Origin of the sequence: Streptomyces sp. enrichment culture (assembly GCF_964273145.1) — a bacterium.
Classification (GTDB): domain Bacteria; phylum Actinomycetota; class Actinomycetes; order Streptomycetales; family Streptomycetaceae; genus Streptomyces.
On the sequence record NZ_OZ186873.1, the window covers coordinates 565110 to 1016014 of the forward strand.

A 450905-nucleotide genomic window follows, 5' to 3' on the forward strand; every position below is an offset into this window, starting at 1 on the left:
CGGGCACGGCGGCGCGCTCGGCGGCGGCGACGGCGGCGCGGGCGAGGGGGAACAGCCGCCCGCAGCGGTACTTCACCGCGTTCTCGCTGACCTGGAGGACGACGGGCGTGGCGGCGGATTCGGCGCCGGCGATCACCGCCTCGACGTGCTCCAGCGTGATGATGTTGAAGGCGGCGACGGCACGGCGCGTGGCTGCGGCGCGCGTGACCAGGTCGCCCGTGGTGGCGAGGGGCACGGACCTCTCCTTGTCCGGGGTCGCGGTTCCCGGAGTACGGGCCGTCCCCGGGGTGCGGGCCGTCCCGGGCACGGGCTTCCCGGCCGTCAGGGCGTGAGGATCACCGAGCGGGTGAGGTGGCGCGGGCGGTCGGGGTCGAGGCCGCGGGCGGCGGCCGCGGCGACGGCGAGCCGCTGGGCGCGGACCAGTTCGGCGAGCGGGTCGAGGCCGCCCTCGATCCACCTGCCGCCGGTCCGCCGCACCTGGTCGGCCAGGCCCTCGGGGGCTTCCCCGAACATCCAGGTGGCGGTCCCCCGGGTGGTGACGCTGATGGGGCCGTGCCGGTACTCCATCGCCGGGTAGGCCTCGGCCCAGGACAGGGACGCCTCACGCATCTTCAGCGCGGCCTCGCCGGCCAGTCCCACCGTCCAGCCGCGCCCCAGGAAGGTGAACTGCGTGCACTCCACGAGTCCTTCGGGCAGCTCGGCGGCGAGTGCGGCGCGGGCGTCGGCGACGGCGGCGTCGGTGTGCAGGCCCAGGTGGGCGCGGAGCAGGGTCAGCGCGGTGGTGGCGAACCGGGTCTGCACGACGGACCGCTCGTCCGCGTAGTCCAGGACCACGACGTCGTCGGCGGCGGCCATGACGGGGGCGTCCGGGTCGGCGGTGACGGCGGCGGTGCGGGTACGGCCCCTCACCTTCCCCAGCAGGTCGAGGACTTCGGTGGTCGTACCGGAACGGGTGAGGGCGACGATCCGGTCGTAGGCGCGGCCGGTGGGGAACTCGGAGGCGGCGAAGGCGTCGGTCTCGCCCTGGCCCGAGCCCTCGCGCAGCGCGGCGGCGGCCTGGGCCATGAAGTACGAGGTGCCGCATCCGACGATCGCCACCCGCTCCCCCGGCGCCGGCAGGGCCCGGCCGTGCTCCGCCGCCTCGGAGGCCGCGCGGGCCCAGCACTGGGGCTGGTCGGCCAGCTCTTCCGCGACATGGGTCATGCCGCATCCCTCCCCGATGTGATGGTGGTGCACGGAGTGTCGTACGAACTGCCGCTGCGCTACAAGACGGCCCACCGCGCCTGCGGAAGCAGCACGCGGCCGGGGCGGTCGCCGCGCTGGTGGCGCCCGTCAGTGGCCGTGGCCGTCGGAGTGCCCCTGCCCGGCGCCGGGGTGTTCCCCCGCGGCCCCCGGCCCTCCCGCCCGGACCGTGAAGGCCGCGGTGTGCACGCGTCCTTCGTGCCGGAAGTCCAGGAAGAGGCGGTAGGTGCCGCCGCTGGGCGCGGTGGCCGTGAAGGAGACGGCCGGGCCGGGCTCGGTCGTGCCGTCGCCGGGTTCGCCGTTCGGGTGGACGTGGAGGTGGGCGAGGTCCCCGGAGCGCAGGGCCACCAGGTGGCCGTAGGCACCCAGGTAGGGCTGGAGGTCGGTGACGGGCCTGCCGTCGCGGGAGACCTCCAGGGTCAGCTCGCTCGCCCGGCCGGGGCGCAGGGCGCCGGCCAGTTCGACCTCGTAGCCGCCGGTCCTGGCGGTGGTGCCCGGGGCGGGCAGGTCCCGCGGCTCGTAGCGGCCCGAGGCCGCCAGGTCGGCGCCGAGGGTGAGGCCGCCGGCTCCCTTGCGCGCCGGGGTGAAGTCGGCGAGGACCCGGTAGTCACCCGCCCGGGGCAGCTCGACGGGGGTGCTCCAGGTGCCGTCGGCGGCGCGTTCGGGGTGCAGGTGGCGGTAGGTCGTCAGGTCCCGGGAGACCAGGATCAGGTGGAGTTCCCTGCCGTGCTCGCGCCGGTAGGCGGTGACGGCGCGGCCGTCGCCGTCCCGGACGGTGAAGCGCAGCTCGGCGGGCTTCCCCGCGGCGATGCGCGGGGTGACGAGGTCGAGCGTGTACCCGTTCCCGGAGACCTGCGGTCCGCCGGGCGGGGCGCTCGCGTGCCCCGTGTGCCCGTCGCTCCCTCCGGACGCGGGCGAGGGCCGGCTGTGCGTGCCGTGGGCGGCGGGCGCGGCGTCCTCGACGACCGGGTCGACGCCCCTGCCCACACCGTACGCGGTGCCGAACGCCGCGGCCAGCGCGGCGGCGAAGGCCGTGATCCTCACTCCGGTGTTCATGGCGGTGATCTCCTCCCGCAACAGGGCCTCCGACCGGGCGTGAGGCCTCAACGCAGCTCACAATACCCCTGGGGGGTACCAAGTCAAGGGGCGGCGAGAGTTGCGACAGATACCGGCTGGGGGTATACATGGAACCCGCCAGCCGGGTACCCCCTCCGGGTATCCGTACCGCATTCGCACAGCCCCACAGGAGGCCCGCATGCCCTCGTCCTGCTGCTCCCCCGACGGCCACTGCTCCACCGGTACCGCCACCGCCACCACCGCGGAGCGCGTCACCACGGCCTATGCCGTCTCCGGGATGAGCTGCGGCCACTGCAAGGCCACGCTCACCCGGGTGATCGGCGAGCTGGGCGGCGTCACCGGTGTCGAGGTCGACGTCGACGCCGGCCGGGTCACCGTCACCAGCGCCGCCGAGCCGGACGACGCCCTGATCGCGAAGGTCGTCGACGAGGCCGGCTACGAGTTGACCGGCCGCGTCTGATCCACCGCTCCACCGGCGGCCGGGGCCCGGGGCGCCGGGCCCCGGCCGCCGGTGCCGCACGACCCGTATGACATGTACGACCCGTATGGCCTGTACGGCCTGCACGAGGAGCAGCCATGACCACCCGTACGACCGACGCCACAGCCGAGGTGGAGCTCGCCATCGGAGGCATGACCTGCGCCTCCTGCGCCGCCCGGATCGAGAAGAAGCTCAACCGGATGGAGGGGGTCACCGCCACCGTCAACTACGCGACGGAGAAGGCGAAGGTCAGCTACTCCGGTGACGTGTCCGTCCCGGACCTGATCGCCACGGTCGAGGCGACCGGGTACACGGCCCGCGAGCCCGAGCCGGTACGCGCCGAACCCGAGCCCGGCGCCCCTCCCGCCGAGGAGGCCGACGCGTTGCGGCCGCTGCGGCAGCGTCTGGTCACGGCCACGGTGCTGGCCGTTCCGGTGATCGCCATGGCGATGGTGCCGGCCCTGCAGTTCGAGTACTGGCAGTGGCTGTCGCTGACCCTGGCGGCACCCGTCGTGACCTACGCCGCCTGGCCCTTCCACAAGGCCGCCCTCACCAACGCCCGGCACGGCGCGGCCACCATGGACACCCTGATCTCGGTCGGCACCACGGCCGCCTTCCTGTGGTCGCTGTGGGCCCTGTTCCTCGGCACCGCGGGCACGCCCGGCATGACGCACCCCTTCGAGCTGACCATCGCCCGCACCGACGGCGCCGGGAACATCTATCTGGAGGCCGCCGCCGGCGTCACCGCCTTCATCCTGGCCGGGCGGTACTTCGAGGCCCGCTCCAAGCGCAAGGCGGGCGCCGCGCTGAGGGCCCTGCTGGAGCTGGGCGCCAAGGACGTGACGCTGCTGGGGCCCGACGGCCGCGAACGGACCGTTCCGGTGGCGGAGCTGAAGGCCGGCGACCGCTTCCTCGTACGCCCCGGTGACAAGATCGCGACCGACGGCGTGGTCGTCGAGGGCACCTCCGCCGTGGACGCCTCCATGCTCACCGGCGAGTCGGTGCCGGTCGAGGTCGGCGTGGGGGACGCGGTGACCGGGGCGACCGTGAACGCGGGCGGCCGGCTGGTGGTGGAGGCCACCCGGGTCGGCGCCGACACCCAGCTCGCCCGGATGGCGAAGCTGGTCGAGGACGCGCAGAACGGCAAGGCCGCCGCCCAGCGGCTCGCCGACCGGATCTCCGCCGTCTTCGTGCCGGTCGTGATCGGTCTGGCGCTGGCCACGCTCGGCTTCTGGCTCGGCAACGGCGCGGGAGCCGCCGCCGCGTTCACCGCCGCCGTCGCGGTGCTGATCATCGCCTGCCCGTGCGCCCTGGGCCTGGCCACCCCGACCGCGCTGATGGTCGGCACCGGACGCGGCGCCCAGCTCGGCATCCTCATCAAGGGCCCCGAGGTCCTGGAGTCCACCCGCCGCGTCGACACCGTCGTCCTGGACAAGACCGGCACCGTCACCACCGGCCGCATGACCCTGCTCGCCGTGCACGCCGCGGACGGCGTCGACGAGTCGGACGTACTGCGCCTGGCGGGCGCGCTGGAGCACTCCTCCGAGCACCCGGTCGCGCGTGCCGTCGCCGACGGGGCGCTGCGGAAGCTGGGTTCGCTGCCCACGCCCGAGGACTTCGCGAACGTGCCCGGGCTCGGCGTGCAGGGCGTCGTGGACGGGCACGCGGTTCTCGTCGGCCGGGAGAAGCTCCTCGCCGAGTGGGCCATGGGGCTCCCGGCGGACCTGGCACGGGCCAAGGAGGCGGCCGAGGCGGCCGGGCGCACGGCGGTGGCCGTCGCGTGGGACGGCGCGGCGCGGGCGGTCCTGGAGGTCGCCGACGCCGTGAAGGACACCAGCGCCGAGGCGATCCGGCGGTTGCGCGCCCTCGGTCTGACGCCGATCCTGCTGACCGGCGACAACGAGGCCGTGGCCCGCTCCGTGGCCCGCGAGGTCGGCATCGCCCCCGAGCACGTCGTCGCCGAGGTCATGCCGCAGGACAAGGTCGACGTCGTCAAGCGCCTCCAGGGCGAAGGCCGTTCGGTGGCCATGGTCGGCGACGGGGTCAACGACGCGGCGGCCCTCGCCCAGGCCGACCTGGGGCTGGCCATGGGCACCGGCACCGACGCCGCCATCGAGGCCGGCGACCTGACCCTCGTACGGGGCGACCTGCGCTCGGCGGCGGACGCCATCCGGCTCGCCCGCCGCACGCTCGGCACCATCCGGTCCAACCTCTTCTGGGCCTTCGCCTACAACGTGGCCGCCCTGCCGCTGGCGGCGGCCGGCCTGCTCAACCCGATGATCGCCGGGGCGGCCATGGCCTTCTCCTCGGTCTTCGTGGTCGGCAACTCCCTGCGGCTGCGGTCCTTCCGGGCCGCGGACTGACGGCCTCGCCGCCCGGCGCTCCTTGTGGAAGGTGCCGGGCGGCGAGGTCTTCACGCCGGGCGGGCCGTCCGGCCCTGCCCGGGCGGACGGCGGGCCGGTACGCCGCCGGAACCGGTCCGGACGGACGACGGGCCGTACCCGCCCCCCGCGCCGCGCGGGACACGGCGTCGCCCGGACGGGTGTACCGGGCAGCGGCCGGGGCAGGTGCGGGCCAGGCTTGTACCGCAACGGAACGAAGGGCGGCTGGGCGCCCGCCGCAGCCCTGCCGCCCCTGGGAGAAAGAACGCATGACCGGACCGACCGACGCCGACGGTGACACGACCCGACCGACCGACGCCGATGGCGGCACGACCGGACCGCTCGACCCGGCGACCGGTTCCGAGCACCCTCGCCGGCGGGGCCTGGCAGCGGTGCTCGGCGACCTGCGGGCCGTGGACGGCGCCCTGTACGCGGCGGTGGCCGCCACCCCCACGCCCACGCTCGACCGTGCCCTGCGGCGCCTGTCGCACGCGGCCGACCACTCCAAGATCTCGCTGGCCATCGCCGCTTCCCTGGCCCTCGGCGGTCCCCGGTCGCGCAGGGCCGCGCTCGCCGGGGCCGGCGCCGTCGCCCTGGCCTCGGCCTCCGCCAACCTGCTCGGCAAGCGCCTGGTGCGCAGGGCCCGGCCCGACCGGGAGGCGGCCCGGGTGACCGTGGACCGGCACGTGCCCATGCCCACGTCGGCGTCGTTCCCCTCCGGTCACACGGCGTCGGCGGTGGCCTTCGCCGTCGCCGTCGGGGTGGCCCTGCCGGGCGCGGCGGTACCGCTCGGAGCGCTGGCGAGCGCCGTCGCGTACTCCCGCGTCCACACCGGCGTGCACTATCCGGGCGACGTGGCGGCCGGGGCCGTCCTGGGCATCGCGAGCGCCGCCACCGCACTGGCGGCGGTGGCGGCGGCCCGGGGACCGCTCGGACCGGCCGCGGGATGAGGGACCCGGCACCCCCCGCCCCCCGGGCGGGGCGGACGGACCGCGCCGGGCAGCGGGTGCCGGAGCGCGGGCCCGGGACCGTCGTTCACCACGGCAGGCCCTCCAGGTGGGCGGTGACGCGGGCGTGGTCCCAGGCGCCGTCGGCGACGACGATCCGGTAGCGGTAGGCGAAGGACTCGCCCGGCTCCAGCGCGAACTCCTCGAAGAACGCCCAGGAGAAGGCGGCCGTCGGGACCGGCTCCGCGCGCACGAACCAGTGGGAGGCGTGGATCGCGCGCGCGGCGTCCAGGTTCTCCGGCGCGTGCGCGAAGACGACCGTGGAGTGGGCGTCGGCCTCGTCGCGCTCGGCGGTGAAGGCCAGCCACGGGCTCCGGGTGCCCATCAGCTTCCCGGCGTCCGCGCCCGCGGCCGCGCCGGTGCCGGGGGCGAACACGGTGCCGCCGGTGAAGTCGCGGGGTCCGCGCCACTGCAGGCCGGTGTAGCCGGCCATCTCGCGGCCGGCGGTGGTCGGGGAGCCGAAGACCAGCGGCTCGGCGCGGATGTTGGTGAGGTGGATCGACCAGTCCAGCGCCCAGGCGCCGGCCTCCTCGTCCACCGAGTGGACGGTGAGGCCGCGTGCCTCGCGGGCCCATTCCTCGCCGTGGTGCGCCACCCAGGTCAGGTCCTCGGTGAGGGCGAGGCGGTCGTCCTCGACCGTGAACGCGCGGAAGCCGTCGTGCCGCATGGAACCGACGCGCTCGGGCAGGGGCAGGTAGCCCCGGCCGTGGACGTAGGAGTTGCCGCCCCAGAAGTTCTGGCCGGAGAGGTGGCTCGCCGTCATCTGGAGGCCCTTGTGCCAGCGGTGGTCGCTGGGACGGTAGCCCGTCACGACGTGCCCCGCCAGGGTGCGCACCGGGTGGGCGTACGGCTTGCGGGCCTCGAACGGGTCGGGGTCGGGGCGGTAGACGTACCGCAGGATCTCGGTGCCGCCCGCCGCGGTGACCGCGACGTGGTCGCCGTGGGTGTGGCTGACGCGGATGCTCCGGGCACTCATGCGCGCTCCTTCGGGGCCCAGTCGGGGTGGTCGCCGTGCATGGCGGCGTAGTACGGGTCACCGGGTCCGATCTCGCCGGCGCGGACCGGGCGGCCGGTGAAGGCCGCCTTGTACAGGGCGGCGGCGAATTCGAGGGTGGCGCGGGCGCCGGCGCCGCTGCCGGGCGGCCGTACGCCGTCGTCGTAGGCGTCGAGGAAGGCGCCGAGCTGGGCGCTGTGGGAGCTGGGCACGTCGGCGGCCGGGGCGCGCCAGGCGGCGGCGCGCTCGGAGTCGACGTGCGGGGCCGGGGTGTAGGTCCAGTCGTCGTTGCGGTGCCCGTAGAGGTGGGTGAGTTCCACGGTGGCGTCGGCGCAGTCGACGCGGATGCGGCTCACCTCGTCCGGGGACAGGACGCTGTTGACGACGGTGGCCAGGGCGCCGTTGGCGAACCGCACGAGGGCCGTGGAGACGTCCTCGCTCTCGGTGGTGTGGACCAGGCGCGAGGCCATCGCGCGGATCTCCTCCCACGGGCCGAGCAGGTGCAGCAGCAGGTCGTACTGGTGGATGCCGTGGCCCATGGTCGGCCCGCCGCCCTCGGTGGCCCACCTCCCGCGCCAGGGCACCGCGTAGTAGGCGGCGTCGCGGTACCAGGTGGTCTGGCAGTGGGCGACCAGCGGGGCGCCCAGCTCACCGCTGGTGATCAGTTCGCGGGCGTGGACGGCGCCGGAGCCGTAACGGTGCTGGAAGACGACGGAGGCGTACCCTCCCGACGCCTCCTCGGCCGCCGCGATGTCGTCGTACTCGGCGAGCGACAGGCACAGCGGCTTCTCGCACAGCACCCAGGCGCCCGCCTTCAGGGCGGCCACCGTCTGCTCCCGGTGCAGCGACGGCGGCGTGCCGATGAGGACCAGGTCGGGGCGTACGGCGTCCAGCATGTCGCCGATCGACGTGTATCCGGCGACGTCCGCGCCCGCCAGTTCCCGGAAGGCGGCCAGCCGGTCCTCGTCCACGTCGACGGCGGCGACCAGGTCGGTCCGGTCGGCGTGGGCCCGCAGCGCGGACAGGTGGCTGCCGGCGACGATGGCGCCGGTGCCGACCACGGCGACGCGGCGGCGGACGGGGGCCGGGGACGTGCGGGCCATGTGATCCTCCTCGGACGTACGGCGGACAACACACACAGAAAGCGCTTTCACTCCGGCCGACCCTAGAGGTGCTCGCCATGTCAGGACAACCCCGGGGGGAGATCGCGTGGAGACGTCACCGGGACCGGCCGGGCGGGCCCGTGCCTCACTCGGGCCGCAGCGTTTGCGGGGCGGCCGGACGACTGGTCGACTGTCGCGGGGAGTCGGAGCCGGCCGTGCGGCACCCCGGCTCCCTCCCGCTCCGCGCGGAAGGAGTCCGGACACGACCACCGGTCCCCGGCCGGCGCCCTCGGAGCGGGGCCGGACGGCAGCCGGCCGCGGCCGCGTCAGAGGAAGCGAACGAGCACGACATGCCCGACACGTCACACGGTGAGCACGGCAGGCCGCCGACGCTCACCCAACGGTGGGCCCGGTTCAAGGAGTCCCCGTTCCCGCCGGCCGTGGTGCTGGTGTTCATCCTGGCGGCCGCGGCCGGTCTCTTCGCGGGGTCCTACACGTACTCGATGGCGGATCCGACACCGCGCTCGATCCCGACGGCGGTGGTCGGCTCGTACGAGAAGGGGCGGGGCCGGGCCTTCCTGACGGGCCTGGAGAAGGAGCTGAACGCCTCGGTGAAGGTGCGCGCCTACGCCACCCCGGCCGACGCCCGGCGGGCGGTCGAGGAACAGGAGGTCTTCGCGATCCTGGAACTGCGGGACGAGGGCCGGTCCGTCGTCCTGGACCTGTCGGGCGCGTCGGGCGCCTCGGTCGCCGAGGTCCTGTCCCAAGCGGCGCCCGCCGTGGGGGAGGAGACGGGCGTGGAGGTCACCGTCCGGGACGTCAACCCCCTGCAGGAGGGCGACCCGCGCGGGCTGGCGATCTTCTACATCTCCCTCGCCGCCGTGATCATCGGCTTCGTCGGGGCGATCCAGATGAGCGTGCACGCGCGGTCCCTCACCCCGCTGGAACGCATCGCCTTCACCGCGGCCTACGCCCTGCTCGGCGCCTTCGCCATCGCGGCGGTGGTGGACTGGCTGCTGAACGCGCTCGACCTGCCGTTCGTCGAGTCGTGGCTGATCCTGGGGCTCACGATGTTCGTCAGCGGCATGGTCTTCACCATGTTCAACACCCTGGTCGGGCGCTGGGCGATGCTGCCGACGTGGGGGCTGATGGTGCTCCTGGGCAATCCGTCGTCCGGTGGCGCGGTGTCCTGGCCGCTGCTGCCGTCGGCGCTGGGGGTGATCGGCCAGTGGCTGCCGCCGGGCGCCTCGGTCAACGCCCAGCACACGGCGGTGTACTTCTCCGGGCACCAGCACGCCTTCCCCTTCCTGGTGCTGGTCGGCTGGGCGCTGCTGTCCTGCACGGTGTTCTGGGTGTGGCGGCACCGCCACCCCGGCAGCCGCGAACGCCGCCCGGCGCACGCCGGCCCGTGAGGCGGGCCGGCGCGCGCTGGGCCGGCGGCGGGTCGTCACCCTCGGCCCCCCTCAGCCGGCGACGACCCGCCGGCCGTGGTCGACGCGGGTGGGGAAGAAGCCCCGGACGGCCCGGTGCCGCGCACCCGGCCCCGCGCTCCGCACCCGGTGCTCAGGTCAGCGGCACCGTCACCTCACCCGCCCCCTGCGCGCTCGCGCCGCCCGGGACGCGCACGGTGAACGGCCGGTCGGTGCCGCTCGCGGTGACGCGCAGCAGGCCGCCCTCGCGCCGCACGCGGAACGTGGCCGCCGGCGCCCCGGCCGGATCGGGCACGGTGACCTCGGTGGCGTACTCGGGCCCGGCGGGCGGGTGGACGAGCAGGACCGGGGCGGCCAGCCAGTCACCGTCGGGGCGCCGGTCGTCGGCCGTCAGCGGCAGGACGGCGCCCTCGCGGACGTACAGCGGGAGGCTGTCGTAGCCGTGCCGTTCGGTGCGCCAGGCCGGGCCGGTGACCTTCTCGCCGCTGAGGAGGTGGGTCCAGGTGCCCGCGGGGAGGTAGACCTCCACCTCGCCGTCCTCGGTGAAGACGGGGGCGACCAGGAGGTCGGGACCGAGCATGTACTGGCGGTCCAGCGGGCGGCACGCCGGGTCGTGCGGGAACTCCAGCACCATGGGCCGCATCACCGGCACGCCGGTGCGGTGGGCCTCGGCGGCGACGCCGTACAGGTAGGGCATGAGCCGGTGCTTGAGCAGGGTGAAGTGCCGGGCGACGTCGACCGCCTCGTCGCCGAACTCCCAGGGCACCCGGTACGACGACGAGCCGTGCAGGCGGCTGTGCGAGGACAGCAGCCCGAAGGCCAGCCAGCGCTTGAAGACGGACGGGTCGGGGGTGCCCTCGAAGCCGCCGATGTCGTGGCTCCAGAAGCCGAATCCGCTCAGGGACAGCGACAGGCCGCCGCGCAGCGACTCGGCCATGGCCTCGAAGGAGGACCAGCAGTCGCCGCCCCAGTGCACCGGGTACTGCTGCCCGCCCGCGGTCGCCGAGCGGGCGAAGAGCACGGCCTCGCCCCGGCCGCGCTCCTTCTCCAGGAGTTCGAACACGGTCCGGTTGTAGAGGTGGGTGTAGTAGTTGTGCATCCGCTGCGGGTCGGAGCCGTCGTGCCAGACGACGTCGGTGGGGACGCGCTCGCCGAAGTCGGTCTTGAAGCAGTCCACGCCCTGGTCGAGCAGCGGCTTCAGCTTCGACTGGAACCAGGCTCGGGCGTCGGGGCTGGTGAAGTCGACCAGGCCCATGCCGGCCTGCCACAGGTCCCACTGCCAGATGTCGCCGTCCGGGCGGCGCACCAGGTGGCCGAGGGCGGCGGCCTCCTCGAACAGCGGGGACTTCTGGGCGATGTAGGGGTTGATCCAGACGCTGACCCTCAGGCCCTTCTCTCTCAGCCGGGCGAGCATGCCCTCCGGGTCGGGGAAGACCTCCGGGTCCCACCGGAAGTCGCACCACTGGTACTCGCGCATCCAGAAGCAGTCGAAGTGGAAGACGGACAGCGGGATGCCGCGTTCGGCCATGCCGTCGACGAACGACATCACCGTCCGCTCGTCGTAGGAGGTGGTGAAGGACGTGGTGAGCCACAGGCCGAAGGACCAGGCGGGGGGCAGGGCGGGGCGGCCGGTGAGGGCCGTGTAGCGGGTGAGGACGTCCTTGGGGGTGGGGCCGGCGACGACGTAGTACTCCAGCGTCTGGTCCTCGACGCTGAACTGGACCTGTCCGACGGCCTCGGAGCCGACCTCGAAGGAGACCGCGCCGGGGTGGTTGACGAAGACGCCGTAGCCGCGCGAGGAGAGGTAGAAGGGGACGTTCTTGTAGGCCTGTTCGCTGCTGGTGCCGCCGTCGGCCTGCCAGATGTCGACGACCTGGCCGTTCTTGACGAAGGGGGTGAAGCGCTCGCCGAGGCCGTAGACGTGCTCGCCGACACCGAGGGCGAGCTGGGCGAGCATGTGGTGGGCGCCGTCGCCGGTGACGGCGAAGGCGGTGCCCTTGCGGCCCGCCCGGGTCAGCTCGCGCCCGTCCGCGTCGTGGAAGGCGAGGGCCCAGGGAGCGGCCTCGTCCAGGCGGAGGGTCAGCGGGCCGCTGGTCAGCTCCGTGACGGTGCCGTCCCGGCGCACCCGGGCGGTCCCGTCGGCGGAGCCCGCGAGGGCGAAGTCGGGTCCCGGCCGGTGCTTGCCGGCGTGGTGGGTGACGCGGACGCCGATCACGCCCTCGGCCGGGGAGAAGCAGTCGACCGTGAGGAGCGGTGTGTTGAGCGTGTCTCCTCTGCGGGCCACCTTGCGGACGGCGGCGTGGGCGGTGAAGCGGTCGGCACCGGCGCGCACGTCGCGGACCTCGGTGGCGTACGAGATGCGCACACCGTCGCGGACGAGCCAGAAGCCGTCGGTGAACTTCATGATCTTCCTCGGGTGGGGCGGGAGCCGTCCGGTGGGAAACCGTCCGGCGGAGGGGCTGTGGGCTGGGCCGGACCGGCCGGGTCCGTTCGCCTTCGTTCGTCTTCGTTCGGCTCGCTCGGGTCGTTCGCCTCGACCCGGCTCGGCTCCGTTCGATGATCCTTCGAAGCATTCGACGGAAATTCGACTGGATTCGACAGTCTTTCGACAGGGATTCGACGGGCATTCGACTGTGTTCGATCGGGCCCTCCCAAAACCCTGCCGGACTTTTTGATCGTACACAAAACAAATCCGCAGCGGCCCCCTTCGCGTCAACTTCAGGACTCTGACCAGCCGAGACGCCCCGCCCACCTGACCGGCGCACGGCACGGAAGAAAGAGACGGACGCCACTTCTCCCTAGCGCACCGCCCCTTCTTTGACGTATTAGTCATCACACCAAACAAACCGTTCGGCAAAGAGGCCGGACGGTACGACAGCAAGGGCCGCACCACATGTCCGAACGCTTCACGCGGGGCGGGACACCCACCGTCAGGGCCGTCATGCCGTTCGCCGCCGTCTCCGTCCTGGTCGCCGGGGCGGCACTGACCGGCTGCGCACAGCAACGCGACGGCGATGTGTACACCGTGATGAACTCCTCGACCGACGAGTCCTACCACCGCTGGGACGCGGAGGCGATGGCCCGCTGCGGCGAGCAGCTGGGCGTGCGGATCGAGCAGCGAAGCGTCCCGGCGGCGCAGGTGATGACGAAGGCGCTGCGCATGGCGTCCTCCAGGTCGCTGCCGGACATCGTGCAGTTCGACGCCTCCGAGATGCCGGTCTTCGCCGAGGCCGGCGGCCTCGTCGACCTCAGGACGCTGGGCCTGAGCACCCGGGACGTCCCCGAGGGGATCGTGAACTTCGGTTCGTACCGGGGGACGTACTACGGCGCGGCCCGGTCGGTGAACACGCTCGCGCTCTTCTACAACAAGGACATCCTCGACGAGGCCGGTGTGGAGGTGCCCACCACCTGGGCCGAACTGCGGGAGGCCGCGAAGACGCTCACGCAGGGCAAGCGGTACGGGGTGGCGCTGAGCGCGGGCGGCGCGGAGGACGGCGTCTTCCAGTTCATGCCGTTCATGTGGTCCAACGGCGGCGACGAGCGGAAGCTGGACGGCCCTCGGGTCGTCCAGGCCCTCGACTACTGGAAGGCCCTGCTGAAGGACGGTTCGCTGTCGAAGTCGACCGTCAACTGGACGCAGGCGGACGTCAACGACCAGTTCATGGCCGGCAACGCGGCCATGATGATCAACGGGCCGTGGCAGGTGGAGACGCTCAACACCAAGAAGTCGCTGCGCTGGGGCATCGCGGAGATCCCGGCGCCCGAGGCCGGCGCCCCGTCGGTCGGCCCGCTCGGCGGTGCCGTGCTCACCGTGCCCCGCACCGGTGACGAGGAGCGGGAGCGGACGGCCGGCCGGATCGTCGCCTGCCTGTCCGGCGAGAAGGAGCAGCTGACGTACGCGCTCAACAGCTGGATGGTCCCGGCCAACGCCAAGGCCGCCGCCGTCTGGCGGGAGCGGGTGCCCGACCTGGACGCCCTCGCCGACCAGGTCGCCGCCGCCCGCTCCCGTACGGCCCGGGTCGGCTCCGGCTGGCCGAACGTGTCGCTCGCCCTGCAGAGCGCCTTCCAGTCCGCCCTGACCGGCCAGTCCAGCGAGGCCGCCCTGAAGCGCGCCCAGCAGCGGGCCACGAGCGGGAACTGAGGTACGCCGCCCATGACCACGTCCACCGACACCGCTCCCGCGCCGGCCGCGACGGGCAAGGCGTCCCGCCCCACGGCCCCGGACCGGCTGCGGCGCAGGCGCCGGCTCGCCCAGTGGGGGTTCGTCGCCCCCGCGGTCGCCTTCATGCTGCTGTTCTTCGGCTACCCGCTCGTGCGCAACGTCGTGATGAGCTTCCAGCACTACACGCCGAAGACGTTCTTCACCGGTGAGGCGCCCTTCAACGGCACCGACAACTGGGCGAACGTGTTCCACGACGCCCTGTTCGGCAAGGCGCTGTGGCACACGCTCGTCTTCACCGCCGGCTCGCTGCTCGGGCAGTTCTGCATCGGGCTCGCCCTCGCCGTCTTCTTCAACCGCAGGTTCCCGCTGGGCGGGGCGCTGCGGTCGCTGATCCTGCTGCCCTGGCTGGTGCCGATGGTGGTGTCCGGCATCGTGTGGCGGCGCATCCTCGACCAGGACACGGGCGTGCTCAACTCGTTCCTGGACACCCTGGGGCTCAGCGGCCACACCCCCTGGCTGACCAGCCCGCACCTGGCCCTGCTGTCGGTGATCCTGGTCAACATCTGGATCGGCATCCCGTTCAACATGGTCATCCTGTACGGCGGCCTCCAGGAGATCCCGAAGGAGCTGTACGAGGCGGCCTCCCTGGACGGCGCCCCCGCCTGGCGGACGTTCCGCTCCATCACGCTGCCGATGCTCAAGCCGGTCATCACGGTCGTCCTCGTGCTGGGCTTCATGTCGACGGTGAAGATCCTCGACCTGATCCTCGCCCTCACCGACGGCGGCCCCGCCGACGCCACCCAGACCCTGGGCACACTCACCTACCAGAACTCCTTCGTGCAGCTGGACTTCGGCGCGGGCGCGGTCGTCGGCAACGTACTCATCCTGATCTCCGCGGTGTTCGCGGTGTTCTACCTGCGGGCCAACCGCACCGAGGGGAAGTGACGGACATGGCCGCTCCCACACCGGCCGCTCCCCGGCGCCGCTGGGGCTCCACCCTGGCCGGGGTGCTCATCCTGTGCGTGATGCTGTTCCCGCTGTACTGGATGCTCAACACCGCGCTCCAGCCCGAGGCGGGACTGCTCCAGGTCGACCCGGTGCCGGGTAGCCTGGACCTGTCCGGTTTCTCCAAGGCGATCAGCGACCAGGGCGCCCACCTGCTCACCTCGCTGGTGGTCTCGCTCGGCGCCGTCGTCATCTGCCTGGCGATCGCGGCCCCGGCGGCGTACGGGCTGGCGCGGTTCGGGCTGCGCGGGTCGCGGACGATCGTGTTCGGCACGCTGATCACGCAGATGGTGCCGGGCATCGTCATCGCCAACGCGCTCTACAACTCGTACGTCGACCTCGGCCTGGTGAACTCCTACCTCGGCCTGATGCTGGCGGACGCCTCCCTCGGCATCCCGTTCTCCATCGTGCTGATGCGCTCCTTCATGGTGTCGATCCCGGGCGAGGTGATCGAGGCCGCGCAGATGGACGGGGCCGGACCGGTGCGGACGTTCGTGCGGGTGGTGCTGCCGATGAGCCGCAACTCGCTCATCACCTGCGGCCTGTTCGCGTTCCTGTTCTCCTGGAGCGACTTCATGTTCGCCCTCACCCTGAACACCACCGACGACGTCAAGCCGATCACCCTGGGCATCTACCAGTACATCGGCGCGCACGTCGGCGACTGGGGATCGGTGATGGCGGCGTCCGTCCTGTCCGCGGTCCCGGCGGCGATCCTGCTCGTCCTCGCCCAGAAGTACATCGCCGCCGGCATCACCGGCGGTTCCGTCAAGTGACCACCCTACGCATCGAGATGGGCCTCACCGCATGAGCGACTTCCCCGGCTTCCCGCCCGGCTTCGTCTTCGGCGCCGCGACCGCCTCGTACCAGATCGAGGGCGCGGTGCGCGAGGACGGCCGCGGCCCGTCGATCTGGGACACCTACAGCCACACCCCCGGCCTCGTCGCGAACGGCGACACCGGCGACGTGGCCTGCGACCACTACCACCGCTACCGGGAGGACGTGGCGCTGCTGCGCGGCCTGGGCGTGGACTCCTACCGCTTCTCGATCGCCTGGCCGCGGATCGTGCCGGACGGTTCGGGCCCGGTGAACCCCAAGGGCCTGGACTTCTACTCCCGGCTGGTGGACGAACTGCTCGCGGCGGGCATCGAACCGGCCGCCACTCTCTACCACTGGGACCTGCCGCAGGCACTGGAGGACCGGGGCGGCTGGCGGACGCGCGAGACGGCGGAGCGGTTCGCCGACTACACGGCCGTCGTCGCCGAGCACCTCGGCGACCGGGTGCCGCGCTGGATCACCCTCAACGAGCCGTGGTGCAGCGCCTTCCTCGGCTACTCCGTCGGCCGCCACGCGCCCGGCGCCCGCGAGGGCCGGGGCGCGCTGGCCGCCGCCCACCACCTGCTGGTCGGCCACGGACTGGCGGTGAAGGCGCTGCGGGCGGCCGGCGCGCGCGAGGTGGGCATCACGCTCAACCTCGACCGCAACCTTCCCGCCACCGACTCCCCCGCCGACCTGGCGGCCGTGGTCCGCGCCGACACCCAGCACAACCTGGTGTGGACCGAGCCGATCCTCGCCGGGCGCTACCCGGCCACGGAGGAGGAGACCTGGGGCGAGCTGATCACCGGTCAGGACTTCCGGCGCGACGGCGACCTGGCACTGATCTCCCAGCCGCTGGACTTCCTCGGCGTCAACTACTACCGGCCCATCGTGGTCGCCGACGCCCCCCACCGGGAACCCGACCCGGCACGGCGGGTGGCGACGGACAACCGGTACGAGGAGGTGCGGCTGCCGGGCGTCAGGCACACGGCGATGGACTGGCCGGTCGCCCCGGACACCTTCACCGACCTGCTGGTGCGGCTGAAGAAGCAGTACGGCGACGCGCTGCCGCCGGTCCACATCACCGAGAACGGCTCCGCGGAGGACGACACGGTCGCCGCCGACGGGGCGGTGCACGACGCCGACCGCGTCGCCTACCTGCGCGACCACCTCACCGCGCTGCGGGCGGCGATGGAGGCGGGCGTGGACGTCCGGGGCTACTACGTGTGGTCGCTGCTGGACAACTTCGAGTGGGCGTACGGCTACGGCAAGCGGTTCGGGATCGTCCGCGTCGACTACGACACGCAGCGGCGCACGCCGAAGGACAGCTACCACTGGTACCGGGAGATGATCGCGGCGCAGCGCCGCTGACGGGAGCGGGAAGGGGCGTGGCGGCCGCCGGAACCGGCCGTGCGGTGCGGCCCCCGGCTCATCCCGCCGCGCGCTCGGCGTACGCCGCCGGGTCGGCCAGTACCTCGCGCACGATCACGCCGGCCGCGCCCCGGGCCGCGTCCCCCCGCGGGGACGCGGCCCGCAGCCGGGTGGTGTCCGTGCTCCACAGCCCGGACACCACCCGCAGGGCGAGTTCGCGGCCGGCGGCGGGCGCGAGCCACTCCATCAGTTCCCGGTAGACGCCGCCGAGCATCACCGCGCCGGGGTCGAAGAGGTTGACCGCGCCCGCCACCACGACGCCCAGCTGCCGCCCCGCCCGTTCCAGCGCGGACACCGCGGACGGCTCGCCGCGCCGGGCCCGCCGCCGCAGTTCGGCGACGCCCGGGACACCCGCGTCCGGATCGAGGCCGGCGGCCTTCAGCAGGGCGCCCTGTCCGGCGTACTGCTCCAGGCAGCCACGGGCGCCGCACCGGCACCGCGGCCCGTCCGGGTCGACGACCGTGTGCCCGATCTCGCCGGCGAAGCCGTGCGCGCCGCGCAGCAGTTCACCGCCCAGGACCAAGGCGCCGCCGATGCCGATCTCGCCGGTCAGGTACAGGAAGCTGCGCACGCCCTCGGTGCCCGCGCCGTACCACAGCTCGGCGAGCGCGGCGGCGTTGGCCTCGTTGTCGGAACTGACCGGCAGCGGCCGGCGGGACGTGCCCAGCGCCAGCAACGCCTGGGCGAACAGCCCCTCGACGGCGACCCGCTGCCAGCCGAGGTTGGGGGCCTGGCGGACGGTGCCGCCGGTCACCAGGCCCGGCAGCGCGACGTGGACCCCGGCCGGCACGAGCTCCTGTTCGGCGGCCGATCCGATGGCGCGGGCCGTGAGGCGGGCGGCGCGCGCCAGCACCTCCGACGGCTGTACGCCGCGGTTGTCGACGTGCTCGACCAGGCGGACGCGGTCGGTGCCGGCGAGGTCGACGACGCATACGGCGATGTAATCGATGTTGATCTCGACCCCGAGTCCGGCCGGTCCCGACCGGGCCACCTTCAGGACGGTACCGGGCCGCCCGGCCTGCCCGCTGCTCGTCTTGCCCCACTCGCCGACGAAACCGTACGTCAGCAACTGCTCCACCAGGGACGACACCGCGGCCCGGGTGAGTCCCACATGCGCCGCGATCCGGGCCCGGGTCGCCTCCCCCGCGTCGTGCACGGCCCGCAGCACCAGGCTGAGGTTGTGCCGTCTGACCGTGGCCTTGTCGGCCTTCGGCTCCAGGGGGATGAGGTGGTTCTTCATGGTGATGCCGAGCGTATGCGACGGCGCCGGGCACGGCGCCGCCGATCGGGCGACCGGTCCGTTCCCCTCCGCCGGCGTCCGCCCGCCCGGGCCGTGTCCGGGCGGGCGGACGCGGGTGCCGGAGGCCGTGGGCGACCGCGGGGAGCGCGCCGGGCATGGTGCCCTTCCCGTGAAGTCCCCCTTGGAGCACGCTCCATCCCGCACACTGCCTGTCATGAGGACCGACTCGCACATCGAAGTCCTGGACCGGGAAGGCCGGTTGCTCGCCGAGGCCGCCGAAGCCGCGGGGATCGGCACCGAGACGCCGACGTGCCCCGGCTGGCGGGTCCGGGACCTGCTGCGGCACACGGGGACGGTGCACCGCTGGGCAGCGGCGTTCGTCACCGACCGGCACACCGCCCCCCGCCCCGTCGGGGACCCGCCCGCCCTCGACGGTCCCGACCTGCTGGCCTGGTTCCGGGAGGGACACGGGCACCTCGTCGAGGCCCTCGCCACCGCCCCGCCCGACCTGGAGTGCTGGCACTTCCTGCCCGCGCCCTCGCCTCTGGCGTTCTGGGCCCGGCGCCAGGCCCACGAGACCACCGTGCACCGGATCGACGCCGAGTCGGCCGGGGGCGGCACGCCGGGCGGCATAGGCACCGGTTTCGCCGTGGACGGCATCGACGAACTGCTGTGCGGCTTTCACGCCCGCCCCAAGAGCGGGATCCGCAGTGAGAGGCCCCGCGTGCTGCGCGTGCGGGCGACGGACGCGGACGACGCCGTATGGACCGTACGGCTGACGCGGGAGCCGCCCGTCACCGAGCGGAGCGGGACCGGGGACGCCGACTGCGAGATCACCGGTCCCGCCGCGCGGCTGTATCTGTCGCTGTGGAACCGGCAGCCGTACCCGGAGGTGACCGGGGACGCCTCCGTCGCCGCGCTGTGGCGCGGGACGTCCGCCGTCTGAACGGGGAAACCGGGCACCGCGCGCGGCCACCGGTCCGCGCGCCCGGCGCGACCCCCTTGCCCGCCGGGCACACCCCTGTGACACTCACGGCATGGAGCACCACGGGGGACGGCGGAGCCGGGCCGAGCGGGACGCGGTCACCGTCGAGATCGGGTACGCGCTGTTCAGCGCCGCGTTCGCGGCGGCCGTCCTCTTCGGGGCGGTGGCGGGACCGGCGTACGTCTTCGACCTGCCGGCCGGCGCGCGGAACACCCTCATCGGCTGCGGAAGGGCGGTGGCGGCCGTGGTCTTCGTCGTCCGGGTCGTCGGCGTGCTGGTCCGTTTCCGGCGGTCGGCCCAGGCCGGCCGCACCGGCCCCGGCTCGTAGGCCGGCGCCGGCGGGCGCGTGCGGTCCCGGCCTCCTCCCGCGGTCGCGGGGCCGCTCACATGGGCGTGCCGCGGAGTGCGACTCAGGCTGTACACGATGGCGACCCGAGGACGATGTGGCAGCGCGTGCCCCGCGCCGAGCATGGCCGGGTGACCGAGAACATCGCCGGACTGCACATGTCCCTTCCGGAAGTCCTTGTCCTGCCGGGTGCCGTCGCGTTGGTGGTGGCGCGCTGGTTCCCCCCTGCCGCCCGCCGGCGCGTCACGATCGCGGCGGGGGCGGTGTTCGTGCTGTCCGCGATCGTGCTGAGCGTGGTGGGGATCCGCTGGCAGCTGCTGCCGGTGCTGGCGGGCGCTGCCGTCGCGTCGCCGTTCGCCCTCTCCCCCCTGCTGCAACGCCGTACCGGCCGGCCTGCGTGGCGGGCCCGGTGGTGGCTGGCCCTGCCCGGGTCGGTGGCCTGCCTCGGCCTGATCGCCGCGGGGCCGGCGGCCGCCTGGGCCTTTCCCGTACCCGTGTTCCCCGAACCGTCGGGCCGTTTCGCGGTCGGCACCCGCGTGGTGCAGTGGAGCGACCCACGCCGCCCCGAGACCTTCACCGCCGATCCGCACGACCGGCGCACGGTCGTGGTCCAGCTCTGGTATCCCGCGCGGAAGAGCCCCGCGGGCGCGCGGCGGGCCCAGTACCTCGGCCGCACGGAGCACGAGGCGCGCACCGTCTCCGACGCCCTCGCCCGCCAGGTCGGCCTGCCCGGCTTCCTGGTCGACGGTATTCCGCGGGCCCGCACCCGCTCGGTCTTCGGCGCCCCGGTGGCCGACAGGGGTGGACGGTTCCCGGTCGTGCTGTTCTCCCCCGGGTCGGGCGGAGTGCGCACCCAGAACACCGCCTGGGCGGAGGAACTGGCCAGCCACGGCTACCTGGTCGCCGCCCTCGACCATCCGTACGACTCCGCCGCCGTCGTCCTCGCCGACGGCCGAACGATCCGCACCAGGACCGCCTCCACCGGCGACGGGGACGAGGACGGGAAGGCGGCGGTCGGCTGGACGGCTGTCCGGGCCGCCGACCTCGGCTTCGTCCTCACCCAGCTGGACCGTCTGGACCGAGGTGAGATCGCCGGCCCGCTGACCGGGCGCCTGGACACCGGCCGGGTCGCGGTCACCGGCCACTCCATGGGTGGTGCCGCCGCCCTGCAGGCAGCCCGGCGGGACCACCGGTTCGATGCCGTCATCGATCTGGACGGCTACCCCCACGGCCCCGCCTCCCCCTCCCTCCACCAGCCGGCACTCGCGCTCACCCAGGCCGTCACCCCCGCGACCGACCCGCGGTACATGCCCCGCCTCACCGGGGCCCTCGAGTTCAACACCGCGACGAGCTACCGGCTCACCATCCCCGGCGCCGCACACCTCACCTTCATGGACGGCCCCCTGTACCTGCCGCCCGTGCCCTCGGCGGTCGGCTCCCTGGGCCGCACGGGGAGCCCCCGCGTCGTCGCCGCGACCACGCTCGCCTTCCTGGACGCCACCCTGCGGCACAAACCCGTTGACCTGCCCGGCGTTCTGTCGGCCTACGGCGACCTCAGCGTCCACCGCCCGGGCGGCAACCGCTGACCGGCCGTGCGGCGGCAGCCGACGGCACGGCGTTCCCCCTCCCGGCCGGAGCGCGGTCCGCGGTGCCGCCCCCGCCGCGGACCAGCGCGCCGGGCCGATCCGCCGGCGAACGACGGCGGGCTCAAGCGGGCGGCGCGTCCGGCGAGGAGGCAGTCGCGTCCGCCCCGACACCCGGCCCCTCGCACCGCGGCCGCTCCGGCCATCCCGGTTACGAGCTGGCCGGGTCCTCGGCCGGGCGTCGGTCCAGCGCGGTCAGTGCCCGCTGGGCCAGCGGATGGCTGCGGACCAGTTCGCCCAGCGACGTCGAGCCCTGCGTGATGTCCTTGAACGCCCGCCAGGCCGGCCGGAAGCCGGTCAGGGCGGCGTGGAAGAGCCCCGGGCGCCGCTCGAAGAGCGCGAGCATCCGCTTGCCGACGCCCATCTCCACGCCGAGCCCCGCCTTGACGGCGAAGGCGTAGTTCAGGGCCTGCCGGCGGGCGTCCACGGCGTCCTGGGCCTCGGCGATGCGGACCGCCCACTCCCCCGCGAGCCGCCCCGACCTCAGCGCGAAGGAGATGCCCTCGCGGGTCCACGGCTCCAGGAGCCCCGCCGCGTCCCCGCACACCAGGACCCGGCCGCGGGAGAGCGGCGAGTCGTCGGTGCGGCAGCGGGTGAGGTGGCCGGAGGAGATGCTCGGCTCGAACCCGGCCAGACCGAGCCGGCCGATGAAGTCCTCCAGGTAGCGCTTGGTCGCCGCGCCCTCGCCCCGGGCGGAGATCACACCGACCGTCAGCGTGTCGTCCTTGGGGAAGACCCAGCCGTAACTGCCGGGCAGCGGTCCCCAGTCGATGAGGACCCGCCCCTTCCAGTCCTCGGCGACCGTCCGGGGCACCGGGATCTCGGCCTCCAGCCCGAGGTCGACCTGGTCCACCTTGACCCCGACGTGCGCGCCTATGCGGCTGGCGCTGCCGTCCGCGCCGACGACGGCCCGCGCGAGCACGGTCTCGCCGCCCTGCAGGACGACGGCGACCGTGCGCCGGTCCGGCACCGCCGACCCGTGCTGCTCGACCCGCGAGACCGTCACACCGGTGCGCAGCTCGGCGCCCGCCTTCTGCGCGTGCTCGACGAGCTGCTGGTCGAACTCGGGCCGGTTGACCAGACCGAACAGCATCTGCCGGGAGCGGCGCGTGCGCGTGAAGCGCCCGTTGTGGGAGAACGTGACGGCGTGGACACGGTCCTTGAACGGCAGTTCGAAGCCGGGCGGCAGCGTGTCGCGCGAGGGGCCGATGATGCCGCCGCCGCACGTCTTGTAGCGGGGCAGCTTCGCCTTCTCCAGCAGCAGCACGCGCCGCCCGGCGACCGCCGCCGCGTAGGCGGCCGAGGCCCCCGCGGGTCCCGCCCCCACCACGACGACGTCCCACACCTGCCGCGCGTCCTCCGCCGAAGAGTTCTCGCTGCTCACGATGGTCTACCGCTCCGATCCAGCCGCATGCCGCTTGTGTCCCCCGCATCCTACGGCGGTGTCGCCGCGGGCCACCTCGCGAGGAGCCGCCGATCGCCGTACGAACGCCGCCGGCACCCGCGCAAAGCCCCGCAAGCCCACCGTACGAGGCACCCCGGGCCGCTGTGCGAGGATCGGGCAACGGTACGAACGTCGCACCCACAAGGAGCGTGCCCATGTCGTCGCATCCGGTCGCCGGGACCGTCGCCTCGCTGATGCCCCGGGCGAAGGAGGAGCTCGCCGAGCTGGTGGCCTTCAAATCGGTGGCCGATTTCGACCAGTTCCCCAGGAGCGAGAGCGAGGGCGCCGCGCGCTGGATAGCCGACGCGCTGCGCGCCGAGGGCTTCCAGGACGTGGCGCTGCTGGACACTCCGGACGGCACCCAGTCGGTGTACGGCTACCTGCCCGGTCCCGAGGGCGCCAAGACGGTGCTGCTGTACGCCCACTACGACGTGCAGCCGCCGCTGGACGAGGCCGGCTGGGCCACTCCGCCCTTCGAACTGACCGAGCGCGACGGCCGCTGGTACGGGCGCGGGACCGCCGACTGCAAGGGCGGCGTGATCATGCACCTGCTGGCGCTGCGCGCGCTGAAGGCCGACGGCGGCGTCCCCGTGCACGTCAAGGTGATCGCCGAGGGGTCGGAGGAGCAGGGCACGGGCGGCCTGGAGCGGTACGCCGAGGAGCACCCGGAGCTGCTGGCCGCCGACGCCATCGTCATCGGTGACGCGGGCAACTTCCGGGCCGGTCTGCCGACGGTCACCTCCACCCTGCGCGGGATGACCCTGGTGCGCGTGCAGGTCGACACCCTGGAGGGCAACCTGCACTCGGGCCAGTTCGGCGGCGCCGCCCCCGACGCGCTGGCCGCCCTGATCCGCGTACTGGACTCGCTGCGCGCCGAGGACGGCTCGACGACCGTCGACGGTCTCACCGCCGACGCGCGGTGGGAGGGGCTCCAGTACGACGAGGAGCAGTTCCGGCGGGACGCCAAGGTGCTGGACGGGGTGGAGCTGATCGGCTCCGGCACGGTCGCCGACCGCATCTGGGCGCGGCCGGCCGTCACGGTCCTCGGCATCGACTGCCCGCCCGTCGTCGGCGCCACCCCGTCGGTGCAGGCGAGCGCCCGTGCGCTGATCAGCCTGCGGGTGCCGCCGGGCGTGGACGCCGCCGAGGCGACCGGGCTGCTCCGGGCGCACCTGGAGTCGCACACGCCGTGGGGCGCCCGGGTCGCCGTCGAGCAGATCGGCCAGGGCCAGGCGTTCCGCGCCGACACCACCAGCCCGGCGTACCGGGCCATGGCCGAGGCGATGGCGGTGGCCTACCCCGGCCAGGAGATGCAGTACGCCGGCCAGGGCGGCTCCATCCCGCTGTGCAACGCCCTCGCCACCCTCTATCCGCGGGCGGAGATCCTCCTCATCGGCCTGAGCGAGCCGGAGGCGCGGATCCACGCGGTGAACGAGAGCGTCTCCCCCGAGGAGCTGGAGCGGCTGTCGGTCGCCGAGGCGCTGTTCCTGCGCAACTACGCGGCGAGCTGACGCCCGCTCCTCCGACGGCGGAGGCCCCCGCTCCGAGGACGCGGGCCCTCCCGCGGTCGCCCCATGGACAGCACCACGGACACGGACACCGCCGAACCGCTCCCCGGCCGCCCGCGCCTGCCGCGCTTCCCCGTGGGCCGGGCCTGCCTCCGGCGCGACGGCGACCGGCTGTCGCCGGTCGACGCCGGACCGCCCGGATCGGCGGAACCGATTCGCCGGAGCGGGCGAGTCACTGTGCGCGGCGGTGAGCGCCTTCCGGTAGCCCCTCCGCGTCAGCCGACCGGGACGCCCGCCTCCAGGTACAGCGCCGTCCCTCGCTCCCGGGCCCGCAGGGCCCAGCGCAGGCGCTCGTACCGGACCGGGGGCAGCAGGCCGGCGGCCTCCTCCTCGGTGACGAACCGCCAGCCGCGCAGCTCGGGTCCGGGCAGCAGCAGCCGCCCGGCCTCGGCGGAGTCGAGGCGGCCGCCGTCGAAGAGCAGGCGCAGCCCGCCGAAGCCGGGCGGCGCGGGCCGCTCCCAGTCGACGACGAGCAGGGACGGTACGTCGTCCAGGTGGATGCCGGTCTCCTCGGCGACCTCGCGGATGCCGGCGCGGGCGGGTGCCTCGCCGGGTTCGACGACGCCGCCGGGGAACTCCCAGCCGGCCTTATAGGTGGGGTCGACGAGCAGCACCCTGTCCCGCTCGTCGAAGAGGAGGACGCCGGCGGCGAGCGTCTCGGCGGTGGGTTCGGGGGTCTGCACGATGTCGCAGACGGGCACGGCACCGGTGCCGACGGCCTCGGCGATGCGGGCGGCGGCCTCGTGCGGGGTGAGGGCGCTGGTGTCGACCGGGTGGGCGTCGGCGGTGAGCCAGGAGGCGAGGGCGGCCCGGTAGGGCTCGATGTGGTCGTAGGACCACTGCCGTACGCGCATCTCGCCGTCGGGGAGGTCCGCAGGGACCTCGCGGCCGGCTATCCGCTCCCGCAGGATCGTTTCAGCCGGGGCGAGAAGGATGTGCCGTACAGGGATACGGCGGGCGGCGAGACCGCCGAAGATCTCGTCGCGGTACTCCTGGCGCAGCAGGGTCATGGGCACCACCAGGGTCCCGCCGAGCTCGGCGAGCAGCGCCGCCGCCGTGTCGATCACGAGGCGGCGCCAGATCGGGAGGTCCTGGAAATCGCCGACCTCGGCGAGGCGCTTGGGCGGCAGCAGACGTGTGAGCTCCGCGCCGATCACCTCGGGGTCGAAGAGCGTGCTGTTCGGGATCAGTTCGATCAGCTCCCGTGCGGTGGACGTCTTCCCCGCACCGAACGCGCCGTTGATCCAGACGACGGTCACAGGTCCCCCTCTTCCGTTGGCCCCCTGTGGCTTGCCCGCTCCACCCTGCCACGGAAACCAGCCCCAGTTGAGGACCGCACGGAAACGGCGCCGGCGCCCCTGTCCTTGGGGCGCCGGCGCCGTGCGCGGCCCGGCCGGCCGGGGTCTCAGTGCCGGTCCTCCTCGAAGTGGTCGCGGAAGGCGAAGCTGTCGTCGCCGGTGGTCTGTTCGACGGTCGTGACGGCGTCGTCCATCACGTCGGGGCCGGACGGGGTCCCGCTCAGGCCGTGGGAGGGGGTGACCGCCGCGACGACGAAGCCGGTGGCGAGGGAGGCGAGGGCGAGCATGCTGCGCTTCTTCATGCCGGGTTCAACTGCGCGGGCGAGTCCGGGTCACGGCCGCGGAGGACGTTCCCGCCCCCCGGTACCGCGTCCGCCGTGCCGGGCAACGCACCGCCGGGGGTCTCCCGCGCACCCGCCGAAGCCGCCCCGCGCATCCCCGGGGTTCCCCGCACGTCCGCCGGAGCCGGGTCCGCCCGCCCGGTGAGGACGGCCGCCGCCGCCCCGACCAGCCCCGCGTCCGTGCCCATCCGGGCGGGGACCACCGTCAGGTGCCGGGTGAAGGACAGGGTCGCGTAGTCGGCCAAGGCCTCGCGCAGCGGGGCGAAGAGCACCTCGCCCGCCTTGCCGACGCCCCCGCCGATCACCGCGATGTCGATCTCGACGAGCGTCGCGGTGGCCGCGATGCCGGCGGCCAGCGCCCGGGCCGCCCGGCGGAAGGAGGCCACGGCGGCCGGGTCGCCGGCCCGTGCGGCGGCGGCCACCGCGGCGGCGGAGGTGTCGCCCTCGGGGCCGGGCCGCCAGCCGTTGTCCAGGGCCCGCCGGGCGATGTTGGGGCCGCTCGCGATCCGCTCCACGCAGCCGCGCGCGCCGCACGGGCAGGGGTCGCCGTCGAACTCCACGCTGATGTGGCCGATGTGGCCCGCGTTGCCGGTCGGCCCCGGGTGCAGCCTGCCGTTGAGCACCAGACCGCCGCCGACGCCCGTGGAGACCACCATGCACAGCGCGTTGTCGTGCCCGCGGGCGGCGCCCTGCCAGTGCTCGGCCGCCGTGATCGCGACGCCGTCGCCGATCAGCTCGACGGGCAGTCCCCCGACCGCGGCCCGGACCCGCGCGACCAGGGGGTAGTCGCGCCAGCCGGGCACGTTCACCGGGCTCACCGTGCCCGCGGAGGCGTCCACCGGGCCGGCGCTGCCGATGCCGACGGCCGTGGCGCGTGCCCACAGCGGCGAGGCGGTCAGCTCGCCGAGCACCTCCTCGACGGCGCGCATCACGGTCTCGCCGTCCTCCTGCGCGGGCGTGGCGCGCTGCGCGCGCACCAGGATCCGGCCGCGGCCGTCCACCAGTGCTCCGGCGATCTTGGTGCCGCCGATGTCCAGCGCGGCCACGAGGTCGGTGTGCATCAGAGTCGGATCTCCCCGTCCACCATGGGAAAACATGAGCAACGAACACGAGAAAAACACGGGAAACGCGGAAGGCGCCGCGGACCGGCCGGGTGGTGGCGGCGCGCTCCGGGAGGCGTCCTGGACAGTCTCCCCCGCCCTTGACAACGTTGTCCAGGCCCTATGCTCGACGCCACATCCCCATACGCACCCATGGACCGACGCGTCGTCCGCCGACGCGTTCGGTGGACGACAAGGACAGGACACCGCACCGTGCCCGAGACGCCCCGCCGCACCGACCGCCTCTCCGGGACCCGCTACGGCAACCGCCCCACCATGAAGGACGTCGCCGCCCGCGCCGGGGTCGGGCTCAAGACCGTCTCTCGCGTGGTCAACGGCGAACCGGGCGTGACGCCGGAGACGGAACGGCGCGTCCAGGAGGCCATCGACGCGCTCGGCTTCCGCCGCAACGACAGCGCGCGGGTGCTCCGCAAGGGCCGCACGGCCAGCATCGGCCTGGTCCTGGAGGATCTCGCGGACCCGTTCTACGGGCCGCTCAGCCGCGCGGTGGAGGAAGTGGCCCGGGCCCACGGCGCCCTGCTCATCAACGGATCCAGCGCCGAGGACCCGGACCGTGAACGGGAACTGGTGCTGGCGCTGTGCGCCCGGCGCGTGGACGGGCTGGTGGTGATCCCGGCCGGGGACGACCACCGGTACCTGGAGCCGGAGCTGAAGGCGGGCGTCGCCACGGTGTTCGTGGACCGGCCGGCCGGGCGGATCGACGCGGACGTGGTGCTCTCGGACAACTTCGGCGGCGCCCGCGACGGCGTGGCCCATCTGATCGCGCACGGGCACCGCAGGATCGGGTTCATCGGCGACATGCCCCGGATCCACACCGCCGCCGAGCGGCTGCGCGGTTACCGGGCGGCCATGGAGGACGCGGGCATACCGGTGAAGGACTCCTGGATGTCGCTGGGCGCCACGGATCCCGAGCGGGTGCGCCGGGCGACCGAGGAGATGCTCGCGGACCCGCACCCGGTCACCGCGGTCTTCGCGGGCAACAACCGGGTGACGGTCACCGTGATCCGCGTCCTCGCCGGGCACTCCCGACGCGTCGCCTTCGTCGGTTTCGACGACATCGAACTCGCCGACCTGCTCCAGCCGGGGGTGACCGTCGTCGCCCAGGACGCGGCGGCCCTCGGCCGCACCGCCGCCGAACGGCTCTTCCGGCAGCTGGACGGCGGCCTCGCTGCGCCCGGACGCGTCGAACTGCCGACCCGGCTGGTCACCCGCGGCTCGGGCGAGCTGCCGCCCGCGGACTGAGCGGCCCGCCACGGCCCGGACGCCTTCGGCACACCGCACCGCTTCCGGGGCGCGCGTCCGCCCGGCGTACCGCACGGTGCCGCCGGGCCCGTGCCGTACGCCGGCCCCCGGTGTCGCACCCGAAGGAGCTCCGCGCCCGCGGTGCCGGAGGGGCTTCCTGCGCGCCTTTGCGTACCGGAGCCGTCACCCCGCAGCCGGCGTCTGCCGCGCCGACGCCGTCAGGCCGCTGCGCCGGGGTGCGGCGAAGCCCTCCAGGTCGGCGCGGGTCAGGCCGGTGAGCCGGGCGACCTCGGCGGTGTCGAGGGCGCCGCAGTCCAGACCGCGCAGCAGATGGCCGGCGAGGGCCTTGGCGGTGGCGGGTTCGTCGGCGATGTCGCCGCCGGCGTGGTCGGCGTAGCGGGCGAGGCGGGCGGCGGCCTGCTCGAAGCCCTCGCGGTAGAAGGCGAAGACGGCGGCGTAGCGGGTGGGGATGTGGCCCGGGTGCATGTCCCAGCCCTGGTAGTAGGCGCGGGCGAGGGCGCGGCGGGTGAGGCCGTAGTGCAGGCGCCAGGCGTCGTGGACCTTCTCGGTGGGACCGACCGGCAGGACGTTGGTGGAGCCGTCCGAGACGCGGACGCCGGTGCCCGCGGCGGCGACCTGCATGACCGCCTTGGCGTGGTCGGCGGCCGGGTGGTCGCCGGCCTGGTGGGCGGCGGAGACGCCGAGGCATGCGCTGTAGTCGAAGGTGCCGTAGTGCAGCCCGGTGGCGCGGCCCCCGGCGGCGTGGATCATGCGGGCGACGGCGGCGGTGCCGTCGGCGGCGAGGATGGACTGGCTGGTCTCGATCTGGATCTCGAAGCCGATCCGGCCGGACTCCAGCCCGTGCGCCTTCTCGAACGCCTCCAGCAGGCGGGCCATGGCGGCGACCTGCTCGGGGTAGGTCACCTTGGGCAGGGTGAGCACCAGTCCGCCGGGCAGGCCGCCCGCCTCCATCAGGCCGGTGAGGAAGATGTCGAGGGTGCGGATGCCCCGGTCGCGCACGGCCGCCTCCATGCACTTCATGCGGATGCCCATGTACGGGGCGGCGGTGCCCTGGGCGTACGCCTCGGCGATGACGCGGGCCGCACGGGCGGCGGCCTCGTCCTCCTCGGCGCCGGGGCGGTTGCCGTAACCGTCCTCGAAGTCGACGCGCAGGTCCTCGATCGGTTCGCGCTCCAGCTTGGCGCGCACCCGGGAGTACACCGGCTCGGCGAGGTCCTCGCGGAGTCCGAGGACGGCGGCGAAGGAGGCGGCGTCGGGGGCGTGCTCGTCGAGCGCGGCCAGCGCCCGGTCGCCCCAGGAGCGTACGGTGCCGGCGGTGAAGGCGTCGCCGGGGACGTAGACGGTGTGGACGGGCTGGCGGGTGCCGGGGTCCCCGGGGTAGCGGCGTTCCAGCTCCGCGTCGACCGGTGCGAGGGAGGCGCTGATCTCCTCGCTCACGGTGCCCGCGAGGCTTGTCGCCACCTTCTCCTGCTGACCCATTCCACACCCTCCAATTTTCCGTTGTACGGAATCTGCAATCCGCACAGCGAAGTTATCCGCCGAACTTCCCGCCGGTCAACACCCTCTTCCCGGCCCAGGCGCCGCCTCCGGCCGTCCGGTACGGCACTCGCCGGCGGTGACGAAGCCGGTGGGGAACGCCCCCGGGGAAGGCCGAGGCCCCCGCGACCAGGGGCGGTCGCGGGGGCCTCGTGCGCACGGCGTGCGGGATCAGCCCTTGCGGGCCCTGATCTCCTCGGTGAGCTGCGGTACGACCTCGAAGAGGTCGCCGACGACGCCGTAGTCGACCAGGTCGAAGATCGGGGCCTCCGGGTCCTTGTTGATCGCCACGATCGTCTTGGAGGTCTGCATGCCGGCACGGTGCTGGATCGCGCCGGAGATGCCGGAGGCGATGTACAGCTGCGGGGAGACGGACTTGCCGGTCTGGCCCACCTGGTTGGTGTGCGGGTACCAGCCCGCGTCCACCGCGGCGCGCGAGGCGCCCACGGCGGCGCCCAGCTCGTCGGCGAGGGCCTCGATGAGTCCGAAGTTCTCCGCGCCGTTGACGCCGCGGCCGCCGGAGACCACGATCGCGGCCTCGGTCAGCTCCGGACGGCCGGTCGACTCACGCGGCGTACGGCCCGTGACCTTCGTACCGGTCGCCTGCGCGGAGAAGGACACCTCCAGCGCCTCGACCGCGCCCGCGGCCGGAGCGGCCTCCACGGCGGCCGAGTTCGGCTTGACCGTGATGACCGGGGTGCCCTTGGTGACGCGGGACTTGGTGGTGTAGGAGGCGGCGAACACCGACTGGGTGGCCACCGGGCCCTCGTCGCCGGCCTCCAGGTCGACGGCGTCGGTGATGACGCCGGAGCCGATGCGCAGCGCCAGACGCGCGGCGATCTCCTTGCCCTCGGCGGAGGACGGCACCAGCACGGCGGCCGGGGAGACCTGCTCGACGGCGGCCTGCAGGGCGTCCACCTTCGGCACGACCAGGTAGTCGGCGTACTCGGACGCCTCGTGGGTGAGGACCTTCACCGCGCCGTGCTCGGCGAGCGTGGCGGCGGTGCCGGCGGCGCCGCCTCCGAGGGCGACGGCGACCGGGTCGCCGATGCGGCGGGCGAGGGTCAGCAGCTCCAGGGTGGGCTTGCGGACGGCACCGTCCACGTGGTCGACGTAGACGAGAACTTCAGCCATGGGATGGATCTCCTTGCGAAAATCGCGAAGTCTGAGGGGCGGTGAGGGGCGTGGCCCCTAGATGAACTTCTGGCTCGCGAGGAACTCGGCGAGCTGCTTGCCGCCCTCGCCCTCGTCCTTGACGACCGTGCCCGCGGTCCGGGCCGGGCGCTCGTTCGCCGCGTCGACGGTCGTGTAGGCACCCTCGAGACCGACCTCCTCCGCCTCGATGCCGAGGTCGGACAGGTCCCAGGACTGAACCGGCTTCTTCTTGGCCGCCATGATGCCCTTGAAGGACGGGTAACGCGCCTCGCCCGACTGGTCGGTGACCGACACGACCGCCGGCAGCGACGCCTCCAGCTGCTCGGAGGCGACGTCGCCGTCGCGGCGACCCCTGACCGTGCCGTCCTCGACCGACACCTCGGACAGCAGGGTCACCTGCGGTACGCCCAGGCGCTCGGCCAGCAGCGCCGGCACGACGCCCATGGTGCCGTCCGTCGACGCCATGCCGGAGATCACCAGGTCGTAGCCGGCCTTCTCGATCGCCTTGGCCAGCACCAGGGAGGTGCCGATCGCGTCGGTGCCGTGCAGGTCGTCGTCCTCGACGTGGATCGCCTTGTCGGCGCCCATCGACAGCGCCTTGCGCAGCGCGTCCTTGGCGTCCTCCGGGCCCACCGTCAGGACGGTGACCTCCACGTCGTCGTCGGAGTTCTCCGAGATCTGCAGCGCCTGCTCGACCGCGTACTCGTCCAGTTCGGAGAGCAGACCGTCCACGTCGTCCCGGTCGACGGTCAGGTCATCGGCGAAGCGCCGGTCGCCAGTGGCGTCGGGCACGTACTTCACGGTGACAACGATCCTCAAGCTCACGCCGGCTCTCCTACTGCATCGACATTTCAGTGCTGCCTGCTTGCAGGCAGCATAGGCGCCCGCAGCGGCCGATCCCGGTCGGGGCGGCCCTGCGCTCCCGCCGGAATATTACTCGTCAGTACATCCAGTCCATCCCCGCTAAGCAAGCGCTTTGAACTGTGACCTTCGCAACGCAGCGTAACCGGAACCCGACGGTTTCACAGAAGGGCCCGCGGCGCCGGGTCAGTCGCGCAGTCCGGTGAAGCGCCCCTGGTGGTAGAGGAGGGGCCGGCCGGAGCCGGCGAAGTCGCCGTGCACGACCTCGGCCAGCACGACGCGGTGGTCCCCGGCCGGGACGCGGGCGACGACGCGGCCCACCAGCCAGGCGAGGACGCCGTCGAGGACGGGCACGCCCTCGGGGCCCTCGCGCCAGGCCGTGGGCGGGCCGAAGCGGTCGGCGCCCCTGCGGGCGAAGGTGGCGGCGAGCTCCCGCTGGTGCTCGCCGAGTATGTGCACCCCGACGTGGCCGGCGATGGCGACGGCGGGCCAGCTGGAGGAGCCGGTGCCGACCCCGAAGGAGAGCATCGGGGGATCCGCGGAGACCGAGGCGAGGGAGGTGGCGGTGAATCCGGCCGGGCCGTTGCCACCGCGGGCGGTGATCACGGCGACTCCCGCCGCGTGGCGCCGGAAGACGGAGCGGAACAGGTCGTCGGCGGCCGGCCGGGATATGCCCGGGGCGGGCGTGGTCGTCATGGAATGTTCCTTGTGCGGGTTGTCCTGCCGCGCGAGGCGCGGGAACGGCTGGTCCGGCGGGGCGGGCGTCACACCGCCTCCCCCAGGGCGGCGATCACGTCCGCGGTGCGCGGCCGGCCGGTGGCGCGCCGTACGACGCGGCCGTCCGCGTCCAGGACGAGCACCGTCGGGGTCTTGAGGATGCCCAGGGCACGGACGAGCCCGAGACGGGACTCGGCGTCGATCTCGACGTGGGTGACGCCCGGCACCATGCGGGCCACCTCGCCGAGGACCCGCCGGGTGGCCCGGCAGGGCGCGCAGAAGGCGCTGGAGAAGTGTACGAGGGTGGCGCGTTCACCGAGACCGGTGCCCAGTGCGGCGGCGTCGAGCCGCACGCCGTCGTCCCGTTCGCGCACGCGTCCTCTCCCCCTCGTCTCCGATCCGTCCCCGGGTGAAGCGTTCACGGGGCCGCAAAGATTCCCGCGCTTTCCCGGGTGCCCGCCGCGGAATGCTCGATTCTTCCGGATGCCGGTGCGGGGGAACCACCGAGGGGCGGGGGCTGCACGCTCGGTAACCCTTCGGCAAAGAGCCGGTCAAAGGCAGGACGTGACGAGAATTACGCCGCCACCGGGCACCAGGACTGGTTCGCGGGCCGTTCTTGGGGCACCATCTGCGACGTGCCGTAAAACCTACGGCCGCGTAGCTTTCCACTGGGAGTCCCTTCCCAGGCAGAGCAGGAAGGGTCCGTCCGGCCCATGGCAGAACTCGTCTACCGCCCGGTCATCGGTCTCGCCCGCGCCATGTTCAAGGTGTGGGACCTCAAGATCGACTGCCGGGGATCGGAGAACATCCCGCGCTCGGGCGGCGCGGTGCTGGTGAGCAATCACATCAGCTATCTGGACTTCGTCTTCAACGGACTGGCGGCGCTGCCGCAGAAGCGGCTCGTGCGTTTCATGGCGAAGGAGTCCGTCTTCCGGCACCGGATCTCCGGTCCCCTGATGCGCGGGATGAAGCACATCCCGGTCGACCGCAAGCAGGGCGAGGCGGCCTACGCGCACGCCCTGGACTCGCTGCGGTCGGGGGAAATCATCGGGGTCTTCCCGGAGGCCACCATCTCGGAGTCGTTCACGCTGAAGAGCTTCAAGTCGGGTGCCGCGCGCCTGGCCCAGGAGGCGGGCGTTCCGCTGATCCCGATGGCGGTGTGGGGCACGCAGCGGCTGTGGACCAAGGGCCATCCGCGCAATTTCAAGCGCAGCCACATCCCGATCACCATCCGGGTCGGCGAGGCGATCGACGCCTCCCGCGAGCAGTACGCGGGCGCCCTCACGCGCCGGCTGCGCGAGCGCGTGCAGGAGCTGCTGGAGGCCGCGCAGCGCGCCTATCCCGTGCGCCCCAAGGAATCGGACGACACCTGGTGGATGCCGGCCCACCTCGGCGGCACGGCCCCGACGGCGGAGCAGGTCCGCGCGGCGGAGGCGCGCTGAGCGGTGCCCCCGCCCGCCGGACGGATGGCCGTCCGGGACGGGGTCCGTGCCGGTCCGGCGGCGCGGGCGGTGACGTGCGTTCCGGGGCCTGGCCCCTGCGGCAGCCCGGCGGGTCCGGCCTCCGCCCCGGTGGCCGGCAGCGGCGCCCGGCCCTTTGACGGGAAGGCGCCGAAGGCCCCGCCCCCTCGGCGAACCGGGTGCGCGGTTCCCGCCGCCGGCTGCGACGGCGGTGCCGGAGTCCTCGTCGCCGGCGGCCCGGTCCCGCCATTTCCCGCCCCGGACCGGGAAGTGGCGGGCGTGCGGGTCGTGGCCGGCCCCGCCTCAGAGCGCGGTCGGCAGCGTCCGCCAGAGGTGCGGCCGGTCGGGCGCCGCCTTCAGGGCGTCCAGCACGGCCGGATGCGGCTCGGCGTACAGCACCGGGTAGTCCGCCTCACCGCGCTCCGGGTCGGGGGTCCAGGCCAGCCGCTCCCCCTCCAGCGAGAACCCGGCGTCCACGCCGGGCTTGTTGCCGCGCGGGTCCTGCCGGTGCCAGGCGCCGTCGAAGCGGACCGCGACCAGCCCGTGCACCACGTACCCGTCGCCTCCGTCGTGCAGCAGCCGCTGGTAGCACAGTGCGGCGGGGATGTCCTCGGCCCGCAGCAGCGCGGCCAGCGCGTGGGCCTTGGCGTGGCAGATCCCGGTGCCCTGCGCCAGGACGTCGGAGGCCCGCCAGGTGACGCGCGGGTCCGCGACGTCCTGTGAGTGCGGGATTGCGTCGCGGACGTACTCGAACGCCAGCCGCGCATACTCATACGAATCCTCCGCTTCCCTGGCGAGACGCGCGGCCCTCTCCCGTACGACCGGGTGACCATGATCGACGACGTCGTCGTCGGCCAAGTAAGCGGAAAGATCAGAGTTTTGCTGGATCAGCTCCATGCTTGCGGAGCATAGGAATGCGATCACCCACGAGTCAATGACTTTTCAGTTGATCGCATATCCATGCACCGCTCGGGGGTTGCCTCAGCGGGCCATCTCCTCCTTGAGGGCCGCCACGAACGCGTCCACGTCCTCCTCGGTGGTGTCGAAGGCGCACATCCAGCGCACGTCGCCCGCGGCCTCGTCCCAGAAGTAGAAGCGGAACCGCTTCTGGAGCCGCTCGCTCACCTCGCGGGGCAGCCGGGCGAAGACCGCGTTGGCCTGCACGGGGTAGAGGATCTCCACCCCGTGCACCGCGCGGACGCCCTCGGCGAGGCGCTGGGCCATCTCGTTGGCGTGGCGGGCGTTGCGCAGCCACAGGTCCTTGGCGAGCAGGGCCTCCAACTGCACCGAAACGAAGCGCATCTTGGAGGCGAGCTGCATGGACAGCTTGCGCAGGTGCTTCATGTGGCGGACGGCGTCGGGGTTGACGACGACGACCGCCTCGCCGAACAGGGCACCGTTCTTGGTCCCGCCCAGGGAGAGGATGTCGACGCCGGCCGCGTTGGTGAACGCGCGCATCGGCACGTCCAGGGAGGCGGCGGCGTTGGCTATCCGGGAGCCGTCGAGGTGGACCTTCATGCCGTGCGCGTGGGCGTGCTCGCAGATGGCCCGGATCTCGTCGGGGGTGTAGAGGGTGCCGAGTTCGGTGCTCTGGGTGATCGAGACGACCTGCGGCATGGCACGGTGCTCGTCGTCCCAGCCGTACGCCTGGCGGTCGATCAGCTCGGGGGTGAGCTTGCCGTCGGGGGTGGGGACGGTGAGCAGCTTCAGGCCGCCGACCCGCTCGGGCGCCCCGCACTCGTCGACGTTGATGTGCGCGCTCTCGGCGCAGATCACCGCGCCCCAGCGGTCGGTGACCGCCTGGAGCGCGACGACGTTGGCTCCGGTGCCGTTGAAGACCGGGAAGGCTTCCGCCGTCGCCCCGAAGTGCCCGCGGACGACGCGCTGGAGGTTCTCCGTGTACGCGTCCTCGCCGTAGGCGGTCTGGTGCCCGCCGTTGGCCAGGGCCAGGGCGGCGAGCACCTCCGGGTGGGCGCCGGCGTAGTTGTCGCTGGCGAATCCCCGTTCCCGCGGGTCGTGGTGGCGGCGCGCGTCGGTCTTGGGGGGGTTCACGGCTTCTCGGTCAGCCACAGACGGTTTCCGTTCACTTCCGCGGCGGGCTTCTCCCAGACTCCGGCGACGGCCTCGGCCAGGTCCGCCACGTCCGTGAAGCCCGCGAACTTCGCGTTGGGGCGTTCGGCGCGCATCGCGTCGTGCACCAGCGCCTTCACCACCAGGATCGCAGCCGCGGAGGTCGGCCCCCGCTCGCCCCCCGCCTTGCGGAAGTAGTCGGCCAGGGCGAGCGTCCACGCCTCGGCGGCGGCCTTGGCGGCCGCGTACGCGGCGTTGCCCGCGGTGGGCTTGCTCGCACCCGCCGCGCTGATCAGGACGTACCGGCCGCGGTCGCTGCGCTGGAGCGGCTCGTGGAAGGCGAGGGAGGTGTGCTGGACGGTGCGGACCAGCAGCTTCTCCAGCAGGTCCCAGTCGCCGAGGTCGGTCTTGGTGAAGGTCTGGCTGCCGCGCCAGCCCCCGACGAGGTGGACCAGGCCGTCGACCCGGCCGTACTCCTTCTCGATGCGGGCGGCCCAGTCCTTGGCGGCGTCCGCGTCGAGCAGGTCGACCGTCTCGCCGGTGACCGTGGCGCCGCCGTGCGCGTAGCGCGCCGCGTCCACGGCCTCGGCCAGCCGCTGCGGGTCGTTGTCCGAGCCGACGACGGTCGCTCCCGCCTCCGCGAGCCTGAGCAGCGCGGCCCGTCCGGCGGGTCCGCCCGCACCGGCCACCGCGATCACCGCGCCCTCGAGCGCCCCGTTCCCCATGGTCCTCGCCTCCCGAGCCTTGTCTTCCGTGCGGTCGCTCACGCGGCGATCCGCTCGGCGCCGTCCGCCGTGATGCCCTTGGTGGAGGCGATCACACTCTTCAGTTTCTTCCGCAGTGCCTCGTAGAACATGCTCAGCGGAAACTCGTCCGGGAGCACGTCGTCCACGAGCCTGCGCGGCGGCTGGGTCAGGTCGAGGGCGTCGGGGCCCTTGGCCCACTTGGAGGCCGGGTGCGGGGCGAGGTAGGCGGAGACCAGCTCGTACCCGGCGAACCAGTGGACCAGCTTGGGCCGGTCGATGCCGTCGCGGTACAGCTTCTCGATCTCGGCGCACAGCCGGTTGGTGACCTGCGGGGCGCGCTCCCAGTCGATCGAGAGCTTGTTGTCGGTCCAGCGCACGACGTCGTGCTTGTGCAGGTAGGCGAAGAGGAGCTGGCCGCCGAGGCCGTCGTAGTTGCGCACGCGCTCGCCGGTGACCGGGAAGCGGAACATGCGGTCGAACAGCACCGCGTACTGCACGTCGCGGGCCTGCGGGACGCCCTCGTCCGCCAATTGCACGGCCTCCTTGAAGGCGGTGAGGTCGCAGCGCAGCTCCTCCAGGCCGTACATCCAGAACGGCTGGCGCTGTTTGATCATGAACGGGTCGAACGGCAGGTCGCCGTGGCTGTGGGTGCGGTCGTGGATCATGTCCCACAGCACGAACGCCTCCTCGCAGCGCTTCTGGTCGTGGACCATGGCGGCGACGTCCTCGGGCAGTTCGAGACCCAGGATGTCGACGGCCGCCTCGGTGACCCGGCGGAAGCGGGCGGCCTCGCGGTCGCAGAAGATGCCGCCCCAGGTGAAGCGCTCGGGAGCCTCGCGCACGGCGATGGTCTCGGGGAAGAGGACGGCGGAGTTGGTGTCGTACCCGGCCGTGAAGTCCTCGAAGGTGATGCCGCAGAACAGCGGGTTGTCGTAGCGGGTGCGCTCCAGCTCGGCCAGCCACTGCGGCCACACCATGCGCAGCACGACCGCCTCCAGATTGCGGTCCGGGTTGCCGTTCTGGGTGTACATCGGGAAGACGACCAGGTGCTGGAGGCCGTCCCGGCGGTCGGCGGCCGGCTGGAAGGCCAGCAGCGAGTCCAGGAAGTCGGGAACCCGGAAACCGCCCTCGGCCCAGCGGCGCAGGTCCCTCACGAGGGCCTCGTGGTAGGCGCGGTCGTGCGGGAGCAGGGGGGACAGCTCCTCGACGGCGGCGGCGACGCGGCGCACGGCGTCCTCGGCCTCGGCACGCCGCGGGGCGCCCTCGGCGTCGAAGTCGATCGATCCGTCCTTGGACTGCCAGGGCCGGATCCGCTCCACGGCATCCTTGAGCACGGGCCACGCCGGGTGCTCCACCACCCTGGCATCCGGAAGAACCTTCTCCTCCGCACCCACCCGCACAAGAATTTCCGTCATGTCCCATCCTCCACAGGAGAACCTCGCGTCAGGACACCGTATGCATTGCCGCTTTCTCCCAGCAAGGGTCTTCTCGGGAAAATATCCTGCTCCACCCCCGCCTTCACCGCATGTTTTCCCGTCAGGCACAACGGAGGAGGGACATGGACCGGGTCGGCGTTACGCTGCGGCTCTGCCCGCCGCAGTCGACGGAAGCGAGTCGGACCTTGAACTTTCTCACCATCGGTCACCGCGGAATCATGGGCGTCGAGCCGGAGAACACGCTGCGTTCCTTCGTCGCCGCCGAGCAGGCCGGCCTCGACGCCGTCGAACTCGACCTGCACCTGAGCAAGGACGGCGCCCTGGTCGTCATGCACGACGCGGACGTGGACCGGACGACCGACGGCACCGGGCCGATCGCCGGCAAGACCCTCGCCGAGCTGCGCGCCCTGGACGCGGGCCACGGCGAGCGGGTCCCGGTCTTCGAGGAGGTGCTGGACGCCGTGTCGGTGCCGCTCCAGGCCGAGATCAAGGACGCGGCGGCGGCCCGGACGCTGGCCGAGGTGATGCGCCGGCGCGACCTGGCCGACCGGGTGGAGGTGATCTCCTTCCACGCCGAGGCGATCGCGGAGGTCTCCCGTCTGGTGCCGGGGGCACGCACCGCGCTGGTGGCCCAGTACTACGGCCCCGAGGTCGTGGACCGCGCCGTCGGGGCCGGGGCGGCGGCCCTCTGCCTGGACGTCAACCGGATCACTCTGGAGATCGTGCGACTGGCGCGCGAGGCGGGGCTGCGGGTCTTCGCCTGGGTGGTGAACACCCAGGACCACCTGCGCCTCGTGCGGGCCCTGGACCTGGACGGCGCGACCACCGACCACCCGGAGATCAAGCGCGCCGCCCGCTTCACCGCGTGAGGATCACACAGCGGCTTGACCAGCAGCTCGAACCGGAGGTCGTCGCGCTGCGGGATGCCGAAGCGCTCGTCGCCGTACGGGAACGGGACCGTCCGTCCCGTACGGCGGTAGCCGCGGCGCTCGTACCAGGCGATGAGGTCCTCGCGGACGGAGATCACGGTCATGCGCATCTCCGTCACGCCCCAGGTCCGGCGGGCCTGCCGCTCGGCCTCGGCGATGACCGTCTTGCCCAGCCCCGCGCCCTGGAGCACCGGGTTGACGGCGAACATCCCGAAGTAGGCGTACGAGCCCCGGTGTTCGAGCTGGCAGCAGGCGACGATCCGCCCGTCCCGCTCGACCGTCAGCAGCCGGCTGCCGGGCGACTCGATCACCTCCAGCACCCCCTCCGGGTCGGTCCGCCGTCCGTGGAGGAGGTCCGCCTCGGTGGTCCACCCGGCCCGGCTGGACTCCCCGCGGTACGCCGACTCGATCAGCGCGACGAGTTCGTCCACGTCGGCGTCGGTGGCGTCGCGGAAGGTCAGTCGGGTCTCGGCGGTGTCCATGGTCGTGTCTCCCGTTCTCGGGCGCGGCGTGGGCACGGATGAGGGTAACGCTGCCGCTAGGCTCCGGATGCATGGTCCACGTACTCGGCAGCAGAGTCCTGATCCGCCCCACCGACCCCGAACGCTCCCGCGCCTTCTACGGCGAGCAGCTGGGCCTCGCCGTCTACCGCGAGTTCGGTACGGGGCCGGAGCGCGGCACGGTCTACTTCCTCGGCGGCGGCTTCCTGGAGCTCTCCGGCCGGTCGGACACCCCGCCGTCCCCGGCCGTGCGGCTGTGGCTCCAGGTCGAAGACGTCACCGCGGCCCACGAGGAGCTGCGGGAGAAGGGCGTCGCGATCACCCGGCCGCCGGTCAGGGAAGCGTGGGGGCTGGTGGAGATGTGGATCGCCGACCCGGACGGCACCCCGATCGTGCTGGTGGAGGTGCCGGCGGACCATCCGCTGCGGTACCGGCCGGGGATCTGAACCCACCGGGGGCGGTGCCGCCGGCCGCGGGGGTCGCGGTGGAAGGGACACGCCGTGGGCGCGGACGGCGAAGGGCCGTCCGGGCGGGGTGAAGGAGCGGAAGGCCGCCATGCCGTGCGGTGCGGGCGTACGACGGGCGGGGCGGCCCGTACCGGCGGTGTCCGCGTGCCGGATGGCCGCGGGCCGGGCGGGGACTTAGCGTGCTGGAGGGGCCCCGGCCAGGACTGCGGAAGGAGCACCCGGCGCATGAAGCCCGACGAACCGGTGATCGGCGGACCCTGCTGGGCCGAGCTGGGGACCAGCGACGTGGAGGCGGCCAAGCGGTTCTACACGAAGCTGTTCGGCTGGCGTCCGCGGACCGCCGCCCGTCTGCAGACGGGCGGTTACGCGATCGCGCGCCTGGGGGACGCGGCGGTGGCCGGGCTGTCCCCGCTGTACCAGCCGGCGCAGCCGGTGGCGTGGAACGTCTCGTTCGCCGTGCGGGACGCGGACGCCGCCGCGCGGCGGGTGGCGGAGGCCGGCGGGACGGTCCTGCTGGGCCCCGAGGACGTGTTCGACGCGGGCCGCTTCGCGGTGGCCGCGGATCCGGACGAGGCGGTGTTCCAGCTGTGGCAGGCCCGTGCCTTCCCGGGCGCCGGGCTGTTCGACGCCCCCGGCGCGCTGGGCTGGGTGGAGCTGCTGACCCGCAGGCCCGACCGGGCCCGGGACTTCTACACCGCGGTCTTCGGCTGGAGCGCCGGCGGCACGGAGCGCTACCCGCGGTGGAGCGTCGGCGGCGCGGAGTTCGGCGGCATGGTGCCGATGGACGACAAGTTCCCGCACGAGGTGCCGGCGCACTGGCTGCCGTACTTCGCGGTGGCCGACGTGGACCGGGCCGCGGCCGACGCGACGAGCGGCTCCGGCACCGTCCTCATGATGCCGACCTCGCTCCCCGAGGGGCCGCGCATCGCGGTGCTGCGCGATCCGCAGGGGGCGATGTTCGGGGTGTACCGGGCGCCGGGGGGCTGAGGGGCCGCCGGCCCGGCGGTGTCCGCCCGGGTACGGGCGGCCCGGGAGCGCGTGCGGTGGCCGCCGGCCGGGACGGTGTCCCCGGGCGCCGCCGGCGACCGGGAAAACCACCGGCGAGCGCCGGCGGGACGGGTCCGGGGCGGCCGCCCGCCCCGGAGGGCGGGACGGTCCCCGCGCGGACGCGGTGATCGGCGCCGGGAGCGTCCGCGGCGACCGCCCCACCCCCGCACGGTGCGCGACGTGGACCGGGCACCGGTGCCGCGGCCCGCGCGTCACGCCCGCAGCGCGCCCAGGCGGCCCTCCAGCCGGCCCAGCAGCTCCCCGAGCAGCGCGGCCAGGTCGCCCCGCCGCTCCTCCTCCAGGCCGGACAGCACGGCGGTCTCGTAGGCGAGCTGTTCGGGCAGGATGCCGTCGACCAGGTCGCGGCCCGCGTCGGTGAGGCGGACGTGGGCGACGCGGCGGTCGCGGGTGTCGCCGCGCCGCTCGACCAGGCCGCGTTCGGTGAGCTGCTTGAGCCGCTTGGTGACGGCGGCGCCCGAGGAGAAGGTCTCGCGGGCCAGCTCCCCTGGGGTCAGTTCGTGGCCGGTGCGGCGCAGGGCGCCCAGCAGGTCGAACTCGGGGCGGCTCAGGCCCGCCCGGCGCAGCGGGGCGTCCTCGGCCTGCTGCAGGAGGGCGGCACAGCGGTTGATACGGCCGATGATCTCCATGGGGCCGGTGTCGAGGCCGGGGTGCACGGCCTGCCACTGCCGGACGACCGCGGCCACGGTGTCCCCTCCGGCCCCGTCCGCCCCCACGCCCCCACTCGCCGAGTGCCCTCCGTTTGCCGTCATGGCCGTACGTCCTCCGTTCTCGTGCCCACGTCCTGGTCCGGCCGCCCCGCCCCCGGGCCGGTCCGGCGGTGGACCATTGCGGCGAGCGTACGGTGTCCGGCCTGCTCCGCGCGCACCACCCTCTCCTGGGGCAGCGCGCGCCGCCACCACTCGCCGGCCGCGGCGTCGGCGGTGGCCCGCAGTTCGACCAGCGCGGCGGCCAGAGCGCGGTGCGCGGCGTCCAGGGCGGCGGGGGCCGGGCGGGGTTCGGCCAGCAGGCGGGCGGCGCGCTCACGGGCGCGGTCCACGGCGGTCAGCGCCTGTTCGACCCGGTCGCCCGCGCGCCGGTCGGTGACGACGACGGCGGCGGCGAAACCGACCAGGGCGCCGACGAGGGTGTCCACGACCCGCTCGACGATCAGCACGCCGGGCTCCTGGTAGCCGGTGAACTCGGTGATGAGCAGCGCCATCGGGGTCACGCAGATCGTGCCGAGCCAGTAGTTGCGGCTGATGAGAGCCTCGGCCCCGAAGGCGAACAGCAGGCAGAACAGGATCAGCGCGACCTGGCCGAGGTGGGCCAGCGGGGCCACGGCGGCGAAGACGAGGACTCCGGCCAGGTTGCCGACGACGCGCTGGACGACCCGGTTCCAGGTGAGGGTGAGGTTGGCCTGGTAGAGCGCGGCGGCGGTGACCAGGGCCCAGTAGGGGCGGCCGATGCCGAGGACGAGCGAGGCGTACCCGGCCAGGGCGCAGCCGAGGACGGTGCGCACGCCGATGGGGACCAGCGGGGCCGACCGCTGCCACAGCGGCACGGGCCGGGCGTCGCGCTCCGCCCGCACGCCGAGGAGTTCGTCGGCGGCCGCCGGGGAGTCGCCGGTGCGCGGGTCCCCGGGCCGGGGAACGCCTCCGGTGCCGCGCAGGGCGCGCGCCCAGGCTCGCAGTTGCTCGGGATCCGTGTCGGTGGGCGCGGCGAGGGCGGCCTCGGCGCGGACGACCAGCCGCTCCAGGGCCTGCCGGGTCGCGGCGCGGGCGCCGCTCGCCGGCAGCGGCAGCAGCGCCTGCCAGGCGGCCTGTACGGCGGCGTAGCCGGCGGCGCGCGCGGCGCGGGCGTGACCGTCGTCGGCGCCGCGCGTTCGGGCGTACGCGGCTACGGCGTTCAGGGCGTGGGCGGTGGCGCGGCGCTCCGGGCCGGTGGGGCGCAGCAGCGCGGGTGCCATGCCGACGAGCCAGGCCCAGGCGCCCGCCGCCGCGGCCAGCGCCAGGTGCCCGGGCACCTGGTCGAGGGTCTGCGGCGCGAAGAGGGAGGCGGAGCTGATGAAGGTGAGGACGACGTTGCCGGGCGGGCCGACGCGGGTGGCGTCGCACAGGACCTTCTGCGCGGCGGCCAGCAGGGCGCCGACGGCGACCAGCACGACGGCGTCGTGGGTGAGCGAGGCGGTGACCAGGGCGACGCCGACACCGCCGAGCATGCCGAGCACCACCCAGGCCAGGACCCGGGCGCGGACGGCGTAGGGGCGGTTGTGGGCGTACAGGGCGCACAGGGATCCGGCCATGGTGTACATCGCCAGGTCGAGCCGGCCAAGCGCCAGCAGGATCAGGTTGGGCGGGGCGACGGCGGCGACCACGCTCAGGGCGGGCTTGAACCAGATGTCGGAGGGGCGTCCGGGACGCAACGCGCCGGCCAGCGGCAGACGCCGGCGGCCTGGCGGGGTCGCGGAGGTGGGGGTCGCACTGCTCATGGAAATATCTTAACAGGTATTTTACCAGTGAAATAAATGTCGCGTGCCCTCGCCCGCTCCCCGCGTACCCCCATGCGCTCGCGTACGCGCCGCGTCACCCGGGCATTCCTTGACCGATCCACGAGGACGGCCTTCGGCGAGCGACCTTCGAAGGCCGGTGTTCGAAGGCCGGCCGCCGGGCGAACGGCGGCCGGCCGAACGGCGAGCGGGAGGTGCGCGTGCACGGACCGGCGTCGTCCGGCTGGCTGCTGGTAGCGCTGTGCGCGGCGGCCGGCGCTTACTGCCTGCTGCGGTTGCGCGGCAGCGCCGAAGCCCGTGACCGCCGCGCCGCGGGCGGCGAGGCGGTCATGGGCTTCGGCATGGCCGCGATGGCCCTACCGGCCGCGGTGTTCACCCCTCCCCCGTGGGCCTGGGCCGTCTACGCGGTCGTGTTCGGCGCGGTCGGGCTGCACGCACTGTGGGCGGCCCGGGGCAGCCCGCACCATCTGCACCACCTGGTGGGCGCGGGCGCGATGGTCTACATGGCCCTCGCGATGGCCGGCTCCCCCGGCCACGCGCACGGGCACGGCGGCGCCGGCGTGCCGCCGCTGACCGGGGCGCTGCTGCTCTACTTCGCCGGGTACGTGCTGCTGACCGGCGTCCGCCTGGTGCCGGCCGTCACCGTCACGGCGGCCGGACCGGCCGCCGGGTGGGCCGACCTGCCGGAGTTGGCGCGGGCGTGCCGCCTTTCCATGGGGATCGCGATGCTGGCCATGCTGCTGACGCTGTGACGGCACGGACGCCGATGACGCCGGCGCCGGCGCAGGATTGCGCCCGCGCGCCCGCCCGCGGAATCCGTCGCCCGCGCCACTTCGCCCCGGCGGGCCGTCCCCCTGGCGGCGCGGCGTTCGCGGGCTCCCCTCCCTGGCCCTCCTCGCGGTCCTGCCGCCGCCCGGTGCCCTGACCGCCGTCGCCGCTTCCCGGCCGCTCGCCCCGCCCGGCCGCCGTCGGCGGCGGCCCCGGCGCCGACACCGCCGGCGCCGGTGGCGTTCGCAGCGGGTCCGCGGGCGGCCGGGGTGACCGGGCCGCCGCTCCGCTCCACTCGGCCCGCGGCCCGCGGAAGTGGTTTGCGGGGCCGTCCGTCGGCGAGGATCGCTCCATGCAGACCTCACCCGTCGGCTCTCCGCCCCGCCCGCCCCGGACCCGTACCGCCGTCCGCGCCTCCTGGACCCTCGCGGCGTGCTTCGCGCTGCTGCTCCTCCTCGTCGCGACCGAGTGGCACCCCCTGATCGCCCTGGACGGAGGCATCGCCCGCGCCACCCACCGGTGGGCGGTCGCGGAGGACGGCCTCACCCAGGTCTTCCGCATCCTGACGGACTGGGTCTGGGACCCGTGGACGATGCGGCTGCTGTGCGCGGCTGCCGTCCTGTGGCTCGGGTGGCGGCGCGCGGCCTGGTGGACCGCCGGCTGGCTCGCGGTGACGTGCGCGCTGGGCACCCTGCTGCAACAGGCGCTGAAGGCCGCGGTGGGCCGCTCCCGGCCGGTCTGGCCCGACCCCGTGGACAGCGCCCACTACGCCGCCTTCCCCTCGGGCCACGCCATGACGGCGACGGTCGTGTGCGGTCTGCTGCTGTGGCTGCTCCACCGCCACGGCGCCACCGGCGCCCTGCGCCTGGCCGCGCTGGCCGCGGCCGTGGTCTCCGTGGCCGGCGTCGGCCTGACCCGGGTGTGGCTGGGCGTCCACTGGGCCTCCGACGTGGTCGGCGGCTGGCTGCTGGGCGCCCTGGTGGTGGCGGCCGCCATCGCGGTGCACCGGCACGGGCGCGGCGACCGCCACCGCCCCGCAGGCCGGCCGTTCCGCCTCGGGCGATCCCCCGCGTCGCCCGAGGCGGACGGCGACTGCGGCCGGAGCCGCGAGGGGCCCGGCCGGATGCGTTGAGTATAGTTGGCTGGCAGCCAGTCAACATAGGAGTTTTTCCACATGTCTCCGCGCAGCGCCTCGGTCAACGAAGAGCTGCGGCGGCGTTCGAAGGAGCGGCTCCTGCAGGCCGCGGTGGAACTGGTCGGCGAGCGCGGCTACGAGGCGACCACCCTCGGCGACATCGCCGACCGGGCGGGCTCCGCGCGCGGACTGGTGTCGTACTACTTCCCCGGCAAGCGCCAGCTGGTCCAGTCCGCCGTGCACCGGCTGATGCACCGCACGCTGGAGGAGGCGCTGGAGCGTGAACCGCGCACCGGGGACGGGCGGGAGCGGATGGCGCGGGCCATCGACGCGATCCTGGGACTGGCCCGCGACCGGCCGGTGCTGATGCGCCAGCACATGGCCGGTCTGCTGCAGGACGAGGGTTTCGTGCCGTGCCCGGAGCAGCGGCGCCTGGCCGAGCTGTTGCGGGACACCGTCGCCCGGCGCGGCTCCCGGGATGTCGACAGCGACTACCCGATGCTGCGCGCGCTGCTGATGGGCGCGGTGTACGCCGCGCTGATGCCGGGCGCGCCGATGCCGGTGCCGGTGCTGCGGGCCGAGTTGTTCAAGCGGTACCGGCTCGACTGGGAGATGGGTGTCCCGCCGGAGGCCCAGGCCCCCGGCGGGACGTGCGACGCGGATCTGTCGCGGTTCTTCTCGACCGGCTCGGCACCGAAGTCCCGGCCGTCCGGTCAGCCGAAGTAGTCCGGCTGCGTCTGGACGTTCAGTTCGCGCAGGTGGACCCGCTTGGCCGGGTCGGTGCGCCGGTCGTCGAGCCTCAGGACGTCGAAGCCCTTGGCCATGTCGTTCGAGTAGATGTACCCGTTGTAGTAGTAGGCCGACCAGGAACCGCCGACGGCCAGGTTGTCGGTGGACAGCGGGCCGCGCTCGAAGTAGGCGATCTCCTTCGGGCGGGTGGAGTCGGTGAAGTCCCAGACGGAGACGCCGCCCTGGTACCAGGCCTGGACCATGAGGTCCTTGCCCTTGACCGGGATCAGCGAGCCGTTGTGGGCCACGCAGTTCTCGGTGTCCGCCTGGTGCCGCGAGATCTTGAAGTAGCTGCGGAAGACGAGCTTGCGCTTCTCGCCCTTGCCGACGATGTCGTAGATGCCGTCCGCGCCGCGGTTCGGCCCGATCTCCGCGTTGCAGGTGGGCGCGCCGCCGCCGCCCAGCTCGTCGGTGAACACGACCTTGTCCGCGTACTGGTTGAAGGTCGCCGAGTGCCAGAACGAGAAGTTCGCGTTGTCCTGGACCCGGTCGATCACCTTCGGGTGCTCGGGGTCCTTGATGGAGAACAGGATGCCGTCGCCCATGCAGGCGCCCGCGGCCAGGTCCTCCGAGGGCAGCACCGTGAGGTCGTGGCAGCCGGTGGTCTTGGAGACGCCGGGGTTGGTGGGCGCGCCCGGGTTGCCGCCGCCGTCCGGTCCCTCCCCCGGGAAGAGCACGGGGAAGTCGACGACCGCCGCCTTCTCGGGGGCGCTGCGCGGCACCTTGATGACCGAGATGCCGTCGTGCGGCGGCAGGCAGTCGGGGTACGAGGCACTCGGCGCGTACGAGGAGACGTAGATGTAGACGTCGCGGCGTTCGGGCACCAGCGTGTGGGTGTGCGAGCCGCAGGCGGTCTCGACGGCGGCGACGTACTTCGGGTTGCGCTTGTCGCTGATGTCGAAGACCTTCATGCCCTCCCAGGAGGACTTCTCGGTCGCGGGCTGCGTGGTGCTGTTGCAACTGCTGTCGCTGCGCGAGGAGTCGGTCGACAGGAACAGCAGGTCGCCGGAGACGGAGACGTCGTTCTGCGAGCCCGGGCACAGGACCTGGGCGACCGTCTTCGGGGACTTCGGGTTGCTGATGTCGAAGATGCGGAAGCCGTCGTAGTTGCCGGCGAAGGCGTACTTCCCCTGGAAGGCGAGGTCCGAGTTGGTGCCCTGTAGGGCGTCCTTGGGGATGTTCGCCACATGTTCGATGTTGGCCGAGTGGACGATCTCGTCCCGGCCGGGTATCTCGCCGCTCGCGATGGCCTCACGAGCCTCGGCCCGGGCGCTCTTCGACACTTCCTTGGGCTTGGCCGGGGCGTCCCCGGGGTCGGGGGTCGCGGCGGCCGGACCGGCCGTGAGCAGCGCGGACAGGAGTCCGGCGGCGACGGTCGCAGCACCCAGGCGTCTGCGCCGGGTTCGGAGTTCGTACAACAGGATCACTGCTTTCTCCCTACATCCGTTCGTGTGGGAACGGTTCACGCACTCCGGCAGTATGGTCTCGCCATGCACATACCAACAGGGGGTAGCGTGCACGTAATGAAGTTTTTCGATCACTGACACGCGGAAGCGTGCCAGGACGGTCACGCACTCCCGAGGGCGCCCACGAGGTGCCGTCCATCCCGTTCCAACCCGTTTGTCACAGGAGGCCGCCGTGCTCTTCCGCCCCGTGTCGCGCACCTCGCCCCTCACGGCCTCGCTGGCCGTCCTGGCCGTGCTCGGGCTCGGAGCCTGCGACTCCGGCCCGGAGGCGAAGCCCGCCGCGGCGGACGGGCCTTCGGTGATCGCGCCGGGCATGCCGGGCGAGGCCAACCAGACCCTGTCCGCCGAGGACGCCGAACGGCACCGCGTCGACGACGACTCGCCCAACTCGGCGGACGTCGCCTACGCGCGAATGATGATCCGGCACCATTCCCAGGCCCTGGAGATGACGGAACTCGCCCCTCGGCGCGCCGGTTCGGCGCGGCTCAAGCGGCTCGCGGAACGGATCGCCGCCGCCCAGGGACCGGAGATCACGGCCATGCGGGGCTGGCTGAGCAAGCACGGCGAGAAGGAGGCGGGCGGGGGGCACGGCCACGACCACGCCACGATGCCCGGGATGGCGACCCAGGCCCAGCTGAAGAAGCTCCGGGCGGCTCGGGGCGAGGCGTTCGACCAGCTCTTCCTCACGCTGATGATCACCCATCACGAGGGCGCCGTCACCATGGCGACGGATGTGAAGGCACAGGGCAACAACGTGCAGATCGAGGAGATGGCCGACGACGTGGTCGCCCAGCAGACGAGCGAGATCACGCGGATGCGCGGGATGCTCTGACCCCGCGGGGCGCGGCGGTGCGCGGACCGGACACGCGCGCCGGGGCGCCGCTCAGCGCCGCGCCCGGCGCGGGGCCAGGAAGCCCTCGTCCCGGGCCTGGCCGATCAGCCGGAGCGACGCGCGGCGGCCGTGACCGGTCGCGCGCATCACCGCGAGGACGGGATCGGCACCCCGCTCCTGCGCGGCGCGGTACTCCCGGGCGACGAGCCGGCGTCCCTCCGTGCCCCGCGGCCACTGCGGGCGGGCTCGCCGCGCGGCGGGCGCGCCGGGTGCCGGGGGCGGCACACACGCCTCGGCCAGCGGTTCCTCCAGCCACTCGGCGAGCACCGCCAGGTCGTCCAGGCTCAGCCCCGGCCTGCCCCGGACGTCCTCCAGGCAGACGCCGCCCTCGGAGACCGCCGCCAGCGCCTCCACCCGGGCACCGTCGGCGAAGGCGAGCCGGACCTCGAACCAGGTCACCGCGCCGGAGCCCTGCCGTACCGTCCAGGCCCGCCGCACGGACACCGTGCCGTCCTCCGGGGAGCGGCCGCAGAGGTGGAGGGCGTCATGATGAAGACAGGATGCTTCAAGCACACACGCAACGTAACCGCATCATCACATCCGTACGGACGGACACGCGTCCCCCGCCGTGCGCGACACCCTGACAGCTCAGGCGCGCGGTGCGATGCTGGAAACCACCAGCGATCCCCCGAGGATCCGTGACCGGTGCTCCGTGACCGGTGATCCGCGGCCCCTCGGGGGTCCCCGGCAAGGAGGCCGCCGTGCTGCGTGTCGCCGTCGTGGGTTCGGGCCCGAGCGGGTGCTACGTCGCCCAGGGCCTCGTCCAGCAGGAGCGTGAGGCGTACGTCGACGTCCTGGACCGCCTGCCGTGCCCGTACGGGCTGGTGCGGTACGGCGTGGCCCCGGACCACGAGAAGATCAAGTCACTGCAGGACACCCTGCGCGCGGTGCTGGAGCACGACCGGGTGCGCTTCCTCGGCGGCGTGGAGGTGGGCTCCCGGGGCGTGCCGACCGCCCGGCTGCGGGAGCTGTACCACGCGGTGGTGTACTGCGTCGGCGCCGCCACCGACCGGCGCCTCGGGATCCCCGGGGAGGACCTGCCGGGCAGCTGGTCGGCGACCGAGTTCGTCTCCTGGTACAGCGCCCATCCGGACGCCCCCGAGCCCTCGGCTCCGCCGGGACGGGAGGCCCTCCCCGCCGGCGACGGCTTCCTGCGCCGCGTGCGGTCGGCGGTCGTCGTCGGCGTCGGCAACGTCGCCGTGGACGTCACCCGGATGCTGGCCCGCGGTCCGGCCGAGCTGAGCGGCACCGACATGCCGCAGGCGGCGCTCACCGCGCTGTCCGCCAGCCGGGTGACCGACATCCGCATGGTGGGCCGGCGCGGCCCCTCGCAGGCCCGCTTCACCACCAAGGAACTGCGCGAACTGGGCGCCCTGCCGGGCACCGACGTCGTCGTGGACCCGGCGGAACTGGCGCTGGACCCGTCGTACACCGACCCCGCGGGGCTGCCCGGCGCGCAGCGCCGCAACGTGGAGGTCCTGCGCGCCTGGGCCGAGGCGCCCGCCTCCGGCGGCGCCCGCCGGATCGGGCTGCGCTTCTTCCTGCGCCCCGTCGCCCTGCTCGCCGACGCGGCGGGCCGCGTGGGCGCCGTGCGCTTCGAGCGGACGGCGCCGGACGGGCACGGCGGTGTGACGGGCACCGGCCGGTACGAGGAGGTCGAGGCGCAGCTGGTGCTGCGGTCGGTGGGCTATCGCGGGATGCCCCTGGAGGGGCTGCCGTTCGACGCGGCGCGCGGCACGGTGCCGCACCTGGCGGGACGGGTCCTGCGGGCGGGCGCCGTCGCGCCCGGCGAGTACGTGGCCGGCTGGATCAAGCGGGGCCCGACGGGTGTCATCGGCACCAACCGCCCGTGCGCGAAGGAGACGGTGGCGTCGCTGCTCGCGGACGCCCCCGCGCTCGTGTCCGGCAGGGACGTGCCCGCGGATCCGCTGCCGCTGCTGCGGGCGGCGGGGATCGAGCCGGTCGGGTGGGCCGGGTGGCGGGCCATCGAGCGGGCCGAGGCGGAGCTCGGCGCCTCGCTGGGGCGGGGCGTGGTGAAGCTGCCGGACTGGGGGTCGCTGCTGGCTGCGGCACGGACGGCGGCGCCGTAGGCGCAAAGCCGCCCCGCCGGGCCGACACACGGCGGCAACACCACGGAAATCAACAAACTGTTCAACAGGCCTACGGTCTCTGGCTGTTCGCATGTTTTTCGCCCGCAGCCCAGGAGCGACCATGGCCCCGACCGCGCCCGCGCACGTCCCGCCTCCCACGCGTCACGCTCATCCCGTCGACGAGGTCCCGTCCGTACGGCGGCTGGCCGCCTTCGGCCTCCAGCACGTGCTGGCGATGTACGCGGGCGCGGTGGCCGTCCCGCTGATCGTGGGCGGGGCGATGAGGCTGCCGCCCGCCGACCTGGCGTACCTGATCACCGCGGACCTGCTGGTGTGCGGCGTCGCCACGCTCATCCAGTGCGTCGGCTTCTGGCGCTTCGGCGTACGACTGCCGATCATGCAGGGCTGTACGTTCGCGGCCGTGTCGCCGATGGTGCTCATCGGGACGGCGGGCGGCGGACTGCCCGCGATCTACGGGGCGGTGATCGTCGCCGGATTCGCCATCATGCTGCTGGCGCCGGTCTTCGGCAGGCTGCTGCGCTTCTTCCCGCCGCTGGTGACGGGCACGGTCATCCTGATCATCGGTGTCTCGCTGCTGCCGGTGGCGGGCAACTGGGCCGCGGGCGGCGCGGGGGCCGAGGACTTCGGGGAGCCGGGGAACCTGGCGCTCGCCGTGTTCGTGCTGGCGGTGGTGGTGGCCGTGCAGCGGTTCGCGCCGGCGTTCCTGAGCCGGATCGCGGTGCTCGTCGGCATCGCCGTCGGGCTGGCGGTCGCGGTGCCGTTCGGTTTCACGGACTTCGGCGGTGTCGCGGACGCCGGCTGGGTGGGGATCAGCACGCCGTTCCACTTCGGCGCGCCCGTCTTCGAGGCGTCGGCGGTGGTGTCGATGCTGGTGGTGGCGCTGGTGTGCATGACCGAGACGACGGGTGACCTCATCGCGGTCGGCGAGATGACGGACCGGAGGGTGCAGCCGCGGTCCCTGGCGGACGGGCTGCGCGCCGACGGCCTGTCGACCGTCCTCGGCGGTGTCTTCAACACGTTCCCGTACACGGCGTACGCGCAGAACGTGGGGCTGGTCGGCATGACCCGGGTGCGCAGCCGCTGGGTGGTCGCCGCGGCGGGCGGGATGCTGGTGCTGCTCGGGCTGCTGCCCAAGCTGGGCGCGGTGGTGGCGGCGATCCCCGCCCCGGTGCTGGGCGGTGCCGGCCTGGTGATGTTCGGGACGGTCGCCGCGAGCGGACTGCGCACGCTGGCGCGGGCCGACCTCACGGGCGGCCACAACCTGACCGTGGTGGCCGTCTCGGTGGCGGTGGGGCTGCTGCCGGTGGGCGTGCCGACGGTCTACGACCGGTTCCCGCACTGGTTCCAGACGGTGGTGCACAGCGGCATCAGCGCCGGCTGCCTGACCGCGATCGCACTGAACCTGCTCTTCAACCACCTGCCGGCGCGGGCCCGGTCAGTCGCCGCCGAGCCGGTCGGCCTGCCGGGCGGCAGCGGCCAGGAGGACGTCGAGCAGGCCGGGGAAAAGGCCGTCTAGGTCGTCCCTGCGCAGGCCGTTCATCTTGGCCGTGCCCCGGTACGTCTGCCGGATCACCCCGCTCTCGCGCAGCACCCGGAAGTGGTGGGTGGTGGTGGACTTGGTGACCGGCAGGTCGAACTGCGAGCAGGAGAGCTCGTCGCCGTCGGCGGCGAGCTCGCGCACGATGCGCAGCCGCATGGGGTCGGCGAGCGCGTGCAGCACGCCCTCCAGCCGGATCTCCTCACGGGCCGGGTGCGGCAGGTCGCGGCTGCTGGGGGCGGGGGCGGTCACGGCGGCTCCAGTTCGTCCGGGAGGGGTTTCCCACCGTCCAGGAGGGGTTCCCGAGGGTCCTCATTGTACGAGAGCCATCGTAGTTTGACATCCACCGTAATACGAGAGTTATCGTACGAAGAGTTCATCGGTACCGCGACGAATGGAGCAATCCGCCGTGAGCGCCCTCTTCCAGCCCCTGACCCTGCGCGACGTGACCATCCCGAACCGGGTGTGGATGCCGCCGATGTGCCAGTACTCGGCCGAGCCGCAGGGCCCTGCGGCCGGCGCCCCCGGCGACTGGCACTTCGCGCACTACGCGGCCCGCGCGACCGGCGGGACCGGCCTGATCATCGTCGAGGCCACCGCCATCTCGCCCGAGGGCCGCATCTCCCCCTACGACCTGGGCCTGTGGAACGACACCCAGGTCGAGGCGTTCCGCCGGATCACGGACTTCCTCCGGACGCAGGACACGGTCCCCGCGGTCCAGCTCGCCCACGCGGGACGCAAGGCGTCGACCGGCCAGCCGTGGAAGGGCGGCGCCCCGCTGGGCCCGGACGCGCTCGGCTGGCAGCCGGTGGCGCCCAGCGCGCTCGCGTTCGACGAGGCGCACCCCGTGCCGGACGAGCTGTCGGTCGCGCAGATCCAGGAGATCGTCGGCCAGTTCGCCGACGCGGCCCGCCGCGCCCTCGCCGCCGGTTTCGAGATCGTCGAGATCCACGGCGCCCACGGTTACCTGATCAACGAGTTCCTCTCGCCGCACTCCAACCACCGCACCGACGCCTACGGCGGCTCGTACGAGAACCGCATCCGCTTCGCCCTCGAGGTCGTCGACGCCGTGCGGGCGGTGTGGCCCGAGGACAAGCCGCTGTTCTTCCGCATCTCGGCGACCGACTGGCTCCAGGAGGGCGGCTGGACGCCGGACGACACCGTCCGCTTCGCCCGCGACCTGCAGGAGCACGGCATCGACCTCCTCGACGTCTCCACCGGCGGCAACGCCTCCGACGTCCGCATCCCGACCGGCCCCGGCTACCAGGTGCCGTTCGCCGCGCGCGTGAAGTCCGAGACCACGCTGCCGGTCGCCGCCGTCGGCCTCATCACCGAGACCGAGCAGGCCGAGAAGATCCTCGCCAACGGCGAGGCCGACGCGGTGCTGCTGGGCCGCGAGCTGCTGCGCAACCCCTCCTGGGCGCGTCACGCGGCCCGCGAACTGGACGGCGAGGTGCACGTGCCGGACCAGTACCACCGCTCCGTGTGACCCACCGACGCCGACGGCCCCGGGGAGTGTCCCCGGGGCCGTCGGCGTGCGAGCCCGGGAGACCCGCCGGTGGGGGCGGGGCGGGGACCACCGTGCGCCGCCGGGCCGAAGCGGGGTCCCGCACCGAACAGGACGGCCGGATACGCGCTGTGCGAAGCGTTGACTAGAAAGCGCTTCCCCTCTACGTTCCGTTCAGCGACATGACTCGTCCCTCACGTCAATCCGCGCAGGGGACATCATGATGCACGGCGTTCAGAGACATGACCCGGGACATGTCCTGAGCACCTCGAAGAGCCGCTCCGAAAGCTCAACGGGTTCGACCAGCTCGACGCCGGCGCCGGGCGCTGCGACATCCGGCCGGCTCCGGCGACCCCCACAACCCACACCTCAGAAGGAACGGGACATGACTTCTGCAGCACGTCCACGGGCACGTGCGCTGACCGGCGCGCTGGCCACACTCGGCCTCTCTGTTGGCATGCTCACGACAACCGGGACCTCTTCGGCGCACGCCGCCACCTGGCCGACCCCCAACGGCAGCCAGGGCGTCTCCTCCACCATCTCGGTCTCCGGCACCAAGGACTACGGGATGAAGCGCCTCTACGGCACCGGGGACCTCGGCTCCGGCGGCCAGGACGAGGACCAGGGCCCGCTCCTGCAACTGGAGCCCGGCGCCGTCCTGAAGAACGTCGTCCTCGGCGCCCCCGCCGCCGACGGCATCCACTGCAAGGGCAGCTGCACGCTGCAGAACGTCTGGTGGGAGGATGTCGGCGAGGACGCGGCGACGTTCCGCGGCTCCTCCTCGTCGAACGTCTACAACATCGTCGGCGGCGGCGCCAAGGAAGCCAGCGACAAGGTGTTCCAGTTCAACGGCGCCGGGACGCTGAACGTCTCGAACTTCGCCGTGAAGAACTTCGGCACCTTCGTCCGCTCCTGCGGCAACTGCTCCACGCAGTACAAGCGGACGATCAACCTCAACACCGTCGAGGTGACGTGGAAGGGCAGCCGGCTCGTCGGCATCAACACCAACTACGGCGACAGCGCGACCCTGCGCAACATCACCATCGTCGGCGACAGCGACCGGAAGATCGTCCCCTGCCAGAAGTACATCGGCAACGACGACGGCGACGAGCCGACCACGAACGGCTCCGGTCCCGACGGCACGTACTGCAAGTACACGGCGTCCGACATCACCTACAAGTGAGCCCGGCGCGATGAGCGCGGCCGTACGGGGCACCCTGCGCGGCGCCTCGTACGGCCGTCGTGTGCCGCCGGCGAAGTCCGCGTCCACACGGGCTCCGCTCCTCCGTGCCACACCGGCTTGAGCTGCGCGAACGTCGTTCCGCAAGAGACTGTCAGTGCCGGGGTGCAAACTGGCCGGTGTCCGGGACGAAGGCGTCGACGGGGACGCCGCGGAGGTGATCGGCATGACCGAGGTACTGCTCGCCGTGGGCACGCGCAAGGGCCTGTTCATCGGGCGCCGGCGGGGCGCCGACTGGGAGTTCGACGAAAGCCCCCATTTCAACGCGCAGGCCGTGTACTCGGTCGCCATCGACACCCGCGGCGCCGCCCCGCGGCTGCTGGCGGGCGGCGACAGCGCGCACTGGGGGCCGTCGGTGTTCCACTCCGACGACCTGGGCCGCACCTGGACCGAGCCGGCCCGGCCCGCCGTCGGATTTCCCAGGGAGACCGGGGCCTCGCTGGAGCGGGTGTGGCAGCTGCACCCCTCCGCCGCGGAGCCCGACGTGGTGTACGCGGGCACGGAACCGGCCGCGCTGTACCGCTCGGAGGACCGCGGGGAGAGCTTCGAACTCGTCCGTCCGCTGTGGGAGCACCCCACACGCGGGCGGTGGATGCCGGGCGGCGGCGGCGAGGGCCTGCACACCGTGCTCACCGACCGGCGCGACCCGCGGGCGGTGACGGTCGCCGTCTCGGCCGCGGGCGTGTTCCGCACCGGCGACGGCGGCGCGAGCTGGGCGCCGTCCAACTCCGGTGTCTCCGCGGTGTTCCTGCCGGACCCGAACCCGGAGTTCGGCCAGTGCGTGCACAAGATCGCCCGGGACGCGGCGACCCCGGACCGGCTGTACCTGCAGAACCACTGGGGCGTGTACCGCAGCGACGACGCGGGCGCGCACTGGACGGACATCGGCGAGGGCCTGCCCTCCACGTTCGGCTTCGCCGTGGCCGCCCATCCGCACCGCGGCGACACGGCGTACGTCTTCCCGATCAACGCCGACGCGGACCGGGTGCCGGCCGGCCGGCGGTGCCGCGTCTTCCGTACGGCGGACGCGGGCGGGAGCTGGGAACCGCTCACGGCCGGGCTGCCGCGGGGGGACCACTACGGCCCGGTGCTGCGCGACGCGCTGTGCACCGACGACGCGGACCCGGCCGGGGTGTACTTCGGCAACCGCAACGGCGAGCTGTACGCGTCGGCCGACGACGGCGACAGCTGGCGGCAGCTGGCCGCGCACCTGCCGGACGTGCTGTGCGTACGGGCCGCGGTCGTCGGATGAGCCGGCCCGGGAGTCCCGCCCCGGGCCGCCGTCGCGGCGGGACGGGGCCGGGCCGCCCCGGCGCCTCCCCGGTGCGGTCGCCGGCCGGGGATGCTCCCAGCGGCCCGCCGCGCGCAGACGCCGAGCGCCACCGGGCCCCCGTCCGCGGGAACCGCCCGGTGGAACGCCGGCCGTGACGGCGCCCCCTCGCCCGCGCTCCCGCACGCCCGGTGCCGACGGCTCCCCACCGCCCTGCGAACGGCCGGTGCCCGCGGGCACGCGGCGGCACTTCGGGGGCGTGCCGGGTACGCCGCGGCCGGCCGGGGACCGCCTCGCCGCCCTCGGCGGGGACCACGAGGGGACGGCCGCCCGTGGGCGTCAGGGCAGGCGCCAGTCCACCGGCGCGGCGCCCTGGCGGGCGAGGTGGTCGTTGGCCCGGCTGAAGGGGCGCGAGCCGAAGAATCCCCGGTCCGCGGAGCGCGGCGAGGGGTGGGCGGACTCGATCACCGGGTAGCGGTCGAGATGCGGGCGCAGGTTGCGGGCGTCCCTGCCCCACAGGATGGAGACCAGGGGCTTGCCCCGCTCGGCGAGCGCGCGGATCGCCTGCTCGGTGACCTCTTCCCACCCCTTGTCCCGGTGCGAGCCGGGACTGTTCGGCCTCGTCGTCAGCGCCCTGTTCAGCAGGAGCACCCCTTGCCGCGTCCACGGGGTGAGGTCCCCGTTGGAGGGACGGGGCACACCGAGGTCGCTCTGCAGTTCCTGGAAGATGTTGACCAGACTGCCGGGCAGGCGGCGCACCTCGGGAGCCACGGCGAAGCTGAGACCGATCGGCATCCCCGGCGTGGGGTACGGGTCCTGCCCGACGATGAGGACGCGCACGTCGTCGAAGGGCTGCTGGAAGGCGCGCAGGACGTCCGGCCCGGCGGGCAGGTAGGTACGCCCCGCCGCGAGTTCGGCGCGGAGGAAGTCGCCCATGCGGGCGATGCGCTCGGCCACGGGTTCCAGGGCCTTCGCCCAGCCGGGTTCGACGAGTTCGTGTAGGGGTCGTGGTGCCACGGGCGATCACTCTACTGGCGTATGCGGGGCCCGGGGCCCCGGCCGGAGGGGACGGCCACCCTCGGGCCCTACTCCCGCCCACGGTTCTCTGGCAGAGTGTCGAGCGGATCCCGCAGCGGTCGTCGGGGACGAGAGGGGCGCGTCGAGTCCAGTGAGCCACGCATTCCGCCGGAGCCTCCCCGATGGTGGGCCGTCCCGTTTCGCACCCGCGGCCCCGACGGTCCCCGCCCCTCCGGTGGGACCGCCGCGCCCGGCCGCGCCCGGCGCACGTCCGCTGCCCGGCCCTGCCGCCGGTGTCCGCCGGGAGCCGGCAGCCGATCCGGCTCCGCCCCGGCCGTCCGGCGGTCCCCCGACGCCGCGCTCCCGGCCCGCACCGGCCCGCGGGCCGGTGCGGGCCGTGACCGGCCGGGGGGCAGGGGACGGGCCGGCCGGCATGCCGCCGCCCGCCGCGGTCCCGCGGGACGCGGACGGCTTCCTCGCCGTGGACTCCGGCGGTTCCGGCCTCCGGGTCGTCGCGGGGACCGCCGGGCACGGAGTGCTGGGCCTGCGGACGTCCCGGGAACCGGTCCGCACCGGCGCGCGGGGGATCGACCCCGGGCACTTCGTGGAACAACTCGTGCCCATGGCCCGGGCACTGGCCGTCGAGACGGGCGTGCTGCGCCCCCGCATCGTCGTCGTCGGGGCGGCCGGTCTCGCCACTCTCGGCGGGGGCCTGCGCGACGAACTGCCCGCCGCCCTCGCCCGTGAACTGGGCACCCGGACCGTCGCGCTCGCCGCCGACGCCGTCACCGCCTACGCCGGCGCCCTGGGTTCGCGGCCGGGTGCCGTCGTGGCTGCCGGTACCGGCCTGATCGCGATCGGCACCGACCTGACCCGCTGGCGCCGTGCGGACGGCTGGGGCCACCTGCTCGGCGACTGCGGCGGCGGCGCGTGGATCGGGCGGGCCGGGCTGGAGGCGGCCCTGCGCGCCCACGACGGACGCGACGGCGGCTCCGCCCGGCTGCTCGCCCGGGCCGAGGAACAGTTCGGTCCGGCCCCCGGGCTGCCCGGCGCCCTGTACCCGCGTCCCGACCGCCCGGCCGTCCTCGCCTCCTTCGCGCCCCAGGTGGCCGCCGCCTGCGAGGACGGCGACCCCGTCGCGGCGGACGTGATGCGCGCCGCGGCCCGGCACATGGCCGACTCCGCCGCCGCGGTGTGCCCGCGCACGGGCGAGGCGCGGGTCGCCGTCACCGGCGGCCTGCTGAAGCTGGGCGACGCCCTCGTCACGCCCTTGGAGGAGGAGCTGGCGAAGCGGCTGCCACACGCGCGGCGGGTGGTGGCCGAAGGTGATCCGCTGGGCGGATCGGTCCGCGTCGCCACCGCGCTCGCGACCGGCTCCCTCACTCTCCCGGGGGACGATACGATGCTGTGGGTGACGACCCTCGCGGATGGCTGACGCCGCCCCGGCGGCCGGCCCGCCCCCACCCGCGCCGTGCCCGGGAAGCGGCCGCCGTCCGCGACCGGGAAGGACGCCCCGGCACGGCCTCCCGAGCCCTCGACGGCCACCGGCCGCGACCGAAATCGTGCGGGTGCCACCCTTTTCCGCAGGCGACCGATCCGACAAAACCGGACGGATACCGCTCACCTGCACCCTCCCCGAACAGGAGAGCCCAGGAAACCAGTAACATGCGGCGCCATGAGCTCCTCCACTGGGCCCGCGTCCGGCCTGCCAGTACGAATGCCGCGCCCCCGCCAGCCCGGACGGCACCGCCGTCCCGAGCCCCTGGTGGCTCCCGAAGGCGCGCCCGCGCTCGTCCTCGCGGTGCCGGGCACGCCCGGCGGTGCGACGCGCGGCCTCGCCGAGGAGGTCGTGAGCATCGCCCGCTCCGAACTGCCCGGCCTCAACGCCCGGATCGGGTACCTCGACGGGGACGACGAGGAGTTCCCCTCGCTGCGGTCCGCGCTGGTCCACGCCGCCGAGGAGCGCACCGCGCGGTACGAGCTGGCACTCGCCGCCGGAACGGAGGCGAAGGAGCCCGAGGGTCCCGCCGCCGTGGTCGTGCCGCTGCTGGCCGGCCCGGACAGCGCGCTGCTGCGCCAGGTCCGCCAGGCCGTCATGGACAGCCGGGTCGCCGCCGAGCTGACCGATGTGCTGGGCCCGCACCCGCTGCTCGCCGAGGCACTGCACGTGCGGCTGTCCGAGGCCGGTCTGGCCCGCGCCGACCGAGCCCGCCTGTTCACGGTGGCGACCGCCGCGGACGGCATCGTCCTGGCGTCCGTGGGCGGTGAGGAGGCCGTACAGGCGGCCGGGATCACCGGCATGCTGCTCGCCGCGCGCCTGGCGGTGCCGGTGATGGCGGCGGCCCTGGACCAGGAAGGCTCGATCGCGTCGGTGGCCGAGCAACTCCGCTCCTCGGGCTCGCAGCAGCTCGCCCTCGCGCCGTACCTGATCGGGCCGGAGATCGACGCGTCGCTGGTCGAGGCGGCGGCCGAGGAGGCGGGCTGCTCCGCCTCCGAGCCGCTCGGCGCGTACCCGGCGATCGGCAAGCTGGCCCTGGCCAAGTACACGACCGCCCTGGGCATCGCTCCGCAGCAGGCGCAGAGCACGCCGGTGCGCTGACGCGCGGGACGCACCGGGACGCTTCGGGGCGTCCGCGCGCTCCACGGACATGGCGAGGGGCCCGCTCCCGTTCGGGAGCGGGCCCCTCGCCATGTCCTCACGGTGCGGGGAGAGGCCCCGCCGCACCACCGCCGCATCCGGGCGGTGGGGCCGCGAACCGGAGCCCCGGCGCCCGGTGGACGCCGGGGCCCGGCTGTCGCGCGACGGCTCTGCCGGGCTCAGCCGAAGACCACGCAGGAGGCCGCCGGCACCTTGAGGGAGCCGCCGCGTCGCGGCATCCCGGTCTCCGTGTCGAGGGCGAACCAGGCAACGTCCCCGGACCGCTCGTTCGCCGCGTACAGGACGCCCTCCGACTCGGCGATCGCCCGCGGCCAGTGGCCCCCGCAGGGGACCGTCCCGAGCAGCCGCAGGCCCTCCCCCTCGACGGCGAGGACCGACAGGACGTCCTCGCCGCGGGTCGCCGTCCAGACGAAGCGGCCGTCGCGGGAGGCGACGATGCCCGAGGGGTAGGCGTCGCCCGCCGGGACACCGGGCAGCACCGGGGTCTCGGCGAGCGGCTGGAGGCTCCCCCCGGCCGCGTCCCACCGGCACACGGTGACGGTGGGGGTGAGCTCGTTGAGCACGTAGGCGCGGATGCCGTCCGGGTGGAAGGCCAGGTGCCGCGGTCCCGAGCCGGGCCGCAGCGCGGTCTCCCGGTGCACGGTCGGCACACCGTCCGTCAGCGCGCACACCCGCACGGAGTCCGTGCCGAGATCCACGCTGACCGCCCATTTCCCGCTCGGGTCCGGCTGCACCTGGTGGGCGTGCGGGCCCTGCTGGCGCGGGGTGTGCGGACCCGACCCGGTGTGCCGCAGCACACCGGAGGCGGCCCGGGCGAGGGTGCCGTCGGCGCGCAGCGGTACGACGCTGACGCTGCCGGAGCCGTAGTTCGCGGTCAGGACGTGACCGGCGAACAGGCTGAGGTGGGTGGGCCCGCTGCCGCCGACGGGCACGGGCGATCCGGCGGGCTCGGGCCGGTCCCCGTGCACGCGGTAGGCGGCCACCGCCCCGTCGGCGGTCTCGCTGACGGCGTAGAGCACGCTCCCGTCCGGCGACAGGGCCAGGTAGGAGGGGTCCGGTACGCCGTTCAGGGCGCTCAGGGGGGTGAGCGCGCCGGTGTCTGCGGCGACCGCCGCCGTCACGATCCCGGGGCCTCCGGCCGCCGTGAACGACCCGATGAACGCCCGCCGCTGCCGCCTGCCGCCGTCTGCCATGCCGTCCCCTCTCGTCCCGTGCCGTCCGGGGCGACGGTAGCAGTCGGCCGAGCGAGGTCCGGACCGGATGCGCGAACCCCCGGGACCGGTCGAGGACGGCCGCCCGCCCGGCCTCAGGCCCCGACCAGCGGCGACCCCGACCCGGCCCGCAACGGCACGGCGAGCTCGGCCAGGGCGCGCTCCAGGCCGTGCAGGTGGGCCAGCGCGGGTTCCGCGGCGGGCTCCCGGCCGGCTTCCCGCACCGGGACGGCACCGCCCCCGGTGAGCGCCTCGACGGCGGACTCGACGCGCCAGCAGGCCGCCGCCAGGCGGGCGTCGTGGGAGGCCACCGGGTCGGTCGCGACCGCGACCAGGCCGCGGACCTCCCGGGCGCAGTCGTCGAGCAGGGCGAGCACCCTGCGGGCGCGCCGCTTGCGGCCGAGCACCGGGTTCAGCGGGTGCACCAGCGGGGCGACCGACAGCCGCACCCGGGCCAGCGACTGCTCCAGCTCGGCCACCCGGGGCGCCGGGTCGGCGTTCCCGTCCCCGGCGAGGCGGGCGGCGGCCTCGGCGGTGCAGGCGTGGACGCAGCGCAGCGCCCGCTGGATCCAGGCGTCGGTGACGGCGTGGGTGGTCACGGGCAGGACGAGGAGGACGGCGAGGACGGCGCCGAGCGCGCCCACCGCGGTCTCGGCCAGGCGCAGGGCGAGCAGGCCGGGGGTGAGGACGCCCAGGAGGCCGTACAGCGATCCGGCGAGCACCGTCACGCACAGCATCATCCAGGTGTACGACACGGCGGCCGTGTAGAAGATGCCGAAGACGCAGACGGCGGCGAGCACGGCCGTGGGCACGGCGGCGCCGTGCACGGGCACGACGACGAGCAGGCCGAGGGCGATGCCGAGGACGGTGCCGAGGACCCGCCGGAAGCCGCGGACGAGGGTCTCGCCGCGCGAGGTGGTGTTGACGAAGATCCACCAGGTGGCGCCGACGGCCCAGTACCAGCGCTGGCCGGAGACCAGCTGGCCCACGACGAGGGCGAAGCCCGCGCCGGCGGTCGCCTGGACCGCCTGGCGCGTGGTCACGCGGGCGAGGCCCGTCCCGCCGAGCGGGGCGGGCGCGGGGGCGGGCGGGAGGCGGCGCTCGTAGCACCACAGGCCGAAGCGCACCGCGGCGGCGGCGAGCACGGACAGCAGGACGGACGCGTACAGCTCGGGCAGCCCGGCGGTGGTCGCGTGCAGGAACTGCGCCACGAAGTAGGTCATGAAGGCGAACACGCCGAGGCTGTGCCCGCGCGGTCCCCAGCGGCGCGCGTACACGCCCGCGCCGACGAGGGCGAGGAAGGTGAGGTCGCGGGCCACGGGGTGGTCGTGCAGGACGGCCGCGGCGGTGAGCACGGGCAGGCCGGCGGCCGGCAGCAGCGCGGTGGTGACCGCCTGGCCGCGGACCGTGGCGTCGGCGACGGTGAAGAGGGCGAGCAGGGCGGCGAGGCCGCCGGTGACGACGCCCTGGAGGGAGTGTCCGGCCAGACCGCAGGCGACGACGGCCAATGCGATGCCGAGGACGGCCCGCGTGGCGAAACGCAACCGCGTCCGCCCCGGATCCGGAGCCACGAACACTCTCTTCAGCACTGATTACCGCCCCCTTCGTCCACTGATCACCGACCGGCATGAAAAAGGCGCCGCGGGATCCGCAGCGCCATCGACGTATCCATATGAGCATCTCGGCCGCCAGTGGCTCAAGAGCTGACTTTCAGGCTGGTCCATTGGCCTAGCGGGAACCGGTTCGGTTCGACCATGATCGGGCCAACGGCCCAGGTCGGATGGCCCGACCGTCCGGCTCGTGACTGGGCCATTGGTACAGTCGGGCGGAGTCACCGAGGGACGAGGGAACGGGTCACCGTGGCCGTGGACGAGCTGGACACCCGCATCCTGCGGCTGCTGCTGGAGCAGCCGCGCACCAGCGTGCGCGAGTACGCCCGCATCCTCGGCGTCGCGCGCGGCACGGTGCAGGCCCGCCTGGACCGGCTGGAGCGGGACGGCGTCATCACCGGCACGGGACCCGTCCTCTCCCCCGCCGCGCTCGGCCACCCGGTGCTCGCCTTCGTGCACATCGAGGTCACCCAGGGCCACCTGGACGACGTGGGCGACGCGCTCGCCGCGGTCCCCGAGATCGTCGAGGCGTTCTCCATCACCGGCGGCGGGGATCTGCTGACCCGGGTCGTGGCGCGGGACAACGCCCATCTGGAGGACGTGATCCAGAAGCTGATCAGCCTGCCCGGCGTGGTGCGCACCCGCACCGAGGTGGCGCTGCGCGAGCGGGTGCCGCACCGGCTGCTGCCGCTGGTGGAGTCGCTCGGCCGCACCGCCCGGGGCTGATCCCGCCGCCCCGGGGCCCATATGATCTTCACATCCCGGCTTTGGCATCCTGGGCCCCATGAACGCTCTCGGCGGCATCTCGGTCATCTTCGATCTCGACGGAACGCTCGTGGACAGCGAGCCGAACTACTACCAGGCGAGCCGGCGGGTCCTCACCGAACACGGCGTCCCGGACTTCACCTGGGAGCAGCACGAGGGGTACGTCGGCATCAGCATGCGGGAGACGGTCGCCGACTGGAAGGAGCGGTACGGCCTGACCGCCCCGGTGGAGGAGCTGGCCGCCGCCAAGAACCGCCACTACCTGGAGCTGGCCCGCGCCTCCACCCGCGTGTACCCCGAGATGCGGAAGTTCGTCGAACTGCTGGCGGCCGAGGACGTCCCCATGGCCGTGGCCTCGGGTTCGTCGCGGGAGGCCATCGCGGCGACCCTGACCGGGACCGGCCTGGACGCGTACCTGCGCACCGTCGTCTCGGCCGACGAGGTCGCCCGCGGCAAGCCCGCCCCCGACGTGTTCCTGGAGGCGGCCCGCCGCCTCGGCGCGCGCCCGGCCGACTGCGTGGTGCTGGAGGACGCCGCCCCGGGCGCCGCCGCCGCGCATGCCGCCGGAATGCGGTGCGTCGCGATCCCGTACGTCTCCGCCCAGGCCGGCGCCCCGGAGTTCGCCACCGCCGGACTGCTGTTCCCCGGCGGCCAGCGGGAGTTCACGGCGCGGGCCGCGTACGACTGGCTCGTGCGGTCGGCTCCGTCCTCCTGATCCCGCCGGTGGGGGCGGGTGGCAGCTCGGGGGTGGTCCCGGTGACGGGCACCTTGTACGGCGCCCTGGCATTCCCGCCCCCAGGGGCGGCTTCCGCGCGGTGAGGGACCGAGCCCGGCGCGGTGCCGGGCCGCACCGGCCGCGGCGGGCCCCGTCCCGGCGGCACGCGGGCCGGCGGGGCGCTCCTCGGTGCGTCGCTCCTGTGACCGGTGTGCCGTGTGCCGCTCCCCGCCGTACCGGGGCCGGTTCCGAGCAGGCGCGGGCACGGTGCGCTGACGCCGCGGACGGCGTCCTCGTGCGTGTCCGGCCGTTCGGCGGCGCGGCGCCACCCCCTGCTTCCGGGACCCGCGGGGCGGTGGGGAGGCACCGGACCGACGGCTGCTGCGGCGCCTGGTGCCGGGGAGCCGCCGTCCCCGGCGAACGCCGCCGGGGACCGTGCACGGCTGGTGCGGCTGGCGGAAAGCGGTCCGCCCGTCCGTGAGGTGGCGGTGAGCCGGGAGCCGGAGCGACGGCCGGCAGTGCACGAGCGGTCCGCTCCCCTGTCGGGATCGCGGAAAAGGTCGAGGAACGCGGGTGGGGGCGACCGCTGCCCGTGCCCGGCGGGACGGGAATCGTCGGGAAGCCACCGCTGTGGGGGCCGTACCGCTGGATACTGATGACCTGACTGATCGTCCCCGCCCAGGAGAGCACGGTATGACCATGGTCATGGACATCGATGCCCTCGGTATGCAGCACTGCGAGACGACAGCTCTGGGGGTGCTGCTGCGGCACCGGGGAATCGATCTGTCCGAACCCATGCTCTTCGGCCTCGGCTCCGGTCTGTCCTTCGTCTACTGGGACGGCAAGAACATGGATTTCCCCTTCCTCGGGGGACGGGTCAAGCCTTTCGACCTCACCAGGAACCTGGCCGACAGACTCGAGCTGGAGCTCCTGGTCCAGGAGACCACGTCCCCGCGCAAGGCGTGGGACAACGTCGTGGCCTCCGTCGACGCCGGCCACCCCGTCGGACTGCAGCTCGACAGCTACCACCTGGACTATTTCGACTCGAAGGTCCACTTCGGCGGCCACGTCGTGGCCATGTACGGCTACGACGACCGCAACGCCTACCTGGTGGACACCGAGCAGCAAGGCGGAGCGGTGTCGACCAGCCTGGTCAGCCTCGCCCGGGCCAGAGCCGCACGCGGCCCGATGACCGCAAGACACCGCTCCTTCACCCTCGCCGCACCGAGGAACCCGCCCTCCCCACAGGAGCAGGTCGTCCCCGCCATCACCGTCTGCGCCGACGCCTTCCTCCACCCGCCCATCGCCAACCTCGGCCACCGAGGCATCGAGAAGGCCGGCAAGCTGGTACGCACCTGGTTCCAGCGCACCGACGCCCCACAGCGGGACCTGCCGCGGACCGCCCTCCTGATGGAGAAGGCCGGCACCGGCGGTGCTCTGTTCCGCAACCTCTACCGCGATTTCCTCGCCGAATGCACCGATCTGCTCGGCAGCAGCCGTCTGCGCACCGGCCACACGCTGTACACCGAGGCAGCCACCCTCTGGACGGAGGTGGCGGCATTGATCAAAAAGGCCGGCGAATCGGGCGAGACGCCGCTTCTCGTACAGGCCGGCGCGGTCCTCGGCGATCTTTCCCGCATCGAGCGCGAGGCCATGCAGGCGCTGAGCCGCCTGGAGGCGTGAGGCGCCAAACGCGCCCCGGCCCTGGTGACTTTCAAGGGGGCAACGTTCACCGAAGCTCGCCGGGCGGGCCCGAGCACGGCCCCGGATCCTTCAGGAACGCCTTCGAGAACCCAGGACCCTCGGCGCGCCGGAAGGGTGGTCCGGCGGGTCGCCGGGGCACCGATCGTCGGCGGCACCCGGCAGGGGCCCGACGGGACGGGACCGCCGGGACCGCCTCCGGTCGCACCGGCCGGAACTGGCCGCTCCCGACCCGTTGACGCTCACCTGCCCCCTCCCTATCGTCTGGTCGATCTCCCGTACGGCGTTCGCAGTATCGAACAGCTGGCGGGCACTTCGGACCCCGGAGGAGCACCCATGGCACCGCCCCTCTCCAGGAGAGCCCTTCTCCACGCCGCGGCCCTGGCCGCGGCGGCACCGTCGGCGGCCACCGCGGCGGCCGGGCCGGCCCGCGCCGCGTCCGGCGGACCGTCCGCCCCCGCCGTCGAGGCGCCCTCCGCCTGGCGGGTCCGCCCGTTCGGGCTGGCGGAGGTGGCCCTCGGCCCCGGCGTCTTCGCCGACAAGCGCCGCCTCATGCTCGACCACGCCCGCGGCTACGACGTGAACCGGCTGCTCCAGGTGTTCCGCGCCAACGCCGGACTGTCCACCCTCGGCGCGGTCGCGCCCGGCGGCTGGGAGGGGCTGGACGGCGAGGCCAACGGAAATCTGCGCGGGCACTACACGGGGCATTTCCTGACCATGCTGTCCCAGGCGTACGCGAGCACCGGCGAGCAGGTGTTCGCCGACAGGATCCGCACGATGGTCGGGGCGCTGGCCGAGGTGCGCGAGGCGCTCGGGCGGGAACCGGCCGTGCTGGGCGTCGAGGGCAGGTTCGGCGGGGCCGTGGAGAACGTCCGCGGGTCGTACCGGTACATCGACCTGCCGGCCGGTGTCCTCGGCGACGCGGCCGAGATCACCCTGGCCGCGTGGGTGAGACCCGCGCACGACGGCACCTGGGCGCGGGTGTTCGACTTCGGCGACGACACGACGCGTTACCTGTACCTGGCCGCGCGGAACGCCGGCGGGGTGCCCCGGTTCGCGATCACCACCGGCGGGCCGGGTGGCGAGCAGGGGCTGGACGGTACCGCCCCGCTGCCGACGGACCGGTGGAGCCACCTGGCGGTCACCCTGTCCGGCGGCACCGGCACGCTGTACGTCGACGGGGTGGCGGTGGCCCGGAACACGGCCCTGTCGCTCACCCCGGCCGCCCTGGGCCCCCTCGCCCACCACTGGCTGGGCCGGTCCCCCTTCGCCTCCGACCCCGTCTTCGCGGGCGCCTTCGGCGGGTTCGACGTGTGGTCGCGGGCCCTCACCGCCGACGAGGTCGCCCGGTTGCGGAACCGCCCGGGCGACGGCGACCTCGTCTCGTACGCCTTCGACGAGACGGCCGGCGACACCTTCGCGGACGGCTCCGGCCGGGGGCTGACCGCCACCCTGCGCCGCACCTGGGGCGGGCCCAGTCACCCCGGGTTCCTGGCGGCGTACCCGGAGACGCAGTTCATCCGGTTGGAGTCGATGACCGCCAGCGACTACACGCAGGTGTGGGCGCCGTACTACACCGCGCACAAGATCCTGCGGGGGCTGCTGGACGCCCACCTCGCCACGGGCGACGACCGGGCACTGGACCTCGCGTCCGGCCTGTGCGACTGGATGCACTCCCGGCTGTCGCGGCTGCCCGCCACCACCCTCCAGCGCATGTGGGGCCTGTTCTCCAGCGGGGAGTTCGGCGGCATCGTCGAGGCGATCTGTGATCTGCACGCCCTCACCGGCAAGGCCGAACACCTGGCGCTGGCCCGCCTGTTCGACCTCGACCGGCTCATCGACGCCTGCGCCGCCGGCACCGACGTCCTCGACGGACTGCACGCCAACCAGCACATCCCGATCTTCACCGGGTACGCGCGGCTGTACGACGAGACGGGTGAGGAGCGCTACCTCACCGCCGCGAAGAACTTCTGGCACATGGTCGTACCGCACCGCATGTACGGCATCGGCGGCACCAGCACCGGCGAGTTCTGGAGGGCGCGGGACGTCGTCGCGGGCACGCTCGGCGCCACCACCGCCGAGACGTGCTGCGCCTACAACCTGCTCAAGCTGAGCCGGACGCTGTTCTTCCACGAGCAGGACCCGGCCTACATGGACTACTACGAGCGGGCCCTGTACAACCAGGTGCTCGGCTCCAAGCAGGACCGGCCGGACGCCGAGAAGCCGCTCGTCACCTACTTCATCGGGCTGACGCCCGGCCAGGTGCGGGACTACACGCCCAAGCAGGGCACGACCTGCTGCGAGGGCACCGGCATGGAGAGCGCCACGAAGTACCAGGACTCGGTGTACTTCGCGCAGGCCGACGGCGGCGCCCTGTACGTCAACCTCTACAGCCCCTCCACGCTGGCCTGGGCCGAGAAGGGCGTCACCGTCACCCAGGCCACGGACTTCCCCCGGGAGCAGGGGACCACCCTCACCATCGGCGGCGGCAGTGCCTCCTTCGCCCTGCGGCTGCGGGTGCCGTCGTGGGCGACGGCCGGGTTCCGGGTGACCGTCAACGGCCGGGTGGTGCCGGGCACCCCGCGGCCGGGCAGCTACTTCACCGTCTCCCGGAGGTGGCGGCGCGGCGACACCGTGCGCGTGAGCGTCCCGTTCCGGCTGCGGGTGGAGAAGACGCCCGACGACCCGTCGCTGCAGACCCTCTTCCTCGGACCGGTCAACCTGGTCGCCCGCGACGCCGGCACCGCCTTCCTGGAGCTGGGTCTGTACCGCAACGCGGGGCTCTCCGGCGACCTGCTGCCCTCGCTCGCCCCCGTCCCCGGCGAGCCGCTGCACCACACCCTGGACGGCATCGGGCTGGCACCGTTCTTCGAGGGGACCGAGGACCCCTTCCACGCCTACTTCCGGCGGTCCGAGCCCCGGGTCGTCTTCGGCACCCTCGACGCGGGCGTCGCCAACCCGGCGCGGCCCGACGGGACCACGCTGCTGGACGAGGTCTGGGCGGGGGCGCCGTTCGACGGCAAGGGGGCGCTGGTGGCCCGGGTCCGGTCGACGGTGGACACGTGGGTGTCCGAGGGGCTGCTCGGACGGGCCGACGGCGTCCGGGTGGTGGAGACGGCGCGGAAGGCGTCGTACGCGCCGTGAGCGTCACGCGGCTCACCCGCGGGTAGGTCCTCCCGGCCGGGAAGACCCGGGCCGGCGCGCGCGACACGCCGGTGCGCGAGCGGGCCGGCCGGGGCGGGGCGCGGTCCTCGACCGCCCCCCGCCCCGGAGGGAACCGGTCCGTTCCGCCACGGGCGGGCGACTCCCCAGCGGACCGGTCCGCCCCGGCTCCCCGAGGGCCGGGAGACGAACGCGCCCGCCCCGCCCCCGGCGGGCCGGCGGAGCACCGGCGCGGACGGGGCCGCCGGTGAGCAAGGCTCCGGCAGTAGGTCGTGCGCCCGCGACGGCGTCTCGCGCGTGCCCCCTCCCGCCGCGCCCGGGCGTTCCGCGTCCGGGCACGTCGGTGTCGTTCCCGCCGTCGCGGTCGTCAGACCTCGCGGTGCTGATGCGCACGGAACAGCCGCGTGGTGCGCCTCATCGAGCATTTCCCGCCACAGCCGGCGTAATTGGCGGGAATCCAGTAGTTCTGCCCTTAGGCGACGGCCGACGCGGGGAGCACCATGTCCACAGCTCCGCAACCAGCCCAGTGAGGTGGTACCCCATGAACGTCGTCGACCTGGCCGCGCTCGGTGAGTCGTTCACCCGCGACCCCTACCCCGTGTACGCCCGTTTACGGGCCCAGGGACCGGTGCACCGCATACGGATGCCGGAAGGAGGCGCTTCGGCCTGGCTCGTCGTCGGATACGAGGCCGGGCGTGCCGCGCTCGCGGATCCCCGCCTCTCCAAGGACTGGGGCAAGGCGTCCCCCGCTTTCCCCCTGGGCGCCGTCTCCTCGGGCCCGCACATGCTCAGGGCCGACCCGCCGGACCACACACGGCTGCGGAAGCTGGTCGCCCGGGAGTTCACCGCACGCCGTGTGGAGGAACTCGCGCCGCGCATCCAGAAGACCACCGACGAGCTCCTGGACCGGATGCTCACCGCCCCCGACGGGCGCGCCGACCTCGTCGAGGCGCTGTCCTTCCCGCTGCCCATCTCCGTGATCTGCGAACTCCTCGGCGTCCCCGACCTGGACCGCGAATCCTTCCGGACCTGGTCGAACGACGCCCTCGGCGCCACCGACCCCGAAGTCCGCAAGGCCGCGGCGGCCTCGATGGCCCGGTACATCGAGGAATTGGTGGAGGGCAAGCGGCAGCGACCCGGTGACGACCTCATGAGCGCGCTGATGCACGGCTCCGACGACGACGGCGACAAGCTGTCCCACGAGGAACTCATCGGCATGGCCTGGCTGTTGCTCGTGGCGGGCCACGAGACCACGGTGAACCTCATCTCCAACGGCGTACTCGCCCTGCTCACCCACCCCGAGCAGTTGGCGGCCCTGCGCGCGGACGTGTCCCTCATCGACAACGCGGTCGAGGAGATGCTGCGCTACGAAGGCCCCGTCGAGACCCCCACGTACCGGTTCACCACCGAGCCGTTGACCATCGGCGACACCGTCATCCCCGGAGGCGGCGAACTGGTCCTCGTGGCCATGGCCGACGCCAACCGCGATCCCGCGCGCTTCCCCTCGCCCGACCGCTTCGACATCTCCCGTGACAGCCGCGGCCACGTGGCCTTCGGCCACGGCATCCACTACTGCCTGGGCGCGCCGCTGGCCCGCCTCGAAGCGCGCATCGCCGTCAGGACACTGCTGGACCGCTGTCCCGACCTGTCCCTGGACATCCACCCTGCTGCGATCACCTGGCGCCCGGGAATGATGATCCGCGGCCCGCTGAGCCTGCCCGTACGGTTCACCCGGTAGAACCCGGTGCGCGAAGGAGCGTTCCGCGAGCAGACGACGGCGGCGGGCGGCTGGGCCGGTGAGGGCCGTGCCGCCGCTGACGAAGCGGTCGGCGCGGCGGAGGGGCCCTGCCCGCGTCGCCGGGGCTGTCCCTGGACGGTCCCCGGCTGATGGATCGTGGCCGGGGGCGGTGCGCCGCCACGGTCCACGGTCCGGGATCACTTCACCGCCGGCCCCTCAGGGCCGGCGGCGGGGGCCACCGCGCCGGCCGCCGCCCTTCGGGGTGCCCCGGGAACCCCGGCGCGGGGTCTTGCCGGCAGCCGACCCGCCCCCCGCCGGCTTCCCGGCCGCCCTGCCCCCGGCCTGCCTTCCCGCCGCGGGCTTGCGTCCGGCGCCGCCCGCGCCGGTGCGCTGCGGCTCGTCCTGCCCGGGTTCCTGCCTGCGGCCCCGGGTGCTGTTGACGGTCCGGCCGCGGACGATGCCGATGAAGTCCTCCACCAGGTCGGTGGTCGCCCCCTCCGGCCAGGACAGCGCCACGCTCGACGTGGGGGCGTCGGTGAGCGGCCGGTGGGTGAGGTCCTTGCGGTGGTGCAGCCTGGCCAGCGACAGCGGGACCACGAGCACGCCGATCCCGGCCGCCACCAGCTCCACGGCGTCCGCCGTGGTGGCGGGGCGCTCGAACGCGGGCCGGCCCGGGAGGCGCTCCCAGCCGAGGACGTCGTCGAGCGGATGCAGCACGATCTCGTCGGCCAGGTCCGCGACCGACACCTCCTCGGCCGCCGTGACGAGGTGGTCCTTCGGGACCACCACGACCGTCGTCTCGGTGTAGAGCGGGATCGCGCTGAGGACCGTCCGGTCCACGGGCAGCCGCACCAGGCCGGCGTCGGCGTCGCCCGCCAGCAGCGCGCCGCCCGCGTCGGCGGCGGGGACCTGGGCGAGCGACAGCGGGACGCCGGGCAGCCGCTCGTGCCAGATGCGCACCCACTTGTCGGGCATCACGCCCGGGACGTACGCGAGCCGGAACGAGGCGGGTTCTTCCGAGGCTGTCACCCGGCCAGGTTACCGGGCGCGGTCGTCGGACGGGGCCGTCAGCCCTGGTCATCGGGACCGGTGTGGCCGCCGGGAGTGGTCATCGGTCGCGCGCACGCTCGATACCCTGGATGTCATGACCCAGCACCAGAGCACCCAGACGATGAAGCCCGCGACCGCGGCCAAGAAGCTGGGTGTGTACCTCGAGGCCACACCCGCCGACTTCCGGGAGGGCGTCGTCTCGCGCGCCGAGCTCAACGCGCTCCAGGCCGACCCGCCCGAGTGGCTGCGGGAGCTGCGCCGCACCGGCCCGCACCCCCGCCCCGTCGTGGCGGCCAAGCTGGGGGTCTCCATCGCGGGCCTGCACCGGGGCGGGATCACCGAGCCCCTGACCACCGAGCAGATCGAGGCGCTGAAGCAGGAGCGTCCCGAGTGGCTGGAGCGTGAGCAGGCGCTCCAGGCCAAGGTCCGCGAGGAGGCGGCGCGCGTGAAGAAGCTGCACGCGGAGCGCGCCCAGGCCTCCTGACCGGCGCCGGGCTTCCCGGCCGTCCCCGACGGCCCCGCAGGGCGCGTCCCACCGGCTTCGGGGGCGCCTAGCCGGTCGTGGCGGGCGACGGCCGTACGTCGAAGCCGCCGTGGCCGTCGAAGCGGACCTCCAGCACGGCGTCGAAGCCGTCCTCGCGCGTCGGCCGCCGCAGCCGTCCCAGCGTGGCGCGGACGCCGACCTCCGGGACCCGGTCGCGTCCGGCGCGCGCGGCGTTGCGCCGCAGGGAACCGGCGAGGTCGGGCGGGAACCAGTAGGCGACGACGACGGCGCCGTACAGACGCCCGGCCGCCACCAGCGGGCCCCATTCCTCGGGCGAGGGGTTGGTGTTGTCGACCGCCACCGACCGGCCGGCGGCCAGCGCCTCCTCGACGAGCCGCATCTGCCGGGCCTGCTTGTGACGTGCGCCGCGCGGGAACCGGTCCTTGCCGACCAGCGCGCAGCGCCCGGCGAGGACCTGCTCGCAGAAGGTGGACTTCCCCGAGGCCTGGAGCCCGACCAGGACGGCCACCTCGGGTCCGCCGGTCCCGTCCGGCCGGCCGTCTCCGGCGTTCCCGGCCCCCTCGCCGCTCCCGTCCCCGTCCGCCGTTGCGGTCATCCCTCTCAGCCTTCGGCCTTCTGCTCGGTCAGGCTCCAGGCGTACTGGAGCCAGTCCGCCACGGTGACGGCGGTCAGGCCCGCGCACACCAGCCGGGCCGCCCGCGGGGCGGTGGCGTAGGTGCCCACGAGCCCGCCCGCCACCCAGGCCGAGGTGCAGAACGGGCAGGACACCAGGTCGCCGACGGCACGGCGCAGTCCGCTGCCCCGCGAGACGTCCATCACCTCGTTGGCCTCGCTGTCGCGCTCGCGGCGGGTGAACGGCGCCCGGATGAAACTGGTGACCTTGTCCTTGGACAGCAGCCGGGACGCCTTGAACGTCGCCGCGCCCAGGAGCGCCATGTCCCAGGGCGGTACCCCCTCGGGCAGCCGCACCCCACGGCGGCGCGCCAGGACGGCGAACAGCCCGACGCCCGTGGCGAAGGTCGTCGTCAGCGCCGCGTAGCCCCAGAGCGGGGCCTCCTCCTCACCGTCATACCGCTGCTCTCCGTCCGTCATGGGTGCCTCCTCGGGAACGCCTGCGGCCGGCCCGTGCCGGCCGGGGGTCGAGTGCCCCCTCCCGCCCTGGTCATACGCGGTGTCCCCCGGGCGGGGCGGCGGCCGGGCCGCCGGTGCCGCGCTTTGGTCCGGACCGCCGTCTCGGGTCCGCTCCGGCCGGTCGGGGGCTCCGCGTGATCGGACGGCGGCGGCCGGGCCGAGGGGTGATCGGCCCGGCCGCCGCAGGCCGTGTCGGTGAGGGCGGACGGCGCGGTGCTCGCGTCCGGTTCCCCGGCCGCCCTCGCCGTGGCCGGGTGCCCGTCGCCCGGCCGCGGCGGAAACGGGCACCGGCCGGGCGTGCGCGCCGCGCGAGGGCCGGCCGGCCCGGCAGCGGCACGGGCCGGCCGCCGCGCGCCACCGGAACGGCCTCACCGGGCCGGGCGAGGGGACGGCGGCCCCTCAGGCCGCCGTCCCCTCGCCTCCCCGGCGGTCCGCCGTCCTCGCCCCGCCGTCCCGGTGGAGCTGCGTCCCCGCCCCGCCGTCCCGGTGGATCGGCGTCCCGGTCCCGGTCAGCGGTACGCCCGTGCCGCCGTGGCGGGCCGCGACGATCTCGGCCGCGATGGACACGGCGGTCTCCTCCGGTGTGCGGGCGCCCAGGTCGAGGCCGATGGGCGATCTGAGCCGGGCCAGTTCCCGCTCGCCCAGTCCGGCTTCGCGCAGCCGCCGCCGGCGGTCCTCGTGGGTGCGGCGCGACCCCATGGCGCCGACGAACGCCACCGGCATGCGGAGCGCTTCCGTCAGCAGCGGTACGTCGAACCTGGCGTCGTGGGTGAGCACGCACAGCACCGTCCGCACGTCGGTCGGGGTACGCCGCAGGTAGCGGTGCGGCCAGTCGGCCACGACCTCGTCGGCCTCGGGAAAGCGGGCCCGCGTGGCGAAGACCGGGCGGGCGTCGCACACGGTCACGTGATGGCCGAGGAACTTGCCGACCCGCACCAGGGCCGCCGCGAAGTCGACCGCGCCGAAGACGATCATGCGGGGCGGTGGCAGGCTCGACTCGACGAACAGGGTCAGTCCGCCGGGGCAGTGCGTGCCGTCCTCCGAGAGCTCCACCGTGCCGGTGCGGCCGGCCTCCAGCAGGGCCCGGGCCTCGGCCGCCGCCGTGCGGTCCAGCTCCCGGTGGCCGCCGAGGGTGCCCTCGTACGATCCGTCCGCGCGGACGAGCAGGGCGTGGCCGAGGAGTCCGGGCGGGCCCTGGGCGACCCGGGCGAGGGCGGCCGGGGCGCCCAGGGCGGCGGCCGTCAGCGCCGCCTGGAACACCGGCCGGGCGGGTGAGTCCGCGCGAACCGGGGTGACCAGGACGTCGATGGTCCCGCCGCAGGTCAGCCCCACGGCGAAGGCGTCCTCGTCGCTGTAGCCGAACCGTTCGCGCACCGTCCGCCCGTCCTCCAGGGCCTGGACGCACAGGTCGTACACCGCGCCTTCGACGCAGCCGCCGGAGACCGAGCCGATCGCGGTGCCCTCGCCGTCGACGGCGAGGGCGGCGCCGGGACCGCGCGGCGCGCTGCCGCCGACGGCGACGACGGTGGCGACGGCGACGTCCCGGCCCCGCTCCAGCAGGCGTCCGAGCTCCCCGGCGAGGTCAAGCACGCGGGGCTCCCGCCGCCAGGACGCGGTCGGGCCGGATCGGCAGGTGGCGGTGGCGTACGCCGGTGGCGTGCCAGACGGCGTTGGCGATGGCCGCCGCCGCGCCGACGATGCCGACCTCGCCGACGCCCTTGATGCCGACCGGGTCCTCCGGGTCGCTGTCGTCCACCCAGTCGGCCTCGACGCGCGGCACGTCGGCGTGGGCGGCGACGTGGTAGCCGGCGAGGTCGGCGCCGTAGGGGTCGCCGGTGACGCGGTCGCGGACCGCCTCCTCGTGCAGGGCCATGGAGATGCCCCAGGTCATGCCGCCGACGAGCTGGTTGCGGGCGGTGAGCGGGTTGACGATGCGGCCCGCGGCGAAGATCCCGAGCATGCGGCGCACCCGCACCTCGCCGGTGGCGATGTCGACGGCGACCTCGGCGAACTGGGCGCCGAAGGAGTGCCGTTCCCTCTGGGCGAGGGCGCCGATGGCCTCGGTGGTGTCGGAGCGCACCGTGATGCCCTCCGGCGGGACCTCGCCGGCCGGGGCGAGCCGCTCGCGCAGTTCCCGGGCGGCCTGGGTGACCGCCCAGGACCAGGAGCGGGTGCCCATCGACCCGCCGGCGATCCAGGCGGGTCCGAAGGCGCTGTCGCCGATGCGCACCCGGACCCGCTCGGGGTCCGTCTCCAGCGCGTCGGCGGCGACCATGGTGAGGGCGGTACGGGCGCCGGTGCCGATGTCGGCCGCGGCGATCCGCACCGTGAAGGTGCCGTCCGGCTCGGCCGTCAGCGCCGCGGTGGAGGGCCCGGCGCCGACCGGGAAGGAGGCGGCGGCCGTGCCGGTGCCCAGCAGCCAGCGTCCGGCGCGGCGCACGCCGGGGCGCGGGTCGCGCTCCGCCCAGCCGAACCGGCGGGCGCCCTCCCGGAAGCAGGCGGCGAGGTTGCGGCCGGCGAACGGCAGCCCTGACACCGGCCCCCGTTCGGGCTCGTTGCGCAGGCGCAGTTCGATCGGGTCGACGCCGCACTTCTCGGCCAGTTCGTCGAGCGCCGACTCCAGCGCGAAGGAGCCGGGCGCCTCGCCCGGGGCGCGCATCCACGTCGGCGAGGGCACGTCGAGCCGTACCACCTCGTTGACCGTGCGGTGGGCGTCGGCGTCGTACATCACGCGGGCCGGGCCGGCGCTGGACTCGACGAACTCGTAGACGGTGGACGTCCGGCTGAGCGCGCGGTGCTCCAGCGCGCGCAGCCGTCCGTCGGCGTCGGCGCCGAGCCGGACCCGCTGGACGGTGGGGCTGCGGTGCCCTGCGAGGGAGAACATCTGACGCCTGGTCAGCACCACGCGGACCGGGCGCCGCAGGACGCTCGCGGCCATCGCGGCGGCCACCTGGTGGGCGCGGATGCCCTTGCTGCCGAAGCCGCCGCCGACGTGTTCGGAGCGCACCCGCACCGCGGACGGGTCGAGGGCGAACAGGTTCGCCAGTTCGCTCTGGACCCAGGTGGTGCCCTGGTTGGAGTCGACGACCTCCAGCCGTCCGCCGTCCCACCGGGCGGTCGCCGCGTGCGGCTCCATGGGGTTGTGGTGCTCTTCGGGGGTGGTGTACTCGGCGTCCACGACCACGGCGGACGCGGCGAGCCGGGCCTCCACGTCCCCCTTCTCCGTCACCGCCGGCATGTGCCCGTCCGCCGGGTAGGCGTCGGGGCGGCCGGCCGCGAAGGCGATGTCGTGCGGTTCCTCGTCGTAGTGGACGGTGAGGGCGTCGGCTGCCTCGCGGGCCTGCTCGGGCGTCTCGGCGACGACGAGCGCCACGGGCCAGCCCGCGTGCGGTATCCGGTCGTGCTGGAAGACGGCGGCGGTCGGGTCGGGGACGCCGAGCAGGCCGACGTAGTCGGTGGTCAGGCGCGGGGCGTTGCCGTGGTGGAGCACGGCGAGCACGCCCGGCATGCCGAGCACCGGGTCGGCGTCGACCGCGCGGATGCGGCCGCGGGTGACGGTGGACAGCACCAGCCAGCCGTGGGCGAGTCCGGTGAAGGGGATCTCCGCCGCGTAGCGGGCGGCCCCGGTGACCTTGTCGCGGCCCTCGACACGGGTGCGCGCGGTGCCGACGGAGCGCGGGGCGGCGGCCGGCCGGGTCGGGGCGGTGGTCATCGGGCGGCCTCCTCGGCGAGTTCGGTCAGGACGGCCACCGTGAGGTTGCGCATGAGGGTCACCTTGTATCCGTTGTCGGGCAGCGGCCTGGCCGCCGCGAGCTCGGCGTCGGCCGCGGCGGCGAAGGCGTCGGCGGTCGCCGGGGCGCCGGTCAGCGCCCGTTCGGCCGCGCGGGCCCGCCAGGGCCGCGACGCGACCGCGCCGAAGGCCAGCCGTACGTCGCCCACGACGCCGTCGGTGACGTCGAGCGCGGCGGCGACCGAGCCGATCGCGAAGGCGTACGAGGCGCGCTCGCGCACCTTGCGGTAGCGGGAGCGGGCGGCGACCGGGGCGGGCGGCAGGGTGACGCCGGTGATCAGGGCGCCCGGCGGCAGGGCCGTCTCGCGGTGCGGGGTGTCGCCGACGGGGAGGTAGAAGTCGGCGAGCGGCACCTGCCCCGGCCCGTCGGTGGTCTCGTACGTCACGACCGCGTCGAAGGCGGCCAGGGCCACACCCATGTCCGAGGGGTGGACGGCCACGCAGTGCCCGGAGGCGCCGAGGACGGCGTGGTTGTGGTGGACGCCCTCGACGGCGGGGCAACCGCTGCCGGGGACGCGCTTGTTGCAGGGCTTGGTCACGTCGGTGAAGTAGCCGCAGCGGGTGCGCTGGAGCAGGTTGCCGCCGACCGTGGCCATGTTGCGCAGCTGCCCCGAGGCGCCGGCCAGCACCGCCTGGGCGAGCGCCGGGTAGCGGCGGCGGACCTCGGGGTGGGCGGCGAGGTCGCTGTTGGTGACGGTGGCGCCGATGCGCAGGCCGCCGTCGTCAGTCGGTTCGATGTGGTCCAGGGGCAGGTCGCGGACGTCGACGAGCCGGGCGGGGCGTTCGACGCCGGTCTTCATCAGGTCGACGAGGTTGGTGCCGCCGCCGAGATAGCGCGCGTCCGGGTCGGCGGCGAGCAGCGCCACCGCGCCGGAGACGTCGGTGGCCCGCCGGTAGGCGAACTCCCTCATACGGCCGCCTCCTCGACGCCGGCGGCCCGTGCGACGGCCCGGACGATCGCCACGTACGCGCCGCAGCGGCACAGGTTGCCGCTCATCCGCTCCCGTATCTCCTCGGCGGTCAGGGGAGGCGGTCCCGCCTCGGGGCGCACGTCGTCGGTGGCGGCGCTCGGCCAGCCCGCCGCGTGCTCCTCGATGACCGCGACGGCCGAGCAGATCTGGCCCGGTGTGCAGTAGCCGCACTGGTAACCGTCGAGGTCGAGGAACGCCTGCTGCACCGGGTGCAGTTCCCCGCCGTCGGCGAGGCCCTCGATCGTGGTGATCTCGCGTCCCTCGGCCGCCACCGCCAGTTGCAGGCAGGACACCGTCCGGCGGCCGTCGAGCAGGACGGTGCAGGCACCGCACTGCCCCTGGTCGCAGCCCTTCTTGGTGCCGGTCAGATCGAGGCGCTCGCGCAGGGCGTCGAGCAGGGTGGTGCGGTGGTCGGCGGACAGCGTGTGCTTCTCGCCGTTGACGTGCAGGGTGATGGTGCTGTGGGTCGGCGAGGGGGCTGGACTCATGATCAGCCTTCCTTCCGTGCCCGGGCGGGGCGCTCTCCGGGCGGGCGGGTCGGGTCGGGTCGGAGGCGGGGGTGGGCAAGGGGCGGGGCGGTACAAGACGGTGACGGGCCCGCCGGCGGGCCCGCGGACGGGTCTGTGCGTGGGGCAGGGGCGGTGCGCGGCGGCGGGCCGGGACCACGGGGGCGGGGAAGCGAGCTCGTGACTTCCGGCCGCCGGGTGCCCGTGCCGGCCGCGTGCGCCGTATGGTGAGGCACAACCGGACAACTGTCCGTTCACCGGAAACGTAGTGGACAGTTGTCCGCTTAGCAAGGGCCGTAATTCGGCCACGAGTTCGCGAGGAGGACGCGTGCGGCAGCCGGAGAGAGGTTCTCCTCTGCGGACGGACGCGCAGCGCAACCGCGAGCGCATCCTGGAGGCGGCGCTGACCGAGCTGACGCGCTGCGCGGACGCTCCGCTGAGCGTGATCGCCAAGAAGGCGGGCGTCGGCCAGGGCACGCTCTACCGCAACTTCCCCAACCGCGAGTCGCTCGTCCTGGAGATCTACCGGTACGAGATGCAGCAGGTCGCCGACGCCGCGGCGCAGTTGCTGGCGACCCGGGAGCCCGAACGGGCGCTGCGCGAGTGGATGGACCGCCTGGCCCGTTTCGCCATGACCAAGGCCGGCCTGGCGGAAGCGATCCGCCAGGCCACCAGTGCGCCGGGCAGTCCCGCGAAGCCGGGACCCTCCCCGGTGGCGGCGGCCGCCGAACTCCTGCTCCGCGCCTGTGAGGAGGCGGGCGTCATCCGCCCCGGCGTGAGCGGCGACGACTTCTTCCTCGCCATCGCCGGCCTGTGGCAGCTCGACCCCCGCGAGGACTGGCAGCCACGCGCCGGCCGGTTGCTGGATCTCGTGATGGACGGGTTGCGGGCGGGGGCGGGCGGCCGCTGACAGCCGGCCGGAGGCCGGGCTGCCGCCGGTGGCAGCCCGGCCTCCGGCGGACGGCCGGGAACGGCGGGCCGCAGCACTGCCCGCCGCAGCGGTCTTGACGTGCGAATGACAACGATGGCTTGATGTGTTATGGGAGCGCTCCCACCCCCCCGGAAGAAGGGAACGTCATGCGCAGCACCCCTCCCCCACGCTTACCGATCCTCCCGATCCTCGGCCTGTTGGCCGCCCTGCTCCTGCCCTTCGGGGTGACGCTCGCCCCGCGCGCCGCGGCCGCACCGGCGGCGAAGGCGGCCGTGGACCCGGTGCGCATCATGCCGCTGGGCGACTCGATCACCGGCTCGCCGGGCTGCTGGCGGGCGGTGCTGTGGAACCGGCTGCTGAGCGCCGGGCACACGGACATCGACTTCGTCGGCACCCTCGGCCCCCAGGGCTGCGGTCAGGAGCACGACGGGGACAACGAGGGCCACGGCGGCGAGTTGGCGACCGTCGTGGCCGACCGGAACCTGCTTCCGGCACGGCTCGCCGCGACCCGTCCCGACATCGTTGTCATGCACTTCGGGACGAACGACGTCTGGAGCGACGTCCCCGCGGACCGCATCCTCGCCGCCTACACCAGGCTGGTGGAGCAGATGCGGGCCGACAATCCGGACATGAAGGTCCTCGTCGCGCAGATCATCCCCATGAACCCCGCCACCTGCGCGGAGTGCGCCCAGCGCGTCGTCGAACTCAACGCGCGCATCCCCGGCTGGGCCCGCGCGACGACCACCGATCGCTCCCCGGTGACCGTCGTCGACCAGTGGACCGGCTTCAGCACCGCCACCGACACCTACGACGGCGTACACCCCAACGCCTCCGGTGACGGCAAGATCGCCGCCCGCTGGTACCCGGCCCTGTCCGCGCTGCTCGACGCGGGCACACCGGGGGACCCCGGCGATCCGGGGGGTCCGGGCGACCCGGGCAGCGGCGAGCCCGCCTGCACCGCGTCCTTCCGGGCCGTCTCCACCTGGCAGGGCGGCTACCAGGGCGAGGTCACGGTGACCAACGCGTCCGCCGCGCCCGTCTCCGGCTGGACCGCCACCGTCGTACCGTCCGGCGGCGCACGGGTCACCCAGGTCTGGAACGGCGGCCTCACCACGGCCGCCGACGGCACGGCCACGGTCACCGCCGCGCCGTGGAACGGCACCCTCGCACCGGGAGCGAGCACCACCTTCGGCTTCGTCGCCGCCGTCCCCGGCGCGTCCGGCACCCCGTCGGCGGCCGTCGGCTGCACGGCACGGGCCGCCGCTTCCTGACCCCGCCCCCGCTCCTCCCGGTGAAGCCCCCACCCCCTCCGAGACCCCTCTCCCCTGGAGCCGCCATGAGATCCCCCACCGCCACCGTCCCCCGCCTGACCGCCGTCGTGGCCGCCGTGCTGGGGCTCCTCCTGCCCCTGCTCGCCCTCGGCACCCCGGCCCAGGCGGCGCCCACCGGATTCCGCGTCGAGAACGGCCGGCTGCTGGAGGCGTCCGGCAACGACTTCGTGATGCGCGGCGTCAACCACGCCCACGCCTGGTACCCGGACCGCATCGACTCCCTGGCCCACATCAAGGCCAAGGGCGCCAACACCGTCCGTGTGGTCCTCTCCAGCGGTGACCGCTGGACCCGCAACGACACCGCGGACGTGGCGAACGTCGTCGCCCAGTGCAAGCGGAACCGCCTGATCTGCGTCCTGGAGGTGCACGACACCACCGGGTACGGCGAACAGAGCGGAGCCGTCACCCTGTCCCGCGCCGCCGACTACTGGATCAGCGTGCGGAGCGCCCTGGCGGGCCAGGAGGACTACGTCATCGTCAACATCGGCAACGAGCCGTACGGCAACACCGGCTACACGGCCTGGACCGCCGACACCAAGGCGGCGATCCAGAAGCTGCGCGCCGCCGGGTTCCACCACACGATCATGGTGGACGCACCCAACTGGGGCCAGGACTGGGCGTTCACCATGCGCGACAACGCCGCCTCGGTGTTCGCCGCCGACCCCGACCGCAACACGCTCTTCTCGATCCACATGTACGGCGTCTTCGACACCGCCGCCGAGGTCGGCGACTACCTGAACCGCTTCGTGACCGCGAAACTCCCGATCGTGGTGGGCGAGTTCGGGCACGACCACTCGGACGGCAACCCCGACGAGGACGCGATCCTCGCGGTGACGCGGCAGCTCGGCCTCGGCTACCTCGGCTGGTCCTGGAGCGGCAACGGCGGCGGGGTCGAGTACCTGGACATGGTCACCGGCTTCGACCCGGACCGGCTCACCCCGTGGGGGCAGCGGCTCTTCGACGGCGCGAACGGCATCGCCGCCACGGCCGAGGAGGCCGCCGTCTACTCCGGCTCCGGCGGCGACACCACCGCCCCGACCGCCCCCGGGACCCCGGTCGCCTCGGCGGTGACGGCCTCGTCCGTGACCCTGTCCTGGTCCGCCGCCACCGACGCGACCGGCGTCACCGGTTACGACGTGGTCCGGATCGGCGGCGGGGAGGAGACCGTCGTCACCCGCACGACGGGCACCTCCGCCACGGTCACCGGCCTCGCCCCGGCCACCTCGTACACCTTCGCCGTCTACGCCCGCGACGCCGCCGGCAACCGCTCGCAGCGGTCCGGCACGGTGGCGGTGACCACCTCCTCCGGTGGCCCGGCGGCCGCGTGCGGGGTCGGCTACAAGGTCACGGGCCAGTGGCCCGGCGGCTTCCAGGGCGAGATCGTCCTGCGCAACACCGGTACCTCGGCGATCAACGGCTGGACCCTGCGCTGGACCTTCCCCGACGGCCAGCGCATCACCAACCTGTGGGGCGGCACGGCGGCACAGGACGGGGCGGAGGTCACCGTCACGTCCGCCCCCTACACCGCGTCCCTCCCCGCGGCGGGTTCCGTCACCCTCGGCTTCACCGCGTCCCGGGGAGCCGCGAACCCCGGCCCCACCGCGTTCACCCTCAACGGTTCCGCCTGCACGGTGGGCTGACGTCCGGGTCCCGGGTCCCGGGTCCCGGCCTCGCAATGGGCCGGGGCCCTCCCGGCCCGAAGGTGTCCCAGGTCCCAGGGCCGGGCCTGGACGACCACGACGGCGGCCGGAGCGGCGCCCCGGGCGAAGACCGCCGCCCTCACGAAGGCCGCCGACACCGCGGCGTCCACCGTTCGACCGTGTACGCCCACGCCCCGGCCGTCACCAGTCGATCACCACGGCCGCCCGGGCGCCGTCGCGGCGGGCGTCGACCCGGCGCGTGGGCGCGGACCGCGGGCCGCACCACCGGAACCGGTCTCCTCGGGCCGTCCCCGGAACCGGTACCGGCGTTCGGGCCGGCCGGCCGCGCCGTAACGCAGGGAGACGTCGGCGTCGCCGACGATGTGGAAGTACTCCAGGTAACGGCGCGCGCTCACGCGGGAGATGCCCGTCAGGGCCGCGCACTCGCTGGCGGACAGGGAGCCGTCGGCGGCGCGCAGGACGCGCTCGACCAGCGCGGCGGTCTCCGTGCTCATGCCCTTGGGCAGTTCCGGGACCGGCGGGGGCGGGGCGGGGGCTCCGGCCAGGACGCGGTCGACGTCGTCCTGGCCGCGCACGACCGCGCCGAGCCGCCGGTCCCGCCGGACGGCGTAACGCTCCAGGCGGGTCCGCAGGTCGTCGAAGTCGAAGGGTTTGAGCAGGTAGTCGACGACGCCGTGCCGGACGGCACCGCGCACCGCGTCCGCGTCGCGGGCGGCGCTGACGACCATGATGTCGCAGTCGTGCCCGGCCGAGCGCAGCCGGGGGACGACATCCAGGCCGAAGGTGTCCGGCAGGTACAGGTCGAGCAGCACCAGGCCGGGGCGGAGTTCGTCGACGGCGGCGACGGCCTGCTCGCCGGTGCCGGCGACGCCGACGACACGGAAGGGGGCGACGCGTTCGACGAACGCCCGGTGGATCCGGGCCACCATGAAGTCGTCGTCGACGACGAGCACGTCGATCACACCGGACGCACCGGACGTCCCGCCCGTGGCCGGTGCCTCCTGCGCGCTGGTCATCGAACCGCTCCTCCCGTTTCCTCCACGCCTCCCGCACCTCCCACCGGCACGCCGGCTCCGGTCCGGCGGCGCGACGAAGGGACGGCCGGTGCGCCGGACCGCCATGATGGCGCCCCCTCGCGGGGAAGAAAAGAGATACCGGGCGCCCCCGGGAAACCGTGACCTCAATGACCACAACCTCCATTGGTTCCGCAAGGCAGACAGTCCACGCGCGAACGGGCACCATGTGGCCCTCGTCCCCCGCTCCAGGACCTTCCTCACCGACAGACACGACCGACAGGTGGTGGCACTCGTGCGCCTGCGCACCCCCCTCGCCCTGCTCGGGGCCGCCGTGCTCGTCCTCGTGGGACCGCCGCTGCTCTCCGCCGGCGGCGACGCCGAGACCGGCACGCAGATCCCGGGCCTGCGCTTGATGGTCCCCAACACGCCCGGCGGCGGCTACGACATCACGGCCCGTACGGCCGCGAAGGACGCCGAGGACGCCGGCCTCACGCACAACATCGAGGTGTTCAACCTGCCCGGCGCCGGCGGCACCGTCGGGCTGAGCCGGCTGGTGAGCGAGCACGGCAACGGCAGGCTCGCGATGTCGATGGGCCTCGGCGTCGTCGGCGCCGTCCGCTCCAACCACGCCCCCAGGACGCTCGCCGACACCACCCCGATCGCCCGGCTCACCGAGGAACAGGACGTCGTGGTCGTCGGCAGGGACTCCCCGTACCGGACGATCGACGAGCTGATCGGCGCCTGGCGGAAGAACCCCGGCAAGCTCCCGGTGGGCGGCGGCTCCTCCCCCGGCGGGCCGGACCACCTCGCGCCGATGCTGATGGCGCGGGCCGCCGGCATCTCCCCCAAGGCGGTCAACTACATCCCCTTCGACGGCGGCGGCGAGCTGCTCGCCTCGATCCTCGGCGGCAAGGTCGCCTTCGGTGTCTCCGGCGTCGGCGAGTACTTGGACCAGATCAAGGCGGGCGAGCTGCGGGTGCTGGCGGTCACCGGCCCGGAGCGGGTGGCCGAGCTGAAGGACGCGCCGACGCTCAAGGAGTCCAGCTACGACGTGGACTTCACCAACTGGCGCGGCATCGTCGCCCCGCCCGGCCTGTCCGACGCCGAGCGGGACAAGCTGATCCGCCTGGCCGAGGAGCTCCACGACTCCCCCGAGTGGCGGAAGTCCCTGCAGCGCAACGGCTGGGACGACGCGTTCCTGACCGGGGAGGATTTCGGCGCGTTCCTGGACGCCCAGGACCAGCGCGTGGTGTCGGTACTGAAGGAGCTGGGACTGTGACGACACGGACGGACCGCGCGCCGGACGAGGGGATGACGGCCGGGCCGCGCCCGCGACCGCTCCCATGGCTGCGCGACCACTCCGAACTCGGCGTCTGCGCCCTGCTGCTGGCGCTCGGCGTTCTCGTCCTGACCGACGCGCTCGCGATGGACGTCGACATCGCCCAGCGCGGCCCGGTCGGCCCCAGGACCGTACCGGTCGCCGTCGGCACCGGCCTGCTCGTCATCGCGGCCCTGCTCGCCGTCGACGTCCTGCGCGGCGGCCGGGGCCAGGCCGAGGGCGGCGAGGACGTCGACCTGTCGGAACCCGCCGACTGGCGCACCGTGCTGCTGCTCGCCGGGATCTTCCTCGGCGCCGCCGTCCTCATCGAACCCGCGGGCTTCCCCGTCGCGGGCGCCCTGCTCTTCTGGGGCGCCGCCTTCGCCCTCGGCAGCCGCCGCCTCGACCGCGACCCGCTGATCGCGGCCGTGCTGTCCCTGGTCACCTACGCCGTCTTCGACAAGCTGCTCGGAGTGCCGCTGCCCGGCGGCCCGCTGATGGGAGTGGTGTGACGTGAACGCCCTGACCTCCCTCCTGGACGGCTTCGGCACGGCCCTCACCCCGCTCAACCTGCTGTGGGCCGCGCTCGGCGTGCTGCTCGGCACGGCGATCGGCGTCCTGCCGGGCATCGGCCCCGCGATGGCGGTGGCGCTGCTGCTGCCGGTGACGTACGGACTCGACCCGACCGGCGCGTTCATCATGTTCGCGGGCATCTACTACGGCGCGATGTTCGGCGGCTCGACCACCTCGATCCTGCTCAACACCCCCGGCGAGAGCGCCGCCGTCGTCGCGGCCATGGAGGGCAACCCCATGGCCAAGTCGGGACGCGGCGCACAGGCGCTCGCGGCCGCCGCCATCGGTCACTTCGCGGGCGGCCTGATCGGCACGGTCCTGCTGGTGGCGCTCGCGCCGACGGTGGCGGACCTGGCGGTGGACATCGGCGCGCCGGACTACTTCGCCCTGATGGTGCTGGCGTTCATCGCGGTGACGTCCGTGCTGGGCTCCTCCCGCGTCCGCGGTCTGGCCTCCCTGCTGATCGGCCTCACCATCGGCCTGGTCGGCCTGGACGGGATGACCGGGCAGCAGCGCCTGACCTTCGGGTCCCTTCAACTGGCCGACGGCATCGACGTGGTGATCGTCGCGGTCGGTCTCTTCGCGATCGGCGAGGCCCTGTGGGTCGCCGCCCACCTGCGGCGCCGGCCGGCCGAGCCGATCCCGGTGGGCCGGCCCTGGCTGGGCCGCGCCGACGTGCGGCGGACGTGGAAGTCCTGGCTGCGCGGCCCGTTCATCGGCTTCCCGTTCGGCGCGATCCCGGCGGGCGGCGCCGAGATCCCCACCTTCCTGTCGTACGTCGCGGAGAAGCGCCTGTCGAAGCACAAGGACGAGTGGGGCAAGGGCGCCATCGAGGGTGTCGCGGGCCCGGAGTCGGCCGCCTCGGCCTCGGCGGCGGGGACCCTGGTCTCCATGCTGACGCTCGGCCTGCCGACCACGGCGGTCGCGGCGGTGATGCTGGCCGCCTTCCAGCAGTACGGCATCCAGCCGGGTCCCCTGCTCTTCGAGCGCGAACCCGACCTGGTATGGGGCCTGATCGCGTCCCTCTTCGTCGGCATGGTGCTGCTGCTCGCCCTCAACCTTCCGCTGGCGCCCCTGTGGGCGAAGCTGCTGCGCGTCCCGCGCCCCCACCTCTACGCGGGCATCCTCTTCTTCGCGGCCGTCGGCGCCTACGCCGTCGGCGGCGAGGCCGTCGACCTGGTGATCCTGCTGGTCATCGGACTGGTCGGGTTCGGCATGCGGCGCTACGGCCTGCCGGTCCTGCCCGCCGTCATCGGCGTCATCCTCGGCCCGGGCGCCGAACAGCAGTTGCGGCGCGCCCTGCAGATCAGCGACGGCAGCGTCACGGGCCTGGTGAACACGCCGTTCGCGGTGACGGTGTACGCGGTGGTCGCGCTGCTGCTGGCGTGGCCGCTGGTGAGGCGAGTGACGAGCCGGGGCCGGACCGGCGCCTGACCTCCACCGACCGCCCCCGGCCGCCCCGATCTCCCTGGAACACCCCGGAACCCCTGGGTTGCTCAAAGGCCGGGGCGAGGGTGGACGGAACCCGGCCCCGGCCGGTCGAGCACCGCGCCCCACTGCCGACAGGCGCCGACTCCGCCGATCACGAGTCCGTACGCGCTCCCGTTCTCGGGCGAAGCGCGTCGACAAGGAGGTCGAGCAGGCGGTCGGTCCGCTCTTGGGAGGCGCCGTCCGCGATGGCGGCGAACACGCCGATGAACAGCGTGGTGACGTCGTCGGGGTCGATGTCCGCACGGAGGGTGCCCGCCGCGGCGCCCTGTTCGAGGAGGGTGGCGATCGTGGCGGTGACGCGCTCTCGCGAGGGGGCGGCGATGCGCCCGGAGGCGAATCCGGTGCACAGGGTGTCCATCATTCCGCGCTTGGTGGCCACGAAAGCGGCGTAGCGGCCCATCCAGGCCCGCAGGGCGATGTCGGCGGGGTGCCGGTCGAGCAGGGCCGGGACGCTCTCGGTGACGGCATCGAGTTCGGTGGCGTAGACGGCGTCGACGAGGTCTTCACGGGTGGGGAAGTGGCGGTACAGGGTCCCGATGCCGACGCCCGCCCGGCGGGCGATGGCCTCCAGCGAGACCGGGCTCTTTGCCGCGGCGAAGGCGGCCTGGGCCGCGGCGATGAGCTTGTCGCGGTTGCGCCGCGCGTCGCGGCGGACCGGCCGACCCGCGGGATCGGCCGGGTCCGGCGGGGTCTGAGACGGGGGCGTGGCGGGCCGACTCAAAGCGGAGGCTCCTCCGGTAGTGCTATGGTGGGTGTAACGGAGGATCCTCCGCTTCCTCCAGTCTCTCACGAGAGCAGGCAGCCATGACGTCTGGAACGACCCCGTCTGCAATGCCCCCCGCCTCCGAGACCGTTCCCGCCGCGGCTCCGTGCCCCGGAGGCACCGGCGTGCTGGCCGGCCGCACAGTGGCGCGCGTCGGGTACGGCGCGATGCAGCTGGAACGCCTGCACGACGACCGGGCCGCGGCCATCGCACTGCTGCGCCACGCGATCGACCTCGGCGTCGACCACGTGGACACCGCCGAGTTCTACGGCAACGGCTTCGTCAACGACGTCATCCGCGAGGCGCTGCGGCCCGAGGACGACGTGCTGATCGTCAGCAAGGTCGGCGCCGTCTCCGACCCCGGCGGCCCGTTCCCGCTGAGGGTGGCGCAACGCCCCGAGGAACTGCGCGCCGGCGTCGAGGCGAACCTCGCCACGCTCGGGGTGGAGCAGATCCCGGTGGTCAACCTCCGCCGCATGGACGCCGGGATGACGATCCCCTTCCCGGACGACCAGGCGGTCGACCTCGACGACCAGCTCGCGGAGCTGACCGCACTGCGCGACGCGGGCAAGATCGGCGCCATCGGACTGAGCAGCGTCTCCCCGGACGTGCTGCGCCGCGCCCTGCCGGCGGGCGTCGTGTGCGTGCAGAACCCCTATAGCCTCGTGGCCCGCGACGACGAGGACCTGCTCGAGCTCTGCGCCGCGGAGCAGATCGCCTGGGTGCCCTACTTCCCCCTGGGCGGGGCGCTCCCGGGCATGGCGAAGGTGACCGACGAGCCCGCCGTGCTCGCCGCCGCGGACCGCCTGGGGTGCACCCCGGCGCAGGTCGGCCTGGCCTGGCTGCTGCACCACAGCCCCCAGACCCTCCTCATTCCGGGCACTGCCACCACCGGCCACCTCGAAGCGAACCTGGCGGCGGGCTCGATCATCCTCGACGACGAGACCCTCACCGCACTCGACGCGATCCCCCCGCGGCCTTCCACCGCCCCGCTCCACTGACCGGCCCGGCCGGCCCTCACCTCTCGCGGCCGGCCCCCGGGGCCACCCGCGCCGCGAGCGGCCACCCCCCCCTCCCCTCGGTAGCGTCCCGGCTGGTGTGGCTGTCCTCCTTCGGAGGTCGGCCACACCTACGACGAGGCGGGCACCGTGCAGAAGGCGATGTACCGCACGTTCCTGCGGGCCATCTACGCCGCGCCGGGAAAAAGGGGCAGCCGCCCGGGCCGCACCCGCCCCCTCGCCGCTCTCTTCGTGACGGCAGGCCAAGCCGGGGACGCACCCGCCTTCGAAGCCATCATGGGCCGGATCCGGGTTCCTCGGACCGGTCCCGGAAGGCCCAGAACGCGACCCGCGACAGTCCTCGCGGACCGGGCTTACTCCTCCCTCACGATCCGCGGGCATCTTCGCCGTCGCGGCATCCGGGCAGTCACCCCGCAGCCTGCTGACCAGACCGGTCACCGCCCGCCGCACGGGCGACGTGGCCTGGCCATGCGGACGGACAAACTTGCCATTGCCTTCCAGGCCGCCCTCCACCTCACCGCCATCCTGATCTGGACCCACGGCTGACGAAGCTGCGACGAAGCAGCTAGGGTCTTTCGTTTGGATCATGCCGGGCTCGCGGGGCCTGGTGCCGTGTCTCGCCGCGTCGTCGTCGGTTGCCATGGCGCCCTCCTCCGCCTTGCGATGCACGGCACCAGGTCCCGCTCCCTGATCCGACCTGATCCAAACGAAAGACCCTAGGAGGCCCCGTCTCCCTCGACGTTGGCGATCATCGTGCGCAGCACCTTGAGCGCGGCCACGTACTCCTCGTCGCTGATGCCCCGGTGGACCTCCGCGCGCAACTCCGTGGCCAGCTCGCGCAGCCGGACCCTGGCGGTTTCGCCGGCCTCGGTGAGGTGCAGCTTCTGTCCGGCGTCGATCCGCAGCCAGCCGCGGTGCAGCAACTGGTCGATGACCCGAGGGATCTCGTGCTGCCCGCCCACAAGGGGGGTCAGCTGGGCGATCACCACTTCACGGCTGGGTGCCGTGGGCCCGCCGGTCACTCGGTTGAGTACCCAGTACTGCGGCTGGGTGACATCGATCCTGGCCATGGCGTCACGCAGACGCCGGGTCACAGCCTCGTGGACGAGGCCGGCCCAATAGCCGACGGGCTGGCTGGCCAACATGTCGTCCGTGGCGGCCGGATCAGCCGGCGCCTGGTCGGTGATGCTGCCGCTTAACGGTTTCATGATCGCGACATTACGCCCCCGTCGTACACATGGACACCGTGGAACGCGGACGCTGGAACTCCGCTCCAAGCACTGCGCGGCCCGGCCGGGCACACCGGAGGACTCACCACCGCTACCGAGCCACCCCGTCTCGCCCGTGGTTCGTACCGCCTCGGCGCCGACCGAAGAGTCAGGTCCTGGGTCAGGCCAGGAAAGCTGGGCCGTACCTTGCGGTCGGGGTTTGTCCCGGCTGGTGCTCGCCCGCCTCCGTCGAGAGAACCGTCCAGGTACCTGATCGCACCCTTCACGCGATGCGTCATCGGAAAAGTATCGGCCCGAACTTGCTCCGGGGAACGTGCAGGCCAGGGACTTCTCCCGTGCAACACAGGGAGCAGCGGACACATGGCGCTCACCTTCCGGCCGCACAGCCGGATCACCGCTGCGGCACCTCGGCGTCGGATCCGCCCTTCACGGGCGGGTGAGGACGCGTTCTCCCGGGTGCCGAGCCGTTGACGTGGTCGCGGTCGAACCGGGCGTACCGCGCGGGCAGGTCCGGGCGGAGCAGGAGCGCGAACGGTGGCACCGACCCCACGGTGGGCCCGGTCGGCCGGAACGAGAAACCGGCGGACCAGGCGGGCCTGGATCAGACCGTGTGACCCGGACGCGGTCAGATCACGCTCCGAGGAACGACAGCCGGACCTTCCGGTCGGGGTTGTCCCGGTTGGTGTCCACCAGGCACACCGACTGCCACGTTCCCAGTTCCAGCCGTCCGCCCAGGACCGGCAGGGTCGCGTGCGGCGGGACGAAGGCGGGCAGGACGTGGTCGCGGCCGTGGCCGGGGCTGCCGTGGCGGTGCTGCCAGCGGTCGTCGGCGGGCAGGAGGGTGTGCAGGGCGGCCAGGAGGTCGTCGTCGCTGCCCGCGCCCGTCTCGATGACGGCGATCCCGGCCGTGGCGTGCGGGACGAAGACGTTGAGGAGGCCGTCGCGGCCGGCGGCCGTCTCGCGCAGGAAGGACTCGCAGTCGCCGGTGATGTCGACGACCCTCTCCCGGGAGCCGGTGGCGACGTTCAGGACTCGGGTGGTGAAGGCATCTGACATGGTTCCCATCCTGACGCATGCGCCGGGTTCCGACCGGGAGGGGCCGGACAGGGGGTGGGAAGATCCATGGCCGGGACGCTGTTGGTGGAAACGTGAACAACGCGCATGAGGTCGAGGTCGTCGTCGTCGGCGCGGGCCAGGCGGGCCTGTCCGCCGCCTTCCACCTGCGGCGCACGAGGTGGGAGCCGGAGCGCGACTTCGTCGTGCTCGACCGCTCCCCCGGCCCCGGCGGCGCGTGGCAGTTCCGCTGGCCGTCGCTGACGTACGGCAGGGTGCACGGCATGAACTCCCTGCCGGGGATGGAACTGACCGGCGCCGACCCCGCGCGACCCTCCGCCGAGGTGGTCTCCGAGTACTTCGCCGCGTACGAGCGCGCCTTCGGCCTGCGGGTGCGGCGGCCCGTCGACGTGCGGGCGGTGCGCGAAGGGGACCGTGGCCGGCTGCTGGTGGAGACGTCGGCCGGGGCGTGGGCGACGCGGGCGCTGATCAACGCGACCGGTACCTGGGACCGGCCGTTCTGGCCGCGTCATCCGGGCCAGGAGACGTTCCGGGGGCGCCAGCTGCACACCGCGCAGTACACAGGGCCGGAGGAGTTCGCCGGTCGGCGGGTGGTCGTGGTCGGCGGGGGCGCCTCGGGCACGCAGCACCTGCTGGAGATCGCCCCGTACGCCGCGGCCACCACGTGGGTGACCCGGCGTCCGCCCGTGTTCCGGGAGGAACCGTTCGACGAGAACGCCGGCCGGGCGGCGGTCGCGCTGGTGGAGGAGCGGGTGCGGCGGGGACTGCCGCCCGAGAGTGTGGTGTCGGTGACCGGACTGCCGCTGAACGACGCGATCCGGCGGGGCATCGCGGACGGGGTCCTGGACCGGCGGCCCCTGTTCGAGCGGATCACGCCCGAGGGGGTGGAGTGGGCGGACGGGCGGCGCGTGGCGGCCGACGTCATCCTGTGGGCGACCGGGTTCCGGGCCGCCCTCGGCCACCTGGCGCCGCTGCGCCTGCGCGAGCCGGGCGGCGGCATCCGCGTGGAGGGGACGCGCGCGGTCACCGATCCGCGGGTCCACCTGGTCGGCTACGGGCCGTCGGCCAGCACCATCGGCGCCAACCGGGCGGGCCGCGCGGCCGTACGGGACATCAGGCGGCTGCTGACGGCTGGAGCGGGGGCGGTCGCCGCGTGAGGCCGCGCCGGGTCAGCGGGCCGTAGCGGACGCGCTGCGCTGCTGGCGGTTGAACTCCTCGACGTTGCGCTGGTGTTCTCGGTAGTCGGCGGTGAACCGGGTGTCGCCCGGCTTGACCGTGACGAAGTACAGCCAGTCGCCCGGCGCCGGGCTGATCGCGGCGCGCATCGCGGCCTCGCCCGGGTTGTCGATGGGCGTGGGCGGCAGCCCCATGCGCTGGTAGGAGTTGTACGGGCTGTCGATCCGCGTGTCCTTGACCGTCGCCCGCAGCGTGGAGCGGTTCAGCGCGTAGTTGAGGGTGGAGTCCATCTGGAGCGGCATGCCGCGCTCCAGGCGGTTGAGGATCACCCGGGCGACCTTGCCCATGTCCGCCTCGTCGGCGGCCTCGGCCTGCACGATGCTGGCGACGGTGACCGCCTGGTAGGCGTTCATGGCGTTGCGCCGGGCGCCGGCGGTGACGGGGGCGCCGTTGAACTTCTTGTCGGCCGTGTCGACCATGGCGGTCAGCAGTCTCTCCGGCGTGGCCTTCCCGCCGAGCGGATACGTCGCCGGGAAGAGGTAGCCCTCGGGATTGCCCCCCGCGTCGCTCGGCAACTTCAGGCGCGCCTTGGCGAGGGACTTCCGGGTGGTTCCGGGCGGTAGGGCGAGGGCCTTGTCGACGGCCCGGTAGACCTGGCTCGCGCGCCATCCCTCGGGGATCACCAGGGAGGTCGGCCGGGCCTCCTCGCCGCCCAGGAGCAGCAGTGGCACCGCCACGGCGGCGCCGGCCACGACGGCTCCGGTCGCGATCAGGACGAGGCGACCGCGACGCGTCAGCCGGATCGTGCTCCTCACGCTCGCCGTGGTCGCCGTGCTCCGTGACGGGCTGTTCATCTGCATGCGGGCACGGTAACCCTCGAATCACCGCAAACTCGACATATATTCATCTTGTCAGGTCCAGCCGGGCGTCCCGGCGGACCAACGCCGCGTAGCGCCCGTCCCGCTCCAGCAACTCCTCGTGCGTCCCGCGTTCGACCACCCGCCCCGCGTCGAGGACCACGATCTGGTCGGCACCCCGGACGGTGGACAGGCGGTGCGCGATGGTGATGGTGGTGCGGTGGACGGACAGGGCGTCGACGGCCTCCTGGACGGCGGCCTCGGTACGGGTGTCCAGGGCACTGGTCGCCTCGTCGAGAACGAGGACGGGCGGGTCGCGCAGGATGGTGCGGGCGATGGCCAGGCGCTGCTTCTCGCCGCCGGAGAAGCGGTGGCCGCGCTCGCCGACGACGGTGTCGTAGCCGTCGGGCAGGGACGCGATGTGGTCGTGGATCTGGGCCGCCTTCGCCGCCGCGACCAGTTCGTCGTCGGTGGCGTCGGGTTTGGCGAAGCGCAGGTTGTCGGCGACCGACGCGTGGAAGAGGTACGTCTCCTGCGAGACGACGCCGACCGCGCGGGCGAGGGTGTCGAAGTCCAGGTCGCGCACGTCGACCCCGTCGAGGGTGACCCGGCCGCCGGTCACGTCGTACAGACGCGGCACCAGGTGACCGAGGGTGGACTTGCCGGCGCCGGTCGGGCCGACGACCGCGAGGCTGCCGCCCGCGGGGACGGTGAGGTCGACGCCGTCGAGGACGGGGGTGCCCTGGCCGTCGTAGCGGAACTCGACGCTCTCGAAGCGGACCTCGCCCTTGATCCGGTCGAGGTGGACGGGGTCCTTCCGTTCGGTGATGTCGAGGGGGAGGTCGAGGTACTCGAAGATGCGCTGGAAGAGGGCGAGCGAGCTTTGGATCTGCACACCGGTCGACAGCAGGCTCACGGCCGGGCGGAACAGTCCCTGCTGGAGCGAGACGAAGGCGACGATGGTGCCGAGGGAGACGCCGGGGCCGCCGAAGTGGAGTGCCAGGCCCGCGGCCCAGTAGATGACGGCGGGCATCGCGGCCATGACGATCGTGATGACGGCCATCCGCCAGCGGCCCGCCATGCTGGACCGCACCTCCAGCTCGACCAGGCGTTCGGACTCGTCGCGGAAGGTGCGGGTGAGCGAGTCGGCGCGCCCCATGGTGCGGCCGAGCAGGATGCCGCTGACGGAGAGCGACTCGGTGACCGTGGCGGCCATCGCGGCCATCTGCTTTTGCCGCTGGGTGGTGATCTTCCGGCGCTCGCTGCCGACGCGGCGGCTGATCCACACGAAGACGGGGAGCAGGACGAGGGAGACGACGGTCAGCCGCCAGTCGAGGGCGATCATCGCGACGACGGTGGCGACCACGCTGGTGAGGTTGGAGACCAGGGAGGTGGCGGTGGAGGTCACGGTGGCCTGCATGCCGCCGATGTCGTTGGCGATGCGGGACTGCACCTCACCGGTGCGGGTCCGGGTGAAGAAGGCGAGCGACATGCGCTGCAGGCGGCCGTAGACCGCGGTGCGCAGGTCGTGCATGACGCGCTGGCCTACCGTCGTCGAGATCAGCGTCTGGAGCACGCCGAAGACGCTGGAGAGGACGGCGCTGAGGATCATGCCGAGGGCGAGCAGGCTCAGCAGGCCCGTGCGGCCCTCGGGGATCGCGACGTCGAGGATCTCCTTCAGCAGGAAGGGCGTGGCGACCGAGACCAGCGACGAGGCGGCGACCAGCAGGCCGACGACCACCAGTCGGCCGCGGTAGGGGCGGAAGAGCCGCAGGATCCGGCGCACCTGCCGGGGCTGTTCCGCGGCGTCGGCGGGCGGGGTCCAGGACGGCGGGCGGTCGGGATGCATGGGCTCCTGCGGGGGAATGGGGCGACACGTGGAGGGGCGGGCGGCCGTGAAGCCGCCGGCGCCGCGGACGCCGCGGCACACTGGCGGAGTTTAGCTCACTGTTACCTATGCTCACAATGAACGTTGTGCTGATATCGTTCCGGCATGACCAGCCCCGACCCCGACGGCCTGCTCGCCGAGCAGTTGCTGCGGCTCACCCGCCGGGTGCACCGCATTCAGAAGCGCCACCTGGAACAGCGCGACCTCGGCATCACGCCGGCCCAGTCCCGGCTGCTGCGCACCCTGGCGCACTACCCCTCGCCGCCCCGCATGGCCGACCTGGCGGAGCGGCTGGAGGTCGTGCCCCGGGCCGTGACGACGCTGGTCGACGGGTTGGAGGCGGCCGGAAAGGTGCGCCGGGTGCCGGATCCGGCCAACCGCCGGATCATCCGGATCGAGCTCACCGCCGACGGCCGGACGGCCCTGCGCGAGCTGCGCCGCGCCCGCAGGTCGGCCGCGGAGGAGATCCTGGCGCCTCTGACGGACGGACAGCGCGAGGTGCTCGGGGGGTTGCTGGACACGCTGATCGACGGAGCGCCGGTACGGGGTTGCGGCGACACGTCCGCGGGCCGGGAGACGGCCGGCGGGCCGTCCATGTGAGGGGGACCGTCCGCGGGTCGACGGGAGCCGTCCGTGTGACGGGAGGCAGCCGGCGGGTGGTCCCCGCGAGGAGGCCCGACGGCGTCGAGGCGTACGGCCCGGGGCCCGGGTGGCCGCGTCGGCGGCCCGGGCCCCGGGAGACGGCCGGTGGCTCCGCCGCGGCCACGCCCCCGGGTCCGCCTTGTCCCCCGTCGCCACGACCGGGCGCGGATCCGGGCCGGGTGTCCGCAGCAGGTGCTCCATCGCCTGCTCGGGCAGGTTGACGCGGGCCGGCGTGCCGCGGCCGTGGTCGAGACGGAGCCAGATCCCGCCGCCCTCGGCAGAGCCTTCGGGCCGCGTCGGGTCGTTCGGCGGGCCGCCTTCGACGCGGTTGTGGCCGATGGCGGTGACGTGGTCGACGTCGTGCCGGTACGCCTTGTCCCACCAGCGGGGGCCGTGAAGGCGGCGGACCGCGTGTACGGCAGCCGGGAACCGGGGTCCGGCAGGACGCCGCCCCCGTCGCTGGGCGTGAACACGCCGACGGGGCCGCGCTCGTCGTCCTCGCGGTGGTGCGCCGTCCAGCCCTTGGTGCCGTTGCGCGCCGCCCGGCTCCGCGTCCGGTGCCAGGAGGGGCCGTGCCCCGTGTACAGCACGACGGTGGACTCGGCGGAGTCCCCGCCCTCGCCGTACACCGCGACGACCTGCCGGGAGCCGGCGGGGATACGCCCGTGGAGCCGGTCGCCGGCACCCGGGATGCGCGTCGCACCGGCCGTCGCGGACGGCGTACGGGCCGTCCGGCCGCGCCGCGGGGCCCCGTGCCGTCCGCCCGCGCCGGTCCGCCCCGGCCGATCAGAACCGCCGGCAGACAGCCGAGAACCACCGGCACGGTCGCCGTGCACCGCGCGTCCGCGTCTCCCCTTCGCCGCACCACGTTCCGGGCCGGCACCCGGGTCCTCTCGGCCACCCTCCGGCGCACGGCAGCCGATTCCGCGCGGTGCCGTGGAAAACCGTTTGATTACGACCACGCCGCGACCCGAACCTTGGACGGCTCGCTGCCACTTGATGCCGTGCCGTGCGGCACCCCCGACCCGAGCCGCTGGGATGTCATGCAGATCCAAGACCTTCCGTTTCCCGATCCGGGCGTGCCGGACGCACGTTCGGGCCCCCGATTGCTCCGGTGGCTCTTCCGCAACCAACTGGGCGGTCAGCTCAAGTCCCTGACCTGGGGACTGCTGCACTTCGCCGCCGTCTCGGCGCTGCCGTTCTGCGTCGGCCTCGCCGTCCAGGCCGTCGTCGACCGCTCCGGTGCCCGGCTCGCGCTCGCGGGCGCCCTGATGGCCCTGTGCTGTGTCGCCAACGCGGTCGGCGACACCTTCCTGCACCGCGCCGCGGTCACCAACTGGATCACCGCGGCGGCCCGCGTCCAGCAGCTGCTGGCCCGCAAGACCGCGCTGCTCGGCTCGGCGCTGACCCGGCGGGTGGCGGCCGGTGAGGTCGTCGCCGTCTCCACGGGCGACGTCGAGAAGATCGGCTGGTTCGTGGAGGCCCTCTCCCGCTTCACCGCCGCCGCCCTCACCATCGTGCTGGTCTGCGTGAGCCTGCTCGTCTACCAGCCCGCCCTCGGTGTCGTCGTCGCCGTCGGCCTGCCGGTGCTGGCGCTCGCCGTACTGCCCCTGCTGCCCCGGGCGACCCGGCGGGCCGACCTCCAGCGGGAGAAGGCCGGCCGCGCCACCGAACTGGCCTCGGACACCGTCGCCGGGCTGCGCGTGCTGCGCGGCATCGGCGGCGAGGAACTCTTCCTCGACCGCTACCGCCGCGCCTCCCAGGAGGTCCGCCACGCCGCCGTGCGCAGTGCCCGCATGTGGTCCCTGATCGCCGCGATCCAGGTGGTCCTGCCGGGCCTGCTGCTGATCGCGGTGGTCTGGCACGGCGTGCATCTGGCCCGCGAGGGCCGGATCGGCGTCGGCGAGCTCGTCACCGTCTACAGCTCGGTCATGCTGCTCACGTACCCGCTGCGGCACTTCGAGGAAATCGCCATGGCGTACTCCTTCTCCCGCCCCTCGGCCAAGCGGGCGGCGCGCGTGCTGTCGCTGGAGCGCGCCACGGACACCGGCGGATCCCGCGCCGCCGAGGTGCCCTCCGGCGACCTGTACGACCCGGCCACCGGTCTGCTCGCCCCGGCCGGCCGGCTCACCGCCGTGGTGTGCGGCGACCCGGACGCGGCCGGCCGGCTCGCGGAACGGCTCGGCGGGCACGCCGGCGAGGAGGGCACCTCGGCGCTGCTGGGCGGCGTACCGCTCGACGAGCTCCCGCTGGACTGTGCCCGCACGGCCGTCCTGGTCCAGGACAAGGATCCGGTGCTGCTCTCGGGCACCCTGCGGGAGCTGCTCGACGTGCCCGCGTCCGGCGGCGTCGGCGCCGGGGATGCGCTGGCGGCGGCCCAGTGCGAGGACGTGCTGGCGGCGCTCGTGCAGGGCTCGCTCGGCGCCGAGGACCCGATGGACGCCCGCATCACCGAACGGGGCCGCTCCCTCTCGGGCGGCCAGCGCCAGCGGCTCGCCCTGGCCCGGTCCCTGCTCGCCGATCCGGAGGTGCTCGTCCTGGACGAACCGACCTCCGCCGTGGACTCCCACACCGAGGCACGGATCGCGCAGGGCGTACGGGACCTGCGGGCGGGGCGCACCACTGTGATCCTCACCTCCTCCCCGCTGCTGCTGGACCGCGCCGACCGGGTCGTCTTCCTGGACGAGGGCGAGGTGGCGGCGGCGGGTGTCCACCGCGACCTGCTGCGGACCGAGCCGCGGTACCGGGCGGTGGTGACCCGGGAGACCGACGACGAGTCCGTCTCCGCGCACGGCGCCGGCGACATCGGCGGTGTCGGCGGTGTCGGCGACGCCTCCGGCGTCCGCGGCGTCCACGGCGCTCTGAAGGAACTCGAAGAGATCGAGGAGACGGCATGATCGGCGTGGCGCCCCCGGCGTACGACCCGGCGGCCCCGACGACGGCGAGCACCCTGCCCGTCGGCGCCCCCGCGACCGTACGCGCCTACGTGGCGGAACTCCTGCGCCGGCACCGCCGCGCGTTCCTGCTCCTCGTCGCCGTCAACACCGTCGCCGTGGCCGCCTCGATGGCGGGGCCCTGGCTGCTGGGCGGCTTGGTCGAGCGGGTGTCCGACAGAGCCCGCGAGCTGCACCTGGGGCCGACGGCGACGCTGTTCGTCGCCGCCCTCGTGATCCAGGCGGCGTTCGTGCACCAGGTGCGTCTGCGGGGCGCGGTGCTCGGTGAGCGGATGCTGGCCGACCTGCGCGAGGACTTCCTCGTCCGGTCGGTCGGACTGCCGCCGGGCGTCCTGGAACGGGCCGGCACCGGTGATCTGCTGTCCCGCATCACGACGGACATCGACCGGCTCGCCAACGCCATGCGCGAGGCCGTCCCCCAGCTGGCGATCGGCGTGGTGTGGGTGGTCCTGCTGCTGGGCGGTCTGGTGGTCACCGCCCCGCCGCTGGCGCCCGCCGTGCTGCTCGCCGTGCCGCTGCTGGTGATCGGCTGCCGCTGGTACTTCCGGCGGGCGCCCGCCGCCTACCGTTCGGAGGCCGCCGGGTACGCCGCCGTCGCCGCCGCGCTCGCCGAGACCGTGGACGCCGGCCGCACCGTCGAAGCCCACCGTCTCGGTGCCCGGCGGATCGAGCTGTCGGAGCGCCGGATCCGGGAGTGGACCGCGTGGGAACGCTATACGCTCTGGCTGCGGTCGGTGCTCTTCCCCGTCGTCAACATCACGCACATCACGGTGCTGGCTTCCGTCCTGATGATCGGCGGCGTGTTCGTCCTCCAGGGCTGGATCGGCGTCGGTCAGCTGACCACGGGCGCGCTGATCGCCCAGATGCTGGTCGATCCGGTCGGCCTGATCCTGCGCTGGTACGACGAGCTGCAGGTGGCGCAGGTGTCGCTGGCCCGGCTCGTCGGCGTCCGGGACATCGAACCGGACGCCGGTGACGGCGCCCTGGTCCCCGGCGGGCGTGACCTGCGCGCCGACCGGGTGAGGTTCGGCTACCGCGAGGGCGTGGACGTCCTGCGCGAGGTGTCCCTGAAGGTGCCCCCCGGCACCCGGATGGCGCTGGTCGGCCCCTCCGGCGCCGGCAAGTCCACCCTGGGCAGGCTGCTCGCCGGCATCTACGGGCCGCGGGAGGGCCGGATCACCCTGGGCGGCGCCGAACTGTCCCGGATGCCCGCCGAACGGGTCCGCTCGCACGTCGTCCTCGTCAACCAGGAGCACCACGTCTTCGTGGGCTCCCTGCGCGACAACCTCCGGCTCGCCCTCCCCCACGCCCGGCTTCGCCCGGACGGGGACGCCTCCGCCGGCGGCGACGCCGAACTGTGGGCGGCCCTCGGCGCGGTCGGCGCGGACGGCTGGGCCCGGGCCCTCGACGACGGCCTGGACACCGAGGTCGGCTCGGGCGGGGTGGCGCTCACCCCGGCCCAGGCCCAGCAGGTCGCGCTGGCCCGGCTGGTGCTGGCCGACCCGCACACCCTGGTCCTGGACGAGGCGACGTCCCTGCTCGACCCACGGGCGGCACGCCATCTGGAACGGTCCCTGGCCCGCGTCCTGGACGGCCGCACGGTGGTCGCCATCGCCCACCGCCTGCACACCGCCCACGACGCGGACGTCATCGCCGTCGTCGAGAACGGCCGGATCAGCGAGCTCGGCAGCCACGACGAGCTGGTCGCCGCGGACGGCGCCTATGCGGCGCTGTGGCGTTCCTGGCACGGCTGACCGGGCGGTCGCGGCCGGCCGCCCTGGTGGACGCGGGCGGCCGGTGGAGCACGGTCGGACGGACGCGGACGGCAGCCGGCCGCACCCGAAGGGCGACCGGGTGGACGCGGGCGGCCGGCGGGACGCAGTCAGGCGGGTGGACGCGCCCGCGCCGCGCGGGTGCCCCGCTCGGGAGCGGGGATCGGCCGGTACCGGGTGCGGGCCGTCAGCGCCCGGGCCGCGAACGCGGGACCCCGGCCCGGGTCCGTGCCGTTGCGCGGTGCCGGACGGAGGGGAAGGCTGGTGGGAGGCACCGGCTCGGGGAGCGCCCGGGAACCGTGCGGTTCGGCACCGGGCGGCGCCTGTGCCCCGTGCAGCATCGGCGGCCCGCCGCGGCCCGCGGTGACAAGGGGTCCGTCCCCGCCCCCCTGGAGGTACCCGTGAACAGCGCCGACGGATGGGGAGACGACGTCTACCAGCCCGACAGGTCCGAGCAGAGGGAGGACACGGGGCTGCTCGACTCGGAGGACACCCTGGAGTACGACGGCGTCGACAATCCCCTCGACCGGGGCTGGTCCCCGCCGGAACGGCCCTGGGCGGTGGAGCACATCGGTGTGACGGCCGCCGAGCGCCGGGAGGGCGAGAGCCTGGACCAACGGCTCGCCGAGGAGCTCCCGGACACCGTCACTGCCGACGGCGACGGCCTCGGCGACTGCCAGGACACGGACGGGGAACTCCTGGACAACGAGGTCGGCGCGGCCCGCTCCGGCCGGCTGGTGGCACCCGACCAGGGGGCGCACGAGGACGAGGAGCCCGCGCTGGTCGCCACCGACGTGGGCATCGACGGGGCGGCGGCCTCGGCCGAGGAAGCCGCGATGCACATCGTCGACGAGGACGCGCTTCCCCGCGCAGTGGGGTGAAACCGAAGAAACGACCGAACCCGCCGGACCGGCCGGTGCCGCGGACCCCATCGGCCCCGAGCGGACCGGGGCCCCTCCACCCCGCCGGCCCCCCGGTCCCGCCGTCGCCGTGCCGCCGCGACCGCGGCCCGTGCCGTACAAGGAGAACTCATGCAGCAGGACAAGCACCCGGACTACCACCCCGTCGTCTTCCGCGACCGAGCCGCCGGGTACGCCTTCCTCACCCGGTCCACCGCGACCAGCGACCAGACCATCGAGTGGGACGACGGCGAGACCTACCCGGTGGTGGACGTGGAGATCTCCTCGGAGAGCCATCCGTTCTACACGGGCAAGGCACGGACGGTGGACACGGAGGGCCGCGTCGCCCGTTTCGAGCGGCGCTACGGCGGCAAGGACCGGGACGCCGGCGGCACGGGCTGAGCTGCGCGCCCCGGCCCGGTGCCGGCCCGTGCGTACCGGCCGGGGCGTCAGATGACGTTGAGCGCCGCCGCGCCGCCCACTCCGCCGAGCACCATGAAGGCCGGCATCAGCACCTTCAGCTCGATCCAGCTGCCCGCCCGGAACCGCATGCCCTTGGGCGGGCCGAGCGGGTACCAGCGCTTGCGGCCCACCGGGATCGGCCACAGGATCGGGCAGCCCGAGACGGTCAGCGCGTCCCCGATGTCGTGCACCAGCGCGCCCAGCACGACCGGCAGCCCCAGCCACAGGTACTCCTGGCCCGGTGCCGGGAACAGCCAGTCCGCGCCGCCCCCCGGCTCGTCCAGGACGCCCGCCAGGATCCACGCGCTGGTGGCGGCCAGCAGCCAGACCAGGACGTCGCTGCTGGAGCCGCGGGCCGCCCGCCACAACAGGCCCTCGATGGCCAGCACCATGTGCACGAAGAGGATCGTCAGCACCGCCCAGCGGCCGCCCGTGATCGCCAGGACCGAGGTGCCCCCGCCGATCAGGACCGCCCACACCCAGGTGTGCGTGAGCGTGCGGTGGCCGCCGGAACGGCGTGGGTCGCCCTGCTTCTTCGTCGCCTTGTAGACGGCGTACGACAGTTTGTCGACGATCTCGCACAGCCCTCGCGAGACGGGACCGAAGGCCCGCGAGATCGTGGCCGCCTTGTGGTCCAGGTCCGGAGCGAGCGCGGCGCCGGCGCAGATCAGGGCACCGCACAGCAGGACCGGCCAGGGCATCGGACGTCCGGCCGCGGCGGCGGCCGCTCCGACACCGAGCCAGGCGGCGGCGCCCGACAGTGAGTGTGCTGGTCCCATCATCGCCGTTGCCCGCCCCATTCCTCTTGTGCCGCTGTTCAGTTGACCGGTTCCGCTCACGCGCCGTCGTCGGCACAGCGTAACCTTCGTGATCTTCGAGCCCGTATCCGATTCCCGCATCAGGGCTCGGGCCAGGCAAGATGGGGGCGTGACCCTCATCGATCAGCTGCCGCCGACCGCCGACCCCGACGCCCTCTACGAAGCCTTCGAGTCGTGGGCGCAGGAGCGGGGTCTCACGCTCTACCCCCATCAGGAGGAGGCGCTGATCGAGGTGGTCTCCGGTGCGAACGTGGTCGTGTCGACGCCCACCGGCTCCGGCAAGAGCATGATCGCGGCGGGTGCCCACTTCGCGGCGCTGGCCCGGGACGAGGTGACCTTCTACACGGCTCCGATCAAGGCGCTGGTGTCGGAGAAGTTCTTCGAGCTGTGCAAACTGTTCGGCACCGAGAACGTCGGCATGCTGACCGGTGACGCCTCCGTGAACGCCGACGCCCCCGTGATCTGCTGCACCGCCGAGGTGCTGGCGTCGATCGCGCTGCGGGACGGCAGGCACGCGGACGTCGGCCAGGTCGTCATGGACGAGTTCCACTTCTACGCGGAGCCGGACCGGGGCTGGGCGTGGCAGATCCCGCTGCTGGAGCTGCCGCAGGCGCAGTTCGTCCTGATGTCGGCCACCCTCGGTGACGTCTCCTTCTTCGAGAAGGACCTCGCGCGCCGCACCGGCCGCCCCACGGCGGTGGTCCGCTCGGCGACGCGTCCGGTGCCGCTGTCCTACGAGTACCGGTACACACCGCTCACGGAGACGCTCACCGACCTGCTGGAGGCGAGGCAGGCCCCCGTCTACATCGTGCACTTCACGCAGGCGCAGGCGGTGGAGCGGGCGCAGGCGCTGATGAGCATCAACATGTGCACGCGGGAGGAGAAGGACAAGATCGCCGAGCTGATCGGCAACTTCCGCTTCACCACCAAGTTCGGCCGCAACCTCTCCCGCTACGTGCGGCACGGCATCGGTGTGCACCACGCCGGCATGCTGCCCAAGTACCGGCGCCTGGTGGAGAAGCTGGCGCAGGCCGGCCTGCTGAAGGTCATCTGCGGCACGGACACGCTCGGCGTCGGCGTCAACGTGCCGATCCGCACGGTGCTGTTCACGGCGCTGACCAAGTACGACGGCAACCGTGTGCGCACGCTGCGCGCCCGTGAGTTCCACCAGATCGCCGGCCGGGCCGGACGCGCGGGCTTCGACACGGAGGGCTTCGTCGTCGCCCAGGCGCCCGAGCACGTCATCGAGAACGAGAAGGCGCTCGCCAAGGCGGGCGACGATCCGAAGAAGCGCCGCAAGGTGGTGCGCAAGAAGGCCCCCGAGGGTTTCGTCGGGTGGACGGAGAAGACCTTCGAAAAGCTCATCGAGTCCGATCCGGAGCCGCTGACGTCCCGTTTCCGGGTGACGCACACCATGCTGCTGTCGGTGATCGCCCGGCCCGGCAACGCCTTCGAGGCGATGCGGCACCTGCTGGAGGACAACCACGAGCCGCGCAAGCAGCAGCTGCGGCACATCCGGCGGGCCATCGCCATCTACCGCTCGCTGCTGGACGGCGGCATCGTCGAGAAGCTCGACCAGCCGGACGCCGAGGGCCGCATCGTCCGCCTCACCGTCGACCTCCAGCAGGACTTCGCGCTGAACCAGCCGCTGTCCACCTTCGCGCTGGCCGCGTTCGAACTGCTCGACCCCGAGTCGCCGTCGTACGCGCTGGACATGGTGTCGGTCGTGGAGTCGACGCTGGACGACCCGCGGCAGATCCTGGCCGCCCAGCAGAACAAGGCGCGCGGCGAGGCCGTCGCCGCCATGAAGGCGGACGGGGTGGAGTACGAGGAGCGCATGGAGCGGCTCCAGGACATCACCTACCCCAAGCCGCTGGAGGAGCTGCTCTTCCACGCGTACGACACCTACCGCCGCAGCCACCCCTGGGTCGGCGACCATCCGCTGTCGCCCAAGTCGGTCGTGCGGGACATGTACGAGCGGGCACTGTCCTTCACGGAGCTGGTCTCCTTCTACGAGCTCGCCCGCACCGAGGGCATCGTGCTGCGTTACCTCGCCAGCGCCTACAAGGCCCTGGAGCACACCATCCCGGACGACCTGAAGTCCGAGGACCTGCAGGATCTGATCGAGTGGCTCGGCGAGACGGTGCGCCAGGTCGACTCCAGCCTGCTCGACGAGTGGGAGCAGCTCGCCAACCCGGAGGAGATGACCGCCGAGGAGGCCCAGGAGCAGGCGGACCAGGTCAAGCCGGTCACCACCAACACCCGCGCCTTCCGCGTGCTGGTGCGCAACGCGATGTTCCGCCGGGTGGAACTGGCCGCCCTCGACCGGGTCGGGGAACTGGGCGAGATGGACGCCGAATCCGGCTGGGACGCGGACGCCTGGGGCGAGGCGATGGACAAATACTGGGACGAGTACGACGAGCTGGGCACCGGTCCCGACGCCCGTGGCCCGAAGCTGCTGATCATCGAGGAGGAACCGCAGAACGCTCTGTGGCGCGTCCGGCAGATCTTCGACGACCCGCGCGGCGACCACGACTGGGGCATCAGCGCGGAGGTCGATCTGACGGCCTCCGACGCGGAGGGACGCGCCGTCGTCCGCGTCACCGACGTCGGTCAGCTGTGAACACAGGAGAAACCCACCCATGACGAATCCGGCCGAACGGCTCGTCGACCTGCTCGACCTGGAGCAGATCGAGGTCAACATCTTCCGCGGCCGCAGCCCGCAGGAGTCCCTGCAGCGGGTCTTCGGCGGCCAGGTCGCCGGCCAGGCGCTGGTCGCCGCCGGCCGGACCACGGACGGCGACCGCCCGGTGCACTCGCTGCACGCGTACTTCCTGCGCCCGGGACGGCCGGGCGTGCCGATCGTGTACCAGGTCGAACGGGTCCGCGACGGCCGGTCGTTCACGACCCGCCGGGTCACCGCCGTGCAGCAGGGCCGCACGATCTTCAATCTCACCGCCTCCTTCCACAAGCCTGAACCGGGGAGTTTCGAGCACCAGTTGCCGCCGGCCCGTGAGGTTCCGCCCCCGGAGTCGCTTCCGACGGTCGCCGACGAGATCCGGGAGCATCTCGGCACGCTGCCCGAGCAGTTGGAGCGGATGGCCCGGCGCCAGCCCTTCGACATCCGCTATGTCGACCGGCTGCGCTGGAGCCCCGAGGAGATCAAGGACGCCGAGCCGCGCAGCGCCGTGTGGATGCGCGCGGTCGGGCCGCTCGGTGACGACCCGCTCGTGCACACCTGCGCCCTGACCTACGCCAGCGACATGACGCTCCTGGACGCCGTGCGCATCCCGGTGGAACCCCTGTGGGGGCCGCGGAGCTTCGACATGGCGTCGCTGGATCACGCCATGTGGTTCCACCGCCCGTTCCGCGCGGACGAGTGGTTCCTGTACGACCAGGAGTCGCCGATCGCGACGGGCGGGCGGGGTCTGGCGCGCGGCCGGATCTACGACGTGCGGGGGCGTCTGCTCGTGTCCGTGGTCCAGGAAGGGTTGTTCCGGCCCCTGTAGCGCTTTCGCCGAGTGCTCATGAGCTTCTGGGACGGAACCAGCTCAGCGGACCGCGGGTCCGGCCGGGGGCGGGACGCCCGGGTGGCCGGCGCCGCGGTACCGGGTGGGATGCCGTCGGCCGCGGAGCCGGTCCGGAGCACGCCGGCCGGTGCCCCGGACGGCGTGCCGCCGGTTTCGGCGCCGGTCGCTGCTCGCGTGCGGCGGCCAGCTCCCGGGCCAGCTCCGCCGCCAGCCACTCGACCTCCTCGGGGTCGTCCGCCGTCAGGATCGCCGCGGTGATCCGCGTGACCGGCGAGCCCGGCCAGCCGTGCTCCCGAGGGGCGGGGCGGAACCGGTTCAGCCGGGACCGCTCGTACGGGTCCCGTACGAGTCGGGAGATCCGGAGCGGGTCGAGCAGTGACGCCACGGCCGCGGCACGCGTCCAGGGATCGTGGGCCTGACGCAGCATGAAACCCAGGTGCCGTCCCCGCCAGTTGCGGGGGCGCAGGTCCAGGCCCGCCTCCAGCCGGCTCCGCTGCGCTTCGGACAGTCGGCCCTTCAGCAGCGGGGCGTTCCTCTCGTCGGCCGCGAACCGCCTCAGCTCGTCGGCCAGGTAGAGCCAGACCACCGCCCGGTAGCGGTTGAGGTAGAACTTCACCGGCACCAGAACGCCCAGGCGGGCGAGACGGGTGAAACGGGCTTTCGCCACCCCGATCAGGGCCGCGCCCTGCGCGGTGCCCACGACGCTGACGCTCTCCCGCAGGGACTGCGGGAAACCGTCCTCGCCGCGGAGCCGTTCGATCTCGGGACGCGGGACGCGCCGGCCGCTCCCCGCCCCGTCGGGGGCTGTGCGGACCCGCCCGAGCCGGACGGCGATGTCCAGCTCGCTCCGTTTCAGGCCGAGTTCTCGCGCCGCGCGGCTCAGCGTGACCGAACTCGCCTGCGTACTCGGGGCGTGCCGCGTATCGGCGGCCCGCTCCGCGGTGGCCGGGGTTCGGGCCTGGTGCGTGATGGTGGTACCGGACATGGTCGTCTCCCCCGTGGAGTGTGCGTGCCGACGCGTTGTGCGTTCGTCTGAAAACACACCGTAACCGCTGGTCGGCCCCTTCCGGCGAGCCTGTGGATAACTCCACGGGGCGGGACGAACGCGCAGGTCAGAACTGTCCGAAGGGTGTCCGGTCGGGATAGCGGGCATCCACGTCCAGGTGCTCACCGACGCGGTTCACGAGCAGCGTCATCTCGTAGGCGATCTGCCCGATGTCGGCCTCCGCCCCGCTGAGCACGCACAGACAGCTGCCGTTGCCGGCCGCGGTGACGAACAGCACCGCGTCGTCGAACTCCACCATCGTCTGGCGCACCCGTCCCGCACCGAAGTGCCGGCCCGAGCCCTTCGCCAGGCTGTGCAGCCCGGAGGAGACGGCGGCGAGATGCTCGGCGTCCTCGCGCCGCAACCCCGTACTCGCTCCCGTCACCAACCCGTCGTTGGACAGGACGAGTGCGTGCCGCACATGTTCCACGCGCTCCGTCAGGTCGTCCAACAGCCAGCCAAGTCCCCGGCTCTGCGCCATGGTTCGGTCTCCCCGTGTTCTCCCCGTACGATGTCTCCCCCTGGCGGGGGTCTGCCCGCCAGCCTTCCCCACGACCGCGCTGTGGGCAAGGAGAAGCGGAGGCGGCGCGTGGCCCGGGTGCCCCACGGCCCCGGGACGCCGAACCGGCCGGGACACCGGCAGAGGGCGCTTTCCGAAAGGTGACACGATCCGGCGCAGGGACGCGGTGGAACGATCACGTCACGCTCGAACGCGCACTCCATGCCAGCACCCGTGCCGGTGCGGGATCATGCGGAGCATGAGCGACGACCACACGCACGTCCAGGAGTTCTTCGCCGCACGCGCCGCCGAATGGGACAGCCGCTTCCCCGACGACGGTCCCGCCTACGCGGCCGCGGTGGCCGGACTCGGCCTGCGCCCGGGTGACCGCGTCCTCGACGCGGGCTGCGGCACCGGACGGGCCCTGACACCGCTGCGAGCGGCCGTGGGACCGTCGGGAGTGGTCGTCGGGGCCGATCTGACACCGGCCATGCTGCAGGCCGCCGTACGGGCCGGACGGGACCGTGACGGGCGGTTGCTGCTGACCGACGTCGCCGCGCTGCCGCTGCGCTCGCGCTCGCTCGACGCCGTGTTCGCGGCCGGCCTCATCGCGCACCTGCCCCACCCGGCCGAGAACCTCCGGGAGTTGGCGCGCGTGGTGCGCCCCGGTGGTGTACTGGCCCTGTTCCATCCGATCGGCAGGGCCGCCCTCGCGGCACGCCAGGGCCGCCGGATCACACCGGACGACCTGCGCGCGCAGTCCCGGCTGCGGCCCTTGCTGGCCGGCTCGGGGTGGCGCATGACGTCGTACGTCGACGAGGACACACGGTTCCTGGTGCTGGCCGTCCGCGAGGACTGAGCCCCGGCCCGCTCGGCGGCCGGCCCGCCGAGGTGACGCAGGGCTCGGCTCCCCCACCGTCCCGCTTCTGCCCCGCCCCTTGCCTCCGTGCCCGTCCCGTCGCCGCCGGAGGCCCTGGTGCATCGCACCCGCGGTGCACCCTCCGCGCTCGCCGTTCCCATCGCGGCCACGCCCACCGGTCCGGTCCAGGCCGTCGTACCGTGGCCCGGCTGACGCTGACCGGGCGCATCGGCAAGCCGCTGAGCACACTGCACGGCGATCTGGACGCGCTGCCGCCCAAGGCCGTCGGCTCCGGCGTGTACGCGCATGATCGACCGGAGCGGGCGGGGCGGGTCGCACCGCTCCCGCACGATCCGGGGAGGCACCCACGTCGACGGACTGCACGACCCGCGTCCGGACCGGCTGCGGCCGATCCCGCCGTGCTGCCGATCGGCGTTCGACGCGCCGGCCGGACGAGTGGAGCGGGGCACCCCGCCGCCCGTCGGCCACACGGCCGGCGGGCGGCGACGCGGTCGACGCGGTCGACGCGTGCAGCCTGAGCCATACGGCCACGGCGTCGCGCCGGCGGTTCAGCCGCCGAGTTCCCTGCGGGTGACGCGGCGGCGCAGCCTGCGCCGCTGGGAGGGATCCAGCGCGAGGTACGCGGCGGCCGGGACTCCCAGGACTATCAGGAGCGCGGCCCACCAGGGCAACCAGATCAACAGGATGATCCCGGCCGCCACACCCCCCGCGGCGATCTTGGCGTTCTTCGACATGGCGTCGCCTCCTTCGCGGCCCTTGCCGCTCTGTTCTGAAGAACGGGAGCGCGTTTTCCGCGGTTCCGAACCGCGCCCCTGAGACATCCCTGAGGTGGCACCCCGACCACCCCCGAGAAGCCGGCGGCACCTCGCTCCGGAAGGAACGTCCGGAAATCGCCCTCCCGTGCATGGTGACCCAGACCACACCCCTGTCGCACCCGAGGAGGCCAGGAACCCTGCACCCCGGGCGATCCGATCCACCAGTCAAATTTCAGGAGTGGCCATCGCCGCGCAGACGACTTCCCCCACCCCGGGACACCTCCGCCGGCCCCCTCCGCGATTTCCGGACTCGCCCGCTGCTGCGTCGTGTTCGTACCCGGTGATCCCGCCCGCACCGGCGAGGCCGCCTTCCGGCCTCCCGACGACGGAGACCCCCCGGTCGTGCCGTCGGGGACCCCGACCGACCTGACGGCGGTGGTACCCGGCGCCTACGGCGTGGAGCCGGCGCGCGTCCGCGCGCTCCCGCTGCCCGTACGTACCGCCCTTGCCGTTCCCACGCGTGTGCGTGCCTGCGGCCACGGGCACCGCGCAGCCGTGTTCTGGGGCACGGCCGCCGCGCACGCCCTGCATCTCGTGGCGCGCGGGCTGCTGCCCGGTCCGTCCCCGGACGATCACGACGCCTGGCGCGCGGGTCCGCTGGGCGCGGAGGAGATCGAACGGATCCGCCGTCTCGCCGCCGCGATGCCGCCCAGGCCCACGCCGTGCCGCTGGACGGTGCCCCGTCCCTGCGGCTGCCCGGCCCGGAAGGGCTGGTACGCGCCCTCCTGGACACCGTCGCCGACACCCTGCCCCGCTTCCCCGCCGCGCCGCTCGCGGCGGGCTCCGGCGCCCACGCGGCGCCGGAGCCGCTGCACCTGCACCAGCAGACCGACGCGTCCGCCGCCGGGCCCACCCTGGTGGTCTGCCCGACGTCCCCGATGGGCAACTGGCAGCGGGAGATCGGAAAGTTCGCGCCGGGCACACCCGTGCGCCGGTTCCACGGCACGCGGCGCGACCTGGAGGACCTGCCGACGGCGAGTTCGTCCTCGCGACCCACGGCACGATGGGGCTGGACGCGCGGCGGTTCGCCGAGGTGCGCTGGGGCCTGGTAGTGGCGGACGAGGCGCAGCATGTGAGGAGCCCCTACTCGGCGACGGCCCGGCAGCTGCGCACCATGGGCGCCCGCGCACGCGTGGCACTCACCGGCACCCCGGTGGAGAACGACCTGACCGAGCTGTGGGCCGTCCTGGACCGGACGGCGCCGGGCCCGCTGGGCCGGCTCGGCGCCTTCCGCAGCCGGTACGCGCGGGCCGTCGAGGGCGGCCGGGACGCATCACGGCCGTGGTGCGGGACCGGGACGGCACGGCGCACCGGGCCGACGTCCTGTCGGCCTCCCGGACGGTGGCGGAGGCTCACCGCCTGCTCGCCGGGGCGCTGCGGCCCGGACATGGGGCGGCGGTGAAGGCGGAGCCGGCGATCGCCGAGGACGCGGTACGGCTGTCCGTGGCCGATCCGGAGCCGGCCGTGGCGGCTCGCCTCGCCGCCGGGTCGGGGCGCGACCGGGAAGCCGTGTCCGCGGCGGTACGCGCGTGGCGGCGCGGTGGCACCGCCGCGCTGTCCGTACTGGAGGAGGAGTGGGACGTGGGGGGAGAAGCGCTCGCACGCGCGCGTGCCGCCCTGGGATCGGCGTGGGAGGAGGGCGAGCGGCCGCCGCTGCGGGCGCGGGCCGACCGGTGGACGGTCGTCGGCGCTCCGCACCAGCTCCGCCTGGGCCGCGACGGCCGCTGGTGGCCCTACCGCGGGGGAGGGGGCCGGTGGGCGCCCGCGGGAGGTGCGGCCCACGATCCCGCGTCGGCCCTGGCCGCGACGGGGTTCACTCCGGGGGAGGAAGCGTGAGGAGGGACCCACGGGGTGCCGCACGCAGCGGCCGGATCCGGAGCGGTGCCGGCCGACCGCGTCGTGCCCGGTGTCCGCGCCCGCTACGGCTCCATGGAGCCCGCGCGTCTCAGCAGCGGCAGCACGTGGTCCGTGACGGCGGGTGCCAGCCGGACGTCGGACACGTCCCCGGAGATCCACCTCAGACGGGCGAGTTCGGCCGCGGGCGCAGGCGTCCGGGCGATGCGCGCCTCGAACAGCGTCAGGCGCATCGGCACGCCTTCCAGGGCCGCCACGGACTCGATGCGGGCCAGCAACCGCGGCTCCAAGGGCTCGACGCCCAGTTCCTCGTCCAGTTCACGACGCAACGCCTCCAGCGGTGCCTCGCCCGCCTCCGGCTTGCCCCCGGGCAGGTAGAAGACATCCGGAGCGGCCTGCTTGCTCACGACCAGCAGGCGTCCCTCCTGAACGATCGCGGCCGCCACGACCGTCAACGGCTCGGCGGCCCCGTGTTCCTCAGCCGTGGTCGATTCGCTCCCCCGTGTCATGCCCGCCATCCTCCCAGGGCCGGGGAGCGAAGGCCGTGGACATCGCGCGCGGACCGCTGGGCGCCTGTCCCAATCAGCGCTGCGGCATCGGGGCGGCCGCCGGTGCCGGAGGGTTCGGCGCGCCGGGCCCACGGGCCGGCAGCGACGCCCCCGCCCCCGTGCCTTGAAAACCCTCCGCGTCCTGAGGACCCTCCAGGCTCTGCCGGTCCTGCCCTCCCGCCCCGCGCCGGGACGTCCGGCAGGGCGCCCGCGAGTCCCGCCGCACGTCGTGTTCACGCGCGCGGCAGGGCAGCGGGGGCCACTCCGGCGCGCGGGCCGGAGCACGGGCCCGCACGTGCGCGGGACGTCGGTTCCTCGCGTTCGCCGGCGACGGAGCGACCAGCCGGATCACGTACGCGCGGGACGCGGACGACTCGTACGGGCACTGTCCGCCACCGGTTGCGGGCTCACGCGCGCGGGACGCGCACCCCGGCGGCATGGCCCCGTGTGAGGCGTGGGGCCCACACGCGCGGGACGCGAACGGGGACGGGACGCGCGCCCCTCCCCGTCCCCCGAGGCGCGGGCCGAGGGAGGCCGGCCGGCACGCCGGCCCCGTCCCCGCGCCCGGCGGTGGCCTCCCGAAGCCGGTCGTGCGTGCCGGGAGCCGGCACGCACGACCGGGCGACGGCGGGAGTGCCGCGCCGATTCGCCTCCACGAGTCGAGTCCCGCGAGTCCCGCGGATTCAGCCCCGGGCCCCCAGCAGGTGGTCCATCGCGAGCTGGTCGAGGCGCTCGAAGGCCATGCCGCGGGCGGCGGCGGCGTCGACGTCGAACTCCTCGTAGGCGGTGCGGTCGGCGAGCAGGCCCTGGATCCCGTCGGCGGCGGTGGGCTGCGCCAGCTCGTCCAGGCGCGCGGCCCGCAGCGCCTCCTGCACCTCGGGGTCGGCGCGGAACGCCGCGGCGCGCTCCTTCAGGATCAGGTAGTTGCGCATGCAGCCCGCCGCGGAGGCCCACACCCCGTCCAGGTCCTCGGTCCGCGGCGGCTTGAAGTCGAAGTGCCGCGGCCCCTCGTACCCGCCGCTCTCCAGCAGGTCCACGAGCCAGAACGCGGCCCGCAGGTCACCGGCGCCGAAGCGCAGGTCCTGGTCGTACTTGATGCCGGACTGGCCGTTGAGGTCGATGTGGAACAGCTTGCCCGCCCACAGCGCCTGCGCGATGCCGTGCGGGAAGTTGAGCCCGGCCATCTGCTCGTGCCCGACCTCCGGGTTGACCCCGTACAGCTCAGGCCGCTCCAGCCGCTCGATGAACGCCAGCGCGTGACCGATGGTGGGCAGCAGGATGTCGCCGCGCGGCTCGTTCGGCTTCGGCTCGATGGCGAACCGCAGGTCGTAGCCCTGGGAGGTGACGTACTCGCCGAGGAGGTCGAACGCCTCCTTCATCCGGTCCAGTGCCGCGCGGACGTCCTTGGCGGCGCCGGACTCGGCGCCCTCCCGGCCGCCCCAGGCCACGTACACCTTCGCTCCCAGCTCGACGGCCAGGTCGATGTTGCGGATCGTCTTGCGCAGCGCGTAGCGGCGCACATCGCGGTCGTTGGCGGTGAAGCCGCCGTCCTTGAACACCGGGTGGGTGAACAGGTTGGTGGTGGCCATCGGCACCTTCATGCCGGTGGCGTCCAGCGCCTGCCGGAAGCGCTTGACGATCGCCTCCCGCTCCGTGTCCGAGGAGCCGAACGGGATCAGGTCGTCATCGTGGAAGGTGACGCCGTAGGCGCCGAGCTCGGCCAGGCGCTGCACCGCCTCGACCGGATCCAGGGCCTGCCGGGTGGCATCGCCGAAGGGGTCCCGTCCCTGCCAGCCGACGGTCCACAGACCGAAGGTGAACTTGTCCTCGGGAGTGGGCTGGTAGTTCATGCCACGGCTCCTTGCTCGCTCTACGACTATTTCGTCATGGCCGTTTACAAATTAGTATGCCGATGCGTTCCTGGGAAGGGACACGGTGTCCCCGAAGGAGTGATGTCCGGATCGTCACGGTCTGGGCGCCCGCAGAACACCAGGGAGCCCCCAAAGGGGCCCCGGTCAGATCCCGCTGAGCCGCGGAAGAGGGAGAAGCCCGATGTCAGCAGCCGAGGGACCGCTCGTCGTCGGCGTGGACACGTCCACCCAGTCCACCAAGGCACTGGTCGTCGACGTGGCCACCGGACGCGTCGTCGCGAGCGGCCAGGCGCCGCACGCCGTCTCCTCCGGGGCCGGCCGCGAAAGCGATCCGCGCCAGTGGTGGGACGCCTTGTGCGAGGCCCTGCGCCAGTGCGGCGACGCCGCGCGCGAGGCCGCCGCGGTGTCGATCGGCGGACAGCAGCACGGCCTGGTCACGCTGGACGGGCGGGGAGAACCGGTCCGCCCGGCCCTGCTGTGGAACGACGTGCGGTCGGCGCCGCAGGCCCGCCGGCTGACCGAGGAGCTCGGCGGCGCGAAGGTCTGGGCCGAGCGTACCGGGCTGGTCCCCGCCGCCTCGTTCACGGTCACGAAGTGGGCCTGGCTGGCCGAGAACGAGCCGGATGCGGTGCGCGCGACCAAGGCCGTCCGCCTCCCCCACGACTACCTCACCGAGCGCCTGACCGGGCAGGGCACCACCGACCGCGGCGACGCCTCCGGCACCGGCTGGTGGGCGTCCGGCACCGAGGCGTACGACGAGGAGATCCTCGCGCGTGTGGGGCTCGATCCGGCGCTGCTGCCCCGCGTGGCGCGGCCCGGCGAGGTGGCGGGCACCGTGCGCGGCGGGCACGGCCTGCCGTTCTCCGAGGGCACCCTGGTCGCCCCCGGCACCGGCGACAACGCCGCCGCCGCGCTCGGCCTCGGGCTGCGCCCCGGCATGCCGGTGATGAGCCTCGGCACGTCGGGCACGGTGTACGCCGTGTCGCGGCGCCGGCCCGCCGACCCGACCGGCACCGTCGCCGGCTTCGCCGACGCCCGCGGCGACTGGCTGCCGCTGGCCTGCACCCTCAACTGCACGCTCGCCGTCGACCGGATCGCCGCCCTGCTGGGCCTGGACCGCGAGGCCGTCGAACCCGGTGCGGACGTCACCCTCCTGCCCTACTTGGACGGCGAGCGCACCCCGAACCTGCCCGGCGCCTCCGGCCTGCTGCACGGACTGCGCCACGACACCACCGCCGGCCAGCTGCTGCAGGCCGCCTACGACGGCGCCGTCCACGCACTGCTCGGCGCACTCGACCTGGTCCTCGACGAGGACGCGGACCCGTCCGCGCCCCTGCTGCTGATCGGCGGCGGCGCCCGCGGCACGGCCTGGCAGCAGACCGTACGGCGGCTGTCGGGGCGGCCCGTGCAGATCCCCGAGGCCAGGGAACTGGTGGCACTCGGCGCCGCGGCACAGGCGGCCGCCCTGCTGACGGGCGAGGACCCGGCCGCGGTCGCCCGGCGCTGGAACACGGCCGCCGGCCCGGTGCTCGACGGCGTGGAACGGGACGAGGCGGCGCTGGCCAGGATCACCGGGGTACTCTCCGACGCGGCGCCGCTGCTGGAGCGGGGCCCGCAAACCCCCTGACGGCACACCGACCGAGGACTGACGGAGGCATGAGCGCACCCCCGCACGAGGTACGTCCGGCCGGCCCCGGGCGCGCGTCGCCGGATACCCAGCAGGGCATGCGCCGGCGCAACCTGGCCCGGGTGATGCACGCCGTCCGCGCCGAGGGGCCGCTGTCCCGGGCAGCCGTCGCCTCACGGATCGGGCTCACGCGCGCGGCGGTGTCCACGCTCGTGGACGAGCTCATCCGCTCCGGTCTGCTGGAGGAACTGGGCCCCGAGCGCCCCGGCCGGGTGGGCCGGCCCGGCTCGGCCCTCGCCGTCAGCGCACGCGGCCCCGCGGGGCTCGGCGCCGAGATCGGCGTCGGCCACCTGGCGGTCTGCGCGGTCGACCTGCGCGGCCGCGTGCGCGCGCGGGCCGTGCGGTACGGCACTCACCGGGGGAGCTCCCCCGGACCGGTGCTCGAGCAGCTCGCGGGGCTGGTGCGGCGGGTCGTCGCCGAGGCGGAGGCGGAAGGCCTGTGGCCGGCGGGGCTCGCCGTGGCGGTACCGGGACTGGTGGCGCGGGACGCCCGGACCGTCGTACGCGCCCCGAACCTCGACTGGCACGACGCGGATCTGAGCCCCCTGCTGCCCTCGGACATCCCGCTGACGGTGGACAACGAGGCCAACTTCGGCGCCCTGGCCGAACTCTGGCTCGGCGCGGGCACGCCGCGGGACTTCCTGCACGTCTCGGCCGCGATCGGCATCGGCGCCGCCGTGGTCGTGGACGGGCTCCTGCTGCGCGGGACCCGCGGGTTCGCGGGCGAGCTGGGGCACGTGCCGGTGTGGCCCGACGGCCCCGCGTGCGCCTGCGGAGGGCGCGGCTGCCTGGAGCAGTACGCCGGTGAGGAGGCGGTCCTGCGCGCGGCCGGCCTGGAACCGGGTGAGGACCGCGTCGGCCTGCTCGCCGAACGGGCGGAGCGCGGCGACGAGGGGGCGCGGCGTGCCCTGCGCGCGGCGGGGGAGGCGCTCGGCGTCGCCCTGACCGGAGCCGTCAACCTGCTCGACCCCGAGACCGTGGTCCTGGGCGGCGCGCTGGCCGGGCTCGCTCCCTGGCTGCTGCCGTCGCTGCGGGACGAACTGGCCCGGCGTACGGCCGGCCCGGCCTGCCCCGTGTCCGTGTCCGGGCTCGGACCCGAGGGGCCGTTGCTCGGTGCCGCGCACTCGGTGGTGCGGGCCGTGCTGGACGATCCGGCGGCGGTGGCAAAGCGGGCCGAGCCGGACGCCGTACCGGACTGAGCCGTGCGTGGAAGTGGGGCGAGCCGGGTCCCGGCCCCCGGACTTCGGCGGTCCGTCCGCCCCCTCCTCACCCGATCGGGTGAGCGAGTTGTCCACAACTCCCCTGCCGTCCACGGGAGCGGGCCGGTACCTTCTGCCCTGCGGGCGGGCGCCGTAACGTGATCCGCGAGAACGCAACGGCCGGCGGCCCACCCCCGCCGGCCTTCGTCGAAACGGAGCCGTGCAGCGATGAGCGACCCCCGCATCCTGACCGTACGTCCCGAACCGGGCGAGTACGCGTGGACGTTCGGCGGAGCACCGCCCGTCGCGCGCATCGCCCCGGGCACGGTCTTGGACCTGTACACCGAGGACTGCTTCGCCGGCCGGGTGCGGTCCGAGAAGGACCTGGTCTCCGAGGTCTGCGAGTACCCGTTCCTCAACCCCCAGACCGGCCCCTTCCACGTGGAGGGCGCGGAACCCGGGGACACCGTCGCGGTGCACTTCGTGTCGATCGAACCGGCCCGGGACTGGGCGGCGTCGACCACGGTCCCCCTGTTCGGCGCGCTCACCTCCACCCGCACCACGGCCACGCTCCAGCCGCCGCTGCCGGAGAGGGTGTGGATCTGGCAGCTCGACCGGGCGCGCCGTACGGCGATGTTCCGGGCGCGGGAGAGCGACATCGAGGCGGAGCTTCCGCTGGACCCGATGCACGGCACGGTGGGGGTGGCCCCCGCCAACCTGGAGGTGCGCTCGGCCCTGGTGCCCGACGCGCACGGCGGCAACATGGACACGCCCGAGATGCGGGCCGGCGTCACCTGCTACCTCGGGGTCAACGTCGAAGGAGCGCTGCTCAGCCTCGGTGACGGGCACGCACGGCAGGGCGAGGGAGAGACCTGCGGGGTCGCCGTGGAATGCGCGATGAACACGGTGGTGATAGTCGAGCTGCTGAAGGACCTCGCCACGCCCTGGCCCCGCATCGAGTCCGACACGCACATCGTCTCGACCGGTTCCGCACGCCCGTTGGAGGACGCCTTCCGCACAGCCCAGCTGGACCTGGTGCGGTGGCTGGTGCGCGACTACGGCTTCAGCGAGCTGGACGCCTACCAGTTCGCGACCCAGGCCGTCGAGTCCCCATTGGCCAACGTCTGCGACACCAACTACACCTGCGTGGCCAAGCTCCGCAAGGAGTGGCTGCCCGCGCGCGAGACCCACCGCGGCGTGCACGCGCGGCTGCGCGAGACGGCCGCCGCGTTGCGGAACTGACCGTCTCCCTGCCGGAGACCCGCACCACCGCGGACGCCTCCAAGACGCGCCGGGGACGCCCCGGTCCCCCGAAGACGCCGCGCGAGAACCCGCCGAGTACACCGAGAACCCGAGGCCCACCGAAAGGCGATCCGCATGGAACGAGCACGAGCGCTTCCCCCCGGCAGGCGGCGGATCCTGATGGGCGCCGCACTCGCCACCGCCCCGTACGCGCTGCTCTGCGGACCGCGGGCCGGCGCGAGGCCCCAGGCCGTCGACCACCCGGGCGCCGAATGGCAGCCGGCGAGCACCTCCAACCACACCGCGGCGAACCGTCCCACGAGCCACCGCATCGACTGCGTGGTCGTCCACGTCACGCAGGAGACGTATTCCGACACCCTGTCCATCTTCCGCGACCCGCGCAAGAAAGTGTCCGCGCACTACGTCGTCCGGTCCGCCGACGGGCACATCGCGCAGTGCGTCCGCGAGGCGGACATCGCCTGGCACGCGGGGAACTGGGACTACAACACGCGCAGTGTCGGCATCGAGCACGAGGGCTGGGTGGACCGCCCCGCGTACTTCACCGACGCCCTCTACGAGCGGTCGGCCGGCCTCACCGCGGCGGTCTGCGCGCGGTACGGCATCCCCAGGGACCGGGCCCACATCATCGGCCACCACGAGGTACCGGGCAGCGACCACACCGATCCCGGCCCGTACTGGGACTGGACCCGGTACATCAGACTCGTGAACCTGCTCGCCTGACCGCGGCGGCGTCCGAGGCGCCCTCCGCGGCACCGCCGCTTCCGCCCGCGGCTGTCGCCGCGTGAGCCCGGGAGGCGACCTGGTCTCCCTTCCCCCCGTCCGGAGCCGCGCCGCGGGCGTGATGGGAGGGGCGGCGACCGGAAGGGGCGGGGCGGAGGGGAGGCCGCATCGATCGCGGCAGGAGCCGGTCGTAGTATCGGGTGATCTCGTGGGGGGAGGTCGTCGTGGGCAGCAGGCAGCGCCCTGGCACACCGACACTGGAGGAGGTTGCCGCTCTCGCCGGTGTGGGGCGCGGGACGGTCTCCCGTGTCATCAACAACGCGGCGGGCGTCAGGGACTCCACGCGCCGTGCCGTCCAGCGCGCCATCGCCGAGCTGGGGTACGTGCCCAACCTGGCGGCCCGTTCCCTGGCCGGGCGGCGCGCGGACGCCGTCGCGCTGGTCATGACGGAGCCGGACTGGAGGAAGTTCGGAGAACCGTTCTTCTCGGAGACCGTCCGGGCCGTCGGCGACGCGCTGGCCGACACCAAGGTGCAGTTGCTGCTCACCCTGGTCCGCACCGACGCCGACCGGCAGCGCTTCGTGGAGTACGCGCGCGGCGGCCGGGTCGACGGCGTGCTGCTGATGTCCGTGCACGCCGAGGACACACTGCCCGACATGCTCGCCGAGGCGGGGCTGCCCACCGTCATGCTGGGGCGGCGCTCGGTCGACGAGAGCGTCACCTACGTGGACGCGGACAACGCCGGTGGCGCCCGCAGCGCGGTCGCGCACCTGCTGAGCCGCGGTCGCCGCGCGATCGCGACGATCACCGGGCCGCTCGACATGTACGTCGCCCAGTGCCGGTTGCGCGGCTACCGCGAAGCCCTGGAGCGGGCGGGTGTCGGGATCAGGCCCTCCTGGGTCGTCGAGGGCGACTTCACCGAGGAGAGCGGGCGCCGGGCGATGGCCGAGATCATCGAGCGGGACCCGGAGATCGACGCCGTCCTCGCCGCGTCCGACTCCATGGCCTCCGGAGCGCTGAGCGCCCTGCGCGCGGCGGGCCGCCGGGTGCCGGAGGACGTGTCGGTGATCGGTTTCGACGACTTCCTGCTGGCCCGGCACACGGATCCGCAGCTGACGACGGTCCGTCAGCCGCTGGAGGAGATCGGCCGCACCATGGTGCGGCTGCTCCTGGAGGAGATGGAGGACTCCGCGGTGGCCTGGCGGCACGTCATCCTCCGTACGGAACTGGTGCTCCGCGACTCCGCCTGAGCCGCTTCCGCTCCTGCCTCGCCGGTCCCCTCCCGACACACGCGAGGTCCGTCGGCTTCATGACGGACAGCCAGGGAAGCACTCCCGCGCAGGGGACGCCTCGTCCGCCGCCCGGTCGCTCCCCCGCCCGCCCCAGCCGGCCGAGGGAGCGACCGTACGCGGGGGCCGCGGCCACTCCGGCGGCGCCCCGGTGCCGTCCCGCCGGGGGAACCGAACCGCAGTGGGGCACCGCACCGGGCGGCGACACCCCCTCGGCTCCTGCTCCACCGGCGCCGGGAAACCGACCGGCCCCGGCCGCAGCACCCGGCGCGGCACCACCCGGCCACAACCCACCACCCGGCACCGCCACCCAGCGGCAGCACACCGGCCGAGCACCGCTGCCCAAACGACAGCGAACCGGCCCGGCGTCACCCTCCCGCGACGCTGTTTCCGCCGAACTGCCCACCATTCGCCAGGACCGGTACCCGAAAATTTCGGGAGCGCTCCCAAAGTTTTCTCCCCCCTTTTGGATCAATCCCCTGACCTGGACTTTCGAAATTCCTTCGACAGTTCCTTGCCTACAGTCTTGTCAGGAGCATGAGGTGCTCCTACAGTCCCGTCCGAACCAGAAATTGGGAGCGCTCCCATCCGTGGGGAGATGGGAGCGCTCCCACCCTCAACGCGTCGCACGGTTTCCCCGCTCCCTCCCGGAAAGGGCCCCCACATGAGACCGTTACCGCCCCCCACCCGCCCTCTGCGCGCCCTGCTGGGCGTGTTCCTGGCGGCTTTCGCGGTCATCGGCACGCTGATGACCGCGACGACCCCGGCGCAGGCCGACACCACCATCTGCGAGCCCTTCGGTTCGACCACGATCCAGGGGCGCTACGTCGTCCAGAACAACCGCTGGGGCACCAGCGCCACCCAGTGCGTGACCGCCACGGACACCGGCTTCCGGATCACGCAGGCCGACGGCTCGGTGCCGACCAACGGCGCGCCGAAGTCGTACCCGTCGGTCTTCAACGGCTGCCATTACACCAACTGCTCGCCGGGCACCAACCTCCCGGCGCAGGTCAGCAACATCTCCAGCGCGCCCAGCAGCATCTCCTACAGCTATGTCGGCAACGCCGTGTACAACGCCTCGTACGACATCTGGCTGGACCCGACGCCCCGCACCGACGGTGTGAACCGGACCGAGATCATGATCTGGTTCAACAGGGTGGGTCCGATCCAGCCGATCGGCTCCCAGGTCGGCACGGCCACCGTGGGCGGACGCACCTGGGAGGTGTGGTCGGGCAGCAACGGCTCCAACGACGTGCTCTCCTTCGTCGCCCCCTCGGCGATCGGCAGCTGGAGCTTCGACGTCATGGACTTCGTCCGGGCGACCGTGGCCCGCGGAATGGCACAGAACAACTGGTACCTGACGAGCGTTCAGGCCGGATTCGAACCATGGCAGAACGGTGCGGGGCTGGCGGTGAACTCCTTCTCCTCCACCGTCAACACCGGCGGCCCCGGCGACCCCGGCACCCCGGCGGCGTGCAGGGTGTCGTACGGCACGAACGTCTGGCCGGGCGGCTTCACCGCGAACGTCACCGTCACCAACACCGGCTCCTCCGCCGTGGACGGCTGGAGGCTGGCCTTCACCCTGCCCTCCGGGCAGCGCATCACCACCTCCTGGAACGCCACCGTCATCCCGTCCTCGGGTGCGGTCACGGCGAGCGGGACGGGCCACAACACACAGATCGCGCCGGGCGGCAGTCAGACGTTCGGATTCCAGGGAACCTACAGCGGCACGTTCGCCCGGCCCGGCGGCTTCAGCCTGAACGGCACCGCCTGCACGACCGCGTGACACGGTGACCCGGCCGGCGGGCCCCGCGCCCGCCGCGCCCACTCGCTCCGGGGCTCGCTCTTCCTCCCTGCCTGCGCCGACAGGGCGGGCCCCGGACACTCCCCGCGCACGGACCGTCCAGGAAAGGCCTGTCCGCATGAGCCGCTCGCCCCGCCCGCGCCGCCCGGTCAACGTCGCCGCGCCGTGCGCGGTGGTCCCGTCCCTCACCGGGCCGGCCGCCCCCGCCACCACCGGCACGGAAGGCCGTGCGCGAGTCCCGGGATCCGCCGGGGAACGACGGCGGCCTCCTGCCCCTGCCGAAGACGGGGGAGCTGTCCGTCGCCGACAGGTCCGCCCACGACATCGGCGACCTGAGCGGCGGCCGGCGACCGTGACCAGCCCCCGGCACGCCTCGCCGGCGGCGACGCGCGGCCGGGCCGTCGTCCGCGACGGCGCCCACGACGGCACCCTGTCCCCCGGCGCCACCGGATCGTCCGGCTTCGCCGCGAACGGCACCGCGGGCGTCCCGCCCCGCAGTACGCCGGGGCCTGACCGCACCACCGGTACCACCGGCGCTACAGACGCTGCAGGCGCACCACCGGCACCGCATCGCGCCCCCGCCCCGTACGACCGAGGAGAGACGATGACCGACCGGACCGGACCCTCCGGCGTTCTCCCGCGGCGGCCGAGCCGCCGGCGCTCGGCGGCGGTGGCCACCGCCCTGACCATCCTGGTGCTGGGGCTGGCGGGCCAGCTCGCCGGGCAGCCCGCGTCCGCCGCGGAGCCGCACCTCGGCAACCCGTTCGCCGGCGTCGCCTTCCACACCGACCCCGGCCACGCCGAGCGTGCCGACGCCTTCCCGGAGGCCGCCTTCGGCGGCGGCCCGGCGGCCGGCAAGGACACCGGTGACCTCCGGCTGCGGCCGGCCAAGGACGACGGGCCGGTGTTCGACGGGGCCGACGACCACAGCCGCGGCACCGGCGCCGCGTACGCCGACACCCCGGCGGTCCCCGCCCCCACCGGCACCCGGGTCGCCCGGGGCACGCCGCCCGGCTGACCCGTCCCCGCCCCTGCTCCCGTCGCTCCCCGTCGCTCCTCGTCGACCCCCGTCCCCCTCGCCCGTCCGGTCGGAGCACGTCCCCGGACGGGCGGGGGTTCCAGCACATCCGCCCGCGACGGCCACGACCTGCCTGTCATGACCTGATCACCAATACCCGATACCGCAGGAGACACCGGAGGCACAGCAATGACACAAGCGACACAGACGACACCGACGGCACGGGAACCGGGTGGCCCCGGGGCCCGGCGCGTCCGGCGCGGCACGCTCGTCTCCCTGGCGGCGGTCCTGGCCACCCTGCTGGGTGCGCTCGGCCTGTCCGTGCTCGGGCAGGGCAGCGCGCAGGCACACGGCGTGGCGATGATGCCCGGCTCGCGCACCTACCTCTGCCAGCTGGACGCCGTCTCCGGCACCGGCGCGCTGAACCCGACCAACCCCGCGTGCAAGGACGCGCTGAGCAAGAGCGGCTCGACGGCCCTGTACAACTGGTTCGCCGTGCTCGACTCCAACGCGGGCGGGCGCGGCGCGGGTTACGTCCCGGACGGGACCCTGTGCAGCGCGGGCGACCGGTCGCCGTACGACTTCTCCGCCTACAACGCCGCACGTGCCGACTGGCCCCGGACACATCTGACGTCCGGCGCGACGATCAAGGTGCAGTACAGCAACTGGGCCGCCCACCCGGGTGACTTCCGGGTCTACCTCACCAAGCCCGGTTGGTCGCCCACGTCCCAGCTGCGCTGGAGCGACCTGGAGTTGATCCAGACCGTCACCAACCCGCCGCAGCAGGGCGGGGCGGGCTCCAACGGCGGCCACTACTACTGGGACCTGAAGCTGCCCTCGGGCCGCTCCGGTGACGCGCTGATCTTCATGCAGTGGGTGCGGTCGGACAGCCAGGAGAACTTCTTCTCCTGCTCCGACGTCGTCTTCGACGGCGGCAACGGCGAGGTGACCGGCATCCGCGGCTCGGGCGGCACGCCGGCCCCCACGCCCACCCCGACCCCGACCCCGACCCCGACGCCCACGGACCCTCCGCACACCGGCTCCTGCATGGCCGTCTACGAGGTGGTGAACTCCTGGAACGGCGGCTTCCAGGGCGAGGTGGAGGTGATGAACCACTCGAAGCAGCCGCTGAACGGATGGGGCGTGCAGTGGAAGCCCGGAGCGGGGACCCGGATCGGCAGCGTGTGGAACGGCTCGCTGACGACCGGATCCGACGGCACGGTGACGGTACGGAACGTGGACCACAACCGGGTCATCGGTCCCGACGGCAGCGTGACGTTCGGCTTCACCGCGACCTCCACGGGCAACGACTTCCCGGCCGGCACGATCGGCTGCGTGAACCCGTGACCCCCTGATCACCCGTGCCGCCCATCGGTGACCGGAAGCGCCGCGCGGCCCCGCGCGGCGCTTCCCCCGTCCTGGCCCGGCGCCCGGTTCCCTCACGTAGTGGTTACAAAACGCTCAACCTCTGGTTGCGGAGCGGTGAGCGCGCAACGATAAGCCCATGAATCTGGCGCAGCATGCCCTGGAGCGTCTGGAAGCCTGGCCCGACCTGTCCTCGGGTCCGGCCGGCTGCGGTACCGGGCGGGCGCTCCGCTCCGCCCGGAACGAGATCGTGCACTTCCATTCCGACCGGGACGTGGACCTGCACCTCACTCGCCGGGCCATCCAGCGCTTCCACTACGACCTGGTCGGCTCCAGCGCGATCCATCTGATCCCCGGCTCCCCCTGGGTGACCGTGCACCTCGACTGCGAGACGGACGTCGACCTGCTGCTGAGCCTGGTGAGCATCGCCCTGAAGGCGCATCAGACGTGGCCCGCCGCCGGGGTGCCGGCGGCGGGCGGATGCAACTACCAGCGGGTCGCGGTGCTGCCGCGCGACGGCGCCGGGACCGGCTGAACCGACGACCACACACGCCCGAACAGGGTGCGTTTTCCCGCCGTTCCCACGCCGTCGGCGCGATCGACCCCCCGGATGCCCCCGTCCTCTGCTGCACTTCCCCCGTGAGCTCTGGGAGCTGTGGCCCAGAGGGAGGCCGACGAGGCATCAGGGGGTCGGGATGAGACGTCACCGCGAGCGGTTCCGGACGGGTGGCAGAACGGTACTGGCGATGCTCACGGCGTGCGGCGCCCTGGCCGGCGCGACCCTCGCGGGGGCGTCGCCGGCCGGTGCCGTGCAGGAAGCCTCCGTGATCGCGCCGGGTGTCACCTACGAGGAATTCGACATCCCGGCGGCCAAGGGGACGGCGCACGCCCATGTGCTGCGCGTCGACCTGCGCGACCCGCACGTCCGCCTCGGCCTGCTGCATCCGGGTGCGGTGGCCGCGCGGGCGCCCGTCTCCCGGCTGGCCGACGCCCAGGGCGCCGTCGCCGGGGTCAACGGCGACTTCTTCAACATCACCGAGACCCAGCATCCGGGCGTGGAGGCGACCGGCGCGAGCGTGGGACCGGCGATCGCGGACGGACGGGCACTGAAGGCGGCGGTGCCGCGCGGCCAGCGCTTCGGGCCCGCGCTGCCGCCCGGCACTTCCACCGAGGACGTGTTCGGGGTGGGGGCGGACCGGCGCGCCCGGCTGGACGGCCTGGCCCTCGACGGGTCGGTCCGCACGCCCGAGGGGCGGCTGCCGCTCGGCGGGCTCAACCAGTACGCGCTGCCGGTCGGCTCGGTCGGCGCGTTCACCGGCGCCTGGGGCGGCGCCTCCCGGATGCGCGCCACCTGCGGCACGGACACGGACCGGGCCGCGCCCTGCAGCACGGACACCCACGAGGTCACGGTCCGGGGCGGCCGGGTGGTGTCCACGTCCGCCACACCCGGTGGCGGCCCGATCGCCCCGGGCACGACCGTGCTGGTGGGCCGGGAAACCGGGGCACGGCAGCTGCGGAAGCTGGCGGTGGGCGCGCCCGTGCGGGTGCGGCACCGGTTGGTGGCGTCCTCGTCCCGGGCGCCGTACCGCTTCGCGCTCGGCGGCTACCCGGTGCTCGCGGACGGCCGGCCGCTGCCGGGCCTCGACGACCGCACCGCGGCCGTGCGCACCGCCGTGGGCATCGCGGACGGCGGGCGGCGGGTACTGCTGCTGGCGCTGGACGGGGCGCCCGCCCACCGCGCCGGCCTGACCATCGCCGAGGTGGCCGGCACCCTGCGCGCGCTGGGCGCGCAGGACGCCTTCAGCCTGGACGGCGGGGGTTCGACGACGCTGGTCGCCCGCGCGCCCGGGGCGGCCGCCGTCTCGGTGCGCAACCATCCGAGCGGAGGCGCCGAGCGCCCCGTGCCGAACGGCGTCGGGGTCTTCTCGGCGCCCTGAGGCCCGTCCCGGGATCAGGGTCTGAGGCTGCCGACGATGTCCGCCGTGGCCGTGAGGCCGCTCTGGATGGTCGGGGCGACGCTCGTGCTGGCCAGGTAGAAGCCCAGCAGCAGGCAGACCAGCGCGTGTGAGATCTTCAGCCCTCCGTTGCGCACGAAGATCACCGCCAGGATCGAGAGCAGCAGCACCACAGAGATGGAAATGGCCATCGTCAACCTCCTCCGCCACGTCCGCTTCGCGGCATTCGGCCGCAAGTGTGGCGTAGCGGAGGGTTCGTCCGGGCGGCTGGCCTGTCCTCCGAACGTGTGGTGTCCGGCCCCGTTCAGCCTTGGTGCGCGTCCAGGAAGGCCTCCAGCCCCGCGAGGTCGTCGGTGTTGAGGTGGTCGACGCCGGCGGCGAGCAGTTCGCCCCACAGGGCGTCCCGGGCGGGCCCGGGCGTGTCCGGGGTGGCCCAGAAGCACACGCGCTGCCCGCGCGTGTGCGCGGCGCGGACGAGGGTCCGCAGCTTCTGCCGTTCGGCGTCCGGGAAGGCGCCCACGCCCCGCCAGGTGAAGTTCAGGGTCCAGTTGTCGCTGATCAGCGGGGCGAAGGAGGCCGGCGCGGGGCCGCCGAGGTCGGCGAGGCGGCCGTCGTAGAAGGCCCGCCGCACGGTCTGGGCCGCCATCGGCGCGCGGGCCGCCCGGTCACCGGAGACCACCACGGTGACCGGGCCGGTGCGGACGCGGCCGTGGGCGTACGTCGTGAACAGGTGCCGGTAGCGGCTCAGCCGGCGGTCGAGTTCCAGGTAGGTCGACGCGCCCTCGGTCTTGATGTCGACGAGGAGTTGCAGCGACCCGCGGTGACCGCGGTACACCCGGCCGTGGTGCGCCCGCACACGGGCGGCGAGCGGGTCCAGGTAGAGGGATTCGAGGGTGCGGGCCGGGTCGAGGTCCTCGGGGTCGTGGGCGACGAGGAGGCGGCCGTCGACGAGGTGGACGTCGGCCTCGACGCTGCCGAAGCGGTGGTCGAGGGCGTCGAGGAGGGGGCGCGGGTGCTCGTAGTCGTTGTGGGCGTGGGCGCGCCACAACGGGCCGGGACGGTGCGGGTGTTCACCGGCGGAGGCGGTGGCGGCGGGCAGGGCGACCGAACCCGCGAGGGCGGCGCCGAGGGTGGTGAGGACTCTGCGACGGGTGGTGAGGGCCATGCTCTGCCTCCCTGGGGTTGCCGTGAGGGACCCCTGCGAGTATGGGGTGTGGCGGGCACAAGGAGCGGAGCCGTGCGGGGAGTTGGCCGGACCGCCGTCGTACGTTCACTTCGCCGGAGGCCGGCGCACGGGAAAGCCCGCCCCCGGAGGGGCGGGCTTTCCCCGCGCTTCACGCAGGTGTACGTCAGGGAGCCTGGAGGTCGACGAGACCGGCCAGCGCCTCCCGGTGGGCGCCCGCGGTGCCGTACGCGATCGAGTCGGCCTTGGCCCGCTTCAGGTACAGGTGGACCGGGTGCTCCCAGGTCATGCCGATGCCGCCGTGCAGTTGCAGCGCCTCCTCGGCGGCGTGGACGGCGACGGGAGCCGCGTACGCCTGGGCGACGGCCACCGCCACGTCGGCGTCCCGCCCGGTCGCCAGGGCGTCCGCCGCGTTGCGGGCGGCGGCGCGCAGGTGGGCGACCTCCAGCCACAGCTGGGCGAGCCGGTGCTTGAGCGCCTGGAAGCCGCCGACGGGCCGGTTGAACTGCCTGCGCTCCTTGAGGTGGCGCACGGTCTCCGTCAGCGCCCAGTCGGCGAGCCCGAGTTGCTCGGAGGCCAGCAGCCCGGCCCCGGCGCGCAGGGCGCGGTGCACCGCGGGGGCCGCGTCGCCGAGCCGGCGGGCGGGCGCCCCATCGAGGGCGACCGTGGCCAGGGGGCGGGTCGGGTCCAGGGACACCTGCGGGGTGACGGTCGCCGCACCGGCCTCGACCGCGTGGAGCCCGCCGTCGTCCGCGGGCACGAGCAGGACGTCGGCGACGGCGGCGTCGGCGATGCCGGTCAGCTCGCCGTTCAGGGTGCCGTCCTCCAGCCGGGCCGTCTTGTGCCCGGCGCCCGGCGCGGTGTGCAGTCCGACGGCGAGGACACCGGTCCTGCGCCCGTCGGCCAGCTCGGCGAGCAGTTCGCCGTCACCGCAGGCCAGCAGCGCCTCGGTGGCGACGACCGCGCTGGTGAGGTACGGCACGGGGGCGACGGCCCGGCCCAGTTCCTCCAGGACGACGGCGGCCTCGCGGTGGCCGGCGCCCTGGCCGCCGTACTCCTCGGGGACCAGGAGTCCGGCCATGCCCATGCTGCCGGCGAGGGACTTCCACAGGGAGAGGTCGTGCGGGGCGTCCGACTCCGTGCGCGTGATCACGCCCGCCGCGTCGCAGTGATCGGTGAGCAGGTCGCGGACGGCTGCGCGGACCGCCTCCTCGTCCTCGGAGTGGAGGAGATCGGGCTGGGAGCTCTCCTCGTTCACAGGGCTCACAGGGCTCACGGTGCTCATCGGGCCAGGTCCTTCCAGGCGACGTCCTTGTCGGTGCGCGGTTCGGCGGGCAGGCCGAGGACGCGCTCGGCGACGATGTTCAGCAGGACTTCGCTGGTCCCGCCCTCGATGCTGTTGCCCTTGGCCCGCAGATAGCGGTATCCGGCGTCGCGGCCGGTGAAGTCCACCAGCTCCGGGCGGCGCATGGTCCAGTCGTCGTACAACAGGCCCTCTTCGCCGAGGAGTTCCACCTCCAGGCCGCTGATCTCCTGGTTGAGGCGGGCGAAGGCGAGCTTCATGCCGGCGCCCTCGGGGCCGGGCTGGCCGGCGGCGAGCTGCTGGCGCAGCCGCTCGCCGGTGAGGCGGGCGACCTCGGCCTCGACCCACAGCTTCAGCAGGCGCTGGTGCAGGTCGTGGGTGCGCAGCTCGGGACGTTCGCGCCAGGTCTTCGCCACCGGGCCGATCATGCCGCCCTCGCGGGGCAGCCGGGCACCGCCGATGGCGACGCGCTCGTTGTTGAGCGTGGTCTGCGCGACCCGCCAGCCGTCGCCGACCTCGCCCAGGCGCCGGGAGTCGGGGATGCGGACTCCGGTGAGGAAGACCTCGTTGAACTCGGCCTCGCCGGTGATCTGGCGCAGCGGCCGGACCTCGACGCCGGGGTCGGTCATGTCGCAGACGAAGTACGTGATGCCGCGGTGCTTGGGCACGTCCGGGTCGGTGCGGGCGATGAGGATGGCCCAGCGGGCGAGGTGGGCGCTGGAGGTCCACACCTTCTGCCCGTCGACGACCCAGTCGTCGCCGTCCCGGACGGCCCGGGTGCCGAGCGCGGCCAGGTCGGACCCGGCGCCGGGCTCGCTGAAGAGCTGGCACCAGACCTCCTCGCCCGTCCACAGGGGGCGCAGGAACCGCCGCTTCTGCTCCTCGGTGCCGTACTGGAGGATCGTCGGCGCGGCCATGCCGAGGCCGATGCCGATGCGGCGCGGGTCGTTGTCGGGGGCGCCCGCGGCGGCCAGTTCGGCGTCCACCACCGGCTGGAGGGAGCGGGGGGCGCCCAGGCCGCCGAGGCCCTCGGGGAAGTGCACCCAGGCCAGCCCGGCGTCGAAGCGGGCCCGGAGGAAGTCCAGGCGGCCTGTGGTGGCGGGTGGGTGCGCGGCCAGCAGCTCCCGGGTGCGGCGGCGCAGTCCGGCCGCGTCGGCCTGGCTGTTCGTCATGCGGCGGCTCCGTTCTCCCGTGCCGGTACGACGACCACGCGGCCCGTGGTGACCCCGTCGGCGACGCGCTGCACGGCGGCGGCGGCCTCGCTCAGCGGCACGCGCTCGCTCACCAGCGGTGAGATCGCGCCCCGGGCGGCCAGTTCGGTGAGCTGTTCGTGGCAGTGCCGGACCAGTTCGGGGTTCTTGGTGTTGTACAGGCCCCAGTGCAGGCCGAGGATCGAGTAGTTCTTCACCAGGGCGTGGTTGAGGGCGGGGCTGGGGATCGTGCCGCCGGCGAAGCCGACGACGACGATCCGGCCCTCGAAGGCGACGGTCTTGGCGGACTGGGTGTAGGCGTCGCCGCCCACGGGGTCGTAGACGACGTCCGCGCCGTGCCCGCCGGTGGCCTCCTTCACGGCGGCGACGACGTCCTCGCTCCGCCGGTCGATCACCACGTCGCAGCCCAGCTCCCGGGCGACGGCGGCCTTCCGCGCGCCGCCCACGACGCCGATGACGCGGGCGCCGGCCGCCTTGCCGAGCTGGACGGCCGCGCTGCCGACCCCGCCCGCGGCGGCGTGCACGAGCAGCGTCTCGCCGGCCTCCAGCCGGGCCCGGCGGTGCAGGCCGAACCAGCCCGTCTGGTAGCCGATGTGCAGGGCGGCGGCCTCGGCGTCGTCCAGGGCGTCCGGCGCGGGCAGCAGGGCGGCGGCGTCCGCGACGGCGTACTCGGCGAAGCCGCCGTGGGGCAGTACGGGGTTGGCCAGGACGCGGCGCCCGTCCTCGGTCTCGCCGCAGATCTCCACACCCGGCGTGAACGGCAGCGGCGGCCGGACCTGGTACCGGCCCCGGCACAGCAGGACGTCCGGGAAGTTGACGTTCGCGGCCCTCACCTTCAGCAGGACCTGGCCCTCACCGGGCACGGGCGGTGCCGTGTCCGCGCGGCGCATCACCTCGTCCGGCTCGCCGTTCTCGTGCACCTGCCATGCCTGCATGCGGGCCCTCCACGCGACTGTCCGACCGGGATCCACCGCATACTAAGCGGTCGCTTGCTCTGCGGGGAACAGTCGCGCGGGAACATCCCCGGAAGGGTTCGGCGGACCCTTCCGGGGTTCACGGCCGCTTCGGCCGCGCGCGCACGTGCATCCGCTCCCCTTGCGGCCCGAACAGGCTCAGGAACTCCACCGGCCCCTCCCCCGTCGACCCGAACCAGTGCGGCACGCGCGTGTCGAACTCGGCGGCCTCCCCGGCGGAGAGGACCACGTCGTGCTCGCCCAGCACCAGCCGCAGCCGGCCCGACAGCACGTACAGCCACTCGTACCCCTCGTGCGTGCGCGGATCGGGCTCGACCGTGCGCTGCGGCTCGAGCACCTTGAACGCCTGGAGTCCGCCGGGCTGACGGGTGAGCGGCCAGTGGGTACGCCCGTGCCGCACGATCGGCTCGGCCCGCACCCTGGGGTCTCCCACCGGCGGGGCGCCGACCAGTTCGTCCAGCGGCACCCGATGAGCCCGCGCGATCGGCAGCAGCAGCTCCAGGCTGGGCTTGCGCAGCCCGGACTCCAGCCGCGACAGCGTGCTCACCGAGATGCCGGTCGCCTCCGACAGCCCCGCCAGAGTCATCTCCCGCTCCTTGCGGAGCCTGCGCAGCCTCGGCCCCACGCCCGCCAGGACATCGTCCGTCGTCATGCGCTTATTGCAGTTTCGGCAAGCATGATTGTCAATCGTCCGCGCACCGGCGACCTTGGTCCCGGAGGTGGTAACCATGTTCGAGAACAATGCCGACCGCTACGACGTGGTCGTCGTCGGAGGCGGCGCGGCGGGACTGTCCGCCGCCCTGGTCCTGGGCCGGGCCCGGCTGCGCACCCTGGTGGTCGACGCGGGCGAGCCGCGCAACGCGCCCTCGTCCCACATGCAGGGCTATCTGTCGCGGGACGGCATGGCTCCGGCCGAGTTCCTGGCGCTCGGCCGGGAGGAGATCGCGCGCTACGGCGTCGAACTCGTCCGGGACCGGGCCGTGGACGTCACCCGCGGCGAGGACTTCGCCGTGGAACTGGGCGGCGGACGCACCGTCCGCGCGCGCCGGCTGGTCGTCGCCACCGGCCTGAAGGACGAGCTGCCGGCGGTGCCCGGGGTCGCCGAGCGGTTCGGCCGGGACGTGCTGCACTGCCCGTTCTGCCACGGCTGGGAGGTGCGCGACGAGCCCTTCGGCGTGCTGGGCACGGGCCCGGCCAGCGTGCACCAGGCGCTGATCGTGTCCCGGTGGTCGAAGGACGTCACCCTCTTCCTGCACACCCTCGCCGAGGAGGAGCTGTCCGACCTGGACCTGCGCCGCCTCGCCGCGGCCAGCGTCAAGGTGGTGCCCGGCGAGGTCGCCGGCCTCGAGGTCGAGGACGACCGGATCACCGGGGTGCGGCTCACCGGGGAGGGCGCGGTCCACCAGGTCTCGGTGGTCTTCGTCGGCCCGCGCCCCGTCCCGCGGACCGGCCTGCTGGAGAAGCTCGGCGCGGAACTGGAGGAGACCCCGCTCGGCGCCTACCCGGTGGTGGACCGGACCGGGCTGACGACCGTGCCCGGGGTGTGGGCGGCGGGCAACGCGATCGGCTTCGCCGAGCAGGTCGTGCACGCGGCGAGCGGCGGCTACCGCGCGGCGACGGCGATCGTCGGGGACCTGCTCATGGCGGACCTGGACGCGGCGCTGGGGGCGGAGGTGTAGGAGGGCCTCCCCCGGTGCACCCTGACTGCATGCTGCTCACCCGGCTGGCCCAGGTGTCCCGGGAGGTCGCCGCCGCCCCGGCGCGCTCCCGCAAGACCGCGCTGCTCGCGGAGCTCTTCCGGGACGCGGAGGCGGACGACGTCCCCGTGGTCATCCCCTACCTGGCGGGACGGCTGCCGCAGGGCAGGCTCGGCGTCGGCTGGAAGGCACTGTCCCGGCCCGTCGCCCCGGCCGCCGAACCGTCCCTGACCGTGCGGGAGACCGACGCCCGCCTCACCGAGCTCGGCTCGGTCTCCGGCCCAGGCTCCCAGGCCGAACGCGCCCGGCTGGTCGGGGAGCTGATGGGCCGGGCCACCGAGGACGAGCAGCGCTTCCTGCGCGGCCTGCTCACCGGCGAGGTCCGGCAGGGCGCTCTGGACGCCGTCGCCGTCGAGGGACTGGCGCGGGCGACCGGGGCCCCGGCGGCGGACGTGCGCCGGGCGGTGATGCTCGCCGGTTCGCTCCAGGAGGTGGCCGGGGCGCTGCTCGCCGGCGGGCCGGCCGCGCTGGAGCGGTTCCGGCTCACCGTGGGCCGCCCGGTGCTGCCGATGCTCGCCCACAGCGCCTCCTCGGTGGCCGAGGCGGTCGACAGGCTCGGGGCCTGCGCGGTGGAGGAGAAGCTGGACGGCGTCCGCGTCCAGGTGCACCGCGACGGCGACACCGTACGGGTCCACACCCGCACCCTGGACGACATCACCGGCCGGCTGCCCGAGGTGACGCGGGCCGCGCTCGCACTGCCCGGCGAGCGGTTCGTCCTGGACGGCGAGGTGATCTCCTTCGACGCCGACGGGCGGCCCCGCTCCTTCCAGGAGACGGCCGGGCGCGTCGGCTCCCGCACGGACGTCGCCACGGCCGCCCGGGAGGTCCCCGTCTCCCCCGTCTTCTTCGACGCGCTCTCGGTCGGCGGCCGGGACCTGCTGGACCTGCCGCTGGCCGAGCGGCACGCGGAGCTGGCCCGGCTGGTCCCCGAGCCGATGCGGGTACGGCGGACGGTCGTCTCCGGCCCGGCGGAGACCCGGCGGGCGGAGGAGTTCCTCGCCGAGACCCTGGCACGCGGCCACGAGGGAATCGTGGCCAAGGCCCTCGACGCCCCCTACAGCGCCGGGCGGCGCGGCGCGTCCTGGGTGAAGGTCAAGCCCGTGCACACCCTCGACCTGGTCGTCCTGGCCGCCGAGTGGGGCCACGGCCGCCGCAGCGGCAAGTTGTCCAACATCCACCTGGGCGCCCGCGCCGCCGACGGCTCCTTCACCATGCTCGGCAAGACCTTCAAGGGCCTGACCGACGCCCTGCTGGCCTGGCAGACCGAGCGGCTCCGGGAACTGGCGGTCGAGCACCACGACTGGGGCGTGACCGTGCGCCCCGAACTCGTCGTCGAGATCGCCTACGACGGCCTGCAGCGCTCCTCCCGCTACCCGGCCGGCGTCACCCTCCGTTTCGCCCGCGTGATCCGCTACCGCGAGGACAAGCGTCCGGACGAGGCGGACACGGTGGAGTCGCTGTCGGCCGCCCACCCGCGGGTGCGGCCGTGACCGGGCCCGCCGGGAGGCGCAGCGCCGGACTGCTGCTCCACCGCCGTACCGGCGAGGGCCCGCAGGTGCTGCTCGGCCACATGGGCGGCCCGTTCTTCGCCCGCCGCGACGCCGGGGCGTGGACGATCCCCAAGGGGGAGCACGGCCCCGGCGAGACCGCCTGGGAGGCGGCCCGGCGCGAGTTCGAGGAGGAGCTCGGGGTGCCGCCGCCCGGCGGTGCGGCCGTACCGCTCGGCGAGGTCCGGCAGGCGGGCGGCAAGACCGTCACGGCCTGGGCGGTCGAGGCCGACCTGGACCCGGCGGCGATCGCCCCCGGCACCTTCCGCATGGAGTGGCCGCCGGGGTCGGGGCGGATCCGGGACTTCCCCGAGCTGGACCGGGTGGCGTGGTTCGTGCCGGAGCGGGCCAGGGAGGTGATCGTGAAGGCGCAGGCCGCGTTTCTCGACCGGCTGGCGGAGCACTCGTGGTGACGGCGCCTGTCCGCGTTGCGGCCCCCGCGGCTGCGCGCGAAGGTCGAGAGGCGCCCGACAGCGCAGTTCGCTCCGAGGAGGCCAGCCATGCCCATCGCCACGGTGAACCCGGCCAACGGCGAGACGCTCCGGACGTACGAGGCCATGGACGAGGACGAGATCGAGCGCCGACTCCGGCTCGCCGAGGCCACCTTCCGCACCTACCGGACGACGACGTTCGACGAGCGGGCCCGGCTGATGCACGCCGCCGCCGACCTGCTGGAGCAGGACCGGGAGGAGATCGGCCGCGTGATCACCACCGAGATGGGCAAGCCGATCCGGCAGGCGCGCGCCGAGGCGGCCAAGTGCGCCAAGGCGATGCGCTGGTACGCCGACCACGCCGCACGGCTGCTCGCCGACGAGGCGCCCGAGGCGTCCGACGTGAAGGACTCCGGCGCCTCCCGCGCCCTGGTCCGCTACCGGCCGATGGGCCCGGTGCTGGCGGTGATGCCGTGGAACTTCCCGCTGTGGCAGGTGATCCGGTTCGCGGGACCGGCACTGATGGCGGGCAACGTGGGCCTGCTCAAGCACGCCTCGAACGTGCCGCGGACCGCCCTGTACCTGGAGGACCTGTTCCACCGGGCGGGCTTCGCCGAGGGCTGCTTCCAGACCCTCCTCATCGGCTCCGCGCAGGTCGACGACGTCCTGCGCGACGAGCGGGTCAAGGCGGCCACCCTGACCGGCAGCGAGCCCGCGGGCCGCGCGGTCGCCTCCACCGCCGGAGAGATGATCAAGAAGACGGTGCTGGAGCTGGGCGGCAGCGACCCCTTCGTCGTCATGCCGTCGGCCGACCTGGACCGGGCCGCCGAGGTCGCGGTGAACGCGCGGTGCCAGAACGCCGGGCAGTCCTGCATCGCCGCCAAGCGGTTCATCGTGCACGCGGACGTCTACGACGCCTTCGCCGAGCGCTTCGTCGCGGGCATGAGGGCGCTGAGGGTCGGCGACCCGATGGACGAGGAGACCGAGGTCGGTCCGCTCTCCAGCGAGCGGGGCCGCCGGGACCTGGAGGAGCTGGTGGAGGACGCGGTGCGGGGCGGCGCCACCGTGCTGTGCGGTGGCGAACGCCCCGACGGGCCCGGCTGGTACTACCCGCCGACCGTGCTGGCCGGCATCACCCGCGACATGCGCATCCACCGGGAGGAGACGTTCGGCCCGGTCGCCACGCTGTACCGCGCGGCCGACCTGGACGAGGCGGTGCTGATCGCCAACGACACCGACTTCGGGTTGAGTTCGAACGTGTGGACGCGTGAGGAGGCCGACGTCGACCGGTTCGTGCGGGACCTGGAGGCGGGCGGCGTCTACGTCAACGGGATGACGGCCTCCCATCCGGCGTTCCCCTTCGGCGGGGTGAAGCGGTCGGGGTACGGGCGTGAGCTGTCCGGGCACGGAATCCGCGAGTTCTGCAACATCACCACCGTGTGGCACGGGGCGTGAGGCTTCCACGGCTACGATCCCTTTCGTGAACCGCGAAGTGACTCTGCCTCTGATCGTCGACGACCGCGGTACCTTGCAGGTGGCTGCGGCCGACGTGAGCAAACTGCTGCGTACGGTGGGCGGGCGGTGGCTGCGTCTGGTGGAGGCCGGGCAGGACGGGCTGGACGAGGACACCGTCGCCGCGCTCACCATCGAGCTGGCCAAGCTGGCCGACCGGATCGACGTGGCGTGCATCGCCCACAGCAGCGGTCAGTCGACCTGACCGGGCAGGCCCCGCTCCCGTTCCCACAGCGTGTGCCAGAACATCGCCTCGTAGCTCTGCAGCAGCCGCCCGTAGCGGTGGACGAGCCGCTCGTTCAGCCGTCCCGCGTCCAGCGCCGCCTGCACGGCGGCCGTCGCCTGCTCCTCGAGAACGGGCGACGGCTCGGCGAAGAGGTCGAAGAAGGCGCACGCCTCGCCGGAGAAGCCGTAGTGGCGGCGCAGGGCGGCGGCGATCGTCGCGCAGTAGCCGCCCCAGGCCGAGAAGTTGGCGTGCAGGGCGAGCACGGTCTCGGCCGGTGAGCCGTTGAGCGCCAGCCAGGCGGCGTAGGCGGGATAGGCCTGGCAGCCCGGCAGCGGGTCGTAGGCCACCGCGCGCTCCTCGGTCACGCCGCAGGCCGCCGCGAACGCCTCCAGCCGCTGCGCGGCCAGCGCCTCGCCCTCGGCGAGCGCGGTGAAGTACGCGGCGGTCTCCGGCTCGGCGGCGGCCCGCTGCGCCAGGTACTGGAAGGCGCGGCGGTCCGCGGCGATCACCCACCGCTGCTCCAGCGCGAGCGCGGCGAGCGTGTCCCGGCCGGCCGCGCCCCGCGCCACCAGCGGCACGAGCCGGTTGGCGCGCGGGTCCGGGGCCAGTTTCCCGGTGGTCGTCTCCAGAAGTCGCCTGGCCGTCCGGGTCATCGCGTCCTCCATCGGTCTGTCTCCTGCGGTGCCGCTCCGATTCACCAGGATCCCCGGGACGGAGTAGTCCGGCGAGAGAACGCCGCCCCGCCGGGTGATCGTTGGGTGAACACCCCCGGGGGCCGCCCGGCAGACCCCTGGCCGCACACCACTTTCCGACCGGGGGCGCAGGGCTTTCCGGGAGGCGGCGGCAGGCGCGGTTCATGGCGACTTCGCGCAGCCCCTCGGTGTCCGTTCCGGAGCACGTGATCACGTGGGGGGAGACGCGGGAGCCGGCGCGTGAGCGCCACACCGACCGCCCCGACTGCCGCCGGCCCTCCGCCTGACCGAGCCACCGGCGTGCGCACCCGGCACATCGCGCAGCCCGCCGAGGGGACCCTCGAGCACCCCGGCTTCGAGGGGCGCGACAAGCTCCACGAGGCCGAGGCCCGGGTGCCGGCGGTGGTCCGGTCGTACCGCCCGGCCGCCCGCACGCGTTCGCCGACCCGGCGGACGAGCCCGCGAAGACGTCTCCCAGGCCTCCCCGCCCCCTGGACCACGAGCGGTACTTCGAGGAACCGCCGGAGATCCTCGGGAGGGGGCCCGCCGGACCACGCGGCGATCGGGGAGCTGCGCAGGCGGTACGGCATCGAGCGGTCGACGCCGCCCGGGCACCGCTAGCGGATCGGCATCCCCGACAGGGTGCGGGCGATCACCAGCCGCTGGATCTCGCTCGTCCCCTCGAAGATGGTGTAGATCGCCGCGTCGCGGTGCATCCGCTCCACCGGATACTCCCGCGTGTACCCGTTGCCGCCCAGGATCTGGATCGCCTGGGCGGTGACCTCCTTCGCCGTCTCGCTGGCGAACAGCTTGGACATCGAGCCCTCGGCGGCGGTGAACGGCCTTCCGTTGGCCGCCATCCAGGAGGCGCGCCACACCAGCAGCCGGGCCGCGTCGATCCGGGTGCGCATGTCGGCGAGCTGGAAGGCGACGCCCTGGTTGTCGATGACGGGCCGCCCGAACTGCTCACGGGTGCGCGCGTACTCCAGCGCCACCTCGTACGCGGCCCGCGCGGTGCCGACCGCCATCGCGCCGACCGCCGGGCGCGACGCCTCGAACGTCGCCATCGCGGCGTTCCTCACGCGCTCGCCGCCCTGCTTCGCCTTCTCCCGGGCGCGGGCGAGCCGCTCGTCGAGCTTCTCCTTGCCGCCGAGGAGGCAGGAGCCGGGGACCCGGACGTCGTCGAGGACGACCTCGGCGGTGTGCGAGGCGCGGATGCCGTGCTTCCTGAACTTCTGCCCCTGGGACAGCCCCGGCGTGTTCGGCGGGACGATGAAGGACGCGTGGCCCTTGGAGCCCAGTTCCGGGTCGACGACCGCGACGACGACGTGGACGTCGGCGATGCCGCCGTTGGTGGCCCAGGTCTTCGTGCCGTTGATCACCCACTCGTCCTTGGCCTCGTCGTAGACGGCCCGGGTGCGCATGGAGGCGACGTCGGAGCCGGCGTCGGGCTCGGAGGAGCAGAACGCGGCGACCTTGACGTCGTTCGCGTCGCCGTACATCTGGGGGATCCAGGTGCCGATCTGCTCCTCGGTGCCGTTGGCGAGGACGCCGACGGCGGCCAGGCCGGTGCCGACGATCGACAGGGCGATGCCCGCGTCGCCCCAGAACAGCTCCTCCATCGCCATGGGGATGCCGAGGCCGGTCGGGTCGAAGTACTGCCGGGCGTAGAAGTCGAGGGAGTAGATACCGACCTTGGCGGCCTCCTGGATGACCGGCCAGGGGGTCTCCTCGCGCTCGTCCCACTCGGCGGCGGCGGGGCGGATCACGTCGGCCGCGAAGCCATGGAGCCAGTCGCGGACCTCCCTCTGCTCGTCGTTGAGCTCCATGGTGAACTCGGCCATGTCCCCTCCAGCGGCGCACATGCGCGTTACTTACAGTAACGCCGAGTCTGTTACCGCTCGGTAGGAAAGTCAACAGCCGACGGTGCGCCGGCATCCGCTCGGGGTCCGGGGCGCGGTCAGTGCTAGTTTGCGCAGGCGTCACCGAATCAGCACGGGTGGGGAGAGCACATGGACACCACGCAGCGGGCCGATCAGCAGCGGTCCACCGACCGCCGGCGGCGGGAGCTGCTGGAGGCCGCCGACCGGGTGGTGCTGCGCGACGGCCCGCAGGCCTCGATGAACGCCATCGCCGCCGAGGCGGGCATCACCAAGCCGATCCTCTACCGGCACTTCGGCGACAAGGGCGGGCTGTACGCCGCGCTCGCCCGGCGGCACACCGACGCCCTGCTCTCCTCGCTGCGGGCGGCCCTGGACGCTCCGGCCGACCGCAGGGAACGGGTCGAGTCCACGCTGGAGACGTATCTGGCGGCCATCGAGGCGCGCCCCCAGGTGTACCGCTTCCTGATGCATCCGGCGGAGGGCAGCGTCACCCAGGGCGAGCAGGGCTTCGACGTCGGCAAGCACTCCGCTCCGCTGCTGCGCCGCATGGGCGAGGAACTGGCCCAGGTCATCGAGGAGCGGATCGACCTCGGCCCGGACAGCCGGCAGCTGGCACGGGTGTGGGGCCACGGCATCGTCGGCATGATGCACGCCGCCGGGGACTGGTGGCTCGGGGAACGGCCCTGTTCCCGCGAGGAGTTGGTCCGGGGTCTGGCCGATCTGCTGTGGGGGCGCCTGGCGGCGGCGGGCGACCGGGCCGGCGGCCCCGGCTTCTGAACGGCTCCCGGCCCGCTCACCGGCTCCAGGGGGCCCGCGCGGCCCGGCGCATGAGCCGGCGGTGCCGCCACCCCGTGACACGGTCGGCGTACACCCGCCCGTCGAGGTGGTCGCACTCGTGCTGCAGGCACCGGGCGAAGAAGCCGGTGCCCTCGACCGTCACCGGCTCCCCGGTCACCGTGACGCCCTCGACCACGGCACGGTCGTACCGCTCGGTGCCCGCTTCCAGGCCGGGCAGCGACAGGCAGCCCTCCGGGCCCCGCACCACCACGCCGTCCGTCTCCACCAGCCGCGGGTTCACCACATGGCCGAGGTGGCGGACGTCCTCGTCGTCCGGGCAGTCGTAGACGAAGACCCGCAGCCCCTCGCCGATCTGGTTGGCGGCCAGCCCGACGCCCCGGGCGGCGTACATGGTCGCGAACAGGTCCTCCACCAGGCGGGCCAGTTCGGGACCGAAGTCCGTGACCGGGGCGCAGGGGGCGTGCAGGACGGGGTCGCCGAGGAGGGTGAGGGGCCGTACGCGCCCGCGGGCGCCCGGGATCGAGCCGTGTCGCATGGCGGCAAGAGTAAGGTCCACTCGTCCCGCAGCCGCCGGGCGGACCGGCCACCGGTCCGCCCGGCGGGTGCGGGATTCGGGAGTGCGGGGGGATCTCGATAGGCTGAGGGCCACACCACGTGGCCGTCAGGCTTGAAGAGCGCGGCGCGTACGCAAGGAGGATCGAGAACTGATGGCAGGCAACTCGGACCCGCTCACGCCGCGGGCCAAGCTGGCCGTGACCGCGGGCAAGGCGGTCGCGGCGGCGTCCCGCGCCGCGGGGCGCGGCAGCGGTTCGGTGATCGGCGGCCGGGTGGCCCTCAAGCTCGACCCCGACCTGCTCGCCCGGCTCGCCCAGAACCTGGACGTCGTCCTGGTGTCGGCGACCAACGGCAAGACCACCACCACCCGGCTCATCGCCGAGGCGCTGCGGGCCGCGGGCCCGGTCGTCTCCAACGCGCTCGGCGCCAACATGCCCGCCGGCATCACCTCGGCGCTCGCGGGCGGTTCGGACGCGAAGTACGGCGTGATCGAGGTCGACGAGAAGTACCTCGCCGGCGTCGCCCGCGACACCGACCCCAAGTGCATCGCGCTGCTCAACCTCTCCCGGGACCAGCTCGACCGCGCCGCCGAGACCCGCATGCTCGCCGAGAACTGGCGGGAGGGCCTGGCCGGCGTCAAGGCCGTCATCGTCGCCAACTGCGACGACCCGCTGGTGGTGTGGGCCGCCTCCTCCTCTCCCAACGTGGTCTGGGTCGCCGCCGGGCAGATGTGGAAGGACGACGCCTGGTCCTGCCCCGCCTGCGGTGGTGTGATGCAGCGCCCGGGCGACGACTGGTTCTGCGGCGAGTGCGGTTTCCGCCGCCCCACTCCGACCTGGGCCCTGTCCGGCGACCACGTCCTGGACCCGCACGGCTCCGCCTGGCCCATCCACCTCCAGCTGCCGGGCCGCGCCAACAAGGCCAACGCCGCCTCCTCGGCGGCCGTCGCCGCCGTCTTCGGGGTGCCGCCGCAGGTCGCCCTGGAGCGCATGTACCAGGTGCAGGCGGTCGCCGGGCGCTACGACGTGGTCCAGTTCCAGGGCCGCGACCTGCGCCTGCTGCTCGCGAAGAACCCCGCCGGCTGGCTGGAGACGTTCTCCCTGATCGACCCGCCGCCGGCCCCGGTCATCCTCTCGGTGAACGCGCGCAGCGCCGACGGCACCGACACCTCCTGGCTGTGGGACGTCGACTACACCCGTCTGACCGGCCATCCGATCTGTGTCATCGGCGATCGGAAGCTGGACCTCGCGGTGCGCCTGGAGGTCGCGAACCAGCAGTTCCAGGTGTGCGAGAACCTCGACCAGGCGGTGCAGCTGTGCCCGCCGGGCCGGATCGAGGTCATCGCCAACTACACCGCCTTCCAGGACCTGCGCCGCCGCGTCGGCAACTGACACGACACCTGTAGGGGACTTTTGTGAGCGACAACCAGCTGCGGGTCGTCTGGATCTACCCGGACCTGCTCAGCACCTACGGCGACCAGGGCAACGTCCTGGTGGTGGAGCGCCGGGCCCGCCAGCGCGGCCTCGACGTGGCCCGGCTCGACGTGCGCAGCGACCAGCCGATCCCGACCTCCGGCGACATCTACCTCATCGGCGGCGGCGAGGACCGGCCGCAGCGGCTCGCGGCCGAGCGGCTGCGCCGCGACGGCGGTCTGTACCGGGCGGTGGAGAACGGCGCCATCGTGTTCTCGGTGTGCGCCGGCTACCAGATCCTCGGTCACGAGTTCATCAACGACCTCGGTCAGCGCGAGCCCGGCCTCGGTCTGCTCGACGTGGTCTCGGTGCGCGGCGAGGGCGCGCGGTGCGTCGGTGACGTGCTCGGCGACATCGATCCGCGCCTGGGCCTGCCCCCGCTGACCGGCTTCGAGAACCACCAGGGCGTCACCCATCTGGGTCCGACCGCCCGTCCCTTCGCCCAGGTCCGCTTCGGCAACGGCAACGGCACCGGGGACGGCACGGAGGGCGCGTACAACGACACGGTCTTCGGCACGTACATGCACGGCCCGGTCCTGGCGCGCAACCCGCTCATCGCGGACCTGCTGCTGAAGCTGGCCCTCGACGTCAACGCGCTGCCGCCGACCGACGACCGCTGGTACGAGGCACTGCGCGAGGAGCGCATCGCGGCTGCGCAGCAGCCTGCGTGAGCGCTGTTGCGCAGCAGCCTGCGTGAGCGCTGTTGCGCAGCAGCCTGCGTGAGCGCTGTTGCGCGGCAGCCTGCGTGAGCGCTGTTGCGCGGTCTGTGGGGTGCCGGTCGTCGGTGTGTGCCGGTGGCCCGTCTGACGCCCTGTCCGCACAGGTGAGCGGGGGCGTCCAGGAAGCGGACGCGTGGTTCGGCCCCGTCGCCCGATGCCGCTAGGGTGGCGGGGATCGAGCCGGACAGCGCGGTCCGGTCCCCGCGCCCATGTTGAGAAGGTATTTCGGGCTATGCGCATTGGTGTCCTCACGTCCGGTGGCGACTGCCCCGGCCTGAACGCCGTCATCCGGTCCGTCGTGCACCGCGCCGTCGCCGACCACGGGGACGAGGTCGTGGGTTTCCGGGACGGGTGGAGGGGCCTCCTGGAGTGCGATTACCTCAAGCTCGACCTCGACGCGGTGGGCGGCATCCTCGCTCGCGGCGGCACCATCCTCGGCTCCTCCCGGGTCCGTCCCGAGCATCTGCGGGACGGCGTGGAGCGGGCCCGGGGGCATGTCGGGGAGCTGGGGCTCGACGCGATCATCCCGATCGGCGGCGAGGGCACGCTGAAGGCGGCCCGGCTGCTGTCCGACGCCGGCCTGCCGATAGTCGGTGTGCCGAAGACCATCGACAACGACATCGCCGTCACGGACGTCACCTTCGGCTTCGACACGGCCGTCGGTGTCGCGACCGAGGCCCTGGACCGGTTGAAGACCACCGCCGAGTCCCACCAGCGGGTGCTGATCGTGGAGGTCATGGGCCGCCACACCGGCTGGATCGCGCTGCACTCCGGCATGGCGGCCGGCGCCCACGCCATCGTCGTTCCCGAGCGGCCCTTCGACATCGCCGAGCTGACCGCCAAGGTCGGCGAGCGGTTCGAGGCGGGCAAGCGGTTCGCCATCGTCGTCGCCGCCGAGGGCGCCAAGCCGAAGCCCGGCACCATGGAGTTCGACGAGGGCGGCAAGGACGTCTACGGTCACGAGCGTTTCGCCGGCATCGCCCGCCAGCTCTCCGTCGAGCTGGAGCGGCGTCTGGGCAAGGAGGCCCGGCCGGTGATCCTCGGGCACGTCCAGCGCGGCGGTACGCCGACCGCGTACGACCGGGTGCTCGCCACCCGCTTCGGCTGGCACGCGGTGGAGGCCGCGCACCGCGGCGAGTTCGGCATGATGACCGCGCTGCGCGGCACCGACATCGTGATGGTGCCGCTGGCGGAGGCCGTCGAGACGCTCAAGACGGTGCCGGCGGAGCGGTACGCCGAGGCGGAGTGCGTGCTGTAGGGCCTTCGGCGGGGTCCCTTCGTGAAACCGCCCCCGGCCGCGGCCGCGGCCGGGGGCGGTTCTACTCTGGGTGCGGACAGACAGCGCTCAACCCCCACGAAACAGGAGCCGGCGGATGGATCACAGCGGGCACGGCATGACGATGGATCTGCCGCCGTTCACGCTGGGGCGGGGTCTCGAATGGTCCACGGACCCCTTCTTCCTCGTCGCCTGCCTGCTGGGGCTGGCGCTGTACGGCTGGGGCGTGGCCCGTCTGGTGCGGCGCGGCGACAAGTGGCCGGTGGGCCGCACCGTCGCGTACACGGCGGGCGTGCTGAGCATCGCGCTGATGATGTGCACCAAGCTGAACGACTACGGCATGGTCATGTTCAGTGTGCACATGGTGCAGCACATGGTGATCAGCATGGTGTCGCCGATCCTCATCCTCCTCGGTGCCCCCGTCACGCTGGCGCTGCGCGCCCTGCCGACGGCGGGCCGCGGCCGGAAGGGGCCGCGCGAGCTGCTGCTGATGCTGCTGCACAGCCGCTACATGCGGATCATCACGCATCCCGCGTTCACCATTCCGCTGTTCATCGCGAGTCTGTACGGGCTGTACTTCACGCCGCTCTTCGACTTCCTGATGGAATCCAGGCCGGGGCACATCGCGATGATGGTCCACTTCCTCGCCGTCGGCGTGGTCTTCTTCTGGCCGATCATGGGCGTCGACCCGGGGCCGCACCGGCCGGGCCACCTGATGCGGATGCTGGAGCTGTTCGCGGGCATGCCGTTCCACGCCTTCTTCGGCATCGCGCTGATGATGGGCTCGACCGCCATGGTCGACACGTTCCGGAATCCGCCCGCCTCGCTCGGCATCGACGCCCTCTCGGACCAGAACGCGGCGGGCGGCATCGCCTGGGCGTTCAGTGAGGTCCCGTCCGTCCTGGTGCTCATCGCGCTGCTGTTCCAGTGGTACGCCTCGGAGAAGCGCCAGGCCCGGCGCAAGGACCGGGCCGCCGACCGCGACGGCGACAGGGAGCTGGAGGCGTACAACGCCTACCTGGCCTCGCTGAACGCACGCGGGAACTGAGGGGTCCGCCACACTCCGGAAATCCGGCCCACATCCCGCCGTCCGCACCGCACGAGGGGGGAACGGGGGCACCATGGGGACAACGGACCATGAGGAGGGTGGCGTGATGCCCGGTTCCACGGACGGTTCAACGAAGACGATGGGGGTGCTCACCGTCGGCGGTCTCGTCGCGGTGACGGCCTACACGGTGGCGCTCGGCAGCAACGGCTGGCTGTGGTTCGGCTGGGTCGTCCTGGGCCTGGTCACCCTCGGCATGATCGCCACCACCCGGAGCACCTGAGGCCACGGGGAGCGCCGGCGGCTCACGCGCGGCCGGGCCGGGCCGCCGGGTGCACGCCCGGCTGGTACTTGGGCAGCCGGACGGTGATCTTCATGCCCGCGCCGACGGCGGTCTCGACTACCAGGCCGTGTCCGTCTCCGTAGACCTGGCGGAGGCGGTCGTCGACGTTGGACAGGCCGATGCCGCCCGAGGGGCTCCCTTCGCCCGCGAGGATGCGGCGCAGCAGGCCGGGGTCCATCCCGGCGCCGTCGTCCTCGATGACGACGAGCGCCTCGGCGCCCGCGTCCTGCGCGGTGATCCGGATGTGACGGGTGCCGGACGTGCCCTCCAGGCCGTGCTTGACGGCGTTCTCGACCAGGGGCTGGAGGCAGAGGAAGGGCAGGGCGACCGGCAGTACCTCGGGGGCGATCTGGAGGGTGACGGCCAGGCGGTCGCCGAAGCGTGCCCGGACCAGCGCCAGGTAGTGGTCGATGGCGTGGAGCTCCTCGGCGAGGGTGGTGAAGTCGCCGTGCCGGCGGAACGAGTAGCGGGTGAAGTCGGCGAACTCCAGGAGCAGCTCGCGGGCGCGTTCGGGGTCGGTGCGGACGAACGAGGCGATCACCGAGAGCGAGTTGAAGACGAAGTGCGGGGAGATCTGGGCGCGCAGGGCCTTGATCTCGGCCTCGATGAGGCGGGTGCGGGACCGGTCGAGGTCCGCCAGCTCCAGCTGGACGGAGACCCAGCGGGCCACCTCCCCGGCCGCCCGGACCAGGACGGCCGACTCGCGGGGCGCGCAGGCGACGAGCGCCCCGTGCACCCGGTCGTCGACGGTGAGGGGGGCGACGACGGCCCAGCGCACCGCGCAGTCGGGGTCGTCGCAGGCGAGGGGGAACGCCTCGCCCCGGCCGGTGCGCAGCGGGCCGGCGAGGCGCTCCATGACCGCGGTGCGGTGGTGGGCGCCCGCGCCGTCCCAGACCAGGACCCCCTCGGTGTCCGTCAGGCACAGGGCGTGGGTGCCGAGCAGGGAGCGCAGGGTGCGCGCCGCCTTGCGGGCGGTCTCCTCCGTCAGGCCCGCCCGCAGCGGGGGCGCGGCCAGGGAGGCGGTGTGCAGGGTCTGGAAGGTGGCGTGCTCGACGGGGGTGCCGAGCCCGGCGAGGCTCGCGGGCCGTGCCGTACGGCGTCCCAGCCAGAATCCGGCCGCCAGCAGCGGCAGCACGGCCGCGCACAGCCCGGCCAGGAAACCGCTCACGGCGCCACCTCCTCGCGCAGGTCCTCGGGCAGGTGGAAGCGGGCCAGGATCGCCGCCGTCCCGGCCGGGACCCGGCCCGGTGTGGCCAGCGAGACCAGCGCCATGGTGAGGAAGGCCAGCGGTACCGACCACAGCGCGGGCCAGGCCAGCAGGGCGTGCGGCACCCCGCCGCCGGGGAGGCCCGCCATGGTGGCGGCGACGGCGGCCAGGGCCGAGCCGCCGCCGACCAGCATCCCGGCCGCGGCGCCGGGCGGGGTGAGCCGCCGCCACCAGATGCCGAGGACGAGCAGCGGGCAGAAGGAGGAGGCGGACACGGCGAAGGCGAGGCCGACGGCGTCGGCGGCCGGCAGTCCGCCGACCAGGACGCTCGCCGCGAGCGGGACGGCCATGGCGAGCAGTGTGCCGAGCCGGAAGCTCCGTACGTGCCGGACGCCGCGCGCGGGCAGCACGTCCTGGGTGAGGACGCCCGCCACGGCCATGGTCAGGCCGGACGCCGTGGACAGGAACGCGGCGAAGGCGCCCCCGGCCACCAGGGCGCCCAGGAGGTCGCCGCCCGCTCCCCCGACGGCCCGGCCGGGCAGCAGCAGGACGGCGGCGTCCGCGTCGCCGGTGAGGGCGAGTTCGGGGGCGTAGAGGCGGCCGAGTGCTCCGTAGAGGGGCGGCAGCAGGTAGAAGGCGCCGATCAGGGCGAGGACGGCGACGGTGGTGCGGCGGGCGGCGACGCCGTGCGGGCTGGTGTAGAAGCGGACCACGACGTGCGGCAGGCCCATGGTGCCGAGGAAGGTGGCGAGGATCAGCCCGTAGGTGGCGTACAGGGGGCGGTCCTCGCGGCTCTCGGCCCAGGACGGTGACAGGGCGTCGCCGGTGGTGCGTCCGGCGCCGGGGACGGCGGTACCGGGGGTGAAGGTGAGGCGGGTGCCGCGTTCGACGCGGTGGGTTCCGGCGGGCAGGTCCAGGCGGGTGCCGTCGTGGGTGCGGCCGTCGACGGTGCCCTCGACCGTGACGGTCAGGGGGGCCTTCAGGTCGAGGGTGAGCGTGTCGTCGACGCGGACGGTGCGCTGGTCGCGGAAGGCGGCCGGTTCGTCGAAGGCCCGGTGGGGGGCGCCGTCGCCCTGCCAGGCCAGGACCAGGAAGAGGGCGGGGACGAGCAGGGCGGTCAGTTTCAGCCAGTACTGGAAGGCCTGGACGAAGGTGATGCTGCGCATGCCGCCGGCCGCGACGATCGCGGTGACGACGACGGCGACGATTACGGCGCCCAGCCAGTCGGGCGCCCCGGTCAGCACGGTCAGCGTCAGTCCGGCGCCCTGGAGCTGGGGCAGCAGGTAGAGCCAGCCGACACCGACGACGAAGGCCCCGGCGAGGCGCCGTACCGCCGGGGAGGCGAGGCGGGCCTCGGCGAAGTCGGGCAGGGTGTAGGCGCCCGAGCGGCGCAGCGGGGCGGCGACGAACAGGAGCAGGACCAGGTGGCCGGCGGTGTAGCCGACCGGGTACCAGAGCATGTCGGGGCCCTGGACGAGGACCAGGCCGGCGATGCCGAGGAAGGACGCGGCGGAGAGGTACTCGCCGCTGACGGCGGCGGCGTTCAGGCGGGGGCCGACGGTGCGGGAGGCGACGTAGAAGTCGGAGGTGGTGCGGGAGATGCGCAGGCCGAAGGCGCCCACGAGGACGGTCGCGACGACGACGAGGGCGACGGCGGTGACGGCGTAACCGGAGTTCACGGCGGGTGCGGGGCCTCACGGTCCTCGACCAGGCGGACGAGGTCGCGTTCGTTGCGTTCGGCGCGGCGCACGTACCAGCGGGCGAGGAGGACGAAGGGGAGGTACAGGCCGAAGCCGAGGAGGGCCCATTGCGCGCCGCGGGCCCCGGGCAGCGCCGCGAACAACAGCGGCAGCGGGCCGACGAGCAGCCCGAGCACCGCCAGGGCGGCGAGGGCGGCGCGCAGCTGGGTGCGCATCAGGGAGCGGACGTAGGTGTGGCCGAGGGTGGTCTGCTCGTCGATCTCGGTGCGCGGGCGGTGGGGGCCCGGGACGCGGCGGGGGCGGCGGGGCGGGCCGGTGACGACGACGCGGCGCGGGGCGGATTCCTGGTGCGGCACCGTCACGCCCTCCTCATCAGCAGGTCCCGCAGCTGGCGGGCGTGCCGCCGGCTGACCTGGAGTTCCTCGCCGCCGACCAGGACGCTGACGGCGCCCGCGGTCAGGCGGAGTTCGCCGATGTGACGCAGGGCGACCAGGTGGCGGCGGTGGATGCGGACGAAGCCGCGGGAGCGCCAGCGCTCCTCCAGGGTGGACAGCGGGATGCGGACGAGGTGGCTGCCCCGGGCGGTGTGCAGGCGGGCGTAGTCGCCCTGGGCCTCGACGTGGGTGATGTCGTCGACGGCGACGAAACGGGTGACGCCGCCGAGCTCGACGGGGAGGTGGTCGGGGTCGGGCTCGTGCACCGGGATGCGGGGCACGGCGCCGGGCGGGCCGGCGGCGCACCGTTCGGCGGCGCGGCGGACCGCCTCCGCCAGCCGTTCCCGGCGGACGGGCTTGAGGACGTAGTCGACGGCCTTGAGGTCGAAGGCCTGCACGGCGAAGTCCTCGTGGGCGGTGACGAACACGACCTGCGGCGGCCGGGCGAAGCCGGTCAGCAGCCGGGCGAGGTCCAGGCCGTCCAGGCCCGGCATCCGGATGTCGAGGAAGACCACGTCGAGTGCGTCGGGCCCGTCGGGGCCGCAGGCCAGCGCGCGGTTGATGCGGCGCAGTGCCTCGGTCGCGTCGCCGGCGCCCTCCGCGCTGCCGATCCGGGGGTCGGCGTTGAGCAGGTAGAGCACCTCCTCCAGGGAGGGGCGTTCGTCGTCGACGGCGAGGGCGCGCAGCATGAACGTGGAGTCTAGGAGCAATCCGTACGCCTGCACACGTGTCCGGTGCGGACGCCGGTGCTGGATACAGTGCCCGCATGAACAGCAGGCCGGCGCCCTTCGACGAGCTCGACCGGAAGATCATCACCGCGTTGATGGCGAACGCCAGGACGTCTTTCGCCGAGATCGGCACGGACGTGGGACTGTCGGCGACGGCGGTCAAGCGCCGGGTGGACCGGCTGCGGGAGACCGGGGTGATCACCGGGTTCACGGCGACGGTGAAGCCGTCGGCGCTGGGCTGGCGCACGGAGGCGTACGTGGAGGTGTACTGCGAGGGCGCGGCGCCGCCGCGGCGGCTGGCGGAGGTGGTGCGCAACCATCCGGAGATCACGGCGGCGATGACGGTGACCGGCGGGGCGGACGCGCTGCTGCACGTGCGGGCGCGGGACGTGGAGCACTTCGAGGAGGTGCTGGAGCGGATCCGCGCGGAGCCGTTCATCCGGAAGACGATCAGCGTGATGGTGCTGTCCCATCTGATCCCGGAGAGTCCGGAGGCCGGAGCCAGCCATCCCGCGCCCCGGCACGCAGCAGACCTGCGCTGAGCCGGGGAACAACGCAGTATTGCTGCGCCGACACGCAGCTCTTGTCGCTTGTCGCCTGTCTCCGCCGGTTCCTACCGTGGTGTCATCGCCCAGTCACTCACCGTCAGGAAGCGGAGGCACCCCTCTGTGTCCGACTCCCGTGTGCCGCGCCGGCGGCGCTTCCTCGTCTGCGAACCCAGACACTTCGCCGTGCAGTACGCGATCAACCCCTGGATGCGGCCCGGCGAACCCGTGGACGTCATCCGCGCCCTGGACCAGTGGCAGGCGCTGGTCGACACCTACCGCGCCCACGGCCACACCGTGGAGACCGTGGCGCCGGTGCCCGGCCTGCCGGACATGGTCTTCGCCGCCAACGCGGCCGTCGTGGTGGAGGGCCGGGTCTTCGGCTCCCTCTTCCACGCGCCCGAACGCCGCCCCGAGTCCGTGCCCTACGAGGCGTGGTTCAAGCAGGCGGGGTTCGAGGTCCACCACCCCGAGTCGGTCTGCGAGGGCGAGGGGGACCTGGTGTTCGCGGGCCGCTGGATCCTCGCCGGAACCGGGTTCCGCACCACCCGGAAGGCCCACCGGGAGGCGCAGGAGTTCTTCGGCATCCCGGTGATCGGCCTGACGCTCGTGGACCCGTACTTCTACCACCTGGACACGGCGCTGTTCGTCCTCGACGACGGGAGCGAGGGGGGCGACGGGAACATCGCCTACCACCCCGAGGCGTTCTCGCCGGGCAGCCGCGAGGTGCTCGCCCGGCTGTACCCGGACGCGGTGACCGCCACCCGCGAGGACGCCCTGGCGTTCGGGCTCAACTCCGTCTGCGACGGACGTCACGTGTTCATCTCGCCGGGGGCGACCGCCCTCGCCGGCCGGCTCGCCGAGCGCGGCTACGTCCCCGTCCCCGTCGACCTGTCCGAGTTCCACAAGGCCGGCGGTGGCATCAAGTGCTGCACCCAGGAGATCCGGGAGAACCGCTCATGACCGCATCCGCCGACCGCACGCGCAGCTCGGAGGAGCTCATCCGCGCCGAGGAGCCCGTCCTCGCGCACAACTACCACCCGCTGCCCGTGGTCGTCGCCCGCGCCGAGGGCGCCTGGGTGGAGGACGTGGAGGGCCGCCGCTACCTCGACATGCTCGCCGGGTACTCGGCGCTCAACTTCGGCCACCGCCACCCGGCGCTGATCGAGGCGGCCCACCGCCAGCTCGACCGGCTCACCCTCACCTCCCGGGCCTTCCACAACGACCGGCTCGCCGCCTTCGCCGAACGGCTCGCCGCGCTGACCGGCCAGGACATGGTGCTGCCGATGAACACCGGCGCGGAGGCGGTGGAGAGCGGCATCAAGGTGGCCCGCAAGTGGGCGTACGAGGTGAAGGGCGTCCCGGACGGCCGGGCCACGATCGTGGTCGCGGCGGACAACTTCCACGGCCGTACGACGACGATCGTCGGCTTCTCGACGGACGAGACGGCGCGGTCGGGCTTCGGCCCGTTCGCGCCGGGCTTCCGGATCGTGCCGTACAACGACCTGGCGGCGATGGAGGCGGCGGTCGACGAGACGACGGCGGCCGTGCTGATCGAACCGGTCCAGGGCGAGGCGGGCGTCGTCGTCCCGGACGACGGCTACCTGAGCGGCGTACGGGAGCTGACCCGCCGCGCGGGCTGCCTGTTCGTCGCGGACGAGATCCAGTCCGGCCTCGGGCGCACCGGGCGCACGCTGGCCGTCGAGCACGAGTCCGTCGTCCCGGACCTCGTCCTGCTCGGCAAGGCGCTGGGCGGCGGCATCGTGCCGGTGTCGGCGGTGGTCGGGAGCCGGGAGGTGCTGGGGGTGCTGCGGCCGGGCGAGCACGGCTCGACGTTCGGCGGCAATCCGCTGGCCGCGGCGGTCGGCACGGCGGTGGTGGAGCTGCTGGAGACGGGCGGGTTCCAGCGCCGGGCGGCCGAGCTGGGCGTGGTGCTGCGCGAGGGCCTGGAGGCGCTGGTCGGCAAGGGCGTCGTCGGTTTCCGGGCGCGCGGCCTGTGGGCGGGCGTCGACGTCGACCCGGCCCTCGGCACCGGCCGCGAGGTCAGCGAGCGCCTGATGCGGGAGGGCATCCTCGTCAAGGACACCCACGGCTCCACGATCCGCCTGGCGCCGCCGCTGACCGTCACCGAGGACGAGCTGCGGCAGGCTCTGGGGGCGCTGGAGAAGGTGCTGGCCGCCTGACCGGCGCGGGTCCGCCCTCGGCCGCGGAGGCGGTCCGGGGGCCGGGTGGCGCCGGCTCCCGGACGCGGGCCCGCTACGGAAGGGCCCGGCCGTCCCGGTCGAGCCGCTTCACGTGCGCCACGTTCTCCCGGTCTTCCTCCTCGTCGCCGGCCGTGCCCGCGAACCAGGCGTCGAGGATCTCCTCCAGCAGGGGCCCGGAGGTCAGCCGGAGGCTGAGCGCGAGGACGTTGGCGTCGTTCCAGCGGCGGGCGCCGTCCGCCGTGTAGGCGTCGGTGCACAGGGCCGCGCGGACGCCGGGCACCTTGTTGGCGGCGATCGACGCGCCGGTCCCGGTCCAGCAGCACACCACGGCCTGGTCGGCCAGCCCGGCGGCGACCTCCCGGGCCGCCCGCTCCGAGCACACCGCCCACCGGCTGTCCTCGCCGGGGTGCAGCGCACCGTGCGGGACCACCTCGTGGCCGCGCCGGCGCAGTTCCTCGACGAGGAGGCGGGCGACGGGTTCGTCCATGTCGGAGGAGACGGAGATCCGCATGGGCGGGAGCCTACCGGCCCCGGCCCGGACCCGCGCCGGCCGGCGGTGCCCCGCCACGGGAACCGCCGCCGCGCCTTCGGGCCGGTGCGGTACGCCACGGTCGGTCGGGAGGACATCACAGCCGGACCGTGTCCGCTGTCGTCCTCGCCGGCCGAGGGCCCTTCCTCCTTGCCGGCGCGACCCCCGCGCCGCCCCGGGCACCACTGCCGCCGAGCGACCGGCCGCCGTCCTCCGGGAAACCCGGCGGCGGGCCAGCATGAGCCCGGCCGTACGGGGTCACAGATGACTACAGGCGCGTGTGCGCCGGCTTTCCCGGTCCTGGCTCCGGACAAGCCCACAGCGATGCCGAGCGGTCCCGATGGAGTAAGAGGTGAGCCGTGTTCTACCACCTGCTCAAGTACGTGCTGCTGGGCCCGCTGCTGCGGCTGCTCTTCCGCCCCCGGATCGAGGGCCTGGACCACGTCCCCTCGTCGGGCGCGGCGATCGTCGCCGGAAACCACCTGTCGTTCTCGGACCACTTCCTCATGCCCGCCGTGCTCAAGCGGCGCATCACCTTCCTGGCGAAGGCCGAGTACTTCACGGGACCGGGTCTCAAGGGACGGCTGACCGCGGCCTTCTTCCGCAGCGCGGGGCAGATCCCCGTCGACCGTTCCGGCAAGGAGGCGGGGCAGGCCGCCGTCCGGGAGGGCCTCGGGGTGCTGGGCAGGGGCGAGCTGCTCGGCATCTACCCGGAGGGCACGCGTTCGCACGACGGCCGGCTGTACAAGGGCAAGGTCGGCGTGGCGGTGATGGCCCTCAGGGCCGGGGTGCCGGTGGTGCCCTGCGCGATGATCGGCACGTTCGAGGCGCAGCCGCCGGGCAGGAAGCTCCCCCGCGTCCGCCCCGTGACCATCCGCTTCGGTGAGCCGCTCGACTTCACCCGCTACGCCGGACTGGAACAGGAGAGGGCCGTGCTGCGCGCGGTCACCGACGAGATCATGTACGCGATCCTGTCGCTGTCCGGGCAGGAGTACGTCGACCGGTACGCGGCCGAGGTCAAGGCCGAGGCGGCGCGGCGGGAGCGGGCGGCGAAGGGGCGCCGGGCGCGGCGGGCGCCGCGCGGTTAGCCCCTGCCCCTCCGGGAGGCCGGGCGGTCCGCCGCCGGCAGGCGGACGTACCGAAGTCGCGCCCCGCGTAACCTCTTTCCGTGCCAGCCTCCCGCCTGCATCGTGTCGCCGTCCTCGTGCTCGAGGGCGCGAAACCGCTCGATGTCGGAATTCCCGCGCAGGTCTTCACGACCCGCGCGAGCATGCCGTACGAGGTGCGGGTGTGCGGGGCGGCACCCGGCCTCGTGACCGGCGGCGACGGCCTCGCGTACTACGTCGCCCACGGTCTCGGCGCCCTCGCGTGGGCCGACATCGTCTTCGTCCCCGGCTACCGGCACCCGGACCGCGACGACCCGCCGCGGGCCGTCGTCGACGCGCTGGTGGCCGCCCACGACCGGGGCGCGCGGCTCGCCGCCATCTCGACGGGCGCCTTCGCGCTCGCCGCCACCGGCCTGCTCGACGGCAGGCGCGCCACGACGCACTGGCACTACACGCGGGCCCTCGCGGCCAGGCACCCGCTCGTCCGGGTCGACGAGAACGTGCTGTTCGTCGACGAGGGCAGCGTGCTCACCTCGGCCGGCGCCGCCTCCGGCATCGACCTGTGCCTGCACATCCTGCGCGGCGACCTCGGGGTGGCCGCGTCCAACCACGCGGCCCGGCGCCTGGTCGCGGCCCCCTACCGCAGCGGCGGCCAGGCCCAGTACGTGCCGCGCAGCGTCCCCGAACCGCTCGGCGAGCGCTTCGGCGCCACCCGCGAGTGGGCGCTGCACCGGCTCGGCGAGCCCCTCACCCTCGACATACTGGCGCGGCAGGCGGGGGTGTCGCCGCGCACGTTCTCCCGGCGCTTCGTCGAGGAGACCGGCTACACGCCGATGCAGTGGGTGATGCGCGCCCGCATCGACCTCGCCCGCGAACTGCTCGAACGCTCGCAGCGCAGCGTCGAGCAGATAGCGGCCGACGTCGGTCTGGGCACCGGCGCGAACCTGCGCCTGCACTTCCAGCGCATCCTCGGCACCACACCGAGCGAGTACCGGCGCACCTTCACCCGGGGCGGGTGACCCGCCCGGCAGCGCGTGGCGAGATCCTTTTGAACCGTGGCGATCCCGCCACTGTCAGCGGCACCGGCCGCGGGCGAGCCTGGTGGCGAAGGGAAGGGACACCACTCATGACTCGCATCGCCATCAACGGATTCGGCCGCATCGGGCGCAATGTGCTGCGCGCACTGCTCGAACGGGACAGCGCCCTCGAGATCGTCGCCGTCAACGACCTGACGGAGCCCGCCGCTCTCGCCCGGCTGCTCGCCTACGACAGCACGGCCGGCCGGCTCGGACGGCCGGTGACCGTCGACGGGGACGCCCTCGTCGTCGACGGCCGCCGGATCACGGTGCTGGCCGAGCGCGAACCGGAGCGGCTGCCGTGGGCCGGACTCGGCGTCGACATCGTCCTGGAAGCCACCGGCCGCTTCACCTCGGCGAAGGCCGCCCGCGCCCACCTCGACGCCGGCGCGAGGAAGGTGCTCGTCAGCGCCCCGTCGGAGGGTGCCGACGTCACGCTCGCGTTCGGGGTCAACACCGACGCCTACGACCCGGTCGCGCACACGATCGTCTCGAACGCCTCCTGCACCACCAACGCCCTCGCGCCGCTGGCCGCGGTCCTCGACGAACTCGCCGGTATCGAGCACGGGTTCATGACGACCGTGCACGCCTACACGCAGGAGCAGAACCTGCAGGACGGCCCGCACCGCGACCCTCGTCGCGCCCGGGCCGCCGGCGTCAACATCGTGCCGACCACGACCGGCGCCGCCAAGGCGATCGGGCTGGTGCTGCCGAACCTCGACGGCAAGCTGTCGGGCGACTCGATCCGCGTACCGGTGCCGGTGGGCTCGATCGTCGAACTCAACACGACCGTCGCCCGCGACGTGACGCGCGACGACGTGCTGGCGGCGTACCGCGCCGCGGCGCAGGGGCCGCTCGCCGGCGTCCTCGAGTACTCGGAGGACCCGCTCGTGTCGTCCGACATCACGGGCAATCCCGCCTCGTCGATCTTCGACTCGGCCCTCACCCGCGTCGACGGCCGCCACGTCAAGGTGGTCGCCTGGTACGACAACGAGTGGGGCTTCTCGAACCGCGTGATCGACACGCTGGAGCTCCTCGCCGCCCGCTGACCGGGCGCCGGCCGGTACCCCGCCCGCGGCCGCCCGGCCGGCCGGCGCCTCCACGGGTGCCGGCCGGCCGGGCAGCCGAAGTGCCCGGTCACGGCCCCGTTCCCGTACGGCTGCGGAGGGACCGCAGGCCCTCGTCCAGCAGGCGCCTGAGCCGCAGGGCGTCCGGTGCGACGGCGGTGACCAGCACGGCGGGCCCGGCGAGCGGGATTACGGCCGCGCCGTCGCCGACCGGGCGCGCCGGCGGCGGGTGCCCGGCGAACCCGGGCCGTACGACGACGGCTTGGCCGACGGCCCGGTGTCCCGCCAGCACGGCCGGCCCGTCCCAGCCGCCCGGCGCCCCGGGCCCGCAGGCCAGCTGCTGGTCGAGGACGCACCGGCCGGCGATCCGGACGGTGAGACGGCTGGTGAGCCGCCCCGCTTCCTCTCCGGCGCGCCCGAGCACCTGTTCCTCGCGGAGCACGAGCCGGGCGGACGCGGCGAGCTCCACGTGCGTGGTGACGGTGAGGTCGCTGCCCCGCACGGAGATCAGCTGTTCGGGCAGCCAGTGCAGTTCGGCCCCGTCCGCCACGGTCAGCCGGACGTCGTAGCGCGCCTCGCCCTCGGCCTGCCCCGGCAGGGCGAGGGTGGCGGCGGCCGAACCGACCCGCAGCCGGGCGCCTTCGGCCACGTCCGCCGTCACGGTGAGGTGGTCGCCGCCCAGCGGTCCGCTCATCGCTCCGACGAGCATCACACGGGCCTCGGCGCCGCTCGCCCGGACGCGCCGCAGCGCCAGCGGCCCCTCGCCGTCCAGGACGGGCAGGGCCGTCCCGCCCCGCCCGTCGGGCCGGGCGAGGATCCGCGCGCCGGCCCGTACGGACACACCGGTCGCCCTGGCCGTACCGGGCGTCCCGGACGTCACAGCCGTCCCGGGCGCCGTGATCACGCCGTCCACGCGGCCAGCCGGGCACGCACCCAGTCGGCGACGTCGCGCACGCCGTTCCTGCCGCGCAGCGACTGGAAGACGACCGGCAGTTCGCCGCGCTGCGCCTTGGCGTCGGCCGCCATCCGCGCCAGGTCGGAGCCGACGTACGGGGCGAGGTCGGTCTTGTTGACGACGAGCAGGTCGGCGGTGCCGACGCCGGGCCCGCCCTTGCGCGGGATGTCGTCCCCGCCGGCCACGTCGATGACGAAGACCTGCGCGTCGACGAGCCCCTTGGAGAAGGTGGCGGTGAGGTTGTCCCCTCCGGACTCCACCAGGATCAGGTCCAGCGGCCCGACCGCGTCCTCCAGGTCCTCCACCGCTTCGAGGTTGGCGGAGATGTCGTCCCGGATCGCGGTGTGCGGGCAGGCGCCGGTCTCCACGGCGCTGATGCGCTCGGGGGGCAGCACCGCCTCGCGGAGCAGGAACTCGGCGTCCTCGCGCGTGTAGATGTCGTTGGTGACGACGGCGAGGGACAGCTCGTCGCGCAGCGCCCGGCACAGGGCGGCCACGGTGGCGGTCTTGCCGGATCCGACGGGCCCGCCGAGGCCGACGCGCAGGGCGCGGCGGGTGCCGTCGGGGCGGTGGGCGTCGGCGCCGACGGCGGCGGGTCCGTCGTGGGAGTGGTCGAGGTGCATGGCGGCTCCTGTCTCGGCCGGGCCGCGCGGCCCGGCCCGTGGGAAGGCAACGGTGGGGAGGGGGCGGCGGGACGGGGGGGCCTCCTACGACGCGAACAGGCGGACGGGCCAGGCGGCATGCTGCTCGGCCGCGATCTCCAGCAGCGGCGCGGACGCGGCGGGCAGGGCGCCGGTCCCCTCGGCGAGGACCCCGCGCGCCGCCTCCACCGCCTGGTCCGCGACGCGGTCCAGCTCCGGCGCCAGCCGGGCCAGCACCCCGGTGGCGTCGAAGGGGTCCAGGCTCAGCAGCCGCACCGTCGCGGTGGCGGGCCCGCTGACGCTCTCGTACGCCGCGCAGTACGCGGCGTCCGCCGGTGCGAGTCCCGCCGCGCGTGCCGTGAGCCCGAGGACGACCGGCTGGTGGGCGCCCTTGGGGAAGACCCGTGCCAGGGCGTCGAGTTCGGGCGCGGGCCAGGTCGCGCGGGCGGCCCGCATCAGCTGGCGGCCCAGCCGGCGCGCGGTGAGGCGCAGCGCGGGCGACGGCGTGCGGGCGTCCGCCGCCGCGTCCAGCTCGACCGGATCGGCGCCGAGCACGGCGGCCGCCGCCAGGGCGGCGGCGACGAGCCCCGTCGTGTGCAGCCGCCCCCGGCAGAAGTCCTCCAGGCTCGCCGCGCCGGTGATCCGCCCGGCCCGTACGGCCGCCTCGGCGCCGCCGGAGTGCGCGTGCCCCCCGGCGGGGAAGCGGCCGTCGGCCAGGACCAGGAGTGCCGCCCTGGTCATCAGAAGAGGAAGTAACGCTGGGCCATGGGCAGTTCGGCGGCCGGTTCCGCCTCGACGAGCTCGCCGTCGATGTGGACGGCGAAACTGTCGGGGTCGATCCGCACGTCGGGCCGGGCGTCGTTCTGCCGCATGTCGGCCTTGGTGACGCCGCGTGTGGAGTCGATCGCCACGAACCGCTTGCCGAGCGCCAGCCGCTCGGGCAGCCCGTCCTCGATCGCCAGGGGGGCGACGAAGTTGACGGAGTTGGCGGCGGGCGCCCGGCCGATCGCGCCGTACATCGGGCGCGGCAGAACCGGCTGCGGGGTCGGGATGGAGGCGTTGGCGTCGCCCATCTGCGCGTAGGCGATCTGCCCGCCCTTGAGGACGAGGAGCGGTTTGACGCCGAAGAACGCCGGCTCCCACAGCACCAGGTCGGCTAGTTTGCCGGTCTCGACGGAGCCGATCTGGCGGGCCATGCCCTGGGCGAGGGCCGGGTTGATCGTGTACTTGGCGACGTAGCGGCGGACGCGGTGGTTGTCGGCCCGGCCGTCGCCGGGCAGCGCGCCGCGGCGCCGCTTCATCACGTGCGCGGTCTGCCAGGTCCGCAGGATCACCTCGCCGACGCGCCCCATGGCCTGGGAGTCGGAGGAGATGATCGAGATGGCGCCCAGGTCGTGCAGGACGTCCTCCGCGCCGATGGTGGACGGCCGGATGCGGGACTCGGCGAACGCCAGGTCCTCCGGCACGGCGGGGTTGAGGTGGTGGCAGACCATCAGCATGTCGAGGTGCTCCTCGACGGTGTTGACGGTGAACGGCCGGGTCGGGTTGGTGGAGCTGGGCAGCACGTGCGGCTGGGAGACCACGGTCATGATGTCCGGGGCGTGCCCGCCGCCCGCGCCCTCGGTGTGGTACGAGTGGATGCCCCGTCCGTCGATCGCGGCGAGCGTGTCGCCCACGAAACCGGCCTCGTTGAGGGTGTCCGTGTGGATGGCGACCTGGACGCCGGTCCGGTCGGCGACGGTGAGGGCGGCGTCGATGGCGGCCGGGGTCGCCCCCCAGTCCTCGTGGATCTTCAGGCCGGCCGCGCCGCCCCGGATCTGCGACAGCATCGCCTCGTGGGAGACGGTGTTGCCCTTGCCGAGCAGGCCGATGTTGACGGGGTAGGCCTCCAGCGCCTCCAGCATGCGGGCCAGGTGCCAGGGACCGGGGGTGACGGTGGTGGCCTTCGAGCCCTCGGCCGGTCCGGTGCCGCCGCCGACCAGGGTGGTGATGCCGGAGGCCAGCGCCTCGTCGGCGACCTGGGGGCAGATGAAGTGGACGTGCGCGTCGACGGCGCCGGCGGTGAGGATCCGCCCGTTGCCGGCGATGATCTCCGTCTCCGGGCCGATGACCAGGTCCGGGTGCACGCCGTCCATCGTGTCGGGGTTGCCCGCCTTGCCGATGCCGGTGATCCGGCCGTCGCGGATGCCGACGTCGGCCTTGACGACGCCCCAGTGGTCGATGATCACGGCGCCGGTGACGACGGTGTCCGGGGTGCCCTCGGCGCGGGTGGCGCGGGACTGGCCCATGGACTCCCGGATGACCTTGCCGCCGCCGAAGACGGCCTCCTCGCCGGAGAGTCCGGGACCGCCGGCGCGGTCCTCCTCGATCTCGACCAGGAGGTCGGTGTCGGCGAGCCGGATGCGGTCGCCGGTGGTGGGGCCGAACAGGTCGGCGTAGGCGGCGCGCGAGATCTCAGGCATCGAGGGCCCCTCCGGTCCGTCCGCGCAGCCCGGGCACCACGCGGGCGCCGGCGAGCGGGACGAGTTCGACGTCGACCGGGATGCCGGGCTCGAAGCGCACGGCCGTGCCGGCGGCTATGTTCAGCCGCTTGCCGCGCGCGGCGGCGCGGTCGAAGTCCAGGCCGGGGTTGGCCTCGGCGAAGTGGTAGTGGGAGCCGACCTGGACGGGCCGGTCGGCGGCGTTGAGCACGGTCAGCCGGGTGACCTCCCGGCCGGCGTTGCAGGCGATCGGCTCGTCGGCGAACAGGATCTCTCCGGGAATCATCGTCTCCCCGCCTCAGACGATCGGGTCGTGGACGGTGACGAGCTTGGTGCCGTCCGGGAAGGTGGCCTCGACCTGGACGTCGTGGATCATCTCGGCGACGCCGTCCATGACGTCGTCCCGGGTGAGCAGTTCGCGGCCGGTGGACATGAGTTCGGCGACGGTACGGCCGTCGCGCGCGCCTTCGAGGATGTGCGAGGTGATGAGGGCGATCGCCTCGGGATGGTTCAGTTTCACCCCGCGGGCCCGGCGTTTCCCGGCGACGTCGGCCGCCACGTGGATCAGTAGCCGCTCTTGCTCGTGCGGGGTCAGCTGCACGTCCCACCTCACAGTCCTCGCCCGGACCGTGCGGGGTCCGGATGTCGCAGCCACGGGGCAACAGCGCAGGTGGCCGGATCGGCAGGCTAGTTGCACCGGGTTTCGGTCACGTTAACCCGGCGATGATCAAGTCAAGTTGCCCAGAGCTACTTCTTGATCGCTCCTTTGCCCGCTCATGGGCGAGTGCTTCCCGCACCGCGGCGCTCCGCCACCGCGACCGGTGCGGCTCCCCGGCGTCGCGGGCGGAGCGCGCCGCCCGCGTCACGCTGCCGCCGTTCCCCGACAGTTGACGTACCGGCACCCGGCCCGGATCCCGCGTCGACGCGGGGTCCGGGCGGGGCCGGGAGGCGCCAAACGGCGTACCTCCTTTCGGTGGAGAAATTCCTGCTCCCCGGGGCGTGTGCCGGTTGCGCCCCCTGCTGCGCCTCACCATGGAACAGCGGATTCCACCGCTGGTCCGGCGCTCGGCGACACCCTCGACGGGAGCTCGAACACAGGGGTGCTCACCCGAACGGGCGAGTGGTGAGTAACAACACAAATCCCCGGTTCCGCTGGGATTTTCGGACTTCAGTGCGCCAAGATCCCTTTCTGACGACAAGCCCCCGCCACCGCGGCGGGGCGGTCCGGGCGGACGCCGAGTCCTGCCGCCGCCCGGATGACCGGTCGACAGGAAGTGGATCGGCAGGAGTGGAGGACCCAAGCACGACGGGTCGCCGGAACGGTCACGCCACGGCCGGGCCGAGCAGCCCTTGGGGTGAAGCCGCACCACGCGGCCGGGCAACTTCGCCAGCCCGAATCCGACAGGTCATCCTTCACAGGCGGCTGACGAAGGGTTGCGCATGACTGCGCTCAATCGTGTCCCGTCCCTCATGGTCCGGGCCGGTACGGCCTCGGCTCTCACCATCGCCGCCGTCGGCGGTTCGATCGTGGTGCCCGGCGTCGCCTCCGAGGCCGCCGCGGCCCCGGCCACCAAGGCCCTCCAGGTCGCGGCCTCCAAGAAGGGTGCACCGTACAAGTACGGTGCCACCGGGCCGTACCGGTTCGACTGCTCCGGGCTGACGCTGTACTCGTTCAAGAAAGCCGGCAAGAAACTGCCGCGCACCGCCGCCCAGCAGTACAACAAGACCCGTCACATCTCCGCCAAGAGCCGCAGGGCCGGAGACCTGGTGTTCTTCCATTCGGGCCGGAACGTGTACCACGTCGGGATCTACGCCGGGAAGGGCAAGATCTGGCACGCCCCGAAGACCGGCGACGTGGTGAGGCTCCAGAAGATCTGGTCCAAGAGCGTCTGGTACGGCCGGGTCAAGTGACGTGCCGCGGGGGTGGCGGCGACCCGACTCGCCGCCACCCCCGCGGCACCCCTCCGACCGCGAGGAGACCCTCGGGAGCCGGGGCCGGCTGCGCCGCGCCCGGCGCCTGCCCCCGGGACCGCGTGAGACGGCCGGGAGGGCCGGGAAGGGGGCGCGGGTCCCCGCGGGTGCCGTGCCCTGCGGTGGACACCCGTCGCACCACGGCCGGCTCCCCGCACCACGCGCGACGGGACGCCGCCGCGGCGCGCCCGACCGCTGCTTCGCCGGGTCGCTCCGGAAGCCGCGGATCGCCCGGGCCGGGGTCCGGGTCCTCCCCGCCGCCCCCGGCGTTCGCCTCCCGCTTCCCCGACCCCGGCGCCCCGCGCCGCCCGCGCCACTGCCCGCCGTCCCGCCACCGCGCCGTTCACGGCACCGGCCGCGCCGCTCGCTCCTCCGGAGGGACGCCGGGCCGCGCACCGTGCGGGTCTCCCCGCGGCCGGCCGCCATCGGCCCCGGTGTGCGGGTGCCGGCGTTCTGCGGCCCGGTGCCGCTCGTGGTGGACGTGACGGCCGGCCGGGCCGGTGGCGGCCGGCCGCGGGCGCGACGGCCCCGCCCGCGTGCTCCGGGCCGCGGGGACCGCTCCCCCGGCCGGCCCGGCGGGCGGAGGCATCCGGTGAGCGGCCGTCCGCGGACGGTCCGCCGGCGGCACGGGGTCGAGGAGCCGCGTCGCGCCGGGTGCCGCCGGCGCGGCGCGTTCGGCCGGACGCGCCGGTTCAGCGCCGCCGCTCCTGCCGGGGGACGGCCGTGACCGGCTCGGTCGGTTCCGTCCAGGGCAGTTCGATGGAGACGGTCTTGCCGCCCTCGCGGGTCGGCCGGATCCTCAGCCTGCCGCCGCACTCGGCGGCCAGCCAGCGGATGATCACCATGCCGCGGCCGTTGTCCTGCTGCACGGCGGCGGGCAGCCGCCTGGGGAGCCGGGGGTGGCTGTCGGTGACGCCGACGCACAGCCGTTCCTCGCGGTCGAGTACGAGGTCGACCGTGAAGGTGGGCGACTGGCCGAAGGTGTGCTGCACCGCGTTGGTGGCCAGTTCGGAGACGATGAGCCGGATGGTGTCGGACACCTCCGTGCCCGCCGGCAGGCCCCACTCCGCCAGGGTGCCGACCACGTAGGTCCGGGCGGCGGAGACCGAGGCGGGATCGCTCGGCAGAGTGACGGAGGCTTCCAGGTGGTCTGCCATGGCGACGTCGTCCCTTCCCGCGAGGCCGCAGCCCGGCGCGGAGCCGGATGGTTCGAGTACGGTCCCGGACTGGTGCTTCGCCGCCAGACTGCCATCACGCTCCGGTGAAGGGCGGCGATCCACCGGGATATGCATATATCTGTCGCTCGATGCGGTGAACTCTGCGACGGCAGACCGTATCCGGGCGGCCCGGGAGGAGTAGGGAGAGGCCCATGCAGCACGGTCCCGCGGTCCGCCGCCGGAAGCTGGGCGCCGAACTGCGCGCGTTGCGCGCCTCGGCCGGGCTCACCAGTGGTGAGGCCGCCCGGCTCGTGGGCTGGCACCAGTCCAAGGTGAGCCGGATCGAGACCGGGACGAGCGGTGTCAAACCGGCCGATGTGCGGTTACTCCTGGACGCCTACGGCGTGACCGATCCGCAACTGCGGGACCTGCTCCTGGTCCTGACGGGCTCCGGCCGCGGCTCCGGACGGCAGCACCACCACTGGTGGCACGCCTATCGGGGAGTGCTGCCGCCGACGTACCGGGACTTCATCAGCCTGGAGTCCCAGGCGAGCGCGATGCGCACGCTGGAGACCACCGTCGTCCCCGGGCTGCTGCAGACGCCGGAGTACGCCCGGGCGGTGACGCGGGCCGCGGTGGACGGACTGTCGGAGGAACGGCTGGACGCGCTGGTGGAGGTGCGGCTGGCCCGGCAGGACGTGCTGCGTGCGGATCCGCCGCTGGAACTGCGTGCCGTGCTGGACGAGGCGGTGCTGCGCCGGGAGGTGGGCGGGCCGGATGTGATGGCCCGGCAACTGGAGCGGCTGGTGGAGGCGGCGCGGCTGCCTCACGTGCGTCTGCAGGTCCTGCCGTTCGGCGCCGGGGCGCACATCGGCGTCACCGGCTCTTTCGTAATCTTCTCATTTTCGAGCACTTCTGATCTGGATGTGGTCGTTCTCGACCACTTGACGAGTAGCGTCTATCTGGAACGGAAAGAAGACCTGGAGGCCTACTCCGAGGCCTTCAACGCCCTTGGGATCCACGCCCTTTCGCCCGAGGACTCGTTGGATTTCATCGCCGCGACAGCGGCCGGCGCGTAAGGAGGCACCATGTCCGCACTGCCTCGCACCGTCCCTTCCAGCACCCGGCTGCCCGGTGTGCGGTGGCTGCGCAGCAGCTACAGCACGGGCGCGAACAACTGCGTCGAGACCGCCCGGCCGGCCGCCGGCCCCTGGGCCGGACTGCTCGCCGTACGCGACTCCAAGGACCCGGCCGGGCCCGCGCTGCTCTTCTCCCCGGGGAGCTGGGCCGACTTCCTCTCCGTGCTCCGGTGAGCCCCGAGCGGGTGGCCCCGGGGCCGGGGAGCCCGGTTCCGCCCGCTCCCGTCACGTCCGGCCGACCCGCCGGGCAGCGCGCGGCACGCGGCCGTGTCCCTGTCGGCTCACGGCCGCGTCCGGCGGATCACCCGCACAGCCTGCCGGAGCTCCTCCCCGGTCAGGTCCGCACGGGCGGTCAGCCTGAGCCGTGAGACGCCGTCGGGTACGGAGGGAGGACGGAAACACCCCACGGCCAGGCCCGCCGCCCGGCATTCGGCCGCCCACCGCACGGCGTCCCCGGCCGAAGGCGCGCGCACGGAGACCACCGCGGCGTCCGGACGCACCGCCGTCAGGCCCGCGGCGGTCAGCCGCGCGTGCAGTTCGCCCGCCACCGCACGGGCCCGCGCCGCCCGCCGGGGCTCGCGGCGCAGCAGCCCGAGGGCCGCCAGGGCCGCGCCCGCCGCCGCGGGGGCGAGTCCCGTGTCGAAGATGAACGTGCGGGCCGTGTTGACCAGGTGGTCGATCACCCGGGCGGGACCGAGCACGGCTCCCCCCTGACTGCCGAGCGCCTTGGACAGCGTGACCGTCACGACGACGTCGTCGGCGCCCGCGAGTCCCGCCGCGTGCGGGGCGCCGCGCCCGCCGTCGCCGAGTACGCCGAGGCCGTGCGCGTCGTCGAGGACCAGCCCGGCACCGTGCTCCCGGCACACCCGGGCGAGGCGTGCCAGCGGGGCGGCGTCGCCGTCGACCGAGAACACCGTGTCGCAGACCACGACGGCGGGCCCGTCGTGCGCCCGGAGCGCCTCGCGCACCGCGTCCGGATCGGCGTGCGCCACGACCCGGGTGGTGCCGCGGGCCAGCCGGCAGCCGTCGATCAGCGAGGCGTGGTTGCCGGCGTCGGACACGATCAGCGAGCCGTGCGGTGCCAGCGCGGTGACGGCGGCGAGGTTGGCGGTGTAGCCGGAGGAGAAGACGAGGGCCGCCTCGGCGCCGCAGAAGGCGGCCAGTTCGCGTTCGAGCTCCGTGTGCAGCTCGGTGGTGCCGGTGACGAGGCGGGAGCCGGTCGCCCCGCCGCCCCAGTCCCGCGCGGCCCGGGCGGCGCCCTCGACGACCTCGGGGTGCCGGGCCAGGCCCAGGTAGTCGTTGCCCGCCAGATCGAGGAGCGGGGTGCCGGCCGGGCGGGGACGCAGAGTCCGTACGAGCCCGGCGCGGCGGCGCAGCTCGGCCCGCTCGTCGATCCAGCCGAACGCCATGGGTCCTCCGGGGGTGCGGGGTTTTGTAGGCGGTGCACAGACATTAGCGGCCGGGACGGCCACCCGAAGTGTGGTGACACCCACACGGTGAATCGTCGAAGTTGTAAGGAGTCTCCGTGGCCACAGGCGGCCGAGTAGGCCAGGATCGGCTCTCATGGACCTGCTGAAGACGCTGGTGGACAAGGGACTTCGGCGCGAGACGCCGACGCGCGAGGAGGCGCTGGCCGTCCTCGCGACCTCCGACGACGACCTGCTCGACGTGGTGGCCGCGGCCGGCCGGGTGCGCCGGCACTGGTTCGGGCGGCGGGTGAAGCTCAACTACCTCGTCAACCTCAAGTCCGGGCTGTGCCCGGAGGACTGCTCCTACTGCTCCCAGCGGCTCGGCTCGCGGGCCGGCATCCTGAAGTACACCTGGCTCAAGCCCGACGAGGCCGCCGAGGCCGCCGCCGCGGGCGTGGCCGGGGGCGCCAAACGGGTGTGCCTGGTGGCCAGCGGGCGCGGTCCCACCGACCGGGACGTGGACCGGGTCTCCGAGACCATCAAGGCCGTCAAGGAGGAGAACGAGGGCGTCGAGGTGTGCGCCTGCCTCGGTCTGCTCTCCGAGGGCCAGGCGGAGCGGCTGCGCGAGGCGGGCGCGGACGCCTACAACCACAACCTGAACACGTCCGAGGCGACGTACGGGGACATCACCACCACGCACACCTACGCCGACCGGGTGGACACCGTGCGGAAGGCGCACGCGGCCGGGCTGTCCGCCTGCTCCGGGCTGATCGCGGGGATGGGCGAGAGCGACGAGGACCTGGTCGACGTCGTCTTCGCCCTGCGCGAGCTGGACCCGGACTCGGTTCCGGTCAACTTCCTCATCCCGTTCGAGGGCACGCCGCTGGCCGACGAGTGGAACCTCACCCCCCAGCGCTGCCTGCGCATCCTGGCGATGGTGCGGTTCGTGTGCCCGGACGTGGAGGTGCGCATCGCCGGCGGGCGCGAGGTGCACCTGCGCACGCTGCAGCCGCTCGCCCTGCACCTGGCCAACTCGATCTTCCTCGGCGACTACCTCACCAGCGAGGGCCAGGCGGGCAGGGCCGACCTGGAGATGATCGCGGACGCCGGGTTCGAGGTGGAGGGCACCGGGCAGGCGACGCTGCCGGAGCACCGGGCGGGCGGCGGATGCGGCGCGCACGGGGGCGGTTGCGCGGACGGGGGCGGCGCGCGCGAGGGCGGTGGCTGCGCGCACGGGGGCGGTGGCGTCTGCGGCTCCGCGCCGGGGACCGGCGAGCCCCGCACCGACCTGGTCGCCGTACGCCGCCGGGGCGCCGGAACGGACCTGGCGCCCAATGCCTGAGCCGGGCGTGCCCGAGCTGCTGGAACTGGACCGGCGGCACGTCTGGCACCCGTACGGCCCCATGCCCGGCCGCGAGGCCCCGCTCGTCGTGGAGTCGGCGAGCGGGGTGCGGCTGAAGCTCGCCGACGGGGCGGGCGAACTGGTGGACGGCATGTCGTCGTGGTGGTCGGCCGTCCACGGCTACAACCACCCCGTGCTGAACGAGGCCGTCCGCGAGCAGCTCGGGCGGATGAGCCACGTGATGTTCGGCGGGCTCACCCACGAGCCCGCCGTACGGCTGGCGAAGCTCCTCGTCGACATCTCGCCCGAGGGGCTGGAGCACGTCTTCCTCGCCGACTCCGGCTCGGTGTCGGTGGAGGTGGCGGTCAAGATGTGCCTCCAGTACTGGCGTTCGCTCGGCCGGCCCGGCAAGCGGCGCCTGCTGACCTGGCGGGGCGGCTACCACGGCGACACCTGGCAGCCGATGTCGGTGTGCGACCCGGAGGGCGGCATGCACCGGCTGTGGTCCGGCGTGCTCCAGCCGCAGGTGTTCGCCGACGCCCCGCCGACCGCGTACGAGGAGGCCTACGCGCGGCACCTGCGCGAGCTGATCGGGCGGCACGCGGACGAGCTGGCCGCGGTGATCGTCGAGCCGGTGGTGCAGGGCGCGGGCGGGATGCGGTTCCACTCCCCCGCGTACCTGCGGGTGCTGCGCGAGGCGTGCGACGCGCACGACGTGCTGCTGGTGTTCGACGAGATCGCCACCGGTTTCGGGCGGACGGGCGCGCTGTTCGCGGCGGAGCACGCGGCGGTGACGCCGGACGTGATGTGCGTGGGCAAGGCGCTGACCGGCGGCTATCTGACGATGGCGGCGACGCTGTGCACCTCGCGGGTGGCCGACGGCATCTCGCGGGGCGAGGTGCCGGTGCTCGCCCACGGCCCGACGTTCATGGGCAACCCGCTGGCGGCGGCGGTGGCGTGCGCCTCGATCGGGCTGCTCCTGGACCGGGACTGGCCCGCCGAGGTCGAGCGGATCGAGGCGGGGCTGCGGGAAGGGCTCGCGCCCGCGGCCGGGCTGCCCGGGGTGCGGGACGTACGGGTCCTCGGGGCGATCGGGGTGGTCCAGCTCGACCACGCCGTCGACATGAGGGCGGCGACGGAGGCGGCCGTGCGCGAGGGCGTGTGGCTGCGGCCGTTCCGCGACCTGATCTACACCATGCCGCCGTACGTCACGGACGACGCGGACGTGGCGAGGATCGCGCGCGCGGTGTGCGCGGCGGCGGAGGAAGGATGAGAGGGGTGCCATGCGCGACATGGGCGACGTGCCGGTCCTGGTGATCACGGGCACGGGCACGGAGGTCGGCAAGACGGTGGTGACCGCCGCCGTCGCGGCGACGGCACTGGCGGCCGGGCGGTCGGTGGCCGTGCTGAAGGCCGCGCAGACCGGGGTGGGGCCGGACGAGCCCGGGGACGCCGGGGAGGCGGTCCGGCTCGCGGGACCCGTGACGGCGGCCGAAGTCGCCCGGTTCCCCGAGCCGTTGGCGCCGGCGACGGCCGCGCGGCGGGCCGGGCTCGCCCCGGTGCGCCCGGAGGCGGTGGCGGAGGCCGCGGCCAAGCTGGCCACCGAGCACGACCTGGTGCTGGTCGAAGGGGCGGGCGGACTGCTCGTCCGGTTCGACACGGCGGGCGGGACCCTGGCGGACGTGGCGGGGTTGCTCCGGGCGCCGGTGCTGGTCGTGGCGACGGCGGGCCTGGGCACGCTGAACGCGACGGAGCTGACGGCACGCGAGCTGGGCGCGCGCGGCATCGGTCTGGCGGGGGTGGTGATCGGCAGCTGGCCCGCCGACCCGGACCTGGCGTGCCGCTGCAACCTCGCCGACCTGCCGGACGTGGCCGGCGCGCCCCTGCTCGGCGCCGTGCCCGCCGGGGCGGGCGCGCTCGATCCGGCCGCCTTCCGCGCGGCGGCACCCGGCTGGCTGGCGCCGCGGCTCGGCGGCACGTGGGACGCGGAGGTGTTCGGGGCACGGCAGGCGTCCTGAACGGGCGGCCCTCCTCCGAAGGCGGGCGGCCGTCCGGGAGGTGGGCGGCCGTCCGGGAGGCGGGCACCCGTCCGGGTGCGGCCCGTCCATGGCGAGCGGCCGCGGCGGGCGGCCGCCGGGAAGTGAACCGGCGGCGGGGGGATGCGCGGAGCCGTGTGCGGGGACGATCCGGGGTGAGGCCCGCCTCACGAGGAGGTCACATGCCGCTCCGCTCCCCCCGCTCCGGCACGGCGCCGCGGGATGCCGTGCACCACCCGCTGTTCGCCCGCTGCTACGCCCGGATCAGCACGGCCGCCGAGACCCGGGCGGGCATGGGCGGCGTGCGCGAGCGGCTGCTCGCCGGCCTGTCCGGGCGGGTCGTCGAGATCGGCGCGGGCAACGGGCTGAACTTCGCGCACTACCCGGGCGCGGTCGCGGAGGTGGTCGCCGTCGAACCGGAACGGGTGCTGCGGAGGTCCGCGATGGAGGCGGCGCTGCGCGCGGGGGTGCCCGTGGACGTGGTGCCGGGTGCGGCGGAGGCGCTGCCGGTCAAGGGCGAGGCGTTCGACGCGGCCGTGCTGTCGCTGGTGCTGTGCAGCGTCAGGGACGTGCCGCGGGCGCTCGGGGAGGTGCGGCGGGTGCTGCGGCCCGGCGGCGAGGTGCGGTTCTTCGAGCACGGGCGGGGCGGCGGCCCGGTCATGGGCGCCACCCAGCGGGTGCTGGACCGGACGGTGTGGCCGGCGCTGACCGGCGGCTGCCACCTGTCCCGTGACCCGGTCGCCGCGCTCAGGGCCGCCGGGTTCGAGATCGGCCCCTACCGGCGGACGCTGATGCCGGAGAAGGGGCCGAGGCTGCCCACCTCGTACTGCGTGACGGGCGTGGCGTGGCGCCCCGGCACCGCCGGTGACGCGGGGTAGTCACAGGCACCACTGGCGCAGTTCCCGGGCGATGTCGTCGACGGACGCCCGGCCGTCGTGCACCAGCCGGGCCAGGGCGAGGACCTGCTCCGGCGACGGGGCGACCTTCAGGCCGCCGGCCACGAGGTAGGCGTAGGCGACGGCCGTGGCGAACAGGGCGTTGGACCGCTCCAGCGCCGGGACGCGGATCAGGGACTGCAGCAGCGCCGCGGCCCGCGCGTGCGGACTGTCGTAGACGGGGACGCCGATGATCTCGGCCTGGTGACGGGCGACGGCGGCGACGAGGGCGCCCCAGTCGGTGACCTGGGGGTCCGTGGGCATCTTCCGCTCGGCGAGCATCAGCAGCCAGGCGAGGTCGATTCTCAGGTGGTCCAACGGATCAGCGGCGGCCGTCGCCTGCCCCCTCGGGGAACGCCTCGCCGGTGAACGTGTTCTCGGCGAACACCTTCTCGTACTGCCGCATGAAGTCGGCGGCGGCCTCCACGAACGTGTGGCCCACTTCGCCCACGTCGCGGCGGACCAGCTCCTCGATGTAACGGTTGACGCTCATGCCGCGGGCCAGGGCGCGCTCGCGTGCGGCCCGGGCGGTGTCCTCGTCCACCCGCACGTTCAGCTGGGTCTTCGCCATACCTCGACGCTAGCGCCGTACCGCTAGCAGCGGCAAGGCCGCCGTCGCCGCGCGCACGCCGCGTTCGCCGTACTGTGTGAGGCGGATCACCCTTTCCCGGCCGGGACGCGGACGTCCCACGCCCCCGCCGCCGAGCAAGGAGGCACCCGTGCCCACACCCGCCGCGGAGCACGCCCCGCCACCCGGGCCGGCCGGTCGGTTCGCCGCGCGCGCCCGGGGGCTGACCAAGGCGTACGGCTCGGGCGAGACGGCGGTGCTCGCCCTGGACTCGGTGGACGTCGACATCGCGGGCGGCCGTTTCACCGCGGTCATGGGGCCCTCGGGCTCCGGCAAGTCCACGCTGATGCACTGCCTGGCGGGGCTGGACACCGTGTCGGCCGGCCGGGTGTGGCTCGGGGACACCGAGATCACCGGGTTGAAGGACCGGGAACTGACCCGGCTGCGCCGGGACCGGGTCGGGTTCATGTTCCAGTCGTTCAACCTGGTTCCCACCCTGAACGCGCTGGAGAACATCACCCTGCCCCTGGACATCGCGGGCCGGCGGCCCGACGGGCGGTGGCTCGACCGGGTGATCGGCACGCTGGGCCTGCGCGACCGTCTCGGGCACCGGCCCGCGCAGCTCTCCGGCGGCCAGCAGCAGCGGGTGGCCTGCGCGCGGGCGCTGGTCTCCCGGCCCGAGCTGGTCTTCGCGGACGAGCCGACCGGCAACCTCGACTCCCGGGCCGGCCTGGAGGTGCTGGGCTTCCTGCGCGGGGCCGTCGACGACCTGGGGCAGACCGTCGTCATGGTCACCCACGACCCGGGCGCAGCCGCCCATTCCGACCTGGTGCTCTTCCTGGTGGACGGGCGGATCGTGGACCGGCTGGAACGGCCGACGGCCCCGGCGGTGCTGGAGCGCATGAAGCGGTTCGACGCGGTGCGCGGCCCGGCCGGCGACGACGGCGGCGGGTCCGCCGGGGCCGCGGGGAGGAGGGGCTGACCCGGTGCTCAAGGCCACCCTGCGGAGTTTTCTGGCGCACAAGGGCAGGCTGCTGCTGTCGGCGCTGGCCGTCGTGCTGTCCGTGGCGTTCGTCGCGGGCAGCCTGATCTTCTCCGACACCCTCGACCGCACCTTCGACCGGCTGTTCGCCTCGACGGCGGCCGATGTCACCGTCCGCCCCGAGGAGAGCCTGGACGAGACCCTCCCGTCGGGCCGGACCGCCACCCTGCCCGCCGCGCTCGCCGACCGGGTGGCCCGCGTCGAGGGGGTCGCCGCCGCCCGCGTGGACGCCGAGGCCGAGAACATCACCCTCGTCGACGCCGAGCGCCGGCCGGTGAGCCCCACCACCGGCGCGCCGACGACCGGCGGCAACTGGGACCCGGGCGAACGCGGCGCCGTCGAGCTGGGCTCCGGTCACGCCCCGCGCGGGCCGGGGCAGGCGGTGCTGGACGAGGTGACCGCCGACCGCGCGGGCGTACGGATCGGCGACACCCTCACCGTGATCGCCCCGCCGGGTTCCTTCCCGGTCGAGGTCGTCGGCATCGCCGCTTTCACCACCGCCAGCCCCGGCACCGCGCTGCTCTTCCTCGACACGCCGACCGCGCAGGCGCGGCTGCTGGGCGACGCCCACGCCGCGACCGGCATCTCCGTCGACGCCGCGGAGGGCGTCGACGACGAGCGGCTCAAGCGGCGTGTCGCCGCCGCGCTGGGTCCCGGCGCCTACACGTACCGGACCGCCGCCGAGCAGGCCGAGTCGGACGTCCGGCGGCTGGGCGACTTCCTCGACGTCCTGAAGTGGGTCATGCTCGGCTTCGCCGGGGTCGCCGTCCTCGTCGGCGTCTTCCTGATCGTCAACACGTTCTCCATGCTGATCGCCCAGCGCACCCGCGAACTGGGCCTGCTGCGGGCGCTGGGAGCCGACCGGCGCCAGGTCCGCCGGTCGGTGCTCGCCGAGGCGCTGCTGCTCGGCGTGGCCGGGGCCACGCTGGGGCTGGCCGCGGGGGTGGGGCTGGCCGCGGGGCTGATCGGGCTGATGAACGCGCTCGGCATGCGCATCCGCTCCACCGACATGGTGATCGGCTGGGTGACACCGGTCGCGGGGTACGCCGCCGGCATCGGCGTGACGCTCGTGGCGGCGTATCTCCCGGCCCGCCGGGCCGCGGCCGTCTCCCCGATGGCGGCGCTCGCGGAGACCGAGGCGGCCGGCGCGGGCCGGCCGCTGCGGGCGCGTGCGGTGGCGGGCGCGGTCACCGGGGCGGCGGGCGCCGCCGCGCTCGCCGGGTGCGCGGCGGCGTCCCGCACGGGTCCGGCGGCGTCCCTGCTCGGCGCCGGTGTCCTTCTGACGCTCGTCGCCACCGTGGCCGCGGGCCCCTTGCTGGTCCGGCCGGTGATCCGGGTCCTCGGCGCGGCCTTCCCCGCCCTGTTCGGCGCCGTCGGCCTGCTGGGCCGGCGCAACGCCCTGCGCAATCCGCGCCGCACCGGCGCCACCGCCGCCGCGCTGATGGTGGGGATCGCCCTGGCCGTGGGGATGTCCGTGGCCGGCGCCTCGATCACCGCCTCCTTCGACCGGCAGATCGACCGGACGCTGGGCTGTGACTTCATCGTCCGCAACGGCAACTCCGCGCCCTTCCCCCGCGAGGTCACCGAGGCGGTGCGCGACACGCCCGGCGCCGGACTGGTCGTACGCTCCCGGTTCGCGCCGGTCGCGGTGCGGCTGCCGGACGGCGACCGCGTGGAGACCACCGCCACGGCCTACGACCCCCGGCTCGACGAGGTCGCCGACCTCGCCTACGCGCACGGGAACGGCCGCGCCGCGCTCGCGCCGGGGCGGCTGGCGATGGACGCGGAGTTCGCCCGGGAGCACGGCGTCCGTCCCGGCGCCGCGGTCCCCGTCGAGTTCCAGGGCGGGCGCACCGCCGGGCTGACCGTGGGCGCCCTGACCGGCCGGGAGTCCGCCGCGGGGTTCCGGGCGCCGGGCGGGCTGTTCCTGGGCCTGTCCACGCTGGAGCGGTACGCGCCGGGCGGCCGGGACGCCGTGCTGTACGTGAACGCCGCCGCCGGCACGGGCGACGACGAGCTGCGCGCGGCCCTGGAGCGGACGCTCGCCCCCTACCCGCAGGTGCAGGTGCGCGACCAGGCCGGTTACAAGGAGCTGGTGCGCGACCAGATCGCCGTCCTGCTCCACCTCGTGTACGCGCTGCTGGGGCTGGCGATCGTCATCGCGGTCCTCGGCGTGGTCAACACCCTCGCCCTGTCGGTGGTGGAGCGCACCCGGGAGATCGGGCTGCTGCGGGCGATCGGGCTCTCCCGGCGCGGGCTGCGGCGGATGATCCGGCTGGAGTCGGTGGTGATCGCGGTGTTCGGCGCGGTGCTGGGGCTGGCGCTGGGCCTGGTGTGGGGCGTGTGCACCCAGCGGGTGCTGGCCCTGGAGGGCATGACGGCGTTCGCCGTCCCGTGGGGCACGGTCGCCGCGGTCGTGCTCGGCTCGGCGGTGGTGGGGGTCGTGGCGGCGCTGCTGCCCGCGTCGCGTGCGTCCCGCATGAATGTGCTGACGGCCATCGCGCACGAGTGATTGACTCACCTGCGTCCACAAGTCCCGTTTCCGGATGGAGAGTTGATGAAACGTCCGTTCCGCTTCGGCGTCAACCTCGTGGACCCCGCCCCGGACGGGGAATGGCGCGCCAAGTGCCGCCGGGCCGAGGAGCTGGGGTACGACGTGATCCTCGTCCCCGACCACCTGGGCATGGCGGCGCCGTTCCCGGCGCTGGTCGCGGCGGCCGAGGCCACCGAGCGCCCGCGGCTGGGCACGTTCGTCCTCAACGCGGGGTTCTGGAACCCGGCACTGCTGGCCCGCGAGGTGGCGACGGCGGACGCGCTGACCGGCGGGCGCCTGGAACTCGGGCTCGGCGCCGGCTACGTACCGGCGGAGCACGAGGCGGCCGGGCTGCCGTTCGGCTCGCCGCGCGAGCGGGTCGACCACCTGCGGCGCACGGTGGAGGAGCTGGACCGGCTGCTGGGCTCACCCGAGTACCGGCCGCAGCCGGTGCAGCGGCCCGGGGTGCCGCTGCTGATCGGCGGCAACGGCGACCGGATGCTGCGGCTGGCCGCCGAGCACGCCGACATCGCCGCCTTCACGGGCGCCCGTGCCGTGCCGGGTGGCACGACGGGGCACCTGGCCCCGATCACGGCCGGGGAACTCGACGAGCGCGTGGCGCGGTACCGGGAGCTGGCCGCGGGCCGCGCGCGGCCCGCGGAGCTCAACCTGCTCGTCCAGCAGGTCCTCGTCACCGAGGACCGCGAGGCCGCGGTGCGGCCCCTCCTGGACGCGGCGCCGCACCTGACCACCGCGCAGGTGCTGGAGCTGCCGATCCTCCTCGTCGGGACGGTGGAACAGATCACCGCGCAGGTCCGGGCCCAGCGGGAGCGGTACGGGTTCACCTACCTGACCGTCCTGGAACCGTCCATGGAGGCGTTCGCCCCGGTCATGGCGGCCCTGCGCGACGCCTGACCGTCCGCATCGCGGAAAGAGCCGCGCGGCCGGGCCCGGTGGTGGTGTGATCACGGCATGGACGAGCTGCGGATACGGGCCGCCGGGCCCGGGGACCTGGACGCCGTGCTGGCCTTCTGGAAGGTCGCCGCCGAGGGCACGAGCATCACCGACGACCGGGACGGCGTGGAACGGCTTCTCGCCCGGGATCCCGGGGCGCTGATCCTGGCCGAGCGCGACGGCGAGCCGGCCGGCACGGTGATCGCGGGCTTCGACGGCTGGCGCTGTCACCTGTACCGGCTGGCCGTCCATCCGGACCACCGCCGCCAGGGCATCGCCTCGGCCCTTCTCGCCGCCGCGGAGGAGCGGTTCGTACGGCTCGGGGGACGCCGCGGGGACGCGATGGTGCTGGTGCGCAACGAGCGGGCGCAGCACGCGTGGCGGGCGGCCGGGTACGCGCCGCAGGAGCAGTGGCGGCGCTGGGTGAAGCACCTGGCGGACTGACGCGCCGGGACGCGGGCGCCTCACCGCTCCCGCGGACGGGACGGCCGGTGGTGCGGCGGCCGTCCAGGGCGGCCGGGGGGCGGCCCGCCGGCGCCGGAGCCCGCGAGAGCGCCGCCCGCCCTTCTTTGCCCATCCTTTACCCGGAGCGGGCCACTCGGTCTCCATGAACGGTTGCCTCCGGTCCTCCACGGGCGGTTGCGAGTCCCCGCCCGTCGCGCGATCCCCCGTCGCCCGGTCGATCGTGGAAGGGAGGTGAGTCGATGCCCGAGGTGCTCCTGCTGCTGGTGGCGATCCTGCTCTCGCTCGCGTGCGGTGCCTTCGTCGCCGCGGAGTTCTCCCTGACCACCGTGGAGCGCGGCGAGCTGGAGCGGGCCGCGGCGCGCGGCGAGCGGGGCGCGGCGGGCGCCCTGAAAGCCGTACGGAACCTGACCTTCCAGCTCTCCGGGGCGCAGCTCGGCATCACGGTCACCAACCTGGTGGTCGGCATGCTCGCCGAGCCCTCGATCGCCGCGCTGATCGCGGGTCCGCTGCGGGACGCCGGCGCCTCCCGCGCGGCCGCCTCCTCCCTGGCGCTGGTACTGGGCACCGCCCTGTCGACGGTGTTCCTGATGGTCGTCGGCGAGCTGGTGCCCAAGAACTGGGCGATCTCCTCCCCGCTGGCCGTGGCCCGGCGGGCGGGCAATCCGCAGCGCTGGTTCAGCGCCGCCTTCCGGCCCTTCATCACCCACCTGAACAACACGGCCAACCGGGTCGTGCGCCGGCTCGGTGTGGAGCCCACGCACGAGCTGGCCGCCACGCGCGGGCCGCAGGAGCTGGCGGCGCTGGCCCGGCACTCCGCGAGGCAGGGCGCGCTGGAGGCCGACACCGCGGAGCTGTTCGTGCGGACGCTGAACCTCGCCGACCTGACCGCCGAGAACGTGATGACCCCGCGTGTGCAGGTGGTCGCCCTGGACGCCCGGGCGACCTGCGAGGACGTGGCGAACGCGACCCGGGCGACCGGCCTGTCCCGCTTCCCCGTCTACCTCGGCACCCTCGACGCGGTCGTGGGCACCGCGCACATCAAGGACGTCCTGGCCGTGCCCGCCGAGCGCCGGCCCCGGGTCCCGGTCTCCGAGCTGATGCGCGAGCCGCTGCTGGTCCCGGCGACGCTCACCGTGGACCGGCTGCTCGACCGGCTCTCCGGCCGGCGCACGATGGCCGTGGTGATCGACGAGTACGGCGGGACGGCGGGGGTGGCCACGCTGGAGGACATCGTCGAGGAGGTCGTCGGCGAGGTCCGCGACGAGCACGACCCGCACGAGGCGCCGGAGCTGGACCCGGCCGGCACCGACGAGAGCGGGCGCCCCCTGTACCGGGCCGACGGCGCGGCCCGGGTGGACCGGCTCGCGGGGGTCGGGCTCCGGGTGCCCCAGGGGCCGTACGAGACGCTGGCCGGCCTGGTCGCGCACACCCTGGGACGCATCCCCGCCCCCGGCGACACCGTCCTGGTGGCCGGCTGGCGGCTGGACGTGGTGGACGCCGCCGGCCACCGGGCGGCCCGCGTCCTGCTGCGCGCGCCGCTGGACGGCGAGCGGACGGGGACCGCCGAGGACCCGGGCGGCCCGCGCGGGTCCGGGAAGGCCCGGGGCGCGGAGGGCCGCGGGGAGCCGGAGACCAGGGAGGCCGGGCGATGACCGCCGTACAGCTGCTGATCGGTCTGGCGACACTGGTCGTCAACGCCTTCTTCGTGGGCGCCGAGTTCGCGCTGATCTCCGTACGCCGCAGCCAGGTCGAGCCGTACGCCGAGCGGGGGGACCGGCGGGCGCGGAGCGTGCTGTGGGGGCTGGAGCACGTGTCCGCGCTGATGGCGGCGGCGCAGCTCGGCATCACGCTGTGCACGCTGGTCCTCGGTGTGGTCGCGGAGCCGGCGATCGCGCACCTGCTGGAGCCGGTGTTCCACGCGGCGGGCGTGCCGAGCGGTGCCGGGCACGCGGTGTCCTTCGTGATCGCCCTGGCCCTGGCCACCTATCTGCACATGCTGCTCGGCGAGATGGTGCCGAAGAACATCGCGCTGGCGGAGCCGGTGCGCAGCGCGCTGCTGCTCGGTCCGCCGCTGGTGGCGCTCTCCCGGGCGCTGCGGCCGGTGATCTTCACGGTCAACGCCTTCGCCAACGCCCTGCTGAGGCTGCTCAGGGTCCAGACGCGGAACGAGGTGTCGGCGACCTTCACGGACACCGAGCTGGCCGAGATCGTCAAGGACGCCAGTGAGGCCGGGCTCATCGACGACCGGGCGCAGGAGCGGCTGCACGACGCGCTGGAGCTGGGCCGGCGGCCGGTGCGCGATGTGGTGCTGCCGCTGGAACGGGTGGTGTACGCCCGCGTGGGAATCACGCCCGAGCGGCTGGAGCGGCTGTCCGCCGAGTCCGGGTTCTCCCGTTTCCCGGTGGTGGACGACGGGCGGCGGATCGTCGGCTATCTGCACGTGAAGGACGCGCTGGACGCCTCGCCGCGGGACGCGCCCTTCCGGCTGCGGGACATGCGGCCCGTCGCGCGGGTGCGGGAGAGCACGCCGCTGGACGACGTGCTCACGGCGATGCGGGGCAGCCGCACGCACCTGGCGGCCGTGCTCGGCGCCGACGGGCGGCCGGCGGGGTTGGTGACCATGGAGGACGTGCTGCGGGAACTGTTCGGGCAGCGCGCCTGAGGCGGGCGGACGGGGCGGCCGACCGGTGGGTATGTGCACGGGATAGCATCTTCGTCGCCATGCGGATGAACCCCACGTACACCAGCCTCGTCGCGGTCGGCGACTCCTTCACCGAGGGCATGTCGGACCTGCTGCCGGACGGCTCCTACCGCGGCTGGGCGGATCTCCTCGCCGCGCGGATGGCGGCCCGGGTCCCCGGCTTCCGGTACGCCAACCTCGCGGTGCGCGGGAAGCTGATCGGGCAGATCGTCGAGGAGCAGGTGGACCTGGCAGCGGCCATGGGCGCCGACGTGATCACACTGGTGGGCGGACTCAACGACACCCTGCGCCCCAAGTGCGACATGGGGCGGGTGCGCGATCTGCTCACCGAGGCCGTGGAGCGGCTGGCACCGAACTGCAAGCAGCTGGTGCTGATGCGCAGCCCCGGCCGCCAGGGCCCGGTCCTGGAGCGTTTCCGGCCGCGCATGGAGGCGCTGTTCACCTGCATCGACGACCTCGCCGCCCGGCACGGCGCGCTCGTCGTCGACCTGTACGGGGCACCCTCGCTGGGCGACCCGCGGCTGTGGGACGTGGACCGGCTGCACCTGACCGCCGAGGGGCACCGCCGGGTCGCGGAGGCGGTGTGGCAGGCGCTCGGCCACGAACCGCAGGACCCCGACTGGCACACGCCGATGCCGGCGACGCCGCCGCCGGGGTGGGTCACGCGGCGGATCGAGGACGTCCGGTTCGCCCGGCGGCACCTGCTGCCGTGGATCGGCCGCCGGCTGACCGGCCGCTCCTCGGGCGACGGCCGCCCGGCGAAGCGGCCCGAGCTGCTGCCCTACGAGGGGCCGGTGGCCTGAGCCCTCCCGCCCCGCGGCCCTCCCTCGTAGGTTCCGCCGAAGGGGACCGCGGCGCCGGCCTGCAGGAACCGCCAGTAGAATCCGTACACGTGACTTCCGCTCCCGCCAAGCCCCGCATCCCCAACGTCCTCGCCGGACGCTACGCCTCCGCCGAGCTCGCCACGCTCTGGTCGCCCGAGCAGAAGGTGAAGCTGGAGCGGCAGCTCTGGCTCGCCGTGCTGCGCGCCCAGAAGGACCTCGGCATCGAGGTGCCCGACGAGGCGATCGCCGACTACGAGCGCGTCCTCGACCGGGTCGACCTGGCCTCCATCGCCGAGCGGGAGAAGGTCACCCGGCACGACGTGAAGGCGCGGATCGAGGAGTTCAACGACCTCGCCGGGCACGAGCACGTGCACAAGGGCATGACCTCCCGCGACCTGACGGAGAACGTCGAGCAGCTGCAGATCCGGCTGTCTCTGGAGCTGATGCGCGACCGCACGGTGGCCGTCCTGGCCCGCCTGGGCAAGCTGGCCGGCGAGTACGGCGAGCTGGTCATGGCCGGCCGCTCGCACAACGTGGCCGCGCAGGCCACGACGCTGGGCAAGCGGTTCGCCACCGCCGCCGACGAGCTGCTCGTCGCCTACGGCCGGGTCGAGGAACTGCTGGGCCGCTACCCGCTGCGCGGCATCAAGGGCCCGGTCGGCACCGCGCAGGACATGCTGGACCTGCTGGGCGGGGACGCGGGCAAGCTCGCGGACCTGGAGCGGCGGATCGCCGGGCACCTGGGCTTCTCCGAGGCGTTCACCTCGGTCGGCCAGGTCTACCCGCGCTCGCTGGACTACGAGGTCGTGACCGCGCTGGTGCAGCTGGCGGCGGCGCCGTCCTCGCTGGCGAAGACGATCCGGCTGATGGCCGGGCACGAGCTGGTCACCGAGGGCTTCAAGCCCGGCCAGGTCGGCTCCTCGGCGATGCCGCACAAGATGAACACCCGCTCCTGCGAGCGCGTCAACGGCCTGATGGTCGTCCTGCGCGGCTACGCCTCGATGGCCGGCGAACTGGCGGGCGACCAGTGGAACGAGGGCGACGTGTCCTGCTCGGTGGTGCGCCGGGTCGCGCTGCCCGACGCGTTCTTCGCACTCGACGGCCTGCTGGAGACGTTCCTGACCGTGCTCGACGAGTTCGGCGCCTTCCCGGCCGTCGTCGCCCGCGAACTGGACCGCTACCTGCCGTTCCTGGCCACCACCAAGGTGCTGATGGCCTCGGTGCGCGCGGGGGTCGGCCGCGAGGTCGCGCACGAGGCGATCAAGGAGAACGCCGTCGCCTGCGCCCTCGCCATGCGCGAGCAGGGCGCCGGGCGCAACGAGCTGCTCGACCGGCTCGCCGCCGACGAGCGCATCCCGCTCGACCGCGCGGGGCTGGACGCGCTGATGGCCGACAAGCTGTCCTTCACCGGTGCCGCGGCCGACCAGGTCGCCGCCGTCGTCGGCCGCGTCGAGGAGATCGTGAAGCGGCACCCCCGGGCCGCCGCGTACACCCCGGGGGCGATCCTCTGACGCGCTTCACTCCCGAGGAGTTGGAGGCCGCCCGCGACCGTCCGGTGCCGGACGTCGTCGCGGACGGCCTCCGCGTGCTCTTCTGCGGCATCAACCCCGGTCTGATGTCGGCCGCGACCGGTCACCACTTCGCCCGCCCCGGCAACCGCTTCTGGCCGGTGCTGCACCTGTCCGGTTTCACCCCCAGGCGGCTGGAGCCGTCCGAGCAGCGGGAGCTGCTGTCGTACGGGCTCGGCATCACCAACGTGGTCGCGCGGCCGACCGCGCGGGCGGACGAGCTGAGCGCACAGGAGTACCGGGAGGGCGGGCGGCTGCTCGCCCTGAAGGTGGCGCGGCTGCGGCCCCGCTGGCTGGCCGTCGTGGGCGTGACCGCGTACCGGGCGGCGTTCGACGACCGCAAGGCGAAGGTGGGCCCGCAGGAGCGGACGATCGGGGACACGCGCGTGTGGGTGCTGCCCAACCCCAGCGGGCTGAACGCGCACTGGACGGCGCAGACGATGGCGGAGGAGTTCGCGCGGCTGCGGGTCGCCGCCCAGGAGTGAATCCGGGCGGGCCGCGGCCGTCCGCCCCGCGCGTGGCCGTGGCCCGGACCCCGGTCACGAAGGCGCCGCCGACCGCGCGCAGGGCCGTCGGCGTCGGGCGGAGGGCGCGTTCCACGACCTCGGGCACCCGCTCGCCCCGGCCGGGGCCGTCCGCGCGGCGGAGCGGGCGCAGCCGGACGGGCGGGAGGGCGCCGTCCCGGTGGAGCCGGGGGCGCGGAACGCGCGCGGGCGGTGATCGCGGCGTACGCGCCGGGCCGAGCGGGCGGTCGGGGCCGTGCTCGCCGGGGAGCGGCGCGCCGAGTACGATCCGGCCGACACGCGCACGAGCTGGGAGGACGGACGGTGGGGCGGCTGACCGGCGGGGACCCCTCGCTGCTGCGGAGGATCAACTCCGCGGTGGTGCTGCACGCGTTGCGTGCCACGGACTGTGCGACGCTCACCGAGATCACGCGGGTGACGGGGCTGTCCCGGCCGACCGTCGAAGGCGTCGTGGAGGGACTGGTCGAGGCGGGTCTCGTCGTCGAGAAGGCCGCGGAGGAAGGCGCCGCCCGGCGGCAGGGGCGGCCCGCGCGGCGGTTCCGGTTCCGCGCGGAGGCGGGTCATCTGCTGGGGCTGGAGATCGGGGCGCACCGGGTCGCGGCGCTGCTGGCCGACCTGGACGGCCGGGTGATCGGCGCGCAGGTCAAGGAGGTCGACGAGTGCGCCCCGGCCGACGAGCGGCTGGAGCGGCTGCGCACGACGGTGGCCGAACTGCTGCGCCGGGCCGGTGTCGCGCGCGGCTCCCTGCGGGCCGTGGGCGTGGCCACGCCGGGCATCGTGGAGGCGGGCGGCACGATCCGGCTGGGCACGGCGCTGCCCGAATGGACGGGACTGCGCCTGGGCGAGCGGCTGAGCCGTTCCTTCAAGTGCCCGGTGCTGGTGGAGAACGACGCGAACGCGGCGGCGGTCGCCGAACACTGGAAGGGTGCCGCGACCGAGTCCGACGACATGGTGTTCGTGCTGGCCGGGCTGAGCCCGGGAGCCGGTTCGCTGATCGGGGGGCGGCTGCACCGCGGGTACGGCGGGGCGGCCGGGGAGATCGGGGCGCTGCATCTGCTGGGCCGGGAGGCGAGGCCGGAGACGCTGCTGTCGACCACCGGCCGGCCGCTGCACCCGCTGGACGAGCAGGCGGTCGCCGAGGTCTTCGCACGGGCCCGGGAGGGCGACGGGCGGGCCCGCGCGGCCGTCGAGCGGTTCATCCAGCGACTGGTGCACGACGTGGCGGCGCTGGCACTGGCGCTCGACCCGGAGCTGGTGGTGATCGGCGGCTGGGCGTCGGGGCTGGACGGCGTGCTGGAACCGCTGCGGCGCGAACTGGCCCGGTACTGCCTGCGCCCGCCGAAGGTGACGCTGTCGCTGCTCGGGGAGGCCGCCGTGGCCACCGGGGCGCTGCGGCTGGCCCTGGACCACGTGGAGGAGCAGCTGTTCGCGGTGGACGGTACGGTGACGGCCCCTCGCCGGTGACCGGCGCGGGCCCGTGTCCGGTGGCGTGCGGTCGTCAGGAGGCCCGGCGGTGCGGGTCGTGGTCGATCCGCACGCCGCCCGAGTCGCCGAACGTCAGCCGGCAGGTGTCCGCGCGGTAGGTGGCGACGGAGAGCGCGGCGGTGCGGCTCCGGGCGACGTAACGGGTGGTGACGACGAGGACGGGCGATCCCGGGAGTCGGTCCAGCGCCTTGGCGTCCTCGGCGCGGGCCGAGCCGAGTTCCACGGTGCTCTCCTGACGCTCCAGCTCCCGGCGCTGCAGTTCGCGCAGTACGGCACGCGCGCGTGCGGGTCCGGCCGGGGCCTCTATGGCGGACAGGTCGGGCACCGAGGAGGCGGGGACGTGGAGCAGTTCGGCGGCCACGGGCCGGCCGTGCGTGGTGCGGAAGCGGCGCACGGTGTGCACGGGCTCGTCGCGGCCGGTGCCCAAGGCGTCGGCGACGGCCGCGGGCGGGACCGCCAGGGCGCAGTCGGCCGGTTGCCAGGCGTCACCGGCCGCTCCGGGCCAGACGTGCTGCTCCGTGCCGACGGACACGCCCACGCGCGGCGGGGCGACGGTCGTGCCGACACCGCGGCGGCGCTGGAGCCGGCCTTCTAGTTCGAGCTGTTCCAGGGCCTGGCGGAGCGTTGCGCGGGCGACGCCGAAACGCGCGGCGAGCTCCCGTTCGTTGGGCAGGATCTCCCCGACGGAGAACTCCGTCTCCAGCGCCTCGCTCAACACGGTCCTCAGGTGCCAGTACTTGGGCTCCGGCACCGATTCCACCTGCGTGGTCCCCACCCTGTCCTCCGCGATCGCCGTGTCTGCGGCGGCGTTTTCCGCGCCCTTGTTTATTAAAGGTTGTTGCAGTTCCCTGCGACCATAGGTCGGCCCCCACCCTTGGTCAAGACCAATCCCGGGTCCCTCGCGCGCCGCGCCGCCGGCGACGCGGCGGGGACTCCCGCGGCGAGTCCGTACGGTTCCGCGGGCGTGGCACGACGGCGCGGCCCCCGCCCTGCGACGGGGGCCGCGCCCGGATCCCGGAACGGTCAGACGGCGGCCAGGGACCTCAGCTTGTCGGGATTGCGGATGATGTGGACGACCTGGATGAGGCCTTCGGCGACCTCCACCTGGAAGACGGCGTCGGGCTCGCCCCCCGACAGGATCAGCACGGCGGGAGCGCCGTTGACTTCCAGGAAGCGCAGGGACGCGCCGGAGACGCCGCCCTTGCGGGTCGCGCCCAGGATGAAGCGGCCCACCTTGTCGGCGCTCTCCAGCACCCGCAACGGCGCCCGGGCCTTGCCGCCGCTGTCGCCGACGAGGCGGACGTCGGGCGCGAGCAGGGACATCAGCCCCTCCAGGTCCCCGCCGGCCGCGGCGGTGAGGAAGCGCTCGGTGAGATCGCGGCGCCGGGCGGGGTCGACGTCGTAGCGCGGGCGCCGCTCCTCGACGTGCTTGCGGGCCCGCCCGGCGAGCTGCCGCACCGCCGCCTCGCCGCGGTCGAGCATGGCGGCGATCTCGGCGTACGGGTAGCCGAACGCCTCCCTGAGCACGAACACCGCCCGTTCCAGGGGCGAGAGGGACTCCAGGACGACGAGGAGGGCGAGGGAGACGGAGTCGGCGAGCACGGCCCGCTCGGCGGCGTCGGGCTCGGTGCCCGCGTGGTCGGTGTAGTGGGTGACGTACGGCTCGGGAAGCCAGGGACCGACGTACGTCTCGCCCCGCGACTTGATCTGGCGCAGCCGGTCGACGGCGAGACGCGTGGTGACGCGCACGAGGTAGCCGCGCGGTTCGCGGACCGACGCGCGGTCGGCGGCGGACCAGCGCAGCCAGGCGTCCTGGACCACGTCCTCCGCGTCGGCCAGGCGCCCCAGCATGCGGTAGGCCACGCCCAGGAGGACGGGGCGGTGCTCCTCGAAGACGTCGGCGGCGGTGTCGGTGTCGGTGGTCACGGGGCCATCCCAGCGGACGCGTCCGGCGGTGTCCAGCGGGACCGGCGCCCCGGCCGGGCGGCGGGCGCGGTGTGACATGCGGCGTACCGCGTGCGGTGTGGCCGGTTGTTCACCTCGGGTTCGCGTGGGCGCCGCGAAGTCCGCGTAGGTGTGGCACCGACACCGGCCGGACCACCCGTCCCTGGAGGCACCCCCATGTCCCACCGTCCCCTCCCGGACCGCCGCAGCGTCCTGCGCGGCTCCCTGGCCGCCTCGGCGGCCCTGACCCTGCCCACGGCGCTCGGCGCGGCACCGGCCTTCGCCCGGTCCGGGCGGCCCGGTGCGGGCTGGGGCGTGCAGACGGGGGACGTGACCACCGACTCGGGACTGGTGTGGGTGCGCTCCGACCGGCCCGCCCGCATGATCGTCGAGACGTCGGCGACCGAGTCGTTCCGCGCCCCGCGCAGATGGCGCGGTCCGCTGCTGGGGCCGGACACGGACTTCACCGGCACGACCCGGCTGCGCGGCCTGCCGCCCGGCGAGCAGATCCACTACCGGGTGCTGCTCGCCGACCCCGACGACCCGCGCCGCACCGGCGAGCCGGTGACCGGCACGTTCCGGACGGTGCCGGTCCGCCGTCGCGACGGGGTGCGGTTCGTGTGGTCCGGCGACCAGGCGGGCCAGGGCTGGGGCATCAACCCCGGCCTCGGCGGCTACCGCATCTACGACGCGATGGCCCGCCTGGACCCCGACTTCTTCCTGTGCAGCGGCGACACCATCTACGCCGACGGCCCCATCCCCGAGACGCAGGCGCTCCCCGACGGCACCACCTGGCGGAACATCACCACCGAGGAGAAGTCCAAGGTCGCCGAGACGCTCGCCGAGTTCCGCGGCAACTTCCGCTACAACCTGCTCGACGAGAACCTGCGGCGGTTCAACGCCCAGGTGCCGTCGATCATCCAGTGGGACGACCACGAAGTGCGCAACAACTGGTACCCGGGCCAGGTCGTCGCGGACACGGACGGCCGGTACACCGAGAAGAGCGTGGACGTGCTGGCGGCCCGGGCGCGGCGCGCGTTCGCCGAGTACTTCCCCATCTCGACGCTGCGGCCGGGGGCGCGGGAGGGCCGCGTGTACCGGGTGCTGCGGCAGGGCCCGCTGCTGGACGTGTTCGTGCTGGACATGCGGACGTACCGCAACGCCAACTCGTCCGGCGACCAGACGGTGGACCCGCAGGGCATCCTCGGCCGGGAGCAGCTGGAGTGGCTCAAGCGGGAGCTGGCGCGATCGCGTGCCGTGTGGAAGGTGATCGCCGCGGACATGCCGATCGGCCTGGTGGTGCCCGACACGTCGGAGGGGCGGCCGAACGTCGAGGCGGTGGCACAGGGCGACCCGGGCGCCCCGCTGGGGCGCGAGCTGCAGATCGCGGAGCTGCTGCGGTTCGTCAAGCACCGGCGGATCACCGGCACGGTGTGGCTGACGGCCGACGTGCACCACACCTCGGCCCAGCACTACCAGCCGTCGCGGGCGGCGTTCAAGGACTTCGAGCCGTTCTGGGAGTTCGTCTCCGGCCCGCTGAACGCCGGGGCGTTCCCGGCCAGTCCGCTCGACGGCACCTTCGGGCCGGAGCGGGTGTTCGTGAAGGCGCCGACCGCCTCGAACGTCTCGCCCGCCGGCGGCTACCAGTTCTTCGGCGAGGTCGACATCGACGGCGACAGCGGGGAGATGACGGTGCGGCTGCGCGAGCAGGACGGCACGGTGCTGTTCACGCGGGTGCTCCAGCCGGGCCGGGTCGGCCAGTGACTCCCGTAGCCTGGTGAGTGCGCCGCGCACCGGTGTCATCCCCCGGTGCGCGGCGCGCGTTTGGCCCCGTCCCGGCCCCCGTCCACACGCCGCAACCAGGACAAACGGTACAAAAGGCACAGAGGGCTCTTTACCCAGCGGTCACAGGGCGTTCGTGATCACGCAACACCGTTCCTCCACAGTGGCCGTATGAGCCGAGAAATGTCTGATGTGACGCGCGCCAAGCACGGCCGTCCGGTACGCCACTGGCGGCGGGACATGGTCGAACTCGCCGCCCTGTTCACGGCGGTCGCCGCGGCGGACACCGTGGCACAGTTGGTGGGCCACGGCCCGGACGGCCCGGTCCTGCTGGTGGTCTCGGCGATCGCCCTGGTCGCCACGGCGGGGTTCCACCTGTGGTGGTCACGCCGCCACGGCCACGCACCGCCGGCGGACGATACCGGCGCCCGGCCGCCGTGCGCCGGCCGGCTGGCCGAGCCCGCCGGCCGGACCGCGCCGGAGCGTCCCGGCGGGTCGGACTGCGGAGTGGACAGCGTGCTGTGGCGGATGCGGACGACGGTGCGGGACGAGCCCGGATCGCTGGCCGCGCTGTGCGCCGCCCTCGCCGACCGGCGGGTGGACATCCTGAGCCTGCAGACGCATCCGCTGGGCGAGGGCACCGTCGACGAGTTCCTGCTGCGCGCCCCGGCCGGGGTCGAGGCGCCCGAGATCACCCGGGCGGTGGCGCGGGCGGGCGGCAGCGGCTCCTGGATCGAGCGGGCGGACGCCCACGACCTGGTGGACGCGCCGACCCGCGTCCTGGAGCTGGCCACGCGGACCGCCCTGGACGCGGCGGAACTCCCCTTGGCGTTGCGCAGGCTGCTGGGCCGGTGCACGATCCGCTCGCTGCCCGCGCCGCCGGACGGCGACGGCCGGGAGGCGGGCGGTGTACCGGTCGAGGGCGTCCTGGAGGACACCGTGCTGCGGCTGCGCGCGCCGGAGGGCGGTGTGATCACGGTGGAGCGGCCGTACCTGCCGTTCACCCCGACCGAGTTCGCGCGCGCGAGGGCGCTGGTGGAGCTGGACACCCGGCTCGGTCCGCGCGTTCCGCGCGGCGGGGACGTGCTGTCGCTGCCCGAGGGCGGCGACCTCACGGTGCGCCGGGCCGGCACCCATGACGTGGAGGCGGCCAGGGCGATGCACGCGCGGTGCTCGGCGCGGACGCTCGGGTTGCGGTACCACGGACCGGTCGGTGACGCCGACCGCTATCTGGGCCACCTGCTCAGCCCGCGCTTCGGGCGGACGCTCGCCGTGCAGACCCCGTCGGGGCGCGTCGTCGGGCTGGGCCACCTGCTGTGGGACGGCGACGAGACGGAGGTCGCGCTGCTCGTCGAGGACGCCTGGCAGCGCCGCGGCATCGGCGGTGAGCTGCTGCGCCGGCTCGTCGCGATGGCCGCCGAGGCGGGCTGCGCCAGCGTGTACGCCGTCACGCAGTCGTCGAACACCGGCATGGTCGCCGCGATGCGCGGACTGGGCCTGCCCCTGGACTACCAGATCGAGGAGGGCACCCTGGTGGTCACCGCCCGCCTGGACCGGGCCGCCGCCGGGACCGGCGCGGCGTACGACCGGACGCAGGAGCGGTACGGCGGGCGGATCTGAGGAACGCCGTCCGCCCGCGCACCGTCCCTTGCCCGCCCCTCACTTCCGGGCCGGTACCCCTGCCCGCGGCGCTCCCGCCGCCCGCTCCCCCAGCGCCCCGTCCAGGTCGGCCCACAGGTCGTCGACGTCCTCCAGCCCCACCGACAGCCGCAGCAGCCGGTCGCTCACCCCGGCGGCGCGGCGGTCGCCGGCGTCGACGACGCGGTGGCTGATGGACGCCGGGTGCTGGATGAGGGTGTCGACGCTGCCGAGGCTGACGGCCGGGGTGACGAGCCGGACGCGGCCGATGACCCCGTGCGGGTCGCCGTGGACCTCGAAGGAGACCACCGCCCCGCCGAGGCGCGGGTAGTGGACGCGGGCGACGCGCGGGTCGGCGGCGAGCCGGCGGGCGAGTTCGGCGGCGTTCGCGGAGGCCGCCCGGACCCGCACGGGCAGGGTCGCCAGGCCGCGCAGCAGCAGGTAGCCGGCGAGCGGGTGCAGGACGCCGCCGGTGGCGAACCGCACCTGCCGCAGCCGGCCGGCGAACTCCTCGTCGCAGGCCACCACGCCCGCGAGCACGTCCCCGTGCCCGCCGAGGTACTTGGTGGCGCTGTGCAGCACCAGCCGGGCGCCCTGCCGGGCGGGACGCTGCAGCACGGGCGTCGCGAAGGTGTTGTCCACCAGCAGGGGGACGGATCCGCAGGCGTGGGCGACGGCCCGCAGGTCCACCTCGGCGAGCGTGGGGTTGGCCGGGGACTCGACCAGTACCAGCCCCGTGTCCGGACGCAGCGCGTCGGTGATGCCCGCCGGGTCGGTCCAGGTCACCTCCGTGCCGAGCAGCCCGGCGGTCAGCAGGTGGTCGCTGCACCCGTACAGGGGGCGTACGGCCACGACGTGCCGCGGGCCCGCCGCGCCCCGCGCCAGCAGGACGGCGCTCAGCGCGGCCATGCCGCTGGCGAAGGCGACCGCGGCCTCGGTGCCCTCCAGGCGGGCCAGCGCCGTCTCGAAGCGGGCGACGGTGGGATTGCCCAGCCGCCCGTACACGGGCGGACCGTCGGGTTCCGCGCCGGTGGCGGCGAAGGCGTCGACGCGGGCGGCCTCGCCGCGGCTGTCGGAGGAGGGGTAGGTGGTGGACAGGTCGATCGGCGGGGCGTGCAGCCCCTGTCCGGCGAGGTCGTCACGGCCGGCGTGCACGGCCTCGGTGGCCAGTGCTCTCGATGCGGTGGGCGTGTCCATGGCGCAAGAGTGAACGCGGGCCGGGTCACCGGGGCCGGGCCCCGTGCTACGTTCGGCCGGTGGCCGACTCTGTCGTACTGGATCCGGTCGATCTCCACCTGCTGCGGTTGCTGCAGAACGACGCCCGGACGACCTACCGCGACCTCGCCGCGCAGGTCGGGGTGGCGCCGTCGACCTGTCTGGACCGGGTGGCCCGGCTGCGCCGCGCCGGGGTGATCCTCGGCCATCGGCTGCGCCTGGACCCGGCGAAGCTGGGGCGCGGCCTGGAGGCGCTGCTGTCGGTGCAGGTGCGACCGCACCGGCGGGAACTGGTGGAGCCGTTCGTGGAGCGGATCCGGGCGCTGCCGGAGTCGCGGACCGTCTTCCACCTGACCGGCCCGGACGACTACCTCGTCCATGTCGCGGTCGCCGGCATGACGGACCTGCAACGGCTCGTCCTGGACGAGTTCACGTCCCGGCGGGAGGTGGCGCGCGTCGAGACCCGGCTGATCTTCCAGCAGTGGGACTGCGGACCCCTGCTGCCGCCCGCGCCCTGACCGGGGCACGCCCTGGGCGAAATCCGGCCGCCGCGGCGCACGCGTTCGATGAACCGGGCTGACGCGCACCGGATTCCGTACGAGGATGTCCGCATGTCAGAGACGACCACGAGCCCACTGCCCCGCGAGGTCGCCGACGCCTACGTCGACGACCTCGTCGCCCTCGACCCGGTCACCGGTACGTACCTCGGCGTGAAGGAGAGTTCCAGCCGTCTGCCCGACTTCTCGCCCGCCGGGCAGGAGGCCCTGGCCGAGCTGGCGCGGGCGACGCTCGCGAAGCTGGACGAGGCGGAGCGCCGGCCGGGCGCGGACACCGACGCGGAACGGCGCTGCGGCCGGCTGCTGCGCGAGCGGCTCACCGCCGAACTCGCCGTCCACGAGGCCGAGGAGGGCCTGCGCTCGGTCGGCAACATGAGCACGCCGGCGCACGCGGTCCGGGAGATCTTCACCGTGACGCCGACGGGGACGGACGAGGACTGGGCGGCCGTCGCCGAGCGGCTGCGCGCCGTACCGGACGCGCTGGCGGGCTACCGGGAATCCCTCGCCCTCGGCCTGGAACGCAAGCTGTACGCGGGACCGCGCCCGACCGCCACCTTCGTCGAGCAGCTCGGCGAGTGGGCCGACACCGGTCAGGGCCGCGGCTGGTTCGAGGACTTCGCGTCCGCCGGTCCCCAGGCGCTGCGCGCCGAGCTCGACGAGGCCGCCCGTGCCGCGACCGCCGCCGTGGCCGAACTGCGCGACTGGATGCGCGACGTGTACGCCCCGGCGGTCGAGGGCGCGCCGGACACGGTGGGCCGGGAGCGCTACGCCCGCTGGTCCCGCTACTTCAACGGCACCGACCTGGACCTGGACGAGGCGTACGCGTACGGCTGGTCCGAGTACCACCGCCTGCTCGGGGAGATGAGGAAGGAGGCGGAGAAGGTCCTGCCGGGTGCCGGGACGCCGTGGGTGGCGCTGGCGCACCTGGACGAGCACGGCCGGCACATCGAGGGCGTCGACGAGGTCCGCGACTGGCTGCAGGGCCTGATGGACCGGGCGATCGACGCGCTGGACGGCACCCACTTCGACCTGGCCGAGCGGGTGCGGAGGGTGGAGTCGTGCATCGCCCCGCCCGGCAGCGCGGCGGCGCCGTACTACACGCCTCCGTCGGAGGACTTCTCCCGCCCGGGCCGCACCTGGCTGCCGACGATGGGCCAGACCCGCTTCCCCGTCTACGACCTGGTCTCCACCTGGTACCACGAGGGCGTCCCCGGCCACCACCTCCAGCTCGCCCAGTGGGCGCACGTGGCCGAGGACCTCTCCCGCTACCAGGCGTCCGTCGGCATGGTCAGCGCCAACGCCGAGGGCTGGGCGCTGTACGCGGAGCGCCTGATGGACGAACTGGGCTTCCTCACGGACGCGGAGGAGCGGCTGGGCTACCTGGACGCGCAGATGATGCGGGCCGCCCGCGTCATCGTCGACATCGGCATGCACCTGGAGCTGGAGATCCCGGCCGACTCCCCCTTCCACCCGGGCGAGCGCTGGACGCCCGAGCTGGCGCAGGAGTTCTTCGGCGCGCACAGCAGCCGTCCGGCGGACTTCGTGGAGAGCGAGCTGACCCGTTACCTGACGATTCCCGGGCAGGCGATCGGTTACAAGCTGGGCGAGCGGGCCTGGCTGCTGGGCCGGGAGAACGCGCGCAAGCGGCACGGCGACGCCTTCGACCTGAAGTCCTGGCACATGGCCGCCCTGTCGCAGGGCTCCCTGGGCCTGGACGACCTGGTGGACGAGCTGTCGCGGCTGTGAACCCGGGGCCCCGGCGCGAGGCCGGGGCCCGGACACCGGTCAGCGGCGGAAGCCGCCCTCGGAATCGATGACCTGCCCGGTGATCCACTCCGCCTCGTCGGTGGCCAGCCACGCGATGAGGCGGGCCGGGTCGTCGGGCATGCCCCACCGCCCGGCGGGGAAGCGGGCGGCGATGGCCTCGTAGTCCTCGCCGGTCATGTAGTCGGTGTCCACGGGACCGGGGTTGACCGTGTTCACGGTGATCGCGCGCTCGGCGAGGGCCGTCGCCAGCGAGCGCGTGACGGAGGCGAGGGCGCCCTTCTGGAGGGCGTAGGCGAGCTCGCCGGGCATGCCGCCCGCGATGTCCTGCCCGGAGGTCATCATCACCACGCGTCCGCCCGGGGTGCGCGGCGGCAGCGCGGCCCGCAGCCGGGCGTGGGCCTGCACGAGCAGCAGCACCGAGCGGGTGTCGACCGCCCAGTGCGCGTCGAGCATCGCGACGTCGAGGGCGTCCAGGGGGCCGTCGAAGCCGCTGAGGGCGTGGTTGGCGATCAGGATGTCGAGCCGTCCGCCCAGCGCGCCGGCGGCCCGGGCGACGAGTTCGGCGGGGGCGGCCGGGTCGGCGAGGTCGCCGGGTCCGGCGAGCACGGCCGCGGCGGGATCGCCGGCCGCCTCGCGCACGGAGGCGACCACGTCGTCGATCCGGTCGGCGCCCCAGGGCCGGGCGGCGTCGTGCGGCACGTGGTGGTGCAGGTACACGCTCGCGCCGTATGCGGCGAGCCGCCGGGCGACGGCGTGCCCGATGCCGCCGCGCCTGCTGGCACCGGTGACGAGGGCGGTCCGGCCGCGCAGGGGCAGGGGGTCGCGGCGCAACTGGCCGGGGGTGGGATGCGGAAGCAGGGGCATGGGACCCCATGATGGCCGCCCCCGCGGTGCCGCGCACGCGGTTGTCGGCGGCGGAGCCGGCGCCCGCGGGGCGGCAGCCGCCTTCCGCCGCGCCCGACGGCGCCGTCGGCGTGCTGCTCGCCGCCCGTCGGGTCTCAGGCGGTGCCCCGCTGCCGCAGCACCGATCCCGACCGGCCCTTGACGACCTCCAGTTGCGCGTGGACGCGCCGCCGCAGGTCGGGGACGTGGCTGACGATGCCGACGCTGCGGTCCCGCTCGCGCAGGGAGTCGAGCACGTCGAGGACCTCGTCGAGGGTCTGGTCGTCGAGGCTGCCGAAGCCCTCGTCGATGAAGAGGGTGTCCAGGCGGACGCCGCCCGCCTCGTCGGTGACGACGTCGGCCAGGCCGAGGGCGAGGGCGAGGGAGGCGAAGAACGTCTCGCCGCCGGACAGGGTCGCCGTGTCGCGTTCGCGTCCGGTCCAGGCGTCGACGACGTGCAGGCCCAGGCCGCTGCGGCCGCGCCCGGTGCGGCCGTCGGAGTGGACGAGGGTGTAGCGGCCGGACGACATGCGCTGCAGCCGCGCGGTCGCCGCGGCGGCCACCTGTTCCAGCCGGGCGGCCAGCACGTACGACTCCAGGCGCATGCGGTGTTCGTTCTCCGCGGAGGTGCCGGCGGCCAGGGTGGCCAGGCGGGCCACCCGGTCGTACTCCTCACGCAGCGGCGCCAGGCGGCGCGCGGAGGCGGCGGCTCGCGCGGAGAGGCGGTCGAGCTCGGCGCAGCGCCGGGCGGCGGCGTCGCGCGCGGAGGCGGCGTCGCGCACCCGCCGGGCGGCGTCGGCCGCGGCCCGTTCGGCGGCGGCGAGGTCGGCGGGCGGGTGCGCGGCGGCGGCCGCGGTGTCGGCCTCGGCGAGGATCGCGCGGACGGCGGCCTCCTCGGTCTGCCACTCGTCGAGCCGCCGCCGCAGGGCGCGGTGGGCGGTGTCGTCGAGGAGTGCGTCGGCCGCGGCCCGCGGGGTGTCGAAGCCGGCCCGGTAGGCGGCGTCGGCGAGGCGGGCGTCGGCGTCCTTCAGGCGCTGGGCGGCGTCCTCGGCGGCGCGGGCCGCGTCGGCGGCGCCGGTCAGCGCGGCAGCCCGCCGCTCCAGCTGCGCGGCCCGCGCGGCCACGCTGTCGGCGCTGCCTCGCGCCTGCGCCAACTCCTCCTCCAGCGACGCCTTTTCCCGTTCCAGCCGTTCGCGCCGGCCCACCCGGGCGGCGGCCCGCACCGCGGCCTGCTGCTGCGCGGCGATGCGCTCCTCCCGCTCCGTCTCCGCCCGGCGCAGCTCCTCCTGTGCGGCGTGCAGTCCGCAGGCCACGGCACGTGCCTGCGCGTACGCCCGTTCCAGTTCCTCGGCCTGCTCGGCCAGCCGGCCGGTGGGCGCCTCGCCCGCCTCGGCGGTGGCGGCGGCCAGCGCCTCCCGCACGGCGGCCAGCCGCCGTTCGTCCTCCGCGCGCCGCTCCTCGGCGCGCTGGAAGGCGGCGAGGGCGCGTTCCTCCGCCTCGCGGTCGACGTGCCCGGCGACCTTGCGGGCGGGCGCGGGGTGCTCGGTGGCCCCGCAGACGGCGCACGGTTCGCCGTCGGCGAGGGTGGCGGCGAGTTCGGCGGCGATGCCGTTCAGCCGCTGCTCCTTCAGGTCGAGCCAACGGGTGCGGGCCTCGGCGGCGTGTTCGGCGGAGGCGAGGGCACGGCGGCGGGCGTCGTCGGTCTCGGCGGTCAGCCGGTCCCGCTGCCGGGCCGCCGCCAGCCGCTGCCGGGCGGGCTCCCGCTGCACGGCGAGCTGTTCGGCGCGGGTCGCGGCCTCCCGGGCCGCGTCGATACGGGCCTGGAGTCCGGTACGGGCGGCCTCCCAGTCGGCGAGCCAGCTCTCCGCCTCGTGCAGGGCGTCCTCGTCGGCGCGTTCCTGGCGGTCCAAGTCGGCGCGTTCGGCGTCGAGTTCGGCCAGCCGCCGCTCGGCGCGGCGGGCCGACTCCAGTCCGCCCAGCTCCTCGGCGGCCCGGCGGGCGGCGGCGGCCAGCCCGGCGGCACCGGCCTCCGCGAAGGCGTCCGGCAGCGCGGCACGCGCGCGTGCCTCGGCGGCGGCGGCCCGCCGGTGCTCGGCGTCGGCGGCGTCCCGCAGTTCCAGGGCGGGTGCCACCGCCTCGGCCTTGCGGGCCCGCTCCATGCGCTCCTGCGCCTCGCGGTGGGCCCCGGCCCGTTCCGCCAGCCGCTCGGCCCGCTGCCGCGCCTCGGCGAACCGCCGCTGCAGCCGGGCCCTCTCCCGTACGTCCGCCAGGTCGCGCTCGGCGGCGGTCTGGGCGGACTCGGCCGCGGCCAGGCGCAGCCGGGCGATGGCCAGTTGTTCACGGGCGGTGCTGCGGGCGACGGCGGCGGCGGTCAGCACGGCCGCGGCCAGGCCCGGCTCGCCCGGCGTCAGCTCCGGGAGCCGCAGGGAGCCGCCCGCGGCCTGCTGCATGCGGTGGGCGTCGGCCAGCAGCGCGGCGTCCCCGTCCCGTACCTGCGCCTCGGTGGCGCGCCGCCGCTCGGCCAGGCGCTTTTCGACGTCGGCGAAGCGGCGGGTGTCGAAGAGGCGGCCCAGCAGCTTGCCCCGCGCCTCGGCGTCGGCGCGCAGGAACCGCGCGAAGTCCCCCTGCGGCAACAGCACCACCTGGCAGAACTGCTCGCGGCTCATGCCGAGCAGCCCGGTGATCTCCTCGCCGATCTCCTGGTGGGAGCGGCTGAGGTCCTTCCAGGCCCCGGCCTTCGCGTCGTACTCGCGCAACCAGGTCTGCGCCTTGTCCACGGTGGTGCCCGCACCGCGCTTCTTGGGGCGCTCCCAGGGCGGCTGCCGGGTGATCTCCAACCGGCGTCCGGCGACGGTGAGTTCGAGGGTCACCGAGGTGCGGGTCGCGGGCGCGGCGTGGTCGCTGCGCAGGGTCGTGCCCTGACCGCTGTGCCGGGCCCCCGGCACCGAGCCGTACAGCGCGTAGCACACGGCGTCCAGGACGGAGGTCTTCCCCGCGCCGGTGGGTCCGTGCAGCAGGAACAGCCCGGCCGCCGACAGCGCGTCGAAGTCGACCCTCTGCGCGCCGCCGAACGGCCCGAAGGCGGTGATGTCCAGCCGGTGCAGCCTCATCGGGCCCCTCCCCCGTCCGCCGTGTCCGTCCCGTACGCCGTCCTCACCGGGCCACTTCCCGCGCGGCGGCGTCCGCGCGGACCGCGTCGAAGGCGTCCCGCAGCACGGCCCGCTCGTCCGCGTCGGGTCCGGTGCCGCGCACGTGGGCGACGAAGTCCTCGGCGATCTCCTGGTCGCTGCGGTCGGCGAGACGCCGGGCGTAGGAGGCCCCGGTGTCCCCGGCGGTGCGCTCGGGGTCGAAGACGAGGGCGAGCGTGTGCGGGAACCGCTCGGTGAGTCGGGCCATGGGGTCGGCGGGGCGCACGGGGTCGGTGAGCGTCGCCTCGACCCACGCCTCCTCGTGCCGCGCCAGCTCCGGGTCGGCGAGCAGGTCCTCCAGCCTTCCCCGCAGGCGGGCCAGCGGGCGCGGCACGGGGCAGTCGACCCGCTCGGCGCTCAGCGAGCCGTCGGCGCCGAGGTCGACGAGCCACATGCTCTTGCGGTGGCCGGCCTCGGAGAAGGAGTAGGGCAGCGGTGAACCGGAGTAGCGGACCCGTTCGGTGATGGTCTGACAGCCGTGCAGGTGGCCGAGGGCCACGTAGTCGACGCCGTCGAAGACCCCGGCGGGCACGGCGGCCACTCCGCCGACGGTGATGTCCCGCTCGCTGTCGCTGGGTTCGCCGCCGGTGACGAAGGCGTGGGCGAGGACGACGGAGCGGGTGCCCGGGGCGCGGGTGGCGAGGTCGGCGCGGACCCGGTTCATGGCGGCGGCGAGAACGGCCTCGTGGCCTGCCCTGTCCACGGCGAACTCGTCCTTCACCAGAGCGGGTTCGAGGTAGGGCAGCCCGTAGAAGGCCACGTCCCCGTGCTCGTCGGCCAGCACCACCGGGGTGCCGCACGCCGAGGGCTCGGTCCGCAGGTGGATGCCGGCCCGCCCGATCAGCCCGGCGCCCACGCCCAGACGGCGGGCGGAGTCGTGGTTCCCGGAGATCATCACCGTGGGCACGCCGAGGTCGGCGAGGCGGTGCAGGGTGTCGTCGAACAGCTCGACCGCGGCCAGCGGCGGCACCGCCCGGTCGTACACGTCGCCCGACACGACCACCGCGTCCACGGCGCGCTCGCGCACGGTGGTGACGAGGTGGCCGATGAAGTCGGCCTGGGCGCCGAGCATGCCGACCCGGTGGAACGACCGTCCCAGGTGCCAGTCGGAGGTGTGCAGGATCCTCACGACACCGCTCCGCCCCGCATGTCTCTCCTCTGTCTGGCCTCCGGACAGCACCGGGCCCGCAGGGCCCCGCTGTGAGCACCCACCACGGTAACGCCCGCGGGCCTCCGGATCCTCACCGCCCTCAGGCGTCCCCGGGGACACGGGGCGGTCCTGGGGCCGCGGCCCGCCCCGGGGCCGGGCGGGCCGCGGGGAGGCGGCGGGTCACGCCCGAGGCTCACCGCCCGGGTGCCGTACCCGGGTGGTGAGCCCGTCCGGACGGGTGCGTTCAGCAGCCGGTGGTCCAGATGTGGGAGTCACCGCGGTCGTTGGCGCCGGCGTTGTAGCCGACCTCCTGGCCGGGGCGCAGGCAGATGGTGACGCCGCCGCCCTGCCAGGCGCTGGCGTAGACCTTGACGTGGTCCTTGATGCCCGGACCGGAGATGCCTCGGTTGGCCCAGGAGCTGTCCTGGTCGGCGATGTTGCCCTCCCACCAGCCGTCGTCGCCGGACCAGCTCACGCCCAGGCCGCCGAAGTTGGCGTCGGTGTAGGCGCAGAAGTTCCCGCGGGCGCAGGGGGCGGCGGCCTGGGCCGTGGTGGGGACGGCGGCCAGGGTGGCGGCGGTGGCGAGGATCAGGCCGGCCGTGGTGGCGATGGTCTTGCGCATGGTGTCGTTCCTTTCGGTGGTGATCGGTGATCACGGTGGGTGGAACCGAGTGGTCCCGGCGGGACGCACTCGCCGGACCCGGTGCCCGGCCGGCCGGTCGGTCCGTTGGCCGGTCTGGCTCCGGGAGTCTGCCGAGGAGGTGTCAGAGGCCGTGCCGCACGGCGTGGCGCAGGCCGCGCTCGCGCATGCTCCGGTGGTCGGCGATCAGGTCGGCGTACTCGGCCCGCAGGTCGGCCGTGTGGCGTCGCTCCAGCCGGGCGCCCGTACCGGCGAGGTCCGTGCTCCGCACGCACCGCGCCTCGGCCACGGCGTACCGCCGCTGCAGGGCCGCGGCGCGGTCCGGTGGGAGGCCGCGGGCGCGGCGCTGCCACGCGTCGCGCAGCTCACCGGGGTCGTCGGCCTTGTGCACCGGGGCGACGCAGCGGGCCCAGCGGGCGAGTACGGCCCGGTAGGCGGGGTCCCGGGTCACCCGGTGGTGCGCGGCGGCCTCCAGGTTGTCGACCGCCACCGTGGCGCGGAACCAGCGCGCCTGGTCGCCGTACAGGACGCGCTGCGCCTCGGCGAGGCACCCGTCGCTGTTGGCCCGGACGACGAGTCCGGTGGCCGTCCGGGTGGACAGCTCGCGGCGTCCGGTGCCGAACATCGCGTCGAGGAAGCGCTGTTGGCGCCGTGCCTCCTGCGCGTCGGACCGCGGCTCCTGTGCGCGGGCGCCGTCCTCGCCGTGCCGGCGTGCGGTTTCTGCGGCGCCGCCGAAGCCGTGCTGGGCGGCCCAGGCGGGGTCGTCGATCCCGTAGGGGAACGGACGCCGTGCCGCGGCTTCCCGGCTGTCCGGTGCGGGGCCGCCGCCGGTCCGGTCCCCGGTGTCCGGGCCGGGGGGCGCCGGCGGCGGCGTCACCCGGCGCTCGGCCAGGCACCGCTGGGCCAGCGTGGATTCGGCGCGCTTGAGCAGGTCGTCCTGGGCCCGGACGGACCCCGGTACGGACTGCGGCTTCCCCGCGTCGTCCCGGCCCGGGCCTTCCGCGCAGCCACCCGCCGTGGACACCACGCACATCGACAGCGCCGCCATGGCGACGAATCCGAAAGCCCGCACCGTGGTCACCCCCGCCTTCGTCCGGTCCCGCGGACCGGGTCGGCCGTCCTCCGACTTCCCGTCGGCTCGATTCCCATTAGAGGGGAGGCGGGGGTGGTTGTGATCCTCGGAAGTGATAGGGCGACCGGGAAGCCGCCCGGCGAGAACCCGCCGGGCGGCGGGGAGGAATCCGCGGCGTCCTACGACGCGCCCGGTCCGTGCCCGTCGCGGTAACGGGGGGCGAGCGAGGCGCCCGACCCTCCCCGCAGGGCGACTTCCGCCTCCACCAGCCGCTCCACCGCGCCGGCGTCCGCCAGGCCCGGCACGCACACCACCTCGCCCGCCGCCAGCGCGGCCAGTGAGGCGGTCACCACGTCGGCCGCGGGCATGCCGCCCTCGTCGTGGACGCGCCGCTCGCCCTCGACCGGGGTGTCGCCCGCGCCGAGGTGGAACTCGGTGGCGGTCAGGCCGGGGCAGACGACCTGCACCCGCACCGGCGTGCCGGCCAGTTCGGCGGCGAGGGTCCTGGTGAACGTCACCATGTACCCCTTCGTGCCCGCGTAGACGGCCCGGTGCGGCAGGGATCCGGGCGGCTGCGACCCGGCGAACGCCAGCAGCGAGGCCACGTTGATCACCGCGCCGCGGCCCTGTGCCGTCATCGCGGGGAGCGCGGCGCGGGCCAGCACCGTGGGCGCCACGACGTTCACCTCGACGACCTTGGCCAGCAGGCCGGGATCGACCTCGGTGAACGGCCCGTACCCGTTGATCCCCGCGTTGTTGACCAGCAGGCCCACGTCACCGGCGGCGACCCGCTCCGCCACCCGGGCCAGGTCGGCCGGCCGGGCGAGGTCGGCCACCACGGTCTCCACCGTCATACCGGCCGTCTCCCGCAGCCGCCCGGCGAGGCCGGTGAGGCGCTCGGCGCGCCGGGCGACCAGCACCAGGTCCCACCCGTCCGCGGCCAGCCGCTGCGCGTACTCGGTCCCGATGCCCGAGGACGCCCCGGTCACCACCGCCACGCCACGCGTCCGGTCCTGTGTCATGCCCGTCCATCCTTTCCGCCGCGGGTCCGCCACCTCGCCGAGGGCCCGCGGTCCTCCGGGACAGGCGGACACCGCTCCTGGTCGTACCCGCCCGAGTCTCGCGCACCGTCCGCCGCTCCGCCTCCGGTGCCCCGTCCCGCGGCGGCTCACGCGTCCCCGTACGCCTCCCCGCCCGGCTCGAACCGGGCCGTCCCCGCGGTCGCGTCCGCCAGCCACGAGCGGAAGGCCTCCACGTCGGCGTCCGGCAGGCCGATCTCCAGGGTGACCTCCTCGCCGTAGCGCACGTCCCGGATCGCGTGCCCGGTCGCGCGCAGGTCGTTCTGGAGCTTGCCGGCCCGCTGGTGGTCGACCGTCACGGTGGCCAGGCGGAACCGGCGGCGGGTGATCGTGCCGATGGCGTCGAGCGCCTCGCCGACCGTCCCTCCGTAGGCGCGGATGAGTCCGCCGGCGCCCAGTTTGACGCCACCGTAGTAGCGGGTGACGACGGCGACGACGTACCGCATGTCGCGGCGCAGCAGCATCTGGAGCATGGGCAGGCCGGCGGTGCCGCCGGGTTCCCCGTCGTCGCTGGCCTTCTGGACGGCGGCGTCGGCGCCGATGACGTACGCCCAGCAGTTGTGCGTGGCGTCCGCGTGCTCCTTGCGCACGGCCGCGACGAAGTCCTGCGCCTCCCGTTCGGTGGCCGCCGGGGCGAGGGCGCACAGGAAGCGGGAGCGGTTGATCTCGGTTTCGTGCACGCCCGCGCGGGCGACCGTGCGGTACTCGTCCTGCATCCGGCCAGCCTACGGGGACCGCGCGGAACACCTGCTCACCCGGGGTGGCGGGGCGGGCAGCGGGAATCGGTGACGCGGCGCCGGCGTTGTCCGGACGACAGCGCGTCCAGCAGTCCGAGGAGGCCGCCGATGTACGGCGACGAGGCAACCGTCCGCAAGATCCTCACCGAGCTCGGCGACACCTGGGCCGTGGTGGGCCTGTCGAACAACCGCCGGCGCGCGGCGTACGGCGTCGCCGAGGTGCTCCAGCGCTTCGGCAAGCGCGTCGTGCCCGTCCACCCCAGGGCGGAGACGGTGCACGGCGAGCCGGGGTACGCCTCCCTCGCGGACGTCCCCTTCGACGTGGACGTCGTCGACGTGTTCGTCAACAGCGAGCTGGCCGGGCCGGTCGCCGACGAGGCGGTCGCCGGGGGCGCGAAGGCGGTGTGGTTCCAGCTGGGGGTCGTCGACGAGGCCGCCTACGAGCGGACGCGGGCGGCCGGGCTGGAGATGGTGATGGACCGCTGCCCCGCGATCGAGATTCCGCGCCTGGGCTGATCCGCCCGCTCACCGGCGGCCCGGTCCCCGCGGCGCGCCCGTGCGGAAGGGGCCGCCGCCTCCCCGCGCCCACCGCCGGCCCTCCCGGCGATAATGCGCGGATGACCTCGCACTTTCCCCATCCGCACACCGGCCGCGTCGCCACCGCCCCGCGGCACTTCCCGGTCGTCGTCGTCGGTGCCGGCCCGGCCGGGCTCACCGTCGGCACCATCCTGCGCGCCGCGGGCGTCGACTGCCTGGTGCTGGAGACGGAGAGCCGGGAGTTCATCGAGCGGCGGCCCCGGGCGGGCTTCGTCGAGGAGTGGGCGGTGCGTGAGCTCCGGCGACGGGGCGTGGCCCGGGAGTTGCTGGACGCGGTGCCGACGCAGACCGAGTGCGAGTTCCGGGTCGGCGGCGACCGGCACCGGTTCCGGTACACCGAGCTGACCGGGCACCGCCACTTCGTCTGCCCGCAGCCGCTGCTGGTGACGGAACTGGTCCGCGAGTACGCGGACGTGCGGGGCGGCGCGATCGCCTTCGGCGTACGGGACGTGGCACTGCACGACATCGGCACGGACCGGCCCGCGGTGTCGTACCTCTGCCCGGACACGGGCGAACGGCGGCTGGTGCGCTGCGACTTCGTCGCCGGGTGCGACGGGGCGCGCGGGGTGACGCGGACCGCGCTGCCACCGGAGCGCACCTCGCGGCACGCCTACGGGATCGGCTGGCTGGCGCTGCTGGCCGAGGCGCCGCCGTCCTGCGACTGCGTCGTCTTCGGCATCCACCCGCGGGGCTTCGCCGCGCACATGGCCCGCAGCCCGCAGGTCACCCGCTACTACCTCCAATGCCCTCCCGGCGACGACCCGGAGAACTGGCCGCACGACCGGGTGTGGACCGAGCTCCGCCACCGTCTCGCCGCCCGTGGCGCCGAGCCGCTCGCCGAGGGGCGGCTGATCGAGAAGCGCGTCCTGGACCTGCACGACTACGTCGTCGAGCCCATGGTGTACGGCCGTCTCCTCCTCGCCGGTGACGCGGCCCACCTCACCTCGCCGATCGCCGCCAAGGGCATGAACCTCGCCCTGCACGACGCCTTCCTGCTGGGCGACGCGCTCGTCGCCCGTCTCACCGCGGACGACGAGCGCGGCCTGCGGGAGTACGGCGAGGCGAGCCTGCGGCGCGTGTGGCAGTACCAGGAGTTCTCGCTGTGGCTGTCCGACGTGTTCCACGGCGCCTCGTCGGGTGACCCGTTCCGCGCCGGTACGACGCTGGCCCGGTTGCGCCGCCTGCTCGCCTCCCCTCCGGCGGCGGCGGCCTTCGCCGACCTGTACACCGGAAAGGACGCCGTCCACTGACCCGGCGTCCCGGCGCCGACCGGTCCCAGGCGTCAGGCGACGCCCAGCCCCTCCAGCACCACCGCTCCGGGCAGTTCGGCGAGCGCCTTGCCGGGGACCAGCAGTTTGCCGCGCCGGCGTCCGCTGCCGACGAGGACGTACGGCAGGTCGGCGACGGCCGGGTCCACCAGGACCGGCCAGCCCTCGGGCAGGCCGACCGGGGTGATGCCGCCGTACTCCATGCCCGTCTCCCCCGTGGCCGTCTCCATGGGGGCGAACGACGCCTTGCGGGCGCCCAGGTGCCGGCGGACGGCGCCGTTGACGTCGACCCGGGTGGTGGAGAGCACCACGCACGCCGCGAGCGTGGTCTCGCCGCCGCGCTTGCCGGTGACCACCACGCAGTTGGCGGACTGTTCGAGCAGTTCGCGGCCGTAGTGCTCGACGAAGGTGGCGGTGTCGGCCCACTGCGGTTCGGTGTCGACGTAGACGATCTGGTCGGCGGGGACGCTGCCGCGCCAGTGGCGCACCGCGTCGGCGACCGGTCGGGTCAGTTCGCCGAGGCAGTCGGGCGCGGGCCGGGCGTTGTCGAAGTGTCCGATGGGTGCGTGCATGGCCGCACGCTAGCAACGTCGGGCGGCCCGGTGGCCGGGTGTCTCAGCGGACGGGCGGGACCGAGACCGCCATGACCATCTCCATGGGCACGTCGCCGTCGTTGCCGTAGGCGTGCGGGGCGTCGGCCTCGAAGGAGGCGCTGGCGCCCGCCGGGACGCGGTGCGCCGCGCCGTCGACGGTGAGGGTCAGTTCCCCGGCCGTGACGTGCACGAGTTCGACCGTGCCGGCGAGGTGCGGGTCGGACGGGCTGCTCTCGCCGGGCATGAGCCGCCAGTCCCACATCTCCAGCGGCCCGGGCGCCTCGGTGCCGGCCAGGAGCCGGTTGTAGCTGCCGGCACCGGTGTGCCAGAGCCGGACGGCCTGCTCGGCGGGAACGATGCGGACTCTGGGGCCCTGCGCGTGGTCGAGCAGGGTGGTGATGCCGACGCCGAGGGCGTCGCCGATCTTGACGACCGTGCCGAGGCTGGGGTTGGTGCGGGCCTGCTCGATCTGGATGATCATGCCGCGGCTGACCCCGGCGCGGGCGGCGAGCGCGTCGAGGGTGAAGCCGAGCTCGGTGCGCCGGCGTTTGACGTTGCGCGCCAGGGACTGGGTCAGCAGGTCGAGGTCCGACACATTCCGTCCAATGTCATGGATGACTCGGTACATCTCGCTGAACTGCGGTGTGATGCACCCGATCGTTCACTGAACTGTACTGCGCGGCCACCGTCCCGTGACGGCTCTCCTCGCCCTGGCCACCAGCCCCCTGGAGGGCCCGGCGGATTCCGGTGGCGGGGTGCCGGGCCGGCCCGCGCCCGTCCCCACGGCGGTCGTCGTCCCCCCGTCCATCGCCTCCCCGTCCACCGCCCCCGCCAGCGCCAGCAGCTGCTGCGGGGTGACGCCCTCCGGTACGGGCACCGGCGCCGGGGTCCTGAGCGGCGGCTGCCAGCCGTCGGCGGGGGTCCAGCGCCGTACGACCCGGGCGGGGGCGCCCGCGACCACGCTGTGGTCGGGCACCGTGCCGCGGACCACGGCGCCCGCGGCCACCACCACGTTCCGTCCGATCCGCGCCCCCGGCAGGATCACCGCGCCGGTGCCGATCCAGCAGCCGGGCCCGATCGACACCGGCTCCATCCGGGGCCACTGCTTGCCGATGGGCTGGTGGGGATCGTCGTAGGAGTGGTTGGTGGAGGTGACGTAGACGTACGGCCCGAAGTAGCAGTCGCTGCCGATGGTGACCGCGGTGTCGGCGATGACGTGGCTGCCGCGGCCCAGGACGACGCCGTCGCCGATGCGCAGGATCGGCTCGGGGCCGAGGTCGAGGTCGGGCATCAGTCCGGCGGTGAGGGTGACCTGCTCGCCGATGACGCAGTGGGCGCCCAGGTGGATCCACGGTTCGCCGAAGACCGTGCCGAGCGGGAAGGCGAGCCGCGTGCCGGTGCCGAGGGCGCCGAAGCGGAAGCGCCCGGGGTGTTCGGTGGTGACGGACCCCGTGCGCTGCGCCCAGGCCCACCCCGCGTGGACGGCGCGCTGTGCGAGGCGGCGCCGCCAGGACGAGAACGTGTTCTTGGGCTCGGGCACCCGCTTACCGTACTCAGCGTGCGCGGCGCCGCCACCGCCCAGGTCTTGTGATCTTCACCCCACCGGGTGGCGTACGGTGCCGTACATCACCCGACCAGGAGGCGACGATGACGCACGAGGCGCTGATCAGAGGCATCGGCGGCAGGGACCCGAAGGTGGACGCGGAGGCGTTCGTGGCGCCGACGTCCACGGTCATCGGGGACGTGACCCTGTGCGCGGGGGCGAGCGTCTGGTACGGGGCGGTGCTGCGCGGCGACGTCGAGCGGATCGCGGTCGGGGCGGACAGCAACGTCCAGGACAACTGCACCCTCCACGCCGATCCCGGCTTCCCCGTCACCGTCGGCGAGCGCGTCTCCATCGGGCACAACGCGGTGGTGCACGGCGCGACCGTCGAGGACGACTGCCTGATCGGCATGGGCGCCACCGTCCTCAACGGCGCGGTGATCGGCGCCGGTTCCCTGGTCGCCGCCCAGGCCCTGGTCCCGCAGGGCATGCGGGTGCCCCCGGGCTCCCTCGTCGCGGGCGTGCCGGCGACGGTGAGGCGGCAGCTGACGGACGGGGAACGCGAGGGCGTCACCCTGAACGGGACGAGGTACGCGGAGCTGGCCAAGGCGCACCGCGAGGTCCACGGCGGCCCGCACTGACGCCTCGGGGTTCAGTCGGTGGCCGGGACCGTCTCCGGCTCGGCCGCCGGCGCCTGCCGCGGTGCCGCCGCCCGCGCCCTGCGCTTGAGGACCAGCATCGAGGTCAGGCCGATCAGCACGGCGGCCACCAGGCCCAGCCAGGAGAAGCGCTTGAGCCAGGACTCGGCGACGATCCCGACGTAGTAGATGACGGCGGTGGTGCCGCCCGCCCAGACGATGCCGCCGAGGACGTTGGCGATCAGGAACTTCCAGTACGGCATCCGCAGCACGCCCGCCAGCGGGCCGGCGAAGATGCGCAGCAGGGCGACGAAGCGGCCGAAGAAGACGGCCCACACGCCCCACTTCCGGAAGGACCGCTCGGCGGTGGCGATGTGGCCCTCGCTGAAGTGCCCGGGGAACTTCCTCCCCAGCCAGGCCAGCAGCGGTCGTCCGCCCCTGCGGCCGATGGCGTAGCCGATGGAGTCGCCGATCACGGCGCCGGCGCTGGCGCACGCGCCGAGGATCACCGGGTCGACGCCGGCGTGCTGGGAGGACAGCAGGGCTGCCGAGACCAGGATGATCTCGCCCGGCAGCGGGATGCCCAGGCTCTCCAGTCCGATGACCAGTCCCACGACGGCGTAGACGGCTGCCGCGGGCACGGTGTCGAGCCACTCCTGGACGTGCAAGGCCCCATCCTCCCGTTTCGCGTCCCTGCCGCCCGGGCTTCCCGGACGTGCGCGGTTCTCCCGGGCGTGCGCGCGAGGCGGCGCACGCCCGGGAAGCCTACCGGGTCACCGGCAGGCCCCCGCGTCCCGCGGGGACGGAGGTGTCACGGACCACAGCGCCGCGGGTCGCAGCGGCCCACCGCCCCGGGGCGCTTCCGGGATCCTTGCGGGGCCGGACGTCGCCGCGAGGCGGGCCGCAAGCCATTTGGCAACTCGGACGGCCTGCGGCGATAGTCGGGCCGTGACCACGACCGCCACCGCCTCCCGACGTCCCCGCGGACCCGCCTGGGCGGGCCGCAACTACTCCCTGCTGACCGCCGCCGCGGTGGTCACGAGCCTCGGCAGCCAGGGCGCGCTGATCGCCGCCGCGTTCGCCGTGCTGGAGGCCGGTGGCGACGGCGGCGACGTGGGCCTCGTGGCCGCCGCCCGCACGCTGCCGCTGGTGCTGTTCCTGCTGATCGGCGGCGCCGTCGCGGACCGCCTGCCGCGGCACCGGGTCATGGTCGCGGCCAACGCCCTCAACTGCCTGTCGCAGGCCGCCTTCGCCGCGCTCGTCCTGACCGGTCGGGCACAGCTGTGGCAGATGATGCTGCTGACCGCGCTGGGCGGCACCGGCCAGGCGTTCTTCAGTCCGGCCGCCGAGGGCATGCTGATGTCCTCGGTCCGGGGCGAGCAGGCGGGCCGCGCCTTCGCCGTGTTCCGGATGGCGATGCAGGGCGCGGCCCTGGGCGGCGCCGCGCTGGGCGGCGCGATGGTCGCCGTGATCGGTCCGGGCTGGGTGCTCGCGGCGGACGCGGCGGCGTTCGCGGTCGCCGGGGCGCTGCGCGGCCTGCTCGACGTGGGTCACATCCCGCCGCGGGAGCCGGGCGGCGGGCTCCTCTCCGACCTGCGGGAGGGCTGGCGGGAGGTCGCCGGCCGGCCGTGGCTGTGGGGCATCGTCGTCCAGTTCTCCATCGCCAACGCGGTCGTCGGCGCGGCCGACGCGGTCTACGGCCCCCTCGTCGCCCGGGACCACCTGGGCGGGGCGGGCCCGTGGGGCCTGGCGCTGGGCTTCTTCGGCGCCGGCACGGTCGCGGGCGCGCTGCTGATGACCCGCTGGAAGCCGCGCCGCCTGCTGCTCGCGGGCACGCTGTGCGTCTTCCCGCTCGCCCTGCCCTCCGCGGCGCTCGCCGTCCCGGTCCCGATCGGCGTGCTGTGCGCGGTGATGTTCGTGACCGGCGTCACGCTGGAGGTCTTCGGCGTCTCCTGGATGACCGCGCTGCACCAGGAGATACCGGAGGACAAGCTCTCCCGGGTGTCGGCCTACGACTGGTTCGGCTCGGTGGCGCTGATGCCGCTGGCGACGGCGCTGGCGGGCCCGGCCGAGGAGGCGTTCGGGCGGACGCCGTCGCTGTGGGGCTGCGCGGCGCTGATCGTGCTGATGACGGCGCTGGTGCTGTGCGTGCCGGACGTGCGGAACCTGCGGCGCCGCACGAAGCCCGTGACCCGGGGCGGCCAGGGGGCCGGCGAGGGCTCAGCCGATGCCGAACGCCCCGTCGGGGGGCTCGGGTGACGGCACGGCGTCCTCGTCCCGCACCGGGCGGGCGCCGCCGGTGAAGTCCCGCAGCGCCGGCCCGTGTTCCACCCGGGCGGGGAAGGCGTCGGCGGCGGCGAGCCGGGCCAGCGCGGCCACGGGCAGGGGGCGGTGGGCCGCCGCCAGCACCGCGTTGCCGAAGCGGCGTCCGCGCAGCACGCCCGGCTCGGCGATCAGCACCAGTTCCCCGAAGACCTCCGCGAAGGTGGCGAGCTGGGAGCGCAGGAAGGCGAACGGGGCCCCGTCGGCCAGGTTGGCCACGTACACGCCGTCGTCCCGCAGGACCCTCCCGGCCTCGCGGGCGTAGGCGACGGAGGTCAGGTGCGCGGGCACGCGTGAGCCGCCGAAGACGTCGGCGACCAGGAGGTCGGCCGAGTCCGCGGGCGCGGCCTCCAGCCAGGCGCGGGCGTCGGCGGCGTGCAGGGCGACGCCGGCGCCGTCCGGGAGCGGCAGGTGCTCGGCGACCAGCTCCAGCAGGCCGCGGTCGGCCTCCACGACGTCCTGCCGGGAGCCGGGCCGGGTCGCGGCCAGGTACCGGGGCAGGGTGAGCGCGCCGCCTCCGAGGTGCAGCACGTCCAGCGCGCGCCCCGGTTCGGCGACGGTGTCCAGGACGTGCCCGAGCCGCCGGGCGTACTCGAACTCCAGGTGCTCCGGCGCGTCCAGGTCGACGTACGACTGCGGCGCCCCGTCGACCGTCAGCAGCCAGGCCCGCTCCCGGTCGACGTCGGGCATCAGCTTGGCGGTGCCGTGATCGACGGCTCGGCTCACGGGGATCGGCTCGTTCACGCGCTCATTGTGCCGGTACGGCGCCCGCGCGGATCCCGGCGGGCGTCTCCCGGTCCCCGGCCGCCGGCCCTCTTCCCGTCCGGCCGTCACCCGGGACGAGCCCGGTCCGGTCACGCCCGGCCGCAGCCGGGGGCCGGGCCGGTCGGCCGGACCGCCCGCGCGGCACCGAAACGGCCCGGCGCGGGCGGGACGGCCGGCCCGCCCGGCACAGGGGCCGGCCCGCACCACCCCGTGCCCGGCCGGACCGCGTCCGTCGTCCCGGCCACCCGCGGGTGGCCGGGACGGACTCCGGCCCCCGGGTGGCGGGTCCCGGTCCCCGCTCAGCCCACCGACGTCACCGTCCCCGCGCCGACGGTCCGCCCGCCCTCGCGGATGGCGAAGCCGAGGCCCGGCTCCAGCGGCAGCGCGCGCCCCAGTTCGACCGTCATGGTGACGGTGTCACCGGGCCGGGCGACGCCGGCCCCGCCGAGGTCGACGTCACCGACCACGTCCGCGGTGCGGAGGTGGAACTGCGGCCGGTAACCCGTCGACACCGGAGTCGTACGACCGCCCTCGCGCGCGGAGAGGACGTACACCCGCGCCGTGAACCGGCGGCCCGGCACGACACTGCCCGGCGCCGCGACCACGTGCCCGCGGCGCACCGCGTCGCGGGGGACGCCGCGCAGCAGCAGCGCCACGTTGTCCCCGGCCTGCGCCTCCTCCATCGGCTTGCCGAAGGTCTCCAGGCCGGTGACGACGGTTTCCACGGCGGTACCGGGCACCTCGACCCGGTCGCCGGTCCGGACGGTGCCGCGCTCGACCGCGCCGGTGACGACCGTGCCCCGCCCGGTGATGGTGAGGACGTTCTCGACCGGCAGCAGGAACGGCGCGTCCAGATACCGCTCGGGCAGGGGCACGTACGTGTCCACCGCGTCGAGCAGCGCCTCGATCGACGCCGTCCAGCGCGGGTCCCCCTGAAGCGCCCTCAGCGCGGAGACCCGTACGACGGGCACGGCGTCGCCGCCGTACCCGTGCGCGGTGAGCAGTTCGCGGACCTCCAGTTCGACCAGGTCGGTCAGCTCCTCGTCCCCCGCGTCGGCCTTGTTCAGGGCGACCACGACGTGGTCGACGCCGACCTGCCGGGCGAGCAGGACGTGCTCGGCGGTCTGCGGCATGATCCCGTCGAGCGCGGAGACGACGAGGATCGCCCCGTCGAGCTGGGCGGCGCCGGTGACCATGTTCTTGACGTAGTCGGCGTGGCCGGGCATGTCCACGTGCGCGTAGTGCCGGGTGTCGGTCTCGTACTCGACGTGCGCGAGGTTGATGGTGATGCCCCGGGCCGCCTCCTCCGGCGCCCGGTCGATGCGGTCGAACGGCACGAACGCGCCGGCGCCCCGGGCGGCCAGGACCTTGGTGATGGCGGCGGTCAGGGTGGTCTTGCCGTGGTCGACGTGGCCCATCGTGCCGATGTTCAGGTGCGGTTTGGTGCGGACGTACGCCGTCTTGGGCATGGTGGTACCTCGAAGTCTCGGTCTCGGTCGTCTCCCGGTCGCCTCTCGATGCGTCAGCGATGCGTCATCGACACGTCGGTGTTACGTCGGTGATGCGCCGTGTTGCCCGATGGCGTACCGGGGAGACGGGTGACGGCCCCGGCGCGGCCCTTGGGGCACGCGGCGGGACGGGGACCCCGGGGTGGTACCGACCCTCCCCCTGCGGGGTCCGCCGGACGATCCGGGAAGGGTCAGCCTCGGGCGCCGTCGACGGCGGCCACGAGGACGGGAACGGCAGCCTTCGGGGCATCCGCGGCGGCGGATGCGGCGAGGGGGAAGGCGTACCGGAACATGAGACCGATCCTCGCCCACGCCCCGCTCCGCGTCGAATGGTTTTCCGCCGCTTCCCCGCGCGGCGCCCGCCGGTTCGCGCGCTGGTGGGGCCGGTGGGGCCGGTGGGGCCGGTGGGGCCGGTGGGGCGAACCATACGGCGATCACACATAGGTGTCGGTTACTGTCACCGAATGCTCGATGCCACCACCCGCTCTGGGGGCACCGCCACCGCCTCTCCCCGGGCCGCCGCCACGGAGCTCGCCGCCGCCGTGCCCGGGGCCGTGCCCGCCCCGCCCGTCGCCGCCGGTCCCGCCGCCCGCTGCGCGAGAGTCCTCCTCTCGCCCTGGTCGCGCCTGTCCCTGCTCGTCGCCCTGCTCGCCGTGGCCGCCTCGGCGGTGCTGCTGTTCGAGCCGCAGAAGCTGCTGGTGGACGGCTGGCCGCCGCAACTCGGTGGAGCCGCGGCGGCACTGGCGTACGCGGTGGCGTACGGGCTGTGCACCGTGGCGTTCGTACCGCGCCCGCTGCTGAACCTCGCGGCCGGCGCGCTGTTCGGCTCCCAGGCGGGCCTCGGCGCGGCCCTGGCGGGCACGGTGCTGGGCGCCGGGATCGCGTTCTGCCTGGGCCGCGTACTGGGCCAGGACGCGCTGCGCCCGCTGCTGCGCGGCCGGTGGCTGAAGGCCGCGGACGGGCAGCTCAGCCGGCACGGCTTCCGCTCGATGCTGGCGGCGCGGCTGTTCCCCGGGGTGCCGTTCGCCGCCGCGAACTACTGTGCCGCCGTCTCCCGCATGGGCCTGCCGCCGTTCCTGCTCGCGACGGCGCTCGGGTCCGTCCCGAACACCGCCGCGTACGTCGTCGCCGGCTCCCGCGCCTCGGCCCCGACGTCGCCCGCCTTCCTGATCGCACTGGCCTGCATCGCCGTACCCGGCCTGGTGGGTGCGGTGGTGGCCTGGCGCAAGCGCCACCACCTGCGGGCGCGCTGACGGCCGGACGGACGGCGAAGGACCGCCCAGCACCCGCCCGGGGCCGCCCCGCGGGTCGCCCGCGGACCTCGACGCGGCCCCGGAGGTCCGCCCGGGGGCCCGGCGGGGCGGTCACGGGGCCCGCGGCGGGCCGGGCCCGGCCCCTGTGCCCGGCCTGTCAGCGGAGGGCGCTACGCTGCCCCTCGACACGCCCGATCACTGATCGCCGCGCACAGCGGCCGGGTGTGTCCCTCGCCCGTTCCCACGATCGGCACTTGGACTCCGTACTCCCATGTCTTGGTTTGAATCCCTCATCCTCGGACTCGTCCAGGGGCTGACCGAGTTCCTCCCCGTCTCCTCCAGCGCCCACCTGCGGCTGACGGCGGCGTTCTCCGGCTGGGAGGACCCGGGCGCGGCCTTCACGGCGATCACCCAGATCGGCACGGAGACCGCCGTGCTGATCTACTTCCGCAAGGACATCGGGCGGATCATCTCGGCATGGACCCGCTCGCTCACCGACAAGGGCATGCGCGGCGATCCCGACGCGCGCATGGGCTGGCTGGTCATCGTCGGCTCCATCCCGATCGGTGTGCTCGGCGTAACGCTGAAGGACCAGATCGAGGGGCCGTTCCGCGACCTGCGGATCACCGCGGCCATGCTGATCGGGATGGGCGTCGTCCTGGGCTTCGCCGACCGGCTGGCGGCCCGGGACGAGAAGGGCGGCCGGCACCGCGCGCCCATGCAGCGCAAGACCCTGCAGGACCTCGGCGTCCGGGACGGCCTGATCTACGGCGTCTGCCAGGCCATGGCCCTGATCCCCGGGGTGTCCCGCTCCGGCGCGACCATCAGCGGCGGCCTGTTCATGGGCTACCGGCGCGAGGCGGCGGCCCGCTACTCGTTCCTGCTGGCCATCCCGGCGGTCCTCGCCTCCGGCCTGTTCGAACTCAAGGACGCGGCGGAGGGCGGCCACGTGTCCTGGGGACCGACGATCTTCGCGACGATCATCGCCTTCGGTGTCGGCTACGCCGTGATCGCCTGGTTCATGAAGTTCATCTCCACGAAGAGCTTCATGCCGTTCGTGTGGTACCGGATCGCCCTCGGCGTGCTCATCATCGCGCTGGTCGGCATGGGCGTCCTGAGCCCCCACGCGGGCGAGCCGGCCCATTGATCCGGACGGGCCGTCCGTGGCGGACCCGAACCTCCCGGCGCGGGAGCGGATCCTCCTTCCCGGACGACGCCGGCCAGGCCCGATCACACCGCGGCGGGACACCGCGCCACCAGCGGGCCCGGGACGTCCACGGTGACGACCGTGCGGGGCCCGGAGCGGGGGTGAGGGTTCCGCGCGTTCCCGTACAGGCGGGCGCGTGCCGGGGGCCGGCCGGCCAGGCGCCGGTCCGGCCCACCGGTCCCATCGGACGCCGCTTCCGGACGCCGGCCCCGACCGGACGGGCGTGCGTGGTGATCGAGTGCTCCGTGCGGCCGTGAGCGACGGCGGCGCCCGGGAAGAAAAAGACACCCCGGCTCAGCCGGAATCGGCTCCCTGACGCCCTTCGGCGGGGCCCGGAGGATCCGCTGCCCGTATCCGTGGAGGGGGGACCTCCCCTTCCCGGTCCAAGCCCTCCAGACGCTCGGTGACGCCCTTCCGCCACATCGTCCGAGCTGGCCTTTCGCATCACGCGGGCCTATGTTCTCCGCATCGGGAAGGGGGGACCGGATGGACCGGAACATCCGTACGGTGGACGACGTGCTGCGGCTCCTGGACGGCCTGTTCGCGCCGGAGGCCGACCGCTGGACGGCCGGTGCGGCCTCGTGGTGGGACGGCTTCTACGCGGACCGCTCCAGGCCGGTGCCGTTCTTCGCGGCGAAACCGGACGAGAACCTGGTGTCCTACATCGACCGGGGCCTTCTCGCTCCGGGACGCGCCCTCGACCTGGGCTGCGGCCCCGGCCGCAACGCCTTCCACCTCGCCGCCGAGGGCTTCGAGGTGGACGCCGTCGACCTCTCCGCGGCGGCCGTCGCCTGGGGCGAGGACCGCGCCCGCGCGGCGGGGGCCGACGTCCGCTTCCACTGCGGTGACGCCTTCGCCCTGACCGCGGGCGATCTCGGCGGCCCGTACGAGCTGGTCTACGACTCCGGCTGCTTCCACCACCTGCCGCCGCACCGCCGACTCAGTTACCTCGCCCTCCTCGATCGCGTCCTGGCCCCCGGCGGCCATTTCGCCCTCACCTGCTTCGCTTCCGGCGCGATGGGCTCCGAACTGCCCGACGCGGACTTCTACCGCCACTCCCGCCTCCACGGCGGCCTCGCCTACACGCCGGACTCCCTGCGCTGGATTTTCTCCGACCTGGCGGAGGTCGAGCTGCGCCGCATGCGCGACGAACCGGACGACTCCCCGCTCTTCGGCGAACCCTTCCTCTGGACGGCCCTGTTCCGCCGCGCCTCCTGAGGAGCCCCTCCGGCGCGGTGAGGGTCGCGCGACCGCGGGAGCGCTGCTCCCGTCCCGGCCGGCGCCTCGGGCCCGGGGCGGCCGGCCGGGGTCTTCCTCCGGACCACGCGGTGGTCCGGGGTGCCCGCGCCGGCCCCGTCCGGCGGGCCGGGCCGCTCGGCCGGGGGGGCGGGCGGCACGCCCTCGTCATGGGCCTCCGGCGGGTTGCGTAGCCGTCCGGTAGCGGAGTGTCAGTGCTTGCCCCTAGGCTTGTCCGCATGTCCCCCGATTCCGTGACCCCTGGTTCCGTGCGGTCCGCCGCAGAGCTGAACGAGCAGATCCGTGACCTGTGGCGGCGTGCGTGCGGATCCCTGTCGGCCAAGGAGCGCGCGGAGTACGAGTTGTTGGTGGTCGAGTGGGCGGCCGCGATCCGCGGAGAGGTGATCGAGGCGGCGTGAGGGGCGGCGGACGCCGTCCCTCAGCGTCCGCCCGCCACGCGCAGCACCGCCCCCGTCGTGTAGGAGGCGTCCGGCGACATCAGCCACGCGATGGCGGCGGCGATCTCCTCCGCCCGGGCCGGGCGGCGCAGCGGGAGGGAGGGCGCCATCCGGTGGGCGCGGTCCGGGTCGCCCATCGCGGCGTGCATCTCGGTGTCGGTGGCCCCGGGTGCCACCGCGTTGACGCGGACGCCGTCCGGGCCCAGCTCCTTGGCCAGACCCAGGGTCAGCGCGTCGACGGCGGCCTTGGTCGCCGCGTAGTGGACGTACTCCCCCGGGCTGCCGAGGGTCGCGGCGGCCGACGACACGTTGACGATCACGCCGCCGCCCCGCTCCGTCATGAGCTGTGCCGCCCGCCGGGAGCACAGCAGGACGCCCATGAGGTTCACGTCGACGACCCGGCGCAGGTTCTCGGTGGTGGTGTCGGTGAAGCGGCCCAGCGGTCCGGTCACCGCGGCGTTGTTCACCAGGCCGGTCACGGGGCCGAGCCGTTCCCCCGCCACCTCGAAGAGCCGTTCGACGTCCGCCTCGACCGCGGTGTCCGCCCGCACCGTGACCGCGCGCCCGCCCGCCTCGCGCACCCCGTCCGCCACGGCCTCGGCCGCCGCCGCGTCACGGACGTATCCCACGGCCACGTCGTGCCCGTCCGCCGCGAGGCGCAGGCAGGTCGCCGCGCCGATTCCCCGGCTGCCCCCGGTGACCACGGTGACGGAACGAGACATGGGTCCTCCTGGAGCCGAATTTGATCGATCATCGATCACCTTAGAGGAGCAGGTGCGCGAGATCACCCCCCTCCAGCGGATAGGGCCGTTCCTCGGGCAGCAGCGCGGCGGCCCGTTCGGGCTCGCCCGCGCGGAGCCGTGCGTGGATCTCGGCGGCGAGCGGTGTGACGTCCTCGATGCCGGTGATCCACTCGTCGGCGTACCGCGCCGCCGCCTCGCCCGTGAGCCCCAGTTGCAGCGACCGGTGGGGCAGCGGGTTCAGGTGCAGGTCGCGTTCGGGGTCCCACTGCACCCGCGCGGGCGACTGCTTCAGCCGCCGCTTCCAGTCGGCCGCGTCACCGTGCAGGGCGGGGACGTGGTGGGACAGGCACGCGTGGCGCAGGGCCCAGTCGAACCCCTCCCGGACGATCTCCACGGCGAGCACGGTCTCCTGGTTCTCCTTGGCGCCCCAGCCGCAGCGGTACATCATCCACAGGAAGGACGGCTTGATCCACGTCATGCGGTCCCGTTTCCAGGAAGGCGGGAAGCGGCCGTCGCGGGCGGCGGCACGGCCGATCTCCGGACGGTAGGCCTGGTAGACGGTGATCGTGGAATCGGTGTGGCGCGCCCGTATCCCGTACCGGGGCGGCCGCCGCTCACCCGTATCGCCCGTGTGGGCGCTCATACGCTCACTCCCGTGGTCGTTCCCGTCGTCCATGCGCACAGCCTGGGGCGGGGCGGTCCGGACCCGCCACCGAATATCACCGCCCCCTTGGCGCGGCGCCCTCCATGCCCAACACTGAGCCGATGACGCAGCGTGCGGAACTCGCGGGCCTGAGGGACCGGCTGGCCGTCGACGGGCTGGTCACCGACTACGCGATGGCCCTGGACGACGGCGACTGGGCGGCGTACCGGGAGCTGTTCGCGCCGGACGGGCGGGCCGACTACCGGTCGGCCGGCGGCATCGAGGGGGACGCCGGGGCGGTCGCCGCCTGGCTCGCCGGGCACCTGCGGCGGTTTCCGGTGCGCCAGCACCTGGTCGTCAACCGCCGGGTCCGCTTCGGCGTCTGGGAGCGGGACACCGGCGACACCGCCCACGTCCTGGCCGATTACGTCAGCCCCCTGGTGTGCGCCGGCGGGGGCGCGGCCGGGCCCGAGACGGTGTGCGGCGGCCGGTACGACTTCGGGCTGCTGCGCACGGAGGACGGCTGGCGGCTGAGCGAGGTGGTCGCCCGGGAGAAGTGGCGGCGCGTTCCCGGCGGCCGGCCGGCCGATGTGAGCGACTGAACGGGATTCCCGGGGCTTCGCTCACCGTCGGGTGCGCACCGGAGGCGTCCACGGGGTAGGGAAACGCCTATGAAGACGCTCGGCCGCCGGCCCACCTCCCCGTGGCGGCGCTCGGCCGCCGCCGCGCTGGCGGGCGCCCTGCCCGTGCTCGCCTTCCCGGCCCCGGGCCTGTGGTGGTGGGCCTGGATCGCCCTGGTGCCCTGGCTGCTGCTGGCCCGCTGTGCGCCGACCGGGCGGCGGGCGGCGTACGACGGCTGGTGCGGCGGGTTCGGGTTCATGCTGGCGATGCACCACTGGCTGCTGCCGAACCTGCACGTGTTCACGTTCGTCGTCGCCGCGCTGCTCGGCGCGCTGTGGGCGCCGTGGGGGTGGCTGGTACGCCGCACGCTGGGCGGGACGCCCTCCCCGGGCCGCGTCGCGGTGGCACTCCTGGTCCTGCCGTCGGGCTGGCTGGCGGCCGAACTGATCCGTTCCTGGCAGGGGCTGGGCGGCCCGTGGGGCGTGCTCGGCGCGAGCCAGTGGCAGGTCGCGCCGGCGCTGCGGCTCGCCTCGGTGGGCGGGGTGTGGCTGCTCAGCTTCCTGCTGGTGGCCGTCAACGTCGCCGTCGCCGTCGCCGTCGCGCTCCGCCGGGCCCGGGTGCCCGCGGTGGCCGGTCTGGCCGCCTGCGCCGTCGCCGCCTCGGCCGCCTGGGTGTGGTCCCCGCGCCCCGGCACCGGCGAACGCGTGCGGATCGCGGTGGTGCAGCCGGGCGTCGTCGCGGGTGCGCACAGCGGTGAGCGCCGGTTCGACCGCGAGGAGGAGCTCACCCGCCGCCTCGCCGGCCGGGACGTCGATCTGGTCGTGTGGGGGGAGAGCAGCGTCGGCTTCGACCTGGAGGAACGGCCCGGCCTGGCGCGGCGGCTGGCGGCGCTGTCGCGCGAGACCGGCGCCCGTCTCCTGGTCAACGTGGACGCGCGGCGCTCGGGCGGGTCCGGCATCTACAAGAGTTCGGTGCTCGTCGGCCCGGACGGCCCGACCGGGGACCGCTACGACAAGATGCGGCTGGTCCCCTTCGGCGAGTACGTCCCGGCCCGTTCGCTGCTGGGCTGGGCCACCTCCGTCGGCGAGGCGGCGGGCGAGGACCGCAGGCGCGGCTCGGCGCAGGTGGTGATGGACGCCGGGAACGGGCCGGCGATCGGCCCGATGGTGTGCTTCGAGAGCGCGTTCCCCGACATGAGCCGCCACCTCGCGCGAGGCGGCGCCGAGGTGCTGATCGCCCAGTCGTCCACGTCGACGTTCCAGCGGAGCTGGGCGCCGGAGCAGCACGCCTCGCTGGCCGCGCTGCGGGCCGCCGAGACGGGTCGGCCGATGGTCCACGCGACGCTGACCGGGGTCTCGGCCGTGTACGACGCGGGCGGGGCGCGCCTCGGGCCGCGGCTCGGCACCGACGCGTCCGCCGCGCACGTCTACGACGTCCCCCTCGCGCACGGCGGTACGCCCTACACCCGCCTCGGCGACTGGCCGGTGCACGCGGCGCTGCTGGTCCTCGCGGCCTGGGGCGCCGGCGAGGGCGTACGGGCGCTGCGGCTCAGGCGGCGGTCCGCTCCTGGATCTCCCGTACCACCCGCTCGCACAGGGCATGGGTCTCCAGTGCGTCCCGGGCGCTGAGCGTCCTGCCGGCGCGCACGGCGTCGAGGAAGGCCAGCGCGGCCTGCTCGATGCCGCGCTGCCGGGCCACCGGCACCCAGTCCCCGCGCCGCCGCACGGTCGGCTGCCCCTTGTGGTCGATCACCTCGGCGAGGTTGACCACCTGCCGCTTGGTGTCCTGCCCGGAGACCTCCAGGACCTCCTCCGCCGAACCGCTGAGCCGGTTCATCACCCCGAGGGCGGTGAAGCCGTCCCCGGCGAGCTGGAGCACGACGTGGTGGAGCAGGCCGTCCACGGCGCGGGCCCGGACGGTCACGTCGTCGACGGGACCGGGCGCGAGGAAGCGCAGGGTGTCGACGACGTGGATGAAGTCGTCGAGGATCACCGTGCGCGGGTCCTCCGGCAGCCCGGTGCGGTTCTTCTGCATCAGGATCAGCTCGCGCGGGTGCTCGGCGCACTGCGCGTAACCGGGGGCGTGGCGGCGGTTGAAGCCGACGGCGAGGCTGACGCCCCGCTCCTCGGCGAGGGCGACCAGCCGCTCGGAGTCGGCGAGGTCGTAGGCGAGCGGCTTGTCGACGTAGGTCGCCACGCCCGCCTGGAGCAGCCGGGTCACGATCTGCGGGTGGACGTCGGTGGGGGCGTGCACGAAGGCCGCGTCGAGGCCCTGGGCGAGGAGGGAGTCGAGGTCGGCGTGGCGCCGGTGCGGCGGCAGGTGCAGACCGTCGGCGACCCGGTCGAGGGTCGCGGGGGTCCGGGTCTGCAGGTGCAGTTCGACACCGGGCCGGAAGGCGAGCACCGGGAGGTAGGCCTTCTGCGCGATGTCGCCGAGTCCGATGCAGCCGACCTTCACGGGGTGTTCTCCTCTACCGGTCGCCGACGTGGGTCCGGCGCAGCATACGGGAGCTGCGGCGGCCGCCAGTCGGCGATCCCGTCGAAGCCGCGCAGGAACAGCGCCGGCGCGGCCTTCGACAGCGCGGAGATCGCGGTGTCGCGCACGGCGGCGACGGCGCGGCTGGGCGTCATGTTGAGCCGGGCCACCTTGACGGCCCGACGGGCGACGGCCGTGGTGCGGGGCAGGCGGGCGGCCGTGTAGGCGGCGAGGTCGTCGTGGTGGTGGGCGAGGACGACGGCGTCCTCGATGGCCTGGTTGCCGCCCTGGCCCAGGGTCGGGGGCATGGCGTGCGCGGCGTCGCCGAGGAGGGCGACCCGGCCGCGGTGGTGGGCCGGGAGCGGCTCGGCGAGGTGGTGCACGTCGTGGCGCAGCACGTCCTCGGGGCGGGCGGCGGCCAGCACGGCGGGGACCGGATGGTGCCAGTCGCCGAACCGGCGCAGCAGTTCCGCCCGCTCGTCGTCGGGTGCCCGCCCTCCGGCGGGGACGAGGGCGGCGGCGTAGGCGTAGACCCGGCCGTCCCCGAGGGGGTGGGTGCCCCAGATGCGGCCCCGGCCCCAGGTCTCGTGGGAGGCGAACCGGGCGCCGGGCAGCGGGATCACGACCCGCCAGGTGGTGAAGCCGGAGTAGACGGGTCCCGGGTGGTCCGGGAACAGGGTCCGGCGCGCGGCGGAGTGGATGCCGTCGGCGGCCACCACGAGGTCGGCCTCCAGGTCGCCGTCGGGGGTGCGCACGAGGGCGGGCCGGCCGGGGCCGCCCGGGTCGGTGAGGGTCGCGGCGGCGTCCGTGCGGACGGTGCCCGGCGGGAGCCGGTCGGCCAGGAGGCCGATGAGGGTGGCCCGGTGCAGCAGGACGAGCGGGCCGCCGAACCGCTCGGCCGCCGTCCGGGCGCTTGAGCGCGACAGCCAGCGCCCGCGCGGGGTGCGCAGCCCTCCGTCGCCCTGCCAGGCGGCCAGGGCGCGGACCTCCTCGCCGGCGCCGATGACGTCGAGGGCGCGCAGGGAGTTCGACGCCAGGGAGATGCCGGCGCCGACCGGCCGGAGCGAGCGGGCTCGTTCCAGGACGGTGACCCGGTAGTCGCGCAGGTGGAGGGCTGCCGCAGCGGCCAGTCCGCCGATGCCGCCGCCGATCACCACGGCGTGTCGTTGCGTCTGTGCCATGACCGCTCCTCGCCGTCCGAGATGCCCACTACACATGTAGTGAGACCGTTCCTCGACCGTACTACAGTCGTAGTGGGAGCGGTAGGTTGACGTCCATGCCCGTACGCACCACCGGCGCCTCCCGCGCCGACCTCGTCGCCGACGCCGCCCTCGCCCTGCTCGCCGAGCGCGGGATGCGCGGGCTCACCCACCGGGCGGTCGACGAGGCGGCCGGGCTCCCCCAGGGCTCCACGTCGAACCTGGCCCGGACCCGGCAGGCGCTGCTGGAACTCGCGGTGCGGCGGCACGCCGAACGGGAGGCGAGGGTGCTGGGACTGGCGGAGATGCCGGATCCGCGCGACGGGCTCGACGCCCTGGCCGACGGCCTCGCCCTTGCCGTCCACCGCTCCCTCACCCACCACCGCGACCTGCTGGTCGCCCGCTACGAACTGGCCCTGGAGGCGACCCGCCGCCCCGAGCTGCGCGCCTTCTACGACGCGACCGGCGCGCGCTTTCGCGACCGGCTCCTGGCCCTGGTCACCGCCGCCGGATCCACGGACCCGGACCGGCACGTCCTGTCGCTGGTGGCCTGGGCGGACGGGCTGATGTTCAGCTGCGCCGCCGGATCTTTCAGCTCCGAGGTGCCGGGTCCGGACGAGGTGCGGGCGGGGCTGCGGGAGCTGCTGGCGGGAATGCTGGGCCGCTGAAAAGCCCTGCCCGGATCAGGGCCGGTGGGCGAGGATGCGGGCATGACGACGACCGAGCGCCGTGAACCCGCCCAGAACGCCGACGAACGCACCATGCTGGAGGGCTGGCTCGACTACCACCGGCAGACCCTCGCCCACAAGTGCGAGGGCCTGACCGACGCCCAGCTCAGGGCCGCCGCGGTGGAGCCGTCGGAGCTGTCGCTGATGGGACTGGTGCGGCACATGGCCGAGGTGGAGCGGAGCTGGTTCCGCAGGGTGCTGGCGGGCGAGGCGGCGGGCCCGATCCACTACGGCGACGAGGACCCGGACGGCGAGTTCCACCCGACCGAGGCGGACACCTGGCAGGACGCGTACGCCACCTGGCAGGGCGAGATCGCCGCCGCCCGCCGCCACGCGGCCGGGTTCGGCCTGGACGACCTGTCCCGGGGGAGGAACCGGTCCACCGGCGAGCCCTACAGCCTGCGGTGGATCTACACGCACATGGTCGAGGAGTACGCCCGCCACAACGGCCACGCCGACCTGATCCGCGAGCGCATCGACGGCGCGACCGGGGACTGACGTCACCCCTGCCGGTTCCCCCGGGAATCACCCGTGCGGGGCATCCTGCGCCCGTCCGCCGCCGCGGGCGGCCCCGAACCAGCAGAGTGACGCGGGTGCATCGGACGACGACCACCGCGACGCTCCTGATAACCGTGGCCGTCTCGGCCCTGACCGGCTGTGTGACGCTCCAGCGGCCACCCGCGCCCGCCCCGTCCGCGACGCCGACGACGCCGTCCGCGCCGCGCCCGGACGGCGCGCCCGAACCGCGGATCGTGCAGGCCCCCGCCCGCGAGGCCCTGGGACGGACCGGCCCCTCCCGGCCGGCGGAACCGCCCCCGCCCCCGTCCGCGCCGCGCCGTACGCCGCCGCCGGCCGCCGCGCCCCCGCGGGAGCCGTCGGCCGCCCGGCCGGAGCCCCGTCCGCGGCCGGCGCGTCCGGAACGCCGCAAGCCCTCCCCCCGCGCGCCGCGGCCTCCGCGCGCCGGCCTGCCCGACGTCACGAAACCGGCCGGCCGCGGCGCGCCCGGCAACGCGGACGTGTGCTCCCTGGGCCGGACGTACGGCGGCTGGCGGGCCGACAGCCCGGAGGCGGTGATCTGCAGGCAGGCGTACGGCCGTTGAGACCGGGCCGGCGGCCCGCACGGGCTGCCGGCCCGCCACGACGCCGCCCCGGTCCGAACCGCGGCGCCTAGGGACGCCGCCGCGGCCGACCCCACGGGCCGCCCTGCGGGGGTTCCCCCCGCGGGCCCTCCCCGTCCAGCCGTCGCGCCAGCCGCCCGATGGCCGCGCGCACGCCCTCGCCGTAGCCGTCGTCGCCGAGGGCACCGGCCGCGCCCCGTGCCTCCCGCAGATGCGCACGGGCAGCCTCCCGGCGGTCGAGTCGGGCGTAGTCGGCGGCCAGGTTCAGGTGCAGGGCGGGGTACAGGGCGCGCGCGGCGCGCGTCTCCTCGTGCCCGGCCGGCCGGCTCCGGGTGATCTCCTGTGCGGCCGACAGCGCCCGCAGGTCCCACGCCAGTTCGTCGGCGGGGTCGTCCTGGACGCCGGCCAGGTAGTGGGCCAGGGTGCAGCGGTGGAACGGGTCGCCGTGCTCGCCGATCTCCGTCCACAGGGCGAGGAAGCGCCGCCGGGCCTCCTCCCGGTCGCCCGCGTGGTGCAGCATCACGACCTGCCCGATGCGCGTCGGCAGGGCGTCCGGCGCCGCCTGTTCCCGTCCCTCGGCCACCGCGTCCTCCGCGCCGCTCGTCGGCTCCCTCCCGACGACGCTAACGGCAGCCGCCGGCGATTCCGGTCAGGCGGCTCCGTACGGCTGCCGGACCGGACAGCCGAACGGACCGGCCCGGCCGACTCCGCGCTCAGCCCAGGTTCGGGATGCTCCAGTCGACGGGCTCGTGGCCCTGCCGGGCGATCGCCTCGTTGATCTGCGTGAAGGGGCGGGAGCCGAAGAACTTCTTCGCCGACAGCGGCGAGGGGTGCGCGCCCTTGACGACCGCGTGCCGGGACTCGTCGATCAGCGGGAGCTTCTTCTGCGCGTAGTTTCCCCACAGCACGAACACCGCCGGGTCGGGCCGGTCCACCACCGCGCGGATCACCGCGTCGGTGAACAGCTCCCAGCCCCGCCCCTTGTGCGAGTTGGCCTCGCCGGCCCGGACCGTGAGCACCGCGTTGAGCAGGAGCACGCCCTGCTTCGCCCACGGCATCAGGTAGCCGTTGTCCGGGATCGGCGTGCCCAGTTCCTCGTGCATCTCCTTGTAGATGTTGCGCAGCGACGGCGGGACCTTCACGCCCGGGCGCACCGAGAAGCACAGGCCGTGGCCCTGGCCCTCGCCGTGGTACGGGTCCTGCCCGAGGACCAGGACCTTCACGCGGTCGTACGGCGTGGCCTCCAGCGCGGCGAAGACCTCCTCGCGCGGAGGGTAGACGGGACCCCGCGCCCGCTCGTCCTCGACGAACTCCATCAGCTCCTTGAAGTAGGGCTTCTGCAGTTCGCCCCCCAGCACCCCGCGCCAGGACTCGGGCAGCATGGCGATGTCGGTCACGTCGACGTCCTTACCGTGTGCGATCACTTCCAGGGCACCGAACCTACAGGCGGCCACTGACAGCCGGCCCCCCGGGCGCTGCCAGCTCGTCCTGCGGTGCGGCTCCCACATCGTCATGACCGTCGCCGTGTGTGCGGCCAGGACCTGGCCGGATGCCCTCCCGGGCGCGCTCACGCCGGAGGCGGCACCCCGGGTCCCGGTGCGGGACCGCCGTCGGCGGTCCCGCACCGGGGCGTCCGGGTCAGGCCACGCCGGCGTTGAGGAAGATGCCGCCGTCGACGACCAGCGTCTGGCCGGTGATCCAGTCCGACTGCGCCGAGGTGAGGAACGCGGCGGCACCGCCGATGTCGGAGGGCACGCCGAGCCGGCCCAGCGGGTAGGCCGCGGCGGCCTCCGCCTCACGGCCCTCGTACAGGGCCGCCGCGAACTTGGTCTTCACCACGGCCGGGGCGATGGCGTTGACCCGCACCTTGGGCGCGAACTCGTGCGCCAGCTGCGTGGTCAGATTGATCATCGCGGCCTTGCTGATGCCGTAGGCGCCGATGAAGGGCGAGGCCGACAGCCCCGCGACGGAGGCGATGTTGACGATCGCGCCGCCGTTGTCCTTCTGCCAGGCGTGCCAGGTGCGCTGGGCGAAGCCGAGCGCCGAGACCACGTTGGTCTCGAAGACCTTGCGGGCCACGTTCAGGTCGAGGTCGGCGATCGGCCCGAACACCGGGTTCGTACCGGCGTTGTTGACCAGGTAGTCGACGCGGCCGAAGGCCTCCATCGTGCGTTCGACGGCGGCGGCCTGGTGGGCCTCGTCGTGGGCCTTGCCCGGGACGCCGATGACGCGGTCGGCGCCGAGCTTGTCGACGGCCTCCTTCAGGGCGTCCTCGTTGCGGCCGGTGATGCACACCCGGTCGCCGCGTGCGAGGAGCGCCTCGGCGACGCCGTAGCCGATGCCGCGGCTGGCGCCCGTGACGAGCGCGACCCGGCCCGAGGGCTCGGGGAGTTCTGCGGAAGTCATGTCCCTGTCCCTTGCCGAGTCCCTAGTCGAGCGGTCCGCCGGCGACGTACAGCACCTGGCCGGAGACGAATCCGGCCGCGTCGCCCGTGAAGAAGGCGATGGCGTTGGCGATGTCGTCGGGCTCGCCGACGCGCTGCACCGGGATCTGGGTGGCGGCGGCGGCCTTGAAGTCCTCGAAGCCCATGCCGACGCGCTCGGCGGTGGCCTTGGTCATCTCGGTGGCGATGAAGCCGGGGGCGACGGCGTTGGCGGTGATGCCGAACTTGCCGAGCTCCTTGGCCAGGGTCTTGGTGAAGCCCTGCAGACCGGCCTTGGCGGCCGAGTAGTTGACCTGGCCGCGGTTGCCGAGCGCGGAGGAGGAGGACAGGTTGACGATGCGGCCGAAACCGGCGTCCACCATGTGCTTCTGGCAGGCCTTGGACATCAGGAAGGCGCCGCGCAGGTGCACGTTCATGACGGTGTCCCAGTCGGAGACGCTCATCTTGAACAGCAGGTTGTCGCGCAGCACACCCGCGTTGTTGACGAGGATCGTGGGCGCGCCCAGCTCCTCGACGATCCGGGCGACGGCCGCCTCGACCTGCGCCTCGTCGGAGACGTCGCAGCCGACCGCGATCGCCTTGCCGCCCGCGGCCGTGATCTTCTCGACGGTGTCCTTGCAGGCGGCCTCGTCGAGGTCGAGCACGGCGACGGCGCGGCCCTCGGCGGCCAGTCGTACGGCGGTGGCGGCGCCGATGCCGCGCGCGGCACCGGTGACGACGGCGACCCGCTGCTCAGTGGTGGACATTGCTGCTTCTCCTCGCCCTAGGGATGCGGCTCCTGCGGCCCGCCCTTTGGTGAGCGACCGCTTAGTACCTTCAGCAGACGTGACGCTAGAAGCCCCGGCACCCGGTGTCAACGGGACACCGGAGGGGTGTGATCCATCACCCGCGCGCCCCGCCCCCGGAGGCCACGCGGAACCCGCGCGCCGCACCACTCGAACGGCCTACGGCTCCGCGCCGCCGCGCCCCCCGGCCCCTAGCGTCGAAGCGCGAGCCACACATGACCGGAAGGCACCGGAAAGACCGGAAAGCTCAACGAAGCACCGGAAATCACCGGAAAAGATCGGAATGGAGGCGTCCATGCGCCCTCGCACGACCGCCGCGGGCCTGCTGATCGCCATGACGGTGGCGGGGCCGTCGGCCGGCACCGCGCACGCCCAGGACCTGGACTGCCGGCACTTCACCTATCAGGAGGAGGCGCAGGCGGTGTTCGGCAGCGACCCGAGCGACCCCAACCGGCTCGACGAGGACCAAGGACCGGACGACGGCATAGCCTGCGAGGCCCTGCCGCGGCGCGGCGCCGGCGCCACCATCTCGGCGACGAGCCGCCCCATGTACCCCACGGCGCCCCCCACCACCGCGACACCCACCGCGACACCCACCGTGGCACCCACCAGCGTGGCGCCCACCACCGCGTCACCGCGTCCCACGGTGTCCGCCACCCGGGCTCCGACACGCGGCGTCCAGGGCGGGCTCGGCGGCGCGTCACCCACCGGTCCGACCGGCCGGGACATCGGGATCGGCCTGACGCTCGTCACGGGCGCCGCGCTGGCGGCCGGCTGGGTGCTGGGGCGGCGCCGCCGGACCTGACGCCCGGCGCCGCGGGCCGGCCGGGCCCCGCCCACCGTACGGGCCGGGCCCCGCCTACCGTACGAGCAGTTCGAGCAACCGGTCCGCCTCCGCCGCCGGATCGGCCGTGAGACCGGTGTGGACCGGGCCCGGCTGGACGATCGTGGAGCGGGGGGCGACGAGCCAGCGGAAGCGGCGGCCGGCGTCGTCGCGGGCGGCCTGCCCTGCCGCCTCGCCCCCGGCGCACACGCCCTCGGCGGCCCGCAGCGCGGCCCGGACACCGGACACGTCCGCGTCCGGGTCGAGCGCCAGCAGCCGGGTCTCGTCGAGGTGGGTGCGGGCGGCGACGAACGCCTTGGCGCGGCAGTACACCAGCACCCCGGCGTTGATGCACTCGCCGCGCTCGACGCGCGGTACGACGCGCAGCAGCGCGTACTCGAAGACGTGCCGGCCGGTCACCGGACCCCCTGGATGCGTTCGTGGACGACGGCCGCGCGGGCCAGCAGGGGACGCGCGTAGGCCCGTCGCAGGTCGTCCGGCGTGGCGAAGCCCGGCTCGTCGGTCAGCCAGACGTCCGGGATCTCGGCGGTGACCTCGGCGAGGAGTTCCTCGGTGATCAGGGGGGCGAGTTCGGCGGCGGCCGTGGCGACGTCCGGCGCGAAGGGCAGCAGGGCGTGGTCGGAGGCGTCGTAGGGGCGGGCGGCGGAGGCTTCGGCGCCGGGCCAGTTGTGGTGCCAGATCATGGTCGCGCCGTGGTCGATGAGCCACAACTCGCCCCGCCACCGCAGCAGGTTGGGGTTGCGCCAGGAACGGTCGACGTTGTTCACGAGCGCGTCGAACCAGACGATCCGCCCGGCTTCCCGGGGGCTCACCTCGAAGGCGAGCGGGTCGAATCCGAGGGCACCGGGGAGGAAGTCCATGCCGAGGTTGGTGCCGCCGCTGGACTTGAGCAGTTCCTGGACCTGTTCGTCGGGTTCGCCGAGGCCCAGCACCGGATCGAGGCCGATCGCCACCAGCCTCGGCACCCGGAACCCCAGCCGGCGGGCGAGTTCGCCGCAGACGACCTCCGCGACGAGCGTCTTGCGGCCCTGTCCGGCGCCGGTGAACTTCATGACGTACGTCCCGAGGTCGTCGGCCTCGACCAGTCCCGGCAGGGAACCGCCCTCACGCAGGGGCGCGATGTAGCGGGTCACGGTGACTTCGGTCAGCATTTTCCCAGGCCCCGGCGCCCTGCGGCCTTGTGTTCCAACGTCGACTCCCAACGGATGCGATCCGGACGGCCGGCTGCGGTCAGCCCCGGGAGGGCTCCGGGGAGTCGCGGCGGGCGGGCCGGCCGCCTCCCCCCTTCCGGGCACCCCGTCGACGGCGGTGCGCCCCTCGCTTCCGGCCTCCGGCGTGAAGTGAGCATAGTAACCGAGCGTGACAGCCGGCGAGGAGCGCCCGGTCCGCCGGGCCACCGCCACGGCGGGCCTTTCCGCCTCCGCGCGGACCGGCGTCCCGATGCCGCCGGGACGCCGGTCCGCCCGGAGGCGGTCGTCCGGCGCCCCGGTCCCGGGCGGGCCGGTCGTCAGCCGCTCGAGCAGACGGTGCCGTTGAGGCGGAAGACCCGCGGATCGGGGTTGGGGCCGTCGTTGGCGCCGACGAATCCGAACGAGACCGCCGACCCGCCGTCCGGGGCCAGCGGCCCCGCACCCTCGGGAGCGGTCACCCGCACGTGCCGGCCGGTCTGGTGGAACGTGGCGCTCCAGCCGGAGGCCACCGACTGCCGGTCGGTCGGCCACTCCCAGTCGACGGTCCAGCCGGTGATCGGGGTGTCCGAGAGGTTCCGGACGGTGACCGTGGCCACGAATCCGTTGCCCCAGCCCGTGTCGCGCCGGTACGTCACCGCGCAGGCGGCGTCCGACGGGGTGCCGGTGGTGAAGGTCAGCGGAACGGACGGGGCGGAGAGCCGGCCCGAGGCGTCGGCCGCCAGCACGTTGACCGTGTGGGTGCTGCCCGGGGGCAGGTTCCGCAGGGTCACGGACGTGCCGGTGGCCTCCCCGACCAGACGGGTGTGGGCGCCGTCGCGCTCCTGGACCAGGTAGCGGGCGGCGCCCTCGGCACCCGGCCAGGTCAGGCGCGCGGTGGTGTCGGTCGCCGCCTCCAGCCGCGGGGTGCCCGGGGTCCCGGCGGCCGAGGCCCCGGGCCCGGTGCCGGCCTTCGGGGTGAGGGTGACGGCGAGCATCGCGTACGGCGGCACGGTGACCCGGGAGGCGGACGCCTCGCCGCCGGTGACATCGGTGACGTCGCTGTCGCCGCGCGCGTAGCGGCTCACCTCGGGTACGGCGCCGGACGGGGTGAAGCCCGCGTACTCCAGGTCCACGGTCCGCGCGGCGTCCGGGTCCTTGTTGACGAGCAGGACGCTCAGGCGCCCGTCGCGACGGTGCACGGCGTGGGCGGAGACGTCCTGCCCGGAGGAGGCGGTGGCGACCATGGTGTCACCCGCGGTGCCCAGTTCGGCGGTCATCTTCATGCCGTAGTAGGGGTGGAAGGGGGTGTTCGGCGGTGGTTCGCAGACGTCACCGGTGCAGGTGCCGTTGGAGAGCATCCCCATGTCGCCGTAGTCGGTCTCGCCGTCGACGGTGGTGATCTGGCCCGCGCCGTTGTGGGTGTTCCACCAGTCGACGGTGAAGACGCCGTTCTCCAGGGCCGTCAGGAACGCGTCCGCGGCGAACAGGCCGTTGGGGCGGGCGGTGAGCCGGGCACCACCGGTGTTGGTGTTGATCTCGGTGAGGGCGATACCGATGCGCGGCGAGTCGGCGCCCGCGTACCGGTCGATCTGGGCCCGCACCTCCCGCAGTTCGCCGGGCAGCCCGGCGAGCCTCGCCATGGCGTCCTCGGCCGTGGTGTCCGCACCGCCCGCGTACCAGTGGACGCTCACGAAGTCGATGACGTCGGTGACCTCGGAGAGGACGGTGTGGTTCCAGTCGCCCGGATCGCCTTCGCCGACGACGCCGTCCGGCCAGTGGCCCGGGGTGGTGAGGACCGCGCCGATCTTGATCGTGGGGTCGACGGCCTTCATGGCCTTCGCGTAGGCGCGGACCTGGCGGGCGTACTCCCGGGGGCTCTTGTCCTCGTGCTCGTCGTGCTCCCAGCCGTTGCCGTAGTGGCCGTTGCCGTAGATCTCGTTGCCGATCTCCCAGTACTTCGCGCCGTAGTCCTTGGTGATGTTCGCGTACCTGACCCAGCCGGCCGCCTCCTCGGGCGTTCCCGAACCGTAGTTGGCGATCAGGATCGGCTGGGCGCCGGCGGCGCGGACGGTGCCCATGAAGGCGTCGAAGCCGGTGCCGGGGGCGACGTACCCTCCGGGTGCCGTGTGGGTCTCCCAGTGGTAGATGTCGGCGTAGGAGCCGCCGGGATAGCGCATCGCCCCGACATCGGCCGCCTTCATCAGGCCGGCGACCTCGGGGTCGTTCATGTGCGCGTCCCAGACGGCGGCGTTGACGCCGCGGGCGACGTCGGTCAGCCGCCCCAGCGACGCCTGGGTGTTGACCCGGACGGTGACGTCCGCGGCGGCGGCCGTCCGCGGTGCCGCGGGCGCGGCGCCCGCGCTGTCCACCAGGGGCAGCAGGGCGAACGCGGCGGCCAGGACGGTCGCGGTGCGCGCGAGGCGGCGGGGCCGGGTTCTCGCGGCGCGGCGAAGGCCGGTACCGGCCGGTCGGCCGGGTCTTTGCGGTCGTGGCACGTGGGCCCTCCCTCGAAGGTCCGCGGCACGGACGGGCAGCGGGTGCCGGACCGTGCCACCGGACGGGCGGGGTGCCGGCGCGGCAGCGGGGCGTTCCGCGCGGTGGCACGGGGAACGGTGCGTGGAAGCGGTGCGGTCATACGGGGCGGCGGTCGCGGCACCACCCGTGGGAGCGCTCCCAGGATGGGATCGGTGTGACGTCCTGTCAACGTGTCGGACAGCGCGGGGTGAAGGGGACGGCGTCACGCGCCTTCGTCGCGTACGCGGTGCCTCGGCGTGCGCTCCCGTCCCGCGGCGAGCGGCCGGACGCCGCCACGCCCTTCACCGGATGCGCGAGGGCCCGCGTCCCGGACGTACGGGCGGCGCCGCCCCGCGACCGAGCCGCTGCCCGAGGTGCCCGTCACCGTCGAGGGGACCCGGACCTCCCCGGTGTGCGGTCCGGCGTCCGCGGCCTGCCGGCGGGTTTCGCGAGCCGGCGTCGCCGTGGGCGGACCGTGGCGTCGGACGGGGCCGGGACCGGGTCCGGCTCAGCCGGCCACCACCTTCTCCCCCGCCGCCCGCAGCGCTTCCACGGCCGCCCGGATCGAGGGGCGGCGGTCGGCGTCCGCGCGCCAGACGACGTACACGTGCCGGTGCACGCGCTGCTTCAGCGGGACGGTGACGATCCCGTCGGGCACCGGATGACGCCCGAGCAGCGGCGCGATGCACACGCCGAGCCCCGCGGCGACCAGTCCCAGCTGGGTGTGGGTCTCGGCGGCGCGGTGGCCGAGGACCGGCTCGATCCCCTTCGAACGCAGGGTGAACAGCAGCCACTCGTGGCAGAACTCGCCCTCGCCCCAGGTGATCCACTCCTCCTCGGCGAACTCGGCGAGGTCCACCTCGACGCGGTCGGCGAGCCGGTGGCCGGCCGGCACGGCGACCTCGGCGGGGTCGTCCAGGACCGGTGCCTTGACCAGGCCGTCGGGGACGGGCAGCGGTTTGTTGTACCAGTCGAGGACCACGGCGAGGTCGAGGTCGCCGCGCACCACACCGGCGACGCCGCGCTCCGGCTCCAGTTCGCAGGAGCGGACGCGCAGCGCGGGGTGCGCGGCCCGCAGCGCGGAGAGGGCGGTGGGAAACAGTCCGCGCGCGGCGGTCGGGAACGCCGACAGCCGCAGCTCGCCGACGACTTGGCCGCGGTGCGCCTCCAGATCGGACTGGGCGAGGGCGACCTGCGACAGGATGCGTGCCGCGTGCTCGGCCAGCAGCCGCCCCGCGTCGGTCAGCCGTACGCCGCGGCCGTTCCTGGCCAGGAGCTGCTGGCCCACCTCGCGTTCCAGCTTGGACATCTGCTGGGAGACGGCCGATGTCGTGATGTGCAGCCCTTCGGCGGCGCCGCTGACCGATCCGTGCCGGGCGAGGGCGTCGAGGGTGCGCAGGCGCTCCAGGTTCAACACGTAAGCAATGCTACGGAATGCCGCGGGTGAATTCTCAATTTCTCTACAGGAACGCTTGTATCATCGCGCCCTCCATGAGCGACACCGCCGTGCCACGGGCCTCCGCCCGCCCCTCCCGTCCCGCCCTGGACCGGCGCCGCTTTGTGCCCTCCCCGCCCGCTCACCCGCGGTTCCGCCCCGTCCCCGCCCCCAGCGCGGAAGCCACCGCGTCCGCCAGAGGGTCCGCTTCCTCCACGCCCAGCGTCGAGACGGTGATCCGGATGCCGGGCGGGGCGTGCATCCGGAAGCGTGCGCCGGGGGCGACGGCCCAGCCCGCGTGCAGCAGCCGGGCGACGGCACCGGTCTCGTCCGGCACGGGGATCCAGACGTTCACGCCGCTGCGGCCGTGTGCCGCGACCCCGCGTCGCGCGAGCGCGTCGATCAGGGCGTCCCGCCGGCGGCCGTACGCCGCCGCCACCGCCCGCGCGTCCACGGCTCCGTCGGTCCACAGCCGCGCCACGGCCCGCTGGGTGATCCGGCTGACCCAGCCCGGTCCCAGCCGCTGCCGTCCGCGGACCCGGTCGAGCGTGACGGCGTCCCCGGTGAGCACGGCGAGCCGCAGATCGGGGCCGTACGCCTTGGCGGTCGAGCGGACGAAGGCCCAGCCGCGGGTCGCACCGGCGAGGGGGTGCAGGGGCAGGTCGACGATCCGGTGGCCGTGGTCGTCCTCGACGAGCAGCGTCTCGGGATGTTCCCGCAGCAGGGAACGCAGCGCACGCGCGCGGGGGGCGCTCAGCGCCGCACCCGTCGGGTTCTGCGCCCGGTCGGTGACGATCAGGGCCCGTGCTCCGGCGGCCAGCGCGCGGCGCACGTCGTCGGGGAGCGGCCCGTCGTCGTCGACGCCGACGGGCACCGTGCGCAGCCCGAGCGCCGGGACGAGGTCGAGCAGGCTGCCCCACCCCGGGTCCTCCACCGCGACGGCGTCCCCCGGCCTCAGGTGTGCCGCCAGCACCCGCTCCACGGCGTCCAGCGAGCCGGACGTCACCGCCACGGGCCCGTCCGGCACCCCGTCGGCGTCCAGCTCGGCCCGCGCGATGCGCTCCAGTTCCGGCTCCACCGGCGCGTCCCCGTACAGGACCGGTTCCCGGTCGCCTCGTTCGGCCGCCGCGGAGAAGGCCGGCGCCAGCGGGGGCAGCAGCGCCGGGTCCGGGTTGCCGGTGGACACGTCCCGCGCCCCTTCCGGCACCTCCACCCGGATGAACTCGCGCCCGGTGGTGGCCGGCCTGGCCCGCACCCGGCTGCCGCGCCGCCCGGCGGTCTCGATCACCCCGCGCTCGCGCAGGGTGCGGTAGGCGGCCGCGACGGTGTTGGGGTTCACACCGAGCCGCTCCGCCAACTCGCGCAGGGGCGGGAGCGGCCGGCCCGGCTCCAGCTCCCCGCGCGCGACCGCCCGCTCCACGCTCGCGGAGATTTCCGCGGCACGCCGCCCGGTGATCCGATATTCTCCTAGCACAAAGACAATTATGCACTAGTGCAATGGAGACCGTCATGCAGGGGACGCAGCAGACGCCGCCCGGCACCACCGCCTACGCCCGCACCGACCGCACCGTCCCCACCCGCTCCGCGCACCGCGCCGCGTACGACAAGGACCTGGTGCACGCGGTACTCGACGAGGGCTACGTCTGCCACCTCGGCTTCGTCCGCGACGGCGCCCCGGTGGTCCTGCCGACGCTGTACGGCCGGGCCGGCGAACGGCTCTACGTGCACGGCTCGACGGGCTCGCGCCCGCTGCGCATGGCCGGGCGGGCCGACCAGGGCCTGCCCGTGTGCCTGACCGTCACGCACGTCGACGCGCTGGTGCTGGCCCGCTCCGGCTTCCACCACTCGATCAACTACCGCTCCGTGGTGGTGCACGGCACCGCGCACGACGTGACGGACCCCGAGGAGAAGCTCCTGGCGCTGGACGTCCTGGTCGACCAGGTCGTACCGGGCCGCTCCCGCGACTGCCGGCCGGCCGACAGGAAGGAACTGGCCGCCACCGCCGTCCTCCGCCTCGACCTGGACGAGGTCTCCGCCAAGGTCCGCACCGGCGGCGTCAACGACGAGCCGGAGGATCACGCCCTCCCCCACTGGGCCGGCCTCGTCCCGCTGCGCAAGGGCTACGAGGCCCCGGTCCCGGACCCGCGGCTGGCCCCCGGCACCGAGTTGCCCGGCTACCTGGCGGAGCTGTGACGCCGGCCCGCCCCTGGGACCCGCCCCGCGAGGACGCCGGGCGGCAGCGGCGGCCGGCGGTCCACGACGTGGGGCGGCTCGCCGCCGACGGCCCGCCCGGCGACCCGTCCCACGTCCGCCCCCTGCGCTTCGCCCACGACGCCGGGCACGGCGAGGCGGTCACCCGCCTCGCCCGCCCCCACCCGCTGTGGCGCGAGCTGGAAGGCCAACCCGGACGTGCCGCTGGGCGTGGTCGACGACCACGTCCACGTCCCGGTCCCTGACAGGCCGCGCCGCCCGAGCACGGCGCCTCGACCGGCCTCTACGCGACGGTCCGGTTCCGCTGCCGCGCCCACCTGCTGCGCCGCCGCTGAACCCGACCGGAGGACGGGACCGACCGGTTCGGAACGACCGGCCCTCCCTCCCCTCCCAGAGGGCCATCCGGTCACCGCCCGCGCGTCCCGCGCGTCCCGAGCGTCCGCCACCGCGAGCCCTCCGACCGGACCGGGCACCGGCGGGGTGCCGGCCGGGGTCGCCGCCGTGAGGCGCCGGCGGCGCGCCGGGCTCGTTCCGGAGGACCCGCCTCGGACCGCGGGCGGCGGAAGGACGAATGCGTTCGCGTGCGTGATCCGCACCTCAGGCGGACGTCCCCCGGGCGGACAACTCCCTTTCCGGGCCACCGCCCGCCACCGGGTCCGCACCGGTCCCGCCGGGTGCCGACGACTGCGCGACGAGGGCGCCGGCCAGGACCACCGCACCGCCGAAGAGCTGCGGCGCGGAGAGGTGTTCGCCCAGCAGCACCCAGGCCAGGACGGTGGCGACGACCGCCTCGAGGCACGCCACGACACCGGCGACCTGCGGCGAGAGGCGGCGCACGGAGAGCACGCCGGTGACGTAGGCGGCGACCGTGGCGACGAGCACGATCCAGGCCAGCAGCACACCGGCGGCGACGGGGGTGCCGTTCATGGAGGCGGTGTCCGCGAGCACGGTCCACTCCATGGTCCAGGGGCGAGCCACGACGGTGAGCACGGCCGCGCCGGCCAGCAGTCCGTACGCGATGACGCCGAGCGGATCGGGTGCCTCGTCGCCGGCGTCGCTGCCCTGGTCGGCCAGGACGAAGTAGCCGACCTGGCAGCAGGCGGCACCGAGGGCGAGCAGCAGGCCGAGGGCGTCGAAGCCCAGGCCCGACCAGACCTCGACGACGCAGGCGAGCCCGCCGACCGCGAGGACCGCGCCGAGTGCGGCGGCGCGCGTCACCGGCCGCCGCTGCACGAACCGCACCCAGCCGAGCACGAGCGCGGGCGCCAGGTATTCGACGAGCAGGGCGACGCCGACGGGGATGCGGGAGATCGCGGCGAAGTAGCAGGCCTGGACACCGGCCACGGCGAGCAGTCCGAAACCGGCCAGCAGCCCGGGGCGGCGCCGCGGCAGCGCGCGGTGGCGCACGGCGAGCGGCAGCGCCACCAGAGCCGCGCCCGCCACGCGCAGCCACACCACGTGGAGGGGGTCCAGCCCCGCCTCGATCAGCGGCTTGGCCGCGACACCGGAGCCTCCGAAGGCGACCGCGGACACGAGCGCGAGACCGAGCCCGGCACCCTTGCCCCGGCTGCCGCGACTGCTGTCAGAGGTATGCACCGGCACATGATGACAGGCGACGACATGACCGTCACCCCCGATGACACCTGTCTCGTCGGCCGGACGCGCCGGGCGGTCCCGGGTCTCCCCCGGCGCGAGCCGGCCCGGCGTGCTCCCCGGCGCGGGCGAGCACCGCCCGGGGGTCGATTCCGGCGCGGCCGAGCACCTCGACGGCCCGGGCCTGCGGGTCCACGACGATCGCCGCGAGCAGATCGACGCCGCGGGCCCGGCCCCCGCCGCGCCGGGCGGCGAGCTCACCGGCGTACTCCATGGCCGCGGCGGCCAGCGGTGACAGGCCCGCGGCCCCGGTCACGACGGGGACGGCGCCGGAGTCCTCCACGGTGCCCTGCCAGCGCAGGCCGTAGCCGATGCTGCGCTGCGCGAGGTAGCCGAACAGCCGGGCGAGCTGCGGCCCCTCACCGAGTACGGTCCGCACCTGCGGGTCGCACTCCAGGAGGGAGTGGAGCAGATGGGCCGTGTCGACGTGCCGGTCCCCGTCTCGTATCGCGCGGCGGCGCGCGGCAAGGACCACCGGGGCCAGCTCGGCCGCGGCCCGGACCTCGTCACCGGCGCCGTCCGGGCACCGGCCTTCTGGCTCACCGGCCGCCTGCCGGGGGATACGGGATTGCACGTCTCCCAGCTCATCAGCCTCTTACGGCCGGGGCATCACCGAAGGGGACCATTTCCGCGTCCCACGCGAAGGGGACGTCGTGGGCCGTGTCCTCCTCCTCACGGAGGAGAACACGTCGACGACTCCCGGGGAGGCACCACTTGGAGGTGCGCGTTCCGGCGCCGCACGCCTCCAGGGCCCCCCGGTCCACCGGCCGGTGGCGCCGCCCGCCGTCGACGGCGGGCAATACGCGCACCTGGTGCACTGCCCGGCGGACGCGCTGCCCGCCGATCCGTTCGGGGGGCGTGGCACCGCCACGGCGGGAGCGCCCTCCCGCTCGCGGCTCCCGTTCGACGCGGCGGCGGCAGGGCGGGCCCGGCCGATCCCGGCTCCCGCCCCGCGGACGGGTGGAGGCGCCCCGCGGACCATCGCGCGGGGCGCCTCGCCGGGTGCCGGGCCGGGACAGGGAGTGGATCAGTCCTCGTCCGCCAGGATCAGGTACAGCTTCTTGCGGGCGTCGCCGATGACGGCGAGCGCCTTCTCGCGCTGTTCCTTGCTGCCGGTCTTCCAGACCTGCCCGAAGGCCTCCATCAGCCCGAAGCCGGCCTGCCGGATGTCGTTGAGCGCCTCCCAGTCGACCCCGCGCGAGGCCTCCTCCCAGGGCGCCTCGGGGCCTTCGCCGGCCGCGGTGCGGCCCGCCTCGGTGAGGGAGAAGAGCTTCTTTCCGCCCTCGCTCTCGCTGACGATCAGCCCCTCGTCCTCCAACAGCTGGAGGGTGGGGTACACCGAGCCCGGGCTGGGCTTCCAGGCGCCGCCACTGCGCTCGGCGATCTCCTGGATCATCTCGTAGCCGTGCATCGGCCGGTCCTTCAGCAGGGCCAGGATCGACGCCCGTACGTCACCGCGGCGCGCCCGGCCCCTGGGACCGCCGCGCCCTCGGCCGCCCCAGGGGCCGGGGCCGAAGAGGCCCCCCGGGCCACCGGGCCCGCCCGGCCCGAACGGGCCGAAGGCCGCCCGCAGCCCTTCGAAGCCGCCCAGGCCGTGCCCGAAGGGACCGCCGTGCCCACCGTGCCCGCGTTCGTGTCCGTGGCTGTGCATCGCCCTCACTCCATCCCATCGTCGATCTGTCACGATGCTTCGACGATATATCGGAACTCTTCTTACGGCAACCCTGCTTCGGGACACCCGGCCTGACCGTCCCGGTGAGGATTGCCTCGACCCGGGCGATCCGCACCGATCGGCTCCCTGCTCAACGAGGGCCACCGACCCGACGGCCCGCCTCCGTGAAGGTGGATCGGATCGACGGACGGCCGTCCCACCGCGCCGAGTCGCGACTTGTCGCACCGATCGCCGCAGCCGGCCTGCGATGTGCGGGGCCGGGACGGGCCTCGGCGGGACCGCACCCCGCTTCGGGGCGGCTCTCGTCCCGGAGCAGGTGACTTTCGCGGCCCACCGGACACGCTCCGGGGGGGCGCGGGTCGTCACCGGCACGCTCGCCGAGGTGTGGGGCCGGCGGAGCGTCCATGCCGTACTCGCTGTGCCGTCACTCGGGCCCGCAGCCCTCGTCGCACACTGCCGTCAGGGGAACGCCCCCACCCGGCCGCGCGGTACGGGCCGCGTCCCGGTGGCCGGCCCCACGCCCGTCCACCCGTGCTCACTCCTGTGGCACCGCGACGACCCCCACCCCGCGCCGGCCGCCCTCCGCGCCCGCTTCGCCCCCGCGGCGGCCGGCCACGACACCGCGGGGACCGGGGTGCCGGCCTGAATGCTCCCGCGCCGACCCGCGCACCTCCGCAAGGCCCCGGCGTCCCGCCCGGAAGGCTCCTTCGAACCACGGGTTCCGGGCGGGCCGGCCCGGCCCGGTCACCCCGTCCCGCAGCGTCGGCGGAGGAGCTCGACGCCGTCTCCCTCCAGATCGTCGCAGTACGTCGAACGCCCGGTCATCGCCATCACCAGGGCCAAGGTGGCACCGGAGACGAGCCGCCCGGAACCGGCGGTGAACGGGCCGTCGTCCGCGACGAGCCGCAGACCGCCTATACGGCCCTTGGCGACGACCACGAGGTCCGTCCCCCGGTAGTACTCGGCCACCGACGTGACCACCTCGACCGGGTACCGGCGCCGGATCCCCAGCGGGCGCCGGATGTCCTCCGCGTGCACGATCGTCTCGCCCAGCATGGCCATCGCGGGGAGGGGAGGCTTGGTCGTACTCGGGATCACGCGCCGGAATCCCTCCAGTGTCTCGGCCGGGGTGGCGCCCAGCCGCTCGGCCAGCCGCATGGCCACCTGCTTGTCGAAGTCGAACCGGCAGCGGATCACCCCCGCCAGCCAGCGCATGGTGTCGAGGCTCGCGCCCGCGGTGAGGTGCGCCAGCACCTCACGCACCGACAACCCGGTGCACAGCGACGCCGTCGCCCACTGCTCGTCGGTCAGGTCCGCGAGGTCGGCCGCCAGCGCCGCCCGCTCGGTGTGGATCAGGGGCCAGACTCCGGTCCCGCGGTCGCGGTCCGCTGCCGGTTTCGGGTCGGTCATGCGGTGGTGTCTCCTGTCGTGGATGGCACGCTGCGTCACCCCCGGGCCCGGAGCGGGTGCCGTCCGGCAGGGGTGTTCGAGTGGGGGACTCCTGTCCCGGAGCGAAGTCATCGCCGGCGGTGGACCGGATGTGAGGCCCGCGGCGCCACGGGCCCGGGCACCGGTCCGCCCTCCCACCCGGTACGGTGCGCGAGCGCGCGCCCCGGCCGGTTGCCCGGGCCGCGCGCTCCGGCCACCGCGCCGGGCCGACCGGGGCCGTGCCGTCGTCGTCCTCGTTCGTGCCGACGGCACCCCCGTCCCCCGGTCAGGGCGGCGGCTCACCGGAGGGCCGTCCGCAGGTGCCGGCCGGCGCCGGCGGACAACGGATGCCGTACTCGCGCAGACCTTCGGGCTTTCGCGGCGGGCGTCCCGGGGGAAGCGGCGGCCGGCCGCGGCCCCGGACGGGTCCGCCGGCCAGCCGCCCGCGGTCACCGCGCGGGTGTCCTTCGCCCGCGTCCCGGTCCAGTGACCGCGAATTGGCCTTGGCCCGCGGGTACCCGGACTCCTTAACGTCCTGCCATGCGCATCCGAATCGTCGACGCCTTCACCGACCGGCCCTTCGCCGGCAATCCGGCCGGAGTCCTGCTCCTCGACGCCTTCCCGGACGACGACCGGCTCCAGAAGGTGGCCCTGGAGGTCAACCACGCCGAGACCGCGTTCGCCCACCGCCTGCCCGGGGGCGGCGAGGCCGACTGGGCGCTGCGCTGGTTCACGCCCGCCACCGAGGTGGCGATGTGCGGCCACGCCACGCTCGCCACGGCCCACGTCCTGCACACCACCGGCGCCCACGACGGCCCGGTCCGGTTCGCCACCCGCAGCGGCGTCCTGACCGCCACGCCGCGCGAGGACGGCTCGATCACCCTCGACTTCCCCACCGCCCCGCTCACCCCGGTGGAGGTCCCGGTGGGCGTCGCCGAGGCCCTGGGCACCGAGCCGCGCGCCGTCTTCGACACCGGTCCGGGCGTCGGGGACCTGCTCGTGGAGGTGGCCGACGAGAGGACCGTCCGGGGCCTGGCGCCCGACCTGAAGGCCCTCGCCGCCCACTCCGAGCGCGGCGTCATCGCCACCGCCCGCGCCGAGGACCCCGCCCGGGGGTACGACTTCGTCTCCCGGTGCTTCTTCCCGAACGTCGGCATCGACGAGGACCCGGTCACCGGCAGCGCCCACACCGCCCTCGCCCCCTTCTGGTCCGAGCGCCTGGGCCGCCCGGTCCTCACCGGCCTGCAGGCCTCCGCCCGCTCCGGTCGCGTCCGCACCGAGCTGCGCGGCGACCGCACGCTGCTGAGCGGGCGCGCGGTGACGGTCATCGAGGGCGAGCTGCTCGCCTGAACCGTCGTGCCAAGGGGACGTACGTCCTCCCGTACGCCCCCTTGGCAGTGCCGCACTCCCCCGTTCACGCCGTCGGCAGCCACCCCACCTTCCCCGCCAGGAGCGCGTAGCCGACGAACGCCCCGATGTCGAGCAGGGAGTGCGCCACGACCAGGGGCCCCACCCGGCCCCAGCGGCGGTACAGGTGCACGAAGACCACACCCATGACGAGGTTGCCGACGAAGCCGCCGATGCCCTGGTAGAGGTGGTAGGACCCGCGCAGCACCGCGCTGCCCGCGAGCGCCGCGCCCGGCGACCAGCCCAGCCGGTCCAGCCGCCGCAGCAGGTAGCCGACGACGATGACCTCCTCCACCACGGCGTTCTGCACCGCCGACAGGATCAGCACGGGGTGTTTCCACCACACGTCGGGCAGCGCCTCGGGGACCACGGTGAGGTTGAAGCCGAGTCCCCGGGCGACCAGGTAGAAGGCGATCCCGGTGCTGCCGATGACGGCCGCGACCGCGGCTCCGCGGCCCAGGTCCGGCCAGGGGCGGGTGCGGTCGAAGCCGAGGGTGCGCAGACTGTGCCCCTCGCGGAGCAGGAAGTGCGCGACGAGGGCGACGGGCACGAGCGCCGTGGTGATCCCGAACAGCTGCCAGGCGAGGTCGAGCCAGGGGCGCCCCGGCGCGGCGGAGGCGTTGAGCGTGGCCGCCTGGTCCTTGAGGCCGCCCGGCCGGGTGACCGATCCGACGAAGCTGATCAGGGCGGACACACCGCTCGCACCGAGCGACAGGCCCAGCACGAGCAGGGTCTCGTCACGAAGGGTCCGTCGTGCGAGCCGTTCCTGAACCGTCGATTCGGCCACCGCCGCGCGCCTCCGCCCGCACTCCGCCTCAAGGGCACACCGTCCTGGGTGTCACAGCATGCCCGATCGGCACGGGTGCCCGGTGAGGCGGGTTCCGACGGCCCCGGTCAGCCCAGCGGCACCGGCTCCGGCAGGCCAACCGGCCACAGGTGCACCGGCTCGCCCTGGCGCATGAGCTCGTGGTAACGCCGGGTGGTGGCGGCGAGCGCGGCCTGGCGGGACATGCCCGACTCCCGCGCCCGGTGGAACGTGGCGGACTGCCAGGTCGCCCCGTTCACCCGGCGTCGGCACCGCTCGTCGATCACGCCCAGGTACAGGTCCCGGTCGGCCGGCTCGATCCCCCAGGCGTCCAGGCCGGCCTCGGCCAGCGGCAGCAGTTCGTCGCGTACGAGGCTGACGGCGTCGACCTCGGCCGTGCCGCCGTACCGGCCGCGCCGGGGCCAGGTGAAGCGGGCGTCGATGCCGTGGCGGCAGGCGGCCTCGAAGTTGGCGGCGGCGGCCTCGAACGGCAGCCGGGTCCACACCGGCCGCGACTCCTCCGCGAGGGCGCGGACGACACCGTAGTAGAAGGCGGCGTTGGCGATGACGTCGGTGACGGTGGGGCCGGCGGGCAGCACCCGGTTCTCCACGCGCAGGTGCGGGACGCCGTCGGCGATGTCGTAGACGGGGCGGTTCCAGCGGTAGATGGTGCCGTTGTGCAGGACGAGCTCGGCGAGCCTGGGGACACCGCCCGCGTCCAGCACCGCCAGCGGGTCCTCGTCGTCGCAGATCGGCAGCAGGGCCGGGAAGTAGCGCAGGTTCTCCTCGAAGAGGTCGTGGACGGAGGAGATCCAGCGCTCCCCGAACCAGGTGCGCGGGCGCACGCCCTGCGCCTGGAGCTCGGGCGGGCGGGTGTCGGTGGCCTGCTGGAACAGCGGGGGCCGCGACTCGCGCCACAGCTCGCGGCCGAACAGGAAGGGCGCGTTGGCGCCGACGGCGATCTGCGCGGCGCTGACCGCCTGCGCGGCGTTCCACACGTCGGCGAAGCGGTCGGGGGTCACCTGGAGGTGCAGCTGCACGGAGGTGCAGGCGGCCTCCGGCGCGATCGACTTCGAGGTGCAGGTGAGGTGTTCGACACCGTCGATGTCGAGCGCGAACTCCTCGCCGCGGGCCGCCACGATCTGGTCGTTGAGCAGGGTGTAGCGGTCGGCCTCCGACAGGCTGGAGGAGACCAGGTCGTCACGGTCCAGCGTCGGCAGGATGCCGATCATCACGATGCCCGCGGCCAGTTCCCCGGCCTTCCGGTCGGCATATGCCAGGGAGGTTTGAATTTCCTCGGTGAGCCGGTCGAATACCCGCCCGCCCAGCCGGTGGGGGGCAATGTTGACCTCCAGGTTGAACATGGCCAGCTCGGTCTGGAAGTCACGGCTCGCGATCCGTTCGAGGACTTGCCCGTTCAGCATCTTCGGCATGCCGTCGGAGCCGACGAGATTCAATTCGATCTCCAGCCCCATCAAGTTCCTCGGACGGTCGAATCGCTGCTCCGCCAGGAGTCGCTCCAGGCCCGTCAGGCACTGACGGAGCTTGCCCCGGTAGCGCTGGCGATCGGACAGGTCGAACTGACCCGCCGCGACCTTCTCTCCCATCGAAGCATCCTTCCTCGAATCGGCGGACCGGTGATCCGCCCGTCAGTACCGCAGTCACGTGGGATGATGCCCCGCCGAAGCGATCGATAACGTCCCCGCGGCGCCCCGGCCTCCGCTACGCTGGACCGATGTGACCGGCGGCACATTCACCGGGCATGCCGCATCGCGCAGTTTCGGCGCCGTGGCAACTCGTGAAAAACGCCGACGACAATTAGCCGACCGCTCGGTGAGCATTTCCCGAGGTCACCGCTGTACAACCGGCCCGGAATCCGGATGATTCTCCTATAACGCCGACCGAATGTACTCTTGTTCTGCTTGCCGGGAACGGCTAGATGAAACACAGGCTGAACACACGTCGTATAAACTTCGCGACAGGCAGAAGGTTGGCGCCCACGGTCGGAGGATCTGGCCCCTCGGCGCGACGAGCGGCAGACCTCACCCTCACTTCGCACTTCCAGTGTCCTCAGAGCCCGGACCCGGCCCCCGCCTCTCCGCCTTCGTGAGCTGACAGCGTCGTCCGCCCCACCCACGCACGCCCTCGCGCCACCGTGCCTTCGAAATGAGAGGCGACCCATCATGCCGCTGCATGTCCCCCCGGCTCCCGCGCCCGCCCTTCGCTCCGTCCTCGCCGCGCTCTCCTCCCCCACCGCGGTCCGCGAAGCCCGAACGCCCTCCCTGCTCGCCGCCCAGGGGCCCGCAACGCCCGAACTGCCGCTGCCCGTGCACGTCCTGGACCGGATCTCCGCCGACGGCACGTCGACGACCCGGCTGACCGGGTGGCGCTTCCTGATCCGTTGCGGCGACCGCGCGGTGGCCGCGGCGGAGACCATGCTCACCCCCGACGGATGGGCCTTCTCGCACTTCTTCGAGGGCCCGTACGTCGCCTCCACCGAGCGCGCCCTGCGCCAGGCCGAGACGGTCCCGCAGCCCTACCAGCCGCGGCTGCTGTCGGTCCCCGGCCTGTACATGCTGACCCTGTGGCTGCACGGTGACTGCGCCGCGGACGCCGCCACCGGCAACCCCGCCGCCACCGACGTGCTGGTGCCGCTGGCACCGGCGCCGCCGGGCATCGCGGCCCACCGCCCGCACCGGGTCGCCGACCTGCTCCCCGTCCTGACCCACCGGGTCCCCCCGACGCCTCCGACGCCCCTGCTCGGCTCACCCGCCTGAAACCCGACCCACCCCGGCACGCGTGCCCCGGCGCCCCGCCCCGGCGCCGGGGCACGCCCGGCTGCGCGCCGGACAGCCCTCCACCCCGGCCGGACTAGCCCGATCCGGCCAGGGGAAACCACCCGGACCGGCGGCCCGCCGGGCCGAACCGCCCGGGTGGGTGACGCGTCCTGAACCTGTGAGGAAGCGGTGCCGCGAAATCCCTGCGGAGACACGGCCGTAGGGCAACACTGGGTTCGGACCGACTTACACAACGGGGGCGGCCATGAACGACGCTTCACGCCAGGGGACGGACACGACAGCGGTCCCGGACACCATGACAGAGCGAGAGAACCCTTCCATGTGCCAGCACCAGCCACCCTGCCCCCCAGCCACCTCCGCCGACCGGGAATCCGCCCGTCTCGTGGTGCACCACCCGGAACAGGGGTGGAGCCTGCTGTGCAACGGCGTCCTCCTCTTCGAGGACACCGGTGAGCTCCTGCCGGACGGCCGGGTCATCGCCCCGCACCGCCCGCTGGGCTCCGGCCGGGTGACGACGGCCGCCTGAGCGTCACGGGGCCGGCCCCGAAGCCGCTTCGGCGGGGCTCCCGGCCGCCCCGTCCCACCCGGCCCGCCGCGCCAGGTGGTGACGACGGCCCGATCAGCGACGGACCGACGGTATCGCCGGCCCCCGCGCCGACGCCGTACCGGGCCACGCCGAGGCCCGGTACGGCCCCGTGTCCGCCGGCCCCCGGGCGGCGCCTATCGTGACCGGCATGCAGTCCTACACGATCGGCCAGGCGGCACGGCTGCTCGGCGTCAGCCCGGACACCGCCCGGCGCTGGGCCGACGCCGGCCGGATCACCACCCACCGCGACGAGAGCGGGCGACGGCTCGTCGACGGCCGTGACCTGGCCGCCTTCTCGGTGGAACTCGCGCGGTCCGGCGACGGCAGGGAGGACGCTCCGCACACCTCGGTCCGCAACGCCTTCCCCGGGATCGTCACCGCGATCAAACTCGGCGACGTCGCGGCCCAGGTCGAGATCCAGGCCGGCCCCCACCGGCTCGTCTCCCTCCTGACCCGGGAGGCCGTCGAGGAGCTCGGCCTGGAGGTGGGCGTGGAGGCCATCGCCCGCGTGAAGTCGACGAACGTCCACGTCGACCGCGCCTGACCCGCCGGCTCCGCGCCACCCCACGGGCCCCTCCACCGGCGCACCGCACTCCGTACGAACGCACATGCCAGCCTCACCCCCGGCGATATCCCGCTCATGCCATGTGACAGCAGACGTATGCCTCGCAGATGCGGGATTATGATCGGCACATCGGTGGAGCACCGACGGACACCGCGCCCCCGCCCGGCGGCCCGTCGTGCCCGCCCCGGAAGACCGAGGGAGAGTGGCTCCGTGACGACCCGATCCGTGCGCCGTGGCCGCCGGAGCCCGCAGCCGGCCGGTGCCGCGGTCGCCGCGCTGCTGGTCCTGAGCGCCTGCTCCCCCGGTTCCGGCCCCGCGGATGCGGCGTCGTCGAAGCCGTCCGGCACGGTCACCGTCTTCGCCGCGGCCTCCCTGAAGGAGAGCTTCACCGTGCTCGGAAAGCAGTTCGAGGAGGAGTACCCGGGCACCGAGGTCACCTTCAACTTCAGCGGCAGCGACACCCTCGCCGCGAGCATCACCGGCGGCGCCCCCGCGGACGTGTTCGCCGCGGCCAGCGCCGGGACGATGAGGACCGTCACCGACCGGGGCGCCACGGCCGGGGCGCCCCGCACCTTCGTGCGCAACCGGCTGGAGATCGCCACCCTCCCCGGCAACCCCGACAGGATCGGCTCCCTGGAGGACCTCACCAAGCCCGGCCTGAAGGTGGTGCTGTGCGACGAGGCGGTGCCCTGCGGCGCCGCCGCGCGGACCGCCCTGAGGGCGGGCGGCCTCCGGCTCACCCCGGTGTCGTACGAGGAGGACGTCAAGAGCGCCCTGACCAAGGTCGTCCTGAAGGAGGCCGACGCCGCCGTCGTCTACCGGACGGATGTGCGGGCGGCCGGTGACAAGGTGGAGGGCGTGGACTTCCCCGAAGCGGCCGAGGCCGTCAACGACTATCCGATCGCCCTGCTCGACGAAGCGCGCAACCCCGGCACGGCCCGCGCCTTCATCGACCTGGTGAGATCCGCCGAGGGGCAGAAGGTGCTGGCCTCGGCCGGGTTCCTCACCCCGTGACCGGGACCGGCAAGCCGGGGGCCGGCGGCCCGCCGCGCCGCGGGGGCACCGGTCGGCCGGCGGCCCGGCGGGCGCCCCTGCCCCTGCTCGTCCCCGCGGCGGTGGGCCTGGCGTTCCTGCTGCTGCCCCTGCTCTCCCTGCTCGTACGGGCTCCCTGGCACAGCCTCCCGGAACAGCTGACCAGCGCCGAGGTGTGGCAGGCACTGCGGCTGTCCCTGCTCTGCGCCACCGCGGCGACCGCGCTGAGCCTGCTCATCGGCGTGCCGCTGGCCTGGCTCCTGGCCCGCACCGACTTCCCCGGCCGGGGCGTGGTCCGCGCCCTGGTGACCCTGCCGCTCGTCCTGCCCCCGGTGGTGGGCGGCGTCGCCCTGCTGCTCGCCTTCGGCCGCAACGGCGTCATCGGGCAGTGGCTGGACTCCTGGTTCGGGATCACGCTGCCGTTCACCACCACGGGCGTCGTGCTCGCGGAGACGTTCGTGGCGATGCCGTTCCTCGTCATCAGCGTCGAGGGCACCCTGCGCGCCGCCGACCCGCGCTACGAGGAGGCCGCCGCGACGCTGGGCGCGTCCCGCTTCACCGCGTTCCGCCGGGTCACCCTGCCGCTGATCGCCCCGGGCATCGCGGCGGGGGCGGTCCTCGCCTGGGCCCGGGCCCTGGGCGAGTTCGGGGCGACGATCACCTTCGCCGGCAACTTCCCCGGCCGCACCCAGACGATGCCGCTCGCGGTCTACCTGGCCCTCCAGAACGACCCGGCGGCGGCGATCGCCCTCAGCCTGGTCCTGCTGGCCGTCTCCATCGCCGTCCTGGCCGGGCTGCGGGACCGCTGGATGACGGCATCCTGAGGAACGACGACCACGACCTGACGATGCCGATGACGCTGACGATGACGACGGTGGCCGCCCCCTCATGACCGCTCCCCGCCCCGCACCCGCCCCCGCCGCACCCGACGAGGGACTCGACGCCCGCCTCGTCGTCGACCGCGGCGCCTTCCGCCTCGACGTCACCCTGACCGCCGCTCCCGGCGACGTCCTCGCCCTGCTCGGCCCCAACGGCGCCGGCAAGACCACCGCCCTGCGGGCGCTCGCCGGCCTGACCCCGCTCACCGACGGCCATCTGCGCCTCGACGGCGTCCCGCTGGACCGTACGCCGCCCGAGTCACGCCCCGTCGGCGTGGTGTTCCAGGACTACCTGCTCTTCCCCCACCTCACCGCTCTGGACAACGTCGCCTTCGGGCCGCGCTGCCGGGGCGCCGGCAAGGCGGAGGCCCGGGCCCTGGCCGCCGAGTGGCTGGACCGCATGGGCCTGTCCGGGCACGCCGACGCCAAGCCGCGCCGCCTGTCCGGCGGCCAGGCCCAGCGCGTGGCCCTGGCCCGCGCCCTGGCCACCCGCCCCCGGCTGCTGCTCCTAGACGAGCCGCTCGCCGCGCTGGACGCCCGCACCCGCCTGGAGGTGCGCGCCCGGCTCCGTCGCCACCTGGCCGAGTTCGAGGCCGTGGCCGTCCTGGTCACGCACGACCCGCTGGACGCCATGGTGCTGGCCGACCGGCTGGTCGTCGTCGAGCACGGCCGGGTCGTCCAGGAGGGCGCCCCCTCCGACATCGCCCGCCGCCCCCGCACGGACTACATCGCCCAGCTGGTCGGCCTGAACCTGTACCGGGGCCTGGCCGACGGGCACACCGTCCGGCTCGACGCGGGCCCCGCCCTGACCACCGCGGAAGCCCTCACCGGCCCGGTCTTCGTCGCCTTCCCGCCCGGCGCGGTCACCCTGCACCGGGAGCGCCCCACCGGCTCCAGCGCCCGCAACCTCTGGCGCTGCGAGGTCGCCGGCCTGGAGACCCACGGCGACCGGATCCGCGCCGGCCTCACCGGCGAACTCGCCCTCGCCGCCGACCTCACCACGGTCGCCGCCGCCGAACTGGGCCTCCATCCGGGCGTCCCGGTGTGGGCAGCGGTGAAGGCGACGCAGACCCACGCGTACCCGGCCTGAAACGCCACCCCCACGGCGGGCCGGCACACGGAGGGGCTCCGCCCGGCCGCACGCGGCGGCCGGGCGGAGCCCCTCCGGGCGGAACCGCCGCCGGGCGCCCCTCAGTCCTCGTACGCGTCCGGCGGCGGGCACGAACAGACCAGGTTCCGGTCGCCGAAGGCCTGGTCGATCCGGCGCACCGGCGGCCAGTACTTGTCGGCGGCGGACACCCCGCCCGGGAAGAGGGCCTCCTCACGGCTGTACGGGTGTTCCCACGCCCCGCCCAGCGCGGCGGCCGTGTGCGGCGCGCCCCGCAGCGGGTTGTCGTCCGCGGGCCACTCGCCGGAGCCCACCTTCTCGATCTCCGCGCGAATGGCGATCATCGCCTCGCAGAACCGGTCCAGCTCGGCCAGGTCCTCCGACTCGGTCGGCTCGATCATCAAGGTGCCGGCCACCGGGAACGACATCGTCGGCGCGTGGAAGCCGTAGTCGATCAGCCGCTTGGCGACGTCGTCCACGGTCACGCCGGTCGCCTTGGTCAGCGGGCGCAGGTCGATGATGCACTCGTGCGCGACCAGTCCACCGGGGCCGGTGTACAGCACCGGGTAGTGCGGCTCCAGCCGCTTGGCGACGTAGTTGGCGGACAGCACGGCCACCTGCGTGGCCCGCTTGAGCCCCTCGCCGCCCATGAGCCGGACGTACGCCCACGAGATCGGCAGGATGCCCGCGGAACCCCACGGCGCGGCCGAGACCGGGCCCACACCGGTCGCCGGGCCGGCCGCGGGCTGCAGCGGGTGGTTGGGCAGGTACGGCGCCAGGTGCGACCGCACGGCCACCGGGCCGACGCCGGGGCCGCCACCGCCGTGCGGGATGCAGAACGTCTTGTGCAGGTTCAGGTGGGAGACGTCGCCGCCGAAGTGGCCCGGCTTGGCGAGGCCCACCAGTGCGTTGAGGTTGGCGCCGTCGACGTACACCTGGCCGCCCGCCTCGTGCACCTGCGCGCAGATGTCGGCGACGTGCTCCTCGAACACACCGTGCGTCGACGGGTACGTGATCATCAGCACCGCCAGCTCGTCACGGTGCTGCTCGATCCTGGCCCGCAGGTCCTCGACGTCGATCTCGCCGTCCTCGGCGGTCCTGACGACGACGACCTTCATGCCGGCCATGACCGCGCTCGCGGCGTTCGTGCCGTGCGCGGAGGAGGGGATCAGGCACACCGTCCGCTGCTCGTCGCCGTTGGCGCGGTGGTATCCGCGTACGGCGAGCAGGCCGGCCAGCTCGCCCTGCGATCCGGCGTTCGGCTGGAGCGACACCTTGTCGTAGCCGGTGACCTCGGCGAGCCGCTCCTCCAGTTCACGGATGAGCGTCAGGTAGCCCTGCGCCTGTTCGGCGGGCGCGAACGGGTGCAGCTGCCCGAACTCCGGCCAGGTGACGGGCTCCATCTCCGTCGTCGCGTTGAGCTTCATGGTGCAGGAGCCCAGCGGGATCATGCCGCGGTCCAGCGCGTAGTCCCGGTCGGCGAGGCGGCGCAGGTAGCGCAGCATCGCGGTCTCGGAGCGGTGCTGGTGGAAGACGGGGTGGGTCAGGTAGTCGTCGGTGCGCAGCAGCGCCTCGGGCAGCGCGTCCCGGGCCGTCGCGTCCAGCGCCTCGATGTCGCCCTCGACGCCGAACGCGTTCCACACGGCGCCGATCTGCGCGCGCCCGGTCGTCTCGTCGCAGGCGACCGAGACGTGGTCGGCGTCGACGAGGCGCAGGTTCACCCCGTTCTCACGCGCGGCGGCGACGACCTCGGCGGCCCGGCCCGGCACCCGCGCGGTGACCGTGTCGAAGTAGCTGCCGTGGACGACCTCGACCCCGCCGTTCGCCAGCCCGGCCGCCAGGATCGCGGCGTAGCGGTGCGTGCGCCGCGCGATGCCCTTCAGGCCGTCCGGTCCGTGGTAGACGGCGTACATGCCGGCCATGACGGCGAGCAGCACCTGCGCGGTGCAGATGTTGCTCGTCGCCTTCTCCCGGCGGATGTGCTGTTCACGCGTCTGCAGCGCGAGGCGGCAGGCCTTGTTCCCGTCCGCGTCGACGGAGACGCCCACGAGCCGTCCGGGCAGGCTGCGCGCCATCTCCTGCCGGACGGCCAGGTAGCCGGCGTGCGGCCCGCCGAAGCCCATCGGCACACCGAAGCGCTGCGTCGTGCCGACCGCGATGTCCGCGCCGAGCTCGCCGGGGGACTTCAGCAGGGTCAGCGCGAGCAGGTCGGCGGCGACGGTGACGAGCGCGCCGAGCTCGTGCGCCTGGTCGATGACCGGCTTGATGTCGCGTACGGCACCGCAGGCGCCCGGGTACTGGATCAGGACGCCGTTGATCTCCCGCTCGGCGATCTGCGCCGGGATGCCCTCGCTCAGGTCGGCGACGACGACCTCGACGCCGGTCGGCTCCGCGCGGGTCCGCACCACGGCGATGGTCTGCGGCAGCGCGTCCGAGTCGACCAGGAACAGGCCCTTCTTGTTCTTGCCCATGCGCCGGGACAGCGCCATCGCCTCGGCGGCGGCGGTGCCCTCGTCCAGCAGCGAGGCGCCGGAGGTCGGCAGACCGGTCAGGTCGGCGACCATCGTCTGGAAGTTCAGCAGGGCCTCCAGACGGCCCTGGGAGATCTCCGGCTGGTACGGCGTGTAGGCGGTGTACCAGGCGGGGTTCTCCATGACGTTGCGCAGGATGACCGGGGGCGTGAAGGTGCCGTAGTAGCCCAGCCCGATCATCGAGTCGAGGACCTGGTTGCGGTCGGCCAGGGAGCGCAGCTCGGCCAGCACCTCGGCCTCGGTGCGCGCTCCGGGCAGCTCCAGCGCGTCGTGGTTCCTGATCACATCCGGCACCGCGGCGGCCGTCAGCTCGTCGAGCGAGCCGTAGCCGACCTGCGCGAGCATCTTGGCCCGCGCCTCGTGGTCGGGGCCGATGTGGCGCTGTTCGAAGGGGATTGCCTGTTCGAGCTCGGAGAGCGGAATGCGGGGGGCGGTCATTGCGGAGGCCTCCTGGTCTGACGCGACCTGCGAGGGGCACCACGGCGCGGGTACCCGGACGGCCTCCCCCTCTGTCATCTCGACCTGAGAGCTTCACCGGGCCGCCCGAGGGCTCCCGGCTTTCACCGTCGGTGAGAGCGGACGCCGCCGGCACCCGCCCTGCTTTCCAGAGTGACCTCGTCCGTGCGGTACAGGTGCCTGAGAGATTCCGGGGAGGATTTGCTCCTTCGGCGCCTCCGATGAAGCCTGGAGGACTCTCCCGCACGGGGTCAGCAGCCGTTCGTCAGCCTACCAGCGGGGTCAACACCCGGACGTTCGAGTGGCCGCCCCCGCGATTGTGCTCTTTCGTGGTGCCTACGGATGATTCGCCGGAGGAATTGCGACCAAGTGGAGGGCCCGTGCGTACCGACATCGATCCGCGCAACCTGATCGGCCGCAAGGCGTTCGACCGCGACGGCAACAAGATCGGCACCATCGACGAGGTCTACCTCGACGACGCCACCGGCCTGCCCGAGTGGGCGGCCGTACGCACCGGCCTGTTCAGCAGGGACGCCTTCGTGCCCCTGGAGCCCAGCGAACTGGTCGACGGCGCCCTGCGCGTCCCCTTCGACCGGGCCCTGATCAAGGAGGCCCCCGACTTCGGCGTCGGCCGCCACCTCTCACCGGAACAGGAACTCCAGCTCTACCACCACTACGGTCTCGACGTGGCCCCTCCGCCCGCGCTCCCCGACCGCGACTTCGGCAGACTGGCGGGCTCGGAGGAGACCTGACGGGCCCGTCCCTCAGCCCGCCGCCTCCCGGCCGACGGCCCCGGGTCCTCGCGGCACCAACGGCACGGACAGCTCGGACGGCACGGACGGCACGGACGGCACGGACGGCACGGACGGCACGGACGGCACGGACGGCACGGACGGCACGGACGGCACCAGCGGCAGCGGATCCGCCGGCTCCAGGTCCGGGTCCTCGACCCGGAAGGTCCGCACCCGCCCGGGCCCGGAACCGGGTGTCTCGAACCGCACGGTGACCCGCCCGAGTCCGCTGCCCTGCACCCACCCGTGCCCGTACGCCGCATGCCGCACGTCGTGCCCGGCGGGCCAGCGGCGCTCGGCGCCGGGCTCCTGCCGTTCCTCGGCCGGCGGCTCCTCCCGCTCGGGCTCCTCCCCCGGCGGCTCCGCCCGCTCCCCCGCCGCCTGCGCGAACAGGTCCTCCTGCGTGTAGTCGGCGAGCCCGCTGACGCCCACCCCGAGCAGCCGTACGCCGCCCGTGGTGTCCACCGAGTCCAGCAGCCGCGCCGCCGCCTCCCGCACCACCGCCGGATCGTCGGTGGGCCCGCGCAGCGTCTCGGAACGGGTCAGTGTGGAGAAGTCGTACCGCCGCACCTTCAGCACGATGGTCCGCCCGGACAGCCCGGCCGCGCGCAGCCGCCGCACGCACCGGTCGGCCAGCCGCTGCACCTCCAGGCCGACCCGCACCCGGTCGTGGATGTCCACGTCGTAGGTGTCCTCGACGGACACCGACTTGGCCTCGCGCTCGGCCACCACGGGCCGCTCGTCCCGCGCCAGCGCCATCGCGTACAGGGCTCGCCCGTGGGCCTTGCCGAGCAGCCGGACGAGCTCGTCCTCGCCCGCCTCGGCGAGCTCGTCGACCGTCGTGATCCCGGCCCGCCGCAAGTGGTCGCCGGTCGCCGGGCCCACCCCGGGCAGCGTCCGCACGGACAGGGGTCCGAGCAGCTCCCGTTCGGTGCCCGGCTCGATCAGCACCAGCCCGTCGGGCTTGGCCTGCTCGGAGGCGATCTTGGCGAGCATCTTGGAGGCCGCGAGCCCGACCGAGCCGGTGAGCCCGGTGACGGCCCGGATGTCCGCGCGCAACTTCGCCCCCACCAGCCGCGCCGACTCCGCGTCCCGGGCCGTCCCGCCGGCCTCCAGGTCCACGAACGCCTCGTCCAGGCTCAACGGCTCCACGAGCGGCGACAGGGACCGCAGCAGCCCCATGACCTGCTCACTGATCGACCGGTAGAGCCCGAACCGCGGGACGAGGTACGCGGCGTTCGGCGCGAGCCGCCGCGCCTGCGCCATGGGCATCGCCGAGCGGACCCCGAAGACGCGCGCCTCGTACGACGCGGTGGCGACCACGCCCCTGGGCCCGAGCCCGCCCACGACGACGGCTTTCCCGCGCAGGCTCGGTTTCGACGCCTGTTCGACCGAGGCGTAGAAGGCATCCATGTCGAGGTGCAGGATGGTGGGCGCGCTTCTCACGCCTTCGATGCTGCCCTACGCCACTGACAACGGTCCCGTCCACCCACCCGTGTCCGTGGGACCGCTCCCAGCAGCCTTTCCCGGACCTGCCGTGCCCGTCCTCAGACGGCCCGGTTGCGCCGCCGCGCCAACTCGTCGGCGGGGTTGTGGCCGATCAGTGTCTCGCCCGTGTCGATCCGCTCCCCGTGCAGCTGGGACAGCGCGCTCTCCACGTCCCGCCACACCACCCCGACGGCGATCCCGAAGATGCCCTGCCCGCCCTGGAGCAGCGCGTGCATCTCGTCGGGCGAGGTGCATTCGTAGACGGTGGCACCGTCGCTCATCAGCGTCATGCGCTCCAGGTCGCGAAAACCGCGCTCCCTGAGGTGCTGCACGGCGGTGCGGATGTTCTGCAGCGACACCCCGGTGTCGAGGAACCGCTTGACGATCTTCAGCACGACGACGTCGCGGAAGCTGTACAGACGCTGCGTCCCGGACCCGTGGGCGGGCCGCACGCTCGGTTCGACGAGTCCGGTACGGGCCCAGTAGTCCAGCTGCCGGTAGGTGATGCCGGCGGCCGCGCAGGCCGTCGGGCCGCGGTAGCCGATCTGCTCGGACGCCATGGACGTCGCCCCTCCGCTGCTCGGCACGGCCGTCGGTCGCTGCGGAGCGTGACCGGCCGCACTATAAAGCGGGTACGGGCCGCTCGCCCCGAGACTGCGTCCGGGGGCACCCCCAGCCGTACCGTCGCCGCTGGTTCTCACGCCGACCTCCGTCCTTGACCTGCCTTCTCGACGGTAGGCAGTCACCAAGGGTGCGTCAACGATCGCCACACTCGGCACGCCGAGTGATAATCACCCTACGAGTGGTTTCCCGTACCCCACCGCGGGGAAAGGTTAGCCGAATGTGCCCACGGGGGCCGCGCGACGCTCGCACCGGCCGTCGGCGCGTACCCGGACTTCCTCCGCCGCCGGCCGCACGACCCTCCCGGACGCCTCACTGGCTGCTGCTACCGAAGTCCTCCGGCGAGATCTGGTCGAGGAACTCGCGGAACTTCTCCACCTCGTCCTCCTGCTCGTCCGGGATCGCGATGCCCGCGTCGTCGAGCACCGTGTCACTGCCGTAGATCGGCGTTCCGGTGCGCAGCGCCAGCGCTATGGCGTCGGACGGCCTGGCGCTCACCTCGACTCCGCTGGCGAAGACCAGCTCCGCGTAGAAGACCCCCTCACGCAGGTCTGTGATGCGTACCTCGGTGAGCTCCTGGCCGACGGCTTCCAGCACGTCCTTGAAGAGGTCGTGGGTCAGCGGCCGCGCCGGAGCCATGCCCTGCTGGGCGAAGGCGATCGCCGTCGCCTCCCCCGGTCCGATCCAGATGGGAAGGTAACGGTCGCCCCCCACTTCACGCAGCAGCACGATCGGTTGGTTGGAGGGCATCTCGACCCGGACACCTACGACATCGAGCTCGTTCACACAGCAACCCTAGGCCGTGCCCGGGACGTTTGGGTAGTCGGGCAGGGAACGGGTGACCGATCCATACCCGCCCATACACCCCTTTCAGGGAAGGCGCACCCCGAGCGCGGTCTGCACGAGCGCCGCGTGCAGCCGCACCGCGAGCCCCGCCAGCTCCTTGGTACGGGCCTCCGCGTGAGCCCTGGTCTGCGGGTTCCGGTGCCGTCTGAGCGGTGCCACCACCTGGTCCACCAGCCCGGCCTCCCGGTCGGCGGCGGCCTTCATCACCCGCAGGTGCCGTGGCTCGATCCCGAACCGCCCCAGCTCGACGACGAGGGAGGCCACGGTGGCCGCTTCGGCGTCGTACGCGCCGTCGGGCAACGGAGCGATGAGCCCGTACGACTCCCATTCCTGGAGCTCCTGCTCCTCGATGCCCGCCGCGGCGAGCAGCTCGGCCCGCCCGATCCGGGCCGCCGCGGGCCCCTCGGACGGATCCGGCGGCGCCTCCCCGTCGCGCTTCGGGCCCAGCTTCGGCAGCTGCACGGCCTCACCACGCTCCACGGCGTCCAGGTACTCCCGGATCACCTTCAACGGCAGGTAGTGGTCCCGCTGCAACCTCAGGACATGGCCGAGCCGCTCGACATCGCTCGCGCTGAACTTGCGGTACCCCGCCGGGGTCCGCTGCGGCTCGACGAGCCCCTCCGACTCCAGGAAACGGATCTTGGAGATGGTGATGTCGGGAAACTCGTCACGCAGCACGTTCAGCACCGTGCCGATGCTCATCGGCTCGCCGTCCGTGGCGGCGGTGCCGTGCCCGGCACCGCCACTCGGTGTTTGAAGCATGGACCTTCCCTGCGGATCCCCGGACGGACTCCGGGGGGTCAGTAGCCCCGTTGGCTCGTGTAGAAGACCAGCCGGTACTTGCCGATCTGGACCTCGTCCCCGTTCGACAGAGCGACCTGGTCGATCCGCTCCCGGTTCACGTACGTGCCGTTCAGGCTGCCTACGTCGGCCACCGTGAACGTGCCGTCCGCACCGCGGCGGAACTCCACGTGGCGGCGGGAGACCGTCACATCGTCCAGGAAGATGTCGCTCTGCGGATGACGCCCGGCCGTGGTCAGCTCACCGTCCAGGAGGAAGCGGCTGCCCGAGTTCGGCCCGCGGCGCACGACCAGCAGTGCCGAACCCAGCGGCAGCGCGTCGACGGCCGCCTGGGCCTCGGGGGACAGCGCCGGCAGCTGCGTCTGTCCGGTGGCCTCGGCGTCGTAGGCCTCCAGACCGGAGATGGAGATCGTGGAGGTCGTCTCCGACGAGCGCTCCGCCGCGACGCCCGGCCGCAGCGGCGTACCGCAGTGGGAGCAGAAGCGGCTGTCCTGCGCGTTGCGGTTACCGCACCTCGTACACACCAGGGCCGACATGGAAGGATCCTCCTGCCGCGGCTGCCCCGCCGGGGCGTTGGACGCGTACGGGCCGGAGGTGAACCCTCCACCCGTACCTGAGGTTGACGGTTGCCCGAAACCTATGCCGCCGGACTGCGCAGGGTCAACAGACGGCGCGCCCTGACCACCGGAAATGTCACCGCCCGGACCAGCCACCTGGTCCCGGTACAGCGGACGCTGGCTCTCTGCGTCAGGCTGTGCGCGATGACGAGCGGTCGCGTGGCTGTCGCGGCCCTCTCGCGCGCTCTTGCCGAACAACTTCGCAAACAACTTCACGGGCGATTCCCCTTGACCGAAACAGACCCGCCCGTGGGGCAGGACGAACCCTGACTGAACGTACTGGCCGACCCGGACATCCTGACAACGTCCGTCTCCACCAGACAGTTTCCACCACGCACCATCCATTCGGTGCGCCGACCCCCCGCAACTTCATGCCCTCGCCGGACGGCCCCCATGCACTCCCGGTTCACCGGGAGGACAACCGAGCGTAGTCAGGCCGCTTCGCCGCTCGCAAGGCATCCACGACGATCTTGCTCGACCGCTCAACAGTAACGGTGGCCTGTTCCTTCTCGAGAGTCTGCACCACGCCTCCAGGGATGTTGAGGGCCGGTTCGAGGTCCTGCGGCTTGCCGATGACCTTGAAACGATAAGGCGCGTTGATCTTGTTCCCGTCGACGCTCACGTCGCCACCGGAATCCGTCAGGTACGTTCCGGCGACGACCCGTACGCCGTTCACCTGGATCGCCTCCGCACCGGCCGCGCGCAGCTCCTGGATCGCGTCGAGCAGCATGTCCGCCTCGACCGTCCCCTTCGTGTCCTCGATGGTCATGGTGATGCCGGGGCCCTGCGCGGCCACGGTGCCCGCCAGAATGCCGAGTTGCCGTTCCCTCTCGACCGTCTGCCTGCGCGCTTCCTCGGCCTGGTCGGAGCTGTTCTCCAGCTCGTCCCGCTGCTTCTCGAGCCCCTGCTTCTCGTCCTCAAGACGCTGTGTGCGGTCGTCGAGTTCATCGAGGATGCGAACCAGATCCTCCTGGCGCGCGCCGCGCAGGGCACTGTCCCCGTCGCTGTTGGACGCCACCTGGATCGCCAGTCCGAAACCGAGCCCGAACAGCAGCAGGGCGACGATGAGTTGGGCTCGTGTGACACGTGGCGGCCACAGCCCCTTGACCAGCCGCTGCCGGCCGGTCAGCGGAGCCGGTTCCTCGTTCCGCTCCTCCGCGGCCGGAGGGACCACCGCGGGCACCTCCGCGGGCAGCTCCTTGCGCAGTCCGTTCCCGGGCTTCCCGGCGCGCTCCCGCTCCTCGTGGTCGCTCATCGCGCTCACGCCCGGAAGACGTGCCGGCGGATCGCCGCGGCGTTGGAGAAGATACGGATGCCGAGGACCACCACGACACCGGTGGACAGCTGGGCCCCCACGCCCAACTTGTCCCCGAGGAACACGATCAGCGCGGCCACGACCACGTTCGACAGGAACGACACCACGAAGACCTTGTCGTCGAAGATGCCGTCGAGCATGGCCCGCAGACCGCCGAAGACGGCGTCGAGCGCCGCCACGACAGCAATCGGCAGATAAGGCTCGACGACCGCCGGAACCTCGGGCCGGACCAACAGGCCCGCCACGACTCCCAGGACGAGGCCCAGTACGGCGATCACGATGTGCCCTTCTCGGTTTTCTCGGTTTCTTGGGTTTTTCGGGTTTTCTCGAAGTACGGCTGCGCCGTCCGCACGATCACACTCGGTGCGGCGGGGATCCGGAGTTCCTCCTCCACGGAGATGCCGGTCCTGATCCCGAAGTTCTCCTGCAGGGCATGCAGGTACATCCCGTCGGAGCTGTCCTGGAACTTCGCGCTGAGCCGTTCGCCGTCCCCCACCGCGAGCACCGTGTACGGCGGCACCAGCGGTTTGTTGTCGACCAGTATCGCGTCACCCGCGGCCCTGATCGCGGACAGGGCGGTCAGCCGCTGCCCGTTGATGGCGATCGCCTCGGCGCCCGAGGCCCACAGCCCGTTGACCACCCGCTGCATGTCCCGGTCGCGCACCCGGCCGGTGTCGGAGAACCCGGATGTCCCGCGCACCTCGCCATCGGCGCCACCGCTCGCGTCCTCGGCATCGTCGACCACGAGCTTCACCCCGGGGCCGTGCACCTCCACGGCCCCCGACAGGACTCCCACCAGTTGCTGCGACTCGCCGCCGCCGCTTTGCTCCAGCGCCTCGCGCTGCCGCGCGCTCACGTCGTCGCGCAGTTCGTCGACGCTGTGCTCCAGCTTGTCCGCCGCCTCGCTCTCCCGGTCGATCCGGTCGATGAGTTCCTCGCGCTCCTTGGCGACGACGGGCGCTTCGACCCGTGCCTGCGCCGCTCCTACGGTCACGACGAGAGCGGCGAGTACCAGCCCGGCGGCCAGGCCCAGCTTGGCCCGGAGCGTTTTGGGCATGCCACCGGTGCCGTCGGCCCTCTTCCGCGCGGCGGCCTCGGCGTATCCGTCGTCGAGGCTGTGGTCCATGACGTTCGTGATCAACGACATGGACGCGTCCGGGCGCGCGGGCCGCACGGGACTGCTCCGAACGGGGGGTTGCTGCGGCATGCCGCACATCGTCGCACGTCGCGCCCGCTCCCCGTGAACGGCCCCACCGGCGCGCCGGACGGGCCCCCTCTCGGGGACACCTGTCCGGCGCGCGCATGCGGTGCGTGTCTACCGTCCTGCGCTGTCCACGACCGCCGACCACTCGTCGAGCAGCGCCTGCGCGGAGGCGTCGTCGGGCCCCTCGGCCCACAGGTGGGTGACGGCCTCGGCCGGGTCGGGCAGCACCATGACCCAGCGTCCGTCGGACTCCACCACCCGCACGCCGTCGGTGGTGTCCACGAAGCGGTCTCCGGCCGCCTCGACGACCCGCCGCATGACGAGCCCCTTGACGGCCCACGGGGTCGCCAGGTCCCGCTTGAGGACGTGCGCGCGCGGGATGCGCGCGTCGATCTGGCTGAGCGTGAGCTGCGTCCGCGCCACCAGCCCGATGAGCCGTACGAAGGCCGCCGTGCCGTCGTAGACGCTGCTGAACTCGGGGACGATGAAACCGCCCTTGCCGTCGCCGCCGAAGATCGTCCCTTCCTCGCCGCCGACCCGCGTCAGGTCGTCGGGCGAGGTGGTCGTCCACTCGACCTGGGTTCCGTGGTACGCCGCCACCTGCTCGGCGATCCTGGTCGTGGTCACCGGCAGCGCCACCCGGCCGCTGCGCCGCTCGGCGGCGACCAGGTCCAGCATCACCAGCAGCGCCCGGTCGTCCTCGATGATGCGGCCCTTCTCGTCGACGAGCGACAGCCGCTCGCCCACCGGGTCGAACCGCACACCGAACGCGGCCCCCGAGGACGCCACGATCTCACCGAGCCGCACCAGCCCCGACCGCCGCATGTCGGCGGTCTCCGTCGGCCTGGACTCGTCGAGGCCGGGGTTGATGGTCAGCGAGTCCACACCCAGCTTGCCGAGCAGACTCGGCAGTACGAGCCCCGCGCTGCCGTTGGAGGCGTCCACGACGACCTTCAGCCCCGACTCGGCGATCCCGGTCGTGTCGACGTTCCGCAGCAGCGAACCGGTGTACGAGTCGAACACGCTCGCCGGGAAGTGCAGGTCCCCGATCTCCCCGGGGAACGCACGCCGGTACTCCTGCCGCGCGAACACCCGGTCCAGCTTTCGCTGGCTGCCCTGCGACAGGTCGGCACCCTGCCCGTCGAAGAACATGATGTCCACGGAATCCGGCACCCCGGGCGTCGTCCGGATCATGATGCCGCCGGCACTGCCCCGGGCGGTCTGCTGCCGCGCCACGGGCAGCGGTACGTTCTCCAAGTCGCGTACGTCGATGGCGCTGGCCTGCAACGCGGAGATGACCGCCCGCTTCAGCGCACGCGCGCCGCGGGAATGGTCGCGGGCCGTGGTCACCGTGGAGCCCTTCTTGAGGGTCGTCGCGTAGGCGCCCGCGAGGCGCACGGCGAGCTCCGGGGTGATCTCCACGTTCAGGATGCCGGACACCCCACGGGCCCCGAAGAGGTGCGCCTGTCCCCGCGACTCCCAGATGACCGAGGTGTTGACGAAGGCGCCGGCTTCGATCGTCTTGAACGGGTAGACGCGGACGTTGCCCTGCACGATCGATTCTTCGCCGACCAGGCACTCGTCGCCGATGACCGCGCCGTCCTCGATCCGCGCCGCGCGCATGATGTCGGTGTTCTTGCCGACGACACAGCCTCGCAGGTTGCTGTGCGGCCCGACGTACACGTTGTCGTGGACGACGGCCTTGTGGAGGAAGGCACCGCTCTTGACGACGACGTTGGAGCCCACGACGGTGTGCTCGCGGATCTCGGCGCCGGCTTCCACCTTGGCGTAGTCCCCGATGTACAGCGGCCCGCGCAGTACGGCGTCGGGGTGCACCTCGGCGCCCTCGGCCACCCACACACCCGGCGAGATCTCGAAGCCGTCGATGTCGACGTCGACCTTGCCCTCCAAGACGTCGGCCTGGGCCTTCACGTAGCTCTCGTGCGTGCCGACGTCCTCCCAGTACCCCTCGGCCACGTATCCGTAGATCGGCTTGCCTTCCTTCATCAACTGCGGGAAGACATCGCCGGACCAGTCGACGGGCACATCCGGCTCGACGTAGTCGAAGACCTCGGGCTCCATGACGTAGATACCGGTGTTCACGGTGTCCGAGAAGACCTGGCCCCAGGTCGGCTTCTCCAGGAAGCGCTCGACCTTGCCTTCCTCGTCGACAATGGTGATGCCGAATTCGAGGGGGTTGGGCACCCGCGTGAGACACACGGTGACCAACGCGCCCTTCTCCTTGTGGAAATTGATCAGCTCAGTGAGGTCGAAGTCGGTCAGGGCATCACCGGAGATGACAAGGAAGGCATCGTCCTTCAACGCCTCTTCGGCGTTCTTGACGCTCCCGGCGGTACCGAGTGGCTTCTCCTCGTTGGCATAGGTGAGCTCCATTCCGAGCTCTTCACCGTCACCGAAGTAGTTCTTGACCAGCGAGGCCAGGAACTGGACGGTCACCACGGTCTCATTGAGCCCATGCCTTTTGAGCAGCCGCAGCACATGCTCCATGATCGGCCGGTTGGCGACCGGCAGGAGCGGCTTGGGCATGCTTGAGGTCATGGGACGAAGGCGCGTGCCTTCGCCTCCGGCCATCACAACGGCCTTCATGTCGGAAGCGTCCTCCTCCAAAGACGACGGTCTAGCCGACTTCACTCACGAAGATTGTCCCGCAGTTTCCTCTCAGGGACCATCGCACGGCTGTGGCCGCACTCATCAGCGAGTTCAATCGGCCATGGCGTCCGCGCGGACCAAGCGGCGGACTTGAACCATGTAGAGGACTCCTGCCCACCAATACAGCGTTGTACCCCATCCGGCGAACGCCCATCCGAAAATAGCAGCGAGTGACGAGATCCATCCAGTTCCGTCACTGAGCAGGAGCAGGGGGAAGGCGTACATCAGGTTGAACGTCGCGGCTTTCCCCAGGAAGTTCACCTGCGGCGGAGGATAACCGTGCCGACGGAGGATGCCCACCATCACGAGCAGCGCCAACTCCCTGGCGAGAAGGACGGCCGTCAGCCAGAGGGGCAGGATTTCGCGCCATGTGAGACCCACCAGAGTCGACAGGACGTAGAGCCGGTCAGCCGCGGGGTCGAGCAGCCGGCCCAGGCTGCTGATCTGGTTCCACCGCCGGGCGAGCTTGCCGTCCAGATAGTCACTGACTCCGCTCAGGGCCAGGACCAACAGCGCCCAGCCATCGCTTTTCGGCCCCCCGAACTCTGGCCTCAGGATGAGCCAGAGGAAGAGGGGAACGCCGACGAGACGCGCCATGCTGAGGATGTTGGGGATGGTGAGGACCCGGTCGGTCTGAACGCGGGTCTCCTGGACCTCCACCCGGGAGCCTCCTGTGGGGAATGAGCCGATGATGTTCCCTGACTTTACCTCAACGCAAAAAAGCTCCGGCTCCCAGGCTGTAAGCCTGGGAGCCGGAGCTCAACAATTGTTCGGCGGCGTCCTACTCTCCCACAGGGTCCCCCCTGCAGTACCATCGGCGCTGTAGAGCTTAGCTTCCGGGTTCGGAATGTAACCGGGCGTTTCCCCTACGCTATAACCACCGAAACACTATGAAACAAACAACAACCAGCAAAATGGCCGTTCGTGGTTTCAGAACCAACACAGTGGACGCGAGCAACTGAGGACAAGCCCTCGGCCTATTAGTACCGGTCACCTCCACACCTCACGGTGCTTCCAGATCCGGCCTATCAACCCAGTCGTCTACTGGGAGCCTTACCCCATCAAGTGGGTGGGAGTCCTCATCTCGAAGCAGGCTTCCCGCTTAGATGCTTTCAGCGGTTATCCCTCCCGAACGTAGCCAACCAGCCATGCCCTTGGCAGAACAACTGGCACACCAGAGGTTCGTCCGTCCCGGTCCTCTCGTACTAGGGACAGCCCTTCTCAAGACTCCTACGCGCACAGCGGATAGGGACCGAACTGTCTCACGACGTTCTAAACCCAGCTCGCGTACCGCTTTAATGGGCGAACAGCCCAACCCTTGGGACCGACTCCAGCCCCAGGATGCGACGAGCCGACATCGAGGTGCCAAACCATCCCGTCGATATGGACTCTTGGGGAAGATCAGCCTGTTATCCCCGGGGTACCTTTTATCCGTTGAGCGACGGCGCTTCCACAAGCCACCGCCGGATCACTAGTCCCGACTTTCGTCCCTGCTCGACCCGTCGGTCTCACAGTCAAGCTCCCTTGTGCACTTACACTCAACACCTGATTACCAACCAGGCTGAGGGAACCTTTGGGCGCCTCCGTTACCCTTTAGGAGGCAACCGCCCCAGTTAAACTACCCATCAGACACTGTCCCTGATCCGGATCACGGACCCAGGTTAGACATCCAGCACGACCAGACTGGTATTTCAACGACGACTCCACCCCAACTGGCGTTGGAACTTCACAGTCTCCCAGCTATCCTACACAAGCCGAACCGAACACCAATATCAAACTGTAGTAAAGGTCCCGGGGTCTTTCCGTCCTGCTGCGCGAAACGAGCATCTTTACTCGTAGTGCAATTTCACCGGGCCTATGGTTGAGACAGTCGAGAAGTCGTTACGCCATTCGTGCAGGTCGGAACTTACCCGACAAGGAATTTCGCTACCTTAGGATGGTTATAGTTACCACCGCCGTTTACTGGCGCTTAAGTTCTCAGCTTCGCCTGGACGAATCCAAGCTAACCGGTCCCCTTAACGTTCCAGCACCGGGCAGGCGTCAGTCCGTATACATCGCCTTACGGCTTCGCACGGACCTGTGTTTTTAGTAAACAGTCGCTTCTCGCTGGTCTCTGCGGCCACACCCAGCTCCAGCAGCACGTGCCTTCACCAGACGTGGCCCCCCTTCTCCCGAAGTTACGGGGGCATTTTGCCGAGTTCCTTAACCATAGTTCACCCGAACGCCTCGGTATTCTCTACCTGACCACCTGAGTCGGTTTAGGGTACGGGCCGCCATGAAACTCGCTAGAGGCTTTTCTCGACAGCATAGGATCATCCACTTCACCACAATCGGCTCGGCATCAGGTCTCAGACTGTATGCCAGGCGGATTTACCTACCTGACGTCCTACACCCTTACCCCGGGACAACCACCGCCCGGGATGGACTACCTTCCTGCGTCACCCCATCACTCACCTACTACCAGCTCGGGCCACCGGCTCCACCACTCCGACCTCGTCCGAAGACTCGGCCGGCGGCTTCACGGGCTTAGCATCACTGGATTCGATGTTTGACGCTTCACAGCGGGTACCGGAATATCAACCGGTTATCCATCGACTACGCCTGTCGGCCTCGCCTTAGGTCCCGACTTACCCTGGGCAGATCAGCTTGACCCAGGAACCCTTAGTCAATCGGCGCACACGTTTCTCACGTGTGAATCGCTACTCATGCCTGCATTCTCACTCGTCAACCGTCCACAACTACCTTCCGGTGCTGCTTCACCCGGCAGACGACGCTCCCCTACCCATCACGATCCCCGTTGGGGGTACATATCGCAATGACACGACTTCGGCGGTACGCTTGAGCCCCGCTACATTGTCGGCGCGGAATCACTAGACCAGTGAGCTATTACGCACTCTTTCAAGGGTGGCTGCTTCTAAGCCAACCTCCTGGTTGTCTCTGCGACTCCACATCCTTTCCCACTTAGCGTACGCTTAGGGGCCTTAGTCGATGCTCTGGGCTGTTTCCCTCTCGACCATGGAGCTTATCCCCCACAGTCTCACTGCCGCGCTCTCACTTACCGGCATTCGGAGTTTGGCTAAGGTCAGTAACCCGGTAGGGCCCATCGCCTATCCAGTGCTCTACCTCCGGCAAGAAACACACGACGCTGCACCTAAATGCATTTCGGGGAGAACCAGCTATCACGGAGTTTGATTGGCCTTTCACCCCTAACCACAGGTCATCCCCCAGGTTTTCAACCCTGGTGGGTTCGGTCCTCCACGAAGTCTTACCTCCGCTTCAACCTGCCCATGGCTAGATCACTCCGCTTCGGGTCTTGAGCGTGCTACTCCACCGCCCTATTCGGACTCGCTTTCGCTACGGCTACCCCACCCGGGTTAACCTCGCAACACACCGCAAACTCGCAGGCTCATTCTTCAAAAGGCACGCAGTCACGAGAGTGAAGCAAGCTCCACTCCGACGCTCCCACGGCTTGTAGGCACACGGTTTCAGGTACTATTTCACTCCCCTCCCGGGGTACTTTTCACCATTCCCTCACGGTACTATCCGCTATCGGTCACCAGGGAATATTTAGGCTTAGCGGGTGGTCCCGCCAGATTCACACGGGATTTCTCGGGCCCCGTGCTACTTGGGTGTCTCTCAAACGAGCCGCTGACGTTTCGACTACGGGGGTCTTACCCTCTACGCCGGACCTTTCGCATGTCCTTCGCCTACATCAACGGTTTCTGACTCGTCCTGTTGCCGGCAGACAACAGAAGAGAGATCCCACAACCCCGCATACGCAACCCCTGCCGGGTCTCACACGCATACGGTTTGGCCTCATCCGGTTTCGCTCGCCACTACTCCCGGAATCACGGTTGTTTTCTCTTCCTGCGGGTACTGAGATGTTTCACTTCCCCGCGTTCCCTCCACACTGCCTATGTGTTCAGCAGTGGGTGACAGCCCATGACGACTGCCGGGTTTCCCCATTCGGACACCCCCGGATCAAAGCCTGGTTGACGACTCCCCGGGGCCTATCGCGGCCTCCCACGTCCTTCATCGGTTCCTGGTGCCAAGGCATCCACCGTGCGCCCTTAAAAACTTGGCCACAGATGCTCGCGTCCACTGTGCAGTTCTCAAACAACGACCAGCCACCCACCACCCCCGGACACAACCGGAGTTCACTGGGGCCGGCGACTGAAGGCGACCTTGCGGCCGAACCCTCAGACACCCAACAGCGTGCCCGGCCAGACCCTGTCCGAAGATCATGCGTTCCACGCCCTTACGAGCAGTACTAACAGCCTCCGGCCCAGCATCGGACCGAGTAGTCAACGTTCCACCCATGAGCAACCAGTGCGAGACGTTCGCTCGCATGCTGGCCTCTGACCCGGACAAGTCCGAGTAAGAAGTGCTCCTTAGAAAGGAGGTGATCCAGCCGCACCTTCCGGTACGGCTACCTTGTTACGACTTCGTCCCAATCGCCAGTCCCACCTTCGACAGCTCCCTCCCACAAGGGGTTGGGCCACCGGCTTCGGGTGTTACCGACTTTCGTGACGTGACGGGCGGTGTGTACAAGGCCCGGGAACGTATTCACCGCAGCAATGCTGATCTGCGATTACTAGCGACTCCGACTTCATGGGGTCGAGTTGCAGACCCCAATCCGAACTGAGACCGGCTTTTTGAGATTCGCTCCACCTCACGGTATCGCAGCTCATTGTACCGGCCATTGTAGCACGTGTGCAGCCCAAGACATAAGGGGCATGATGACTTGACGTCGTCCCCACCTTCCTCCGAGTTGACCCCGGCGGTCTCCCGTGAGTCCCCAGCACCACAAGGGCCTGCTGGCAACACGGGACAAGGGTTGCGCTCGTTGCGGGACTTAACCCAACATCTCACGACACGAGCTGACGACAGCCATGCACCACCTGTACACCGACCACAAGGGGGACCCTGTCTCCAGGGTTTTCCGGTGTATGTCAAGCCTTGGTAAGGTTCTTCGCGTTGCGTCGAATTAAGCCACATGCTCCGCCGCTTGTGCGGGCCCCCGTCAATTCCTTTGAGTTTTAGCCTTGCGGCCGTACTCCCCAGGCGGGGCACTTAATGCGTTAGCTGCGGCACGGACGACGTGGAATGTCGCCCACACCTAGTGCCCACCGTTTACGGCGTGGACTACCAGGGTATCTAATCCTGTTCGCTCCCCACGCTTTCGCTCCTCAGCGTCAGTATCGGCCCAGAGATCCGCCTTCGCCACCGGTGTTCCTCCTGATATCTGCGCATTTCACCGCTACACCAGGAATTCCGATCTCCCCTACCGAACTCTAGCCTGCCCGTATCGACTGCAGACCCGGGGTTAAGCCCCGGGCTTTCACAACCGACGCGACAAGCCGCCTACGAGCTCTTTACGCCCAATAATTCCGGACAACGCTCGCGCCCTACGTATTACCGCGGCTGCTGGCACGTAGTTAGCCGGCGCTTCTTCTGCAGGTACCGTCACTTGCGCTTCTTCCCTGCTGAAAGAGGTTTACAACCCGAAGGCCGTCATCCCTCACGCGGCGTCGCTGCATCAGGCTTGCGCCCATTGTGCAATATTCCCCACTGCTGCCTCCCGTAGGAGTCTGGGCCGTGTCTCAGTCCCAGTGTGGCCGGTCGCCCTCTCAGGCCGGCTACCCGTCGTCGCCTTGGTGAGCCATTACCTCACCAACAAGCTGATAGGCCGCGGGCTCATCCTGCACCGCCGGAGCTTTCCAGCCTCACGGATGCCCGTGAAACTCGTATCCGGTATTAGACCCCGTTTCCAGGGCTTGTCCCAGAGTGCAGGGCAGATTGCCCACGTGTTACTCACCCGTTCGCCACTAATCCACCCCCGAAGGGGCTTCATCGTTCGACTTGCATGTGTTAAGCACGCCGCCAGCGTTCGTCCTGAGCCAGGATCAAACTCTCCGTGAATGCTTCCCCGTACTCGGGGCGACACACACGAGAGCGGTGCGAGAGGAGGAATAATCCCCCCGCACACAGCGTCCTCGCTGTGATTTTTCAAAGGAACCTCGACCATCGGCATCGAAGCCGACGGACGGGGCATCAACATATCTGGCGTTGACTTTTGGCACGCTGTTGAGTTCTCAAGGAACGGACGCTTCCTTCGTACTCACCCTCTCGGGCTTTCCTCCGGGCGCTTCCCTTCGGTGTCCCCAACTCTACCAGCGTTTTCCCGGCTCCCTGACCACCGTCCCGCGAGCAAGCGGAAGGTGATCCCGAGATAGGATCTGCGGATGAGTTGGTGCTGCTGGAGCTTAGACGCTACGGTCGGCGCCGCTCGCCCCCAGCAGGAGCTACGACTGTACACGGGGCCTTCGAGTGGGGGCAAATCCCTGCGAGATGTGGTCTAGACCTCTAATCGGTGGTTCCTCTGCGAACCGGTACTACCTATGACATACGCTGCTGCTCAGCGCGCCGTCCGATACAGGCAGTGACGGCCCATATGAATCTCTCCACCCCCCGGGAGGCTCCCCATGACCACCGTGACGTCCCCGCTCACCGGACGCGCCATCGGATTGGCGGCAGTGCCGGATCCGGTCTTCTCCGGGGCCATGGTCGGCCCGGGCACGGCGATCGATCCCGTGCGTGAGCCCTCCGAGGCCGTCGCGCCCGTGGACGGGGTCATCGTTTCTCTCCATCCGCACGCCTTCGTCGTGGTGGACGAGCGGGGACATGGTGTGCTGACCCACCTCGGCATCGACACGGTGCAGCTCAACGGCGAGGGCTTCGAGCTGCTCGTGAACAAGGGGGACACCGTGAAGCGCGGTCAGAGTGTCGTGCGCTGGAATCCCGCCGCGGTCGAGGCCGCCGGCAAGTCCCCGGTCTGCCCGGTGGTGGCTCTGGAGGCCACGGCCGAGGCTCTCTCCGGTCTCCGTGAGGACGGTGACGTGAAGGCCGGCGACAGCCTCTTCGCCTGGGAGTGACGCCGGTGCCGTCCGACGACGGCGAGCAGGACAACCACCGCGGCGGCAAAACCGCCGCACTATCGGAGACGGGTGAGATGGAAGCAACGCTGCGAGGCGTCGGCGTGAGCCACGGGGTGGCCATCGGCGAGGTTCGGCACATGGGAACGGCGGTGCTCGAACCGCCCGCCAAGCAGATCCCGGCGGAAGAGGCGGAGCGTGAGCAGGGCCGCGCCCGCCAGGCCGTGGAGGCTGTGGCGGCCGACCTGACGGCGCGCGGCAACCTCGCCGGCGGCGAAGCCCAGGCGGTGCTCGAGGCGCAGGCCATGATGGCGCAGGACCCCGAGCTGATGGCGGACGTGGAGCGGCGGATCGCGGTCGGCAGCACGGCCGAGCGCGCGGTGTACGACGCCTTCGCCGCTTACCGGGCCCTGCTGGCCGGTGCCGGTGAGTACCTGGCCGGCCGGGTGGCCGACCTGGACGACGTGCGGAACCGTATCGTCGCCCGGCTGCTCGGGGTGCCGATGCCGGGTGTTCCGGACAGTGACAAGCCGTACGTCCTCATCGCGCGGGATCTGGCGCCGGCCGACACGGCGCTGCTGGACCCGGCACTGGTGCTCGGTTTCGTCACCGAGGAGGGCGGGCCGACCAGTCACAGCGCGATCCTGGCACGGGCGCTGGGGGTGCCGGCGGTCGTGGCGCTGCCGGGGGCCTGTGAGCTCGCCGAAGGCACCGTGGTCGCCGTCGACGGCAGCACCGGCGAGGTCTTCGTGGGTCCGAGCGAGGAGCGGAAGGCCCGGATGGAGGCGGAGGCGGCCCGGCGCAAGGCCGCGCTGGCCGCGTCGACCGGGCCGGGTGCCACTTCCGACGGGCACAAGGTGCCGCTGCTGGCCAACATCGGCGGCCCGGCCGACGTGGCCGCCGCGGTGGAGGCCGGTGCCGAGGGTGTCGGTCTGTTCCGTACCGAGTTCCTCTTCCTCGACGACAGCGAGAACGCGCCGTCGCGGGAGAAGCAGGTCGCGGCCTACCGGCAGGTGCTGGAGGCGTTTCCCGAGGGCCGTGTCGTGGTGCGGGTGCTGGACGCGGGCGCGGACAAGCCGCTGGACTTCCTGACGCCCGCCGACGAGCCGAACCCGGCGCTGGGCGTGCGCGGGCTGCGGACGCTGCTCGACCATCCCGAGGTGCTGCGCACCCAGCTGACGGCGCTGGCGGAGGCGGCGGAGGGGCTGCCTGTCCACCTCGAGGTCATGGCCCCGATGGTGGCGGACCGGGCCGACGCCAGGGCCTTCGCGGACGCGTGCCGTGCGGCGGGGCTGCGGGCGAAGTTCGGTGCGATGGTGGAGATCCCGTCCGCGGCGCTGCGGGCGCGGTCGATTCTGCGGGAGGTGGAGTTCCTGTCGCTGGGGACGAACGACCTCGCGCAGTACACCTTCGCCGCCGACCGCCAGGTGGGGGCGGTGTCCCGGCTGCAGGATCCGTGGCAGCCCGCCCTGCTCGACCTGGTAGCGCTGGCCGCGGAGGCGGCGAAGGCCGAGGGCAGGAGCTGCGGTGTCTGCGGTGAGGCCGCGTCCGATCCGCTGCTCGCGTGTGTGCTGACCGGCCTGGGGGTCACCTCCCTGTCGATGGGGGCCGCGTCGATTCCCTACGTCCGGGCGACGCTGGCGAAGTACACGCTGGCGCAGTGCGAGCGGGCTGCCGCGGCGGCCCGGGCGGCGGACAGCGCCGAGGAGGCGCGCGGCGCGGCGCAGGCGGTGCTGTCCGGCGAGTAGCCGGGGGGTGGCCGCGCGCCGGTTGTTGTGGAGGGGTGTTCCGCCTGCGGGCGGAGCACCCCTCCGGCGTTCAGTGGTGGTGGTGGCCCGGGGCCGGTTGGTCGTCCCCGAGGTCGGGCGGCTCGCAGTAGTCGACGTTGGACTCCGGGGAGATGATGTCGCCGGACTCGACGTCGGTGCAGTAGGCGTCGAAGACCTCGCCGGCGGTGAGGGGTTCGAGGCCGTAGCCGCGCAGGCGCCAGCCGCAGACGCGGTCGGGGGTGCCGGGGGCGGTGGTGCGCATGACGAGGCCGCCGGGGTTGTGGGTGGCCAGGCCCAGGGCGAGGACGGCGGTGAACTCGAGGGCTTCGGTCTCGTCCAGTTCCGTGGCGCCGTCGGTGTTCTCGGGGGCGTGCAGGGCGGAGACGAGGGTCTCTGGCGTGGTGGAGACGCTGCAGACCAGGTGGTGGGTGCCGGGCGGGGCCGTGTCGAGGACGCGGAGGAGGAGGTGGGAGGCCCGGGCGAAGGCGGCGCGGCCGATGTCCTCGCCGCAGGAGGCGCAGGTGCCGAGGCGGGCCAGGAGGAGGGTCGCGTACTCGCGGGTGGCCTGGCGAACGGCTTCGTCGATGAGGTCGGGGAGCAGATCGGCGAGGGGCCGCCCGTCGTAGGGGACGGTGGGTCCGGTGGCCGCGAGTTCGGCGGTGAAGCGGGTGCGGCTGGAGGGGGTGTCGGGGTCGATGCCCGTGGCCGCGCAGAAGTCGGCGTACTCCTCGGGGTCGAAGAGGGCGACGGTGGTGTGGGTGCCTTCGGCGGCTCGGGCCCTGAGCAGGGCTTCCACGTGTTCGAGGTAGACCGCGTGGTCGTCGAAGGCGAAGGTGCGGTAGCGCCGCATGGCGCGGAAGTCGTGCTCGTCGGTGAGCAGGCCGATGGTGCCGGCGATCTCGCGGCGCAGGACGCGTCGCATCGTCTGGGTCCGGTCGGTGTGCGCCATGTCTTCCCCCTGTGCGTACACGGTCGATCAATGCTCACTCACAGTAATCGACGGCACTGACAGTGACGATGGAGTCGGCCGGTGGGGGTGGCCGGCCGACTCCCGGGGGCGGTGCGGTCAGGCGCGTTCGCGGGCGAGGGCTTCGAAGTGGTGGAGGAGGTCGAGGTTGTCGATGGAGCCGGGGTTGACCGCCTGCTCCAGGGGGGTGCCCTGCAGGAGGCGTTTGACCGGGACCTCGATGCGCTTGCCGGTGAGGGTGTGCGGGATGCCGGGGACTTCGATGATCTCGTCGGGGACGTGGCGGGGGGAGAGCCGGTCGCGGATGGTCTGTCTGACGCGGTCGCGGAGGGCCTCGTCCAGGGTGGCTCCGGGGGCCAGGTGGACGAAGAGGGGCATCCAGTAGCCTCCGTCGGGCTGTTCGACGCCGATGACGAGGGATTCCTTGATCTCGGGAAGGCGTTCGACGGCTTCGTAGATGTCGGCCGAGCCCATGCGGACGCCCTGGCGGTTGAGGGTGGAGTCGGAGCGGCCGTGGATGACGACGGAGCCGCGGGAGGTGACGGTGATCCAGTCGCCGTGGCGCCAGACGCCGGGGTAGGCGGCGAAGTAGCTGTCGTGGTAGCGGCTGCCGTCGGGGTCGTTCCAGAAGTGGATCGGCATGGACGGCATGGGGTTGGTGACGACGAGTTCGCCGACCTCGTCGGTCAGGGGTTTGCCGCCGGGGTCCCAGGACCGGAGGTCGGTGCCCAGGCAGGGGGCCTGGAGCTCCCCGGTGTACACGGGGAGGGTGGGGACGGCTCCGGCGAAGCAGGAGCAGACGTCCGTGCCCCCGCTGACGGAGGCGATCCACAGGTCGGCCCCGTCGCGGGCGACCTCGTCGTGGAGCCAGCGGAAGCCGTCGGGCGGCAGGGGCGAGCCGGTGGTGGCGACGCACTGGACGGTGGAGAGGTCGTGGTCGCGGGCGGGGTGCAGGTCCGCTTTGCGGCAGGCCATGACGTAGGCGGCCGAGGTGCCGAAGAGGGTGGTGCGGGTGCGTTCGGCGACGCGCCACTGGGCGCCGGTGTCGGGGTGGCCGGGGCTGCCGTCGTACAGGACGATCGTGGTGCCGGTGAGCAGGCCGGAGACGAGGAAGTTCCACATCATCCAGCCCGTCGACGTGTACCAGAAGAAGCGGTCACCGGGGCCGAGGTCGCAGTGCAGGCCGAGCTGTTTGAGGTGTTCGACCAGGATGCCGCCCTGGGAGTGGACGATCGCCTTGGGCAGGCCGGTGGTGCCGGAGGAGTACAGGATCCACAGGGGATGGTCGAAGGGGACCTGTTCGAAGACGGGCTCGGTGTCGGCGGAGGTCAGGGACGACCAGTCGAGGGCGCCCTCGGGGGTGTCGGTGCCGAGGAGCGGGACGTGGACCACGGCGCGCAGGGTGGGCAGTTCGCGGCGGAGTTCGGCGACGGTGGCGCGGCGGTCGTGTTCCCTGCCGCCGTAGCGGTAGCCGTCGACGGTGAACAGGACGACGGGTTCGACCTGCTGGAAGCGGTCCAGGACGCTGCGGGCGCCGAAGTCGGGGGCGCAGGAGGTCCACACGCCGCCGACGGCGGCCGTGGCGAGGAGGGCGACCACGGCCTGGGGGATGTTGGGGAGGTAGCCGCTGACGCGGTCCCCGGGGCGTACGCCGAGGGCGCGCAGGGCGGCGGCCAGGGAGCCGACCTGGCGGTTCAGCTCGGCCCAGGTGACGGGGCGGGGCTCGTGGGTCTCGTCGACGTGCAGGAGGGCCGGTTCGTCCGCGCGGGTGGCGGTGGCGCGCAGGGCGTGTTCGGCGTAGTTGAGGGTGGCGCCGGGGAACCACTGGGCGCCGGGCATCGCGCGGTCGCCGAGCACGCGCGTGCAGGGGGTGGAGAAGCGTACGCCGAACCACTCGGTGACGGCTTTCCAGAACGTGTCGAGCTCGTCGACGGACCAGCGGTGCAGGGCCGGGTAGCCGCCCTCGGCGGGAGCGCCGTGGTGCTCGGCGGCCCAGGCCTGGAATCGGGTGATCCGTGCGCGGGCGATGCGGTCGGGATCGGGCTGCCAGAGCGGCTGGGGGTTCTCGGTCGTCATGGGGCGGCTCCCGGGCTGTGCGCGTCGTGTGCGTCCCGCGCGCACGGGCTGGGATGTGCGCGTGACGCGGCTGACAGGACGATGCCACGCGATCGGGATGTGCACCAGGGTTCGTCACACCTGGTCCGTGCCGTGAAGATGTGGTCCCGGCACAGGTGAACGGCAGTTGAACGACGCCCGTGTGGGGGACGGCCAATGGCAGGCTGAGCAGCATGGACGGTCGTGACCTGGTGCGTTCGGTGAAGGCGGTTGGTTCTGTGGGGGCGGCTCAGGGGTTGCGTACCGTGCGGGCGGCGTGGCGCAGGAGGCGCGCCGACGCCGCCGGGCTGCCGCGGCCGGGGGCCGAGCGGGCGCGGGTGCCGGGGTGCGTGACGGAGGTGGAGTCCGGGCCGGGGGGCGGTGTCATCCGGTTCGGGCGGTCGGAGCTGCGGATCTTCGTGGCGGTGAACGGGGCGGTGTTCTGGGGGTGGGACGGAGCCGGTCCGGAGCCGTCGTACGCGCTGGCGGGCCGGTGCCCGGAGCCGGATCCGCGGGTGGTGCTGGAGCCGGACACGGCCGGGGGCTGGCGGGTGGTGGCGGAGCGGGTGACCGTGGGCGTGTCGCGGCAGGGCGCGATCGAGGTGCGGACGCCCGGGGGTGTGGTGCTGCGCCGTGAGCTGCCGCCGCGCTGGTGGGAGCCGGTGGGCGGGGGTGCGGCGCGCTGGGTGCAGCGGTCGGAGGTGGCGGCGGACGCGCGGTTCTTCGGGCTCGGGGGGCGGGCGGCGGGGCCGCGGCTGCGGGAGGGGACGTACCGGCTGTGGAACACCGATCCGGGGGTGGCGCTCCGGCCCGGTGACGATCCGCCGCACCTCACCATGCCGGTGCAGGTGGTGGTGGCCGACGCCGGCACGCACCTGGTCTTCCACGACAACGCGTGGGACGGGACGGTGGCCCTGCGGGAGGGCGAGGAGGGCGCCGGGTCCGGGCACGACCGGCCGGGGGCGAGTGTGCTGCGGATGGACGGCGGCCCGCTGCGCTGCTGGGTGATGGTGGGCACCCCCGCGCGCGTGCTGCTGACGTGGGCCTCGCTCACCGGGGCGCCCGCGGTGCCGCCCGCGTGGGCGCTCGGCCATCATCACGCGCGGTGGGGGCTGGACGGCGAGGGGGAGGTCCGGCGCATCGTCGCGGGGTACCGGGAGCGGGGACTGCCGCTCGACGCGGTGCACCTGGACACCGGCCGCTACGACGGGCACCGGGTGTCCGCCGTCGACGAGGAGCGGTTTCCCGAGCTGCCCGTGCTCGCGGAGGAGCTCGGGCGGGAGGGGATCCGGCTGGTGTCGGTCGTCGACCCGGCGGTGAAGGCGGTGCCGGGTGACGCCGTGTACGACGGCGGGACGGCTGAGGACGCGTTCGTGCGGGACGCGGCGGGACGGGTGGTGCGCGCAGTGGCGCGGCCGGGTGGGGCGGTCTTCCCGGATTTCACGGCTCCGCGGGTGCGGGAGTGGTGGGGCGGTCTGTACGCGGAGCGGCTCGGGCGGGGGTTCGCGGGTTTCTGGCACGGCGCGAACGAGCCGACGTCGTTCGCGGCGTTCGGGGGGCCGGCGTTGCCGCGGTCGGCCCGGCACGAGCTGGAGGGCCGGGGCGGTGACCATCGCGAGGCGCACAACGTGTACGCGCTGTGCATGGCGAGGGCGGGGTACGAGGGGGTGCGGAAGCTGGCGCCGGAGGTGCGGCCGTTCGTGTTCTCGCGCTCCGGGTGGGCGGGCCTGCAGCGCTACGGCGGCACCTGGTTCGGTGACGTGGCCGCGGGGTGGCCGGGACTTCGGGCGTCGCTGGCGCTGGTGCTGGGGCTGGGGTTGTGCGGGGTGCCGTACGCCGGGCCGGACGTGGGTGGGCTGGGCGGGAGCCTGTCGCCCGAGCTGTATCTGCGGTGGCTCCAGCTGGGGGCGTACCTGCCGCTGTTCCGGACGCACGCGGGTGCGCGGGCGGGGTGCGGGGAGCCCTGGGAGTTCGGCCCCCGGGTGCTGGAGCACGCGCGCGGGGCGCTCCTCGAGCGGCGGCGGCTGCTGCCGTACCTCGTGACGCTGGCGCATCTGGCGCGGCGCACCGGGGCGCCCTGTGTGCGGCCGGTGTGGTGGTCGGCCCCGGAGGACCGGGCGTTGCGGGACTGCGAGGACGCCTTTTTGCTGGGTGACCGTCTGCTGGTGGCGCCGGTGCTGGAGCCGGGGGCCGAACGGCGTGCGGTGCGGCTGCCTCGGGGGCGCTGGTACGACACGGTGACGGAACGGGCGTACGAGGGACCGGCGCGGGTGGTGGTCGACGCGCCCTTGGGGCGGATCCCGGTGTTCGTGCGCGCGGGCGCCGTCCTTCCGGTGCGGGGGGACGAGGGAGGGCTGGAGCTGGAGGTGTGGGCGCCCGCCCCGGGGCGGGACGGAGGCGGGCTGGTCGTGCCGGACGCGGGCGACGGCTGGGAGGAGCCGGAGGTGGAGCGTTATGCCGTGCGGTGGGAGGACCGGCGGCTGGTCGTCGAGCGGGAAGGGGACCGCAAGGAGGACCGCGAGGGCGGGGGCTGCCCGGGCGAGCCGCCGTACCCGGTGCGGGTGCGGGGGGTCGCGCAGGTCCGGGGGCGGGTGTAGCGGCCCTCGGAGCACGCCCGTACGGCCGGGGTGTGCTCCGGGGGCGGGTTCCTCCGGGGTGCGCAGCAGGTGCCTTCTCGATGCCCCGGTGGCCGAGGCTGGCGCTGGGCGGGTGGAGGAAGGCCTCGGCGCAGGCGGTGACGGCGGGCGTGATCCGGCCCTGCGGGAGCGGGGGTGCGGTGAGGGTGGAGGAGCGGTGCCTGGCGGTCGTCGGGCCGCGTGCGGTTCCGGCCCGGGCGAGGCTGGTCAGGCTGGTGGACACCGCTCCGCCCTGCCGGCCGGTGTGGTCCGCGGCTCGGACAGTGGACGCCCGGGACGGGGCCGGGAGGGGTGCGGCCCAGGCCCGTGGCGGCTGCATCCGGTGGCGGGGAGGACGGCTTCGGCGGTGGTTCCGGGTTCGGGCGGGCGGTCCGGTTGTGCGGCGGTTCAGCGGTTCAGCGGTCCGGTGGTCCGGCGGGCGGTGGTGAGGGACTTCGTGGAGACGGGGAAGTCGAAGTAGGTGTCCGGGTAGGGCTCGGGCTTGTAGGTGTAGTGCCACCACTCCTCGGCGAGGTTGACGAAGCCGGCGTCCTCCAGGGTGGTCTTGAGCAGCAGGCGGTTGGCTCGCTGTTCGCCCTGAACGCGCGGGTCGAGGGTGTGCGAGAGGGTGTCGAAGCAGTCGAAGCCGGTGCCCATGTCGACGGAGTTGTCGGGGAAGCGCTCGTCCTGGGGCGCGTAGCACGGCACGAGCGGTCGTCCGGGGCGGTACGGCCGGGTGGGCTGCGCCGGGAGCCGGACCAGGGTCAGGTCCACCGTCGAGCCGCGGCTGTGGCCGGACTTCTCCGCGATGTAGCCGTCCGCGAAGAGGCGGGTCTTGTCGACATTCGGGTAGAACTCGTCCTTCATGGTCTGGTCGTCGAGGTCCTCCGCCCAGCGGACGAAGTGGTCCACGGCGCGTTGCGGGCGGTAGCAGTCGTACACCTTGAGGCTGTAACCCTTGGGCAGGAGGCGGAGCTGGGCCCGGTGGAGGGCTTCCGCGGCGGGGCGGGTGAGGAGGCAGAGGGGTCGGCGGTAGCCGTCGATGCGCTCGCCGACGAAGTTGTGCCGGGTGAAGTAGCGGATCTCCTGGAGGATCGTCGGGTCCACGCTGCTCAGGCTGACGAAGTCCTTCGGTGCCTTGGGGTCCGGTGTGGACCGGGCGGGAGCGGGAGCAGCGGGAGCGGGAGCGGGAGCGGGGGCAGCGGGAGCGGGAGCAGCGGGAGCGGGAGCAGCGGGAGCGGGAGCGGCGACGGCCAGGATGAGCAGGGCCGCGAGTGCGGTGGCCGGACCGCGTACCGCGATCGGAAGTCGTGTCATGCTCTCTTCATCTATCAGGCGCGGGGCGGGCGGGGGAAGCGGGGCGGGGACGGCGATCCGGGCGGCGGTGCACCAGGGGAGGGTGCTGCCGCCGCACGTCAACGTGCCCGCCGGCACGCCGGCGGACCCCAGGGGGATGCCTGCGCCGTACGACGCCGTCCGGGACGCGGGGCGCATGACATGGGAGGTGACGGTCGACGTCTGCCCGCCGTACGCACCCGTGCCGCGGGCAGCCCCTCCGGAGGCGGTGCCCACGCCGCGGAGCCAAGGATTCTGTATCTGCGCGGGCGGGGACGCGCCGCCGCGGTTGCTCACCGGCAGGGCACCGGATCCGGTGGAACCCGACGCCTCGCTGCTCGTCCGGCCGGTGGTGGCCCAGGCGATGCGGACGCTCTGTGACGAGCTGGAAGCACTGCGGGCCGTGGAGGGGTCGGGGACCGAGGCGCAGTACGCGGCCGCACGGGCGGCCGGGGCCCGACTTCCATGGTCATTCCTTGCCCATACCGGCCCGACCATCCGCCCACCACACCATCGAACTTACGAAAAGATCAGTAGACGAGTTGTTCCAGAAGCTCAGGTCAGTTGCTTGTGCATGACGACGCAGGGTCGGCCGTGCTGTCTGTCGGCACGGCGGTCGATCTCCTGCCAGCCCAGTGAGCTCCAGAAGGCGAGGGCGACGGGATTGTTCTCCAGGACGGCGAGACGGAGACCGCCCCGGCCCTCATCGCGAAACCGCTCCTCAACCATGTTGGCCAGCAATCGGCCGATGCCCTTGCGGTGGAAGTTGCCGTGCACCAGCAGCAGCCCGATCCAGGGCTGGCCATCTGTCGGGTGACGGTCCAGCAGGCACAGTAGCCCGACGAGCTGTCTCCGCTCATCGCGGGCGAGCAGTACCTCGCAGCCCTCGGTACCGGCTTCCTCCCGCAGATCGGCTTCGACCCGGTCGGCCCGGACGTTCCCGGGGTCGTATTCGCCGGCGACGCGGCAGTACTCCGGGTTGCTCGTGTAGAGGTCGACCACCTCAGCGATCTCCTGCGGGGAGAAGCGGAGCGGTGAGAGGGAGAGGGCAACCATGCAGGCATGGTAGTCAGCCCTGCCGGCCGTGGCCGGACACGAGAGGAGGACATCCGGGACCAGGGTGTGAGGACCGATCTGGACACCCTCCTCACCGCACTGTCCGTGAGGATCGATGACGAGCCGGAAGGACGGCGGTGTCCGGGCGGACCGCCGCAGTTGACCGATTCCGAGCTGGTCCGCCTGGCGGTGGCCCAGGCGATGCTGGGGTTCAGGTCCGAGGCCCGGTGGCTACGGTACGCGGGCAGGAACCTGACGCCGATGTTCCCGTACCTGCCGAAGCAGCCGAGCTGGAACAAGCGGTCACGGACCGCGTTGCCGCTGCTCAGGAAGGTGATACGCGTGCTCGCGGCCGACACGGACTTCCTGGGGGGCGTGAGCTGCACAACCCGCGCCCGGTGAGCCCGCGCCCGGGGAACACCGGCCGCCGCGACACCTCCGGCGCCGAGTTCGACCGGGGCGATCCCTTCGGCATCGTCCTTGGCCCTCCGGTCGTGGAACCGGTTCCGACGGCGGTGGAGCCGCCCGGTTTCCCCGCTCCTTCGCGGGCGAGACGTACGCATTCACCGCAACCGCGACAGGTCCAGCCGTCCCGTCGCTCCCCGCCACATGTCCGTCCGCCGTGGCTGTGCGAGAACCGGGCCTGGTCGGAGGCGCCGCCCCCTCCTTGTCGTCCCTCGCCGGGGAGGAAGGAGGAGGAAGGGGGACGACGGTGGGCATGCGTGCGGCGTGAGGCCGGGACAGTACTCGACCGCCGAACGGGCGAACACTGCGCATCCAACGGCACAAGCGGCGGCGGGGGCGAAGGCGGCATCACGTGTACGCCGTACTACGCGGTCGAGGCCGAGTGGCCCGACCGCTCCGCCTGGCTGACGGTGCGGTCGTAAACGTACGGCGAGATCAGGACGGGCGGCCGCGCCGAAGTCCGGCTACGGCGGGGGCGCGGCCGGCGGGGCACGGATCGTGCCCGCTCGTCAGACGGTGGCGGTGGAGCGGCGGCCGGCGGCGGTCGCCATGGCGTGCCGGACGACGCCGACCAGGACCTCCTTGACCGACTCCCGCTCACGGGCGTCGCACATCAGCACGGGAACGCCGGGGTCGAGATCGAGTGCCCGGCGGATGTCCTCCGTGGGGTAACGGGCCGCCCCGTCGAAGCAGTTGACGCCGACGAGGAACGGCAGGGAACGGCGTTCGAAGTAGTCGACGGCCGCGAAGCAGTCCTCCAGGCGGCGGGTGTCGGCGAGGACGACGGCCCCGAGCGCGCCCTCGGCGAGTTCGTCCCACATGAACCAGAACCGCTCCTGGCCCGGTGTGCCGAAGAGATAGAGCACCAGGTCCTCGCGCAGGGTGATGCGCCCGAAGTCCATGGCGACGGTGGTGGTGCGCTTGCCCTCCACCCCACTGAGGTCGTCCAGGGGACGCCCGGCCTCGGTGAGCAGTTCCTCGGTGCGCAGCGGCCGGATCTCGCTGACCGCGCCGACGAGGGTGGTCTTGCCCACGCCGAAGCCGCCGGCCACCAGGATCTTGAGCGTGACGGGTTCGACCGGGGGCTTGCCACGCTGGGAACGCCCGAAGATCATCGGTCTCTTCTCTCTTCTCTCTTCTCCTGCTCGGTGCTGGACGGGGGCGGTGGCGGAGAACGGGTCCTCCGCCACCGGGAGTTCGCCGCCGGGGCGTCGCCGGAGGGCGCCCGGGGTCGTCGGGGACGCCCGCGGCCGTGCCGTTCACAGGGCCCGGAGGCCGTTGATCACATCGCGCAGAATGCTCTCGTCCGGCAGCTCGGCGGGAGGCACGGGCCGCGTCACCCGGACGAACTCCGCGTCCACGAGGTCCCCTATGAGGACCCGTACGACGCCGACGGGCAGGTCGAGCTCGGCGGCGAGTTCGGCCACCGACTGCGGGGCGGCGTGGCACAGCCCGACGATGTCCACGTGTTCCGGGGACAGGGTCGCGTCCGCCTCCGGGTCGCCGGCGTCGGGGTCGGCGACGACCACCGCGATGAGGTCGAGGCGGTGCTGGGCCGCGCTGGTGGTGCGGCCGCGGGTCATGGCGTACGGGCGGACGACCGGTCCGGCCTCGTCGTCGAACCAGTGGTTTCTTCCCTGACCGTCTGCGCTCATGTCATCCCACTACCCGCCCGAGGGCAGATCGGTGCGCGGAGCGGTGCCCAGGTGGACACCGACCCGCTTGACCAGGAGGGTCATCTCGTAGGCGACCTGTCCGATGTCCGAGTCGGCGTCGGACAGGACGGCGAGGCAGCTGCCGTCCCCGGCCGCAGTGACGAACAGGAAGGCCTCGTCGAGTTCGACGACCGTCTGCCGGACGCTGCCCGCCTCGAAGTGGCGCCCCACGCCCTTGGCGAGGCTGTGGAAACCGGACGCCACGGCGGCGAGGTGCTCGCTGTCCTCCCGGGTCAGGTCCTTGGAGACCCCCGTCGGCAGGCCGTCACCGGACAGGATGACGGCCTTGCGGATGCTCGCGACGCGGTCCACCAGGTCGTCGAGGAGCCAGTTGAGCTCTCCCTTGGCGGTCGCGGTGTGGCCGGTCGCCTTCGGTGCGGTCATCGACCGTCCCCCTTTGTCGTTCGGTGTGGTGCTGTGCCGCTGTGGGCGTCGTCGCCCGCGGCGTCCTCCTCGCGGCCGCGTCGCCAGCCGCGCTGGAGCGCGGCCATACGGCTGCGTACTTCCTCGGCGTCCCGTTCGGCCGGGTCCGCCGGTTTCCCGGTGGGCCGTTCGGGCTCCTGCCTGAGCTGCGGAGCCAGACTGGCCTGCCGGACGCGGCGGGGCAGCGGGACCGGTTCCGGCCGGCCCGCGTCCGCCGAAGGAGCCTCGCCGGGTCCCGCCCGCCGGGTGCGTTCGGTCACCGGGCGGCCGTGGGAGCTGACCAGCTTGGGCGTGCGGCGGGGCAGCGGGGCCGGACCGGCCGGGTCGCCCGCCGTGCCGGGCCGGGCCTCGGCTCCCCCGGTGCCCTGCGGGCCGGCGCCTCCGCGGTCCGGGCCGCCGGGGCGGTGCCCCGGTTCGGCTTTCGCGGGCGCGGGCGCGGGGGCGGGACGTGGGCGCGACAGCCCGTCGCGTCCGCCGTTCTCGTCGGCGAGGGCGTCCAGGTCGACCGGCGCCTCCAGCTCGACGGGCCCGTCCAGGAGGCGGGCGGGCGGGCCGGGCGGGTGCGCGGGCACCTGGGAGAGGGCGCGGCGCCGTTCCACCGGTTCGCGCTTCCTCGACCGCTGGGGCCGGTCGAGGCGGAAGCCGGTGCCGTTGGTGTCCGGGACGTCGTCCGTGAGCAGCGCGGCGGGGAGGAAGACGACGGCGGTGACACCGCCGTACGGGGAGGGCTGGAGGGAGACCCGGACGTTCTGCCGCTGCGCGAGCCGGCTGACCACGAACAGGCCGAGCCGGTCGGTGTCGGACAGCTCGAACTCCGGTGTCTCGGCGAGCCGGAGGTTGGCGTCGAGGAGGGCGTCTGCCGTCATGCCGAGGCCGCGGTCGTGGATCTCCAGGGTGAAGCCGTTGGCGACCCGCTCGCCCACGACCTGCACGGCGGTGTGCGGGGGCGAGAACACGGTCGCGTTCTCCAGGAGTTCGGCCACGAGATGGGTGAGGTCCGCGACGGCCGGGCCGGTGACGGCGATCCGGGGCAGCCGGCGGACCTCGATGCGCTCGTAGTCCTCGACCTCGGCGACGGCGGCCCGCACCACGTCCATGAGCTGGACGGGCTTGCGCCACTGCCGGGAGGGGGCGGCACCGGAGAGGATGACCAGCCCCTCGGCGTGCCGGCGCATGCGGGTGGTCAGGTGGTCGAGGCGGAAGAGGTCGGCGAGTTCGTCGGTGTCCTCGGTCCTGCGCTCCATGGCGTCGAGCAGGGTGAGCTGCTTGTGGAGCAGGACCTGGCTGCGGCGGGCGAGGTTGACGAAGACCTCGGAGACGCCGGCGCGCAGCTCGGCCTGTTTGACGGCGGCTTCGACCGCGGCGCGCTGGAGGGTGTTGAGGGCCTGGCCGACCTCGCCGATCTCGTTCTCGGCGTACTCCAGGAGCGGCGCCTCGGTCTCGACGTCGACCTGTTCGCCGGCGGAGAGGCGGCGCATGACGCCGGGCAGGCGCACGCCGGACGCCTCGAGGGCCTCCAGGCGCAGCCGCCGGAGATCGCGGATGAGGCCGCGGCCGACGCGGACGGACAGGAAGAGGGAGACCAGCACGGCCAGCAGTCCGAGGACGCCGGCGACGGCCGCCTTGGCGATGACGGCCATCGCGACCGGGCGGACGCGGTCCTGGTAGCGGTCGGCGGCCCGGTCGTCGAGGGCGCCGAGTTCGTCGAGCGCCTTCCCGGCGGCCGTGTCCCAGCTCCTGGCGGTGACACCGCCGGGCAGGCCGGTCCCGGAGGAGGCGGCCGAGGAGACGGCCGCCTCCTCGGCCACGCGCAGCGGCGCGGAGGAGGCGTTCTTCCAGAAGTGCTCGTAACGGCCGCGCTCGGCGGCGGGCAGCAGCGGCAGGGTGAGCTCGTACATCTGGGTGCGCTGGGCCACGAGGTCGGAGACCTCCCGCAGCTCGGCGCGGGTCAGCCGGCCGGAGACCAGGGCGGAGCCCAGGAGGGCGTCCTCGCGGGAGAGCAGCTCGCGCGCGCGGGAGAGGTTGACGAGCGCGTGGTACTCCTTGTCCAGCTCGACGTTGTCGACGAGGTGGAGGTCGGCGAGCAGGATCTGGCACGAGTCGACCAGGCGGTTGTAGAGGGCGAGGGCCTGGGCGCGGTCGACGGTGCCGTCCTCGACGGTGCGGCGCAGGGAGCCGATGCCGCGGAAGGCGTCCAGGACGGCGGTCAGCCGGTCGCCCTCGTCGTGGCTCAGCGCGTCGCGCACGTCGGACGTCCCGGCGTTCCCGCGGACCTCGGCCACGGCCCGGTCGGTGGCGGCGCGGCTGCGGCGCAGGGCGGTGAGGCTGTCGGAGGCGCGGGGGTCGGCCAGGTAGACGAGGGTCTGGCGGCGTTCCTGCTGCAGGACGCGGACGGTGTCCTCGACGGGGTAGCCGATCTTCTCCACGACGAGCGACACGTCGAACAGGTGGCTCGCCTCGCGTCCCGTGAGCACGGTGGCGAAGGCCCAGATGGCGGTCAGGGACATCAGCGGCACGAGCAGCAGCGCCACGATCCTCCGGCGGATCGACGTCCCGCGAAAGCGCATGGCCTCCCCTAGCTCGACCCCACCGACAGGGGTGTGCATGTGCGTCAACAAACGGCGCGAGCCTACTACCGTCACGCAGATAACTCGAAGACCCTTCCGGAACCCGAACTTTCACACCGGCGGGGCGAAAGGGGAAGTTTTCCGGTCATCACGGGGCATCGCCTCCAGGGGTGCGGGCAGCGAACAAGGCGGCGAAGTGCCGGGCGGGGAAGGGACTTCGGCCGGATCACCCCGCCTGCCGGAATCCTCGGGGAGGCGCGGGAATCTTCAGGCGGCGCCGTTCGTCCTGGTCCATGGGCCGTCCGGCCCACGGCCCGGGGAGCGGAACCGGTCAGGGAGGCCGTGTCCCGCGTCCGGGCGGCGTAGAGCGGCGCAGGCCGGGCAGCCACTGGGAAACCGGGCCGTCCGAAGCGGGGCGGGAATCTGGTGGCGGTGGGGAGTGACACGTTGATGGGGACGGCGGAGCGGCGCGGGGCGCCGGGGGACGGCGGGGGGGCGTATCCGGCGGCACGGCCGGACCCCGGGGCGCCGGAGCACGGCATACCGGCGGGCGGGCGGACGGCGGTGCGCGCGGACGGAGCCGACGGGGCCGAGGCGCGGCGGCCCCTGTGGGTGGAGGAGCCGGCCCGGCGGCACCGGCTGCCGGACCCGGTGCGTACGGCGGCCGTGCGGGCTGTGCTCGTCATCGCCGTGACACTGATCCAGGCGATGGTGGCGTTCCTGTGCACGCTGGCCGGTTCGTGGGCGGCGTTCCCCATGGTGATCGGCAGTGTGGCCGGCACGGTGGTGGCCACGTGGGGGGTGCTCGACGTCTGGGTGACCCGTCAGGTCTGGAACCAGCGCCACGGGGTGGTGTCGACGCCGAGCAGCACGGCACGGGCCCTGCGGCGCGAGCGGCGCAGGGCCCGGCGCCGGGCGAGGGCCGAGGAGCGGGCCGAGGAGCGGGCCGAGGAGCGGGCACGGCGGCAGGGCGGGGCCGGGCGGTTGTCGCATCCTTGAGGACCGGCGCGTTCCAGGAGCGGGCGGCGACCGGCGGGGCACGGCCGATGGGGGACATGACCGGCGGGGCGGCAGGCCCCCATGGGGCGGCCCTGCTCCGCGGCGAACCCTCGTGGGGCGGCCGGCCCGCCCCGCGCGCGGGCCGGCCGCCCCGCCGGTCACAGCGGTGCCGGCCGCGCCCCGTCCGCCGCGCGGGCGAGTGCGCGCCGGGCCCGCGTGAAGGCGCGCGGCCGGTCCACGCAGAGGACGGCGGTCGTACGGCCGTCCCGCTCGTAGTGGGCGAGGAAGCCGCCCTCGGCGGGAGCCCCGTCGGCGATGCCCCCCTCGACGATGCGGACGAAGTCGCCGTCCTCGCGCCGGCCGGCGAACTGCAGGCGTGCGCCGTACTGGTCGGACCAGAAGTACGGCACTGTCCGCGCGGTCGCGACCGTGCGCCCGGCGAGCAGGTTGGCCACGGCGGCCCGGGGCTGCTCCGCGGCGGCGGTCCAGTGCTCGGCACGGGTGCCGCCGACGCGGGCGACGTCCCCGACGGCGACCACCTGCGGCAGGGCCGTCGCACAGCCGTCGTCGCACAGGACGCCGTCGCGCAGGGCGAGCGCCGAGCCCGCCAGCCAGGCGGTGTTGGGGGTGGCGCCGATGCCGACGACCACGACGTCCGCGGGGAGGGTCCGGCCGTCGGTGAGTTCCACGCCGGTGACCGCGACCGTGCCGCGCAGTCCGGCGACACCGGTGCCGGTGATCAGCTCGGTGCCGCCGCGCCGGTGCAGGGCGGCGCACACCGCGGCCATCTCGGTTCCCAGCTGGGGCACCAGGGGCAGGGCGGCGGCCTCGACGACGGTCACGGCATGGCCGAGCGCGGCGCAGGAGGACGCGGTCTCGGCGCCGATGAAGCCGCCGCCGATGACGACGACCCGGCGCGGGCCACGCGTGAGTTCCTCGCGCAGGGCGCGGGCGTCGTCGAGGGTGCGCAGCGTGTGGACGCCGGCGAGGCCGTCGCCGGGCAGGTGGCGGGCCGAGGCCCCGGTGGCGATGACGACGCCGTCGGTGGAGACGGTGCGGCCGTCGTCGAGCAGCACGGTGCGGCCCCGGGCGTCGAGGCCGCGGGCGCGGACGCCGAGGAGCCACTCGGCGTCCAGCGCCGCGGTCTCCTCGGCGTCGGTGAGGGCGAGTTGCGTCTCGTCGGCGCGACCGGTGAGGAAGTCCTTGGACAGGGGCGGGCGGTCGTACGGGGGGTGGGGCTCGTCCCCGACGATCACCAGCCGTCCGCCGTAGCCCTGGGCGCGCAGTTCCCGGGCGGCGTAGAGGCCGGCGAGGGAGGCGCCGACGACGGTCACGGTCCTCATGGGGTGCGGCTCCTCACCGGGTGGACGGCACGGGCGGCTCGGACGGCACGGGTGCGGTCCGCCGGGCGGACCGCCGGAGCGGGGCGGGGGGCCCGGGCGTTCACGCGGCCGTCCCCTCCTCGGCGACGAGGTGGACGTGGATCACGCCGTCGTCGACGGTGACGCGGTGGGTGCGGACGGGGCGGCGGGCCGGAAGGCCGGTCGGCCGGCCGGTGCGGAGGTCGAACGAGGCGGAGTGCAGCGGGCATTCGACCAGGCAGCCCTCCAGCCAGCCTTCGGAGAGGGAGGCGTCCTGGTGGGTGCAGGTGTCGTCGACGGCGTACAGCTCGCCGTCGTCGGTGCGGAACACGGCGACGGGCGGGGTCGTCCCGAGGCGGACGGATTCGCCCTTGGGGAGGTCTTCGAGGCGGCAGACGGGAATCACGGGCCCCCCTCTCGGTCCGGGACGCGTGGTCCGGACCTGTGTGGTCCAGGCAGGACGTTCAGGGAATGGTGGCGGGGTGGTGCGGTGAAACGTGGTGGAGTGGTGCCGCGGAGCCCGTCGGGGCCCCGCGCCCGGTCCTCGCGCCCGGGTCCCGGATGCGGGGTCCTCCCCTTCCGGGTTCCGAACGCTTCGGTAACATGATGTTTCGCATGGCGCATGATTCGGCGCTGTGCGCAACAGAATCCGGGCGGGGTGACCGTCGCGTCAAGGGTTTCCCGCAGATGCGGCCCGAACCGGGCCGACAGGTGGTGAGAGTCGAGCCATGACCCGCACGCAGAACCAGTCCGACCGCGACGAGCAGCGCGCGGAGACCCCGGCCAGGACCGGCGGCAGAGGCGCGGCGAGCGCGGTCCAGTCGGTGGACCGCGCCGTGAGCGTGCTGGAGATCCTCGCCCGGCACGGCGAGGCGGGCGTCACCGAGATCGCCGACGAGCTGGAGGTGCACAAGTCCACGGCGTTCCGGCTGCTCGGCGTCCTGGAGAACCGCGGCCTGGTGGCCCAGGCCAAGGACCGCGGCAAGTACTACCTGGGGGCCGGCGTACTGCGCCTGGCCGGGGCGGCGGCCGTGCGGCTGGACATCTCCCAGGAGGGCGTCCCGGTCTGCCGGGAACTGGCCGACGAGCTCGGCGAGACGGCGAACATCGCGGTGCTCGACGACGACGCGGCGGTCAACATCATGCAGGCGCGCGGCACCGCGTCCGTCACGGCGCAGAACTGGCTCGGCCGCCGCACCCCCTTGCACGCCACCTCCAGCGGGAAGGTGCTGCTCGCCCATCTGCCGCCCACCTTGCGCGAGGGCCTGCTCGCCCGACCGCTGCACCGGTTCACCGAACGCACCGTCACGGGTGCCTCGGTGCTGCGCGGCGAACTGGAGGCCGTGGTCGCGCAGGGGTACGCCGCCACGCTGGAGGAGCTGGAGGTGGGCCTGGCGGCCGTGGCGGCGCCCGTCCGCACGCACGACGGCAAGGTGATCGCCGCGATCAGCGTGTCGGGACCGGTGTACCGGCTCACGCCCGACCGGCTGCCGGAGCTGGCCAGGCGCACGGTGGCGGCGGGCGCGGAGCTCTCCCGCCGCATGGGGTACGGCGGCCTCTGACACCCGCTCACCGTACGGAATGCGGCGGTCCTCGACACCTGCCCGCCGTACGGACCGCGGCGTCCTCTGACACCCGCCCGCCGTACGAGCCGCGGCAGTCCCCGGCGCTCGCCCGCCGCAAGGGGGCGGCAGCCCCCGACGCGCGCCCGGGGCAAGGGAGCGGCCGGCGCGCGGGACCGGTTCCGCACCGTTGTGTGTCCGGTGTGTTTCCTCCCTCCCGTTCCTTTTTCCGAGGGTTAACGCGCGCCTCTTGACGGCCGCTTGACGGCGTTCCCACTATGTTCCTCATCGCGCAACCCATCGTGTATTGCGCAACAGCAGAGGAGCCTGGACGTGCCGCATGAGGTCCGTGCCGTAGTCGCTGTCACCCGTGGAGCACCCGTCGAGGTGCGGACGATCGTCGTCCCCGACCCGGGGCCCGGAGAGGTGCTCGTCACCGTGCAGGCCTGCGGGGTCTGCCATACGGATCTGCACTACCGCCAGGGGGCGGTCACGGACGACTTCCCGTTCCTGCTGGGCCACGAGGCGGCCGGCACGGTCGAGGCGGTCGGCGAAGGGGTCACGGACCTGGTGCCCGGCGACTACGTGGTGCTGGCCTGGCGCGCACCCTGCGGAAGCTGCCGTTCCTGTCGCCGGGGCCGCCCCTGGTACTGCTTCGACTCCCGCAACGCCGCCCAGCCGATGACCCTGGCGGACGGCACCCCGCTCACCAACGCCCTCGGCATCGGCGCCTTCGCCGAGAAGACGCTGGTCGCGGCGGGCCAGGCGGTGAAGGTCGACCCGGCCGCCCGTCCGGAGGCCGCGGGCCTGATCGGCTGCGGGGTGATGGCCGGCTACGGCGCCGCGGTCAACACCGGCAACGTCGGCCGCGGCGACTCGGTCGCCGTCATCGGCTGCGGCGGCGTCGGCAACGCGGCGATCGCCGGGGCCTGCCTGAACGGCGCCATGAAGGTGATCGCCGTCGACGTCGACGACCGGAAGCTGGACCAGGCGGAGAAGTTCGGCGCCACCCACACCGTCAACTCCCGCGGCACCGACCCGGTGGAGGCCGTCCGGGCGCTGACCGACGGTCACGGCGTGGACGTCGCGATCGACGCGGTCGGCCGGCCGGAGACGTTCAAGCAGGCTTTCTACATGCGCGACCACGCGGGCGTGCTGGTCCAAGTGGGCGTTCCGGCCCCGGATATGAGGGTCGAGCTGCCGCTGATCGACGTGTTCTCGCGAGGCGGCGCCGTCAAGTCGTCCTGGTACGGGGACTGTCTGCCGAGCCGGGACTTCCCGTTCCTCGTCGGCCAGTACCTGTACGGGCTGCTGGACCTCAACGCCTTCGTGACGGAGACGATCGCGCTGGACCAGGTGGAGGAGGCGTTCGCCAAGATGCACCGGGGCGAGGTGCTCCGCTCGGTGGTGGTGCTGTGAACTGCGGTGGCGCTTCCGCGGACTTCGGTGTCGGCGGGAGCGCCGGCCGGATGCGGCGGTCACCGCCTCCGGCGCCCCCGGTCCGGGCGGAGGGGTCCCCGCCCGGACCGCGCCGCCCCCGGGGCGTCCCTCCGCGCGCGGCTGCTCACCCCGCCCGGTGACGCGGTCGTGCGCACCGGGCGCGGCCGGGACACCGCGATCGCCGCCCAACGGCCGCACGTGCCCGCCCCCTGATCCCCACCCCGGTCCCCGATCCACTTCGAAGATCCGTCCCCGGCAAGGAGGGGCATGAACAGCACCCCCGAACTGCGGTCCCCGACCCCCCGTTCCTCCCGCTCCTCCCGCGTGGTCGTCATCGGCGCCGGCATCGTCGGCTGCTCCCTCGCCGACGAGCTGACCGCCCGCGGCTGGAACGACGTCACCGTCCTCGAACAGGGGCCGCTGCCCGCGCCCGGCGGCTCCACCTCGCACGCCCCCGGACTCGTCTTCCAGACCAGCCCGTCCCGGACCCTCACCGCGTTCGCCCGGTACACCGTCGAGAAGTTCTCCTCCCTGGAGGCGGACGGCGTCCGCTGCTTCGCCCCGGTCGGCGGCCTGGAGCTGGCCACCACCCCCGAGCGCCTCGCCGACCTGCGCCGCAAGGCGGGCTGGGCCGCCTCCTGGGGCGTGCGCGGCGAGGTCGTCAGCGCCGCGCGCTGCAAGGAACTGTGGCCGCTGATCGACGAGTCGACGGTCCTCGGCGGCTTCCACACCCCCGACGACGGTCTGGCCCGCGCCCTGCCCGCGTGCCGCGCCCAGATGGACCGGGCCGTCGCACGCGGCGCCCGCTTCCTGGACCGCCACACCGTCACCGGCATCGAGCGGGAGGGCGGCCGGGTCACCGGTGTGGTCACCGACCGGGGCGCCTTCCCCGCCGACCACGTCGTCTCGGCGGCCGGCTTCTGGGGTCCGGTCGTCGGCCGCATGGCCGGCGTCGACGTACCCCTCCAGCCGCTGGCGCACCAGTACGCCAGGACCCGGCCGCTGCCGGAGCTGAGCGGCGCCACCGCGGAGGCGTCGAAGCCCATCCTCCGCTTCCAGGACCGCGACCTGTACTTCCGTGAGCACGGCGACCGCATCGGCATCGGCTCGTACGCCCACCGTCCGCTCCCCGTCGACCCGTTCGCGGTGCCGCCGTACGACGAGGCCCGCGCCCGGCGGATGGACATGCCGTCCTCCTACCCCTTCACCGAGGAGGACTGGGCCCCGAGCTGGGAGGACTGCCGCCGCCTGCTCCCGGCCCTGCGCGGCTCCGCCGTCGAGGAGGGCTTCAACGGCGTCTTCTCCTTCACCCCGGACGGCATGCCGGTCCTCGGCGAGTCCTCGGCGCTCAGGGGCTTCTGGCTGGCCGAGGCCGTCTGGGTGACGCACTCCGCGGGCGTGGCGAGGGCCGTCGCCGAGTGGATGGTCGACGGGCGGCCGTCCCTGGACGTGCACGAGTGCGACCTCACGCGGTTCGAGGAAGCCCAGCGTTCACCGGCGTACGTCCGGGAGCGCGGCGCGCAGCAGTTCGCCGAGGTGTACGACGTCCTCCACCCCCTCCAGCCGCCGGAACAACCCCGTCCGCTGCGCGTCAGCCCCTTCCACGCCCGCCAGCAGCAGCTCGGCGCGTACTTCCTGGAGGGCGGCGGCTGGGAGCGCCCGCACTGGTACGAGGCGAACGCCCCGCTCGTCGACGCCCTCGGCCCGCTCCCCGCCCGCGACGCCTGGTCGGCCCGCCACTGGTCCCCCGTCGCGGCGGCGGAGGCGAGGGCGACGCGCGAGGGGGTCGCCCTGTACGACATGACCCCCCTGCGCCGCCTGGAGGTCACCGGCCCGGGCGCCCTCGCCTTCCTCGACCGCATGACCACCAACAACCTCCGCAAGAAGCCCGGCGCGGTCACCTACACCCTCCTCCTCGACGAGACCGGCGGCATCCGCTCCGATCTCACCGTCGCCCGGCTCGCCCCCGACCGCTTCCAGATCGGCGCCAACTCCCCCGCCGACCTCGACTGGCTCCTGCGCCACGCGCCGGGCGGAGGCGGGGGCGGGGAAGTACACATCCGGGACATCACCTCCGGCACCTGCTGCATCGGGGTGTGGGGCCCGCTCGCCCGCGACCTCGTCCAGCCGCTCACCCCCGACGACTTCTCCCACGAGGCGTTCGGCTACTTCCGCGTCAAGCGGACGTACATCGGCCATGTCCCGGTCACGGCGATGCGCCTGTCGTACGTGGGCGAGCTGGGCTGGGAGCTGTACACCACCGCCGACCTGGGCCTGAGGCTCTGGGACACCCTGTGGGAGGCGGGGCGGGAGCTGGGTGCGGTCGCCGCGGGCCGTTCCGCCTTCGACTCGCTGCGGCTGGAGAAGGGGTACCGGGCCTGGGGCGTCGACATGACCGACGAGCACGACCCGTTCGAGGCGGGCGTCGGTTTCGCCGTCCGGATGGACAAGGAGGACTTCACCGGCAAGGCGGCCCTCCGACGGCGCGCCGGCGAGTCCGCGCGACGCCTCACCCCGCTGCTCCTGGACGACCCCGCCGCCGTCGTCCTCGGCAAGGAACCGGTCCACCTCCCCGCTCTCGGTTCCGCTCGGGCGGGAGGCGCCCCCGCCGGTTACGTGACCAGCGCCTCGTACGGCTACACGCTCGGCCGCTGCGTCGCCTACGCCTGGCTGCCGGCCGGGCTGGCCACCGGGACCGGCGTGCACATCGAGTACTTCGGCGAGAAGGTCCCCGCCACGGTCGCCGACGAGCCGCTGTTCGACCCGAAGATGACCCGCATCCGCCGCTAGGCCCTGTCGGGGCCGCCGCTTGAGCCGTGCCGTGGACGCGGGGTCCGGCCCGCGCGTCCACCGCGCCGGTTCCCTCCTCCGCCCCGCGGCCGCGCGCACCGCACCCCGCTCACCGGTGCCGGCCGGCAACGCCGCCCTTCCGCCACCCGCCCCGAACGACAGCCCCCAGGAGGCCCCGCGTGTCCCCCACCTACGACGTCGTCGTCATCGGTCTCGGCGGCATGGGCAGCGCCGCCGCCCACCACCTGTCCGCGCGCGGCGCCCGCGTCCTGGGCCTGGAGAAGTTCGGCCCGGTGCACCAGCGCGGCTCCAGCCACGGCGGCTCCCGCATCACCCGCCAGTCGTACTTCGAGGACCCGGCGTACGTACCGCTGCTGCTGCGCGCCTACGAGCTGTACGAGGACCTGGCACGGGCCACCGGCCGGGAGATCGCCCTGCTGTGCGGCGGCGTGATGGTCGGCCGCCCCGACTCGCGGACCGTGTCCGGCTCGCTGCGCTCGGCCCGGCGGTGGGACCTGCCGCACGAGGTGCTGGACGCCAAGGAGATCCGCCGCCGCTTCCCGACCCTGGCGCCGCGGGACGACGAGGTCGCGCTGTACGAGGAGAAGGCCGGCCTCCTGCGCCCCGAGAACACGGTCGCCGCCCACCTCCAGCTCGCCACCCGGCAGGGCGCCGACCTGCACTTCGACGAACCCATGACCCGCTGGGAGCCGTACCGGGGCGGTGTGCGCGTGCACACCGCCGAGGACACGTACACCGCGGACCGGCTGGTGATCTGCCCCGGCGCCTGGGCGCCGTGGCTGCTCACCGACCTGGGAGTGCCGTTCACCATCGAACGGCAGGTCATGTACTGGTTCCAGCCGACGGGCGGGGTCGGTCCGTTCCTGCCCGAACGCCACCCCGTCTACATCTGGGAGGACGCCGGCGGTACCCAGGTCTACGGCTTCCCGGCCATCGACGGACCGGACCTCGGCGCCAAGGTCGCCTTCTTCCGCAGGGGCCGGGTCACCACCCCGGAGACCATCGACCGGACCGTGCACGACCACGAGGTCAGGGCCATGGCCGAGCACATGGCCGGCTGCATACCCGACCTGCCCGGCACCTTCCTCAAGGCCGCGACCTGCATGTACTCCAACACCCCGGACGAGCACTTCGTCATCGCCCGCCACCCCGCGCACCCCGACTCGGTCACCGTGGCCTGCGGGTTCTCCGGGCACGGTTTCAAATTCGTGCCCGTCGTCGGGGAGATCCTCGCCGACCTGGCCCTGACCGGCACCACCGCCCACCCGATCGGGCTGTTCGACCCGGCCCGCCTGGCCGCAGCGCCCGCCTGAGCCGCCCGCTCCCTGTCCAGAACGGGCCGGCCCCCTTCCGGAAAGGCCCGCTCAGCCGCGGAAACGGTCCACCCGCCTCCCGGGACGGCCCTCCCGCCCTCCCCTTCCCTCCCGCACACACAGCACGCTCGTCCTCCGAGGAGCCCGCCGTGACGACGACCCCCGTCCCCCCCAGCCTGATCGCCACCCTGCCCGGGCACTACTACTGCGATCCGGAGGTCTTCCGGCAGGAGCAGGAACGCATCTTCGAGTCGATGTGGTTCTGTGCCGTCCGCAGCGCCGACCTGGACAAGCCCGGCGCCTTCCGCACCGTCCAGGTAGGCCGTGAGAACGTCATCGTCACCCGCGGCCGCACGGGCGCGCTGCGCGCCTTCCTGAACGTCTGCCGCCACCGCGGGGCCCGGCTGTGCCTGGAGGAGTCCGGCGAGATCCGCCGCGCCCTCCGGTGCCCGTACCACGCCTGGACGTACGACCTGGACGGCAAGCTGATCGCCGCGCCCGGCCTGACCGGGATGCCCGACGTCGACCGCGTGGAGTACGGCCTGGTCGGGGTCGCCCTGCGGGAGTGGCTCGGCTACGCCTGGGTGTGCCTGGCCCCGCAACCGCCCTCCTTCGAGGAGACGGTGATCGGCGCCGCCGTCGAGCGCCTCGGCGACCCGGCCGCGATCGAGCACTACGGAACCGAGGAACTGGCCCTGGGCCGCCGCATCACGTACGACGTGAAGGCGAACTGGAAGCTGATCGTCGAGAACTTCATGGAGTGCTACCACTGCGCGACGATCCACCCCGAACTGACCGACGTGCTCCCGGAGTTCACCGACGGCTACGCCGCCCAGTACTACGTGGGCCACGGCGCCGAGTTCGGCGAGGGCGTCAAGGGCTTCACGGTCGACGGCAGCGAGGGCTTCGACCGGCTGCCGGAGGTCACCGCCGACCAGGACCGCCGCTACTACGCGATCACGGTGAAGCCGACGGTGTTCGTCAACCTCGTGCCCGACCACGTGATCCTGCACCGCATGTTCCCGCTCGCCGAGGACCGTACGGTGGTGGAGTGCGACTGGCTGTACGCGCCGGAGGTCGTGGCGTCCGGCGCGGACGTGTCGAAGTCGGTGGAGCTGTTCCACCGGGTGAACAGCCAGGACTTCGAGGCGTGCGAGCGCACCCAGCCGGCGATGTCCTCCCGCGCGTACCGCAGGGGCGGTGTGCTGGTGCCCACCGAGCACCACATCGGATCGTTCCACGAGTGGCTGCTCGGCAGCCTCGGTGTCAGGCCGCGGCGCGGGACGGGAGGCAGCCGTGCCTGACCTGTCCGTCGACGGCGAGTGGCGCGGCGCCCCGGACGAGCGCACGCGCGGGATCCGCTGCCCCGCCGACGGCTCCCCGGTGGGGGTGGTGGGGATGGTGGACGAGGCGGGCGGCAAGGACGCGGTGGAGGCGGTCGCCGCCCGTCGCGCCTTCGGCACCGGCCCCCGGCCCGCGCCTCCCCCGCCGAACGCGGGCGGGCCATCGTCGCCTCGTTCGTCCTGGGCGGGCTGATCCTGCTGCTGGCGCTGATGAGCGTCTCCGGCCTGAAGGGCGGGGAGCTCCCCGCGGACGGGCTGCAGTACGTCGTACTGGACGTGCTCGGCCCGACGGCCGGCAAGGCGATGCCGTGGTGCGTGCTGATCGCGGTCACGGTGTGCGCGCTGGCCGTGCACACGGCGGCGATCCGGCTGGCGTTCGCGATGGCGCGGGACGACAACCTGCCCGCGTCCTCGCTGCTGGCCCGGGTCAGCCCCCGTTCCCGGACCCCGGTCGTGCCGGCCGTGGTCATCGGGGTGCTGGCGCTGGCGATCCTGGTGGTCAACGTCCGCCAGCCGTCCTCCGTCGCCTACCTGCACCCGGTGATGGGCAAGCGGCCCAACCTGGAGGTGCGGACCGGGGCGCGGGCCAAGCGGCTCGTCCTGGAGGGGCGGCGCTGCGCGGGCGCCGAGCTGGCGCCGGGCCCGGACGTGCGGGACGACGACGAGCTGCTCGACTACATCCGCAGGACCCGCAGCACCGTCTACCACCCGGCCTGCACGGTGAGGATGGGCGCGGACGACGACCCCTCGGCCCCGCTCGACGCGCGGCTGCGGGTCGAGGGGCTCAGGGTCGCCGACGGGTCGGTCATGCCGGACCTGGTCACCGTCAACCCGTGCGTCACCACCATGGCGATCGGCGAGAAGTGCGCGGACCTGATCCGGGCCGCCTGCTAGGAGGGCCGTTTGAACATGCGCGTCGCCGTGATCTCGCTGTGCACGGCGCCCCCCTCCCCGGCCGGGTTCTGCTGCGGCAGTCCCGGCCGGAGGTGCTCCTCCACGCTGATGTACTTCAGGCCGGCCCTGAGGTCGGCGTCGTTGCGCAGCCTGATGACGAGCGGGAACTCGGCGAGCGCGGTGGTGTCGAACAGACCGGTGGTGTACAGCAGCTGCACGCCGAGCGCGTCGGAGACGGCCCGCTGGAGCTCCAGCAGGTACGTCGCGTTGGCGCGGCCGATGGGATTGTCGAGGAACAGCGTGCCGGCGTGCCGGTGCCTGTCGCGGCCCCGGTCGTTGGAGCGCAGGGCGGCCATCGTGCAGTACAGGGCGATGGCGGCGGTGAGCAGCTGGCCGCCGGAGAACACGTCGCCCATCTGCCCGACGGGCACGCGCTCGGCGCGCAGCACGGCGTCCGGCTTGAGGATCTCCACGGCGACGCCCTTGGGCTGCAGGGCCGCCGCCACGCCGCGCAGCAGCAGGGACATGCCGTCGCGCCGCAGGTCGGAGTTCTTCCTCACGGCCGCGCGGGTCGCCTCGTCGACGACCTCGCCGAGCCGCTCGGTCAGCGTGGCCTGGTCGGGTTCCTCGAAGCGGATGCGCAGGAACTCCTGCCCCGACCACTCCCCGAGTCCTTCGGGCAGGCGGGAGAGCCGCTGCGCGGACCTCAGGGTGGCGAGCGCCGACTCGACCAGCCCGCGCAGGCGGTCCACGATCGAGTCCCGGTTCCGCTCCAGCTGCGCCAGCTCGTCGGTGAGGACCCTGAGGCGGGGCGCGAAGGCGTCGGCCCACTTCCGGGCGTGCTCGGGCAGCGCGGAGGCGGGCAGTTCGCGGATCTGCTGCCGGGCCGGGGTGCGGACCTGCTCGTAGCGCGTGGAGTTGGCGTGCCGGACGAGGACGTCACCGGCCTCGCGGACGGCGGCGTCGGCGGCGGACAGGTCGGCGGCACAGCCGCGCAGCGACCGGCGGGCCTCGGCGGCGGACTGCCGGGCCTCCTCCAGGGTGCCCGGGTAGGGTTCGGGCTCGTCCTGCTCCTCCTCGGCGGCCTGTTCGCGCAGCAGGTCGCGGAGCATGGCGGCGATCTCGTCGAAGCCGCCCGCCGCGTCCTCGGCGGCGCGGTGGGCCTCCAGCAGCTCGGCGTGGGCCTCGCGGGCCTGGGTCAGCGCCTCGGTGCGGGAGGCCAGTTCGGCCGTCGCGGTGCGCAGCAGGGCCTGGGCGTGCTCGGCGTCGCGCGGGACCAGCTCCTCGGGCAGCTCGGTGTGCGCCTCGCCGTCCTCGGGCGCGTGCCGCTCGGCCTCGCCGCGCAGTCGTCCGAGCTGCTCGCTGGCGCTGGACATCCGTGTCTCCAGCAGCTGCACCAGCTCCTCCGCGCGGGCGGCGGCGGCCTGCCGGCTGGGTCCGTCGGATCCGTCGGGGGACTCCAGGAGCTGTTCCGCACGGGTGCGGACCTTGTTGCTGAGCCGGTCCAGCTCCGCGCGCGCCGCGCTCTCGTCGCTCTCCGCGCGGGCCTGCTCGGCGCGCAGATCCGCGCCGACGCCGACCTTCTCGTACACCTGGGACGCGGCCCGGTACGCCTCGCGGAGCGCGGGCAGGGACGCCTTCGGCGCCTCGGCGCCGTCCTCGGGTACGTCGTCGGGGGCGCCCGCGATCTCGGAGCGCTCGGCACGCAGCGCACGCGCGGTGCGGCGGGCGTCGTCGGCGGCGCGCTGGGCGGCGCGGCGGTCCTCGTCGGCGGCGCGGGCCCGCTCCAGGCAGACCTGGGCGCGGGCCTCCGCCTCGGCCGCCTCGTCGGCGAGCTCGCGCAGCCGGGCCTGCCAGCCGGCCCGCTCCCGCAACCGGGAGGCGAGCCCGGCGAGGGCGTCGGCGGCGCGGCGGGCCTTCTGCGCGGCCTCCTGCCGTTCGTCGCGCACCCGCACGGCCTCGGCCGCGGCCTCCTCCGCCTCGGCCCGCCCGGTCCGTGCCTCGGCCAGCTCGGCCTCGGTCTCCTCGGCGAAGGCCCGTGCCTCCTCGGCCGCCCGCGCCAGCTCGGCGAGCCGCCCGGCGGGGCACCCTGAGCGCCAGGAGGCGAGCCGGGCGGCCAGCTCCCGGTCCTTGCCGAGCCGTGCGGCGAGGGCGCGGATCTCCTCGTCGCGCCGGGCCGCCCGCGCGCGCAGCGCCTGCCGCTCCTCGTCGGCGGCGTGCTCGTCGTGCATGGCGGGGTTGGGCGGGACGAGGAACACCTCGCCGGTGTCGGCGCCGGGGGGCGGGGTGGGCGCGAGCAGCGCGGCGGCCGTGCCGACGGCGACGGCCGAGCGGGGCAGCAGGGCCGCGTCGCCGAGGACCTCGCGGGCGCGGGCGTGCGAGTCGGGGTCGGTGATGATGACGCCGTCGACCAGCTCCGGGCGGGCGGCCAGCACGCGCGCGTGGTCGGCGGGGTCGACGGACTGGGCGAGGTAGCGCCAGCCGGGCAGCGCGGGGATGCCGTGCTCGCCGAGGAACTCCACGGTGTCCAGCACGTCGGGGCCGGGCGGCAGCAGCCCGCCGTCACCGAGCGCGCCGAGGATGCGGGCGTCGTCGGCGGCGGCGGTGCGCAGGTCGAACAGCTGCCGCTCGGCGGAGGAGACGGCGTCGTCGAGCAGTTCGCGCAGCTCGTCGGCGAACCGGTCGAGTTCCTCGGCGGTGAGGGCGGCGTCGCCGGACCCCGGCGCGGCGGCCGTCGTGCCGTCCCCGTCCCGGCCCCGCCGGGGCTGCGGGATGCCCGGGCGGGTGCCGGCGGCCAGGCCGAGCAGGTCGGCGATCCGCTCCTCCGCCGCCAGCGCCTCGGCGGTGCGCCGCTCGGCCTCCAGGGCGCGGGCGGCGGCGGCCGCCGCGTCGGCCGCGCGGGCGGCCGTCAGTTCGGCGCGGGTCTCGGCGGCGGCGGCCTCGCGCGCGCGCTCGGTGGCCCGGCGGGCCGCCTCGCGGGCCGTGTCCCAGGCTTCGACGGTGCTCTTCTCGGCGTCGCTGGCGGCGAGGGCGGCGCGGGCCGGATCGGCGTCGGGCGCGCTGTCGTCCAGCCAGCCCGCGCGCACGGCCTCGGCGGTCTCCTGCTCGACCTCCGCCAGCCGCTGCCGCAGGTGCCCGGCCTCACTGCGGGCCCGCTGCGCCTCGGTGGCGGCGGCGGTGGAGTCGCGGTAGGCGGCCTCGCCGACCTCCTGGAGGGCCGCGGAGCGCTCCTCCTCCTCGTTGGCGTGCGTCTCGGCCTTCCCGGCCGCCGCGTGCAGGGCGCGCACGAGGTCGACGGCGGCCCGGGCGCGCGCGGCGAGCGCGGGGGCGGCGTCCCGCTCGGCCTCGCGGATCGCGGCGGACACGCGGGCGACGCGGTCGGCGGCGGCGCGGTGGCGCAGCACCGCCTCGGCGGCCTGCCAGGCGGCGTGCAGCGTGCGGGCGTCGGCGAGCTCGCGCTTCTGCGCGGCGGCGGCCTTCTCGGCGGCGGCCAGCGCCAGGGAGGCGTGCCGGTAGGCGAGCTCGGCGGCGATCAGCACGCTGCGCTCGCGGGCCGACTCGGCGTGGGTGACGGCGTACGCGGCGGCGGTGACCCGCTGGGCCAGGTCGGCGGCCCGGGCCCGCTCCCGCATCCCGCGCGCGGAGAGCCGGCGGGCCAGGGTCCGGGTACGGCGCTCGGCGGCGGTGTGGACGTCCCGGGCGCGCGTGCGGGCGTCGGCGGCCTCGACGATCCGGCCGAGCAGGTCCACGGACCCGGCGGTGAAGTCCCGCTCGGCGATCAGCTCGGCGCGCCGGCCCAGCTTGTTGCCGAAGCCGCTGACGAGGTCGGCGAGCCCGTCGGTGTCCCGGGTGTCGGTGACGGCGCGCAGCAGCAGGTCGGTGAAGTCGGAGTCCTTCTTCACCGCGAACAGGCCCGCGGCCTCGCCCTCGTCGGCGTTCATCTCCCGCTGGTAGCGGAAGAGCTCGGGGTCCAGGCCGAGTTCGCCGAGGTGCTCGGTCCAGCGCTCGTGGATCTCCTCCCAGTGCACCTCCAGGTGCGGGTACGCCTTCCCGGCCTCCGTCAGGGCGTCCCGGAAGCCCTTCATGGTGCGCCGCCGCCCCTGCGCCCCCGACTGGCCCTCCGCGGGCGGCCGCAGGGCGGTGGACTCGGCGACGGGCAGGTTGTCCAGGGTGAGTCCGGGGCCGGGCCGGAAGGAGTACCAGGCCTCGGCGAACTTCCGCGGGTCGTTGGAGACCTGGCGTCCGCGCCACTCGCTGACCTTGCCGACGACCACGCACTCGCCGGTCTGCACGTGCTGCCACTCCAGCGCCACGTGCCCGCAATCGTCGGCGAGCAGGAACTTGCGCAGCACGCCGGAGCTGGCGCCGCCGAGGGTGTTGCGGTGGCCCGGCAGCATCACGGAGAAGATCAGCTTCAGCAGGACGGACTTGCCGCCGCCGTTCTCCAGGAAGAGCACGCCGGCGGGCGCGGGCCGGCGCGGCGGGCCGGGGGGCTCCTCCTCGAAGAACTCCGCCTGCGCGGGCGCGGGGTCGGGCACGGGCTCGCCCACGCCCCGCAGGTCAAGCACGGTGTCGGCATAGCGCGCACCGGCGGGCCCGATGGAGTAGAGGCGGACCCGGGACAGCTCGTACATGGCGGACTCTCGTCAGTCTTCGGTCTTGCTCAGTCAGATGGTTCGTCGGGGGCCGGCGGCTCAGGACGAGTGGAACGGCAGCCCGGCGTCGGCCACCAGCTCCAGGTCGTCGCCCTCCTCGGCGGGCAGCAGCGTCGGCGTGCCGTCGGTGACCGGGACGACGCCCAGCTCCAGCAGTTCGGCCATGGCGGCGCTGCCCGCCATGTCGCGCACCTGGAGCTGGTAGCGGGCCGTGGTGCGGTACGTGCCGCCGTTGTCGTCGCCGGTGCGCTGCAGGAACCCGGAGTCGGTGAGGAAGGCGACGGCCTTGCCGACGATGCCGGTGGTCGAGCCGGGGAGCCTGCGGGCGTCCTTGGTGGCGCCGGTCGCGCTGCGTCTGGCCCAGATCCGCCAGGCGGCCTCCAGTCCGGGCGCGTCGGTGGCCGGGTCGGTGTTCTCGCCCTGCTCCGCGGCCCGTTCCTCCAGCCGCCGGCAAGCCTGGCGCACGAAGGCGTCGACGCCGTTGACGGTGACGCGCCCGACGTAGCCGTCGTCGGCGAGGTCCTCGGGGCGGGGGAAGGCCAGGGCGGCGACGGCGAGATGGGCCAGCCCGTGCAGGAAGCGGTCGCCGGAGTCGGCGGCGGCGCGACGCGCGTAGTCGCCCATGCGGACGGCGAACACCGAGTCCTCGGCGGCGGTCACCGCCATGCCCGCGCGCGGGGACACCTCCAGCACGACCAGTCCGAGCCCGGCGGCCACGGCGTCGGCCAGGCGGGCGAAGGGCGGGTCCTCGCGGTAGCGGCGCAGCAGGTCGGCGTACTCCTGGTCGCGCGCGGGCAGCAGCTTGGGCTGGAGGCCGAAGGCGACGAGCCGGGCCGCGTCGGCGGCGTCGGCGGGCGTGACCGTCGTGGACGCCGGTGCGGCGGCACCGGTCTCCGGCTCGCTCCGGTCGACGTGCTCGGTCACGGGCGGTGCTCCTTGCTGCTGTGGTGCTCGTGCGGGTGGTGCGGGTGCGTCCCGGCCCGGTGCGGGGGGCGCGGGGACGCGGGGTGCGGGGCGCTGCTCATGCGGCCTCCGTCCGGTCCGCCGCCATGCCGGCCGCGTCCAGCAGGGCGGTGCCGACGATGAGGTCGGCGCCGCCGAACTCGGGGTCGTCCAGCTCGACGCCGTCGTCCACGGCGAACAGCAGCTTCTCCTCGCCCTGCCGGTAGGCGGTGCCGACGGGCGGGCTGGCCGCGTGGATCGCCAGCAGGGCGACGAGGTACGGCAGCTCGGGATCGCGCCTGCGGGCGTCGGCCAGCAGGCCCGACAGACGGCGCGGCGCGTCGTGCGGCAGGTCGAGCAGCTCCATCGCCGCGGCGAGCTGCTCCTCGCTGAAGCGGCTGTCGTCAGGGGTGGCGATCAGGTCGGGCTCGGGCATCTCGGCACCGAGGTGCTCCCGCTCCACGGGCGGGGTCAGCAGGAGGTCGACGAGGTCGCCGACCCGGACGGAGACCGGGGTGCGCAGCCCGGTGCCGTGCGCGAAGAAGGCGTCGGTGACGCGGAGGGCCTGCTCCACGGGCAGCGGCAGGAGGGGGGCGACGAGGTGGCCGTAGAGGTCCAGGCCCGAGCCGACCGCGGGCGTGGCGAAGGCCTGCCGGTCCTGTTCGGCGCGGAAGAGGGGGCCGGCCTCCAGCAGCCGGGACTGGAGCTGGGTGTGGCGGCGGATGCAGTCCTTGACGATGTCGACGAGTTCGGCGGCGCGGCGCTTGTGCTCGGGGTCCTCGGCCTCGTCGCGGGCCTTGCGGATGTTGGTGAGGATCGCGTTCTCGTGGCGGTAGCGGTCGGCGACGTGGTCGAGCGCCTCGGCGATCATGTCGGGCACGGCGTTGAGCCAGTCCACCGCGCGGACGTTGCGCCGGGTCGCCTCCAGCGCCTTGCGCAGCGTCTCGGAGTACTGCACGGTCCGGTACCGGGCCTGCTCGGCGGCGAGTTGCGCGTCGGCGAGCCGGCCGCGGCTGATCAGCACCTCCAGTTTGACCTCGGCGGCGATCTGGGCGCTGGTGACATCGGTGTCGAGGGCGCCGACGAGGACGTTGACCGCCTCGTCCGTCGTCCGCAGGTAGACGGTGCCGCCGGGGCCGGGGACCTCCTCGATCAGTTTGAAGTCGTAGTCGCGCCGGACGTAGCTGCCGTCCGGGTCGAACGTGCCGTACACCACGCGGAAGCCGCGGTCGGCGCTGCCGACGTTGATCAGGTTCTCCAGGACCCAGCGGGCCACCCGCTCGTGCTCGGCGGCCGGCCGCCGCGGGGCCTGCGCGGCGATGCGCGGAATCAGCCGGGCGACGATCTGCTCGTGGTCGGCGCCCGTGTCGAAGTCCATGTTCAGCGTGACGAGGTCGATGGCGGCGAGGGCGATCTCCGCCATGCCGTACACCGAGTACTCGCCCGCGAGATTGGCCTTGCGCGCGTCGAGGTCGTGCAGCGGCGCGGTGCAGGCGAGCGCGCGCAGCCGCCGCGCCAGTCCCTCGTCGGCGGCCGGGCCCGCGGCAGGGCGCGGCCCCGCGCTGAGCTGGGACGGAACACTCTCCGTCGGTGCAGGCGAAGTCACGGTGCACAGACTAGGTCCTCGGTCTGACAACGGCCCAAACGGCCCGGGCTCGCCCCGGTGCCACCGTGATCGCGCCGGCGTCCGTACGCATGACCGGCCGCCGTCGGCCCGCCGCGCTGCGCCCGCCTCCCCGCTAGCGCGCCTCGTCCCCGACCCGCCGCCGGTACACCTCCACGACCCGCTCCAGCGAGTCGGCGAGGTAGACCGCGAGCAGCCGTTCGGCGGCCTGGCGGTCCCCGGTCTCCAAAGCCCCCAGGATCTGCAGGTTCCGGGCCATGTACGGCTCGTGCAGGCCCCGCGGGTCGTCCACCACGTGGAAGGCGAGGCGCAGTTCGGCGAAGACGCTGCGCATCAGCTCGTCGGTGCGCTCGCTGCCGGCGAGGGCCACCAGCTCCCGGTGGAAGTGGATGTTGGCCGTGCCCACGCCCTTCCAGTCGCCCTCGCGGGCCGCGCGCCGCCCCTCCTCCACGGCGCCGGCGAGCGCGTCCAGGCCGTACGGCGGCTCGCCGAGCCCCCGGACCACGGCGCACTCGACGAGGGCGCGGGTGCGGTAGATGTCCTCGACGTCCTCGACGGTCAGGACCCGGACGAAGACGCCCCGGTTCAGCTCGTGGACGAGCAGGCGTTCGTGGGTGAGCAGCCGGAACGCCTCGCGGAGCGTGTTGCGGGAGACGCCCAGGGCACCGCCGATGCTGTCCTCCGACAGCCGGGTCCCCGGTGGGAAGAAGCCTTCGGCGATCCGGCTGCGGAGGATGTCGGCGACCCGTTCCGCGGTGCTGGTGCGACCCAGGAGGGCGCGGTCGTCGGCCAGTTGGGCCATCGGCTCTGCCATGCCGGAATTCAATCGCAGGACACAAGAACGAGACAACACAAGTATTGAGGGATCGTTGAACGATCCTCTACGGTGCTGTGCACGGCGGCGCCCCCTCACCGCGCCGTCGCCGCCCCGCGCGGACCGGCTCGCGACCCAGCACCCTCCGTCCCCCTCTGCGAGGTGCCCATGAGCTCGACCCCTCCACCGCAGGCACCGACCACCGCCGACGCCCGTCCCGGCACGGGCGAGCCGGGTGGGAACGGCGCCGGGGACGGCGCCTTCGGCTGGCTGCGCGCCCTGGGTCCGCGGGGCCGTCGCGCCTTCGGCGGCGCGTTCGGCGGCTACGCCCTCGACTCGTACGACTACTTCACGCTCCCGCTGAGCATGGTCGCCCTGGCCACGTACTTCGGCCTGGACAGCGGCCAGACCGGCCTGCTCACCACCGTCACCCTGGTGGTCTCCGCGATCGGCGGCGCCCTGGCGGGCGTGCTCGCCGACCGGATCGGCCGGGTCAGGGCCCTGCTGCTGACTGTGATCACGTACGCGGTGTTCACGGTGGCCTGCGGCTTCGCCCCCGACTACGGGACACTGCTGGTTTTCCGGGCCCTGCAGGGCCTCGGCTTCGGCGGCGAGTGGGCGGTCGGCGCGATCCTGGTCGCCGAGTACGCCGGTGCCCGGCACCGGGGCCGCACCCTCGGCGCGGTCCAGAGCGCCTGGGCCGTGGGCTGGGGACTGGCGGTGATCGTGTACACGGCGGTGTTCTCGCTGGCCGGCGACGACCTGGCCTGGCGCGTCATGTTCTGGACCGGTGCCCTCCCCGCGCTGCTGGTGGTGTGGGTGCGGCGCAGCGTGCACGACGCCCCGGAGGCGGCCGCGGCACGCGAGCGAAGTCCGCGGAAGGGCTCGTTCGCGGCGATCTTCACGCCGGGCCGGGCGGGGACACCCGGTCTGCTGCGCACCACGCTCCTCGCCGGGCTGCTGTCCACGGGCGTCCAGGGCGGTTACTACACCCTGGCCACCTGGGTGCCGACGTACCTGAAGAGCGAGCGCGGACTGTCGGTCGTCGGCACCGGCGGCTACCTGACGTTCCTGATCTCGGGCGCCTTCACCGGTTACCTCACCGGCGGCTACCTCACCGACCGGCTGGGGCGGCGGCGCAACATCTGGCTGTTCGCCCTGCTGTCGGCGGTGTGCATCGTGGCGTACGCGAACATCCCGGGCGGCGCCGGCACCCTGCTGCTCGTGCTGGGCTTCCCGCTGGGGTTCTGCATGTCGGCGATCTTCAGCGGCTTCGGCTCGTACCTGGCCGAGCTCTATCCGACGGCCGTGCGCGGCACCGGCCAGGGCTTCACGTACAACGCGGGGCGGGCCGCGGGCGCGGTCTTCCCCACGGCGGTCGGCTTCCTCGCCGGCGGCTGGGGCGTGGGCGGCGCGCTGGTGTTCGGCGCGATCGGCTACGGCCTCGCGGCCCTGGCCCTGCTGGGGCTTCCCGAGACGCGCGGAAAGGAACTGGCGTGAACACCGCGGACGACGACCGCACGCCGGCCGCGGCGGGGGACCGCCCCCTGGTCCTCGCCGACGAGCACGCGCGCGAGCGGAGCCCGGGAACGGCCCGCGCCCGCTTCCGCGAGGGCCTGGCGGACCCCGCGGCGGCGGCCTCCCGCCCGCCGTTCGCGATCACGCGCGCACCGGAGCAGGTGTTCCTCACCGACGTCCGCGACGCGCAGTACCGCGCGGCCCGACGGGCGCCCCGCGCGATTCCGCCCGCCCGCGGGGCCGGGCCCGGCGGGCGGGCAGGGGCCGTACAAGGCGGCCCGCAGACCCCGGAGAGACCGAGGAACCGGAGACACTGGAGACATGACGTCGATCGACCTGAACGCCGATCTCGCAGAGGGCTTCGGCCGCTGGCGGCTCACCGATGACGAGGGGCTGCTGTCGGTCGTCACCAGCGCCAACGTGGCCTGCGGCTTCCACGCCGGGGACCCGGCCACCATGCGGCGGGTGTGCGAACTGGCGGCGGAGCGGGGGGTGACGATCGGCGCGCAGGTCTCCTACCGGGACCTGGCCGGGTTCGGACGGCGCGCGATGGACGTGCCGCCCGCCGAGCTGGCCGCCGAAGTGGCCTACCAGATCGGCGCCCTGGAGGTCTTCGCGCGCGCGGCGGGCGCCCGCGTGGCGTACGTCAAACCGCACGGCGCCCTCTACAACCGCGTCGTGCACGACGCGGAGCAGGCCGCGGCGGTCGTCGAGGGCGTGCTGATCGCGGGCGCGGAGCTGCCCGTGCTGGGCCTGCCCGGATCGCGGCTGCTGGAACTGGCCGCCCGGGCCGGCCTCCCGGTCGTCGCGGAGGCGTTCGCCGACCGGGCCTACACCGACGAGGGCACGCTCGTGCCGCGCGGCCGGGACGGCGCCGTGGTCACCGATCCCGAGGCCGTCGTGGAGCGGTCGGTGGGCCTGGCCCGCTCCGGCACGGTCACCGCCCTTTCCGGGGCCCGCATCGGGGTGCGCGCGCGTTCGCTGTGCGTGCACGGCGACACGCCCGGTGCGGTGGACCTGGCCCGCCGGGTCCGGGACCGGCTGGAGGCGGCCGGCGTCCGGGTGGAGGCCTTCGCGTGAACGTCCGGCCGGCCGGTGACGACGCCCTCCTCGTCGAGGTGGCCTGCGGCGAGGAGGCCGAGGCGCTCCACGCGGAGCTGCTGCGGCGCCGCGCGGAGGGTTCGCTCACGGTCCGGGAGATCGTCCCGGCGGCCCGCACGGTCCTCCTGGACGGTCTCGCGGACCCGGTCCGCCTGGCGGCCGAGCTGACCGCCGCCGAGGTCCCGCCCGCTCCCCCGCGCGTGGGGGACGTCGTCGAGCTCCCGGTCCGCTACGACGGCCCGGACCTGGCCGACGTCGCCGCGCGCTGGGGCGTGACCGAGCGGGAGGCGGCCCGCATCCACGCGGGCACCGAGTTCCGCGTCGCCTTCTGCGGGTTCGCGCCCGGCTTCGGTTATCTGACGGGTCTGCCGGCGCGCTACCACGTCCCGCGCCGGGACACCCCGCGCACGGCCGTCCCGGCCGGCTCCGTCGCGCTGGCGGGTCCGTACACGGGGGTGTACCCGCGCTCGTCGCCCGGCGGCTGGCAGCTGATCGGCACGACGGACGCCGTGCTGTGGGACCACACGCGCGTGCCGGCGGCGCTGCTGTCGCCGGGGACGCGCGTCCGCTTCGTCGACCGGGGGCACCCGTGACGGACCGTGCGCTCGTCGTCGTCCGGGCCGGCGCCCTGACCACCGTGCAGGACACCGGCCGCCCCGGACACGCCCATCTCGGGGTTCCCCGGTCCGGGGCGCTCGACGCGCCCGCGGCGGCGCTCGTCAACCGGCTGGTCGGCAATCCGCCGCAGGCCGCCGTCCTGGAGACCACCCTCGACGGCTGTGCGCTGCGCCCCCGCTCCGCGGTCACCGCGGCGGTCGGCGGCGCCCCCTGCCCGGTGGCGGTGGACGGGCGCCCCGCCCCCTGGGGGGCGCCCGTCCACGTACCCGCCGGGGCCCTCCTGGAGGTGGGGACCGCCGTGTCCGGCGTGCGCGGCTACGTGGCCCTCTCCGGCGGCGTCGCCGTCGAGCCGGTGCTCGGCAGCCGCTCCACCGACCTGCTGTCGGGGCTCGGCCCGCCGCCCCTGGCGGACGGCGCCGTGCTGCCTCTGGGACGTCCCGGCGTCCCTCGCGCGCGCGTGGACGCCGCCCCGCAGCCCGCGCCCCCCGCCGAGCTGGTGCTGCGGGTCGTGCTCGGCCCGCGCGACGACTGGTTCACGCCGGAGGCGGTACGGACGTTCACCCGCCGCACGTACCGGGTCTCGTCCGCGAGCAACCGCATCGGCCTGCGTGTGGACGGCCCGGCCCTCGCCCGGGCCCGCACCGGCGAACTTCCCAGCGAGGGCATGGTCCTGGGGGCCGTCCAGGTGCCGCCCGACGGCAGGCCGGTCGTGTTCCTGGCCGACCATCCCACCACCGGCGGCTACCCGGTGATCGGCGTCGCCCGCGCGGCCGACCTCCCGGCCGCGGCCCAGGCCAGGCCGGGCACCCCGGTGCGCTTCGTGGCCGTGCGCCGCCGCTGAGCCCGCCGCCTCCGGCCGCTCCCCGCCGCGGAAGCGCCCGGAGGGACCTCACCGCCCCTGCGGGGCGGCGGGACGTACCGGGACCGCCGCGTCGTGGGCGGCGAGGAACGCCGCGACCGCGGTGTCCCACCCGAAGTGCCCCGCACGCGCGCGTGCGGCCTCCCGCCGGTCCGCCTCCGGGCGTTCGAGCAGCAGGTCCACGGCGTACGCCACGCTTTCCCCGTCGTCGGCGGCGACGGTCCCGGCCCCGCCGATCACCTCGGGCAGCGCGGAGGAGGCGCTGGCGACCACGGGCGTCCCGCACGCCAGCGCCTCCAGCGCGGCGAGCCCGAACGTCTCGGCGGGGCCCGGTGCCAGGCAGACGTCGGCGGACGCCTGCAGCGCCCCGAGCAGGCCGCGGTCGGACACGTGGCCGAGGAAGGAAACCGGGAGCGCGCCCTCCCGCGCCCGCCGCTCCAGCCGTGGGCGCAGCGGCCCGTCCCCCGCCACCACCAGCACCGCACGCCGTCCGCGCCGCCGCAGTGCCCGCAGGGCGTCCAGGGCGGTGCCGGGCCGCTTCTCCACGGACAGCCGGGAGCACATCACCAGCAGCGTCTCGTCCGCGCGCGCGTACCGCGCCCGCAGCGCCGCGTCCCGCAGGCCCGGGTGCCGCGCGGCCAGGTCGACGCCGAGCGGGGCCCGTACGACGTTGCGCGCCCCGATCCGCGCGAACTCCCGCTCCGCGAACTCGGTGGTGCACACCACGCGCGCGTACGCGTGGGCCGTGCGGAGGTTGAGGGCGTCGGCGGCACGCCGGGCGGCCCCCTCGGGCAGCCCCCAGGTGCGCAGCACACCGTCGGCGGTCTCGTGGGAGACCATCACGGCGGGGACCCGGTTGCGCCGCGCCCAGGTGCCGGTCCAGCGCAGCGTCGTGCGGTCGGACACCTCCAGCCGGTCCGGCGCCAGCTCCTCCAGGAGCCGGGCCAGGCGCCGCCTGCCGGTGAGGACGCGGTAGCCGCCGGTGCCGGGCAGCGGCGGCCCGGGCAGGGTGATCACCCGGCCCTGCCCGGTCCCGCGGTCGCTCGCGCGGGCGCCGGGGACGATCAGGACGGGCTCGTGTCCCGCGGCCAGGTAGCCCTTGCCGAGTTCGCGCAGCGCGGTGCGCAGACCGCCGGAGGCGGGGGCGACGAAGTTGGCGAGCCGGACGATCCGCAACCCGCGCGGGCGCGGCCCGTTCACGCCGCCACCGCCGGTGTCCGTACGGCGAGCACGTCCGCGTAGTGGCCGAGGAGCCGGTCGCCGACGGCCGCCCAGGTGCGTCCCTCGACGGCGGCGCGCCCGGCCGCCCCGTAGGCGGCCCGCAGTGCCGGGTCGGCGGCCAGGGACCACACGGCGTCCCGCAGGGCGGCGGCGTCGCGCGGCGGGACCAGCAGTCCGGTGCGCCCGTGGGCGACCAGGTCCAGCGGGCCCCCCGCGGCGGGCGCGACGACGGGCACCCCGCTGGCCATGGCCTCCTGCACGGTCTGGCAGAAGGTCTCGAAGGGGCCGGTGTGCGCGAAGACGTCGAGCGAGGCGAAGATCCGGGCCAGCTCGTCGCCGGTGCGGCGGCCCAGGAAGACGGCGCCCGGCAGCGCCTGCTCCAGTCCGGGGCGGCTGGGCCCGTCGCCGACGACCACGACCCGCACCCCCTCCAGGCCGCAGACACCGGCCAGCAGCTCGACGTGCTTCTCGGCGGCGAGCCGTCCGACGTAGCCGACGATCAGTTCGCCGTCCGGGGCGAGTGCGCGGCGCAGCGCCGCGTCGCGCCGGCCGGGCCGGAAGCGGACGGTGTCCACTCCGCGCGGCCACAGCGCGACCCGGGGCACGCCGTGCGCCCGGAGGTCGTGCGCGGCGGCGCTGGACGGGGCGAGGGTGAGGTCGGCGGCGGTGTGCACGGCCCTCAGGCGCCGCCAGGCCGCCGCCTCGCCGGCGCCCAGGTACGTCCGGGCGTATCCGGCCAGGTCGGTCTGGTAGACGGCCACGGTGGGGATGCCGAGCCGGCCGGCGGCCGCCATGCCGCGGACGCCGAGTACGAAGGGCCCGGCCAGGTGGACGAGGTCGGCGCGGTGCCCGGCGAGGGCCGCGGCCAGGCGCCGGCCGGGCAGGGCGATCCGGACCTGCGGGTAGCCGGGCAGCGGGAGCGAGGGCACGTGGACGACGGGGCACGGCGCCTGGGCCGCGGGCTCGCTCCCGGGGGCCGGGGCGGGGGCGACGACGAGGGGGGCGTGACCGCGGTCGACGAGGTGCCGGGCGGTCTGGAGCGCGCAGTGGGCCACGCCGTTCACATCGGGGGGGAAGGACTCGGTCACGATGACGACACGCATACGGGTGTTGTCGCCGTACGGGACGTGGCCGCGTCAACGTCGATCTTTCCTGGCGAGGAACGTCCCATGAGCGTTGGCCGCGCACCCGGGCGGCCCCCGATCCGTCCACGCCCGCCTGGCCCACCGGCCACTGCGGTCACCGCGGGTTCACCCGGCGGGCGGCCCACCGCTCCGCTCCTCGCCGTCCGCACGGGGCCACAGCGGTCGCGCGCGACCCGTACGGCCGGTCCGCGGCCGTCCTGTCCCGGCGCGCGTACAGGCCTCGAAGCCCCGTGCGGGCCCCGAGGCCCTCACGCGCCCGGCCCCGCGGCCCGCGCGGGGGTCACAGCGTCGCCGTGTCCGGCCCGATGCGGCTGCGCACGGCCGTCTGCACCTCGGCCTCCTCCGCCGGGTCGGCGGCGAGTCGGCGCAGCCGCTCCACGACCCGCAGGTCACCGGTCTCGGCGTGCCGGGCGGCGAGTTCGCGGGTGGTCTCCTCGCAGTCCCACAGGCACTCGACGGCGAAGCCGGCGGCGAAGGAGGGGTCGGTGGCGGCGAGGGCGCGGGCGGCCCGGCCTCGCAGGTGGGAGGAGGCGGTCTCGCGGTAGACGTGCCGGAGCACGGGGGCGGCGCAGGCGATGCCGAGCCGTCCGGCGCCGTCGACGAGGGTCCACAGGGTCGGCGCGTCGGGTCCCTCGCCCCGTACGGCTTCCCGCAGGGCGGTGAGGACCAGGTCCCGGTCCTGCGCTCCGCCCCGGCAGGCGAGGACGCGTGCGGCGGCGGCGCCCAGCGCGTCGGGGCGGCGGGCCCAGCCGCGGGCCCGGTCGACGGCGGCGGCGCTGCGCATGCGTTCGAAGGCGTCGACGGCGGCCTCCACGACGACCGTCGAACCGGTGGCCGCGGCGTCCTCGATCAGGCCGAGGGCGGCGGGATCGTCGCTGTCGGCGAGATAGCGCAACGCGGTACAGCGGGCGCCGTCGTCGCCGTGGCGGGCGGCCTCGACGATCTCGTGCCGGTCCCCGGGGCCGGCGACGGCCATGAGGCAGCGGGCGGCGGGGACGTGGAGCGCGGCGCCGCGTTCCAGGCCCTGCCGGGCCCATTCGAAGACGGCCCGAACGCTCCACCCGGGGCGGGGCCCGGTCGGCCGCATCTGCCGCTGCCAGCGGTCGAAGCAGCCGGTTTCCCGGGCGGCGCGCACGCGCGTGGCGATCGACGGCCGTGGGTCGTCGGCCCACAGGCGCCAGGGGCGGGGCTCGAAGGCGTCGCGCACGGCGGCCGCCAGCTCGGCCTCTCCCTCGGCGTCGTCCGGGAAGCGGGCCAGGACGGGTTCGGCGAGGGCGCGCAGTCCGGCGTCGTCGTCGCGCAGGGCGAGTTCGTCCAGCGCCCAGGCCCAGTTGGTGCCGTGGGCGGCGTACCGGCGCAGCAGGGCGAGGGCGTCCTGCCGGCCGTAGGAGGCGAGGTGGCCCAGGACGGCGAGGGCGAGGCCGGTGCGCGACTCGTCGGTGTCGAGGAGGTCCTCGGAGTCGAAGAGGTGGGCCTCGATCGCGTCCAGTTCCCCGTCGAGGTCGAGGTGGAGGCGGGCGTAGTACAGGGAGCGGTTCTCCACCTGCCAGTCGTGGCGGGGATCGTGGAGCACGCAGTGGTTCAGTGCCGTCAGAGCCTCGGCGCGCGGGGCGGTGAGCGCGTGCAGTGTGCCGTCGCCGCGGCCCCGTTGGAGCAGGCCGAGCAGCGTGCCGCTGGGCGCTATGACCGGATCGAACATGGGAAACAGCCTCACATCAAGCGTCGACGCAACCGGGGACGTGCATTACCTGGCCGCGTGACGACACGTCGGGGCGCCCGCCGTTTCCTGCTTGCTGTAGACCATCTTCCTCTGCCTCTCGTCGGTGGCCCGTGCGGACCGCGTCACGGCCCGCGCGGTGCGGCGACACCCGCCCGGCCAGCACGTCCGTGAATCACGTCGTCATGATGACCCGGCGGTCACACCCGCCGCGACCGAAATTTCGGCGGCCCGGTACCGCCTCCCCGTTGTCGTCGTCTTCCCTGGCCGAAGGCCGGGATCAGCCCTGGGGGCGATCCCGGCTCACCGCTCGCCGCGCGGTTCGCCTCACTGCTCGCCGAACAGCTCCAGCAGCTCCGCCCGGCCGAACATCCGGGCCGTGTCGACGGCCGACGGGGTGCCCGCGCGGGGGTCGGCTCCCCCCTCCAGGAGGGCCTTGGCCACCTCGGTCTCCCCCTTGAAGACCGCGCCGGCGAGCGGGGTCTGGCCCCGGTCGTTGACACGGTCGGCGTCGGCGCCGCGGGCCAGCAGGGCGCGTACCGCCTCGGCGTGGCCGTGGTAGGCGGCGAGCATGACGAGGGAGTCGCCGCGGTCGTTGGTGAGGTTGGCCGGGACGCCGGCGTCCACGTAGGCCACCAGCTCGTCGGTCCGCCCCTGCCGGGCCAGGTCGAAGATCTTGGTCGCCAGCTCCACGACCTCGGGGTCGGGGGCTTCACTCATCGGCCGGACCACCTCTCACTGTGCGCGTTCGAACGTCGGGGACTGGGTGCGTACGGCGGCGAGCGGCGCAGCCGTACGGGTGAATCGCCAGGGTACTGGCTCGCCCGGCACATGAGCCGACGCGCCGGAGGTAAAGATCACCGCAGACCCGGCCGTACGCAAGTGCGCCGCTCGACCGGCCCGCCGACCCTTCCGCCAAGCAGGGCAAATCGCCTGAAATTCCCCCATTTGCACCTTTAATCGTACGGATACATCCTGTGAGCCTGGAAGTACTCATGGTGACTGTCCCCGCGAACCAGGAGAACTCACATGATCCTCTCCATTTCAGGCGTGGTCCTGCTCGGCATCGTCGTGTTCATCTTCTTCCGCAAGGACGGCCTCAAGCCGTCCCACGCGATCATCTCGATGCTGTTCGGCTTCTACCTGGCGAGCACGGCGATCGCCCCGAGCATCAAGGCGGGCGGCGAGAGCCTGGCCGGTCTCCTGGGCGGCATCAAGTTCTGACCGCCCCCGTCCCCGTACGCATCCCGCCCGTACGCACCCCCAGGAGGCAGGAGTGGCCCGGCGCCCTCTCCCCCGCATTCTGAGCAACGGCGGCGCCCAGCTCGCCCGGAGCCGGGAGCTGGCCCGGACGGCGGCCGACAGTGCCGCCGACGTCCTCCAGCCGCTGATCACGATCGCCCGCGGTCTGCGGCGGCTGGCCGCGGCCGCGCGGCGCCGGTGGACCGACACCCCCAAGGACCGGCGCGGCGCGCTGCTGTTCCTGGTGGCCTCGGTGTTCCTCGTCGTGGCGCTCGTGCCGTACGGCCCGCTGCTCGCCGTCGTCACGCTGACGGCGGCGGCGGCCTGGCAGGGCCGGGACCGCACCCCGCCGGCGCCCGGGGGGTCCGACGGGGCCCAGAGCCTGCGCCTGAAGTCGCTGTACGAGGCGCTGGTCCCCTACTTCTCGCTCGCCGAGGACCCCGACCCGCTGTACGCCCACGGCGGTACGTGGGAGAAGGCCTTCCCGGCGTACGAGTTCGACGAGGCCGGGCGCTTCGCGCGGCTGGTCGTCCACTACCCGGCGCACTTCAGGGACGGGGAGGCGGAGTCCCGGGCCCGCATCGAGCACCTGCTCGCGGCGAAGGCGGGACGGGGCCGCGAGTACCACTTCGCGTGGGACGAGGAGGCCAACCACCTCACGGTCACCGCCCTGGCTCCGCTGCCCGCCGGCATCGCCGCCCAGCGCTTCGTCACGGCGCCCGGGGAGACCGTCCTCGGCTTCACCGACCCCACCGAGGTGCAGCGCACGCTCCCGGTGCTCCAGGGGGAGGAGCGGCGCGACGTGCCGCCGGTCGTCTGGCGCACGGGCTTCCGCTCCACCGAGCCGCACCTGCTGGTCCTCGGCCAGCCGGGCAGCGGCGTCTCGACCCTGCTGCGCTCGATCGCCCTCCAGGCCCTTCGGCACGGCGACCTCCTGATCGTCGACGGCGGCGGCACCGGCGAGTACGCCTGCCTGGTCGGCCGGGACGGAGTGCTGGCCGTCGAGTGCGGGCCGACGGGGGCGCTGACGAGCCTGGAATGGGCCGCCCACGAGACGGAGCGCCGGCTGACCGCCGTCAACCGGGCCCGCCAGGAGGGTCACCCGCCCCCCGACGACACTCGGCGGCCGCTGTGGGTCCTGGTGGACCGTCCGAGCGCGTTCACCCACCCGGACGCCTCCGGCGACCGCGGGGACCTCCGGTCGCTCCTCCAGGTTCCGCTGCGGCACGGCCGGGCAGCGAACGTGACGGTGGTCGTCGCCGACCAGCTGGACTGCGTCGACCTCCTCGGGGACGCCGTACGTCAGCACACGCGCGCGCGTGTCGTCCTCGGCCCGGCCCCGGCGGATCAGCTGCGGGCCGTCCTCGGCGCTCCCCCGCAGACCACGCCCGTCGACCGGGTCCCGCCCGGCCGCGGCTACGCCCGCCTGGGCACGGGCCCGGTGCACCGCGTCCAGGTGCCGGCCACGCCCGACCCCTACGACGACGGCGCCGACGAAGCCCACTGCCGGGCCGTCCTGGCCCTGCTGCCGCCGCGCACCGAGCCGGCCGGCGGGGAGAGGGTCCCGGACCCGGCCGAGCCGGAACGGGCCCCGCGGACGTCCTCGGACCTCCCCGACCCGGGGCCCGGGCACGCCGAGCCGGTCCCGGCCCTCGACAACCCGGCGGGTCCCGCCCCCGCCGAGCCGGCCCCGGTCCTCGCGGAGCCGGAGACCGCACCCGCCAGGACCGTCCCGACCCTTACCAAGCCGTAAGCAGGACCCGGGAAACCCGGAGGGTCCGGGGATCGGCACCGGCGAAACCGCGGTCCGCCACCCCACGAAGGTGCGCCGTCACGCCACGAAGGTGCGCGGCGCCTCCACCCCCGCCGTCCCCCCGTCCTCCACCACCCGCGCCGCCGCCGCCAGGCGGGTCGCCGCCTCCTCCGCGACCGCCCCGCCGACGGTGAACGGCAGCCGCACATACCCCTCGAAGGCGCCGTCGACCCCGAACCGCGGCCCCGACGGCACCCGGACCCCCACGCGTTCCCCCGCCTCGGCGAGCCGCGAACCCGACAGGCCGCCGGTGCGCACCCACAGCGTGAGCCCGCCCCGGGGCACCTCGAACTCCCAGCCGGGCAGCTCCCGCCGCACCGCCGTCACCAGTGCGTCCCGGTTGTCCCGGGCCTGGCGGCGGCGCTGCGAGACGGCCTCCTCCCAGCCGCCGGTGCTGAACAGCCAGTTCACCGCCAGCTGTTCCAGCACGGGCGTGCCCAGGTCGGCGTAGGCGCGCGCGGCGACGAGGCTGCGGATCACGTCGGGGGCCGCACGGACCCATCCGATGCGCATGCCGGCCCAGAAGGCCTTGCTCGCCGACCCCACCGTGATCACGGTCGAACCGGCCGGGTCGAACGCGCACACGGGCCGCGGCATCCGGACGTCCTCGTCCAGCCACAGCTCGCTCATCGTCTCGTCGGCCACCAGGACGGTCCCCGCCGACCGGGCCGCGTCCACCAGCCGCCGCCGCTGGTCCTCGTCGGCGAGCGCGCCGGTCGGGTTGTGGAAGTCGGCGACGACGTAGGCGAGCCGGGGCGCGGCCTCGCGCAGCACCTGGCGCCAGCGGTCCACGTCCCACCCGGCGAGCCCCTCGGCCATCGCGACCGGGACCAGCCGCGCCCCCGCCTCCCGCATCAGCTGCAGGATGTTGGCGTACGACGGCGACTCCACGGCGATGCGCTCGCCACGGCCGGCGAAGAGGTGGCAGATGGCGTCGATCGCGCCCATGGCACCGGTGGTGACCATGATCTGTTCGGGCATGGTCGGGATCCCGCGCGCGGTGTAGCGCTCGGCGATCATCGCACGCAGCGCGGGCAGCCCGGCCGGGTAGTCGCCGTGGGTGTGCGCGTACGGCGGCAGCTCCTCCAGGGCTCCCTGTACGGCGCGGGTGAGCCACGGCTCGGGCGCGGGGAGCGCCGCGCAGCCGAGGTCGATCATCGAGCCGAGCGCCTCGGGCGGCAGCGGCTCCAGGCCGCGCGCGGGCAGCGGGTTGCCGGCCGGTACGGCGGTCCAGCTGCCGGCGCCGCGCCGGGACTCCAGGAAGCCCTCGGTGCGCAGGGCCTCGTAGGCGGCGGCGACCGTGGTGCGGCTGACGGACAGGGCGAGGGCCAGTTCCCGTTCGGCGGGCAGGCGCGCGGCCACCGGCACCCGCCCCTCCAGCACCAGCAGCCGGATGCCGTCGGCGAGCGCGCGGTAGGCGGGCGGGCGGCGGGTGCCCGGGCCGGCCGGGCGGTCCTGCTGGGAGCCGAGCAGCCGCGCGAGCTGCGCCGCCCCCACGGCCGAGGTCCACTGCGCCATGGAAATCAATCCACCTTCCGCGAATTGGCCATAGATGGCGTCCCCCATCGAGCCACAGGGTGTCATGCACCAGGCCACTACCACCACCAAGGGGCAGCCCTTGTCCAGGCGACCGCATCTCACACGGCGGCTGGCCCAGCTCTACGGGGGCCTCGCGCTGTACGGCGCGAGTTCCGCGCTGCTGGTCCGGTCGGGGCTCGGACTGGAGCCGTGGAACGTGCTGCACCAGGGTCTGGCGGAGCGGACCGGCCTGTCGATGGGCCTGGTGCTGACCGTCGTCGGCGCGGCGGTGCTGCTGCTGTGGATCCCGCTGCGCCAGCGGCCGGGGCTCGGGACGGTCTCCAACGTCCTGGTGATCGGCGCCGCGGTGGACGCCACGCTGGCCGTGGTGCCCGACGCCCACGGGCTGCCGGCGCGGATCGCGTCCATGGTGGCGGGGATCGTCCTCAACGGCGCGGCGACCGGCCTGTACATCGCGGCGCGGTTCGGCCCGGGCCCGCGCGACGGGCTGATGACGGGGCTGCACCTGCGGACCGGGCTGTCGGTGCGCCTGGTGCGGACGGCCGTCGAGATCACGGTCGTCGCGACGGGCTTCGCCCTCGGCGGCTCGGCCGGCGTCGGCACCCTGCTGTACGCGGTGTCGATCGGCCCGCTCGCCCAGGTGTTCCTCCGTGTGTTCGCCGTCCCGCCGGCGCCGGGCGGCGGGACGGTGGTTGCCACGGGCCGCCCCCGCCGGGCAATACTGCGTCGGTGACCTCGCCGACGCGGCCGATCCGCCACCCCTACCTCGACCATCCCGGCCCGATCGCCTTCGCCCACCGGGGCGGGGCGGCGGGCGGCCTGGAGAACACGGTGCGCCAGTTCCGGCGCGCGGTGGCGGCGGGCTACCGGTACATCGAGACCGACGTCCACGCCACCGCGGACGGCCGGCTCGTCGCCTTCCACGACGCGACCCTGGACCGGGTCACGGACGGCGCCGGCCGGATCGCCGACCTGCCGTGGGCGGAAGTACGGCACGCGCGCGTGAGGGGCGAGGAGCCGGTGCCCCTCTTCGAGGAGCTGCTGGAGACCTTCCCCGGGGTGCGCTGGAACGTCGACGTCAAGGCGGAGCCGGCGCTGCTGCCCTTCCTGGAACTGGTCGAACGCGCGAACGCCTGGGACCGGGTCTGCCTCGGCTCGTTCTCCGAGGCCCGCGTGGCCCGCGCCCAGCGGCTGGCGGGCCCCCGCCTGGCCACGTCGTACGGCACCCGGGGCGTCCTGGCCCTGCGGCTGCGCAGCTGGGGGCTCCCGGCCGTGCCGCGCCGCTCGGCGGTGGCCGCCCAGGTGCCCGAGTCGCAGGCGGGCGTCCGGGTCGTGGACCGCCGCTTCCTGCGCGACGCCCACGCGCGCGGGCTGCACGTCCACGTGTGGACGGTGAACGACCCCGACCGCATGCACCGCCTTCTGGATCTGGGCGTGGATGGCATCATGACCGATCACATCGACATACTGCGCAAGGTCATGGAGGACCGCGGCCTCTGGGTCTGAGACCCCCGGCCGGGCCCCGGGACGGTGCGCGTTCACGGGGAAGCGAGGGCACGGGTGGGCACCGACACCGTGCGGACGGGGCCGGCCGGCGAGGCGGCGGGGCGGCGGCGGGAGCAACGCGGCTGGTACTTCTACGACTGGGCGTGCTCCGTCTACTCGACGAGTGTGCTCACCGTGTTCCTGGGGCCCTATCTGACCTCGGTGGCCGAGTCCGCGGCGGACGCGGACGGGTTCGTGCACCCCTTGGGGATCCCGGTGCGCGCCGGGGCGTTCTTCGCCTACTCCGTCTCCCTGTCGGTGATCGTCGCCGTGCTGGTGATGCCCTGGGCGGGGGCGGCGGCCGACCGCACCGGCCGCAGGAAGCCCCTGCTGGGCGCCGCCGCCTACACCGGGGCGGCGGCGACGACTGGCATGTTCTTCCTCGACGGCGACCGGTACCTGCTCGGCGGGGCGCTGCTCGTGGTCGCCAACGCGGCGCAGTCCGTGGCGATGATGCTCTACAACTCCTATCTGCCGCAGATCGCCGCGCCCGAGGAGCGCGACGCCGTCTCCTCCCGCGGCTGGGCCTTCGGGTACGCGGCCGGCGCCCTGGTCCTGGTGGCCGACCTGGTCCTCTACACCGCCCACGACTCCTTCGGCCTGAGCGAGAGCGCGGCGGTCCGCGTCTGCCTGGCGTCGGCCGGTCTGTGGTGGGGCGCGTTCGCCCTCGTGCCGCTGCGGCGGTTGCGCGACCGCCCCTCCGCCGCGCCGGGGACGGCCCCGCCCGGCCGGCGGCAGCTCGCGGCCACCCTGCGCGACATGCGCCGCCACCCGCTGACCCTCGCCTTCCTGCTGGCCTACCTCGTCTACAACGACGGCATCCAGACGGTGATCTCCCAGGCGTCGGTCTACGGCTCCGAGGAACTGGGACTGGGACAGTCCACCCTCATCGTGGCCGTGCTGCTGGTGCAGGTGCTCGCGGTGGCGGGAGCCCTCGTCCTGGGCCGGCTGGCCCGGGCCCACGGCACGAAGCGCACGATCCTCGGCTCGCTGGTCGCCTGGACGGTCACACTCGCGGCCGGATACTTCCTCCCGGCCGGGGCGCCGGGGTGGTTCTTCGTCCTGGCCGCCGGGATCGGACTGGTCCTCGGCGGCAGCCAGGCGCTGTCCCGCTCCCTCTTCTCCCACCTGGTCCCGCCCGGCAAGGAGGCCGAGTACTTCGCGGCGTACGAGATGAGCGACCGCGGCACGAGCTGGCTGGGCCCGCTGCTGTTCGGGCTCACCTACCAGCTCACCGGCAGCTACCGGGACGCGATCGTCTCGCTGGTAACGTTCTTCGTCCTCGGCTTCCTGCTGCTCGCCCGCGTCCCGGTCCGGCGGGCGATCCGCGACGCGGGCAATCCCGCACCCGAAAGGATTTAGCACTGAGCACGAAAGGGCGGTAGTGTACGCGTTTGGCCCGCCAGGCGTACCGTTACTGCGCGTCAAAGGTGTCAAAACGCAGGGTGACATCTCCGAACAGAGGTGACAAACCGGATGGCGGAGGGTACTGCACTGGTTGACAAGGCTGCGGCTACGACGGCGACGCATGGCCCGGAACGGGACTCGGGACGGGAATCTTCACCGCCGACCGGACGTTGACCGGATGACGACGACAGCGACACCTGTCCTGTGGGCGACAAGCCCGGGAGGCACGATTCATGAGTGAGCGAGCTCTTCGCGGCACGCGCCTCGTGGTGACCAGCTACGAGACGGACCGCGGCATCGACCTGGCCCCGCGCCAGGCCGTGGAGTACGCATGCGAGAAGGGGCACCGGTTCGAGATGCCCTTCTCGGTCGAGGCGGAGATCCCGCCGGAGTGGGAGTGCAAGGTCTGCGGGGCCCAGGCACTCCTGGTGGACGGCGACGGCCCGGAGGAGAAGAAGGCCAAGCCCGCGCGTACGCACTGGGACATGCTGATGGAGCGGCGGACCCGTGAGGAACTCGAAGAGGTCCTCGAGGAGCGGCTGGCCGTTCTGCGCTCCGGCGCGATGAACATCGCCGTTCATCCGCGGGACAGCCGCAAGTCCGCGTAGGCCCTGCGGACCGGGCGAGGTTCCCGGCCCGTGCAGGTGACCGCGGGCGCCGTACGTGAGATCACGTACGGCGCCCGCGGTCTTTGTCCTGTCCGCGCACGGTCCGCGCCGGGCGGGTGCGGTCCGTGCCCGCGTCAGCGGTTCAGCGGCGGGTACTGCTCCCGCGTCGCCGTGCCCGGCTCGTCCCGGACGACCTCGCCCTGGACGACCTTTCCGTCCGGGTGGTGCATGCGGGCCTGCCGGAGGGCGTCGCCCAGGGTGCCCGGAGCGACCTGGCGGAGCTTGCGTTCGAAGGTGCGCTGCGCGGTGCGGCTCACGGCCTTCTGGACCGGGGGCAGCAGCAGGAGCAGACCCGCCGCATCCGAGATCGGCCCCGGGATCATCAGGAGCAGGCCACCCAGCATCACCAGGCCGTTGCCCTCGCTGTTCGGGCGGGCGGCCGGGGGCACCGCCTGGGACTGCTGCAGCGTCTCGGTGAGATTGCGGAACGCACGGCGCCCGGCCCGTTTGACGACCACGGAGCCGAGGACGAAACCCGCCACCAGCAGCAGGAGGACCACGAAGCCGCTCGTCGCGCCCGCGACCACCGTCAGCAGCCAGACCTCCAGCACGAGCCAGGCCGCGAGTCCCAGCGGCAGGAACGTGCGCAGCCGGGAGCGCCGGGGCCGGGCGGGGTACCTGGGGGTCTGAGCGCCAGTCGTCATGTCTCCAGTGTGCCCGGACCCGGCTCAGCGCAGGATAAGGGAACCGCCCACGGCGTACGGGCGCGGCCCCCGGCCCGTCACTGCTGCGCGGGCCTGCCGCGTTTGACGACCTTGTCGACCCTCTCCCCCACGCCCCACGCGGTGACCCGCCACAAGGCCTCCACGAGGATGTCGCGGCTCATCTTGGAGTCGCCCAGCTCGCGCTCGACGAAGGTGATGGGCACCTCGACGACGTGGTAGCCGGCCTTGATGGCGCGGCGGGCCAGGTCGACCTGGAAGCAGTAGCCCTGGGAGGCGACGTCGTCGAGGCCGAGGCCCTCCAGGGTCTCCCGGCGGAAGGCGCGGTAGCCGCCGGTGACGTCGCGCAGCGGCAGGTCGAGCGCCAGGCGGGAGTAGAGGCTGCCGCCGCGGGAGATGATCTCGCGGGACCTGGGCCAGTTCACCACCCGCCCGCCGGGCACCCAGCGCGAGCCGAGCACCAGGTCGGCGCCCTTGAGGGCGGTCAGCAGACGGGGCAGTTCCTCCGGCTGGTGGGAGCCGTCAGCGTCCATCTCGACGAGCACGCCGTAGCCGTGCTCCAGTCCCCAGCGAAAGCCCGCGAGGTAGGCGGCGCCCAGGCCCTCCTTGCCCTTGCGGTGCAGGACGTGGACGTGGTCGTCCCCGGCGGCGAGTTCGTCGGCCAGCTTCCCGGTGCCGTCGGGGCTGTTGTCGTCGGCCACGAGCACGTGCGCCTCGGGGACGGCTTCGCGCACCCGGCCGACGATCGCCCTGATGTTCTCCGCCTCGTTGTAGGTCGGAATGATCACCAAGGCGGTGCCGAGCGGGCCGAACCGTCTCTCCTGGTCCCCTGCCGCGCGAGTCCCGTCGCCGTCGTTCACTGCTGCCCCTTCGAGTCCGTACGCAGAGGACCACCATAGTGGGCCCGGCCTGCGATGACGCGACAGCGCGTTCGTATGGTGGTGTCGTTTTCACAAAAGCCGGGTAGGACTGCCTCTTTCGGCAGGCGTCCCGAGGGGTTCCGCGGCGGATGGGGGCCCGGCGCCCTTCGGGCCGACCTGGGACCCGCTGGCTGCGGATCGACCGAGAGCCGTTGTCTACTGAGCGCCCGGGCCCCACCCGGGTCACACCTCCCGACCGCCGAAACGTTCCCTGGGCGCGGCACGGGCGCTGGGCCTGGCTCCCGGTGGCGGTGCCCCGGTGCGGCGACACCGTCCTTGACCCAGCGGCGCCGCGACGCTTGCGCGGAGAGTTCCCCGGTCGGGCGTCCGGTGGTGGACTCGGCCGAACCTACCGGCCCCCCGCCGCCGCCTGTCAACACCCACTCGACCTGCGCATTGTCCGGCGACTCGCAGGTCAGCACGGTGGCCGCGCAGGCGGTGCGACACAGCGGCGACGGAGGATCGTCGCCCCGTCGGCCGTGGGGATCACTCGCCCGGCCGCACGAAGACCGTCCGTCCGCCCACCACGGTCCGCAGGCAGACGGGCAGGTCACGGCCCGGGGACAGGTCGGGCAGGCCGGGGGTGCCGGAGCGCGGGTCGGTGGACCAGCGCGCGACGCGGTCGTCGGGGGCCTGCACCACCAGTTCGCCGGTGCGCCACACGGCGTAGTCCGCGGGAGCGCCGGGCACGAGGACGCCCGCGTCGTCGCGGCCGATCGCCCGCCAGCCGCCGCGCGTGTGCGCGGTGAACGCGGCGCGCACGGAGACACGGTGCTCCGGCGTGCGGTGGAAGGCGGCGGCCCGGACGGTGCCCCACGGGTCGAGGGGCGTGACGGGGCTGTCGGAGCCGAAGGCGAGCGGAACCCCGGCGCGCAGCAGGGCCGCGAAGGGGTTGAGCGCGCGGGCCCGTTCGGTACCCAGACGGCGGGCGTACATGCCGTCCTCACCGCCCCACAGCGCGTCGAAGGCGGGCTGGACGGAGGCGGTCAGGCCGAGCTCGGCGAAGGCCGCGATGGTCTCGGGGGTGAGCATCTCGGCGTGCTCGACCCGGTGGCGGGCGGCGCGGACGCGCGTGAGGCCCAGCTTCTCCGCGGCGGCGCGCACGCCCTCGACGACGGTGGTCACGGCGGCGTCGCCGATGGCGTGGAAGCCCGCCTGGAGACCCGCCTCGGTGCAGGCGACCACGTGGGCGGCGACCTCGTCGGCGTCCAGGTAGGCGGTCCCGGCGTGCCCGGTGTCGGCGTACGGCTGGTGCAGGCAGGCGGTGTGGGAGCCGAGGGCGCCGTCGACGAAGAGGTCGCCGGCCGCGCCGATCGCGCCCAGTTCCCGCGCCTTGTCCACGTCCCGCTCCGCCCAGTAGCCGATCACGCGCGGACCCGCCTGGCCGGCCGCGAGGCGGAGCAGGCCGGTGAGGTCGTCCTCGGAGGAGATCTCCGGGCCGGCGCACTCGTGGACGGTGCCGATGCCGAGCGAGGCGGCGTGCGCGAGGGCCGCGCGCTGCGCCTCGGCGCGCTGGGCGGGGGTGATCGCGCCGTACGCGGCGGCGCGCACGGCGTGGTGGGCGTCGCCGGTGAGCGGGGCGTCCGCGCGGCCGTCGACGCCCGGGACCAGGTCGAGCAGGGCGGTCGTGACGACCGCCGAGTGCACGTCGATACGGCTGAGATAGAGGGGACGGCCGCCGGTGGCCGCGTCGAGTTCGGCGCGCGCCGGGGGGCGGCCCTCGGGCCAGCGGGAGGCGTCCCAGCCGTGGCCGAGCAGGACGCGGTCGTCCGGGCGGGCGGCGGCGAAGTCGCGCACGAGGCCGAGGGCCGCCCGGAGGGAGGGGGCGGCGGACAGGTCGAGGCCGGTGAGGGCGAGGCCCGTGGACGTCGTGTGCACGTGCGCGTCGGTGAACGCGGGGGTCACCAGGGCGCCGTCCAGGTCGACGACCTCGTCGACGCCGTCCGCGAAGGCGTCCGCGGCGCCCTCGGAACCGACCCAGGCGATCTGCCCGCGTTCGACGACCATCGCGGTCGCGAAGGGATCGGCCGGGCTGTGCACCTCGCCGCGGCGCAGCAGGACGGTCTGGGACGGGGCGGTGGACTCACTCATGGACACCAGTCTCGCGCCTCGCCCGTCCCGGCCGGCACGCAGGTCGGCACGGGAGCCGCGCGGTCCGGCCCGCGCGGCGTCAGACCCGCGGCGGGCGCGCCTCGTACGGCGTGGACAGCACCACCGTGGTCCGTGTGGACACCCCGGCCAGCGAGCGCACCCGGGCCAGCAGCTCCTCCAGTTCGTGCGGGGTGGCCACCCGCACCTTGAGGATGTAGTTCTCGTCACCGGCCACGCTGTGGCACGCCTCGATCTCGGGGACGCCGGCCAGGCGGTCCGCGATGTCGTCGGGAGCGCTGGGGTCGAACGGTTTCACCGAGATGAACGCGGTCAGCGGCAGTCCGACGGCCTCGGGATCGACGACCGCGGCGTACCCGCGGATGACGCCACGCTGTTCCAGCCGGCGCACCCTCTGGTGCACGGCGGACGTGGACAGGCCCGTGGCCTTGCCCAGGTCTGTGTAGCTCATCCGCCCGTCCTTGACGAGCAGCTGCACGATCTGTCGGTCCAGCTCCTCCATGACGCAAGAACCTACAGTGCGCCCGAACTCCCCGGATAGCCGAGCAGCGCAGGTCATGCCCGGTTCGCGAGGTGGGCCGGGGCGTGATCGCGCCCCGGCCGGAGGGACGAACCGGCCGCAAGGCGGCACCCGCGAGGGGCGTGTGACCAACGCCACATCCCTCGAACGGGCTTCGTGATGTTCTCGTGATTACTCCGTAGGGGGGACGGGAAGTGCTTGCTGTGGTCGAGGCCGCAGTGCCGTCACGGCCCAGCCCGAGGGGGAGAATCCCATGCAGAGTCTGAAACGCCCTGGTCGTACCGTGCCCAAGCGGCACCAGCCGGTCGTCGATCCCGAGCCGGAGGGCGTCGAACCCGGCGCCTTCGACGACGAGGAACCCGACGCCTACGACACCTTCGAGATGTACCGGGTGATCTGCCCGGAGTGCGCGCAGCCCATCGCCCTGCTGGCGGACGAGGACGTGCTGCCGGAGCACGCGCTGTGCGCCTCGCCGTGGAACCCGTTCGGGCTCACGGTCTGCGCCGGGACCGGCCGCCGGGCCGACGAGGCCCGCCCCGCGGACGAGTCCTTCCGGCCCCAGGAGCAGGACACCTCACTGCTGCTGACGCTCCCCCGGGGGCTCGACTGGCGGACGCAGCCCTTCTCGCACGTCGGCGGCCCGGGCTCGCGCCCGATGCGCGTGCCGGCGGTGCGGCGTCACGCCGCCTGAGCGTCCGCCGGGCGGGCGGCACCGCCCGCCCCTCCGTACCGACCGGCCCGCGCCGCGGCTCACCGTGCCGTGGCACGGGCCGATGTCACCCGCGGCCGACGCGGCGCCGGCCTCCCCGTACGGAGGCGCCCCGGGGACGACGCGCCTTCGCGAACACACGCTCGACCGCGCGGGCCGGTGACCCGTCCCCGCTTCTCCGCGTTGCCCGGGTATGAGCCCCACGTACTCGGTGACCGGGCGTCAGCGCCGCCTCTTCGTCCCGGCGCCCACGGAACCGGTTCCGCCGGCACCGCCGCTCCCGGATCCACCGATCTACCGCGAGCTGATGCGGGCCTGGGCCGATCGCGGCCGCACCCTGCCGGGGCGCCACGACCCGGAGTGGGTCCGGCTCGCGGCGCCCCCGCGCGGGCGCGGCGACTTCAGCGCGTCTCGGGACCCGCGAGGTGACGGGCGATGACCATGCGCTGGATCTGGTTGGTGCCCTCGACGATCTGCAGCACCTTGGCCTCGCGCATGTAGCGCTCGGCCGGGAAGTCGGCGGTGTAGCCGTAGCCGCCGAGGACCTGGACGGCGTCGGTGGTGACCCGCATCGCCGTGTCGGTGCAGTGCAGCTTCGCCATGGCCGCCTGCTTGGCGAACGGCCGGCCGGCGTCGCGCAGCCGCGCCGCCGCCAGGTACAGCGCGCGGCCGGCCTCGATCTGGGTCGCCATGTCGGCGAGCATGAAGCGCAGGCCCTGGAAGTCGGCGATCGGCCTGCCGAACTGACGCCGCTGCCTCGCGTACGCCACCGCCTCGTCCAGGGCCGCCTGGGCCACCCCGATCGCGCAGGCCGCGATGCCGAGGCGCCCGGAGTCGAGCGAGGACAGGGCGATCGCGAAGCCCTGCCCCTCGTCACCGATGCGCCGCGCGTCGGGCACCCGCACCCCGTCGAGGTGGACCTGCGCGGTGGGCGATCCCTTCAGGCCCATCTTCCTCTCGGGCGCCGCGGCGCTCACCCCCGCGGCGTCGCCGGGCACCAGGAAGGCGGTGATGCCGCGCGGGCCCTCCTCCCCGGTGCGCGCCATGACGGTGTAGAAGTCGGCGACGCCGCCGTGGGTGATCCACGCCTTGGTCCCGGTGATCACCCAGTCGTCGCCGTCCCGCACCGCCCTGGTGCGCAGGGAGGCGGCGTCGGAGCCGGAGGACGGCTCGGAGAGGCAGTAGCCGCCGAGCAGACCGCCGGCGAGCATCGCGGGCAGGTGCTCGGCCCGCTGCTCCTTGGAGCCGTGGGCGGCGAGCGCGTAGCAGGCCAGGGAGTGCACGCTGACGCCGAGGCCGACGGTGAGGCGGGCCGCGGCGAGCTCCTCGAGGACCTGGAGGTAGACCTCGTAGGGCTGGTCGCCGCCGCCGTACTCGGCGTCGTAGGGCAGCCCCAGCAGGCCGGAGTCGGAGAGCAGGGCGAAGAGCTCGCGCGGAAAGCGGCCGGCGTCCTCCTCCTCGGCCGCCTTCGGGGCGATCTCTCGCCGCGCGATGTCGCGGACGAGTGAGATCAGCTCCCGTGCCTCGTCCGTGGGCAGTTGTCGGTCCACCGGCTGCGGGACGCGGTCGGGCATGGCGACGCTCTCCTCCCTGTCGGGCACAACGGCGGGCGTGCGCCTTGGGTGGAGGCGGCTCCGCCGGGTCGTACTGAGGACCTGGCCGATGCTCGTTTCCGGGTCGCGGAAGCTGCTGACCAGCGGCTGTGCGCTGTGAGTATGCCCGATCCGGGGCACCGAGTCACTGGTTAACGACCGCTTACTTCAAGAAAACCGCGGACGGTCCCGCACCCGGGGGGTCGGCGCCCCCTCGCCGCCGACGGGCCGCCCGGTACGGGCGGGGGCCGGATCACCGGCGGGGCGTCACAGGAGGCCGAGCTGGGTCACCAGCATCGCGGTGACGACGACGAGGACCCACCCCATGAGGTGCTCGAAGGTCTTGGGCCCGTCGTCCCGGGGCCCGCCGGTGCGGACGCGGGCGGCGGTGGCGGTGTGTGCGGTCATGGCTTCTCGCTGATCTCGTGCGTACGGCGGAACTCCCCGGCCGGGCATCCCCGACCGGCTTGTCCACCTTGCCACCGAAAACGGCCACCGAGACCGAGATGTCCGTCACAGGGGACGGCCCCCGGCCGACGCCGGGGGCCGTCCGCGACCGGGTCAGCGCACTCCCACCGCCGCGAGCGCCCCGCGCCGGCGCGGGCCCGGGTGCGCCGGGAAGAAGAGGTAGCAGACGCCGCCCGTGCCGGGGACGACCTTGCCGGCGGCGTTGTACCGCTTGGTCCTCAACCAGACGTTCTCCCATTCGCGCCTCTTGTAGACGCGCCGCACCTCCTCGTTGCTCGGCGAGGCCGGGTCGTTGGCGATCACGTCCCCGTCGGCGGTGAAGCCGACCACGGTCATCAGATGGCCCGCCGTGCCGTACCCGGCGCCGGTCAGCTCCTCCTTCAGGAAGGACTGCGAGGTGATCACCGGGATGCCGGCCGCGATCAGCGTCTCCAGCTCGGTGAGGGAGCCGAGACGGGTGACCACGCCCCGCAGGCCGTCGAAGGTGGCCGCGTAGGCGGCGTTGAACGGCCAGTTGCCGCAGCCCGCGTACTGGTGGTCGTACGTGTACCGGGCCGCGTGGCACACCTGCGGGTCGGTGTAGGAGGGATCGACCCAGGACAGTTGCTCCTCGGTGAGCCGGCCGCCCCAGTACTCGATGACCATGTGCGAGGAGGTGGGGCTGCACCAGGCCTCGCCGCCGTTGTCGTACTCGGGGTACCGGCCCTTGTGGATCTCCTGCGAGTAGCGCGGGACGGCCAGCTCCCGGGCGAGGCCGGGCGTGGAGGCCGGGACGGTGAAGCGGTCGGGGACGTCGGAGCCCATCACGTCGGCGCGCCACACCGTGGGAGTGGTCCTCGCGCCGGGGCGGCGGTACAGGGTCAGCCGCAGCCGGCAGGAGACCAGGCGCAGGCCCGTGGCGGGATCGTCGAGGGCGAGCGTGTCCGTCCAGACGCTGCTCCTGCCGTCGCCCTGGCCGTCGACCGAGGTCCGCCGGATGTCCTGGTCGCCGGCGGCCCAGCGGCCCATCACGTACCAGGGCGTGCCCGTGCCGTCGGAGTACGTTCCCTCGAGCTCGGCCTGGATCCAGGTGCCGTCGGGGGTGTGGGCGTTCCAGGAGACGACCGCCTCCGTCGAGGGGACGGCGAGCCGGTGGACGGGCGAGGTCCAGGTGGCGTACTCCCAGGCGGCCGTGCGGCCGGTGTGCGGGTCGGTGTAGTCGGTGGTGCCCGCCGGCGCGCCCAGCACGATGCCGGGCCGGGCGCCCGCGACGGCGCGGGTGCCGCGGGCGGTGCCGGCGCACCAGTCGCGGTACGTGGTCCAGCTCCGGTGGCCGACGGAGCGGGCCGGGGTGCGGCCGGAACCCGCGGCGGCGGTGGCGGCGGCCGGGGCGGCGGTGCCGGCCACGGCGGCGGCGACCGTGGCGGCCAGGACGGTTCTGCGGGAGGGCTGTTCGGCTCTGCTCATGGGCGGTGGACCCCCAGTGTCCGAGTCGGAGCAGGCCCGTGGCACGGGCTGTGCGCCCACTATGGCCGCAGGCGCTCGCTCCGGCCAGCACCCGCGTCCGAACCGCGCCTGCGCACGACCCGTGCGGCCCGGCCCTCCGGCGGGCCGGGCGGTCGCCGTTAGAGTGCACGGCGACCGTTGTCCGCTCCCCCGCACCGTTCAGGACCAGCCATTCACGACCTCGCCTCCCGGATCCGCCGCCTGCCCGCCTCCTGCGGCCCCGTCCGCCTGATCGGCGTCGACGGGCACGCCGGCTCCGGAAAGTCCACGTTCGCCGGGCGGTTGGCGCGGGCGCTCGGCGGGGCGCCGGTGCTCCACCTGGACGACATCGCCAGCCACGACGAGCTGTTCGACTGGACCGGACGGCTGCTGGACCAGGTGATCGCGCCCCTCACGCGCGGCGAGGCGGCACGCTACGCCCCCTACGACTGGCGGGCCCGCCGCTTCGGGCCGCCCCGCGTGCTGCCGCCCGCACCGGTGGTGCTGGTCGAGGGAGTCGGCGCGGGCCGCCGGGCGCTGCGCCCGCACCTGGCCCTGCTGCTGTGGATGGACCTGCCGAGCGAGGAGGCGTGGGCGCTGGGGCGGGCCAGGGACGGGGAGGAACAGCGGGAGTTCTGGGACGGGTGGACGCGCGCGGAGCGCCGCCACTTCGCCGAGGACCCCTCACGGCCGTTCGCCGACCTCCTCGTACGGCGGGACCAGGAGGGATATGAGGCGCTCCGGGGACCTGCGGGAACCGCCGGACCGGACCAGAACTTCACACACGGTGACGGGCCGTCCGCAGGGCGCTGAACCCGCGAAGATCGATCTCGGCCAACTTCCCGGAGTGCCCCCAACTCCGCTTGACCAAGGAGCCGTACAGGACTTACGTTCTCAATGTGCGGCGATTCGAAAGCCGCCGGCAGACGCGAAGCCCCCGGTTGTTCCCCCGTGACCGGGGGCTTCGTTCTGTCCTGCCCGCCTTCCGCGGGCGTCGCGCGGCATCAGGCACTCACCCTCCGTCACCGCGGTGTGTGCGCCCCCCGTGCTCCGCCGCGCCGATCAGCCGTCCGCCGCACCCTTCGGGGCCGACCCGGCCGCGGGTACGATGCCCTCGGTGCGACCTGCGGACGACTGCTTCGCGCACCTGCAACTCCGGTACGCGATCGAGCGGTTCGACCAAGGCGGCCGACGGGCGACGGCCCGGCGGCATACCGACGGGGGGCGCGGTTTGTGGGGGACGTGATGGACTTCGGCACCCAGGGCTCCAAGGCCCCGGCCGACCTCGCCTGGCTGCGGGGCGTGGACGCCTACACCGTGGGCGCCTATCCGCAGGCGGAGGAGGAGTTCCGGGCCGCCGTCCGGATGGATCCCGGGATGGCCGACGCCTGGCTGGGTCTGCACGCGCTCCGCGTGGACACCACGACCGCGCTGCTGCGCATGTTCCGCCACCGCGACCGTTTCGGCGAGCAGCGCACCCGGCACCGCCGCACCCTCAACTCCTGGTACTGGCTCGGATGGTGGGTGCAGCCGGTGCTGGAGAGCCCGCGCGACCTGCTGCTCGCTCACGCCTCCCACTGGCTGGACGGCCGCCACGTGCCGGAGCTGGACCGGGCGCTGGCGGGGCTGCCGCCGGTGGACACCGACCGCCAAGTCCGCTTCCTGCACGCCTGCCGCGCCTATCTCGTCAAGGACTGGGAGCAGCTCGTCCGGCACACCGACCCGCTGCTCGACGATCCCCTGCTCGGCATCGAGGCCGGTCTCTTCGGCGGCATGGCCCGGGTCCGCCTGGAGATGTACGGGCAGGCCGAACCGCTGCTGTCGGCGGCACTGATGCGGTGCCGCAGCGAGCAGCCGCAGCGCAAGGAGCTGCGCTACTGGCTGGCGCGCGCCCACGAGGGCACCGGCCGCAGCGCCGCCGCGCTCCCGCTGTACCGGGCCGTGCACAGCGTCGACCCGGCGTTCATGGACACCTCCGCCCGGCTCGCCGCCATCGCGGAGGGCGACGGGTACGACGAGGCGGCCGAGGCCGCCGACCTCGCGGCGATCGCGCTCACCGGCACCGGACAGGACGGTGCCGACGGCCCCGACGGCCTGGACGCGCTCTTCGGCACCGAGGGACGCGACCTGAAGCTGTCCGACCCCGGGCCGCCGCCGGTCGCTCCCCTGCCGTCGGCGACCGGCCCGTCGGTCCGCGTCCGGACCGCCCCGGAGCCCTCCCTGCCGGCCGGGCCGACCGACCCGGCGCTGCTGGAGGAGGCGCTCGCCGAGTTGGAGCGCATGGTGGGTCTGGAGCCGGTGAAGCGTCAGGTCAAGGCGTTGTCGGCACAGTTGAACATGGCGCGGTTGCGAGTCGGTCAGGGCCTGCCGGTCCAGCCGCCCAAACGGCACTTCGTCTTCTCCGGTCCCTCCGGCACCGGCAAGACCACGGTCGCCCGCATCCTGGGCCGCGTCTTCTACGCCCTCGGCCTGCTCGGCGGCGACCACCTGGTGGAGGCGCAGCGGGCCGACCTGGTCGGCGAGTACCTGGGACAGACGGCGGTGAAGGCCAACGAGCTGATCGACTCCGCCCTCGGCGGTGTGCTGTTCGTCGACGAGGCGTACTCGCTGTCCAACTCCGGGTACGGCAAGGGCGACGCGTACGGCGACGAGGCGTTGCAGGTGCTGCTGAAGCGGGCGGAGGACAACCGGGACCACCTGGTGGTGATCCTGGCCGGCTACCCGGAGGGCATGGACCGCCTGCTGGCCGCCAACCCCGGGCTGTCCTCCCGCTTCACCACCCGCGTCGACTTCCCCTCGTACCGGCCGTCGGAACTGACCGAGATCGGCAAGGTGCTCGCCGCCGAGAACGGCGACCTGTGGGACGACGAGGCCCTCGACGAGCTGCGCTCGATCGCCGGGCACGTCGTGGAGCAGGGGTGGATCGACGAACTGGGCAACGGGCGGTTCCTGCGCACGCTGTACGAGAAGAGCTGCGCCTACCGGGACCTGCGGCTGTCGTCCTGTCCCGGCACGCTGACGCGGGAGGACCTGGCGACCCTGCGGCTGCCGGATCTGATGCAGGCCTACGGGGAGGTGCTGTCGGGGCGGGGGCCGCAGGATCCGCCGTCGGTGTGACGGACCCCGCGGCCGTACCCGCGGATCAGCCGGCCAGCGCCTCCCGGGCGCCGGTGCGGGGCTCGGTCACCGTCGCCCCGGGAACCTCGCGGTGCGCCGGGTCCCGCACCTCGCCCACGAGCATCTCCAGTACGTCCTCCAGCGCCACCAGGCCGAGCACCCTGCCGGACGCGTCGGCCACTTGGGCCAGGTGCGTCGCGGCCCGGCGCATGACGGTCAGCGCGTCGTCGAGCGGCAGCTCGGGCCGCAGGATCGTCATGGGCCGCCACAGCCGCTGCGGCACGGCCCGCTCGGAGTCCTCCAGGTCCAGGACGTCCTTCACGTGCAGGTAGCCCATGAAGGCGCCGTCGCCCGAGGCGACCGGGAAGCGGGAGTAGCCGGTGCGGGCGGTCAGCTCGACGATCTGCCCGGGGGTGACCGACGGGCTGACCGTCACCAGTGAATCGCGCCCCAGCAGGACGTCCGTCACCGGCCGGGAACCCAGCTCCAGGGCGTCCTCCAGGCGTTCGGCCTCCTCCGGGTCGAGGAGCCCGGCCTGGCCGGCGTCCTCCACCAGCCGGTTGAGCTGCTCGCTGGTGAACACCGCCTCGACCTCGTCCTTGGGCTCGACGCGGAAGAGCCGCAGGACGCCCCGGGCGCAGGCGCCGAGGGCGGCCGTGACCGGCCGGCACAGCCGGGCGAAGGCGACCAGGCCGGGGCCGAGCCACAGCGCGGCCTTCTCCGGGGCGGCCATCGCCAGGTTCTTCGGGACCATCTCGCCGATGACGAGGTGGCAGAAGACCACCACGGCCAGGGCGATGACGTAGCCCAGCGGGTGGATCATGCCGTGCGGCAGGTGGATCCACGCGAAGACCGGCTCCAGCAGGTGGGCGACGGTCGGCTCGGCGACCGCGCCGAGGGTCAGCGAGCAGACGGTGATGCCGAACTGGGCGGCGGCCATCATCTGCGGCAGCCGCTCCAGCCCGTACAGGACCTGCCGGGCCCGGGCGGTGCCGAGTGGTTCGATCTGACTGCGGCGGACGGAGACGAGTGCGAACTCGGCGCCGACGAAGAATCCGTTGACGAGCACGAGCAGCGCGGCGAAGAGGAGTTGCAGGACGCTCATCGGGCGGCCTCCGCAGTGGGCGCGGGCGCGGACGCCGTGCGCACCAGCCGGATCCGCTCGGCGCGGTAGTGGCCGACCCGGCGGACCGACAGCCGCCAGCCGTCGATCTCCGCGCGGTCGCCGACGGCCGGGATGCGGCCGAGCAGGTCCGCGACGAGCCCGGCGACGGTCTCGTACGGCCCCTCGGGCGCCTGGAGTCCGATGCGCGCGAGGACGTCGACGCGGCAGCCGCCGTCCACGTCCCAGGCCGGACGGCCGTCCTCCGGCGGCGCGGGGGCCAGCTCGGGCACCTCGGGGAGGACGTCGTCGTGCTCGTCGCGGACCTCGCCGACGATCTCCTCGACGATGTCCTCCAGGGTGACGACGCCGGCCGTGCCGCCGTACTCGTCGACGACGACCGCGATGGGCTGTTCGCTGCGCAGCCGGGCCAGCAGCGGCCGTACCGGCAGGGTCTCGGGGACCAGCAGCGCCGGGCGGGCTATACGGCCGACGGGGGTGCGCAGCCGTTCACGGACCGGGACCGCCAGGGCGTCCTTGAGGTGGACCATGCCGACGATCTCGTCGATCCTCTCCCGGTGGACGGGGAAGCGGGACAGGCCGGTGGCGCGGGTCAGGTTGACCACGTCCTCGGCGGTCGCCGACGCCTGGAGGGAGCTGACCCTCACGCGCGGGGTCATGACGTGCTGCGCGGTCAGGTCGCCCAGCGACAGGGTGCGGACGAAGAGGTCGGCGGTGTCCTGTTCGAGGGCGCCGGCCCGGGCGGAGTGCCGGGCCAGGGAGACCAGCTCGCCCGGGGTGCGGGCGGAGGCCAGTTCCTCGGCGGGCTCGATGCCGAGCGCGCGCACCAGCCGGTTGGCGACGGCGTTCAGGGCGGCGATCACCGGGCGGAACAGGCGGGCGAAGCCGTGCTGCGGGCCGGCGACGAAGCGCGCGACCTGCAACGGCCGGGAGACGGCCCAGTTCTTGGGCACCAGTTCGCCGACCACCATCTGCACGGCCGAGGCCAGCAGCATGCCGACGGCCACCGACACGCCGGGTACGGCGCCGCCGGGGAGGCCGATCGTGGTGAACGGGCCGCGCAGCACCTCGGCCAGCGCCGGTTCGGCGAGCATGCCGACGACGAGGGAGGTGAGGGTGATGCCGAGCTGGGTCCCCGAGAGCTGGAACGACAGCTCCTTGAGGGACTCGACGACCCGGCCGGCCCGCCGGTCGCCCTCGGCCGCGGCCTTCTCGGCCTCGGCGCGCTCGACGGTCACCAGGCCGAACTCGGCGGCCACGAAGAATCCGTTGGCGAGAATCAGCAGGAACGCGGCTGCCAGGAGCAGCAGGGGGATGGTCATGAGGCCGCCGCCTCCGCGTGGGCGCGGACCTCGCGGGTCCGGGCCTCGCTATCTCGGCAGGGGGCGGCGCAGGTACTGCAGGACGATCCGTCCATCGCCGGAGGGAGTCACTCCTCGGGTAGCAGGAACCCCCGTGCACCGGGCGGTGCGACAGGGGCGGAGCCGCGGCGATCGCGGCTCCGCCCCCAGATTAATCAAGACGGGGCGGGATGCAGCAGGGCGGATGGCCCCGGTCCGCCTCCGGGGTCTTCCCGGAGGCGCCCCGAACCGGCGCGGGGCTACGCCCCGGGCTCGGCGGTGGAGCGGGCCTCGGCCAGGGCCCGCAGGGCCTTCGCGTCGGCGATGGCGCGCTGCTTGGCGATGCCCGGCTGGATGCCGAGCGCGGGCAGGCTGGTGCCGTCGCTCAGGTCGAGGAAGACCCAGGGGTCACCCGCGCGGAGGTTCACCCGGAGGATCTCCGCCCACTCCAGGCGGCGCGTGCGGGTGAGGTTGACCACGGTGACGCCGGACTCGTCGGCGACGACCTTGGGCCGGGCCAGCAGGAGCAGCACGCTGTCCAGCAGGAGCGCCGTGACGACGAAGCTGAGACGTTCGGCGGGGCTGAGCCGCTCCAGCAGCAGCGCGACCGCCGTGATGGTCACGAACAGGACGACGGCCGCGGTGAGCAGGACGGCCCGGGTGCGGCCCGGCCGGAAGGTGACGGGCAGGGCGGGCAGATCCGCCGTGGCATCCGACATGGTGTGCTCCGGATCGCGTCAGAGGCGGCAGGCGTGGATGGCGGTGGTGAGGATGGCCCGGGCGCCGATCGCGTACAGGTCGTCCATGATCCGCTGGGCCTCCTTGGACGGGACCATCGCGCGGACGGCGACCCATCCCTCGTTGTGCAGCGGGGAGACGGTCGGGGACTCCAGGCCCGGGGTGAGGGCGACGGCCTTCTCCAGCTGCTCCACGCGGCAGTCGTAGTCCATCATCACGTACGTCCGGGCCACCAGGACGCCCTGGAGGCGGCGCAGGAACTGCTGCACCTTCGCCTCGACGGTGTCGTCGGTCTCCGCGCGGGTGCCGCGGATCACGACCGCCTCGGACTTCATGATCGGCTCGCCGATGACCTCCAGGCCTGCGTTGCGCAGGGAGGTGCCGGTCTCGACGACGTCGGCGATGACCTCGGCGACACCGAGCTCGATCGCGGTCTCGACGGCACCGTCGAGGTGGACGACGGAGGCGCCGATGCCGTGGTCGGCCAGGTGCTTCGCGACGATGCCCTCGTAGGAGGTGGCGACCGTCATGCCGCTCAGGTCCTCGACGCCGTTCGCCGTGCCCGGCTTGGTGGCGTAGCGGAAGGTGGAGCGGGCGAAGCCGAGGGGGAGGATCTCCTCGGCCTCGGCGCCGGAGTCGATCAGCAGGTCGCGGCCGGTGATGCCGATGTCGAGGCGGCCGGAGGAGACGTAGATCGCGATGTCGCGGGGGCGGAGGTAGAAGAACTCCACCTCGTTCTCCGGGTCGACGATCCGCAGTTCCTTGGACTCGCGGCGCTGCTGGTAGCCGGCCTCATGCAGCATCTCCGCCGCAGGGCCGGACAGTGAACCCTTGTTGGGGACGGCGATGCGCAGCATGGGGTCGGCTTCCTTTGTGTGAAGGGGTTGTTTCTCTGGACCGAGGGGGGTCACAGGTGGGCGTAGACGTCGTCCAGGGAGATCCCGCGGGCGACCATCATCACCTGGACGTGGTACAGCAGCTGCGAGATCTCCTCGGCGGCCGCCTCCTTGCCCTCGTACTCGGCGGCCATCCAGACCTCGGCGGCCTCCTCGACGACCTTCTTGCCGATGGCGTGGACGCCCTTGTCGACCAGCTCGGCGGTGCGGGAGGTGGCGGGGTCGCCGTGGGCGGCCTTCTGCTGGAGCTCGGTGAAGAGCTCCTCGAACGTCTTCTTGGACATGGTGGCGCCCACTCTACGCGGTGGCGGTGGTCGGCCTAGCGCCAGGGCTCGGACACGGAACGCAGCGTGGCCGCGGTCGCCACCGCCGCGGTGACGGCCTCGTGGCCCTTGTCCTCGCTGGAGCCCTCCAGACCGGCCCGGTCCAGGGCCTGCTCCTCGGTGTCGCAGGTGAGCACGCCGAAACCGACGGGGACGCCGGTGTCGACCGAGACCTGGGTGAGGCCCTGGGTGACGCCCTGGCACACGTAGTCGAAGTGGGGGGTGCCGCCGCGGATGACGACGCCCAGGGCGACGACCGCGTCGTAGCCCCGCGCCGCGCACGCCTTGGCGACCACCGGGAGTTCCCAGCTGCCGGGGACCCGCAGCAGGGTCGGCTCGTCGATGCCCAGGTCGTGCAGGGCGCGCAGGGCGCCGTCCACCAGGCCGTCCATCACCTTCTCGTGCCACTGGGCCGCGATGACGGCGACCCTGAGGTCGCCCACATTGCGTACGGACAGTTCCGGTGCGCCCTTGCCGCTCACGTTCTCGCCTCTCCTCGGTGTCGTCTTACTGGTTGCCGCAGGTGGACACGGGGGCCGTGTCCAGCCAGGGCAGGTCGTGGCCCATCCGGTCCCGCTTGGTGCGCAGGTAGCGGAGGTTGTGTTCGCCCGCCTGGACGGGCATGGGCTCGCGGCGGACGACCTCGATGCCGTGCCGGGCGAGCGCGTCGCTCTTGTCGGGGTTGTTGGTCATCAGGCGCACACTGCGCACGCCGAGGTCGCGGAGCATCTGGGCGCCGGCGCCGTAGTCGCGGGCGTCGGCGGGCAGGCCGAGCTCCAGGTTGGCGTCGAGGGTGTCCCGGCCGCGCTCCTGGAGTTCGTAGGCGCGCAGCTTGGACAGCAGGCCGATGCCGCGTCCCTCGTGGCCGCGCAGGTAGACCACCACTCCCCTGCCCTCGGACCGGATGCGGGCGAGGGAGGCGTCGAGCTGGGGACCGCAGTCGCAGCGCTGGGAGCCGAAGACGTCACCGGTGAGGCACTCGGAGTGGACGCGGACGAGGACGTCGGTGCCGTCGCCGATCTCGCCGTGGACGAGGGCGACGTGCTCGACGCCGTCGACGGTGGAGCGGTAGCCGTACGCGGTGAAGGCGCCGTGGGCGGTGGGGAGGTTGACCTCGGCCTCGCGGCGGACGGTGGGTTCGGCGCTGCGGCGGTAGGCGACCAGGTCCTCGATGGAGATGATCGTCAGGCCGTGCTTGCGGGCGAACGGGATCAGCTCGGGCAGGCGCAGCATGCGGCCGTCCTCGCCGGCGATCTCCACGATGGCGCCGGCCGGGCGCAGGCCCGCGAGGCGGGCGAGGTCGACGGCGGCCTCGGTGTGCCCGTCGCGGACGAGGACGCCGCCGGGGCGGGCGCGCAGCGGGAAGACGTGGCCGGGGCGGACCAGGTCGGACGGCTCGGCGGTGCCGCTCGCGAGCAGCCGGAGCGTGGTGGCGCGGTCGGCGGCGGAGATGCCGGTGGTGACCCCGTACTCGGCGCGGGCGTCCACGGAGACGGTGAAGGCGGTCTTCATCGACTCGGTGTTGTCCCGCACCATCTGGGGGAGGTCGAGCCGGTCCAGTTCGTCGCCCTCCATGGGGGCGCAGATCAGGCCGCGGCACTCGCTCATCATGAAGGCGACGATCTCCTCGGTCGCCTTCTCGGCGGCGATGACGAGGTCGCCCTCGTTCTCGCGGTCGGCGTCGTCGACGACCACGACGGGGCGGCCGGCGGCGATGTCGGCGATGGCCTGTTCGACGGGGTCGAGCACGAAGTCCTCGGTGCCGTCGGTGCCGTACAGGACGGGTGCCGTGCTCATGCGGGCGCTCCTTCCAGGACGGGCTGCGCGGCCCTGCGGGAGCGCAGCCACCAGTCGCGCAGGCCCCACAGGACGAGCGCGCCGTAGAGGACGTAGACGAAGCCGGAGAAGGCGAAGCCGTTGGCGAAGTTCAGCGGGACGCCGACCAGGTCGACCAGCAGCCAGGCGAACCAGAACTCGACCATGCCCTTGGCCTGGGCGTACATGGCGACGACGGTGCCGACGAAGATGTAGGCGTCCGGCCAGGGGTCCCAGGAGAGTGTGGGGAAGGCGGTGAACAGCGCGCCGACGGCGAGGGTGCCGAGGGCGGCGGCGGCGAGCAGCGCCCCGCGCTCGCGCCAGGTGGCGAAGCGTACGGCGACGGAACCGTCCTGCGTCCGGCGCCGGCCGCGGTTCCACTGCCGAAAGCCGTAGGCGGCGACGACCATGACGACGATCTGCTTGCCCGCGCTGCCGGAGAGGTGGGCGGTGGCGAAGGCGGCGAAGAGGACGAGGCCGGAGACGAACTGGACGGGCCAGCTCCATATCGATCGGCGCCAGCCGAGGGCGAGGCCGAGCAGGCCGATCACGTTGCCGATCATGTCCGACCACTTGATGTGCTGGCCGAGGAGGGTGAACGCCTCCGAGTTGAGCCAGTTCACTTGGTCCCCTCCCGGTCGGCCAGCAGCCTCTCGACGTACTTGGCGATGACGTCGGCCTCCAGGTTCACCGGGTCGCCGGGCCGCTTGCGGCCGAGCGTGGTCAGGGCGAGCGTGGTGGGGATGAGGCTGACGGTGAAGTAGTCGGGGCCGGCCTCCACGACGGTGAGGCTGATGCCGTCGACGGTGACGGAGCCCTTCTCGACGACGTACCGGGCGAGGTCCGCGGGGAGGGAGATCCTCACGATCTCCCAGTGCTCGGACGGGATGCGCTCCAGGATCGTGCCGGTGCCGTCGACGTGGCCCTGCACGATGTGCCCGCCCAGGCGCGCGCCCACGGCGGTGGGGCGCTCCAGGTTGACCCGGGAGCCGACGGTGAGGGCGCCCAGGCTGGAGCGCTTGAGGGTCTCGGCCATCACGTCGGCGGTGAACTCGTCGCCCTCGTGGTCGACGACCGTGAGGCAGACGCCGTTGACGGCGATGGAGTCGCCGTGTTTCGCGCCTTCGGTGACGACGGGGCCGCGCAGCCGGAAGCGGCAGGCGTCGCCGAGGGTTTCGACGGCGGTGACCTCGCCCAGCTCTTCGACGATTCCGGTGAACACTTCCCGGGTCCTCCTGCCTCTTCGGGCACGGACTCCGGGGCTGTCGAGGACGACAGGATGTACGAGCGGGGACACCGGGAGCGACGCCGGGCGGACTCGTCACCGACAAGGACGAGCCCAGAGGACGGCGCGCGCACGTGTGCCCGCTCGCCGCGCACTGCCTCCCATCCGGACTTTAACCGTCGGTCCAGGAATTTCACCTGGTCAACCGGTCGCTGGAGGCGACCGGGTCGCGGACTGTAACCGCCGGTTCGGACTTTCACCGACCCCGGAGTGCGCTGCTTCTGGTACAGGGCCAGTGTGCCACGCCCGATCGGCGTCCATGCGGGGGACGGGTGTGCAGTGGCTCACAGAGCCCGGCGGGGCGACGCCGCCGGGCCCGGCTCCAACTCTCCCCCGCCCCGGCCCTCTTGCCACCGGACCGCGCCTGCCGGCGCCGCGGACCGGCCCTTCCCGGGGTCCGCGCGCCTTCCGCGGGGAGGGACCGGCCGCGCACGCCGCCGGCCCTTCCGGCAAGGCGCCCCGGCCGGCCGTGCGCGCCCGCCGTCGCTTCGCGCGGGCGCGGGAGCGGGCGCAGGCGTGGGTGCGGCGAAGTCCACTGCGCCGCCGGGGCCGGACGCCGGCGGGAAGGCGTTGCGCGCGGCGCCGGACTGCCACCCGTCCGGCGCACGACGCTCGGCCCGACCGCCCCGCGCCCTACCGCCGCGGCGGCGCGAAGAGGTCGTCCTGGGCCCGGTCCCGGGCGGTGAGCAGCGCCCCGCGCAGCACGGCGCCGCCGCCCAGGGCGCTCGGCCGTACGCGGGTGGGCAGCGGTGACATGCGGGCGAGGCGGTCCTGGACGCGGGCGGCGAGCGCGTCGCCGCCCGCCCGGCCGATCTCGCCGGCCAGCACCACGCAGCCGGGGTCCAGGAGGGAGACGGCGGCGGCCGCGCCGAGGGCGACCCGGTCGGCGAGGGCGTCCAGGAAGCGCGCGGCGGCCGGTTCCGGGGCCTTCGCGCCCGCCGCCCGCCGCACCAGCGCCGCCGCCCGCGGCTCGTGCGCGGCGGCCGCCGGCGCCGCGAGCCCGTGCTCCGCCGCCAGTTCGACGACCGCGCACGCCCCGGCGAGGGAGTGGAAGCCGCCGTCGCAGTCGGTGGCCGACGGCAGGCCCGCCGTGCCCGGCACCGGCAGGAACCCGATCTCGCCCGCACCGCCGGAGGCGCCCCGGCGCAGGGTGCCGTCCAGGACGACGGCGGCGCCGACGCCCAGGCCGAGCCAGAGCAGCACGAACGTGTCCCGGTCCCGGGCGGCCCCCTCGCGCTGTTCGGCGACGGCGGCGAGGTTGGTCTCGTTCTCGACGCTGACGCGCGCCTCGGGGAACCGCTCCTGGAGGGCGGCCACCAGGCGGCGGTGCCAGGCGGGCAGGCCGGTGGAGTCGCGGAGTTCGCCGTCGGCGGGGTCGATGAGGCCGGGCGCTCCGATGCCGACGGTGTGCAGCCGTCCGGTCCCCGCCTCCTCGGCCACGCGCTCGACCAGACCGACCGCCTGCTCGACGGCGGGACCGGTTCCCGTGCCGTCGCCGATCGGCGCGGACGCCTCGGCGAGCACCCGGCCGAGCAGGTCGGAGACGAGCACGGAGACGCCCTCGGTGCGCACGTCGAGCGCGGCCAGGTGCGCCCGGCCGGCGACGATGCCGTACAGCTTCGCGTTCGGTCCCCGGCGCTGCTCGCCGGACTCCCCGACCACCGCGATCAGGCCGGAGGCGGTGAGGCGCTCGACGAGGTCGGCGACGGTGGGCCGGGACAGGCCGGTCAGCTGCTTCAGCTGCCCCGCCGTCAACGGGCCCTCCTGCTGGAGCAGGCGCAGGGCGAGCCGGTCGTTGATGGCCCGGGCGGTGCTCGGGGATGCGGGCATGCCGGGATCCTCCCAGATCGGCGGGGGCGCGGAGCGTGCGCCCCGCGCCCCTATCTATCAGGCAGGGTTCCTGATAGTTTACGCGGCGCAGTGGGGAGCGGACGCACCGGAGGGGCCCCGGAATGAGTGCAGTGGTCTACGGCCGGCGGGACGTGAGGCGGGCCCGGTACGCGGTGGCGGCCGTGTTCGCGGTGCACGGCGCGGTCACCGGCTCGTTCGCGACGCGCGTGCCGTGGATCCAGGACCACGCCGGGGTCGGTGCCGGACAGCTGGGACTCGCGCTGGCCTTCCCGGCGCTCGGCGCCTCCGTCGCGATGCCGCTCGCCGGCGGCATCACCCACCGCTTCGGCGCCCGGGGCGCCCTGCGCGGCCTGATGGCGCTGTGGACGCTGTCGCTGGTCCTGCCCTCCCTCGCCCCGAACCTCCTCGCCCTCTGCCTGGCCCTGTTCGCGTACGGCGCCACGGCGGGCATGGCGGACGTGGCGATGAACGCGCTCGGCGTCGAGGTGGAGAACCGCCTCGGCAAGTCGATCATGTCCGGGCTGCACGGCATGTGGAGTGCGGGCGCCCTGGTCGGCTCGGCGGCCGGCACCCTCGCCGCCCACCTGGGCGTGGACGCCCGCCTGCACCACCTCCTGGCCGCCGCCGCCTTGACCGTGCTGGGCGTGGCCGCCTGCGCCTGGGTGCTGGACCTCCAGCCCGCCGAGGACGAGGACCCGCCGCCCAGGTTCGCCCTGCCGCCGCGCTCGGCGCTGCTGATCGGCGCGGTCGGTTTCTGCGCCGTGTTCGCCGAGGGCGCGAGCCTGGACTGGTCGGCGGTCTACCTGGAGGACCAGCTCAGGACGTCGGCCGGGCTCGCCGCCGCGTGCACCACGGGCTTCACCCTCACCATGGCCGTGGCCCGGATCGCCGGCGACAAGGTGGTCGACCGGTTCGGGGCCGTGCGCACGGTCCGGACCGGGGGCGTGCTCGCCGTCTGCGGCGGACTGCTCATCGTCCTCGCGGGCCATCCGGCGGTGGCGATGGGCGGGTTCGCCCTGGTGGGCCTCGGCATCGCGGTGGTCGTACCGCTCTGCTTCGCGGCGGCGGGCCGCAGCGGGCCCAACCCCAGCCAGGCCATCGCGGGCGTGGCGACCATCACGTACACCTCGGGGCTGGTCGCGCCGAGCGCGATCGGCACGCTGGCCCAGGCGACCAGCCTGGTGGTGTCGTTCGCCCTGGTGACCGCGTTGTCCTGCGGCCTCGCGGCGTTCGCGGGGGTGCTGCGGGCGGGCGACCGCGACCGCCCGAAGGCCGCCCGGCCGGACGCGGCGGTTCCCGGCCCGCGGCCCTGAGGCCCTCGCTCCACGGCGCCGTGCGCGGCGTCCAGCCGCACCGGCACCCGGGTGCCGTGGGCGCAGGTGACGTGCGCCGTCCGCCGACGCCCGTGCGACGACGTGCGGCCGACGGCGTACGGCCGGGGGCGTGGGTCCGGGCGGCGCCCTCACCCCAAGCAGCCGCTCAGGTGTGCGAAGCACGCCCCGCGAGCCCTGACAATGGGACCGGATCTGCACAAACGACGAAAGCGACACCCCCATGGATCTCGGCGTCCGCTGGAAACTGCACGGCGACGGACGCACGCCCGCGCCCGGAGCGGTGGTCCGCCCCGACGAACGGCTCTCCTGGCCGCGCACGGCCGGGCTGGGCGCCCAGCACGTGGTGGCGATGTTCGGGGCGTCCTTCGTCGCCCCGGTCCTGATGGGCCTGGACCCCAACCTGGCGATCATGATGTCGGGCGTCGCGACCGTCGTCTTCCTGCTCGCCACGCGCGGCCGGGTGCCCAGCTACCTGGGCTGTTCGCTCTCCTTCGTGGGTGTCGCCGCGGTGATCCGCGCGCAGGGCGGCAGCAGCGCCACGGTCACCGGCGCGGTCCTCGTCGTCGCCGCGGCGCTGTTCCTGGTGGGGCTGGCCGTGCAGCGGTTCGGGGCGCGGATCATCCATGCCGCGATGCCGCCGATCGTCACCGGCGCGGTCGTCATGCTGATCGGCTTCAACCTCGCGCCGGTCACCGCCACCACCTACTGGCCGCAGGACCAGTGGACCGCCCTGCTGGTGATGCTGTTCACCGGTCTGGCCGTGGTCTGCCTGCGGGGTTTCTGGTCCCGCATCGCGATCTTCCTCGGCCTGGTGTTCGGGTACGGCATCTCCTGGGTCTTCGACCGGGTCTTCGGCCGCATCCACTCGGTCGACGGCAGCGGCCAGGTCACCGACCACTGGCGGCTGGACTTCTCCGCCGTCGGCCGGGCCGACTGGATCGGCCTGCCCTCCTTCCACGGGCCGGCCTTCCAGTGGTCGGCGATCCTGGTCGCCCTGCCCGTGGTGATCGCGCTGGTCGCCGAGAACGCCGGACACGTCAAGGCGGTCGGCGAGATGACCGGCGACCCGCTCGACGACAAGCTCGGCACGGCGATCTCCGCCGACGGCGTCGGCTCGATGCTGTCCACCGCGGTCGGCGGCCCGCCCACCACCACCTACTCCGAGAACATCGGCGTGATGGCCGCGACCCGCGTCTACTCGACCGCCGCGTACTGGGCCGCCGCCGGCTTCGCCCTGCTGTTCGGCCTGTGCCCGAAGTTCGGCGCGGTCGTCGCCGCGATCCCGGGTGCCGTCCTCGGCGGCATCACCGTCATCCTGTACGGCATGATCGGCCTGCTCGGTGCGCAGATCTGGATCAACGCCAAGGTCGACCTGCGCAACCCGCTGAACCTGGTCCCGGCCGCCGCGGGCATCATCATCGGCGTCGGCAACGTCAGCCTGAAGTTCACCGACACCTTCTCCCTCAGCGGCATCGCGCTGGGCACCCTCGTCGTCATCACCGGCTACCACGCGCTGCGCGCCTTCGCCCCCGCGCACCTCAAGACGCAGGAGCCGCTGCTGGACGAGGGGACGTCCTCGTACGACGCGGAGGCCGACGCGGAGGCCGACGCGGAAACCGGCGCGCAGGCCGGCACGCGGACCGGCCCGGAGACCGGCGGCGGCTCTCAGCGCGCCAAGTCGTAGGCGTACGACGCCGTGAACGTCCCCGGCTTTCCCCGGCACCCGTCGGACTCCCCCGGCAGCTTCACCCACAGGTAGGCGTCGATCCGGTCCTCCCCGGTGCTCAGGGTCGGGGTGCGGCCCAGCCGGCGGCCGTCCGGGTCGCACCACCGGCCGTCGGCCGGAGCGCCGTTGCCGTTGCGGCTGGTGTCGACGACGGCGCCCAGGCTCCCCGGCCCGCCGAGGGCGTCGAGGACCGCCCGGTCGTAGGCGATCTCGTCGGCCGTGGTGTGGAAGTTGGAGACGTTGCTGAAGACGCCGTCGGAGGAGGCGGGCGAGGCGGCCCCGGCCCGCCGGAGCCACCCGGCCTGCCTGGCGGGCGCGTGCCAGCCGGAGTGCCCGGCGTCGTAGTAGACCCGCGCGCGCGGGTTGGCCTCCTTCAGGACCCGGCCGGCACGGGCCAGGGAGGCGAAGCGGCCGGCGCGCTCGGCGCCGGAGAGGCAGTGGGCCTGCGCGACCGAGTCGGGTTCCAGGATCACGATGACCTCGCCGGAGCCCAGCCCGGCGGCGAAGCGGTCGATCCAGTCGTCGTAGGCGGCGAGGTCGGGGGCCCCGCCCCGGGAGTGCCCGCCGCAGTCGCGGCCGGGTACCGCGTACGGCACGAGGACCGGGACCCGGCCCTGCGCGGCCCCGCCCGAGGTGACCTCGCGGACCCGGGCCGTGATGGTGTCCGGGGTGAAGTCGGCGAACCACACGGCCGCCGGATGGCCGGCTATGCGGGACGCGATGACCGGCCGGCGCGGGTCGTCGGGGTGGGCCCGTACCCAGTCGAGCACCCGGGAGTGCGGGTGGCGGTAGAGCCGGGGGCCGGCCGCGGTGGCCCGCCGCTCGTCCGCCGTCCGCGTCGGTGAGGGGGCCAAAGCCGTTTCCGTCCGCCGCCGGGCCGTGGGAGACGGCGGGGCGGACCTCGCCGTGGCCGTCGTGGCCGTCTGGGACGGCACGGGCGGCCGGGGCGACTCGGCGGGCGGCGGCTGCGGACGCGGAGCCTGCGTCACCCGGGGCCGGGCCTCGTCCGCGGCGCGGTCCCCGCCCAGCGCGGACATCATCCCGGCCGCGGTGCCGACCGCGACGACGACCGAGGCCGCCGCGACCATCGCGCTGCGGCGGGCGACCCGCCTGCGCGCGGCCCGGCGCGCGGCGAGCCGCCGGGTACGGAGCCCGGACACGGTGGAGTCCCCCCTTCCCCTGCGCGGCGGCCGTGTCCCCCGTTCCGGGGAAGCATCCGGACCGCCGGCACCCCGGCCAGACTAAAGCTGCCACGCTGCCCCCATGGCGCACTGCGAGCAAGTCATCTCCGCCGCCGGCACGGTGGACACCGTCGTCTCCCGAATGCGCTCCCTCGGCGCGGCCCTGCCGGCGCGGGACGGGGTCGCGGTCTTCAACCGTGTCTACCTCGCCGTCACCGAGGCGGTCGACCGGCACATCGACGCCGGGGGCTTCCCCGACGCCCGCGCCGCGATCGCCCTGGATGTGCGGTTCGCCGAGCGGTATCTGACCGCCGTGGAGGCGGCCGCGGCCGCTCGCCGCCCGCCGGCCTGCTGGCGGCCCCTGCTCCAGTTCCGCCGCCATCCCGGCGTACGCCCGCTGCAGTTCGCGCTCGCGGGCGTCAATGCGCACGTCGGGCACGACCTGGCGCTCGCCGTGGTGGACACCTGCCGTACGCTCGGCTGCGAACCCGTCGACCTGGAGGACGAGTTCGACCGCGTGGGCGACCTCCTCGTGTCGCTGGAGGAGCGCATCCGCGAAGATCTGATGCCGGGCCCCGACCTCCTCCAGATCGCCGACCCGCTCACGCATCTGCTCGGCGCGTGGAGCCTGGAGCGGGCCCGCGACGCCGCCTGGACGGCGGCCCGGACGCTGTGGGCGCTGCGCCGGCTGCCGGACGTGGCCGGGGAGTTCACCGAGCGGCTGGACACCGCGGTGGGTTTCGCGGGACGCATGCTGCTCACACCGCTGCCCGGCTGATCCCGCCCGTCGCCGTCACCCAGGCAACTCCCCTGTGAACACGACCCGTTGGAGCATCCGGCACCGGCGCCGGAGGAACACACGGGTACGGCACCCGGCTCGGACCCGGCCCTTCGCGGATGCGCCGGTACGGCCGCGGCAAGGACGCCCCCGATGCGGGGCGCCGGCTCCCGCGGTGGCGCGCGCCGCGGGAACCGGCGGCCGAGCGCGGCCGGACCGGGCCGGCCGGCCCGGTGCCGCGGGCCGACGCGCGGTACCGGGCCGAGGCGTACGGCGGCGGGGAACGCCGTCCGGGGCTCAGTCCTCGGGGAGCTCGACGGGCGCGATCTCGTCGTACACGTCACCGGGCCCGGGATTGGCCGGGTCCGTCTCCCCGCCGAAGTGGTGCATGACGCCCCAGACGGCGTTCAGCGCGGTCTGCACCGCGCCCTCGGCCCAGCCGGCCGTCCAGGAGATGTCGTCGCCGGCGAGGAAGATGCCCCGCTTGTCCTCGGGCAGCCGGTCCTGCATGAAGTGGGTGAACAGGCGCCGCTGGTAGCGGTAGTGGCCGGGCAGGTTGGCCTTGAACGCGCCCATGAAGTAGGGCTCGTTCTCCCAGGAGACGGTCACCGGGTTGCCGATGATGTGCTTCCTGATGTCGACCTTCGGGTAGATCTCGCCGAGCGACTTCAGCATGACCTCCATCCGCTCGTTCGCGGACAGCGGCAGCCACTTCAGGCTGTCGTCGCACCAGGTGTACGACAGGCAGATCACGGCCGGTTCGTCCGGGCCGTTGTCGAGCAGGTAGGTGCCGCGGGTCATGCGGTCGGTGAGCGTCATCGACATGACGTCCCGGCCGGTCGGGTTCCCCTGGTCGTCGACGGCCTCGTCCAGCCAGAACGGCCGGTCGACGGGCACGAAGAGCTTGCTGGACTCCATGTAGTGGGTGCGCTCGATGGCGGTCCAGTGGTCGATCGGGAAGAGCGAGTCGTCGCACTGGATCTTGGAGAGCAGCATCCAGGACTGGGCGGTGAAGACGGCCGCCCGGTAGGTGCGGATGTCGCCGCGCGCGTCCGTCACGGTGATGTGGTTGCCGGCGGTGCGGTCGAGGCGGGTGACGGCCGGGCGGGGCTCGCCGTTCGCGTGCAGGGACTTCAGCGAGGTGCCGTACGGCCAGTGGACGATCTTCTCCGGCTCGCGCTCCCACAGGCGCAGCGGCAGCTGCTGGGAACCGCCGACGATGCCGCGGTGGTGGTCGTCGGCCTCGGTGTAGACGACCCGCAGGATCTCCAGGATGGAGTTGGGGAAGTCGGTGTCCCAGCCGCCGGTGCCGAAGCCGACCTGACCGAAGATCTCGCGGTGCCGGAAGGACTTGAACGCCTCCGACTCGCAGAGGAAGCCGTAGAAGGTCTGGTTGTCCAGCTTCTCCACCAGCTTGGACCAGATCTCGCGGATGCGCGGCACGTCCCGCTCGCGCAGGGCGCGGTTCATGCCGGAGAAGTCCGCGCCCTCCTCCAGGCACCTGTTCCAGGCGTCGGCGACGTCCCGGTAGACCTGCGGCAGGTCGTCGAGGGTCTTGGCGTAGTGGGTCTCGCCCTTGAGGTCGACGACCGTCGAGGGGGTGCACTCGGCGAGGGGGTTGGGGAACGGCCTGGTCTCCAGGCCGACCAGGTCGATGTAGTGCTGCAGGGCCGTGGAGGACGGCGGGAAGCGCATCGCGCCCATCTCGGCGGTCAGCGAGGGGTCGCAGCCCTCGAAGCCGACCGTGCGCAGCCGGCCGCCGATCCGGTCGGCCTCGTAGACGACGGGCTTGAGGCCCATCTTCATGAGCTCGTAGGCGGCGACGATGCCGGACAGGCCGCCGCCGATGACCGCCACCTCGGTGCCGTGCTCGGTGGCGGGGATCTGGCCCAGGCCCGCCGGGTGGGCGAGGAAGTCGTCGTAGGCGTAGGGGAAGTCCGGGCCGAACATGGTGATCGGCGGCTGCTGCTCGTCGGCGTGCTCGACGGCGTTGGGCACCGTGGACGTCATGGGGTACGGACTCCTTGCGGGAAAACCGGGGGGAGGGGAACGGAGGAGGGGGGTGGCTCAGACGAGGGAGCCGTAGAGACCCGGGCGGCGGTCCCGCAGGTACGGGTTGGCCTCGCGGGAGGCGGCGAGGAAGTCGGGGTCCGCGTCGGCGAGGACCAGTTCCTCGGCGCGGCCGGCCCGGGTGCGGGCGATGCCGTCGGGTCCGGCGAGGGTGGAGAGGCCGACGAACTCGAACTCGCCCTCCGCGCCGGTCCGGTTGACGTACGCGACGTACATCTGGTTCTCGAAGGCGCGCACCGGGACCAGGTGCTCGGCGACGAACTGGAACGGGTGCATCTGGGCCGTCGGCACCAGCAGCAGGTCGGTGCCCGCCAGGGCGTGGGCCCGGACGTTCTCCGGGAACTCCACGTCGTAGCAGATCATCAGGCCGATCCGCAGGCCGCCCAGCTCGGCCTGGACCACCGGCTGCTCGCCCGGCGTGAAGTGGTCGCGCTCGAAGCAGCCGAAGAGGTGGGTCTTGCGGTAGTTGGCCAGGCGGGTGCCGTCGGCGGAGATCAGCTGGGCGGAGTTGTAGACCGTCCCGCCCTCCCGCTCGGGGTAGCCGTAGGCGATCGCGAGGCCGTGGCGGGTGGCGATCTCCGCGACCGCGTCGGCGGCGTCACCGTCGGCGGGCTCGGCGAGCCGGGCGATGCCGTCGCCGATCGCGTACCCGGTCAGGAACATCTCCGGAGTGGCGAGCAGCCCGGCGCCCGAGGCGGCGGCGCGGCCCGCGGCCTCGTCGAGGACCTTGAGGTTCTCGGCGGTGGAGCCGGGTCGTCCGGAGCTCTGGAGCAGGGCGGTGCGCATGCGTGTTCCTCACCGGGTGGGCGGGGGTCGGGGGGCCAGATAGACGGTACGGTCGGCGGGTTCGGCCGGACAAGGAGGAGCCGTTGCGCTCCGGTGAGCGGAACGTTGCGTCCGCCGCCGCCCCCGCGGCGATTCGTTGCGCCGGGCCGAAGGCCGGTCTTTCCGGGGCGCGGGCGCCCCGACCCCGCCGGACGGCCGGGGCGGGGTCCCGTCCCGGGTGTGAGGGGGCGGGGGCGCCGCGTCGGACCGGCGGTGTCCGTCCGCCTCACCCGCGCGGGGAGCCGCCTGCCCCGTCGTGCGAGGACCGCCGCGCCCGGCGCCCGGGGCAGGCGCGCGGGGCAGGCGCGCGGACGTCACGGCGCGCGGCGCCGGGCGCCGTGACCGCTGCGGCCGCAGCCGGGACGGGACCGGCGGCCCGCCCCGCCCCGGGCGTCACGAGGGCGCCGAGTCCCGGGGCCGGGCGGCCGGTGAACGGGTCCGGGCCGCGCCCGCCGCCAGCACCGCGGCCGTCACCAGGTAGGGCACCGCCGACCACGCGAACGCGGTGCCGTGCCCGGCCGCCGTGCCGGCCGCCGCGTACGCGCCGAAGGCGGTGATCGTGGCCAGTTCGGTGCCCAGGCCCGCGACCGAGGTCAGGGTCGCGCGGCCGGTGGCGTCGATGCGCCGTTGGAGGCGGGCGTCGGCCACCACGGTCACCAGCTGGAATCCGCCGAAGGCGAGCGCGACGAGCAGCAGACCCGCCGGTGTGCCCGCCGCACCGCCCGCGGCCAGGGCCGACGCGGCGACCGCCAGCAGGGCGGCGAACCCGCCCGTGCCCAGGCGCTCGGCGGCGCCCGCCAGCAGGCCGCCGGCCATGGCACCGGCCCAGATCACCAGGAGCAGCCGGGGGACGGTCTCCGGCGCCACGCCGGTCTCGCGGACCAGCAGCGGGGTGTACTCGTCCAGCGCGCCCCATACGGCGGACACGGCCGGGACCAGCAGCAGGGCGCCGCGCACCGACCGGTCGGCGCGGGCCTCGGCGAGTCCGGCGCGCAGGGCGCCCCTCCAGCCGCCGCTGCCGGCGGCCGGCCGGCGGTGCTCCGGGAACCGGGTCGCCGTGGCCGCCGTCAGCAGGCAGACCAGCACGCTCGCCGCGCCGACGGCCGCGTAGCCGCCTTGGGCCAGGACCGGGCCGGCGAGACCCATCGCCGCCACCGCGGCCACCAGCCCGGCCGTGCGGGCGCGGCCCATGACCCGGGCGTACCGGTCGGCGGCGCCGAGCCGGTCCAGTTCGTCGTACACCAGCGCCTGCAGCGCGCCGGAGCCGAGCGCTCCGCCCGCGCCCCACAGGACGAAGCCGAGCGCGAACGTGCCGTAGGACGGCACGAGCACCCACAGGGCGAAGCCGGCGGCGGTGAGCAGCGGGTCGAGCCACAGCAGCCGGCGCCGGGAGACGGCGTCGGCCCAGGCGCCGGAGGGGACCTCCAGCAGGACGTTGGCGGCGGACCACAGGGCGAAGAGGGAGGAGATCTGCCAGACCGACAGGCCGGTGTCGGCGAACAGCAGCGCGTACACCGGGTACAACAGGACCAGTTCGTCCAGGAACGCATAGCCGTACAGCGTGGTCGTCAGCCGGCGGACGGCGGCGGGCACACGCGCGGGTGAATGGGTCATGGGGCCTTCCCGGGAGACGGTACGGACACCTGTGGTCGCGGTGTCCGAGGCGGTCCCCGGGAGGCGTGCCGATGGGATCAATGTCGCCGGGTCATGACATCGATGCTAGAACGGCCGGGCGGATCGCCGCAGCGGATCGGGCGGGACCGGCCGCCGGCCTCGCGCGCTACGCGGGCGACCCCGACGAGTAGCGGCGCAGCAGCGGCGACAGCACCAGGACGGACTTGGTCCGCTCCACGAACGGCTCCCCGGCGATCCGCTCCAGGACCCGTTCGAAGTGCCGCATGTCGGAGGCGAAGACCTGGGCGACCGCGTCCGCGTCCCCGGTGACGGTGGAGGCGGCCACGACCTCCTGGTAGCGCTCCAGGCCCCGCTGGATGGTCTCCGGCGAGGTGTTGCGGCGGCAGTAGATCTCGACGAACCCCTCGGTCTCCCAGCCGAGGGCGGAGGGGTCGACCCGGACGGTGAAGCCGGTGATGGCGCCGGTGGCGCGCAGCCGGTCCACGCGCCGTTTCACGGCGGGCGCGGACAGGCCGACCAACTGCCCGATGTCCGCGTAGGAGCGGCGGGCGTCCTCGGCGAGGGCGTGCACGATGCGTTCGTCGAGATCGTTCAGCACTGCGGGTGGTTCACTTCGCTTCCGGTGATGCCAGTCGGGAACGGCGGTGGCCGTACCCGAAGTAGAACACGAGCCCGACGGCCATCCAGACACCGAAGACCGCCCAGGTGACGGCGGACAGGCTGCCCATCATCCACACGCAGAAGGCGAAGCCGAGCGCCGGCAGCACCGGGGAGAGCGGCACGCGGAAGGTGCGCGGCATGTCCGGGCGGGTCCGGCGCAGCACCACGACGGCCACGTTGACCAGGGCGAACGCGAACAGGGTGCCGATGCTGGTGGCGTCGGCGAGCTGCCCGAGCGGGACCGCGGCGGCCAGGACGCCGCAGAAGAGGGAGACGATCAGGGTGTTGGCGCGGGGCGTGCCGGTCCTCGGGTGGACCTTGGAGAACACCTTGGGCACGAGTCCGTCGCGGGACATGGCGAACAGCACGCGGGTCTGGCCGTACAGCACGGTCAGCACGACGCTGGCGATGGCGATGACGGCGCCGAAGGCGAGCAGGGTGCCCCAGAAGGTCTGCCCGGTCACCTCGTTCATGATCTGGGCGAGCGCGGCCTCGGTGCCGTCGAACGCCTTCCAGGGCTTGGCGCCGATGGCGACTGCGGCGACGAGGACGTACAGCGCCGTGACGATGACCAGCGACAGCATGATGGCGCGGGGCAGGTCGCGCTGGGCGTTCCTGGCCTCCTCACCGGCGGTGGAGGCGGCGTCGAAGCCGATGTACGAGAAGAACAGCGTCGCCCCGGCCGCGCTGACGCCGGCCATGCCGAGCGGCATGAAGTTCTCGTAGTTGCCGGAGCGGAAGCCCATCAGGCCGACGGCGCAGAACAGCACCAGCGCGGCGATCTTGACGACGACCATGACGGTGTTGGCGCGGGCGGACTCGCGGGCACCGCCCAGCAGGAACGCCATCGCGAGCAGGACGACGATCAGCGCCGGCAGGTTGAAGAGGCCGCCGTCGCCGGGCGGCGCGGACAGCGCGGCCGGGATGGTCACGCCGATCGTCCCGTCGAGCAGTTCGTTGAGGTACTCGCCCCAGCCGACGGCGACCGCCGCGACCGACACGCCGTACTCCAGGACCAGGCACCAGCCGCAGACCCAGGCGACCAGCTCGCCCATCGTCGCGTACGCGTACGAGTACGAGGAGCCGGCGACCGGGATGCTGCCCGCCAGCTCGGCGTAGGACAGGGCGGAGAAGAGCGCCGTGAAACCGGCGATGACGAAGGAGAGGGTGACCGCCGGCCCGGCCTTGGGGACGGCTTCGCCGAGGACGACGAAGATGCCGGTGCCGAGGGTGGCACCAATGCTGATCATGGTCAGCTGCCACAGGCCGAGGGAGCGGCGCAGGGTGCCTCCCTCGCCCTGGCCGCCCTCCGCGACCAGGCGTTCCACGGGCTTGCGACGCATCAGGCGCGCTGCTGCCCCCGGGGAGGAGGGGGCCGTCTGAGAGCGAGGGGGCGGGGGTGCGCCATGGTCGAGCACGCGCTGACTCCTTTGTCGCTGCCGGTCCCGCCGGTTTCGAGCGGCGGGTGGGTGCCGAGGCAGCGGGGGCCGACGGAGCCCCGGCGAAGACCGGGACCCATCGAGCGGGGTCCCCGCCACGCCACGTACAGCGCAGAACACTACGAGGGCGGGGGTCGCCCCGGTAATGCAGCAACCTTGCGCGTCTTCGCACGATCGTTGCGTTCACCGGGCCCGGGCGTGCGTTCGTTGCGCGAAGGCTGCCGACCGTTGCGCGACGCCGCTGGTCAGCGCCGCTCCGGCTCCCCCGCCGGCATCCGCGCCCCGGCGGTGTCCGCCGCGTCGGAGCCGGCCCCGCGAGCGGTGGGCCGGCGGCGGCGCGGCGGCCGGCGGGGTCCATGCCGGCGGTGGCGGGCGCCGGGCACGCCGACGGCCCCCGGTTCCCACCGGGGGCCGTAAGGTCCCGCCGACCGCGGTCGCGAGGGGGTCAGTTCCAGCTGGCGTGCAGCGGCTTGCCCTCGGCGTAGCCGGCGGCGCTCTGGACGCCGACGATGGCCTTCTCGGCGAACTCCTCCAGGGAGGCGGCACCGGCGTAGGTGCAGGAGGAGCGGACGCCCGCGATGATCGAGTCGATCAGGTCCTCGACGCCCGGGCGGGCCGGGTCGAGGAACATGCGGGAGGTGGAGATGCCCTCCTCGAACAGCGCCTTGCGGGCGCGGTCGTACGCCGACTCCTCCGAGGTGCGGTTGCGCACCGCGCGCGCGGAGGCCATGCCGAAGGACTCCTTGTACAGCCGGCCGTTCGCGTCCTCGTGGAGGTCGCCCGGCGACTCGTAGGTGCCCGCGAACCAGGAGCCGATCATCACGTTGGACGCGCCGGCCGCGAGGGCCATGGCCACGTCGCGCGGGTGGCGGACGCCGCCGTCGGCCCACACGTGCTTGCCGTACTTCCTGGCCTCCGCGGCGCACTCCAGGACCGCGGAGAACTGCGGCCGGCCGACGCCGGTCATCATCCGGGTGGTGCACATGGCGCCGGGGCCCACACCGACCTTGACGATGTCGGCGCCCGCCTCGATCAGGTCGCGCACGCCCTCGGCGGCGACGACGTTGCCCGCGACGATCGGGACCTGCGGGTCGAGGTCGCGCACCAGCTTCAGGGCGCTGATCATCGACTCCTGGTGGCCGTGCGCGGTGTCGATGACGAGGGTGTCCACGCCCGCGTCCAGCAGCTGCTGGGCCTTGCCCGCCACGTCGCCGTTGATGCCGACGGCCGCGGCGATGCGCAGGCGGCCCCGGGCGTCGGTGGCCGGTGTGTACAGCGTGGCGCGCAGGGCGCCCTTGCGGGTCAGGATGCCGGCGAGCCGGCCCTCGGAGTCCACGGCGGGCGCGTAGCGGCGGTTGGCGGCGTCGAGGGTGTTGAACGCCTCGCGCGGGTCCATGGCCGCGTCGATCAGCAGCAGGTCGCGGGACATGACCGCTTCGAGCTGGGTGAAGCGGTCGACGCCGGACAGGTCGGTGTCGGTGACCACGCCGACCGGCTTGTGGTCCCCGTCGACGACGACACCGGCGTTGTGCGCCCGCTTGGGCAGCAGCGAGAGGGCGTCGGCGACCGTCTGGTGCGGGGCCAGCACGATCGGCGTGTCGAGGACGAGGTGGCGGCTCTTCACCCAGGAGACGACGTCGGTGACGACGTCGATCGGGATGTCCTGCGGGATGACGACCAGGCCGCCGCGCCGGGCCACGGTCTCGGCCATGCGGCGCCCCGCGATGGCGGTCATGTTGGCGACGACGAGCGGGATGGTGGTGCCCGTGCCGTCCGGAGAGCTGAGGTCAACACCCTGCCGCGAGCCGACCGCGGAGCGGCTCGGCACCATGAAGACGTCGTCGTACGTCAGGTCGTACGGGGGCTGGATGTCATTGAGGAAACGCACGTGCTGCACATCCCGGTGGTTCAGAGGTGGCCCCCGGACAGGTCAGCCAGGGGGAAAGAGCACGTACTTCATTCTCTCACGAGGGACGACCCGCAGATTCCCGGCGGATCGCCCGAACCGGTCGGCGCCCCTTTTGGAGAAACCACCGAGACCGGCGTCACCCGAGCGACACGAAGAGCCCCGCGGCACGGTCCGTCGCCTCCGCGAAGACCTCCTCGGCGACCTCCCACTCCTCCGGCCGCGCCCGCGCGTACTGCCCCCAGCCCCGCACGACGACCAGCAGTCCCCGCTCCACGGCCTGTTCGGGCCACAGGGAGTGGTCGGCCAGGACGTCGGCGAGGGCGTCCCAGTTGCGGCCGAACCACTCGGGCAGGTCCAGGGCGCGGGCGCAGCGGTCCATCAGGCCGGCCTTGTCCGTGACCCCGTCGAGGTCGATCGTGACCACGATCCGGCCCGCCGGGTCCTGTGCCTGCGTCATCTCGTTACCGCCTTGGGAGTCGTGGGGATCGTCGGTGTGGTGTGCCGCACAGGCCCCGGTGGGCCGACGGAGCGGGCGCGGCAGCCCCCGGGGGCGGGGGGACCCGTGGACGCACCGCGGCGGCATGCCGTCGGCGCTGCCGCGGTGCGCCCCGCGCGGCCTTCCGTCACGCCCCGTCCGGGTCGGCCCGGTTCAGCGCCGGCCGCGGCGTCGTCCCGGCCGTCAGCAGGTAGTCCGCGGCCGAGGTGTCCGTCACCAGGCTGGTGACCAGCCCGGAGCGCAGCACCGCGTCGATGGCCGCCGCCTTGCGCTGCCCGCCCGCGATCGCGACGACCTCCGGGATACGCCGCAGCTGGTCGGCCTTGACCGTGATGCACCGCTCCCCCAGGTCCCGTCCGACCCGGCGCCCCTCGGCGTCGAAGAGGTGCGCGGACATCTCTGCGGCGACGCCGAGCGAGGCGTAGTGCGCGCGCTCCTCGTCGCTGAGCATGTCGTGCACCGTGGAAATGCCCGGTTCCCAGGAGCCGATGGAGACGCAGGCGACCGTGACCTTGTCGAAGTACTCGAAGGCCCGGGCGATCCCGGTCTGGTGGCGCAGTGCCTGCGCGGTGGCCGCGTCCGGCAGCAGCATCGGCGCGTAGATGGGGTGGGCGTCACCGCCGGACACCTGGGCGGCGCGGCGCACGGCCTCCACCGAGCCGCGCTCGGCGGTCCCGGCGTCGTACACGCCCGTCAGCTGGACCACCGTGCACGGCGGCAGCCGGTCCAGCGCCGCCGCCATGTGGATGGTGGACCGGCCCCAGGCCAGGCCCAGCACGTCGCCCTCGTCGACGAGTTCGCCGAGCAGGTCGGCGGCGACTTCACCGAGGTTCTCGGGGTCGGGCGTCTCCTCGGCGTCGGCCGGGGACTCGACCACGACGGCGTGCCGGAGCCCGTAGCGGGCGCGGAGCGCGTCGGAGCGCTCCGCGTCCAGCTCGGCCGGCACGCGGATCTCGATGCGTACGAGGTCCCGTTCGAGGGCGGTCTCCAGGACCCGGGCCACCTTGAAGCGGCTGACGCCGAACTCCTCGGCGATCTGGATCTTGGATTTGCCCTCGAGGTAGAAGCGGCGGGCCATGGCCGCCGCCTGCACCAGCTCAGCGGGTCCCATCCGCATGGCTGACCGGCCCGCCGACATACCCGACACGGCGATCTCCTCACTGCTGTTCACACTCTGGATTCGCCGTTCATCCTCGCAGATCCGGCGCGGTTGATCAGCCCTGCTGAAAGCCGTTCACGTTCTGGATGCTCAGTGGTCGCACGCCCAGGACGCCCTGGCGGTCGCCGCCTCGGCCCTGGCGCGCAGGGCGCGGACCGCCTCGGCCGGGTCGTCGGCCCCGTAGACGGCCGAACCCGCGACGAAGACGTCGGCGCCCGCGTCGGCGCACCGCTCGATGGTGGAGGCCGAGACGCCCCCGTCGACCTGGAGCCACAGCTGGAGGCCGTGCTTGTCGACGAGCTGCCGGGTGCGCCGGATCTTCGGCAGCATGATGTCGAGGAACGCCTGCCCGCCGAAGCCGGGCTCGACCGTCATGATCAGCAGCATGTCGAGCTCGGGGAGCAGGTCCTCGTACGGCTCGATCGGCGTGGCGGGCTTGAGCGCCATGGAGGCGCGGGCGCCCTTGGCGCGGATCTCCCGGGCGAGCCGCACCGGGGCGGCGGCGGCCTCGACGTGGAAGGTGACGGAACCGGCGCCCGCCTCCACGTACTGGGGCGCCCACCGGTCCGGCGCCTCGATCATCAGGTGGCAGTCCAGCGGGGTGTCCGTCGCGCGGGCCAGGGACTCCACGACCGGCACGCCGAGCGTGAGGTTGGGGACGAAATGGTTGTCCATGACGTCGACGTGGAGCCAGTCGGCTCCCTCGACCGCCTTCGCCTCGTCCGCGAGGCGGGCGAAGTCGGCGGACAGGATGCTGGGGTTGATCTGCACGGCCATGTCCCAAGCCTGCCATGCCCGGCCCGGAAGGGGCGCGCCGGTCCCGCGGCCCCGGGGGCCGGGCCGTCCGTGTCCGCAGCGCGCGGGACCCCGGGCCGGTACCGGCGCACCCCCCGGCCGGCGTCAGCCGGTCCGCCGCACCAGCGCCATGTACATCGCGTCCGTCCCGTGCAGATGCGGCCACAGCTGCACGTCGGGCCCCTCGCCCAGGTCCGGTACGCCGGGCAGCAGCGGCCGGGCGTCGAGGAGTTCGGCCCCCGGGTGCTGTTTGAGCACGTCGGCGACGACGGCCCGGGTCTCGGCCAGGTGCGGCGAGCAGGTCGCGTAACCGACGACGCCGCCGACCCGCACCGACTCCAGGGCCGTGCGCAGCAGTCCCCGCTGGAGCGGGGCGAAGGAGTCCAGGTCCTCGGGGCGGCGCCGCCACCGCGCCTCGGGCCTGCGGCGCAGGGCGCCCAGTCCGGTGCACGGCACGTCCACCAGGACCCGGTCGAAGGTGCCGGGCCGCCACGCCGGCCGGGTGCCGTCGGCGGCGATCACCTGGTACGGGCCGGGGTTGCCGTCCAGGGCCTTCGCCACGAGCCCCGCCCGGTGCGGCTGCTTCTCGGAGGCGAGCAGCACGGCGCCCCGCTCGGCGGCGAGCGCGCCCAGCAGCGCGGCCTTGCCGCCGGGTCCCGCGCACCCGTCCAGCCAGAACCGGTCGGGGCCCTCCACGGGCGCGCCCGCCAGGGCCAGCGCGACGAGCTGGCTGCCCTCGTCCTGCACACCGGCGCGGCCTTCCCGCACGGCCGGCACGGCCCCGGGCTCGCCGCCCTCGGTCAGCCGCACCGCGTACGGCGACCAGCGCCCCGGTACGGCGGCCTCCTCGTCGAGCAGCTCGCCGGCCGTGGCCCGCCCGGGCCGGGCGACCAGCGTCACCTCGGGCCGCTCGTTGTCGGCGGCCAGCAGCTCCTCGATGCCGGCGCGCCCGCCGCCGAGGGAGTCCCACAGGGCGGAGACGACCCAGCGCGGGTGCGAGTGGACGACGGCGAGGTGCTCCTCGGGGTCCTCGTCGTAGGGCGGCGCGACGCGTGCCAGCCACCCGTCGAGGTCGTCCTGGGCGATCTTGCGCAGCACGGCGTTGACGAACTTGGCCCGCCCGTCGCCGAGCACCACCCGGGCGAGCTCCACGGTGGCGGACACGGCGGCGTGGGTCGGGATCCGCGTCCCCAGGAGCTGGTGCGCGCCGAGGCCCAGCACGTCGAGGACGGGCGGGTCGACCTCCCGCAGCGGCCGGTCGACGCAGGCGGCGATGACGGCGTCGTACGTCCCCTGCCGCCGCAGCGTTCCGTACACCAGCTCGGTCGCCAGGGCCGCGTCCCGGGCGTCGAAGTCGCCCTTCTCCCGCGCCTTGCGCAGCAGGGGAGGCAGGACGAGGTTGGCATAGGCGTCCCGCTCGTCCACGGCCCGCAGCGCCTCGAAGGCGAGGATGCGGACGGGGTCCTTCTGGGGCCGGCGGTAGGGCTTGCCCGGCCTGCGGGGCCGGCGGGGGGTGTCGCTCACGAAGAAGGTGCTCCGGTGATGGGATGACGTGGTGCTTTTCAGCCTACGTCGCCGGAGGCCGGCCCATGGCGGCGCACGGCACCGGGCGACGGCAGCGTGCGGCCCCGGTCAGCCCCCGAGGCCCTCCCCCTCGGCGATCCGCACCCCGCGCGCCCAGTCCGCCGCCTTCATCGGCTTCTTGCCCTGGGCCTGCACCCACAGCAGCTCCACGGCGTGGGAGCCGGTGCCCGCGTACACGTTGTTCTTGCCGACGGACAGCCGCCCCGGGGCGAGGTCCGTGCGGTCCGGGGCGAGGGCGAGCTGGACGAGCTTGAGCCGCTCGCCGCGGAAGGTGGTCCAGGCGCCCGGCGCGGGCGTGCAGCCGCGCACGACCCGGTCGACGCGCAGGGCGGGGGCGTTCCAGTCGACGCGGGCGTCCTCGGCGGTGATCTTGGGGGCGAGGCTGACGCCCTCGGCCGGCTGCGGTACGGCCTCCAGCGTGCCGTCCTCGATGCCGTCCATGGTCGCGGCGAGGAGCCCGGCGCCGGCGAAGGCCAGGCGGGTGAGCAGGTCGCCGCTGGTGTCGGTGGGCCGGACGGTCTCGGTGACGGTGCCGTAGACCGGCCCGGAGTCGAGCCCTTCCTCGATGAGGAAGGTGGACGCGCCGGTGATCTCGTCTCCCGCCATGACGGCGTGCTGCACGGGCGCGGCCCCCCGCCAGGCGGGCAGCAGCGAGAAGTGCAGGTTGACCCAGCCGTGGGCGGGGATGTCGAGAGCGGCCTTGGGCAGCAGGGCGCCGTAGGCGACGACGGGACAGCAGTCGGGCGCGATCTCGCGCAGCCGCTCCAGGAACTCGGGGTCCCGCGGCTTGGCGGGCTTCAGCACCTCGACGCCGGCCTCCTCGGCCCGCTCGGCCACGGGGGACGCGACCAGCCTGCGCCCGCGCCCGGCCGGTGCGTCGGGCCGCGTGACGACGGCGGCCACCTCGTGCCGCCCGGAGGAGAGCAGGGCGTCCAGGGCGGGAACGGCGACCTCGGGGGTACCGGCGAAGACGAGCTTCATGGGTGGGCACGGGCCTCTCGGACGGGGGCGGTTGCGGGCAGCGCACCAGTCTATGGGGCGCGCTCCCCCGCGCCCCTGTCACCCACGACCGGACGGCCCTCGGGGGAGGGGCCCGCTTCCCGCCCGGCCGGAGAGGAGCGGTGCGCGGGCGGGGGAGGAGGCCGGGACCGGGGACCAAGGCGCGCGCCCCCGCCCGGGGGCGTGGGCATATGCCCCCGCGCCCCCACCCCGTGACCCCCGCAGCGCGTCCGCGTTGGTCAAGTAACAGTTGACCCACGCGGGCCGCCTGCGGCCCGCATCCTTTTCAACGCCGGTTCGAGAGGCTTGTTCATGGCCGACCACGCATCCCACGACGCCCAGGCTCGGGCCAGCCTGCACTTGCTGGTGCGCGACATCGAGCGGGTCCGCCGGCAGGTGGACGCGCTGCGCACGCTCACCGCCCAGCTCGGCAACGTCTACCGCCCGCGCCGCTCCGGCCCCTCCACGGGCTTCGTCGTCTACGGACGCGCCCCCGCCCCGACGGTCCGTCTCGCACAGGAGCTGCGGGACAGTGTCGAGGCCCTGGTCACGGCGGCCGTGGACTTCGACCGCTCGCTCGGCTTCTCGTGGGACGCGGTGGGTTCCGCCCTGGGGGTCACCAAGCAGGCGGTGCACCGCCGCTACGGCTCGCGCCGCGCCGCGGCCCAGACGGCCACCGCCGAGGCCGAGCGTACGTCCGACCCGTCGGGCGCCCGCACGGTCACCGTGGGCGCCGCCCTGCCGACGGTCCCTGCGGCCCGCTCCATGCCGGCCCAGCCGACGGCCGGCAGCCCCGCCCTGCGCGACGAGGCCCGGCCGACGGCCTTCCCCGGCCCCCGCAACGGCTGACGCACCCGCTCACCCGCCCTCCCGGCGCACCGGGAGGGCATCGCCCCGCGCACAGGCCCCCTCACCCGATGTCGGGCGGATCGATCCGCACCCGCACCGCTTCGCCGTTCCCCCGCGCCGTCCGCGCCGCCTGAGCGGACTTCAGCGCGCCGGCCAGTGCCGCGCCACTGCCCGGGGGCACCCGGATCAGCGCCCGCTCCCAGCGTTCGCCGGGAGGCGGCGCCCCGGGCCGCCGCGGACGCCCCGCGGCCGTGACGGGCAGCGGAACCGGCCCCAGCACCTCGGCCTCGCGCGGCAGCTCCACCGCGCGGAGGAACTCGGCCACCGCCTCCCCCGTCCCCGAGACGGCCGCCATCCGCGACACCGGCGGGAAGCCCAGCTCGGCGCGTTCGGCCAGCTCCCGCACGGCATGGCCGACGGGGTCCCACCGCACCAGCGCCTGAACCGGCCGCAGGGCCGGTTCGGCGACCACGACGACCGTGCCGCCGTCCGGCTGCGGCCTGACCAGCGCGGCGGCGGCGAGCCATCGGCGCAGCGCGTCCTCCCCCGCCCGCAGGTCGGGCCGTCCGAGCATGGCCCAGCCGTCCAGCAGCAGCGCCGCCGCGTACCCGCCCTCGGCGACGGGCTCGGCGCCCGGCGTGCTCACGACCAGCGCGGGCGTCCCCGGCACCGTGTCGAGCACGTGCTCGCGCCCCGAGGTCCGCACCGGTACGGCGGGAAAGGCGCGCCCCAGTTCCTCGGCGGTCCGCCGCGCCCCCACGACCTGGGCCCGCAGCCGGAACGCACCGCACTGCGGGCAGTGCCAACCGCCCTCCTCGCGCCCGCACCAGCCGCACCGCAGCTCGCTGTGCGACTCCTGCGCCTCCAGCGGCCCCGCGCAGTGCCGGCACCGCGCCGGCTCCCGGCAGGCCGCGCACGCCATCCGCGGCACGTACCCGCGCCGGGGCACCTGCACCAGCACCGGTCCGTGCCGCAGCCCCTCCCTGGCGGCCTGCCAGGCCAGGGTCGGCAGGCGGGCGGCCCGGGCCGCCTCGTCGCGGGCCAGGTCTCCGTCCCCCACGGTCCGTACGAGCGGGGCGGCGGCCCGCACCCGCTCCCGGGCGGCGACGAGCGGCCGGGCCCACCCGCTCTCCACGAGCTGGGCGGCCTCGACGGTGCAGGCGACGCCGCCCAGCAGGAAACCGCACCCGTCGTGGGCGGCCCGCAGCAGCAGCACCTCGCGCGCGTGGGGCTGCGGGGCGTGCGGTTCGCTGTGGCTGTCGTCGCCGTCGTCCCAGAGGGCGACCAGTCCCAGGTCCCGCACCGGGGCGAACATGGCCGCGCGGGTCCCGACGACGGCCCGCACGGAGCCACGCCGCACGGCGAGCCACTGCGCGTACCGCTTCTCGGGCCCGGCGTCGGCGGTCAGCACCGCGTGGTGCCCCCGGCCCAGCAGCGAGGTCAGCGCGGCGTCGACCCGGGCGACCGCCCGCCCGTCCGGCAGCACGGCCAGCGCGCCGCGCCCGGAGGCGAGCGTGGCCGCCATGGTCCGCGCCAGTTCCTCGCTCCACCACGGCCCGGGCAGCGCGTTCCACACGGCGCGCGGTGCGCCGCCCGCGGCCAGGGACTCCAGGAACGCGGCTCCCCGCTCGTACCGGGTCCAGGTCCCCGCCCCGGGCGGGGCGGGCGGCGGGAGCGGCGCGGGCGAGGGCCGCTGCTCGGCCCGCGCGTTGCGCGGCGGCACCGCGAGCTGCAGCACGTCGGCGAGGCTGCCCGCGTACCGGTCGGCGACGGCCCTGGCGAGTCCCAGCAGCTCCTCACCGAGCACCGGCTCCGGCGACACGACCTGGGCGAGCGCGGCCAGCGGGCCGGAGTAGTCGGACTCGGCGCGCCGCTCGACGAGGAACCCGTCGATCAGCCCGCCGCCCTCGCGGCGCCCCTCCCGGACCCGGTGCCGTCCGGCCCCGAACCGCACCCGCACCCGCACGCCCGGCTGCGCGTCCGCGTCCAGTTCCTCGGGCACCGCGTAGTCGAAGTACCGGTCGAGATGGAGCACGCCCTTGTCGACCAGCACCCGCGCGACGGGCAGCTCCTTGGCGAGTGCCGCCCCCCGCCAGGTGCGCGGCTTGGCTCGCGGTGTCCTCGCCCGGCGAACGCTCTCCCGGATGAGCGCGAGCTGCTCGGGCGGCGCACCCCGCGCGTCACCGCCCGCCTGTTCGTTCTCGCTGCTCACGCTTGCATTCTTACCAAAGCCCACCGACAGCCGGAGCCGGGTGGCGGACGCCGGGTACGCGTGGGGCCCGGTGCCCCGAGGGGGACACCGGGCCTCACGTGGTTCCGTACGCCTTACAGCCCCGCGGCCTTGCGCAGCGCGTCGACGCGGTCGGTGCGCTCCCAGGTGAAGTCGGGCAGCTCACGGCCGAAGTGGCCGTAGGCGGCGGTCTGGGCGTAGATCGGGCGGAGCAGGTCGAGGTCGCGGATGATGGCGGCCGGGCGGAGGTCGAAGACCTCGTCGATCGCCTGCTCGATCTTCTCCGGCTCGATCTTGGCGGTGCCGAAGGTCTCCACGAACAGGCCGACCGGCTCCGCCTTGCCGATGGCGTACGCCACCTGGACCTCGCAGCGGGAGGCCAGGCCGGCCGCCACGACGTTCTTGGCGACCCAGCGCATGGCGTAGGCGGCGGAGCGGTCCACCTTGGACGGGTCCTTGCCGGAGAAGGCGCCGCCGCCGTGGCGGGCCATGCCGCCGTAGGTGTCGATGATGATCTTGCGGCCGGTGAGGCCGGCGTCGCCCATCGGGCCGCCGATCTCGAAGCGGCCGGTGGGGTTGACCAGCAGGCGGTAGTTCTCGGTGTCCAGCTTGATGCCGTCGTCCAGGAGCGCCCTCAGCTCCGGCTCCACGACGAACTCGCGGATGTCGGGAGCGAGGAGGGAGTCCAGGTCGATGTCGCTCGCGTGCTGGGAGGAGACGACGACCGTGTCGAGGCGGACGGCCTTGTCGCCGTCGTACTCGATGGTGACCTGGGTCTTGCCGTCCGGGCGCAGGTAGGGGATCGTGCCGTTCTTGCGCACGTCCGACAGGCGCTTGGACAGGCGGTGGGCGAGGAAGACCGGCAGCGGCATCAGCGTCGGCGTCTCGTCCGTGGCGTAGCCGAACATCAGGCCCTGGTCGCCGGCGCCCTGCTTGTCCAGCTCGTCGTCGTCGCCCTCGACGCGGGCCTCGTAGGCGGCGTCGACACCCTGCGCGATGTCCGGCGACTGCGCGCCGATGGAGACCGAGACACCGCAGGAGGCGCCGTCGAAGCCCTTCTTGGAGGAGTCGTAGCCGATCTCCAGGATCTTGCCGCGGACCAGCGTCGGGATGTCCGCGTAGGCCTTGGTCGTGACCTCGCCGGCCACGTGCACCAGGCCGGTGGTGATCAGGGTTTCGACGGCGACCCGGGAGGTCGGGTCCTCGCGCAGAAGCGCGTCGAGAATGGTGTCGCTGATCTGGTCAGCGATCTTGTCGGGGTGGCCCTCGGTCACGGACTCCGAGGTGAACAGGCGACGGGACACAACGCTCCCTGGGGTTGCAGCGGCTGCTGGCTGATCATGGTTGGACGACGCGGGGAGCTGCACCCGGCGACGTCCTTGAACAGTTTATCGGTCGCACTCGGCCGCGGGCCCACCTGTCTCGTCTCTCGGGAGCGCTGTGACCTGCGGCACGGGCATTGTGCCCAATGCCGTGCTCCCTGGCCAGGGCCGCCACGCGCGGATGAGTGGAATCCGGATGGCCGTGCGGGCCGGGCGGTCAGGCCAGCCGGTCGGCCACGAGGTCCCAGACGGTGTCGGCCAGGTCCTCCTTCGGGCCGTGCGGGACGGAGGTCTCGCTGCCGTCGGCGCCGAGTACGACGGCCTCGTTCTCCTCGGCGCCGAAGGTCTTGCCCTCCCCCACCTCGTTGACCACGAGGAGGTCGCAGCCCTTGCGCTTCAGCTTGGCCCGGCCGTTGGCCAGGACGTCGTCCGTCTCGGCGGCGAAACCGACGATCACCTGGCCGGGGCGGGTCCGGTCGGCGGAGATCTCCGCGAGGATGTCCGGGTTGCGCACCAGGGCGACGGGCTCGGGGTCCCGGTCGTCCTTCTTCTTGATCTTCCCGGCCGCGTAGGCCGCCGGGCGGAAGTCCGCGACCGCCGCGGCCATGACCACCGCGTCGGCGTCGGCCGCCGCGCGCAGCACGGCCTCCCGCAGCTCCACGGCCGTGCCCACCCGGACGACGTCCACGCCCGCCGGGTCCGGCAGCGCGGTGTTGGCCGCGATCAGCGTGACACGGGCGCCGCGCGCGGCGGCCGTACGGGCGAGGGCGTAGCCCTGCTTGCCCGAGGAGCGGTTGCCGAGGAAGCGGACCGGGTCGAGGGGCTCGCGGGTGCCGCCGGCGCTGACGACGACGTGCCGGCCGGCCAGGTCCGGCCCGGTCGCACCCCGGGCCAGCACCCGGCGGCAGACCTCGAAGATCTCGGCCGGGTCGGGGAACCGCCCCTTGCCGGTGTCGGCGCCGGTGAGGCGGCCGACGGCGGGCTCGACGACGACGGCGCCGCGACGGCGCAGCGTCGCCACGTTCTCCTGGGTGGCCGGGTGCTCCCACATCTCCGTGTGCATGGCGGGCGCGAAGACGACCGGGCAGCGGGCGGTGAGGAGGGTGTTGGTGAGGAGGTCGTCGGCGAGGCCGTGGGCGGCCTTGGCGAGCATGTCCGCGGTGGCCGGGGCGACGACGACCAGGTCGGCGTGCTGCCCGATCCGCACGTGCGGCACCTGGTGGACGTCGTCCCACACCTCGGTGGAGACGGGGTGGCCGGACAGGGCGGACCAGGTGGCCGCTCCGACGAAGTGCAGCGCGGAGGCGGTGGGGACGACCCGGACGTCGTGCCCCGACTCCGTCAGTCTGCGCAGCAGCTCGCACGCCTTGTAGGCGGCGATGCCGCCGCTGACCCCCAGGACGACCTTCGGCTTGTCCACCGTCTCTCCCCGCTCTCCCCGGATCCGGCTCCGGTTCCGGATCTCGGAACCGCACAGTCCCATGACACACCACAGGCCCGGCAGTCGTGCTGCCGGGCCTGTGGAAAAGTCAGCTGCAGGCTGAAAGTACTACTGCCCGGGACCCTCGACGGCCTCGGAGGTCAGCAGTCCCGCGTTGATCTCGCGCAGGGCGATCGAGAGCGGCTTCTCGTGGACGTGGGTGTCGACGAGGGGACCGACGTACTCGAGGAGACCCTCGCCGAGCTGGGAGTAGTACGCGTTGATCTGGCGGGCACGCTTGGCCGCGTAGATCACGAGGCTGTACTTCGAGTCCGTGGCCTCGAGGAGCTCGTCGATCGGCGGGTTGATGATGCCCTCGGGCGCGGAGATGGAAGAGGACACGCTCTACCTTCCGATGGATGGGAAAGAATCAGTCGGCGTGATCCGTCACGATCACACAACGTCCATCAAGGCTAGCAGCTCGCTCGCCACATCCTCGACGGAGGTGTTGACCAGGGTCACGTCGAACTCCGGCTCGGCCGCCAGCTCGACCTTGGCCGCCTGGAGGCGGCGCTCGATCACCTCGGGCGGCTCGGTGCCCCGGCCGGTGAGCCTGCGCACCAGCTCCTCCCAGGAGGGGGGAGCCAGGAACACCAGACGGGCCTCCGCCATGGACTCGCGGACCTGCCGGGCGCCCTGCAGGTCGATCTCCAGGAGGACCGGGACCCCCGCTTCCAGGTGTTCCTGGACGGCCGCGCGCGGCGTGCCGTAGCGGTTGCCCGCGAACTCGGCCCACTCCAGCAGTTCACCGTTGGCGATCAGCTTGTCCATCTCCTCGTCGCTGACGAAGAAGTAGTGGACCCCGTGCTGCTCACCCGGGCGCGGCTTGCGGGTCGTCGCCGACACCGACAGCCAGACCTCGGGATGTTCCTTGCGCATATGGGCGACGACCGTGCTCTTGCCGACCCCCGAGGGGCCGGAGAGCACGGTCAGCCGCGGACGTTCACTCATGCAGCGATTATTCCAGCTGTCCCGGAGTGGTCCGGACTCAGTTGCCGGTGCTGCCGAACTCGCGCTCCAGGGAGGCGATCTGGTTGGAGCCGAGACCCCGCACGCGGCGGCTCTCGGAGATGCCGAGTCGCTCCATGATCTGCTTGGCGCGGACCTTGCCCACGCCCGGCAGCGACTCAAGGAGGGCGGAGACCTTCATCTTGCCGATGACGTCGTTCTCCTGGCCCTGCTTGATGACCTCGTGCAGGGAGGCGCCGGAGTGCTTGAGTCGATTCTTGACCTCGGCCCGCTCCCGGCGAGCCGCGGCGGCCTTTTCGAGCGCGGCTGCGCGCTGTTCAGGGGTAAGGGGCGGAAGAGCCACGCCTACGTCACCTCGGATGTCGAACTGTCGGATACGGACCGGTGAGGAACCTAGTCGCCCCACACCTGGGGAGCCATGAGCAACACGCTTGCCCATCGACTCTCGTCGGAGACTAGCGGGCAAGTCCGCCGGAGTCAGCGAGAACAGCGGAAAAGTCCTGGTCAGCCTCCGTCAGGACGGACATTTAGAACATATTCCCTCGGATTTGAGAATGGATCCAGACTCAAGTCCGTCCCGGGTCCACCCGTCCGAGGCGTCCGGAGGGGGCGCGCGGGGCCACCAGGGGCGCCGCCCCGCGCGCGGGGAGTCACGGAAGGGTTACTCGGAGGCGACGGCGGCCCGGATCTCCTCCGCGAAGCGGTCCGCCGCCCCGCGCAGCGCCGTGACGTCGGGGCCGTGACGAAGAACACCCCGGCTGACGTTCGGCACCACGTTGCCCACGACGCTCCCGAAGACCCGGGGCAGGTCCGCCGGAGTGGCCCCCTGGGCTCCGATGCCCGGTGCCAGCAGCGGGCCGTTGACGGCCAGGTCGTACGACGACAGGTCGCCCAGGGTGGCGCCGACGACCGCGCCGAAGGAGCCCAGCGGCTCCTGGTCCGCGTTCTCGGCGGCCAGGTGGGCCAGCACCGTCGCCGCGACGCTGCGCCCGTCGGCCCGGACGGCGTGCTGGACCTCGCCGCCCTCCGGGTTGGAGGTGAGCGCCAGCACGAACAGACCGGCCCCGCTCTCGCGCGCCAGCTCGACGGCCGGCTTCAGCGAACCGTAGCCGAGGTAGGGCGAGACGGTCAGCGCGTCCGAGAACAGCGGGGCGCCCGGGCGCAGGAAGGACTCGGCGTACGCGGCCATGGTCGAGCCGATGTCGCCGCGCTTGGCGTCCATGACGACCAGCGCGCCCGCCTCGCGCGCCTCGCGCACCGACGTCTCCAGGACGGCCACACCGCGCGCGCCGAAGCGCTCGAAGAACGCGCTCTGCGGCTTCAGGACGGCGACCCGGCCGGCCACGGCCTCCACGACCGTGCGGCTGAACCTCTCCAGCCCCGCCACGTCGTCGTTCAGGCCCCACTCGGCGAGCAGGGAGGCGTGCGGGTCGATGCCGACGCACAGCGGACCGCGCTCGTCCATCGCGCGGCGCAGACGGGCGCCGAAGGGCTCCAGAGGGCTCATGCGGACTTCCTCACGTCGGCGCCGACCGCGTCGGCGAGGGTGGCGTACGGGCTCTGGCGCAGGCGCGCGGCCAGCCCCTTGTGGACGGCGCGGCTCCAGAAGGGCCCCTGGTAGATGAAGGCGCTGTAGCCCTGGACCAGCGTGGCGCCGGCCAGGATGCGCTGCCAGGCGTCCTCGGCGGTCTCGATGCCGCCGACGCCCACGAGGGTGATCCGGTCGCCGACGCGCGCGTACAGGCGCCGCAGCACCTCCAGGGAGCGCGCCTTGAGCGGAGCGCCCGACAGGCCGCCGGCCTCCCCGGCCACGGCGGGATCGGAGCTCAGGCCGAGCCCCTGGCGCGCGATGGTGGTGTTCGTGGCGATGATGCCGTCCAGCCCCAGCTCCACGGCCAGATCGGCGACGGCGTCCACGTCCTCGTCGGCCAGATCCGGCGCGATCTTCACCAGGAGCGGGACGCGTCGGGCGGGGACCACCCGGTCGGCGGCGTCGCGGACCGCGGTGAGCAGCGGCCGCAGGTGGTCGACGGCCTGGAGGTCGCGCAGCCCCGGCGTGTTCGGGGAGGAGACGTTGACGACCAGGTAGTCGGCGTGCGGGGCGAGCCGCTCGGCCGACTTCACGTAGTCGGCGACGGCTTCGGCCTCCGGGACGGCCTTGGTCTTGCCGATGTTGACGCCGACGACCGTCTTGAAGACGGGCGTGCGGGAGGCCAGGCGGGCGGCGACGGCCAGCGAGCCGTCGTTGTTGAAGCCCATGCGGTTGATCAGCGCACGGTCCTTCACCAGCCGGAACAGCCGCTTCTTGGGGTTGCCGGGCTGCGGTTCGCCGGTCACCGTGCCGATCTCGACGTGGTCGAAGCCGAGCATCGCCATGCCGTCGATGCCGACGGCGTTCTTGTCGAAGCCGGCGGCGAGCCCGAACGGGCCGTGCATGCGCAGCCCGAACGCCTCCGTGCGCAGCTCCTTGTGGCGGGGCGCGAGCGCGGCGGCGACGAAGGTGCGCAGCACGGGGAGGCGGGCGGTGCGGCGGATCCAGCGGAAGGCCAGGTGGTGGGCCTGCTCCGGGTCCATCCGCTGGAAGAACAGGCGGAAGAAGAGCTCGTACATGTCTGGTGTGTGTCCTCATGAAGAGGGGGACACCGTTTCCGGTGTCCCCCTCGGGGCTGCTAGTCGCGGGCCGCGGTCAGGAATTCCGCGTGTTCCTGGAGCGAGCGGACGCCCACGTCACCGCGGTTGAGGGCGTCGATGCCCTGGACCGCCGCGGCGAGCGCCTGGACCGTCGTCAGGCACGGCACGGACCGCGCCACGGCCGCCGTGCGGATCTCGTAGCCGTCGAGGCGGCCGCCGGTGCCGTACGGGGTGTTGACGATGAGGTCGACCTGGCCGTCGTGGATGAGCTGGACGATGGTCTTCTCGCCGCCCGGGCCCTCCCCCTCGGACTGCTTGCGCACGACGGTGGCGTGGATGCCGTTGCGCTTGAGGACCTCGGCGGTGCCGGAGGTGGCGAGCAGTTCGAAGCCGTGGGCGACCAGCTCGCGCGCCGGGAAGATCATCGAGCGCTTGTCGCGGTTGGCGACCGAGATGAACGCCCGGCCCTTGGTGGGCAGCGGGCCGTAGGCGCCCGCCTGCGACTTGGCGTAGGCCGTGCCGAAGACGGAGTCGATGCCCATGACCTCGCCGGTGGAGCGCATCTCCGGGCCGAGGACGGTGTCGACGCCGCGGCCGTGGATGTCCCGGAAGCGGGACCACGGCAGGACGGCCTCCTTGACGGAGATCGGCGCGTCGAGCGGGAGCTCCCCGCCGTCGCCGTGCCTGGGCAGCAGGCCCTCGGCGCGCAGCTCGGCGATGGTGGCGCCCAGCGAGATGCGGGCGGCGGCCTTGGCCAGCGGCACCGCGGTCGCCTTCGAGGTGAAGGGGACGGTGCGCGAGGCGCGCGGGTTGGCCTCCAGGACGTAGAGGATGTCCCCGGCCAGCGCGAACTGGATGTTGATCAGGCCGCGGACGCCGACGCCCGCGGCGATGGCCTCGGTGGAGGCGCGCAGCCGCTTGATGTCGAAGCCGCCCAGCGTGATCGGGGGCAGGGCGCACGCCGAGTCGCCGGAGTGGATGCCGGCCTCCTCGATGTGCTCCATCACACCGCCGAGGTACAGCTCCTCGCCGTCGTACAGGGCGTCGACGTCGATCTCGATGGCGTCGTCGAGGAAGCGGTCGACCAGGACCGGCCGGGAGGGGCTGATCTCGGTGGACTCGGCGATGTACGACTCCAGGCGGGCCTCGTCGTACACGATCTCCATGCCACGTCCGCCCAGGACGTACGAGGGGCGCACCAGGACCGGGTAGCCGATCTCGTCGGCGATGGCCTTGGCCTCGGCGAAGGTGGTGGCGGTGCCGTGCTTGGGGGCCGGCAGGCCGGCCTCCTTCAGGACGCGGCCGAAGGCGCCGCGGTCCTCGGCGGCGTGGATGGCCTCGGGCGGGGTGCCGACGATCGGCACGCCGTTGTCCTTGAGTGCCTGCGCCAGACCCAGCGGGGTCTGGCCGCCGAGCTGGACGACGACGCCCGCGATGGGGCCGGCCTGCCGCTCCGCGTGGACGATCTCCAGGACGTCCTCCAGGGTGAGCGGCTCGAAGTACAGCCGGTCGGAGGTGTCGTAGTCGGTGGAGACGGTCTCGGGGTTGCAGTTGACCATCACGGTCTCGTACCCGGCGTCGCTCAGCGCGAAGGAGGCGTGGACGCAGGAGTAGTCGAACTCGATGCCCTGGCCGATGCGGTTGGGGCCGGAGCCCAGGATGATGACGGCCGGCTTCTCGCGCGGGGCGACCTCGGTCTCCTCGTCGTAGGACGAGTAGAAGTACGGGGTCTTCGCGGCGAACTCGGCGGCGCAGGTGTCGACCGTCTTGTAGACCGGGCGGATGCCGAGGGCGTGGCGGACCTCGCGGACGACGTCCTCGCGCAGGCCGCGGATCTCGGCGATCTGCTGGTCGGAGAAGCCGTGCCGCTTGGCCTCGGCGAGCAGGTCGGCGGTCAGCTCGGGCGCCTCGGCCAGCTCGTCGGCGATCTCCTTGATGAGGAAGAGCTGGTCGACGAACCACGGGTCGATCTTCGTGTACTCGAAGACCTCCTCGGGGGTGGCGCCCGCGCGGATGGCCTGCATGACCGTGTTGATGCGGCCGTCGGTCGGGCGGACCGCCCGCTCCAGCAGCTCCTGCTTGTCGCCGGGGTCGCCGACGAAGGTGAACTGGCTGTCCTTCTTCTCCAGCGAGCGCAGCGCCTTCTGGAACGCCTCGGTGAAGTTGCGGCCGATCGCCATGGCCTCGCCCACCGACTTCATGGTGGTGGTGAGGGTGGAGTCGGCGCTCGGGAACTTCTCGAACGCGAAGCGCGGGGCCTTGACGACGACGTAGTCGAGGGTCGGCTCGAAGGAGGCCGGCGTCTCCTGCGTGATGTCGTTCGGGATCTCGTCGAGGGTGTAACCGACTGCGAGCTTGGCAGCGATCTTCGCGATCGGGAAGCCGGTCGCCTTGGAGGCGAGGGCGGACGAGCGCGACACGCGCGGGTTCATCTCGATGACGATGACGCGGCCGTCGGCCGGGTTCACCGCGAACTGGATGTTGCAGCCGCCGGTGTCCACACCGACCTCGCGGATGATCGCGATACCGACGTCGCGCAGGATCTGGTACTCGCGGTCGGTCAGCGTCATCGAGGGCGCGACGGTGATCGAGTCGCCGGTGTGCACGCCCATGGGGTCGAAGTTCTCGATGGAGCAGACGACCACGACGTTGTCGTTCTTGTCGCGCATCAGCTCCAGCTCGTACTCCTTCCAGCCGAGGATGGACTCCTCCAGGAGCACCTCGGTGGTCGGGGAGAGCGTGAGGCCCTGGCCGGCGATACGGCGCAGCTCCTCCTCGTCGTGGGCGAAGCCGGAGCCGGCGCCGCCCATGGTGAAGGAGGGGCGGACGACGACCGGGTAGCCGCCGAGCGTCTCGACGCCCTTGAGGACGTCGTCCATGGAGTGGCAGATGACCGAACGGGCCGACTCGCCGTGCCCGATCTTCTTGCGGACCTCTTCCACGACCTCCTTGAACCGGTCGCGGTCCTCGCCCTTGTGGATCGCCTCCACGTTGGCGCCGATCAGCTCGACGCCGTACTTCTCCAGGACGCCGTTCTCGTGCAGCGAGATCGCGGTGTTCAGGGCCGTCTGGCCGCCCAGGGTGGGCAGGAGCGCGTCGGGGCGCTCCTTGGCGATGATCCTCTCGACGAACCCGGGGGTGATCGGCTCGACGTAGGTGGCGTCGGCGATCTCCGGGTCGGTCATGATCGTCGCCGGGTTGGAGTTCACCAGGATGACGCGCAGGCCCTCGGCCTTGAGCACGCGGCACGCCTGGGTGCCGGAGTAGTCGAACTCGGCGGCCTGGCCGATGACGATCGGGCCGGAGCCGATGACCAGGACGGACTGGATATCGGTGCGCTTAGGCACGCTGGCCCTCCATCAGGGACACGAAGCGGTCGAACAGGTAGGCGGCATCGTGCGGGCCGGCCGCCGCTTCCGGGTGGTACTGGACGCTGAAGGCCGGCTTGTCGAGGAGCTGGAGGCCCTCCACCACGTTGTCGTTGAGGCAGACGTGGGAGACCTCGACGCGGCCGAAGGGGGTGTCGGAGACCTTGTCGGTGGGCGCGTCCACGGCGAATCCGTGGTTGTGCGCGGTGACCTCGACCTTGCCGGTCGTGCGGTCCTGCACCGGCTGGTTGATGCCGCGGTGGCCGTACTTCAGCTTGTAGGTGCCGAAGCCCAGGGCGCGGCCGAGGATCTGGTTGCCGAAGCAGATGCCGAACAGCGGGGTGCCCCGCTCCAGCACCGCCTGCATCACGGAGACGGGGTGGTCGGCGGTGGCCGGGTCGCCCGGGCCGTTGGAGAAGAACACGCCGTCGGGGTCGACCGCGTACACGTCCTCGACGGACGCGGTGGCCGGGAGCACGTGCACCTCGATGCCGCGCTCGGCCATGCGGTGCGGGGTCATGCCCTTGATGCCGAGGTCGACGGCGGCGACGGTGAACTTCCTCTCGCCGATCGCGGGGACGACGTACGGCTCGGTGGTGGCGACCTCGGCGGAGAGGTCGGCACCCGTCATCTCGGGGGCCCTGCGGACCTCGGCGAGCATGGTGGCCTCGTCGCGGACCGCGTCGCCGGAGAAGATGCCGACGCGCATGGCGCCGCGCTCGCGCAGGTGGCGGGTGAGCGCCCGGGTGTCGACGCCGGAGATGCCGACGACGCCCTGGGCGTCCAGTTCCTCGTCCAGCGTGCGCCGCGAGCGCCAGCTGGAGGGCACGCGCGCGGGGTCGCGCACCACGTAGCCGGAGACCCAGATCCTCCTGGACTCCATGTCCTCGTCGTTGATGCCGGTGTTGCCGATGTGCGGGGCGGTCATCACGACGACCTGGCGGTGGTACGACGGGTCGGTGAGGGTCTCCTGGTAGCCGGTCATGCCGGTGGAGAACACGGCCTCGCCGAAGGTCGCCCCCACGGCCCCGTAGGCACGGCCGCGGAAGATCCGGCCGTCCTCCAGGACGAGCACGGCGGGAGTCCTGGCAGCTCCCCTGGTGGAGGTCGTCATCGTGCGCCTTCCGTTTCCGTCTTGTCGATCATTTGGTTCAGGGTGTCGACCCATTCGAGGTGCTCGGCCGCGTGGTCGGAGCGGAAACCGGAGTCGATCGATTTGCCGCCGTGGGCCCACGTCACCACCAGCAGGCCGCCCTCGGTGAGGACCTTGCCGGCGATGCCCTTGTCGAGGCGGGCCCCGCGCAGTTGCGCGGCCGGGATGAAGAAGTCGCTCGCGCCGGGGCGTACGACGTCGATCCCGGCGTCCGTCAGCGTGAGCTCGGCCCGGCTGCGGGTGCCCAGGCCGTGCGCCACGATGCGGTCGAGCCACTGCCCGGCGGTGGTGGACCCGTGGTAGCGGCCGCTCATGCCCAGTCTCACCGGGCCCGCGTCATCCGGCGCGGTGGGCAGTTCCGGCAGGTCGCCCTGGAGCGTGCCGCGCCACTTCCAGCCCTCGCGCATCAGCCAGTAGACCAGCGCGACGAACAGGAGGAGGCCGACGACCCAGCCGGCGCGGGCGGCCCAGTCGGTCACTTCCGCCGATTCCTTCTCGGCGGCCAGCAGGAGTACAGGTGGTGTCACGTGAGCTTCCCGTCGACGAGCGTGGCCTTGCCCCGCAGCCACGTGTGCGTCACACGGCCCGGCAGCTCACGCCCCTCGTAGGGGGTGTTGCGGCTGCGCGAGGCGAAGCCCGCGGGGTCCACCCGGCCACGGTATGCCGTGTCGACGAGGGTGAGGTTGGCGGGCTCACCAGCCGAGACGGGACGGCCGTGTCCGGTGGCCTGTCCGATCCGCGCGGGCTTGAAGGACATGCGGTCGGCGACGCCGGCCCAGTCCAGCAGACCCGTGTCCACCATGGTCTCCTGGACCACCGACAATGCGGTCTCCAGGCCGACCATGCCCATGGCGGCGGCGGCCCACTCGCAGTCCTTGTCCTCCTGCGGGTGCGGGGCGTGGTCGGTGGCGACGACGTCGATCGTGCCGTCGGCGAGCGCCTCGCGCAGCGCCATCACGTCACGCTCGGTGCGCAGCGGCGGGTTCACCTTGTAGACCGGGTCGTAGGTGCGCACCAGCTCGTCGGTGAGGAGGAGGTGGTGCGGGGTGACCTCGGCGGTGACCTGGATGCCGCGGGACTTGGCCCAGCGGACGATCTCCACGGAACCGGCCGTCGACAGGTGGCAGACGTGGACGCGGGAGCCGACGTGCTCGGCGAGCAGCACGTCCCGCGCGATGATCGACTCCTCGGCGACGGCGGGCCAGCCCCCGAGCCCCAGCTCGGCGGAGACGACGCCCTCGTTCATCTCGGCGCCCTCGGTCAGCCTCGGCTCCTGCGCGTGCTGGGCGACGACACCGCCGAACGCCTTCACGTACTCCAGGGCGCGGCGCATGATCTGCGCGTCGTGGACGCACTTGCCGTCGTCGGAGAAGACGGTGACGCCGGCCGCGGACTCGTGCATGGCGCCCAGCTCGGCGAGCTTGCGGCCCTCCAGGCCGACGGTGACGGCGCCGATGGGCTGCACGTCGCAGTAGCCGTGCTCCCTGCCGAGCCGCCAGACCTGCTCGACGACGCCGGCGGTGTCGGCCACGGGGAAGGTGTTGGCCATGGCGAACACGGCGGTGTAGCCGCCGCTGGCCGCCGCGCGCGTGCCGGTCAGGACGGTCTCGGAGTCCTCGCGGCCGGGCTCGCGCAGGTGGGTGTGGAGGTCGACCAGGCCCGGCAGCAGTACCTTGCCGTCGGCCTCGACGACCTCGGCGCCCCCGGCGGGCAGGCCCGTGCCGACCGCCTCGATGACCGCGCCGTCGATCAGCACGTCCTGCGGCTCGCCGCCGAGGATCCTCGCACCGCGGATCAGGGTCTTGCTCATGTCTTACTTCTCCTCCGTGGTGCGGGGTGCAGAGGTGGGCGCGGAGCGCCTCGATGCGGGGGCGGCGGTGGGCGACGGGTGGGTGACGGCGGGCTCGTTGCCGCCGAGCAGCAGGTACAGGACGGCCATGCGGATGGAGACGCCGTTGGCGACCTGCTCGACGACGGTGCAGCGGTCGGAGTCGGCGACCTCGGCGGTGATCTCCATGCCGCGGACCATCGGGCCGGGGTGCATGACGACGGCGTGCCCCGGCATCTTGGCCATGCGGTCGCCGTCGAGGCCGTAGCGGCGCGAGTACTCGCGCTCGGTGGGGAAGAACGCGGCGTTCATGCGCTCGCGCTGCACGCGCAGCATCATCACCGCGTCGGACTTGGGCAGCGTGGAGTCGAGGTCGTACGAGACCGAGCAGGGCCAGGTCTCCACGCCGACCGGCAGCAGGGTGGGCGGGGCGACGAGGGTGACCTCGGCGCCGAGGGTGTGCAGCAGGTCGACGTTGGAGCGGGCGACCCGGCTGTGCAGGACGTCACCGACGATCGTGATGCGCTTGCCGGCCAGGTCCTGGCCGAGCCCGGCGTCCCTGCCGACCAGGCGGCGGCGCATGGTGAAGGCGTCCAGCAGGGCCTGCGTGGGGTGCTGGTGGGTGCCGTCGCCGGCGTTGATGACGACCGCGTCGATCCAGCCGGAGTTGGCCAGGCGGTACGGGGCGCCGGAGGCGCTGTGCCGGATGACGACGGCGTCGACGCCCATCGCCTCCAGGGTCTGAGCGGTGTCCTTCAGGGACTCGCCCTTGGACACGCTCGACCCCTTGGCGGAGAAGTTGATCACGTCCGCGGACAGGCGCTTCTCGGCCGCCTCGAAGGAGATCCGGGTGCGCGTGGAGTCCTCGAAGAAGAGGTTCACGACGGTGCGGCCGCGCAGGGTCGGCAGCTTTTTGATCGGCCGGTCCGCGACCCGGGCCATTTCCTCGGCGGTGTCGAGGATCAGGACGGCGTCGTCGCGGGTGAGGTCGGCGGCCGAGATGAGATGGCGCTGCATCTTTCAGGCTCCGTAGGGCAGGTCATGCGGAGGAACGGGAGTTTTCGGGCAACCGGGCGCGTGCGTGGGCGCACCGGCCGGGCCTTGAGGCGGGCAGGGCCGCGCGCGAGGCCGGACGGGGCTAGTGCTGGGTGCCCGGAGCGGTCCGCTTGGCGCCGAGCAGCACGGTGTCGCGACCGTCCTCCTCGGCGAGCTGGACCTTGACCGTCTCCCGCAACGACGTGGGGAGGTTCTTGCCGACGTAGTCGGCGCGGATCGGCAGTTCGCGGTGACCGCGGTCGACGAGGACCGCGAGCTGGACCGCGCGCGGGCGCCCGATGTCGTTCAGGGCGTCCAGGGCTGCGCGGATGGTGCGGCCGGAGAAGAGCACGTCGTCGACGAGGACGACCAGCCGGCCGTCGATGCCGTCACCGGGGATCTCGGTGCGGGCCAGCGCACGCGGCGGGTGCATGCGCAGGTCGTCGCGGTACATGGTGATGTCGAGGGAGCCGGCCGGCACCTTGCGCTCGGTGATCTGCTCCAGCTTGGCGGCGAGCCGGCGGGCGAGGAAGACACCCCGGGTGGGAATGCCGAGGAGCACCACGTCGTCGGCGCCCTTGGCGCGCTCGACGATCTCGTGGGCGATACGGGTCAGTACCCGCGCGATGTCGGGGCCCTCGAGCACGGGCCGCGCATCGGACGCTTGCGTGTCCATACGAAACGGACCTCCTTCTCCGCCTCACGGGACGGACCTTAAAGGACGTCGGAATTGCGCCACCTACGGTAGCAGGTGCCGGAGAGTGCCCGGATCGCCGCCCCCGGGCCGGCCCGGGGGCGGCGATCCGGGCACTACCACGGCGGGTGCGGTGGGGACCATTCGGCTTGACGCAGGAGAGTAACGCTGCGTAACCTCACAGTGAGTTACCAACCGCGCGGCATGGGCACCGAGCCAGTCCGCGTCGACACAGTGTCCGGGGAGCCATATGTCCAGCGAATACGCCAAACAGCTCGGGGCCAAGCTCCGTGCCATCCGCACCCAGCAGGGCCTTTCCCTCCACGGTGTCGAGGAGAAGTCCCAGGGTCGCTGGAAGGCGGTCGTGGTCGGTTCGTACGAGCGCGGCGACCGCGCCGTGACCGTGCAGCGTCTCGCCGAGCTGGCGGATTTCTACGGCGTTCCCGTGCAGGAACTGCTGCCGGGCACCACCCCGGGCGGTGCCGCCGAGCCGCCGCCGAAGCTGGTCCTGGACCTGGAGCGGCTGGCCACCGTGCCGGCCGAGAAGGCGGGTCCCCTGCAGCGCTACGCGGCCACGATCCAGTCGCAGCGCGGTGACTACAACGGCAAGGTGCTCTCGATCCGCCAGGACGACCTGCGCACCCTCGCCGTCATCTACGACCAGTCGCCCTCGGTCCTCACCGAGCAGCTGATCAGCTGGGGCGTGCTGGACGCGGACGCGCGCCGTGCGGTGGCGGCCCACGAGGAGAGCTGAGCACCCTCCGGACCAGCAGAAACGTGTCGCCGGGGCGGCCGGGACCTTGATGGTTGCGGCCGCCCCGGCGGCTTTGTACGCGCTGGGGGCGCAAGGGCCCCGGTCCCGTGCCCGCTACCGGGACGCCGGGGCCCCGCAGCACACGTGCTGCGGGGCCCCGGCGTCTTCTTCGGTCAGCTCTCCTCGCGGCGCAGCGAGGGCTTCAGGTCCTTCAGGCGGCCCAGCAGGCCGTTGACGAACGAGGGGGACTCGTCCGTCGAGAACTCCTTCGCCAGCTGCACCATCTCGTCGAGGACGACGGCGTCCGGCGTCTCGTCGACCCAGATCAGCTCGTAGGCCCCAAGACGCAGGATGTTGCGGTCGACGACCGGCATGCGGTCGAGCGTCCAGCCGACCGAGTACTGGGCGATCAGCTCGTCGATGCGCCGCGCGTGCTCGGCGTAGCCCTCGACCAGCTCCATCGTGTACTCGCTCACCGGCGGCTGCCGGGTGTCGTTCCGGGAGTGCCGGACCCAGTCCGCGAGGACGGTCAGGACGTCGGCGCCGCGCTGGTCCCCTTCGAAGAGGATCTGGAAGGCGCGTTTGCGGGCCGTGTTGCGGGCAGCCACGGTTAGCTGTTCACCCGGCCGAGGTAGTCGCTCGTGCGGGTGTCGACCTTGATCTTCTCACCGGTGGTGATGAAGAGGGGGACCTGGATCTGGTGGCCGGTCTCCAGCGTGGCCGGCTTGGTGCCGCCGGTGGAGCGGTCGCCCTGGACGCCCGGCTCGGTCTCGGCGACCGTCAGCTCGACGGCGGCCGGGAGCTCGACGAAGAGCACCTCGCCCTCGTGCTGGGCGACGGTGGCGGTGAAGCCCTCGACGAGGAAGTTGGCGGCGTCGCCGACGGCCTTGCGGTCGACCATGAGCTGGTCGTAGGTCTCCATGTCCATGAAGACGAAGTAGTCGCCGTCCATGTACGAGAACTGCATGTCGCGCTTGTCGACAGTGGCCGTCTCGACCTTGACACCGGCGTTGAAGGTCTTGTCGACGACCTTGCCGGAGAGCACGTTCTTGAGCTTGGTGCGCACGAAGGCGGGGCCCTTGCCGGGCTTGACGTGCTGGAACTCGACGACGGACCAGAGCTGGCCGCCTTCGAGCTTGAGCACCATGCCGTTCTTGAGGTCGTTCGTGGAAGCCACGGTTGCGGAATCTCCTGGACTGACGTGGGACGACCCCGGGGCAGGCACTCAGCGCGGGGGCTAGAGCGCGAGCAGCTCCTTGGTCGTGATGGTGAGTAGCTCGGGTCCGCCGTCCGCCTCGGGGCGCACGACGAGCGTGTCATCGATCCGGACACCGCCCCGGCCCGGGAGGTGGACCCCGGGTTCGACGGTGACCGGCACGCAAGCGTCCAGTTTACCCATGGCCGAGGGGGTCAACTGAGGGTCCTCGTCGATTTCGAGCCCGACGCCGTGGCCGGTGAGGTCCGGCAGGCCGCCGGCGTACCCGGCGCAGTCCAGCACCTGGCGGGCGGCGCGGTCGACGTCCCGGCAGGGAGTACCGGGGACGAGGGCCTCCCGGCCGGCGCGCTGGGCGGCGAAGACCAGGTCGTACAGCTCGATCTGCCAGTCGGCGGGCGAGCTGCCGATGACGAACGTACGGCCGATCTCGCAGCGGTAGCCGCGGTAGGCCGCGCCGAGGCAGACGGAGAGGAAGTCGCCCTCCTCCACCCGGCGGTCGGTGGGGCGGTGGCCGGGGCGACCGGAGTGGGGGCCGGTGCCGACCGAGGTCGGGAAGGCGGGACCGTCGGCTCCGTGGTCGACCAGGCGGCGTTCCAGTTCCAGGGCGAGGTGGCGCTCGGTGCGGCCCACGAGGATGGATTCCAGGAGTTCGCCGAGGGCCTGGTCGGCGATCTCGGCACCGATGCGCAGGCAGGAGATCTCCTCCTCGTCCTTGACGACCCTGAGCTGTTCGACCGCGCAGTCCAGGCCGGTCAGGCGGAGGCCGGGGGCGGCGGAGCGGAGGGCTCGGTGACGGGTCACCGTGAGGTGGTGCTCCTCCACGGCGAGGCAGTCGGCGCCCTGCGCGGCGGCGAGGCCGGTGGCGGCGACGGCCGGGTCGACCGCGGAGCCGGGCAGGATGCGTACGCCCAGTGCCTCGTCGGGGCGGCCCTGCGTGGAGCGGTCGTCCAGGGGGCCCGCGCACAGCAGCAGGTCGTCGGTGACGCCCAGCAGCAGGACGGCGCCGTGCGGGGCGGCACCCGCGAGGTAGCGCACGTTGGCGGGGCGGGAGACCAGGACCGCCGCGCCGCCGCCCGCGGTGCAGCGTTCGCGGAGGCGGGTTCGGCGGGCCGCGTACACCTCTGACATGAGCCGAGCGTACGAGGGGCGGGCGGTCGCCGCCGGTCGGGCGGGGCCGACCGGGCGTCACACGGGGTTTTGGCGGCGGGCGCCCGGCGGCGGGGCGGATCGGGCCGGGGGGCGGTGGCGCGGCGGGCACCCCGCGTCACCGCGCGGGCCCTCGCCGGGCCGGCCGTGGGCGCCGGCTGCGACCGGCTGAGCGACGGGCCGCGCCGCGGCGGCACGTCCCCTTGCGCCCCCGCGCGGCCGCGGGCCTCCGGGTGCGGTCACCACTTGGGCGGGCTCGCCAACGAGCGGGCGAGTACCTCGTCCAGTACGCGGGCCGTCTCGGGGATGTCGAGCTGGGAGTTGTCGATGATCGGCAGGCCCGAGCCGTACCAGCCGGCCATACGGCCGTGGATGCGGGCCACTTCCTCGTCGGTGAGGCGGCGGTTGCCGGTGCGTTCGGCGTTGCGCTCCAGGACGATGTCCAGGCCGGGGAGGATGACGACCGGCAGCAGGCCGGGGCCCACGTGCCGTTTCCAGCCGCCGAGGCCGACGACGGGGCGGTCGGGGAAGACGGCGTCGTCGAGGATGCACGAGATGCCGTTGGCGAGGAAGTTGCGCGCGGCGAAACCGCAGGTGCGGCGGGCCAGGCGGTACTGGGCCTCGGAATTGTCGTTCCATCCCGCCTGGGGGTCGGCGAAGCCCGAGCGGACCCATTCGCGTACGTCGTCGAGGCTGATGTGGGCGGTGGGGGCCCGGCGGTGGTCCGCCCAGTACTTGGCGACGCTGGTCTTGCCGGCGCCCGCGGGCCCGATGAGCAGCACGGCGAGGGTCGTGGTGGCCGGATCCGGGGCAGGCGGTGCGCCGGGCACGGGGGCGCCGGCGGGCGGCGGGACGTGGCCCGGGGCCTCGGGGGCCGGGGCGTGCGCGGGAGCCTGGGCCGGGTGCGGCGGCGGGCCGGGGTGGGCCGGTGCCGCAGGTGGCACGGGAAGGGGGCCCTGGGGCACTCCGGGGTGGGGTCCCGGGTGGTGTGCGGCCGGGGACCAGCCCGGGGCCGGTCCGTGCCCCGGCTGGTGGGGCGGCGGCAGCGGAGAACCCACTGCGTGCTGCATCCGGTGCCACTCCGTCTCGTACAGGCGATGGGCGCTGACAGCGGGCGTACCCGCCCGCTACGGAACGGTACCGCCCCCGGCCGTCGTTTGGTGAACGGCCGGGGGCGGTCCCAAGTGCCCGCCGTGAAAGGCGAACCGGGCGCAAGGCGCACCGGTGGACCTACTGGCCCACTTCTCCGTAGGCGGCGAGGAGGACGGCCGGGTCGGGGCCCTCCAGGACGGTGGGCTTGGCCAGGCCGTCCAGGACGATGAAGCGCAGCAGGTCGCCGCGGGACTTCTTGTCGACCTTCATGTTCTCCAGCAGCTTGGGCCACTGGTCGTAGCGGTAGTGGAGGGGGAGTCCGACCGCTTCGAGGATGGTGCGGTGGCGGTCGGCGGTGGCGTCGTCCAGCCGGCCGGCGAGGCGGCCCAGTTCGGCGGCGAAGTGCATGCCGACGGAGACGGCGGCGCCGTGGCGCCACTTGTAGCGCTCGTTCTTCTCGATGGCGTGGCCGAGGGTGTGGCCGTAGTTGAGGATCTCCCTGCGGCCCGACTCCTTCAGGTCGCAGGAGACCACGTCGGCCTTGACCCGGATCGAGCGTTCGATCAGCTCGGCGGTGTGCGGCCCGGCCGGGCTGCGGGCGGCCTCGGGGTCGGCCTCGATGAGGTCGAGGATCACCGGGTCGGCGATGAAACCGGCCTTGATCACTTCGGCGAGCCCGGAGACGTAGTCGTTGACCGGGAGGGAGTCGAGGGCGGCGAGGTCGCACAGGACGCCGGCGGGCGGGTGGAAGGCTCCCACCAGGTTCTTGCCCTCGGCGGTGTTGATGCCGGTCTTGCCGCCGACGGCCGCGTCCACCATGGCCAGGACGGTGGTGGGGACGGCGATCCAGCGCACGCCGCGCAGCCAGGTCGCGGCCACGAACCCGGCGACGTCCGTGGTGGCTCCGCCGCCCACGCCGACGATGACGTCGGTGCGGGTGAAGCCCGACTGGCCCAGCGCCTTCCAGCAGTAGGCGGCGACCTCGGCGGTCTTGGCCTCCTCGGCGTTGGGCACCTGGATGGCGATGGCCTCGTAGCCCTGCTCGGCCAGGTCGGCGCGGAGCGCGTCCCCGGTCTCGGCGAGGGACTCGGGGTGGATGACGGCGACCCGCCGGGCCTTGTCCCCGACCAGTCCGGCGAGTTCTCCGAGGAGCTGACGGCCGACCAGCACCTCGTAGGGGTCGGTGCCCGCGGTGCCGGCGACCTGGATCCGGGTGACTGCCTCGCTCATGCTTCCTTCAACTCCAGTGCTTCCAGGGCGGCTTCGACAACCTCGTCGGGGGTGCGTCCGTCGGTGGCCACGATGGCCGTGGCGACCTCCTCGTAGAGGTGGCGGCGCGCCTCCATCAGCTCGCGCCACTGTCTGCGCGGGTTGATCGCGAGCAGCGGGCGGGCGGTGTTCAGCCCGGTGCGCCGGACCGCCTCCTCGACGTCCATCGAGAGGTAGAGGACCCGGTGGCCGGCGAGCAGCGCGCGCGTGTCCGGGTCCAGGACGGCGCCGCCGCCGAGGGCGAGGACGCCGTCGTGCTCGGCCAGCGCGGCGCGCACGGCCCGCTTCTCGATCGCGCGGAAGGCGGGCTCGCCCTCGTCGACGAAGATGTCCGCGATCGCCCGGCCCTGCCCGGCCACGATGTCGTCGTCCGTGTCCCGGTAGGCGACACCGAGCCGCTGGGCCAGCAGCTGCCCCACGGTGGACTTGCCGACCCCCATCGGGCCGACGAGGACCAGCAGCGGACCGCTCACCGGATCGCCAGGTTCTCGAGGTAGCTCCGGACGTTGCGGCGGGTCTCCGGCACGCTGTCGCCGCCGAACTTCTCCGCCACCGCGTCCGCCAGGACGAGGGCGACCATCGCCTCGGCGACGATGCCGGCCGCCGGCACCGCGCACACGTCCGAGCGCTGGTGGTGGGCCTGCGCGGGCTCGCCCGTCACCACGTCCACGGTCTTCAGCGCGCGCGGCACGGTCGCGATCGGCTTCATGGCCGCGCGCACGCGCAGCAGCTCGCCGGTGGTCAGGCCGCCCTCGGTGCCGCCGGAGCGGCCGGAGGCCCGCCTGATGCCCTCCGGAGTGGTGACGATCTCGTCGTGCGCGCGGGAACCCGGTACCCGGGCCAGGTCGAAGCCGTCACCGACCTCGACGCCCTTGATCGCCTGGATGCCCATGAGCGCCGCCGCCAGACGGGCGTCCAGCCTGCGGTCCCAGTGCACGTGGGAGCCGAGGCCGACCGGCACGCCGTACGCCAGCACCTCCACCACGCCGCCGAGGGTGTCGCCGTCCTTGTGGGCCTGGTCGATCTGGGCGACCATCGCCTTGGAGGCGTCCGCGTCCAGGCAGCGCACCGGGTCCGCGTCCAGCTTCTCCACGTCCGCCGGGGTCGGGTACACGCCGTAGGGGGCCTTGGCGGAGGCGAGTTCGACGACGTGGCTGACGATCTCGATGCCGGCCGTCTCCTTCAGGTACGACCGGGCCACCGCGCCGAGCGCCACGCGGGCGGCGGTCTCGCGGGCGGAGGCGCGCTCCAGGACGGGCCGGGCCTCGTCGAAGCCGTACTTCTGCATGCCGGCGAGGTCGGCGTGGCCGGGGCGCGGGCGGGTCAGCGGCGCGTTGCGGGCCAGCCCGTCCAGCACCTCGGGGTCGACCGGGTCGGCCGCCATGACCTGCTCCCACTTGGGCCACTCGGTGTTCCCCACCATGATCGCCACCGGGGAGCCGAGGGTCAGGCCGTGCCGGACGCCGCCGAGGAAGGTGACCTCGTCCCGCTCGAACTTCATGCGGGCACCGCGCCCATAGCCCAGCCGCCGCCTCGCCAGGTGGTCCGCCACCATGTCCGTGGTGATCGGCACGCCGGCGGGGAGGCCCTCCAGCGTCGCGACGAGTGCGGGACCGTGGGACTCCCCCGCGGTCAGCCAGCGCAACCTGCTCAACGGTGCTCCTCAGTGCTCGCGCCCCGGTACTGCCCTGCGTACGCGCGTCCTCGCGCGTGGCGACGGCGTGACCAGGTGCGCGGGTCCCGGTCCGCCGCCTCCGATCCTCCCACGTCCGCGCCCCGGCCCGGCCGCCGGTCCGTCAGGCGGACGGCGGCCGGCGCCGCGGCGGGCCGCGCGGGGCGTCGCCCTGCGGCTGCCGGGGAGCGTGGGAGCCCCGGGCCGCCGGCGCCGCCCCGCCCGGTCCGCCGCGGCGCGTACGGGCCCGGACGGTCGGCGGCGCGGCCCTGCCGTGCGGGCCGGCGGGGGGAACGGGGCCCCGGTCCGTGCGGCGCGGCGGCGGGCGGTTCCGCGCTTCGGGCCGGACGGACGGCGGTCCCCCCTCCGTTCGCTCCCCGCGGAACGCGGGGGGTCCTAGCGGGCCGCGAGGGCGTGCTCGCCCGCTTTCCGCATGGCGTCGAGGGGAGCCGGGGACCGGCCCGTCATCTGTTCGACCTGGAGCACCGCCTGGTGCACGAGCAGGTCGAGTCCGCCGACGACGGCGCCGCCGTAGGCCGACCAGCGGGCGGCGAGCGCGGTCGGCCACGGGTCGTAGAGCACGTCGAACAAGGTGGCGGGCGCCTCCGGGACGGCGGAGGCGAGGGCGTCGGTCGTACCGGCCGGGGTGGTGGCGACGACCAGGGGTGCGCGCAGCGCCTCGGCGGCGTCCTCCCAGTCGGCGGTACGGACGTCCACGCCGAGCCGCTCGCCCCACTGCCGCATCTCGGCCGCACGGGCCCCGCTGCGGACGTAGGCGACGACCTCGCCGGTGCAGATCCGGGCCAGCGCGGCGAGCGCCGAGGAGGCCGTGGCGCCGGCACCGAGGATCGCCGCCGAGCCGACCTGCTCGATGCCGCGCTCGCGCAGCGCGGCGACCATGCCGGGGATGTCCGTGTTGTCACCGACGCGACGGCCGTCCTCGGTGAACACGACCGTGTTGACCGCCTCCACCGAGGCGGCCGTCTCGCCGACCTCGTCGAGCAGCGGGATGACGGCCCGCTTCAGCGGCATGGTCAGCGACAGCCCGGCCCACTCGGGCCCGAGCCTGTCGAGGAAGCCGGGCAGGGCGGCCTCGTCGACCTCGAAACGGTCGTACGTCCACCCGGTCAGCCCCAGCTCCTCGTAGGCGGTGCGGTGCAGCACCGGGGAGAGGGAGTGGGCGATCGGGGAGCCGAGAACGGCGGCTCGGCGGGGTGCGGCCATCAGTCGTTCCTCGAGGCTTGCCACTCGTCGACCAGCTTCTGGTGCTCGGCGTTGGTCTTGGTGAACTTGCTCGTCCTGCCGTCGGTCGAGACGAAGTAGTACCAGCCGTCGTGCGTCGGGTCGAGGGCGCCCTTCAGTGCCTCCTCACCCGGGTTGCTGATCGGTCCGGGCGGCAGGCCCTTGTGGTAGTAGGTGTTGTACGGGTTGTCGTAGGTGCGGAGTTCGCTGAGAGTGAGGTCGATCTCGCTCTGGTTCTTGATGTAGTTGTACGTGGAGTCGAACTGCAGCATGCCGTTGGTCTCGGTGTTGCCCGGCTTGAGCCGGTTGTAGACGACCTCGGCCATCTTGCGGAAGTCGTCGTGACTCGTGCCCTCGGCCTGCACCAGGCTCGCGATGGTGACGAGCTGCCACGGTCCGTCGAGCCCGAGGTCCGCGGCCTTCTCCTCGACGCCGAGCTCCTCGTACTTCTCGGTGGCCCGCGAGACCATCTCCCTCAGCACGTCCTCGGGCTTCTGCCCCTTGGCGACGCCGTAGCTGGAGGGGTAGAGGAAGCCTTCCAGCGGATCCTTGACGTTGTCGTGGTTCAGGGCCCAGGCGGGCAGTCCCAGGTTCTTCCACTCGTCCCGGGCGACCCGGGCCGTGGTGCCCGCCTCGACCTGGAGGCGCTTGTCGATCAGCTGGTAGATGTCGGCGTTGCGCTTGCCCTCGGCGATGACGAGGTTGTCGCGGCTCTCGGGGCTGAGCATGAGCTCGACCGCGCTCTTGGCCGACATCTCCTTCTCCAGCGTGTAGACGCCGTCCTGGAGGGCCTTGCCCTGCGGGCTGCCCTGCTGGGCGGCGACGAAGGCGTCCACGCTCTTGACGACACCGGCGTCCTTCAGCAACTGCCCGATCTGGTAACCGCCGGCCCCCTTGGGCACCGTGATGGTCACCTCTTCGCCGTTGCCGTCCCCCGCGAAGTCCGGGGCTTCGCCGAAACGTGCCTGGTAGAACTGGTAGCCGAAGTACCCGGCGCCTCCCACGGCGCCGCCCAGCACCAGGCAGACCACCAGGCAGGCGACCCCGTTGCGGCGTTTCCTGCCCTTGCCGCTCCGGCCCCGCCGGTCACCGCGGCCGCGGCCCCGGCCGGCGTCGTCGGCCGTGTCGTCCTCGCCCCCACCGGCGAAGAAGGCGTGCTCCCCCTGGTCGGGACCCGGGTCCCAGTCGGTCTGCGACGGCTCGGGCTCGCTGCGCCGGCGGCCGGGCGGCTCCGGCGGCGGGTAGGCGTCCGCAGTGCCGTAGGGGTCGGGCCGCTCCGCGCCGTAGCCGACGGCCTCCTGGGCGTAGGGGTCCGACGGGTCGGCGGCGTAGGGCGCCTGCGGGTGCCCGCCGGTGCCCCAGTCGCCGCCCTCGTACTGCTGCCGGTGCTGCCCCTCGGTCCCGTACTGCTGCCGGCCGTACGACTGGTCGTACTGCTGTTCGTGCTGCCGGCCGTACTGCTGGTACTGCTGCTCCTGGCCGTACGCGGACTGGCCGCCCTCGTTCCAGTCGCCGTGCTGCTGAGGCGGCTGCTCCGGATACTGCTGCGGCTGGCCGCCGTAGGGGGGCTGCCGGTCCTGCCGGTCCTGCCGGTCCTGCTGCCCTCCCCATCCGCCGTCCCCGTACAACGGGTCCTCCGGATGCCACGGTTCGGAGCCTTGGCCCCGGCCATACTCAGTCATCGATCCCCTAGAGCCGCGAGGCGGTCGGCGCGCGCGGCTGGTGGGTCCGGCTCCGTTCCGCCTCTTGCTGTGCGGCGGCTGTTCGAATGCCGTCGCATCGCGCGGAACGTTACCGTATCGCGATCAGATGACCACTTCGACGCCCTCACCGGGTGCTTTGCCTGACACCCGTTCGGATTCGAGTGCCTGCTGGAGGATGATCACAGCGGCGACCTGGTCGATGACGGAGCGCCCCTTCTTCGACTTCACGCCCGAGGCGCGCAGGCCCTGGCCGGCCGTCACCGTCGTCATCCGCTCGTCGACGAGCCGGACGGGGACCGGTGCGATGCCCTTGGCCAGCTCCCGGGCGAAGCCGCGGACCTTGGCCGCGGCCGGGCCCTCGCCCCCCTTGAGGGAGCGAGGGAGGCCGACGACGACCTCGATCGGCTCGTACTCCTCGACGAGCTGCTTCAGGCGGCGGTGGGCCGCCGGGACGTCCCGTCCGGGGACGGTCTCCACCGGGGTGGCCAGGATCCCGTCGGGGTCGCACGAGGCGACCCCGATCCGGGCGTCCCCGACGTCGATGGCGAGGCGTCGGCCGCGGCGCATCGTCCCCGCCCTACTTCGCCGTCTCGGCGACGAGCCGCTCGACGGCGTCGACGGCCTCGCCGATGGCGGCCGGGTTCTGGCCACCGCCCTGGGCGACGTCCGGCTTGCCGCCACCGCCGCCACCGAGGGTCTTGGCGGCGGCGCGGACCAGGTCACCGGCCTTGAGACCGCGCTCGCGGGCGGCCTCGTTGGTGGCGATGACCGTCAGCGGCTTGCCGTTGACGGCGGTGAACAGGGCCACGACGGCGGCCCTGCCGCCCTGGATCCGGCCGCGCACGTCGAGGACCAGCTTGCGCAGGTCGTCGGCGGTGGTGCCGTCCGGAACCCGGCCGGTGACCAGGGCGACGCCCCTGACGTCCTTGGCGGACTCGGCGAGGCCGGCGGCGGCCTGGAGCACCTTCTCGGCGCGGAACTTCTCGATCTCCTTCTCGGCGTCCTTCAACTTGCCGAGCATGGCGGAGACCTTCTCCGGCAACTCCTCCGGGCGGCCCTTGAGCAGCTCGGTGAGCTGGTTGACGACCGTGTGCTCGCGGGCGAGGAAGGTGTAGGCGTCCACGCCGACCAGGGCCTCGATACGCCGCACGCCCGAGCCGATGGAGGACTCGCCGAGCAGCTTCACCAGGCCGAGCTGGGCGGTGTTGTGCACGTGCGTGCCGCCGCACAGCTCCTTGGAGAAGTCGCCGATGGTCACGACACGGACGCGCTCGCCGTACTTCTCGCCGAACTCGGCGATGGCGCCCTGCTTCTTGGCCTCGTCGATGCTCATGATGTCGGCGCGCACGTCGAGGTCGCGGGCGAGCACCTCGTTGATCTTCTGCTCGACGTCGAGCATCACCGTCTGCGGCACGGCGGACGGCGATCCGAAGTCGAAGCGGAAGCGGCCGGGCTGGTTCTCGGAACCGGCCTGGGCCGCCGTCGGGCCGAGGGCGTCACGCAGGGCCTGGTGGGTGAGGTGGGTGGCCGAGTGGGCGCGGGCGATGGCCTTGCGGCGGCGGACGTCGATCGAGGCGTGGGCCTTGGCGCCGACGGTCACCTCGCCGACCTGGACGACGCCCTTGTGGACGTACACGCCCGGGACCGGCTTCTGGCAGTCGCGGACCTCGATGACGGCACCGGTGTCGGTCCTGATGCGGCCGGTGTCGCCGATCTGGCCGCCGCCCTCGGCGTAGAACGGGGTGCGGTCGAGGACGACCTCGACCTCGTCGCCCTCGGTGGCGGCCGGCGAAGAGGCGCCGTCGACCAGGATGCCGACGACCGTGGACTCGCCCTCGGTGTCGGTGTAGCCGATGAAGTCGGTCTCACCGGCCCGGTCGGCGATCTCGCGGTAGGCGCCGAGGTCGGCGTGGCCGGTCTTCTTGGCCTGGGCGTCGGCCTTGGCGCGCTCCCGCTGCTCCTTCATCAGGCGGCGGAAGCCGTCCTCGTCCACGGACAGGCCCTGCTCGGCGGCCATCTCCAGGGTGAGGTCGATCGGGAAGCCCCAGGTGTCGTGGAGCAGGAAGGCCTTGTCGCCGGAGAGGACCGTGCCGCCGGCGGCCTTGGTCTCGGACACGGCGGTGTCGAGGATGTTGGTGCCGGCCTTCAGCGTCTTGAGGAAGGCGTTCTCCTCGGCGAGGGCGACCTTCTCGATGCGCTCGCGGTCGGTGATCAGCTCGGGGTACTGCTGCCCCATCATGCCGATCACGACGTCGATCAGGTCCTTGACGACCGGACCGGTGGCGCCCAGGAGGCGCATGTTGCGGATGGCGCGGCGCATGATGCGGCGCAGGACGTAGCCGCGGCCCTCGTTGCCCGGGGTGACGCCGTCACCGATGAGCATGGTGGCGGTGCGCATGTGGTCGGTGACCACGCGCAGGGACACGTCCGAGGCGTCGGCGGCGCCGTACTCGACGCCGGTCAGCTCGGTGGCCTTCCTGATGACGGCCATGGAGGTGTCGATCTCGTACATGTTCTGCACACCCTGCAGAATCATGGCGAGCCGCTCCAGGCCGAGGCCCGTGTCGATGTTCTTGCTCGGCAGGTCCCCGAGGATCTCGAAGTTGTCCTTGCCGATGCCCTCGCCCCGCTCGTACTGCATGAAGACGAGGTTCCAGATCTCCACGTACCGCTCGTCGTTGACGGCGGGGCCGCCCTCGGCGCCGAACTCGGGGCCGCGGTCGTAGTTGATCTCGGAGCAGGGGCCGCACGGGCCGGGCACGCCCATGGACCAGAAGTTGTCCTTCATGCCCAGGCGCTGGATGCGCTCGGCGGGGACGCCGACGACGTCGCGCCAGATCTGCTCGGCCTCGTCGTCGTCCTTGTAGACGGTGATCCACAGGCGCTCGGGGTCGAGGCCGTAACCGCCCTTGTCCCGGGGGCTCGTGAGCAGCTCCCAGGCGAGCTTGATGGCGTCTTCCTTGAAGTAGTCGCCGAAGGAGAAGTTGCCGCACATCTGGAAGAACGTGCCGTGCCGCGTGGTCTTGCCGACCTCTTCGATGTCGGGCGTGCGCACGCACTTCTGCACGCTGGTGGCGCGCGGGAACGGCGGCTTCACCTCGCCCAGGAAGTAGGGCTTGAAGGGCACCATGCCGGCCGGGACGAGGAGCAGAGTCGGGTCGTCCGCGATGAGCGACGCCGAAGGGACGACGGTGTGCCCGCGCTCCTCGAAGAAGCTCAGCCAGCGACGGCGGATCTCAGCCGACTCCATCAGTGGTCCTCATTCCGGTTGTACGGGTTGGTCTTGTAGTGATCGGTGGGGTGGTGCGGGTTCTTCGCGTACGCCGGGCCGTTGCGGTTCTCGATGGCGGCCGGGCGCCGCGGCGGGGGCAGTTCGCGGTCGACGGGCGCGTTCAGCCCGAGCGCGTCGCCCAGTTCGGCCTCGCGCCGGGCCATGTTGTCGCGGACGTCGACGGCGAAGCCCACCGCGCGGTCCTTCAGCCGGCCGCCCGCCTCGATCGCCTTGTTCGCCGCGGTCGCGGCGAGGCTCTCGGGGGTCAGTTGCCTCAGCTTCCGGTTGACCTTGGTGGTGGCCCACACGCCGGCGGCGACGCCGGTGGTGAACCAGAACGTACGGCGGAACATCGCTGGGTCAGTCCCTCTTTCCGCGTGAGTCCCGTGCGGTGCGCTTCGCCCGCCGCGAGGCCGGGACGGTGCGGCCCACGATCACGGTGCGCCTCGGCGCCCCGGCGGGCGCGTCCTCCTTGCGGCCGGCGATGGCCCGCCGCACGCCGTACCCGAAGGCCGCGACCTTGACCAGGGGGCCGCCGAAGGTGGAGGCGACGGTGGTCGACAGCGCGGAGGCGTTCGACGTGACCTCCTGGACGTCGGAGGCGATCGCGTCGACCCGGTCGATCTGGGTCTGCGCGGAGCGCACCGCCGCGGAGGCGTCGGCCAGCAACGGGACGGCCTGGTCGGTCACGTCCGCCATGAGCTTGGTGGTCGCCTTGAGCGTCTGGGCCAGCCTCGCCAGTGCGACGGCGAGGAACGAGACCAGGATCGCCCAGAAGACGGCCACCAGGATCCCGGCCACCTCTCCACCGGACACTGCGTGCACCCGCTCCCTGAAACGTGCCTGAACATCGAGAACAGCGAAAAAAGTCGTGTACACGAGCCTATCGCGCCGGGAATGGGGCTCCGTACCGGATTACCGGCAGCGGCCGGAGGTTCCGTGCGGCGATTGTACGGAGTGATTATGGTTCAGTACGCTCCGTGTTCCATGCGGAATCATCGGCTCGCAGGCATGCCGTCGGACGGGAATCCGCCGCTGGAGTTCGACGCGTTCGTGGGACGCGCGGCGGAACTGGCCGGGCTGGCCCGGGTGCTCGACGCCGGGCGGCTGGTGACGGTGACCGGTGCGGGCGGGGTCGGCAAGTCGCGCCTGGCGGCGCGTGCCGCCGCCCGGTGGGCGCGCCGGGACGGGGTGGCGAAGGCTCCCTCCGCCCGGACGCGGCCGAGAACCTGGGGGAGGGTGGACCTGACTCCGGTGCGCGATCCGGAGTTCGTCGGCTACGCGGTCGTGGAGGCGCTGGGGCTCACCGACCACACCACCCGGCTGCCCCGCGAGACGCTGCTCGCGCATCTCGCCGACCGGGAGCTGCTGCTGGTCCTGGACGGGGTCGAGCACCTGGTGGACGCGTGTGCCGCGCTGGTGGTGGACCTGCTGGGGCGGGCGCCCGGCCTGCGGGTGCTGGCGGTGGGGCGCAGACCGCTGTCGGTGGCCGGGGAGCGGCTGTTCCCGCTGGCTCCCCTGGGCCTGGACGAGGCGGCGGAGCTGTTCCGGGTGCGCGCGGCTCAGCAGGGAGTGGCGCCCGGGGCCGAGGAGGAGGTGCGGGAACTGTGCCGGCGTCTGGACGGGATCCCGCTGGCGATCGAACTGGCCGCGGGGCGTCTGGGGGCGCTGTCGCCGGGGCAGCTGCTGCGGCGGCTGGACGACCGGTTCCGCCTGCTGACCGGCGGCGGCCGGTCAGCCCTCCCCCGGCACCGGACGCTGCGTACGGCGATCGGCTGGAGCCACGAACTGTGCACGCCGGAGGAGCGGCTGCTGTGGGCGCGGCTGTCGGTGTTCGCGGGGAGCTTCGATCTGGAGGCCGCCGAATACGTGTGCGGCGGCAGCGGCCTGCCCGCCGGCGAGGTGCTCGACGTCCTGTCGGCCCTGCTCGGGCAGTCCGTGGTGAGCCGCGAGGAGACGCCGGCGGGGCTGCGCTACCGGATGCTGGACACGGTGCGGGCGTACGGTGCCGGCTGGCTGGAGGCGACGGGGGACGCCGCGCGGGTGCGGCGGCGGCACCGGGACTGGTATCTGGGCCTGGCGACCTGGTGCGAGCTGGAGTGGTTCTCGCCGCGCCAGCGGGAGGTCGCCGCGCGGGTCGAGGCGGAGCTGCCGAATCTGCGCGGCGCCCTGGAGCACTGCCTGGCCGGGCCGGAGGAGACGCATCTGGGCCAGTACCTGGCGGGTTCCCTGTGGTTCCACTGGGTCGGCTGCGGGCGGCTGTCGGAGGGGCGGCACTGGCTGGAGCAGGCGACGCGGCCGGGGGCGGGGCGCCCGGCCCACGAGCCGTCCCGGCTCAAGGCGCTGTGGGTGCTCGGGTACGTGGCGGTCCTGCAGGGCGACACGGCGCCCGCGCTGGCGGCGCTCCAGGAGTGCCGCCGGGGGGCGGAGCGGGCGGCGAACCCGGCGGCGCTGGCGTACGCGGAGCACCGCACCGGCTGTGTGGCGCTGGTCTCGGACGACATGGCCCGCGCGGAGGCGCTGCTGCGCTCGGCGCTGGAGCGCTACCGCGAGATCGGCGAGCTCAACAGCAACGTGCTGATGGGCCGGGTGGAGCTGGCCATGGTGCGGGCCTTCCGGGGCGACCTGGCGGAGGCGGTGCGGCTGTGCGAGGACGTGTACCGGGTGTGCGAGGACCACGGCGAGCGGTGGACCCGCTCCTACGCGCAGTACGTGCTGGCGTACGCGGCCTGGAGCGACGGCGACCTGGTGCGGGCGCGGAAGCTGCTGACCGAGTGCCTGGACAGCTCCCACGGCTTCCGTGATCTGCTCGCCTCGGTGCTGTCGGTGGAGCTGCTGGCCCTGGTCACGGTGACGGAGGGCGACGCGGTGGAGGCGGCGGTGCTGCAGGGTGCCGCGGAGCGGATGTGGCCGTCGGTGGGGCTGCGGCTGTTCGGCTCGGCGCACTACAACGCGCCGCACGAGCTGTGCGAGGAGACCGCCCGGAAACGGCTGGGCGACGAGCGGTACGAGGAGTGCGTGCGCGAGGGGTCCCGGCTGGGCCGTGAGGAGGCGGTCGCCCTCGCGCTGCGGCGGCCGGGCTCCCGGGACGGACTGCCGGCGCCGCGCGAGCCCGTGGAACGCCCGGCCGCGACCGCGCGTACGGCGAAGCCCGCCGCCTCGCCCACCCGGAAGGGCGGGGAGGCGGCGGGCTGAGGTACCGCTGGGGTGGTACTGCGTCCGGCTGGGGTCAGCGGGCGTAGTACTCGACGACGAGCTGCTCGTCGCAGATGACCGGGATCTCCTTGCGGTTCGGCTCGCGGTCCAGGCGGAACGCCAGGGCCTTGAGGTTCACCTGGAGGTAGCGCGGGGTCTCGCCCTCGGGGGCGAAGCCGCCCTCACGAGCGATCGTGAAGAGGGTCTTCTCCTTGGAGCGGTCGCGGACCTGCACCACGTCGTCGGGGCGGACGATGAAGGACGGCTTGTCGACCTTCTTGCCGTTGACCTGGATGTGGCCGTGGACGACCATCTGGCGGGCCTGGTAGATCGTACGGGCGATGCCCGAACGCAGGACCAGCGCGTCGAGGCGCTTCTCCAGCTCCACGATCAGGGCCTCGCCGGTCTTGCCCTGGACCTTGGACGCGCGCTCGTAGGCGCGGACCAGCTGGCGCTCGGAGATGTCGTACTGGGCGCGCAGGCGCTGCTTCTCCAGCAGTCGGACCTTGTAGTCCGAGTTCTGCTTGCGGCCGCGGCCGTGCTCACCCGGCGGGTAGGGGCGGGCCTCGAAGTACTTGACGGCCTTCGGGGTCAGCGCGATGCCGAGGGCACGCGACTTCTTGACCTTGGGGCGGGACTGGTTCGCCATGAACCAAACACCTCATGTTCTTGTGCGAATACGGCTTCACCAGGGTTAGGGGAGGTCGCATCCGCAGCCGGGGAAACCCCGCAGGTCCGCTGGAACCCGCAAGGCAGCCGATCCCCTGGTCTGGGCACATACGTGCAGCACGCGAGTGGCCCACCGACCGTTCCCGGAGTTCCGGGTGGTGGTGGGCTGCCCGCGACACCGTTCGCCGGTGCGCGACGCTCCTGGAGTTCCGGCGGACCGGTCCTCCGGCTGGATGTCCCGCTCTGGTGGTGCCGGTCGCCTCGGGTGAGGGCCGGACACGGGACGCAGCACTTCGCAGCAGTCTACAGGGTGGTCACGAGCGCCTGCGACCGAGGTGTTTCCTGGTCCATTCGACGGCGTCCGCGTACCGCGCCTCGGCGCCGTGCCGGGTCGGCGTGTAGTACTCGCGGTCCTTGAGGGCGTCCGGGGCGTACTGCTGGGCGGCGATGCCCTCGGGCAGGTCGTGCGGGTAGACGTACCCCTGCCCGTGCCCGAGTTTCCCGGCGCCCTTGTAGTGGCCGTCGCGCAGGTGCGGCGGCACGGGACCGGCCAGTCCCTTGCGCACGTCGTCCAGGGCGGCGCCGATCGCGGTGGTCGCGGCGTTGGACTTGGGGGCGAGCGCGAGGGCGATGGTGGCGTGGCTGAGGGTGAGGGCGGCCTCGGGGAATCCGATCATGGCGACGGCCTGGGCGGCCGCGACCGCGATCGGCAGGGCATGGGGATCGGCGAGGCCGATGTCCTCGCTGGCGGAGATCATCAGGCGGCGGGCGATGAAGCGGGGGTCCTCGCCGGCCTCGATCATCCGGGCCAGGTAGTGCAGGGCGGCGTCGACGTCGGAGCCGCGGATGGACTTGATCAGGGCGCTGGCGACGTCGTAGTGCTGGTCGCCGTCGCGGTCGTACTTCACCGCCGCCCGGTCGACCGTCTCCTCCAGCGTGGTCAGGCCGATCTCCGTCTCGCCCTTGTCGAGGGCGGCCCCGGCGGCGGCCTCCAGGGCGGTCAGGGCGCGGCGGGCGTCGCCGCCGGCGATGCGCAGCAGGTGGTCCTCGGTGTCCCCGGGCAGGGCGACGGCGCCGTTCAGCCCGCGCTCGTCGGCCAGCGCGCGCCGCAGCAGGCCCCGGACGTCGTCGTCGGTGAGGGGTTCGAGGGTGAGCAGGAGGGAGCGGGACAGGAGGGGGGAGATCACCGAGAAGTACGGGTTCTCGGTGGTGGCGGCGATCAGCGTCACCCAGCGGTTCTCGACGGCCGGGAGCAGGGAGTCCTGCTGGGCCTTGCTGAAGCGGTGGATCTCGTCGAGGAAGAGGACGGTCTCCTTGCCGTACCCGCCGGAGGCCCGGCGGGCGCCGTCGATGACCGCGCGGACCTCCTTGACGCCCGCGGTGATCGCCGAGAGCTCGACGAAGCGCTTGTTGGTGGCCTTGGAGACGACGTACGCCAGGGTCGTCTTGCCGGTGCCGGGCGGGCCCCAGAGGATCACCGAGGAGGGGCCGGCGGGGCTGCCCGAGGCGCCCTCGCCGACCAGGCGGCGCAGGGGCGAGCCGGGTTTGAGCAGGTGCTGCTGGCCCACCACCTCGTCGAGGGTGCGCGGGCGCATCCGGACCGCCAGCGGACTGCTCGACGGCTCCTTCTCCTGGCGTTCTTCTGCTGCGGCGGTGAACAGGTCGGGCTCCACGCTGAAACCCTAAATCACCGCACCGACAGCCCCGGGGGCCGTCAGCTGGTCCAGAAGTCCCACCAGCGGGTCAGGATCAGCATGCCGATGATGCCGATGTGCAGCACGGGCAGGACCCAGGTGAACTCGCCGAAGAAGCCCCTGAGCCAGGCGGGCGCCGGCAGGAAGCCCTTGCGGACGTTGAACGACGTCACGTACCAGAACATGACGATGGTGGCGACCCAGGCCAGGCAGCACCACAGGCACAGGGCGTTGATCCGGTACAGCGACTGGAACATCAACCAGGCGCAGAAGCCGACGCCGAAGAGCGTGCCCGCGTTGAAGGTGAGCCAGTACCAGCGCGGGAAGCGGGCGCGGGCGAGCAGGCTCATGCCGACGCAGACGACGATGCCGTAGGCGGCCAGGCCCAGCATCGGGTTGGGGAACCCGAAGACGGCGGCCTGCTCGCTCTCCATGACGCTGCCGCAGGAGACGACCGGGTTGAGGCTGCAGCCGGGCGTGAAGGTCTCGCCGGCGACCTTGGCCTCGAGCAGCTTGAACTTGTCGAGCGTGATGACCCACGCGGCGAGCAGTCCGGCCGCTCCCGTGATCACCAGCAGCAGGGCGAGGGCGCGGCTGCCGCCCTCGGCGCGCGGCGCGGCGGCGGTGCGCTCCGGCGAGGGCTCGGGCCCGGTGGAGACGTCCTTGAGTGTCGTCTTGCTCATCACGCCGATTCCGTCACTAGAGGGTCGGAGGTGCTTCGGGCACGGCCATTGTGCCGCACGCGCGTGTGCGTCCACCCCTCACTGCCCGTAAGGAGGGACGGGCGGGCGGCCCGGGCGGGTGGTTTCGGCCGACAACCGTGCCAGGGGCGCACGCATGAACGAACGCGCCGGGTGCCGACGTCGGCACCCGGCGCGTTCGCCGGCGTCCTCAGCCGAGCCGCGACTCCAGCTCCGCCACGATCTCGTTCACGCCGACCGCCGTCTGCTCCCCGGACTCCATGTCCTTGAGCTGGACGACGCCCTCGGCCAGGTCGCGCTCGCCGAGCACCAGGGCGTAGCGGGCGCCCGAGCGGTTGGCGGCCTTCATCGCGGCCTTCAGGCCCTTGCCGCCGTAGGAGAAGTCGGCGGCGATGCCGTTCTTGCGCAACTCGGTGACCTTCGCGAACAGCACCCGGCGGGCCTCCTCGCCGAGCGGGACCGCGAAGACGCTGGTGGTGGCGGGCAGTTCGAGCTCGACGCCCTCCGCCTGAAGGGCGAGGACCGTGCGGTCCACGCCGAGGGCCCAGCCGACGGACGGCAGCGCGGGGCCGCCGATCATCTCGGACAGGCCGTCGTAACGGCCGCCGCCGCCCACCGCGGACTGCGCGCCCAGCCCGTCGTGGACGAACTCGAACGTGGTGCGCGTGTAGTAGTCCAGGCCGCGCACCAGCTTCGGGTCGTCCTCGAAGGCCACGCCCGCCGCGGTGATCAGCTCGCGGACCTCCTCGTGGTACGCCTTGCAGGCGTCGCAGAGGTGGTCGCGCAGCAGCGGGGCGTCGACGAGCTGCTTCTGGACCTCCGGGCGCTTGTCGTCCAGGACGCGCAGCGGGTTGATCTCGGCGCGGCGCAGGGTCTCCTCGTCGAGGTCGAGTCCCCGCAGGAAGTTCTGCAGCGCCTCCCGGTACACCGGGCGGCACTCCTTGTCGCCCAGGCTGTTGAGCAGGATCCGGAAGTCGCGCAGGCCCAGCGAGCGGTACGCCTGGTCGGCGAGGATGATCAGCTCGGCGTCCAGCGCCGGGTCCTCCGCCCCGATCGCCTCGGCGCCGACCTGCGAGAAGTGGCGGTAACGGCCCTTCTGGGGGCGCTCGTAGCGGTAGTACGAGCCCGAGTACCAGAGCTTGACCGGGAGGTTGCCCGCCTTGTGCAGGCCGGCCTCCAGCGTCGCGCGCAGCACGGAGGCGGTGCCCTCGGGGCGCAGGGCGAGCCGGTCGCCGCCCTTGGTCTCGAAGGCGTACATCTCCTTGGTGACGATGTCGGTGGACTCGCCGACACCGCGCGCGAACAGCTCGACGTTCTCGAAGCCGGGCGTCTCGATGTAGCCGTAGCCGGAGCCCCGCAGCGGGGCGGCGATCGCCTCGCGGACGGCCAGGTACTTGGCGGAGTCCGGCGGGATCAGGTCGTACGTGCCCTTGGGGGCCTTGAAGGTGCTCACGGGAGGTCTCTCGTCACATTCCTCGTCGGGGAGCGTTCTCCGCGTCCGCTCCCGGGCCGGCGGCCACCTGCCGCAGATAGGGGTTGGCGGCGCGCTCCTGGCCGATGGTCGTCTGGGGGCCGTGGCCGGACAGCACCACGGTCGAGTCGTCGAGCGGCAGGCACACGCGGGCCAGCGAGTCGAGCATCTCGGCCATGTCACCGCCGGGCAGGTCGGTGCGTCCGATGGAGCCGGCGAACAGCAGGTCGCCCGAGAACAGGATCGGCGGGATGTCCGCCGCTCCGGGCAGGCCGAAGGTCACCGACCCCTTGGTATGGCCCGGCGCGTGCGCGACGGAGAACTCCAGCCCCGCCAGCTCCAGCCTCGCGCCGTCGGCCAGCTCCTTGACGTCGTCGGGTTCCCCCACGGTCAGCTCGCCCATCAGCGGCTGCCCGATGGAACGGCCGAGCGCCTTCTCGGGATCGCTCATCATGTAGCGGTCCGAGGGATGGATCCAGGCCGGCACGTCGTGCGCGCCGCACACCGGGACGACCGAGGCCACGTGGTCGATGTGGCCGTGGGTGAGGACGACGGCGACGGGCTTGAGCCGATGCTTCTTCAGTGCCTCCTCGACGCCCTGGGCGGCCTGGTGGCCGGGGTCGATGATCACGCACTCCTCACCGGCGGCGGGGGCGACGAGGTAACAGTTCGTCCCCCAGGCCCCGGCGGGGAACCCGGCAATGAGCACGTTCGTCCTTCGTTGTGTGGGTACGGGTGGGCTTGCGGGCGGGCTGCGCCCAGGTCAGAGCCTACCGGCGGTGCCGATTCCTCAGCGAACCCATATACGGTACGGGGCTACACGCAGACGCCCGGCCACGGGCACGCACGCGTACCGGTCGGCACACGTAGACGCATGAGGAGAGAACCCGGTGGTCAGCCAGGAACAGCGGCGGCGTCAGCTCGCCCGGGAGAAGTTCTTGCGGCAGCAGCAGCGGCGCACCGCCGCCAGGCGCAAGGCCCGCATGCGCAACGCGGTGATCGCGTCGGTGCTCGGTGTGGTCCTGGTGGGCAGCGCCGGACTGTACGCGAGCGGCGCCTTCGAGGACGACGGCGGCGACAAGGCCAACGCGAACGCCGAGGTCACCCCGAGCGTGACCAGCAAGGCGCCGGACCCGTGCGAGAAGCCGGCCGAGGGCAAGGCCAAGACGGCGACCTGGAAGAAGGAGCCGGCCATGACCATCGACAAGTCGGCGAAGTACACGATGAAGCTCGAGACGACCTGCGGGACGGTGGACATCGACCTGAAGGCGTCGGCGGCACCGCGCACGGTCAACTCGTTCCACTTCCTCGCCGGCAAGGGCTACTTCGACCACACCAAGTGCCACCGCCTGACCACGAACGGCATCTACGTGCTGCAGTGCGGGGACCCGACGGGGCAGGGCACCGGCGGCCCGGGCTACACGATCCCGGACGAGAACCTGAAGGACGAGAGCCTGAAGGACAACGTCTATCCGGCGGGCACGGTCGCGATGGCGAACACCGGGCAGAAGAACAGCGGGGGCAGCCAGTTCTTCCTCGTGTACCAGGACAGTCCGCTGCCGCCCAGCTACACCCCGTTCGGTACGGTTTCGGACGCGGGCATGAAGGTGCTGAAGAAGATCGCCGAGGCGGGCGAGAGCACCGGTGCGGGCGACGGGGCGCCCAACGCGACGGTCGTCATCGACAAGGCGACCGTCACCCGATCCTGACCGTCATCTGCGGAATTTCGGTCGCGCAGGATGCGGACAGGCCACCCGCCGGTCGCCTATGTTGGCCGTGACGAAACTGTGGACGATGCCCGGGGCCTCAGCCCCCAGCGGGCATCATGTGGAGGAGGCGCTGTGAGCAGCGACCCGTGGGGCCGCGTCGACGAGACGGGGACCGTGTACGTGCGTACGGCCGACGGCGAGAAGGTCGTCGGTTCCTGGCAGGCCGGCTCCCCCGACGAGGCGCTGGCCTACTTCGAGCGCAAGTACGAGGGCTTGGTTGTCGAGATCGGCCTCCTCGAGAAGCGGGTGAGGACCACCGACCTGTCGGCGAAGGACGCCCTGGCCGCCATCGGGCACCTGCGGGAGCAGGTGGACGCGCACCACGCCGTCGGCGACCTGGACGCGCTGCGGACACGGCTGGACAAGCTCGTGGAGCTGGTGGAGGCGCGCCGCGAGCAGCGCAAGGCGCAACGGGCGCGCCAGGCCGACGAGGCCCGTCACGCCAAGGAGGCGCTGGTCGCCGAGGCGGAGGAGCTCGCGCAGTCCGACCAGTGGCGGGCGGCCGGCGAGCGGCTGCGGGCCCTGGTGGACACCTGGAAGGGTCTGCCGCGGCTGGACCGCAAGTCCGACGACGAGCTGTGGCACCGGTTCTCGCACGCCCGGTCGGCGTTCTCCAAGCGGCGCAAGCAGCACTTCGCGCAGCTGGACGCGCAGCGCGAGGACGCCCGCCGGATCAAGGAGCGGCTGGTGGCCGAGGCGGAGGCGCTGTCGGACTCGACGGACTGGGGTCCGACGGCCGCGCGCTACCGCGAGCTGATGGCCGAGTGGAAGGCCGCGGGCCGCGCCCAGCGCGAGCACGAGGAGGACCTGTGGAACCGCTTCCGCGGCGCCCAGGACGTCTTCTTCGCCGCCCGCAGCGCGGTGTTCGCCGAGCGTGACGCCGAGCAGGCGGAGAACCTCAAGCTCAAGGAGGAGCTGGCCGAGGAGGCCGAGAAGCTCCTGCCGATCACGGACCTGAAGGCGGCGCGGGCCGCGTTCCGTTCGATCAACGAGCGCTGGGAGGCGATCGGCCACGTGCCGCGCGACGCCCGGCCGAAGGTCGAGGGCCGGATGCACGCGGTGGAGCGGGCCCTCCAGGAGGCCGAGGAGGCCGAGTGGCGCCGGACCAACCCGGAGGCACGCGCGCGTGCCGAGGGTCTGACCGGCCAGCTCCAGGCCGCCGTGGACAAGCTCCGGCGCCAGATCGAGCAGGCGCGCGCCCAGGGCAACGACGCCAGGGCCGACAAGCTCCAGAAGGAGCTGGAGGGCCGTCAGGCGCTGCTGGACCAGGCGCTGAAGGGTCTGCAGGAGTTCGGCGGCTGATCCGGCCCCGCCCCGCCGACGCGGGAAGGCCCCCGTACCGCGCGTACGGGGGCCTTCCCTGTGCCGTTCTCCGCCGCTACGACGGCCTGCGCGCCGACGTCACCCGGTACACGTCGTAGACGCCCTCCACGCCCCGGACCGCCTTGAGGACGTGCCCGAGGTGCTTCGGGTCGCCCATCTCGAAGGTGAAGCGGGAGGTGGCGACGCGGTCGCGGGAGGTCTGGACGGCCGCGGAGAGGATGTTGACGTGCTGGTCGGACAGCACGCGCGTGACGTCCGACAGCAGCCGGGAGCGGTCCAGGGCCTCGACCTGGATGGCGACCAGGAAGACCGACGACTGGGTGGGCGCCCACGCGACGTCGAGGATGCGCTCCGGCTCCCGGGAGAGCGACTCGACGTTCACGCAGTCGCTGCGGTGGACCGATACGCCGCTGCCGCGCGTGACGAAGCCGATGATCGGGTCGCCGGGCACGGGCGTGCAGCAGCGGGCGAGCTTGACCCACACGTCCTCGACGCCCTTGACGACGACGCCCGGGTCGGAGCTGGCGCGGCGTTTGCGGCCGCGGCCGCGGGACGGCGGGACCGCCTCGTCGATCTCCTCGGTGGCGGCCTCCTCGCCGCCGAGCGCCTGGACCAGCTTCTGCACGATGTTCTGTGCGGAGACGTGGCCCTCGCCGATCGCCGCGTACAGCGCGGAGATGTCCGCGTAGCGCATCTCGTGCGCGAGCGTCACCAGGGAGTCGCCGGTGAGGATGCGCTGGATCGGCAGGTTCTGCTTGCGCATCGCGCGGACGATGGCGTCCTTGCCCTGCTCGATCGCCTCGTCGCGGCGCTCCTTGGAGAACCACGCCCGGATCTTGTTGCGGGCACGCGGCGACTTCACGAAGCCGAGCCAGTCCCGGGAGGGGCCCGCACCGGGCGCCTTGGAGGTGAAGACCTCCACCAGGTCGCCGTTGTCCAGCGTGGACTCCAGCGGTACGAGGCGGCCGTTGACCCGCGCTCCTATGGTGCGGTGGCCGACCTCGGTGTGGACGGCGTAGGCGAAGTCGACGGGGGTCGCCCCGGCCGGGAGCGCGATGACGTCACCCTTGGGGGTGAAGACGAAGACCTCGTTGCGGGAGAGGTCGAAGCGCAGCGACTCCAGGAACTCGCCGGGGTCCTCCGTCTCCTTCTGCCAGTCCAGCAGCTGCCGCAGCCACGCCATGTCGTTGATGGCGGCCGAGTCCCTGCCGGCCTTGCCGGCGGGTGTCTTCGGCGCGTCGGTGCGGATCTTGGAGGCGCCGGCGACGGCCTCCTGCTTGTACTTCCAGTGCGCGGCGATGCCGTACTCGGCGCGGCGGTGCATGTCGAACGTGCGGATCTGCAGTTCGACCGGCTTGCCGCCGGGGCCGATGACCGTCGTGTGCAGCGACTGGTACATGTTGAACTTGGGCATCGCGATGTAGTCCTTGAACCGGCCGGGGACCGGGTTCCATCGCGCGTGCACCGTGCCGAGGGCCGCGTAGCAGTCGCGGACGGTGTCCACGAGGACGCGGATGCCCACCAGGTCGTAGATCTCCGCGAAGTCCCGGCCGCGGACGATCATCTTCTGGTAGACGCTGTAGTAGTGCTTCGGGCGGCCGGTGACGGTCGCCTTGATGCGGGCCGCCCGCAGGTCCTGCTGCACCTCGTCGGTGACGATGGCCAGGTACTCGTCGCGCTTGGGGGCGCGCTCGGCGACCAGACGGACGATCTCGTCGTACATCTTGGGGTAGAGGATCGCGAAGGCGAGGTCCTCCAGCTCCCACTTGATGGTGTTCATGCCCAGGCGGTGGGCGAGCGGCGCGTAGATCTCCAGGGTCTCGCGCGCCTTCTTCTCCTGCTTCTCGCGCTTGAGGTAGCGCATGGTGCGCATGTTGTGCAGGCGGTCGGCGAGCTTGATGACCAGGACGCGGGGGTCCTTGGCCATGGCGACGACCATCTTGCGCACGGTCTCGGCCTGGGCGGCCTCGCCGAACTTGACCTTGTCCAGCTTGGTGACGCCGTCGACGAGCAGGGCGACGACGTCGCCGAAGTCGCGGCGCAGGTCTTCGAGGCCGTACTCGGTGTCCTCGACCGTGTCGTGCAGCAGGCCGGCCATCAGCGTGGCCGGGTCCATGCCGAGCTCGGCGAGGATGGTGGTGACGGCGAGGGGGTGCGTGATGTACGGATCGCCGCTCTTGCGCTTCTGGCCGCGGTGCCAGCGCTCGGCGACCTGGTAGGCGCGCTCGATCTGGCGGAGCGTCGACGTCTCGATCTTGGGGTCGTTGCTGCGGACTATCCGCAGCAACGGCTCCAGCACCGGGTTGTAGGGGTTGGCGCGCTGGACGCCGAGGCGGGCGAGGCGCGCGCGGACGCGGTTGGAGGAACCGGAACGGGCGGGCGGGCCCGCGGGGGTGCGGACGACGGGCGCGTTCTGCGGGCGCTCGGGGGGCGCGGGCTTCGGGCGGGACTGCCCGGCGGGCTTGTCGACGGGTGCCGCCTGGGCGTGCCGGATCGGCCCGCGGGTGTCGTTCTTCGCCTGCGGCTCGCTCGGCGCGGGTTTCGCCGCGGGCGCCGAGGCGGGCTCGGGTTTGGCGGCGGTCAGATGCTGGGCCTCGTCTGGCAAGAGGACTCCTCGTGCGCGGTCCGGGTCCCCGGTCAGGCTCCGGACAACCCATGGTAGCGATCCCGCGCCCCGGGATCGCCTGCCGTCCGGTGTGAGGATCCCTCACGGGACAAACGCACGAGGCGGGCGCCGGATTCCTCCGGGGCCCGCCTCGTGCGTGCGGTGGGCGCGGTCAGACCGTGAGCAGTGCCTCCAGCGGGGCGCCGTCCAGCGCCGGCTCCAGGCGGGCCCGCCCGCCGAGGAAGCCCAGCTCCATCAGGACCGCGACGCCCGCGACCTCGGCGCCCGCCCTGCGGATCAGCCGGAGGGACGCCTCGGCGGTGCCGCCGGTGGCGAGGACGTCGTCGACCACGAGGACGCGGTCCCCGGCGGCCAGGTCCTCGGCGTGCACCTCGATCTCGGCGGAGCCGTACTCCAGGTCGTACGCCTGCCGGAGCGTGGCGCCGGGGAGCTTGCCGGCCTTGCGTACGGGGATGAAGCCGAGGCCCGCGCGGACCGCGACCGGGGCGCCGAGGATGAAGCCGCGCGCCTCCAGGCCGACGATCTTGGTGGCGCCGTGCCGCTCGGCGATCGCCGCCAGCGCGTCGATGAGCGCGGTGAACGCCGCCGGATCGGCCAGGAGCGGGGTGATGTCCTTGAACATCACACCCGGCTCCGGGTAGTCGGCCACGTCGCGGATGCGGCTGAGCAGGAGTGCCCCGGTGTCGGTGAAGTCGGTCATCGGCGCTTCCCCGAGGTGCGGCCGCGGCCCCGGCTGCGGGGACCGACGACGGCGGGGGCCGCGTCCTCGGCGTCCCCGTCCTCCTCGTCGAAGGCCTCCCCGTCGAAGTCGGCCTCGGTGGGCTCGCCCTTGGCCGCGGCCTGGGCCCGCTTGGCCAGGACGCGCTTCTTGAGGGCCTTCATCTGCGGCTCGCGCTCCTTGAGGTCGGCGACGAGCGGCGTGGCGATGAAGATGGAGGAGTACGCACCGGCCGCGAGGCCCACGAACAGTGACAGCGAGATGTCGTTGAGCATGCCGGCGCCGAGGACACCGCCACCGATGAACAGCAGGCCCGCGACCGGCAGCAGCGCGACCACCGTGGTGTTCACGGACCGGACCAGGGTGCTGTTGATCGAGCGGTTGGCGACGTCGCTGTAGGTCCAGCGGGTCTGCTTGCCGATGTCCTTCGTCTGTTCCTTGAGGCTGTCGAAGACGACGACCGTGTCGTAGAGCGAGTAACCGAGGATGGTCAGCAGACCGATCACCGTGCCCGGCGTGACCTCGAAGCCGACGAGGGCGTAGATGCCGACGGTGATGGTGATGTCGTGGATCAGCGCGACGAACGCGGCGAGCGCCATGCGCCACTCGAACGCGATCGCCAGGTAGATCACCACGAGGATCAGGAAGATCGCGAGGCCCTGCCAGGCCTTGTTGGCGATCTGATCGCCCCAGCTGGGGCCGACCAGGTCGGCGTTGATCTGCTCCGCGTCGACCTTCAGGTCCTCGGCGAGGTCTTTCTTGATCTGGTCCGACTTGTCGGTGTCGATGCCCGCGACCTGGATGCGCAGGCTGCCGTCGCCGAGCTTTTGGACGATGGCGTCGTGGCCGGACGCCTCCTCCGCGTGCTCCTCCGCCTGCGCCACGGAGACACCGGTGTTCTTCGGAGTGGTGAAGACGGCACCGCCCTGGAACTCGATGCCCATGTTCAGGCCGCGCACCGCCAGGCCGACGATGGCCGTGATGGTGATCAGGATCGAGATGCCGTACCAGATCTTGCGGTTCTTGACGAAGTCGTAGCCGATCTCGCCACGGTGGAGCCGGGCGCCGAGGTTGCCGAGCTTCGACATCTCTCACGCCTCCTTCGGGTCGACGGGGCCGGCGGCCGGGCGGACGGGACGGCGGGTGCGGCGCAGCGGCGGCTTGGCGCCGAGGCTCTTCGGGTCGAGACCGGACCACTTGTGGCCGCTCGCGAAGAACGTCCGGCGGGCCATCAGCGTCAGCAGCGGCTTGGTGAAGAGGAACACCACCACGACGTCGAGGAGGGTGGTCAGGCCGAGCGTGAACGCGAAGCCCTGCACCTTGCCGACGGTGACGATGAAGAGGACCGCGGCGGCGAGGAACGACACGAAGTCGGAGACCAGGATGGTGCGCCGGGCACGCGGCCAGGCCCGCTCGACGGCGGGGCGCAGCGAGCGGCCCTCGCGGATCTCGTCGCGGACGCGTTCGAAGTACACGATGAACGAGTCCGCGGTGATGCCGATGGCGACGATGGCCCCGCAGACTGCCGGGAGGTTCAGCGCGAAGCCGATGGCCGGGCCGAGCAGCGACATGATCACGTAGGTGAGGGCCGCGGAGACCAGCAGCGAGGCGACGGCGATGAAGGACAGGCCGCGGTAGTAGACCAGCAGGTAGAGCACGACGAGGGCGAGGCCGATGGCGCCCGCGATCAGGCCGGCCCGCAGCTGGTCCCCGCCGAGGGCGGCGGTGACGGTGGTGACGCTGTCCTCCTTGAAGGTCAGCGGCAGGGCGCCGTAGGAGAGCATGTTGGCCAGGCTCTGGGCCTCCTCCTGGGTGAAGCTGCCCGAGATCTCGGCGTTGCCGCCGGTCAGCGCCTCGTTGACGTAGGGGCTGGAGACGACGTCGTTGTCCAGGACGATGGCGAACTGGTTCTGCGGGGACTGGTTCTGCGCCAGCTTGCCGGTGATGCTCGCGAACTTCTTGGTGCCCTCGCCCGTGAACTGCATCGTCACGGTCCAGCCGGCGGCGGTCTGCGTGTTGAAGACGGCCTGGGCCTCGTCGACGTCCGTGCCGTCGACCTCGGCGGGACCGAGGAGGTACTTCTGCCACTGGCCCTGCGAGTTGCCGCAGGCCACGATGGCGTCGGTCGGCTTGGAGCCGTCGCCGGCCCCGGCGCGGGCCTTGGGGTCGGTGCAGTCCAGGGCGGCGTACGCGGCCTGGAGCTTGCCGTCCGCGTCACCGGAGGCGCTGCCGGACGGGGACGGGGAAGCGCTGCCGGACGGGGACGAGGTGGCGCTCGCGGAGCCGCTGCCGGACGGGGTCGGGTCGGCCTTCAGGGCGTCGGTGACCGCGCGGCCCTGGGTGGTGGAGCTCGCCGAGGGGCTGGCCGAGGCGGACGGCGACGAGGTCGCCGTCTCCTTGCTCGACGTGTCCGACGTGTCCGTCGCCTTGTCCCCGGCGCTCTCGGAGGCGCTCGGCGAAGGGCTGGCCGTCGGGGCGGGGCCGGAGAGCTCGGTGGCGAGGACCGGGCGGAAGTAGAGCTTGGCGGTGGTGCCGACCTGTTCCCGGGCCTGTTCGGAGTTGGTGCCCTTGGGAATGTTGACGATGATGTTGTCTTCGCCCTGCGTCTGGACCTCGGCCTCCGAGACGCCAAGACCGTTGACACGGCGCTCCATGATGGAGACCGCTGTGTCCATGTTGGTCTTGTTGATCGCGGACTCCTGGCCGGCCTCGGGGACCGCCCGGAGCGTGATGCTCGTACCGCCGGCCAGGTCGATGCCGAGACGCGGAGTGGTGTGCCCGGAGGCGAACATACCGCCGGTGAGCGCCACGATGGCGATCAGGATCAGGGCCAGCGAGCGTCCCGGCTTGCTCTGGGCGCTCGCGCTCCGGCCCTTTCTAGGTGCTGGCACCTTCTCGTACTCCCTCTCGGGCCGCCGCACGCCGGGTCGGTGTGCGGGCGGCCATGGCATGGTGTCGGGATCCCGTGGAAGCCGCGCATGCCCGCGGGCGCGCGGTCGTCGTCCGCGCGCCCCGGGGCACCGCTACTTCGTCTCGGTGTCGCCGTCGGTCTTCTTCGGCTCTTCGTCCGTCTTCGCCTCAACGGACTCGTCGTCCGCGTCCTTCTTGCCGAGGTCGACGGGCTTGTCGTCGGAGGCGTCGGGCTCGGTGAGGGAGGAGGCGTCGTCCGGGACGATGTCGGCATCGGTCTTCAGGTCGTGCTCGATGCCGTGGACGATGCGGTTGTACTCGTCGTCCGACAGGACGGCGCCGATCGAGTTCTTGGCGAAGAGCAGCTCGACGCCGGGGCCGGCGTCGAGGAGGACGGTGTCCTCGTTGACCTCCTTGACCGTGGCGTACATGCCCCCGATGGTGCGGACGCCGGAACCGGGCTGCATCTGGTTCCGCATCTCGATGGCCTGCTGCTGCTTCTTCTTGGCCGACCGGGTCATCAGGAACATGGCCCCGATGAGCACGATGAACGGGAGGAGGGTCACGAGACTCACGGGTCGGTACTTCCTTCACACGACCGCGATGGTGGGCGGCCTGATGGTTGGGGGTGTGCGTGCTGCCGACAGAGGCGGCATCGGCGGAGTCTAAGCGAGTCCGCGCGCAGGGAACAACGCTCGACGTGACACCGGAGTTCCTGTCGTGGCCGAAGCACTCGCCGTCGCGGCGCGCCCGCGGCGCCCTCGTGACGTCCGGCCCGGCCCTCACGCCCCGAACAGGTCCTGTTGTCCGGTTCCCCCGGCTCCCCCCGTCTGCGGACCGGGCGGGGTGAGGCCGAGATGCGCCCATGCGGCCGGGGTGGCGATCCGGCCGCGGGGGGTGCGGGCCAGCAGGCCCTCCCGGACGAGGAAGGGTTCGGCCACTTCCTCGACGGTCTCCCGCTCCTCCCCCACCGCGACGGCGAGGGTCGACAGGCCGACCGGGCCGCCGCCGAACAGTTTGAGCAGCGCCTGGAGCACGGCGCGGTCCAGGCGGTCGAGACCGCGCGCGTCGACCTCGTAGACCGCGAGGGCCGCAGCCGCGACCTCCTTGGTGATCACGCCGTCGGCCTTGACCTGGGCGTAGTCGCGGACGCGGCGCAGCAGGCGGTTGGCGATGCGGGGGGTGCCGCGGGAGCGGCCGGCGATCTCGGCGGCGCCGTCCGGGTCGATCTCGACGTCGAGCAGGCTCGCGGAGCGATGGACCACCCGCTCCAGCTCGGCGGGCTCGTAGAACTCCATGTGGGCGGTGAAGCCGAAGCGGTCGCGCAGCGGGGGCGGCAGCAGGCCCGCGCGGGTGGTGGCGCCGACCAGGGTGAACGGCGGCAGTTCGAGGGGGATGGCGGTGGCTCCCGGCCCCTTGCCGACGATGACGTCGACGCGGAAGTCCTCCATCGCCATGTACAGCATCTCCTCGGCGGGCCGGGACATGCGGTGGATCTCGTCGAGGAAGAGGACCTCGCCCTCCTGGAGGGAGGACAGGATCGCGGCGAGGTCGCCGGCGTGCTGGATGGCGGGGCCGGAGGTGATGCGGATGGGGGCGCCCATCTCGGCCGCGATGATCATGGACAGGGTGGTCTTGCCGAGGCCCGGGGCACCGGAGAGCAGCACGTGGTCGGCGGTGGCGCCGCGCGCGCGTGCGGCACGCAGGACGAGGTCGAGCTGCTCGCGGACCTTCTCCTGGCCGATGAACTCGTCCAGGTCCTTGGGGCGCAGGGCGGCCTCGACGGCCTGGTCCTCGCGGTCGGCGACAGGGCCCACCAGCCGCTCGGCGGCGGTGTCCGTCGTGTCGTCCCAGTTCATTGCGTATGCCTCGGGGTCTCGGTACGGCTATCGGGCGCGGTTGAGCGTCTGCAGGGCCGCCTTCAGCAACCGGCCCACCTGGGGCGTGCCCCCGGCGGCCTCGGCCTGCGGGGCCACGGCGGCCACGGCCTCGTCGGCCTCGCGGGTGGCGTACCCGAGGCCGATGAGGGCGGCGTGCAGCTGGTCGCGCCAGCCGGAGGCGACCGGGGTGCCGGCGGCGGGGGCGCCGACGGGCTCGCCCAGGCGGTCCTTCAGCTCCAGCAGCAGCTTCTGGGCGCCCTTCTTGCCGATGCCGGGCACGGCGGTGAGCGCCTTCTCGTCACCGGTGGCGACGGCGCGGCGCAGGGCGTCCGGGGTGTGGACGGCCAGCATGGCCTGGGCGAGGCGGGGGCCGACGCCGCTGGCGGTCTGGAGCAGCTCGAACACCTGGCGCTCGTCGTCGTCGGCGAAGCCGTACAGGGTGAGGGAGTCCTCCCGCACGACGAGCGAGGTGGCGAGCTTGGCGGACCGGCCGACCCGGAGGGCGGAGAGCGTGTTCGGCGTGCACTGCAGGGCCATGCCGACGCCGCCGACCTCGATCACCGCGGCGTCGGGGGCGAGTGCGGCGACCGTGCCGCTGACGAAGGCGATCATGTCGTACGGCCTTTCGATGCTTGCGGGGCTTGTGATCCTGCCGGGGCTCGTGACGCGCGGGAGGCCTGCGGGGTCCGGGAGGTCCCCGGCCCCTTGGCCGTGTGCCGGGCGACGGCCTGCTGGAGCCTGTTCTGGGCGGGGGCCCGCCAGATGTGGCAGATGGCGAGCGCGAGGGCGTCGGCGGCGTCGGCGGGCTTCGGAGGCGCGGCAAGCCGCAGCAGACGGGTGACCATGGCGCCGACCTGGGCCTTGTCGGCGCGCCCGGAGCCGGTGACGGCGGCCTTGACCTCGCTGGGGGTGTGCAGGGCGACGGGGATGCCGCGGCGGGAGGCGCACAGCAGGGCGACGGCACTGGCCTGGGCGGTGCCCATGACCGTGCGGACGTTGTGCTGGCTGAAGACGCGCTCCACGGCGACGAACTCCGGCCGGTACTCGTCGAGCCACTCCTCGATGCCCTGTTCGACGGCGACGAGGCGGTGGCCGAGGTCCGCGTCCGCGGGCGTGCGCACGACGCCGACGCCGAGCATGGTGAGCGGCCGGCCCGCGACACCCTCGACGACGCCGATCCCGCAGCGGGTCAGCCCGGGGTCCACCCCCAGTACGCGCACGCGCCCCTCCCTTCGATCGCCTGTTCCTGCAGGCTATCGGGTGCCACCGACAACGCCCGCAAAGCGACGGGCCGACGGGGGGCGTCCCGTCGGCCCGTCACGGCGGTCGTCGGCTCAGGCGTCGACCTTCTCCATGATCTCGTCGCTGACGTCGAAGTTGGCGAAGACGTTCTGCACGTCGTCGCTGTCCTCCAGCGCGTCGATCAGCTTGAAGATCTTCTTGGCGCCCTCCTCGTCCAGCTCGACCTGCATGGTCGGGACGAAGTTGGCGTCGGCGGACTCGTAGTCGATGCCGGCGTCCTGCAGGGCGGTGCGGACCGCGACCAGGTCGGTCGGCTCGCTGATGACCTCGAAGGTCTCGCCGAGGTCGTTGACCTCCTCGGCGCCCGCGTCCAGGACGGCGGCGAGGACGTCGTCCTCGGACAGGTCGCCCTTGGGGACGATCACCACGCCCTTGCGGTTGAACAGGTACGACACCGAGCCCGGGTCGGCCATGGAACCGCCGTTGCGGGTCATGGCGACGCGGACCTCGGAGGCGGCGCGGTTGCGGTTGTCGGTGAGGCACTCGATGAGCACCGCGACGCCGTTCGGCCCGTAGCCCTCGTACATGATCGTCTCGTAGTCGGCGCCGCCGGCCTCCAGGCCCGCGCCGCGCTTGACCGCGGAGTCGATGTTCTTGTTCGGGACCGAGCTCTTCTTCGCCTTCTGGATGGCGTCGTACAGCGTCGGGTTGCCGTCGGGGTCGGGACCGCCCATGCGGGCCGCGACCTCGATGTTCTTGATCAGCTTCGCGAAGAGCTTGCCGCGCTTGGCATCGATGACGGCCTTCTTGTGCTTCGTCGTGGCCCATTTAGAGTGGCCGGACATCTGCCTGTCTCCTTCGCGTTACCCGTCTTTGCACGAACTCCCCCGGCGTCGAGCCCGGGAGACATCCCCGCAGATCCTACAAGGACTCCGCCGCGCGCCCGGCGCGCACCATGTCGACGAAGAGGGAGTGCACGCGGTGGTCGCCGGTCAGCTCCGGGTGGAAGGACGTGGCGAGCGCGTTTCCCTGGCGGACGGCGACGATGTGGCCCTCGTGCTCGGCGAGCACCTCGGCCCCGGCGCCGACGGACTCGACCCACGGGGCGCGGATGAAGACGCCCTCCACGGGATCGCCCTCCACGCCCCGGACGTCGACCGCGGCCTCGAAGGACTCGTTCTGCCGGCCGAAGGCGTTGCGCCGCACGATCATGTCGATGCCGCCGACGGTCTCCTGGCCCGCACGCGGGTCGAGGATCTTGTCGGCGAGCATGATCATGCCGGCGCAGGTGCCGTAGACGGGCATGCCGTCACGCACGCGCGCGCGGAGGGGCTCCATCACGCCGAAGAGGACGGCCAGTTTGGAGATGGTGGTGGACTCGCCGCCGGGCAGGACGAGGCCGTCGACCCCGGCGAGCTCTTCGGGGCGCCGCACCGGCCTGGCCACGGCGTCGGCCGCGGCCAGGGCGACGAGGTGCTCCCGTACGTCGCCCTGGAGGGCCAGGACGCCGATGACAGGGACTTCGTGGGACATGGGTGATTACCAGCCGCGGTTGGCGTAGCGCTCGGTCTCGGGCAGGGTGTCGCAGTTGATGCCGACCATGGCCTCGCCGAGGTTGCGGGAGGCGTCGGCGATGATCTTCGGGTCGTCGTAGAAGGTGGTGGCCTTCACGATGGCGGCGGCGCGCTTGGCCGGGTCGCCGGACTTGAAGATGCCGGAGCCGACGAAGACGCCCTCGGCGCCGAGCTGGCGCATCAGCGCGGCGTCGGCCGGGGTGGCCACACCGCCCGCGGAGAAGAGCACCACGGGGAGCTTGCCGAGCTCGGCGACCTCCTTGACCAGCTCGTACGGGGCGCGCAGCTCCTTGGCGGCGGCGTACAGCTCGTGGTTGTCCAGGCCCCGCAGGCGGGCGATGTCGTTCTTGATCTGGCGCAGGTGGCGGACGGCCTCGACGACGTTGCCGGTGCCGGCCTCGCCCTTGGAGCGGATCATGGCCGCGCCCTCGGCGATGCGGCGCAGGGCCTCGCCGAGGTTGGTGGCGCCGCAGACGAAGGGGGTGGTGAAGGCCCACTTGTCGGAGTGGTTGACCTCGTCGGCCGGGGTGAGGACCTCGGACTCGTCGATGTAGTCGACGCCGAGGGACTGCAGGACCTGGGCCTCGACGAAGTGGCCGATGCGGGACTTGGCCATCACGGGGATCGACACCGCGTCGATGATCCCCTCGATCATGTCCGGATCGGACATGCGGGCCACACCGCCGTCCTTGCGGATGTCGGCCGGGACCCGCTCCAGGGCCATGACGGCGACGGCGCCCGCGTCCTCGGCGATCTTCGCCTGCTCCGGCGTGACGACGTCCATGATCACGCCGCCCTTGAGCTGCTCGGCCATGCCGCGCTTCACGCGTGCGGTGCCGGTCTCGGGGGTCCGGGCGGAGTTGGGGGTCGTGGTGGACACGGATGACCTCGCTGAAGTGAAGAGGGTTTCTGCACCGTCGAGGAAACGCGAGGGGACCAGGCCACAGCAAGGGCCAATGTGAAGCCGGTGGCTCTTTTTGTATCGCGTCAGCGGAAAGCCGGGCCCGCGGAAACGATCAGGCCACCCGATCCACCAGGGCCGCCGGCGGTTCGTCGTCCATCTCGAAGGCCAGCGGGAAGGGGGCGTGCCCGGCCAGCCGGAACCAGCGCACCTTGCGGTGCTCGCGCAGCCTGCGGGCGGCCCCCACGGCGTCGTTGTGGAAGCGCCGCGCCATCGGCACGCGCCGTACCGCCTCGGCCAGCTCGCGGGCCGCCTCCTCCCCCCCGGGCGCCTCGCGCAGGCCCTCCACCTGCTGGAGGTCGGCGAACACGGCCCGCAGGGCCTGGCTGAGCTCGCTCTCGGCGACCTCCCGCTGCTCCTCCTCGGCCTGCCGTGCCGCGTGCGCGGCCTCGTACAGGACGATCGAGGCGGCGGGGTCGAGCACCCCGGAGGTGGCCAGCTCCTGGGCCACGGAGGCCCGGCGCAGCAACTGCGCGTCGAGGGCGGCGCGGGCGGCGTCGATCCGGGCGTGCAGCCGGTCCAGCCGGCCCGCCGTCCAGCTCAGGTACAGGCCGATCGCGACGAGGACGACGAGGGTCCAGATCAGGGTTGCGGTCACGGGCGGCAAGGCTACCGGGGTGCTCCGCCGGGGTGGCGGGGTCCTGGTGCGGCCGTCGCCGGACGGGCCCGGGCTCCTCGGGGCGGCCGTCGCCGGACGGACCCGGGCTCCTCGGGGCGGCCGTCGCCGGACGGGCCCGGGCTCCTCGGGGCGGCCGTCGCCGGACGGACCCGGGCTCCTCGGGGCGGCCGTCGCCGGGGGCCGCCGCCCCCGCCCCCGCCCGCTCCGTCCCGGACGGTCCCGTCCTCAAGCGCCGGACGGGCCGGAGACTCCGGGCCGAAGCGGTCCCCCGGCTCAGTCCCGCGCCAGGCCGAACCGCGCCCGCAGGCCCGTCGCCCGGTCGTCCGTCGCCACCGCCGCCGCGCCGGCCGTCACCGTCTCGTACACGGACATGATGTCCGCGCCGACGGTCGACCAGTCGAACCGCCGGACGTGGGCGCTGCCCCGCGCGCGCAGCTCGGCCCGTCGCACCGGGTCCTCCAGCAGCCGCAGGGCCGTCTCGGCCAGCGCGTCGGCGTCCTCGTTGGGGAACAGCGCGCCCGCCGCTCCCCGGTCCAGGACCTGGGCGAAGGCGTCCAGGTCGGAGGCGAGGACGGGAGCGCCCGCGGACATGGCCTCCACCAGGATGATCCCGAAGCTCTCGCCGCCGGTGTTGGGGGCCACGTACAGGTCGATGCTGCGCAGCAGGCGGGCCTTGTCCTCGTCGCTGACCATGCCGAGGAACTCCACGCGCGGGCGCAGCTCCTTCGGCAGGCTCGCCACGGCCTCCTCCTCGTCCCCGCGCCCGGCGACCAGCAGCCGGGTCTGCGGGCGGGCGGCGAGGATCTTCGGCAGGGCCCGCATCAGCACGGGCAGGCCCTTGCGGGGCTCGTCGATGCGGCCTATGAAGCCGATCGTGTCGCCCTGCCACTCGGGCTTGGGCTCGGCCTCGGCGAAGAAGTCGACGTCGACACCGTTGGGGATCACCACCGCGTCGCCCCCGAGGTGTTCGACGAGGGTGCGGCGGGCGTACTCGCTCACGGCGATGCGGGCGCTGATCTTCTCCAGCGCCGCCTGGAGGATGGCGTAGGCGGCGATCATCGCGCGGGAGCGCGGGTTGGAGGTGTGGAAGGTCGCCACGATCGGGCCCTGCGCGGCCCAGCAGGCCAGCAGGCCCAGCGACGGCGAGGTCGGCTCGTGGATGTGGATGACGTCGAAGGCGCCGTCGTGCAGCCAGCGCCGTACCCGGGCCGCCGACAGGAAGCCGAAGTTCAGCCGGGCCACCGAGCCGTTGTACGGCACGGGCACCGCGCGTCCGGCCGAGACCACGTACGGCGGCAGCGGGGTGTCGTCGTCGGCGGGGGCGAGGACGGAGACCTCGTGGCCGAGGCGGATGAAGTACTCGGCGAGGTCGCGGATGTGGAACTGGACGCCTCCGGGCACGTCCCAGGAGTACGGGCAGACGATGCCGATCCTCACGACACGCCCTTCTCCGCCGCCTTGGCGGGGTCGAGGTCCGCGAGCCACAGAGGCTGCAGCATGTGCCAGTCCTGCGGGTGCCCGGCGATCCCCGCGGCGAAGGAATCGGCCAGCGCCTGGGTCATGACGGCCACCTTCTCGCGGCGCGTACCCGTCCCGGGCACCTCGATCGGCGGATGGATGCGCCCCTGCATGACGGGCGAGTCGTCGTACCAGAGGGTGGCCGAAAGCAGCACCGCCCCGGTGTGCTGGGCGAGCAGCGCGGGCCCCGCGGGCATCCGGGCCGTCTCGCCGAAGAACTCCACCTCCACGCCGGAGGCGGACAGGTCGCGGTCGGCCACCAGGCAGACCAGGCCGCCGCCGCGCAGCCGCCGGGCCAGCGCGCCGAAGGCGGTGCCGCCGGTGTGCGGCAGGACCTCCATGCCGAGGCCCTCGCGGTAGGCGACGAACCGGTCGTACAGCGCCTCCGGCTTCAGCCGTTCGGCGACGGTGGTGAAGGGGATGCCCAGCGCGGTGGTGGCCCAGGCTCCGGCGAGGTCCCAGTTGGCCAGGTGCGGCAGGGCGAGGACGACGCCCCGCCCTTCGGCCAGGGCGTCGGTGAGGTGGTGCACGCCCTTCGGCGCGAAGCCCGCCTTGATGCGCTCGGCGCTCCAGGTGGGCAACCGGAAGGACTCCATCCAGTAGCGCAGGTACGAGCGCATGCCCGCGCGCGAGAGCGCGGCGAGCCGCTCGGGGCTCGCGCCCGGCACCACGCGCGCGTAGTTGCTCTCCAGCCGCCTCACGCCCGTGCCGCGCTGCTTCCAGGCGATGTCGGCGATGGTGCGGCCCAGGCGCGTGGCGACCGGCTCGGGGAGCTTTTTGACCGTGCTCCAGCCGAGGCCGTACAGCGCGTCCGTCAATCGCTCCTGCGGCTTCACTTCGCCGCCTCGCTGCCCTGGTCGTGCTGCCGGGCCGCCGCCGCGGCCTCCGCCTCGGCGGACTCGCGGCGGACCGTGACGACCCGCTGGATCAGCGTGACGAGGCTGCCGACGGCGACGATCCACAGGGCGACCGGCAGCAGGTACCGGATACCCGGCACGCCGAACGTGTGCAGGCCCGCGAGACCGGCCGCGACCAGCGAGACCACCAGGCGCTCGGCACGCTCCACGAGCCCGTTGACGGCGACCGGCAGGCCGATCGACTCACCGCGCGCCTTGGTGTACGACACCACCTGCCCGCTGGCCAGGCAGAAGATCGACACCGCGCACAGGACGTTGTCGTCGCCGCCCCCGGCGTACCAGAGCGCGAAGCCGCCGAAGATCGCGCCGTCGGCGACCCGGTCGAGCGTGGAGTCGAGGAAGGCGCCCCAGCGGCTGGAACGGCCGAGCTGGCGCGCCATGTTGCCGTCGACGAGGTCGGAGAAGACGAACAGCGTGATCACGACCGTGCCCCAGAAGAACTCGCCCCGGGGGTAGAAGACCAGCGCGCCCGCGACCACACCGGCGGTGCCGATGAGCGTGACCGTGTCCGGGCTCACGCCCCGGCGGATGAGAAACGCGGCGAACGGTGTGAGGACACGCGTGAAGAATGCACGCGCGTACTTGTTCAGCATGGCCTTCCCGACGGTCGGTGTGCCCGCGTGGCCCCTGCTGGCCACCGGCTGGCCCATCGTAGCCACGCGCGCGCATGGGTGAGGGCCGGGCACCCGCGCCCCCCGGTGCGGCACCGGTGGGCGGCCGGTCCGAGTCGTTCGTATGGACGGAGGGTGACGGGAGTGGAAAGCTCGAAGAACCGCGGGCGTCGCCGGAGCCGCCCCGCACGCGGCCCTCGCGTGTCCGCGCCCCAGCGACCTCACCGTGCACGGGAGGCAAGGATATGGGCGACAAGGCGCACACCCACCCCGGAGCCGCCGGCAGAGCAGTGGCGGCCGACCACCCCGCGTCCGTCCGGAACGTGGTGCTGGTCGGCCACTCCGGAGCGGGCAAGACGACCCTGGTGGAGGCTCTCGCGCTCACGGCGGGAGCGGTGAACCGGGCGGGCCGCGTGGAGGACGGCGGCACCGTCTCCGACTACGACGAGATCGAGCACCGGCAGCACCGCTCGGTGCAGCTCTCCCTGGTGCCCGTCGTCTGGGACGGCATCAAGGTCAACCTTCTCGACGCCCCCGGGTACGCCGACTTCGTCGGGGAGCTCAGGGCCGGTCTGCGCGCGGCGGACGCGGCCCTGTTCGTCGTCTCGGCCGCGGACGGCGTGGACGGCTCGACCCGCATGGTGTGGGACGAGTGCGCGGCCGTCGGCATGCCCCGGGCGATCGTCGTCACGCACCTGGAGGCCACGCGGGCGGACTTCGAGGAGATGACCCGCATCTGCGCGGAGGCGTTCGGCGCGGACGACCCCGACGCCGTTCTGCCGCTGTACCTGCCGCTGCGCGACCCGCAGGGACCGGACGGGCACGCGCCCGTGACGGGCCTGGTCGGGCTGCTGACGCAGAAGCTGTTCGACTACTCGACCGGGGAGCGCAAGGAGTCCGAACCCGGCGAGGACCGGCTGCCGGTCATCGAGGAGGCCCGCAACCGGCTGATCGAGGGGATCATCGCCGAGAGCGAGGACGAGACCCTCATGGACCGGTACCTGGGCGGCGAGCGGATCGACGTCCAGACGCTGATCCGGGACCTGGAGCGGGCCGTGGCGCGCGGGGCGTTCTTCCCCGTCCTGGCCGCCGCCCCCGCCGCCGAGGGCGGCCGGCAGGGCCTCGGCACCGTGGAGCTGCTGGAGCTGGTCACCGGCGGCTTCCCGACCCCGCTGGAGCGCGAGGCGCCCCGCGTGACCACCCCGGACGGCAGGCCGCGCGAGCTGAAGCCGTGCGACCCAGGCGAGACGCTGGTCGCCGAGGTCGTGAAGACCTCCTCCGACCCGTACGTCGGCCGGCTGTCCCTGGTCCGCGTCTTCTCCGGCACGCTCCGCGCCGACCAGACGGTCCACGTCTCCGGGCACGGCCTGGGCGACCGCGGCCACGAGGACCACGACGTCGACGAGCGGATCGGCGCGCTGTCCATGCCGTTCGGCAAGCAGCAGCACCCGGTGCCGCACGTCGTCGCGGGCGACCTGGCCTGCGTCGCGAAGCTGAGCCGCGCGGAGACCGGGGACACGCTGTCGGCCAAGGACGAGCCGCTGCTCATGGAAGCGTGGGAGATGCCCGACCCGCTGCTGCCGCTGGCCATCCGGGCGCACGGCAAACCGGACGAGGACAAGCTCTCCCAGGGGCTGGCCCGGCTGGTGGCCGAGGACCCGACGATGCGGCTGGAGCAGAACCAGGACACCCACCAGGTCGTGCTGTGGTGCCTGGGCGAGGCCCACGCGGACGTCGCGCTGGAACGGCTGCGCACCCGGTACGGCGTCCGGGTCGACGTCGTCCCGCACAAGGTGTCCCTGCGGGAGACGTTCGCCGGCAGGTCCGCCGGACGCGGCCGGCACGTCAAGCAGTCCGGTGGGCACGGGCAGTTCGCGATCTGCGAGATCGAGGTGGAACCGCTGCCGTGCGGCTCGGGCATCGAGTTCGTCGACGAGGTGGTGGGCGGGGCGGTGCCGCGCCAGTTCATCCCGTCGGTCGAGAAGGGTGTGCGGGCGCAGGCCGCCAAGGGCGTCGCCACGGGCCACCCGCTCGTCGACGTGCGCGTGACCCTGCTCGACGGCAAGGCGCACTCGGTGGACTCCTCCGACGCCGCCTTCCAGACGGCCGGGGCGCTGGCGCTGCGCGAGGCGGCGGCCGGCGCGAAGATCCATCTGCTGGAGCCCGTGGCCGAGGTGGGCGTGCTGGTCGGCGACGACTACGTGGGCGCCGTCATGAGCGACCTGTCCGGGCGGCGCGGCCGGGTGCTGGGCACCGAGCAGGTGGCGGGCGAGCGCACCCTCGTACGGGCCGAGGTCCCCGAGATCGAGATCGGCCGGTACGCCGTCGATCTGCGCTCCCTCTCCCACGGCACCGCCCGCTTCAGCCGGAGCTACGCCCGGCACGAACCGATGCCGCCGCAGGTCGCGGAACGGGTGCGCGAGGAGGCGCGCGGCGGCTCCTGACGGGCGCGGGGCCGGCCGGTGCGCCGCGCCCGGCCGGGCCGGCGGGTGCGCCGGCCCGGCGTGACGTCACCGGGCCGGCGCACCGGCGCCATCGCACCTGCCCACGCGCGCCGGAGGCGCCCCGTGCGTAAAGGGGCGTTTTGAGCCGTTCCCCGGTGCGTGCCGGTGACTGCCGATACCCTGATGACCTGATCAACAGGTGTGCGGAGCACGGAAGTCGGGAAGGCCGCAGAGCGACAGTCGGCGGCGATCGGGGGCGGGAATGACCGTTGAGAGCGGTTATGCGGAGTTCTTCGGGCCTCAGGTGCCGCGCACGGGCGGCGAGGGGCAGGCGGCCACCTTCGCCCTCGCGTCGGCGGCCTACCGGGACAGCCCGGTGGAGGAGATACTCAAGGCGAACAACGAGTGGCACCAATCGGCCGTCAAACCGGGCCGCAAGTGGGCCACGATCTTCCGCCCCAATTTCGGGGAGGCCTTCTCCCGCGCGGTCGCGGACCGCATGCTGGGCAGCGGCCGCAAGCCCCTCATCCAGTCCTTCGGCGTCGAACCGCAGGTGGTGGTCGAGCACTGCCTGGCCGCCAACCGCATCCGCAGGGAGCGCGACAACCGGCTGACCGCCGTCATGACGGTGTGCGGCCTGCTGTTCCTGCCCGGGCTGCTGGTGTGGCTGCTGGTGTTCCAGATCCGCACCACCATGTCCAAGTCGGACAGCAGGCAGGCCGGGGCCCTGGGCACCGCCCTGCTCGTCGGGGTCGGCGCCCTCGCCGCGCTCTTCCTGCTCCGCATGCCCTTCTCGGGTTTCTGGGCCTGGTACGGGCGCGCGGCGGTCGTCATGCCCGTCGTCGGCTGGTTCTGGGCCAAGTGGATCTGCGAGCGCACGGCGCGGGACCTGCGGGCGCGCTGGGACGGCCTGCTGTCCGGCAGCAGCATCGGCGCCAAGGTTCCCGAGGCGGTGCCCAGCAACCCCGGCGAGACCGCGGCCGAGCAGCTGCGCCAGTCCCTGGCCAAGCTGAGCGCCGAGCAGCAGTCCAACTCGGTCTTCTACGCCGGCCCCAAGGGCATACTCGGCATGGGCACGCGCTGGGGCAGCTGGCAGCTCGCCGAGGAGCTCGTCCCGGCCGATCCCACCCGGGAGATCCACCCCTTCCGCAGCTGGGACGTGATCCGGTCCATCCACGACCAGCTGCGCATGCTGGAACGCGGCCCGCTGAACACCGGCGGCTTCCCCGCCCCGTCCATACGGCACTGGATCGTGACACCGGTCGGGGAGAAGGCCACGGCGGTGTCCCGTCCGGAGGGCGCGGACGTCGAGGCGTACCAGGTCAAGCCGCACGCCGTCCAGGAGATCTGCAACAAGCAGCAGTTCGGCGCCGGTGACCGGCACTACCTGGGCGTGCAATGGACCCTGTGGGACGGACAGCTGGTCATCACCATGATGATCACGGTGACCGTGCTGCACGCCACGCTGCGCATCGAGGTCACCGGCCATGCCCTGGGCCCGGTGAACTCGTTGTTCACCACCAAGCCGGAGGCGCCGACGAAGGAGGTCACCAAGTCGTTCAAGCCCTGGGAGACCCGTACCGTCAAGCTTCCCCTGGTCACCACGAACGAGGTGGTGCGGCTCGCCGTGCGCGCCCCGCTCACCTGGTACCCCCCGCTGCTGAACTGGCTCGGCGGCACCATAGCCCTGCCCGAGCCGTTCGGCCTGCGGCACGCCTGGGCGGACCAGCCCTGGCGGCACCGCTTCATGGCCGACGACGCGCTGCGCGCCGCGACGCCGGTGCTGCGGGTGGTGCACGCCGCGGCGATCAAGGTGCTGCGGGAGAACGGCGTGGACACGGAGAAGTTCGGGGCGCGGTCGGCGTCCCTCAGCACGGCGGTGCAGGACCTGGCACCGCGCAAGGCCGACGTGTACGACGCGTGAGCCCGGGGCCCCGCCGGCGATCACCGGCGGGGCCTTGTCCGCCCGTTCAGGAAGGCCAGGCCTGCGCCAGCATCTCGCGGGTGTCCCCCAGCAGCTGCGGCAGCACCTTCGTGTGGCCGACCACGGGCAGGAAGTTGGTGTCGCCGCCCCAGCGGGGCACGACGTGCTGGTGCAGATGGGCGGCGATGCCGGCGCCGGCCACCGAGCCCTGGTTCATGCCGATGTTGAAGCCGTGGGCGCCGGAGGCGGTGCGCAGGGCCGTCATCGCCTGCTTGGTCAGCTCGGCCAGCTCGGCCGTTTCCGCGTCGGTGAGGTCCGTGTAGTCGGCGACATGCCGGTAGGGCACGGTCATCAGGTGGCCGCCGTTGTAGGGATAGAGGTTCAGCACGGCGTACACCTGCTCGCCCCGCTTGACGATCAGGCCGTCCTCGTCGGACTTGGCCGGGATCGAGCAGAAGGGGCAGCCGTCGCCGGCGCCGGGGCCGCTCGGCTTGTTCTCGCCCTGGATGTAGGCCATCCGGTGCGGCGTCCACAGACGCTGGAACGCGTCGGGCGTTCCCACTCCCAGCTGCTGTTCCGGCTCACTCGTCATGTGGTGCAGCATAGGACGTCGCCCCGGGGGCACGGCAAAGACCCCCGGGATCGCCCCGGGGGTCCGTGTGCCCGGTGGTCAGACCTGCGCCCGCTCCTCGACGACCTTCACGATCTTCGCGATGGCCTCGTCGACGGGGATGCCGTTCTCCTGCGAGCCGTCGCGGTAGCGGAAGGAGACGGCGCCGGCCGCCATGTCCTCGTCGCCCGCGATGACCATGAAGGGGACCTTCTGCTTCTGGGCGTTGCGGATCTTCTTCTGCATCCGGTCGGACGACGCGTCGACCTCCACCCGCAGGCCGGCCGCCCGCGCCTTCTGCGCGAACTCCTGGAGGTAGGGCACATGCGCGTCGCCGATCGGGATGCCGAGCGCCTGGACGGGCGCCAGCCACGCCGGGAAGGCACCCGCGTAGTGCTCCAGGAGCACACCGAAGAACCGCTCGATGGAGCCGAACAGCGCCCGGTGGATCATGACCGGCTGCCGGCGGGAGCCGTCGGCGGCGGTGTACTCCAGGTTGAACCGCTTGGGCTGGTTGAAGTCGACCTGGATGGTCGACATCTGCCAGGAGCGGCCGATGGCGTCCTTGGCCTGCACGGAGATCTTCGGACCGTAGTAGGCGGCGCCGCCCGGGTCCGGGACCAGCGGCAGGTTCTGCTTCTCGGCGGCCTGGCGCAGCGCCTCGGTGGCCTCCGCCCAGTCCTCGTCGGAGCCGATGAACTTGTCGGAGTCGTCGCGGGTGGACAGCTCCAGCTCGAAGTCGGTCAGGCCGTAGTCGCGCAGCAGGTCGAGGACGAAGGTCAGGAGCGTGTCCAGCTCCTCGGGCATCTGCTCCTTGGTGCAGTAGATGTGCGAGTCGTCCTGGGTGAAGCCGCGCGAGCGGGTCAGGCCGTGCACGACGCCCGACTTCTCGTACCGGTACACGGTCCCGAACTCGAAGAGACGCAGCGGCAGTTCACGGTAGGAACGCCCGCGCGACTTGAAGATCAGGTTGTGCATCGGGCAGTTCATCGCCTTGAGGCGGTAGTTCTGCTCGTCGAACTGGATGGGCGGGAACATGCCCTCCGCGTAGTGCGGCAGGTGCCCGGAGATCTCGAAGAGGTGCTCCTTCGAGATGTGCGGGGTGTTCACGAACTCGTAGCCGGAGACCTCGTGCCGGCGGCGCGAGTAGTCCTCCATGACCTTGCGGATCACACCGCCCTTGGGGTGGAAGACCGCGAGGCCGGGGCCCAGCTCGTCGGGGAAGGAGAACAGGTCCAGCTCGGCGCCGAGCTTGCGGTGGTCGCGCTTCTCGGCCTCGGCGAGGAAGTCCAGGTACGCCTTCAGTTCGTCCTTGGACGGCCAGGCGGTGCCGTAGATGCGCTGGAGCTGCGGGTTCTTCTCACTGCCGCGCCAGTAGGCGGCGGCCGAGCGCATCAGCTTGAAGGCGGGGATGACGCGGGTGGTCGGCAGGTGCGGACCGCGGCACAGGTCCTTCCAGCACAGCTCGCCGGTCTTGGCGTCGAGGTTGTCGTAGATGGTCAGCTCACCGGCGCCGACCTCGGCGTCGGCACCGTCGGCGGCCTGCGCGGCGTTGCCCTTGAGGCCGATCAGCTCCAGCTTGTACGGCTCGTCCGCCAGTTCCTCGCGGGCGGCCTCGTCGGTGGTGACGCGGCGGGAGAAGCGCTGGCCCCGCTTCTGGATCTCCTGCATCTTCTTCTCGATGCGCTTGAGGTCCTCGGGGGTGAAGGGCTCCTTGACGTCGAAGTCGTAGTAGAAGCCGTCCTTGATGGGCGGACCGATGCCCAGCTTCGCCTCGGGGAAGAGTTCCTGCACGGCCTGCGCCATGACGTGCGCGGTGGAGTGGCGCAGGATGTTCAGGCCGTCCTCGGAGGAGATCTCGACACCCTCCACCTCGTCGCCGTCGGCGAGCTCGTGACTGAGGTCCCTCAGCTCGCCGCCCACGCGCGCGGCGACGATCGAGCGCTCGCCGGCGAAGAGCTCGGCGGCCGTGGTGCCCGTCGTCACCACGCGTTCTTCCCGCTCGGAATCGCGTTGGATGATCACACGGACGTCTGACACCGGTCTCTCCTGACTGAAGGTGGGTTCGCGGCGCCATACCGGAGCGCACGCACGCATGCGATCGTACCGACCCCGGACCCCCCTGAGCGAAGTCAGTCCCCTCGGTCCTCCTCGCAGGCCTCCTCGAAGAAGGCCAGGCTCTCCTGGTTCTCCTGGAGCGCCTTCATCAGCCGGTCCCGCTCGGCGTCGCCGACCTGGACCGGCGCCACACCGCTCGCCCCGGTGAGCCGGCGGAAGCCGCCCCGGCTCTCCAGCCGTCCGCGCACCCGCACCGGCAGGCCCACCAGGTGCGCGTGTCCGGCGATCCGGTACGCCTCCTCGTCGAGCGTCACCCGTACGTGCGGGACCTCGGCGCCCGCGAGCACCCGCAGCCGTACGGTGCCCGCGCCGTACGGCCCCGACCTGCGCATCCGTACCACCGTGCCGGTGATCCGCACCGGCACGGACGGCTCCGCCCGCAGGTAGCGGGCCCCGGCCTCGCGCAGCACGGGCAGGTCGCCGGGCGAGAACTCGACGGGCTCGGCACCGGGCGCGCAGCCCTCGGGGATCCCGGCGGCCGGTGCCCAGGCGACGGCGACACGGGCGCCCTCGGTGCCCTGGACCAGGGTGACGAGGGCCTCGGTGAGCTCGTGGCTCACCCCCGCCTCGACGGCCCCGTCGAAGGCCTCCATGCCGCCGGTGGCCCGCTCGTAGTCGATGGCCTCGCGGGCGGCGTACAGGGCTTGGTGGAGGCGTACGGCGAGGGGACGGCCGGAGGCGACGGGAACGAACGCCGTCAGGTGGCGGCCCCCGGGGGCGTGTCCCACCAGGACGTCCTCCGTCAACGCGGCGGCGGCGCGCCGGTGCCGGGCGCCGTGGTACCCCGCACGCGCGCGCGTGGCGAGCGCCGCGGCGAGCAGCATCCGGCGCGCGGTGGTGCGCAGCCGCTCCTCCACGCTCCAGGCCGTGGCGTCGCCGGGCCCGGTCGGCACGTCCCGCCACCAGCGGACCTCGTCGCTGGGCCGGGCCAGGGCGAGGAGGATCTCGCGCGCGCCGGGTGTGCCGCTGCGGGACAGGGCGTGCAGCGCCTCGCCGAGCAGGTCGTCGCTGTCGGGGAAGGCGCGGCTGACGGGGACCAGCAGGCTGGTGCCCCGGCCGCCCGGCCCGGGCGGGGTCCAGCGGCCGTAGCGTCCGGCGGCGCCGCCGCGCCGCCGCCAGCCGTGCCGGTGCAGCAGGGCGGCGAGGACGGCCGGGTCGACGTCGCCGGGTCCGGAGCCGTCCCAGGCGGTGCCGGCGGGGTGCGGCCGTACCGGCTCCTCCAGCGGTCGGTGCGTCACGGTTTCCCTCCCGTCCCGACCCGCGTCATGATCTCGCACAGCGCCCGGTCGTCGAAGATGCGTGAGGTCGGTATCCGCACGGTGGTGCGGCGCCGGCCCGTGACCGGGTGTCCGGCGAGGTTGGTCCAGTAGCAGCAGTGCCTGAGGTCGAGCCGGTCGTGGCTCGCGCGCAGCCAGTCGTCCCGTGAGCGGGGTACGAGCATCACGACGAGGATCTTGTGCACCGACACCGGGGTGCGGGCGAGCTTGGTCAGGTGCTCGTTGTCGAGCGTGAAGGAGAAGGAGGGGCCCGGCGGGTCCGGCGCCACCTGGTACGTCGCCTTGAGCTGGACTTTGATGGTGACCTCGTCGTCGACCTCGTGCCCGGGTGCGCTGTGGCTGACGTGCCAGTCGATGCCGTTGTCCGGGAAGGGCTGGGACAGCGAGCAGCCGGCCGCCGCGGCGACGGCGTGCAGGTAGCCGACCTGCAGGGTCTCCATGCAGGCGGTGGTGGCGAGGGTGCCGCGTGTGAGTGCCGTGCGCTCGGGCAGCAGCCCGCCCCGTTCGGGCTGCGCTATGGCCATGACCAACAGCCTTCCGCAACAGGTGAGTACGCGCGAGGGCGCGCCGCGGTTCCCTGAACTGCGGGAACCCGTACTCCTGTTGTGTCCTTCCGGCGTAGGGCGCAAACAGCCCGGGTATCACCGGAGCGGGCAGCGGACGGGGCGTCGACTGCCAGAGGTGAACGAGGGGTTGTGCGGGTATGGCGAGTTGGTGTGAAGGGCCCCTGGCCGCGTTCGACACCGAGACCACGGGCGTGGACGTCGAGACGGACCGGATCGTGTCGGCCGCCGTCGTCGTCCAGGACGCCCCGGGCATCCGGCCGCGGGTGACGCGGTGGCTGGTGAACCCGGGCGTGCCGGTTCCGGAGGCGGCGACGGCGGTGCACGGGCTGACGCAGGAGCATCTGCAGCGCAACGGCCGCTGGCCGTCGCCGGTGATGTACGAGATAGCGCAGGCGCTGGCCGAGCAGGCGGGCGCGGGCCGCCCGCTGGTGGTGATGAACGCGCCGTTCGATCTGACGCTGCTGGACCGGGAGTTGCGCCGTCACCGCGCCTCGCCGCTGAGCCGCTGGTTCGAGCGGACACCGCTGCGCGTCCTGGATCCCCGGGTCCTCGACAAGCACCTGGACCGCTACCGCAAGGGCCGCCGCACGCTCGCCGATCTGTGCGCGCACTACGGCGTCCCGCTGCAGGACGCGCACGACGCGGCGGCGGACGCGCAGGCCGCGCTGGAGGTCGTCCGGGCGGTGGGGCGCCGTTTCGCCTCCCGGCTGGAGCACTTGTCCCCCGCCGAGCTGCACACCCTGCAGGCGGTGTGGCACGCGGCACAGGCGCGCGGCCTGCAGGCGTGGTTCGCGATGAACGGCACGGAGGAGCCGGTGGACCCGGCCTGGCCGCTGCGGCCGGACCTGTCGGCGGCGGCGTGAGCACGACGGCGAACGGCCGGTGAGCACGAAGAAGCCGGTCCGTCGGGGACGGACCGGCTTTCCCGGTGGGCGATACTGGGATCGAACCAGTGACCTCTTCGGTGTGAACGAAGCGCTCTCCCGCTGAGCTAATCGCCCGGGAACGCACTGAACAATACAGGTCCCGGCGCGTTTCCTTCAAACCGTCGCCAGGTACGCCGCCAGTCCGCGCCGCCCGGACCGCATCATCAGCGCGTGGTTGGCCCGGAAGGCCGGGCGGCCCGGGACCGCCAGCCGCCGCAGCAGCGGCTTGCGCACGTCGACAACCTGTTCGTAGCGGGCGAGCGTGCCGGGCCCTCGCGGGGTCACCGTCCAGCGCGCCCAGCCCTCGATGTCGCCGGACAGGGCGACCTCCAGGACCCCGGTCGCCGGGTCGCGCCGCCGCTCGCGCAGGGTCGTGGTCAGGTCGTACGGCAGCAGGGACCGGACGCGGACGAGCCCGTCGGCGGCGCCGAGCCGGGTGACCTGGCGCACCTGGTGCCACCAGCGGGGGTAGTCCTCGATCCGTTCCAGGGCCCGGTAGACGGCCGGGGCGGGCGCGGGCAGGGCCCACAGACTGCGGAAGCGGTAGTGGTTCCAGTCCATGGGTCCCGTGTTCCCGCGCGGGCCCGTTCCGTGCCGCTACGGCATCCTGTCCCCGAGGAGCGCCAGGTTCTCGATGGCGGCGAGGCCGTAGAGGGCGGTGTCGTTGGTGGACACCCAGGGCGCCTCGCTGCCCGGCACCAGGGTGGCCGGGCCGCTGAGCTTCTCCATCCGCCAGGGCGCGGACTCCCGGTAGCCGTCGGAGTTGTAGAACTTCTCCCAGGCGCGCCTGGCCAGCTTCTCGTCGCCGGTCTGGACGGCCGCGTAGGCGTCGAGGCGCGAGTGGCCCTGGAAGAGGATCAGGGAGCCGAAGTTGCTGCCGTACCGCGCCGCCTGTTCGGCCTTGGTGGCGTTGAAGTAGCGGCAGTAGTCGAGGTAGGCCTCCTTGAACTCCGGCATGTCGACCAGGTCGATGAGCTCGGCGCACAGCTCGTTCAGGCCGAAGACGGCCGACAGGTGGGAGACGGAGACGGCCGGCCGGTCCGCGACGGCGAACCTCCCGGTGTCCAGGTCGTACAGGCCGCTGCCCTGGACGAACCCGTTGGGCTGGGCGGCGATGGTCTCCATGGTGGACAGCACGCGCGCGCGTGCCTTCTCCCACTTCGGCCCCTTGCGCTCCCACTCGGTCAGCCAGGCCGACACCAGGCCGCTCCAGTCGGTGCCGAAACCGATGGACAGGGCGTGCGGGTCCGGCTTGTAGTCGGGGTCGGGGCGGACCTTGCGCTGGGGGTCGAGCACGAGGAACGTCTCGTCGGAGTCGACGTTGGCGTGCATGAGGTCGCCGACGCGTTCGTCGGCGGTGAGGAAGTAGTAGTAGCGGCGGTAGGTGGTGTTGGCGATGCGCTGCTGCTTGGCGCTGTCGGCGTAGTGCTGGACGCCGTGGCGGGTGCCGAGGCCGGCCCACTTGCCGAGGTGGTAGACGTCGACCTCGCCGGTGTGGCGGGTCATGGCCTCGGCGAAGCGGAAGAGGTCGGCGCGGCCGGAGCGCAGGTAGGCGTACCAGAGCCACAGGTCCGGGGAGAGTTCGGAGTTGTCCCAGGCGTAGCCGCCGACGTCGTAGCGCCACTGGTGCCGGGCGGTGTCGTAGGTGTGCATGATGTCGCCGTAGTCCCAGAAGCCGTACCAGCGGCGCATCTCCACCTGGTCCTTGTAGTAGGTGAAGAGGAAGTCCAGGTGGTCCTCGATCTTCGCCTTGGCCGGGGTGGAGCGGTCGGGTTCGGCGTACAGGCCCTTGCCGAAGACGCCCGCCCCGATGAGCTGCCGGGGCGGGGCGGCGAGCTGGGGCGGCACGCGGACGGCCTCGATCTGCCGGGCGAGCTCCTCGGCGTCCGGGGTGGCGGCGTTGGCCCAGAAGAGCAGCTCGGAGGTGCGGGCGATGCCGTAGGGGGTGCCGAAGCCGGGCTCGTAGTCCTCGTAGGTGATGTTGAGGCCTTCGAGCTGTTCGGCGTAGGTGTCCTGGCCCAGCCCGTCGTGGTAGAAGCGCAGGTCCATGGGTTGCGCCTCGGGCGACCAGAGCCAGAGGGTGACCTCGGCCTCGTCGGTGTGGGCGTCGCGGATGTCGAGCTGGGCGGGGAACTTCTCCCAGAAGTCGCGCAGCCCGAAGGAGAGGCCGCCGCTCACCCCGCCGACGTACCCGAAGCCGCAGGCGCGCCGTCCGCCGCCGGCGCCGATCCAGCCGTGGCCCCTCTTGGTGCGCTTGCGCACGGTGAAGCCGTCGGCGGAGAGCTGGGAGAGGGTGTAGTCGCCCCACTCGGGGATGTACTGGAGGCGGGTGGTGACCCGCTGGTCCCAGGTCGAGGGGTCGGGCAGCTTCCTGCCCTCGTACTGCGCCGCCTGGACGGCCGCGCCGGGGTCGCGCCGCAGGCCCGTGATGCCCTTGACGGCCTCGCGGAGCAGGCCGGTGCCCTCACCGCCGATGCGGATGTGCCGGTCGTAGCTCTCGTCGCGCATCGGGACGGAGAAGCGGACGCCGAGGCCGCGGATGAAGTCGCCGCTCGCCTTGCCCGGTTCCTGGGTGCCGTCGTAGGTGATGGTGTGGACCATGCGGAAGGAGTCGGCGCCCGCGTAGAAGTACAGGCGCAGGGAGAACGGCAGCCAGCCGCGGTCGCCCTTGCGGTGCTTGCCGTCGACGCGGACGACGGCGCGGACCGGGCCCTCCTGCTCGACGACCGCCTCGGTGATGGCGCCGTCGAAGCGCTCGGTCCTGACCGTGCCCTGGTCGCCGTCCTCGATCTCGGGCTGGCGCAGCAGCACGAGCCGGCCGTTCCTGGCGATCTCGGTGGAGCCGCGGGTGACGGACTTGACGAGGGTGGTGCCGGAGGTGCCGATCCTCGCGGTGATGACGCCGGTCGAGATGCCGATGGTGCCGCCGCGCCGGTCGACGGTGACCTTCTTCTCGGGCGCGGCGGGCGTCCCGGCCGTGAGGGTGAGCCTGCCGTCGCCCGACGCGACCGCGTGCGCGGTCCACTTCAGGGAACCGTCCGGCCAGTAGGCGAGCGGCCAGGACTGCACGGGCACGGCTCTGCCCTCGGCGTCCGTCACCGCGAACGTCTGGTCCTCCTGGTAGGTGCCCTTCGGCCAGGGGACGCCGACGGTGGAGCCGGGGGCGGCGCCCAGGCCGCCCTCCTCCAGCCAGTCCAGGACGACGGGGGCGGCGCCGGCCGCGTCGGCTCCGGGCGCGGCCTGCGCGTCCTCGGCCCCCAGCGCCCAGCTGAACTGGGCGGCGGCTCCGGCGACCGCGGCGGCCTTGAGGAGGGACCTGCGGGGGATGGGGGACATGGCCTTTCCTTTCCGTGCGGGGGGGTGGCGTACGGCTCGAATAGTCAGGTGCATGACATACAGGGACGCGGCGCCCGCAGGACGCCGGTCCGGCCGGGGGACGCTCAGCGGTGCCGGTACCGCTCCTCCACGGCTACGGCCGCCGCCGCGACGGCCCCGAGGACGGGCACCGCCAGCGGCGCGCTGAACCACGCGGAGCACCCCACCACGGCCAGCCCGCCGACGATCAGGAAGGACCCGGCGGGGTCGAGGACGGTGTGGCGGCCGGCCCGCGCCAGCAGCGACCGCCAGGAGGCGCCGGGCCGCCAGAGGGCAGCCGCGCGCAGTCCGGCCACGACGGCGCCGATCAGGGCGGACACGCCGACGGCGCCCACCAGCGGCCCGCCCGGCAGACCGGCCCGTACCGCCTGGACGTCCACCCACACCGCGGCGAGGGCGGCCCAGCCGGCGAGTCCGACGAGCCACCCGCCGCGCAGCGCGGAGCGGAAGTCGGCCGCGAACTCGCGCCAGCCGCCGCGTTCGTGGGCGAGCCGGCGCCCCAAGTGCCGCGCGCCGGCCGCGAACGCGGCGGGACACGTCACCAGCGGCAGCGACGCCACCGCGATCCACACACCGGTGAGCAGGCACTCGGCGAACAGGGCGAACCGTTCCGCCAGCCGTGACTCCCCCGGCCCGGTACGGGCTCGCACACGCGCCTCGCTCATGGTGAACCCCCCTTCAGCCCTTCAGGCCGGACGTCGCCATGCCGTCGATCAGATGGCGCTGGAAGGCCAGGAAGAAGGCGAGGACGGGCAGCAGGGCGACGAGCGACATCGCGATCATGCCGCCGTAGTCGGCCACGGCCTCCTGGTCGACGAACATCTTCAGGCCTAGCGAGACCGTGTACTTCTCGGGTTCGTTGAGGTAGATCAGCGGGCCCATGAAGTCGTTCCAGGCGTTGATGAAGGTGAAGATCGCGCTGGTGATCAGGGCGGGGCGGGCCAGCGGGAGCACGATCGACCAGTAGATGCGGAAGTGCCCGCAGCCGTCGAGGCGGGCCGCCTCGTCCAGTTCCTTCGGCAGGTTGCGCATGAACTGGACCATCAGGAACACGAAGAACGCTTCCGTGGCGAGGTACTTGCCCAGCAGCAGCGGCGTGTACGTGTTGATCATGCCCACGTTGCGGAACAGCACGTACTGCGGGATCAGCAGCACGTGGTACGGCAGCAGGAGTGTGCCGATCATCAACGTGAACAGCAGGTTCCGCCCGGCGAACCTGATCTTCGCGAAGGCGTAGGCCGTCAGCGAGCAGGACACCAGGATGCCGATGACCGATCCCACGGCGAGCAGCAGCGAGTTCAGGAAGAACGTGCTGATCGGGACGTCGGCGATGCCCTCGGCCAGGCGCGTGTAGTTGTCGGTGATCGGGTCGCCCGGGAAGAGGTCCAGGCTGCCGACGATGTCCTCGCTCCTCTTGAAGGAGCCTCCGATGACCCAGACGAGCGGGTAGAGGATCACCGCGAGGATCGCCAGCGATCCGAGATGCCAGGCCAGCGAGCCCGGCAGCCGGCGCCTCAGCGCCGCCGCCCTCGCGGACCGGGCCGGTGTGACGTCGGTGGCCTGCGCGCTCATCGGCCGCCCTCCTCGTAGTGCACCCAGCGCTTCTGGGACCAGAACAGCACCGCGGTGACCAGGGCGACCGCGAGCAGCAGCATCCACGCCATGGCCGAGGCCAGGCCCATCCGGCTGTTCTCGAAGCCCTGGACGTACAGGTAGCAGGTGTAGACCATGGAGCCGTCCGCGGGCCCGCAGGCATTGCCTCCGGCACCGCCGCCGACGATGTAGGCGGAGCTGAAGATCTGGAAGGAGTGGATGGTCTCCAGCAGGACGTTGAAGAAGAGGACCGGGGAGATCATCGGCAGGGTGATGTTCCAGAACTGGCGCAGCTTGCCCGCCCCGTCGACGTCGGCCGCCTCGTACAGCTCGCGCGGCACCTGCTTGAGGCCGGCCAGGAAGATGACCATGGGGGCGCCGAACTGCCAGACGGTGAGCGCCACCAGGCTGTAGATGATCAGGTCCGGGTCACCGGTCCAGCCGCCCACGTCGATCCCGAAGAACCGCTGTGTACGGTCGACGACCGCGTCGTCCGAGAAGATCGCCTTCCAGACGATGGCGACGGACACGCTCGCGCCGACCAGCGACGGCGCGTAGAAAGCGGCTCGGTAGAAGGCCTGCCCCCGCCGCTTCTGGGCCAGCAGCAGCGCCACGCCGAGGGCGGCGAGCAGCTTGATGGGGGTGCCGACGACGACGTACCACAGCGTGACCTGGACCGAGTGGCGCCAGCGCGGGTCGGCGAACATCTCGGAGAAGTTGTCCAGGCCGATCCACCGGGGGGCGTCGAACAGGTTGTAGTCGGTGAAGGCGAAGTAGAGCGAGGCGGCCATCGGCCCTGCCGTCAGCAGCAGGAAACCGGCGATCCAGGGGGACATGAAGAGGTAACCGGCCAGGTTCTCCCGGCGCCCTCGCCGCTTGGGGGCGGCGGGGTGCGGGGACCTCACCGGCCCGTGCCGCGGCTCGGACTCCCAGGCCAGGCCCTCCCTCGCGGGGGCGTGTGTCACGGCGCTTCCCATCAGCCGGCGAGAGCCGTCTTCGACTCGGTGAAGAACTGCTGGACGGCCTCGTCCACGGACCGCTTGCCCAGGGCCATCTCCTCGGCGATGCGCAGGAACGCGGCCTCGCAGATGTCGGCGCCGCTCGGGTGCGGCGTGATGGGCTCCAGGACGCCCGCCCGCACGAGGGACTCCTCGTAGGCGGCGATCTTCTTGTTGACCGGGTCGGTCGGCTGGTACGCGTCGTACTGGGCCTGCGTCGCGGGCACACCGCGGTCGTATCCCATGATCTTGGCGACCTCGGGGTCGTGGACCATGAAGTGGATGAACTGGGCGACTTCCTTGGGGTGCTGGGTGCGCTTGGAGGCGCTGAGCATCAGGGAGCCGAGGTACTGGCCGGTCTTCTTGCCGTCCGTGGTGGGGATGGGCGCGAGGCCGTACTCGCTCTTCCCCTCGGAGGTGTAGCGGACGGTGAAGTTGTCCCAGGTGAACTCGCTGCCGGAGAGTTCCGCGGAGAGCGCCGCCTTGGGCTTGATCTGGGCGACCTTCTTCGGGTCGGCGTACAGCCCGGACTTCACGCCCTTCTCGGCCTTGGTCCACCACTCGGCCAGGTCCGCCTCGGTGAAGCCGAGTCCGTCCTCGGTGAAGAACGCCTTGCCGTTCTGGCGCAGGTACAGGTCGTAGAGGTACATGACGCCGTACATGCCGCTGTCCCCGGCGCGCCCCGTCCTGTCCCGTATCCTCGCCATCGCCTTGTCGAAGTCGTCCCAGGTCCAGCCCTGTTCGGGCTTGACCCCGGCGCGGGTGCAGACGGGCTCGTCGATGACGAGGGCCATCGAGTTCGAACCGACGGGCACGCCGAGGAGCTTGCCGTCGACCTCGCCGAACTTCTCCAGGCCCGCCCGGAATCCCTCCATGGAGAGGTTGCCGGCCTTCACCTGCTCACCGAGGTCGAGCAGCACATTCTTCGCATCGTATTTGCGCAGGAATCCGATGGCGTTCTGGAAGACGTCCGGCGGATTTCCACCGGAGGCCTGGGTGTTGAACTTCTTCCAGAAATCGAGGTACGACTGGAAGTCGGTCTTCACCTTGATCTTCGGATACTTCTTCTCGAAGAGCGCGATGGTCTTGTTGATGCGCTCGGCCCGGTCCTCGGCACCCCACCACGAGTAACGGATCGTCACCGTTCCGTCTCCCGAACCACTGCCGCCACCGCACGCCGTGGCCGTCGCCCCCAGGCCCGCGACGGCCAGCGAGGCCCCCGCCGCTTTGAGGATCGTCCGCCTCTCCACATCCCTGCCCTGCTGCATACGAGCCTCCCCGCGACGTTGCGTTCGCCTCATGAATCGTTTCAAGTAAGCGCTTGCTGGCACAAGGTACGGAGGGCCTACGGGCGCGTCAATGATTCGGACAGGAATTGGTGGGCGAGACGGCGGGGACGCCCGGACGGCACCCCGGATCGCATCGGCACGGACGGATGGAAACACCCAGGTCGGCGTGGCGCGATCGACGGACCGAACAGCGAGGGCCCCCTCTTGGCGCCGCCCTCGGAAGGTCACGGTTCAGTGAAGACGGCCGAAGCGGAACGCCCGCGCGGCCCGTCCGGCTGCGCGGGCGGGCACACCGGGCACCCGCACACGACGAAGCGGCCCGGCTCACGATCGGTGAGCCGGGCCGCTTGGTGATCCGGTGGGCGATACTGGGTTCGAACCAGTGACCTCTTCGGTGTGAACGAAGCGCTCTCCCACTGAGCTAATCGCCCGGACGCAGAAAGAAGATTACCGCATGTCAGGGGGTGCTGGTGACGACCGCGGGGTGTGCGGTCCGGGACACGAGGGACCAACGCGCCCGAAGGGGGCGCCCGGCCCGGCCGGCGAGGACTCCCTCCGGGCCGCGGCGGACGCCCGGCCCGTCCGAAACGCCGACCGGCCACCCGCCTGCGCGCAACGGCCACCTGCCGTCCGCTCGCGCGGACGGACAGGGATCACCCCGGCGGCCGCGACCAGAACGCGGGCCCCGCAGGGAAGGGCACCCGGAAGGCAGCCTTCCGCACCTGCGGCGGGACCGGCCGGTCCGAAACGGCAAAGGCCGGAGGCGCGGAACCCACCGCCCTCCGGCCCGCACCGCGGCCCTTCCCCTCGCGGCAGGGCGGGCACCCCGTCCGGCGATCAGGGCCTCGTCGCCCCCGCCGGCCGGACACCCCCGCCCGCGCGCGGCTCACTGATCCTCGATCTTCCAAGGCATCTCGAAGCCGAACTTCCAGACGTAGACGCTGACCAGCGCGGCGACGATGACCAGGCCGATCACCGTGAGGATGATGTTCCGGCGGCGCACCTTGGGGTCGAGCGCCCGCTGCGCCGCTTCGGTCACCTTGCGTTTGGTCCAGCGGAGCACCAGCTGGGCCCACACGAACTCGGTCGCCCAGATGGCCATGCCGCCGAATATCACGACCCAGCCCGGTCCGGGCAGCGGCAGCATGATCACGCCGGCCACCACGACCGCGAGGCCGACGACGAAGACGCCGACCTGCCAGCTCAGATGCAGCACACGGCGCGCCTTGACGTACTCCGGCGCGCGCGAACCGAGCCCCTCTTCGTCGCGCATCCCGTCCGCCTCGGTCCCGCCGGTCTCTTCCGGTGCCACGGCAACCTCGCCCGGCTCGTCACTCCCCGTATTCATACGAGGAGACACTACCCGAGGCTAACCAGCCACCGAAATGGCCGCACCTCGACAACGATCTCTCGGCCGGGCGGGGTACCTAAAGGCACGCAAAACACTCAGAGGGGTTTACAACGGCACCGTAGGTGGCATGTCGATTTCGCCGACGTGCGAATCCCCGAGCGCACACTGAGCGAAAGGCCCTGGCGCTTATGAACACCACGGTCAGCTGCGAGCTGCACCTGCGCCTCGTTGTGTCGAGCGAGTCCTCCCTGCCTGTCCCCGCAGGCCTGCGGTACGACACGGCCGACCCCTACGCCGTGCACGCCACCTTCCACACCGGAGCCGAGGAGACCGTCGAGTGGGTGTTCGCCCGCGACCTCCTCGCCGAGGGACTTCACCGCCCCACGGGCACCGGCGACGTCCGCGTCTGGCCGTCGCGCAGCCACGGTCAGGGCGTCGTGTGCATCGCCCTGAGCTCCCCGGAGGGGGAGGCACTGCTCGAGGCCCCGGCACGGGCCCTGGAGTCCTTCCTGAAGCGGACCGACGCCGCCGTGCCCCCCGGCACGGAACACCGGCACTTCGACCTCGATCAGGAGCTCTCGCACATCCTGGCCGAAAGCTAGGGCGAGGCCCCGCGAGGCCGTCCGGCGCCGTCGACTCGGGGTGACGGCTCGGGCGGCCGGGACAACCGCATACGGCACACACGGCGCCGTCGCCGCGGACCTCCGCGGGACGGCGCCGCCGCGTGCGCTCCCGCACGGAGGGTGAGCGGGCGCACACGGTGCGGTGGCGCGCGGCCGCCGCGCCGTCGCGGAGTGCCGCGGCGCGTTCGGGGGCGCCGCGGCCCGAAACGCCCGTGGGCGGGAACCGCGCCCCGCCGGCCGCCGTTGTACCGGCAGGCGCGGGCACGGGCCCCGAACGGCACCGGTGCGGCACGGGCGGAAGCCACTACCATCGGCCAGCATCGGCGGGCGCCCGCCCGACCCCCAGGCCAGGGAGCGAAACGTGCTGATCACCCACGACACCCGGTGCGCCCTCGACACCGTGGTGGATCTGGTCAACACCGCGCCGGAGGACGAAGCGGCGCCGGACGGGCTGCCGGACGTCGCCGCCCTCGACGAGTTCGTACGGAACCACGAGGTCAGCGATGTCGGCACACTCTCCGAGTTCGACCTCTCCGCGGTGCGCAAGGTCCGCGGCCGGTTCGCCTCGGTCTTCGCGGCTCCCGACACCCGGACCGCCGCCGGGCTGATCAACGAGCTGGTCGCCGCCGCCGGCACCACGCCCCGGCTCACCGATCACGACGGCTACGACTGGCACGTGCACTACTTCGCTCCCGGTGCCTCCCTCGCCGACCACCTGGCGGCCGACTGCGGCATGGCCCTGGCGTTCTTCGTGGTCGCCGGCGAACGCGAGCGGTTGCGGCGCTGCGAGGCTCCCGACTGCCGGCGCGCCTTCGTCGACCTCTCCCGCAACCGGTCCCGGCGCTACTGCGACAGCCGTACGTGCGGAAACCGCCTGCACGTGGCCGCCTACCGGGCGCGGCGGAGGGAAGCGGCGGGCTGACGGCGCCGGCCGGGCCCGGCCGGGACGCGTCCGGTGGTGACGCGGCCCCCGGCGGGTGACGCCGGGGAGCGCGGGTACGGCTCAGAGCAGCAGCAGATCGTGCAACGCGGCCATGAGCAACAGACAGCCGATCACCGCAAGGAAGATCATCAGCGGTGGCTGGGAAAGAGCGAAGAGGCAGCCGCGCGGCTCGTCCTGCGGTGGCGCGGCGTCCCTCTGGGGCGTGTCCAGCATCTCGCGGGCGATGATGACGCAGCCCGCACACCCGGCGCGATCAACACGCGGGGAAAGAACGGGAGTCCGCCGGATTCCGTGATCTTCGGTTCAGGTCGTGATCACTTCAGGACACCCTGATGCCTCACTGTGTCGTTTCGCCCCGCGCGGCCCGCGGGCGCCGCACGCCCCGCTCCCTGCTCACCGCTCCCGCGAGGACGCCAGGGGCCGGCGGGCCTCCCCGCCGTCCCTCACGCGCCGTTCATATGCCGTGTTTCTTCAAGATGGCCTCGATGTCGCCGAAGTCGTCCTCGGACCGGGACGCGGGCGCGGGCCCGGCCGCCGGACGGGACCCCTTCCCCGGGGAGGAGGCCGGGGCCGCGGGCGCCACCGCCTCCCGGCGGGCGGCGGAGCGGGCCGCCTTGCGCTCCTTGCGGGTGCCTGCGCGGCGGCGCTCCACCGCCCGGGTGGTCGCGAATAGCAGCCAGGAGGCGCCGAGCACCCCGAAGCCGGCCCAGGCCATCGGGCTGAACGCCGTGTCGGCGAGCCAGTCGACGATGCCGGTCATCACCAGGCCGACGGGAACCAGCGCGTAGGCGGCGATGCGGGCGGCCGCCAGGAAACGCCTGCGGTACGCGGTGATGGCCGCGATGCCCAGGCCGGCCGCGGACACGGCGGAACAGACGGTCTCGGCAATCATCCGGTCCTCCAGGCAGAACGGTCGGGCAGACGCTTCGTCCTTCCATCCTGCACCGCCCGCACCCCGCCGGGCCATGCCCCGACCGGACATCAGGGACATCTCCGGGTCGCCTCCCCCGCGGGTGCCGGCGGATCACGCCCGCCCCGGCCGAAACGGCCGGGGCGGGCGTGATCCGGTTGGGCCGCCGGTGCGGGGGCTGGGAGACTGGGGCCATGAGCGACACCTCCCCCGACCGTCCCGCCGTGCCCGTCCTCGACGTCTGGTGCGAGCTCCAGTGCCCGGACTGCCGCACCGCGCTGGACGACGTCCGCGCCCTGCGCGCCCGCTACGGCGACCGCCTGGAGCTGCGGCTGCGGCACTTCCCGCTGGAGAAGCACAAGCACGCCTTCGCCGCCGCGCAGGCCGCCGAGGAGGCGGCCGCGCAGGGGCAGGGCTGGCCGTACGTGGAGGCCGTGCTGGCCCGGGTGGAGGAGCTGGACCGCAAGGGGGAATCCCTCCTGGTGGAGGTGGCCCGGGAACTCGGTCTGGACGCCGAGGAGTTCGACACGGCGCTGATCGACGGCCGGCACATCCTGATCGTCGACGCCGACCAGGCCGAGGGCAAGGCGATCGGCGTGACCGGGACCCCGACGTACGTGATCGGCGGCGAGCGCCTCGACGGCGGCAGGAGCCAGGAAGGGCTGCGCGAGCGCATCGAGCAGATCGCGGACCGGCTGCTGGCCGCGCAGGGGGACTGAATCCCCGGGCTCCCGTCCGCGGGCGCGGGGGACCTCCCGCGCCCGGCCCCGACCGCTTCCCACCGGGGAGGCCCTGTCCGCGGCCCGCATCGCCCGGGGACGGAGCACCCCGGGAACCGGGCCGCTCCCCTCCCCCGCGCAGGGCGTCCGTGCGCGGCCCCGGCCGCTCCCCGCTCCGGGCCCGGCCTCCCCTCCGCGCGCGGGCCCCGCCCCGGGACCGCTACAGCAACGTCTTGCAGTAGAAGTACTGCGTGGTCTCGTAGCCGAGCGACTCGTACAGCCGCTCGGCCGGGGTGTTCCCCGCGAAGACGTTGAGGCCGAGCACGCTCCGGCCCGCGGTGATCGCCTGCGCTTCCGCCAGCCGCATCAGCGTGCGGCCGTGTCCCCGGCCGCGATGGGCCGCGTCGGTCTCGACGGCGAAGACGTAGGCGTCGTCCTCGCGCAGCGCCAGCCACAGGACGCCGACCCGCGTCCCCTCGTGTTCCAGGACGCTGAACAGCATGCCCTCGGTCTCCGGTCCCTGCGGCAGGAGCGTTTCGTGGCTGCGCCGCGCCTTGGCGCAGGCGGCGGCCTCGGGGACGCCCCGCTCGGTCCAGGCCCGCGCGTAGCGCTCCGCGTCGTCCGCCTGCCACACGTCGAACTCGGCCCGTGTCATGGGCCGCGCCCGGCTGCCCGCGGGCAGCTCCGGCGGCGCGCCGCCGAGCCGCTTGGCCATGTTGCGGTTGCGCGGGACGTAACCGAGCGCCCACACCAGCCGCAGCGGCGCCTCGGCGGCGGCCGGGACGGCCGCCTCGATCTGGCGGCAGCCCCAGCCGCGCGCCACCTCCTCGGCGGCGAGCACGGCCACCGTGGCCCGGCCGCGCCTGCGGTCGGGTTCGTCGATGCGCAGGTCCAGGATCCGGGCCACCGAGTCGCCGAAGGCGGCGGAGGTGGCCAGGTGTATCGCGCCGACGGGACGGCTGTTCACGCACACCTGGTAGCGGCGTGAACGCGTCCCGTCGGCCGCGCGCTGAAGCGGCTCCACCGGCCGCAGGGTCGTGGTCATCGGGAGTGTTCTACCCGGCTCGGCGCCCCGAAGCAGCCCGTTTACGCGGCCGTCAGGGGTCGAGGTCGTCCGCGGACCGCTCCTCGAAGACCCGCATGGCCTTGGCGGTCACCGGCCCGGGAGCCCCGGGCAGTTCGCGGTCGTCGACCCGGTGCACGGCCTGGACGTCGCGCAGCGTGGAGGTGAGGAAGACCTCGTCGGCCCGCTCCAGGACGTCCAGCGGCAGGTCCGTCTCCCGGGCGCCGGTCCACTCGACGGCCAGCTCGCGGGTGATCCCCGCCAGGCAGCCGGAGGCGAGCGGCGGGGTGTGGATCTCCCCGTCGAGGACGACGAAGACGTTCGACCCCGTCCCTTCGCACAGCCGCCCCACCGTGTTGCCGAACAGGGCCTCGGAGGCGCCGCGTTCGTGGGCGCGGGCGAGGGCGACGACGTTCTCGGCGTACGACGTCGTCTTCAGGCCCGTCAGCGCGCCGCGCTCGTTGCGGGTCCAGGGAACGGTGATCACGGCCGTGGAGTCGGGGCGGCGGACGGTCTCGCCGAGGGCGACCACCAGGGTCGGGCCGTGGTCGCCCCGGTCGGATCCGAGCGGGCCGTGGCCGCCGGTGTAGGTGATGCGCAGCCGGCCGAGCGGCATCGGGTTGGCCTCCAGGACGGCGGCGCAGGCGTGCCGGATCTCGTCGAGGTCCGGGTCGGGCAGCCCGAGGCCCCGCGCCGACCGGGTCAGCCGGCCGAGGTGCCGGGTGAGTGCGAACGGACGGCCGTCCACCGCCTTCACCGTCTCGAAGATGCCGTCGCCCACGGTCAGGCCGTGGTCGAAGACGGAGACACGGGCGGACTCGATGTCCTGCAGCCCGCCGTCGAGCCAGATCTTCACCTCAGGGTCCCTTCACTCACCTCGTACGCCCCCGACGCTACCGTGAGCAGCCGGGACGCCTTCAGCTCGGTCTCCCGCCACTCCCCCTCGGGGTCGGAGCCCCAGGTGATGCCGGCGCCGGTGCCGAAGCGCAGCAGGCCCTCGTCCCGGTCGATCCAGAAGGTGCGGATGCCGACGGCGAGCTCGCCGGTCCCCCGGTCGGCGTCGACCCAGCCGATGCCGCCGCAGTACGGGCCCCGGGGCGCGGTCTCCAGTGCCCCGACGATCCTCAGGGCGCTCTCCTTGGGCGCCCCGGTCACGGAGCCGGGCGGGAAGGCGGCGCCGAGCAGCTCCGCCCAGCCGGCGCCGGGCCGCAGCTCACCGCGCACCGTCGAGACGAGGTGGACGAGCCCGGGGTGCTTCTCGACGACGCACAGCTCGGGCACGGTCACGCTACCGGTGGCGCAGACCCGCCCGATGTCGTTGCGGACCAGATCCACGATCATGACGTTCTCGGCGTAGTCCTTCTCCAGCAGATCCGCCTCGGTGCGGCCGGTGCCCTTGATCGGACCGGACTCCACGACCCGCCCGTCCCGCCGCAGGAAGAGCTCGGGGGACGCGGTGGATATCTCGACCCCGTGCCCCGGCAGGCGAATCGTTCCCGCGTACGGCGCCGGGTTTCCCCGCGCCAGGACGGCCGTCAGGGCGTCCACGTCGGCGCCGGGCCCGACGGGCGCCGACAGCACCCGGCAGAGGTTCGCCTGGTAGACCTCGCCGGCCGCGATGTGCTCACGGATCCGCCGGACCGCCGCGGTGTACGCGGCGCGGTCGAGCGAGGACGTCCAGTCACCGACGGCCGGCCCCCGCCATCCGCCCGGCGCGGGCACCGGCTCCCGCCGTACGTCAGCGAAGCGCGCGCAGGTCAGGCGGCCCTCGAAGTCCGCGCACACCACCCAGAAGCCGCTGGAGTCGAGGGCGGCGGGATCGCTCGTGACGTCGACGAGACCGGTGGCGACACGGTCACCGAAACGGGCGAGGGGAGGGAGGTCGAGCACGCTGCCGAGTCTATGGCCGGTGGCCCTCGGGCGGCCCGAACGCGCCCTTCCGGGCGGCTCGGCCGCCCCGCGGGCAGCGGCGGCGCAGCACGCTGCGCAAACGCGTTTTTGTACTGGCCGGGGAATCCGCTAAAGTTCAACACGTCGCCGGGACGCGGAAGCGGACCGAAACGACAAGCGGACGTAGCTCAGTTGGTAGAGCGCAACCTTGCCAAGGTTGAGGTCGCGAGTTCGAGCCTCGTCGTCCGCTCGAAGGAAGAGGGGTCCTCCCGGGTCCCCTCCGCTCCCGGTGGAGTGGCCGAGAGGCGAGGCAACGGCCTGCAAAGCCGTCTACACGGGTTCAAATCCCGTCTCCACCTCCAAGGACGATTAGCTCAGCGGGAGAGCGCTTCCCTGACACGGAAGAGGTCACTGGTTCAATCCCAGTATCGTCCACTGGATCTTCGGATCCCCCGCGCGATTAGCTCAGCGGGAGAGCGCTTCCCTGACACGGAAGAGGTCACTGGTTCAATCCCAGTATCGCGCACGCGGTAACCATGATCGACTTGTTGGATCATGATCCCGAGGACGATTAGCTCAGCGGGAGAGCGCTTCCCTGACACGGAAGAGGTCACTGGTTCAATCCCAGTATCGTCCACGCACCGAACCCCCGGCCGTCTCGTACGGTCGGGGGTTCTTCCGTATCCGGTCCCTCAGGACGAGAAGAGCATGTGCCCGAAGCTCTTGTGGCGGTGATGTCCGTGACCGCCGCCGTGCGGGGCGCCCCAGGCGGGAGCCGCCGGCGGGACCGGAGGGGCCGGATAGGCGTGCGGGGCGGGGGGCGGCGCCGGCTGGGACCACTGGGCCTCCAGGCGGGTCAGCGCCTCCAGCTCCCCGTAGTCCAGGAAGATCCCGCGGCAGCCGCTGCACTGCTCTATCTGGATGCCGTTGCGGTTGTAGGTGTGCATCGGTCCATGGCACTTCGGACACTGCATGGTCGGCTCAACTCCTCGCCGGTCGGTCCCGCTTCACGTGTTGCCAGGACAGACTCTGTCCGGCTGCGGTCGGTTGCACCCTACTTCGCGCCGCCCGGGCTCAGCTCCGGGGGAGGCGGGCCATCCGCGCGCAGGCGTCGACCAGCGCCTGCTCCACCTCGTCCAAGGGCCGCTGCCGGGTCAGCGCCTTGGTGACGGCCCGGGCCGCGGTCTGCACGGTGAGGGCCCGGGCCGGGACGTCCAGGGCGGGCCAGGGGTCGCCGTCCGGCGGGACGGCCGGGCCGGCCGCGGACCGGTAGGCGGCCAGGAAGCGGGTCCAGTCCTCGGGCGGGAGCAGTCCGCAGGCGTACCAGGCCGCCGGGCGCGCCAGGTCCCACGCCGGGATCCCCGGACCGAGATCGTCCACGTCGATGAGCAGCCAGGGCCCGTCCGGGGCGGGGTGGCGGACGAGCTGCCCCAGGTGGAGATCGCCGTGGCAGAGGACGGCGGCCCCCGGCAGGGGGGCCTCGCCGCGGGCCCACGCCGGGAGACCGGCCCAGGCGCGCAGCACCGGGCCGGTGGCGGGGTGCGGGGCGGCGGCCCGCAGACGAGCGACGGCCCGGGCCGCCTTGACCGGGCCGCGCATCGGCGGCAGCGGCCGGCCGGGCACGGTACTGCGGTGGAGACGGGCGAGGAGGACGGCCGCGTCCTCCCACGGGGCGGCGCCGGGGTCGGCCGGGTCGACGGGCCTGCCGTACGGCCAGAACGTCACGAGCCGGCCGTGCAGACCGGCCGGCTCTGCCCCGAGCGGCGGCAGGAGGACGCCGGGGAGACGAGCGGCGGCCTCCAGCCGCGCCGCCAGCTCGGCGGGGTCGGTGTCCGGGGCGTGGGCCTTGGCGACGGTGCCGGCGTGCTGGACGACGGTGGCGTCGGGTCGGTCGGCGAGGGTGACGGTCGCCCCGCAGGGACAGGACGAGGCCGAAGGGCGGGTGTGCGCGACGGCGGTGGCCTGCTCGGCGAGGGCGGACAGGAGCGGGGGCGGCGTGGTCACGGGGTGAGGGTACGGGGGCTCACCGTCCGGCGTGTGCGGGTGCCCGGTGCCGGGGCGACGCGCGGCCCGTCCTCTTCGGTCAGGGGGCACCCCGGCACCCACCGAACCCGCACCACCGCCAGAAGCACCCGGCGTCCCCGGCAAGAGCAATGCCGGCGCAGCTCCCCAGCTGCGCCGGCATCTGTGCCGTCCGCCGCACCCCCGTCCCCACGGGGTTTCCTGGATGGGATGTCCCCGCCCGGACCGCTCTTCCGGGCCTGGGGTCGCCGCTCAGCGCCCCAGCATCACACCCACGGACGACGCCTGTGTGGCCACTGTCTCCCACCCGTCGAAGACGAGGAGGAGCAGGACCGCCAGGGGGAGGGCCATCGCCGTCGCCACCAGCGGGTGACGGCGGCCCTGACGGCGAGTGCGGAACGCGGCGGCGTACGCCTTGCGCCCCTCCTCGCGGATCAGCGTCCGCGGTGCCGTCTGGGCCATGGCCCCTCCCCTGACCGTGCTCGGTTGTCCCTGGCAGCGGCGGACGTCCGACCTCGGGGGACGAGTACCGCGTCCGCCGCTTGACCTCAAATCTAGGTGTCGGGCAGGCACCGGGCGTCATGCCCTCGTACCGATTGCCGGGCCTCCCGGAGGATGAGCCACGACCGGCGGCGTACTCCCCTGGGTGGAGACGCCGTCCCCCGTCTCCGGGTCTTCCCGGAAGGGGCGCCCGCTGTGACCCGGTTCATCCGGGCGTGGCGTGCCACCGCGGATGCGTCCCCGCCCGAAGGGAGCACACAACCCTCACGGGTGACTTCGGTCACTTCCGTCACACCCCACCGTGCCACCGTCACCGCCCGGCACCCGGTCCCGCCCGCCGCGGCGCCTTCCGCGCGCCACGCGCCGCCCACGGTCCCGGAAACCGCCGTCCGGTCACTCCTCACGGCGCCAACCTCCAATCACCGGTTGGCGGTTGAAGGTGCCGCCGACCCGCAGGCAATCCTTGCGCGCCCTCCCTGACCCACCCTCAAGTCTCTTGTCCGCCACCGGCAACCCGCCGGGCCGAGAGGGCGCGGCCTCTGCGCGCGAGCGGACGTGGAAACGTAAGCTGTGGCTCGTCACAGGGACCGGGCAGCGGGGATGAACATGGCGATGATGCGCCTGAGGCGCGAGGACCCGCGCGTCGTCGGCTCGTTCAGGCTTCACAGACGGCTCGGCGCGGGTGGAATGGGCGTGGTCTACCTGGGCTCCGACAAGAAGGGGCAGCGGGTCGCGCTGAAGGTCATCCGGCCCGACCTGGCGGAGGACCAGGAGTTCCGCTCGCGGTTCGCGCGTGAGGTCTCGGCGGCACGACGGATCAGGGGCGGCTGCACCGCCCGGCTGGTCGCGGCCGACCTGGAGGCGGACCGGCCGTGGTTCGCCACGCAGTACGTGCCCGGGCCCTCGCTGCACGACAAGGTCGTCGACGAGGGCCCGCTCGGCGCGGCGGACGTCGCGGCCGTCGGCGCCGCCCTGTCCGAGGGCCTGGTCGCGGTGCACGAGGCCGGAGTCGTCCACCGGGACCTGAAGCCGTCGAACATCCTGCTGTCCCCGAAGGGCCCCCGGATCATCGACTTCGGCATCGCCTGGGCGACCGGGGCCTCGACGCTCACCCACGTCGGCACGGCGGTCGGCTCCCCCGGGTTCCTCGCCCCGGAGCAGGTGCGCGGGGCCGCCGTCACCCCGGCCACCGACGTGTTCTCGCTCGGTGCCACGCTCGCGTACGCGTCGATGGGCGACTCGCCCTTCGGGCACGGCAGTTCCGAAGTGATGCTGTACCGCGTGGTGCACGAGGAGCCACAGCTGCACGGTGTCCCGGACGCCCTCGCCCCCCTCATCCGGGCGTGCCTGGCGAAGGATCCCGAGGAGCGGCCCAGCACGCTCCAGCTGTCGCTGCGGCTGAAGGAGATCGCGGCCCGCGAGGCGCAGGGACTCGCCGACGTACGGCCGCCCGCGCCGCGCGGCGGTGGAACGGACCGGCCCCCGGGACGGCTCTCCGACACGTACCCGGATCGGGAGCGACGGCGCTCCCAGGACCGGCCGGGGGCGCAGGGCACTCCCGTGCCCCGGGGCTCCACACCGCCTCGGGGGTCCACACCGTCCCGGGGGTCCACACCGCCCCGGGGCACCGCACCCTCACGGGGCGGCACGCCGTCGCGGGGCACGCCCGCGCGAGGCGGGAACCCCGCACGGGGCGGTGACGCCTCGCGCGGCGCAGGTGCGGGATCGCGGCCCGCGCGGCCCGGTGCCCGGTCCAGGCCCACCCCCGCCTCCCGCAGCGCCACCGGACGGAACACCGGGCGCAACACGGGGCGGAACGCCACACGTTCCGGCAGCGGCGGCAGGCCCTCGCCCCGCACCGGCGGCGGCCGCCCGGCCCCCCGCGGCACGGGAACGGGGCTGCGGCCCGCCAATCCGCGGCTGCTGCGCCAGCGGCTGTTCGTGTTCGTGATCGTCACACTGCTGGTGGCCCTCGGTATCGCGGCGGCCCAGGGCTGCCAGGGACCGGCGCACGGGCTCGGCGGTGAGCGGAGGGACGTACGGCAGCAGAAGCTCGTATCCGACGGCCGCACACCGCCGCACGGTGGCCTCGTGCCGGAGTCGGCGGAGCGGGCTGGGCCGGGGCCCGAGCGGGGCGGGCCGACGGGCTGACGGCCGACGGACCGGACACCACCGTCCGGACGGGTGCCGGGGCGGCCCGCCGTCCGCGCGCCCGGCGCTCAGCTGCCGGGCCGCCCCGTGACGACCGCGTAGAAGGCGACCGCCGCCGCCGCGCCCACGTTCAGTGAGTCGACGCCGTGGGACATGGGGATGCGGACCCACTCGTCGGCGGCCGCCAGCGCGCGGCGGGACAGGCCCTCGCCCTCGGCGCCGAGCATGAGGGCGACACGGTCCGTTCGGTGGGGGGCGGCCTCGTCGAGCGCGGTGGCCCTCGCGTCGGGGGTGAGGGCGAGCAGCCTGAAGCCCGCCTCCCGGACCGTCTCCAGTGCCTGGGGCCAGGGATCGAGACGGGCGTACGGCACGGAGAACACCGCGCCCATCGAGACCTTGACACTGCGCCGGTACAGAGGGTCCGCGCAGTCCGGGGAGAGCAGGACGGCGTCCATGCCGAGGGCGGCCGCGGAACGGAAGATCGCACCGATGTTGGTGTGGTCGTTGACCGATTCCATCACGACGACACGGCGGGCCGTCCGCAGGAGCTCGGCGGTCCCCGGCAGCGGCTTGCGCCGCATGGAGGCGAGCGCGCCGCGGTGCACGTGGTAGCCGGTGACCCGCTCGGCGAGCCGGGGGTCGACCACGTACACCGGGGCCGGGCTCGCGTCGATGACGTCCCGCATGGTGTCCAGCCACTTGGCCGACAGCAGCATCGACCGCATCGCGTAGCCCGCCTCGCGGGCCCGCCGGATGACCTTCTCCCCCTCGGCGATGAACAGGCCCTCGGCGGGTTCGCGCCTGCGGCGCAGTTCGACGTCGGTCAGGTCCGTGTAGTCGCGCAGGCGCGGATCGTCGGGGTCCTCGACGGTGATCGGTTCGGCCACGGGGCGGTGCTGCCTTGTCCTCGTCCTGGGTCTCTGTCTCGTCCTGATCTCGGTCCTGGCACTGGCCCCCGTGGGGCCGGCCGGACCGCTTCCGCCCGTTACGCCGGTCCCTGCGGGCCCACGTGGACGACGTCCCCCACGACGATGACCGCCGGCGGCTTGACCTCCTGCGTCCGGACCGTCTCGGCGACCGTGGCGAGGGTCGCGTCGACGCGGCGCTGGGCGGCCGTCGTGCCCTCCTGGACGAGGGCGACGGGGGTGTCGGGGGACTTGCCGTGCGCGACGAGGGTCTCGGCGATCCTGCCGATCTTGTCGACGCCCATGAGGATCACCAGGGTTCCGGTCAGCTTCGCCAGGGACGGCCAGTCGACGAGGGAACGCTCGTCATCGGGCGCGACATGCCCGCTCACCACGGTGAACTCGTGGGCGACGCCCCGGTGGGTGACGGGGATGCCGGCCGCGCCGGGCACCGAGACGGAGCTGGAGATGCCGGGGACGACCGTGCAGGGGATGCCCGCCTCGGCGAGGGCCTGCGCCTCCTCCATGCCACGGCCGAAGACGAAGGGATCACCGCCCTTGAGCCGTACGACCGACTTGCCCTGCTTCGCGTGTTCGATCAGCGCGTTGTTGATGGCCTCCTGGGCCATGAAACGGCCGTACGGGATCTTCGCCGCGTCGATCACCTCGACGTGCGGGGGCAGCTCGGCGAGCAGGTCGCGGGGGCCGAGGCGGTCGGCGATGACGACGTCGGCCTCGGCCAGGAGGCGGCGCCCCCGGACGGTGATCAGGTCCGGGTCGCCGGGTCCGCCGCCGACCAGGGCGACGCCCGGGGTGCGGGTGCGGTGGTGCGGGGCGACGAGGGTGCCGTCGCGCAGGCCCTCGACGACGGCGTCGCGGATGGCGGCGGTGTGGCGGGGGTCGCGTCCGCGGGCGTCCGTGGTGAGGACGGCGACGGTGACGCCCTCGCTGTGGCCCGTCGCCGGGGTCCAGGCGGTGGCCGCGTCGGCGTCGTCGGAGCGGACGCACCACACGCGGTGGCGCTCGGCCTCGGCGGAGGCGGCCTCGTTGGCCTGCCGGTCGCCGGTGGCGATGAGGGCGTACCAGGCGTCGGCGAGATCGCCGTCCTCGTAGCGGCGCCTGCGCCAGGTGATCTCGCCCGCGTCGGCCATCGCCTCGACGGAGGGGGTGGCCTCCGGGGAGACGAGGACGATGTCCGCGCCCGCCGCGATGAGGGCCGGGAGGCGGCGCTGGGCCACCTGGCCACCGCCGAGGACGACCACGCGGCGGCCGGTGAGGCGGAGGCCTACGGGGTAGGCGGGGTGTTCGACCATGGCGGTGCGGCTCCTGTTGTACGGCGGTGCGGTGGCCTGGGGCGGTGCGGCGGCACGGGCGTGCGCGGTACCGACGGCAGTGGTGCTGACATGCGATTTTAAGGCGGGGGTGGGCGGGGTGGTCCGGGTGTCCGGTGGGTGGGCGCCGTTCCGCGGACCCGGGGGGCGGCGTGGCCGCCCCCCCCGGCTACTTCTCCGTCACTCCCGCCGAATCGAACGTCGCCACCTCGTGCATCGCCCGCGCGGTGCTCTGGACCATCGGCAGGGCCAGCAGCGCGCCCGTGCCCTCCCCGAGCCGCAGGTCGAGGTCGACCAGGGGGCGCAGGCCCAGCTTGTTCAGGGCCGCCACATGGCCGGGCTCGGCGCTGCGGTGGCCCGCGATGCACGCGGCCAGCACCTCGGGGGCGATGGCGCGGGCCACCAGCGCGGCGGCGCCGGCGCTGACGCCGTCCAGGATCACCGGGGTGCGCAGGGACGCGCCGCCCAGGAGCAGGCCGACCATCGCGGCGTGCTCCAGGCCGCCGATCGCGGCGAGGACGCCGACGGGGTCGGCCGGGTCGGGCCGGTGGAGTTCGATGGCGCGGCGGACGACCTCCGTCTTGCGGGCCAGCGTCTCGTCGTTGATGCCGGTGCCCCGGCCGGTGACCTCGGCCGGGTCGGCGCCCGTGAAGACGGAGATCAGGGCGGCGGACGCGGTGGTGTTCGCGATGCCCATCTCGCCGGTGAGGAGGGCCCTGTTGCCGGCGGCGACCAGGTCGCGGGCGGTCTCGATGCCCACCTCGATGGCCCGTTTGGCCTCCTCGCGGGTCATCGCGGGGCCGGTGGTCATGTCGGCCGTGCCCGCGCGGACCTTGCGGGGCAGCAGGCCGGGCGTGGCGGGCAGGTCGGCCGCGACGCCCACGTCGACCACGCAGACCTCGGCGCCGACCTGGGTGGCGAAGGCGTTGCAGACCGCTCCCCCGCCGAGGAAGTTGGCCACCATCTGGCCCGTGACCTCCTGTGGCCAGGGGGTCACGCCCTGGGCGTGCACCCCGTGGTCGCCGGCGAAGACCGCGACGGCGGCGGGCTCCGGGATCGGCGGCGGGCACTGCCGGGACAGGCCGCACAGCTGCGCGGAGATGATCTCCAGCATGCCGAGTGCCCCGGCCGGCTTGGTCATGCGCTTCTGTCGCTCCCATGCCTCGCCGAGGGCCTTGGCGTCCAGCGGGCGGATCTGTGCGACGGTCTCGGCAAGCAGGTCGTGGGGCTCCTCCCCGGGCAGGGCGCGGCGGCCGTAGGTCTCTTCGTGCACGACCCAGGAGAGCGGGCGGCGCTTGGACCAGCCCGCCTGCATCAGCTCGGGCTCGTCGGGAAACGCGTCGACATAGCCGACGCACAGGTAGGCGATGACTTCGAGGTGCTCGGGCAGGCCGAGGGCACGGACCATCTCACGCTCGTCGAAGAAGCTGACCCAGCCGACGCCGAGGCCCTCGGCGCGGGCGGCGAGCCAGAGGTTCTCCACGGCGAGCGCGGCGGAGTACGGCGCCATCTTCGGCTGCGTGTGGCGGCCCAGGGTGTGGCGGCCGCCGCGGGTCGGGTCGGCGGTGACGACGATGTTCACCGGGGTGTCGAGGATGGCCTCGATCTTCAGTTCCTTGAACTGCTTGGCGCGGCCCTTCGGCAGCGACCGGGCGTACGCCTCGCGCTGGCGCATGGCCAGTTCGTGCATCGCGCGCCGGGTGTCGGCGGAGCGGATGACGACGAAGTCCCAGGGCTGCGAGTGGCCGACGGACGGGGCGGTGTGGGCCGCCTCCAGGACGCGCAGGAGCACCTCGTGCGGGATGGGGTCGCTGCGGAAGCCGTTGCGGATGTCGCGGCGTTCGCGCATGACCTTCAGGACGGCCTCGCGTTCGACGTCGTCGTAGGCGGGTGCGGCCGGGGCGGTGGACTGTCGTGCTTCCGTCCCTGCGGCCGTGCTCACTGCGCTGTCTTCCTGGTCTTCCTGGTCGGCGGCCCGGGTGTCCAGGTCGTCCGCGTTCTGTACGGGTTCGGGGTCGGCCTCGCGCGGGGCGGGGACCGTGGCGGCGGGGTGCGCCGCCTGCTGATCCTCCGGGGCGGGCGCGGGGTGCGGGGTGGCCGGCGCCCCGCCCTCGACCGGGACGGGCTCCGCGAGCGTCCCGTCCGGGTGGGGCGGCGGGCCCGCCGGGGCCGTCGCGGGTGCGGGGGCGGCCTCCTCGTGGACGGTCCCCTCGGGGGCGGTCTCCCGGTCGGCAGGGGCCGGGGAGGCAGCGACCGGGGCCGCGTCCGGCGCCGCGGCGAGGGGCGCCTGCGCGGCCGCGGCGGGCTGGGCCGCGCCGCCCGGCTGGACGGCCGGGATGGACTGCGGTCCCTGGGCCGGCGGGACGGTGTGGGCCCAGGGCGCGCCCTCGGTCGGCCCCGGGTCCGTGCCGGACGGCCGGGCCGCTCCCTGGCCGGCGTCCTCGTGCCCGGCGACGGCAGCCGGATCCGGCGCGTACGGCACGGGCTGGACGGCCTCGGGGCCGGGACCGGGCACGTCGGACGCGGGGGCGTCCTGGGGCCCGGCGTCCGAGGGGGCCTGCTCGGGAGCCGGGCTCCCGGCGGCGGGCTGCTCCTCGGCGGTGCCGGGGACCTGGACGGCGTCGGGAACCTGCGCGGCCTCGGGGATCTGCACGTACTCAGGAACCTGCACGGCGTCGGTGGCCTGCACGTGCTCCGGAACCGGGGCGGTCTCAGGGACCTGCGCGTACTCAGGAGCCTGCACGGCGTCGGTGGCCTGCACGTGCTCCGGAACCGGGGCGGCCTCGGGGGCCTGCACGTGCTCCGGAACCTGCGCGTACTCAGGAGCCTGCACGGCGTCGGTGGCCTGCACGTGCTCCGGAACCGGGGCGGCCTCGGGGGCCTGCGCGGCCTCGGGGACCTGCACGTACTCAGGAACCTGCACAGCGTCGGGGGCCTGCACGTGCTCCGGAACCGGGGCGGCCTCGGGGACGGGAGCCGCCCCCTCCGGAGCCTCGGCGGTCCCGCGGACGGGGGCGTCCTCGGGCGCCTGGGCGGCCTCGGCGGCGGGAGCGGCGCCCTCGGCCGCCTCGACGGCCCCGTGGGCCTGTGCCCCCTCCGGGGCCGGTACGGCGTCCGACGCCGCGGCGTCCTGCTGCGGCTCGTCCGCCGGTCCGGCCTCCGCCGGCGTGACCGCCTCGGGGGGCGTCACGGCCTCCGGCAGGGCACCGGTCCCGGCGTCCGGCGCGGCACCCGGCTCGTGCACGGCCGTCTCGCGATCCTGGGCCGCCTCGGCGTCGGGTCCGGCCTCACCGGCGGCAGCGGCGGCAGCGGCGGCCTCCTGACCCGACTCCGCGACCGGCATGGCAGCGGCGGGCTCCCCGGCCTCGGCAGCGGTCGCGCCGTGCGCGGCCGGGCCGGCCTCTTGGCCGCCCGTCGCCCCGACCTCCGGGACGTCGGCACCGGCGAAGGCGTCGTCCCCGGCCTGCGGGACCTGTGCCTCGTACGCGCCGTCCCCGGCCTCCGCAGCCGGCACCGTCTCGACGGCACCGGGTTCCGCGACCTGCCCGGGCACCGTCGCGTCGGCGCCCGCGGGCTGCTCGACGGCGGCGCCCTCGGCCGGCGCGGCCGCGGCGGCGTCCGGTGCCCCGGTCCCGGCGGCAGCGGCGTCCTCGACGGCCTCGGGCGCTTCGGTGGCTTCGGCCGGCTCGGCAGCCTGCGCGTCCCGCACGGCGGCACCGTCGTTCGGCAGGGCCACGGCGTCCGCGGCCACCGCTTCCCCGGCGCCGTCGGTGCCCGTGGCGGGCGCACCCGTCTCCTCGGCCGTCACGGCGGGGCCGGCCTCCGCGGGCTGCTCCGCCGTCGCGGTGGCCGCCTCCGACGCCACGCGGGCCACGACGGCCTGGGCCGCGCCGCCCGGCCCGGGGACGGGGGCGTGCGCCGGAACAACCGTTTCGGCAGCCGGGGCCGGGGAGCCCACCGGTACCTGCGCGCCCCAGGGCGCCGCCGCGTGGGGGGCGGCGTCCTGCTGCTCGGGAGCGGTGGCCTGCGCGCCGGGCTGCCGTACCGGCGCGTCGGCGGGGCCGCGGTCGGCGAGGGAGCGGACCGGGCTCGCGGAGGTGTCGGGGATGGGCGGCCCGAGGTGCAGGGGCCGGCGCGGCGCGGCGGGCGGACGGACGGCGCCGAGGTCGACCGAGCCGCTGTCACGACCGGACATCTCGTGCGGGCCCGGCTCGTGCACGGCCTCCACGACCGGCTCCGGCGGGGGCGGCGGGACCTCGTGGCCCCAGGCGCCCCGGGCGCCCGGCAGCAGCAGGTCCTCGTCCTCGGCGGTGGTCTCGGAGAGGTAGGCGTACGCGTCGGGCGCGGGAACACCCGGCTGTTCCGCCATGCCTGCGTTCTCCGGCAGCCCCTCGCCCGGGATCTGGCCGGTGTCGGTCATGCGTACCCCTCGCCCATCGGTCAATCCTTCTACGGCCGGCTCACCCGGAACGGCGCACCGACCGCCCGCAGTGAAGAACGAGCGCGCGTGCCGAGCGGCACGAACGACCCGCCGGAAAAGACGACAAAGCCACTCGGTGGCATTGTCGCGGTCGTCTCCCCGTCACGACAGCGTGATCCACGACAGCCCGCTGTGGACTGCGCCACGTTGCGCGCCCTCCGGTTGTGCCGTACCGCACCCCACCCGGAACAGGCATGCCTTCGG

The 450905-nt window shown here is 73.7% G+C and carries 394 protein-coding genes, 7 tRNA genes, 3 rRNA genes, 11 pseudogenes and 2 riboswitches (1 of these 417 only partly in view); of the genes and pseudogenes, 174 read left to right on the forward strand and 241 right to left on the reverse strand.

Annotated elements, in window-relative coordinates:
* From ACSU6Z_RS02565 to ACSU6Z_RS02575, 3 genes are all read right to left on the reverse strand, one after another.
* Nucleotides 1-235 carry the start of a class II fructose-bisphosphate aldolase gene (locus ACSU6Z_RS02565; protein ID WP_437042438.1) on the reverse strand. Its footprint begins 626 nt before the window's first position, so 235 of the gene's 861 nt are visible here — the first part of the coding sequence; the start codon lies at nucleotides 233-235; its stop codon lies off the left edge, out of view.
* 86 nt (nucleotides 236-321) lie between these two features.
* A complete protein-coding gene (locus tag ACSU6Z_RS02570) occupies nucleotides 322-1203 on the reverse strand; it encodes an SIS domain-containing protein (protein WP_437042440.1) in 882 nt (293 codons plus the stop codon).
* 129 nt (nucleotides 1204-1332) lie between these two features.
* Entirely contained in the window at nucleotides 1333-2298 is a 966-nt protein-coding gene (locus ACSU6Z_RS02575; protein WP_437042442.1) for a hypothetical protein, read from the reverse strand.
* A gap of 199 nt (nucleotides 2299-2497) precedes the next feature.
* On the opposite strand from ACSU6Z_RS02575, the gene ACSU6Z_RS02580 reads away from it, so the two are divergent.
* From ACSU6Z_RS02580 to ACSU6Z_RS02590, 3 genes are all read left to right on the forward strand, one after another.
* Nucleotides 2498-2779, forward strand: coding sequence for a heavy-metal-associated domain-containing protein (locus tag ACSU6Z_RS02580; RefSeq protein WP_437042445.1), 282 nt, complete (start codon nucleotides 2498-2500; stop codon nucleotides 2777-2779).
* A 116-nt stretch (nucleotides 2780-2895) separates the two neighbouring features.
* Nucleotides 2896-5160 (forward strand): heavy metal translocating P-type ATPase, encoded by a 2265-nt coding sequence (locus ACSU6Z_RS02585; protein ID WP_437042447.1) that lies wholly within the window; start codon nucleotides 2896-2898, stop codon nucleotides 5158-5160.
* Between the two features lie 287 nt (nucleotides 5161-5447).
* Nucleotides 5448-6128 (forward strand): phosphatase PAP2 family protein, encoded by a 681-nt coding sequence (locus tag ACSU6Z_RS02590; protein WP_437042449.1) that lies wholly within the window; start codon nucleotides 5448-5450, stop codon nucleotides 6126-6128.
* 85 nt (nucleotides 6129-6213) lie between these two features.
* Here the strand turns inward: ACSU6Z_RS02590 and ACSU6Z_RS02595 are convergent, their stop codons facing one another.
* A complete protein-coding gene (locus tag ACSU6Z_RS02595; RefSeq protein WP_437042451.1) occupies nucleotides 6214-7161 on the reverse strand; it encodes a PmoA family protein in 948 nt (315 codons plus the stop codon).
* Nucleotides 7158-8282 carry a Gfo/Idh/MocA family protein gene (locus ACSU6Z_RS02600; protein ID WP_437042452.1) on the reverse strand — a complete coding sequence of 375 codons (1125 nt, stop codon included), beginning with the start codon at nucleotides 8280-8282 and terminating at the stop codon, nucleotides 7158-7160. Before ACSU6Z_RS02600 ends, ACSU6Z_RS02595 begins: the two co-directional genes overlap by 4 nt.
* Before the next feature lie 350 nt (nucleotides 8283-8632).
* Between ACSU6Z_RS02600 and ACSU6Z_RS02605 the strand changes: the two genes are divergently transcribed.
* Nucleotides 8633-9694, forward strand: coding sequence for an ABC transporter permease (locus tag ACSU6Z_RS02605; RefSeq protein WP_437042454.1), 1062 nt, complete (start codon nucleotides 8633-8635; stop codon nucleotides 9692-9694).
* A 151-nt stretch (nucleotides 9695-9845) separates the two neighbouring features.
* Here the strand turns inward: ACSU6Z_RS02605 and yicI are convergent, their stop codons facing one another.
* On the reverse strand, nucleotides 9846-12116 hold the full coding sequence (gene yicI / locus ACSU6Z_RS02610; RefSeq protein WP_437042456.1) for an alpha-xylosidase: 2271 nt from the start codon (nucleotides 12114-12116) through the stop codon (nucleotides 9846-9848).
* A gap of 489 nt (nucleotides 12117-12605) precedes the next feature.
* Between yicI and ACSU6Z_RS02615 the strand changes: the two genes are divergently transcribed.
* Genes ACSU6Z_RS02615 through ACSU6Z_RS02630 form a run of 4 tightly spaced genes read left to right on the forward strand, consistent with a single transcriptional unit; the run spans nucleotide 12606 to nucleotide 17063 of the window.
* A complete protein-coding gene (locus ACSU6Z_RS02615; RefSeq protein ID WP_437042458.1) occupies nucleotides 12606-13853 on the forward strand; it encodes an ABC transporter substrate-binding protein in 1248 nt (415 codons plus the stop codon).
* 12 nt (nucleotides 13854-13865) lie between these two features.
* Complete coding sequence (locus ACSU6Z_RS02620) at nucleotides 13866-14819, forward strand: carbohydrate ABC transporter permease (RefSeq protein WP_437042460.1); 954 nt, start codon at nucleotides 13866-13868, stop codon at nucleotides 14817-14819.
* A gap of 5 nt (nucleotides 14820-14824) precedes the next feature.
* Nucleotides 14825-15652 carry a carbohydrate ABC transporter permease gene (locus tag ACSU6Z_RS02625; RefSeq protein ID WP_437042462.1) on the forward strand — a complete coding sequence of 276 codons (828 nt, stop codon included), beginning with the start codon at nucleotides 14825-14827 and terminating at the stop codon, nucleotides 15650-15652.
* Nucleotides 15653-15683: 31 nt separating this feature from the next.
* Nucleotides 15684-17063 carry a GH1 family beta-glucosidase gene (locus ACSU6Z_RS02630; RefSeq protein WP_437042463.1) on the forward strand — a complete coding sequence of 460 codons (1380 nt, stop codon included), beginning with the start codon at nucleotides 15684-15686 and terminating at the stop codon, nucleotides 17061-17063.
* Nucleotides 17064-17121: 58 nt separating this feature from the next.
* Here the strand turns inward: ACSU6Z_RS02630 and ACSU6Z_RS02635 are convergent, their stop codons facing one another.
* Entirely contained in the window at nucleotides 17122-18363 is a 1242-nt protein-coding gene (locus ACSU6Z_RS02635; protein ID WP_437042466.1) for an ROK family protein, read from the reverse strand.
* Between the two features lie 214 nt (nucleotides 18364-18577).
* Here ACSU6Z_RS02635 and ACSU6Z_RS02640 point away from each other — a divergent pair, with 214 nt between their 5' ends.
* From ACSU6Z_RS02640 to ACSU6Z_RS02650, 3 genes are all read left to right on the forward strand, one after another.
* Complete coding sequence (locus ACSU6Z_RS02640; RefSeq protein WP_437042468.1) at nucleotides 18578-19309, forward strand: maleylpyruvate isomerase family mycothiol-dependent enzyme; 732 nt, start codon at nucleotides 18578-18580, stop codon at nucleotides 19307-19309.
* A 91-nt stretch (nucleotides 19310-19400) separates the two neighbouring features.
* Nucleotides 19401-19676, forward strand: coding sequence for a DUF6332 family protein (locus ACSU6Z_RS02645; RefSeq protein WP_437042470.1), 276 nt, complete (start codon nucleotides 19401-19403; stop codon nucleotides 19674-19676).
* A 113-nt stretch (nucleotides 19677-19789) separates the two neighbouring features.
* Nucleotides 19790-21280: a hypothetical protein gene (locus ACSU6Z_RS02650; RefSeq protein ID WP_437042471.1), complete on the forward strand. Its 1491-nt coding sequence runs from the start codon at nucleotides 19790-19792 to the stop codon at nucleotides 21278-21280.
* Nucleotides 21281-21488: 208 nt separating this feature from the next.
* Here the strand turns inward: ACSU6Z_RS02650 and ACSU6Z_RS02655 are convergent, their stop codons facing one another.
* Nucleotides 21489-22721, reverse strand: coding sequence for a geranylgeranyl reductase family protein (locus ACSU6Z_RS02655; RefSeq protein ID WP_437042472.1), 1233 nt, complete (start codon nucleotides 22719-22721; stop codon nucleotides 21489-21491).
* A 215-nt stretch (nucleotides 22722-22936) separates the two neighbouring features.
* Between ACSU6Z_RS02655 and ACSU6Z_RS02660 the strand changes: the two genes are divergently transcribed.
* Nucleotides 22937-24292, forward strand: coding sequence for a dipeptidase (locus tag ACSU6Z_RS02660; RefSeq protein WP_437042474.1), 1356 nt, complete (start codon nucleotides 22937-22939; stop codon nucleotides 24290-24292).
* Between the two features lie 272 nt (nucleotides 24293-24564).
* Here the strand turns inward: ACSU6Z_RS02660 and ACSU6Z_RS02665 are convergent, their stop codons facing one another.
* From ACSU6Z_RS02665 to ACSU6Z_RS02675, 3 genes and pseudogenes are all read right to left on the reverse strand, one after another.
* Entirely contained in the window at nucleotides 24565-25608 is a 1044-nt protein-coding gene (locus tag ACSU6Z_RS02665; protein ID WP_437042476.1) for an NUDIX domain-containing protein, read from the reverse strand.
* 146 nt (nucleotides 25609-25754) lie between these two features.
* Entirely contained in the window at nucleotides 25755-25949 is a 195-nt protein-coding gene (locus tag ACSU6Z_RS02670; protein ID WP_437042477.1) for a hypothetical protein, read from the reverse strand.
* 149 nt (nucleotides 25950-26098) lie between these two features.
* Nucleotides 26099-27049 (reverse strand): annotated as a pseudogene (locus tag ACSU6Z_RS02675) (ROK family protein); the annotation flags it as partial.
* Between the two features lie 192 nt (nucleotides 27050-27241).
* Between ACSU6Z_RS02675 and ACSU6Z_RS02680 the strand changes: the two are divergent.
* Entirely contained in the window at nucleotides 27242-28351 is a 1110-nt protein-coding gene (locus tag ACSU6Z_RS02680; protein ID WP_437042479.1) for a LacI family DNA-binding transcriptional regulator, read from the forward strand.
* A gap of 183 nt (nucleotides 28352-28534) precedes the next feature.
* Here the strand turns inward: ACSU6Z_RS02680 and ACSU6Z_RS02685 are convergent, their stop codons facing one another.
* The 5 genes from ACSU6Z_RS02685 to ACSU6Z_RS02705 form a co-directional block, all read right to left on the reverse strand.
* Nucleotides 28535-29851, reverse strand: coding sequence for a DUF6986 family protein (locus tag ACSU6Z_RS02685; protein ID WP_437042480.1), 1317 nt, complete (start codon nucleotides 29849-29851; stop codon nucleotides 28535-28537).
* A gap of 228 nt (nucleotides 29852-30079) precedes the next feature.
* Nucleotides 30080-31042 carry an electron transfer flavoprotein subunit alpha/FixB family protein gene (locus ACSU6Z_RS02690; protein WP_437042482.1) on the reverse strand — a complete coding sequence of 321 codons (963 nt, stop codon included), beginning with the start codon at nucleotides 31040-31042 and terminating at the stop codon, nucleotides 30080-30082.
* Nucleotides 31043-31099: 57 nt separating this feature from the next.
* A complete protein-coding gene (locus ACSU6Z_RS02695) occupies nucleotides 31100-31888 on the reverse strand; it encodes an electron transfer flavoprotein subunit beta/FixA family protein (RefSeq protein WP_437042483.1) in 789 nt (262 codons plus the stop codon).
* A gap of 222 nt (nucleotides 31889-32110) precedes the next feature.
* Entirely contained in the window at nucleotides 32111-32620 is a 510-nt protein-coding gene (locus ACSU6Z_RS02700) for a flavin reductase family protein (RefSeq protein WP_437042485.1), read from the reverse strand.
* Between the two features lie 68 nt (nucleotides 32621-32688).
* Nucleotides 32689-33063: a TlpA family protein disulfide reductase gene (locus tag ACSU6Z_RS02705; protein ID WP_437042488.1), complete on the reverse strand. Its 375-nt coding sequence runs from the start codon at nucleotides 33061-33063 to the stop codon at nucleotides 32689-32691.
* 291 nt (nucleotides 33064-33354) lie between these two features.
* Between ACSU6Z_RS02705 and ACSU6Z_RS02710 the strand changes: the two genes are divergently transcribed.
* Nucleotides 33355-34083, forward strand: a complete 729-nt coding sequence (locus ACSU6Z_RS02710; protein WP_437042490.1) for a lysophospholipid acyltransferase family protein — start codon at nucleotides 33355-33357, stop codon at nucleotides 34081-34083.
* 321 nt (nucleotides 34084-34404) lie between these two features.
* On the opposite strand, the gene ACSU6Z_RS02715 is transcribed toward ACSU6Z_RS02710, so the two are convergent.
* The 4 genes from ACSU6Z_RS02715 to ACSU6Z_RS02730 all read right to left on the reverse strand — a co-directional run bounded on the left by ACSU6Z_RS02715 (nucleotide 34405) and on the right by ACSU6Z_RS02730 (nucleotide 38332).
* Nucleotides 34405-34998, reverse strand: coding sequence for a transglutaminase domain-containing protein (locus ACSU6Z_RS02715; protein ID WP_437042492.1), 594 nt, complete (start codon nucleotides 34996-34998; stop codon nucleotides 34405-34407).
* Between the two features lie 84 nt (nucleotides 34999-35082).
* The gene (locus ACSU6Z_RS02720; RefSeq protein ID WP_437042494.1) at nucleotides 35083-36153 is read right to left on the reverse strand and encodes a threonine aldolase family protein; all 1071 of its coding nucleotides are present in this window, start codon (nucleotides 36151-36153) and stop codon (nucleotides 35083-35085) included.
* Nucleotides 36150-36896 (reverse strand): SDR family NAD(P)-dependent oxidoreductase, encoded by a 747-nt coding sequence (locus tag ACSU6Z_RS02725; protein WP_437050157.1) that lies wholly within the window; start codon nucleotides 36894-36896, stop codon nucleotides 36150-36152. The genes ACSU6Z_RS02720 and ACSU6Z_RS02725 overlap by 4 nt, the downstream gene beginning before the upstream one ends.
* A 38-nt stretch (nucleotides 36897-36934) precedes the next feature.
* Nucleotides 36935-38332: a DUF6421 family protein gene (locus ACSU6Z_RS02730; RefSeq protein WP_437042495.1), complete on the reverse strand. Its 1398-nt coding sequence runs from the start codon at nucleotides 38330-38332 to the stop codon at nucleotides 36935-36937.
* 206 nt (nucleotides 38333-38538) lie between these two features.
* Between ACSU6Z_RS02730 and ACSU6Z_RS02735 the strand changes: the two genes are divergently transcribed.
* Entirely contained in the window at nucleotides 38539-39222 is a 684-nt protein-coding gene (locus ACSU6Z_RS02735; RefSeq protein WP_437042497.1) for a glycerophosphodiester phosphodiesterase, read from the forward strand.
* Nucleotides 39223-39230: 8 nt separating this feature from the next.
* On the opposite strand, the pseudogene ACSU6Z_RS02740 reads toward ACSU6Z_RS02735, so the two are convergent.
* A pseudogene (locus ACSU6Z_RS02740) lies at nucleotides 39231-39764 on the reverse strand (GNAT family N-acetyltransferase); the annotation flags it as partial.
* A gap of 71 nt (nucleotides 39765-39835) precedes the next feature.
* Here ACSU6Z_RS02740 and ACSU6Z_RS02745 point away from each other — a divergent pair.
* Entirely contained in the window at nucleotides 39836-40228 is a 393-nt protein-coding gene (locus ACSU6Z_RS02745) for a VOC family protein (protein ID WP_437042498.1), read from the forward strand.
* 246 nt (nucleotides 40229-40474) lie between these two features.
* Nucleotides 40475-41236, forward strand: a complete 762-nt coding sequence (locus tag ACSU6Z_RS02750) for a VOC family protein (protein ID WP_437042500.1) — start codon at nucleotides 40475-40477, stop codon at nucleotides 41234-41236.
* A gap of 272 nt (nucleotides 41237-41508) precedes the next feature.
* Here the strand turns inward: ACSU6Z_RS02750 and ACSU6Z_RS02755 are convergent, their stop codons facing one another.
* Complete coding sequence (locus ACSU6Z_RS02755; RefSeq protein ID WP_437042502.1) at nucleotides 41509-42066, reverse strand: MarR family winged helix-turn-helix transcriptional regulator; 558 nt, start codon at nucleotides 42064-42066, stop codon at nucleotides 41509-41511.
* On the reverse strand, nucleotides 42063-43784 hold the full coding sequence (locus ACSU6Z_RS02760; RefSeq protein WP_437042504.1) for an FUSC family protein: 1722 nt from the start codon (nucleotides 43782-43784) through the stop codon (nucleotides 42063-42065). The genes ACSU6Z_RS02755 and ACSU6Z_RS02760 overlap by 4 nt, the downstream gene beginning before the upstream one ends.
* Before the next feature lie 218 nt (nucleotides 43785-44002).
* Here ACSU6Z_RS02760 and ACSU6Z_RS02765 point away from each other — a divergent pair, with 218 nt between their 5' ends.
* The 3 genes from ACSU6Z_RS02765 (at nucleotide 44003) to ACSU6Z_RS02775 (ending at nucleotide 46431) form a co-directional block, all read left to right on the forward strand.
* Nucleotides 44003-44554 (forward strand): DUF5134 domain-containing protein, encoded by a 552-nt coding sequence (locus ACSU6Z_RS02765; protein ID WP_437042506.1) that lies wholly within the window; start codon nucleotides 44003-44005, stop codon nucleotides 44552-44554.
* Between the two features lie 368 nt (nucleotides 44555-44922).
* Nucleotides 44923-45702: a phosphatase PAP2 family protein gene (locus ACSU6Z_RS02770; RefSeq protein WP_437042508.1), complete on the forward strand. Its 780-nt coding sequence runs from the start codon at nucleotides 44923-44925 to the stop codon at nucleotides 45700-45702.
* Between the two features lie 42 nt (nucleotides 45703-45744).
* The gene (locus ACSU6Z_RS02775) at nucleotides 45745-46431 is read left to right on the forward strand and encodes a TetR/AcrR family transcriptional regulator (RefSeq protein WP_437042510.1); all 687 of its coding nucleotides are present in this window, start codon (nucleotides 45745-45747) and stop codon (nucleotides 46429-46431) included.
* On the opposite strand, the gene ACSU6Z_RS02780 is transcribed toward ACSU6Z_RS02775, so the two are convergent.
* The gene (locus tag ACSU6Z_RS02780) at nucleotides 46419-47921 is read right to left on the reverse strand and encodes an LVIVD repeat-containing protein (RefSeq protein ID WP_437042512.1); all 1503 of its coding nucleotides are present in this window, start codon (nucleotides 47919-47921) and stop codon (nucleotides 46419-46421) included. The genes ACSU6Z_RS02775 and ACSU6Z_RS02780 overlap by 13 nt on opposite strands.
* A 211-nt stretch (nucleotides 47922-48132) precedes the next feature.
* Here ACSU6Z_RS02780 and ACSU6Z_RS02785 point away from each other — a divergent pair, with 211 nt between their 5' ends.
* Nucleotides 48133-48792: a DUF305 domain-containing protein gene (locus tag ACSU6Z_RS02785; RefSeq protein WP_437042513.1), complete on the forward strand. Its 660-nt coding sequence runs from the start codon at nucleotides 48133-48135 to the stop codon at nucleotides 48790-48792.
* A gap of 51 nt (nucleotides 48793-48843) precedes the next feature.
* Here ACSU6Z_RS02785 and ACSU6Z_RS02790 read toward each other — a convergent pair whose 3' ends face one another.
* Complete coding sequence (locus ACSU6Z_RS02790; RefSeq protein ID WP_437050159.1) at nucleotides 48844-49296, reverse strand: DUF6214 family protein; 453 nt, start codon at nucleotides 49294-49296, stop codon at nucleotides 48844-48846.
* 257 nt (nucleotides 49297-49553) lie between these two features.
* On the opposite strand from ACSU6Z_RS02790, the gene ACSU6Z_RS02795 reads away from it, so the two are divergent.
* Together ACSU6Z_RS02795 and ACSU6Z_RS02800 are read left to right on the forward strand one after the other, a co-directional pair.
* The gene (locus ACSU6Z_RS02795) at nucleotides 49554-50942 is read left to right on the forward strand and encodes an FAD-dependent oxidoreductase (protein ID WP_437042515.1); all 1389 of its coding nucleotides are present in this window, start codon (nucleotides 49554-49556) and stop codon (nucleotides 50940-50942) included.
* 121 nt (nucleotides 50943-51063) lie between these two features.
* Entirely contained in the window at nucleotides 51064-52479 is a 1416-nt protein-coding gene (locus ACSU6Z_RS02800; protein ID WP_437042517.1) for a nucleobase:cation symporter-2 family protein, read from the forward strand.
* Here ACSU6Z_RS02800 and ACSU6Z_RS02805 read toward each other — a convergent pair.
* Complete coding sequence (locus tag ACSU6Z_RS02805) at nucleotides 52399-52752, reverse strand: ArsR/SmtB family transcription factor (protein ID WP_437042518.1); 354 nt, start codon at nucleotides 52750-52752, stop codon at nucleotides 52399-52401. The genes ACSU6Z_RS02800 and ACSU6Z_RS02805 overlap by 81 nt on opposite strands.
* A gap of 157 nt (nucleotides 52753-52909) precedes the next feature.
* Between ACSU6Z_RS02805 and ACSU6Z_RS02810 the strand changes: the two genes are divergently transcribed.
* From ACSU6Z_RS02810 to ACSU6Z_RS02820, 3 genes are all read left to right on the forward strand, one after another.
* A complete protein-coding gene (locus ACSU6Z_RS02810) occupies nucleotides 52910-53989 on the forward strand; it encodes an NADH:flavin oxidoreductase/NADH oxidase (RefSeq protein ID WP_437042520.1) in 1080 nt (359 codons plus the stop codon).
* A gap of 403 nt (nucleotides 53990-54392) precedes the next feature.
* A complete protein-coding gene (locus ACSU6Z_RS02815) occupies nucleotides 54393-55190 on the forward strand; it encodes a pectate lyase (RefSeq protein ID WP_437042523.1) in 798 nt (265 codons plus the stop codon).
* Between the two features lie 154 nt (nucleotides 55191-55344).
* Entirely contained in the window at nucleotides 55345-56499 is a 1155-nt protein-coding gene (locus tag ACSU6Z_RS02820) for a WD40/YVTN/BNR-like repeat-containing protein (protein WP_437042525.1), read from the forward strand.
* Between the two features lie 357 nt (nucleotides 56500-56856).
* Here the strand turns inward: ACSU6Z_RS02820 and ACSU6Z_RS02825 are convergent, their stop codons facing one another.
* Nucleotides 56857-57534: a uracil-DNA glycosylase gene (locus ACSU6Z_RS02825; protein WP_164389570.1), complete on the reverse strand. Its 678-nt coding sequence runs from the start codon at nucleotides 57532-57534 to the stop codon at nucleotides 56857-56859.
* A gap of 433 nt (nucleotides 57535-57967) precedes the next feature.
* On the opposite strand from ACSU6Z_RS02825, the gene ACSU6Z_RS02830 reads away from it, so the two are divergent.
* A complete protein-coding gene (locus ACSU6Z_RS02830) occupies nucleotides 57968-58969 on the forward strand; it encodes an N-acetylglucosamine kinase (RefSeq protein ID WP_437042527.1) in 1002 nt (333 codons plus the stop codon).
* A 240-nt stretch (nucleotides 58970-59209) separates the two neighbouring features.
* Nucleotides 59210-60133, forward strand: a complete 924-nt coding sequence (locus tag ACSU6Z_RS02835) for a sirohydrochlorin chelatase (RefSeq protein WP_437042529.1) — start codon at nucleotides 59210-59212, stop codon at nucleotides 60131-60133.
* A 218-nt stretch (nucleotides 60134-60351) separates the two neighbouring features.
* On the opposite strand, the gene ACSU6Z_RS02840 is transcribed toward ACSU6Z_RS02835, so the two are convergent.
* Nucleotides 60352-61386 carry a lactonase family protein gene (locus ACSU6Z_RS02840; RefSeq protein ID WP_437042531.1) on the reverse strand — a complete coding sequence of 345 codons (1035 nt, stop codon included), beginning with the start codon at nucleotides 61384-61386 and terminating at the stop codon, nucleotides 60352-60354.
* Between the two features lie 113 nt (nucleotides 61387-61499).
* Complete coding sequence (locus ACSU6Z_RS02845; RefSeq protein ID WP_437042533.1) at nucleotides 61500-62993, reverse strand: FUSC family protein; 1494 nt, start codon at nucleotides 62991-62993, stop codon at nucleotides 61500-61502.
* 270 nt (nucleotides 62994-63263) lie between these two features.
* Between ACSU6Z_RS02845 and ACSU6Z_RS02850 the strand changes: the two genes are divergently transcribed.
* The 5 genes from ACSU6Z_RS02850 (at nucleotide 63264) to ACSU6Z_RS02870 (ending at nucleotide 71095) form a co-directional block, all read left to right on the forward strand.
* Nucleotides 63264-63740, forward strand: a complete 477-nt coding sequence (locus ACSU6Z_RS02850) for an Lrp/AsnC family transcriptional regulator (RefSeq protein ID WP_029385474.1) — start codon at nucleotides 63264-63266, stop codon at nucleotides 63738-63740.
* Between the two features lie 58 nt (nucleotides 63741-63798).
* A complete protein-coding gene (locus tag ACSU6Z_RS02855) occupies nucleotides 63799-64494 on the forward strand; it encodes an HAD family hydrolase (RefSeq protein ID WP_437042535.1) in 696 nt (231 codons plus the stop codon).
* A 693-nt stretch (nucleotides 64495-65187) separates the two neighbouring features.
* Nucleotides 65188-66177, forward strand: coding sequence for a BtrH N-terminal domain-containing protein (locus tag ACSU6Z_RS02860; protein ID WP_437042537.1), 990 nt, complete (start codon nucleotides 65188-65190; stop codon nucleotides 66175-66177).
* 354 nt (nucleotides 66178-66531) lie between these two features.
* On the forward strand, nucleotides 66532-69339 hold the full coding sequence (locus ACSU6Z_RS02865) for a beta-L-arabinofuranosidase domain-containing protein (protein ID WP_437042538.1): 2808 nt from the start codon (nucleotides 66532-66534) through the stop codon (nucleotides 69337-69339).
* A gap of 559 nt (nucleotides 69340-69898) precedes the next feature.
* Nucleotides 69899-71095 (forward strand): cytochrome P450 family protein, encoded by a 1197-nt coding sequence (locus tag ACSU6Z_RS02870; protein WP_437042540.1) that lies wholly within the window; start codon nucleotides 69899-69901, stop codon nucleotides 71093-71095.
* 216 nt (nucleotides 71096-71311) lie between these two features.
* Here the strand turns inward: ACSU6Z_RS02870 and ACSU6Z_RS02875 are convergent, their stop codons facing one another.
* Nucleotides 71312-72124 carry a LysR substrate-binding domain-containing protein gene (locus tag ACSU6Z_RS02875; RefSeq protein ID WP_437042542.1) on the reverse strand — a complete coding sequence of 271 codons (813 nt, stop codon included), beginning with the start codon at nucleotides 72122-72124 and terminating at the stop codon, nucleotides 71312-71314.
* A gap of 115 nt (nucleotides 72125-72239) precedes the next feature.
* Between ACSU6Z_RS02875 and ACSU6Z_RS02880 the strand changes: the two genes are divergently transcribed.
* The gene (locus ACSU6Z_RS02880; protein ID WP_437042544.1) at nucleotides 72240-72629 is read left to right on the forward strand and encodes a DUF5997 family protein; all 390 of its coding nucleotides are present in this window, start codon (nucleotides 72240-72242) and stop codon (nucleotides 72627-72629) included.
* Between the two features lie 67 nt (nucleotides 72630-72696).
* Here ACSU6Z_RS02880 and ACSU6Z_RS02885 read toward each other — a convergent pair whose 3' ends face one another.
* From ACSU6Z_RS02885 to ACSU6Z_RS02910, 6 genes are all read right to left on the reverse strand, one after another.
* The gene (locus ACSU6Z_RS02885) at nucleotides 72697-73245 is read right to left on the reverse strand and encodes an AAA family ATPase (RefSeq protein WP_437042546.1); all 549 of its coding nucleotides are present in this window, start codon (nucleotides 73243-73245) and stop codon (nucleotides 72697-72699) included.
* Between the two features lie 5 nt (nucleotides 73246-73250).
* The gene (locus ACSU6Z_RS02890; RefSeq protein WP_437042547.1) at nucleotides 73251-73742 is read right to left on the reverse strand and encodes a DUF1360 domain-containing protein; all 492 of its coding nucleotides are present in this window, start codon (nucleotides 73740-73742) and stop codon (nucleotides 73251-73253) included.
* 438 nt (nucleotides 73743-74180) lie between these two features.
* Nucleotides 74181-75371, reverse strand: a complete 1191-nt coding sequence (locus ACSU6Z_RS02895; protein WP_437042549.1) for an XdhC family protein — start codon at nucleotides 75369-75371, stop codon at nucleotides 74181-74183.
* Nucleotides 75364-77493, reverse strand: coding sequence for a xanthine dehydrogenase family protein molybdopterin-binding subunit (locus ACSU6Z_RS02900; protein ID WP_437042551.1), 2130 nt, complete (start codon nucleotides 77491-77493; stop codon nucleotides 75364-75366). Before ACSU6Z_RS02900 ends, ACSU6Z_RS02895 begins: the two co-directional genes overlap by 8 nt.
* Entirely contained in the window at nucleotides 77490-78482 is a 993-nt protein-coding gene (locus tag ACSU6Z_RS02905) for an FAD binding domain-containing protein (protein WP_437042553.1), read from the reverse strand. Before ACSU6Z_RS02905 ends, ACSU6Z_RS02900 begins: the two co-directional genes overlap by 4 nt.
* Complete coding sequence (locus ACSU6Z_RS02910) at nucleotides 78479-79030, reverse strand: (2Fe-2S)-binding protein (RefSeq protein WP_437042555.1); 552 nt, start codon at nucleotides 79028-79030, stop codon at nucleotides 78479-78481. Before ACSU6Z_RS02910 ends, ACSU6Z_RS02905 begins: the two co-directional genes overlap by 4 nt.
* A 346-nt stretch (nucleotides 79031-79376) precedes the next feature.
* On the opposite strand from ACSU6Z_RS02910, the gene ACSU6Z_RS02915 reads away from it, so the two are divergent.
* The 3 genes from ACSU6Z_RS02915 (at nucleotide 79377) to ACSU6Z_RS02925 (ending at nucleotide 82950) form a co-directional block, all read left to right on the forward strand.
* Nucleotides 79377-79958, forward strand: coding sequence for a TetR/AcrR family transcriptional regulator (locus ACSU6Z_RS02915; RefSeq protein WP_437042556.1), 582 nt, complete (start codon nucleotides 79377-79379; stop codon nucleotides 79956-79958).
* Nucleotides 79959-80125: 167 nt separating this feature from the next.
* On the forward strand, nucleotides 80126-81250 hold the full coding sequence (locus ACSU6Z_RS02920; protein WP_437042558.1) for a GDSL-type esterase/lipase family protein: 1125 nt from the start codon (nucleotides 80126-80128) through the stop codon (nucleotides 81248-81250).
* Nucleotides 81251-81315: 65 nt separating this feature from the next.
* Nucleotides 81316-82950 (forward strand): cellulase family glycosylhydrolase, encoded by a 1635-nt coding sequence (locus tag ACSU6Z_RS02925; protein WP_437042560.1) that lies wholly within the window; start codon nucleotides 81316-81318, stop codon nucleotides 82948-82950.
* A 212-nt stretch (nucleotides 82951-83162) separates the two neighbouring features.
* On the opposite strand, the gene ACSU6Z_RS02930 is transcribed toward ACSU6Z_RS02925, so the two are convergent.
* A complete protein-coding gene (locus ACSU6Z_RS02930; RefSeq protein ID WP_437042562.1) occupies nucleotides 83163-83987 on the reverse strand; it encodes a response regulator in 825 nt (274 codons plus the stop codon).
* A 292-nt stretch (nucleotides 83988-84279) separates the two neighbouring features.
* On the opposite strand from ACSU6Z_RS02930, the gene ACSU6Z_RS02935 reads away from it, so the two are divergent.
* From ACSU6Z_RS02935 to ACSU6Z_RS02945, 3 genes are read left to right on the forward strand one after another with little or no spacing between them, the layout of a single operon-like run.
* Nucleotides 84280-85266 (forward strand): Bug family tripartite tricarboxylate transporter substrate binding protein, encoded by a 987-nt coding sequence (locus ACSU6Z_RS02935; RefSeq protein WP_437050160.1) that lies wholly within the window; start codon nucleotides 84280-84282, stop codon nucleotides 85264-85266.
* A complete protein-coding gene (locus ACSU6Z_RS02940) occupies nucleotides 85263-85817 on the forward strand; it encodes a tripartite tricarboxylate transporter TctB family protein (protein ID WP_437042565.1) in 555 nt (184 codons plus the stop codon). Before ACSU6Z_RS02935 ends, ACSU6Z_RS02940 begins: the two co-directional genes overlap by 4 nt.
* A gap of 1 nt (nucleotide 85818) precedes the next feature.
* On the forward strand, nucleotides 85819-87312 hold the full coding sequence (locus tag ACSU6Z_RS02945; RefSeq protein ID WP_437042567.1) for a tripartite tricarboxylate transporter permease: 1494 nt from the start codon (nucleotides 85819-85821) through the stop codon (nucleotides 87310-87312).
* Between the two features lie 148 nt (nucleotides 87313-87460).
* Here ACSU6Z_RS02945 and ACSU6Z_RS02950 read toward each other — a convergent pair whose 3' ends face one another.
* Nucleotides 87461-88090 (reverse strand): TetR/AcrR family transcriptional regulator, encoded by a 630-nt coding sequence (locus ACSU6Z_RS02950; protein ID WP_437042568.1) that lies wholly within the window; start codon nucleotides 88088-88090, stop codon nucleotides 87461-87463.
* A gap of 110 nt (nucleotides 88091-88200) precedes the next feature.
* On the opposite strand from ACSU6Z_RS02950, the gene ACSU6Z_RS02955 reads away from it, so the two are divergent.
* Complete coding sequence (locus ACSU6Z_RS02955; protein WP_437042570.1) at nucleotides 88201-89133, forward strand: aldo/keto reductase; 933 nt, start codon at nucleotides 88201-88203, stop codon at nucleotides 89131-89133.
* 219 nt (nucleotides 89134-89352) lie between these two features.
* Nucleotides 89353-89697, forward strand: a pseudogene (locus ACSU6Z_RS02960) (transposase); the annotation flags it as partial.
* A 170-nt stretch (nucleotides 89698-89867) separates the two neighbouring features.
* Here ACSU6Z_RS02960 and ACSU6Z_RS02965 read toward each other — a convergent pair.
* The gene (locus tag ACSU6Z_RS02965) at nucleotides 89868-90359 is read right to left on the reverse strand and encodes a MarR family winged helix-turn-helix transcriptional regulator (protein WP_437042571.1); all 492 of its coding nucleotides are present in this window, start codon (nucleotides 90357-90359) and stop codon (nucleotides 89868-89870) included.
* A gap of 651 nt (nucleotides 90360-91010) precedes the next feature.
* On the reverse strand, nucleotides 91011-91436 hold the full coding sequence (locus tag ACSU6Z_RS02970) for a secondary thiamine-phosphate synthase enzyme YjbQ (protein ID WP_437042573.1): 426 nt from the start codon (nucleotides 91434-91436) through the stop codon (nucleotides 91011-91013).
* A 92-nt stretch (nucleotides 91437-91528) separates the two neighbouring features.
* On the opposite strand from ACSU6Z_RS02970, the gene ACSU6Z_RS02975 reads away from it, so the two are divergent.
* Nucleotides 91529-92611 carry an NAD(P)-binding domain-containing protein gene (locus ACSU6Z_RS02975; protein ID WP_437042575.1) on the forward strand — a complete coding sequence of 361 codons (1083 nt, stop codon included), beginning with the start codon at nucleotides 91529-91531 and terminating at the stop codon, nucleotides 92609-92611.
* Between the two features lie 12 nt (nucleotides 92612-92623).
* Here the strand turns inward: ACSU6Z_RS02975 and mltG (ACSU6Z_RS02980) are convergent, their stop codons facing one another.
* Together mltG (ACSU6Z_RS02980) and ACSU6Z_RS02985 are read right to left on the reverse strand one after the other, a co-directional pair.
* The gene (gene mltG / locus ACSU6Z_RS02980; protein ID WP_437042576.1) at nucleotides 92624-93490 is read right to left on the reverse strand and encodes an endolytic transglycosylase MltG; all 867 of its coding nucleotides are present in this window, start codon (nucleotides 93488-93490) and stop codon (nucleotides 92624-92626) included.
* 43 nt (nucleotides 93491-93533) lie between these two features.
* Entirely contained in the window at nucleotides 93534-95336 is a 1803-nt protein-coding gene (locus ACSU6Z_RS02985) for an ABC transporter ATP-binding protein (protein WP_437042578.1), read from the reverse strand.
* Between the two features lie 144 nt (nucleotides 95337-95480).
* On the opposite strand from ACSU6Z_RS02985, the gene ACSU6Z_RS02990 reads away from it, so the two are divergent.
* On the forward strand, nucleotides 95481-95975 hold the full coding sequence (locus ACSU6Z_RS02990; protein WP_437042579.1) for a MarR family winged helix-turn-helix transcriptional regulator: 495 nt from the start codon (nucleotides 95481-95483) through the stop codon (nucleotides 95973-95975).
* A 177-nt stretch (nucleotides 95976-96152) separates the two neighbouring features.
* Here ACSU6Z_RS02990 and ACSU6Z_RS02995 read toward each other — a convergent pair.
* Nucleotides 96153-96853, reverse strand: a pseudogene (locus ACSU6Z_RS02995) (hypothetical protein); the annotation flags it as partial.
* A gap of 207 nt (nucleotides 96854-97060) precedes the next feature.
* Between ACSU6Z_RS02995 and ACSU6Z_RS03000 the strand changes: the two are divergent.
* From ACSU6Z_RS03000 to ACSU6Z_RS03015, 4 genes are all read left to right on the forward strand, one after another.
* Nucleotides 97061-98914 (forward strand): ABC transporter transmembrane domain-containing protein, encoded by a 1854-nt coding sequence (locus tag ACSU6Z_RS03000; RefSeq protein ID WP_437042581.1) that lies wholly within the window; start codon nucleotides 97061-97063, stop codon nucleotides 98912-98914.
* Nucleotides 98911-100725, forward strand: coding sequence for an ABC transporter ATP-binding protein (locus ACSU6Z_RS03005; protein WP_437042582.1), 1815 nt, complete (start codon nucleotides 98911-98913; stop codon nucleotides 100723-100725). Before ACSU6Z_RS03000 ends, ACSU6Z_RS03005 begins: the two co-directional genes overlap by 4 nt.
* A 419-nt stretch (nucleotides 100726-101144) precedes the next feature.
* On the forward strand, nucleotides 101145-101624 hold the full coding sequence (locus ACSU6Z_RS03010; RefSeq protein WP_437042584.1) for a DUF5709 domain-containing protein: 480 nt from the start codon (nucleotides 101145-101147) through the stop codon (nucleotides 101622-101624).
* Nucleotides 101625-101774: 150 nt separating this feature from the next.
* Nucleotides 101775-102044 (forward strand): type B 50S ribosomal protein L31, encoded by a 270-nt coding sequence (locus tag ACSU6Z_RS03015; RefSeq protein WP_437042586.1) that lies wholly within the window; start codon nucleotides 101775-101777, stop codon nucleotides 102042-102044.
* Between the two features lie 47 nt (nucleotides 102045-102091).
* On the opposite strand, the gene ACSU6Z_RS03020 is transcribed toward ACSU6Z_RS03015, so the two are convergent.
* Nucleotides 102092-102886: a metal-dependent hydrolase gene (locus ACSU6Z_RS03020; protein WP_437042588.1), complete on the reverse strand. Its 795-nt coding sequence runs from the start codon at nucleotides 102884-102886 to the stop codon at nucleotides 102092-102094.
* Between the two features lie 145 nt (nucleotides 102887-103031).
* On the opposite strand from ACSU6Z_RS03020, the gene ACSU6Z_RS03025 reads away from it, so the two are divergent.
* Nucleotides 103032-105545 (forward strand): DEAD/DEAH box helicase, encoded by a 2514-nt coding sequence (locus ACSU6Z_RS03025; RefSeq protein WP_437042590.1) that lies wholly within the window; start codon nucleotides 103032-103034, stop codon nucleotides 105543-105545.
* 19 nt (nucleotides 105546-105564) lie between these two features.
* Complete coding sequence (locus ACSU6Z_RS03030; protein ID WP_437042591.1) at nucleotides 105565-106431, forward strand: acyl-CoA thioesterase; 867 nt, start codon at nucleotides 105565-105567, stop codon at nucleotides 106429-106431.
* 16 nt (nucleotides 106432-106447) lie between these two features.
* Here ACSU6Z_RS03030 and ACSU6Z_RS03035 read toward each other — a convergent pair whose 3' ends face one another.
* Both ACSU6Z_RS03035 and ACSU6Z_RS03040 read right to left on the reverse strand, forming a co-directional pair.
* On the reverse strand, nucleotides 106448-107437 hold the full coding sequence (locus tag ACSU6Z_RS03035) for a DUF6397 family protein (protein WP_437042592.1): 990 nt from the start codon (nucleotides 107435-107437) through the stop codon (nucleotides 106448-106450).
* 127 nt (nucleotides 107438-107564) lie between these two features.
* Complete coding sequence (locus ACSU6Z_RS03040; RefSeq protein ID WP_437042593.1) at nucleotides 107565-107978, reverse strand: roadblock/LC7 domain-containing protein; 414 nt, start codon at nucleotides 107976-107978, stop codon at nucleotides 107565-107567.
* A 277-nt stretch (nucleotides 107979-108255) separates the two neighbouring features.
* On the opposite strand from ACSU6Z_RS03040, the gene ACSU6Z_RS03045 reads away from it, so the two are divergent.
* Nucleotides 108256-108855 (forward strand): class I SAM-dependent methyltransferase, encoded by a 600-nt coding sequence (locus tag ACSU6Z_RS03045; RefSeq protein WP_437042596.1) that lies wholly within the window; start codon nucleotides 108256-108258, stop codon nucleotides 108853-108855.
* A 569-nt stretch (nucleotides 108856-109424) separates the two neighbouring features.
* Here the strand turns inward: ACSU6Z_RS03045 and ACSU6Z_RS03050 are convergent.
* A complete protein-coding gene (locus ACSU6Z_RS03050) occupies nucleotides 109425-109610 on the reverse strand; it encodes a hypothetical protein (protein ID WP_437042598.1) in 186 nt (61 codons plus the stop codon).
* Nucleotides 109611-110066: 456 nt separating this feature from the next.
* Here ACSU6Z_RS03050 and ACSU6Z_RS03055 point away from each other — a divergent pair.
* Together ACSU6Z_RS03055 and ACSU6Z_RS03060 are read left to right on the forward strand one after the other, a co-directional pair.
* Nucleotides 110067-110961, forward strand: a pseudogene (locus ACSU6Z_RS03055) (SNF2-related protein); the annotation flags it as partial.
* A 128-nt stretch (nucleotides 110962-111089) separates the two neighbouring features.
* A complete protein-coding gene (locus ACSU6Z_RS03060; RefSeq protein WP_437042599.1) occupies nucleotides 111090-111527 on the forward strand; it encodes a hypothetical protein in 438 nt (145 codons plus the stop codon).
* Nucleotides 111528-111610: 83 nt separating this feature from the next.
* Here ACSU6Z_RS03060 and ACSU6Z_RS03065 read toward each other — a convergent pair whose 3' ends face one another.
* Nucleotides 111611-112054, reverse strand: a complete 444-nt coding sequence (locus ACSU6Z_RS03065) for an NUDIX hydrolase (RefSeq protein WP_437042601.1) — start codon at nucleotides 112052-112054, stop codon at nucleotides 111611-111613.
* Nucleotides 112055-112776: 722 nt separating this feature from the next.
* Nucleotides 112777-113943: a xylose isomerase gene (xylA, locus tag ACSU6Z_RS03070; RefSeq protein ID WP_437042603.1), complete on the reverse strand. Its 1167-nt coding sequence runs from the start codon at nucleotides 113941-113943 to the stop codon at nucleotides 112777-112779.
* A 202-nt stretch (nucleotides 113944-114145) separates the two neighbouring features.
* On the opposite strand from xylA, the gene xylB reads away from it, so the two are divergent.
* The 11 genes from xylB to ACSU6Z_RS03125 all read left to right on the forward strand — a co-directional run bounded on the left by xylB (nucleotide 114146) and on the right by ACSU6Z_RS03125 (nucleotide 126246).
* Nucleotides 114146-115591: a xylulokinase gene (xylB, locus tag ACSU6Z_RS03075; protein ID WP_437042605.1), complete on the forward strand. Its 1446-nt coding sequence runs from the start codon at nucleotides 114146-114148 to the stop codon at nucleotides 115589-115591.
* Between the two features lie 29 nt (nucleotides 115592-115620).
* Entirely contained in the window at nucleotides 115621-116850 is a 1230-nt protein-coding gene (locus ACSU6Z_RS03080; protein WP_437042607.1) for an ROK family protein, read from the forward strand.
* Nucleotides 116851-117078: 228 nt separating this feature from the next.
* On the forward strand, nucleotides 117079-118092 hold the full coding sequence (locus ACSU6Z_RS03085; RefSeq protein WP_437042609.1) for an acetamidase/formamidase family protein: 1014 nt from the start codon (nucleotides 117079-117081) through the stop codon (nucleotides 118090-118092).
* Nucleotides 118093-118227: 135 nt separating this feature from the next.
* Nucleotides 118228-118833, forward strand: a complete 606-nt coding sequence (locus ACSU6Z_RS03090) for an N-acetylmuramoyl-L-alanine amidase (protein WP_437042611.1) — start codon at nucleotides 118228-118230, stop codon at nucleotides 118831-118833.
* A gap of 224 nt (nucleotides 118834-119057) precedes the next feature.
* Nucleotides 119058-120083: a LacI family DNA-binding transcriptional regulator gene (locus tag ACSU6Z_RS03095; protein WP_437042614.1), complete on the forward strand. Its 1026-nt coding sequence runs from the start codon at nucleotides 119058-119060 to the stop codon at nucleotides 120081-120083.
* A 703-nt stretch (nucleotides 120084-120786) separates the two neighbouring features.
* On the forward strand, nucleotides 120787-121908 hold the full coding sequence (locus ACSU6Z_RS03100; protein ID WP_437042616.1) for a GH12 family glycosyl hydrolase domain-containing protein: 1122 nt from the start codon (nucleotides 120787-120789) through the stop codon (nucleotides 121906-121908).
* A gap of 245 nt (nucleotides 121909-122153) precedes the next feature.
* Nucleotides 122154-122282: a hypothetical protein gene (locus tag ACSU6Z_RS03105; protein ID WP_437042618.1), complete on the forward strand. Its 129-nt coding sequence runs from the start codon at nucleotides 122154-122156 to the stop codon at nucleotides 122280-122282.
* Nucleotides 122283-122530: 248 nt separating this feature from the next.
* A complete protein-coding gene (locus tag ACSU6Z_RS03110) occupies nucleotides 122531-122944 on the forward strand; it encodes a hypothetical protein (RefSeq protein ID WP_437042619.1) in 414 nt (137 codons plus the stop codon).
* 276 nt (nucleotides 122945-123220) lie between these two features.
* Nucleotides 123221-124291 (forward strand): lytic polysaccharide monooxygenase, encoded by a 1071-nt coding sequence (locus tag ACSU6Z_RS03115; RefSeq protein ID WP_437050162.1) that lies wholly within the window; start codon nucleotides 123221-123223, stop codon nucleotides 124289-124291.
* Nucleotides 124292-124448: 157 nt separating this feature from the next.
* A complete protein-coding gene (locus ACSU6Z_RS03120) occupies nucleotides 124449-124844 on the forward strand; it encodes a luciferase domain-containing protein (protein ID WP_437042621.1) in 396 nt (131 codons plus the stop codon).
* Nucleotides 124845-125055: 211 nt separating this feature from the next.
* Nucleotides 125056-126246: a phosphodiester glycosidase family protein gene (locus ACSU6Z_RS03125; RefSeq protein WP_437042623.1), complete on the forward strand. Its 1191-nt coding sequence runs from the start codon at nucleotides 125056-125058 to the stop codon at nucleotides 126244-126246.
* Between the two features lie 14 nt (nucleotides 126247-126260).
* Here ACSU6Z_RS03125 and ACSU6Z_RS03130 read toward each other — a convergent pair whose 3' ends face one another.
* From ACSU6Z_RS03130 to ACSU6Z_RS03155, 6 genes are all read right to left on the reverse strand, one after another.
* Nucleotides 126261-126455: a hypothetical protein gene (locus ACSU6Z_RS03130; protein ID WP_437042625.1), complete on the reverse strand. Its 195-nt coding sequence runs from the start codon at nucleotides 126453-126455 to the stop codon at nucleotides 126261-126263.
* A gap of 113 nt (nucleotides 126456-126568) precedes the next feature.
* Nucleotides 126569-127429 carry a phosphatidylinositol-specific phospholipase C/glycerophosphodiester phosphodiesterase family protein gene (locus tag ACSU6Z_RS03135; protein ID WP_437042626.1) on the reverse strand — a complete coding sequence of 287 codons (861 nt, stop codon included), beginning with the start codon at nucleotides 127427-127429 and terminating at the stop codon, nucleotides 126569-126571.
* A 184-nt stretch (nucleotides 127430-127613) separates the two neighbouring features.
* Nucleotides 127614-128732 (reverse strand): acyl-CoA dehydrogenase family protein, encoded by a 1119-nt coding sequence (locus tag ACSU6Z_RS03140; protein ID WP_437042628.1) that lies wholly within the window; start codon nucleotides 128730-128732, stop codon nucleotides 127614-127616.
* Nucleotides 128729-129922, reverse strand: coding sequence for an acyl-CoA dehydrogenase family protein (locus ACSU6Z_RS03145; protein ID WP_437042630.1), 1194 nt, complete (start codon nucleotides 129920-129922; stop codon nucleotides 128729-128731). Before ACSU6Z_RS03145 ends, ACSU6Z_RS03140 begins: the two co-directional genes overlap by 4 nt.
* Nucleotides 129919-130896 carry an NADPH:quinone oxidoreductase family protein gene (locus tag ACSU6Z_RS03150; RefSeq protein ID WP_437042632.1) on the reverse strand — a complete coding sequence of 326 codons (978 nt, stop codon included), beginning with the start codon at nucleotides 130894-130896 and terminating at the stop codon, nucleotides 129919-129921. Before ACSU6Z_RS03150 ends, ACSU6Z_RS03145 begins: the two co-directional genes overlap by 4 nt.
* Before the next feature lie 118 nt (nucleotides 130897-131014).
* Nucleotides 131015-131587: a helix-turn-helix domain-containing protein gene (locus ACSU6Z_RS03155; protein ID WP_437042634.1), complete on the reverse strand. Its 573-nt coding sequence runs from the start codon at nucleotides 131585-131587 to the stop codon at nucleotides 131015-131017.
* A gap of 76 nt (nucleotides 131588-131663) precedes the next feature.
* Here ACSU6Z_RS03155 and ACSU6Z_RS03160 point away from each other — a divergent pair, with 76 nt between their 5' ends.
* From ACSU6Z_RS03160 to ACSU6Z_RS03180, 5 genes are all read left to right on the forward strand, one after another.
* Nucleotides 131664-132614, forward strand: coding sequence for an NAD(P)/FAD-dependent oxidoreductase (locus tag ACSU6Z_RS03160; protein WP_437042636.1), 951 nt, complete (start codon nucleotides 131664-131666; stop codon nucleotides 132612-132614).
* A gap of 29 nt (nucleotides 132615-132643) precedes the next feature.
* Nucleotides 132644-134182: an ATP-dependent DNA ligase gene (locus tag ACSU6Z_RS03165; RefSeq protein ID WP_437042638.1), complete on the forward strand. Its 1539-nt coding sequence runs from the start codon at nucleotides 132644-132646 to the stop codon at nucleotides 134180-134182.
* The gene (locus ACSU6Z_RS03170; protein WP_437042639.1) at nucleotides 134179-134652 is read left to right on the forward strand and encodes an NUDIX domain-containing protein; all 474 of its coding nucleotides are present in this window, start codon (nucleotides 134179-134181) and stop codon (nucleotides 134650-134652) included. The genes ACSU6Z_RS03165 and ACSU6Z_RS03170 overlap by 4 nt, the downstream gene beginning before the upstream one ends.
* Before the next feature lie 87 nt (nucleotides 134653-134739).
* Complete coding sequence (locus ACSU6Z_RS03175) at nucleotides 134740-136125, forward strand: NADP-dependent succinic semialdehyde dehydrogenase (RefSeq protein WP_437042641.1); 1386 nt, start codon at nucleotides 134740-134742, stop codon at nucleotides 136123-136125.
* A 25-nt stretch (nucleotides 136126-136150) separates the two neighbouring features.
* The gene (locus tag ACSU6Z_RS03180; protein WP_029386670.1) at nucleotides 136151-136387 is read left to right on the forward strand and encodes a DUF6213 family protein; all 237 of its coding nucleotides are present in this window, start codon (nucleotides 136151-136153) and stop codon (nucleotides 136385-136387) included.
* On the opposite strand, the gene ACSU6Z_RS03185 is transcribed toward ACSU6Z_RS03180, so the two are convergent.
* Nucleotides 136375-137073, reverse strand: coding sequence for a transcriptional regulator (locus ACSU6Z_RS03185; RefSeq protein ID WP_437042643.1), 699 nt, complete (start codon nucleotides 137071-137073; stop codon nucleotides 136375-136377). The two genes, ACSU6Z_RS03180 and ACSU6Z_RS03185, sit on opposite strands and share 13 nt — an antisense overlap.
* Nucleotides 137074-137264: 191 nt before the next feature.
* Between ACSU6Z_RS03185 and ACSU6Z_RS03190 the strand changes: the two are divergent.
* Together ACSU6Z_RS03190 and ACSU6Z_RS03195 are read left to right on the forward strand one after the other, a co-directional pair.
* Nucleotides 137265-137511 (forward strand): annotated as a pseudogene (locus ACSU6Z_RS03190) (type III polyketide synthase); the annotation flags it as partial.
* A pseudogene (locus ACSU6Z_RS03195) lies at nucleotides 137511-137721 on the forward strand (cupin domain-containing protein); the annotation flags it as partial. The pseudogenes ACSU6Z_RS03190 and ACSU6Z_RS03195, both read left to right, overlap by 1 nt.
* Here the strand turns inward: ACSU6Z_RS03195 and ACSU6Z_RS03200 are convergent.
* Complete coding sequence (locus ACSU6Z_RS03200; protein ID WP_437042645.1) at nucleotides 137718-138944, reverse strand: acyl-CoA dehydrogenase family protein; 1227 nt, start codon at nucleotides 138942-138944, stop codon at nucleotides 137718-137720. The pseudogene ACSU6Z_RS03195 and the gene ACSU6Z_RS03200 overlap by 4 nt on opposite strands.
* A gap of 168 nt (nucleotides 138945-139112) precedes the next feature.
* Here ACSU6Z_RS03200 and ACSU6Z_RS03205 point away from each other — a divergent pair, with 168 nt between their 5' ends.
* Nucleotides 139113-139760 (forward strand): TetR family transcriptional regulator, encoded by a 648-nt coding sequence (locus tag ACSU6Z_RS03205; protein WP_437042647.1) that lies wholly within the window; start codon nucleotides 139113-139115, stop codon nucleotides 139758-139760.
* A gap of 16 nt (nucleotides 139761-139776) precedes the next feature.
* On the opposite strand, the gene def is transcribed toward ACSU6Z_RS03205, so the two are convergent.
* Nucleotides 139777-140316 (reverse strand): peptide deformylase, encoded by a 540-nt coding sequence (gene def / locus ACSU6Z_RS03210; RefSeq protein ID WP_437042649.1) that lies wholly within the window; start codon nucleotides 140314-140316, stop codon nucleotides 139777-139779.
* Between the two features lie 172 nt (nucleotides 140317-140488).
* Here def and ACSU6Z_RS03215 point away from each other — a divergent pair, with 172 nt between their 5' ends.
* From ACSU6Z_RS03215 to ACSU6Z_RS03235, 5 genes are all read left to right on the forward strand, one after another.
* Nucleotides 140489-141727 (forward strand): MurT ligase domain-containing protein, encoded by a 1239-nt coding sequence (locus ACSU6Z_RS03215; RefSeq protein ID WP_437021636.1) that lies wholly within the window; start codon nucleotides 140489-140491, stop codon nucleotides 141725-141727.
* Nucleotides 141728-141750: 23 nt separating this feature from the next.
* Complete coding sequence (locus ACSU6Z_RS03220; RefSeq protein ID WP_437021635.1) at nucleotides 141751-142479, forward strand: type 1 glutamine amidotransferase; 729 nt, start codon at nucleotides 141751-141753, stop codon at nucleotides 142477-142479.
* A 280-nt stretch (nucleotides 142480-142759) separates the two neighbouring features.
* Nucleotides 142760-143785, forward strand: coding sequence for a 6-phosphofructokinase (locus ACSU6Z_RS03225; protein WP_437042651.1), 1026 nt, complete (start codon nucleotides 142760-142762; stop codon nucleotides 143783-143785).
* A 115-nt stretch (nucleotides 143786-143900) separates the two neighbouring features.
* Nucleotides 143901-144851, forward strand: a complete 951-nt coding sequence (locus ACSU6Z_RS03230; RefSeq protein ID WP_437042653.1) for a cytochrome c oxidase assembly protein — start codon at nucleotides 143901-143903, stop codon at nucleotides 144849-144851.
* Between the two features lie 106 nt (nucleotides 144852-144957).
* Nucleotides 144958-145131, forward strand: a complete 174-nt coding sequence (locus ACSU6Z_RS03235) for a hypothetical protein (protein ID WP_437042655.1) — start codon at nucleotides 144958-144960, stop codon at nucleotides 145129-145131.
* Between the two features lie 22 nt (nucleotides 145132-145153).
* On the opposite strand, the gene ACSU6Z_RS03240 is transcribed toward ACSU6Z_RS03235, so the two are convergent.
* The 4 genes from ACSU6Z_RS03240 to ACSU6Z_RS03255 are packed head-to-tail and all read right to left on the reverse strand — an operon-like array spanning nucleotide 145154 to nucleotide 149221.
* A complete protein-coding gene (locus ACSU6Z_RS03240) occupies nucleotides 145154-146359 on the reverse strand; it encodes a sensor histidine kinase (protein WP_437042657.1) in 1206 nt (401 codons plus the stop codon).
* The gene (locus ACSU6Z_RS03245) at nucleotides 146356-148077 is read right to left on the reverse strand and encodes a cation acetate symporter (RefSeq protein ID WP_437042658.1); all 1722 of its coding nucleotides are present in this window, start codon (nucleotides 148075-148077) and stop codon (nucleotides 146356-146358) included. The genes ACSU6Z_RS03240 and ACSU6Z_RS03245 overlap by 4 nt, the downstream gene beginning before the upstream one ends.
* The gene (locus ACSU6Z_RS03250; RefSeq protein ID WP_437042660.1) at nucleotides 148074-148460 is read right to left on the reverse strand and encodes a hypothetical protein; all 387 of its coding nucleotides are present in this window, start codon (nucleotides 148458-148460) and stop codon (nucleotides 148074-148076) included. The genes ACSU6Z_RS03245 and ACSU6Z_RS03250 overlap by 4 nt, the downstream gene beginning before the upstream one ends.
* Nucleotides 148457-149221 carry a LytR/AlgR family response regulator transcription factor gene (locus tag ACSU6Z_RS03255; RefSeq protein WP_437042663.1) on the reverse strand — a complete coding sequence of 255 codons (765 nt, stop codon included), beginning with the start codon at nucleotides 149219-149221 and terminating at the stop codon, nucleotides 148457-148459. The genes ACSU6Z_RS03250 and ACSU6Z_RS03255 overlap by 4 nt, the downstream gene beginning before the upstream one ends.
* A gap of 77 nt (nucleotides 149222-149298) precedes the next feature.
* Here ACSU6Z_RS03255 and ACSU6Z_RS03260 point away from each other — a divergent pair, with 77 nt between their 5' ends.
* From ACSU6Z_RS03260 to rocD, 3 genes are all read left to right on the forward strand, one after another.
* Entirely contained in the window at nucleotides 149299-149802 is a 504-nt protein-coding gene (locus ACSU6Z_RS03260; protein ID WP_437042665.1) for an Lrp/AsnC family transcriptional regulator, read from the forward strand.
* Between the two features lie 126 nt (nucleotides 149803-149928).
* Complete coding sequence (gene ddaH, locus ACSU6Z_RS03265) at nucleotides 149929-150768, forward strand: dimethylargininase (protein ID WP_437042667.1); 840 nt, start codon at nucleotides 149929-149931, stop codon at nucleotides 150766-150768.
* Nucleotides 150765-151988 (forward strand): ornithine--oxo-acid transaminase, encoded by a 1224-nt coding sequence (gene rocD / locus ACSU6Z_RS03270; RefSeq protein WP_437042669.1) that lies wholly within the window; start codon nucleotides 150765-150767, stop codon nucleotides 151986-151988. Before ddaH ends, rocD begins: the two co-directional genes overlap by 4 nt.
* 73 nt (nucleotides 151989-152061) lie before the next feature.
* Here the strand turns inward: rocD and ACSU6Z_RS03275 are convergent, their stop codons facing one another.
* Complete coding sequence (locus ACSU6Z_RS03275) at nucleotides 152062-152520, reverse strand: RpiB/LacA/LacB family sugar-phosphate isomerase (RefSeq protein ID WP_437042670.1); 459 nt, start codon at nucleotides 152518-152520, stop codon at nucleotides 152062-152064.
* A gap of 377 nt (nucleotides 152521-152897) precedes the next feature.
* Here ACSU6Z_RS03275 and ACSU6Z_RS03280 point away from each other — a divergent pair, with 377 nt between their 5' ends.
* The 3 genes from ACSU6Z_RS03280 (at nucleotide 152898) to gap (ending at nucleotide 155769) form a co-directional block, all read left to right on the forward strand.
* Nucleotides 152898-153626, forward strand: a complete 729-nt coding sequence (locus ACSU6Z_RS03280; protein ID WP_437042672.1) for a lysophospholipid acyltransferase family protein — start codon at nucleotides 152898-152900, stop codon at nucleotides 153624-153626.
* An 80-nt stretch (nucleotides 153627-153706) separates the two neighbouring features.
* Nucleotides 153707-154663 (forward strand): GlxA family transcriptional regulator, encoded by a 957-nt coding sequence (locus tag ACSU6Z_RS03285; protein ID WP_437042675.1) that lies wholly within the window; start codon nucleotides 153707-153709, stop codon nucleotides 154661-154663.
* 107 nt (nucleotides 154664-154770) lie between these two features.
* The gene (gene gap, locus ACSU6Z_RS03290; RefSeq protein ID WP_437042677.1) at nucleotides 154771-155769 is read left to right on the forward strand and encodes a type I glyceraldehyde-3-phosphate dehydrogenase; all 999 of its coding nucleotides are present in this window, start codon (nucleotides 154771-154773) and stop codon (nucleotides 155767-155769) included.
* An 88-nt stretch (nucleotides 155770-155857) separates the two neighbouring features.
* Here the strand turns inward: gap and ACSU6Z_RS03295 are convergent, their stop codons facing one another.
* The 6 genes from ACSU6Z_RS03295 to ACSU6Z_RS03320 all read right to left on the reverse strand — a co-directional run bounded on the left by ACSU6Z_RS03295 (nucleotide 155858) and on the right by ACSU6Z_RS03320 (nucleotide 160464).
* Nucleotides 155858-156628, reverse strand: a complete 771-nt coding sequence (locus tag ACSU6Z_RS03295) for an urease accessory protein UreD (protein WP_437042679.1) — start codon at nucleotides 156626-156628, stop codon at nucleotides 155858-155860.
* A 59-nt stretch (nucleotides 156629-156687) separates the two neighbouring features.
* On the reverse strand, nucleotides 156688-157365 hold the full coding sequence (gene ureG, locus ACSU6Z_RS03300; RefSeq protein ID WP_437042681.1) for an urease accessory protein UreG: 678 nt from the start codon (nucleotides 157363-157365) through the stop codon (nucleotides 156688-156690).
* Between the two features lie 84 nt (nucleotides 157366-157449).
* Nucleotides 157450-158124: an urease accessory protein UreF gene (locus tag ACSU6Z_RS03305; protein ID WP_437042683.1), complete on the reverse strand. Its 675-nt coding sequence runs from the start codon at nucleotides 158122-158124 to the stop codon at nucleotides 157450-157452.
* Nucleotides 158124-159845 carry an urease subunit alpha gene (locus ACSU6Z_RS03310; RefSeq protein ID WP_437042685.1) on the reverse strand — a complete coding sequence of 574 codons (1722 nt, stop codon included), beginning with the start codon at nucleotides 159843-159845 and terminating at the stop codon, nucleotides 158124-158126. The genes ACSU6Z_RS03305 and ACSU6Z_RS03310 overlap by 1 nt, the downstream gene beginning before the upstream one ends.
* The gene (locus ACSU6Z_RS03315; RefSeq protein ID WP_437042687.1) at nucleotides 159838-160149 is read right to left on the reverse strand and encodes an urease subunit beta; all 312 of its coding nucleotides are present in this window, start codon (nucleotides 160147-160149) and stop codon (nucleotides 159838-159840) included. Before ACSU6Z_RS03315 ends, ACSU6Z_RS03310 begins: the two co-directional genes overlap by 8 nt.
* 12 nt (nucleotides 160150-160161) lie before the next feature.
* Nucleotides 160162-160464, reverse strand: coding sequence for an urease subunit gamma (locus ACSU6Z_RS03320; RefSeq protein WP_437042689.1), 303 nt, complete (start codon nucleotides 160462-160464; stop codon nucleotides 160162-160164).
* 839 nt (nucleotides 160465-161303) lie between these two features.
* Here ACSU6Z_RS03320 and ACSU6Z_RS03325 point away from each other — a divergent pair.
* Complete coding sequence (locus tag ACSU6Z_RS03325) at nucleotides 161304-161774, forward strand: C40 family peptidase (protein WP_437042691.1); 471 nt, start codon at nucleotides 161304-161306, stop codon at nucleotides 161772-161774.
* A gap of 752 nt (nucleotides 161775-162526) precedes the next feature.
* On the opposite strand, the gene ACSU6Z_RS03330 is transcribed toward ACSU6Z_RS03325, so the two are convergent.
* A complete protein-coding gene (locus ACSU6Z_RS03330) occupies nucleotides 162527-162991 on the reverse strand; it encodes an ATP-binding protein (RefSeq protein WP_437042692.1) in 465 nt (154 codons plus the stop codon).
* Nucleotides 162992-163203: 212 nt separating this feature from the next.
* Between ACSU6Z_RS03330 and ACSU6Z_RS03335 the strand changes: the two genes are divergently transcribed.
* Complete coding sequence (locus ACSU6Z_RS03335; protein ID WP_437042694.1) at nucleotides 163204-164070, forward strand: helix-turn-helix domain-containing protein; 867 nt, start codon at nucleotides 163204-163206, stop codon at nucleotides 164068-164070.
* Between the two features lie 9 nt (nucleotides 164071-164079).
* Entirely contained in the window at nucleotides 164080-164304 is a 225-nt protein-coding gene (locus ACSU6Z_RS03340; protein WP_437021584.1) for a DUF397 domain-containing protein, read from the forward strand.
* Between the two features lie 107 nt (nucleotides 164305-164411).
* Here the strand turns inward: ACSU6Z_RS03340 and ACSU6Z_RS03345 are convergent, their stop codons facing one another.
* Nucleotides 164412-165539: an 8-amino-7-oxononanoate synthase gene (locus tag ACSU6Z_RS03345; RefSeq protein WP_437042696.1), complete on the reverse strand. Its 1128-nt coding sequence runs from the start codon at nucleotides 165537-165539 to the stop codon at nucleotides 164412-164414.
* Between the two features lie 154 nt (nucleotides 165540-165693).
* Here ACSU6Z_RS03345 and bioB point away from each other — a divergent pair, with 154 nt between their 5' ends.
* The 4 genes from bioB to ACSU6Z_RS03365 all read left to right on the forward strand — a co-directional run bounded on the left by bioB (nucleotide 165694) and on the right by ACSU6Z_RS03365 (nucleotide 169795).
* Nucleotides 165694-166881 carry a biotin synthase BioB gene (bioB, locus tag ACSU6Z_RS03350; protein ID WP_437042698.1) on the forward strand — a complete coding sequence of 396 codons (1188 nt, stop codon included), beginning with the start codon at nucleotides 165694-165696 and terminating at the stop codon, nucleotides 166879-166881.
* A complete protein-coding gene (locus ACSU6Z_RS03355) occupies nucleotides 166874-168154 on the forward strand; it encodes an adenosylmethionine--8-amino-7-oxononanoate transaminase (RefSeq protein ID WP_437042699.1) in 1281 nt (426 codons plus the stop codon). The genes bioB and ACSU6Z_RS03355 overlap by 8 nt, the downstream gene beginning before the upstream one ends.
* Before the next feature lie 28 nt (nucleotides 168155-168182).
* Nucleotides 168183-168899: a dethiobiotin synthase gene (bioD, locus tag ACSU6Z_RS03360; RefSeq protein WP_437050163.1), complete on the forward strand. Its 717-nt coding sequence runs from the start codon at nucleotides 168183-168185 to the stop codon at nucleotides 168897-168899.
* 200 nt (nucleotides 168900-169099) lie between these two features.
* A complete protein-coding gene (locus ACSU6Z_RS03365) occupies nucleotides 169100-169795 on the forward strand; it encodes a class I SAM-dependent methyltransferase (RefSeq protein WP_437042701.1) in 696 nt (231 codons plus the stop codon).
* On the opposite strand, the gene ACSU6Z_RS03370 is transcribed toward ACSU6Z_RS03365, so the two are convergent.
* Both ACSU6Z_RS03370 and ACSU6Z_RS03375 read right to left on the reverse strand, forming a co-directional pair.
* Nucleotides 169796-170170: a fic family toxin-antitoxin system, toxin component gene (locus ACSU6Z_RS03370; protein WP_437042702.1), complete on the reverse strand. Its 375-nt coding sequence runs from the start codon at nucleotides 170168-170170 to the stop codon at nucleotides 169796-169798.
* A gap of 4 nt (nucleotides 170171-170174) precedes the next feature.
* Complete coding sequence (locus tag ACSU6Z_RS03375) at nucleotides 170175-170423, reverse strand: toxin-antitoxin system HicB family antitoxin (protein WP_437042704.1); 249 nt, start codon at nucleotides 170421-170423, stop codon at nucleotides 170175-170177.
* A 148-nt stretch (nucleotides 170424-170571) separates the two neighbouring features.
* Between ACSU6Z_RS03375 and ACSU6Z_RS03380 the strand changes: the two genes are divergently transcribed.
* The 10 genes and pseudogenes from ACSU6Z_RS03380 (at nucleotide 170572) to ACSU6Z_RS03425 (ending at nucleotide 182495) form a co-directional block, all read left to right on the forward strand.
* Complete coding sequence (locus ACSU6Z_RS03380) at nucleotides 170572-171402, forward strand: ABC transporter ATP-binding protein (protein ID WP_437042707.1); 831 nt, start codon at nucleotides 170572-170574, stop codon at nucleotides 171400-171402.
* 4 nt (nucleotides 171403-171406) lie between these two features.
* Complete coding sequence (locus ACSU6Z_RS03385) at nucleotides 171407-173974, forward strand: ABC transporter permease (protein WP_437042709.1); 2568 nt, start codon at nucleotides 171407-171409, stop codon at nucleotides 173972-173974.
* A gap of 45 nt (nucleotides 173975-174019) precedes the next feature.
* The gene (locus tag ACSU6Z_RS03390; RefSeq protein ID WP_437042711.1) at nucleotides 174020-174910 is read left to right on the forward strand and encodes an LLM class F420-dependent oxidoreductase; all 891 of its coding nucleotides are present in this window, start codon (nucleotides 174020-174022) and stop codon (nucleotides 174908-174910) included.
* 42 nt (nucleotides 174911-174952) lie between these two features.
* Nucleotides 174953-175393: pseudogene (locus ACSU6Z_RS03395) on the forward strand (GNAT family N-acetyltransferase); the annotation flags it as partial.
* 260 nt (nucleotides 175394-175653) lie between these two features.
* A complete protein-coding gene (locus tag ACSU6Z_RS03400) occupies nucleotides 175654-177066 on the forward strand; it encodes a hemolysin family protein (RefSeq protein WP_437042712.1) in 1413 nt (470 codons plus the stop codon).
* Nucleotides 177063-178076 (forward strand): hemolysin family protein, encoded by a 1014-nt coding sequence (locus ACSU6Z_RS03405; RefSeq protein ID WP_437042714.1) that lies wholly within the window; start codon nucleotides 177063-177065, stop codon nucleotides 178074-178076. The genes ACSU6Z_RS03400 and ACSU6Z_RS03405 overlap by 4 nt, the downstream gene beginning before the upstream one ends.
* A 59-nt stretch (nucleotides 178077-178135) precedes the next feature.
* Nucleotides 178136-178918 (forward strand): SGNH/GDSL hydrolase family protein, encoded by a 783-nt coding sequence (locus ACSU6Z_RS03410; protein WP_437042716.1) that lies wholly within the window; start codon nucleotides 178136-178138, stop codon nucleotides 178916-178918.
* Nucleotides 178919-179007: 89 nt separating this feature from the next.
* Entirely contained in the window at nucleotides 179008-180450 is a 1443-nt protein-coding gene (gene purB, locus ACSU6Z_RS03415; protein WP_437042718.1) for an adenylosuccinate lyase, read from the forward strand.
* On the forward strand, nucleotides 180447-180992 hold the full coding sequence (mug, locus tag ACSU6Z_RS03420; RefSeq protein WP_437050165.1) for a G/U mismatch-specific DNA glycosylase: 546 nt from the start codon (nucleotides 180447-180449) through the stop codon (nucleotides 180990-180992). Before purB ends, mug begins: the two co-directional genes overlap by 4 nt.
* 342 nt (nucleotides 180993-181334) lie before the next feature.
* A complete protein-coding gene (locus ACSU6Z_RS03425) occupies nucleotides 181335-182495 on the forward strand; it encodes an ROK family transcriptional regulator (protein ID WP_437042720.1) in 1161 nt (386 codons plus the stop codon).
* Between the two features lie 34 nt (nucleotides 182496-182529).
* On the opposite strand, the gene ACSU6Z_RS03430 is transcribed toward ACSU6Z_RS03425, so the two are convergent.
* Together ACSU6Z_RS03430 and sigJ are read right to left on the reverse strand one after the other, a co-directional pair.
* Complete coding sequence (locus tag ACSU6Z_RS03430; RefSeq protein WP_437042722.1) at nucleotides 182530-183291, reverse strand: GntR family transcriptional regulator; 762 nt, start codon at nucleotides 183289-183291, stop codon at nucleotides 182530-182532.
* A gap of 248 nt (nucleotides 183292-183539) precedes the next feature.
* Nucleotides 183540-184442: an RNA polymerase sigma factor SigJ gene (sigJ, locus tag ACSU6Z_RS03435; RefSeq protein WP_437042723.1), complete on the reverse strand. Its 903-nt coding sequence runs from the start codon at nucleotides 184440-184442 to the stop codon at nucleotides 183540-183542.
* A 195-nt stretch (nucleotides 184443-184637) separates the two neighbouring features.
* Between sigJ and ACSU6Z_RS03440 the strand changes: the two genes are divergently transcribed.
* Together ACSU6Z_RS03440 and ACSU6Z_RS03445 are read left to right on the forward strand one after the other, a co-directional pair.
* The gene (locus ACSU6Z_RS03440) at nucleotides 184638-186224 is read left to right on the forward strand and encodes an alkaline phosphatase D family protein (RefSeq protein ID WP_437042726.1); all 1587 of its coding nucleotides are present in this window, start codon (nucleotides 184638-184640) and stop codon (nucleotides 186222-186224) included.
* Nucleotides 186225-186425: 201 nt separating this feature from the next.
* Complete coding sequence (locus ACSU6Z_RS03445; RefSeq protein WP_437042728.1) at nucleotides 186426-187862, forward strand: N-acetyltransferase family protein; 1437 nt, start codon at nucleotides 186426-186428, stop codon at nucleotides 187860-187862.
* 39 nt (nucleotides 187863-187901) lie between these two features.
* Here ACSU6Z_RS03445 and ACSU6Z_RS03450 read toward each other — a convergent pair whose 3' ends face one another.
* The gene (locus ACSU6Z_RS03450) at nucleotides 187902-189077 is read right to left on the reverse strand and encodes a trans-sulfuration enzyme family protein (protein ID WP_437042730.1); all 1176 of its coding nucleotides are present in this window, start codon (nucleotides 189075-189077) and stop codon (nucleotides 187902-187904) included.
* 59 nt (nucleotides 189078-189136) lie between these two features.
* Here ACSU6Z_RS03450 and ACSU6Z_RS03455 point away from each other — a divergent pair, with 59 nt between their 5' ends.
* Together ACSU6Z_RS03455 and ACSU6Z_RS03460 are read left to right on the forward strand one after the other, a co-directional pair.
* A complete protein-coding gene (locus tag ACSU6Z_RS03455) occupies nucleotides 189137-189613 on the forward strand; it encodes an Lrp/AsnC family transcriptional regulator (protein WP_437042732.1) in 477 nt (158 codons plus the stop codon).
* Nucleotides 189614-189706: 93 nt separating this feature from the next.
* Entirely contained in the window at nucleotides 189707-191398 is a 1692-nt protein-coding gene (locus ACSU6Z_RS03460) for a DUF885 domain-containing protein (protein WP_437042733.1), read from the forward strand.
* A gap of 39 nt (nucleotides 191399-191437) precedes the next feature.
* Here the strand turns inward: ACSU6Z_RS03460 and ACSU6Z_RS03465 are convergent, their stop codons facing one another.
* The 7 genes from ACSU6Z_RS03465 to ACSU6Z_RS03495 all read right to left on the reverse strand — a co-directional run bounded on the left by ACSU6Z_RS03465 (nucleotide 191438) and on the right by ACSU6Z_RS03495 (nucleotide 200146).
* The gene (locus tag ACSU6Z_RS03465; RefSeq protein ID WP_437042735.1) at nucleotides 191438-192283 is read right to left on the reverse strand and encodes an SDR family oxidoreductase; all 846 of its coding nucleotides are present in this window, start codon (nucleotides 192281-192283) and stop codon (nucleotides 191438-191440) included.
* Nucleotides 192284-192417: 134 nt separating this feature from the next.
* On the reverse strand, nucleotides 192418-195411 hold the full coding sequence (locus ACSU6Z_RS03470; protein WP_437042737.1) for an AAA family ATPase: 2994 nt from the start codon (nucleotides 195409-195411) through the stop codon (nucleotides 192418-192420).
* Nucleotides 195412-195454: 43 nt separating this feature from the next.
* Entirely contained in the window at nucleotides 195455-196618 is a 1164-nt protein-coding gene (locus ACSU6Z_RS03475) for an exonuclease SbcCD subunit D (RefSeq protein ID WP_437042739.1), read from the reverse strand.
* A gap of 265 nt (nucleotides 196619-196883) precedes the next feature.
* Nucleotides 196884-197261 (reverse strand): peptidase inhibitor family I36 protein, encoded by a 378-nt coding sequence (locus ACSU6Z_RS03480; protein WP_437042741.1) that lies wholly within the window; start codon nucleotides 197259-197261, stop codon nucleotides 196884-196886.
* Between the two features lie 142 nt (nucleotides 197262-197403).
* Nucleotides 197404-198360 (reverse strand): hypothetical protein, encoded by a 957-nt coding sequence (locus ACSU6Z_RS03485; RefSeq protein ID WP_437042742.1) that lies wholly within the window; start codon nucleotides 198358-198360, stop codon nucleotides 197404-197406.
* Nucleotides 198361-198530: 170 nt separating this feature from the next.
* Nucleotides 198531-199373, reverse strand: coding sequence for an SDR family NAD(P)-dependent oxidoreductase (locus ACSU6Z_RS03490; RefSeq protein ID WP_437042744.1), 843 nt, complete (start codon nucleotides 199371-199373; stop codon nucleotides 198531-198533).
* Between the two features lie 146 nt (nucleotides 199374-199519).
* The gene (locus ACSU6Z_RS03495; protein ID WP_437042746.1) at nucleotides 199520-200146 is read right to left on the reverse strand and encodes a YigZ family protein; all 627 of its coding nucleotides are present in this window, start codon (nucleotides 200144-200146) and stop codon (nucleotides 199520-199522) included.
* A gap of 129 nt (nucleotides 200147-200275) precedes the next feature.
* On the opposite strand from ACSU6Z_RS03495, the gene ACSU6Z_RS03500 reads away from it, so the two are divergent.
* Nucleotides 200276-200683: a CoA-binding protein gene (locus ACSU6Z_RS03500; protein WP_437042748.1), complete on the forward strand. Its 408-nt coding sequence runs from the start codon at nucleotides 200276-200278 to the stop codon at nucleotides 200681-200683.
* A gap of 101 nt (nucleotides 200684-200784) precedes the next feature.
* Entirely contained in the window at nucleotides 200785-202014 is a 1230-nt protein-coding gene (locus tag ACSU6Z_RS03505; protein WP_437042750.1) for a 4-hydroxybenzoate 3-monooxygenase, read from the forward strand.
* Between the two features lie 32 nt (nucleotides 202015-202046).
* Here the strand turns inward: ACSU6Z_RS03505 and ACSU6Z_RS03510 are convergent, their stop codons facing one another.
* The 3 genes from ACSU6Z_RS03510 to ACSU6Z_RS03520 all read right to left on the reverse strand — a co-directional run bounded on the left by ACSU6Z_RS03510 (nucleotide 202047) and on the right by ACSU6Z_RS03520 (nucleotide 204165).
* Nucleotides 202047-202604, reverse strand: coding sequence for a YbaK/EbsC family protein (locus ACSU6Z_RS03510; RefSeq protein WP_437042751.1), 558 nt, complete (start codon nucleotides 202602-202604; stop codon nucleotides 202047-202049).
* A gap of 43 nt (nucleotides 202605-202647) precedes the next feature.
* Nucleotides 202648-203220, reverse strand: coding sequence for a helix-turn-helix domain-containing protein (locus tag ACSU6Z_RS03515; protein ID WP_437042752.1), 573 nt, complete (start codon nucleotides 203218-203220; stop codon nucleotides 202648-202650).
* Between the two features lie 66 nt (nucleotides 203221-203286).
* Nucleotides 203287-204165: an acyltransferase gene (locus ACSU6Z_RS03520; RefSeq protein WP_437042754.1), complete on the reverse strand. Its 879-nt coding sequence runs from the start codon at nucleotides 204163-204165 to the stop codon at nucleotides 203287-203289.
* Nucleotides 204166-204272: 107 nt separating this feature from the next.
* Between ACSU6Z_RS03520 and ACSU6Z_RS03525 the strand changes: the two genes are divergently transcribed.
* Nucleotides 204273-204809 (forward strand): gamma carbonic anhydrase family protein, encoded by a 537-nt coding sequence (locus tag ACSU6Z_RS03525; protein ID WP_437042756.1) that lies wholly within the window; start codon nucleotides 204273-204275, stop codon nucleotides 204807-204809.
* A gap of 11 nt (nucleotides 204810-204820) precedes the next feature.
* Here the strand turns inward: ACSU6Z_RS03525 and ACSU6Z_RS03530 are convergent, their stop codons facing one another.
* Nucleotides 204821-205474, reverse strand: coding sequence for a DedA family protein (locus ACSU6Z_RS03530; RefSeq protein WP_437042758.1), 654 nt, complete (start codon nucleotides 205472-205474; stop codon nucleotides 204821-204823).
* Between the two features lie 280 nt (nucleotides 205475-205754).
* On the opposite strand from ACSU6Z_RS03530, the gene ACSU6Z_RS03535 reads away from it, so the two are divergent.
* Entirely contained in the window at nucleotides 205755-207065 is a 1311-nt protein-coding gene (locus tag ACSU6Z_RS03535) for an MFS transporter (protein WP_437042760.1), read from the forward strand.
* On the opposite strand, the gene ACSU6Z_RS03540 is transcribed toward ACSU6Z_RS03535, so the two are convergent.
* A complete protein-coding gene (locus tag ACSU6Z_RS03540; protein ID WP_437042763.1) occupies nucleotides 207027-207872 on the reverse strand; it encodes a spermidine synthase in 846 nt (281 codons plus the stop codon). The genes ACSU6Z_RS03535 and ACSU6Z_RS03540 overlap by 39 nt on opposite strands.
* A 320-nt stretch (nucleotides 207873-208192) precedes the next feature.
* On the reverse strand, nucleotides 208193-209362 hold the full coding sequence (gene tuf, locus ACSU6Z_RS03545) for an elongation factor Tu (protein WP_437042765.1): 1170 nt from the start codon (nucleotides 209360-209362) through the stop codon (nucleotides 208193-208195).
* A 503-nt stretch (nucleotides 209363-209865) separates the two neighbouring features.
* Between tuf and ACSU6Z_RS03550 the strand changes: the two genes are divergently transcribed.
* The 4 genes from ACSU6Z_RS03550 to ACSU6Z_RS03565 all read left to right on the forward strand — a co-directional run bounded on the left by ACSU6Z_RS03550 (nucleotide 209866) and on the right by ACSU6Z_RS03565 (nucleotide 213516).
* The gene (locus tag ACSU6Z_RS03550; protein WP_437042767.1) at nucleotides 209866-210654 is read left to right on the forward strand and encodes a TVP38/TMEM64 family protein; all 789 of its coding nucleotides are present in this window, start codon (nucleotides 209866-209868) and stop codon (nucleotides 210652-210654) included.
* A gap of 271 nt (nucleotides 210655-210925) precedes the next feature.
* On the forward strand, nucleotides 210926-211801 hold the full coding sequence (locus ACSU6Z_RS03555; RefSeq protein WP_437042768.1) for an undecaprenyl-diphosphate phosphatase: 876 nt from the start codon (nucleotides 210926-210928) through the stop codon (nucleotides 211799-211801).
* A 546-nt stretch (nucleotides 211802-212347) separates the two neighbouring features.
* Entirely contained in the window at nucleotides 212348-213079 is a 732-nt protein-coding gene (locus tag ACSU6Z_RS03560; protein WP_437042770.1) for a class I SAM-dependent methyltransferase, read from the forward strand.
* Between the two features lie 257 nt (nucleotides 213080-213336).
* Nucleotides 213337-213516 (forward strand): hypothetical protein, encoded by a 180-nt coding sequence (locus tag ACSU6Z_RS03565; protein WP_437042772.1) that lies wholly within the window; start codon nucleotides 213337-213339, stop codon nucleotides 213514-213516.
* A 20-nt stretch (nucleotides 213517-213536) separates the two neighbouring features.
* Here ACSU6Z_RS03565 and ACSU6Z_RS03570 read toward each other — a convergent pair whose 3' ends face one another.
* Both ACSU6Z_RS03570 and ACSU6Z_RS03575 read right to left on the reverse strand, forming a co-directional pair.
* Complete coding sequence (locus ACSU6Z_RS03570) at nucleotides 213537-214277, reverse strand: SDR family oxidoreductase (RefSeq protein ID WP_437042774.1); 741 nt, start codon at nucleotides 214275-214277, stop codon at nucleotides 213537-213539.
* A gap of 40 nt (nucleotides 214278-214317) precedes the next feature.
* On the reverse strand, nucleotides 214318-214941 hold the full coding sequence (locus ACSU6Z_RS03575) for a DUF4291 domain-containing protein (RefSeq protein WP_437042775.1): 624 nt from the start codon (nucleotides 214939-214941) through the stop codon (nucleotides 214318-214320).
* 122 nt (nucleotides 214942-215063) lie between these two features.
* On the opposite strand from ACSU6Z_RS03575, the gene ACSU6Z_RS03580 reads away from it, so the two are divergent.
* Together ACSU6Z_RS03580 and lnt are read left to right on the forward strand one after the other, a co-directional pair.
* Nucleotides 215064-215543, forward strand: coding sequence for a nuclear transport factor 2 family protein (locus tag ACSU6Z_RS03580; RefSeq protein ID WP_437042777.1), 480 nt, complete (start codon nucleotides 215064-215066; stop codon nucleotides 215541-215543).
* Between the two features lie 69 nt (nucleotides 215544-215612).
* Complete coding sequence (gene lnt / locus ACSU6Z_RS03585; protein ID WP_437042779.1) at nucleotides 215613-217190, forward strand: apolipoprotein N-acyltransferase; 1578 nt, start codon at nucleotides 215613-215615, stop codon at nucleotides 217188-217190.
* On the opposite strand, the gene ACSU6Z_RS03590 is transcribed toward lnt, so the two are convergent.
* The gene (locus tag ACSU6Z_RS03590) at nucleotides 217111-218019 is read right to left on the reverse strand and encodes a Gfo/Idh/MocA family protein (RefSeq protein ID WP_437042781.1); all 909 of its coding nucleotides are present in this window, start codon (nucleotides 218017-218019) and stop codon (nucleotides 217111-217113) included. The two genes, lnt and ACSU6Z_RS03590, sit on opposite strands and share 80 nt — an antisense overlap.
* The gene (locus ACSU6Z_RS03595) at nucleotides 218016-219218 is read right to left on the reverse strand and encodes an FAD-dependent monooxygenase (RefSeq protein WP_437042782.1); all 1203 of its coding nucleotides are present in this window, start codon (nucleotides 219216-219218) and stop codon (nucleotides 218016-218018) included. The genes ACSU6Z_RS03590 and ACSU6Z_RS03595 overlap by 4 nt, the downstream gene beginning before the upstream one ends.
* A gap of 95 nt (nucleotides 219219-219313) precedes the next feature.
* On the opposite strand from ACSU6Z_RS03595, the gene ACSU6Z_RS03600 reads away from it, so the two are divergent.
* Both ACSU6Z_RS03600 and ACSU6Z_RS03605 read left to right on the forward strand, forming a co-directional pair.
* Nucleotides 219314-219904 (forward strand): TetR/AcrR family transcriptional regulator, encoded by a 591-nt coding sequence (locus ACSU6Z_RS03600; RefSeq protein ID WP_437042784.1) that lies wholly within the window; start codon nucleotides 219314-219316, stop codon nucleotides 219902-219904.
* Between the two features lie 42 nt (nucleotides 219905-219946).
* Nucleotides 219947-220462: a DinB family protein gene (locus ACSU6Z_RS03605; RefSeq protein ID WP_437042786.1), complete on the forward strand. Its 516-nt coding sequence runs from the start codon at nucleotides 219947-219949 to the stop codon at nucleotides 220460-220462.
* 669 nt (nucleotides 220463-221131) lie between these two features.
* Here the strand turns inward: ACSU6Z_RS03605 and ACSU6Z_RS03610 are convergent.
* The 4 genes from ACSU6Z_RS03610 to fabG form a co-directional block, all read right to left on the reverse strand.
* Complete coding sequence (locus ACSU6Z_RS03610; protein WP_437042788.1) at nucleotides 221132-221665, reverse strand: hypothetical protein; 534 nt, start codon at nucleotides 221663-221665, stop codon at nucleotides 221132-221134.
* 130 nt (nucleotides 221666-221795) lie between these two features.
* Nucleotides 221796-222479 (reverse strand): uracil-DNA glycosylase, encoded by a 684-nt coding sequence (ung, locus tag ACSU6Z_RS03615; protein WP_437042790.1) that lies wholly within the window; start codon nucleotides 222477-222479, stop codon nucleotides 221796-221798.
* 241 nt (nucleotides 222480-222720) lie between these two features.
* Nucleotides 222721-223488, reverse strand: coding sequence for an SDR family oxidoreductase (locus ACSU6Z_RS03620; RefSeq protein ID WP_437042792.1), 768 nt, complete (start codon nucleotides 223486-223488; stop codon nucleotides 222721-222723).
* A gap of 22 nt (nucleotides 223489-223510) precedes the next feature.
* A complete protein-coding gene (gene fabG, locus ACSU6Z_RS03625) occupies nucleotides 223511-224272 on the reverse strand; it encodes a 3-oxoacyl-ACP reductase FabG (protein ID WP_437042793.1) in 762 nt (253 codons plus the stop codon).
* A gap of 334 nt (nucleotides 224273-224606) precedes the next feature.
* Here fabG and ACSU6Z_RS03630 point away from each other — a divergent pair, with 334 nt between their 5' ends.
* Nucleotides 224607-225116, forward strand: a complete 510-nt coding sequence (locus ACSU6Z_RS03630; RefSeq protein ID WP_437042795.1) for an excalibur calcium-binding protein — start codon at nucleotides 224607-224609, stop codon at nucleotides 225114-225116.
* Between the two features lie 54 nt (nucleotides 225117-225170).
* Here the strand turns inward: ACSU6Z_RS03630 and ACSU6Z_RS03635 are convergent, their stop codons facing one another.
* The 5 genes from ACSU6Z_RS03635 to ACSU6Z_RS03655 form a co-directional block, all read right to left on the reverse strand.
* A complete protein-coding gene (locus ACSU6Z_RS03635; protein WP_437042796.1) occupies nucleotides 225171-225554 on the reverse strand; it encodes a DUF3037 domain-containing protein in 384 nt (127 codons plus the stop codon).
* Entirely contained in the window at nucleotides 225551-226306 is a 756-nt protein-coding gene (locus ACSU6Z_RS03640) for a HipA family kinase (RefSeq protein ID WP_437042798.1), read from the reverse strand. The genes ACSU6Z_RS03635 and ACSU6Z_RS03640 overlap by 4 nt, the downstream gene beginning before the upstream one ends.
* Before the next feature lie 356 nt (nucleotides 226307-226662).
* Entirely contained in the window at nucleotides 226663-228819 is a 2157-nt protein-coding gene (locus ACSU6Z_RS03645) for a cellulose binding domain-containing protein (RefSeq protein WP_437042800.1), read from the reverse strand.
* A gap of 527 nt (nucleotides 228820-229346) precedes the next feature.
* A complete protein-coding gene (locus ACSU6Z_RS03650) occupies nucleotides 229347-230255 on the reverse strand; it encodes a LysR family transcriptional regulator (RefSeq protein WP_437042802.1) in 909 nt (302 codons plus the stop codon).
* Between the two features lie 160 nt (nucleotides 230256-230415).
* The gene (locus tag ACSU6Z_RS03655; protein WP_437042804.1) at nucleotides 230416-231747 is read right to left on the reverse strand and encodes an aminotransferase class I/II-fold pyridoxal phosphate-dependent enzyme; all 1332 of its coding nucleotides are present in this window, start codon (nucleotides 231745-231747) and stop codon (nucleotides 230416-230418) included.
* A 35-nt stretch (nucleotides 231748-231782) separates the two neighbouring features.
* On the opposite strand from ACSU6Z_RS03655, the gene ACSU6Z_RS03660 reads away from it, so the two are divergent.
* The gene (locus ACSU6Z_RS03660) at nucleotides 231783-232466 is read left to right on the forward strand and encodes a pyridoxamine 5'-phosphate oxidase family protein (protein WP_437050167.1); all 684 of its coding nucleotides are present in this window, start codon (nucleotides 231783-231785) and stop codon (nucleotides 232464-232466) included.
* A gap of 615 nt (nucleotides 232467-233081) precedes the next feature.
* On the opposite strand, the gene ACSU6Z_RS03665 is transcribed toward ACSU6Z_RS03660, so the two are convergent.
* From ACSU6Z_RS03665 to ACSU6Z_RS03675, 3 genes are all read right to left on the reverse strand, one after another.
* Nucleotides 233082-234086, reverse strand: coding sequence for an EamA family transporter (locus ACSU6Z_RS03665; protein ID WP_437042806.1), 1005 nt, complete (start codon nucleotides 234084-234086; stop codon nucleotides 233082-233084).
* A 25-nt stretch (nucleotides 234087-234111) separates the two neighbouring features.
* The gene (locus ACSU6Z_RS03670; protein WP_437042807.1) at nucleotides 234112-234711 is read right to left on the reverse strand and encodes a Clp protease N-terminal domain-containing protein; all 600 of its coding nucleotides are present in this window, start codon (nucleotides 234709-234711) and stop codon (nucleotides 234112-234114) included.
* A gap of 453 nt (nucleotides 234712-235164) precedes the next feature.
* Nucleotides 235165-235788, reverse strand: coding sequence for a PadR family transcriptional regulator (locus ACSU6Z_RS03675; protein WP_437042809.1), 624 nt, complete (start codon nucleotides 235786-235788; stop codon nucleotides 235165-235167).
* 508 nt (nucleotides 235789-236296) lie between these two features.
* Here ACSU6Z_RS03675 and ACSU6Z_RS03680 point away from each other — a divergent pair.
* Nucleotides 236297-236455 (forward strand): annotated as a pseudogene (locus ACSU6Z_RS03680) (LysR family transcriptional regulator); the annotation flags it as partial.
* A gap of 98 nt (nucleotides 236456-236553) precedes the next feature.
* On the opposite strand, the gene ACSU6Z_RS03685 reads toward ACSU6Z_RS03680, so the two are convergent.
* The gene (locus ACSU6Z_RS03685; RefSeq protein ID WP_437042810.1) at nucleotides 236554-237219 is read right to left on the reverse strand and encodes a maleylpyruvate isomerase family mycothiol-dependent enzyme; all 666 of its coding nucleotides are present in this window, start codon (nucleotides 237217-237219) and stop codon (nucleotides 236554-236556) included.
* Nucleotides 237220-237777: 558 nt separating this feature from the next.
* On the opposite strand from ACSU6Z_RS03685, the gene ACSU6Z_RS03690 reads away from it, so the two are divergent.
* Nucleotides 237778-238587, forward strand: coding sequence for a PhzF family phenazine biosynthesis protein (locus ACSU6Z_RS03690; RefSeq protein ID WP_437042812.1), 810 nt, complete (start codon nucleotides 237778-237780; stop codon nucleotides 238585-238587).
* A 64-nt stretch (nucleotides 238588-238651) separates the two neighbouring features.
* On the opposite strand, the gene ACSU6Z_RS03695 is transcribed toward ACSU6Z_RS03690, so the two are convergent.
* Nucleotides 238652-239431, reverse strand: a complete 780-nt coding sequence (locus ACSU6Z_RS03695) for a CPBP family intramembrane glutamic endopeptidase (protein WP_437042814.1) — start codon at nucleotides 239429-239431, stop codon at nucleotides 238652-238654.
* 107 nt (nucleotides 239432-239538) lie between these two features.
* The gene (locus ACSU6Z_RS03700) at nucleotides 239539-241056 is read right to left on the reverse strand and encodes a glutamate--cysteine ligase (RefSeq protein WP_437042816.1); all 1518 of its coding nucleotides are present in this window, start codon (nucleotides 241054-241056) and stop codon (nucleotides 239539-239541) included.
* A gap of 576 nt (nucleotides 241057-241632) precedes the next feature.
* Between ACSU6Z_RS03700 and ACSU6Z_RS03705 the strand changes: the two genes are divergently transcribed.
* The 6 genes from ACSU6Z_RS03705 (at nucleotide 241633) to ACSU6Z_RS03730 (ending at nucleotide 246398) form a co-directional block, all read left to right on the forward strand.
* Entirely contained in the window at nucleotides 241633-242226 is a 594-nt protein-coding gene (locus ACSU6Z_RS03705) for a hypothetical protein (RefSeq protein ID WP_437042818.1), read from the forward strand.
* Between the two features lie 340 nt (nucleotides 242227-242566).
* Nucleotides 242567-242773, forward strand: a complete 207-nt coding sequence (locus ACSU6Z_RS03710; protein WP_437042820.1) for a DUF5999 family protein — start codon at nucleotides 242567-242569, stop codon at nucleotides 242771-242773.
* A gap of 208 nt (nucleotides 242774-242981) precedes the next feature.
* A complete protein-coding gene (locus ACSU6Z_RS03715) occupies nucleotides 242982-243377 on the forward strand; it encodes a TOBE domain-containing protein (RefSeq protein WP_437042821.1) in 396 nt (131 codons plus the stop codon).
* A gap of 231 nt (nucleotides 243378-243608) precedes the next feature.
* Nucleotides 243609-244412 (forward strand): molybdate ABC transporter substrate-binding protein, encoded by an 804-nt coding sequence (gene modA / locus ACSU6Z_RS03720; RefSeq protein ID WP_437042823.1) that lies wholly within the window; start codon nucleotides 243609-243611, stop codon nucleotides 244410-244412.
* Entirely contained in the window at nucleotides 244409-245254 is an 846-nt protein-coding gene (locus tag ACSU6Z_RS03725; RefSeq protein ID WP_437042824.1) for an ABC transporter permease, read from the forward strand. Before modA ends, ACSU6Z_RS03725 begins: the two co-directional genes overlap by 4 nt.
* A gap of 64 nt (nucleotides 245255-245318) precedes the next feature.
* Nucleotides 245319-246398 (forward strand): ABC transporter ATP-binding protein, encoded by a 1080-nt coding sequence (locus ACSU6Z_RS03730; protein ID WP_437042826.1) that lies wholly within the window; start codon nucleotides 245319-245321, stop codon nucleotides 246396-246398.
* A gap of 101 nt (nucleotides 246399-246499) precedes the next feature.
* Here the strand turns inward: ACSU6Z_RS03730 and gcvP are convergent, their stop codons facing one another.
* Nucleotides 246500-249385, reverse strand: a complete 2886-nt coding sequence (gene gcvP / locus ACSU6Z_RS03735; RefSeq protein ID WP_437042828.1) for an aminomethyl-transferring glycine dehydrogenase — start codon at nucleotides 249383-249385, stop codon at nucleotides 246500-246502.
* A gap of 176 nt (nucleotides 249386-249561) precedes the next feature.
* A riboswitch (glycine riboswitch) is annotated at nucleotides 249562-249657 on the reverse strand.
* Nucleotides 249658-249783: 126 nt separating this feature from the next.
* On the opposite strand from gcvP, the gene ACSU6Z_RS03740 reads away from it, so the two are divergent.
* Nucleotides 249784-250155, forward strand: coding sequence for a PRC-barrel domain-containing protein (locus ACSU6Z_RS03740; RefSeq protein ID WP_437042830.1), 372 nt, complete (start codon nucleotides 249784-249786; stop codon nucleotides 250153-250155).
* 12 nt (nucleotides 250156-250167) lie between these two features.
* On the opposite strand, the gene ACSU6Z_RS03745 is transcribed toward ACSU6Z_RS03740, so the two are convergent.
* The 13 genes from ACSU6Z_RS03745 to ACSU6Z_RS03805 form a co-directional block, all read right to left on the reverse strand.
* On the reverse strand, nucleotides 250168-251640 hold the full coding sequence (locus ACSU6Z_RS03745) for a DNA polymerase IV (RefSeq protein ID WP_437042832.1): 1473 nt from the start codon (nucleotides 251638-251640) through the stop codon (nucleotides 250168-250170).
* 101 nt (nucleotides 251641-251741) lie between these two features.
* Nucleotides 251742-252383 (reverse strand): MerR family transcriptional regulator, encoded by a 642-nt coding sequence (locus ACSU6Z_RS03750; RefSeq protein ID WP_437042834.1) that lies wholly within the window; start codon nucleotides 252381-252383, stop codon nucleotides 251742-251744.
* A 232-nt stretch (nucleotides 252384-252615) separates the two neighbouring features.
* Nucleotides 252616-253089, reverse strand: coding sequence for a bifunctional nuclease family protein (locus ACSU6Z_RS03755; protein ID WP_003988851.1), 474 nt, complete (start codon nucleotides 253087-253089; stop codon nucleotides 252616-252618).
* An 84-nt stretch (nucleotides 253090-253173) separates the two neighbouring features.
* Complete coding sequence (gene ftsR / locus ACSU6Z_RS03760) at nucleotides 253174-253911, reverse strand: transcriptional regulator FtsR (protein ID WP_437042836.1); 738 nt, start codon at nucleotides 253909-253911, stop codon at nucleotides 253174-253176.
* A gap of 38 nt (nucleotides 253912-253949) precedes the next feature.
* Nucleotides 253950-254912: an FHA domain-containing protein gene (locus tag ACSU6Z_RS03765; protein WP_437042839.1), complete on the reverse strand. Its 963-nt coding sequence runs from the start codon at nucleotides 254910-254912 to the stop codon at nucleotides 253950-253952.
* 61 nt (nucleotides 254913-254973) lie between these two features.
* Nucleotides 254974-255822, reverse strand: a complete 849-nt coding sequence (locus tag ACSU6Z_RS03770) for a DUF881 domain-containing protein (protein WP_437042841.1) — start codon at nucleotides 255820-255822, stop codon at nucleotides 254974-254976.
* Nucleotides 255823-255827: 5 nt separating this feature from the next.
* Nucleotides 255828-256160 carry a small basic family protein gene (locus tag ACSU6Z_RS03775; RefSeq protein ID WP_009343209.1) on the reverse strand — a complete coding sequence of 111 codons (333 nt, stop codon included), beginning with the start codon at nucleotides 256158-256160 and terminating at the stop codon, nucleotides 255828-255830.
* Nucleotides 256157-257029, reverse strand: a complete 873-nt coding sequence (locus ACSU6Z_RS03780; RefSeq protein ID WP_437042843.1) for a DUF881 domain-containing protein — start codon at nucleotides 257027-257029, stop codon at nucleotides 256157-256159. The genes ACSU6Z_RS03775 and ACSU6Z_RS03780 overlap by 4 nt, the downstream gene beginning before the upstream one ends.
* 168 nt (nucleotides 257030-257197) lie before the next feature.
* Entirely contained in the window at nucleotides 257198-259693 is a 2496-nt protein-coding gene (locus ACSU6Z_RS03785; RefSeq protein ID WP_437042845.1) for a sugar phosphate nucleotidyltransferase, read from the reverse strand.
* Between the two features lie 114 nt (nucleotides 259694-259807).
* Nucleotides 259808-260416 carry a CDP-alcohol phosphatidyltransferase family protein gene (locus tag ACSU6Z_RS03790; RefSeq protein WP_437042846.1) on the reverse strand — a complete coding sequence of 203 codons (609 nt, stop codon included), beginning with the start codon at nucleotides 260414-260416 and terminating at the stop codon, nucleotides 259808-259810.
* A gap of 108 nt (nucleotides 260417-260524) precedes the next feature.
* A 5S ribosomal RNA gene (gene rrf / locus ACSU6Z_RS03795) occupies nucleotides 260525-260641 on the reverse strand.
* A gap of 75 nt (nucleotides 260642-260716) precedes the next feature.
* Nucleotides 260717-263840 (reverse strand): 23S ribosomal RNA (locus tag ACSU6Z_RS03800).
* Between the two features lie 311 nt (nucleotides 263841-264151).
* A 16S ribosomal RNA gene (locus ACSU6Z_RS03805) occupies nucleotides 264152-265678 on the reverse strand.
* Together the 16S, 23S and 5S rRNA genes form the textbook arrangement of a ribosomal RNA operon.
* 563 nt (nucleotides 265679-266241) lie before the next feature.
* Here ACSU6Z_RS03805 and ACSU6Z_RS03810 point away from each other — a divergent pair.
* Together ACSU6Z_RS03810 and ptsP are read left to right on the forward strand one after the other, a co-directional pair.
* The gene (locus ACSU6Z_RS03810; RefSeq protein WP_437042848.1) at nucleotides 266242-266691 is read left to right on the forward strand and encodes a PTS sugar transporter subunit IIA; all 450 of its coding nucleotides are present in this window, start codon (nucleotides 266242-266244) and stop codon (nucleotides 266689-266691) included.
* A gap of 77 nt (nucleotides 266692-266768) precedes the next feature.
* Nucleotides 266769-268439 carry a phosphoenolpyruvate--protein phosphotransferase gene (gene ptsP / locus ACSU6Z_RS03815; RefSeq protein WP_437050168.1) on the forward strand — a complete coding sequence of 557 codons (1671 nt, stop codon included), beginning with the start codon at nucleotides 266769-266771 and terminating at the stop codon, nucleotides 268437-268439.
* A 70-nt stretch (nucleotides 268440-268509) separates the two neighbouring features.
* Here ptsP and ACSU6Z_RS03820 read toward each other — a convergent pair whose 3' ends face one another.
* Nucleotides 268510-269409: a hypothetical protein gene (locus tag ACSU6Z_RS03820; protein WP_437042849.1), complete on the reverse strand. Its 900-nt coding sequence runs from the start codon at nucleotides 269407-269409 to the stop codon at nucleotides 268510-268512.
* A 117-nt stretch (nucleotides 269410-269526) separates the two neighbouring features.
* The gene (locus tag ACSU6Z_RS03825) at nucleotides 269527-271503 is read right to left on the reverse strand and encodes an acetoacetate--CoA ligase (RefSeq protein WP_437042851.1); all 1977 of its coding nucleotides are present in this window, start codon (nucleotides 271501-271503) and stop codon (nucleotides 269527-269529) included.
* Between the two features lie 212 nt (nucleotides 271504-271715).
* Here ACSU6Z_RS03825 and ACSU6Z_RS03830 point away from each other — a divergent pair, with 212 nt between their 5' ends.
* A complete protein-coding gene (locus ACSU6Z_RS03830) occupies nucleotides 271716-274118 on the forward strand; it encodes a glycoside hydrolase family 31 protein (protein ID WP_437042853.1) in 2403 nt (800 codons plus the stop codon).
* A 426-nt stretch (nucleotides 274119-274544) separates the two neighbouring features.
* On the opposite strand, the gene ACSU6Z_RS03835 is transcribed toward ACSU6Z_RS03830, so the two are convergent.
* The gene (locus tag ACSU6Z_RS03835) at nucleotides 274545-275453 is read right to left on the reverse strand and encodes a M15 family metallopeptidase (RefSeq protein WP_437042855.1); all 909 of its coding nucleotides are present in this window, start codon (nucleotides 275451-275453) and stop codon (nucleotides 274545-274547) included.
* A 573-nt stretch (nucleotides 275454-276026) separates the two neighbouring features.
* Nucleotides 276027-276527, reverse strand: coding sequence for a GNAT family N-acetyltransferase (locus ACSU6Z_RS03840; protein ID WP_437042857.1), 501 nt, complete (start codon nucleotides 276525-276527; stop codon nucleotides 276027-276029).
* 66 nt (nucleotides 276528-276593) lie between these two features.
* On the opposite strand from ACSU6Z_RS03840, the pseudogene ACSU6Z_RS03845 reads away from it, so the two are divergent.
* Nucleotides 276594-276893, forward strand: a pseudogene (locus ACSU6Z_RS03845) (IS982 family transposase); the annotation flags it as partial.
* Between the two features lie 608 nt (nucleotides 276894-277501).
* On the opposite strand, the gene ACSU6Z_RS03850 reads toward ACSU6Z_RS03845, so the two are convergent.
* The 4 genes from ACSU6Z_RS03850 to ACSU6Z_RS03865 all read right to left on the reverse strand — a co-directional run bounded on the left by ACSU6Z_RS03850 (nucleotide 277502) and on the right by ACSU6Z_RS03865 (nucleotide 281697).
* Nucleotides 277502-278107, reverse strand: coding sequence for a GTP-binding protein (locus tag ACSU6Z_RS03850; RefSeq protein ID WP_437042858.1), 606 nt, complete (start codon nucleotides 278105-278107; stop codon nucleotides 277502-277504).
* 144 nt (nucleotides 278108-278251) lie between these two features.
* Nucleotides 278252-278647, reverse strand: a complete 396-nt coding sequence (locus ACSU6Z_RS03855) for a DUF742 domain-containing protein (protein ID WP_437042861.1) — start codon at nucleotides 278645-278647, stop codon at nucleotides 278252-278254.
* Nucleotides 278648-278656: 9 nt separating this feature from the next.
* A complete protein-coding gene (locus tag ACSU6Z_RS03860) occupies nucleotides 278657-279091 on the reverse strand; it encodes a roadblock/LC7 domain-containing protein (protein ID WP_437042864.1) in 435 nt (144 codons plus the stop codon).
* Nucleotides 279088-281697 (reverse strand): nitrate- and nitrite sensing domain-containing protein, encoded by a 2610-nt coding sequence (locus tag ACSU6Z_RS03865; RefSeq protein WP_437042867.1) that lies wholly within the window; start codon nucleotides 281695-281697, stop codon nucleotides 279088-279090. The genes ACSU6Z_RS03860 and ACSU6Z_RS03865 overlap by 4 nt, the downstream gene beginning before the upstream one ends.
* Nucleotides 281698-282147: 450 nt before the next feature.
* On the opposite strand from ACSU6Z_RS03865, the gene ACSU6Z_RS03870 reads away from it, so the two are divergent.
* Entirely contained in the window at nucleotides 282148-282696 is a 549-nt protein-coding gene (locus ACSU6Z_RS03870; protein ID WP_437042868.1) for a hypothetical protein, read from the forward strand.
* 158 nt (nucleotides 282697-282854) lie between these two features.
* Here ACSU6Z_RS03870 and ACSU6Z_RS03875 read toward each other — a convergent pair whose 3' ends face one another.
* Together ACSU6Z_RS03875 and ACSU6Z_RS03880 are read right to left on the reverse strand one after the other, a co-directional pair.
* Entirely contained in the window at nucleotides 282855-284039 is a 1185-nt protein-coding gene (locus ACSU6Z_RS03875; protein ID WP_437042871.1) for an NAD(P)/FAD-dependent oxidoreductase, read from the reverse strand.
* Between the two features lie 100 nt (nucleotides 284040-284139).
* Nucleotides 284140-284463 (reverse strand): bifunctional 3-phenylpropionate/cinnamic acid dioxygenase ferredoxin subunit, encoded by a 324-nt coding sequence (locus tag ACSU6Z_RS03880; protein ID WP_437042872.1) that lies wholly within the window; start codon nucleotides 284461-284463, stop codon nucleotides 284140-284142.
* A 322-nt stretch (nucleotides 284464-284785) separates the two neighbouring features.
* On the opposite strand from ACSU6Z_RS03880, the gene ACSU6Z_RS03885 reads away from it, so the two are divergent.
* The 8 genes and pseudogenes from ACSU6Z_RS03885 (at nucleotide 284786) to ACSU6Z_RS03920 (ending at nucleotide 293420) form a co-directional block, all read left to right on the forward strand.
* Nucleotides 284786-285619 carry an IclR family transcriptional regulator gene (locus ACSU6Z_RS03885; RefSeq protein WP_437042874.1) on the forward strand — a complete coding sequence of 278 codons (834 nt, stop codon included), beginning with the start codon at nucleotides 284786-284788 and terminating at the stop codon, nucleotides 285617-285619.
* A gap of 333 nt (nucleotides 285620-285952) precedes the next feature.
* The gene (locus tag ACSU6Z_RS03890) at nucleotides 285953-287038 is read left to right on the forward strand and encodes an S-(hydroxymethyl)mycothiol dehydrogenase (protein WP_437042876.1); all 1086 of its coding nucleotides are present in this window, start codon (nucleotides 285953-285955) and stop codon (nucleotides 287036-287038) included.
* Nucleotides 287039-287326: 288 nt separating this feature from the next.
* The gene (locus tag ACSU6Z_RS03895; RefSeq protein WP_437042878.1) at nucleotides 287327-289849 is read left to right on the forward strand and encodes a GcvT family protein; all 2523 of its coding nucleotides are present in this window, start codon (nucleotides 287327-287329) and stop codon (nucleotides 289847-289849) included.
* Between the two features lie 179 nt (nucleotides 289850-290028).
* Complete coding sequence (gene solA, locus ACSU6Z_RS03900) at nucleotides 290029-291183, forward strand: N-methyl-L-tryptophan oxidase (protein WP_437042880.1); 1155 nt, start codon at nucleotides 290029-290031, stop codon at nucleotides 291181-291183.
* Between the two features lie 149 nt (nucleotides 291184-291332).
* Entirely contained in the window at nucleotides 291333-292487 is a 1155-nt protein-coding gene (locus ACSU6Z_RS03905; RefSeq protein ID WP_437042881.1) for an aromatic ring-hydroxylating oxygenase subunit alpha, read from the forward strand.
* Nucleotides 292480-292719, forward strand: a complete 240-nt coding sequence (locus tag ACSU6Z_RS03910) for a hypothetical protein (RefSeq protein ID WP_437050532.1) — start codon at nucleotides 292480-292482, stop codon at nucleotides 292717-292719. The genes ACSU6Z_RS03905 and ACSU6Z_RS03910 overlap by 8 nt, the downstream gene beginning before the upstream one ends.
* Nucleotides 292677-293042: pseudogene (locus tag ACSU6Z_RS03915) on the forward strand (amino acid permease); the annotation flags it as partial. The gene ACSU6Z_RS03910 and the pseudogene ACSU6Z_RS03915, both read left to right, overlap by 43 nt.
* A 27-nt stretch (nucleotides 293043-293069) precedes the next feature.
* A complete protein-coding gene (locus ACSU6Z_RS03920) occupies nucleotides 293070-293420 on the forward strand; it encodes a GMC oxidoreductase (RefSeq protein WP_437050170.1) in 351 nt (116 codons plus the stop codon).
* Here the strand turns inward: ACSU6Z_RS03920 and ACSU6Z_RS03925 are convergent.
* The 4 genes from ACSU6Z_RS03925 to ACSU6Z_RS03940 all read right to left on the reverse strand — a co-directional run bounded on the left by ACSU6Z_RS03925 (nucleotide 293417) and on the right by ACSU6Z_RS03940 (nucleotide 301455).
* Complete coding sequence (locus ACSU6Z_RS03925; RefSeq protein WP_437042883.1) at nucleotides 293417-298054, reverse strand: hypothetical protein; 4638 nt, start codon at nucleotides 298052-298054, stop codon at nucleotides 293417-293419. The two genes, ACSU6Z_RS03920 and ACSU6Z_RS03925, sit on opposite strands and share 4 nt — an antisense overlap.
* 60 nt (nucleotides 298055-298114) lie before the next feature.
* Entirely contained in the window at nucleotides 298115-298999 is an 885-nt protein-coding gene (locus ACSU6Z_RS03930; RefSeq protein ID WP_437042885.1) for a hypothetical protein, read from the reverse strand.
* 97 nt (nucleotides 299000-299096) lie between these two features.
* Nucleotides 299097-300623, reverse strand: coding sequence for a hypothetical protein (locus ACSU6Z_RS03935; protein ID WP_437042887.1), 1527 nt, complete (start codon nucleotides 300621-300623; stop codon nucleotides 299097-299099).
* Between the two features lie 133 nt (nucleotides 300624-300756).
* Nucleotides 300757-301455 carry a GntR family transcriptional regulator gene (locus ACSU6Z_RS03940; RefSeq protein ID WP_437042888.1) on the reverse strand — a complete coding sequence of 233 codons (699 nt, stop codon included), beginning with the start codon at nucleotides 301453-301455 and terminating at the stop codon, nucleotides 300757-300759.
* A gap of 168 nt (nucleotides 301456-301623) precedes the next feature.
* Between ACSU6Z_RS03940 and ACSU6Z_RS03945 the strand changes: the two genes are divergently transcribed.
* The 4 genes from ACSU6Z_RS03945 (at nucleotide 301624) to ACSU6Z_RS03960 (ending at nucleotide 305533) form a co-directional block, all read left to right on the forward strand.
* Nucleotides 301624-302955 (forward strand): MFS transporter, encoded by a 1332-nt coding sequence (locus tag ACSU6Z_RS03945; RefSeq protein ID WP_437042890.1) that lies wholly within the window; start codon nucleotides 301624-301626, stop codon nucleotides 302953-302955.
* 339 nt (nucleotides 302956-303294) lie between these two features.
* A complete protein-coding gene (locus ACSU6Z_RS03950; RefSeq protein WP_437042892.1) occupies nucleotides 303295-304053 on the forward strand; it encodes a LamB/YcsF family protein in 759 nt (252 codons plus the stop codon).
* A complete protein-coding gene (locus ACSU6Z_RS03955; RefSeq protein ID WP_437042894.1) occupies nucleotides 304050-304667 on the forward strand; it encodes a 5-oxoprolinase subunit B family protein in 618 nt (205 codons plus the stop codon). Before ACSU6Z_RS03950 ends, ACSU6Z_RS03955 begins: the two co-directional genes overlap by 4 nt.
* Nucleotides 304664-305533: a biotin-dependent carboxyltransferase family protein gene (locus tag ACSU6Z_RS03960; RefSeq protein WP_437042896.1), complete on the forward strand. Its 870-nt coding sequence runs from the start codon at nucleotides 304664-304666 to the stop codon at nucleotides 305531-305533. The genes ACSU6Z_RS03955 and ACSU6Z_RS03960 overlap by 4 nt, the downstream gene beginning before the upstream one ends.
* Nucleotides 305534-305581: 48 nt before the next feature.
* On the opposite strand, the gene ACSU6Z_RS03965 is transcribed toward ACSU6Z_RS03960, so the two are convergent.
* The 4 genes from ACSU6Z_RS03965 to ACSU6Z_RS03980 all read right to left on the reverse strand — a co-directional run bounded on the left by ACSU6Z_RS03965 (nucleotide 305582) and on the right by ACSU6Z_RS03980 (nucleotide 310354).
* A complete protein-coding gene (locus tag ACSU6Z_RS03965) occupies nucleotides 305582-306751 on the reverse strand; it encodes a glycosyltransferase (protein WP_437042898.1) in 1170 nt (389 codons plus the stop codon).
* On the reverse strand, nucleotides 306748-307875 hold the full coding sequence (locus tag ACSU6Z_RS03970; RefSeq protein WP_437042900.1) for a glycosyltransferase family 4 protein: 1128 nt from the start codon (nucleotides 307873-307875) through the stop codon (nucleotides 306748-306750). The genes ACSU6Z_RS03965 and ACSU6Z_RS03970 overlap by 4 nt, the downstream gene beginning before the upstream one ends.
* Nucleotides 307876-308197: 322 nt before the next feature.
* Nucleotides 308198-309616 carry a HEAT repeat domain-containing protein gene (locus ACSU6Z_RS03975; protein WP_437042902.1) on the reverse strand — a complete coding sequence of 473 codons (1419 nt, stop codon included), beginning with the start codon at nucleotides 309614-309616 and terminating at the stop codon, nucleotides 308198-308200.
* Between the two features lie 345 nt (nucleotides 309617-309961).
* Complete coding sequence (locus tag ACSU6Z_RS03980) at nucleotides 309962-310354, reverse strand: ankyrin repeat domain-containing protein (protein WP_437042904.1); 393 nt, start codon at nucleotides 310352-310354, stop codon at nucleotides 309962-309964.
* A gap of 309 nt (nucleotides 310355-310663) precedes the next feature.
* Here ACSU6Z_RS03980 and ACSU6Z_RS03985 point away from each other — a divergent pair, with 309 nt between their 5' ends.
* Both ACSU6Z_RS03985 and ACSU6Z_RS03990 read left to right on the forward strand, forming a co-directional pair.
* Nucleotides 310664-310858, forward strand: coding sequence for a hypothetical protein (locus ACSU6Z_RS03985; RefSeq protein ID WP_029382988.1), 195 nt, complete (start codon nucleotides 310664-310666; stop codon nucleotides 310856-310858).
* Between the two features lie 52 nt (nucleotides 310859-310910).
* Entirely contained in the window at nucleotides 310911-312629 is a 1719-nt protein-coding gene (locus tag ACSU6Z_RS03990) for a hypothetical protein (RefSeq protein ID WP_437042906.1), read from the forward strand.
* 78 nt (nucleotides 312630-312707) lie between these two features.
* Here the strand turns inward: ACSU6Z_RS03990 and ACSU6Z_RS03995 are convergent, their stop codons facing one another.
* Nucleotides 312708-314207: a PLP-dependent aminotransferase family protein gene (locus ACSU6Z_RS03995; RefSeq protein WP_437042908.1), complete on the reverse strand. Its 1500-nt coding sequence runs from the start codon at nucleotides 314205-314207 to the stop codon at nucleotides 312708-312710.
* Between the two features lie 64 nt (nucleotides 314208-314271).
* Here ACSU6Z_RS03995 and ACSU6Z_RS04000 point away from each other — a divergent pair, with 64 nt between their 5' ends.
* The 4 genes from ACSU6Z_RS04000 to ACSU6Z_RS04015 all read left to right on the forward strand — a co-directional run bounded on the left by ACSU6Z_RS04000 (nucleotide 314272) and on the right by ACSU6Z_RS04015 (nucleotide 317788).
* The gene (locus ACSU6Z_RS04000) at nucleotides 314272-314961 is read left to right on the forward strand and encodes a YczE/YyaS/YitT family protein (RefSeq protein WP_437042910.1); all 690 of its coding nucleotides are present in this window, start codon (nucleotides 314272-314274) and stop codon (nucleotides 314959-314961) included.
* A complete protein-coding gene (locus ACSU6Z_RS04005) occupies nucleotides 314958-315734 on the forward strand; it encodes a glycerophosphodiester phosphodiesterase (protein WP_437042912.1) in 777 nt (258 codons plus the stop codon). The genes ACSU6Z_RS04000 and ACSU6Z_RS04005 overlap by 4 nt, the downstream gene beginning before the upstream one ends.
* 54 nt (nucleotides 315735-315788) lie before the next feature.
* Nucleotides 315789-317135, forward strand: coding sequence for an MFS transporter (locus ACSU6Z_RS04010; protein ID WP_437042914.1), 1347 nt, complete (start codon nucleotides 315789-315791; stop codon nucleotides 317133-317135).
* Between the two features lie 278 nt (nucleotides 317136-317413).
* Nucleotides 317414-317788: an RNA polymerase-binding protein RbpA gene (locus ACSU6Z_RS04015; RefSeq protein ID WP_003977404.1), complete on the forward strand. Its 375-nt coding sequence runs from the start codon at nucleotides 317414-317416 to the stop codon at nucleotides 317786-317788.
* Nucleotides 317789-317922: 134 nt separating this feature from the next.
* On the opposite strand, the gene fxsA is transcribed toward ACSU6Z_RS04015, so the two are convergent.
* The 4 genes from fxsA to ACSU6Z_RS04035 form a co-directional block, all read right to left on the reverse strand.
* Nucleotides 317923-318492, reverse strand: a complete 570-nt coding sequence (gene fxsA / locus ACSU6Z_RS04020; protein ID WP_437042916.1) for an FxsA family membrane protein — start codon at nucleotides 318490-318492, stop codon at nucleotides 317923-317925.
* 77 nt (nucleotides 318493-318569) lie between these two features.
* Nucleotides 318570-319370 carry a polyprenol monophosphomannose synthase gene (locus tag ACSU6Z_RS04025; protein WP_437042918.1) on the reverse strand — a complete coding sequence of 267 codons (801 nt, stop codon included), beginning with the start codon at nucleotides 319368-319370 and terminating at the stop codon, nucleotides 318570-318572.
* Between the two features lie 546 nt (nucleotides 319371-319916).
* A complete protein-coding gene (locus tag ACSU6Z_RS04030; RefSeq protein ID WP_437042920.1) occupies nucleotides 319917-321521 on the reverse strand; it encodes an amidohydrolase in 1605 nt (534 codons plus the stop codon).
* Nucleotides 321522-321600: 79 nt separating this feature from the next.
* On the reverse strand, nucleotides 321601-322041 hold the full coding sequence (locus tag ACSU6Z_RS04035; RefSeq protein ID WP_358784202.1) for an Lrp/AsnC family transcriptional regulator: 441 nt from the start codon (nucleotides 322039-322041) through the stop codon (nucleotides 321601-321603).
* A gap of 271 nt (nucleotides 322042-322312) precedes the next feature.
* Here ACSU6Z_RS04035 and ACSU6Z_RS04040 point away from each other — a divergent pair, with 271 nt between their 5' ends.
* Together ACSU6Z_RS04040 and ACSU6Z_RS04045 are read left to right on the forward strand one after the other, a co-directional pair.
* Nucleotides 322313-322750: a hypothetical protein gene (locus ACSU6Z_RS04040; protein WP_437042922.1), complete on the forward strand. Its 438-nt coding sequence runs from the start codon at nucleotides 322313-322315 to the stop codon at nucleotides 322748-322750.
* 211 nt (nucleotides 322751-322961) lie between these two features.
* A complete protein-coding gene (locus ACSU6Z_RS04045; RefSeq protein ID WP_437042924.1) occupies nucleotides 322962-323207 on the forward strand; it encodes a hypothetical protein in 246 nt (81 codons plus the stop codon).
* On the opposite strand, the gene ACSU6Z_RS04050 is transcribed toward ACSU6Z_RS04045, so the two are convergent.
* The 3 genes from ACSU6Z_RS04050 to ACSU6Z_RS04060 form a co-directional block, all read right to left on the reverse strand.
* Nucleotides 323170-324342 carry an acyl-CoA dehydrogenase family protein gene (locus ACSU6Z_RS04050; RefSeq protein ID WP_437042925.1) on the reverse strand — a complete coding sequence of 391 codons (1173 nt, stop codon included), beginning with the start codon at nucleotides 324340-324342 and terminating at the stop codon, nucleotides 323170-323172. The genes ACSU6Z_RS04045 and ACSU6Z_RS04050 overlap by 38 nt on opposite strands.
* Before the next feature lie 285 nt (nucleotides 324343-324627).
* The gene (locus ACSU6Z_RS04055) at nucleotides 324628-324768 is read right to left on the reverse strand and encodes an SCO1431 family membrane protein (RefSeq protein ID WP_437042927.1); all 141 of its coding nucleotides are present in this window, start codon (nucleotides 324766-324768) and stop codon (nucleotides 324628-324630) included.
* Nucleotides 324769-324921: 153 nt separating this feature from the next.
* Entirely contained in the window at nucleotides 324922-326274 is a 1353-nt protein-coding gene (locus tag ACSU6Z_RS04060) for a peptidase C39 family protein (protein WP_437042929.1), read from the reverse strand.
* A 177-nt stretch (nucleotides 326275-326451) separates the two neighbouring features.
* On the opposite strand from ACSU6Z_RS04060, the gene ACSU6Z_RS04065 reads away from it, so the two are divergent.
* On the forward strand, nucleotides 326452-327105 hold the full coding sequence (locus ACSU6Z_RS04065; protein WP_437042931.1) for a uridine kinase family protein: 654 nt from the start codon (nucleotides 326452-326454) through the stop codon (nucleotides 327103-327105).
* Nucleotides 327106-327537: 432 nt separating this feature from the next.
* On the forward strand, nucleotides 327538-329409 hold the full coding sequence (locus ACSU6Z_RS04070; RefSeq protein WP_437042933.1) for an AAA family ATPase: 1872 nt from the start codon (nucleotides 327538-327540) through the stop codon (nucleotides 329407-329409).
* 25 nt (nucleotides 329410-329434) lie between these two features.
* On the opposite strand, the gene ACSU6Z_RS04075 is transcribed toward ACSU6Z_RS04070, so the two are convergent.
* From ACSU6Z_RS04075 to ACSU6Z_RS04120, 10 genes are all read right to left on the reverse strand, one after another.
* Nucleotides 329435-330514 (reverse strand): hemolysin family protein, encoded by a 1080-nt coding sequence (locus ACSU6Z_RS04075; RefSeq protein WP_437042935.1) that lies wholly within the window; start codon nucleotides 330512-330514, stop codon nucleotides 329435-329437.
* A complete protein-coding gene (locus ACSU6Z_RS04080; protein WP_437042936.1) occupies nucleotides 330511-331854 on the reverse strand; it encodes a hemolysin family protein in 1344 nt (447 codons plus the stop codon). Before ACSU6Z_RS04080 ends, ACSU6Z_RS04075 begins: the two co-directional genes overlap by 4 nt.
* Nucleotides 331855-332132: 278 nt before the next feature.
* Entirely contained in the window at nucleotides 332133-332591 is a 459-nt protein-coding gene (locus ACSU6Z_RS04085; protein WP_437042938.1) for a PH domain-containing protein, read from the reverse strand.
* 18 nt (nucleotides 332592-332609) lie between these two features.
* Nucleotides 332610-333467, reverse strand: coding sequence for an ATP phosphoribosyltransferase (gene hisG, locus ACSU6Z_RS04090; RefSeq protein WP_437042940.1), 858 nt, complete (start codon nucleotides 333465-333467; stop codon nucleotides 332610-332612).
* Nucleotides 333468-333517: 50 nt separating this feature from the next.
* The gene (locus tag ACSU6Z_RS04095; RefSeq protein ID WP_029383007.1) at nucleotides 333518-333790 is read right to left on the reverse strand and encodes a phosphoribosyl-ATP diphosphatase; all 273 of its coding nucleotides are present in this window, start codon (nucleotides 333788-333790) and stop codon (nucleotides 333518-333520) included.
* 35 nt (nucleotides 333791-333825) lie between these two features.
* On the reverse strand, nucleotides 333826-334311 hold the full coding sequence (gene ribH / locus ACSU6Z_RS04100) for a 6,7-dimethyl-8-ribityllumazine synthase (RefSeq protein ID WP_437042942.1): 486 nt from the start codon (nucleotides 334309-334311) through the stop codon (nucleotides 333826-333828).
* Nucleotides 334312-334336: 25 nt separating this feature from the next.
* On the reverse strand, nucleotides 334337-335626 hold the full coding sequence (locus ACSU6Z_RS04105) for a bifunctional 3,4-dihydroxy-2-butanone-4-phosphate synthase/GTP cyclohydrolase II (RefSeq protein WP_437042944.1): 1290 nt from the start codon (nucleotides 335624-335626) through the stop codon (nucleotides 334337-334339).
* Nucleotides 335623-336267: a nicotinamide mononucleotide transporter family protein gene (locus ACSU6Z_RS04110; protein ID WP_437042946.1), complete on the reverse strand. Its 645-nt coding sequence runs from the start codon at nucleotides 336265-336267 to the stop codon at nucleotides 335623-335625. Before ACSU6Z_RS04110 ends, ACSU6Z_RS04105 begins: the two co-directional genes overlap by 4 nt.
* Nucleotides 336264-336866 (reverse strand): riboflavin synthase, encoded by a 603-nt coding sequence (locus tag ACSU6Z_RS04115; protein ID WP_437042947.1) that lies wholly within the window; start codon nucleotides 336864-336866, stop codon nucleotides 336264-336266. Before ACSU6Z_RS04115 ends, ACSU6Z_RS04110 begins: the two co-directional genes overlap by 4 nt.
* A 150-nt stretch (nucleotides 336867-337016) precedes the next feature.
* Nucleotides 337017-337147: riboswitch (FMN riboswitch) on the reverse strand.
* A gap of 415 nt (nucleotides 337148-337562) precedes the next feature.
* A complete protein-coding gene (locus ACSU6Z_RS04120) occupies nucleotides 337563-338759 on the reverse strand; it encodes an ROK family transcriptional regulator (protein WP_437042949.1) in 1197 nt (398 codons plus the stop codon).
* Nucleotides 338760-338881: 122 nt separating this feature from the next.
* Here ACSU6Z_RS04120 and ACSU6Z_RS04125 point away from each other — a divergent pair, with 122 nt between their 5' ends.
* Complete coding sequence (locus tag ACSU6Z_RS04125; RefSeq protein ID WP_437042951.1) at nucleotides 338882-340093, forward strand: MFS transporter; 1212 nt, start codon at nucleotides 338882-338884, stop codon at nucleotides 340091-340093.
* Nucleotides 340094-340334: 241 nt separating this feature from the next.
* Nucleotides 340335-341798 carry a uracil-xanthine permease family protein gene (locus ACSU6Z_RS04130; protein WP_437042953.1) on the forward strand — a complete coding sequence of 488 codons (1464 nt, stop codon included), beginning with the start codon at nucleotides 340335-340337 and terminating at the stop codon, nucleotides 341796-341798.
* Here the strand turns inward: ACSU6Z_RS04130 and ACSU6Z_RS04135 are convergent.
* Nucleotides 341780-342928, reverse strand: coding sequence for a glycoside hydrolase family 6 protein (locus ACSU6Z_RS04135; RefSeq protein WP_437050171.1), 1149 nt, complete (start codon nucleotides 342926-342928; stop codon nucleotides 341780-341782). The genes ACSU6Z_RS04130 and ACSU6Z_RS04135 overlap by 19 nt on opposite strands.
* Nucleotides 342929-343103: 175 nt before the next feature.
* Between ACSU6Z_RS04135 and ACSU6Z_RS04140 the strand changes: the two genes are divergently transcribed.
* On the forward strand, nucleotides 343104-343799 hold the full coding sequence (locus ACSU6Z_RS04140; protein ID WP_437042955.1) for a DUF5995 family protein: 696 nt from the start codon (nucleotides 343104-343106) through the stop codon (nucleotides 343797-343799).
* 297 nt (nucleotides 343800-344096) lie between these two features.
* Here ACSU6Z_RS04140 and ACSU6Z_RS04145 read toward each other — a convergent pair whose 3' ends face one another.
* The 11 genes from ACSU6Z_RS04145 to fmt form a co-directional block, all read right to left on the reverse strand.
* Entirely contained in the window at nucleotides 344097-345809 is a 1713-nt protein-coding gene (locus ACSU6Z_RS04145; RefSeq protein ID WP_437042957.1) for a flavin monoamine oxidase family protein, read from the reverse strand.
* Between the two features lie 57 nt (nucleotides 345810-345866).
* Entirely contained in the window at nucleotides 345867-346655 is a 789-nt protein-coding gene (locus ACSU6Z_RS04150) for a carbon-nitrogen hydrolase family protein (RefSeq protein ID WP_437042958.1), read from the reverse strand.
* A gap of 432 nt (nucleotides 346656-347087) precedes the next feature.
* The gene (locus tag ACSU6Z_RS04155; protein WP_437042960.1) at nucleotides 347088-348308 is read right to left on the reverse strand and encodes an MFS transporter; all 1221 of its coding nucleotides are present in this window, start codon (nucleotides 348306-348308) and stop codon (nucleotides 347088-347090) included.
* Between the two features lie 166 nt (nucleotides 348309-348474).
* Nucleotides 348475-348927, reverse strand: a complete 453-nt coding sequence (locus ACSU6Z_RS04160) for an Lrp/AsnC family transcriptional regulator (protein ID WP_437042961.1) — start codon at nucleotides 348925-348927, stop codon at nucleotides 348475-348477.
* A 10-nt stretch (nucleotides 348928-348937) separates the two neighbouring features.
* Nucleotides 348938-350407, reverse strand: a complete 1470-nt coding sequence (locus ACSU6Z_RS04165; RefSeq protein WP_437042963.1) for an amino acid permease — start codon at nucleotides 350405-350407, stop codon at nucleotides 348938-348940.
* A gap of 466 nt (nucleotides 350408-350873) precedes the next feature.
* Nucleotides 350874-352316, reverse strand: a complete 1443-nt coding sequence (locus ACSU6Z_RS04170; protein ID WP_437042965.1) for a GuaB1 family IMP dehydrogenase-related protein — start codon at nucleotides 352314-352316, stop codon at nucleotides 350874-350876.
* 157 nt (nucleotides 352317-352473) lie between these two features.
* On the reverse strand, nucleotides 352474-352794 hold the full coding sequence (locus ACSU6Z_RS04175; RefSeq protein WP_437042967.1) for a barstar family protein: 321 nt from the start codon (nucleotides 352792-352794) through the stop codon (nucleotides 352474-352476).
* Nucleotides 352795-352960: 166 nt separating this feature from the next.
* On the reverse strand, nucleotides 352961-354004 hold the full coding sequence (locus ACSU6Z_RS04180) for a sugar-binding transcriptional regulator (RefSeq protein ID WP_437042969.1): 1044 nt from the start codon (nucleotides 354002-354004) through the stop codon (nucleotides 352961-352963).
* A 78-nt stretch (nucleotides 354005-354082) separates the two neighbouring features.
* Nucleotides 354083-354769 (reverse strand): ribulose-phosphate 3-epimerase, encoded by a 687-nt coding sequence (rpe, locus tag ACSU6Z_RS04185; protein ID WP_437042970.1) that lies wholly within the window; start codon nucleotides 354767-354769, stop codon nucleotides 354083-354085.
* Between the two features lie 123 nt (nucleotides 354770-354892).
* Nucleotides 354893-356311 carry an RsmB/NOP family class I SAM-dependent RNA methyltransferase gene (locus ACSU6Z_RS04190; protein WP_437042971.1) on the reverse strand — a complete coding sequence of 473 codons (1419 nt, stop codon included), beginning with the start codon at nucleotides 356309-356311 and terminating at the stop codon, nucleotides 354893-354895.
* Nucleotides 356312-356419: 108 nt separating this feature from the next.
* Entirely contained in the window at nucleotides 356420-357352 is a 933-nt protein-coding gene (gene fmt / locus ACSU6Z_RS04195) for a methionyl-tRNA formyltransferase (protein WP_437042973.1), read from the reverse strand.
* Nucleotides 357353-357682: 330 nt separating this feature from the next.
* Here fmt and ACSU6Z_RS04200 point away from each other — a divergent pair, with 330 nt between their 5' ends.
* Nucleotides 357683-358219, forward strand: coding sequence for a hypothetical protein (locus ACSU6Z_RS04200; protein WP_437042975.1), 537 nt, complete (start codon nucleotides 357683-357685; stop codon nucleotides 358217-358219).
* 61 nt (nucleotides 358220-358280) lie between these two features.
* Here the strand turns inward: ACSU6Z_RS04200 and ACSU6Z_RS04205 are convergent, their stop codons facing one another.
* The 14 genes from ACSU6Z_RS04205 to pyrR all read right to left on the reverse strand — a co-directional run bounded on the left by ACSU6Z_RS04205 (nucleotide 358281) and on the right by pyrR (nucleotide 374911).
* Nucleotides 358281-360431 carry a primosomal protein N' gene (locus ACSU6Z_RS04205; protein ID WP_437042977.1) on the reverse strand — a complete coding sequence of 717 codons (2151 nt, stop codon included), beginning with the start codon at nucleotides 360429-360431 and terminating at the stop codon, nucleotides 358281-358283.
* A 113-nt stretch (nucleotides 360432-360544) separates the two neighbouring features.
* Nucleotides 360545-361753: a methionine adenosyltransferase gene (gene metK / locus ACSU6Z_RS04210; RefSeq protein ID WP_437042979.1), complete on the reverse strand. Its 1209-nt coding sequence runs from the start codon at nucleotides 361751-361753 to the stop codon at nucleotides 360545-360547.
* Nucleotides 361754-361988: 235 nt separating this feature from the next.
* Nucleotides 361989-363191, reverse strand: a complete 1203-nt coding sequence (gene coaBC, locus ACSU6Z_RS04215) for a bifunctional phosphopantothenoylcysteine decarboxylase/phosphopantothenate--cysteine ligase CoaBC (protein ID WP_437042980.1) — start codon at nucleotides 363189-363191, stop codon at nucleotides 361989-361991.
* A gap of 129 nt (nucleotides 363192-363320) precedes the next feature.
* Nucleotides 363321-363593: a DNA-directed RNA polymerase subunit omega gene (rpoZ, locus tag ACSU6Z_RS04220; protein ID WP_004933985.1), complete on the reverse strand. Its 273-nt coding sequence runs from the start codon at nucleotides 363591-363593 to the stop codon at nucleotides 363321-363323.
* A gap of 51 nt (nucleotides 363594-363644) precedes the next feature.
* The gene (gmk, locus tag ACSU6Z_RS04225) at nucleotides 363645-364202 is read right to left on the reverse strand and encodes a guanylate kinase (RefSeq protein WP_437042983.1); all 558 of its coding nucleotides are present in this window, start codon (nucleotides 364200-364202) and stop codon (nucleotides 363645-363647) included.
* Nucleotides 364203-364239: 37 nt separating this feature from the next.
* The gene (locus ACSU6Z_RS04230; RefSeq protein ID WP_190206445.1) at nucleotides 364240-364563 is read right to left on the reverse strand and encodes an integration host factor; all 324 of its coding nucleotides are present in this window, start codon (nucleotides 364561-364563) and stop codon (nucleotides 364240-364242) included.
* A gap of 318 nt (nucleotides 364564-364881) precedes the next feature.
* A complete protein-coding gene (gene pyrF, locus ACSU6Z_RS04235) occupies nucleotides 364882-365727 on the reverse strand; it encodes an orotidine-5'-phosphate decarboxylase (RefSeq protein WP_437042985.1) in 846 nt (281 codons plus the stop codon).
* Nucleotides 365724-366830 (reverse strand): quinone-dependent dihydroorotate dehydrogenase, encoded by a 1107-nt coding sequence (locus tag ACSU6Z_RS04240; protein WP_437042987.1) that lies wholly within the window; start codon nucleotides 366828-366830, stop codon nucleotides 365724-365726. Before ACSU6Z_RS04240 ends, pyrF begins: the two co-directional genes overlap by 4 nt.
* 59 nt (nucleotides 366831-366889) lie before the next feature.
* Nucleotides 366890-370198: a carbamoyl-phosphate synthase large subunit gene (gene carB / locus ACSU6Z_RS04245; RefSeq protein ID WP_437042989.1), complete on the reverse strand. Its 3309-nt coding sequence runs from the start codon at nucleotides 370196-370198 to the stop codon at nucleotides 366890-366892.
* Nucleotides 370191-371333, reverse strand: coding sequence for a glutamine-hydrolyzing carbamoyl-phosphate synthase small subunit (gene carA / locus ACSU6Z_RS04250; protein WP_437042990.1), 1143 nt, complete (start codon nucleotides 371331-371333; stop codon nucleotides 370191-370193). The genes carB and carA overlap by 8 nt, the downstream gene beginning before the upstream one ends.
* Nucleotides 371330-371899 carry a hypothetical protein gene (locus ACSU6Z_RS04255; RefSeq protein ID WP_437042993.1) on the reverse strand — a complete coding sequence of 190 codons (570 nt, stop codon included), beginning with the start codon at nucleotides 371897-371899 and terminating at the stop codon, nucleotides 371330-371332. The genes carA and ACSU6Z_RS04255 overlap by 4 nt, the downstream gene beginning before the upstream one ends.
* Nucleotides 371896-373182: a dihydroorotase gene (locus ACSU6Z_RS04260; RefSeq protein WP_437042995.1), complete on the reverse strand. Its 1287-nt coding sequence runs from the start codon at nucleotides 373180-373182 to the stop codon at nucleotides 371896-371898. Before ACSU6Z_RS04260 ends, ACSU6Z_RS04255 begins: the two co-directional genes overlap by 4 nt.
* 3 nt (nucleotides 373183-373185) lie before the next feature.
* Nucleotides 373186-374217 carry an aspartate carbamoyltransferase catalytic subunit gene (locus ACSU6Z_RS04265; protein WP_437042997.1) on the reverse strand — a complete coding sequence of 344 codons (1032 nt, stop codon included), beginning with the start codon at nucleotides 374215-374217 and terminating at the stop codon, nucleotides 373186-373188.
* A 121-nt stretch (nucleotides 374218-374338) separates the two neighbouring features.
* Nucleotides 374339-374911 carry a bifunctional pyr operon transcriptional regulator/uracil phosphoribosyltransferase PyrR gene (gene pyrR / locus ACSU6Z_RS04270; protein ID WP_437042999.1) on the reverse strand — a complete coding sequence of 191 codons (573 nt, stop codon included), beginning with the start codon at nucleotides 374909-374911 and terminating at the stop codon, nucleotides 374339-374341.
* 268 nt (nucleotides 374912-375179) lie between these two features.
* Between pyrR and bldD the strand changes: the two genes are divergently transcribed.
* Complete coding sequence (bldD, locus tag ACSU6Z_RS04275; RefSeq protein WP_043498969.1) at nucleotides 375180-375683, forward strand: transcriptional regulator BldD; 504 nt, start codon at nucleotides 375180-375182, stop codon at nucleotides 375681-375683.
* A 173-nt stretch (nucleotides 375684-375856) separates the two neighbouring features.
* Here the strand turns inward: bldD and nusB are convergent, their stop codons facing one another.
* From nusB to ACSU6Z_RS04340, 13 genes are all read right to left on the reverse strand, one after another.
* Nucleotides 375857-376291 (reverse strand): transcription antitermination factor NusB, encoded by a 435-nt coding sequence (nusB, locus tag ACSU6Z_RS04280; RefSeq protein ID WP_437043001.1) that lies wholly within the window; start codon nucleotides 376289-376291, stop codon nucleotides 375857-375859.
* Between the two features lie 2 nt (nucleotides 376292-376293).
* A complete protein-coding gene (gene efp, locus ACSU6Z_RS04285) occupies nucleotides 376294-376860 on the reverse strand; it encodes an elongation factor P (protein WP_437021287.1) in 567 nt (188 codons plus the stop codon).
* A gap of 60 nt (nucleotides 376861-376920) precedes the next feature.
* Complete coding sequence (locus tag ACSU6Z_RS04290; RefSeq protein WP_437043003.1) at nucleotides 376921-378027, reverse strand: aminopeptidase P family protein; 1107 nt, start codon at nucleotides 378025-378027, stop codon at nucleotides 376921-376923.
* Nucleotides 378028-378284: 257 nt separating this feature from the next.
* Nucleotides 378285-379115: a Pro-rich N-terminal domain-containing protein gene (locus ACSU6Z_RS04295; protein WP_437043005.1), complete on the reverse strand. Its 831-nt coding sequence runs from the start codon at nucleotides 379113-379115 to the stop codon at nucleotides 378285-378287.
* Nucleotides 379116-379275: 160 nt separating this feature from the next.
* Nucleotides 379276-380367 (reverse strand): 3-dehydroquinate synthase, encoded by a 1092-nt coding sequence (aroB, locus tag ACSU6Z_RS04300; protein WP_437043007.1) that lies wholly within the window; start codon nucleotides 380365-380367, stop codon nucleotides 379276-379278.
* Entirely contained in the window at nucleotides 380364-380879 is a 516-nt protein-coding gene (locus ACSU6Z_RS04305) for a shikimate kinase (RefSeq protein ID WP_437043009.1), read from the reverse strand. The genes aroB and ACSU6Z_RS04305 overlap by 4 nt, the downstream gene beginning before the upstream one ends.
* The gene (gene aroC / locus ACSU6Z_RS04310; RefSeq protein WP_437043011.1) at nucleotides 380876-382060 is read right to left on the reverse strand and encodes a chorismate synthase; all 1185 of its coding nucleotides are present in this window, start codon (nucleotides 382058-382060) and stop codon (nucleotides 380876-380878) included. The genes ACSU6Z_RS04305 and aroC overlap by 4 nt, the downstream gene beginning before the upstream one ends.
* A gap of 414 nt (nucleotides 382061-382474) precedes the next feature.
* Nucleotides 382475-383302 carry a shikimate dehydrogenase gene (locus ACSU6Z_RS04315; protein WP_437043013.1) on the reverse strand — a complete coding sequence of 276 codons (828 nt, stop codon included), beginning with the start codon at nucleotides 383300-383302 and terminating at the stop codon, nucleotides 382475-382477.
* The gene (gene mltG / locus ACSU6Z_RS04320; protein ID WP_437043015.1) at nucleotides 383302-385002 is read right to left on the reverse strand and encodes an endolytic transglycosylase MltG; all 1701 of its coding nucleotides are present in this window, start codon (nucleotides 385000-385002) and stop codon (nucleotides 383302-383304) included. The genes ACSU6Z_RS04315 and mltG (ACSU6Z_RS04320) overlap by 1 nt, the downstream gene beginning before the upstream one ends.
* A 123-nt stretch (nucleotides 385003-385125) precedes the next feature.
* Nucleotides 385126-385590 carry a Holliday junction resolvase RuvX gene (ruvX, locus tag ACSU6Z_RS04325; RefSeq protein ID WP_437043017.1) on the reverse strand — a complete coding sequence of 155 codons (465 nt, stop codon included), beginning with the start codon at nucleotides 385588-385590 and terminating at the stop codon, nucleotides 385126-385128.
* A 10-nt stretch (nucleotides 385591-385600) separates the two neighbouring features.
* The gene (gene alaS, locus ACSU6Z_RS04330; protein ID WP_437043019.1) at nucleotides 385601-388273 is read right to left on the reverse strand and encodes an alanine--tRNA ligase; all 2673 of its coding nucleotides are present in this window, start codon (nucleotides 388271-388273) and stop codon (nucleotides 385601-385603) included.
* Complete coding sequence (locus tag ACSU6Z_RS04335; RefSeq protein WP_437043021.1) at nucleotides 388273-388647, reverse strand: hypothetical protein; 375 nt, start codon at nucleotides 388645-388647, stop codon at nucleotides 388273-388275. The genes alaS and ACSU6Z_RS04335 overlap by 1 nt, the downstream gene beginning before the upstream one ends.
* 7 nt (nucleotides 388648-388654) lie before the next feature.
* Nucleotides 388655-389119, reverse strand: coding sequence for a DUF948 domain-containing protein (locus tag ACSU6Z_RS04340; protein ID WP_437043023.1), 465 nt, complete (start codon nucleotides 389117-389119; stop codon nucleotides 388655-388657).
* 162 nt (nucleotides 389120-389281) lie between these two features.
* Between ACSU6Z_RS04340 and ACSU6Z_RS04345 the strand changes: the two genes are divergently transcribed.
* Entirely contained in the window at nucleotides 389282-391489 is a 2208-nt protein-coding gene (locus ACSU6Z_RS04345) for an ATP-binding protein (protein ID WP_437043025.1), read from the forward strand.
* A 34-nt stretch (nucleotides 391490-391523) separates the two neighbouring features.
* Here ACSU6Z_RS04345 and rpsD read toward each other — a convergent pair whose 3' ends face one another.
* The 5 genes from rpsD to ACSU6Z_RS04370 all read right to left on the reverse strand — a co-directional run bounded on the left by rpsD (nucleotide 391524) and on the right by ACSU6Z_RS04370 (nucleotide 396733).
* Entirely contained in the window at nucleotides 391524-392138 is a 615-nt protein-coding gene (gene rpsD / locus ACSU6Z_RS04350; RefSeq protein WP_437043027.1) for a 30S ribosomal protein S4, read from the reverse strand.
* A gap of 334 nt (nucleotides 392139-392472) precedes the next feature.
* Nucleotides 392473-393831: a replication-associated recombination protein A gene (locus ACSU6Z_RS04355; protein WP_437043028.1), complete on the reverse strand. Its 1359-nt coding sequence runs from the start codon at nucleotides 393829-393831 to the stop codon at nucleotides 392473-392475.
* Between the two features lie 41 nt (nucleotides 393832-393872).
* A complete protein-coding gene (locus ACSU6Z_RS04360; protein ID WP_437043030.1) occupies nucleotides 393873-394535 on the reverse strand; it encodes a vitamin K epoxide reductase family protein in 663 nt (220 codons plus the stop codon).
* A 208-nt stretch (nucleotides 394536-394743) separates the two neighbouring features.
* Entirely contained in the window at nucleotides 394744-396006 is a 1263-nt protein-coding gene (gene hisS / locus ACSU6Z_RS04365; RefSeq protein WP_437043032.1) for a histidine--tRNA ligase, read from the reverse strand.
* A gap of 13 nt (nucleotides 396007-396019) precedes the next feature.
* A complete protein-coding gene (locus tag ACSU6Z_RS04370) occupies nucleotides 396020-396733 on the reverse strand; it encodes an MBL fold metallo-hydrolase (protein ID WP_437043034.1) in 714 nt (237 codons plus the stop codon).
* A 181-nt stretch (nucleotides 396734-396914) separates the two neighbouring features.
* Between ACSU6Z_RS04370 and ACSU6Z_RS04375 the strand changes: the two genes are divergently transcribed.
* Together ACSU6Z_RS04375 and ACSU6Z_RS04380 are read left to right on the forward strand one after the other, a co-directional pair.
* Nucleotides 396915-397733, forward strand: a complete 819-nt coding sequence (locus ACSU6Z_RS04375) for a peptidylprolyl isomerase (protein WP_437043036.1) — start codon at nucleotides 396915-396917, stop codon at nucleotides 397731-397733.
* Between the two features lie 132 nt (nucleotides 397734-397865).
* Complete coding sequence (locus ACSU6Z_RS04380; protein WP_437043038.1) at nucleotides 397866-399095, forward strand: DUF349 domain-containing protein; 1230 nt, start codon at nucleotides 397866-397868, stop codon at nucleotides 399093-399095.
* A 76-nt stretch (nucleotides 399096-399171) separates the two neighbouring features.
* Here ACSU6Z_RS04380 and relA read toward each other — a convergent pair whose 3' ends face one another.
* The 15 genes from relA to pgsA form a co-directional block, all read right to left on the reverse strand.
* Nucleotides 399172-401721, reverse strand: coding sequence for a GTP pyrophosphokinase (gene relA, locus ACSU6Z_RS04385; protein ID WP_437043040.1), 2550 nt, complete (start codon nucleotides 401719-401721; stop codon nucleotides 399172-399174).
* 172 nt (nucleotides 401722-401893) lie between these two features.
* Nucleotides 401894-402442 (reverse strand): adenine phosphoribosyltransferase, encoded by a 549-nt coding sequence (locus ACSU6Z_RS04390; protein WP_437043042.1) that lies wholly within the window; start codon nucleotides 402440-402442, stop codon nucleotides 401894-401896.
* Entirely contained in the window at nucleotides 402439-403548 is a 1110-nt protein-coding gene (secF, locus tag ACSU6Z_RS04395; protein WP_437043043.1) for a protein translocase subunit SecF, read from the reverse strand. Before secF ends, ACSU6Z_RS04390 begins: the two co-directional genes overlap by 4 nt.
* A 3-nt stretch (nucleotides 403549-403551) precedes the next feature.
* A complete protein-coding gene (gene secD / locus ACSU6Z_RS04400; protein WP_437043046.1) occupies nucleotides 403552-405351 on the reverse strand; it encodes a protein translocase subunit SecD in 1800 nt (599 codons plus the stop codon).
* Nucleotides 405352-405483: 132 nt separating this feature from the next.
* Nucleotides 405484-405945, reverse strand: coding sequence for a preprotein translocase subunit YajC (gene yajC / locus ACSU6Z_RS04405; RefSeq protein ID WP_437043048.1), 462 nt, complete (start codon nucleotides 405943-405945; stop codon nucleotides 405484-405486).
* Between the two features lie 207 nt (nucleotides 405946-406152).
* Nucleotides 406153-407229, reverse strand: a complete 1077-nt coding sequence (gene ruvB, locus ACSU6Z_RS04410; RefSeq protein ID WP_437043050.1) for a Holliday junction branch migration DNA helicase RuvB — start codon at nucleotides 407227-407229, stop codon at nucleotides 406153-406155.
* 27 nt (nucleotides 407230-407256) lie between these two features.
* Nucleotides 407257-407862 (reverse strand): Holliday junction branch migration protein RuvA, encoded by a 606-nt coding sequence (ruvA, locus tag ACSU6Z_RS04415; RefSeq protein ID WP_437043052.1) that lies wholly within the window; start codon nucleotides 407860-407862, stop codon nucleotides 407257-407259.
* Nucleotides 407859-408470 (reverse strand): crossover junction endodeoxyribonuclease RuvC, encoded by a 612-nt coding sequence (gene ruvC / locus ACSU6Z_RS04420; RefSeq protein WP_437043054.1) that lies wholly within the window; start codon nucleotides 408468-408470, stop codon nucleotides 407859-407861. Before ruvC ends, ruvA begins: the two co-directional genes overlap by 4 nt.
* Before the next feature lie 114 nt (nucleotides 408471-408584).
* Nucleotides 408585-409337, reverse strand: coding sequence for a YebC/PmpR family DNA-binding transcriptional regulator (locus ACSU6Z_RS04425; protein WP_437043056.1), 753 nt, complete (start codon nucleotides 409335-409337; stop codon nucleotides 408585-408587).
* A 76-nt stretch (nucleotides 409338-409413) separates the two neighbouring features.
* Entirely contained in the window at nucleotides 409414-410025 is a 612-nt protein-coding gene (gene pdxT, locus ACSU6Z_RS04430; RefSeq protein ID WP_437043057.1) for a pyridoxal 5'-phosphate synthase glutaminase subunit PdxT, read from the reverse strand.
* A 6-nt stretch (nucleotides 410026-410031) separates the two neighbouring features.
* A complete protein-coding gene (pdxS, locus tag ACSU6Z_RS04435; protein WP_437043059.1) occupies nucleotides 410032-410946 on the reverse strand; it encodes a pyridoxal 5'-phosphate synthase lyase subunit PdxS in 915 nt (304 codons plus the stop codon).
* 136 nt (nucleotides 410947-411082) lie between these two features.
* Nucleotides 411083-411625, reverse strand: coding sequence for a hypothetical protein (locus ACSU6Z_RS04440; RefSeq protein WP_437043061.1), 543 nt, complete (start codon nucleotides 411623-411625; stop codon nucleotides 411083-411085).
* 294 nt (nucleotides 411626-411919) lie between these two features.
* Entirely contained in the window at nucleotides 411920-413083 is a 1164-nt protein-coding gene (locus ACSU6Z_RS04445; protein WP_437043063.1) for a glycosyltransferase family 4 protein, read from the reverse strand.
* The gene (locus tag ACSU6Z_RS04450) at nucleotides 413080-414000 is read right to left on the reverse strand and encodes a phosphatidylinositol mannoside acyltransferase (RefSeq protein WP_437043065.1); all 921 of its coding nucleotides are present in this window, start codon (nucleotides 413998-414000) and stop codon (nucleotides 413080-413082) included. The genes ACSU6Z_RS04445 and ACSU6Z_RS04450 overlap by 4 nt, the downstream gene beginning before the upstream one ends.
* Nucleotides 413997-414731 carry a phosphatidylinositol phosphate synthase gene (gene pgsA, locus ACSU6Z_RS04455; RefSeq protein ID WP_437050173.1) on the reverse strand — a complete coding sequence of 245 codons (735 nt, stop codon included), beginning with the start codon at nucleotides 414729-414731 and terminating at the stop codon, nucleotides 413997-413999. The genes ACSU6Z_RS04450 and pgsA overlap by 4 nt, the downstream gene beginning before the upstream one ends.
* 206 nt (nucleotides 414732-414937) lie before the next feature.
* Here pgsA and ACSU6Z_RS04460 point away from each other — a divergent pair, with 206 nt between their 5' ends.
* Together ACSU6Z_RS04460 and ACSU6Z_RS04465 are read left to right on the forward strand one after the other, a co-directional pair.
* The gene (locus ACSU6Z_RS04460) at nucleotides 414938-417136 is read left to right on the forward strand and encodes an elongation factor G-like protein EF-G2 (RefSeq protein WP_437043067.1); all 2199 of its coding nucleotides are present in this window, start codon (nucleotides 414938-414940) and stop codon (nucleotides 417134-417136) included.
* Nucleotides 417137-417398: 262 nt separating this feature from the next.
* Nucleotides 417399-419060: a hypothetical protein gene (locus ACSU6Z_RS04465; protein ID WP_437043070.1), complete on the forward strand. Its 1662-nt coding sequence runs from the start codon at nucleotides 417399-417401 to the stop codon at nucleotides 419058-419060.
* 46 nt (nucleotides 419061-419106) lie between these two features.
* On the opposite strand, the gene ACSU6Z_RS04470 is transcribed toward ACSU6Z_RS04465, so the two are convergent.
* The 4 genes from ACSU6Z_RS04470 to ACSU6Z_RS04485 form a co-directional block, all read right to left on the reverse strand.
* A complete protein-coding gene (locus tag ACSU6Z_RS04470) occupies nucleotides 419107-419664 on the reverse strand; it encodes an HIT family protein (RefSeq protein WP_437043072.1) in 558 nt (185 codons plus the stop codon).
* Nucleotides 419665-419730: 66 nt separating this feature from the next.
* Nucleotides 419731-421710, reverse strand: coding sequence for a threonine--tRNA ligase (gene thrS, locus ACSU6Z_RS04475; protein WP_437043074.1), 1980 nt, complete (start codon nucleotides 421708-421710; stop codon nucleotides 419731-419733).
* Between the two features lie 92 nt (nucleotides 421711-421802).
* Complete coding sequence (locus ACSU6Z_RS04480; RefSeq protein WP_437043076.1) at nucleotides 421803-423026, reverse strand: hypothetical protein; 1224 nt, start codon at nucleotides 423024-423026, stop codon at nucleotides 421803-421805.
* Complete coding sequence (locus ACSU6Z_RS04485) at nucleotides 423023-423589, reverse strand: DUF4365 domain-containing protein (RefSeq protein ID WP_437043078.1); 567 nt, start codon at nucleotides 423587-423589, stop codon at nucleotides 423023-423025. The genes ACSU6Z_RS04480 and ACSU6Z_RS04485 overlap by 4 nt, the downstream gene beginning before the upstream one ends.
* Nucleotides 423590-423768: 179 nt before the next feature.
* Between ACSU6Z_RS04485 and ACSU6Z_RS04490 the strand changes: the two genes are divergently transcribed.
* Nucleotides 423769-424494, forward strand: coding sequence for a 3'-5' exonuclease (locus ACSU6Z_RS04490; protein WP_437043080.1), 726 nt, complete (start codon nucleotides 423769-423771; stop codon nucleotides 424492-424494).
* Between the two features lie 66 nt (nucleotides 424495-424560).
* Here ACSU6Z_RS04490 and ACSU6Z_RS04495 read toward each other — a convergent pair.
* The 9 genes from ACSU6Z_RS04495 to ACSU6Z_RS04535 form a co-directional block, all read right to left on the reverse strand.
* Nucleotides 424561-424632: transfer RNA gene (locus tag ACSU6Z_RS04495), tRNA-Val, on the reverse strand.
* A gap of 39 nt (nucleotides 424633-424671) precedes the next feature.
* A complete protein-coding gene (locus ACSU6Z_RS04500) occupies nucleotides 424672-425118 on the reverse strand; it encodes an SRPBCC family protein (protein ID WP_437043083.1) in 447 nt (148 codons plus the stop codon).
* Between the two features lie 36 nt (nucleotides 425119-425154).
* Nucleotides 425155-427893, reverse strand: a complete 2739-nt coding sequence (locus ACSU6Z_RS04505; RefSeq protein WP_437043084.1) for a Tat pathway signal sequence domain protein — start codon at nucleotides 427891-427893, stop codon at nucleotides 425155-425157.
* 104 nt (nucleotides 427894-427997) lie between these two features.
* On the reverse strand, nucleotides 427998-428597 hold the full coding sequence (locus tag ACSU6Z_RS04510) for a hypothetical protein (protein ID WP_437043085.1): 600 nt from the start codon (nucleotides 428595-428597) through the stop codon (nucleotides 427998-428000).
* Nucleotides 428598-428610: 13 nt separating this feature from the next.
* On the reverse strand, nucleotides 428611-429504 hold the full coding sequence (locus ACSU6Z_RS04515) for a carbohydrate ABC transporter permease (RefSeq protein ID WP_437043087.1): 894 nt from the start codon (nucleotides 429502-429504) through the stop codon (nucleotides 428611-428613).
* Entirely contained in the window at nucleotides 429501-430502 is a 1002-nt protein-coding gene (locus ACSU6Z_RS04520) for a carbohydrate ABC transporter permease (protein WP_437043089.1), read from the reverse strand. Before ACSU6Z_RS04520 ends, ACSU6Z_RS04515 begins: the two co-directional genes overlap by 4 nt.
* Nucleotides 430502-431791, reverse strand: coding sequence for an ABC transporter substrate-binding protein (locus ACSU6Z_RS04525; RefSeq protein ID WP_437043091.1), 1290 nt, complete (start codon nucleotides 431789-431791; stop codon nucleotides 430502-430504). Before ACSU6Z_RS04525 ends, ACSU6Z_RS04520 begins: the two co-directional genes overlap by 1 nt.
* Before the next feature lie 380 nt (nucleotides 431792-432171).
* Nucleotides 432172-432243 (reverse strand) — tRNA-Val (locus ACSU6Z_RS04530).
* A gap of 455 nt (nucleotides 432244-432698) precedes the next feature.
* Nucleotides 432699-433160: a TIGR02611 family protein gene (locus tag ACSU6Z_RS04535; protein WP_437050175.1), complete on the reverse strand. Its 462-nt coding sequence runs from the start codon at nucleotides 433158-433160 to the stop codon at nucleotides 432699-432701.
* A 191-nt stretch (nucleotides 433161-433351) separates the two neighbouring features.
* On the opposite strand from ACSU6Z_RS04535, the gene ACSU6Z_RS04540 reads away from it, so the two are divergent.
* Both ACSU6Z_RS04540 and ACSU6Z_RS04545 read left to right on the forward strand, forming a co-directional pair.
* Nucleotides 433352-433765, forward strand: coding sequence for an SsgA family sporulation/cell division regulator (locus ACSU6Z_RS04540; protein WP_004002642.1), 414 nt, complete (start codon nucleotides 433352-433354; stop codon nucleotides 433763-433765).
* Nucleotides 433766-434147: 382 nt separating this feature from the next.
* Nucleotides 434148-434708, forward strand: a complete 561-nt coding sequence (locus ACSU6Z_RS04545; protein WP_437043093.1) for a CGNR zinc finger domain-containing protein — start codon at nucleotides 434148-434150, stop codon at nucleotides 434706-434708.
* 81 nt (nucleotides 434709-434789) lie between these two features.
* Here ACSU6Z_RS04545 and ACSU6Z_RS04550 read toward each other — a convergent pair whose 3' ends face one another.
* Both ACSU6Z_RS04550 and ACSU6Z_RS04555 read right to left on the reverse strand, forming a co-directional pair.
* A complete protein-coding gene (locus ACSU6Z_RS04550) occupies nucleotides 434790-434942 on the reverse strand; it encodes a hypothetical protein (RefSeq protein ID WP_358781113.1) in 153 nt (50 codons plus the stop codon).
* Between the two features lie 241 nt (nucleotides 434943-435183).
* Nucleotides 435184-435621, reverse strand: a complete 438-nt coding sequence (locus ACSU6Z_RS04555; protein ID WP_437043095.1) for a hypothetical protein — start codon at nucleotides 435619-435621, stop codon at nucleotides 435184-435186.
* Nucleotides 435622-435833: 212 nt separating this feature from the next.
* On the opposite strand from ACSU6Z_RS04555, the gene ACSU6Z_RS04560 reads away from it, so the two are divergent.
* Nucleotides 435834-436358, forward strand: a complete 525-nt coding sequence (locus ACSU6Z_RS04560; RefSeq protein WP_437043097.1) for a DsbA family protein — start codon at nucleotides 435834-435836, stop codon at nucleotides 436356-436358.
* A 220-nt stretch (nucleotides 436359-436578) separates the two neighbouring features.
* Here ACSU6Z_RS04560 and ACSU6Z_RS04565 read toward each other — a convergent pair whose 3' ends face one another.
* Genes ACSU6Z_RS04565 through ACSU6Z_RS04575 form a run of 3 tightly spaced genes read right to left on the reverse strand, consistent with a single transcriptional unit; the run spans nucleotide 436579 to nucleotide 439311 of the window.
* Complete coding sequence (locus ACSU6Z_RS04565) at nucleotides 436579-437403, reverse strand: GNAT family N-acetyltransferase (protein WP_437043099.1); 825 nt, start codon at nucleotides 437401-437403, stop codon at nucleotides 436579-436581.
* A gap of 52 nt (nucleotides 437404-437455) precedes the next feature.
* Complete coding sequence (locus ACSU6Z_RS04570) at nucleotides 437456-438277, reverse strand: aminotransferase class IV (RefSeq protein WP_437043101.1); 822 nt, start codon at nucleotides 438275-438277, stop codon at nucleotides 437456-437458.
* On the reverse strand, nucleotides 438274-439311 hold the full coding sequence (locus tag ACSU6Z_RS04575; RefSeq protein ID WP_437043103.1) for a chorismate-binding protein: 1038 nt from the start codon (nucleotides 439309-439311) through the stop codon (nucleotides 438274-438276). The genes ACSU6Z_RS04570 and ACSU6Z_RS04575 overlap by 4 nt, the downstream gene beginning before the upstream one ends.
* A gap of 177 nt (nucleotides 439312-439488) precedes the next feature.
* On the opposite strand from ACSU6Z_RS04575, the gene ACSU6Z_RS04580 reads away from it, so the two are divergent.
* The 5 genes from ACSU6Z_RS04580 (at nucleotide 439489) to ACSU6Z_RS04600 (ending at nucleotide 439948) form a co-directional block, all read left to right on the forward strand.
* Nucleotides 439489-439561 (forward strand) — tRNA-Gly (locus tag ACSU6Z_RS04580).
* 38 nt (nucleotides 439562-439599) lie between these two features.
* Nucleotides 439600-439673, forward strand: a tRNA-Cys gene (locus ACSU6Z_RS04585).
* A 1-nt stretch (nucleotide 439674) separates the two neighbouring features.
* Nucleotides 439675-439746 (forward strand) — tRNA-Val (locus ACSU6Z_RS04590).
* A gap of 19 nt (nucleotides 439747-439765) precedes the next feature.
* A tRNA-Val gene (locus ACSU6Z_RS04595) sits at nucleotides 439766-439837 on the forward strand.
* A 39-nt stretch (nucleotides 439838-439876) separates the two neighbouring features.
* Nucleotides 439877-439948, forward strand: a tRNA-Val gene (locus ACSU6Z_RS04600).
* A gap of 55 nt (nucleotides 439949-440003) precedes the next feature.
* Here ACSU6Z_RS04600 and ACSU6Z_RS04605 read toward each other — a convergent pair.
* The 3 genes from ACSU6Z_RS04605 to ACSU6Z_RS04615 all read right to left on the reverse strand — a co-directional run bounded on the left by ACSU6Z_RS04605 (nucleotide 440004) and on the right by ACSU6Z_RS04615 (nucleotide 441795).
* Nucleotides 440004-440285 carry a zf-TFIIB domain-containing protein gene (locus ACSU6Z_RS04605; protein ID WP_437043104.1) on the reverse strand — a complete coding sequence of 94 codons (282 nt, stop codon included), beginning with the start codon at nucleotides 440283-440285 and terminating at the stop codon, nucleotides 440004-440006.
* A gap of 100 nt (nucleotides 440286-440385) precedes the next feature.
* Nucleotides 440386-441315 carry a phosphotransferase family protein gene (locus tag ACSU6Z_RS04610; RefSeq protein WP_437043106.1) on the reverse strand — a complete coding sequence of 310 codons (930 nt, stop codon included), beginning with the start codon at nucleotides 441313-441315 and terminating at the stop codon, nucleotides 440386-440388.
* 270 nt (nucleotides 441316-441585) lie between these two features.
* The gene (locus tag ACSU6Z_RS04615; RefSeq protein ID WP_437043108.1) at nucleotides 441586-441795 is read right to left on the reverse strand and encodes a hypothetical protein; all 210 of its coding nucleotides are present in this window, start codon (nucleotides 441793-441795) and stop codon (nucleotides 441586-441588) included.
* 639 nt (nucleotides 441796-442434) lie between these two features.
* Between ACSU6Z_RS04615 and ACSU6Z_RS04620 the strand changes: the two genes are divergently transcribed.
* Nucleotides 442435-443985, forward strand: coding sequence for a protein kinase domain-containing protein (locus ACSU6Z_RS04620; RefSeq protein ID WP_437043110.1), 1551 nt, complete (start codon nucleotides 442435-442437; stop codon nucleotides 443983-443985).
* Between the two features lie 68 nt (nucleotides 443986-444053).
* Here ACSU6Z_RS04620 and ACSU6Z_RS04625 read toward each other — a convergent pair whose 3' ends face one another.
* The 3 genes from ACSU6Z_RS04625 to cobT form a co-directional block, all read right to left on the reverse strand.
* Nucleotides 444054-444872: a TrmH family RNA methyltransferase gene (locus tag ACSU6Z_RS04625; protein ID WP_437043111.1), complete on the reverse strand. Its 819-nt coding sequence runs from the start codon at nucleotides 444870-444872 to the stop codon at nucleotides 444054-444056.
* A gap of 98 nt (nucleotides 444873-444970) precedes the next feature.
* Nucleotides 444971-446203 (reverse strand): uroporphyrinogen-III C-methyltransferase, encoded by a 1233-nt coding sequence (cobA, locus tag ACSU6Z_RS04630; RefSeq protein ID WP_437043113.1) that lies wholly within the window; start codon nucleotides 446201-446203, stop codon nucleotides 444971-444973.
* A 187-nt stretch (nucleotides 446204-446390) separates the two neighbouring features.
* The gene (cobT, locus tag ACSU6Z_RS04635) at nucleotides 446391-450641 is read right to left on the reverse strand and encodes a nicotinate-nucleotide--dimethylbenzimidazole phosphoribosyltransferase (RefSeq protein WP_437043115.1); all 4251 of its coding nucleotides are present in this window, start codon (nucleotides 450639-450641) and stop codon (nucleotides 446391-446393) included.
* Nucleotides 450642-450905 lie beyond the last annotated feature (264 nt).

What these genes read in the sequence shown, in the direction of transcription:
- ACSU6Z_RS02965 (WP_437042571.1), bottom strand. Translation starts at nt 90,359, where the DNA reads ATGAAACCGTTAAGCGGCAGCATCACCGACCAGGCGCCGGCTGATCCG.
- ACSU6Z_RS02990 (WP_437042579.1), top strand. Translation starts at nt 95,481, where the DNA reads ATGACCAGCCCCGACCCCGACGGCCTGCTCGCCGAGCAGTTGCTGCGG.
- ACSU6Z_RS03825 (WP_437042851.1), bottom strand. Translation starts at nt 271,503, where the DNA reads ATGACGACCGAGAACCCCCAGCCGCTCTGGCAGCCCGATCCCGACCGC.
- ACSU6Z_RS04095 (WP_029383007.1), bottom strand. Translation starts at nt 333,790, where the DNA reads ATGTCCAAGAAGACGTTCGAGGAGCTCTTCACCGAGCTCCAGCAGAAG.
- ACSU6Z_RS02920 (WP_437042558.1), top strand. Translation starts at nt 80,126, where the DNA reads ATGCGCAGCACCCCTCCCCCACGCTTACCGATCCTCCCGATCCTCGGC.
- ACSU6Z_RS02855 (WP_437042535.1), top strand. Translation starts at nt 63,799, where the DNA reads ATGAACGCTCTCGGCGGCATCTCGGTCATCTTCGATCTCGACGGAACG.
- fmt (WP_437042973.1), bottom strand. Translation starts at nt 357,352, where the DNA reads ATGAAGCTCGTCTTCGCCGGTACCCCCGAGGTCGCCGTTCCCGCCCTG.
- gmk (WP_437042983.1), bottom strand. Translation starts at nt 364,202, where the DNA reads ATGAGTGAACGTCCGCGGCTGACCGTGCTCTCCGGCCCCTCGGGGGTC.
- ACSU6Z_RS02570 (WP_437042440.1), bottom strand. Translation starts at nt 1,203, where the DNA reads ATGACCCATGTCGCGGAAGAGCTGGCCGACCAGCCCCAGTGCTGGGCC.
- ACSU6Z_RS03560 (WP_437042770.1), top strand. Translation starts at nt 212,348, where the DNA reads ATGGACCGGAACATCCGTACGGTGGACGACGTGCTGCGGCTCCTGGAC.
- ACSU6Z_RS04460 (WP_437043067.1), top strand. Translation starts at nt 414,938, where the DNA reads ATGGGCGACAAGGCGCACACCCACCCCGGAGCCGCCGGCAGAGCAGTG.
- ACSU6Z_RS04485 (WP_437043078.1), bottom strand. Translation starts at nt 423,589, where the DNA reads ATGGCCATAGCGCAGCCCGAACGGGGCGGGCTGCTGCCCGAGCGCACG.
- ACSU6Z_RS02725 (WP_437050157.1), bottom strand. Translation starts at nt 36,896, where the DNA reads ATGGGGAACGGGGCGCTCGAGGGCGCGGTGATCGCGGTGGCCGGTGCG.
- ACSU6Z_RS02620 (WP_437042460.1), top strand. Translation starts at nt 13,866, where the DNA reads ATGACCACGTCCACCGACACCGCTCCCGCGCCGGCCGCGACGGGCAAG.
- ACSU6Z_RS04075 (WP_437042935.1), bottom strand. Translation starts at nt 330,514, where the DNA reads ATGAGCGTCCTGCAACTCCTCTTCGCCGCGCTGCTCGTGCTCGTCAAC.
- ACSU6Z_RS03035 (WP_437042592.1), bottom strand. Translation starts at nt 107,437, where the DNA reads ATGTCCGGTACCACCATCACGCACCAGGCCCGAACCCCGGCCACCGCG.
- ACSU6Z_RS03835 (WP_437042855.1), bottom strand. Translation starts at nt 275,453, where the DNA reads ATGACACGACTTCCGATCGCGGTACGCGGTCCGGCCACCGCACTCGCG.
- ACSU6Z_RS02630 (WP_437042463.1), top strand. Translation starts at nt 15,684, where the DNA reads ATGAGCGACTTCCCCGGCTTCCCGCCCGGCTTCGTCTTCGGCGCCGCG.
- ACSU6Z_RS03715 (WP_437042821.1), top strand. Translation starts at nt 242,982, where the DNA reads ATGCAGTCCTACACGATCGGCCAGGCGGCACGGCTGCTCGGCGTCAGC.
- ACSU6Z_RS02640 (WP_437042468.1), top strand. Translation starts at nt 18,578, where the DNA reads ATGAGGACCGACTCGCACATCGAAGTCCTGGACCGGGAAGGCCGGTTG.
- ACSU6Z_RS04200 (WP_437042975.1), top strand. Translation starts at nt 357,683, where the DNA reads ATGGCCGACCACGCATCCCACGACGCCCAGGCTCGGGCCAGCCTGCAC.
- ACSU6Z_RS02885 (WP_437042546.1), bottom strand. Translation starts at nt 73,245, where the DNA reads ATGACCGCAACGGCGGACGGGGACGGGAGCGGCGAGGGGGCCGGGAAC.
- pyrR (WP_437042999.1), bottom strand. Translation starts at nt 374,911, where the DNA reads ATGGACACGCAAGCGTCCGATGCGCGGCCCGTGCTCGAGGGCCCCGAC.
- ACSU6Z_RS02645 (WP_437042470.1), top strand. Translation starts at nt 19,401, where the DNA reads ATGGAGCACCACGGGGGACGGCGGAGCCGGGCCGAGCGGGACGCGGTC.
- ACSU6Z_RS04060 (WP_437042929.1), bottom strand. Translation starts at nt 326,274, where the DNA reads ATGAGCAGAGCCGAACAGCCCTCCCGCAGAACCGTCCTGGCCGCCACG.
- ACSU6Z_RS03045 (WP_437042596.1), top strand. Translation starts at nt 108,256, where the DNA reads ATGAGCGACGACCACACGCACGTCCAGGAGTTCTTCGCCGCACGCGCC.
- ACSU6Z_RS02600 (WP_437042452.1), bottom strand. Translation starts at nt 8,282, where the DNA reads ATGGCCCGCACGTCCCCGGCCCCCGTCCGCCGCCGCGTCGCCGTGGTC.
- ACSU6Z_RS03100 (WP_437042616.1), top strand. Translation starts at nt 120,787, where the DNA reads ATGAGACCGTTACCGCCCCCCACCCGCCCTCTGCGCGCCCTGCTGGGC.
- ACSU6Z_RS02955 (WP_437042570.1), top strand. Translation starts at nt 88,201, where the DNA reads ATGCCCCCCGCCTCCGAGACCGTTCCCGCCGCGGCTCCGTGCCCCGGA.
- ACSU6Z_RS03000 (WP_437042581.1), top strand. Translation starts at nt 97,061, where the DNA reads ATGCAGATCCAAGACCTTCCGTTTCCCGATCCGGGCGTGCCGGACGCA.
- alaS (WP_437043019.1), bottom strand. Translation starts at nt 388,273, where the DNA reads ATGGAGTCGGCTGAGATCCGCCGTCGCTGGCTGAGCTTCTTCGAGGAG.
- pyrF (WP_437042985.1), bottom strand. Translation starts at nt 365,727, where the DNA reads ATGAGCCCTCTGGAGCCCTTCGGCGCCCGTCTGCGCCGCGCGATGGAC.
- ACSU6Z_RS03120 (WP_437042621.1), top strand. Translation starts at nt 124,449, where the DNA reads ATGAATCTGGCGCAGCATGCCCTGGAGCGTCTGGAAGCCTGGCCCGAC.
- ACSU6Z_RS04055 (WP_437042927.1), bottom strand. Translation starts at nt 324,768, where the DNA reads ATGACCGCACACACCGCCACCGCCGCCCGCGTCCGCACCGGCGGGCCC.
- ACSU6Z_RS04265 (WP_437042997.1), bottom strand. Translation starts at nt 374,217, where the DNA reads ATGCAGCGCCATCTCATCTCGGCCGCCGACCTCACCCGCGACGACGCC.
- ACSU6Z_RS03330 (WP_437042692.1), bottom strand. Translation starts at nt 162,991, where the DNA reads ATGGCAGACCACCTGGAAGCCTCCGTCACTCTGCCGAGCGATCCCGCC.
- ACSU6Z_RS03310 (WP_437042685.1), bottom strand. Translation starts at nt 159,845, where the DNA reads ATGCCTGAGATCTCGCGCGCCGCCTACGCCGACCTGTTCGGCCCCACC.
- ACSU6Z_RS02625 (WP_437042462.1), top strand. Translation starts at nt 14,825, where the DNA reads ATGGCCGCTCCCACACCGGCCGCTCCCCGGCGCCGCTGGGGCTCCACC.
- ACSU6Z_RS03355 (WP_437042699.1), top strand. Translation starts at nt 166,874, where the DNA reads ATGCCTGAGCCGGGCGTGCCCGAGCTGCTGGAACTGGACCGGCGGCAC.
- rpe (WP_437042970.1), bottom strand. Translation starts at nt 354,769, where the DNA reads ATGGCCGTGCAGATCAACCCCAGCATCCTGTCCGCCGACTTCGCCCGC.
- ACSU6Z_RS03565 (WP_437042772.1), top strand. Translation starts at nt 213,337, where the DNA reads ATGTCCCCCGATTCCGTGACCCCTGGTTCCGTGCGGTCCGCCGCAGAG.
- ACSU6Z_RS03500 (WP_437042748.1), top strand. Translation starts at nt 200,276, where the DNA reads ATGTACGGCGACGAGGCAACCGTCCGCAAGATCCTCACCGAGCTCGGC.
- ACSU6Z_RS02930 (WP_437042562.1), bottom strand. Translation starts at nt 83,987, where the DNA reads ATGACCAGCGCGCAGGAGGCACCGGCCACGGGCGGGACGTCCGGTGCG.
- def (WP_437042649.1), bottom strand. Translation starts at nt 140,316, where the DNA reads ATGCGACACGGCTCGATCCCGGGCGCCCGCGGGCGCGTACGGCCCCTC.
- ACSU6Z_RS03660 (WP_437050167.1), top strand. Translation starts at nt 231,783, where the DNA reads ATGCAGGGGACGCAGCAGACGCCGCCCGGCACCACCGCCTACGCCCGC.
- ACSU6Z_RS04000 (WP_437042910.1), top strand. Translation starts at nt 314,272, where the DNA reads ATGCACCAGGCCACTACCACCACCAAGGGGCAGCCCTTGTCCAGGCGA.
- ACSU6Z_RS03150 (WP_437042632.1), bottom strand. Translation starts at nt 130,896, where the DNA reads ATGCAGGCATGGCAGGTGCACGAGAACGGCGAGCCGGACGAGGTGATG.
- ACSU6Z_RS03160 (WP_437042636.1), top strand. Translation starts at nt 131,664, where the DNA reads ATGTTCGAGAACAATGCCGACCGCTACGACGTGGTCGTCGTCGGAGGC.
- ACSU6Z_RS04035 (WP_358784202.1), bottom strand. Translation starts at nt 322,041, where the DNA reads ATGGAGGAGCTGGACCGACAGATCGTGCAGCTGCTCGTCAAGGACGGG.
- ACSU6Z_RS03945 (WP_437042890.1), top strand. Translation starts at nt 301,624, where the DNA reads ATGAGCTCGACCCCTCCACCGCAGGCACCGACCACCGCCGACGCCCGT.
- cobA (WP_437043113.1), bottom strand. Translation starts at nt 446,203, where the DNA reads ATGGTCGAACACCCCGCCTACCCCGTAGGCCTCCGCCTCACCGGCCGC.
- ACSU6Z_RS03145 (WP_437042630.1), bottom strand. Translation starts at nt 129,922, where the DNA reads ATGACGAACAGCCAGGCCGACGCGGCCGGACTGCGCCGCCGCACCCGG.
- gcvP (WP_437042828.1), bottom strand. Translation starts at nt 249,385, where the DNA reads ATGACCGCCCCCCGCATTCCGCTCTCCGAGCTCGAACAGGCAATCCCC.
- tuf (WP_437042765.1), bottom strand. Translation starts at nt 209,362, where the DNA reads ATGCCCAAGACGGCGTACGTCCGCACCAAACCGCACCTGAACATCGGC.
- ACSU6Z_RS03820 (WP_437042849.1), bottom strand. Translation starts at nt 269,409, where the DNA reads ATGGCGCACACCGACCGGACCCAGACGATGCGACGCGTCCTGCGCCGC.
- ACSU6Z_RS04525 (WP_437043091.1), bottom strand. Translation starts at nt 431,791, where the DNA reads ATGCAGCAGGGCAGGGATGTGGAGAGGCGGACGATCCTCAAAGCGGCG.
- ACSU6Z_RS03630 (WP_437042795.1), top strand. Translation starts at nt 224,607, where the DNA reads ATGCGCCCTCGCACGACCGCCGCGGGCCTGCTGATCGCCATGACGGTG.
- ACSU6Z_RS03110 (WP_437042619.1), top strand. Translation starts at nt 122,531, where the DNA reads ATGACCGACCGGACCGGACCCTCCGGCGTTCTCCCGCGGCGGCCGAGC.
- ACSU6Z_RS02680 (WP_437042479.1), top strand. Translation starts at nt 27,242, where the DNA reads ATGGACCGACGCGTCGTCCGCCGACGCGTTCGGTGGACGACAAGGACA.
- ACSU6Z_RS03135 (WP_437042626.1), bottom strand. Translation starts at nt 127,429, where the DNA reads ATGGCCCTCACCACCCGTCGCAGAGTCCTCACCACCCTCGGCGCCGCC.
- ACSU6Z_RS04540 (WP_004002642.1), top strand. Translation starts at nt 433,352, where the DNA reads ATGAACACCACGGTCAGCTGCGAGCTGCACCTGCGCCTCGTTGTGTCG.
- ACSU6Z_RS03315 (WP_437042687.1), bottom strand. Translation starts at nt 160,149, where the DNA reads ATGATTCCCGGAGAGATCCTGTTCGCCGACGAGCCGATCGCCTGCAAC.
- ACSU6Z_RS04045 (WP_437042924.1), top strand. Translation starts at nt 322,962, where the DNA reads ATGAGCCCCACGTACTCGGTGACCGGGCGTCAGCGCCGCCTCTTCGTC.
- ACSU6Z_RS03345 (WP_437042696.1), bottom strand. Translation starts at nt 165,539, where the DNA reads ATGGCGTTCGGCTGGATCGACGAGCGGGCCGAGCTGCGCCGCCGCGCC.
- ACSU6Z_RS02770 (WP_437042508.1), top strand. Translation starts at nt 44,923, where the DNA reads ATGCAGACCTCACCCGTCGGCTCTCCGCCCCGCCCGCCCCGGACCCGT.
- ACSU6Z_RS03450 (WP_437042730.1), bottom strand. Translation starts at nt 189,077, where the DNA reads ATGGACACGCCCACCGCATCGAGAGCACTGGCCACCGAGGCCGTGCAC.
- ACSU6Z_RS03675 (WP_437042809.1), bottom strand. Translation starts at nt 235,788, where the DNA reads ATGCACAGCCACGGACACGAACGCGGGCACGGTGGGCACGGCGGTCCC.
- ACSU6Z_RS03885 (WP_437042874.1), top strand. Translation starts at nt 284,786, where the DNA reads ATGACCCGCACGCAGAACCAGTCCGACCGCGACGAGCAGCGCGCGGAG.
- ACSU6Z_RS02870 (WP_437042540.1), top strand. Translation starts at nt 69,899, where the DNA reads ATGAACGTCGTCGACCTGGCCGCGCTCGGTGAGTCGTTCACCCGCGAC.
- ACSU6Z_RS03495 (WP_437042746.1), bottom strand. Translation starts at nt 200,146, where the DNA reads ATGCAGGACGAGTACCGCACGGTCGCCCGCGCGGGCGTGCACGAAACC.
- ACSU6Z_RS02580 (WP_437042445.1), top strand. Translation starts at nt 2,498, where the DNA reads ATGCCCTCGTCCTGCTGCTCCCCCGACGGCCACTGCTCCACCGGTACC.
- ACSU6Z_RS04145 (WP_437042957.1), bottom strand. Translation starts at nt 345,809, where the DNA reads ATGACGTCCACGGTGCCCAACGCCGTCGAGCACGCCGACGAGCAGCAG.
- ACSU6Z_RS03505 (WP_437042750.1), top strand. Translation starts at nt 200,785, where the DNA reads ATGACCTCGCACTTTCCCCATCCGCACACCGGCCGCGTCGCCACCGCC.
- ACSU6Z_RS02575 (WP_437042442.1), bottom strand. Translation starts at nt 2,298, where the DNA reads ATGAACACCGGAGTGAGGATCACGGCCTTCGCCGCCGCGCTGGCCGCG.
- ACSU6Z_RS03850 (WP_437042858.1), bottom strand. Translation starts at nt 278,107, where the DNA reads ATGATCTTCGGGCGTTCCCAGCGTGGCAAGCCCCCGGTCGAACCCGTC.
- ACSU6Z_RS04030 (WP_437042920.1), bottom strand. Translation starts at nt 321,521, where the DNA reads ATGAGTGAGTCCACCGCCCCGTCCCAGACCGTCCTGCTGCGCCGCGGC.
- ACSU6Z_RS02615 (WP_437042458.1), top strand. Translation starts at nt 12,606, where the DNA reads ATGTCCGAACGCTTCACGCGGGGCGGGACACCCACCGTCAGGGCCGTC.
- ACSU6Z_RS02745 (WP_437042498.1), top strand. Translation starts at nt 39,836, where the DNA reads ATGGTCCACGTACTCGGCAGCAGAGTCCTGATCCGCCCCACCGACCCC.
- ACSU6Z_RS03085 (WP_437042609.1), top strand. Translation starts at nt 117,079, where the DNA reads ATGAGCGACCCCCGCATCCTGACCGTACGTCCCGAACCGGGCGAGTAC.
- ACSU6Z_RS03050 (WP_437042598.1), bottom strand. Translation starts at nt 109,610, where the DNA reads ATGTCGAAGAACGCCAAGATCGCCGCGGGGGGTGTGGCGGCCGGGATC.
- ACSU6Z_RS04565 (WP_437043099.1), bottom strand. Translation starts at nt 437,403, where the DNA reads ATGACCACGACCCTGCGGCCGGTGGAGCCGCTTCAGCGCGCGGCCGAC.
- ACSU6Z_RS03925 (WP_437042883.1), bottom strand. Translation starts at nt 298,054, where the DNA reads ATGTACGAGCTGTCCCGGGTCCGCCTCTACTCCATCGGGCCCGCCGGT.
- ACSU6Z_RS03685 (WP_437042810.1), bottom strand. Translation starts at nt 237,219, where the DNA reads ATGACCGACCCGAAACCGGCAGCGGACCGCGACCGCGGGACCGGAGTC.
- ACSU6Z_RS03705 (WP_437042818.1), top strand. Translation starts at nt 241,633, where the DNA reads ATGCCGCTGCATGTCCCCCCGGCTCCCGCGCCCGCCCTTCGCTCCGTC.
- ACSU6Z_RS04550 (WP_358781113.1), bottom strand. Translation starts at nt 434,942, where the DNA reads ATGCTGGACACGCCCCAGAGGGACGCCGCGCCACCGCAGGACGAGCCG.
- ACSU6Z_RS02710 (WP_437042490.1), top strand. Translation starts at nt 33,355, where the DNA reads ATGGCAGAACTCGTCTACCGCCCGGTCATCGGTCTCGCCCGCGCCATG.
- ACSU6Z_RS03470 (WP_437042737.1), bottom strand. Translation starts at nt 195,411, where the DNA reads ATGAGGCTGCACCGGCTGGACATCACCGCCTTCGGGCCGTTCGGCGGC.
- ACSU6Z_RS03325 (WP_437042691.1), top strand. Translation starts at nt 161,304, where the DNA reads ATGACTGCGCTCAATCGTGTCCCGTCCCTCATGGTCCGGGCCGGTACG.
- ACSU6Z_RS03375 (WP_437042704.1), bottom strand. Translation starts at nt 170,423, where the DNA reads ATGGCGAAGACCCAGCTGAACGTGCGGGTGGACGAGGACACCGCCCGG.
- ACSU6Z_RS04105 (WP_437042944.1), bottom strand. Translation starts at nt 335,626, where the DNA reads ATGAGCACGGCACCCGTCCTGTACGGCACCGACGGCACCGAGGACTTC.
- ACSU6Z_RS03570 (WP_437042774.1), bottom strand. Translation starts at nt 214,277, where the DNA reads ATGTCTCGTTCCGTCACCGTGGTCACCGGGGGCAGCCGGGGAATCGGC.
- secF (WP_437043043.1), bottom strand. Translation starts at nt 403,548, where the DNA reads ATGTCGAAGCTCGGCAACCTCGGCGCCCGGCTCCACCGTGGCGAGATC.
- ACSU6Z_RS02970 (WP_437042573.1), bottom strand. Translation starts at nt 91,436, where the DNA reads ATGTCAGATGCCTTCACCACCCGAGTCCTGAACGTCGCCACCGGCTCC.
- ACSU6Z_RS03510 (WP_437042751.1), bottom strand. Translation starts at nt 202,604, where the DNA reads ATGCACGCACCCATCGGACACTTCGACAACGCCCGGCCCGCGCCCGAC.
- ACSU6Z_RS03555 (WP_437042768.1), top strand. Translation starts at nt 210,926, where the DNA reads ATGTCTTGGTTTGAATCCCTCATCCTCGGACTCGTCCAGGGGCTGACC.
- ruvA (WP_437043052.1), bottom strand. Translation starts at nt 407,862, where the DNA reads ATGATCGCCTTCGTCAGCGGCACGGTCGCCGCACTCGCCCCCGACGCC.
- ACSU6Z_RS04130 (WP_437042953.1), top strand. Translation starts at nt 340,335, where the DNA reads ATGGATCTCGGCGTCCGCTGGAAACTGCACGGCGACGGACGCACGCCC.
- ACSU6Z_RS02585 (WP_437042447.1), top strand. Translation starts at nt 2,896, where the DNA reads ATGACCACCCGTACGACCGACGCCACAGCCGAGGTGGAGCTCGCCATC.
- ACSU6Z_RS02800 (WP_437042517.1), top strand. Translation starts at nt 51,064, where the DNA reads ATGGCCCCGACCGCGCCCGCGCACGTCCCGCCTCCCACGCGTCACGCT.
- ACSU6Z_RS03480 (WP_437042741.1), bottom strand. Translation starts at nt 197,261, where the DNA reads ATGCGCAAGACCATCGCCACCACGGCCGGCCTGATCCTCGCCACCGCC.
- carA (WP_437042990.1), bottom strand. Translation starts at nt 371,333, where the DNA reads ATGACGACCTCCACCAGGGGAGCTGCCAGGACTCCCGCCGTGCTCGTC.
- ruvB (WP_437043050.1), bottom strand. Translation starts at nt 407,229, where the DNA reads ATGAACTGGGACGACACGACGGACACCGCCGCCGAGCGGCTGGTGGGC.
- ACSU6Z_RS03230 (WP_437042653.1), top strand. Translation starts at nt 143,901, where the DNA reads ATGGATCACAGCGGGCACGGCATGACGATGGATCTGCCGCCGTTCACG.
- ACSU6Z_RS04070 (WP_437042933.1), top strand. Translation starts at nt 327,538, where the DNA reads ATGGACTTCGGCACCCAGGGCTCCAAGGCCCCGGCCGACCTCGCCTGG.
- ACSU6Z_RS03015 (WP_437042586.1), top strand. Translation starts at nt 101,775, where the DNA reads ATGCAGCAGGACAAGCACCCGGACTACCACCCCGTCGTCTTCCGCGAC.
- ACSU6Z_RS03200 (WP_437042645.1), bottom strand. Translation starts at nt 138,944, where the DNA reads ATGGCCGAGTTCACCATGGAGCTCAACGACGAGCAGAGGGAGGTCCGC.
- ACSU6Z_RS02890 (WP_437042547.1), bottom strand. Translation starts at nt 73,742, where the DNA reads ATGACGGACGGAGAGCAGCGGTATGACGGTGAGGAGGAGGCCCCGCTC.
- ACSU6Z_RS02700 (WP_437042485.1), bottom strand. Translation starts at nt 32,620, where the DNA reads ATGACGACCACGCCCGCCCCGGGCATATCCCGGCCGGCCGCCGACGAC.
- ACSU6Z_RS03215 (WP_437021636.1), top strand. Translation starts at nt 140,489, where the DNA reads ATGGCAGGCAACTCGGACCCGCTCACGCCGCGGGCCAAGCTGGCCGTG.
- ACSU6Z_RS03165 (WP_437042638.1), top strand. Translation starts at nt 132,644, where the DNA reads ATGCTGCTCACCCGGCTGGCCCAGGTGTCCCGGGAGGTCGCCGCCGCC.
- ACSU6Z_RS03765 (WP_437042839.1), bottom strand. Translation starts at nt 254,912, where the DNA reads ATGGATGGTGCGTGGTGGAAACTGTCTGGTGGAGACGGACGTTGTCAG.
- ACSU6Z_RS04085 (WP_437042938.1), bottom strand. Translation starts at nt 332,591, where the DNA reads ATGTCGGATGCCACGGCGGATCTGCCCGCCCTGCCCGTCACCTTCCGG.
- ACSU6Z_RS03400 (WP_437042712.1), top strand. Translation starts at nt 175,654, where the DNA reads ATGCCCGAGGTGCTCCTGCTGCTGGTGGCGATCCTGCTCTCGCTCGCG.
- ACSU6Z_RS04080 (WP_437042936.1), bottom strand. Translation starts at nt 331,854, where the DNA reads ATGACCATCCCCCTGCTGCTCCTGGCAGCCGCGTTCCTGCTGATTCTC.
- ACSU6Z_RS02815 (WP_437042523.1), top strand. Translation starts at nt 54,393, where the DNA reads ATGACTTCTGCAGCACGTCCACGGGCACGTGCGCTGACCGGCGCGCTG.
- ACSU6Z_RS03175 (WP_437042641.1), top strand. Translation starts at nt 134,740, where the DNA reads ATGCCCATCGCCACGGTGAACCCGGCCAACGGCGAGACGCTCCGGACG.
- ACSU6Z_RS04290 (WP_437043003.1), bottom strand. Translation starts at nt 378,027, where the DNA reads ATGTCAGAGGTGTACGCGGCCCGCCGAACCCGCCTCCGCGAACGCTGC.
- ACSU6Z_RS02670 (WP_437042477.1), bottom strand. Translation starts at nt 25,949, where the DNA reads ATGAAGAAGCGCAGCATGCTCGCCCTCGCCTCCCTCGCCACCGGCTTC.
- ACSU6Z_RS03690 (WP_437042812.1), top strand. Translation starts at nt 237,778, where the DNA reads ATGCGCATCCGAATCGTCGACGCCTTCACCGACCGGCCCTTCGCCGGC.
- ACSU6Z_RS03305 (WP_437042683.1), bottom strand. Translation starts at nt 158,124, where the DNA reads ATGACCAGGGCGGCACTCCTGGTCCTGGCCGACGGCCGCTTCCCCGCC.
- ACSU6Z_RS03810 (WP_437042848.1), top strand. Translation starts at nt 266,242, where the DNA reads ATGACCACCGTGACGTCCCCGCTCACCGGACGCGCCATCGGATTGGCG.
- ACSU6Z_RS02750 (WP_437042500.1), top strand. Translation starts at nt 40,475, where the DNA reads ATGAAGCCCGACGAACCGGTGATCGGCGGACCCTGCTGGGCCGAGCTG.
- ACSU6Z_RS03460 (WP_437042733.1), top strand. Translation starts at nt 189,707, where the DNA reads ATGTCAGAGACGACCACGAGCCCACTGCCCCGCGAGGTCGCCGACGCC.
- ACSU6Z_RS04050 (WP_437042925.1), bottom strand. Translation starts at nt 324,342, where the DNA reads ATGCCCGACCGCGTCCCGCAGCCGGTGGACCGACAACTGCCCACGGAC.
- cobT (WP_437043115.1), bottom strand. Translation starts at nt 450,641, where the DNA reads ATGACCGACACCGGCCAGATCCCGGGCGAGGGGCTGCCGGAGAACGCA.
- ACSU6Z_RS03595 (WP_437042782.1), bottom strand. Translation starts at nt 219,218, where the DNA reads ATGGCACAGACGCAACGACACGCCGTGGTGATCGGCGGCGGCATCGGC.
- ACSU6Z_RS04135 (WP_437050171.1), bottom strand. Translation starts at nt 342,928, where the DNA reads ATGGTCGCGGCGGCCTCGGTCGTCGTCGCGGTCGGCACCGCGGCCGGG.
- ACSU6Z_RS04345 (WP_437043025.1), top strand. Translation starts at nt 389,282, where the DNA reads ATGCGGAATCATCGGCTCGCAGGCATGCCGTCGGACGGGAATCCGCCG.
- ACSU6Z_RS03640 (WP_437042798.1), bottom strand. Translation starts at nt 226,306, where the DNA reads ATGCTGACCGAAGTCACCGTGACCCGCTACATCGCGCCCCTGCGTGAG.
- ACSU6Z_RS04500 (WP_437043083.1), bottom strand. Translation starts at nt 425,118, where the DNA reads ATGGACTGGAACCACTACCGCTTCCGCAGTCTGTGGGCCCTGCCCGCG.
- ACSU6Z_RS03980 (WP_437042904.1), bottom strand. Translation starts at nt 310,354, where the DNA reads ATGAGTGAAGCCCCCGACCCCGAGGTCGTGGAGCTGGCGACCAAGATC.
- ACSU6Z_RS03340 (WP_437021584.1), top strand. Translation starts at nt 164,080, where the DNA reads ATGTCCGCACTGCCTCGCACCGTCCCTTCCAGCACCCGGCTGCCCGGT.
- ACSU6Z_RS04175 (WP_437042967.1), bottom strand. Translation starts at nt 352,794, where the DNA reads ATGACGCAGGCACAGGACCCGGCGGGCCGGATCGTGGTCACGATCGAC.
- ACSU6Z_RS04515 (WP_437043087.1), bottom strand. Translation starts at nt 429,504, where the DNA reads ATGAGCGCGCAGGCCACCGACGTCACACCGGCCCGGTCCGCGAGGGCG.
- ACSU6Z_RS02900 (WP_437042551.1), bottom strand. Translation starts at nt 77,493, where the DNA reads ATGACCACCGCCCCGACCCGGCCGGCCGCCGCCCCGCGCTCCGTCGGC.
- ACSU6Z_RS03985 (WP_029382988.1), top strand. Translation starts at nt 310,664, where the DNA reads ATGATCCTCTCCATTTCAGGCGTGGTCCTGCTCGGCATCGTCGTGTTC.
- ACSU6Z_RS03710 (WP_437042820.1), top strand. Translation starts at nt 242,567, where the DNA reads ATGTGCCAGCACCAGCCACCCTGCCCCCCAGCCACCTCCGCCGACCGG.
- ACSU6Z_RS02730 (WP_437042495.1), bottom strand. Translation starts at nt 38,332, where the DNA reads ATGACGGAAATTCTTGTGCGGGTGGGTGCGGAGGAGAAGGTTCTTCCG.
- ruvX (WP_437043017.1), bottom strand. Translation starts at nt 385,590, where the DNA reads ATGCGCCGCGGCCGACGCCTCGCCATCGACGTCGGGGACGCCCGGATC.
- aroB (WP_437043007.1), bottom strand. Translation starts at nt 380,367, where the DNA reads ATGAGCGAGGCAGTCACCCGGATCCAGGTCGCCGGCACCGCGGGCACC.
- ACSU6Z_RS03490 (WP_437042744.1), bottom strand. Translation starts at nt 199,373, where the DNA reads ATGACACAGGACCGGACGCGTGGCGTGGCGGTGGTGACCGGGGCGTCC.
- ACSU6Z_RS03445 (WP_437042728.1), top strand. Translation starts at nt 186,426, where the DNA reads ATGTCTGATGTGACGCGCGCCAAGCACGGCCGTCCGGTACGCCACTGG.
- ACSU6Z_RS03130 (WP_437042625.1), bottom strand. Translation starts at nt 126,455, where the DNA reads ATGGCCATTTCCATCTCTGTGGTGCTGCTGCTCTCGATCCTGGCGGTG.
- ACSU6Z_RS03830 (WP_437042853.1), top strand. Translation starts at nt 271,716, where the DNA reads ATGGACGGTCGTGACCTGGTGCGTTCGGTGAAGGCGGTTGGTTCTGTG.
- rpsD (WP_437043027.1), bottom strand. Translation starts at nt 392,138, where the DNA reads ATGGCGAACCAGTCCCGCCCCAAGGTCAAGAAGTCGCGTGCCCTCGGC.
- ACSU6Z_RS04490 (WP_437043080.1), top strand. Translation starts at nt 423,769, where the DNA reads ATGGCGAGTTGGTGTGAAGGGCCCCTGGCCGCGTTCGACACCGAGACC.
- ACSU6Z_RS03125 (WP_437042623.1), top strand. Translation starts at nt 125,056, where the DNA reads ATGCTCACGGCGTGCGGCGCCCTGGCCGGCGCGACCCTCGCGGGGGCG.
- ACSU6Z_RS04465 (WP_437043070.1), top strand. Translation starts at nt 417,399, where the DNA reads ATGACCGTTGAGAGCGGTTATGCGGAGTTCTTCGGGCCTCAGGTGCCG.
- ACSU6Z_RS02595 (WP_437042451.1), bottom strand. Translation starts at nt 7,161, where the DNA reads ATGAGTGCCCGGAGCATCCGCGTCAGCCACACCCACGGCGACCACGTC.
- ACSU6Z_RS04560 (WP_437043097.1), top strand. Translation starts at nt 435,834, where the DNA reads ATGAGCGACACCTCCCCCGACCGTCCCGCCGTGCCCGTCCTCGACGTC.
- ACSU6Z_RS02840 (WP_437042531.1), bottom strand. Translation starts at nt 61,386, where the DNA reads ATGGCAGACGGCGGCAGGCGGCAGCGGCGGGCGTTCATCGGGTCGTTC.
- ACSU6Z_RS03620 (WP_437042792.1), bottom strand. Translation starts at nt 223,488, where the DNA reads ATGACTTCCGCAGAACTCCCCGAGCCCTCGGGCCGGGTCGCGCTCGTC.
- ACSU6Z_RS03525 (WP_437042756.1), top strand. Translation starts at nt 204,273, where the DNA reads ATGACGCACGAGGCGCTGATCAGAGGCATCGGCGGCAGGGACCCGAAG.
- ftsR (WP_437042836.1), bottom strand. Translation starts at nt 253,911, where the DNA reads ATGCTTCAAACACCGAGTGGCGGTGCCGGGCACGGCACCGCCGCCACG.
- ACSU6Z_RS03040 (WP_437042593.1), bottom strand. Translation starts at nt 107,978, where the DNA reads ATGGCGCAGAGCCGGGGACTTGGCTGGCTGTTGGACGACCTGACGGAG.
- ACSU6Z_RS04315 (WP_437043013.1), bottom strand. Translation starts at nt 383,302, where the DNA reads ATGGCCGCACCCCGCCGAGCCGCCGTTCTCGGCTCCCCGATCGCCCAC.
- ACSU6Z_RS02755 (WP_437042502.1), bottom strand. Translation starts at nt 42,066, where the DNA reads ATGACGGCAAACGGAGGGCACTCGGCGAGTGGGGGCGTGGGGGCGGAC.
- mltG (WP_437042576.1), bottom strand. Translation starts at nt 93,490, where the DNA reads ATGCAGATGAACAGCCCGTCACGGAGCACGGCGACCACGGCGAGCGTG.
- ACSU6Z_RS04390 (WP_437043042.1), bottom strand. Translation starts at nt 402,442, where the DNA reads ATGACCGACTTCACCGACACCGGGGCACTCCTGCTCAGCCGCATCCGC.
- rocD (WP_437042669.1), top strand. Translation starts at nt 150,765, where the DNA reads ATGACCGCATCCGCCGACCGCACGCGCAGCTCGGAGGAGCTCATCCGC.
- ACSU6Z_RS03865 (WP_437042867.1), bottom strand. Translation starts at nt 281,697, where the DNA reads ATGCGCTTTCGCGGGACGTCGATCCGCCGGAGGATCGTGGCGCTGCTG.
- ACSU6Z_RS02865 (WP_437042538.1), top strand. Translation starts at nt 66,532, where the DNA reads ATGGCACCGCCCCTCTCCAGGAGAGCCCTTCTCCACGCCGCGGCCCTG.
- ACSU6Z_RS03140 (WP_437042628.1), bottom strand. Translation starts at nt 128,732, where the DNA reads ATGAGCACCGTGAGCCCTGTGAGCCCTGTGAACGAGGAGAGCTCCCAG.
- ACSU6Z_RS03335 (WP_437042694.1), top strand. Translation starts at nt 163,204, where the DNA reads ATGCAGCACGGTCCCGCGGTCCGCCGCCGGAAGCTGGGCGCCGAACTG.
- ACSU6Z_RS04140 (WP_437042955.1), top strand. Translation starts at nt 343,104, where the DNA reads ATGGCGCACTGCGAGCAAGTCATCTCCGCCGCCGGCACGGTGGACACC.
- xylB (WP_437042605.1), top strand. Translation starts at nt 114,146, where the DNA reads ATGTCAGCAGCCGAGGGACCGCTCGTCGTCGGCGTGGACACGTCCACC.
- ACSU6Z_RS03410 (WP_437042716.1), top strand. Translation starts at nt 178,136, where the DNA reads ATGCGGATGAACCCCACGTACACCAGCCTCGTCGCGGTCGGCGACTCC.
- ACSU6Z_RS03895 (WP_437042878.1), top strand. Translation starts at nt 287,327, where the DNA reads ATGAACAGCACCCCCGAACTGCGGTCCCCGACCCCCCGTTCCTCCCGC.
- ACSU6Z_RS02775 (WP_437042510.1), top strand. Translation starts at nt 45,745, where the DNA reads ATGTCTCCGCGCAGCGCCTCGGTCAACGAAGAGCTGCGGCGGCGTTCG.
- ACSU6Z_RS03005 (WP_437042582.1), top strand. Translation starts at nt 98,911, where the DNA reads ATGATCGGCGTGGCGCCCCCGGCGTACGACCCGGCGGCCCCGACGACG.
- ACSU6Z_RS03205 (WP_437042647.1), top strand. Translation starts at nt 139,113, where the DNA reads ATGGACACCACGCAGCGGGCCGATCAGCAGCGGTCCACCGACCGCCGG.
- bldD (WP_043498969.1), top strand. Translation starts at nt 375,180, where the DNA reads ATGTCCAGCGAATACGCCAAACAGCTCGGGGCCAAGCTCCGTGCCATC.
- ACSU6Z_RS03600 (WP_437042784.1), top strand. Translation starts at nt 219,314, where the DNA reads ATGCCCGTACGCACCACCGGCGCCTCCCGCGCCGACCTCGTCGCCGAC.
- ACSU6Z_RS03580 (WP_437042777.1), top strand. Translation starts at nt 215,064, where the DNA reads ATGACGCAGCGTGCGGAACTCGCGGGCCTGAGGGACCGGCTGGCCGTC.
- ACSU6Z_RS03020 (WP_437042588.1), bottom strand. Translation starts at nt 102,886, where the DNA reads ATGATGGGACCAGCACACTCACTGTCGGGCGCCGCCGCCTGGCTCGGT.
- ACSU6Z_RS02635 (WP_437042466.1), bottom strand. Translation starts at nt 18,363, where the DNA reads ATGAAGAACCACCTCATCCCCCTGGAGCCGAAGGCCGACAAGGCCACG.
- ACSU6Z_RS02835 (WP_437042529.1), top strand. Translation starts at nt 59,210, where the DNA reads ATGAGCTCCTCCACTGGGCCCGCGTCCGGCCTGCCAGTACGAATGCCG.
- ACSU6Z_RS04555 (WP_437043095.1), bottom strand. Translation starts at nt 435,621, where the DNA reads ATGATTGCCGAGACCGTCTGTTCCGCCGTGTCCGCGGCCGGCCTGGGC.
- ACSU6Z_RS04015 (WP_003977404.1), top strand. Translation starts at nt 317,414, where the DNA reads ATGAGTGAGCGAGCTCTTCGCGGCACGCGCCTCGTGGTGACCAGCTAC.
- ACSU6Z_RS02860 (WP_437042537.1), top strand. Translation starts at nt 65,188, where the DNA reads ATGACCATGGTCATGGACATCGATGCCCTCGGTATGCAGCACTGCGAG.
- ureG (WP_437042681.1), bottom strand. Translation starts at nt 157,365, where the DNA reads ATGCACCTCGACCACTCCCACGACGGACCCGCCGCCGTCGGCGCCGAC.
- ACSU6Z_RS02905 (WP_437042553.1), bottom strand. Translation starts at nt 78,482, where the DNA reads ATGAGGGAGTTCGCCTACCGGCGGGCCACCGACGTCTCCGGCGCGGTG.
- ACSU6Z_RS03995 (WP_437042908.1), bottom strand. Translation starts at nt 314,207, where the DNA reads ATGGCGCAGTGGACCTCGGCCGTGGGGGCGGCGCAGCTCGCGCGGCTG.
- ACSU6Z_RS02715 (WP_437042492.1), bottom strand. Translation starts at nt 34,998, where the DNA reads ATGGAGCTGATCCAGCAAAACTCTGATCTTTCCGCTTACTTGGCCGAC.
- ACSU6Z_RS04605 (WP_437043104.1), bottom strand. Translation starts at nt 440,285, where the DNA reads ATGCAGTGTCCGAAGTGCCATGGACCGATGCACACCTACAACCGCAAC.
- ACSU6Z_RS03975 (WP_437042902.1), bottom strand. Translation starts at nt 309,616, where the DNA reads ATGTTCGATCCGGTCATAGCGCCCAGCGGCACGCTGCTCGGCCTGCTC.
- ptsP (WP_437050168.1), top strand. Translation starts at nt 266,769, where the DNA reads ATGGAAGCAACGCTGCGAGGCGTCGGCGTGAGCCACGGGGTGGCCATC.
- ACSU6Z_RS04335 (WP_437043021.1), bottom strand. Translation starts at nt 388,647, where the DNA reads ATGTTCCGCCGTACGTTCTGGTTCACCACCGGCGTCGCCGCCGGCGTG.
- ACSU6Z_RS02925 (WP_437042560.1), top strand. Translation starts at nt 81,316, where the DNA reads ATGAGATCCCCCACCGCCACCGTCCCCCGCCTGACCGCCGTCGTGGCC.
- ACSU6Z_RS03030 (WP_437042591.1), top strand. Translation starts at nt 105,565, where the DNA reads ATGACGAATCCGGCCGAACGGCTCGTCGACCTGCTCGACCTGGAGCAG.
- ACSU6Z_RS03970 (WP_437042900.1), bottom strand. Translation starts at nt 307,875, where the DNA reads ATGCGTGTCGTCATCGTGACCGAGTCCTTCCCCCCCGATGTGAACGGC.
- ACSU6Z_RS04620 (WP_437043110.1), top strand. Translation starts at nt 442,435, where the DNA reads ATGAACATGGCGATGATGCGCCTGAGGCGCGAGGACCCGCGCGTCGTC.
- ACSU6Z_RS02660 (WP_437042474.1), top strand. Translation starts at nt 22,937, where the DNA reads ATGTCGTCGCATCCGGTCGCCGGGACCGTCGCCTCGCTGATGCCCCGG.
- ACSU6Z_RS03185 (WP_437042643.1), bottom strand. Translation starts at nt 137,073, where the DNA reads ATGGAGGACGCGATGACCCGGACGGCCAGGCGACTTCTGGAGACGACC.
- ACSU6Z_RS04520 (WP_437043089.1), bottom strand. Translation starts at nt 430,502, where the DNA reads ATGGGAAGCGCCGTGACACACGCCCCCGCGAGGGAGGGCCTGGCCTGG.
- ACSU6Z_RS02880 (WP_437042544.1), top strand. Translation starts at nt 72,240, where the DNA reads ATGACCCAGCACCAGAGCACCCAGACGATGAAGCCCGCGACCGCGGCC.
- pdxT (WP_437043057.1), bottom strand. Translation starts at nt 410,025, where the DNA reads ATGTCCCACGAAGTCCCTGTCATCGGCGTCCTGGCCCTCCAGGGCGAC.
- ACSU6Z_RS03950 (WP_437042892.1), top strand. Translation starts at nt 303,295, where the DNA reads ATGACGTCGATCGACCTGAACGCCGATCTCGCAGAGGGCTTCGGCCGC.
- ACSU6Z_RS03365 (WP_437042701.1), top strand. Translation starts at nt 169,100, where the DNA reads ATGCCGCTCCGCTCCCCCCGCTCCGGCACGGCGCCGCGGGATGCCGTG.
- ACSU6Z_RS03080 (WP_437042607.1), top strand. Translation starts at nt 115,621, where the DNA reads ATGAGCGCACCCCCGCACGAGGTACGTCCGGCCGGCCCCGGGCGCGCG.
- ACSU6Z_RS03390 (WP_437042711.1), top strand. Translation starts at nt 174,020, where the DNA reads ATGAAACGTCCGTTCCGCTTCGGCGTCAACCTCGTGGACCCCGCCCCG.
- ACSU6Z_RS03920 (WP_437050170.1), top strand. Translation starts at nt 293,070, where the DNA reads ATGGGCAAGCGGCCCAACCTGGAGGTGCGGACCGGGGCGCGGGCCAAG.
- ACSU6Z_RS03870 (WP_437042868.1), top strand. Translation starts at nt 282,148, where the DNA reads ATGGGGACGGCGGAGCGGCGCGGGGCGCCGGGGGACGGCGGGGGGGCG.
- ACSU6Z_RS03855 (WP_437042861.1), bottom strand. Translation starts at nt 278,647, where the DNA reads ATGAGCGCAGACGGTCAGGGAAGAAACCACTGGTTCGACGACGAGGCC.
- ACSU6Z_RS03860 (WP_437042864.1), bottom strand. Translation starts at nt 279,091, where the DNA reads ATGACCGCACCGAAGGCGACCGGCCACACCGCGACCGCCAAGGGAGAG.
- ACSU6Z_RS03440 (WP_437042726.1), top strand. Translation starts at nt 184,638, where the DNA reads ATGTCCCACCGTCCCCTCCCGGACCGCCGCAGCGTCCTGCGCGGCTCC.
- pgsA (WP_437050173.1), bottom strand. Translation starts at nt 414,731, where the DNA reads ATGGGCCAGCCGGTGGCCAGCAGGGGCCACGCGGGCACACCGACCGTC.
- ACSU6Z_RS03065 (WP_437042601.1), bottom strand. Translation starts at nt 112,054, where the DNA reads ATGACACGGGGGAGCGAATCGACCACGGCTGAGGAACACGGGGCCGCC.
- lnt (WP_437042779.1), top strand. Translation starts at nt 215,613, where the DNA reads ATGAAGACGCTCGGCCGCCGGCCCACCTCCCCGTGGCGGCGCTCGGCC.
- ACSU6Z_RS03785 (WP_437042845.1), bottom strand. Translation starts at nt 259,693, where the DNA reads ATGAAGGCCGTTGTGATGGCCGGAGGCGAAGGCACGCGCCTTCGTCCC.
- ACSU6Z_RS02685 (WP_437042480.1), bottom strand. Translation starts at nt 29,851, where the DNA reads ATGGGTCAGCAGGAGAAGGTGGCGACAAGCCTCGCGGGCACCGTGAGC.
- ACSU6Z_RS03260 (WP_437042665.1), top strand. Translation starts at nt 149,299, where the DNA reads ATGAACAGCAGGCCGGCGCCCTTCGACGAGCTCGACCGGAAGATCATC.
- ACSU6Z_RS04150 (WP_437042958.1), bottom strand. Translation starts at nt 346,655, where the DNA reads ATGCGCACCGCCCTGCTCCAGAGCTCCGGACGACCCGGCTCCACCGCC.
- ACSU6Z_RS04125 (WP_437042951.1), top strand. Translation starts at nt 338,882, where the DNA reads ATGAGTGCAGTGGTCTACGGCCGGCGGGACGTGAGGCGGGCCCGGTAC.
- ACSU6Z_RS03840 (WP_437042857.1), bottom strand. Translation starts at nt 276,527, where the DNA reads ATGGTTGCCCTCTCCCTCTCACCGCTCCGCTTCTCCCCGCAGGAGATC.
- ACSU6Z_RS04505 (WP_437043084.1), bottom strand. Translation starts at nt 427,893, where the DNA reads ATGTCCCCCATCCCCCGCAGGTCCCTCCTCAAGGCCGCCGCGGTCGCC.
- ACSU6Z_RS04240 (WP_437042987.1), bottom strand. Translation starts at nt 366,830, where the DNA reads ATGTACGAGCTCTTCTTCCGCCTGTTCTTCCAGCGGATGGACCCGGAG.
- ACSU6Z_RS03155 (WP_437042634.1), bottom strand. Translation starts at nt 131,587, where the DNA reads ATGACGACGGACGATGTCCTGGCGGGCGTGGGGCCGAGGCTGCGCAGG.
- yicI (WP_437042456.1), bottom strand. Translation starts at nt 12,116, where the DNA reads ATGAAGTTCACCGACGGCTTCTGGCTCGTCCGCGACGGTGTGCGCATC.
- ACSU6Z_RS02910 (WP_437042555.1), bottom strand. Translation starts at nt 79,030, where the DNA reads ATGAGTCCAGCCCCCTCGCCGACCCACAGCACCATCACCCTGCACGTC.
- ACSU6Z_RS03780 (WP_437042843.1), bottom strand. Translation starts at nt 257,029, where the DNA reads ATGTCGTTGATCACGAACGTCATGGACCACAGCCTCGACGACGGATAC.
- ACSU6Z_RS03550 (WP_437042767.1), top strand. Translation starts at nt 209,866, where the DNA reads ATGCTCGATGCCACCACCCGCTCTGGGGGCACCGCCACCGCCTCTCCC.
- ACSU6Z_RS03940 (WP_437042888.1), bottom strand. Translation starts at nt 301,455, where the DNA reads ATGGCAGAGCCGATGGCCCAACTGGCCGACGACCGCGCCCTCCTGGGT.
- ACSU6Z_RS03405 (WP_437042714.1), top strand. Translation starts at nt 177,063, where the DNA reads ATGACCGCCGTACAGCTGCTGATCGGTCTGGCGACACTGGTCGTCAAC.
- ACSU6Z_RS04615 (WP_437043108.1), bottom strand. Translation starts at nt 441,795, where the DNA reads ATGGCCCAGACGGCACCGCGGACGCTGATCCGCGAGGAGGGGCGCAAG.
- ACSU6Z_RS03275 (WP_437042670.1), bottom strand. Translation starts at nt 152,520, where the DNA reads ATGCGGATCTCCGTCTCCTCCGACATGGACGAACCCGTCGCCCGCCTC.
- ACSU6Z_RS03875 (WP_437042871.1), bottom strand. Translation starts at nt 284,039, where the DNA reads ATGAGGACCGTGACCGTCGTCGGCGCCTCCCTCGCCGGCCTCTACGCC.
- ACSU6Z_RS02650 (WP_437042471.1), top strand. Translation starts at nt 19,790, where the DNA reads ATGTGGCAGCGCGTGCCCCGCGCCGAGCATGGCCGGGTGACCGAGAAC.
- ACSU6Z_RS03235 (WP_437042655.1), top strand. Translation starts at nt 144,958, where the DNA reads ATGCCCGGTTCCACGGACGGTTCAACGAAGACGATGGGGGTGCTCACC.
- ACSU6Z_RS03770 (WP_437042841.1), bottom strand. Translation starts at nt 255,822, where the DNA reads ATGAGCGACCACGAGGAGCGGGAGCGCGCCGGGAAGCCCGGGAACGGA.
- gap (WP_437042677.1), top strand. Translation starts at nt 154,771, where the DNA reads ATGACTCGCATCGCCATCAACGGATTCGGCCGCATCGGGCGCAATGTG.
- bioB (WP_437042698.1), top strand. Translation starts at nt 165,694, where the DNA reads ATGGACCTGCTGAAGACGCTGGTGGACAAGGGACTTCGGCGCGAGACG.
- ACSU6Z_RS04120 (WP_437042949.1), bottom strand. Translation starts at nt 338,759, where the DNA reads ATGCCCGCATCCCCGAGCACCGCCCGGGCCATCAACGACCGGCTCGCC.
- ACSU6Z_RS03730 (WP_437042826.1), top strand. Translation starts at nt 245,319, where the DNA reads ATGACCGCTCCCCGCCCCGCACCCGCCCCCGCCGCACCCGACGAGGGA.
- ACSU6Z_RS02605 (WP_437042454.1), top strand. Translation starts at nt 8,633, where the DNA reads ATGCCCGACACGTCACACGGTGAGCACGGCAGGCCGCCGACGCTCACC.
- fxsA (WP_437042916.1), bottom strand. Translation starts at nt 318,492, where the DNA reads ATGACGACTGGCGCTCAGACCCCCAGGTACCCCGCCCGGCCCCGGCGC.
- ACSU6Z_RS04295 (WP_437043005.1), bottom strand. Translation starts at nt 379,115, where the DNA reads ATGCAGCACGCAGTGGGTTCTCCGCTGCCGCCGCCCCACCAGCCGGGG.
- xylA (WP_437042603.1), bottom strand. Translation starts at nt 113,943, where the DNA reads ATGAACTACCAGCCCACTCCCGAGGACAAGTTCACCTTCGGTCTGTGG.
- ACSU6Z_RS04510 (WP_437043085.1), bottom strand. Translation starts at nt 428,597, where the DNA reads ATGAGCGAGGCGCGTGTGCGAGCCCGTACCGGGCCGGGGGAGTCACGG.
- hisG (WP_437042940.1), bottom strand. Translation starts at nt 333,467, where the DNA reads ATGCTGCGCATCGCCGTCCCCAACAAGGGTTCACTGTCCGGCCCTGCG.
- ACSU6Z_RS02985 (WP_437042578.1), bottom strand. Translation starts at nt 95,336, where the DNA reads ATGCATCCCGACCGCCCGCCGTCCTGGACCCCGCCCGCCGACGCCGCG.
- ACSU6Z_RS02590 (WP_437042449.1), top strand. Translation starts at nt 5,448, where the DNA reads ATGACCGGACCGACCGACGCCGACGGTGACACGACCCGACCGACCGAC.
- ACSU6Z_RS03255 (WP_437042663.1), bottom strand. Translation starts at nt 149,221, where the DNA reads ATGCTGCGCGCCCTCGCCGTCGACGACGAACGCCCCTCCCTGGAGGAG.
- ACSU6Z_RS03090 (WP_437042611.1), top strand. Translation starts at nt 118,228, where the DNA reads ATGGAACGAGCACGAGCGCTTCCCCCCGGCAGGCGGCGGATCCTGATG.
- ACSU6Z_RS02690 (WP_437042482.1), bottom strand. Translation starts at nt 31,042, where the DNA reads ATGGCTGAAGTTCTCGTCTACGTCGACCACGTGGACGGTGCCGTCCGC.
- ACSU6Z_RS04535 (WP_437050175.1), bottom strand. Translation starts at nt 433,160, where the DNA reads ATGAATACGGGGAGTGACGAGCCGGGCGAGGTTGCCGTGGCACCGGAA.
- ACSU6Z_RS03605 (WP_437042786.1), top strand. Translation starts at nt 219,947, where the DNA reads ATGACGACGACCGAGCGCCGTGAACCCGCCCAGAACGCCGACGAACGC.
- ACSU6Z_RS04360 (WP_437043030.1), bottom strand. Translation starts at nt 394,535, where the DNA reads ATGAGCAAGACGACACTCAAGGACGTCTCCACCGGGCCCGAGCCCTCG.
- ACSU6Z_RS04470 (WP_437043072.1), bottom strand. Translation starts at nt 419,664, where the DNA reads ATGCTGCACCACATGACGAGTGAGCCGGAACAGCAGCTGGGAGTGGGA.
- ACSU6Z_RS03465 (WP_437042735.1), bottom strand. Translation starts at nt 192,283, where the DNA reads ATGCCCCTGCTTCCGCATCCCACCCCCGGCCAGTTGCGCCGCGACCCC.
- ACSU6Z_RS02830 (WP_437042527.1), top strand. Translation starts at nt 57,968, where the DNA reads ATGCCGCCGCCCGCCGCGGTCCCGCGGGACGCGGACGGCTTCCTCGCC.
- mltG (WP_437043015.1), bottom strand. Translation starts at nt 385,002, where the DNA reads ATGACTGAGTATGGCCGGGGCCAAGGCTCCGAACCGTGGCATCCGGAG.
- ACSU6Z_RS04155 (WP_437042960.1), bottom strand. Translation starts at nt 348,308, where the DNA reads ATGACCCATTCACCCGCGCGTGTGCCCGCCGCCGTCCGCCGGCTGACG.
- ACSU6Z_RS03225 (WP_437042651.1), top strand. Translation starts at nt 142,760, where the DNA reads ATGCGCATTGGTGTCCTCACGTCCGGTGGCGACTGCCCCGGCCTGAAC.
- ACSU6Z_RS04040 (WP_437042922.1), top strand. Translation starts at nt 322,313, where the DNA reads ATGCAGAGTCTGAAACGCCCTGGTCGTACCGTGCCCAAGCGGCACCAG.
- ACSU6Z_RS02760 (WP_437042504.1), bottom strand. Translation starts at nt 43,784, where the DNA reads ATGAGCAGTGCGACCCCCACCTCCGCGACCCCGCCAGGCCGCCGGCGT.
- fabG (WP_437042793.1), bottom strand. Translation starts at nt 224,272, where the DNA reads ATGTCCACCACTGAGCAGCGGGTCGCCGTCGTCACCGGTGCCGCGCGC.
- ACSU6Z_RS04260 (WP_437042995.1), bottom strand. Translation starts at nt 373,182, where the DNA reads ATGAGCAAGACCCTGATCCGCGGTGCGAGGATCCTCGGCGGCGAGCCG.
- ACSU6Z_RS03575 (WP_437042775.1), bottom strand. Translation starts at nt 214,941, where the DNA reads ATGAGCGCCCACACGGGCGATACGGGTGAGCGGCGGCCGCCCCGGTAC.
- ACSU6Z_RS04425 (WP_437043056.1), bottom strand. Translation starts at nt 409,337, where the DNA reads ATGTCCGGCCACTCTAAATGGGCCACGACGAAGCACAAGAAGGCCGTC.
- ACSU6Z_RS03700 (WP_437042816.1), bottom strand. Translation starts at nt 241,056, where the DNA reads ATGGGAGAGAAGGTCGCGGCGGGTCAGTTCGACCTGTCCGATCGCCAG.